Genomic DNA, 377060 nt, shown 5'->3' on the forward strand with positions numbered 1-377060 from the left:
GATATTGCTCTAATTTCTCTTTTTTGCGGCGTAGCATTAGGGCTTCTTTTTTTGTTAGAAGGTTGATTGAGCCGTCTTCTTCCATAGCTTCGATGACTTCTAGTTTGCGGATTGATTGTTTGATAGTGCTGAAATTTGTTAGCATACCGCCTAACCAGCGATGATTTACAAATGGCATTCCGCATTTTTCAGCATATTCACGCAAAGTCGCACCTGCTTGTTTTTTAGTGCCGACAAATAGCACTGTTTTGCCCTCGGCCGCTGCATCGCGAACGACATTGTAAGTGTAGCGGAAGTAGCGGATAGTTTTTTGCAAATCTATGATATAGATACCTTTTCTCTCGCCGAAAATGAATTTCTTCATTTTTGGGTTCCAGCGGCGTGTTTGGTGACCAAAATGAACGCCACATTCTAATAAATCTCTCATTGTAACCATGAGTTTTCTCCTTGTGGGACTAGCCCGAAATTTAGTTTCTTCCTCCGCATTCCTTAACAAATTTGCTTTTTGTTTGACAAATTCGCAACTAAATAAGGAATAAATGCGTGTGAAATGAAGCTGTGATTTTACTAAATTTGGACTTAATTTAAGATAAATTTTAGTATTTTTGTTTGTTTGTCATTGTGAGACCGTAGGGTGGGCATTTGCCCACCAAATTGTGCATTTATTAAATTTTAGGCTTAACAGATAAAAATACGAGTTAAATTTTATCATTTAATCTTTTACTTAACATTATGGTGGGCAAGGATGCCTACCCTACGATACTTTAATATCTACCAAATGGCTTAAATTCAGATATATTTTTACTTTTTAATATATTTTCAAATTTATTTATTTCATACTCGTCAAACAAATAATAACTAATTTGAAAACTTTTTACCAAAAATAAGAATTTATATTTTTTCGAATTTATTATGAAAGATTTTATCAAAGGTGGTCTATCAAAATAAAGATACTGTTTTATATCGCTATAATAGAGTATTGATTGCCAAAACAAACACTTAATTATCAAGTAGTCGTCATAGCAAATAATTTCTAGAATTGAAAAAAAATATAGGTAAAAAAATAGCGCAAGTAAAATTAGAAATATTGCACCAAGTCTTAATTCATTTGCAAAAATACCATATAGCGAAAGAAAAGACATTAAAACAAACCACGAATACCAATAGATTATATGAATCTTAGATTTTGTATTTTTTAATCTTCTTAAAACTAAAATAGGTTTTCTTTCGCTATTCATTAATTATTCTCCAAAAAAACAAATCCGCAGAAACGACCGGTTTCACGCTCTCGGCGATATGAGTAAAGCGAATTTTCGCAGTGAGTGCAAAATTTGCTAAATGCGAATTTTTTTATGCCAAGTTCGTTCAATTCGGCTTTTAAAGCTAAATTCATATCAAATTTATCGCCACGCTTAAAGGCGTTAAATTCGCCCAAATCCAAATTTCCCACTTCGTAGCACTCGCCCCTTATATTTGCCCCCACGATTACGCTTAAATCGCAAATTTTCGAGCCGTAAATTTCGCTCATTTTAAGGGCTGTTTTGGTTACGATTTTTTGCGTAATCCCGGCTCTGCCAGCGTGAACGACGCCCACGGCGCCGTTTTTCTCATCAAAAAGTAGCACAGGCGAACAATCCGCCACCATTACGCAAAGCCCCACGCCACGCAAATTCGTAACCAAAGCATCGCACTCGGGGAAAATTTTCATAAATTCACTTTGCAAATTTTCACTTTTAAATTCGCCAAATTCAAAAAATTTATCAAATTTCGCCCCAAATTCAGCCATAAATTTTTCATCTACAACGCAAATTTTATCACTATGGATTTGGTTCATAAAGATTAAATTTCGCAAAGGCAAACCCAGCAAATTTGCCAGTTTAAAACGATTTTTTAGCACATTTTCAAATTTATCGCCAACATGAAAAGCAAGGTTAAATTCGCCAAATTTTCCCAAATTTTCGCCGTTCAAATTTTTCGGCGCAGTATCCTTAAAAATTGCGTTAGCTAAACCAAATTTATCGGTAAAGCCGAATTTAAAGGCATTTAGTAAAGGCTTGAAATCAAATTCACCTGATCCCACGACAAACTCTCTTTTTTCTCGCCCACAAAGCCCAAAATTCGCGCTGCGTATCTTGCGAGCAAATCGGTTTCGACATTTACTTTTCGCCCCGTTTTAAACTCACCAAATAGCGTATCTTTCATAGTTTGCGGGATTATCGTTAGGCGAATTCCACGCTCTAAAACTTCATTTATGGTTAAACTCACACCATCAATCGCCACGGAGCCTTTATTTGCGACAAACGGCATTAAATTTTTTGGCAAATTTATAAAAAAATCATATCCGCTTTTTAGCTTTGTGATTTTTGTGATTTCGCCCACGCCGTCGATATGCCCTTGCACCAAATGCCCGTCGATTCGCTCTCCTAAACGCATAGCAGGTTCGATATGCACTCTGCCTCTGAAATTTTGCGTTGCGATGAGTGCGGCGGTTTCGCTCGAAATCTCCACGACAAAGCCGTCAGCTAAAATTTGCGTTACGCTCAAACACGCGCCGTTTATAGCGATACTATCGCCGATACGCTCAGGGCGAAATTTAGCGCGAATTCGAAGCGAATTTCCGCTGAAACTAGCAACTTCGGCGATTTCCCTAATTAGTCCGTTAAACATTTTTTCTCCAAAATTTTTGCGAAATTTTACAAAAAACAGCTTAAATTCGCAAATTTATATCCTAAACCCAAGCGAAGAAACAAGCGCCATATCGCCTTTTATGCTATCCCCTGTGGTGGTGAGAAAATCCCCCGTAATCGCCGAATTTACGCCGGAATTTAGCGCTTTTTCGATACTTTTACCTAGCTTTACTCGTCCGCCAGCAAAACGCAGATAAACGCGTGGTAAAATAAAGCGATACACGGCGATTGAGCGTAAAATTTCTTCTTCGCTAAGCGGAGCGCAGTTTTGAAGCGGAGTGCCTAAAATCGGCATTAAAATGTTTATCGGCACGGAGCTTACGCCAAGTGAGCGCAACTCAAACGCCATATCTATGCGGTCTTCCACGCTCTCGCCAAGCCCAAAAATCCCGCCGCTACACACATCAAGCCCGACAGCGTGGCAGTTTTTGATAGTTTGCACTCTATCATCATAGCTGTGCGTGGTGCAAATTCGCGGATAAAACCTGCGTGAAGTCTCTAAATTATGATGATAGGTTTTCACGCCACTATCTTTTAGCTTTTGCAAAGCTTCTTTTGAAGCAAGCCCAAACGAAGCGCAAAGGTGCAAATTCGTCTGCTCTCTTAGCGCACGATAAATTTGCTCGATTTTTGGCATATCTTTGTCATTTTCGCTTATCCCGCGACCACTGGCAACGAGCGAAAAGCGATGAACTTTTGCCTTTTCGTTTTGCCCTGCCATTTGCAAAACGGGCGCAGGGTTCAAAAGCGAGTAAGTTTCGCAACCTGTTTTAAAATGCGCAGACTGGGCGCAGTATTTGCAATCCTCCGAGCATTTGCCAGAACGCGCATTTATAATCGAGCAAAAATTAAACTCATCGCCACAGCAAATTTGCCTAATCTCATTTGCCGTGCTCAAAAGTGCGTCCAAATCGCTAGTTTTGGCTAAATTTAACGCTTCATTTTTGCTTAAACTCTCAGTGGCGATAGCCTTGTTTTTCATCTCGTTTATAAAATTTAAATCGCTCATAAAAGCTCCAAATTTCGAAATTTCAATGATTATAAATTTGATTAAATTAAAAAAGCCTGACGCGAGGGGGACGCGCCAGGCTAGAATTGATTAAAAAGGGGGATTATTTTTTGCTTTCGATGAAATCAGCCAATGCTGCGATTGACTCGTCATCTAGTGTTGCGACTTGGCCTTTCATTACGCCAGCCATGCCGTATTTGCCCTTACCGCCGTCGCCGACAGTGCCTTCTTTGTAGCCTTTGACGCTAGCGATAATATCGTCTTTTGCAAGTGTGTTTAGCGCTGGAACTTTACCGCCTAGGTAAGGTTTGTCAGCGTTTGCGCCGTGGCATGCTGCGCATTTTTTGAATAGCGCCTCTCCGTCAGCAGCAAAAGCACTTGAACTAATTGCCGCCAATGCAGCACATGCGATGAAAACTTTTTTCATTTTCGATCCTTTCAGTTAAATTGCGTGTGAAGTATAATCTAAATTTTGTAAATTAAAATTAAATTTTTATCAAAGAAAAATTAATCCGACAAAATTTAAACCAAAATTTCAGCGAATTTGCGAAATTTCGCCCCCGCTCATTTTATAAATTTTATCTGCCACGCCGAAATATTTATCATCGTGGCTTATCGCAAATATCGTGTATCCGCGCTCTTTGAGCCTTGGGATTATGCACTCGTAAAAGTGCGCGCGAAAGTGCGGGTCTTGATCTGCTGCCCACTCATCGAGCATAATAAATTTGCGCCCCTCGCTAAGCGCAGCCGCGAGTGCTAGGCGTTTGCGCTGACCTGCGGAGAGATTTGTGGTGCTAAATTTGCCCCCTTCGATACTGACCTTTTGCGAAATTTCCATGATTTCGAGCCACTCGCGCGCAGTGTTTTCATCGCCCACGATATAATCAAACAGATAAAAATCGCTAAAAACCGCGCTTATGTTATTACTATATGCGCGAAGCTCATCGGCGCATATAGCGCACTCATCGGCGCGTATTTCGCCACTTTGCGCGCCATAAAGTCCTGATAAAATCATAAACAGCGTCGATTTGCCGCTGCCGTTTTCGCCGACTAGAAACACGACCTCGCCCGAATTTATGGCTAAATTTAGATTTTTCACGCCAAATTTGCCATTTTTATAGGTAAAACTTACATTTTTTAATTCGAGTTTTTGCCACGCAGGCAAATTTTTTATTTCAAATCCCGCCACATGCGGATCTAGCCCTAATTCCTCGATTTTTTGGTAAGCGATTTTGGCGCGCAAAATGCTTGGGAAAGAGAAAACGAGCATCATTAGTGGCGCGCGCAAAAATAGTATCGTAAGCGCGATTGTTACGGCATTTGCGAGGGCCTGAGCGCCACCATTTAGCCCCCAAAACAGCACCACGCCCACAGCTCCTAGCATCATCACGCTCATAAAATTCCCCGCAAATGCCTGATAAACCTGCGCTTTTAGCGAGGTTTGGCGCAGATTGTTTGCGTTTGGGATAAACTCGTTTTCGTAAAGATAGCGCGCTTTTTTTATGTTTAGCGAAAGCTCCTTGTGCCCCTCAATCGCCTTAGAATAGTTCTTGTAAAGCTCGTCCTCGTTTTTGCGGTAAGCGTCGAAATTTTGCATTACTTTGCGCATGATTAGCTGGTTTAAAATCATCAGCGCGCCGATCCACACGAACAAAAACAAAAACATTTTCGGCGAAATGTAAATCGTATAAATTCCAGCGAACACGACCGTCATACCGCCCTGGATTAGCTCGCTAATGCGCATAAATCCGTCAGTCAGGCGCGAAATATCAGAGCTTAGCGACGCCAGCAAATTCGCCTTTGACGCGGCCTCAATGCGCTCAAATTTCGTATCGATTATCTGTTTGATGACCTTTGAGCGCAGGTTGAAGACGAAGTTGTTTTCAATCACGCAAAGCACGGCGCGCGAAGCGACCGAGAGAGCCAAAAACAGCACCAAAAGCCCAAAAAACATAAAAATTAGCGAGGTCGTTTTCTCGCCCTCGCCTAGCAAATATTTGTTGATAAACGCCAAAATCGCGATTCCAGCGCCACTATAAACGGCATTAAAGATAATCATTAGCAAAATTTGCTTGCCAAAACCTTTGTAGTGTTTCAAAATTTTGTCCTTAAATTTGTTTAATCGCAGAATTTAAGCACAAAAAATTTTATAAATTTTAAATTTGGAAAATTTGAAATTTTAAAATTTGGCATTTCGCTAGCGCAACCCCCAAACACTGCCCCGAAATTGCAAAGAAATGCGAAGCATTTCAGTAAAAATAAAACCAGCTAAATTTAAAGCGAAGCTTTAAATTTAGCTGGTTTTAAGGTTTTACAGGGGTGGGGGTTGGTAAGGGGGAGGGTAGCGTCTCCTAAAAAGCGCGCCCTCCCCCTTACAAAGAATTTCAAAATTTCGCTTAAAATTTAAAAAATCGTTCAATGCTAAATTTAAGTAGAATTTTGCTCTAAATTTTTCTGGATTGCTTCGAATTTGCTACGCAAATTCTCGCAATGACAGATTAGGCAAAATTTACGCTTTATTTGTCGCCTTTTTAATAACAAATTTAGCGTAAATTTCGCTATTTTTTCCCGCGCATTTTGATATAAATGTGCAAAATATCAATCGCGGCAGGTGTTACACCTGAAATCTCGCTTGCAGCAAATAGCGTCGGCGGGGCAAATTTTTCTAGCTTTTCGACCACTTCATTGCTAAGTCCGCTAACCGCGCGAAAATCGAAGTCCTCAGGGATTTTCACACTTAGCATATCCTTCATTTTATCAATGCTGGCGCGCTGTTCGGCAATGTAGTGTTTGTATTTGCACTCGACTAAAATTTGCTCCAAACTCTCATCGCAAAATCCCGCAAAAATCGGGTCAAGCGACTTTAATTTCTCTTTTGTAAAGCTCTTTCTAGCTACGATTTTTTGCAAGCTTACATTTTGGCTTATCGGCTCTTCGCCAAGCTCAGATAAAAACGCCAAATTTGCCTTGTTTGGCGTGAGTTCTTTGGCCTCTAAAAGCTCCACGCCAGCCCTCGTCTCGCCCTCAATCTTGCAAATTTTGCTATAAATTTCATCATCAATCAGCCCTATTTCATGCCCGTATTTGCCAAGGCGCAAAATCGCGTTATCCTCGCGCAAAAGTAGCCTAAACTCGGCGCGCGAAGTAAACATTCTGTATGGCTCTTTCGTACCTTTGGTGACCAAATCATCAATCAGCACGCCGATATAGGCCTCATCACGGCGCAAGATTAGCGGCTCTTTGGCGCGTACGGCAAGACCAGCATTAATGCCTGCCATAAGCCCCTGCGCCCCAGCCTCCTCGTAGCCTGTGGTGCCATTAATCTGTCCGCCAAGATACAGCCCCGAGACCTTTTTGCACTCCAAAGAGTGTTTGAGCTCAGTTGGATCGACATAGTCGTATTCGATAGCGTATCCTGGGCGCACGATTTTGGCGTTTTCAAAGCCCTTAATCGAGCGGATAAAGCTAACTTGCACATCGTAAGGCAGCGAAGTCGAAAGTCCATTGACATAATACTCGCTAGCCTGCGCAGTCTGGGGCTCGACGAAGACATGGTGGCGCTCGCGATCTGGAAATTCGTAAATTTTGGTTTCTATGCTAGGGCAATACCTTGGTCCCGTGCTTGAAATTTGCCCAGTAAACATCGGCGCGCGGGCGAAATTTGAGCTGATTATCTCGTGGGTTTTTTCGTTTGTGTAGGCGATGTAGCATGGAAGCTGATTTGGCGCGAAATTTTCGGTGCGGAAGCTAAATGGCTTTGGATTTTCGTCGCCGTCTTGACGCTCCAAGACGCTAAAATCAATTGTTTTTGCGTCAATTCTAGGGCAGGTGCCGGTTTTGAGCCTGCCCATTTTTAGCCCGAAAGATTTGAGCGAATTTGAGAGATTTTTCGATGGTAATTCGCCCACGCGCCCCGCTTCTATGGTGCTTTCGCCCACATGCACAAGGCCGTTTAAAAATGTGCCAGTGGTGATGACGACCTTTTTGGCGGTGTATTCGTTGCCAAGGTGGGTTTTCACGCCTCGCACGATGATTTCATCACCACGATTTTCGCTTAAAATTTCGGTTGCAATCTCTTGCGTGAGCTCCAAATTTGGTGTGTTTAAAAGCAAATTTCGCATATAAATGCGGTATTTATCCATATCGATTTGCGCGCGCGAACCACGCACAGCTGGGCCTTTGCTCTCGTTTAGTATGCGAAATTGAATACCGCACTCATCGGTGGTGCGCCCCATTTGACCGCCAAGAGCGTCGAGTTCTTTGACTAAATGCCCTTTGGCAAGACCGCCGATTGCGGGATTACAGCTTGCAGCGCCTAATTGCTCAACTAAAATCGTAATCAAAAGTGTGCGCACGCCCATTTTCGCGCTTGCTAGCGCAGCCTCGATTCCAGCGTGTCCGCCGCCTATAACTATCACATCATAATTCATATTTTTCCTTTAAAATTTTGCGTGCGATAGTATCAAAAACTCTATGAAATTTTGGTAAAATTGAGCTTTTAAAATTTAAAAAGGATTGAAAATGAGCGAGAAAATTTTTAATAAAATCGTTGAAATTTTAGAGGCTAACGGGGCAAAATTTCGCGTCGTAACTCACGATAGCGTAGGCACTAGCGCAGAGGTTGCCAAAGTAAGAGGCACCGAGCTTGGACAGGGCGCAAAGGCTCTAATTTGCACCCTAAAAGGTGGCGGAGAAAAAATCTATGCCCTAGCCGTGCTTCCAGCCGATATGCAAGCGGATTTGAGCGCGCTTTCACGGGCATTTGAGCGAAACCGCGCTTCGCTAGTATCCCCAGCAGAGGGGTTGGAGCTAAGTGATTGCGTTTTTGGCTCTGTGCCGCCGTTTAGCTTCCACGAAAAGCTAGTTTTAGTCTGCGACCCTGCGCTTTTTACGCGTTACGATGAGATTGCCTTTAACGCAGGCTTGCTCGATCACTCGGTGATTTTAAACGCAAAAGATTATCAAAAAATCGCAAATCCAAAACTGGTAAAATTCGCTAAATTTGGCGAAAATTTAGGCTAAATTTTCCAATAAAATAGAAGAATTTTAAAAATAATAAGATTTGAAAAATTTAAAAAAGGGGCAAAATTTGCCCCTTGTGATTATTCTTCGCTAACTTTTTTGAGTTTGAAAAATAGTAGCAAGATAACGATAGTGCCGATGATACCAGCCGCTGTCGCGATAGTCATAGGCATATTAAAGCCGATTTTCGCATTTACAAGGTAAGCGATTACGACATTTGACATAAAGATTGCTGGGATCAAAGTAACCCAGAAGAATTTACCTCTGCGGTATAGGTAGGCTGACGCTGCCCATAGCATGATAGTCGCAGTTGTTTGGTTTGCCCAACCAAAATATCTCCAAATGATACCAAAGTCGATTTGAGATAGACCGATACCGATAGCAAATAGCGGAACGGCAATGAAAAGTCGTTTTACGATATCTCTTTGTGGCATTTTGAAAAAATCGGCGATAATCAAACGAGCCGCACGGAACGCAGTATCGCCAGATGTGATAGGCAAAATAACGACACCAAGAACCGCAATGATACCACCAACAGGTCCAAGAAGTGTTTTTGAGATCTCATGGACTACTTGTGCTGGGTTACCAGCTGCTGCAAGAGCCTCTCTGGTCTCATAGAAGCTTAGACCAAGTGTGCACCAAATAAGGCCAATAATACCCTCACCAATCATTGCGCCGTAGAAAACCATTCTACCTGATTTTTCGTTTTGGATACATCTAGCCATAAGTGGTGATTGTGTAGCGTGGAAGCCTGAAAGCGCACCACAACTAATAGTAACGAAAAGCAATGGCCATAGTGGAAGGTCTTTTGGATCCATATTTACGAAGAAATTTAGACCCTCTGGATAGAAGCTTCTGCCGCTGACGATAAATCCGACAGTAAGACCAACTGACATGAAAATCAGCAAGGCACCGAATATCGGATAAAATCTACCGATGATTTTATCGATTGAAAATAGTGTCGCGATAAAGTAGTAAGCAAAAATGATGATTACCCAAATACCAGCTTCCATACCTGTAATGCCTTTAAGAAGACCAGCAGGACCAGTTGTAAAAACAACACCAACGAGCACGAGCAATACAAGAGCGAAAATGTTCATGAAGTGTTTCGCCCAGTTTCCTAACTGCACACCTACGACGGTAGGGATAGAAGCACCGTTTGCGCGCACGCTTAACATACCAGAAAAGTAGTCATGCACAGCACCTGCTACAATCGTTCCGATGACGATCCATAGCATAGCCACAGGACCATAAAGCGCACCCATAATCGGACCAAATACAGGTCCAAGACCGGCGATGTTTAGGATTTGGATCAGATAGATTTTCCAATCTGACATTTTGACATAATCCACGCCATCGGCCATGTCATGCACAGGAGTTTTGCGCTCAGCACTGGCACCAAAAACACTTTCTACGAATTTTCCGTATGTAAAAAACGCTCCAATCAGAAGCGCTACACAAAAGAAAAACCAAAGCATTTTTCCTCCTCGAAAAAGAATTCAAAACAAAAAAAATTGTTTGTAAAATTGTATATAATGTTACATAAATTTAATTTGAATTTATGTAATATTTACAAATAATATTGCTTAAAATTTGGAAAAAATGTGATTTTTATGTGATTTTTATATGATTTTGTTAATGAGTAAATTTGAAATAGTAAATTTGAATAAAATTTATGGTGCGACCAGCGAGATTTGAACTCGCACACGCGAAGCGCACTACCCCCTCAAGATAGCGTGTCTACCAATTCCACCATGGTCGCATGAAAGAGCCCGCGAAAGTGCGGGCGAGTGATTACGCAGCTGCTTTTGTAAGAGCGTCTGTAACAAAAGGATTAGCGAAAAGCAAGATAAATGCGATAACAAGCGCATAAATAACTTGTGCTTCGATCATCGCTAGCGAAATATACATTGTAGTTGATAGTTTGCTAGCTACGCTTGGGTTGCGAGCGATACCAAGGATTGTTGCATTAGCTGCATTACCCATACCAACAGCGCCACCAAGAGCGGCAAAACCAAGAACGATACCAACAGCGATTGCTGAGTATGATACGATTTGAGTATAAGCGCTAAGCTCCTCACCTGCGAATGCTGCGCCACAAAGCGCGAAAAGTAAAACCAAAACTTTTTTCATAAAAGTCTCCAAAATAAAATTTCAAAACGCCTTTCGGATCTGTCCCCTACTAAGAACATTTTGAGTGCGGTATTCTAGTGAAATTTTGCTTTTAATTAGTTTAAAAAAGTGGCAAAATTCGCCCAAATTTCGCCACTTTATGAATTTTATTTTTTCGAAGCTAAATATGTATTTAATGCGCCGACATAAGCCTTGGCTGAGGCTAGCATTGTATCGACATCAAGCCCATGCCCCATAATCGCGCCAGTGCCCTCAAATTCGACCTTAACGGTTACTTTGGCAAGAGCATCTTTGCCTTTGGATACAGCCTTGACTTGATAATCTTTGAGCTCGCCACTAACCTTGCTTATGCGATCAATCGCTTTAAAAATCGCATCGACCCCACCATTTCCAAGCGCGCTATCGCTTAGCAAAATTTCATCGTGATTTAGCGTGACAGCCGCGCTTGCGTGGCCTTTGTTGCAGCCATTTGAGCTAAGAAGCGCGATCTCGTAAGCTTTGGTTTTCGCGCCCATAAATTCGTCATTTACAAGCTCTCTTAAATCCTCATCATAGACATCTTTTTTGCTATCGGCTAAAATTTTAAATTTCTCAAACGCCACTTGCAACTGCGCCTCGTCTAACTCATAGCCAAGGGATATTAATTTGTCCTTGAAAGCGTGGCGTCCGCTGTGTTTGCCAAGCACGAGAGAGTTTTTATCCAGCCCGATATCATCAGCCTTCATAATCTCGTAAGTTTCGCGGTGTTTTAAAACGCCGTCTTGGTGGATTCCGCTTTCGTGCGCGAAGGCGTTTTTGCCCACGATTGCCTTATTTGGTTGCGGTTCGATGCCTGTGATACTTGCGACTAGACGGCTTGATGGATAAATTTCTTTGAAAATTATATCCGTATAAAGTGGCGAGAAATGGTCATTTCTAGTTTTTACGACCATTGCAATCTCTTCGAGCGCAGTATTTCCAGCCCTCTCGCCAAGGCCATTTATGGTGCATTCGACTTGGCGCGCGCCAGCTTCAATGCACGCTAGTGTGTTTGCTGTGGCAAGTCCTAAATCGTTGTGATTGTGAGCTGATACTATCGCTCTACCATCTATAAATTCGACCATTTCTTTAAAAATCGCGTAAATTTCATTTGGCAAGCGATATCCCACGGTATCTGGTAAATTTATCGTAGTTGCGCCCACGCCGATAACCGCCTCGCAAATTTCCTTCATAAAGCCCACATCGCTTCTGCACGCATCCTCGCAACTAAACTCCACATCATCTGTGAAAGTCTTCGCGTATTGCACAGCCGCAACTGCGCGTTTGATGACCTCATCAGGCTTCATTTTTAGCTTAAATTCCATGTGAATCGGGCTAGTGGCGATGAAGGTGTGTATGCGCTGAAATTTCGCTGGCGCGATAGCCTGCGCTGCGGCCTTGATATCGTTTTCGAGCGCGCGAGATAGCGAACAAACCCTAATCTTACTAGTAGCCTTTGCGATTTGATTAATCGCGTCGAAATCCCCCGGACTAGCCGCTGCAAACCCAGCCTCGATAACATCGACGCCGAGTTTTTCTAATTGGAGTGCAAGGCGGATTTTTTCTTCTGTATTCATCGAAGCGCCCGGGCTTTGCTCGCCGTCGCGCAATGTCGTATCAAAAATAATAATTTTATTTTTATCCATAACCTACCCTTTCATTTGATAAAATTTGGCGATTATAGCAATTTTAGGCTTAAATTTAGTTGGAATTGATAAATTTTATTATTTAGTTCTCTTTGCTTTGTTTGTTAAATTTAACCCCGATAAGCGTTAGCCCCGCGCGCACTAGCCCGTATCCTATGTATAGCAAAATGATAAATGCAGGGAATTCGAGTTTGAAAAGATACAGACACGAAAAAAACACAACAATGAGCAAAACCAAAATTTTAATCGCATTTGGCCGTTTTAAATTTATCTTTTTAAAGCTTGGGAAGCGGATATTACTAACCATTAAAAACGACAAAATTGCCATGCCGATGATAAATACGCCACCCCACACAGACGAAACCTCGTATTTGAGGTAAATCCCAATCCACACAGCAATCGTAATAGCCGCAGTTGGGATCGGCAGACCGATGAAAACATTTGGCTCGTAGGTGCCCACAGTGACATTAAATCTCGCTAGCCTCACAGCGCCAAAAATCACATACAGCGCGCTAATTAGCGTGCCAACCTGCCCATAATCCTTACCGATGACGAAATAAAACAGCACCGCTGGCGCCACGCCAAACGCCACTATATCAGCAAGGCTGTCAAATTCTACGCCAAATTTGCTCGTCGTGTGCGTAAGCCTTGCCACGCGCCCGTCAAGTCCGTCAAAAATCAAAGAAAAAATTATATACGCAATCGCGCTAGCATAATGGCCGTTTATCGAAGCAAAAATGCTAAGCATAGCCAAAAATATACTAGCCGCGGTGAAAAGATTTGGCAAAATATATACTAATTTTCCTCTTTCTTCTTCCATTTTACGCCTCTTCTTCTGAATTTTCTTTGGCTAAATTTCGCACCAAACGCGTCGGCAAATTGTTTTCTTTTTCAAATTTATCGATAATCTCCACGATAACCTCGCCAGCGACGGTCTCTTTTTCATACAGAGTTTTTACCATTTCCTCGATTGCAGGCGCATAAACTCGCAAGGTCTCTTTCACAGCTTTGTAGCGTTCATCGAGCTTTGTGCGGACATAGTTGTCGATTTTTACCGCTGTTTCCTCGCTGTAATCCTTAATGCTCTGACCGCCGTTTAAAAACGAATATTGCTGTTTTTCAAGCACGATTAAGCCTAGCTCGTCTGTCATACCGACCTTAGCCGCCATAAATTTTAGCCAATCAGTCGCGCGCTGTAAATCGTTACTAGCCCCGTCTGTAATCTCGCCCAAAAAGACCTCCTCGGCCGCCCTACCAGAGAGTAAAACATCGATTTCAGCGAAAATTTCATATCTTTGGTGCAAAAATCTATTTTCAAACGGCGAATTTAGCGTATATCCAGCCGCACCAAGCCCGCGCGGCACAATCGTAACCTTGCTAACTGGCATTGCGCCTTTGGTAAGCTCGGCGATGAGCGCATGACCGCTCTCGTGGTAAGCGACGATTTTTTTCTCCACAGGATTGACACGGCGCGATTTTTTTTCTAGTCCTATCGCCACGCGCTCAATTGCTTCGAGCAGGTCTTTTTGCTCGACCTCTTTTTTCGCCTCACGACCTGCTAAAAGCGCGGCTTCGTTTATGATATTTGCCAAATCCGCTCCCGCAAAACCCACAGTTAGCCTAGCAATCTCTTCAATGTCGATATCACGGGCAAATTTGACATCTCTCATATGCACCTTTAAAATCGCGATTCTGCCGTCATAATCAGGTCTATCGACCAAAACCTGCCTATCAAATCTACCAGGACGCAAAAGCGCAGCGTCAAGCGTCTCTGGGCGGTTTGTCGCTGCTAGGACGATGACTGGGCTAGACTCTGTGCCAAAGCCGTCCATTTCTGCCAAAAGTTGATTTAGGGTCTGCTCTCTCTCGTCGTTTCCACCGCCGATCCCGCCTGAATTTCTACTTTTTCCAATCGCGTCAATCTCATCAATAAAAACAATCGCAGGTGCTTGTTTTTTGGCTGTTTCAAACAAATCTCTAACCCTACTTGCGCCCACGCCCACAAACATCTCTATAAAGCTAGAAGCCGAAATCGAAAAAAACGGCACATCAGCCTCACCCGCAACTGCCTTTGCAAGCAGTGTCTTACCCGTGCCGGGAGGGCCTACGAGCAAGACGCCTTTTGGGATTTTCGCTCCCAAGCTTATGTATCGCTCAGGGTTTTTGAGGAAATCGACTATCTCTTTGACCTCTTCTTTGGCCTCTTCGACACCGGCGACATCGCTAAATTTGACATTTGGCTTCTCTGCGCTCATTAAATTTTTCGAACTGCCGATTCCTAGCATACCGCTACCCATATTTTTTTGCATACGATTGGCCAAAAACATCCAAATTCCAAAGAAAATCACAAGCGGTAAAACCCAGCTAAAAAGCAAATCCGTGAGTAAATTTGTTTCGTTATATGCGCCATAAGGGATATTTCTGCTCTCCAAAATACTCACAAGCTCGTTATCATCGACCCTTTGAGCCACATACATTGTATCGCCACTTTGGGCTTTTATCGTGGTTTTGCCGATAGAAACCATCGAAATTTGAGCTGTTTTAAGCTGTGATTTTAGCTCTGAGTAGCTGACATTTCTAGTCTGTCCCACGCCTAAATTTCCAAGGGTCGCACCCTCGCCAAAACCGCCACCATTTGGGCTAATTGCCCTAAAAATCACAATTAAAATCAGCGCAAAAACCACAAACATACCAATAGGATTTTTGTTGAAAAAATTTCCTCCGCCGTTTTGTTGATTTTTGTTATTTTGATTATTCATTTTCACCTTTCTCATAAACAAAGCTACACCACTCGTTTTTTTGCTCCATTTTCACGAAGCGCAAATCCGAAAATGCAGATTTTATTCTATCTTTGTAATTTTCTAAAATTCCAGAAAGCACGAGGTGTGCGCCAGGATTTAGTGCGTTTTTCAAATCGCTGGCTAGTATCAAAATCACATCAGCGATTATGTTTGCTACGACTAAATCGTATTTTTCGCCCGCTCCTGCGATACTTCCTGTCCAAATTTTATCCAAGCTCACGCCGTTTTTTTGCGCATTTTGCACGCTAGCATCAGTGGCTTGCTCGTCAGTATCGCACGCGCTGACATTTGCGCCAAGCTTTTTCATCGCGATACTTAAAATTCCGCTTCCACAGCCCACATCAAGGGCTTTTGCGCCCTCTTTCGTAATCTCGCTTAAAATTTGCAAGCACATATTTGTGCTCTCGTGGTGCCCTGAGCCAAAGGCAAGTGCCGGGTCGATTAAAATATCTATTAGCCCTGCCCTGCTCTCACACCAGCTAGGGCGGACATAAAATTTACCCACCTCAATCGGCTCGACGCCCTTTTTATACTCGTTTATCCAATCTTGATTTTTCTTTTGCGAAATTTCGATTTCTAGCGAAATTTGCGCCCCTGTGGATTTTTGCAAAGCTTCTTTAAATTCGATTAGCGCGAATTTCACCATTTCTAGGCTATCTTCGTCGCGCACGATAAACTCGCCCTCGCGCTCTTCAATGCACGAAATCCCAAGCTCAAAGACAAAATCTTTGAAAAATTCCAAGCCGTTTTGGCTCTTTACACTCATTTCATTATAAAATTCTTTCATCTCAAACCTTAAAAGTCATTACGATATCACAAAATTTTAAACGCTTTTTCCAAATCGATACTGCCCTCGTAATATGCCTTGCCGACAATCACGCCTGCGATTTTGCCGCTGTTTTTGCACGCCAAAATATCGCTAATGTCCTTCACGCCGCCACTTGCGATTGTATCAATCCCGCTAGCTTCGGCGATTGCTTCGGTAAATCCCACATTTACGCCACATAGCATGCCATCTTTGCCGATATCCGTGCAGATTATCGCGCCAACTCCCGCTCCTGCGTAAAGCTTAGCCAAATCAGTCGCTTTAATGCTACTCACATCTGCCCAGCCCTCGGTTGCGACCATGCCGTTTAAAGCGTCGATTCCTACGACGATATTGTATTTTGGCGACATTTCTTTGACAAAATTTGGATTTTTTAGCGCAACTGAGCCTAAAATAAATCTATAAACGCCCAAATTTTGGTAGTCTTTTATGCGCTTTTCATCGCGAATTCCACCGCCCACTTCGACCTTTAAATTTGTCGAATTTACGATTTTCTCAATTGTTTTGAAATTTATCGGCTCTCCCGCAAACGCTCCGTCTAAATCTACCAAATGCAGGTATTTCGCCCCAAAATCTTCGAATTTTTTGGCTAATTCCCAAGGGGTTTTTGAATAAATTTTAGCACTTTGCATTTCGCCCTTGCTAAGGCGCACAGCAAGGCCCTCTTTTAAATCAATCGCAGGTAAAATTTCCATTATAACTCCGTGAAATTTTTAATTATTTTTATGCCATTTTCGTGGCTTTTTTCGGGGTGTGGCTGGAAGCCAAAAACATTTTCTTTGCAAACTGCGCTAGGAAATTCATACCCATACGCCGTCTTTGCTAGGATAAATTCTTCATCGCAAAGCGCGTGATAAGAATGCACGAAATACGCATAAACAGAGCTTTCAAGTCCCGAATTTATCGGTGTTTGCCTTGTGAATTCCAGCGTGTTCCAGCCCATGTGCGGGACTTTTAAACTCTCGCTAAATTTGCTCTCATCAAATTTCACCACTTCGCCACTAATTATCCCAAGCCCCTCGCTTGAACCAAATTCCGCGCTTTTGTCAAAGAGAAGTTGCATACCAAGGCAAATTCCCAAAAAATACCGCCCACTTGCGACAAATTCTCTTATTGCTTCATCTAAATTTGCGCTTTTTAGTTTAGCCATTGCTTCGCCAAACGCCCCAACGCCAGGAAGGAGAATTTTATCGCATTTTAAAAGTTTTTCAGGCTCACTCACTAGCTCAAATTTCGCCCCACAAAAGCTAAGGGCGTTTTTCACGCTTCGTATATTTCCAGCACCATAATCAACAATCCCTATCAAAATCAATCCTTATTTAATTTATGGTCAAATTCTGGCACAATCTCTTTGAGTTTTGCGGCAACTTCGCAGTTTTGGGCATTTACAAGCTCTGAAATTTGCGAATTTAGCTTTTCTAAATCGTATTTTGTAAAGCTTGAAACAAAGATTGATTGATACTTCGTGCTTTTATCGTTTTCGTTGATCAAAAGCTCCTCGTAAAGCTTTTCGCCAGGACGAAGTCCTACAAATTTAATCCCAAGCTCCTCTTTTCCGGCTAACTGCAACATGCGTTTGGCAAGGTCTGCGATTTTGACAGGTTCGCCCATATCAAGCACGAAAAGCTCCCCGCCTTTGGCGATTGAGGCTGCTTGAAGCACTAGCTGACAAGCTTCACTCACTAGCATAAAATACCGCACGATATCAGGGTGCGTAACCGTAAGTGGCTCGTTTGCTTCGATTTGGCGTTTAAATTTCGGGATTACGCTTCCGCTACTTCCTAGCACATTTCCAAATCTCACAGCCACGATTTGAGTGGCTTCATCGCTCGAATTTAAGCTATAAAGCTCGCAAATTCGCTTTGTTGTGCCCATGATATTTGTAGGGCGCACGGCCTTGTCAGTGGAGATTAAAACGACCTTTTTAACGCCATGTTTTTTGGATAAATCCACGACATTTTTCGTGCCAAGGACATTGTTTTTCACCGCTAAATGCGGGTTAAATTCGCAAAGTGGCACATGTTTATACGCTGCTGCATGCACCACGACATCAGGCTTAAATTCGGCAAAAATTTCATCGAATTCATCGCGATAAACGATATTTATCATTTTTAATTCGTTGCGAGAATCTGCGTTCGTGGCTTCGTTGATTTGATAAAGGTTAAATTCGCTATGCTCGACCATAATCAGCCGTTTTGCACCGAAATTCAAGCATTGTTTGCAAATCTCGCTTCCTATCGTGCCACCTGCGCCAGTTACTAAAACGACCTTACCGTCGATGAAATTTTTAATCGCCTCTTTATCCAAATCCTTTGGTTTGCGCGCGAGCAGGTCTTCGATCGAAATATCTCGGATTTTTTTCTGATCGTTTTCCAAAAGCGAGAAAAGCTTAATGTCTTTTAGCCCATACGCAATAAGCTCATCATAGAGCTCTTTGAGATCTTCTGGGTGCAGCGAAAGTGCCACGATAGCGGTTTTGGCGCCACTTTCTTTTATCATTTCTGGGATTGTGCTTTTTGCGCGCACGACGAAATTTTCGCAGTATGTGCCCACTAGCTCTTTTCTACCATCGACGACGCCCACAGGATAGTAGTTTATGTGGTGTTGGCGCATACCTTTTAGCACATGCACGGTTTTGCTAGTCGCACCCACGACGACGCAGGGTTCATTGGCGCTAGAATTTGACTTTTCGTGCAATAAAAACATGCGTTTTGAGATTCTTACTCCACTGATTAAAATAAAGCAAATCGCCGCATCTATGGCAATCACAGAGCGCGGGAAGGGGTTGAAAATATTCTCCATTAAAAAGAAAATCGCCAAAAATGTCAAAGCCGTGAAAATGTGCGTGTAGAAAATTTTGCGCGCTTCGTAAAGCCCGAAAAATCGCCACGGCACCAGATAAATTTTCATAAACCACAAATACGCAATGCGAATAGCGGTAATTAGGGTCGCGCTTAGTAGCAAGCCTTTGTAAAATTCGTTTGGAATATCGCCACTAAAACGCAAAACAAAGGCGATTGCGACGCTAAAAATCGAGATTAAAATATCTAAAATCAGAAAAAATGCGAAGCGTTTGAGCTTGGTCGGTCTAAAAATCATAAGCTTTTCTTTACAATTTCGGCGACTTTTGCGACCTGCTCATCGCTCATATCGCTTCCGCTTGGCAGACAAATTCCGCGACTAAATAGATCCTCGCTCGTGCCATCAAGCACGCTTAATGCGCCTTTGAAAACTGGCTGCATGTGCATTGGCTTCCATAGCGGACGGCTTTCGATATCGGCTTTATTTAGTGCGTCGATTACGCGTAAGTGAGCATTTTTTTCTTTGAAAACCAATGTTGTAAGCCATCTATTTCCGCGTGAATTTTCGATTTCTGGCATAAACTCGGCGCAGTCTTTCAAAAGCTCACTATAAAGTGCGAAAATTTCTCTTTTTCGCTCTACTCTTTTTTCCAAAACTTCCATTTGTCCCACGCCAATCGCGCCTAAAACATTGCTTAATCGGTAGTTATAGCCATAATCCAAATGCTCATAATGCAAAAGTGGCTCTCTGGCTTGCGTGCTATAATACCTTGCTTTGGCGATTAAGGCTTCGTCGTTCGAAATTAGCATTCCGCCGCCACTTGTGGTGATGATTTTGTTGCCATTAAAGCTTAGCGCACCACACGCGCCAATCGTGCCAAGGGCTTTGCCTTTGTAAAATCCGCCAAGTGCCTCAGCTGCGTCCTCGATAACGGCGATATTTTCATTTTCGCAAATCTCCATTATCTCGTCCATTTTCGCAGCCTGTCCGTAAAGGTGGGTTGGGATTAGGGCTTTTGGTTTTTTGGGCGCTAGTTTGATTGCCTTTTTTAGAAGCTCGGGGCTTAGATTCCAGCTTTCGTCGCTGTCGATTAGCACAGGGACGCAACGCTCATAAAAGATCGGATTAAGGCTCGCCATAAAGGTAAAAGTCGATCCAAGCACCACATCGCCGTCTTTTATGCCTAGCGTTCGTAGGGCTAAATGAAGTGCGGCTGAGCCGGCATTTAGCGCGAGAGCTGATTTCGCGCTAGTGTAATCGCAAACTGATTTTTCAAATCTATTAACATACTCGCCAAGTGGCGCGATGTAGTTGCTCTCAAAAACTTTTTTTATGTATTCTAGTTCGTTTCCGCCCATATTTGGGGGGCTTAAAAATATTCTTGCCATTTATAATCTCCTATAAATAAAAGCCTGTATTTTACTATCATAAAGTTAAATTTTTTAAAATTTTACCTAGAATTTGACAAGTTTTTTATCACTCTTGCTGGGGCTCCGTAAGCTAGGCTAAATGGGGCGATATCTGAGATGATGACGCTTCCAGCCCCAATGTATGAGCTCTCGCCAATATTTATGCCTTGAATAGCGCACGAGCCGATCCCAAGCCACACGCCACGCCCGATTTTGGTGTTTCCAGCCACGCCCACGCGCGGGCAAATGTGGCTAAACTCGCCCACCACGCAATCATGCTCGATTACACAGGCTGAATTTAAAATCACCCCGTCGCCGATAATCACATCTGCATTTACCACGACATTTGGCATGATAACAACGCCACGCCCGATTTTAGCCGATGGCGAAATCACGGCAGTTTCATGGATAAGTGTGGCTATTTCAAAACCTGCCTCGCTGACTTTTTTTTGTAAATTTGCTCTGATTTTGCAATCGCCGATTGCGATTATAACGGGAAATTTCGGCAAATCAGGGCTAAATTTTAACTCGCCATTGTCGTCTAAAAAAACGATTTCTTTATAACCAACGCTTTTTGCGACATCTGCTACGACCTTGCCATGACCGCTTGCGCCGTAAATATAAATTTTAGTTTTTTCCATTGAATTTCTCCGTTGTCGCCATGCCTTCTTTATTAACGCCGTCTTTTTTGATAACTTTTTTTATGGTTAAAAGCGCGATTTTTAAATCTAGCGCGAAACTTAAATTTTTAGCGTAATGCGTGTCGAATTCAAATTTTTTCGCCCAGCTAATGGCATTTCGACCATTTACTTGCGCTAACCCCGTTATGCCCGGTCGCACGCTGTGGCGAAGCTTTTGTTCTTCATTATAAAGCGGCAGGTATTCTGGCAACAAAGGTCTGGGTCCTATAAAGCTCATATCGCCTTTTAGGACATTGAAAAGTTGCGGAAGCTCATCGAGGCTTAGAGCGCGGATTTTTTTGCCGTATTCATTTAGACGCAGTTCGTCGCTTAAAAGTTCGCCGTTTGCGTCCCTCTCATCACTCATTGTTTTAAATTTGTAAATTTTAAAAATTTTTTCGTCAAGCCCTGGCCTGGATTGCGTGAAAATCGCACTTTTACTTATGTTTTTGCGGATTAGACAATATGTTACAATCATAAGTGGCGAAGTCAAAATTATCAAAAAAAGTGCCCCAAAAAAATCCAAAAATCGTTTGAAAAATGCCCTATACATCGATAAATTTCCTGTAAATTTCAATATATTTTTTCGCTATGATTTTCTCATCGTAGTTTTCGACCACCATTTTGCGCCCAGCTTGCCCCATTTTGCGCGCCAAACTCTCATCATCAAGTAGCATTTCAATCTTTTTAGCCAAATCGCTCGCGTTTCTAACCTTGCAGATTAGCCCATTTACACCATCGCTCACAGCCTCGATACAGCCACTCACATCGCTTACCACGCAAGGCCTGCTCATACTCATAGCCTCCAAAACGGTGCGCGGAAAGCCCTCTTTGTAGCTTGGAAGCACGAAAATATCGCACGCCTTATAAAGCGCCGCCACATCATCTCTCCACCCTAGCCAAACAACATTTCCCGAGCGCAAAAACGCCTCATCAGCCGAGCTTTTATTTCCCGCAAAAACATCGCCTGCGAAGACAAAACAAGCGTCTTTGCGCTCTTTTAAAATTTCAGCAGCTTTGTAAAATTCGGCAATTCCTTTATGCCACAGCGCACGACCGCTCATTAGCACGATTTTTTTGCCCTTTGTAATTTCAGGCAGGCTCGCGCGCTCGTGAGCGTTTTCGTCGAAAATTTCGCTATTTACGCCGACACTTTTAATACGAAAAATTTTATTCTCGCTAATAAGTCCGCGAGAGAGCATATAATCAGGGTCGCTATCATTGACAAAAATGCAACCCTGACTTTGCGCAAACGCCCTTTTATAGAGCATTTCAATGCTAAATTTTACCATGCGAGATTTAAGATCTGTGTCGATATAAAAGCTTCCTAGACCCTCGACTAAATTTAACACACGCGAAATTCCAGCCTTTTTGGCCGCAAATGTGCCAAAAACATTTGATTTGTGCGCCGAAGTTTGCAAAAAATCCAAATTTAGCTTTTTTAAAATTCCAGCCAAATTTGCCGTATTTTGCGATACTTTGAGCGGATTTAGACTGGCTTTGTCTAAATCGTAAGTTACGCTAATAAATTCTTTTTCCAAATCCGCCGTATAATTTCCGCGTGGCGCTATCGCAAAAACCTCGTGACCAAGACGCTGTAACTCCCGCATAATGGGCGCTCTGAAAAAATAAATGCTCATATCAGAGTGTGAAAGGAAACCAAATTTCGCCATTTTATTTCTTTAATCTATAAACTTTCACAGCTGGGCTTAAAACCACAGGCTCGAAAAGATCGCTTTTGTAGCGTTCGAGCACAAAAAGCTGAATATAGGTCGAATTTAGCATTTCAGGGTCTAGCAGCAAAAATCTGCCATAATCCTTCATATAAATTATCGAAAATTGCGCCGAACTATCGACTTTAATCTCTTTGACTTCGAGTTTGCCACTAGCGTTGTGGCTGGTTTCGAAAAATGTATTTATCGGAAATTTATTGCCCTCAGCCTCTATGCTAAGCAAGTTATTTGCGATTTTGATACCATTATCCATAGTTATACCGCTCTCATCTTGCCAAAACCTCTCACTAGCAATGAAAATTTTATCTTTTTTCATTTTGCCTGTGGTTATGTCGATGTTCGAAAACTGCGACACGGTCGAGAGTATGCTCATCATGCGATCCGGCAAGACATAATAAATATCGCGAGTTTTGGCTGGTGTTTTGAAATCCGGCAGACTTAAATTTAGCAAAAACGCATTGAAATCATCGAGCTTGTAATCGGCTAAAATTTGCTTTATTTTATTTGGAAATTTCTCGGTGAAATTTCGCTCTGTGTATTCGACATCTACGCGCGCCATGTGCGCTGAGCTGTATTGATCAGCCAAAAGCGCGAAACTTACCGGGTAGTTGTCGTTGCCTAGGTGCTTGCCACCGTCGATTAGGGTTTTGACATCGGAATAATACCTTATGACATAGCCATAATCCCACCACGCAAGCGCGTAATCCTCGCGATCGGCGATAGTTTTGAGCTTGTCTAAAACCTCAACCTCGCTTTTGAAAAAGACAGTTTCGACGGTGTAGGCCTTGATGTGTTGCCACGCTGGATAAAGTGCCAAAATAGTCAAGGCTAGCAAGATAATACGACCGGCAAATTTTGGCAGATTTAGCCGTTTTACCGAAAAATACAAAATATACCCAAAGCTTAGCCCCATTACGCCCACAGCATAAATGGTAAATCTAAGCCCAGCTTTGTTTGCCGCAAAGCCCAAAAGCAAAAGTGGCAGTGAGAGCAAAAACTCTTTGTGCCTAAAACACAGCACCACATACCCTACGCACGCCACCAAAAACACAATCACGCTCGAACTAATACGGCGCATGAAGACCTCTTTTGGCACCAGACCGCTTTCTTGGATAGTTTGATTGACATTAAAAAAGTGAAAAACCGTGTCAGGATTGTCCGCGAGCGAGCGAAAAATGTAAAATTTAGCATAGAAAATAATCGGATTTAATCCACCGCAATAAATAAAAATCGCAAAAACTAAAATTCCCACGCCAAGCAAAATTCTAAAATTTACAAGCTCTTTTTTGTAAGCAAAAAAATAAAAAATCGCCAAAAAAAGCAAAATTTTAATATACAAATAATAAAAACAAATCGCTAGTAAAAATATAATTATCGCTTCGTAATTCACCAAATTTTTGCGCGCAAAAATCAGTGTGTAAAGCACTAGCATACCCAACATCATCGCATTTAGAGAAAAGCTAGATGGATACCACCACAGATAAAAAATCCCAAATGCGCCTGTGAAAAACAGCGCCCTAGCATCGCCCTTGGTGCAAACCCTGATAAACGCCCACAAGATAAACATCGGCAAGACGATATTTAGCATATCAGTATCATAATACCCAGCCATTGTGCGATTATAGTAGCTGTTTGCCACGCAAGCAACTAGCGCGCCGATAAATCCAGCCCTAAGGGCGCGGAATTCAGCCGAAATGAGCAAAATCGGCACGACGATAAGCGATGAAAAAACAACCGGCATATACAAAAATAGGGTTTCTAGCGAAAATGGCGTAATCTGCGCTAATAACGCGGTTAGCTTGGCTAGGGGAAAATCAATGTAGCTTAAATCATTTGGCTGATGAAATCCAGCCAAATAATCCCTCGTCCCCTCAGCAAAGGCATATCCGTCGTTTGTGTTGATCATGATTTGATTATTCCACGAAAGTATGTGAGAGTATTCACTCGCCCAATACACCCAATACAGCCTAAAAATCACGCTCACGCCATAAGCTAAAATAATCAAAATTAACAAATGTTTGGAGAGTTCAAAATTTTTAATAAATTTAAAAACGCCGCCTTTTTGTTGTGGCAAATTTGCCCCATTTTGCGTGTTTTGCGCGCTATTATTCACCCCTATATCCTTTGTCGATTTCTTCAATTTTTAAAATTAAATCTTTGCTTATCTTTTTTTTGTCAAAAAAAGCGGCTCTTATTTTAGCCTTTTTTTCATAAATTTTTACAAATTCAGGCTCATCAATCGCTTTTTGCATAGCTTTTATGGTGCCCTCTTCATCATTTACGCGGGCTAATACGCCCCATTCATCATCTCCTAAAAGCTCTCTTGCGCCACTTTGATGATCGCTAGAAATGACGAGTTTTCCACACGCCAAAGCTTCGATTAGCGCGTTTGAAAAGCCCTCAAAAAGGCTAACGAAAACAAAAGCATAGCATTTTGACATATATTTATAAGGATTGTTATCAAAACCGAGTAATTTTACTCTATTTTCTAGCCCAAGCTCGTTTATTAAATTTTGCAAACTCTCACGCAACACGCCATCGCCTAAAATCAGCAAATCTTTATCACAATTTTTAAGCTTTGCATAAGCACGAATCAAAAGCTCGTGATTTTTCCCGGCATCAAGCCTACCAACGCTTAGGAAAAACGGCTTTTCTTGGCTAATTGCTTCTTGTGATTTTTGCGCGATTTCGTCTAAATTTAGCGCATTGTATAAAACACCCATTTTAGCGGGATTTATGCCAAAATTATCACGCAAATCGGCCAAATTGCCAAGCGAATTTGGATAGATAAAATCTGCTTTCGGATAGAGCCATTTAAGCAAAAATTTGCTGATTTTCGATTTGAAATTCGGCTCCTTATAAAGCACGCTTGGCGTCGAACACTCGTTGATTATCAAAGGTTTTTTATCTCCAAAAATTCGCGCAAAACCAGCCACATAACAAGGTCGATTCATCCATACAAAGTGAATATCAATGCCTAATCTTTTGCATAAATTTTTATATTTTATCCCTAAAAATGGCAGTTTGATTAGCTTTTTTAAACCGTTTTCAAAAGGGGCTGATTTTTCTATGAAATGCACCTGCACCGAATTTGGAATTTCATAAAAAATCCTATCGTTCATCAAAATCAAATGTACTTCGTAAGCCTTGCAAAGTTCGGGTAAAAGGTTGCTCACGACCCGCTCAGCCCCACCACCAGCCATAGAATAAATAAATACACTTAGTTTTTTCATTTTTTTACCACTTTTTAATTAGATTTTTTATCGGCATTATAAATTTTGAATAAAAATATAAATTCATTTGCAAAACTAATTCTCATATATTTAAATTCATATTTTTTTATATTTAAATTCTACCATTTATTTTTAATTTTCATTTTTTCTAAATAATCATCAAGAGTATTAACGACCTTAGCTGGACTACCAAATGCTAGCGAGTTTGAAGGGATATCTTTTGTTACAAGAGAACCAGCACCGATAACAACATTATCGCCAATGCTAACGCCTGGCATTATTAGACTTCTAGCGCCAATAAAAACTCTATTTCCAATCTTAACAGGTGCAGTTTTGGTTCGCCCTAAAAACATCTGTGTGCTAGCATCGTGAGCTAAAATATAAACCTGTGGAGCCAAAGTCACATTATCGCCAATCTCAATCAAATGGCAATGGTGCGGATCTAAGATGACATTTGTCTGCCTAGCAAAATTTCGCCCGACTTTCATACCGTGCGCGACGAGCCACTCGGTGCTTACCTCGCCACGCAAGCGGTTAATAAAATTCTTAAATTTTCTTTTTAGCAAAATTTTAAATCTTTCTTTCCCAATTTAACGCACTTTGGATTATCTCGTCTAAATCCTCGTGGCATGGAACCCATGTTGTTTGGAAACGAATTTTTGAAGCATTTGAGATTAGACAAGCTGGATCGCCCTCGCGGCGTGGCGCGATTTCGACCGCAAAATCCACTCCACTTACCTTTTTAGCCTCGCTGATGACCTCTTTGACGCTAAATCCAGTGCCATAACCCACATTAAAGACATTGCTGTCGTTGGTTTGCAAGTATTCTAGCACCGCTAAATGCGCGCTCGCGAGATCCTCGACATGGATATAGTCCCTGATACAAGTGCCGTCTTTGGTGTCGTAATCATCGCCGAAAATATACATTTTGTCGCGTTTGCCAGTGATTGTTTGGGTTGCAATTTTGATTAGGTGAGTGGCGTTTGGATAGTTTTGACCGATTAGTCCGTCGCTTGACGCGCCCGCGACATTGAAATAGCGCAAAATTCCAAATTTAAAATCCTTATTCGCAGCGGCTGTATCTTTTAGTATCCACTCGACCATAAGCTTGCTTTTGCCATACGGATTTATCGGAGCTTGCGGGCTTTCCTCGGTTACTTTGCCGTTTTCTGGCTCGCCATAAGTTGCCGCTGTGGAGCTGAAAATGAAGTTTTTCACGCCGTATTTTTGGCAAAGCGCGATTAAATTTATCGCGTTTGCGGTGTTGTTTAGATAGTATTTTATCGGGTTTTTCACACTCTCGGCAACCTCGATAAACGCCGCGAAATGGATAATCGCGTCAAATTTTCCTTTTTTAAAAATTTCCTCGATTACTGGCAAATTTTCCAAATTTTCTTTGATAAATTCAAACTCGCCCACGCTTTTAAGCGCGTCGATTGCCTTCATTGAGCCTTTGCAAAGATTATCGACAACCACGATTTCATGGCGATTTGATTCTAAAAGTTGCTTTAAAACATGCGAGCCGATGTATCCAGCGCCACCTGTAACTAAAATTTTCATATCATTTTCCTTTTAAAAAAATTTTTTGATTATACCCTAATTTGTTAAATTGCAGGTTTAAGGCGCAAAAATGTAGGAAATCTAGGCTTTTTTTCACTTGTTAAATTTTGGTATTGATAAGTGATAATAGTGCCGATTTTAGGGGGTTTTGCGCGCCACTCATCGCTCCAACCAGACCCTATTTTAAACTTCACTCCACTTTTTATATCCACGCAAGTTACAGAACCCATTTTGCCCTTGTTTTTGCCATATCCTGGGTTTATGTGCGTAATTTTGCACTCGCTATCGCGCATTTTTTTGTATTTTAGGATATTTGCACTGCGCCCGCTCTCATACAGCGCGTATGGATTTCGGATCACCAGCCCCTCACCGCCACTATCAACGACCAAATTTAGCATTTCTTCGATTTGTTCGTGCGAACTAACCGGAGTTTGCGGGATTACGACTAAATTTTGCACGCCGTTTTTTTCGATGAAATTTGATAAAATTTTCATCTTTTCAAACAAATTTTTTCTCTCATTTGGCATATCAAAAATATAAAATTTAATCTCGCTCCAACGCTCATCTGGCGTGGCTTTGCTCACAATCGAAGCGATTTTTTCAAACTCGCCTCGCCTGCTCCAAAGCTCACCTTCAATCATAAAATCTGGAAATCCTTTTGTCCAAGATTCGGGAGCATTTATGATTTTGCCCTTGCGTGAGCGAAGGGTCTTGCCGTCCCATATAGCGCGGATTCCGTCGAGTTTTTCGCTTACGACCCAGCCTGAGATATCCATACCTTTTTTGTATTCTTTCAGTAGCATTGGGCGAAATTCATCGCCAAAAGCCAAATTTGTGAAAAATAAAAAAATACAAAAAAGCGTTTTTGCAAATTTATTCATTTTTAAATTTCTCAATCTCGCGCGCGATAAATTCGCAAAAAATCTCGCTATACCCCATATCGGCGCAGTGTTTTTGCAGATACTCGCTCATCAAATTTAGATTATCCAAATAATCATTTAGCAAAATTTTGCCACGCAAAAGCTCGTATTTTAAGAAAAGCCAATAGGTATTTAATGTGTCGCTCTGGCAATATTCGTCGATTTTATCGCCCTTTTCGTCATAAAACAGCTCCAAAACCTGATCACCATGCACATCGTATTTGCCAGGCAGCCCCAAAGACGCGCACAAAAAGTCGAGTTTGAGCCCCCTAACAGAGCCAAAATCGCAAATATGATCGAGCAAATCAAGATGAAAAACCCCGTCATATCGCGAGCGATAATTCGTCCATTTATCCTTGTTCGCAAGCTTATCATCGGTGCAAAAATACTCGCTGGCACTGATATTATGCACCATTGCGCGCACCATAATCATCGGCAAATCAAAGCCACGCCCGTTGAAGCTTACAAGGCGTGGATTGTGAGAGTTGATAAAATCGATAAATTTTTTGATTTTGCCCTTTTCATCGTCTGCTTGCAGGGTGCTTACACGCACAAATTTGCCAAATTCATCAGCCAAAACCGCGCTGATACTTACGACTTTGTGGAAATTTATGGGCAAAAACTCGCTTCCTGTTTTTTCCTTGAAATGCGCCATTGCCGCGATTGAGAGTTTTTTGTGGTTTAAAATTTTGCTTTTATCATCGTTAAAAATCGGCTCATCGCCGTAAATTTTAGGTAGAGTGTTTGAAATGCTATCATTTTTGCTCTGAATTTTCGCATCAATTCCAGCAAGCAAAATTTTGGCATATTTTTTTTTGTCAAATTCATCATAGCACTCATCAATGATTTCTTTGTCTAAAATTCGAAGCAAAGCCGCAGTATCAGGCACAGTTTCGCAGTCAAAAACGCAAATGTAAGATTGTTTTTTATTCATAAATTTTCCATAAAATCAAGCTAGTTTATCCGCCAAAACGGCGGATAAAAGGATTAGTTTTTATCAATCGCTAGGATTGTGTTGCCCTCGTCATCGGTGGCGATGTCGCCCATGCCCATTATGTTATAACCGCAATCGACATAGTGAATCTCGCCAGTAACTGCGCTGGCAAAGTCGCTAAGCAAATACGCGCCAGATTTGCCGACTTCGAAAATATCCACATTTCGTTTGAGCGGGGCATTTTTTTCGTTGTATTTTAGGATTAGGCGAAAATCGCCGATACCACTAGCTGCGAGAGTTTTAATCGGACCCGCTGAAATCGCATTTACGCGAATTCCGCGCTCGCCCAAATCGTGCGCTAGGTAGCGAACTGAGCTCTCTAACGCTGCTTTTGCTACGCCCATGACATTGTAATGTGGCACAAATTTCACGCCACCAAGATAACTTAATGTCAAAATCGCTCCGCCGTCATTTAATAGCGGTTCGACTGCATTTGTAAGCGCAATCAGCGAATAAACCGAAGTTTGCATAGCGATATTAAAAGCATCTTTTGTAGTGTCGATAAATTTGCCATCAAGCGCCTCGCGTGGGGCAAATGCCACAGCGTGAAGCACGAAGTCAAATTTGCCAAAATCTTTTTCTAAACTCGCGCGCAAATTCGCCAAATGCTCGTCGTTGTTGATATCTAACTCATAAATTTTATCGCTTCCAAGCTCCGCAGCAATCGGCTCGACGCGTTTTTTCAAAGCGTCATTTAAAAATGTAAAAGCTAGCTCTGCCCCTTGCTCGTGGCAAATTTTCGCAATGCCATAAGCGATAGATTTGTTGTTTGCAACGCCGACGATTAGCCCTTTTTTACCTTTTAGTATCATTTTGCTTCCTTGATTAGATTTATGAAATTTTCTGCGTTCCAACTAGCCGTTCCCACTAAAACGCCGTTGCAACTTGGAATTTGCGAAATTTCGGCGATATTTTTGAGATTTACGCTTCCTCCATAAAGCAAAGGCGCCTTTGTTTTGGTGTGCAAAAAGCTTAAAATTTCATCAATTATCGCGCTCGTGGCTGTATTTCCCGTGCCAATCGCCCAAATCGGCTCGTAAGCAATAACCAAATTTTGGTAATCTAAATCGATTTTTTCTAGTTGCGAATTTAGAAATTCCTTGGTTTTGCCCTCTTTATACACAGCCTCGTTTTCGCCGATACAAAATACGATTTTCCAGCCTTGCAATTTTGCAAATTCGAATTTTTTTGCGATTAATTCGTCTGTTTCGCCTAAAATTTCGCGTCTTTCGCTATGTCCGATTAAAACGCAGTTTATGCCAAACTCGCCCAGCATTTCCTTGCCGATTTCGCCTGTGAAACTGCCGTTTTGGCATGGGTAGAAATTTTGTGCGCCTTGGATAAATTTATGATTTCCCAAATTTAAAGCCACACTTGGCGGAAATACCAAAATTTCGTGTTTTGATAAAATTTCATCGCCCAAATTTGCATTTAAAATTTCGCAATAACGCTCGAAACTAGCCCTAGTGTGATTGCATTTTAAATTTGCGGCTAGTATCATTGCTCACTATCCTCGATAGTTAGGACTTTCACGCCAGGAAGCTCTTTACCCTCGATTAGCTCCAAGCTAGCCCCACCACCTGTGGAGATAAATGTCATATCATCGGCGTTTCCGGCTCTTTCGACCACATCGGCTGTATCGCCACCGCCCACGACGGTCGTAGCGTCGCTATCGGCGATGAAGTGCGATATACGCATACTTCCGCGCGCAAATTTATCGATCTCAAACACGCCCATAGGGCCGTTCCACCAGATAGTTTGCGCATCATCAAGTGCCTCTTTGAAAAGCGCCACGGTCGCAGGTCCGATATCTAGCCCCATCCAGCCAGCTGGGATTTCTTGAACCGTTACGCGCTTCATAACAGAATCTTGCGAGCAAGCAGGGGCTGCGATAGTATCGACTGGGATATAAATTTTAACGCCTAATTCCTTGCCCTTGCGCAAGATATTTTTGGCCTCTTCGATCAAATCCTCTTCTAAAAGCGAATTTCCTATGTCATAGCCCACGGCTTTTAAAAATGTAAATGCCATACCGCCGCCGATGATGAGTTTATCGACTTTTGGTAGCAAATTTTTTAAAGCTTGAAGCTTTCCGCTTACCTTGCTACCGCCCGTTACAGCTACGAAAGGACGCGCTGGGCGTTTGATCAAATCAGCGGCGAATTTAATCTCTTTTTGTAGCAAAAATCCAGCTGCTTTGTGCTCGTTGTCGAAAAACTTCGTCACAGCCTCGACGCTTGCGTGCGCTCTGTGGCATACGCCAAATGCGTCATTTACATAAAATTCGGCAAAACTAGCTAATTTTTTGGCTAATTCAGTGTCGTTTTTGGTTTCGCCCTTTTCAAAACGCAAATTATCTAATAATAAAAGCTCGCCCTTTTTTAGCTCGCTAACTGCCTTGCTAGCGCGCTCCCCTACGATATCATCGACAAATTTAACCTCGCGATCAAGCAATCTGCCAAGTCTTTTCGCCACAGGGCGAAGGCTAAATTTCTCCTCATAGCCGTTTTTTGGGCGGCCAAGGTGACTTGCCAAAATCACGCAACCGCCATTATCCAAACAATAGCGAATTGTAGGGATTGATGAGCGGATTCTGCGATCGTCTGTGATATTGCCAAACTCGTCCATAGGCACATTAAAATCGCATCTAATAAAAACTTTTGCGCCGTCTGTGAAATTCAAATCCTTAATATCTAAAATTTGGCTCATTTTAACCCCTTTTTGACGCTGCGAAAACCGCTAAATCAACCAATCTGTTGCTATAACCCCACTCGTTATCATACCAGCTTAGCACTTTGATTAAATTTCCGCCAATCACCTGCGTGCAATCGCTCGCCACTGCTGTCGAAAATGTCGAAGTGCAAAAATCGCTTGATACGCGTTTGTCATCATCGACGACTAAAATTCCCTTCATTGCGCCATTAGCGTATTTTCTAAAAATTTCATTTAGCTCGTCAGCTGTGGTCTCTTTTTTTGTCGATACGGTCAAATCTACCATTGAAACATTTGCTACTGGCACGCGCACAGCTTGTCCGTGCATTTTGCCTTTAAGCTGTGGCAAAATCAGGCTAATTGCCTTGGCTGCGCCTGTCGTAGTCGGTATGATATTGCACGCTGCCGCACGACTTCTGCGGAAATCACGGCTTTTGACATCGACTAGGCTTTGGCCGTTTGTATAGGCGTGGATTGTAGTCATTAAGCCCTTTTCGATACCTAACTCATCGTCTAAAATTTTAGCCACAGGGCCAAGTCCGTTTGTGGTGCAGCTAGCGTTTGAAATCACGCTCTCGCCTGCGTAGCTTTCGTGATTTACGCCGATTACATAAGTCGGAGTATCGTCCTTAGCAGGGGCGCTCATAACGACAAGTTTAATGCCGTTATCCAAAAATGGTTTGCATTTTTCTGTGGTTAAAAATGCTCCCGTGCATTCTAGCACGACCTGGGCACCAAGCCCCGCGAAATCGAGCTCACTAGCGTCTCTGGTGCTATAAACTCTGATTTTTTTGCCATCTACTGCGATGTAATCATCGTTTATGATTTCAACTTTTTTATTAAATTCCCCATGAACTGTGTCGTATTGAAGCAAGTATCTAGTAAGGTCGCGTTTAGCGGTATCGTTGATAGCCACTAGCTCTACATCATCGCGATTTAGCGCGATTCTGGCTGCACATCTGCCGATGCGTCCAAAGCCGTTAATTGCAATTTTTGTTGCCATAATTTTTCCTTAAAATGAAATTTTAAAAATCTTATAATATTACAAAAATTTGGGTTAATTAACGGTAAAATGGATTAAAATTTAGCTGTTTTTGACGCTAAATTTCACGCCACTATCAATAAAAACGCTTAGTAAAATTTCATAAAATTCGCCAAATTTATCTTTTAAAATTTGGCCATTTTCTATGATAAATTCAGCATCGTTTCTCTCGGTTAGCGCATCGTAAAGTGCGTCTAGGTTTGTAATGTAATCAGGCTCGAATTTTAGGCGTTTGGCGATGAATTTATAAAGTCCGGCTTTGCTTTTTACTTTGGCTGCGTCGATTGTGATTTGCTTCATTATTGCACCCTCTCAAAGCTCTTGTAATGGTCTTTTGTGTAAAAAATCAAGCCGTCGTTTGAAAACACTAGCCGTTTTTTGCCCCTAGCACCACCCCTGTAATCAATATCAGCCTCTGTGTAAATTCTGCCCTTTTTAGCTGGAAGCGCGCGCTCGTAATTTCCAAACCTATCCCCACCGATCGATTTATCCTTCGCGTATGCGTGCAGATCGCCACCGCTCCAACCAAGAGCGTTTGCCTGCTTTTTAGTGATGAAATTTGAAGGCAGTTTTCCGTGCGCTTTGATATGCTCGCTCACACACTCTTTGCTAATGCAAAGCTCGCTTACTGGCGCTTGTGCGCCATTATCTTGCGTGCTTTGCGAAATAGAATTTTTGCCATAAAATAAAAATAAAGCTAATGCTAAAACCCCGAAAATCAGGGCAAAATTTAGAAATTTTTTACTCACTTTTGATTCTTTTTTTGGTTGCAAATTTAAAATAGCAAATTATCGCTGCTACAACCAAAGCTAGGATTAGTGGCGCGATATAAGGTTTTTCTTTGATATGAGAGTAGATTTCTTGGACGAAATCCCCAGCATAAAAGCTCAAAAGTCCGATGATAAGCGCCCACACAAGCGAACTAACCGCGTTTAAAATGCTAAATTTCAAAAACGAGTATTTTGTGATACCAATGGCGATTGGAACCAAGGTTTTTAGCCCATAGATGAATTTTTGGATTAAAATTATCCTATCGCCGTATCGTTTGAATAAAATTTGCGACAAAGCCAAATTTCGGCGCTGTTTTTTTAGGTATGGCATGATATCTTTTTTGTTGTAGCGACTGACCCAAAACAGCCCCGTATCGCCCAAGAAATTCGACACGCAGGCCACGGCTATGCAAACCCAAATATTAAGTTCGCCTGTAAAGCTTAAAATTCCAGCAGCCACCAAGGCGATAAATCCACCGCCCAAAGTGTATAAAAAAAGTAGTAAATATCCCCAAGTATGGAGGTTTTCAAACATAGAATCCATGAAATTTACCCGCTTAATCTAGCCTAAAAATTTCGCCCTAAAACCTGCATTAAAAGCCTGTATTCTTGTGTGGAAGTATCGAAAGCCACGCTATTTTTTGTCTCTATGACAGAGCCACCTAGGCTTACTCCGGCGAAAAATCCACCCTTGCTTGTGAAAACATACATATCTTTATTTATCATATCAAGTCTGCCAGAATCCGCGCTGTAATTGCCAACCACGGCTGTCGCGTCGCCTGAGAGGGTGATTTGGGATTTGCGCATTTTATTTATCATAGCCTCACTCATCACGAAAATTACCAAATAATTATCCTCATAGCCTATTTGTAGCCCGATACTAGCGTTTGAAATATCCACAGCGCTTACCTGACCGCCCTTATAGACGATGACGCCCTCGCCATACATTCCGCCTATGATAAAGCCTAACTTTTTCACACTTGGGAAAATCAGCACAGCCTCGGCCTCATTAGCTAGGTATTTATACGCAGAGTTGCTTTTCATCACAGACGAATACGCGCCCGCGCTATTTATCAAAAGCTCGTCCTCTCCAAAAAGTGCGCCCACAAAAAGCAAAAGTGAAAGTATGATTTTTTTCATTTTTTATCCTTAGTTAAATTTATTTAGCGATTTCGACTGCGCGCAGTTCGCGTATGACATTTACCTTGATTTCGCCTGGGAATTGCACCTTGTCTTGGATTTCCTCGGCGATCTCTTTTGCGATTAGCACAGCCTCATCATCGTTGATTAATTTTGCATTAGCAATGACGCGAATTTCACGCCCAGCGTTGATTGCATAAGCTTGTTTTACGCCGTTTTTGCCAAGCGCGATTGTCTCTATATCATTAACCCTTTTTAGAAAGCTCTCCAATACTTCGCGCCTTGCCCCAGGTCTAGCCGCACTTAGTGCGTCAGCTGCGCACACAGCGGCACTTTCTACACTTGTAGCTTCCTCGTGTCCGTGGTGAGCGAAAATCGCATTAATCACGACTGGGTGCTCTTTATATCTGCGACAAACCTCTGCGCCCAAATCCACATGCGAGCCCTCGTATTCGTGTGTAAGAGCCTTGCCTATATCATGCAAAAGTCCGGCTCTTTTGGCTAGTTTTGGATCGCCACCTGTCTCAGCTGCGATAATTCCTGCTAAATGCGCTACTTCTAGCGAGTGCGCAAGGGCGTTTTGACCATAGCTTGCACGGAATTTTAACTTTCCAATAAGTTTTAAAATTTCTGGGTGCAGTTTGCCAATGCCTAGATCCATAACGATATTTTCGCCCTCTTCTAAAATGCTTGATTCAAACTCATCGCAAACTCTTTTATAAATATCCTCGATTCTAGCTGGCTGAATTCTGCCATCTTCAATCAAAAGCTCGATTACGCGCACAGCGATAGCCCTGCGGTAAAGATTGTGCGAGCTAACGATAATCGCATTTGGCGTATCATCGATGATGACATCTACGCCCAGCGTCATTTCTAAGCTTTTGATATTGCGACCCTCTTTACCGATAATTCGGCCTTTTAACTCATCGTTTTTGATATTTACGACATTTATTAGGCGTTCAGCCGCAAACTCACCAGCAAAACGCGAAGTCGCCTGAGCGATGATATAATTTGCCTTTTTTCTAGCCTCTTTTTTCGCCTCTTCCTCGTGTTTGCGCACTATATGAGCGATATCTATGCGTGATTGTTCCTCGACCTTGCGCAAAATTTCATCTCTTGCCTCACTTTGCGTAAATCCAGCCACTCGTTCTAAAACTTTCAGTGATTCGGCTAGTTTTTCCTCGTAATTTTTCTTTAAATTTACGCCCTCATCGTAGAGAAATTTAGCTTCATTTCTCGCATTTTCTACATCTGCTTTGCTGTTTTTAAGCACCTCTTGTTCGGTTAAAAGAGCTTGTTCTTTTTTGTTCAGTTCGTTGAATTTTTGGTTGTAATCTTTTTGGAGATGATTTGACTTTTCCTCGTATTTCTTTTTAGCCTCTAATTCAGCCTCTTGGACTGAAATTTTAGAATCCCTAAGCACGCCCTCGGCTTCGAATTCTATGGCTTTTGCCTTTGCTTTTGCTTGTTCAATCAATACATCGTAGTTTGCGTTATTGATTTTTCTAGCTACCCCATACCCTATGCCAGCGCCCACCGCAAGAGCGCACAAGGCGATTAAGATCTCTATCATATTTTCCTCTTTTAAAGTAATTTTTGCTCGGAGTAATGTAAAAATCACCTACCACATCGTGGCTCAAAGATAAAATTTCATTTGTGAAACAATCCTCTAAGCTCACAAAAACCACGGTAGGTTTGTGTTTTAGACCTGAAAAAAACATATCATAATATCCTTTACCATGTCCTATTCTAGCGAGCCTTCCATCTACTCCAACCACTGGAATAACCGCTAGATCCACCTTGCCAAAATAGCCGTTTTGGGGCAGTGTTTCACGCAACCCAAAATGCGATTTGACAAAAGGAAGTCGCAATTTTACCATTTTTAAATTAATATCCGTTATAAGTGGAAGATAAAATTCGCATTTTTTACCCATTAAATTTTTCAAAAACAAAATTTCGGGCTCGTATTTTAGTGGCAAAAAAATTAAAATTTTGCGCGCACCAAGAGCGCGGATTAAATTCGCAATGCGCCTAGAAATGATATACGAAATGCATTTGGCTGAAATTTTGGCACGAAATTTAAGCCTAGATTTGCAAATTTTCCTAAATTCATTTTTTTCCACGATTTTAACTTTGTATTAAATTTTAACGGCTATTTTAGCAAGTTTAAGTATAATTCCACATCAAAATTTACAAGGCAACAAATGAAATTTAAAATTTTACTAGCTCTGCTTATGGGTTTTTTCGTCCTTACTGGGTGCGAGAAAAAGGACGAGCAAAGCGCAAATAGCGAGCCAGAAACTACCCAAAGCGCCGAAAATATCCCCACAGAAAGCACTATTGGCACCAATTACACTGCGCCGTTTTCGCTCACATTTACAAATAATCAAATTTTAAATATGCAAAAAAACAAAAATGGTTTTAGCATAGAAAATGGCGGCAAAACCACGCTTTTTGCCTTTTTTGCTTCGTGGTGTGATGCTTGCACAATCCAAGCAAGCGCGCTTAATGCGCTCGTGGAAAAATACGGCGATAAGCTCGATGTAGTGGCTGTTTTGATAGCTGATGAGATTTCATTAGACGAGCTAAAAGAGTATGAAAAAAAGGTAAAAGCCAAATTTAAAATAGCCTATGGCGAGGCAAATGACTTTTTCACAGGCACGCTTGGAGGCATTTCAGAAATCCCGTATTTGGTGGTTTATGACAAAAAAGGCGAGTTTAGCGCTCAATATTTCGGCTTAATTCCCGAAGAAATTTTAACACTCGAAATGGAGAAAATTTTATAATGTTTAATTTTTTTAAAAAAGGTCTTAGCAAGACGATCGAGGCTATGAAGGAGGCCCGCGGCAAAAGCAAAATTTCAAAAGAAGTGCTTGAAGAAATGCTTTTAGAAGCCGATGTGGATTATGAAATCATCGAGGAAATTATATTTTATCTCCCGCCTAATGAAATGGTCGAAAAGGCCGATTTGAAGCGTGTAATGAAGACATATTTTATGTATGAACACGAAAATTTCACCCCTGCTAAGCCTTATGTCGAGCTAATCCTTGGCGTAAATGGCGCAGGCAAGACAACCTCTGTCGCAAAGCTGGCAAATTTATACAAAAAAGCTGGAAATAGCGTGATTTTGGGCGCGTGCGATACATTTAGAGCGGGTGCAGTCGAGCAGATTAAACGCTGGTCGCAAATCATAAATGTCCCTATCATCGCTACCGCGCAAGGCCACGACCCTGCGGCTGTGGCTTACGATACCATTAGCTCAGCCGTCGCTAAGGGGCTAGATCGCGTGCTAATCGATACAGCCGGCAGACTTCAAAACCAAAAAAACCTAGCAAACGAGCTAGAAAAAATCGTGCGTATCTCAGCCAGAGCCTGCGAGGGCGCGCCACATCGCAAAATCATCGTGCTTGACGCGACACAAGGAAACAACAGCGTAATCCAAGCCAAAGCTTTCAATGAAATCACCAAGCTTGATGGCATTATCATCACCAAACTCGACGGCACGCCAAAAGGTGGCGCGCTTTTTGGGATTGCGCGTGAGCTAGAAATCCCGATTTTGTATGTCGGCGTGGGCGAGAGTATGGACGATTTGATCAAATTTAACCCAGATGAGTTTGTCGATACCCTAGTCGATGGACTTTTTGAATAAGAAATTTCACTTCAAATTTGCAAATTTATAAAGCAAAAAATGCGAAATAAAATTTATGGACGAGTTTTCTCGTCCATAAAAATTTAATATAATTTTCCAAATTCCAAGTACTACGCGTAAAATTTATGTATTAAGCTTAAATTCAGCAAATTTTAACGGGGGCTATAATCACTCTTTATTTTTTCTAAGGAGTTTTTATGGCAAATGAAAAAATCATAGTTATCAATCAAGGTAGTGGCAATACGGCTGGAATTTTGGCTATCGTATTTGCTATTTTAGGAATTTTATTTGTTCCACTTGCTCTTGTTTGTGCGATTATCGCTACGATTAAGGCAATTAAAGGAGTTGCTTCAAAATTAGTTGCGATTATTTCTTGGATATTAATCATTATCGCCTTTGCTACTTCACCAATGCTACTAGGTATGCTTAGCATTGGGATGACTAGACAAGAAGTAAAAACAACACCAATTGGACTTGCTTACTCGCAAGAGTTTGAAACTGCACTAAAACAGATAAGAGATGATTTTTCTTTGCGTGGAGAATTTAGGGATTTACAATCTATGACCACGGTTAGACATTTTAAAGATGAAGCATTAAAACAAAAACTTGAAGTAGGCAAACCAATAGAATATAGTGTAGGCTTGAAATCAAAGGGGCAAATAGAATTTTGCGCTCAGATGGTTTTGAAAGAAAGTGGCAGTAAATACATTATAGAAACAAAAAATATAAATGAAAATAAAGACATTTGCAGAGAACTACATAATGCCGAACTCTATAAAAAACTAAAAACTTTTGAAATAAATTAAAATTGTAGAAGATAAAATAAAAATTTTGCTTTTGCATAGAAGCAAAAGCAAAATTTCTACTGCTCGTTCATAATAGATAAAAGTTCTGCGTTGTTTTTGGTTTTTAGGATTTTTGGGTATAAAAATTTCAGTGCCTCGACATCGTCCATAGTAGAGACCACAGAGCGAATAGCCCAAATTTTCTGCAAATTTTGCGCACCTTGAAGCAACTCTTCTTTTCTCGTGCCTGATTTTGTGATATTAATCGCTGGGTAAATTCGGCGATCGCTGATATTTCTATCTAGGATAATCTCGCTATTTCCAGTGCCTTTAAATTCCTCGAAAATCACATCGTCCATACGAGATCCCGTCTCGATTAGCGCAGTCGCCACGATAGTAAGCGATCCGCCGTTTTCGATATTTCGCGCCGCTCCAAAAAAGCGTTTTGGTTTGTGAAGTGCGTTGGCATCGACACCACCGCTTAGCACCTTACCGCTAGCTGGGGTTACGGTGTTGTAAGCGCGCGCAAGGCGAGTAATGCTATCGAGCAAAATCACCACATCTTTGCCAATTTCGACGGCGCGTTTTGCCTTTTCGATCACGAGTTCAGCCACGCGCACATGGTTAAACGCAGGCTGATCGAAAGTCGAGCTAAACACCTCACCACGCACACTGCGCTCCATATCGGTAACCTCTTCTGGTCTTTCATCTACCAAAAGCACCAAAAGCTCGACCTCTGGGTGATTTCTCGTAATTCCGTTTGCCAGCTCCTTCATAAGCTCGGTTTTACCTGTGCGAGGCGGAGCCGTGATAAGCGCTCTTTGACCCTTGCCAATCGGCGTAAAAAGGTCTAGCACGCGACCAGTTAGCTTCATCGGATCGTATTCGAGCTGTAATTTTTCAGTCGGAAAAAGCGGAGTAAGGTTGTCAAAAAGCGGTCTTTCTCTGGCTTCTTGGATTGATTTGTAATTAATCGCTTCGATTTTTAAAAGCGCGTAATATTTCTCTTGATCTTTTGGTTCTCTGACCTGTCCTGTGACGATATCGCCCACACGAAGGGCAAATTTGCGAATTTGGCTTAGACTGACATAGGCGTCATTTGCACTGTCGCTAAGGTTTGAGTCGATTCCTCGCAAAAAGCCGTACCCCTCAGGTGTAACCTCTAAAATTCCGGTAAATAAAATAAATCCGCCCTGTTTTGTCTGCATGCGAAGTATCTCAAACACGAGCTCTTGGCGGCGAAATTCGCGAGAATTTTCCACACCTAGCTCATCGGCGATTGCGACAAGATTTTCTAAATCCATAGCGCGAAGCTCTTCGATTTGATATCCCTCTACTGGGACATGAGTTTTAGCATGAACTTTTTTCGTGTGATTTGGTGCTTGTGGGGCGGTTTGGGTTTGTTGGGTTGAATTTTCCTTAGTGTTTTCCATTGTTCCTCTTTGAAATTTGAAGATTTAAAATTTGGCGGTAAAAGGTAGCTGTAATTATAAAATTTTATTCCTTAAACGCACCAAATTTTAGAATTTTTTGTTGTCTGCGAGTGATAATCTCATCGATTGAGAGATTTGCTAGCTTGTCAAGCTCGGCTAAAACATAGTTTCCTAGCAGTTTTGCTGTGGCGTCTCTATCCCTGTGAGCGCCCATTTTAGGCTCTTCGATGACATCGTCGATTAAATCAAGCTCTTTTAACTCCTCAGCGGTAATCTTTAACGCTTTTGTCGCTGCTTCGCTTTTTTCTGGATCGTTCCACAAAATCGCCGCACAGCCCTCTGGCGAAATAACTGAAAAGATTGAGTTTTGTAGCATTGCTAATTTATCAGCTACACCGATAGCTAGTGCGCCACCGCTTCCGCCCTCGCCGATAACTACGGCGATTGTTGGAGTGCGTAGATTGCTAAGTTCGTATAAATTTCGTGCGATTGCCTCGCTTTGTCCGCGCTCTTCGGCGCCGATTCCAGGATATGCACCCGGAGTGTCGATTAAAAATAAAATAGGCAGATTAAATTTTTCGGCTAATTTCGCCACTCTTAGAGCCTTGCGATAACCTTCTGGGTGAGGCATACCGAAATTTCGCTTTAATTTGTTTTTTGTGCCACGACCCTTTTGCTCTGCGATTACGACGATTTTGCGTGTGCCAATGATACCTAGGTAGCACACAATCGACGCGTCATCGCGATACGCACGATCGCCGTGGATTTCGTGAGCGTCTTTTAAAAGTGCTCTGATATAATCAATCGCATAAGGACGATCTGGGTGGCGGGCTAGTTGCAAGCGTTGGTATTCGCTAAGATTTTTGTAAATTTTAGCGACCTCTTTTTCTAAATTTTTGTTTAAAATCTCAACCGCGTCCTCATCGCCACGAATTTTTGCGTTGGCGATATCATCATCTATTTGTTTAATAGATTTTTCAAAATCAAGATAACTTGCCATTATTTCACTCTTTTGAAGATTACAGATCCGTTTGTGCCACCAAAGCCGAAATTGTTGCTCATAACGCAATCAATCTGTGCTTTGCGCGCAGTATTTGGGACATAGTCCAAATCACACTCTGGATCTTTTGAAATTTGATTGATTGTAGGAGGGATAATTCCACTTTCCATAGCTAGTAGGGCAACCGCTGCCTCGATCGCACCAGCTGCGCCAAGACAATGCCCGATTTGACCCTTTGTAGAGCTTACAGCTGGGACATTTGCGCCAAATAGCTCTTTTAGAGCCGCTGTTTCGTTTCTGTCATTTACCGCAGTAGATGTGCCGTGAGCGTTGATATAATCAACCTTTGGTTCGCCAGCCATTTTATAGGCCTTTTTCATAGCGCGAAGCGGACCATCAAGCGTAGGCGAAGTGATATGATACGCATCACCGCTAGAACCATATCCGATAAGCTCGCCATAAATTTTAGCCCCTCTTGCAACTGCGTCCTCGTATGTCTCCAAAACAAGCGCAGCCGCGCCCTCTCCCATAACAAAGCCATTTCTCTCCCCGTCAAACGGTCTGCTTGCATGCTCAGGATCGTCATTTCTAGTAGAAAGTGCCTTCATAGCGGCAAATCCACCGATACCGACAGGGCAAATCGCAGCCTCAGCGCCAACGACTAACATTTTTTTCGCTTCACCGACTTGGATAGTTTTCGCTGCCTCGATGATAGCGTGAGTAGATGCCGCACAAGCTGTAACACTGGCTAAATTTGGACCTTTGAGATTGTGATAAATAGAAATAAATCCGCCTAGCATATTTACTAGTGCAGACGGAATAAAAAATGGAGAAATTCTCCTAGGACCACGCTGCAAACAGACATTTGAGTTAATCTCAATATTCGGCAATCCACCGATTCCAGCGGCTGAACTGATACCAAACTCATCAGCGTCAAATTCGCTAAATTTAGCATCACTCATAGCCTCTGCGGCAGCTTTTAGTCCTAGTTGAATAAATCTATCCATTTTCTTGATCTCTTTGCCGTCTTCGACAACCACGCTAGGATCGAAATCCTTAACTTCGGCTGCTATGCTAACTGGAAATTCGCTCGCATCAAAAAGTGTAATCTTGCCTACTCCGGTTTTTCCGCTGCAAATGTTTTCGAAACTACTTTTTTTATCAAGGCCAAGGGCTGTAATCATGCCAATTCCGGTTACTACGACTCTTTTCAAGATCAATTCCTTAAAATTTAAAATTTAAATTATTTATTTAAGCTTTCTACATAGCTTACGACATCGCCGATTGTTACTAATTTTTCTGATTCGCTATCTGGAATTTCGATGCCAAATTTCTCTTCCAAAGCCATTACTAGCTCAACTACATCTAATGAATCAGCGCCCAAATCTTCGATAATTTTTGCTTCTGGTTTTACTTGATCAGGTGCAACGCTAAGTTGCTCCACAACTACATCTCTTACATCTTCAAATGCTGCCATTTGGAACTCCTTTAAAAAAATAACTCGTTATATTATAATAAGTTTGCTTAAAGTATCGAAATTTAAACATTTTTACTATAATACGCGCCCTGACATTATAAAATTTGGAGTTAAATTTTGAGTAAAGATAGCTCGGTCAAACGCGTGATCGAAATCATATATGATTTGCAAAAAGGCAGTGTGCTAAATCTGGCGAATTTAGCGGATAAATACAGCGTCAGCGAGCGCACGCTAAGGCGAGATTTGGAGGTCATCAAAGAAATTTTTGGCGATATTTTCGTGCATTTAGGGGGCGGAAATTACCAAAGCTCGCAAAAAGCGATTTTTGAAAATATGCTAAATTCGAGCGAATTTTTTATGCTTAAAGAAATCATAAAACTCTCTCACAAATCCAGCCTAGAAATTTCGAAAAATTTAAGCAAATCCATGCAAGATAAAATTTTAAAAAACCTAGATGAGAGCCCATATATCTTTAAACACAAGCCTTACGAGGAAATTTTTGCTAGGCGGGAAGTGTTTAAAATTTTAGAGCGCGCGATAACTTATAAAAAAGAAATTTCGTTTAAATACACAAACGCGGGCAAAATTTCGCACTTTACAATCCAGCCGTATAAAATAATGTTTATGGAGCAAAATTTCTACCTCGCAGGACTGCAAAAACGCCCGCACAAGCACGCGCATGTGATTTTTCGAATCGCGATGATGAGCGAGGTCAAATTTAGCGGAAAAGAGTTTAAGAGAGATCAAAATTACCTAGATTTTTTGCATTTCATAAACTCGCCGTGGGCAAGCTATTCGCCGAATTTCAGGGCAAATTTAATCAAAGTAATTTTGCAAATCCCGCAAGAGCACGCCAAGTATTTTAGGCTCAAAAAATTCTACCCCACCCAAGAAATCATTTGCGAAAACGACGACGGGAGCATAAATGTCGAATTTAGCGTGACAAATTTCGCCGAAATTTTAAACATCATCAAGCAGTGGCTTCCGCGCATAAAAGTCCTAGCCCCGCGCAAACTAAAAGGTATCGTAAAGGGCATAGCTAGGGAATTTTACGCAAACACGCACGGAAAACTCCCGCCACAAAAGGCGAAATTTTAGCCGAATTTCAGGGCAAATTCAGGCTAAATTCCCTCGCAAATAGGCGAAATTCTGTTTCATTTCTGCCCTCAAACTACCGCCCTAGCGAGCATATCAGCCTAGTCCAAACAAGCAAGATCAAGGAAAAAAACTTATAAAACCTTACCTAGGATTTTAAATAACTTTAAGGCGCGCAAAATTAGCACGCGTCATAAAATTTTAACTTTGCGAAAACTAAATTTGAAATTTAATCTTTGCATTTTAAACTATAAATTTTGCACTTTAATGAGCTCAGGCAACAAGCCTGATTCTGGTTATGAGCCAGATGAGATACTCAGTCTCTAAAAGATTTAGCAGATCTTTATAGTTTGTTAGTGCGCCGTTTTTTGCCAAGTGGCGCTTGCTTGGTCTCCTTTTTCGCTCGTTTTCGATATGCTCGCTAGGGCGGTATCAAATCTCAAATTTCGCCCTATTTCGCAAACCTGCGCGAGGTTAGATTTCAATCATCGTTTTGGCGTTGATTTCCGAAAGGCTCAAATCAATCTCGCTTAAAAGCGTGACTAGCTCGTCTTTTTGCGCAATCGCTTTTTCCAAAGTAAGTGGCGAGATAATCTCGATTTTATAGGCATCGCGGAAGCTTTTTAGAGTTTGTTCGATTGTATCTTTTGGCAAGGTGTTTTTGGCTGTGCCATAGATAGATTCTAGCGTTTTTTGTGCCTTTTCCTCGGTTTTGGCTTCCTCTTTTTCCTTGATTTTCGCCGCCTCATCAAGATAAGCAATCATCATAGATAATTCATCGATCCAGGCGCTCACAATGCCCTTGTATTCGATAGCCTCGATGATAGATAGCTCTTCTTTGCCGATTTTAATGGTGTTTTGCACATTTGCCTTGGCAACTGCGCCTTTTAGCGCGCGTTTTTTCTTGCGCAAATCCGCCCTGCTATCTAGCACGCCATTGGCGTATTTTAAGAAATCTTGCGGAGTTTGGTTGCTAGCATTTACCAAAACGCCATTTATTGCGACTTTGGCTAATTTGTAATCCCTGCCTTGCAACTTTTTGTCAATCAACTTAATCTGGGCCAACGCTCTTGTGATTGAAATTTCCATTTTTTGCTCCTTGTTTTTGATTTGAAGCAATTTTACATGGATTTTTTGTCATATTGTGTCAAAAAATAAAAATTTAGAATTTTAAGAAGAAAATTTAAAATTTTGCCGAAAATTCGGCAAAATTTGGTTACATATAAAGTCCGCCGTTGATTTTAAGCACATCGCCGGTGATATAGCTAGCATAATCGCTAAGCAAAAACGCCACGCCGTGCGCCACATCGCTAGCATTTCCGAAGCGTTTGAGCGGGATATTTGCCTCATAGCTCGCTCTGACCTCATCGCTTAGAGCGTCTGTCATATCAGTAGCGATAAAGCCCGGTGTCACGCAGTTAAAGCGCACTCCGCGACTCGCACCCTCTTTGGCGAAACTCTTGCTCATCGCTATCATACCGCCCTTGCTCGCGCTATAATTCACCTGCCCTGCGTTGCCCATTTCGCCGACGATTGAGGCGATATTTACGACTGCGCCGAAGCGTTTTTTGCTCATTACTTTTAGCGCCTCGCGTGAGCCGATGAAAGCCGAAGTGAGATTTGCGTCGATTACGCGAGTGAAGTCTTCGAGCTTCATACGAAGGGCTAGTTTGTCGTTTGTGATACCTGCGTTATTGACGAGGTAGCTTAGCTCGCCGTCACACTCGATTATCGCATTTATCGCTTCGATAAATTCAGCCTCGTTTGTCGCGTCAAATTTCACCACAGCGCCCTCGCCGCCACCAACTCGAATTTCTTCTAAAAGCGCGTCAGCTAGCTCAGGCTTTGAGCGGTAGTTGATCCACACTTTAAGCCCCATGCTGGCTAGCACTCTGGCGATATCTGCGCCGATTCCTCTACTTGCGCCTGTGATTAAGACATTTTTTCCACTAAATTTCATTTTTTATCCTTTTTTGAAAAATTTGCGCATTATAGCGGGTTATCGTAAATAAAACATTTTCGCTCTTTATTTGAAAAATTTCAGCGCCAGATTATGTATAAAAATGCAAAAATCACAATTACGGCAAATATATTGCTCATATCATAGCCTAAAAAATTCCCCCAGTTTTCATAAGGGATATTAATATCCCAAAATTTCGCCTCCAAGCCAGATATGAAGTTGTCAATCAAATTTTGCATTTTTACCCTTTTACAATCTTAAAACAAAGCCTCGTCCATTTGCGCTGGAATTTCAAGCCCCATTAGCTTTAAGATAGTTGGTGCGACATTGCTAAGCCCAAAATCCCTCTTTAACTCGCTCACGCCCTGCGCGCTTACGAAGCAAAACACATCAAAAGTCGTGTGGTTTGTGAGAAGCTCGCCCTGTGCCCCTCGCATTTGCTCACAGTTGCCGTGATCTGAAATTTGCACATAAGCGTAATCAAATTCCTTTGCCTTAGCGTAAATTTTACCCAGACACTCATCTACCGCCTCGACTGCCTTAACCGCAGCGTCGAAGTTGCCCGTATGGCCGACCATATCGCCGTTAGCGAAATTTACCACGATAAAATCCTCGCCCCCTTCAATGCCCTTTATCACAGCTTCGCACACAGCGTGCGCGCTCATAGCGGGGCATAAATCATAGGTCGCGACCTTTGGGCTATCGATTAAAATGCGGGTTTCGTTCTGCACGCACTCTTCGCTGCCGCCGTTGAAAAAAAATGTAACATGGGCGTATTTTTCGGTCTCGGCGGTGTGGAGCTGTCTAAGTCCCGCATCCGCGATGACCTCGGCAAGAGTATTTTGCAAAATGTCCTTTTTGACAATGATCGGAAATGGAAATTTCGCGTCGTATTCTGTCATGGTGATTAAATTTCGCACGCAAAATTTACGCTCAAAGCCCGTGAAATCCTCCATACTCAAAGCTTGGCAAATCTCACGCGCCCTATCATTGCGGAAATTTACAAAAATAATTCCGTCATTTTCTTTAATCCCGTCAAATTCTCCAAAAATCGCTGGCTCGATAAATTCGTCTGTAATGCCCTTCTCATAGCTTTTGCGAGCATACTCGCTTGGGGAGATTTTTTGCTTCTCGCCCTCGCCCATTAGCGCAAGATATGCCTTTTGCACCCTTTCCCAGCGATTGTCCCTATCCATAGCATAAAATCGCCCACAAACGCTTCCTACGCTAAATTTCGCCTCCAAAGCTTCCAAAAACCCTGCCCCGCTTGTAGGACTTACATCGCGTCCGTCAGTGATAGCATGGGCAAAAACCTGCGCGCCAGCGTCTTTTGCTATCTGGCAAACTGCGCCAAAATGGCGCATGTGTGAATGCACACCGCCGTCGCTGTAAAGCCCTATGACATGGACCCTAGGACAAATTTTTAGCAAATTTACGATTTCAGGCGCAGTTTTGAGGGTGTCATTTTCGATCATTTTATCAATTTTGACTAGATTTTGATACAGCACGCGACCGCTTCCAATCGTCATGTGCCCAACCTCAGAATTTCCCATTTGCCCCTCAGGCAAGCCCACCGCAAGCCCAGATGTGCGAAGTAGTGTATTTGGCACGGATTTAAATAACATATCGTAAGTCGGCTTTTTGGCTGCGGCAAAGGCGTTAAATTCGGCGCTTTGGTTGCAACCAATGCCGTCAGTTATGACAAGGATTGTTTTTTGTTTCATATTTTTCTCCTAAATTCAATGCGGACATTGAAATTTCGCATTATACTTTTTTTTAGCAAATATCACAAAATTTAAAATTTAAAAGCTAAATTTTACAAAGAAAGTATTAAAATAATCGGTTTTAAAATAAAATTTAAAAGGCAAATTTTGTTATATTATATCTACCAAATCACAAATATAAATTTCTTTCAATACACCACAGCGCGCGCTGGAATCGCGTTTTTCATAGCTTTTATTTTAAGCGTGTATCTAATGCCACGATTCATATCTTGGGCAAGAGCCAAAAACGCCTCCCAGCCTATCTACGACCTAGCCCCACAAACACACCAAAAAAAGTCCAAAACCCCCACAATGGGCGGACTTGTCTTTGTTTTCTCAGCGATTGTGGCGAGTGTTTTGTGCGTGAAATTTAGCATTTTCACAATCTGCGGTTTAATCACGCTAGCTGGGTTTTGCGCGATAGGATTTAAGGACGATTTGTCTAAAATTTTGGGTGCCTCTAACCACGCAGGGCTTAGCCCGCAAACCAAACTTTTACTCCAAAACGCCCTAGCTTTGGGGATTTCATTTACGCTGTATATTTTCAGTCCGCTTGGTGGCGAGCTGTATTTGCCTTTCGTAAAAAATCACATAATAAATTTAGAATTTTTCGCCATTGTATTTTGGATGATAGTTTTCAGCGCGAGCTCAAACGCTGTAAATTTAACCGACGGCCTTGACGGGCTAGCCACAATTCCCTCGGTGTTTTCGCTAGCTAGCCTTGGTATTTTTGCCTATTTGTGCGGACACGCGATTTATGCGCAATACCTATTTTTGCCAAAAATCGCAGGTGTGGGCGAGCTAAGTATCATCATCGCAGCCCTTATCGGCGCACTTTTTGGGTTTTTGTGGTTTAATTGCTACCCAGCCGAAGTTTTCATGGGCGATAGTGGAAGCCTGAGCGTAGGGGCGTTTTTGGGATATTGCGCGATTGTGACAAAAAATGAATTTTTGCTGATTATTATCGGATTTGTCTTTGTTATGGAGACACTAAGCGTGATTTTGCAGGTGGGAAGCTTTAAAATGTTTAAAAGGCGAATTTTCCTTATGGCGCCTATTCATCACCATTTCGAGCTAAAAGGTTGGAGCGAAAACAAAATCATAATTCGGTTTTGGATAATCGCGCTAATGGCAAATTTAATCGCGCTAACTTCGATAAAATTAAGATAAGGAAAAAAAATGAAAAAATCACTATTTGGGCATGGCACTACCACAAAAGCGTTAGCAAAAAGCGGCGGTTGGGACATTTACGATGATAATTTCAAAGAGGGCGTTGCGAAATTTGACGAATTTGGCAATGCGCTTTTAAACCCTTGCCTTTTTGACCCCGCAAAAAGCGAGCTAGAAATCCCAAGCCCAGGATTTCCCAAAGAGCATAATCTAATAAAATCCGCTAGGAATTTAATCAGTGAGTATGATTACTTCGCAAATACTGCGCCTTTTAAAATTTGGATTAGCGGGACAAATGGCAAAACCACAACCACGCAGATGACACAGCATCTCCTAGCCAGCCACGGCTCGCTTATGGGCGGAAATGTAGGCACACCACTCGCGCTTTTGGACAAGAGTGCGAAAATTTGGATATTAGAGACTAGCTCTTTTACTATCCATTACACCAAACACGCTCGCCCTGGCATTTACGCGCTTTTGCCAATCACGCCAGATCATCTTAGCTGGCATGGCAGTTTCGCTGAATACGAGCGTGTCAAACTCTCGCCACTTCTAGCTATGAGCGAGGGTTCAGTCGCATTAATACCGGCTGCGTATGCCAGTAGCGAGGCTGTGAAAAACTCGCGCGCAAGGGTGATTTGCTACGAAGATGAAAATGATTTGGCAGCCAAATTTGAAATCGAAATTGAAAAAATTTCATTTAAAACGCCGTTTTTGCTAGACGCTATCTTAGCCCTTTGTATCGAAAAAATCCTCACAGATCGCGCTAGCGTGGAGGTTTTGAACGAATTTGTAATCGAGGCAAACAAACTAGAAGAATTTTTTGATGTAAAAAAACGCATGTGGGTAAATGACACAAAAGCCACAAATATCGATGCTTGCGCGCAAGCCCTCAAACGCTACAAGGACAAAAAAATCCACCTAATCTTGGGTGGCGATGATAAGGGCGTGGATTTGGAGCCACTTTTTGCGAGCTTTGCGCCGTATGATTTGCAAATTTATGCGATTGGCTCGAACACCGATAAACTCGTAAATTTATGCGAAAAATTTAAAATTCCGTGCATTAGGTGCGAATTTTTGAAAAACGCAGTCGCCAAAATAGATGAAAATTTCTCTGGTGCGGGCGAAGTCGCACTCCTAAGCCCAGCCTGCGCTAGCCTAGATCAGTTTAAAAGCTACGCCCAACGGGGAAATTTATTTAAAGAGTGCGTGGCAAATTTAGCCATTTAAACACTGCGCCGAAATTTTTGCAAATTTAGAAATTTTAAATTTCTTACTCGTAGATTGCTTCGTCGCTTCGCTCCTCGCAATGACAAATTATTAGGCAAAATTTACGCCGAGTTTGTCATTGCGAGAATTTTGCGTTAGCAAAATTCGTGGCAATCTACGACTTTAAAATTTAAATTTTGCAAATTTGCTGTCATTACAAGCGAGTGCAACGAGCGTGGCAATCCAGTAAAATTTAGAGAAAATTTAAAATTCAACAAAATTCATTTGTGGATTAAAATTTATCGGAATTTCTCTGGATTGCTTCGAGTTTTTCAAACTCTCGCAATGACAACGAAATTTACAAAATCATAAATTTAAAAACAGAATTTCGTATCATAGCAAAACGATACGAGCGAATTTGAATTTGTAAAGAAATTTTATTTAAAGGATTAAAATTGGAAAAGTTAAAAGAAAATTTGGAAAATAATCAAAATTTAGATGAAACCATAAATTCGGAAAACAATAAAGAACCATTTATCATAAGTAACAGAAATCCATTGTATGTTTTTATTTTTTCATTACTTACTGGTTTTATGACCTTTGGCACACTGTTCCCCATATTTTTGATTTCGTCGATTACGCTAGAACGATTTATTTTTTTGATTATATTTATTTTTTCATCGTATGCCTTTTGTTCTACTATATTTTTTGAATATGCAAAATCATACAACGATAGAATTGTGATAAAGAAATATTTTTTCAAAGAATTTGTAATTTATCGTAAAGATATTATAGATACAAGAGTTTCTAGTAATCCTTTTGTAGGTAATATTTTTAGTATGTTTGTTAAAAGAAAGATAGGTATTAGATTTTTTGCCATATTTTGCTTGGCAGACAATCAATGTTATGGAATTTAAATTAACTCTTTTTCTGCATTTTATAAATTTAGACAGCTTTATTTTTTGTTACAGCTTCTATTTTTTATAAAATTCTTGCAATGCCAAATTTAGACATTGCAAGAAAATCTATTTAAGCGAAATCAAATCCAGTGGGTTTATGTGGTAGTTTTGTTGCGTTACTTCAAAGGTTAGATCCGAGCTAATTCTGCCGATTGTGTAGCCCTTTTTGACCGAAGAGCCCACGCGCACAGTATTTGGAATCTGATTTAAATGCGCATAAATCGTGTGGATTCCGCCCGCATGCTCGATGATGACGACCTTATCTAGCACGGCTGTTTCTTTGGCGAATACGACCTTGCCAGCTAGCACCGCTTTTACCTGCGTGTCGCCACTTTTCGAGCCTAGCACGATATTTTCGTTAAAAAGCTTGATATTATACACAGGATCGCTATAATTGCCAAATTTACGCTTCACATACGCCCCGTCAAGCGGTGCAGAGGTTTTCGCGCCGGTGTATTTTTTCACGCGAGAGGATTGGTAGCTAGATCCGTATTGTTTGACCTTGGTGTTGATTTTGCTAACTCTCTCATCGGCTGGCTCGCTAGGCTCAGATTCTGGTTCAGGCTCAAATTTAGGCGCAGGCGGGGCTTCTTTGCCAGCTTTTTTGGCGGCGGCTTTTTGCTTTTCATACTCTTTTTTCTTGGCTTCAAGCTCTTTTTGTTTGGCTTCTTTTTCTTTTTTCTTTTGCGCTTCTAGTTTGGCTATGCGCTCCCTCTCCTCGCGCTCAGCCTTTTCGCGCTCCTCTTTGTCATCAATGATTTTAAGCTCAGCCAAGGTCTTGGCAATCGCGTCTTGCTCGGCGTTTAGCTTTTCGAGCTGGGCGATATAGCTATCTTTGTTTTTTTGCAGGCTAGCTACTTTTTCTTTTTGCGCGTTTTGCTTTTCGCTCAAATTTATCTTTTTTTGGCTATAACTTTCCATATTTTCGTTGATTTGAGCGATTTTTTTGTTTTGTTCGTCGATGAAATTTTTGTTATTTTCATAATCCTTCATTAGCTTATTTAACTCGCTATTCATCACACTCTCTAATCCGCCTAAAACCTCGCTAGCCACGATAGAATCAGGCGTAACGCTGGAATTTGTATCGCTGATGAGATCAAATGAGAGCTCTTGGGAGATGATTTGGACGATTTTATTTTCTAGCTCGCTTTGCACGCTAAGCAAGGTTGCGTTTTGTTTTTTGAGATTTTCTAGCTCTTGCTCTTCGTTTGCGTATTTTTCTTTTAGCTCCTCGATATTTTGGCTAAGCTCTTTTATCTCGTTTTCACGCTTTTTAAAATCGTTTTGTTCTTGCACGATTAAATCGGCAATTTCATCGATTTTTTTAGACAGCCTCATCTCCTCTTGTTTGGAGGTTTTCAGCTCTTTGTTACTTTGGGCGATTTTTTCCTTCGTAGTCGGTGCGCCGTATGCAAAAAACGCAAGCGCGCACAGTATCATCAAACGCTTCATTGTGATTTTTTACCACTTACTTCTAGCATTACAAATGTAACTGCGATAAATGTCAGCCCCACAGCGATACCAAACAAAATGAGCGGTTCATACGGCAAAACAATCGTCTCACTTAAATTTGTGATTTGACTCACGGTTTGCATGAAAATCGGCCAGTTTGGAAGCGCTAGATAAAACGCCACCACAATTAGCGTAGCTAGCACGCTATCGGCTAGTGCCATGCGGTATAGCCTGCCACTTTTTATCATAAAACTAGCGCCGAATAGCTCCATAATCTCGATTCGCTCTTTGTGCTCATAGACCCAAATTCGCATTTGGCGGTGAATTAGCATGAGACCCAAAACCACGATTAAAAGCGCAAATCCATAAACCAAACTTTTAATCAAAAGCAAAATTTTAAAAATATCATCGTGGGTTTTTTTGAAAATTTCAACCCTGCTAAGCGAACCCATGCTTTTTAGCGCGCTCTCTATGTCCTCTAAACGCGCGCTGTCTGGGAAATTTTCGAGCTTAATACTGTAAAATTTAGGTAAGTTTTTGCTAAGTTCTTCATAGGCAACATCTGAAATTTTACCCTTTAATCTATCTGTGATATTATCAGCTGGAATTTCGATGATTTGGCTGATATCGCTGACCTTATCTTGCACTTCCTCTAAGCTTAGCGCCTTTTTTGAGACAAGGACGATGTTGTATTCGTTTTGGATAGATTTTTCGTAACTTTTGGCTAAATTATTTACAAAAATTCCAAACTGCACCGAAAACAAAAGCGCCACAAGCGAAAAAATAACCCCAAAATGCGTTTTAATCGATCTCAGTGACATGGGAGTCCTTTATCTCGAAATGTCTATGCGCAAAACGCAAAGTGCTAGGCATTTTGTGCGTTACGATAACCACGCAAGCGTTCCACGCCTCGCAGGCTGAGCGCAATAAATTCCAAATAATATCGCTTGAATAATCGTCCAAGTTTCCAGTAGGCTCGTCGCAAAGTAGCAAGCGTGGATTGTGCGCCATAGCGCGCGCTAGGGCGACGCGTTGCTGTTCGCCACCGCTTAGTTCTAGTGGGTATTTGCCCATTTTGTGTCCAAGCTCGATATGGCGGAGCAGTTTTTTAGCCTGATCTTGGCAAACTTGCTCATTATAGCCCATAATCATCAGCGGCAGCATGATATTTCGCTCGATCGTCCATTCATTAATCAGCCTGTAATCTTGAAAAATTATGCCGATTCTTTGGCGCAGTGTGCGCAAATCACTGCGACTAATGCCGTTTAAATCGCACAGACAAACATTAAGTTCGCCACTTTTGATATCCATATCGCCGTAAAATGACTTCAAAAGCGTGCTTTTGCCACTTCCGCTTTTGCCAGTGATTACGACAAAATCCCTTGCGCCTATGCCAAAGCTAGCATTTTTTATGACCTCACCGCTATCATATCCCAGTGTAAGCCCCTCGGCGGTGATTATGTTATTATCAGCTCCTATGCCTGCCATAACTCAAAAATCTCCATTATTTTTTTGTGTGCTTTGTAATTTTCGCTTGTAGCTAGTGGAGTTTTTAAAAAATACTCCGTCTTTGCCCCGATGCGAATAAAACATTGTTGCGGGAAGTCAAACGCCCCAAACGAGGTCAAAATCAAAACCTCATCGCTATCATCAAATTTATAAATTCTCTCAAAATGCACGAAATATCCCTCGCCTTTGATAGTCAAATTTTTGAAATTTGCCTCTATTTTTTGCGGGTTAAAATTTGAGAAATTCATATCGAATTTCGCCGGTTCTTCGCCGTTTTCATCGCTATTAGTAAAAATCAAATCAAAGATATTTTTATCCATTTTGCGCCAACGATCCTCGTATTTCGAGCTCACGCTTAAATCTCTGTTTTTAAAATGCTCTATCGCGCCACGCCCTGCACTTTGCGCTACGCCAAATTTATCCAGCGCATATTCAAAATACATATCGCTATCTGTGCGAAGCTCAAATTTCGCCCCTTTTTTGAGAGTTCGCACGCATTGATGGACAAACTCATCGCTAATGACTCTACGATGTGGCGCATCGTCCCAAGGAACAGGAAAGTGCAAAAATATGCGAGAGAGCAAATTTGCTGGCATTAATGAGAGCAAAATTCGCGCGTCAGTGTTTATCAAAGCGACATTTTCCAAACCCTCTTTAATCGCTAGTTTTGCGACCTGCTCGATACTAGGCTTGTAAATTTCGATTCCAATCACCAGCGTTTGCGGATTTGTGCGAGCCTGATATAGCAGATGTCTGCCCGAACCAAAGCCGATTTCGACGAAAATTTGGCTAAATTTCGTAGTTTTGAGCAAATTTAGCATTTCATCTTCATCTAGCACGAGCGGGGTTTTTTGGGTTAGGGATTTGCTTTTAAAGGCAAATGCGCTAAAAATCACACCGCTTGCAAATTCTCTCTCGTAAATTTCAAGTGCGCGTTGCAAAATACCGATTTTGGCTGGTTTAGTGGTTTTTTCGCCTTTGACTACGACTTTGTCTTTGGCGTATTTGAGAGTGACGAAAAATTCGTTATCAAAGCACCTTGTGCGCACGAGAGTGCAACTCTCATCGCTAGCAGACTCCAAAAGCTCCACGCCGTCCTTGCTAAATGGAAGGCGCGGTAGTTCTACGCTTTTTGCAATAAAATTTGGCAATTTATTCCGCCATTTGACTTACTTGGATTGGCGCGCTTGGGATCGAGAGCATGCCGGTTTGCGATTTTGCGATTATGCGGTATTCGTATCCTGCGGTGTAATTTACATAATCAATATACTCTGCGCTAAGTCTGCCTGCGATATCTTTGACGCCACTCCACGAATCAGCGCCTTTTACCCTACGCTCGATAGTGTAGCTTGCCACGCGCAAATCAGGGTGCGGACGCCAGATGATTTTCACGCGATCTGGAAGCGCATAAGCCTGCGCAAACGGCACAGAATCAATTGTCTTTGTCGTGCTTACAATCGCAGCAGGCGAGCTTTCGCCCACGCCATTTATGCCATAAGCGCGCACAGTGTATTTATACGATGTGTTTGGCTCTAAGCGAGTATCGGCAAAGTGCGTAGTGTATGGATCGGCTAGGGTTGCGATTTTTTTCGCTTCGCCACCGCCCATATCAGCGCGATAAACCACAAATCCTAAAAGGTTAGGATATGAGCCGTAATTTGGCCACTCTAAGCCGATTTCGTTCGTGCCAGAGATACTTTTAATCCCCTCGACGCGCGGCAAGCTTGCGTCATTTCCGCCTGGCACACTATGAGAGGAGCAACCAGCCGCTAGTATCGCTAAACTCGCGCAAAATGCTACTTGGTAAAATTTTTTCATAAATTTCATCCTTTTTATCGTGATTTTGTATCAAATTCTCAAACTCCACCGGCAAAGGCGCTGTAACCTGCATACGCTCGCCACTTCGTGGGTGCGTGAAATACAGCACATAAGCGTGAAGTAAAATTCTTGCTATTTTATCTTTTTCGCTCTTAAATCCGTATAAATAATCGCCGATAATATGGCGATTAATCGAGCTTAAATGCACGCGGATTTGGTGCGTGCGCCCAGTAAAAAGCTTGGCTGCAATTAGGTTGATTTTGCCAAATTTATCGCTGCTATTCTGGCTAAATTTCGCCTGCCCCCAATCATCGCTAAAAATCGTATAAAACGCGCTTTTTGCCTCGCGTCCGCCCGGAATTATCGCCTTTTTTAGGCGGTTGTTTGGGTTGCGATCAATCGGGCGATCTATCACGCAGGGCTCTTTTAGGGGCAAATCTGTTAAAGCTAAATAAATTCGCCCCATGCTTTTGTCGCTTAATTGCGCGCTTAGGGCTTGGTGAGTGGCGTTATTTTTAGCCACGACCAAAGCTCCGCTAGTGCCCTTATCTAGGCGATGAACGATACCTGCACGGATTTGACCATTTATCGTGGAGAGCATAAAGCCCTTTTGGCGTAGCCATTCTACAATCGTGGCTTCTTTGACACTTGGGGCTGGATGAACGACCACGCCAGCTGGCTTATTTAGCACTAGCAAATCATCATCTTCGTATAAAATTTCAATCTCGCCCTCAAAGCTAAATTTCGCCTCATCGCTATGAGTAGGCGCAGGGTAAGCGACACTCACCTCATCGCCTAAATTTAGCTTTTGCGATGATTTGGTTATGATTTTTTGGTTTATAAAAACACTGCCTGATTTGATTAAATTCGAAATTTGATTGCGCGAAATGCCCAAATTTTCGCTTAAAAAAACATCGATTCTCGCCACGCAATCTGCTGTAAAATTATCCAAATTTATACCTTTTTTTGTTATTATCGCCCAAAATTTATTAGGACTTACTTTGAAATTTGACAAAAAGATTTTATCATATTTTGATTATATTCAACCTTTGCTGATTTTGCCGATTATTATTTTTTCATACCTTTTAATCAGCGAGGCAAACACCACACTTGGCAACAAACAGCTTGTTTATTTTGGGGTTGGTTTTGTTGTTTTCATGGTCTTTTTTTTGTTTCCGATTCGCAAATTTTTATATTTGATTCCGCTGTTTTACTGGGTAAATATCGCCCTGCTTTTAAGCGTGGAATTTTTCGGCATTAGCAAGCTTGGCGCGAAGCGTTGGTTGGAGTTGCCGTTTGTGCATTTTACCCTGCAACCAAGCGAGATTATGAAGCCAGCGTGCATGCTAATGCTAATGTATCTAATCCACAAAAATCCGCCACCGCCCGAGGGTTATGGCGTGAAGGATTTCGCTAAATTTAGCTTTTATATACTTTTGCCATTTGCGCTAATCGCCAAAGAACCAGACCTCGGAACCGCGCTAATTCTTTTTTTAATGGGGTTTGCGACGCTTTTTATCATCGGCGTGAATAAAAAAATTTGGATTGCACTGGTGCTAGCTTTTAGCGTAAGCTCGCCCGTGCTTTATAATAACCTGCACGATTACCAAAAAAAGCGCATTACGGATTTTTTGAGCGAAGAGCACAACTATCAGGTCAAACAAGCCGTCATCGCTATCGGAAATGGCGGAATTTACGGCAAAAATTTAGAAGAAGCCACCCAAACTCACTTTAAATTTTTGCCAATTGCCACGAGCGATTTTATCTTTGCCTATATGGTCGAGCGCTTCGGATTTGTCGGCGCACTCGCGCTCATCGGCTTTTACGCGCTTTTAATCATGCACCTGCTTAGCCTAAATTACGACTTTGGCAGCGATTATCTCATACGGGTTTTTACCTCGGCTCTGGCGACGCTGATTTTTATCTACGCTGGGGTTAATATCTCCATGGTCATCGGATTTGCCCCTGTCGTGGGCGTGCCGCTGCCGTTTTTTAGCTATGGGGGGAGTAGTTTTATCACATTTATGATTTTGTTTGGAATTTTGCAAAATTTGCTGACTTTTAGAAACAAAGACAATTACAAAACGATAAGTATTAGGCTGTAAATTTTGAAATTTGGGCTAAAATTAGCGTGTAAATTTAGCCCAGATAGATTTAACTCTCTTTTAGAAGTTTCGTCGCTAAAATCGCGCCGTCATCGTGTTTGCGTGCAGATTTGTAAATTTTGTTAAAGAAAATTTCCAAATACTCGTGGTTATTAATGCGCTCTGCTTCGTTTGCCACACTAATTGCGCTATATTCGCCGTCGCTTCCAAGCTCGTAAGCAAGCTGGGTATCGCTAAGCTGTAATTTTAAAATTTCTTTTAATTTATTTTGCAAAGCCTCGCTATAAATCGGCGTCATAAGCTCCAATCTGCGCTCTAAATTTCGTGGCATCCAATCAGCACTTGCGATATATAGGCATGGTTCAGCGTGTTTGAAATAAAAAATTCTAGCGTGTTCTAGGTATTTGCCGATGATTGAGCGGACTTTGATATTTTCACTTAGTCCCGCCACACCTGGGCGCAAACAGCAAATTCCTCGGATTATGAGATCGATCTTAACCCCGGCTTGGCTCGCTTTATAAAGCGCCTTTATCATATCGCTATCGACGAGGGCGTTCATTTTAGCGATGATTCTACCATCGCTTCCTTTGCTCTCTTCGACCTTAATCATCTTTAAAATTCTCTCTTTTATCTGCATTGGCGACATTGAGAGATTGCCTAGTTTGCGGTTTTTGTTATAACCTGAGAGTATGTGGAAAAAATTTGTCGTATCCTTATCGAAAGTATCCCCGCAAGTAAAAAAACTCACATCGGTGTAGATTTTCGCACTGCTTCCGTTGTAATTGCCCGTGCCTAAGTGGATATAAAATTTAAGCTTGCCGTCTTCTTTTTTGATGATTTGAGTGACTTTGGCATGGACCTTAAAACCTGCGATTCCATAAATCACATGCGCGCCAGCGTCTTCTAGCGCCTTTGCCCAGTGCAGGTTGTTTTCCTCATCAAACCTAGCTTTTAGCTCGACCATTACGGTTACTTGTTTGCCATCGCTTGCAGCCTCGATTAGGCTTTGGACGATTGGCGAGTTTTTCTCCACGCGGTATAGCGTCATACGGATTGAGATGACTTTGGGGTCTTTGCTGGCTTCTTTTATGAGTTTTTGGACTGGATCGAAGCTCTCATAAGGGTGAAAAATCAAAATATCATCTTTTTCCATTGCACTCATCACTGAGGTGTTTTCGTTAAAGGGAGGCAGTGTTTTTGGCAGATACTGCGGGTGAGCTAGATAGGAAAAATCCTTGTTGCCAGCTATCTCCCAAAGCCCGTCAAGTGTGAGCGGGATCGAGCACTCGAAAATGTCTTTGTAGAAAATTTTAAGATGTTCGTTTAAGAAATTTAGCAAATCAGGGTCTGCGTTTTTGGCGATTTGAAGTCGCACGAAAGCCCCTTTGCGGCGCAGTTTAAGACCGGCTTCGAGTATCATCATAAAATCATCTGCTTCCTCTTCTTCGATTACGATATCAGCGTTTCTTGTAACCCTAAACGCAGCCGAGCTGATTAGCTTATAGCCCGGGAAAATCTCCTCGGCGTGGCGATTTACGATTGAATCAATCGTTACATAGGTGTTTTTTGCAACCTGCACAAATCTAGGAAGCACGCGTGGTATCCTAATCATACCAAAATGAATAGCCTCTGGCGCATTTGCGTCGCAGAGTTTGACTGCAATCGAAAAGCTAAGGTTGTTTAGGTGCGGAAACGGGTGCGTCGCATCTACGGCAATCGGGATAATTACTGGCATGATTTGGTTGAAGAAAAACTCATCGGCACTTAGCTTTAAATCAGGGGTTAGCTCGTCGTAGTTTTTGATAAAAAGGCCGTTTTTGCTAAGCTCCTCTTTGATAGCGATATAGTGCGCTTCTAGCTCGTTTTGCTCGTGTTTGAGATATGAGCGGATCTCGCGCAACTGCTCCAATGGCGTCATCTCATCATCGCCGCTAGCTGTTACACCGGCTGTGAAAAGCTGTTTAAGCCCAGCCACACGAATCATATAAAACTCATCTAAATTTGTGCTATAAATCGCTACAAATTTCAATTTTTCAATCGGTGGAATTTGCTTTTGACACTGAGTTAAAACGCGCGAATTAAAGCGAAGCCAACTCAACTCTCTATTTAAAAATTTGCTTTGTTGCTCCATTTTATTTCCTTTTTTTTGGATTAAAAATTTTAAGATTATAACTCAAAAAAGATTAAAATGTGTTTTTTATGAAATTTAATTGCGCTTTAAATTTTTAAAGCAATTATCCAAATAAACGCAAAATTTCACGCCATTTAGATAAAAAATCCAGCTTATGTAAATCCACAAAAAGAAAAATAACGCCACCGAAAACGAGCCGTAAATGCTAAGATAGGTTTTGTTATAAAACACATACTGCGCGAAAATAATCTTAGAAATCCACCATAATGTGGAGGCTACGAGAGAGGATATAAGCACGGCTTTGGGACGAATTTCGCGGTTTATCGCCGTAGCGTAAGTGATAGCAAAAATAGCCCAAATGATAACAAATGGCAAAACCGAGAGCAAATTTATCCACCTAGAAAATTCGGTTTTATCGAGTAAATTTTGAAGTTCTGAGCTGATGAAAAACGACGCGCCAAGCCCCACGGGAGCCAGTGTCATAAGCGTCCAATATGTGCTAAGGCCTTTGAAAAATCCGCGCTTTGGCGAGTGCGAAATCTGCGCGATAATCTCCTCAAAATCGTCAAAAAACAAAATCGAAGTTACAAGCACCGCCAAAAATCCCAGTGCGCCAAGGCTTAGACCGTTTGCCATAAACTCTTCCAGATACGGAATCAGGCTTTCTTGGTTGGCTGGAAGCAGGTTTGAGAAGATAAATGCCTTGATTTTGGCGTAATAATCGTGGAAACTAGGCAGCTGCATAAATACGCTCAAAGATACCATGAGCACAGGAAGCAATGCCAAAATCGTGTGAAAACTTAGCGACGAGGCGTAGTGCATGAGGTGCGGGTCGTAAATCTTGCGCCAGGATTTGATAAAAATTTTAAATTCGTCCAAAAATATCTTTAAATTTTTCATTTCGCAATTTTAGCTAAAATTTTAAAAATTTGGGTAAAATTGGCGAATTTTTAGGCAAAGGTTTTAATGATTTCTTTAATTTTTTTTCTTATATTTCTGATATCGTTATTTTTTATAAAATCAAATAAACTTAAAACTTTTTACATATTTTTAACATTTTGTTTTTTAGTTATCACTCTTTTTAACTATACGATTTATTTTTATAGTGGAAATTTTCTAAATTTAGGACTCATAAATATTCTAGCAATCAGCCTAAAAGGCGCTCCATTGCTTAGTTTTTGGCGTGAAGCTTTGCTTGTTTTTTTAGCCCTTATCTGCACTATTTTGTTTTGTATCGCACTATGGAAAAGAATAAAAACTAGACAAAATTTCTTTAAATTTTCTGGCTTTATAGCCATTTTTTCTTTTATTTTAGCTCTTGTTTTCAACCCACTCACAACATCTGCTGTGCAAATTTTTCAAATCTTAAATCCCAAATATCACAAAGTCGCCCGTGCTAATCTGCAAAAATATATCGTAAAACCAAAAATAAATCAAAATTTCAAAACCAAAAATATAGTTTATATATATTTGGAGAGTTTTAGCAGGGATTTTACTACCAAATTCGACACCCTTACCCCACACATAAATTCTCTCACAAATCGACTAGAATTTACTAATATAAACCAAATTCCACAAGGCGCAACCGTTACAATCGAAGGTCTTTTTGCCTCGCAATGCGCTTTGCCGTTTGGGTTTTTTACTCCGGTTAAAAATGGCGATAAAATCATCTCAAAAGACAAAAATACAAAATTTCCTAAAAAAATTTTATGCGCTACCCAAATTTTACAAAATTATGGCTATCACACATTTTTTATGAAATCCGCTGAAATAAGCTATCAACGCACCGATGAATTTTTGCAAAGCAGAAATTACGATGAAAGCAAAGGCGCAAGCGATTTCAAAAGCCAAGGCGCAAAAAGTGCGAACGAGTGGGGCATAGATGATGATGAGATGTTTGAGTTCGCGTGGCGTGATTTTGAGCATTTATCACAAAACAAAGACAAATTTATACAAGTTATCCTAAATATCGGCATGCACGCACCAAGTGGATTTATCTCTAAGACATGCGAAAATTTGCCTTTCCCATATAACGAAAAAATGCTAAAAGCCGCGCATTGCACGGATTATTTAGTAGGCAAATTTATAGATAAAATTCGCTCTTCAAAATACAGCAAAAACACAATCATAGTCCTTCAAAGCGATCATTTAATGCCATATCTTTTAGTAAGTGATTTAAGTAGCGGTATTTTAAAAGACTCCAAGCTATTTTTTACTATTTTAGATGATGATATTTTAGGCACACAAATAGTAGAAAATCACGGCTCATCGCTTGATACTTTTACCACAGTTTTAGGCTACATGGGTATTTTAGATGAGATGAATTTGGGTAGAAATATCCTCAAAACAAATTCTCTAAACTCCACCCCAAATATCGCCAATATCTACAATACAGCGATTTTGTCGATTGATGATTTAGATTATAAAGAGCGATAAAACTCACTTTTTTTAATTTTCAATACTCAATATATTCAAAAACCCTACTTGCTTTTTTATAAAATTCATCGTCAAATTCACCCGACAAACTCTCTTTTTTAAGTAGATTTCGCCCCAAATTCATTTCGTCTAATATCCCCATATACCCAAGCACACTAGTAAAAATATCAAACGAATTTCCCTTTTTTTCTACCACTATCTCTCCGCCCAACTCATCATCAAATATCACAAAAAAGCTTTTTGAGTTGCGGATTTTCTCAGCAAATCCTAACCCCTTATCATAGGGCAAATTATGGTCATTTTGTAATACTATTATAGTATTTTTAGCGTATTTAGAAGAACGAATTTTATCTATAAACTCACTCGCCAAAAAATCCGTGCAAGCCACCGCTTTTAGCATGCTATCATCATATTTATAATCCAAATTCTCGCATTTTTTCGATAAAAATCCATTTGGCGAGTGTGTGCCAATGCTAAGAAGTGTCATCAAAAAAGGCTTTTCTGCCTCGCTAAGTCTTGCAAAATCCTCCCACGCAAAGTCTAAAAGCTCATCATCATCTACACCCCAGCTATTTTGCCTCACGCTTCGTAGTGCAGAAATTTCACTTTTTCCATACATTTCATCATATTTCATCTGCTCTAAGAAATTTTTCATATTTTGAAACCCAAGCTCACTACCATTTGCGAAATATGTGTGATAGCCTAAATTTTTCAAAATTTCACTAGCACAAAGTATGTTTTGGGTAAATTTTATATCCTTGATATCGCCTTTCGGAAATGTATAATTCAGCGCACAATGTGAGCCAAAAATCCCTTTGTATGTAAAATCCAAATCCACACCCTGCGAAATATTGCTAAAATCTATGCGATTTTTTAAAGAGTTTAAATTTGGGGTTAAATTTGGAAATTTCCGCTCATCTGTATAATCACGGTTAAAGCTTTCTAAATAAATATAAACTATATTTTTAGCCAAATTTGGCTTTTTAGGCATAGGTTTGGCGATATATGGGAAAATTTCCGCCTTATATTTTTCGATCGGCGGATTTGTCAGCATGCGAAATTCATACATGCTTTTAAAAAACGGGTGAGTAAAAAATGCCAAAACAAGCGCCATAATCGATAAAATTCCAAATTTTAGATTTTTGCTGCCCGTAGATATTTTGCCATACAATATCACACAAAACAGCAAAATAGCTAGCAAAATTCCAGCACAAATCAAAATTTCTTTGATAAACGGCAAAAGTGGAGCCCCAATAATCGAAGTAGTGATAAAAATATAAACTTTAAGCCCAAAATGCTCCCCCAAAGCCCACAAAAACGCCAAATCAAGAGCAAAAGCCACAACGAAAACAAACGCTAAAATGCAAAATAAAATTTTACTAAATCTATTTGGTAAAAATTTAGCCAAAACACAAGCAATCACAAACACAAAAACACAAATCAAACTCATTTTTGAATTTTCTCTATCTCATCATAATCGATATATGGTGCCAATCTAGCGGCTTTTACATAATTTGCACTGTTCATGCTATTATAAAGCGAATCATATTTTAATGCACTTCGTCCTAGTTGCATTTCGTCCAAAACACCAATATAATCAAGCACTGTTGTGAATATATCAATAGTAGAGCTTTGGCGTGAAATTCGGATATTTTGCGTGATTTTTGGATCGTTTATCGCAAAATACAATCCACCGCTACTTTGAGCTAATTTAAAAATTTTATCGCTTTGTTCGATTATAGGTGCTGGGTGATCACTTTGAAGCACGATTATTGTATTTTCGCCAAATTCGCTTTTACGGATTTTATTTATAAATTCTCCGAGTAATTTATCTGTGCAACCAATTGCTCTAAGCATTGTGATTTCTCTATCTTCTCCACTTTTATCATAAAAACTCTCATTAAAATTCCCCTGCAAATTCTCACAGCTCTTGGCTACAAATCCATTTGGAGAGTGTGTAGATATGGTCAAAATCGTCTGCAAAAACGGAGTTTTGTCATGCGAAAGTCGCAAAAAATCTTCCCATGCAAACTCCAACATCTCATCATCATCTACGCCCCACTCATTAAAATTTTTAGCCTTTCTTTGTGCTAACTCTGCCCTACCAAATCTCTCATCAAACTCCATAGCGTCCAAAAATCTATCCGTATTTTGAAACTCTAAATTTGCACCTTTGATAAAATATGTATGATAGCCTAGATCTTTTAGAATATGGCTAGCGCATTTGATATTTTTGCCAAAATCATTATTGCTTGGATTTTTAAAACTAAATAAATATGGCACACCGCAAAATGAACTAAACATACCCTCTATGGTGATTTGCGCACCTGGACTTCTAGCAACTTTTTCAAAAAGCATGGTATTTTTTAGTGAGCTCAAATTTGGCGCAAGTGTAGGAAAAATACTATCTTTGATATATGCGTCATTAAAACTTTCTAAAAAAATATAAACGATATTTGGCGCATTTTGTATAGTATTTGGTTTTGGCACCTTTATAAATGGATAAATATCATTTTTCAGCGACCATACAGGCGGATTCATCTGAAAATATAACTTCGTAAGCGCTACACTCAGCGGGTTTATACATAGCGCAGCAAAAATACTTCCAAAGCAAAAAATAGCGAAAATTTTAGAAACCCTTAAATTTCGCCAAGTTTTTTTATAAAAAATTACCAAAAACAAAATAAATGATAAAATCAACAAAACAATTATTATAATGTAGTTTATAAATGTCATCAGAGGTGCCCCAACTATACTTATAAAAAACATATTCATAGAAAATGGAGTTAGAGTATTTCCTGTGAAGTATTTCAAAGCATAATCAAAAGCGAAAAAAAACAAATTTACAAAAACAAGCAAACAATACAAGATTAAAGATTTTTTTCCAAATAGAAATTTAGCTAAACATAACGATATTATAAATAATAAAATGGATATAAAAGTCATAAATTCCTCAAATTTATATGATCACGGATTATATTTTAGCATAAAAGTCAAAAATCAGCCATAAAAAAAGGCTCGGACCAAAGCCCGAGCCCATAAAGTATCAACTAAGCAAAGCTTAGATTAGAATACAACGCCTACACCGCTGATAGCAACTTCGCCAGCATCTGATGGAGTAGTCGTATACACAGCTGCTTTTGTGCTAGTAGCTGCAGTTGTGATTTTTTGATAATCAAATTTGCCTTTTAAGATCTTTTGAACTGAACCAGTGTCAAGCACTTTTTTGCAAACAGAAGCATCTTTTTGTGTGCCTTCTGTTACTTTTAGGACAGCTGGTTTGTTTGTAGCTGCATCGAAATCTGTTAGTTCGACTTTCATACACTCTTTACCAGCAGCGGCAATCACACCTTCGATTGAACCAGCCATTTTACCTGTGCTGCCGATTGTAGTCTCAGTTGGGTTTTTCAATTGAACATTTGTCATACCACCAAATGTGCTAGCAAATTGTGCTTGTGATGTATAGTATGCACCCAAGTCACTAATTAATGTTGTTAAATTTGTAGCTGCTTTGCTAACCTCAGCATCATCACGAGTAGCTGCCAATCTTGGGATAGCGATAGCTGCCAAAATACCTAAAATAACGATAACGAAGATCAACTCGATCATAGTGAAACCTTTTCTCATGGTTTCCTCCTTGTAAATAAATTTCATTTTACATACATATATGTAAAATCATCTTGTAAATTTGATTTTAAGTGTCGAATTTTTGGGGAATTTAGATTTTAAAATTTGTAGAAATTTTGCTGAAATTTAGCTTGATAAAGCTGATTTTAAGCGTTTTGATTTGTCATTGCGAGTGTTAGCAAAGCAACCTGGTAAAATTCAAAAGGAAAATTTTCAAATTTTACAAATTTTGAATTATAAAATTTGTCAGCGAATTAAAATTTATCGAAATTTCTAGATTGCCACGGCGACTGCATCGCTTTGCAATGACAAATCAAATTCTGCCCAAATTTTCGGCACAGTATTTCTCAAACTCATATAAAATTCTCAAAGCGATTTTGAGCAAATTAGCACAAATCGCACATTTCACACAAAGGAGCCAAATGCAACTCATCAATCAAAACGGCAAAATCCACCTGCGCTTTTACAGCACACACAAGCTCATCACACGCTCGCTAGGCCTAGTATATAACGAGCCAAATCTCGCCTACGCCACGCAAACCCTACTGCCGATTTTTCGCAAAATTGCACTCACAAACACCGCCCAAATGCCACAAAAGCAACCAACTAGCCTAAATTTTGCCACCACAAACACCAAACCAAAAATCCAAATGACCAAAATCCCACGAAATCCGTATTTGCTAAGCCATTTTTGTGCGATTTACCTTGGCTCTCTTCGCACCTACGCCAAGCTTACCACGCTCAAAACAGCCACTTGCGCTATCAACCGACTTTTTGATTTTTTGCCAGATTTGCCTATCCGAACATACGCTCCTAGCGATATTTACAATGCCATAAGCGTGATGAAAAACACAAATCTCAGCGCACAAACAATCAATCTTTTGCTCTCTTACGCCAAAATCGCTTTCAAACTCGCCAAAAATCACGGTGCAATCTCCAAAAGTCCATTTGAATTTATCAAAAAGCTCCCAACCACACCAAAATCCAAATTCTGCTTCACAAAAACTCAAATTAACGCACTTTTATCCCACTCTCACGGCGAGCTTCGCACATTTTTATACATAGCCTTTTTCACAGGCGCTAGAAGTGGCGAAATACTCGCACTACATACGAGCGATTTTGATTTTAAGCACGATAAAATCAGCATTTGCAAAAACCAAACTCGCTTTGAGCTAACTACGCCAAAAAATGGCAAATCACGCACGATAAATTTGTTAAAACCGCTCAAAGAGCATATTTTAGGGCTAAATTTGCCCAATGGGGCGATATTTAGTAGCGATTATTTTGCTATACACTATAAATTTAAAAAATTGTTAAAATCACTAGATCTCCCACTCTGCGGGCTTCACAGCACCAGACACAGCTTTTGTTCGCACCTTTTGGGCGCGAAAGTCCCAGCCCCGCTCATCGCCAGCACGCTAGGACACGCGAATCTAGATATGATAAACCGCATTTACGGCCATTTTTTAGAAAACAAATCCGACCTACGCAACCTAAACCGCGCAATGAGGCTATGAAATAAAAAATTTTTCCTTGTGCAAAATAGCGCAAAAATGGGCTTTTTTTATAAAATTTTAAATTTTTTTCAAATTTTTTACAAAAATAATTGAATTTTTTAATTTTTTTTGCTATAATCCGCGCAAGTTTTACATATATGTATGTAAAATGAAATCTATTTACAAGGAGGAAACCATGAGAAAAGGTTTCACTATGATCGAGTTGATCTTCGTTATCGTTATTTTAGGTATTTTGGCAGCTATCGCTATCCCAAGATTGGCAGCTACTCGTGATGATGCTGAGATTAGCAAAGCAGCTACAAACTTATCAACACTAATCAGCGATGTTGGTGCATACTATACATCACAAGGCACTTTTGCAAGTGATATTAAAGTAATGACAAATGTTGTAGTAGATAGCACAAGCGAAATGACTATCGCTACTAATGGTAATGCTAGTGGTAAAGCTGTCGGTGAGATAAAAGCAGCTGGTAAAAAATGTTTAAAATATACAATTACACCAGAGGTAGCAACTAGCGCTAAGAAAACTCCTGCTTATATCAAAGTAGAGGGCGGAACAGATGCGGCTGCTTCAATTTGCAAAAAGATTCTTGATGTTCCAAGCGTAGCAAAAATAGCCACCATTAAAGGAGCAGACAATAAAGAATCTGGTGCTTCATTCTATGGTCAAGTCTATGATAAAACAACTGAGACTTGGAAAACAGATACTGAGAACCCAATATATGGTTACCAACTAACTGGTCTTAATGTAGTATTCTAATCTAAACTTTGTTTAGAGTGATACTTGTAGGCTCGGGCGAAAGTCCGAGCCTTTTTTATTTTAACTTTTCTGTAATCTTTAAAATCTTATCGCTTAGTTTTTGATTTTTATCTTTTACAGCCTTTATAAATAGTCCGTCTAAAAGCCCATTTGATGTTTCTTTGCTTAAAACCATAGGCGATAATTTATCTCTTTGTATGGGGTAATTCTCCCAACACACTCCTATGCAAAATTCGCCTTTGGTTTTTTGATTTTTGTGGTTGTATTCGCCGAATATGACATAAAAATCTTCTTCTGTATCTTTAAATAAAATGCAGTCTTTTTTGTCTAATTTCCAATACGAAACTATATTATTAATGTCTAATATAATTATCCTTACAAACAAAAAAGGCTCGAAGCCGAAGCTCCGAGCCAACAAATCTTACTTTATTTTCAGATTAGAATTTTACGCCAACACCGCTAATAGCAACTTCGCCTTCTCCACTAGTTGTATCCGTATATGTTTGTGTAGTCGCATCATACGCAGGATAAACAAATGTGCCAGTTAAAATTTTATCAATAGCAGCTATGTCATAAACTTTCGTACAAATTTTCTCTGCACTATCATCACCTTTGGTAACTGCCAAAGTTGCAGGTTTTTTAGTCGTTTCATCATAGTCAGTACCTGCGACATGAATGCAAGCTTTACCAGCTGTCATTAAATCACCTTCCAAACCTTCAACATTTGCTAGTTGAACATTTGTCATAACTTTAATATCTGAGTTCAACTCGCCTTGTGATGTATAGTATGCACCTAAGTCACTGATTAAAGTTGTCATATTTGTTCCAACTTTTGCTACCTCAGCATCATCACGAGTAGCTGCCAATCTTGGGATAGCGATAGCTGCCAAAATACCTAAAATAACGATAACGAAGATCAACTCGATCATAGTGAAACCTTTTCTCATGGTTTCCTCCTTGTAAATAGATTTCATTTTACATACATAAAAGTAAAATACTTTGATTTACGGAGGATTTTTTGCGCTTGAAATAGCCTAAATTTTGGAATTTTAGTGGTAAATTTGGGTTTTAAAATTTGCACTGAAATTTGGCTGAATTTTAAATTTTAAGCTCTTTTTAAGTGCAAATTTTACGCCTGATTTGTCATTGCGAGCGTGGCGAAGCAATCCAGTAAAATGTAAAGCAAAATTCTATTTAAATTTTGAAATTCTGAAAAACACTGCGCCGAAATTTTATACTCGTAGATTGCTTCGTCGCTTCGCTCCTCGCAATGACAATAGCGAACGCTTTAAAAATTCTCACAATGACAATAAAGAGCGTATCGGCGCAGTATCCCCGGCTTGCGAAGCGCAATGACAACGTTAACCTATCGGCGCAGTGTTTCGCAACGATAAATAAAAATCAAAAATTCAATGAAAATATGAAAAAATCTGAGTTAGAAGTGGTGCGCCCGAAGGAATTCGAATCCCTGACCTTTTGAACCGCAATCAAATGCTCTATCCAGCTGAGCTACGAGCGCACAATCAAAAAGAACTTTTATTATACATTTTTATAGCTTAAATTTAGCAAAAACAGCCCAAATTTATCGTGCAAATTAAAATTCCACTACAAATTTCACTAAATTTCGCGATTTTTCTTGACTTTTGATTTGTTTTTCTGTATAATACAAGTTCTTTTGCATTGGGGTATCGCCAAGCGGTAAGGCAATTGGTTTTGGTCCAATCATGCGGAGGTTCGAATCCTCCTACCCCATCCACTCTTCTTTAAATCATTTTTGTATCGCAGGGTAGAGCAGTGGTAGCTCGTCGGGCTCATAACCCGAAGGTCGGGGGTTCAAATCCCTCCTCTGCAACCAATCTTATCAATACTTACTAAATTTATTTATAAAAATTCTAGCGATAATGAAATAAAAAAGCCAAATTCACCAAAAATGGTAAATTTGGCTTATAGGCAAAATTTAAATTTTGAAATTTTAATCCACTGCCTTTAAATTATCAGCGATTACAAAGGCAAGTTCGAGCGCTTGATCAGCGTTTAGACGCGGATCGCACTGGGTTTCGTAGCGCTCTTTTAGCGTCTCTTCTGTCACATTAAATGCCCCGCCTGTGCATTCTGTAACATCTTGGCCTGTCATTTCTAGGTGGATTCCGCCAGCTTTCGTGCCCTCGGCCTTGTGGATTTCAAAGAAGCTTTGAACCTCTTTTAAAATCATATCGAACTCGCGCGTTTTGTAATTGCCCGCTTTGACGGTGTTTCCGTGCATAGGATCGATACTGTATAAAATTTCCCTGCCCTCGCTTTTTAGCTCGCGCAGTATTTTTGGCAGTCTATCGCCGATTTTATCCGCGCCCATGCGAATGATGATATTTAGTCTGCCAGCCTCGTTTTCTGGATTTAGCGCGTCTGCTAAGCACAAAATATCCTGCGCGCTAGCGTTTGGTCCGATTTTTACGCCGATAGGGTTTTTGATCCCGCTCATAAAATGCACATGCGCATCACCAACTCCCCTAGTGCGCTCGCCTATCCAAACCATGTGCGCCGAGCAGTCATACCAGTCCCCGCTCGTGCTGTCTATGCGCGTAAGGCACTCTTCGTAATTTAGCAAAAGCGCCTCGTGCGAAGTGTAAAATTTCGTCTCATTTAGCGTTGGTGCGCTTTGCGTATTTATGCCACATGCGTCCATAAATTTCAGCGCATTTGAGATAGAATCGCTTAGAGCGTTGAATTTCGCCTGCAACTCAGCCCTTTTCAAAAAGCCCAAATTCCACTTATGCACCTCGTGCAGATTGGCTAGACCACCGCGTGAAAACGCACGCAAAAGGTTCATCGTAGCCGCACTTTGGTGATACGCCTCGATCATACGCTCCGGATTTGGCACGCGCGCAGCTTCGTTAAACTCGAAGCCATTTATGATATCGCCACGATAGCTAGGAAGCTTCACACCGCCGACCTCTTCGTAATCGCTACTGCGAGGTTTGGCAAACTGACCTGCTAGGCGTCCGACCTTTACGATAGGCTTGCCAGCGGCGAAGGTCATTACAATCGCCATTTGAAGCATTACCTTAAACATATCGCGGATATTGTTTGCGCTAAAATTTGCAAAACTCTCAGCGCAATCCCCACCTTGAAGCAAAAACGCCTCGCCCTTTGTGGCTCTGGCAAGATCGCTTTTTAAAGATCTGACCTCGCCAGCAAAAACTAGTGGCGGGAAGTTATAAAGCCTTTCTTTGACGGCCTCGACTGCGCCCATATCAGGGTATGTGGGCTGCTGTAAGATATTGAAATTTTTCCAAGACGATCTATCCCAACTCATAAATTCTCCTTTTTTGGTTTTAAAAATTTTGCCATTATACCTAAATATGACTAAATTTCATTTCAAAAATATAAATTTACTCCTAAATTTCACGCCAAAAATAAGCAGTTATTAATCAATTAAATTTTAAAATGCAAGCCTTTTAAATCAATCACAAATTTAAGGAATTTTATGAAAGATGACCGCACAAAAGGGCTAATAATCGCGTTTTTGACCTTTTTTATGTGGGGTGTTTTTCCGATTTATTTCAAATTTATCCAAGATGTAGATGCTACGCAAATTTTAGCGCACAGAATTTTTTGGTCCTTTGTTTTGCTTTTTTTATTTTTGTTTTTTACAAAAAAGCTAAAAAATATCTCGCTTTTGTTATCAGATCGCAAAAAGGCATTAGCACTTCTTTGCACAGGCTGTTTGATTAGCATAAATTGGGGCATTTTTATCTGGGCGGTAAATTTAGGCGATATTTTATCCACGAGCCTAGGATATTTCATAAACCCCCTATTATCGGTGCTTTTGGGCGCAATTTTTCTAAAAGAACGACTAAGCCTAGCAGGGAGGGTTTCGCTATTTTTGGCGTTTTTGGCGATCTGCGTGCAAATTTACGCACTTGGCAGACTGCCATTTGTATCGCTGATTTTGCCGACAAGTTTCGCATTTTATGGATTAATTCGCAAAAAAATCGCCGTGCCTAGCTTCGAGGGGCTGTTTTGCGAGACCACGCTCATGCTCCCGCTTGCGTGCGCGTATTTGGGGTTTTGTGCGTATTCGGGCACTAGCGCATTTGGGGCACACAGCACCGGCGCATTGCTCGCATTTAGCGGAGTTATCACGGTTTTGCCACTAATTACATTTGCGATTTCGACTGCGTATCTGCCGCTTTCGACAATCGGATTTATGCAGTATCTTAGCCCCTCGATGAGCATGCTAATCGCTGTGTTTTTATACGGCGAGGAGCTTAGTTTTTACAAAATTTTCAGCTTTTCGCTCATTTGGCTAGGGCTTGCGATAGTGGGATTTGATAGCTTAAAAAGGAGGAAAAATGGTTAATATAACGCTAATTTTGGCGGTTTTTTTGATAGTAGGTTTTATCGTTTATTCGCAGGTAATGCGCGCAGCCTCGCGCGCTGATATGATAGAGGAAGTGCCAAATAACGCCAAATATCTGAGCTTTTGTGACATACTTGACGGAGAAATTTTGGCTTTGCAAAATTTAGAGCTAAAAGACGAGAGCCAAAGGGACGAAGCACTCGATGAAATCGCAAATCTTAGCAAGGAATTAGTCTTTATACAAACCATGCACAAAAATAATCAAAGCCCCGAAATTTGGGAGGAAAAGCTCTTTAAATTTTTGCAAAAATGCGAGGGCGTGATTTTAAAATACGCCAAAGAGGGCGAAAAAATCGCCGATAATTGGCGCGAAAAACTAGGAAGTGAGTTTGCGAAATTAGTCTAAATTTAGAAATTTAGACTAATTTTGGCTTTGCAAATTTTCAAGTGCGCTAAAAATCGCAAGCGCGTTTTCTTGCGTGGCTTTAAAATCCGCGATTTTGGCTAAATTTTCCTCGAAAATTTGCGCAATCTGCGCGCTAAAATCTGAGTAAATTTTATCCACAAACGAGCTAGACCCTACGAAGTCATTTTCAAACTCATAGTAATGAAGTCCCCCTAAAACCGCCTTTTCAAAGTCCTCATAAGAGGGATAAAAAAGCTGATAAAGTCCCGGTTCTTCCTCATAATCGCTGATTGATTTTGCGATTTTGTTCGCGATGAAATTCGCACTTAGGGTTACGGCGTTTGTGTAGTTTGAGGCGATTTTTATCATAATTTGCTCGAAAAACAGCGCGATTTTTTGGCAGATTTGAAAAACAGCCCTCTCGCCGTCTTTTAAAAACAGCCCATAGACTTCGCTTGCGATTTTAGCGATGTTTGAAGCCTCTATGATAGAGGCTAAATCGCTTTGGCGCTCGTAGTTTTCAAACCTACCTTTAAATAGCAAAATTTCCCTCTCAAACCCCGCATAAATGCGCTCTATCGCCTCGCTCATGGCGTTTTGCGTTTTGACTAGCTCGCCTTTGAAACGGCGGAAAATCACATTTAGCCTATCGTCGTTGTAAATCAGCTTCGAAAGCGCGGCGTCAGTGTTGAAATACGGCGCCTCGTAGGCTACCTTTTCGTATCCCTTCGAAGTTTGCGTGCCAAAAAAGCTCTTTTTCGTCTGCGTCGCGCTCACGAAATACTCGTTTTGCTTCGAGCTTAGAGCTTCTTGCATGGTTTTAGCGATAAATTTCGAGGTCTCTTTAATCGAGGCGTAAATTTTGCCAAATTCCTCTTTGTAAATTTCGCGCTCACTAGCGCAAAATTCGGCGATTTTATCTTTGTTTGAAGCGATAATTTTTTCTAAAATTTTATGTATTTCCAAATACCCTGCCCGCTCGTTTTTAAGCTCAGCAAGTATGAAATTTAGCCTAGATTTGGCAAAGCTAATGCGGTTTTTATCAAGCCCGTCTAAAAACTCCCTAACCTCGCTAAACCCGCTGTTTTGGCTATCGCCAGCTTTTTCTAGCTTTGATGAGATTGGCACGATAGAGGCAAAATTCGCGCCAAAAATCGTTTTAGCGTAATTATGCACGCGCTCGATTTCTTCGGCGCCAAGCCTATCTTTTTGACTTAAAATCGCAATGGAGTTTTTGCTTAAAAATTTTGGCAAAAGCGAAATTTGAGCTGTTTCGCTCTTTCTGGCGGCATTGTCGATGAGAGAAATCCAAAGCACGCCAAAAACCTCGTCGAAAATCTCCAATGTCTCCCTAGTATCGGCGTTCGAGCGCGAATTTAGCCCTGGGGTGTCGATGAAATTTATCTTTTTCAAAAGCTCGTGTGGCAAAAACATATTTATATTTTTGATATCTTTTAGCTCCCGCCTTTGATCGACGAAATCCGAAATTTGCGAGCTTTCTAAGGTTTGGGTGTAGCCGTTTTTATACGCTACGCTCATCATTTCATAAGGGGCGTATTTGATATGAGTGGCCTTGGCAGTAACTGGCACGACGCCAGTTGGCAAAACTTCGCTAGAAAGCAAGGTGTTTAAAAATGTCGATTTACCGCTGCTAAACTGCCCCACAACCGCGATTTTAAGAGGCTCAGACTCGACAAGCAAAATTTCATCTAAAACTTTGCTTAAATGCGCGCTAGGGTGCAGACTCGGGTCTTTTAACTCGCTCACAGCCCTGCTCATATCGCCCCAAAATCCCTGCTTCGTGCTGGGTAAAAATTTCGCCCTATACTCGCTGATAAATTCCCTTAGCATTGCTCAATCCTTTTAATTAATCCATTTACCAAATTTATTTTTTCTCGCACCAATCGCGCGTTTTTGGCGATTTGCTCGGCGTTTTCATCGCCTGCTTTAAGCGCGCTTTCAAGCTCGCTTTGGCGCAAATCTAGGCTAGATTTTTTACTAGCAAAAAGGGCTAGGACATTTTCTTTAAACTCCGCAGTGCAGGTTTTGGCGATGTTTTCGAAGCTAGATTTTAAATTTAGCTTAGCGAAAAACTCACTAAATAGCGCGTCAAAACTCGCCGATAATGCGCCAAAATCGCTGTTTTTGCGCACGATTTCACGCAGGCTTTCGTTAAATTTAGCGAAATTTGGCTGGGCAAAATTTTCGTCCATGTATTTTTTCGTGTCAAATTTAAGCGAATTTACCTCGCTAAAATCGCTTCCTAAAAGCTCTTTGATATCAGAAATATCGCGCGAAATCTTTTGCGAAAACGAGCGGAAAATGTCCGTGATGACATCTTTGACGCCAGAGTTTGCGATGACTTCTAGCCTAGAAAAATCAATCTGCTTTTTATTTTTTTTCGAGTAATTTATGTCGGTTAAAACCCTGTCTTTAATCGTCAAAATCGCTGATTTTAGCGGCGCAAAAAGTGTGCTATCATCGTAGCTAAGCTTGCTAATTGCGCCGGTTAAATCGTTTTTTAGCTTAGCTAAATTTGCATTTAGCGCGCTAATTTCGGCGTTTATATTCTCGCATTTTTGGGCTAGTTCGCTTTTATTCGCGCTAAAATCGGCGTTTTGCTCCTGCAAATCAGCCAAATACGCCTCGCAAATCAGTGATAACTCTTTTTTGTATGAGGATAAAATTTCATCTGCTTTGGCTGAATTTTCGCCGAAAAATCGCTCGAAAAGATGAGATTTCAGCTCGCCAATGCCCCGTCCGCTGTGGCTGTCTATGCAAAAATAGCTCACATTTTCTATCAGCCCCTCATCGAACCCAAACGCCCCAAGCTCCTCGCAAATACTAGCCCTAGCGTATCTTAGCGCGTCGATTAGCTCGGTCTGGCTAAGCAAATCAGCATGTGTTAAAACCACAATGAGAGAGTTGTTTTTCGAGCTTTTTAGGGTGCTTGCGATAAAGCTCATATCCTTTTTGGTCGAGCTTTGAGAGGCGTTCATTAGGTGGATTATCGCGTCGCTTGAAAACATAAAGTTTTTCGTCAGTTCCTCGCGCAAAACCACGCTATCGTCTAGACCTGGGGTATCGACGACGGTGATTTTATCGCTTAGAAAATCACTTTTTATGCCAAGTTCGATAAATTTGATAAATTTTGAAATTTCATACTTGGCAGAGGTGAATTCTTGCAGTTTTTCTGGCTCGATTATGGCTTCGCTTTGGTTTTGAAATTTCGAGCGAAATTCCTGCGCAAAACCCAAAATTTCAAGCTCCTCATCATCGTAGAATTTGACCTTAGCATAAGGCTTATCGCTACCTTTAAGAAGCGTTAAATTCGCCGTTTCAGGGATATTTGAAGTCCCTAAAATATCAAATCCCAAAAGGCGATTTAGCATGCTGGATTTCCCAGCGTTGATTACGCCAGTAACCGAGAGTGTGAAATTTGCATCTTTGGCGTTTAATTTGGCGGCGTTTGTGCGCTCAAAGAGTGAATTTTCAAATTCGCTCGCGCAAACAAGAAAACCTGCGCCTGGATTTGTATCTGAATTTTCGCTCGCATTTTCGCTCGCGCTAGTATCCAAATACTCGCCCAAATTTGCGCCCAAATTTGCGTCCGCGCCAGTGTCTGTGCCAGTGTCCGCGCCTGAAACCAAATTTGCCAGCTCATCTTCGCTTTTGGCGCTCAAAAGTGCTTTTAGCTCATCACTAATAATATCCAAACTCTCTAATTTGCCGTAAAATGCGAAATTTGTGGGCGAATTTAGGGCTTCGTTTTCGCTCAAATCGCTTTGAAGTTGAAGCAAAAATTTTGAAATTTCATCATACTCGCTTTTGCTAATAATTCCTTCTTTGCTTAAATTTTCAACCATCATCAAAACGCTTAATTTGGAAATTTTAAGCTTGCAAATCGCGTTGATTGCGCCGATTTGCAGGGACTGAATCGCATAGATTCCAATCTCTTCGCCAAGCTCTTTTAAAATTTCTCTAAAACTTTGCAACGATTTAAATTTTTCAAAATTTTGCGAATTTGTGCATAACATAAGCGCAGCGATATCGCTAGGCATAGTGCGAATTAGGCTCTCATCGATAAAAAGCCTCTTTGAACCCCAAATTTTACTCATAAAATTATTCATAAACTACCTTTTTTGGGTTGAAATGGTTAGAAATTTGATAAGTTTTGCAATAAAATTTCAAAATTTTATAAAAGCGGAAAGACGCCTGCAAAAATTTTGCAAGCGTCATAGGATTATTTGCCTTTTGCAGCAAGTTTTCTACGCATATAAGCAATGCGAGATTGTAATGGAAGGTGTTTAGGGCAGTTGTCTTCGCAACCTAGCAAACTCATACAACCAAACACACCGTCATCATCGCCGATCAGCTCGTAGAAATCATCGTCTGTTCTGTTATCAAGAGCATCGATTTTAAATCTAGCTACGCGATTGATACCAACAGCACCGATAAAATCCTCTCTCATAATCGCAGTTCCGCATGCTGCCACGCAGATACCGCACTCGATACAACGATCTAGCTCGAAAACCTCTTGTGCTACTTCTGGTTCGACTTTTTCCTCTAATTTAGAGATGTCAGTTACATGGTCAGTGTGGATCCAGCTCTCGACTCTCTTACTCATCGCGTTCATCCAGTTACCTGTATCTACGCTCAAATCTTTTAGTAGTTTAAATACAGGAAGTGGCATAAGCTCGATAACGCCCTCTGGATAGTCTTTTGTTAGTGTGCGGCAAGCAAGTGCTGGCTTACCATTGACTAACATACCGCAGCTACCGCAGATACCAGCACGACATACGAAGTCGAAGCTTAGCTCTGGGTCAAATTTTTCGCGGATGACATTAAGTGCGATAAATAGTGTCATACCATCTGTTTCTTCAAGCTCATAAGTCGCAAAGTGAGGTTTAGAAACCTTGCTTAGCGGATTAAATTTAAACGCTTTAATTGTGATTTTTCTACTCATATCCTATACCTGCTCTTTCATTTGGTGCTTTATATTTTGGTTGCAACTCATAATGCATTAGTGCTTCTTGGATTTCATAGCGTCCTCTGCCCTCTGATTCCATTTTTGCTCTAATGTCATCAACTTCTTTTTGGCGTTTAGCACTATCTGGGTGCTCGATAATGTTACCCTTAGCGCCATAACCACGGAACGCTGGTGGGATTTCCATTTTCATAATGTCTAGTGGCTCGTAAGTTAGAGTTGGCAATGTATCGCCGTCTTTCCAAGTCGCTAGTGTGCGTTTTAGCCAGTTTGCGTCATCGCGTTTTGTGAAGTCTTCGCGGTAGTGAGCGCCACGGCTCTCTGTGCGATCTAGTGCGCCTTTTGCAACGCAAAGTGCAAGTTTAAGCATCATAGGAACACGATAAGCCTCTTCTAGCTCTGGGTTTCCAAATAGCTCTTTGTTTGAAATTTTAACATTTGTTGATTCTTTGTAAAGCTCTTCTAGCTCTTTTACAGCTTTTGCCAAGCCCTCGCCTGTGCGGAAAATCGCAACATGTTCCCACATGATATCTTTCATTTTGTTTTTGATCTCAAATACATTGTATTTGCCGTCTTTATCAAGTAGGCTTTGTAGGTAAGCTTGTGATTTATTTACAAATTTTTCAATTGAAGTTGTTTTGATATCGATTTCGTGGCTTGCGCAGAAATCTGCAAAGTAATCACCTACAATCATACCAGCGACAACTGTCTCAGAAACTGAGTTTCCACCCAAGCGGTTGAATCCGTGCATATCCCAGCATGCAGCCTCACCAGCTGAGAATAGACCTGCTAGTGTTGGGCTTTCGCCTGTTGCTTTTGTTTTGATTCCACCCATTGAGTAGTGTTGCATTGGAAGGATTGGAGCCCAACCTTTGCCTCTTTTGCGACCATTTTCATCTGTGTAAGTCTCTGTATCAGCAGGATCAATACCGTTGAAAATTTGGCAAATTTCTTGAACATCGCGAAGGTTTTTCTCGATATGCTCACGACCCAAGATAGAAATATCAAGCCAAACATGGTATCCATAAGGGCTAGGAACGCCTTTACCATTTCTGATGTGTTCCATAATACGGCGTGAAACAACATCGCGGCTAGCTAGTTCTTTTTTCTCTGGTTCATAATCAGGCATAAAGCGATATCCATCGACATCACGCAAGATACCACCATCACCACGGCAACCCTCAGTTAGCAAGATACCACTTGGAACGATTGGAGTTGGGTGGAATTGAACTGCTTCCATATTTCCTAATTGAGCTACGCCTGTTTCTAGTGCGATAGCAGCACCGGTTCCCTCACAAACAACAGCGTTTGTTGTGTGGCGATATACACGACCATAACCACCAGTTGCGATTAATGTGCCTTTTGCAACATAAGCTGTAAGCTCGCCAGTTACTAAATCGCGAACAATCGCGCCATAACAGCGGTTGTTTTCGTGGATTAGAGCGATTGCTTCTTTTCTATCGTGGATATCGACATTGTGTTTTAATGCCTCGTTTGCAACAGCAAAAAGCATAGTGTGGCCAGTAGCGTCAGCTGTGTAGCAAGTTCTCCATTTTTTTGTTCCACCGAAGTCACGGCTGTGAATTAGACCATGAACTTCTTCTTTTTCTTCGATTGTTGTTTTTTGAGCGTTGATAATCGCGCTTCTTTTACCTTTTGTGATACGAGTCCATGGAACGCCCCACGCAGCTAGCTCACGAATAGCTTTTGGAGCTGTTTGAGCAAACATTCTAGCTACATCTTGATCGCAACCCCAGTCGCTACCTTTTACGGTATCAGCGAAATGCACATCTTCATTATCGCCTTCACTCATTTTAGAATTACCAAGACTTGCTTGCATACCACCTTGTGCTGCTGCTGAGTGCGAGCGTTTAACAGGAATAAGGCTTAAAACTACTGTGCTAAGCCCTTTTTCGCCAGCAGCTACCGCAGCGCGTAGGCCTGCAAGCCCACCACCGATAACTAATGCATCATAATATTTAACATTCATATTTCAATTCCCTATTTTATAAATTTACGCCGATTTTAATAAATGCAGCCAAAGATAAAAGACCTAAAATTAAGAAGAAAGCTGAAACAATCCATTTTAATTTTTTAAGTTTTTTACGACTTTCTTTTGCATCAGGACCTTCGAAAATACCCCATTTAACGCATAGTCTGTATAAACCAATGCTACCGTGAAGTTCAACAGCGAAAAGCAATACTAGGTAGAACAACCACATAAAATGGCTTACTACACGAGCACCTGACATATCACCTGAAATTTTATCAGAGTTTGTGATGATGAAAATAAGGTGTGCAGCACCCAAGAAGAACATAATAAAGCCAGTGATTGCTTGAACCCACCAAAGTGAAGTATCTTCGTGTTTGAAGCGTTTCATGTGAGCACGATATGATTGCCATTGGCGGAAATTGATTGGCATTTTTCTCATACCTAGCGCAGCGTGAATAAAGAAAATGATAAATACAGCAAGAGCTAAGAAAGATGTAATATAGCTCATAGAAGGGCTGTCGCTCAAAAATCTTAATTCTAAGAATTCAACAACTTTGGTAAAAAAGTCTCCACCGAACAATACAGTAGAAACAAACATCATATGCACCCACATAAATAGACCCAAAATTCCACCACTGATACTTTGGATTAAGTCTAGGCGCGCTGGCATACGGCTTTTTGTGCGATCCGTGCGGATACCTAAGAAGCCTTCGATTTGCTCGCTCATGAGCTCTCCTTATAGAAAATTAGTTAGTTAAATTACTAACAATTTGTAAATTTAACTTTAACAGGACATTATAGTATTTTTTAACTTTAAGTAAAGTTAATTACGCCCTATTAGTTGAAATTTCAAAGAAATTTTTAATATAACGCCCGCCAAAAACATAACGAGCGATAAAATTTGCCCCATTGAAAACCCAGCGATTACAAACCCAATCCCAGCGTCTGGTTCTCTGAAAAATTCACTCACAAAGCGCATAAATGTGTATAAAATAGCGTAGTTGCAAATCAGTTCGCCGTCGAATTTCTTAAATTTCCTGCTAAAAAATAAAATCACAAAAATCAAAATTCCTTCGAGCAAACCTTCGTAAATTTGGCTAGGGTGGCGAAGCACACCATCTACGAAAATCCCCCAGCTCACATCGGTTGCGCGCCCGATTAGCTCTTGGTTTAAAAAATTCCCAATCCGCCCGAAAAAATACCCAAGCGGCACGCTGAGCGCGACAAGATCGAGTAGTGCCCACTGGTTTTGGGCGTGGCGGCGACAAAACACTATTGTGGCGATGATAAATCCAACCACCGCCCCATGGTAACTCATACCGCGAATTCCGATAAATTCGCCATTATAAAAGGGGTTGAAAATTTGCCACGGGTGAGTGAAATACCACAGCGCCTCGCCTGAATAAATCGCGATATATCCGAGTCTAGCGCCCAAAATCACGCCGATTTCGACCCAGATGAAATAATTATCTAGCACCGCACTGCTAAATTTCAGCCCGTCGCGCTTAGCAATCCATTTGGCCATAAAGAGTGCGATTAGCAGCGCCAAAACATACATTATGCCATACCAATGCACGCTAAAACCGGCGACGCTAAACGCAACTGGGTCAAATTTTTCGTAAATGTGGTTCCAAAACTCCAACTCTCGCCCCTAATTAAATTTGTAAATTTGGCTAAATTTTAAGCCCCAAGCTATTTTTCACAACCACGCAAAAATCCGCCAAAAAATACCCAAACGCCTTGTAATAATCGCTTTTAGCATTGATTTGCAAATGTCCAGCTAGCCCACGCAGGCTTGGCATGATAAAATTCGTCAAATACTCGCCCAAAATATTGTGTGATTTCTCGTTTGTATCTTGCTTGAAAATCATCGCCAACAGCCCTAGCATGTTTGCAGCGTGTGTATCTGGCAAATCCGCAAATGGCTTTTTGAAGCGACATCTTTCGTAAAAAATACTCACTTCACTCGCACTTATTAGCTTAAAATAGCTCATATCAAAGGCCTCTTTGAGATTTTCAAAATCAGCGCAAATAGCCTCATAATCGCTATTTTTAACCCTAGCCCAAAGCTCTTGACCTTTTTTGTTTTCCTCATTTTCGTTGATTATAATCCATTTGCTAGCAAGTTTTTCGAAATTTTCCTTGCTTATCGCGCCCTTAAAATTCGTCGCGAAAATTATACACATAACCGAATAAAGTTCCCCTACTTTCATCTTTTCTCCTTAAATTTCACTAGCTTTTTTAATTTTTTCCACACCAAATTTTGACCAAATTTGATTCATTGATTTATCCAAACTTTGGCGTTTTTTATCGATTTCATCGAAAAGCAGAGTCGCACACTCTGCGCTATTTGCGCCAAAATTTGACAAATTTAGCGACACATGAATTATCGCATCGCCCCTATGCACATCAATAGCCTCGAAAAGCAAAAGCGCCGTCTCATCGAGCAAATCTAGGCTAAAAGGCCTGTGCTGACTAAGCCTTTTAGAGCTCTCATCGCGCGATTTGTAGCGGATTTTGACCTCGTAAGTAAGTGGATTTAGCCCACCCTCTAAAACCTCGCTAGCTAGGTGGCGAGAGAGGATTTTAATGCGCCTTTTGATCTCGTCCCTATCGAAGCACGGCTCGAAACTGCGCCCAAGACCGATACTTTTGCGCTCCCTGCTAACCTGCACCCGCTCGCTCGTATCGCCACTGATTTGAGCGAAAATTTGCTCGCCGTTTTTGCCCATTTTTTCGAAAATTTCCCTATGTCCCCACGCGTCGCCGATACTTTTAATGCCGTATTTTGCGAGCGTTTTTTGCATAGATTTTCCCACGCCTGGAAATTTTGAAATTTCGACATCTCTAAGCTCGGTTTTAAGGCACGAAATGGGTATTTCGCGCACCCCAAAAGGCTTGGCTAAATCGGTGGCAAGCTTGGCGATAAATTTCGCCTCGCTTAACCCCACACTGCTAGGAAGCCCGAATTTCGCCTTGATTTCGCTTTGCAAAAAGAGCGCAAACTCGCGCGCGTTTTCGTTGTATTTCGTGCCACGCAAATCCAAAAAAAACTCATCAACGCTAAATTTTTCGATTTCTGGCGTGAAATTTAGCAAAAATTTGTGAATTTGGTTTGAAATCTTGCCATACACGCCGTGCTTTGCCGCGTCCAGCACTAAATCCGGACAGGCTAGAAGCGCCATTTTTAGGGGTTGCGCTGAATGCACGCCAAATTTTCTAGCCTCGTAACTAGCGCTTAAAACTACCCCTTTTTGCAAAGATTTTAGCTTTTTTTGCTCATCGGCAAAATTTTGCAAATTTTGCTCTTTTTGGGCTTGAATTTTAAAATTTTGCGCGCTCTCATCGAAGTGAAATTTCGCCCCAAAGCCATCATATTTATTAGCGAAAATTTCATCATTATTTCCGCCGATAACTGCGACAGGAACTCCGCTAAGAGCGGGATTTATCAGCCTTGCGACAGATACGAAAAAGCAGTCTAAATCGATATGCGCTATCAAACTATATCTATCCCAAATCCACTAAGTCCAGCGTATTCTTTCGGGCTGGAATTTGAAAGAATTTTGATTTTTTTAATCCCTAAATGCGCTAAAATCTGCGCCCCGATACCATAGCTTTTGAAATCGCCCTTGTGCGAAGCCGAATTTAGCGCCACAATCACGCCACCACTCGTGCTTAAAATTTCTAAATTTTGCATAAAATCATCGTAATTTTCATCTTGCATAAACTCTAAATCACTTGAAATTTTATGAAATTTTACATTGCAATTTTCGCCAATTTCGCCGAAAATAAAGACTTTGTGAGCGTTGTCATCGTGGTCTGTGATTTCGCAAACTCTGCAAGGCTTACCGCAAATTTTGCCCTCGCTAAATTCGCCAAATTTAACCAAAGTTTCATGCTTTAATCTGTATTCGACGATTTGGGCGATTGAAATCATATTTATGCCAAATTTTTCGCAGAATTTCTCCAAATCATCGCGCCTTGCCATTGTGCCGTCTTCTTTTACGATCTCGCAAATCACCGCACTTGGCGCGATTCCAGCGAGCTTGCACAAATCCACAGAGCCCTCAGTGTGGCCTGTGCGCACGAGCACTCCGCCTTTTTTGGCGATGAGCGGATTTATGTGGCCAGGACGCACGAAGTCGCTTGGGGTGGAGTTTGGGCGCGCCATAAGCTCGATTGTCATATTTCGCTCATACGCGCTAACGCCCGTGGTTGCGTCTTTTGCGTCGATTGTGATAGTAAATGCCGTCTCGTGCGAGGATGTGTTTTTATCGACCATTAGGGGCAAATCTAGCCTTTTGGCGATTTCCGCGTCCAGTGCCACGCAAACCACGCCACGAGCGTGTGTGATAGCGAAATTTACCTTCTCCGCGCTCGTAAAAGTCGCAGGAAAAATCAAATCGCCCTCATTTTCGCGATCAACATCATCAACCATGACAATCATCTTGCCATTTTTCATATCCTGTATAGCTTGTTCTACACTTACCATTTTTAATCCTTTTTTGTCTTTTCATTAAATTTATCTAACAATATTCCCTTTTTTGTCGATTATTAAAAACTCTCCATCTAGTTTAATTTTTATATAATCATCGCTTAAAAATTTAATAAATTCAAACTCTTCGTAAAAAATTGGTGGTAAAATTTCATCGCCATTTTCATCAATCAAACCCCATTTGCCATTTTGTTTCAACCTAATAATACCTTCTTTCTCACAAATCATCTCTTCAAAAATATCTGTCCATCCAAAACTTGAAACTGCATCATAAATGCAAGGTATGACTTCATTTCCATTTTTATCAATAAATCCCCATTTACGAGCTTTTTTAACTCTTGCTAAACCTTCACTAAAATCATTGACATCATCATAAATGCAAGGTATAACTTCATTTCCATTTTTATCAATAAATCCATCTTTACCAGCTTTTAGAACTCTTGCTAAACCTTCACTAAAAGACCCGGCAAAATCATAAATGCAAGGTATAACTTCGTTTCCATTTTTATCAACAAATCCCCATTTATCATCTTTTTTAACACTAGCTAAACCTTCACTAAAAGACCAGAGTTCATCATCATCATAAATGCAAGGTATAACTTCATTTCCATTTTTATCAATAAATCCCCATTTACGAGCTTTTTTAACTCTTGCTAAACCTTCACTAAAAGAGTAGAGTTCATCATCATCATAAATGCAAGGTATAACTTCATTTCCATTTTTATCAATAAATCCCCATTTACCAGCTTTTTTAACTTCTGCTAAACCTTCACTAAAAGACCGGGCATCATCATAAATGCAAGGTATAACTATAACTTCATTTCCATTTTTATCAATATAGCCCAATTTGCCATCTTTTACAACTATTGCTAAACCTTCACTAAAATGCCCGACACCATCATAAATGCAAGGTATAACTTCATTTCCATTTTTATCGATAAATCCATATTTACCAGCTTTTTTAACTTCTGTTAAACCTTCGCTAAAACCATAAACATAATCATAAATGCAAGGCATAACTTCATTTCCATTTTTATCAATAAATCCCCATTTACCAGCTTTTTTAACTTCTGCTAAACCTTTACTAAAATCATTGGCACTATCATAAATGCAAGGTATAACTTCATTTCCATTTTTATCAATAAAGCCCACTTTGTCATCTTTTACAACTTTTGCTAAACCTTCTCTAAAAGACACGGCATAATCATAAATGCAAGGTATAACTTCATTTCCATTTTTATTGATAAATCCATATTTATCATCTTTTTTAACTTTTGCTAAACCTTCACTAAAATCATCGGCAGAATCATAAATGCAAGGTGTAACTTCATTTCCGTTTTTATTGATAAATCCATATTTATCATCTTTTTTAACTTTTGCTAAACCTTCACTAAAATCATTGACATCATCATAAATGCAAGGTGTAACTTCATTTCCGTTTTTGTCAATAAATCCATATTTATTATCTTTTTTAACTTTTGCTAAACCTTCACTAAAAGACCAGACACGATAATAAATGCAAGGTATAACTTCATTTCCGTTTTTATCAACAAAACCACATTTATAGTCTTTCATTACATTAGCAAGTAATTTCATTTTCTATCCTTTATTTTTTATCAAATTTTCAAATTCTTTTTTTATCTTTTCATAAAGTGGGGCGAAACTGACGCCATTTACACGCACATTTGCGATTGTGGTGATGAAATTCGTATCCCTCTCCCAGCGCGGAACTAGATGATAATGCACATGCTCGGCTATCCCAGCCCCTGCTGCACTTCCTAGATTCATACCGATATTTACCCCCTTTGCGCCAATAGCCTCTTTTAGCACTTTTACGCCTTTTTGGACATATTCGCTCATCTCTAACCACGCTTCTAGCGGTAAATTCTCGATATTATCGGTGTGCTCGTAAGGAATCACCATAAAAGCCCCAGGATTGTATGGATATAAATTCATAAGCCCGAAGCAAAATTTAGCGCGAAATACCACGCCTACGCACTTTTCTCCCTTTTTTGCCTTTGTGGCTGCGCAAAACGGGCAACCGCTGCGTTTTTCGGTAAAATAATCACTTCGCCACGGCGCGCAAATATAATCCATATTCTCCCCCTATTTTTCGCCAAATTTCACTGCTCTAAGCGCCGCGCCGACATCATCTTGGCGCATAAAACTCTCGCCGATTAAAAACGCATCGACCCCGCGTGCGTTTAGCTCGACAAGCTGTTCGTGCGAGCCTAGCCCACTTTCAGCTACGATAATTTTGCCGTTTGGGATAAGTGGGATTAAATTTGCCGATAAGCTCAAATCAACCTCGAAAGTCTGCAAATTTCGGTGATTTATGCCGATTATATCAGCCCCTGCGAAAATCGCCTTTTTCAAATCATCTTTATCGTGAATTTCAAAAAGCGCTTCAAGCCCCAAATGCCTAGCAAATTCCAAAAGTCTTTTAAGCTCTTTTTGCTCCAAAGCCTTTGCGATTAAAAGCACAAAATCCGCCCCATACACGAGCGCTTCTAGGATTTGATACTCATCGATTATAAAATCTTTGCGCAAAATCGGCGTGTTTGTATAGCGCCTGATTTGCGAAATGTAGCTAATATCGCCCTTAAAATAGTGCGGCTCAGTCAAAATAGAAAATGCACTCGCACCTGATTTTTCATACTCCATAGCGATTTTAAGCGGATCGAAATCCTCTCTGATGACGCCCTTGCTAGGGCTTGCTTTTTTTACCTCTGCGATTATACGGAGTGGATTATCCGGGGTGCTTTTTAGCGCGTTTTTCGCGTCGCGCGGCATCATGGGATTGGCACTTAGCGTGCGACCAAGCATATCAAAGCTAAATTTTTCTTTGCGCCTAGCCAAATCCTCGCGCGTTTTTTCTAAAATTTCATCTAAAATCATTTTTGCGCCTTTATTCCGCCTGCGATTTCGCCTATTTTTTGGATATTTTTGTCTATCACGCATCTCTCTATCGCGCTTACATGCCCCTTGCCCTCGTCGCTAGTGTAAAACTCATCGTCTTTTATCTTATCCATCCACTCTTTGGCTTTTTCGCACTCGCCAAGCTTGTAAAACCCCCACGCTAGCGAGTCTATGTAATAAACCGAATTTGGCTCGTCTTTTAGGGCGCGCTCGACATAATCAATGCCCTTTTTGATATCCAAATCATGATCGATTAAAATATATCCGTAGTAATTCAAATGCACCGGATCTTTTAGTTTGCTAGCTATGTTTTCAAATTTCGCCACAACTTCGTTAATCTGAGCGGCTGTTTTTTTATCGCCAAAAGATTCATACAAATAAATCGCCTCGTTTGCCAAATAATCGTAATTTTCGGTTTTTGAAAACTCCTCGCGCGCTAATCTCATAGCTGTGGCGAAGTCCTTTTTCTGGGCGTAAGCGTCCATTATGAGATCTTTTTTATAATCGTATTTTTGCAAAATTTCGATGATTTTATCAAATTCCTTCATATAATAATAAATCCCAATCATATCGTCTAGGAATTTTGTATTTTTTTTGCTCTCATACAGCACCTCGTCGAGTTTGGCGACCTCGAAATATTTTTTTTGCATACGATACACATCAGCCAAAACCTCGCACACCATACCGCTAGCGCACCCGTAAATTCGCCTATGCGTCTCCATGATACGCACCGCAGCGTCGCTACTATCAAGCCTATTTAAAAGCACATCGCTAAGGCGGATTAAATTTTCCTCTGATTTTTCCAGCTCATAGGCCTTTTCGAAATACTGCTTGGCTAGGGCGAAATTATCCATAGCATAATATGTCGCGCCCAAAATCGAGTAATTTCTCGAATTTACCTCTAAATTTGCTAAATGAAGCGCGGTAGTGTTGGCTTTGAGTATCTCTCCCTGCCCCATATAATACCCCACTTTTACGCGCAAATACTCGCTATCATCAGCCAAAATTTTATCGCCCAAAGCTAGGTAGCGCGCGGTTGCTTTGCTATCTTTTAAGAAAAACGCAAGCTTTAAGGCTTCTAGCAAATACACCTGCGAATTTGTCTTTAAAAAGGCCTTTTCGTAAAGCTTCATCGCACTTTGCGGGTCTTTGTTGGCTAGTTCTAGCGCAGTTAGCAGATCGAAATTTAGCTCAGCCTCATCGTAAGCCTTCATCGCCTCTTTTAACTTTTGCGGTGTGGTGGCCTTTTGCGCTACATTTTCGCTAGCGTTTCTCTCAGGTACCGGCGCAGTATTTGTAATAACCGAGCTTTTATTCATATCTTTTATCGCGTCGCTTTTGGTTTCACTAGCGCCCAAATTTAGGGCACCAAGAGCCAAAAAAGTGGTTAAAATTTTACCCCAATACATTCTTTCTCCAATTCATCTTTATGCTCTTTGAAATAATCCCAAAATGGAAAGGTTCTACATTGATTTGGTCTGTATTCATAAATCCCGCAGTTTCGGTGCTTTTCGTCGAAAAACAGACACGCCATACCGTCAAGGTATGGTTTTTCTTTTATGCTAAATTTATTCCCAACCCGCTGCAAAAATACGCGGATAAAATTTGCCTTATCTATCCCCATAAATTCGCTGAGTTTCTCGATTTCTGCGTCATTTATCCAAATATATCCGCTCTCGCCCGTGCAACACTTGCCGCCGCAGCTTTCGCAGGCGCTACTATCGAAGGTATAGTCAAACTCACTCAATATCGACACTTTCTAAACCAGCTTTTTCATAAATTTTAGCCGTTATTTTACTTTTTTCACCATTAAGAAATGTATAAATCGGCGCACAAATTTCACAAAGTGAGCGCGAACTTTTTTGCGCCAAAAAAAGTGCGAGTTTGGCGGGCTTGTTTTCATTGGGATAGATGAAAGCAAGCTTTGTCAAATTTAGCTTATAACTTTGCAAAATTTCGCAAATTTGCGCGATTTTGCCCGCCTCGTAGCAAAAAATCAGCGCGCCTTTTGGCTTTAAATGAGTGTTGCTAACACGCACGAAATCGCTAAGGCTTAGGCTTGTGGCGCTTTTGCTTAGCGCGATGTGCGAATTTTGGCTAGTTAGGATTTTTTCCCTATAAAATGGCGGATTTGAAACGATTAAATCAAATCTTTGCTCGCTTTTAAAATTTGCGAAATTTTCGTGTAAAATTTGCGCCTGCAATGAATTTTGCTCGCAATTTTTACGCAAAATTTCTAAATTTTGCTCTTGGATTTCAAGCAAGCTTAAATCTAAATTTGGAAAATCCCGCTTCAACATCAGCCCCAAAATCCCGCACCCTGCCCCAACATCTAAAATTTTAAGAGAATTTGTGGCGCGAGAGTTAAGCCAGTTTTCGCAGATAAAATTCCATAAAAAAATGGTATCGCTGGTGTAGCGATACCCACTTTTTAGCTGGAAAAGTCTCATAAATGCAGATTTTCTACGATTGTGTGAGCGTGGTTGAAGGCTACGACGATCGAACCGCCGTTTCTGGTGATCAAATCTCCACCCACAAAAAGCCCTTTTGTGGCTGTTTCGCACCTCTCATCGACGCTTGGCACGCCGTTTTCGTCGAATTCTACGCCACATTTTTTAAGGAAATCCACAGGGCTCGTGCCACCGATTGCATAAATTATGCGATCATAAACTAACTCCATGCCGTTTGTAAATTTCACTAGTACCTTGCCACTTTCGTTTTCCAAAGCCTCAATATCAAGGCCAAGGCGCAGGATAATGTCGCCATTTCTAGCCTCTTTTTTGATATCTTCTTCGTTGATTTCATTTAGCCTTGTAAAGCTCTCTTTGCGGTAGCATAGGGTAACGGTGTTTGTTTTGCATAGCGAGAGTGCGTATTCGGCGGCTGAGTTGCCACCGCCCACGACTAGGACTTTTTCATTGACGCTACATTTATCGAGGTTGAAATTTACCCTTTGTGTGATTGATGGCGGGATTTTGTAGCTTGGTTTGTTTGGTTTGCCCATACGACCGATTGAAATGATGACATTGCGCGCTACAAAGCCAGCTGAGGCTGTGGTTATGCAAAATAGCCCACCTTCTTTTTTCTCGACCTTTTCGACCTCGCTGTTGAAGTAAATATCGATATCGCCGTGATCTAGCAAGCTATCAAAATAATCTAGCACGCTCTCTTTCGTGCCAGTCTCGAAGCTAATCGTGCCCTTTGTTTCGCTATCCATGCCCTTGTATTCTTTATCTACGCGTTTTTTGTCTTTGTAAAATTGTCTGATTGTTTGAGAGTGATTATCGCCTTTTTCTAGCAAAAGCACCTTGGCTACGCCTTTTCTTTTGGCCTCGACCACGGCCGCGATTCCGCAAGGACCGCCACCGATGACAACTACATCATAAACATTTATCATTTTTTTCCTTTGTGTTGAAATTTTACAACCTTTGATTATAATCAAAATTTATTTATAAATGGTAAAAATTATTAAAATTTTAAAGATTTAATTAGTCTGTTTTATTTTTACCCAAAACTTAGCCCAAAAATGCTAAATTTAGAAAAAATTTAAAGGAAAATAATGATTTTAGCCATTGAAAGTAGCTGTGATGACAGCTCAATTGCTGTGCTAAACAGCTCGAATTTCGCATTAGAATTTTACGAAAAAATCTCCCAAGAACTCGAACACTCCAAATACGGCGGTGTCGTGCCAGAACTAGCTGCGCGTCTTCACACAGAAGCACTGCCTCGCATTTTAGAGCGCGCAAAGCCCTTTTTTGGCTCTCTTAAAGCTGTCGCCGTAACGCACGCACCAGGCCTTAGCGTGAGTTTGATAGGGGGCGTGAATATGGCAAAAACGCTCAGCCTTGCTCTAAATTTGCCACTAATTGGCGTAAATCACCTAATCGGGCATATTTATTCGCTATTTTTGGACAAAGAAGCAGAATTTCCGCTTGGGGTTTTGCTAGTAAGTGGTGGGCACACGATGATTCTTGATATTGACGCAAATGGCGCAATCAGCGTGCTTGCAAGCACCAGCGATGATAGCTTTGGCGAGACATTTGACAAATGCGCTAAAATGCTAGGACTTGGCTATCCAGGCGGCGCGATAATTGAAAATTTAGCCAAAAATGGTAAGCCAAAATTTAGCTTTCCAGTGCCTTTAAAGGGCGATAAACGCCTACAATACAGCTTCTCAGGCCTTAAAAATGCCGTTCGAGTGCAAATCGAAAAACTATCCCAAAATGGCGAACTAGCGGGGCAAGATAAGTGCGATATCGCCTACGCCTTTCAAAAAAGTGCGTGCGCGCATATCATGGATAAACTCTCGCGGGTCTTTGATGAGCGCAAATTTAGGCGTTTTGGCGTCGTGGGTGGGGCTAGTGCGAATACGCATTTGAGGCAAAATTTGGCAAATTTATGCGACGCGCACGAGTGCGAACTTTTATTTGCACCACTGAAATTTTGCTCGGATAATGCCGCGATGATAGCGCGCGCAGGCTTGGAGAAATACCGCAAACAAAGCTTTGTCGCACCGCAAAATTTGCAAATTATCCCAAGTTTAAATTTAAACTCCGCATTTGAGTGAAATTTAAAATTTAAAAATCGTTCAATGCTAAATTTGGATTGAATTTTGAATTTAAATTTTTCTAGATTGCTTTACTTTGCTCGCAATGACGGCAAATTTAGAGCAAAAAATTTTAAATTTCGATTTCATACTCGATTGGATCTTTTACGCCGGCTTTTGCAAAGCCATTTAGGCGCAATTGACAGCTATCGCACACGCCACAAGCCTTATGCGAGTTTATGTAACAGCTCCAAGTAAGCCCCAAATTTACGCCGTTTTCAAGCGCACGCGCCACAATCTCGCCCTTGTTCAAATGCACCAAAGGCGTTTTAATATCCACACTAAAATTCGGCGAAGTGCCCGCATTTATCGCGCTTTGCATTTTTGCGATAAATTCCGCCGTGCAATCAGGATATCCGCTGCTATCCTCCTGCACCACGCCGATGAAAATCGCATCACACCCCTCACGCTCGGCAAGCGCGCCCGCGATACTCAAAAACACGCCGTTTCGAAACGGCACATAGGTGTTTGGGATCTCGGATTTGTCGATGTTTGCGCCCTTTCGCACGCTAAGGCTCGTATCTGTAAGCGAGTTTGCGCCGATTTGCGCGATAAATCTAGCATCCAGCGTGTATCGCCTCGTAACGCCCAAATCATCGCAAATTCTCTCGAAACACTCGCGCTCTTTATCCTGCGTGCGCTGAGCATAATCAAAATGCACTCCAACGACCTCATAGCCTGAATTTTTGGCGATATACGCGCAAGTCGCGCTATCCATACCGCCACTGATGATACATAAAGCTTTTTTCAAATTTAATCCTTTTTTGGTAGAATTATAGGCAAATTTTGATTTAAAGGGCTTGAAATTGATACTTTGTGAAGAAAATTACCCAAAAATTTTGGACGAAATTTTAGCCACGCTTAGCGCGGGTGCGGTCGAGCTACTCTTCGTGCGAAGCGAAGAAATGCGCGAAATCAACAAAAGCGCGCGCGGGGTCGATAAAACCACCGATGTGCTTAGTTTTCCGCTCGAAATTGTGCCAGGTGGTGCGAATACTGCCCCGATAGGCTCTGTTGTGATAAATTTGGATTTAGTAGAGCAAAAAGCGTTAGAATTTTCGCACTGCAATAACGATGAAATCGCGCTTTTATTCACACATGGACTTTTGCATATTTTGGGTTTTGATCACGAAATCGATAATGGGGAAATGCGCGAAAAAGAGTGCGAAATCATCGCTAAATTTGGGCTTCCAAAAAGCCTGATTGTGCGAACGCTAGAAAGTGATGAAATATGACAAGAAAAAGAAAAATTTTTAATATATTTTTGGTGATTTTTTTGGTTTTGCTAGTTCTTATATTGGGAAGTATGTGGGGTACAACTGGAACAAATAGGTTGATTTTTTGGGCTAATCAATCCAAAAACCCATATCCGTTTCCAGGGCATGAATTTTATATCAAAATTCCCGATGAAAAAATTGTTGATATTACATCAAACAAAAATAAAGAAAATTTACTCATCATAACGGACGCTGATGAATACGGCGGATTTTTAAAAAATCTAAAATGTGGTTTTACGCCAGAAAGTTCCAAAGAGCCGTTACCGTGCAAACACTACTATTACAAGGAAAACGGAACAATAAAAGCCATAAGCGATGATGATTTCAAAATACTATCCGAGCAAAATATTACAAAAGTCATCATTAGACACAAATATTTATTTTGAAATTTTAAGAAAAATTAATCGGATCCATATCGATCTCAACGGGCAAATGTGCTAGAAGTGCGCCAGCCTTTAAAAGTGGCGTGTGCGTGGTAGCACGAAGCAGTATTTCGTAGCGAAATTTGCCCGCAATCAGCGCAATTCCAGCCTTGCCGTACCCTATGATTTGCAAACCATTTAGTTTTTTGGCTTTTAGCGCGCCGTGCAAAACTTCAAGCCCGCTAGCGCAAATTTTAGCTGCCTCTGCCTCGTTTTTATGCGAGATTAAAACACGCAAAAGCCTAGTGTATGGCGGATACAGCGAATCTCGATCCTCGCTTTCTTCTTCTAAAAACGCGTCATAATCCTGTAAAAAATCCTCGAAAAATGCCCTTTGCAGAGTCTGTATTACGACCCTGCCTTCGCCCTTCCTGCCGGCTCTACCTGCTACTTGCATGCCAAGGGCTAGGGTCTTTTCGCGCGCCCTAAAATCAGGGTAATTCAAATGCTCATCAATCCCCATAATCACCGCCAAATCCACGCCATGGTAATCATGCCCCTTGCTAAGCATTTGCGTGCCTACCAAAATGTCGATTTTATGGGCGTTAAAGTCGTTTAGTAAGGCTTCTAGCTTTCTTTGGGTCGTAATCTCATCGCGGTCAAATTTAGCGATTTTTGCCTCAGGGAAATTTGCTTTTAGCTCTTTTAAAAGCTCGCTAGTGCCCATTTTTTTGGCCTCGCTTACGCTTTTGCCACATTTAGCGCAAGGCTGTTTGTAAAACGCGCTGTATCCGCAATAATGGCATTTTAGCGCCTTTTCCTTTTCGTGATAGCTCATACCCACCGAGCAAAACGGGCATTTGATAATCTCGCCACAACTCTTGCAAACCATATATTTGAAATTTGCGCGTGTGGGCAAAAACACCACCACTTGGCGATTTGCGTCTAGACTTGCGCTGATTTCTTTTTTTATTTTTGGCGTGAGGGAAGTTTCGCTCTCGTCGTAAATGTAGCGTTTGTGCGTGGCGTGATAGGTGCCTTTGAGCCTGAAATTTGGCTGTTTCGCAAAGCTCGTAAGCGAGGGTGTGGCTGAGCCAAGCACGGTTTTAACGCTACATTTGTGCGCGGCAAAAATCGCGAGATCTCGGGCATTTATGCGTGGAGCGGAGGCTGATTTGTAGCTATCATCGTGCTCCTCATCGACGATAATCGCGCCAAGGTTATGAAACGGCAAAAACAGCGCCGAGCGCGCGCCTGCGATAAGGCGAATTTTGCCTGCGAAAAAATCGGCTAAAATTTGGCGTTTTTTAGCGGGGGTGATTTTGGAGTGCCACACGCCAAGAGCCTCGCCGAAATACCCTTGCAAGCGCTTCGTCATTTGCGGTGTGAGCGAGATTTCTGGCATTAAAAATAGTGCTTGTTTGCCAGAGTTTAAAATTTCTGCTATGAGCGAGATATAAACCTCGCTTTTGCCACTTCCCGTATCGCCAAAAATCAGTGAAACAGCGTTTTGCTTGGCAAAATTTAGAGCTTTTGTCTGCTCTGGGGTTAAATTTGGCGTTTTTGTGAAATTTGGCTTTTCGCAAGGCGCGCAATTTATGCTCGAATTTGGCTCAAAAACCCCAAACGCCACGCCGATTTCGCAGATATAAAAATGCGAAATAAACTGCGCCAACTCCACCTGAAACGGCGTGAAATTTAGGGGCAAAATTTCGCTGATTTCTTTCATGCAAAACTCAGGTTTTGGCACTTCGCGCAAAACTACACCGCGTTTTTGGGCGTTTTTTACGGAAATTTGGACTATTTGATATGGTGAAATTTGTGAATTTGAAAAATAGGTAAGCGGTTTTAGTCTTGCCCCTAAAACCGCGATTTCATAGTAATACAAGCTTATTCTGCTAATGCTTTACAAGTTGCTTCTTTATGATCACAATCAAATGTGCCAGCCTTGTGAGTAGCGTCTGCTGTTTGATAATATGTAAAATCAACGCAGTTGCCAGCTACACACGCTTCATAAGTTTTATTTCGTGTTTTAACTTTCCAGCCGTTTTTGCCAGTGCTTGCAGTTAGGTCATTTTGCAAAACATTACCAAACATATCAGTGCCACTGCTGTTTAAATCAGGCCATGCGCTCTTGCCTTTTAATTGCTCTTCGCCTCTTTTTAGCGAAATTCCACTTCTAATCGAAGCCAAATCGCCTCTCATTTTTGCGACCGTAGCATCATCTCTGGTCATAGCTAGTCTAGGCACAGCAACACCTGCTAAAATGCCAAGAACGACGATAACAAAAATCAACTCAATCATAGTAAATGCGTTTTTCATATTAAATCCTTTGATTTAAAATAGATTTAAGTATAGCTAAAATTAAATTAAGCTAGCTTTAAATTATTTTAAGCTAGCGATTTTTTGCGCAAATTTTACCTTCTGCCCCTGCGAAATTTCAAACCCCAAAAATTCCTCCTCGGCAATCATCACTATCGTAGAGCCAAGCTCGAAATTCCCGATATGTTCGCCCTTTTTAAAGCTCACGCCCTCGCCATAATCGAATTTATTATAATCAAAATTCAAAATTTCCCTAGCCTTATCGTTAGCCTTAGCATTAGTTTGAATCCTCTCATCGAAGTCAAATTTCATCTTGCCTACATTTAGTGCCCCTACAAAAACCAGCCACAAAAGCCCGCCATTGCTCATTTTGCACAGCAAAACCACGCGCTCGTTTTTAGCATAGAGATTTGGCACTTTTAGCAGATATTTTTTTGCCACGCTGTGAAGCTCGCCCGGGATATATAGCGCACCAATGACGCTAAGATCGCATGGAGCGTGATAATGATGATAGTCTTTTGGGCTTAGATAGATGTTTGCGTATGTCAAATCCGCCGACATTTTAAAATCTCTGGAAGTTTTCATATCATCTAAATTTAGCAAACTAATAAAAATTTCGGAATTTTGCTTTTGCAAATCCCCAGCCCAAGATTTAAGCCCCAAAAGCTCCCAAATATCGTATTTATGCCCCTTTATGCTAAACGCGCTAAAATCACTAGTAGCCCCGCACTCAAAAATCACTCCATCGCTCGGGCTCAAAAACGCGCTAGGCTCGGCGCAAATTTCACGCTCCCTCACCAAACGCCTCGTAAATAGCGCATTTAGGCTATCGTAATCACCTGCGCCTAAAAATTCGCTCATATCAATCTCAAAAGCGTTAATGTATTTTTGATTTATAAACTTCTGCACAGGGCGTGGAAATTTTACCCCGGCCACAGCCCCAAAACAGCGCGAAATTAGCTTTTTCATCACTCTCTCCTTAGTCTTAGTAGCGCGATTTCTGCGTCAGCAAAAATCCTCATCGGAGGCCCCCAAAATCCAGCCCCACTGCTCACATAAATTTGCTTCGCTCCGTCATTATATAGCCCATGGACATATTTTTGATCGAGTGCTACAAGCAGGCTAAATGGGAAAATTTGCCCGCCGTGCGTGTGTCCGCAAATACACAAATCCACCTCATCTTTTACATGTAAATTTATAAATTTTGGCTGATGAGCGAGTAAAATTTTGGGTTTATTTGGATCTGTCATTTTTAGGGCTGCCCTGAAATTTGGCTCTAATTCGTTAAATCTCACACCGCTTAAATCGTGTGTGCCAAGCAGATTTATCCCCATAAACTCCACGCTCTCGTTTTGCAAAACTCTCACGCCCTCGCGCTCCAAGGCCTCGATTAACCCCTTCGCGCCTCTGTAATATTCGTGATTTCCTGTCACGAAAAACACAGGCTTTTTTAGTTCGCGCAAAGGCTCCAAAATATCGCCTAGCTCGTGAGAACGCAAATCAAACATATCGCCCACGATACACACAGCATCATGGCTGGTAGCGTTTATCTGTGCTACGATAGTTTGCAAAAAATCTTTTTTCAAAAACTCGCCCAAGTGTATGTCGCTCACCACAGCCAAATTCAGATCCTGGCTTAGATTTTTGATTTTTATATCCACTTCATTTATTTTTGGAGTTTTTAAAGCATTATAAAAGCCCTTAAAAAGGTAGCTAAACGCCATTATTACAAAGGTTACATCTACGCAAATTTTAATAAATTTGCGCCTGCTCTCGCTAAATTTAGCAAATTTTGCGCTCACATTTAAAATATCATAGGCTAGGCACAAAAAGAAAAGCGAAAAGCTACTAGCCACGCAAACGACGCAAATTTTGTATAAAATTTCATCTTTTAGCGCGCCGGCAAAAACACTTCTAGTAAAAAACATACCCTCGAAAATCACCAAAAATAGGCAAAAAACTATTAAAAACGGCTTTATTTTTTTGAATTTATCATAAATTTCAAACCTAGCTGAGATTGATTTGTAAATGTATAAATTCAAAAAAACAAAGAGCGTCGTGGCTACAATCGGAAAAATATATGGGATTTTCACTCTTACTCCAAATCAGATAAATTTTTCTAATTTTTCTCTATCAAAGCCCGAAATTTCGCCGTCTTTATCGACCAAAAGCGCGCCAGATTTTTTAAATTTCGTAATCGTGCGAGAAAATGTCTCAGGGGTGATATTTAAAATTTTGGCGATTTTAATGTGTTTTGAGCTGGTAAAAATATCAAAATTTTCGATGATAAACTTTGATATTTTTGCCTCGCTAGGTAGCACGACGCTGTTTTCAAGCGCAAATTCTAGCGCCCTTAACTTCGCCGAAATTGATTTTATAATGCTAATGCAAATCTCAGGCTCGCTCAAAAACTCTTCGACAAATTTTTCATAATCTATTTTTAAAACCTCGCCACCGCTAGCAAAGCGCGCGCTGGCTGGATAGGGGATATTTTCGAAATTTACAACCTCAGCCACGAAAGACATCGGGCGGATTTCGTGGATATAGATCTCCTTGCCACTAGGGGCTGTTTTGTAAATCTCGATTGTGCCTTTAAGCAAGATGATTAAATGAGAGCTTGTATCGCCCTCATAAAATAAAATTTCTCCCTTTTTAAAAGCCTTTTTGCTACTAATCTGCGCTAATCGCTCGATTTTGGCCTCATCAAGCCCCTTAAAAAAAGGGATAAATTTCAAAATTTCCATATTATTTTTTTAGTAAATCCCTGATTTCGCTTAGAAGTTTGATATCTTCGCTAGGCTCAGCTGGCGCCTCAGGCTCGGCTGGTTTTTCTTTTTTAAGCTTGTTGATCGCCTTAATCGCGCAAAAAATACAAAATGCGATAATGATAAAATCAACCGCTGTTTGGATAAATGAGCCGTAATTTATCGTCACGGCTGGTGTTTCGCCCACAGCCTCTTTTAAAACGATTTTTAAATCGGTAAAATTCATACCACCTGTGATAACTCCGACGATTGGCATAATGACATCACCTACTAGTGAAGTTACGATCTTGCCAAAGGCTCCACCGATGACCACACCCACTGCCATATCGATGACATTGCCTTTCATTGCGAATTCTTTGAATTCTTGAATAAAGCTCATTAAAAGCCTCCTTTGGGAAATAAAAGGATAGATAATAACCTAATTTTGCTTACTTTTTGCTTTTTATTAGGTAGAAAAAAGTATAATGGCGAATTTTGAAATTTAATAAAGAAAAGGAAAATTTATGTATAGATTTGCGCCATCACCCACAGGCGATATGCACATTGGAAACTTACGCGCCGCGATTTTTAACTATATCCGCTCGCTTCAAGATAAAAGTGGATTTATTTTGCGTATCGAGGATACCGATACTGCCCGCAATATCGAGGGCAAAGACAAAGATATAATGGAAATTTTAACCCTTTTTGGTATCAAATGGCAAACGCTGTATTATCAAAGCAAAAATTTAAAATTTCACCAAGAATTCGCCGCTAAACTGCTCCAAGAAGGCAAGGCGTTTTGCTGCTTTTGTAGCGAAGAAGAACTAGCAGAGAAAAAAGAAAAAGCCAAAGAAAAGGGCGTAGCGTATCGCTACGACGGGACTTGCGAGCATTTAAGTGACGCTGAGGTCATAGACAATCCAAAGCCATTTACAATTAGACTTAAAAAACCAACCAGAGTTTTGAAATTCACAGACGCTATCAAAGGCGAGATTAGCTTCGAGCCCGAAAATATCGATAGTTTCGTCATCATGCGCGCAGATAAGACCCCGACATACAACTTCGCTTGCGCCACTGATGATATGCTAGAAGGCGTTACCTTCGTAATCAGGGGCGAGGATCATGTCAGCAACACCCCGAAACAAAACTGGATTAGGGAGTGTTTGGGATATACAGACGAGATTTCGTATGCGCATTTGCCGATTATTTTGGGGCCTGATGGCAAGAAAATGTCCAAACGCGACGACGCAAGTAGCGTAAAATGGATGCTAGATACTGGATTTTTGCCTGAGGCGATTGCGAATTATTTGGTTTTGCTTGGAAATAAAACCCCGTGCGAGGTATTTAGTATCGAAGAAGCGGTGGAGTTTTTCGATATCGCTAAAATTTCAAAGGCTCCGGCGAAATTTGACATAGACAAGCTCGCATTTATCAACCGCGAACATATCAAAAGAGCGAGTGCTAAGCGCATTTGCGAGCTTTTTGGCGTAGATGAGAGCAAGGTAGAGTTAGTGAAATTTTACACCCAAGAATCCAGCCTAATTCCAGAAATCAAAGCGAAAATAAACGCAATTTTTAGCCAAAAAGAAATTCCAAGCGAATTTAGCCAAAACGCTGAAATTTTGCGAAATGAAATTTTAAATTTAGCCCAAATTCCAGCCGAATTTAACGAGTTAAAAACAATCCTTATGGAAAAAACCGCTCTCAAAGGCAAGGCATTTTTTATGCCACTTAGATTGCTTCTTACAGGCGCGCCTCACGGACCAGAGCTAAATGAACTTTACCCGCTCATAAAATCATCAATCAAGGAAATCCTAAATGCTAGCAAATAGCCTAATTTACGGCGTTTTAATCACTCTGCACTACGCCATACAAGCCTACATTTTGCTTGTGTTTGTCGCCTGCGTGCTTAGCTTCATACGCCCAAATCCGTTTAACAAATTTGTCCAAATCATCTACAAGCTCACAACTCCGACTTTTGCGCTCGTGCGACGCTATATCCCAACCACTCTTGGCGGGTTTGATTTCGCCCCGCTTGTGATTTTAATCGGTCTTAGCGTGATTGATAATGCGATAATTTATGCCTTACAAAGGAGTGTTTTTTGAAAATTTTATTTAAATTTAGCCTAGCGGTGGCACTTTGCGCAAATTTTGCCATAGCAGAGGTCAAAAGTTATAACGAAATAAAAAACGAACCAAAATCTCTGGCAAAAGATTATTATATTTATCGCCTAGCCACAGAAACCAAATACGATAAAAACGAGCTAAAAGCCCTTAGAAAGGCTGGAATTTACCGCTATCGTGGCAAGATAAAAAAGGAACTTGATAAAATTTTAGGCGCGTTTAAGGCTTTGCCAAAGCCAGATAAATGCGCAGGTGTAACGAGCGCGAATATACTAGATGCGAATTTAACCTGCCAAAAAGCAAGAAGCTATCCAGCGTTTGTGGCAAAGCTAAGCCCCAAAACTCGCTCGGCATTAATTAGCAAATTTGAAAATAGTGGAAATTTGGGCGCGATGAGTGCGATAAATTTGCTAAAAGGCTTCAATTCAGGCTCGCCGGCGCAGTATTTTAAAGATAGCGGTCATGCGCAAAATTATTTTTCATATTATCAATTCAAGGGCGATGAGAGCTTGCTAAACATAAACGCAAGCCCCGCTTTTATCACAGATATGGCGCAACTCTCTGGCTTTAAAAGCGTGCTTGAAGATGCTGTAATCAAGCGCAAATATCCAAATTTGCGCCAATCTATGCTAGGAATTGATCCGCAAAAAGTGGATAAAGAAATCGCGTTTTTGCTCGGCGTAAATGCTCTAACTTATGGCGATGAGGCGCAGGCTTTGGCGTATTTTGGGCGCGCAGCAGCTACGATAGAGAGCGTGCATAACTCGCACAATGCGAAATTTTGGGTCTATTTGCTAAGCAAAGACGAAAATATCTTACACGAGCTTGCCAAAAGCAACTATTATAGCCTCTATTCGCTCTATGCAAAGGAAATTTTGGGTGATAAAAGCCTAAATATCATAAATCCAACCCCAGCGCGCGATAAAATTTCAAACTATGATATCAAAAACCCATTTAACTGGGTTCGCACCAAGGCCAAAGCCGATAAAATGGGCAAAGCAGAGCTTTTGGAGTTTGCGAAGAAATTTGACACCAAAGAGAGCCTTGGCGAGTGGGCGTATATAATGAATAAAGCTAATGGCGGACGCGATAACTACTATCTAACGCCATTTATGGAGCATATCGGCACTACTGATTTGCACCGCCAAGCACTGATTTTAGCTCTTGGCCGCCAAGAATCACGCTTTATCCCAAGCGCCGTTTCGACATCGTATGCGCTTGGTATGATGCAGTTTATGCCATTTGTAGCGAACGATATCGCCAAAAAACAAATCAGTATCGAGGGCTGGGATCAAGATATGATGTTTGATCCAAAAATCGCCTATAAATTCGCCAATATCCATATCGATACACTCGAAACCAAGCTACTTAGCCCAGTTTTTATCGCATACGCATACAATGGCGGACTAGGATTTACGAGCAAACTTCTAAAACGAGCGGATTTGTTTAAGAGGGGCAAATACGAGCCATTTTTGTCAATGGAGCTAGTAACATTTGCTGAGAGCAGGGATTATGGCAAAAAGGTTTTAGCAAATTATGTGATTTACTCGCATATTTTAAACCCAAATTCAAAGGTGAGCGTGCGTGAGGAGCTAGATAAGCTCTTAATCCCAAGCAAGAGTGATAAAATTCGCTAAATTTAACCAAATTTAGCAAATTTATTAAAATTCAAAATTTGGCGAAATTTTAAATTTCGCCAAATTTTATTAACTTTCCAATCCGCTTTTGCACGCTTCTAGCGAACCGCTTTTAAAGCCTTTGTAAAACCACTCTTTTCTTTGTGCACCACTTCCGTGCGTGAAAGAATCCGGCACCACATACCCACGCGCCTTTTTTTGCAAGGTATCATCGCCTATCATCGTAGCGGCATTTAGCGCCTCTTCCAAGTCGCCATCTTCTAAAATTTTGTATTGATGATGTCCCCAAATACCCGCCAAACAATCGGCTTGAAGCTCCACTCTAACCTGAATCGCGTTTGCCCCAGCTTCGTTTGTTCTAGCCTTTAATTTATCGGCGTTAGATAAAATTCCTAGCAAGTTTTGCACATGGTGTCCCACTTCGTGCGCGATGACATAGCCTTGCGCGAAATCGCCCGCTGCGTGGTGTTTTTTCGCCAAATCAGAGAAAAAATCCGTATCCAAATAAATCCTAGTATCAGCCGGGCAGTAAAACGGCCCAACTTGCGAGCTAGCATACCCACACCCGCTTCTTGTCGCGCCGTGGAATAAAAGCAGTCTTGGTTCAGAGTATTTCGCGCCGTATTTCGCAAAAATCGCGCCCCAAACATCTTCGGTTTGGCGCAAAACGGTAGAGACGAAATCCTTGGCTTCCTGCGCTGCTTCGTTGTTTTCGAATTTACTAGCCGCTGCTCCACCGCCAACAGAGGTGAAATTTAGCAAATTTAGCGGATTATAACCCATAAACGCCGCTACCACGCCAAGGGCTAGGACGATTCTGCCAAATTTCGTTTTTACCAAAAATTTCACCACAGGAATCAAAAGTGCGAGATTTACTCCGCCTCCGCCACCACCGCTACTAGCTCTCATATCGTCGATATTTGAGCTTTTATTTCCGCCACGCCATTTCATTTTTTATCCTTCAAATTTGAATTTCTGAAATTTTATCACAAATTTTATTTCTAGCAAAATTTGCGCCCACTCTAATCATCGAGTTTGAGCTTAGGGTGCCAATACATCGACTTTGAGACCTTGCGAAATTTCACGCTCGCATTTAGGTCGTTTGAGGTCGTAAAGCTAAGCACGAGATTATCTTTTTGCGTTTTTGGCGCGCTGATTTTGTAGCGATTAGACCACGCGATTTTAAAAACCTCTTTGCTAGCTAGTTCACTCTCATCGGCGATTAGCTCCACGCTGACATTTTCGTCGCTTCCATTTACGCGCACATTTTTAATCTCGATCTCTTTTGGATACGAGGTTAGCAAGAAAAACTCATCTTCTCTTTCGTTGCGAATCTCAGGCATTGTGGGGTTTAGATATGTCGCCACGCCCAGGTATCTATCGCCCTCTTTGACGCTTTCGAATTTTTGCGTATATGCCATAAACTCGTTTTTGACCGGGTCGTGAGGGACTTTTTCTTTGTTAGCGCACGAGCAAATTCCTAGCGCAAATGCGCCTAAAATCAGAGTGCGCGCAAATTTTGAAATAGTTAAATTTTGCATTTTTCTTCCTTTAAATTTTGGCGTATATTATCAAATTTTGCTTTTTAAAAGGCTAAATTTGATACAATCAAGGTTTTTTAAGGGAGAGAGATGAAAAGACTAGCCATTGCGTTTTCAGGTCCGTCAAACACCGGCAAAACAACGCTAATTTGCAAGGTAGCGCAAATTTTTATCGAGCAAAATTTAAAGGTCGCTATCGTCAAACACGACCCCAAAGACAAGGCCAAATTTGACACCGAGGGCAAGGACAGCGCGAAATTTAGCGCAGTTGGTGCAGATGTGGCGGTCGTAAGCCCTACGCACACGACATATTTTTTGAAACAAATGCGAAATTTAGACGAGATTATCGCTGGATTTGGTGATTTTGATATTTTGATTGTGGAGGGTCTAAAAACACTGCCCCTGCCACGAATCAGCCTATTTAGGGACAAAATCGACGAGGCGTATTTGCCATTTTCGCAAGCCATTGCGACAAATTTGCCAAAGGCGCAAATGGATAAAGCTTGCCCCGTAAATTTCGACATAAACGACGCACAAAGTATCGCAAAATGGATACTTGATAATGCTAAAAAAGTTTAAAAAGGAGAGAGTATGCAAGAAATCGTAAAAACAATAGAAAAAATCGCCGTTTTAATCAGCGAAGAGCTAAAATACGCTGATTTCGGCTACGCTAGCACGCAAAATTCCACCGGCGACACACAGCTTAAACTCGATGTGCTAAGCGATATGATAATCGAGCGCGAATTTCGCGGCGTAGAGTGCGTAAAGGCGCTAATTAGCGAAGAAAAAGAGGAAATGCTAAGCATTAATGAAAATGGCAAATTTATAGTAGCTTACGATCCACTCGACGGATCTAGCCTAGTAGATGTAAATTTCGCCGTGGGCTCGATTTTTGCGATTTATGAGGGCGAAATTTCACCAAGCTCATTGCGCGGAGCAGTATATAGCGTGTATGGCCCTAGAATCGAGCTTTGCGTATGTTTAGGCGACACTCCGAAGCTATACAGGCTTGGCAGGGACGGCAAATTTGCCTTCGCAAAAGAGTTAGTTTTAAACGAAAAAGGCAAACTAAACGCCACGGGAGCGACGCAAAAAGGTTGGAGCGATACGCACAGAGTGCTCGTAAGAGCGCTATTTGACGAGGGTTATCGCCTCAGATACTCAGGTGCCATGGTCAGCGACCTGCACCAAATTTTGCTAAAAGGTGGCGGGCTATTTAGCTACCCAGCCACGAGCGATCACCCAGCAGGCAAGCTTCGCATGGCGTTTGAAGTGTTGCCGTTTGCCTATATCTACGAGCGTGCTGGCGGTGCTACTAGCGACGGAAAAAACAATTCGCTTTTAGAGCTTGAAATTTCAAAAATTCACCAAACCACTCCGTGTTTTTTCGGCTCAAAATATGAAATTGCTAAAATGCACGAAATTTATCAAAGCGAAAAATAATGTCAGAAAATAACCAAGAACGCGATATTTTCGAGCAAATTTTAGACAAAAATTTAGCCATTTTGCAAGATTGCCAAGCGCAAAATGGCTTGCAAAGTTGTAGCCAGTGTGAAAAAATCCTAGACTGTCAAACGCGCGATAAGTATGTCAAAGCCGTGTTTGAGAGCATGTCCAAAGGTAGCACTGGCGATTTTGAATTTTAAATTTTAATTTCACACTAAAAATTTAAAGGAAATTGATGAACGCCTTTATAAACGGCATTTTAATGGGCTTTGGCGTGAGTGTGCCAATCGGTCCGATTAATGTTTTGATTATGTCTTACGCGCTGCAAAGCTACACAAAAGCCCTTTGTTTGGGGCTTGGCGCAATGAGTGCGGATATGGCTTATCTAGCACTTAGCGCATTTGGGATTTCGCAACTTGCTAAAATTCCGCTTGTATTTGCGATTATTTCGGTGTTTGGGGCGTGTTTTTTGCTATACATTGCGTATGGAATTTACAAAAGCGCGCGCAACACACCTGAAATCAAAAGCGTCGAGCTTGGCACGCACGCCAAAATTTACTCAAAAGGCTTTTTTCTAAATTTGCTAAATCCTTATGTGATTATGTTTTGGCTCAGTGTCTCCGCTAGCGTAAGTAGCGAAAATTTCGCTCTCTCGCTACTGGGGCTTTTTGTAGCGATTTTATCGTGGATTACACTTTTTCCGCTTGTGATCTATAAAAACAGAGCGCGCCTGCCAGATAGCGTGGCTAGGGCGTTTGCTTACATTTCTACGGCGATTTTGGTGTTTTATGCTGCAAAACTTCTTTGGGGAGTGGTGAAAAATTTAATCGCTTAAATTTAAGCGATTAAATTTTGAAGCGATTATCTATCTGTCTTTAAAATATCGACCAAAACGCCGTCAAATTCGTCTTGTTTATACATTTTTATCTCTTTGACGACGCTAGCGTTATCGTCTGTAATGACGCGGTTATTTACCAAAGTATCCTCGATGAGTTTGAAAACAAAGGCGTGGTTGCTGATATCTGCCATTTGGCTTTTAAAGCCCATAGATAGACACACAGGGCCCTCTATGCGCACGCCACGCAAATCTTTGGCGACATACAAATTCGCGATTGTGCGAACCATTTTTTTCGCCATTTGCGCGTGTTCAGATGAGTTTATGACATCATTTAATCCGAAATTTTCCATTAAAAGCGGAATTTTTACCCTAGCTAGGATTCCTAATTTTTCGTCACTGCAACTTTTGCGCAAAAACGAAATTCTCACCTTGCACGGGATTTTTGTGTTTTTCTTGCGCACGGCCACTGGCGTGAAATACTGTGCGCTTTTGCTCTGCGACTTAGCGGCAGCTGTTTTCGAGCCCTCGTAAATTTCTTGCAAGGTTTTATTTTTAGACGCTAGGTTAAATTTCGGCTTGCTTTTGACCGATTTTTTTGTAGCACTTTGCAAATCCTGCTCCATGCTAGCCTCGCCAGTGATCCCAGCACTCGCGGCTGGTTTGGCTCCCTCGCGCAAAATAGATAAGAAATTTGCCTTGATTTTTTCGATTTGTTCTGGGCTTAGGCTCATTTTGTCATTGAGGCTCTCTACGCCAAATTGTCTTGGGAGGAAATTTATGATTTTTTTATCTCGCCCTACTATGCGCACGCGCCCTTTTACCGAGTCTTTGAGCGTATATTCGCTACCTTCGATTAACTCTTTTATCAACTCTTTTGGGGTTAATTTTTTGTTTTCACTCATTTTCAAACACCACTTTATTAAATTTATTTATAAAATCCAAAGGATTCACACTCACACCATTTATAGCGATCCCAAAGTGCAAATGTGGCCCACTCACGCGCCCGCTAGCACCGCTTAGCCCTAGCTTATCGCCACCGCCTATTTTATCACCTACTTTTACCAAAATTTTACTTAAATGATAATACTGCGAATACATGCCAGCACCATGGTCTATCACCACAGAACCACCAGCATAATATCTGTCCTTTGCTATCACGACCACGCCCTCGCCCACGCTATGCACATCTGTGCCCATAGCAGCGCGATAATCCGTGCCCGAGTGGTAGCTTTTCAGCTCGCCATTAAAGGTGCGCGCATTGCCAAATGCGGATGTAATTTTAGCATTTGAAGGTAATAAAAAAGGTTTTTGTAATAAAATTTTTGGCGTAGTTTTAGCGTAAATTTTGTTTGCTTCGGCTAGTTCGCGCTCTATGCGAGCTTTGGCCTCTTTTGGCGGTTTTACCTTAGACGGAGCGACAGAAAATGCCTCGCTTTTGTAATCGCCTTTGATTAAATTTATAATCTCGGTTGTGGTTTTGCCATCTTGGGTGATTTTGAGTTTGATATCGTTTTTGGCTCTGTAATTTGCAGCGATGATTGCAATTTTTTCATCACTACTCAGTGAATTTACAAGGGGAATTTTTTTACCATTTGCTAAAATTTCACTCGTGTTTTTGTTAAATTTCAAAACAATTGCTTCACCATTTACTATCGATAAAGCAAAAATTTTAACCGCGCATAATGCTAAAATCGCCAAAATTTTCATTATTTTCCCAAAAATTTGTTATTTTTCATCAATTTTTTGTTAAAAATTAGCTAAAAAAAATGAAATTGCTGTTATAATAACTAAATTTCTATTTTAAAAGGATTAAACATATGAAAAAATTTTTATTAATTGCTTCATTTGTAGTTTCTAGTTTTTTGCACGCTGATGTCGTAGCAAATCAAGAAGTCATCGCAGCGACTAATGTTATGAGATCATTTGGCGCATCTAGCGGTTTCCATGTAGATCAAAAATATCTACAAGGCGCAAAAGCAGTAGCAATCCTAACAGATGTCAAACGCCTAGCAGCTGGCGCTTCTATCCAATACGGCGATGGAATTTTTAGCGTAAAAAATGCTGATGGCACATGGAGTGCTCCGATTTTCATCAAATACAAAGGCTTTGGCGTAGGTATCCAAGCAGGATACGAGACAAGCGATGTTGTGCTACTTTTCCACACAACTAAATCTTACCAAGATGTATTCACAGGCGCTGATACACTAGAAGTAAGCGCTGGTGCAGCATTTGGCGGACACGGTGCGAAAGCTGGTCGCGCTACTGATTTACCTGATATTTCAGCATGGATTGCAACCCCAGGCGAGCAAACAGGTTTGTATGCTGGCGTAACAATCGATAGTGGTCGTATCACAATCGATGATCAACTAACAAACGATTATTATGAGAGAATTTACGCTTACGAGGATATTTTAAACGATTCTCCACGCAATACAGAACACACTAAAAACCTAAAAAATGTTCTTTATAAATACCTAACAATGGGCAATGTCCGCTCAGCTAAAAATGTAGGCGCAAATTATGAGTTTGCAAAAATTGAGAAAAAATACGCTGATGGCAAACCAATCGTTTCTGACCGCCCTTACAAAAAAGGCGCAAAAGCAAGCAAAACTCAAACAAAAAAATAATTTCTCAAATTTAGGCTCTCGCTAAGGGAGCCTAAAATTCATTAAATTTATCTATGAAATTTCACGCTAAACAACAAATCGTTTAAATTTAATCAAATTTTCGAAAATTCTGCCAAATTTAACCTATTTTTTATATATATATGAATAAAATACGAGTTCGTGTCTCGTTAGCTCAGTTGGTAGAGCATCTGACTCTTAATCAGAGGGCCGCAGGTTCGAAGCCTGCACGGGACACCACCAAATTTTCCTTTGAGCTTTATTTCGTTTCCGATAAAATACAAAAATTTCAATTTTATAGTTGTAATCGTTTTTTGGGTCAGTATTTTGGTAAATACAAAATTTAAAACATAATGAAAATTCCATAAATTTTGGATTTTGCACATAAAATAAATATCGCAAAAGCAAAAATCAAACAAAAATTTAAAAAGGCAGGCAATGAATAGAATTTTTATCACAGGCGATACACACGGCGGCTGGCGCGGGTTTAGCGGCGAAATGGCGCGATTTAAGAAATTCGAAAAATTCGAAAGTGCGCTTTGCAAAGATGATTTTTTAATCATCGCTGGGGATTTTGGCTTTGTTTGGAATATGTTTCAAAGCGACGCACGCGAAGAACAGTGGCTAAAATACTTCAATGAGCGTAAATTTACCACGCTTTTCATCGACGGCAACCATGAAAATTTCGACCGATTAAACGCCTATGAAATCAGCGAATTTGCTGGCGGCAAAGTGCATAAAATTTCGCAAAGCGTGTATCATTTAATGAGGGGGCAAGTCTATGAGATCGCAGGGCGCAAAATTTTCACCATGGGTGGCGCGCTTAGTATCGATAGAGATATGCGAGAGCTTGGGGTCTCGTGGTGGGAGGGCGAAATGATAAGCCAGGCCGATATCTGCGAAGCGAACGCAAACCTCGCAAAACACGGCTTTAATGTCGATATCATCATCACGCACACCTGCCCCAGATTTGTCATACCGCGCGTGATAAAACTATCAATGGCGGCGAAAATTGATGATGTAAATTCGAAAATTTTGCAGGATTTTTACGACAAAACCCAGTTCAAAAAGTGGTATTTTGGGCATTTTCACGAGGATTTTAAAATTGATGATAAATTTCGGGTGATTTATCAAGAAATCGAAGAAATTCGGCTTTAAATTTAAAAAAAACTTAAATTAATAAAATTTTGTAATTTTTTTATGTTCTAGCACCTTTTTGCGATAAATTATATCTTTTTTTTTTTTAAGAATTTTTATTATTTCGCTTAAATTTTTAAGTAACTTTTTATTTAATAAATTTTAAAATCCATTTACATTTTTTTAAAGGAGAGGAAAATGAAAGTTAAGTTTTTATTACTTAGTTCAGTAGTTGTTGCTAGCTCAGTATTCGCAGCTGACGATTTGGCAAAACTTGCAAAAGATAGTGGCCTACAAGCACTACCTAAAACTGCTGCTGAAATCGCAAAACTAGCAGAGAGTGCAGCACCAGATGCAAAAGATTTCCCAACAACTGACAAAAGAGTTGAACTTGGTAAAAAATTATATTTTGACCCAAGAATTTCAAGAAGTGGAATAATCAGCTGTAATACCTGCCACAACCTAGCAATCGGCGGAACTGACGGCGTTCCAGCTTCAACAGGTCACAAATGGACTCCAAACCCACACCATATCAATGCGCCTACAACACTAAACTCAGTGTTCAACTCAGCGCAATTCTGGGATGGTCGTGCAGCTCACCTAGCTGAGCAAGCAGCAGGTCCAGCAACAGCTGCTCCTGAAATGGCTGCAACTCCTGAGAGCGTAGAAAAACTACTTAACTCAATCCCTGGCTATGTTAAAGAATTCCAAGATGCTTATGGCAAAGATACAAAAATCACTTTCGATCTATTCGCTACAACAGTGGGAATTTTCGAAAGAACACTTGTAACTCCATCAAGATATGATGAGTTCTTAAACGGCGACTCAAAAGCCCTAACTGACGCCGAAAAAGAGGGTCTAAAAACATTTATCGATAAAGGTTGTGTATCTTGCCACAATGGAATCAACCTAGGCGGCACAATGCAACCGTTCGAAGTAGCAGGCAAATACGAATTCGCTAATGTTGGCGATTTCAAAGGCGATGCTAACGGTATGGTTAAAGCACCAGTTCTAAGAAATATCGTAGATACTGCACCATATTTCCACAATGGCGCAATCTGGTCACTAAAAGACGCTGTTAAAGCAATGGGTAGCGTTCAATTAGGTATCGAAATCAGCGATGATGAAGCAAACAAGATCGTTACTTTCTTCAACGCTCTAAGCGGAAAACTACCTGATGCAGCTCTAAAATACCCAGTATTGCCAGCTAGAACAGATGCTACTCCAAAACCAGAGTTAGATTACTAAGGTTTTATAAATTCTCGTCGGACACACAAAGCTTGCCAAATTTGGCAAGCTTTTTTTATACCCGAATTTTCCCACTAAATTTTATGATTAAATTTTACTTGCTAAATTTTATGGCGAAATTTCACTCGCTCTCGTAAATCATCTGGGTGCCATTAAACTCGGCAAATGCGCGCGGAAATAGATACTCGCCACGAAAAAACGGCGCGTCAATATAGGTGTAAGCGGGGGCAAAATTTGGATAAATTTTAAAAATTTCATGCTCGATTAGCGTGGTGCAATATAAATTTGGCTCAGTCGATTTTGCCAAAACAAACTCCTCGCCCACGCGCAAATTTAGCGAATTTATCAAATCTCGCTTCTCTTGTGCGCTTAAAAAATTTATCCTTGCTACGCCAAATTTACGCGCACGAGATACAAACTCATCTAGCGAGCTTATCACGACGCTGTTTTGAGCGTATCGCTTGTCGCTGATCGCGTGCAGGATTCGCGTCGGCGCAGTATCTATCACTACCCCCACATGCGAATACTTCCACTCGCTCATTTGCGCGATTAGCGCGCTATCAAACTCATCGCCTAGGCGAAAAACCAGATCGCCGGGCGCTAAATTTGGCAAATTTATTAAATTTTGCAAATTTAGGGTTTGAAATTTTAAGCTTTTGTCTTGGAAAAATTGCGGTAAATTTTGGCGGATTTGCGGGATTTGCACCGCCAAAAAAAGCGCAAATCCCAAAAAAATAAAAAGCGAAATTTTAAATTTCATAAACTATCGCCATACTACCTTCCAATCGCCTTGATGATTTTTGCGCACCCTGGCGTCAAGTTCTTCGGTAGTGCCGTCGCCAAAGGTGATTTTGACCTTCATTCTGCCAGCGTCTTTGCCGATATTTTTATCGGTGATCTCGATTGTTTTGCACCCTCCGCGCCTCATAGCGTCTCTTGTGGTGGTGCCTGACATCGAGTCTAGCTTGCTCTCTACCTTGCGCTTTGTAGCCTCGTCTTTCATTTGGCTTTCGCTTAGATACACTAGGCTCGCGCCTTTTTCAATATCTCCTTTGCACCCTATCAAATCGACATAGCTTTTTACCACTTCCTCAGGACCTTCGCCACAACCCACAAAAACTAACATTATAATCGCTGAAAATAACCTTTTCATCACTACTCCTTAAAATTTAGAAAATATTCACCTTCCACTCGCCTTTGTGATTTTTGCGCACTTTCATCATATCATCTATCGTTTTGCCATCTTTAAAAACTATCCGCACTTTCACCGTGCCGACATCCTCGCCGAGATTTTTATCTATGATTTCAATCGATTTTAGACCGTTATGTTTTTTGGCTACTTGCATAGCCTCATCTACCAACATACCCACTTTGCCCTCTAATGCAGGCTTGACACTTTCATCTTGCATATCTTCTTTGCTAAGATAAATAAGGCTTGCGGCTGTTTTTGTATCGCCAGCATACCCTGCTTCCAAAAAGCCCTTTACCGTATCATCGACACTACCGCCACCACAACCAATTAGAAAAAACATAGCAAAAAACGCTAAAATTAACCTTTTCATTTTTACCCCTTTATTAAAATTTAAAAACTAATCTCTTTGATATCAGCCACACGCAAAAACGCATTGTAAATTTGACCGATATTTGCGATACGATTTGCTTTGATTTTCGCATCATCTGCATTTATCATAACATTGTCGAAAAACTGGTCAATTTCGCCTTTTAAGGCAAAAAGCGAATTTAAATACGCCTTATAATCGCCCTCGAATTTCACCTTGCCAAACGCTTCATTTAGCGCCTTTTCAGCTTCATTTTCAAATAGCCCCTCATCGACTGCGCCGATTTTTTCATCTTTTATGATATTTGCTAGGCGTTTAAAAGTGGCAAAATTCTCCTTAAATTCGGCACTTGCGCTAATCTCATCAAGCGCATTAATTGCTCTACCTAATTTTACGATATCGTTGCTACCGCTATTTATGCAAGCTTTGATAATCGACGGATTTACCTCATAAATCGCATAAAGGCGGTCTTTGATAAAGTCAGTTAATTTATCTTGGTCAAATTTTGCATAATTTGGTGCGATTGCCTCCGCTAACGCCTTAATATCGAGGTTTAAGCCTATATTTTGAGCGATTTTTATCACACCAGCGGCCGCGCGGCGCAGTGCGTAAGGGTCTTTATTTCCGCTTGGAATTTTATTTATGCTAAATAGACCTGCTAAGCTTTCAAATTTCGTAGCAACCCCCACGAGTGACGAAAACACGCCCACAGGAAGCTCGCTGTCCTCGGAATTTGGCAGGTATTGCTCATAAATCGCGCGCGAGATTAGCTTGTCTTTGCCCGCATGCGCGGCGTAGTAGCTTCCCATAATGCCTTGCAACTCGCTAAATTCGCCCACCATAGTGCTAACCAAATCCGCCTTGCTAAGCATTATCGCCTCTTCTAGCGCGTCAGTGTAATCCCCACCAAACTCAGCTCTTAGCTCTTTATCCCAAAATTTAGCAATCTCTTTTGCGACAGAGATTTCACGGACTTGCTTATCATAAATCGAGCCAAGCCCGCTTAGATACGAAACGCTTTTTAGTTTTTCTGGATTTAGCCCTGATTTTAGATCGCTTTGCCAAAAAAACATCGCATCGCTTAATCTTGCGCGCAAAACTTTCTCATTTCCACGCACGATTAGGCTGTTATCATCGGTGATTGCGTTGCTTGCGACGACGAAATGATTGCTTAACTTGCCATTTTTGAAAACTGGGAAATAGCGTTGATTTTCCTTCATCGAAGTGATGATTACCTCTTTTGGCACCGCCAAAAACTCAGCCTCGAAACTGCCAAGTAGCGCGGTTGGGTGCTCGGTAATGGCGACAACCTCGCTTAGCAAATCCTCATCGATTTCGATTGTAACGCCATTTGCGCTCTCGATTTCTTTAAATTCGGCTAGGATTTTTTCTTTGCGTTTTTGTGCGCTTAAAATCACGCCGTGTTTTTCCAAAAGCGAGAAATATTCCTCTGCGCTAGTAAATTTCACCTTTTCATAGCCAAAGCTTCTGTGCGGGAAAAACGCTAGCTCGCTTTTTACGCCGTAAATTTCAAACTCCACGCTATCATTTCCTAGCAAGCAAGCCACACTTCGAAGTGGGCGGATAAACTCGAATTTGCCCTCGCCCCAGCGCATAGCTCTACCGAAATTTAAACTACCCAAAAACTCCTCAATCATCGCACCTAGCACGCTTTTGCTAGGCTCGCCTTTTTGCACACTTTCGAAATATAAAACCTCTTTGCCGTCAATTTCTTTGAATTTCAATTCACTCTCGCTAATTCCACATTTGCTAGCAAAGCTTAGCGCAGCCTTGCTCCATGCGCCGTCTTTTAGGGCAACTGATTTTGGTGCGCCAGTTTGGACAATGAGGCTGTCGCTTTGTGTGCTAGCGAAATTTTCGTGGCAGATGACAAATCTGCGAGGGGTAAATTCGAAGCTAAATTCGCTTTGCAATCGGTATTTTTCCAAAACCGCACTCCATTTTGGCGCAATGTTTTTGTATTCCTTCAAAAACGGGATTGCTGGGAGTTCTTCAACTCCAATTTCAATAAGTAATTTCATTTTTTTCTTCCTTTTCTTGATTTCGTTTATTATTTTTTTCTATCATTTGTTTGTTAAACCCGATGACCAAAAACGCCATAAACAGCACAAATGCGGTCATCATAAGCGTGTGTATCATTGAACTATAAACTCCTTTTGCTCATCATAAATCGTAAAATACGCATTGTTAAATTTTGCATTTTTTTGATTTTTGATTTTGCCTTTTTTGGAATAAATTTTATATTTTCGCCCATTTACCACGATTTGCCCGTCCGTCACATCGCCCCAGATTTGCGCTACGACATCGCCCGGAGAGATGGTGTGGTAGTTAATCTCTTTTAGCGTGTATTTTTCGATACTGCCGATATTTCCGTGGTTTTTGAGGATTTTTGCCTCGCTAAGTTCGAATTTCTTCCTATAAATTTTGGCTTTTTGCACGGCAAGATCTAGCCTATCGCCCACGCTAACGCCACTTAGCCCATACACAAACACGCCCTTGCTACCTTGTGAAATCGCACTTCCGTGCTTGTCAGTGTAGGTTACGACTGCGTTTTTTAGGATAAATGGGGCAGAATTTACATCGCCGTAAATTTCAGAAATTTGCGCCTCTTTTAACTCTAAATTTGGGTTTTGCACGGCTAAGCTTTTAGGTTTGTTTGGCGAAATTTTTTCACTGCTTAAAACAAAGCTAAGCGCGATATGATCAGAGCTTTGTGCCACGCTTTCGGCCTTAAACGAGCCTTTTTTATAGCCAAATTTTGCCTTGCCAAAAAAATCATCGCTAAGTAAAATATGATCTAGCAAAGCCCCGCTATCATGGGATTTGCACACGATTAGTTTATTTGCGAAGCAGACATTATCGCTCCACAAATCGACAAATTTGCCCTCGCTTAAAATTTCGTTTAAAAGCGAATTTTTGCCAATGCCGGTGTTAAAATCGCCCAAAATCACGCTATTTTTTTTGTTTTTTATGACACTTGCTAAAAAATCAAAACTCTTTTTTCTATCCCCGATAGGATTGCGTGCAGAAAGCATGTGCAGGGCATAGACGCTAAATCTCGCCCCCTCAAACTCGAAATCCGCTCTTAAAATATCACGAGTTTTGACGCTACTCATACGATAATACTCGCTCGAAATTATCGGGATTTTTGATAGCACCGCCACGCCAGCTGGGGCTGATTTGGGGTTTGAAAATTTATAAAATTTATACTGCGTTTTGTTAGCAAGAGCCTTTAAAACGCCTTCGTTTTCAATCTCTTGAAGTGCGATTATATCGGCGTTTATCTCTAAAATTTCGCTCGCAATTTTATTTAATTTTTCTTTATATTTTGTCTTGTTCCATTTGCCTGATTCTAGGCGGAAATCCTCGTATTCGTTGCCGTTGTTTTCGCCGTCAAAGAGATTTTCGACATTGTAAGTGGCGATTTTCAGCTCTGCGCCAAAGAGTGCGAGTGCGACGAAAAGAAGGGCTAAAATTCGCAAATCTCGCTCCTAAAATCAAATTCACCCAAATTTTGGCGAATCGCCTCGTATGTGATAATGCCCACGCTCGTGGCCAAATTTAGACTTCGCCCAAGCGCAGTCATGGGAATTGTTATACAATTTTCACGATTTATTCTCATTATATCAAGTGGCAAACCATGACCTTCTGCGCCAAAAAATATAAAATCGCCCTCCCTAAATTTTGCCTCGTAATACAGCTTGTTTGTCTTGGTCGTAGCGAAGAAAAATCGCTCTTTGTGCGCCTCGTTTGCCGCGTAAAATTCGTCCCAGCTCTCCCAAACTCTCAAATCCAAATTCGCCCAGTAATCAAGGCCCGCTCTACGCAAATGCTTGTCATCGATAACAAAGCCAAGCGGTTTGATTAGGTGCAAACAACAGCCACAATTCACACACATGCGCCCAATCGAGCCTGTGTTTGTGTGGATTTCGGGATTTACTAAAACGATATTAAACATATACTCTCTTAAAATCAAAATTTAAACTGACAATTTTACTAAAATAAGGCTAAATTTACGCTTTTTTAAAGAATAATGACTATCTGTAAGGTTGCAGAGTATTTTTTTGAACTATATTTTTATCTGGGTAAAATATAATCTCGTGCTCATCACGACCATCTCGCCAAACCTGCCCCATATTATCGTTCAATGCCGAAATATGTAGATTTTCCGTCGAGCCCCAAACCAAAAATTCCTTGTTATTTAAATAAGTAAAATTTGGTGCAGCAAATTTTGTAGAAGCACCCGTCAAATTCGCTATTGAGTGGCATTTTGTTTCAGAAACTTTTTCATATCCTTTTTTTGAAATAAAATCTTCTGTAAAAGAATAATTATTTTCTAATTTTAGAAAATTTACATAGCAAACTTTACCATACGATGTTTTACTGCGATACAGCAACAATGATTTTGGGTTTTCTGTGCTAAATAATTTAGAAATTTCTGCACTGTTGTGCTTTTTTACTGACATAAAATCCCCATACGACAAACTTATTTTAGCATATACATAAAAAAATAAAAATAACAGCAAAATCAATCCTAAAAGAACAGCCCAACCAATAAACACAGCTTCAAAAAATTTCATCGTATGCTTAAAAAGCGTTTTTATCATCTAAAAATTTCCTTATCTCGTCTCTTTGTCGGCGGGCTATTTCAACTGCAATTTCTTTGCCCTTAAATCCGTCATTTATGACGGCTTCGCTTTTTACTTTTGAAATAAATTTTTGCTCATACACTCCAAGTGCTTTGGCGCGATTTATGCGAGTTTGGTTATACGCACCCAGCCACGAATTTATCGGCATTTGCAGTGAAATTTGCATTAGTTTTTCATTATCAATTTTTTTATAAAACGGCTCGTTTATAATGCGCTTAAAATGCGAATTTAGCTTTAAATTTTCTAAAATTTGCTTTTTGTCTAAGTTTAGCAAATTTAAAACAGCGTATAAAAAAAACGCCTCGTCGCTTACAAATTTCCGCCCATTATCGATAAAATTTGCGATTTTTGCGCACCGCTCCCGCGAAATTTGCACGCCAAAAATTTTCTCAAACAGCCCCAAATCGTGTAAAATTTTTAGCCCCAAACCCTGAAATTTAGCCCTAAAAAGCTTGATTAGCTCAGCGCAAATCCGCTCCACACTCAAATCAGAAGTATCGATTTGGCGCATTAATTCCAAACTTTTTGGCTCGATATCGAAGCCAAACCGCGCCGCAAACTGCACCCCACGATACACTCTTAGGCTATCTTCGACGAAGCTTTTTTCATCGACAACGCGCAAAATTCGAGCCTTTAAATCATTTAACCCGCCGTAAAAATCCAGCACCTCGCCACTAAAAATATTTATCATCATCGAATTTATCGTAAAATCCCTGCGCCTAGCACCGATTTTTTCGTCATTTGCAAGGGCGACTTCAAAGGCTTTGTGCCCCACTCCGACCTTGTTTTCGGTGCGAGGCAAAGCAATGTCAAAATTGTGAAATTTATAGACGAAAAACTGCTTTCCAGTCCCAAGTGCGCCAAGCTCGCCCATAATTTCGCTAAATTTTTGAGGATTTATATCATAAACTTCGATGTCGATGTCGCCACTTTCGCGCCCCAAGAAAAAATCGCGCACGAAACCGCCGACGAAATACACTCTTTTTGTATATTTTTTAAGAAGATCAAAAATAGCGATAAAATCGCTATTTTGATAGATTTTCAAGTCTGTTTTCGATACTCGCAAGTAAAAATTCCATAAATTTCAAATTCAGCTCGACCCTAGCCTCGATATCTGCGCTATCGAAGGAATTTAGCCCCTCAAAAAGCACCAATATCCGCTCCCTAACCGCGCTTAAAAACGCCACCTCATCGCTATTTGCGCTAGCTTTGCTTTTAGGAGCATTAAAATTCATCTCGCTAAAATTCAAGCTATCATCATCGCCCAAATTTTGCGCAATCTCGTCGCTGTTTAAATCAGCGCTCAATTCATCGTTTGAGTGCTCGATAAACTCAGCAAAACTCACCGTGCCGGCAGAATTTTGCAAATTTTGCGAATTTTGCACCTGTTTTTGCGCTTTGATTTCGCTTTTTACAGCGTTAATGATATCGTTAAATTCGTTCTCATAATCCATTTATTAGCCACCTTTTAAGCTCACGATTTTTATGCCCGCCAGGACTTAGGAAAATCTCGCTCATTTGCATATTTACACCACTTTTTATCCTGTGATTTAATCTCACTCTGGCAAATGCCACCCTAGCGTCGCTGTCGTTTGGATCTACGCGCAAGAGCGTGCGAGCAAGTGCCAAAGCACCGTAAAAATCGCCCTCACGCTCCATTTTTAGGATTTCTTCTATCGCTTCGCCCATTTTGCGCCCAGATTAAAATTTATGCGTATAATCGCTGATAATAGAGCCAATTTCGCTAGTAGAGCAAATCTCTTTGGCGTCAAATTTCGCTATATCTTTGGTGCGGTATCCGTCGCGCAAGACCGATTTCACGGCGTTTTCGATACACTGCGCCGCTTCGACCTCATTAAATGCGTATCGTAGCATCATCGCAGCACTCATTATGGTTGCGATCGGATTTGCGATTCCTTGACCTGCGATATCAGGCGCAGAGCCGTGAATCGGCTCGTAGATTCCTACCTTGCCACCGATACTTGCACTTGGCAAAAGTCCAATCGAGCCACAAATCATACTCGCCTCATCGCTTAAAATATCGCCGAATAAATTCTCGGTTAGTAGCACATCGAACTGCTTAGGATCGCGCACGAGTTGCATTGCAGCGTTATCGACATACATTTGCTCGACCGAAACTTCTGGGTATGATTTTGCCACCTCCGCGACTACTTCACGCCAAAGCTGGCTTGTTTCTAGCACATTTGCCTTATCGACTAGGGTGATTTTTTTGCCCCGTTTCATCGCTGCTTCAAAGGCGATTTTCGATACTCGCTCGATCTCTTCGTAGCTATAAACCATAGTGTTAAATGCGCTTTTTTCGTGTTTTTCGCGTGGTTGTCCGAAGTAAATTCCGCCCGTTAGCTCGCGCACGACCAAGATATCCACGCCTTTGACGGTCTCTGGTTTAAGAGTGGAAGCGTTGATTAATTCATCAAAAATGATTGCCGGGCGCAGGTTTGCAAACGCACCAAGCTCTTTTCTAAGTTTTAAAAGTCCGCTTTCAGGGCGCAAATGTCGCGCTAAATTGTCCCATTTAGCCCCGCCAATCGCTCCAAAAAGCACAGCGTCGCTTGCTTTGGCGGCATTTAGTGTCTCATCAGGGAGCGGAACGCCGAAAATATCGACAGCGCAACCGCCCATTAAATGGTAGTCGAAATTTAACTCAAAGCCAAATTTATGGCTCACACTATCTAAAACCTTAACCGCTTCTTCCACGATTTCAGGGCCGATTCCATCGCCTTTTATGACGCAAACATTATAAGTTTTCATAAATTTCCTTAATTATTTCATTTGAGATTTCGCATAATTTATCGCGCCACCTGCATTTAGCAGTTTTTGCATAAATGGTGGAATTGCGCCGAATTTATACTGCGTATTTTGGGTCAAATTTTGGATTATTCCCTTATCCAAATCGATTTTTAGCTCATCGCCTTCGTCAATTTCATCAGTTTGGTCGCACTCTAAAATCAAAAGCCCCATATTGAAGCTGTTGCGATAAAAAATCCTAGCGAAATTTTTCGCGATTACGCACGAAATACCTGCCGCTTTTAGCGCCATTGGAGCGTGCTCTCTACTGCTGCCACAACCAAAATTTTTACCAGCTACGATGATGTCGCCTTGCGAAATTTTGTTATAAAAATCCTTGTCAGCGTCCTCCATAATGTGCTTTGCAAGCACATCTGCATCAGATGTATTCAAATATCTAGCCGCGATGATGATGTCCGTGTCGATATTGTCTGCAAACTTCCATACTTTTGCCATAATTTTCACCTTTTCAGTTTTAAAATAAACTTTTAATTTTAGCAAAACTTAGATTAAATTTAAATCAATTTAGCCAAAAAACAGCGTATGAATTTTGCAAAATTTTAAAAATTCAGCCAAATTTTAAATTTTCAAATTTTGCCCTAAATTTGGGAATTTTTTATAAATTTAAGTTTTGCTTTATAAAATTTGGGTATAATTAAAGGTTATTTTTGCAGACAAGGAGATTTGATGGCAGTATCAGCAAAAGAACTTAACTCTACACTTGAACAATTTTTTGAGGAAAACCAAAAAAGCTACATAACCTTTGAAAGATTGATTAAATTTTTCGATATAGCTCCAAAGACAGCTGTCGTAAAAAAAATCGAAACTCTTATCAAAAAATACGATGTGGAGCTTATTTCGGCTGCTGAAATTTCAAAAATCCGAAATATCGAGGATGCAAAATTAAAAGAAGCTACCCAAAAAAGGCTACTTGACGAGGGCTGGGACGATGATTTTGATATCTCAAATGATGTCGAGCTTTTGGAGTGGTCGCGTTCTGATAGCCCAGTGCGTATGTATCTGCGCGAAATGGGACAAATCCCGCTTCTGACCAAAGACGGCGAAATAGAAATCAGCAAAAAAATCGAGCTTGGCGAGGATATCATCATCGATGCGTTTTGCTCTGTGCCATACCTAATCGACTTTATTTTGGATTACAAAGAGCCTTTAATCAACCGCGAACGCCGCGTAAAAGAGCTTTTCAAAAGCTTTGATGATAGCGACGAAGAGGGAGCTGAGGACGAGGAAATCGACGATGATTTTAGTGATGATGAGAGCGAGGGCGAAGACGAGGAAAAAGAGGTCAAAAAAGCCCCTAAGAAAAACGACAAACGCACTCTAAAAGTCATCGAAAGCTTCAAAGCCCTAGACAAAGCCAAAAAAGAGTGGATGAGATTTGCCGAAAAAAACGCCGAACAAATCAAAGATAGCAACGACACACTATCTAAGCTAAATTTGGCATTTAAAAAGAAAATTTTAAAAGAAAAACTTATGGATTTGGGTCCAACTAGCAAGCTAATTACCGAAATCGTAAAATCAATGGAAACAGCCCTTAAAAGCGACGCAGGGTTTGACAAAGAGCTAAAACGCCTAGAATACAAGCTTCCAATGTTTAGCCAAGAACTTCGTGAAAACCACGAAAAAATCCTAAAAGACATAACAAAACTAAGCAAAGAAGATATCATCGCCCGTGTGCCAGAAGCCACTATGGTATCGACTTATGTGGATATCAAAAAGCTATTTTTGACAAAAGAGGCAAGCAAAAAAAGCTTCAACTTAGAACCTGAGAGACTAAAAGAAATTTTAGAGCAAATCAAGCGTGGCAAACGCATAAGCGATAACGCAAAAGCGCGCATGGCAAAGTCAAATTTGCGCCTAGTTGTGAGTATCGCCAAACGCTACACAAACCGCGGATTGCCGTTTTTGGATCTAATCCAAGAGGGAAATATCGGACTTATGAAGGCTGTGGATAAATTCGAGTATCGCAGAGGATACAAATTTTCTACATACGCCACATGGTGGATACGCCAAGCCATATCGCGCGCAATCGCCGATCAAGCCCGCACAATCCGTATCCCAATCCACATGATTGAAACTATCAATCGCATAAACAAAATCACACGCAAATATATCCAAGAAGGCGGCAAAGAACCAGACATCAATGTCATAGCCGAGGAAGTGGGACTTAGCGTGGATAAGGTCAAGCAAGTCATCAAAATCACAAAAGAGCCAATCAGCCTAGAAGCGCCAATCGGCAACGAAGACGACGGTAAATTCGGCGATTTTGTCGAGGATAAAAACTCAATCTCGCCAATCGAGCAAATTCTAAAATCAGATTTAAAAGAGCAAATCGACGATATTTTAGAGCAGTTAAACGATCGCGAGCGCACGGTGATTCGCATGAGATTTGGGTTATTAGACGATGAGAGCGACCGCACCTTAGAGGAAATCGGCAAAGAGCTAAATATCACCAGAGAGCGCGTGCGCCAAATCGAAAGTTCTGCGATCAAAAAGCTAAAACACCCAAAAATCGGTCGCAAACTCAAAACCTACATTGAATCTTAAAATTTAAATTTCGCCCTTTCTGGGCGAAATTTTACTCCGTCTTATGAGCAAATTCGAAATTTTCAAATCCACAATACCGGTTATGTTAGGCTATATTCCGCTTGGAATCGCGTTTGGAATTTACGGCATTTCGCAGGGATTGGAGTTTTGGGTAATGATGATAACTAGCGTGCTAGTCTATGCAGGGAGCGTGGAGTTCGTGCTGGTGGCGTTTATCGTAACTGGTGCCTCGCTGATAGATACCTTTATCATCTCGTTTTTGCTAAATTTTCGCCATTTTTTCTACACAATGTCGCTCATCGACGAACTGCGCGCAATCCCACGCAAAATTTATCCCATTTATGCGCTTACTGATGAAACATTTGCCCTGCTTAAAACTCGCGTTTTTCTAAGCGATGATGAGCGCAAAAATGGCATTAGCGAACAAAGAGCGCGCGAGTTAGGGCTGATTTATAATCTCACAGCTGTTTTTAACCACTCGTATTGGATTAGCGGTGTGGCGATTGGATCAATCCTTGGAGCTAGTTTAAATGTCGATTTTAGCGGGGTTGAATTTAGCCTTGTGGCGCTTTTTGCGATGCTAAGTTACGAAATGTTTAAATCAAACCCACAGCATAAAATTTTGATTTTTAGCCTTATTTGCGCGTTTGCGGGGCTGTTTGTATTCCCTGTGAAATACTATCTTTTTGGCACACTGCTTTGCGCGATTTTTGCGCTTTTAGCATTTCGCAAATTTTTTGAGCGAGGCTAGTAATGGAGATTTTCGCATATATCGCAATGGCTAGCATAGCTACCGTGCTAACTAGATTTTTGCCGTTTTGGCTCTTTAAAAAAAAGAGCAAAAACCCCACGCTCGTGTATCTGCAAAAAAACTCTGGGCTTGTGATTATGATAATGCTTATGATTTATGCGCTAAAAACTATGATTCCAAAATTTAACGAAAATGGCGAAAATACCGCATTTTTCGCCACTATTTGCGGGCTCGTGTTTTGTCTGGCGCTCTCGTTTTTGGCGCACGCTAAATTTAGAAATTCACTGATTACAATCGCAGTTCCGACGCTTTTATACACGATTTTTCTGCGATTTATATGAATTTTAAGATAAATTTCGCTAAATTTAAAAGTTAATTTTTTATTTTAAAGAAGGTTTAAGCTTTATGCAAATAATCACGAATTTAATCCAAAATTTTGCCAAAAAATATGCTAGTAAAACAATGCAAAATTCACTTTATAATTCCCTTAGAATCGACATTTCTGACCAAAATATAGAGAAAATCCCAGATCTAGCGAAAAACTACATGCTCTACATGCATGTGCCGTTTTGCCACACATTTTGTCCGTATTGCTCGTTTCACAAATACGCCTATGACAAAGACGCCTGCAAAGCCTATTTTAGCGCACTTAGAACAGAAATGCGTCGCACGAAAGAGGCAGGGTATGATTTCAAAACACTTTATGTCGGAGGTGGCACAACCTTAATCGACGAAGACGAGCTTTTACGCACATTGGAGCTTGCAAAATCGCTTTTTAATATCGAGGAAATTTCATGCGAAAGCGACCCTAACCACATCGACCCTGCCTCGCTAGCAAGGTTTCGTGGGCTAATCGATAGATTAAGCGTGGGCGTGCAAAGCTTCGATGATGAAATTTTGCGCAAGGCTGCGAGATATGAGAAATTCGGCAGTGGCGAGGTTTTGCGCGAAAAACTAAGCAAGGCGGTTGGGGTGTTGCCGATTTTAAGCCTTGATTTGATTTTTAATTTCCCTTTTCAAACAAAAGAGAATTTACTCCACGACATCGCTATGGCAAAATCCGTAAATCCAGAGCAAATCACCATGTATCCGCTAATGAAATCACCTCTAATGCGCGATCAAATCGCGCGAAATTTAGGTATAAGCAGTGTGGATAACGAAGAGGAATTTTACAAAATAATCTGCGATGAATTTAGCTCGTGGCACAAAAACAACTCATGGGCATTTGCGAGAGAAAGCTCAAATATCGCCGATGAGTATGTGGGCGCAAACCACGAATATTTGGGCATTGGAAGCGGTGCGTTTAGCTTTTTGGACGGCAGACTTTTGATAAACGCTTTCAACCTAAGCGATTATTCAGCTCGTATCAAAGAGGGCAAAAGCACAGTGATTGCCACATGCGATTTTAGCGAGAGCGAGAGGGCAAAATATATATTTTTGACCGAGCTTTTTAACGGCGAGATTGACATGGCAAAATTCCAAAGCGCAAACGGCATAAATTTACGCAAAGAGCTAGGGCGCGAAATCTCGCTACTTAGGCTTTCAAACGCAATCAGAGTGGAAGGTGGTAAAATCATTACGACGCAGTTTGGAAAATATCTTTGCGTGATTTTGATGAAGGAGTTTTACACTGGCATGGATAAGGTCAGAGCGACCTTCAAAGATGACGCTAAAATCAAGCACGCAAAGCATATTGCGATTATGGAAGAAGAAGTGCAAAATGCGCAACAAATTGCTTAAATTCGCTCAAATTTTAAACCAAATTTAACGATTAAAAAGGTAAAATGTGCGCAAAATTTTAATCCCAAAAGGTAATTTATGTTAAAAGACATATTCTTGTTCGCTGGTAGTTTATTTACTTACGACCACACTTTTATTTATCTATTTTATTTCTTTTTAGTAGTTGCTATCATTATAGCTATTGCGATTTTTTCTACTCGCTCACTTCAACTCGTCCCACACGGTATGCAAAATATCGCTGAGGCTTATGTCGGCGGTGTTTTATCTATCGGAAAGGACACAATGGGTAGCGAAGAAAGAGCCAAAAAATATCTCCCACTTGTAGCAACTCTTGGTTTGGTTGTATTTTTAAGCAATATTATCGGTCTAATTCCTGGTTTTGAATCCCCTACTTCTAGCCTAAATTTGACACTTTCTTTGACACTTTGTGTGTGGTTTTATTACCATTTCGAGGGTATTAGAGAGCACGGTGTCGTGGGATATTTCAAACACTTCATGGGTCCAGTAAAGGCTCTTGCGCCATTTATGTTTATCGTCGAGCTTATCTCACACTTCGCGCGCGTTGTGTCGCTGTCTTTCCGTCTTTTCGGAAATATCAAGGGCGATGATATGTTCCTTTTGGTTATGCTTACGCTATTTCCTGCACTCGTGCCTATGGTGCCTTATGCGCTACTAACCTTTATGGCGATTTTGCAAACTTTTATTTTTATGGTTCTTAGCTATGTTTATCTAGCTGGCGCCGTAGTAGTTGATGAGCATTAATTTTAAACGCAATTTTTTATACTTTTTGGTAGGCGCATCGTTCGGACTTATATTCGTCGGTGCGTTTATCTTTTTTTCATATCCTGCATTTTATTTTTTGGGTCTTAAATTTCTGCTAATCTGCACAGCTCCTGGGGTCGTGTGCGTCATCATCACCTGCCTTTTAGTCGATTTGCTCGATTTAAAAGAGCAATTAGAAAACAAAAAGTAAAATTTAACCTCAAATTTCGCCAAATTTTGGGCTGAAATTTTCAAAATTTAACCGATTTCAAATTTAATTAGTAGTAAAATCACAGAATTTTGTTTTAAAGGTAAAATTTATGTTTGAAACCATAATCGGACTTGAAGTTCATTGTCAATTAAATACAAAAACCAAGATTTTTTGCTCATGCGCCACTAGCTTCGGAGATAAGGCAAATACCCATGTTTGCCCTACTTGCCTAGCCCTGCCGGGCGCACTTCCTGTGCTAAATAAAGCAGCTGTTATCAAAGCCATAAGCTTTGGCACCGCGGTCAATGCGACCATAAATCGCAAGTCGATTTTCGATAGAAAAAACTATTTCTACCCTGATTTGCCAAAAGCGTATCAAATTTCACAATTTACAATCCCTATCGTCGAAAATGGCGAACTTTTTATAAATATTGACGGAAATGAAAAACGCATAGGTATCACACGCGCGCACCTAGAAGAGGACGCGGGTAAAAACAGCCACGAAAACGGCAGAAGCCTAGTCGATCTAAACCGCACCGGCACGCCGCTACTTGAAATCGTAAGTGAGCCGGATATGCGTTCTAGCGATGAGGCTGTGGCTTACCTGAAAAAACTACACTCGATTTTGCGCTTTTTAAATATCAGCGACGCAAATATGCAAGAAGGCTCTTTCCGCTGTGATGTAAATGTCTCAATTCGTCCAAAGGGCGATGATAAACTCTACACTCGCGTTGAAATTAAAAATTTAAATTCATTTAAATTTATCCAAAAAGCCATAGAATATGAAGTAAATCGCCAAATTTCAGCTTGGGAAGATGGCAAATACGACGAGCTAGTTTATCAAGAAACTAGACTTTTTGATACGAATAAATTTGTAACCAAATCAATGAGAAGCAAGGAAGATAGCGCAGAATATCGCTATTTCCCTGATCCTGATTTGCTAACTGTGATAGTCGATGATGAGATGATGAAAGAGGGGCAAAATATCCCTGAACTGCCTGATGAGAAAAAAGTTCGCTATGTCGAAAAGCTTGGTATCAAACCAAAGGACGCGGAAGTCATCATCTCAACCTATGAAAATGCGAAGTATTTCGAGGATTTGATTAACGCAGGGCGCGAGCCAAAACTATGCGTAACATGGCTAAATGTCGAGCTAAACGGCCGCCTTAAAAACGGCGTAACTATCGAAAACAGCCCTGTTGATAGCGCGAAAATGAACGAGCTTTTAACCCGCATTGAAGACGGCACAATCAGCCAAAAAGCGGCAAAAGATGTGCTTGATTTCTTAATGGAAAATGATGAAAGTGTCGATAGCGTAATCGAAAAACTTGGCTTAAAACAAGTTAGCGATGACGGCGCGATAATCGCTATAATCGACGCAGTTTTAAACGCAAACGCGGACAAAGTCGCAGAATACAAAAGCGGAAAAGATAAGCTTTTTGGCTTTTTTGTCGGACAGGTTATGAAGGAAGGCAAGGGAGCGTTTAATCCAGCAAAAGTAAATGAGCTTTTGAAGGCGAAACTCTAAATTCCCAGACTTAAACGGATTAAATTAAAAATTTCACGCTTTTTCGCTCACGCACGATAAATGCACCACTCTTAAAAGCGTGAAATTTTTTAAACTGAAACCAAAGTGAGAAAATTTGGATATTAACGAACTAGAAAATTTAAGAATAAAAATTTTAAAAGAAATTCATAAATTAAAAATAAAATATTTTTTATATACATTGTTAATCCCTATTATACTTATTTCTTATAATCAGCTTGCGCTTGGATTTTTTAACTTAGCTTATAAGCAAAATCAAAAATTTGACATTACCGTTGCTATAAATCCTACAATAGATGTTATTTCTGTCATAGTTTTTGCAATATTTCTTGCTTATATATATCTAAGAGATGAAAGAAAATTTATAATAATGAAGGAAATGTTTTTTTTATTTTTACCTTATATATTATTTTTTGGGTTAGCACAATATACCAAAGTAGATTTTCCATATATTACTGCGATATATCTTACTTTATTTGCTATGTTTGTGTCGTATTTGGCGTTTTTTAACCTAGCAAAAAACGATAAGATAGCAGAATACAAAAAAGCATTTAAATTAAAATATTTAAAGCCTATGTTTTTAAAAGAAGGGTATGAGTATGAAACCAAAGGAAATATCAATTTAAAATTTATAAGAAATAGTCTAATTTTTGGCACAAAAGAAATTTCGGGTGGCGATGATAAAATCAGCGGGAAAGTCGATAATATAGAATTTGAACTATCCGATATAATGGTGCATAATAGTATAAATTTTTCTACTTTTGGCATATTTTTTTATGCTGAATTTAACAAAAAAGTTAAATTCACGACTTTTATAACAACAAAAAAATATAAATTGCAAGATTATGGTTTTGTAAGCGATAAAATCACTATGGACGATACAGAATTTAATAAATTCTTTGATGTATATTCAAATGATGTGCAAAATGCAATGTATATTCTAAGTCCCGCTTTTATGCAACGACTTACACAATTAAGGCAAATTTTTAATTCTCCTATAATAGTAAGTTTTTTCAAAAGCAAAATTTATATTTTTATTGACACCAAAAAAGATAGTTTTGAGCCAAATATCGATATAAGCGCCACTCAAACAGCAACAACTATAATAAAAGAATTTGCAAATTTTTTATCGATAGTAAAAATACTAAATTTAAACACCAAAATTTGGAAAATTTAGCTTTAATTATCACACAAATATAAATATTAATCTAAATCTTTATTTTTCACAAAAAATCCAAATTTTGATTATTTTTTTATCAAATTTTGGGTAAATTCGTATGTTTATTTTAAATTTGGAAGTGAATTTATGAAAATAGCAATCATCGGTGCAGGTAAATGGGGGAGTGCGTTATGTGACGCTTTGAGCGAAAAAAACGAGTGCGTCATCACCTCGCGCACACCGCGAAATTTGCCAAATTTCGTCAGTATCGAAGAAGCCTTGGATTGCGAAATGCTAGTATTTGTCATCGCCGCTCAGCACACGGCGGAGTTTTTAGCCCATAATTTCACAAACAAAAACCAAAAAATCCTAGTCGCCTCAAAGGGCATCGAGGCCAGCAGCGGCAGGTTTTTAAACGAGATTTTCGAGCGCCACACGAGCGCGCAAAACCTCGCCTACCTCTCAGGCCCCTCATTTGCGAGCGAAGTTACGCGCAAACTGCCTTGCGCCCTCGTGGTAAGCTCGACAAACCTCGCCCTCGCCGAAGCGATCGCAGAGCTTTTCCCGCCATACATGAAAACCTACGCCAGCACCGATGTCATCGGCGCAGAAATCTGTGGCGCGTATAAAAATGTCATCGCCATAGCCAGCGGGATTTGCGACGGGCTGGGGCTAGGAAATAACGCCAGAGCCAGCCTCATCGCGCGCGGAATCGTCGAAATCGCACGATTTGGCAAGTTTTTTGGCGCGCAGGACGACACATTTTTAGGACTTAGCGGGGTTGGCGATCTGTTTTTGACCGCTTCTAGCGAGCTTTCGCGCAACTACCGCGTAGGGCTAGGCCTAGCTAAAAACAAAAGCTTGGAGCAAATTTTAAGCGAACTTGGCGAGGTCGCAGAGGGGGTATATACTGCGCGCGCAGTCGAAAAAATCGCCAAAGAGCATGGGATTTACACGCCGATTTCGAGCGAAGTAGGCAAAATTTTAGACGGAAAAAATGTCAAAGAGAGCCTGCAAGATTTGCTGAAAAAACACTAAAATTTAGTGAAATTTTAAATTTCGCTTCGCAAATTTTAGGATACTGCACCGAAATTTCGCTTTTAAGTGTCATTGCGAGCGAGTGAAACGAGCGTGGCAATCTACAAATTTTAAATTCACAACCACCAAAATGGCAAAATTTTACGAAATTCCACACTAAATTTAGCCAAATTTCACACTTTCCAAATTTTTGTGTTTAAATTTAGCGTTTTTACTATTGATAAAAAGTGCGAAAGTTCTCTTTTTATGGTAAAAGCTGGATTTGCGTGTAAAACGCTTTTATCAATGTCTGGCTCAAAATTATCCTTGCCAGTATCTAAAAAAATGTAAATTTTATCTCCCACAAAACTAACGCTGATTGGGAAATTTAGCCGTCTTTTTAAATCCAAAAGTCGCTTCATAAACGCAGGACTTAAAATATACATTGCATTTTGCATATCGTTAGAATATACGCTAAATTTAGCATTAAATTCACTATTATCCATTGTGATTTTTTTAAATTGTTTGGCGTTGTCATTTGTAGCGTCGTTTGAAATTACAAATAAATTTGAATTTGCCTTTTTGTTAAAACTAGCATGAAAAAATACGCCGTAAATATCATATCCTTTTATAGTATCAATAAGTGCTATATCTACAAAAGCAAATTTTATTCCATCGACTTTTCCACAAATTTTATCATTACCACTTTCTATATAATGAACACTTTCTCTAAAAATTTTACTATGTCTTAAATACATATTTTCTATTAAATCATTTTCATTATAATCATAACCAAACTCTGCCAAATAAGGCTTCAAAGATTGAATTTTAAATTCTTTTTGATACTTTTTCTGTTTTGATTTTTTTATGCTTTTCATACACATTTTATAAATTAAATTCATTGAAAAAATAGTAAAAATTATAACTACAATATAGAAAAATTTTGGATATTTTTCTGCCAAATTTGTTGCTATTGTAAAAAATATCATAGGTGTAATTCTGGCAAACAACATATATTTTATTTGTGGCGTTTTATCAAGCTCAAAAATATCCGCAATATAAAAAATCATAGGCAAACATAAAATAAAAGCAATGGGAATACTTGCACTTTTTACATCATAACCAGAATAATGAAAAATTATCAAAACCAAACTCGGGATTACAAAAGTCCCCAAAATAACAAAAGGCTTTAAATCATCAATTTCCTTTAAAGTATTTTTTCTTAAATTTTCTAGTTCGTAAATATCCAAATTCTTGCCTTAAATTTAAAATTTCACTAGCTCTTTATCTCTCCCGCGATACAGGGCCACTCTATCCCAGCCAAACGCCCTAGCCTTGCGCGTCAGCTCATCGTATCCAAAGCCCACTTGTGCCACAGCGTGCGCATCGCACCCAAAGCTAATATCCACACCCGCGCTCGCAAACTCAGCCAAAAGCGCGTCGCTTGGGTAAATCTCGCCTACCATTTTGCGAAGTCCAGCGGCGTTTAATTCTAGCGTGATACCGCTTTTTTTCACAGCCCTCACAGCTTCGCGCGCTAGTATTCTGATATCCTTTTTAGGGGTAAATTTAAAAATTTTAATCAAATCAAAATGCCCCAAAATGTCAAATTTACCGCTATCACACAGCGCACAAATCAGCGCGAAATACTCAGCGTAAATATCATCTATATCGCGCTCGCTCCACTGCGCGATAAATTCCTCATTATCAAAGCCCCAATTATCCAAAAAATGCACCGAACCGATTAAGTAATCGCATTTTCGTCTCAAAACACGCTCATCAATAAGCGCGCGATTTCGCATAAAATCCACTTCATAACCAGTTAAAATTTCGATTTTATCCCCAAATTTCGATCTTGCTTCATTTATCATACGCTCATATTCGCTCATCTGCGAAAAGCTCATACGATACTTTTCATCGAAATTCATCGGCGCATGATCAGCAAATCCATAGATATCAAACCCCAGCTCGCACGCTCTTTGCACATACTCGCAAACGCTTCCGCTAGCGTGGTTGCAAAGGGTTGTGTGGTTGTGTAAATCGACCTTCATTTTGCTTCCTTAAAATATTTTTTTGCTAAATTGTAGTAAAATCACGCTTTAAAAAATTTTATAGGATTATTTTTGAAAAAACCAGAACTTCTAAGTCCAGCAGGAAATTTAACTAAACTAAAAATCGCCCTATCCTACGGCGCAGACGCTGTATATGCGAGCACCGGGGCGTTTTCGCTTCGCCAAAGAAGCGCAAAGGAATTTGATAAAACTAGCTTTGAAGAGGGCGTAGAATTTACCCATAAAATGGGCAAAAAAATCTACGCCACGGTAAATGGATTTCCCACAAATGTCCAAATCGACACTCTCTCGCGCCACCTTGAATACTTGCAAGATTTGCGCGTAGATGGGATTTTGGTCGCGACCCTTGGCGTAGCGCGTTTGGCAAAAAAATTCGCCCCAGATATTCCGCTACATATCTCGACCCAAGCGAATGTCCTAAACTGGCTTGACGCGCAGGTTTGGAGCGAGTTAGGGGCTACGCGCATAGTAGCAGCGCGCGAAATGACGCTAAAAGACGCCGTGCTAATCAAAGAGCATTTGCCAAATTTAGAAATCGAAATTTTCGTGCATGGCTCGATGTGCTTTGCTTACAGCGGGCGTTGCCTAATCAGCGCGGTTCAAAGCGGGCGATTTAGCAACAGAGGCAGTTGCGCGAACGATTGCCGTTTCAAATACGAAATTTACGCTAAAAATAGCGAAGGTAACGCCCTATTTCGCCTACAAGAGTGCGAAAACGAGGGCACTTACATAATGAACGCCAAAGATCTCAAACTAGCTAGCCACGCCGAAAAAATCCTCCAAACAGGCGCGATTGATAGCTTCAAAATCGAGGGTCGCACCAAAAGCGAATATTATGTCGCATGCGCCACGAACGCTTACAGACGCGCGATTGATGACGCAGCCAACGGTAAATTTGAGCCTGAAATTTATGAAAGCGAGCTAGCGACGCTGAAAAATCGCGGTTTTAGCGACGGATACCTTATCAAACGCCCTTACGAGCGCGACGATACGCAAAATTTAAACACAAGTATCGAGGAAGGCACGCACCAAGTCTGCGCCATTTCAAATGACGGCGAGTTTATCAGCGTCAAAGATAAAATCGCGCTAGGCGAAATTTATGAAATTTTCGCGCCACACGGAGCGCAAATTTCAGCGTGTCAAAACGAATTTGGCGAAATTTTTGAAACTGGGGGCAAAAAATTTATCAAATTTAGCCGTTTGATTGCCAGAAATAATAAAGAATTTAGCGAAATTCACAGCGGGAATTTAAACGAAATAAAACTTCCTGCAAATTTGCCAGAATTTAGCTTTTTAAGAAAGGAAATAAAGTGAAATTTGTATCGATAATAATGGGTTCAAAAAGCGATTACGAAATCGTAAATGAATGCGCGAAAATCCTAAAAGAATTTGGCGTGGCTTATGAAATGATAATTAGCTCCGCTCACCGCTCACCAAAACGCACCGCCGAGTATGTCGCAAACGCCGAGAAAAAGGGCGCGCAGGTCTTTATCTGTGCTGCTGGTATGGCAGCTCATTTAGCAGGAGCTGTGGCAGCAAACACGACAAAACCTGTGCTTGGAATTCCTCTTGGTGGAAGCGCGCTAGGGGGCATGGACGCTCTGTATGCCACAGTGCAAATGCCAGGGGGAATCCCAGTAGCAACCCTAGCTATCGGCAAGGCAGGAGCCAAAAACGCAGCGTTTTTAGCCGTGCAAATCCTAGCCCTAAGCGATGAAAGCTTGGCTGCAAAACTGCTTGCAAACAGAGCGCAACAAGCAGAAGCATTGCAAAAAGATTCACAAAATATCGAAATAATTTTATAAAGGAAAGCTATGACATTTTCACAAATCATTTTAACACTTCAAAACTACTGGCACGAGCAAGGCTGCTTACTTGTCCAGCCTTATGACATGCCAAGTGGAGCTGGCACATACCACCAAGCTACATTTTTGCGCGCTATCGGAAATAAGCCGTGGAATGTAGCCTATGTAGCACCAAGCCGCCGCCCAACTGACGGCAGATATGGCGAAAACCCAAACCGCCTTGGCGCATATTATCAGTTTCAAGTGATTTTAAAACCAAGCCCAGATAATATCCAAGAGCTGTATCTAAAAAGCTTGGAGCGTTTGGGACTAAATCTCAAAGAACACGATATTCGCTTCATCGAGGATAACTGGGAGAGCCCGACACTTGGTGCTTGGGGGCTAGGCTGGGAGGTTTGGCTAGATGGCATGGAAGTTACGCAATTCACATATTTCCAACAAGTAGGCGGAATCCCTTGTGAGCTAATCAGTGGCGAGATCACTTACGGGCTCGAAAGACTTGCCATGTATCTACAAAACAAGGACAATGTCTATGACATAGCATGGGACGAAAATGTAACTTATGGCGATGTGCATAAAAGAGGCGAATTTGAGTTTTCAAAATACAATTTCGAAGTCGCAGACGCAGGACGGCTTTTTGCGCAGTTTGAAAACGCCTCAGCCGAGTGCAAATCTATCCTAGCGCAGGGACTGGCTCTACCAGCGTATGATTACTGCATGCTAGCAGCGCATACCTTCAATGTCCTTGACGCCAGAGGCGCAATCAGCGTAACCCAAAGACAAGACTATATCCTAAAAATCCGTGATATGGCGAAAAACTGCGCTCTATGCTACGCAGATCCAGAAAAATACTTGCAAAATTTGGCTAAGGAAAATTCGTGAAACTAGGCGAAATTTATGAAATTCTAAATACTCTCGCGCCTTTCGAGGATAGCGAGAGCTGGGATAATAGCGGAATTTTACTAGGCGAGATAGGAAGCGAGATAGGCGAAGTTTATCTAAGCCTTGATGTTACTAGCGAACTAGTAGAAAAAGCCAGCACTAATTCACTACTCATCGTTCATCACCCGCTGATTTTTAAAGGATTAAAATCGCTAAATCCGCTAATTTATCCCTCAAATTTGATTTATCAACTAATCCAAAAAAACATCAGCGTCATTGCCATGCACACGAATTTCGACAAACATCTGCTAAATAAATATGTCGCGCGCGAAATTTTGGGCTATGAAATTTATGAAAGCAGAGAATTTTTGGAATTCATGCGCGTGGATATGAGCTTTTACGAGCTTGTAAGCGACATAAAAGCCAAATTTAACATGCCTATAATCAGAGCTGTAAATGCCAAAGCGCATATCAAAACGATCGCGCTTTGCACAGGAAGTGGAAGCGAACTAAATGAAAATTTGGGCGTGGATTGTTTCATCACAGGTGATATCAAATATCATAGTGCGATACAAAATTTAGAAAACAAGGTCTGTTTGATAGATATCAATCACTTTGAAAGTGAGCGCTACTTTGGGGCTTGTCTGGCTTTACACTTGCCAAAAGATAAAATAAAAGTTATAATAAACGAACAAAAAAATCCATTTAAATATTACTAAAAGGAAAATCATGAACAAATATCTAAATCAGTTAGTCGAGCTGTGCGAACACGACAAAGAACTAGACAGCTTCAAGCCAAAAATCGAAGCAGCCCAAGCAAGACTAAATTCGAAAGTTAATCAAATCGACAAAGCCAAAAACGAAATCGATGTGCTAAACACTGAAATCGAGGAGCTAAGTGAGCAAATTTCACTCACAAACGCTCAAATTGCAGAGCTAAACGCTAAATCAAAAAGTAGCGCGAAAAAATCAGCCTCGCTAAAAACAGAAAAAGAGATCAAAGCCCTTAGCGTCGAGGTCGATATCACAAAAGAGCAGTTAAGTGCTGCAAACGAGCAAATTGATAGATTAGAAAAACATGTCGAAACCAAAAAAGCCCTAATCGCTGATTTAGAGACGCAAAAAAGCGCATTTGAGACAGAGCTTGAAGAGATCAAAGCAGAGGTTAGCACCCAAATGGGCGAGGTCGAGGAAAGCAGATCAAAAATTTATTCAGTTCGCGAAAAACTAATCAAATCAATGGATCCAAAAACCGTATCTTTCTATGAAAAAATCCGCAAATGGGCTAGTAACACAGCTGTCGTTCCAGTGCGCAAACAAGCCTGCTATGGCTGTTTCATGAGATTAAACGACAGAGTTTATAGCGCAGTTATCAAAAGCGACGATATCGTAACCTGCCCGTATTGTGGCAGAATTTTATACAAAGAAGCAGAGTGATTTATACACTTTTTTCTTTTCTTATCTGGCTACTTGCACTGCCGTTTTTGGCGGTGCTAGCCCTCAAAAAAAAATATCACAAAAGCCTTCCTGCTAGGTTTTTGCTATTTAAAAATCCGAAATTCAACCCCTGCGATGTGCATTTTCACGCTTGCAGTCTTGGCGAGGTAAATGCGCTTAAAAATCTAATCTCAAATTTCGATAGCCTAGCCCTTACCACGACCACAGACACGGGCTTTGCAGCAGCGAAGCAAATCACGCAAAACTCGCGCTTTTTGCCATTTGAAAACCTGCTTCCATTTTGGTTAGAAAAGGCCAAGATTACCGTGATTTTCGAGGCGGAGCTGTGGCTAAATTTGGTGCGAAGCGCGAAAAAAAACGGCTCTTTTGTCGTACTTTTAAACGCCAGAATTTCAGATAAAAGCTACAAAAACTATCTGCGATTTAAATTTTACTACAATAAAATTTTTGAAAATATTGATTTGGTCTTAGCCCAAAGCGAGCGCGACAAAGCCCGTCTAATGGGGCTTGGCGCAAAAAACATAATCGTAGCTGGAAATATCAAAAGCGCAAATTCTAGCTCTCCAAGCAAAATTTTGCCAAAATTTCAAAACCGCACCACTATCACGATTGCTAGCACGCACGAGGGCGAGGAAGAGCTGATTTTAGCCGGGTTAAAAAATTTCGCGCAAAATAACAAAAATTTCAAATTTATCCTTGCCCCACGCCACCCTGCTCGTTTTGAACACTGCGCCAAAATCGCGAAAATTTGGGCAGATGAGCTAAATTTGAGTTTTGAGAAATTTAGCGAAAACAAAAATTTCAAAAGCGATTTTATACTGCTTGATACAATCGGCGAGCTGATAAATTTCTACGCCATTAGCGATATTGTAATCCTTGGTGGCAGTTTCGTGCCAAATATCGGCGGACACAACCCAATCGAGCCAGCACACTTTGGCGCTAAAATCATCAGCGGCAGGTATTTTCACAACCAAAACGCGCTGTATAATCTAGTAAAAAATATCAAAATTTGCGAAGCTAGCGAGCTTGGTGACGCGCTAAAAAACCCGCCCCAAAAAAGCGAAATTTTGCAAATTTGCGATTTAGAACGCATTATAAAAATCATAAAGGACGAAATCAATGCAAGAAAAAGCCTATAAACTTCTAGCAATCCAAGAAAAAATTTCAAACAACGAAGCCAAGGCGCTAATCGATGCTGGGCTTGTGAGCGCGCACGGCAAAAAACTTAGCGTCGCGCGCGAAATGATGAGCGAAAAAACCATTTTTAGCGTCGCAAAAATGGAAAAACCAAAGCTGATTTACGAGGACGAAAACATCATCGCCGTGGATAAACCTGCGTTTTTGGAGTGCGAAAATTTAGAAAAAATTTATCACGCAACTCTCTTAAATCGCCTTGATAAGGGGACAAGTGGCGTAATAATGCTAGCTAAGAACGAAGAATTTCGCCAAAAAGCGATAAACGAATTTAAAGCCATGCGCGTGAAAAAAACATATCTCGCGCTCGTAAATGGCATAGTCAGCGAAGAGATCAAAATAACCGACCCAATCCTCACAATCAAGGGCAAATCCGGCGCGATTTCGAAAATTTCGCCAAACGGCAAAGAGGCGATTACAAATGTTTTTCCGCTCATGGTAAGCGGTAAAAAATCCTTTGTCAAAATCACAATCGAAACTGGTCGCACGCACCAAATCAGGGTGCATTTAGCCAGCCTCGCTCACGGCATAATCGGCGATGAAAAATACGCCAAAAGCAAATCAAAGCGTATGTTTTTGCACTCATACCAAACCGAAATTTTAGGGCTTAAATTTATTGCCCCATTAAAGGGCGAATTTAACGAATTTGGCTTTGATATACCAAAAAATATGCAATATTAACAGCTATTTAAGTTAAATTTTGGTAATATCGTAGGTTTAATAATTTTATAAGGGAACGATAGTGTTTGAGATAATCAGTGAATCATTTAAAAATGCGGTTAATAAGCTAAAAACAATCGATGATGAAAAAGCGCTCAAAAATGCGCTTGACACCCTAAAAAAGGCACTTTTGAAGGCAGATGTTCATCACAAAGTAACCAAAGATTTCATAGCATTAGTAGAAGCCGATGTCAAAATCAACGGAATCGGTCAAAAGCAATTTTTAGATTCAATCAAAAACAACCTAACCATGATTTTAACAGCGCCAAAAGGCAGCAATCAGGGCTTTGTTTTTGCTGATACGAACCCTACAATCGTGCTTATGGCAGGTCTTCAAGGTAGCGGTAAATCAACCACCACTGTAAAACTTGCAAATTTCTTAAAACTTAGAAAAAAGAAAGTCCTAATCGCAGCTTGCGACTTGCAACGCCTAGCAGCCGTCGAGCAACTAAAACAACTTTGCGAAGCAAACGAGATTGATTTATTTGCCATAGATAACGAAACAAACCCTATCAAAGTCGCAAAAGAGGCCCTTACAAAGGCAAAAGCTGGATTATATGATGTGCTTTTAGTCGATACTGCTGGACGCCTCGCAATCGACGAAGCGCTAATGGAGCAAATTTCAAATATCAAAAAAGAGATTAACCCGCATGAAATTTTCTATGTCGCTGATGCGATGAGCGGTCAAGACGGCGTGAAAACAGCGGCTAAATTTAACGAAGTGCTTGAAATCAGCGGTGTGATTTTGAGCAAATTTGACGCCGATACAAAAGGCGGAATCGCCCTTGGAATCGCACATCAGTTAGGAATTCCACTTAGATTTATCGGAACGGGTGAAAAGGTCGCTGATTTAGAGGGTTTCATACCAGATCGTATCACTAGCCGTATCATGGGAGAGGGCGATTTAGCGACATTGGTTGAGAAAACAGCGGCTGTTTTCGACGAAAAAGAGGCAAAAAAATTAAACAAAAAAATCAAAAAAGGCGAATTTAATTTCAACGACTTTATTTCGCAGCTCGAAAGCGTCAAAAAGCTAGGAAATATGAAAAATTTAATCGGCATGATTCCTGGACTTTCTGGCATGGCAAACAAAATCCAAGATATCGACTTGGAAAATTCAAAAGAGATTAGACATATCAAGGCAATGATTGATTCTATGACGCCAAAAGAGCGCGAAAATCCAGATTTATTGAACAACTCTCGCAAACGCAGACTTGCCCAAGGTGCAGGTTTGTCGCAAGTCGAGGTCAATAGATTTTTGAAACAATTCACAAACGCGGCAAAACTTGCTAAAAAATTCTCGTCAAAAGGCGGTATGCAAGGGCTAGCCTCGATTGTGCAAAAACCGAGATAATTCTCGGTTTTAGAGCTTATAAATGCCCAAATTTTGGGTATTTACAAGTTCTAAAACTTTAAAAATTTCAAGGAGAAAAAATGGCAACAGTTGTTAGACTAACAAGATTAGGTAGAAAGAAAAAACCTTTTTATCGTATAGTTGTAACAGATAGCAGAAAAAGACGCGACGGCGGTTTTATCGAGACTATCGGTTATTATAACCCTCTAAAAGACGAAAACAATGTCAAAGTAGATAGCGAAAGACTAGCTTACTGGAAAAGCGTAGGCGCTAAACTAAGCGATAGAGTTGCTCAAATCACAAGCAAATAATCATGGTTGAAAACTTTATAAAAGAATACGCAAAGCTAATCGTAGATCACCCAGACTCGATTTCTACCGAGCTAAAATCTGGCGATAATTTCACAGAGATTATCATCTACGCTGATAAGGCCGATACTGGCAAACTTATCGGCAAAGACGGCAAAATGATTAACGCCATAAAAACGGTCATCATGGGCTATAAGGCCAAGGATCCGAGTAACTACAAAATCACGGTTAAAGCCAAAGATGCCTGAAAACCTGCTCGAAGTCGCTAAGCTCGGCAAAACAGTCGGCCTAAAAGGCGCATTGCGACTTCACGATAAAAGCGATTTCCCAAAACAATTTAAAAAAGGTGCCAAATTTTACTTACAAGATGGCACCGTTTTGGAAATTTCTGCATTTTTACAATCAAATTCCACTGTGAAATTCGTAGGTTTTGAGAGCATTGAACTAGCCCAAAATTTAGTAAATAAAACCCTTTATCAAACTATCGAAAACACCAGAAAAAATTGTCCGCTAAAAAAAGGCGAATTTTTCTATTTTGATATTTTGGGGCTTAGCGTTTGCGAAGATGGCGAAATTTTGGGCGAAGTAAGCGATATAATGGAGAGTGGCAGCGCGTATCTTTTCGAGGTAAAAACAGCGAGCGAGCTTGTAAATTTAGGGCTTGCTAGCACATTTTTTGTGCCATACCTAGATAATTTTGTAGTTCAAATTTCGCTTGATGAGCGCAAAATTTTAACCAAAAACGCTAAGGCGATTTTAGAAAATTCATGAAATTTACCTTCGTAAGCCTTTTTCCAAATTTAATCCAACCATATTTTGGCGACTCGATTTTAAAACGAGCCGTTGATAAGGGCATTATCGAGCTAAATTTTTTAAATCCCAGAGAATTTACCACCAACAAATACAAAAAGGTCGATGATTATATGATAGGCGGAGGCGCAGGTCTTTTAATCGGCACCGAGCCCCTAGCTAGGACGCTTGATGAGTTTAAAAAAACTTCCCCAAACGCAAAAATCATCTACCTAACCCCAGTCGGTAAAAAATTTACCCAAAACGACGCAAAACGCCTAGCCAGACAGAGTGAAATTTGCTTTATTTGTGGCAGATACGAAGGAATCGACGAGCGCATAATCGAAGAATATGTCAGCGAAGTTTTTTGCATAGGGGACTTTGTCTTAACTGGTGGCGAGCTTGGCGCGCTGTGTATGAGCGACGCTATAAGCCGAAATTTAGCCGGTGTTTTGGGAAATACTGCCTCGCTTGATGAAGAAAGCTTTGAAGATGGGCTTTTAGAGGCGCCCTCTTTCACAAAACCTGATATTTTTAAAAATTTATCTATAATTTCAGAGTTTTTAAAGGGTAATCACGCTAAAATGCACAGTTTAAAAAATCAAATGGCGCTAATGAAAACTAGGTACTTTCGGGTGGATATGTACCGAAAAATCGCCAAAAAATAAAGGACATTTTATGAAAAACAAGTATATTCAAGCATTTGAAGATGCTCAAATTGCAAACAAAGTTGTGCCTGATTTTCGTGCTGGCGATACACTAAAAGTCGCTATCAGAATCAAAGAAGGCGACAAAAGCCGTGTTCAAAATTTCGAGGGCGTATGTATCGCTAGACGCGGCGAAGGCGTAAGCGAGACATTTATCATCCGCAAAATCGGTGCTAACAGCGTTGGCGTAGAGAGAATTTTCCCAATTTATAGCGAAAGTATCGAAAATATCGAAGTATTACGCCGTGGTCGTGTCCGCAGATCAAAACTATTTTATCTACGCAACAGACAAGGCAAAGCTGCTAAAATTAAAGAGCTTAGAAAATAATTTTAGCCCAAAATTCAGCGCGAATTTGCGCAAAATAGGATTTTATCTCGCTAATGAGATAAAATCTATCATTATTTTATTTTCGTTTAAAAACAATGTATAAAATCACGAAATTTAAATTTTACATAGCTTATTTTTTTTAATAAATTTTGTAAAATTTCAATAAAATTTTCAAGAGTGATGAATTATGATATATCTAGGCATTGATGTTGGTTCCACGACCGTAAAAACAGTAATTTTGAATGAAAATAATGAAATTTTAGAAAAAACCTACCAAAGACACTTAGCCAAACCAAAAGAGCTAGTTTTACAGCAAATTTTAGAAATCCAAAAAAGATATCCAAACGAAAATTTCAGCCTCTCCATTGCAGGTTCAGCCGGTATGGGTATCGCCAAAAACTGCGAAATTCCCTTTGTCCAAGAGGTTTATGCCACTTCGCTAGGAGTTAGGCAGATGTTTCCTAAAACCGATATCGTCATCGAACTAGGTGGCGAGGACGCGAAAATTATTTTTCTCACAGGCGGGGTCGAGGAGCGTATGAACGGCTCGTGCGCAGGCGGAACTGGCGCGTTTATCGATCAAATGACAAATTTGCTAAATTTAGATATCGCAGAACTAGACAGATTAAGCTTCAACGCGAGCAAAATTTACCCTATCGCCTCTCGGTGTGGGGTTTTTGCCAAAAGCGATATTCAGCCTCTTTTAAATCAAGGCGTGCGCAAAGAAGACATAAGCGCGAGCATTTACGCAGCCGTAGTCGAGCAGACAATCGCCGGACTTGCCCAAGGGCGCGAGGTTAAGGGCAATATTTTGTTTTTAGGCGGACCGCTATTTTTCTTAAAAGGTTTGCAAAAACGCTTCAAAGAGGCGCTAAATTTAAACGATGAAAACGCCACCTTCCCTGATATTGGGCCGTTTTTCGTGGCATATGGCTCAGCGATTTATGCCAAAAAAACAGGCACTGCGCTAAATTTAGACAAAATCATAGAACTTTTGCAAAAAAGCCCAAACAAAGAGCTTTTAGAATCAGAAGAGCCTCTGTTTGGCTCGCATGCTGAATTTGACGAATTTATCGCTCGCCACGAAAAAGCGAGCGTCCCCAAAGCCGACATCGCCTCATACTCTGGGAATGCGTATTTGGGCGTGGATTGCGGCAGCACGACGATTAAGGTCGTTTTAATCGGCGAAAATTACGAGCTTTTATACAAATTTTACTCATCAAACAAGGGTGATCCGATAAATATCTTGCAAGAAAAACTAAGCGAAATTTACGCTCTTTGCGGATCTGCCATAAAAATCAAAAGCTCAGGCGTTACAGGATATGGCGAGGAGCTAATCAAAACCGCATTTGGCTTTGATTACGGCATAGTTGAGACCATCGCGCATTACAGCGCGGCGCGCCACTTCAACCCCAAGGTCGATTTCATCATCGATATCGGCGGACAAGATATCAAATGCTTTTCGATAAAAGACGGCAATATCGATTCTATCGTGCTAAATGAGGCGTGTAGTTCAGGGTGTGGGTCGTTTTTGCAAACATTTTCGAATTCGCTAGGCCATGAAATCAAAAATTTCGCCAAAATGGGGCTTTTCGCCTCGCACCCAGCCAAGCTTGGCAGTCGTTGCACGGTCTTTATGAACTCATCTGTCAAACAGGCCCAAAAAGACGGCGCGAGTGTGGAAGATATCAGCGCAGGACTTGCAATTAGCGTGATTAAAAACGCGATTTACAAGGTAATTCGCGTGCGAAATTCCGACGATTTAGGGCAAAATATCGTGGTTCAGGGCGGGACATTTTTAAACAATGCCGTGCTAAGAGCCTTTGAAAAAGAGCTTGGCAAAAATGTCATCAGGCTCGATATTAGCGAACTTATGGGTGCGTATGGGGCTGCGCTTTTTGCGCGCGATAATGCGTCAGAGAGCTCAAATTTAATCACGAGCGAAAAACTTGCACTTTTTACGCACAAAAGCGAATTTGATACCTGCAAGCTTTGCACAAACAAATGCCCGCTTACAATCACACATTTTGAAAATTCGAAATTTATCACTGGAAACAAATGCGAAAGAGGCGCAGGTAAGGCTATCAGAAACAATATTACGAATTTGTTCGAGTTTAAAAACGAGCTTTTGAAAAAATACAAAAAACTCCCAAAAGACGGCGCGCCAAAGGTCGGAATTCCGCTTGTTTTGAATATGTATGAGATGATCCCGTTTTGGAGTGCGTTTTTTGAAAATTTAGGTATGAGCGTCGCTCTATCTCGCAAACCGCGCAAAGAGACGCTGTTTTTGGCCAATCAAAGCATACCAAGCGACACAGTCTGCTACCCAGCCAAAAGCGTGCATGGCCATATTTACGACCTGCTAGCGCAAAATGTCGATTTTATATTTTATCCGTGCATGAGTTACAACCTAGACGAAAATATCAGCGAAAACTGCTACAACTGCCCTGTGGTGGCATACTACCCAGAGCTAATCAAAGCAAATGTCAGCGCGCTGGATGAGCGGGCGTTTTTATACCCGCACCTAGATCTAAATGCGCCTGAATTTTTTGCCAAAACTATGCGAAAAGAGCTAGCAAATTTAGGGTTTAAATTTAAGCTTGATGTCATCAAAAACGCCGTATTTCAGGGCAAAAAAGAGCTAGAAAACTACAAAAACACGGTTTTAATCAAAGGCGAAGAAACGCTAAATTTAATCCGCGAGCAAAATTTGAGCGCAATCGTGCTTGCTGGCAGACCATATCATATCGACAAAAGCGTAAATCACGGGATTGATCGCTACTTAAATTCTCTCGGATTTATCGTGCTAAGCGAGGATAGCCTGCCGCTAATGCAAGTTCAAACCAAATCGCTAAATCAATGGACATACCACGCCAGGCTGTATAGCGCGGCTAGATTTATCTGCAAATATCCTAAAATGCAACTCGTGCAACTCGTAAGCTTTGGGTGCGGGATAGACGCGATTACAGGCGATGAAGTGCGCGATCTGCTACGCGCAAATGGCAAAATTTACACTCAGCTTAAAATCGACGAAGTTACAAATCTAGGGGCTGTTAAAATCCGCCTACGCTCGCTAAAAGCGACAATGTTAGAGCGCGAAAAAGCTCAATTTATACAAAAAGGCTAATGATGTTTGCGAAATTTATAAAAAATATGAAAAGCACTCACACGATTTTAATCCCTACGATGATCGATCCGCATTTTCGCTTTATGAAAAGCGTTTTGGCTGATGAGGGGTATAAAAGCGTGCTTTTACGGGACAACCGCGCAAACATCGTCGAGGAGGGCTTGCGAAATGTCCATAACGATATGTGCTACCCTGCCCTGCTCGTAATCGGGCAGTTTATCGACGCGCTAAAAAGTGGCGAATTTGACACGCACAAGGTCGCACTTCTCATAAGCCAAACAGGTGGCGGGTGCAGGGCGAGCAACTATATAAATTTGCTTCGCAAAGCCCTAAACGAGAGCGGTTTTGGCTATGTGCCAGTGATCTCGCTAAATTTTGGCTCGCTAGATGAAAATGGATTTGCGTTAAGCAAAATGGCGCTAATCAAGCTGTTTGTGGCGATTTTTTACGGCGATTTGATGATGAATTTATACAATCAGTGCAAACCATACGAAAAAATTCCTAATCAAACAAACGAAATTTACGAAAAAATGGTCGAATTTATCGCAAATTTGACAAATCAAAAGTCATTTTTCAAACTAAATAAAAATTTTGGCCATATCTTGCAAAATTTCGCCAAAATAAAGCGTTCTAGCGAGCCAAAAATCAAAGTTGGTATCGTGGGCGAAATCTATCTGAAATACTCTCCTATCGGCAACAACGGCCTAAACGCCTATCTAATCAAAGAAAACGCCGAACCCGTAAATACCGGGCTAATGGATTTCGTGCTGACTTGCATTTATGATGCTGTGTATGACAAAAAGCTCTATGGCAAAGGTGGTGCGGCGTATTGGGGTAGCCTTGGGGTTGCAAAAATTTTAGAATTTTGCCAAAAAAAATTAATTCGCGCTATGAAAAAACATGGATTTCGTCCGCCAACGCCATTTAAAGAGGTGCGCGCAGCCGCTGAGGGATACATCAGCCACGGCGTGAAAATGGGCGAAGGGTGGCTACTCACAGCTGAAATGGTCGAGTTTATGAAGCAAGGCGTGCAAAATGTCGTCTGCGCCCAGCCATTTGGCTGTCTGCCAAATCACATCATCGCGCGCGGTATGATACGCAAAATCAAGCAAAACTACCCAGACGCCAACATCGCCGCGATCGACTACGACCCGGGCGCAAGTGCGGTAAATCAAGAAAACCGCATAAAATTAATGCTTTCAAATGCAAATAGGGAATTTTAAAATTTAAAATTTCGTAAGAATTTGGCTAAATTTAACAGCCAAATTTGGCTAAATTTCAATGAATTTAGCCAAATTTCATCTATCTTGTTCTGCGTTTTATATCTCTGTGCGCGCTTCTGCGGCGTTCGCCGTTGTCATTATCAAACCCCCTAGCCTCGCGTTCGCGCCTTTTGATTTCTTTGTAACGAGAGCTTGCTTTGATAACTTCTGCTTCCCTTCTAGCCCGACGCAAGGTCATTTCGCGTTCGCCGTTGTTAGCATGAATTTTGCGAATTTCGCGCTCGTGGCGGATTGATTTATCGCCCAGGCGGTGATTGTGTGGGTGCGAAGAGATGGCTGGGCGAGTGTGCGGGCGAGTATTTATATGGCCGTGGCGATTGTCCCGAACCACGACTGGGCGTCTATCTACCACGACAGGACGCCTATCCACGATAACTGGGCGTCTATCATAAATCACAGGACGACGGCGATATCCTCTGTCATAGTAATAATCGCTCTCGTAATACCCCCTATAATACGGACTTCCGCTATCATACACCACGCTACCTGAGGCTCTCGTGTGCGCACAGCCTGTGAAAAACAGACCGACAATCGCGCCAAGAATTGCGAATTTTAAAATTTTCATTTTGTATCTCCTTTATGAAATCGGAGCGAATTTTACATTTGCGTGATTAAATTTTTTGTTTATGAAATTTAAATTTGAAAGCTAGGGCGAAATTTGATAAATTTTAAAATTTCGCCCCAAATTTGGCTAAATTTAGCCGTTATAACCCAAGCGCCTCATATTTGCACAAGCGTTTTTGTATCCATAATAACAAGTTACACGGTAAAGATCAATCGCATTAAAAATATTTTTTTCGACGCCTTGACCGCGCTCAAACATATCAGCTAATTTCATGCAAGCTGGGAAATTCTGCGTGCCAGTGCATGCCATGTTGTAGGCATTTGCAGCTGAGGCGAAATCGCCTTTGGCATACATTGATTCAGCAAAACTAAAACACAACGGACCATTTCCTTGCTTACAAGCATCGCTTTGAACAGCATTACCTTGCAAATTCATAGGGCGGATTCCGTCTTGGATCTCGTTATAGCTGTATTTTCCAGCCTTTGGCGCGCTTACAGCACTTTTTGGTGCATTGCTGACACAACCTGCTAAAAATAATCCTGCAATCATCACAGCGATTAAATTTTTCATAAGCTATCCTTATCTGCCTAAGATATAGTAAGTGTCTTTGTTCGGCACTTTTTCTAAGGCTATATTAAATTTATCCGACCAAGCCTTGATCATATCTACAACAGCCTCTTTGCGCTCTTTTGTAGCGGCCTCATTTTTGATTTTAAAATACGGATTTGTATTTGACATAGCGATGTAAGCATCATAAATTTTAAGCTTATCGTTTAGTGTAACGATGTGCTCCAACTCTGTGTCTGTGAAATCACATTTTGACAAAATACCGCGAAGTTGCGCTATCACCGCCTCGCTTGAAGTATAACCTAATGCTAGAAGAATTCCCTCTTCACTCATATTAATCCTTTCTAATGAAATTTATTGTTTGTTTGCTTGCGAAATTAAAACGCCCTCGATTAGCTTTTTTATATCGCCATCAAGTATCGCATCAGTCTGGCTAAACGCCTCGCCTGAGCGGTTATCCTTGACCTGCTGATACGGGAAAAGCACATAAGAGCGAATCTGATGTCCCCAGCCAATATCGCTTTTTTCGATACTATCGCTTGCTTCTCGTTTTTTCATAAGTTCAAGCTCGTAAAGTCGCGATTTTAGCACCTTCATTGCCGTTTCTTTATTTTTGTGTTGGCTTCTATCATTTTGACAATTCACCACAATCCCAGTGGCTAAGTGAGTTATGCGAACAGCGCTTTCTGTTTTGTTGATGTGCTGACCACCTGCCCCGCTAGCGCGAAAAACATCTATTTTGATATCCTTATCCTCGATATTTATCTCAATATCATCGTTTAGCTCAGGGCTTACCATGACGCTTGAAAAGCTCGTGTGCCTACGCCCTGCACTATCAAATGGGCTTGTTCGCACTAGGCGGTGGATTCCGTTTTCGGCCTTTAAATACCCATAGGCGTTTTCGCCACGCACGATAAAGCTTACATCTTTAATCCCCGCTTCATCGCCCTCTTGGAAATCCAAAACCTCTACCTTAAAGCCCTCTCTCTCGCAAAACCTACTATACATACGATACAGCATGCCCGCCCAGTCGCAACTCTCTGTCCCACCAGCTCCTGGGTGGATAGTGATAATCGCGTTTTTGTCATCGTCATCGCCACCGAGCATCATCGCTAACTCTAAATTTGAAATTTCCTCTTCTAACTCGCTTGCGCCCTCGAAAAGGTCGTTTATCGTATCATCATCATTTTCGCTAAGGGCTAATTCGTAAATTTCACGCGCATCATCAAGCGCAGAATTTGCCTTTTTAAATTTTGCCAAAACCGAGCTTATTTTGGTCTTTTCGCGTCCGATTTGAGTTGCTAGCTTCACATCGCTCCAAAATTTCTCGTCCGCTTCGATTTTTGAAATTTCCTCCAAGCGCGCGCTAATTTCATCTGGTTTGATAATCGAGCTAATATTATTGATTTTTATGTCAAGGTTTTTCAAAAGTTCGCTATATTCGTAATTATCCAAGTTTTGCCTTTAAATTTTTTGCGAGATTATAACAGCTTAAAGCTTTTAACCCTTTTAACCCAGAGTTAAATTTTAATTTTTTTGAGTTATAATCGCCCTTTAAATTTCAAAATTTGGAAGTAAATATGCAAATTATTCGAACAGTAGAAGAGTTACGAGCATTTCGCGCCAATGCCTGTGGTAATGTGGGATTTGTCCCTACAATGGGGGCTTTGCACGCTGGACACATAAGCCTAATCAAACAAGCCAGAAACGAAAACGACATCGTAATCGTATCGACCTTCGTAAATCCTACGCAGTTTTTACCGGGCGAGGATTACGAAAAATATCCAAAAAACGAAGAAGCAGATATTAAAATTTGCGAAAATTTAGACATAAACGCTATGTTTATCCCAGAAGTTAGCGAAATCTACACTGATAGCGAGCCAACAATCATAGCGGTGCGCCCGACATCTGAAATCTTAGAGGGCAAAACCCGCCCAGGGCACTTCGACGGCGTGTGTATGGTGCTGAATAAATTTTTCAATATCGTTCGTCCAAACAATGTCTATATGGGCAAAAAGGACGCTCAACAGCTCTTTATCGTGCAAAATATGGTAAAAAGCTTTTTAATGGACATCAATATCGTGCCATGCGAAATCGTCAGAGAGAGCGATGGACTGGCTCTAAGCTCGCGCAATGCGTATTTGGACGAAGAGGAAAAAATGCTAGCGCTTAAAATTTCGCGCTCCCTCTTAAACGCTAGCAATCTAATCGCCAAAGGCGAGATTAGCACGAGCATTTTAAAGGATAAAATGCTTTCGATTTTAGAGCCATTAGAGGTCGATTATATCGCATTTGTAAATAGAAATTTCGAAATTTTAGACCAAATCGAGCCTAAAAACACCATTATTCTTGTCGCCGCAAAGGTCGGCAAAACCCGCCTAATCGATAATATTTGGTTGTAAAAATGCCAAAACTTTATTTAGTAAGCCTTGGTTGTAATAAAAATCTCGTCGATAGCGAGATTATGCTAGGTAGGTTACAAAACTACGAAATTACGGACAATCCAGCCGATGCCGATGTCATGATAGTAAATACCTGTGGATTTATCGCTTCGGCAAAGCAAGAAAGTATCCGCACAATCCTAGAACTCGCCGAATTTAAGAAAAAAAACGGCGTTTTGGTTGTAACTGGCTGCTTGATGGAGCGCTACAAAGACGAGCTTATGCGTGAGCTTCCCGAAGTCGATATTTTCAGTGGTGTCGGCGACTACGATAAAATCGATGAGATGATTTTAAAAAAACAAAATCTATTTTCGCCTAGCACTTACTTGCAAACCACGCAAAAAAGGGTAATTACTGGCTCAAATTTCCACGCTTACATTAAAATCGCAGAAGGGTGCAACCAAAAATGCAGTTTTTGTGCGATTCCTAGCTTTAAAGGGCGTTTGAAAAGTCGCAGTTTAGATGACATCGAAGCCGAAGTCAGGGATTTGGTCGCGCAGGGATTTTATGATTTTAGCTTTATCGCGCAAGATACGAGCAGCTATGGGCGAGATAGGGGCGAAAAAGACGGGCTAATCGCGCTTATAAATCGCATTGAAAAGATTGAGGGCGTAAAATTTGCGCGAATTCTTTATCTTTATCCGACTACGACGAGCGAAAATTTGATTAAAACTATCATAAAATCAAGCGTTTTTGTGAATTATTTCGATATGCCAATCCAGCACATAAATGACGAAATGCTAAAAATTATGAAGCGCGGAAACGGCAAAAATGAAATTTTAAATTTGCTAAATTTAATGCGCTCTGCTCCAAATTCGTTTTTGCGAACCGGCGTGATAATCGGACACCCGGGCGAGAGTGAGAGCGAATTTAACGAGCTTTGCGAGTTTTTAAGCGAGTTTAAATTTGATAGAATTTCAGCCTTTGCCTACTCCAAAGAAGAAGACACAGCAAGTTTTAATATGGAGCAAATTCCAACTCGCGTTATCACAAAACGGCTAAATAAAATCGAAAAAATCGTGGATAAAGCGATTTTGGCAAGTTTCGCCGGGCTTGTAGGCACCACGCAAAGCGTGGAAATCACAGGCATTAGCAGTGAAGGCGAGTTTTTTTACGGCGCAAAACTAGCTCTTTGGGACAAAGACATCGACGGCGAGATTTTAATCAACGAAAGCGAGATAGAAAATTTGCAAATCGGACGGCTATATGAGTGCGAGATTAGCGAATTCGTGGGCGGAAAACTCATCGGTAGGATTATAGAGAAAATTTAAATCAAATTTAGGACAAAAATGAATTTATTTAAAAGCAAAAACTATCTTTTTGAGATTTCAAATAGCTATAAAACATTTCCAATTTCTACCGTTATTGCCGCATTTTGTGCCATATTTTTGGCTTTTTTGATATTTATTGATTTTTATAAATCAAAAGAAATCGCAGATATTATTTATTTTTGTCTCATTTTGATTAGCACTTCGGCTGTATTTGAAAACCTAAAAATACCACAAAATCGGCTTTTTCGCATAGTTTTGATTTTTGGTGTGGCGATTTGTTTATTTATCATCACAAATACTATTTCAAATACCGCAAGTGGCTATTTTGCTGAATTTGGCGAATACAAATTTATACTAAATTTAAGCGTAATTCTTATTTTAGTAGCACTTTTTGCGTTGCCGATTAAACTAAATATCACGATTAGCGCATTTGTTGAAAGCCTCATTGTAGGCGTGATTTTAACCATCGTTTGTTTGGCATTTTGGATAACGCTAAACTCGCTGTTTAGAATAAGAGATGAGATTTTTCCGGCTTCTTTTGTTTTGGCATTTGCGTTTTGTTTTGTTTTGCTTCTTGGCAAAATCGCGTTAAATTCCGTATTTGAAGAAAATAAAATTTTTAAAGCAATCTATTTTTTGGCTTTTATTTATTGTGTTATTTTATGGATTTATTTACTATTTCGTGCCTTAAATTTGGTATATCCAAAAATAAGCATTGTTCATCTAATCATCTGGTTTAGTGCGTTTTGGCTGATTTTGTTTTGGCTCAAAGAACAAAAAACCAAATTTGATAAATTTTTTGCATTTTGCATACTTGGGCTTTTGTGCGTGAGTTTTTATGCCATTTTAGTGCGGATAAACCAATACGGAATTACGCCAAATCGCTATTTTGTCGTGGCTTTTGGCGGTTGGATTTTTTTGGCTTTGTGTTTTAGCTTGGCAAATTTAAAGCATAAATTTATGCTTATTTTATTTGCTTGTATTCTTGCTTTTAGTGTATTTTCGCCGTTAAATTTTTTAAAAACCAGTATAAACTCACAGCTTAAAATTTATGAAAATATCACGCCAGAAAGTAAAAATTTGGAAAAATTAAAAAATATTGAAGGATTTTTTCGCCAATACGGCGTAAAAATTGAGCCAAAATCCGCACTTTTGCAAGGTAAAGATTTTAGTATAGACATCAAAGAAAACGAAGACAAAATCAACGAAATAAGCGGTTTTACACACCATATAACTTCTAGAAATTTTAAATCAAAAATTTTCTCACAAAATGGGCTTGATTTTAATCTCACGCACAAAAGTGTGAGAGTTTCGGACAAAAATAAAAGCGTGTTTGAGCTTGATTTTGGCGAATATATTGCCAAAAATCACAACATAAACAAAAATTGCAAAAAAGAATTTTGTCGCTTTGAGATAGATTTGGGTGAAATTTCATTCGAAAACGACAAATTAAAATGCAAAATCGTCCCGTATAAAGGCGATATTAGCAATCATTTTTCAACTATGGGTGCAAAAAGTAGCTTTGTAGATATTAAATACGATTTTTATTTTTCGGTGAAAAAATGAAAAATTTGGTCATAAACACCGAGATTTTGGACTTTTTGCGTGATAGGAAAAATTTACTTGCCTTTTCGCACGGAAGCGACAGCACGGCGCTTTTTTACACGCTTTTAAATTTGGGCGTTAAATTTGATTGTGCTTTTGTGAATTACAAAACCCGCGAAAATAGCGATTTAGAAGAGATTTCCGCAAAAGAGCTTTGCGATAAATTTGGCATTAAAATTTATATCAAAACTGCTCCGCTAAATTTAGAAAATTCAGGCGATTTTGAAAACACTGCGCGCAAAATTCGCTACGATTTTTTTGATGAAATTTGCGCTAAATTTGGCTATGAAAATCTCATCACAGCGCACCAATTAAACGATAAATTTGAGTGGTTTTTAATGCAACTTGGACGAGGCGCAGGTCTAGCAAATCTGCTAGGCTTTGAAAAAATCGAAAATCGCGCAAATTACGCTATCGTGCGACCTTTTTACAATGTCGGCAAAACGCAAATTTTAGAGTTTTTAAGCGAAAATAAAATCAAATTTTTTAACGACATTTCAAACGAAAATACCAAATTTGCAAGAAACGCCGTAAGGGCCGAATTTAGCGATAAATTCGTAGAAAAATACGCTTTAAATTTAGCCAAAAGTTTTGAGTTTTTATCGCTCGATAAAGCAAATTTAACGGGCGAATTTATCTATCAAAAAGATAAATTTTTTGTGCTTGAAAATTCGCAAAAAAGCCTAAATTTAATCGATAAAGCGTGTAAAATTTTAGGCGTAGTTTTAAGCCAAAATCAACGAAAAGAAATCCAAAAAACAGACTGCGTCCTTTCGGGTAAAATTTGCGTTTGCAAAAACGAAAAATTCTACTTCGTCGCACCATTTGAGAAAACAAAAATGGATAAAAAATTCAAAGAAAAATGCCGAATTTTGCGAATTCCGCCACTAATTCGCCCCTATATTTTCGCTAGAAGCGAAATTTTAGCAGAGTGTGAAGGGCTAATTTCTGGCCTCGACCATAGCGATTTTGTTGATAAAATCGGCGAAATTTAGGTTGATAAGATTTGTTTTGATATGGATTCGTGTAAAAATCACATAACCGATCTCATTGCTGAGCGTGCCGTCTGAGTAAATGAAAACATTTGTCAAAAACTCGCTGTTTTTTGACTGGTAAAAATTGTCGATTTGGAAATTTAAAATCTCATAAAATAGCTCGTCGCTATCGCTCATCATGCCCTTCATTTCATCGTCGATAAGAACCATATCGGCATAAAGAGCGCGTTTTTTGTTTGCCACCAAAAACGCCACGCGGTCGTTAAATTTGAGCGCAAACATCGCGACACTATCGATTTCATGCTGATTTTTGTATAAAAAATAAAGCACCTTAAAAAGGCTTTCATAAGAGTTGAAGCTCGCGCCGAATTTCTCGTCGCTTCCGGTAGTCGCACTGCGCGGGAATTCCACGGTAAAATCGCTATCGACGCTTTGATAAAAGCACTCGTCCGCCATCTCTGGCTCGCTAGAAAAAATCACCCTTTGAGCAGGGTCGTCGATTAGTATATTTGCGTGCAAACTCTTGGCAATCCCTTGCCTAAATTCCGCCATTTGCGCCGCAAAATCAGTTGCACTATCGACGCCAAATTTGAGCGTCTTTTCATCTACGATTTTTTTACTAAATCCAAGTTTTCTAAAAACAAATTCGCACTCGCTATCATTTTGCGCTACGCTTAGAAAAGATTTAGCCTTGAAAAGTCCCATTTTTTCTCCTAAAAAATGCTAATTATACCAAAAATCGTTTATGCAAAACTAAAAATCGAAATTTTTATCTTTTTCGGCCTGAGTAAAAAGCAAATTCGCTATTTTTTCCTTTGCCTCTTCAAGACCTAGCCCAGCGATATCTAGTGGCTCGCTTAGGCTGTAATTTATGCGCGAAAAGGGCTTTGGCAAGACCATTTTATCCCAGCTTCTAAACTCCCAAAAACGGCTCGCTTCGTAGTTTAGCGCGTAAATTTTGAGATTTTTTTTCTGCGCGATTGTGACGGCTCCGTCTGCGACGCTGTGTCTTGGACCTCTGGGGCCATCTGGGGTAATGATGACATCTACGCCGTTTTTAATTTCGCTAAATGCGTTCATCAGCGCCCTAACTGCGCCTTTGGAGCTCGATCCTCTAATCGCGCCGATACCAAAATGCGAAATCACTCTCGTGATAATCTCGCCGTCTTTGTGATCTGAGATGATGACCTTGCCACTTTTTGCCTCGCCGTGATCTCTCTTCCAGTAGCGAAGATATGCAAAGGCCATCATCGCAAGTCTGCCGTGCCAAAACACCACCACGCAAGGCTGGCTAGGTAGCTTTTGGGGGCTAAATTTGACCTTGCAAGTAAGATAAATCAGGCGGATTAAAAAAAGCGCAATGTATTCGACTACGAAAAAAAATAGCCGTTTTTTAAAGGGTAACTTTTCCATAAAGTGCCATTCTAGCGGCTTTTTCGATTTCTACATTTAGCGTGCGCCCAAGCAGTTCCTCGCTACCATTTACGCAAACCAAAAAATTCGAAAAACTTCTGCCAGCTACTTGATTGTTTTCGCGCAATTCCTCGAAATACACCTCGTGCCCTCTACCTACCTGCGCGCTCATAATCTCATCTAAAATTTCATTATGCAGACCCTGCAAATAGCTAAGGCGCGCACTTGCGACTTTATCGTCGATTAGTGCTAAATTTTGCGCCGGCGTGTGCGGACGCGGGCTAAATTTAAAGCTAAAAACCTGCTCGAATTTCACCTGTTTTAGCACATCGATTGTATCGGCGAAATCCGCCTCGCTCTCCGTCGGATAAGCCACGATGATATCGGTGCTAATGCTCACATCTGGGCATAAATCTCGCAGTTTTAGCGCGCGGTCTAAAAACCACTCTTTGCTATATCCCCTTCTCATATCGCGCAAAACCTTAGTCGAACCGCTTTGTAGCGGCATGTGCATGGATTTGCAAATTTTAGAATTTGAGCTAAAAACTTCTAAAAATTTATCGTCCATGTGAAGCGGGTGCGGGCTCGTAAAGCGAATCCTCTCAATCCCCTCAATCTCGCTTAGCCTTACTAAAAGGTCGCTAAAATCAATTTTTTCGTGCGCATTAGAAAATCTTTTGCCATAGTTATTGACATTTTGACCGAGCAAAAATATCTCTTTTGCCCCGCGCGCAGCACTTCTTTTAGCCTCATCAAGTATGATTTTAGCTGGTATTGAGAGCTCGTCGCCTCTGGTTTGTGGCACGATACAATACGAGCATTTTTTGTCGCAACCAATCATAATATTTATGTATGATTTGTAAGGACTGCCCCGAAATTCGCCAAAGGCAAACTCGCTCTCATCGTAGTTTATATCGGTGCTAATAAATTTTGGCGTTTGCACAGCTTGCGAGATTTTAGATACATTTCGCGCCCCTAGGACAAAATCCACGAACGGAGCGCGCCTGAAAATTTCAGCACCCAAGTGGCTAGCGGTGCAGCCGCAAACTCCGATTTTTGAGCCAGCCTTGCGGACTTTGTCAAATGCGCCAATCTCGCTAAAAAGCTTATGCACGGGCTTTTCACGCACAGAGCAGGTGTTTATAAGGATCAAATCAGCAATGTTAATATCGTTTGTGAGTTCGTAATTTTGGTTTTTTAGTTCGGCGATGATGTGCTCGCTATCACGCACATTCATCGCACAACCGAGGGTTTGTATATAGAGAAATTTTTTCAAACTATATGCACCTCATACATATATTCGTTTTCATTTAGGCCATAATACACGCTTCTTTGATAGACCGAAAATCCCTTTTTTTCGAAAAATTCTATCAACGCAATGATATCTTTATGCGAATTTTCTCTATCTAAATAGAAAATTTTTTGACCACTTTTTGCGATTTGAGCTTCCAAATCTTCGACTTTTGCACTCTTTGGCTTCGCTTCTAGGCTAGTTCTAGCGAGTTTTACTTGCATTGCTTCATCCTTTCGTATTTCAAATTTTAAACTGATGAGTTTAGCAAAATTAATATAATAATTCGTTTAAATAAAAATAAAGTCTAAATTTAATATAATACCGAAACTCGAAAATTTTAAAAATCCCAAAATTTAGCAGTGTAAGAAAAGGAAAATTATGGAAAAAATCACAGACATAATCGAGTCTATCGCAAACGAAAAGGGACTTGATCCCTCAGATGTGGGCGCGCGGGTCAAAACAGCCTTTATCCAAACCGCAAAAAGGCTGTTTGGCGAGCAGTTTATCTACGACAGCGAGGTAGATCCCGTTACAAAAAAGGTAAAACTCTACCAAAAAGTCCAGGTCGTAGCCGATAATGACGAGCGTGCAGGACAGGATAATTTCATCGCAATTAGCGAAGCCAAAAAGCATGGGGACGCTGAGATTGGCGATGAGCTAAGCTATGATATAAATATCGAAAATCTCGGCCGCACAGCTTCGCAGGTTTTGGCAAAAGAGCTGAATTACCATATCCAACGCCTACTCGAAGAGAAAATTTTCGAAAGCTATAAAAACAAAATCGGCACCCTAGCCCACGGCACCGTCACCAAAATCGACGCTAGCGAAACGACATTTGTCGAAATCGACGATATCAAGGCTTACATGCCACAGAAAAACCGCATTAAAGGCGAGAGTTTCAAAGTGGGCGATGTCGTCCAAGCTGTAATCAAAAACGCCTATATAGACAAAAATCAAGGTATCAAACTAGAACTTTCACGCACAAGCCCGAAGTTTTTGGAGGCGATTTTGCGCACAGAAGTGCCTGAAATCAAAGACGGAAGCGTCATAATCCAAGCATGTGCTAGGATTCCTGGCAAACGCACGAAAATAGCCCTTAGCTCAGTTTCGCCAAATATCGATCCAGTGGGCGCAACCGTGGGCAAAGGCGGCACTAGAATCGACGCCGTGAGTAAGTTTTTGAGCAAAAATTTAAGCGAAGAGGACAAAAAAGCTGGCGGAGAGAGCATAGATGCGTTTGAATACTCTGCCTCGCCTGAAATTTTAATCTCTCGCGCAATGGCGCCTGCGATTGTAAATTCGGTCAAAATCACAGATGAAAACAAAGCAATTGTTTATATCAACCCTGACCAAAAATCCAAAGCTATCGGCAAAAACGGCCTAAATATCCGCCTAGCCTCAATGCTAAGTGGCTATGAAATCGAGCTAATCGAAACAGGCGCATCAAGCGAAAAAGTATCAAACGAAGAGGGATTAAAAAATCTCGAAGCACTCTTTGGTGGTCTGTGAAAATTCTTTTAAATTTGCGAATTTTAAAAATTCGCAAATTTTAAAATAATCAAAATTTAAAATTTATATGAAATTTGGCGCGTCGTTAGAAAACAGCACCAAATCCCCTGCTTTGGTATATTTAGCCAAAATTTCAACCATTTTCGACTTATCTTTTAGCACATAAACCTTGCCGGGATTTATATTGTCTTTGAGCGTTTTTAAATTTAGCTCGCCCGTTATTATCACGAGATCAAAAACCTCATCGATTTTTTTGGCTAAAATTTCATTATCTTCTTTGGTCGATTCGACGATTCCAGGGGTTACGATGACCTTATTTCCTTTGTAAGTTTTGCATAGTTCGTAGCTAGCTAGCATACCGGCTAGATTGCCATTAAATGCGTCATCAATGATGATTTTGCCGCCGTTTTCGATCTTTTGGAGGCGATGTTCGACGCTATGCACCTTTTCGACTGCGTTGTGGATATATACATCATTTACGCCCAAAAACCTCGCTACCATGACACACGCGCTGAGATTTTGCGCGTTAAACTCGCCAAGTACTGGCGCAGAGAGTCTGAAATTTTCGTCATTGATTTTAAGGCTAAATTTAATCCCGTCTAGTGTCGAGCTAATCACCTTTGTGCCGATATCATAGGTGCTAATCGTGGCGCTGTTGTGGCAAAGCGTGCTAGAATGCACAAATGCGTGTTTTAGACGCGGTGAATTTAGCGCTTCAAGCTTGGTAGCGCGGATATTTTCTACGCTTTTGAAATACTCCAAATGTTGCGCACCGATCTCGCCTACAACTACGATTTGCGGGCGCAAAAACTCGGTGATTTCGGCAATATCGCCAGGCAGCCTCGCACCTGCTTCTGCGATATAGACCTGAGTGTTTTTTGGCAAATCATCGTTTATGTCCTTTACAATCCCAGCTAGCGTATTTACCGAGCGCGGGGTCTTGTAGCAGACAAAGTGCGGACTAAGGATATCATAAAGGAAGTTTTTGATACTCGTCTTGCCGTAACTTGCCGTGATTTGGACGATGATTAGGTTATTCATCGTGCCTAGTTTGGCTAGCGCGCTAGCTTTGAAGCGGTTAAAAAGCGTCTTTTCGTATCTGAAATGAAAAAACAATCCCACAAATAGCGCGATAACGGCTGGAATTTTAATATCGGTTGAAAATTTAATATCAATCAAAATCTCCGCAATCCCCACAATCACCGCAAACGAGGCTATGTATGCAAACGCCCTTTTTATGCGATCGGTAAAAACTAGCTTTTTATCCAGCCCCCTGTGCCAAAGCGCCAAAACAGCGATATAGCTAGCCGTCACCACGCCCAAGGCTGCGTAATAAAACGGACAAAACATGGCCGCGATTTGAGCCAAAACTGGGATTATGAAAAAATACAAATGCCACATAGGCTTGGTGAAATGGTGCATTACACGCCCCGGTCGATACGAAAACCACTGCAAACAAGTAAGCGCGTAAAATCCCAAAGCAAGGGTGAAAATAAAATTTGAAATAACTGCCGACATTTTTTCCCTCAAATTTATTTAGACTTAGATTACAAAACCTGTAATTTTATTCTAAAAAAACTTGATTGTTGCTTATTTTTGCGATAAATTTTATTATTTAGAACTTGATTTGCGTCAATACGAAATTTACTCTAATCTGTCATTGCGAGGAAAGGCGCAGGCTTGACGAAGCAATCCAGCAACGCCATAAGGCGTTTCATAAAAATAAAACCAGCTAAATTTTAAAAAGCAACGCTTTTTAAAATTTAGCCACCTTGTAAAGCGTCGTCGGGGGTTGGGGGATTGTAAGGGGGAAGGGGCGCGACCTCGCAATTCAAGCCACCTTCCCCCTTACGAGAAAAACAAAATTTTGCCTAAAATTTAAAAAATCGTTCAATGCTAAATTTGGGTTGAATTTTGAATTTAAATTTCCCTGGATTGCTTCGCTCGTTACACTCGCTCGCAATGACAACAAATTTGTAAAATTTAAATTTTAAAGTCATAGATTACTTCGATTACTTCATCGCTGTTAAAACAGCTCCTCGCAATGACAAATTAGATGAAATTGGTTAAATTTCATTATCAATTTTTTTGTATTTTTTACTTCCGTTCATAAAATAAATCAAAAACAACAAAAACACACAAATAATAAAAGGTGTTTTAGAAAGCATGAGGTCGTTGATAGATTTAAAACCGCTATAATCATAATCGCCAGTTATATTGTTACCTTTTTCATCAGTTAATTTTGCAACTCCCGGTTTATTGATATTTTTTGGAAATTTATTAGAATAAATGGTAACTTTTTGACCTTTTAAATTTTTAAATTTATCAATATCGCCTTTGTAGTATGAAAAAAGTATTTTTTCTGTATTGTCCGTTTGAATTTCAATGTGCGGATTGCTTCTATTTGTAGGCGTAGTGCTTACAAAAGTTACTACACCTTCTGTTTTGTATAATTCGTTTTCGGGTTTTGGTTTTACATTAATAGCTGTCAATAACACAATAAACAATATTACTCCAATTAAATAATACAACATAGCACTTAAACCACTCAAAGTAGTTTTTGCATGAAATGGACGATAAAACATCCTTTGATAAAATTCTGTGCTTTTAAATTTATCGAATACAGTTTTTAATTTAGCACCGTAGGGTAGGCATTCTTGCTCATCGAATTTTATTTTATTAAATTTAATTATTTTTAATCCTTTATTTAACCGCTTGAAAATTTGATAAAAATTCTTTTTCGTTTTCGCATGTCATGGCAGAGCTCATTATGGCGATATTATCGGCTCCTGCTTCTAGCAGAGAGCGAAAATTTTGCGAATTTATCCCGCCAAGGGCATAAATTTCGCCACTCCAAAATTCACGCACATTGCGAATCAAATCTAGCCCCTTTGGCTCTAAATCCTTTTTGCAATCTGTCGGAAAAATATGGCTTAAACAAAGTGCGTTTGCGCCCAAATTTAGGGCTAATTTAGCTTCATCTGTGCTGTGAGCCGAAACTACGATTTTTTCAAATTTGGCTAAATTTCGCGTGGAATTTTGCCAGAAATTGTGCAACACGCCCAAAGGAAGCCAAACAAATTTATGCTCCAAATCAAAGGCTAAATCCAAAAAATTATGCAAAAAAAGGCGAACGCCAAAATGGTTGCAAATTTGCAAAACTTCGCAAAAAAGCGCGCAGTATTCGCTCACGCTCAAATTTTTCTCACGCAAGATTATTTCGCTAATCCCGGCTTCGCAAAGGCGTGAAATTTTCTCTTTCAACGCCTCTTTTCCGCCACAAAGCTCTAAATTTGAAATCGCCATGATTTTCACTTTTTCGCTCCAAATTTCGCAAATTTACAGATAAATATACTCGCTCATCAGTGGCGCTAACCCCGCACCCCTAATCGCAGCACAAACCTCAGCCACGCTTCGTCCGTCATCTATCTCAAACTGCTCATCGCCCTTTTTTTGGCTGTGTCCGCCGATACCCACACTTACTCCTGCTGAAATTTTATTCGTGGCGATTTTAATCGCTTCATCTCTAAAACCAGCCCTTTCGCGCGTCGAAATCGTAATATTCGCACTAGGAATTAGCAATCTATATGCTGTAATCACCTGCAAAAGCTCCTTTTCATGGACATCTCGCGGGTTGATTTTGTTATTATTTATTATCGGTCGCAGTCTTGGGACTGAAAAGGCGATTTCGGCGTGCGGGTATTTTTGTTGCAACAAATACGCGTGCGCGCCCGTAGCAAAGGCATCCTTGCGAAAATCGTCAAGCCCTAAAAGTGCCGCAAAGCCCACTCCACGCATACCGCCCATTATCGCCCTTTCTTGGGCATTGAAGCGATACGGGAAAATTCGCTTATTGCCTTCTAAATGCAGTTTTGCGTATTTTTCTGTGTTGTATGTCTCTTGGAAAACGGTTACAAAATCCACGCCAGAATTATGCAGAATGGCGTATTCATCGGAATTTAACGGATAAATTTCCACGCCTACGACCTTGAAATATTTTTTGGCGATTTCACACGCATGGGCGATATAGCTCACATCGCTATCAACCCTACTCTCGCCTGTTAGCACCAAAAGCTCTTCAAGTCCGCTCTTTTTTATCGCTTCGTATTCGGCTATTAGCTCATCATCGCTAAGCTTGGCTCTTTTAATTTGATTTTTTTTGCTAAATCCGCAATACACGCAGTTATTATCGCAATAATTTGAAATGTAAATCGGCGTAAAAAGCGAGATATTATTGCCAAATTTCGCCCTAGTTTCACTCATACTCGCCCTTGCTAACTCTTCTAAAAATTTCGCCCCGACCACGCTTAAAAGTGCGCCAAAATCGTCTAAATTTCTATTTTTTTTCTCTATCGCCCTTAAAACATCGGCTTCATTATAAGCGTTTGGGTCGTAATTTTGCCTTAAATTTAGCACTTTTTGCATTAAGCCATCATCGATTGCTTGCATGTGTGCTAGGTATTTCATGTGGTCGATTTTTTCCATTTTAGTCCCTTAAAAAGCCTGTTAGTGGCGAACTTGCCGCGGCAGTATTTCGCACGGCGCCAAATTTGGCATTATAGGCGTCTCGCCCTGCATTTATCGCATTTGCAAAGGCTTTTGCCATTTGGACTAAATCGCTAGAAGTGGCGATTGCGGTATTTACCATGACAGCCGCACAGCCCATTTCCATAGCTTCACACGCTTGGCTTGGGCGACCAATACCGGCATCGACGATGATCGGCAAATCCACTTCGCCGACTAAAATTTCAATCATATCTCTCATCATAAGCCCACGATTTGAGCCGATTGGCGCACCAAGCGGCATTACAGCAGCCGCTCCTGCGTTTTTGAGACTTCTAGCCGCATTTAAATCAGCATGCATATACGGAAGCACGATAAATCCGTCATTTGCTAGAATTTCGGTCGCTTTAATGGTTTCGTAATTATCGGGGAATAAAAATTTGCTATCTGTGATAATCTCGATTTTGACGAAGTCCCCACAGCCTAGCTCCCTTGCTAGTCTTGCGATTCGCACGGCTTCTTCTGCGTTTCTGGCGCCACTTGTATTTGGCAAAAGCGTAACGCTTTTTGGTATGAAATTTAAAATATTTCTATCTTTGCTCTCGCTTACCCTGCGAAGTGCGAGTGTTACGATCTCACACCCAGCATTATGGACACAGGCTTCTATCATCTCATGGTCGAATTTACCAGAACCCATTATGAAGCGAGACGAAAATTCCTTGCCACCTAAAACTAATTTATCCATTTGAAATTTCCTTTAAATTTTGTGATTTGTGAGATTATACAAAGAAAATCTGAATTAATTGTAATATTTGACAAAATTTGTGTCATTGCGAGCGTAGCGAAGCAATCCAGGGAAATTCCCTTACCTCTAATTTGTCATTGCGAGGCGACGCAGTCGCCGTGGCAATCTACGAGCCTAAACTACCATGCGCTCTAAACCCTGTCATTGCGAGCGTAGCTTGCTCGCAATGACTATAAAAAAGTTTTCTTCAATTAAATTACTAAACCAATTTAAGCTGTTTAGTTCGATACCAAGCGAAAAATTCCACAATAGGGCAAATTGCGAGCATTGCACTGGCGCCAAGAGTAAATACATTATCAAACAATTCGGCGCAACTAAATATTTCGCTTAAAGTAAATAAAAAAGCGCATATATAAAATAATTTTTCGCCGCTTAGCTTTTGGAGTTGAAGATAAACCAAAATGTATTTATAACAAGCCAAAAATGTAAATATCGTCCAAATAAAATTGACTATTTTCACTTCAATATTTATCAAATTTAAAAACACAAATATTGCAAGATTGAACAAATTTATAACCCAAAATTCTACAAAATTTGTGCAAACTTTGGAATTTGTATTTTTTTGAATTGTTCTAAAAATAAAAAATCCAATAATCATGACTACGATAAAAATTATCCCGACAACACCCTCAAAAGCGCAAATTCATCTGCTTTATCTACTTTTAAAATATCTATGATTAATGTCGATATTCCAGCGACGGCGTATAGTATGCCAAAATTCAGCATAGCTCGCATTCTAACCGAGCGAAAAATTTTCTCTTCCATAATTTACCTTAAACTTTAAATTTCCCCAAAATTGCCATTATTACGGCGTTTGCTTGGTGGGCAGCGCAGGTTATGACATGGGGTGCGATAAGCCCCGCGCTCATATCGCTCACGCCGTCGCCACAAATATATAAATTTGCCCCAAATTTGCGAGTTTGGATCAAATTTATATTTTCCGTTCCTGCCATACCGGAAGCGCAAATAAAAATTTTATCGCTCCACTCACCGGCTAAATTTGCTATCATCGCCTTATTTTCGGCTCCGTCGAAGCACTCGCAGATGATTTTTTCGTCCCGCAAAATCTCACGCACATTTTCACTAGTGATTTTTTCGCCACAAATTTGCACTTTCGCATAAGGGTTAATACCTAAAATTTGCTCTTTTAGGGCATAAATTTTCGCCACTCCCAAATGCTTTAAGGCGTAGTGTTGGCGATTTAGGTTTGACGGCTCAACAATGTCAAAATCGATGATAAAAAACTCGCCTACCCCAGCCCTAGCAAGCATTATAGCGACATTTGAGCCAAGCCCACCTGCTCCTAGTATGCAAACTCGTGCGCGTGATAAAATTTCACTCACGCCACGCGGATTTCGCGCGAAAATTTCAGCTCTAAATTCGCTCTCGTTTTTTAAATTCAGCATTTCACCCACCACCGACAAATTCGACGATTTCATAAATTTTAAAATCTGAAATTTGCGAACTTTTCCAAAGCGTTTTTGATAAAATCTCTCCGTCAGCTTCCACGGCGATAAAACGCAAATCAAACCCTTGCGAGCGCAAAAATTCTTCCACGCTCATATCGGCGTCAAACTCGCACTCACGCCCATTTACACGCACTTTTATCATCACTCTTCCCCTAAACTCGCTCTGTATTCTTCGTAAGTCCCGCGAAAATCCACAATCTCGCCGTTTCCTTTAAGGTGCAAAATTCGGTTCGCAAAAGCGTCGATTAGTTCGCGGTCGTGGCTCACGCAAATCACGCACCCAGCGAAGTTATAAAGCGCTTCGCCAAGAGCGATAATGGCTTCAAGGTCAAGGTGGTTGTTTGGCTCGTCAAGCACCAAAAAATTTGGCTTAGTTAGCATTAGTTTGCTTAGCATTACTCGGTGCTTTTCGCCGCCGCTTAACGCACCCACGCTTTTTTCTTGCTCAGCGCCACTAAAAAGCATTCGCCCAAGGCACTTACGAATTTCGTCTAAATCCTTGTTTTTCTCATCTCTGAGATAATCATACAGCTTCGCTTCGCCACTCACCGCCGAGCTCGTATCCTGCGCGAAGTATCCTTGCTCGATAGTCGCACCCACATGCACCTTGCCCTTATCTGGCGCCATTTCACCCACGATGATCTTGCACAGCGTCGATTTACCCACGCCGTTTCGCCCGATAACGGCGATTTTATCGCCCTTTAAGAGCTTTAAATTGAAATTTTGCAAAATTTTAATCTCGCCGAAACTCTTATCAATCTCGCTAAGTTCTAAAATCTCATTTCCAATCTCGCGCCCTAGTTTAAAAAGTATGCTTGGCTCCCTGCGAGAAGATGTCGCAATCTCGCTAATGTCGATTTTATCGAGCAATTTTTGCCTTGAAGTGGCTTGTTTGGCTTTACTTGCATTTGCGCTAAAACGGGCGATAAATTTTTCGAGTTCTGCCTTTTCTTTGACCTTTTTATCTCGCTCGAATTCAGCCTGTTTTTTTATCAAATTTGCCGCGATAAACCAATCATCGTAATTCCCGCTAAACTCACGCACTTTTTTGAAATCCACATCCAAAATGTCCGTGCAGACGCGGTTTAGGAAGTGGCGATCGTGGCTGATGACCACCATAGTGCCCTCGTGGCGGTTTAGCTCGAACTCCAACCACGCAATCGCGTCGATATCAAGGTTGTTTGTCGGCTCGTCTAAAAACAAAATATCGGGCTTAGGAAACAGCACCTGGGCTAGGAGGATTTTGACCTTGTCGCTGGCCTCGATTTCGCTCATTTTTTTGCCAAATTCATCTTCGCTAAATCCCAGCGAACTTAAAATTTTCTCGATTCTTGTTTCGTATTCGTAGTTTGGATCTTCTTCGGCGCAGATGATTTCAAGCTCGGCTAAGCGATCGTTGATTTCATCGGTAAATTCGGGGCTTTCGTAGAGTTTTTCTTTTTCTTTGACGGCGTCGTAAAGGCGTTTGTTGCCATACAAAACCGCGTCTTTTACCAAAAATTCCTCAAACGCAAATTGGTTTTGCCCCAAAACGCCTATTTTGCGGCCGTTTTCGACGAGTATTTCGCCGCTACTATGCTCGACCTCGCCACTTAAAATTTTAAGTAGCGTCGATTTTCCTGCGCCGTTTGCGCCGATTAGGCCGTATCTATGGCCCTTTAAAAGTGTCAAATTTACATTTTCAAACAGCAGCTGTTTGCCAAAACGCATTACTAAATCTTTGATTTCTATCATTTTTTATCCTTGGAATTTAAAATTTTGCGATTATACAAAAAAAGGCTAAATTTAGCCAAAATTTAGGCACTATAATCGCTATCAAGGGCGATTAAAATTTCATAATCGCTAAATTTTGCGCTGACTTCTTTGATGATATTTTGGTGGATTTGCTCGCGGTTAATCGCGTCAAAATCAATAATCACATCAAAACTGATGATTTTTTCTATCAAATTTGCGTGAAATCCGTGCATTTGCAAAATTTTTTCATCGCTAAAAACTATTTTTTGAATTTCACTATAAATTTTAGCGGTTTTCTCATCTTTTAAATTTAACGCATAAATGCCCACAGTATCGATAACCACGCTAAATTTGGCAAAAATTTCACTCTGAATTTTTCGCGTGAGTGTATCTATGCTAGCTGCGCTCATATCCTCGCTAACTTCGATATGCACGCTTCCTAGCATTTTATCCGGTCCGTAGTCGTGAAACATCAAATCATACGCGCCAAGCACTCCGTCAATTTTTTTGATTTCGGTATAAATTTGCTTTGCAATATCGATATTTAGGGGGCTTCCTAAAATTTTATTGATAGTGTCTTTTAAAATTTCAGCCGCTGTTTTGATAAGCAATAGCGAAATAATCACACCCAAATACGCCTCCAAAGCCACGCCGAAAAATATAAAAATAAACGCCGCCACTAGCGTTGAAAACGACACTAGCGCGTCAAATTTCGCGTCAATTCCACTTGCGATTAGCGAGTCAGAATTCGCCCTAACACCCATTTTATGGGTGTATGAGCCAAGCACGATTTTTACTACGACCGCAACTGCGATCAAAAATAGCGAAACGCCGTCGTAATCTGGCGTGAGTGGAGCAAAAATCTTGCGCACACAGCTAATAAGCGCCGCAAACCCCGCATATAGGATAATCACGCCGATACTTAGAGCCGTGAGATACTCGATCCTGCCATGCCCATAAGGGTGCTCTTTGTCTGGTTTTTTGCCAGCAAGTTTAAGCCCTACAATCGTAATCACCGAGCTTAGCACATCGCTTAGATTGTTTATGGCGTCAATTACAATAGCAATGGAGTTTGTGAAAAACCCAATCGCCCCCTTAAACAGCGCCAAAATCACATTTGTAAGAATTCCAATTAGCCCTGTGCGAACAATGATTTTATCGCGCGGAACGACCTTTTCTGGGATTTGCATAAATTTCCTTTTTGTAATTTAAAAGGCGCGATTTTATCAAAATAAAGCTTAATTTGATAATAAAGGAGAAAAAATGCCCTGCTAAATTTAAAACAAAATTTAGCAGGGCAGTGTTTGAGGGAAATATTATTTCTGATACTCTTCTTCTGTTAGCTTATAAGCTTCTTGCAGTTTTTTTTATTTCTTCTTGCGATAATTTTTCTTGTGCCATTTAACAAACCTTATATTTTTATGCTATGTCTGTATTTGAAATAATCTTCCCCTAAAATTTCTCGTTCTTTTTTTTCAAGTTCAATCATTTCGCCATTACTTACTTTAAACACCACACCCCTTCTATTTAGCTCATCAATCGCTTCTTGCAGTTTAGCATATAACGGGTGTTTGCTTGTATCTAGTTTTGTGTTATTAGTTATTTCTATATAGTGTAATTCTTCTGTCGCCAATTTTATGCGAATTTTAGATATTGTTTCATAAGGCCAACGAATTTCATTAATCAAATTTTCTGCAATTTCTTCATCTAATTCATCAAGCGGTGTATTCATAATTTTAATACCCAAAGCTTCCGATAAAGCTTGATTATGCACTAATGCGGGACTCTTTTCATCTCCTAAATTAGCAACTGCATAAAAAAGCCCAAAAACATTTTTTGCTCTTTCAGCAAGCCCTTCTCTTGCTCCAAAACTACAAGGTTTGGCTACTTTTTCGCCAGTTCCAAGCAGGCTATTACGGTCAGAAAAATCAATATCTTTCAATGTGATTTTTTTAGGTTTTTGTGGCAAATTAACAATCTCTTCGCTACCAACTTCTTCTTTTAAATCTTCTTGCGTGAAAGTTCCAAGTTTGATTTCTTCCATGTTTTATGCTCCTATTTTTGGGATAAAGTTATAATTTTTGCTTTGCTCTGATAGTCGTTATCGTCTCGCCGCCGATTGCGTAGTTATCGGTGCTAAGCTCATCTATGATGACGACGCAGGTTTTCTCGCCACGGCCGACGACTTTCACAAAAGCGTCTGTTAGCTCGCGAACTAAATCCCCCTTTTGCTCCACGCTCAAACCGCCGTCTTCGATAGTCATTTTGACATTGATAAGTGGCATTTTTGCTCCTTTTTTAAAAATTTTATCACACCTAGACTAAGTGCGCTAATTCCCACAAAAATCGCGGTTAAAACTAGCGCCCTATCGTAGCTTTGATAGATATTAAAGATTTTAGCACAATATAGCGGCGCGATTATCGTTCCTATGGCATACGCAGCCGTTAGCGCACTCATAATCGGTGCCGATGATTTGGGCGCTAGGCTCGCCCCATAGCTCATAAATAACGCGGTTAGCCCCATCATCGTGTTTCCATATATAGCACCGCTTAATAAATTTAAGATTAAATTTTGGCTAAACACTGGGATTAAAATCCCTAAAATTTGTAGCACAAGCGAGACTATCATCATCTCTACCCCGCCAAATCTCCGCCCCAAATTCACCCAGACAAAGGGCCCAAACATCGCGAAAACGCCCACCAAATACCACGCATAAGTGCCCATATTTTCTAGCCCTTTTACGCGGTTTATGATATCAGGCAAAAAGCTAGCCTGCACCACAAATCCCATGCCCTCCAAAAAATATGCAAAGATTAAAATTTTCAAAATTAGCAAATTTGGCAATTTTTCGCTTTTTGCGACCAAAAATTTGGCGTTTTTACCACGCTTTGGCGTGAGTGTATTTAGCGCGAAAATGCTTAAAGGAAGCGAAAAAACTATCAAAAAAACCCACGCGATTTTCCAGCTAAAAAACACAAGAGCTAAATTTCCCACAAGCGAGGTTAGCACGATAGAAATACCAGCCGCGCCAAAATAAAACGCCATAGCCTGTTTGTTGTGAGATAGCAGGTCAAAGACAAATGACGAACCCACGCCCATAACCAGCGCCGAACCCACTCCTGCGGCCACTCTCGCGCCAAACCAAAGGTAGTAATTTTCGCTAAATGCTAAAATAATTGTCGTAAAAATGCTTAGAAAAAGCGCTAGTTTAAAAAGCAAAATTTTAAACTCTCCCCCGCGCACAAAGACCGTAGCAAAGGAGCCTACGAAGTATCCAGTGTAGTTTGCAAAGGCTAGAATTCCAGCGCGTTCTACGCTTAAAAAATCACCTAGCATTGGTGGTAAAAGTGCTGTAAAAGCAAATCGCGCCGTGCCGATAGCCACGATAAATGCGCAAATTCCAGCTAGTAAAATTTTAATATCGTTAAATTTCATATATTTTCTTAAATTTGGATTTTTGCGAGATTGTATCAATAAAAACGATTTAAAGTCAAATATAAAATAACGATTTGTGATATATAAAATTTATATACCAAACGGCAAAAATTCGCCGTTTGGTAGGTGAAATTTGAAATTTAAGCCTGTGGTTGAATCGCTGAATTATCAGCCAAATTCTCCCTATCGACCTCTTCGATTTTTTCCCACAGCGCGCGCGCAGCCTGCTCGTAGCGTTTCGCACTCACGGATTCGGGCGCATAAAAGCTAATTGGCTTGCCATTATCGCCACCCTCGCGGATTGCGATTTCGATTGGGATTTCGCCGATGACTTTGGTATTGTAAGCACTAGCTAGCTTTTGCGCACCGCCACGGCCGAAAATATCGTATTCTTTGCCGTTATCAGGGCAGATAAATCCGCTCATATTCTCAATAATTCCAGCCACTGGGATATGAAGCTTCTCAAACATATCAAGCCCCCTAGCGCCGTCATCTAGGGCTACGGTCTGAGGCGTGGTTACGCACACGCCGGCTGTTACTGGCACGCTTTGGGCAAGTGTGATTTGCGCATCGCCAGTTCCAGGTGGCATATCTATGAAAAGCACATCCAAATCACTCCACGCGACATCTTTTAGAAGCTGTTCTATCGCTTTCATTATCATTGCCCCACGCCACATTAGCCCCTGACCTGCTTCGATTAGCACGCCCATACTCATCATCTCGATTCCGTGGCTTTCGATCGGCTTTAATCTCTGTCCGATTACGCTAGCTTGGGTGTTTTCCTCGCCTAGCATGCGTGGCATATTTGGACCATAAATATCAGCGTCTAGCACGCCTACTTTTTTACCAAGTTTGGCTAGTGAAATCGCTAAATTTAGGGTTGTTGTGGATTTTCCAACGCCACCTTTGCCTGAGCTAATCATCACAAAATGTTTGATTTGTGGGGCGATATTTTTGCCAGAGCGCGAATTGCTCTGCTCGGGGGCTAGTTTTGGTGTTTTGATCGAAATTTGCGCAGTTGGGATTAAATTTAAAATTTCAGCCTTAATCTGCATTGAAATTTCGCTTTTTTGGCTTGGGATTTCGATATCTATCACAGGATTTTCGCCCTCACTCACGCTTTTTACAAAGCCAAAATCAACGATAGATTTCGAAAACCCCGGATAAATCACGCCTCGAAGCGCGTTTAAAATTTCGTCTTTACTCATTTTTCCTCTTTCTTTGAAATTTGATAAAAGGCGCATTATATTTAAAAAGTTTGAAATTTTTTTTAAATTTAGCCGTTTAAAAAGCCTGTAACTTTGGCGCAAAATTTAAGCGGGAAAATGCGGGTCAAAAGGTTTGCTAGAAGCATAAACCTGCCGTCATACACTAGCATTTTGCCACTCATCATCGCCTCAAACCCTCGCCTTGCCACGGCGCCAGCGTCATCACTTCGCGCAAAAATTTTAGCGTTTTTTACGCCGGCTCGCTCGCCAAAATTTGTAGCCACAGGTCCTGGGCAAAACGCCGTAACGCTGATATTTTGCGCGCAAAGCTCTTCGCCTATGGCTACGCTGAAATTTCGCACAAATGCCTTGCTTGCGTAATACACGCTCATTTTTGGACCAGCTGTGAGCGAGGCAGCAGAGGCGATATTTAGGATTTTTCCGCCATTTTGCCCTATCATTAAATTTGCAAAATAATGCGTTAAATTTAGCAAACTAGCGATATTTACCTGCACCATTTCAAGCTGTTTTTTTAGATCACTTTTAGCAAATTCGCCGTAATCTCCAAAACCTGCATTATTTATCAAAATGTCGATTTTTAGGGAATTTTCGCGGACAAATTCGCAAATTTTATCCGCGCTAGTATTTTGCGATAAATCCGCCCCAAAGATAAAAACTCTCACGCCAAATTTAGCTTCAAGCTCGCTTTTTAGGGCGTTTAGCGCGTCAGTATTTCGCGCCGTGATAACCAAATCATATCCGTTTTCGGCACAAATCCACGCAAATTCCAAGCCCAAACCGCTACTAGCTCCCGTGATTAAGGCAGTTTTATTCATCGCTCATCTTTTGGGAAGTGTTCGCAATTTTGCTCTGCGATTTGGCGCGAAATTTTATACGCACAAAATTTTGGTCCGCACATCGAGCAAAACTCCGCATTTTTAAAGCCCTCATCAGGCAAGCTCTCGTCGTGATATTCGCGCGCACGCTCAGGATCAAGGGAGAGCTCAAACTGCTTGTTCCAGTCAAATTTATACCTAGCGTCGCTCATAGCATGATCTCGCTCGATCGCCCCGGCTTTGCCAAGTGCGATATCTGCTGCATGGGCTGCGATTTTATGAGCGATTATGCCGTCCCTAACATCTTTTGCGTTTGGCAAACCCAAATGCTCTTTTGGCGTAACATAGCAAAGCATGCTAGCCCCGTGAAACGCCGCCATCGTCCCGCCAATCGCACTTGTGATATGATCATACCCTGCGCCGATGTCTGTCGGAAGCGGTCCTAGTATATAAAACGGAGCGTCGCTACAAAGCCTTTGCTCTTCTTTCATATTAAATTCAATCTGATTAAACGGCACATGACCGGGGCCTTCAATCATAACTTGAACATTTTTTTCGTTTGCTCTAATTGCAAGTTTGCCAAGCTCGGCAAGTTCGCTCATTTGGGCTTCATCGGTTGCGTCGTATAGACAACCGGGTCGCAGACTATCGCCCAGTGAGAGCGAAACATCATATTTGGCGCAAATATCGCAAATAGCGTCAAAATTTTCGTAAAACGGATTTTCTTTGTGGTGTTTCATCATCCAACTAGCCATTAGCGAGCCACCACGACTAACTATTCCCATTTTTCGTTTAGCTACCAAAGGCATAAATTTGAGCAAAAATCCGGCATGAATAGTGAAATAATCAACGCCTTGCTTAGCCTGTTTTTCGATACAATCAAGCATAATTTGCGGCGTTAGGTTATCTAAATCCTTAATATCATGGATAATTTGATAAATCGGCACCGTGCCAATTGGAACGGTTGAGTTTGCGATAATCGCACGGCGAATTTCGTCTAAATCCCCGCCAGTGCTTAGATCCATGACGGTGTCAGCGCCGTATTTTATCGAAAGGCGCAATTTTTCGATCTCTTCATCTATGCCGCTGCTGAGGCTAGAAGAGCCGATATTTGCGTTGATTTTGCATTTCAGCGCCCTGCCAATGCCCATAGGAACTAGGTTTTTGTGATTTATGTTAGCTGGGATTATGAGTTTTCCCTGTGCGATTTGCGAGCGGATAAATTCGGCTTCCAAACACTCCGTTTTTGCGACAGCCTCCATTTGTGGGGTGATAACGCCATTTTTAGCGTAAAAAAGTTGAGTTGGGGTTGCGCAGTCTTTTAAATTTGGGGTTTGCATTTTTGACCTTTCGTGCGAAAATTTGTGAAATTTGATAGAATTTTACTACAAAAAAGCAAAATTTAAATCTTTTTTGCGTGTTTAAATTCGTAACACTGCTTGGCAAAATTTGAAAAATTTAGCCAAAATTTCACTATTTTTTAAATTTAATATGTATAATTTCGTAACATTTTTAAAATTTTAGGAAATCAAATGTCTGAAATATCACTCGTTTTACTCGCCGCTGGGGATTCTACGCGCTTTGCTAGCCCCGTAAAAAAGCAGTGGCTTCGCATAGGTGATGATCCGCTGTGGCTACATGTCGCCAAAGATCTCGCAAAAAAGGCAAATTTCGCAAAAATTATAATCGTAGCTAATCCGCAAGATTTAAAATACATGCGCTCATTTTGCGATAAATTCGAGTTTGCAATTGGAGGCGATATGCGCCAAAAATCGCTTAAAAATGCCCTTGAAATGGTGCAAAGCGAGTTTGTTTTAGTAAGCGATGTGGCGCGGGCTAGTATTTCTCAAAATCTCATAAACTCGCTACTTGAAAATTTAGGCAAATTTGATTGCGTAAGCCCGTATCTAAACGTAAATGATACGGCGTATTTGGGCGAGCGCGAGATAGCACGCGACGAAATCAAACTAATCCAAACACCACAGCTTTCACGCACAAATTTGCTAAAAAAAGCCTTACAAAGCGAGCAAATTTTCACAGACGATAGCCTTGCCGTAAAAAGCGTAGGCGGGACTTTGGGCTTTGTAAAGGGCGAAATTTCAGCTAGAAAAATCACGCGAATTTGCGATTTAGAAAATTTTGATTTTCCTAGCGTTTGTTCGGACATTTTTTGCGGAAACGGCTTTGATGTGCATGCGCTGGAAGCTGGCTCGTTTATCACGCTTTGTGGCGTAAAAATACCTTGCGAGTATTCGCTCATCGCTCACAGCGACGGAGATGTGGCGATTCACGCGCTAATTGATGCAATGTGCGGCGCAGCTGGGATTGGCGATATTGGCGAGCTTTTCCCTGATACAGACGAGGCTTACAAAGGGATTGATTCGAAAATTTTGTTACGAAAAGTAACAGATAAAATTCGCCGCTATGGCTTTGAAATCGTAAATGCAGACATTACCATAATGGCGCAAAAGCCCAAACTAAGCCCATACAAAGAGCAAATGCGAAAAGCTTTGTGCGAAATTTTAGCCACGCGCAAGGTAAATGTCAAAGCCACCACCACCGAAAAACTAGGCTTTGTAGGGCGAAGCGAGGGCATTGCGGTGATTGCGAGTGTGAATTTAAAATATTTTGACTGGAAAAAACTGCTTATCAAGGATTAGTTTTGAAAATCTTAATCGCCGAAAAGGAAAGCTACCTGGCAAACTCACTTAGCCTAAAACTAAGCGCGCTAAACCACCAATGCACCGTGGTTTCCACCCTGCCACTAGCCCTGAACGCCGGGGAGTTCGACGCTGTTTTGCTCTCATCATCGTGGGGAAGTGGTGATTTGCTAAGCGTGATTGCGCGCCACAAAAACGCAATCGTGATAATGCTAGTCTCATACATCAGCAACGACACGGTTACAGCGCCCATAAATGCGGGGGCGACGGATTATATTTTAAAGCCGTTTATGATAGAAGATCTCATCAAAAAGCTCGATCACTACGCGTATTTTAAACAAATTTTACGTGAAAAAGAGCGAAACGACGAACTCTTGCGCGCACTAAAAGAAATTTACGACACACCAAAAATAAGCGCGCAAAAGCTCAAATTCCCGCTTTTTTTAAAGGGTTATGATGAAATTTCACGCCTTTTATGCGCTCATCAAATCGCCCAAAATTTTGGCGTAAAAATCATAATCGCTAATGGCGAAGATTGCGAAAACTTAAAGATAAAAGATGAAATTTTATTCGTGCAAAAATTTGATAAAACATCGCCTGCCAAAAGAGCGCAAATTTTATCAAATTTTGCCGAAAAACGGCTAGTTTTGGAGGTTTGCTCTATGGAATTTAGCGAAAACTCAAATGAAATTTTACTCTCTCCATACTGCGCGAAAAACAAAATTTTAAGCCTGGAAGAGTATTTGAAATTTGCGATTTTAGCGCATCAGGGCGAGTATTTCGACTCTGAACTCGCCTCAATTTTAGGAATTTCGCGAAAATCGCTTTGGGAAAAGAGAAAAAAATATGGTATCACGCGAAAAAAATAGCATTGAGATTTCAAAAAGCGAGCTTTGCGCCCTGCACCTTTTGAAATTTGGGGCATTTTGGGGCGAAGATAGGCTAAAAAACGGCAAAAATTTCGCCTTTGTGGCAGGAAAATTTAGAGCTGGCGCGGAAGTGAATTTAATCTGCGAAGGCGAAATTTGCGGAAAATTAAAAATTATTTCATCGCAAAAAATCACGGACGAAGAAAAACAAAACTCCGTTTTTGAAAACAAACGCCCAGGAAACGAGGCAATAAAGGGCGAATTTAGCCTAAATTCTCACAAAATTGATGATGAATTTGCGGAATTTTTCGCGCGAAAATCAAGCTTCAAAAACCCCAAAATTTCAGCCTTTTTCACCATGGCAGATCCCCTACACAGGGTGCATGAAAGGTTACTTCGCCTGATGATAGACAAGGCTGATTTTGTGGTGATTTTTTTGGTAGGTTCGAGCAGAAGCGACGCATTTAGCGCAAATTTGCGCAAAAAAACCTTGGAGTTTTTGTGCGAAAATTTCCTTGTAGCTAAGCGGGTTTTGCTCATAGATTTAAACGATTTTAGCGCGCTAAACAACCACTCCGACCCTACGCTTGAATGCGCCATAGCGCACAATTTAGGCATAAATAAGGTCGTCTTTGGGCAAAAACACAAGCATGTGGCGGGGTATTTCGACCACGGCGATATGCACTCTGTGCTGGATTTTTGCGATTACGAAAATTTCGAAATTTGGCTCATGCCAGAGTATGTGTATTGCAACAAATGCAAGGTCCTTTCCAGCGTGAAAAACTGCCCGCACGGCTCACACCACCATGTGCATTATCACACGCGTAACCTCAAAGCCATGCTCTATGCTGGGATTTTGCCGCCTGCGCTTTTCATGCGAAAGGAGATTTCGGCGATGATTTTGGCCGAGCTTTTTCCTAATCGCTTCGCCGATTTGCAAGCCCTTTACGATGATTTGTTCCCTAACGACGGACTTATCGAGCCTAGAAGCGAGAGTGAATTTTACGAAGAGTTAATGAGGCTGTATCAAACCAGCGCGCTAAAAACTTGAAATTTGAAATTTAAAAGGAGAAAATTTGAATAAGCTATTTGTTACATTTTTTGGAAGTGGGCTTTTGCGACCTGCGCCTGGGACTTGGGGAAGCGTGGCAGGCTGGATTGTAGGACTTGTGATTTTGGCATTTGCGGGGGGAACGACGCTGTTTTTGTGCGCTGCTCTGGTTTTTGTAATCTCGCTAAAAATCATTGACGAATACGAAAAGCAGGTCGGCTCGCACGATAATAGCGAAATCGTAATCGACGAGGTCGTGGGCGTGTGGATCGCTATGAGCATCGGTGCTAGCGTGGGCGAGGTGTATGAGCTAAATTTCGCGCAAATTATTTCTGGATTTGAAACTAGCGGGCTTTCATGGCTTGCGATGATTTTATCTCTTGTGCTATTTAGGGTTTTTGATATATGGAAGCCTTCTATCATAGGGCGCGCCGATCGCGATATCAATGGCGGTCTGGGCGTGATGAGCGATGATATTTTGGCTGGATTTTTCGCTGGGCTTGGGGTTTTGATTATTTTTTCGTTGATGATTAAATTTGGATTTGGAGGGCTGATTTTTTAATCAGCCTTTTATTTTCCAATAGGATAGTTCATATTTTGTAATTTTTTAAATGTCTGCAATGCATGGAATTTTTTACAACGCTCATTTTTCCTATTTGTAGGAGTTAGGGTCAAATAATACCCACTAACACCACCGTCATGAACCGTAATATCAGCGCAAAATACCATACTTTTTTTTGATTTTACACCAACTCCAAATGGTATTGGTTTGTTTAATTCAACTGTCGAATTCAACATATCGTCACTAAATTGACGCACGCTAGTCATATTGCTAAGCAATCTCAATCTACCTTGTGCTTGATAATCAGATCGCATATCCTTAAATGTACGATCTAAATCACTAACCGCTGCCGCAGCTATCGGTCCATCTGTTAGTCCAGTGATTTTTGGCCACACAACCTTAACGCCAAAAAAAATCACTATTATGATTAGAATTAGGCTTCCTATGCCACCTCCACTTGCATTACCTCTTCTCATTTTTCACTCCTTCATCGATGTTTTTTGAAATAGCCTCTATTTTGCTAGAAAACATATAATTTTCATAACTCTTTTGAATATATGCCTTCAAAAGCTCGCCCACATCTACATGCAAACCATCTCTTGCGATCTCGCGCCAGTCCCGCTCGAAGCTGAGTGCAAACTCATCTTCTAAGCTGATAGAATACTCTTTACTCAAAGATTTGCTTGTAAATTTAACAGAAATTTCTCTCATTTTTAGTTGTCAAATTCATCTTTTGCAAAAATTTCATCTAGTTTTTTGCTAAGCTCCTCGTCGCTTAGTTTGCGATACTCGGCGTCCTCTTCTAGCGTGCCAAGCTGCATACTAATCGCCTCATTTTGAGCCTTGATACTAACTAGCTCTGCGCGCAATCTCGCGTTTTCTTCCCTAGCCTCGCTGTATCTTCTGATAAGCTCCTCGACCTTTTGACCCAAACTCTCGACTTTTTTTTCTTCGTCAAAGATTGATTCCATATTTGTCCTTTTTTAGATATAATTTAAAGTTTTTATTCTAACCAAATTTAGCTTTAAAATAAAGGAAAAATTTGCAAAATTTTAAAATATCATCAAAATTTACCCCAAGCCCTGATCAAAAAAACGCGATAAAAAAAATCGTGCAGGGTATCAAAAACGGCGAAAAATATCAAACGCTACTCGGAGTTACAGGAAGTGGAAAAACCTTTACCATGGCAAATATCATAGCAAATTTGCAAATTCCAACTCTCATAATGACACACAACAAATCCCTTGCAGCGCAACTTTATAGCGAATTTAAGGGCTTTTTTCCGCAAAATCATGTCGAGTATTTTATCAGCTATTATGATTATTATCAGCCAGAAGCCTACATTCCGCGCCAAGACCTTTTTATCGAAAAAGATAGCTCCATAAATGACGAGTTAGAGCGCCTTCGCCTCTCAGCCACGGCTAGTTTGCTTAGTTTTGGCGATGTCATTACGATAGCTTCGGTTTCGGCAAACTATGGTTTGGGCGACCCGTCAGAATACAAAGGCATGGTGCTTCATTTGGAACTAGGGCAAAGTTTTTCTAGCAAATTTTTACTTCGCAAACTCGTCGATATGGGTTACAAACGCAACGACAATTTTTTTGATCGTGGCGATTTCCGCGCTAACGGCGATACGATCGACATTTATCCGGCGTATTTTAACGATGAAGCCATAAGGCTAGAATTTTTTGGCGACGAGCTTGAAGCGATGTATCATTTCGATGTTTTGGAAAATAAAAAAACAAAAAGCGTGGCTAAATTTATTCTTTATCCTACAAGTCAGTTTATCGTTGGCGAAAACCGCCTAAAAACGGCGATTAAAGGCATTGAAGAAGAGCTTGGCGAGAGATTAAAATTTTTTGAAAATGAAAATAAACTCGTCGAAGCCCAGCGCCTAAAACAGCGCGTCGAATTTGACCTTGAAATGATGAGTGCAACAGGCATTTGCAAAGGGATCGAAAACTACGCGCGCTACTTGACGGGGCAAAACGCCGGAGAAACGCCGTATTCGTTGTTTGATTACTACGAGAGCAAGGGGCAAGACTACCTAGTCATCGTCGATGAAAGCCATGTTTCTTTGCCGCAGTTTCGCGGTATGTTCGCAGGCGATCGAAGTCGCAAAGAAACACTCGTAGAATACGGTTTTCGCTTGCCTTCTGCGCTTGATAACCGACCTTTGATGTTTGATGAATTTATCAATAAAAAAGGCAAATTTTTATTCGTTTCAGCCACGCCAAACGAATACGAAGTGAATTTAAGCGGCGGAAAGGTTGTGGAGCAAATTTTGCGTCCGACAGGGCTTTTAGATCCCGAAATTCTCATAAAAGATAGCGACAATCAAGTCGAAATTCTGCACGACATGGCAAAAAAAGTCATAGCTAGAAATGAGCGAATTTTGGTAACCGTGCTAACAAAAAAAATGGCAGAAGAGCTTAGCAAATACTACCTTGAACTCGGTATCAAGGTCAAATATATGCACTCAGACATCGACGCGATAGAGCGAAATGAGCTAATTCGTGGGCTAAGATCAGGCGAATTTGATATGCTAATCGGTATAAATTTGCTCCGTGAGGGGCTAGATTTGCCGGAAGTTAGTTTGATTGCGATTTTTGACGCCGACAAAGAGGGTTTTTTGCGCTCTGAAACTAGCCTTATTCAGACTATGGGACGGGCTGCTAGGAATTTAAACGGGCAGGTTGTGATGTTTTGCAAAAAAATCACCCGCTCAATGCAAAGCGCTATCGACATAACCACGGCTAGACGCAAATTCCAAGATGAATACAACCGCGCTCACGGTATAACGCCACACTCGGCAAGTCGCAACATAGAAGAAAGCCTAAAAATCGAAGATAACGCAGAAATTTTAACCAAAGCGAAAAAATTAGAAAAAATGCCGGCAAATGAACGAGCCAAAATCATAAAAGAGCTAAGAAAGCAAATGCTTGAAGCCGCTGCTGCGCTGGAATTCGAAAAAGCCGCTGCATTGCGTGATGAAATCGCAAAGATGAAAAAACTCTAAATTTGGCTAAATTTGAGACCATAAAATAAACTCTGACAAATCCAAAATTAAAGCCACTAATTCTTAAACAAAAGTGATTTGTCAGAGTTAGATTGATAGTCTCCATTTTTGGTGAGCAAGGATGCCCACCCTACGATACTAGCGGTAAAAACGGCTTTGAAGCATTAAGTGAATTTGATACAAACAATGACTGAATAATAGATAGCAATGATGAAAAATTTGCAAATTTAAATTTACTAGTTGCTTGAATTTATAAATTTAAATTCAAATAATCAAATTTGAGTTTAAATTTGTAAATTCGAATAAATTCAGTATTTTTAAATACTGACCGAATTTGAATTTGCTAAAAAATATAAAGGAATTATATGGATATTTTAATTGTTAATTTAATTGTGGCATTTGCTTGTGCGTTGTGTATAAGGTATATCAAAAATTCGCAAATAAACAAATCTGCAAAAACATTTTTTATAGTCCTATTTTTGGCTTTTATATTTTTTGGATTTTTTGTGTTTGTCTTTTTTCTGACTTTTATTTTCTTATTTATTATAAGTAGATATGAATTTGGAATTCAAAGAAAAGCCATAAAAGCAGGAAATCAAGCAGAAGCGACAAAGAAAATTTGCCTACTCAAAAAGACACAATTTATAACCATTTTAACTATATTATTTTTAACTTATGGATTTGTATTTGACGGGTTTAAGATACTTAAATTTGAATACGAGTGCAACATTAAAAAGGATTTTAAGATTGAAATCGTAAGTGATGATTATGAGATAAAGGAAAGTGATTATATGATAATAAAAAAAGATTTTCCATACACTTACACTTCATACCCAGATAGCAATATAAGTTTTTTGTCCAACGATGATTTAAAAAGTTGTTATTACTCGGATTTGTCAGATTTAGCGAAAAAATGTGGCAAAAGTGGTTATAGACATACTGCTGATATTTTTTACCAAAATAATTTGGTAGCAAAAAAGTATGAATATTTTATGCCGTATAACTATTTTATGGCAAAAATGCAATCTATCGAAACAAGTATTCATTATGAAAAATGTGGATATGGATATAACGAAATAATCGATATTTTAAAACAAAACTTAATAAACAAAAATTCTAATGAAAAGGGTAAAAGATGAGTATCGTAGAGTGGGCATCATTGCCCACCAAAAAAATACTCAATTTAAATAAAGCTTCTTTGCTTTGCAAAGCTTTACTCATAATGACACAAAACCAATCGTAAATTTAATCTCTTAGATTGCCACGACAGCATTGCTGCCTCGCACTGACAACAGCAAGCATCGAGGCAGTGTTTTTAGCTTGCGAAATGCAATAATAAATGCAAGAGTAAGGAATTTCCCTAGAACGCTTCGGCGTTGCACGCCTCGCAATGGCAAATTTTGCACCACTGCGAGAATTTGCAAATTTAAGCCAAAACTAAAATTTAAAATTTTAATTCCTAAAACTATGAATCGGCGCAGGTATTTGCCCACCTCTGGCGATAAATTCAGCCGACGAAGCGGAATTTATACTCATCACTGGCGCAGAGCCTAGCAACCCGCCAAACTCGATCATATCGCCCTTTTGGCCTAGCGGGATAATGCGCACGGCGGTAGTTTTTTGGTTTATCACGCCGATTGCGGCCTCATCAGCTATCATCGCTGAAATCGTAGCTGCGGGCGTATCGGACGGAATCGCGATCATATCGAGCCCCACAGAGCAAATCGCCGTCATCGCCTCTAATTTTTCCAAATTTAGAGCGCCAGCCTTGACCGCCTCTATCATGCCCTCGTCCTCAGAAACCGGTATAAACGCCCCAGACAGGCCTCCTACTTGGTTGCACGCCATGACGCCGCCTTTTTTGACCGCGTCGTTTAAAAGCGCAAGCGCAGCCGTCGTGCCGTGCGCACCCACGCGCTCCAAGCCCATTTCTTCGAGCACTCTCGCCACAGAATCCCCCACAGCAGGCGTCGGAGCTAGCGATAAATCCACAATGCCAAATTTCACCCCCAGCCTCTCGCTAGCCATTGAGCCGACCAACTGACCTATGCGGGTGATTTTAAAGGCGGTTTTTTTGACGGTTTCAGCGAGTATATCAAAGCTCTGTCCGCGCACCTTTTCTAAGGCGCGTTTGACCACGCCAGGGCCTGATACACCGACATTTATGACGACATCAGACTCGCCTACTCCGTGAAATGCGCCCGCCATAAAAGGATTATCCTCGACGGCGTTTGCGAAAACTACGAGCTTAGCGCAGCCAAATTTGCTTAAATTCGCGGTTTGTTTGATAATCTCGCCCATATCGCGCACAGCAGACATGTTTATGCCGGTTTTGGTCGAGCCTACATTTACGCTAGCGCAGACGCGCTCAGTTTTAGCTAGGGCGCGCGGGATTGAGCGGATTAGGATTTCATCGCCCTTTTGGTAGCCTTTTTGCACTAATGCACTAAAACCACCGATGAAATTCACACCCACAGCGTGCGCGGCCTCGTCTAGCGTGCGTGCAAAAATCGTGTAATCATCTAAATCCGTGGCTGCACCGATGAGCGAAATCGGCGTTACGCAGATGCGTTTATTGACGATTGGGATACCAAGCTCGGCTGAAATTTCATCGCCAACAGCTACCAAATTTTCGGCTTTTTTTGTGATTTTGGCGTAAATTTTCTCGCAGGCTTTTTCGGGGTTTGCGTCGATACAATCAAGAAGCGAAATGCCCATTGTAATGGTGCGGATATCGAAATTTTGCTCCTCGATCATTGAGATTGTTTCGGTTACTTGCTTGATATTCATTTGCGCGCCTTAGATATTGTGCATGGCGTCAAAAATCGCCGAGCTTTGGATATTGATTTTGACATTTAGACTAGCTCCGAACTCTTCAAGCTCACTGCGAAGGGCCGTGAAGTCCTTTTTATCATCGCTACTGACCACCGCCATCATTGTAAAAAACTCATCTAATACGGTCTGCGTGATATCGTCGATATTAAGCCCAAGCGCGGCTAGCTTGGTAGCTACGCCAGCTACGATGCCGACTTTGTCCTTGCCGACTACTGTTACGATTGCTTTCATGTGTGTCCTTGTAAAATGTGAAATTTAAAGGGGGATTATAGCAAAATTGGAGGGAAATTTGGAATTTTGAAATTCCAAATTTTAGCTTGCGCCCTCTCTTTTTAAAACTATTTGTATGGTTTTTAGAATAATTACAAAATCCATATAAAGCGTCCAGTTTTTGACATACCAGATATTCATTTTCACCCTATCGCCAAACTCCGATTTTTCGCGGTCGTTAATCTGTGCTAGTCCTGTTACGCCAGGGCGAACTTGCAACACAATATCCCTTTCGTATCTCGTCGCATCGCCCATTTCAAACTCTTTTTCTAACACCGGTCTAGGCCCTACGATACTCATATCGCCTTTTAGGACATTTATGAGTTGCGGAAGCTCATCAATAGAGGTTTTGCGTAAAAAATTTCCAAGCTTTGTTATGCGAATATCATTTTCGTATTTGTGATATTTTTGATAATACTCGATTTCTTGCGGATTTTCCTCTAAATATTTTTTAAACATTTCATCGCAGTTTTCTCTCATCGAGCGAAATTTCAAACAGCCAAAAGTCTTACCATATCTGCCCATTCTAGGGTGAGAGAAAAAAATGCTACCATGCGGCTCGTTTATTTTCATAGCTATTATTACGACAGCGAAAATCGGCACAAGCAAAGGCATAGCACACATTATCATCGCGATATCAACAAAGCGTTTAAAAAACCTATTCATCGGTTTTAACAGCGAATTTTCCAGCATAAATAAATTCGTGCGAGAGTTAAAAAGGCTGAAAATTTCCCCACCAGCAAAATCATATCCTTGCAAAGCGGGAGTAAAAATCACCTCGCGGTTTTTGATGACATTTTCTTCGACCAACCTGTTTAGCTCGTCAATACTCTTTAAATTTTTATTTGCAATAAAAACGGTCTCGTAGTCGTCGCCACGGGTAAATTTATAGCCCAAATAGTGGTTTTTAAAGATTTCACGGCGGAATTCCTTATCGCCGTTGATAACCCTAGCGTTTTTTTGCCAAATTCCCACACGGTAAAGGTATTTTTTAAGAAAAAATTTGCACATCGGTATCAAAACCGCGCACAAACCAAACGCCAAAAATATCACAAATCGCGAGTGCGAGACATTTTTGTTAATCGCAAGCAAGAAAAAAATCATCACCAGCGCAAACATACACGATGAAAACACAATGTAACTTTCATGCCAAAAATCATAGCGTTTGGTGTAAATTTTGCGATACGCTAATGTGCCGATAATCAAAACATATATAAAAAACGAACCAAGATAGGCGGTATAATGCTGATGAGTGTTACCAGCAAAATCAAATTCTATGAAATTTCTCACGCTCACAGCGATGAAAAATGATATCAAAATGCACAAAACATCAGCTACTAAAAGTATAGCCATAGCATAAAATTTTTTCATAATTAAATTTTCCAAAAATAAATTTGCGACATTGTAGCCAAATTTTAGTTTAATTTCGATAAAATTAGAACTTTTTAAGATTTTTGAAATAATTGAATTTTCGAAAAACGAAATTCAAAGCTCATTTTTAGGGCAAATTTTGGTTTAAGGATAAAAATTGAAAAGTATAAAACGCGTTATAACTTATGGCACATTTGATATGCTTCATTATGGACATATAAATTTGCTTCGCCGTGCAAAAGAGCTCGGCGATTACCTTATCGTAGCACTTTCGACTGATGAGTTTAACTGGAATTCAAAGCAAAAAAAATGCTATTTTTCATACGAAAAGCGCAAACATTTGCTTGAAGCGATTCGCTATGTAGATCTTGTGATCCCCGAAAATTCATGGGAGCAAAAAAAAGAAGATGTGCATTTATACCATGTCGATACTTTTGTCATCGGCGATGACTGGGAAGGCAAATTTGACTTTTTAAAAGACGAGGGTTGCGAAGTGGTTTATCTAAAACGAACGCCGGAGATTTCAACAACACAGATAAAAAAAGACTTAAAAGACAAGGAAAACAAATGAGCGAAAATTTAATGAATTCAGCCAATTCTCAAAACGACGAGATTGATATTTTTGAATTATTAGGCAAAATTTACAAAGGTAAATTTATAGTTTTAGGCGTTACACTCGCCTGTTTTTTGCTTGGTGTTTTGTATTGTTTGATTGCCACGCCGTGGTATAGCGCAAAGGCTAGAATTTCAGTGCCTTACTACAAAAATTTAGAAGAAAATAAAAAAGAGCTTTTAGTCGAAGCCGATATGATAATAAATAAAATTCAAAGCAAATATATCGACGCTCTTAAAGGTCAGCCAAAAGAGAGTGCATTTGTAAAAAAAGTAACCCCAGCAGGACAAAGTGGTACAAAAAATAACTTAAATGATTTTTTTGATATTGAAGTTTTTGGTAAAAGTAACGATGAAGCCATTGCATTGATAAATAAAATTGTAAAAGAAGAGCAAAACATTTACAAAAACGAAATCGGGTTACAACGAAAAAATTTGCAAAACGAGATATCCATAGCCAAAGACAATATCGCGAATTTGACAAATCAGGTCAAACAATACGATACAATTTTAATCCCAGATAAAGATAAAGAGATTGAAAACTTAAAAAATGTAGTGATTGCAAAACTGCAAGAGGATTATAAAAATTTAGTTGAAGTTGTAATTCCGAATTTGGAAAACGATATAAAAAATATAGAAGATGAAATAAAATCCGGTGCGACAGGCGGAAATTTGCTCATTAACCTTAAAGAACAACTTGTGGATTTAAGAGAACAATATACTACTACTACTACTACTACCAAGCGTCAAATCGAGAGCGATTTGCATGATATTGAATTTGTAAAAATAGCTGAGGCACAAAGACAAAAAGAAGAGTTAGTGTCTGAATCAAGCGATTTAAATTCAATAATCACAGAGACTAGAAATAAAATGGAAATTTTAAATGGAGCTTTAAGCCCTTTGCACCTTAGCAATGTAGAAATCAAAGACGATTTTATAGTAATAAACGAAAATCCAGCAAAACCAAAAAAACTTTTAATCGTAGCAATCGCGACATTTTTAGGTGGTGTTCTGGGTATATTTTGGGTTTTGCTAAAAGGCGAAATCTCAGCGAGAAAAAATCTAAAAGCCTAATAAATTTTAAAAAGCGATAAAATGGCGATAAATCCTAAAATAGTAAAAAATATAGCTTGGCTTTTATGCGAACACGGAGTTAGGATAGTAATGGGCTTAGCCGTTACTATGATTTTAGCTCGTGTGTTAAGCGTAGAAGAGTATGGGAATTTTCAGTATATTTTAGGACTTGTTGTTATTTTTTCAGCTCTTTCATATATAAATCCCGCTGAAATCGTTGTTCCGCGCCTAACAAATGCTGACGCAAATGAACGCAAAATTATAATGGGAAACGGCTTTGTTATAAGGTTTGTTTCGTCGGTGATTGCGTATTTAGCGTTGCTTTTGTTTGTATTTTTTACAGATGACATAAAGATTTTTTATTTAAGCGTTGTTATGGCTTCGTCTATTTTAGTAAATGAAAGCTCTGCGATTATCACGGCATATTTACAGTCGCAAACTATGATAAAATATCGCTCTGTTTTGGTTATGGCAACACATATAATCAAACTTTTAATGTTTTTAGCTTTTTATTATTTGGGTGTTACAAATATCTATGCCTACGGCTTTGCAACAGCTTTTGAGCTATTTATGATAGCTTTTGGGCTTTTGGCAATTTATAGAATTTTAACAAAAGAGTGGTTTTTTACCTATGAAAAAGCTCAAATTTACAAATTTTTAAAATTAGGTTTGCCTTTTTTTGCAGGAATTATTTTGATGATAGTTTGTAGACGAGTTGATTTTATGTTTTTGAAACATTTAGGCGATGAATTCTCTCTTGGGCTTTATACTTCAGCCATATCGCTTTTAACTATTGCAACGGCAATTTCACCTATCATAGCAATTTCATTTGCACCACTTTTTGTATATAAATTTGATGATATAAAAATCATAAAATCAAATGTCTTAAAACTTGCATTTGGCATGTTTGTAATGGCGATTTTAACGGCAGTTATTTTGTATTTTTTAGCTCCATTAGTTATAAATTTGATTTTTGGAGCTAAATTTAATGGAACAATTCCTGTATTTAAATTTTTGCTTTTAGTTTTACCACTTATATTTTTAGATGAAGCATTAAATATTTACATCATTAAAATGCAACTTGGAAAAATTTTGATTTATAAATGGGTTTTGGTTTTGCTATTTTCTAGCTTAGGCTATATTGTTTTTATACCGAAATTTCTAGCTTACGGCACCGTTATGGGGTATAGCTTAGGATACTTGGTAGCGTGTTTGTTTGGGTTTTGGGTGATGTTTGGATACAATACAACAAATTTAAAGGCAAAAAATGAAATCTTACATAGTTAGTATAATAATCCCTGTTTATAATGTCGAAAAATATATCGTTAAATGCGCTACAACACTATTTGAGCAAGATTTCGATAGTATTGAGTATATTTTTGTAAATGATTGTTCGCCTGATAATAGTATGCAAGTTTTGCAAAGCGTTATAGAAAAATATCCAAATAGAAAAAATGATATAAAAATCATAAACAAACCACAAAACGAAGGTTTGGGTCAGGCTAGGAAAACAGGCTTTGAAAGTGCGACTGGCGAATATATTTTGCATATCGATAGCGACGATTGGGTTGAGTTTGATATGGTAAGTTCTATGTATAAAAAAGCGAAAGAAGATGATGCTGATATTGTAGTGTGCGATTTTTACGAAAATTATTCAAATAAACAAATTTATATAAAGCAGGATTTAGTTTTTGATGACTATGAAACTTATCTAAAAGATTGTTTTACTTTAAAAAATAAATATGTCAGTATATGGTCTAAATTTTGCAAAAAAAAAGTATATGAAAAAATAAAATTTCCAACTTTTTCTAATGCAGAAGATTTTTTTCTTCACATACAAATGTTTTATTACTACTATGGTAAAATAGTGCATTTTAATAGAGCGTTTGTGCATTATAATAGAATAAATGAAAGCTCTATAACATATCACAATGTGTCAGAAAAAAAGATAAAAGAGTTAAAAGCCTTTAATTTAGAAATATTAGAATTTTTTAAGAAAAACGATATTTATGAGAAATTTATAGAATATCACTATATGGGATTGCTATATAGAATCGTTGTTGTGAGTGGTGGAAAATATAAAAAATATATTAAAGACATTTGCCTAGAAGCAAATAAGCTAAAATATATTTGGAATAATTATGGGTTAGATTTATTAAAAAAGATTGTTGTTACTTTTAACTTTTTTAATATCAATATGTATGCAATATTAAAAAATATACAAGGCAGGGCATAGTGAAAATTTTATAATTTTATAAAATCAAAAAATTTATTATTAAGGAGATAGATATGATTATATGTAATGCACAAATTTTAAATAACAAAGTGGGCGTAGTGTATGAATAGTAAATTACTTGGTTTATCTTTAATGATAAACCCTATTCTATCTATTTTTACCAGTATATTATTAAAAATAGATATAAAAAAACACTACATTTTTATTGCCATATTTTTTGGTTATATAGCTATGCTTTTGGAACCATCGCAAAGCGTGGCTTTTATAAAATCAGATGATATAATGAGACATTATGAAAGATATGAAGGATATAACTCATATGACTTGGGCTTAGATTTTTTTTCCTATTTAAAAGAAACATCTAATTACAATAAAGATTTATTTATACCATTTGTATATTATATTGGCAATTTATTAAATTTAAAAAAAGAAATATTACCTTTTATATCTGTTTTTATATCATTTTTTTGTATTCTTAAAATTTTTTATATACTATTTAATAATAAAAAAGTAATAAATTTAAATTTTTTATTTTTAATAATAATATTATTTATAGATTTTCGCGCTGCAGCTCTTGGTATTAGATATTATCCTGCCATTTGTTTGATAACATATGGACTATTTTCATATTTTTATGAGTCAAGGTATAAAAAAGCTTTTTTCTTAATTTTGTTTGCAAATATTATGCATATTGCTACTTTTACTTTTACTATGATATTTATATGTTTTATATTCATAAAAAAAATTATAAAACAAAAATATTTTTACCTATTGTTTTATCTTACAATTATCATATTATTTATTCCAAATTTATCTACTTCTGTTTTTTATATTATTTCACCCTTATTACATTTAGATTTATCAGCTTATACAGATGGATATTGGGCAAAAGAATTTATCAGTGATTTAAGCATAAGTGGTCTTATGTACTTTTTTATGTTTAAATACACAAATCTATTATTTATCTTTTTTACAATCATATATTTAAAAAATAGGGTGAAACAAGTAAATTTATATAATTTTCTTATTTTAACCTGTTTTCTAACTTCTTTCTTCCATGAATTTGGTTCAATGTTTAGTAAATTTTTGCAATTTTGGTTTTTATGCTCTATAATATTATGGTTGATATATTTTAGCGAAAATAAAATCAAAAAAAATATTTTATATATTATTTTTTCAATAACTTTTATTTTATTTATTTCTAATGTTTATACTATGCGTTACTTTATTAATGAAACCCTAATAAAATTGATTTTTCCGACAATTTATAATATATTGTTTGATAGCATTCCTTATGAAAATTTCTTATACAATGATGCTACTGGAGGTATAGTATGAAAATTCTTCAAATCGCTCGGATGAATAAAGGAAGTGGCGTTGCTTCTTTTTTAATGAATTATTACAGAAATATTGATAAAAATAAATTTGAATTTATTTTTGCTACCGATTTAAATAGAGAAAATGAAAATTATAAGGATGAAATAGAAAAATTAGGTGGCAAATTTTATATTATAAAAAAATATAAAAATATTTTTTCTTATATGAAGTCTATTTATAATATTATAAAAACAGAAAAACCAGACATTATCCATTCGCACGAATTCGTAGTAAGTATATTGCCACTGTTTATTGCAAAATTGTGTGGCATAAAAGTTAGAATAGCCCATAGCCATAGTAGTTATGTAAGTTCTAAGGTTAAAATTTATATAACCAAATGGTTAAGAATATTTTTTAGTCTTGTAGCGACAGATTTATGGGCATGTTCTAAGGAAGCTGGAGAGTTTTTGTTTGGAAAAAACAAAGATGTTAAAATCATTAATAACGCCATAGAATATGAAAAATTTAAATTTAACGAAAATAAAAGAAATCTTTTTAGAAAAAAATTAAATATAGATAATAAAATAGCTATTGGGACAGTAGCTCGTTTTCAAGCCATAAAAAATTACCCCTTTTGTATAGAAGTATTTGAAGAATTTCACAGAAAAAATGAAAATTCAGTTTTAGTTATCTGTGGCGATGGAGAATTAAGAAGTGAAATTGAGATAACAATACAAAATAAAAAATTAGAAAATGCTGTTATTTTGCTTGGAAATACACCAAATGTCAATGAAATTTTAAATTCTTTTGATATATTGTTATTAACTTCTCACCGTGAAGGATTGCCCATGGTTTTAGTAGAAGCACAAGCAAATGGTTTAAAATGTTTCGCACCAAGCCAAGCTGTTCCAAAAATTTGCAATATTAATGATAAATTGATATTTTTGGATAATTACGATAAAAATACTTGGGTGGATGAAATCTATAAAAATTTAGAATATAAAAGAGATAATATGAGTATAGAAATTTTTGAAAAATATAGATATGAAATACATAGCGAAACAAAAAAACTAGAAAATAGCTACATAGAATTATTAAATTTAAGGAAATAAAATGGTTAATCATTATGATTTAGTCTTTATCGGTGCAGGTTTGTTTAACGCAACAATTGTTAGCAAAGCACTTAAAAAAGGCAAAAAATGCCTTGTCATAGATAAGCGAAATCATATCGCAGGAAATATCTACACAGAAGAAACTCACGGCATAAATGTCCATAAATATGGCGCTCACATTTTTCACACGGGCGAAAAAGAAATTTGGAATTTCGTGCAGGAATTTGCAGAATTTAACAACTACATAAATTCGCCGATTGCGAATTTTAATGGCAAACTTTATAATCTGCCATTTAATATGAATACTTTTCATCAAATTTGGAGCGATGTTATCACGCCAGATGACGCCAAAAACCGCATAGAAGCCCAAGCAAAAGCAATGAAGATGGCTTTAAATGGAAATGAGCCAAAAAATTTAGAAGAACAAGCCATTTCGCTCATCGGCAAGGACATTTACGAAATTTTGATAAAAGGCTACACACAAAAGCAATGGGGACGCAAATGCACTGAGCTACCGGCTTCTATCATCAAACGCCTTCCTGTGCGATTTACTTTTGATAACAACTACTTTAATGACCGCTATCAGGGCATTCCGATAGGCGGTTATACAAAAATGGTCGAAAAAATGTTTGAAGGGGCTGAAATTAGATTGAATACCGACTTTTTTGACGAAAAAGATAGCCTATTAAATTTGGCTGATAAAGTTGTATTTACAGGCATGATAGACGAATTTTTTGATTATAAATTCGGTGAATTAGAATATAGAAGCCTGAAATTTGAAAGTGAAGTTTTGGAGTGCGAAAACTATCAAGGCAACGCGGTTGTTAATTATACTGACGATAAAACGCCATTTACACGCATAATCGAGCATAAGCATTTTGAATTCGGCACCCAACCAAAAACAATCATCACGCGCGAATATCCAAAAACATGGAGCAGGGGCGATGAGCCATATTATGCTGTAAATGACACTAAAAATAGCGAGTTGTATCAAAAATACAAAGCCCTAGCCGATACCCAAAACAAAGTGATTTTCGGTGGCAGACTTGGTATGTATAGATACTTCGATATGGACGATACGATAATGGCTGCTCTAAAAGTAGCTGATGAGATTTTGTAAAGGTAAAAAATGCAAGAAAATTTAGTTTCTATAATTACTCCATGCTATAACGGAAGCAAATATATAGGCGAAACGATAAAATCGGTCTTGGCTCAAACATACAAAGAGTGGGAGATGATAATAGTCGATGATGGTTCAAAGGATAATTCGGTCGAGATTATCGAAGAATTTGCACAAAAAGATAATAGGATTAAGCTAATCAAACAGCCAAATGGTGGTTCAGCAAACGCTAGAAATAATGGCATACGAAATGCCAAAGGCAGATATATAGCACTTTTAGATGCTGATGATTTATGGGATAATAATTTTTTAGAAGAACAACTTAAATTTATGAAGGAAAAAAATGTAGTTTTGGTCTATGGCTCATACAGACGCATAGATGAAAATTCAAATGAAATCCTAAGACCATTAATCGCAAGAGAAAAATCAACACTAAAAGATATGCAAAGAATGTGTTATATAGGTTGTTTAACCGGGCTTTACGATAGTAAAAAATTCGGGAAAGTCTATCTAAAAGAAGAGTTAAAAAGTATAAGGGATGACTACGCATATTGGCTTGATATTATGAATTTCCAAAAGGTTGCTTATGGAAATCAAAAAGTCTTGGCAAGTTATAGGGTTTTGGTAAATTCCGTAACTGGCAAAAAAGCAAAACTTATAAAAGCACAATACAATTTTTACAGAAACTACCTAAAACTAGGATTTTTTAGAAGCGTTTATAATACCATTTATTGGGGTTGCAGTGGGTTATTTAAATTTTTTGGTGTTTTAGGGAGGGTTGTAAAATGACAAGTAAAAGAATTTTGTATCTTGATGTTTTAAATATAATCGCAATTATATCGGTTATAGCGCTTCACTGTAATGGAATAGTCCATAAATATCACACAGAAAATTCTTGGGCTCAAAGCTTAGTCGTTGAAACTGTATTTTTCTTTGCTGTTCCATTATTTTTAATGATTAGCGGTGCAAATTTGTTAGGCTATATTTCAAAATATGACACACAGACATTTTTCAAAAAGCGTTTTGCAAAAGTATTATATCCTGCTATATTTTGGATATGCATAGCATTTATTTGGAGAATTTTTATACTCAAAGCTATTTCATTAGAAAATGTCGGTATTGTCGAATTTATCAATATGGTCTTTATAAATAAAGAAATGCCGATATATTATTTTATTTGGTGGATATTGGGTCTTTATTTGACTATACCTATTTTAACACACTTGACTACCGATGCCAAATATCAATCTGTTTTATGGTATGCGGTTGGAATATTTTTTATTTTTAACGCTTTGATTCCAAATTTATTAAAATTGGTTGGTATCAATTGGAACAATTCATTTTCATTACAAATGGGGGGGGTAGTCATATACGCGATACTCGGCTATCTTCTTGCTGTATCAAATATAAGTAAAAAACTAAGATATATTATTTATGCTTTGGCTATATTTGCAATTATTTATAGATATTCTTTTACATATTTTCAATCAAAGGAAGCAGGGAAAGTAATAACAATAACTTGGGGATATTTTCAGTTTCATGTGTTTTTCTTGACTTCTGCAATTTTTCTCTTTGTTAAAAATATGAATTTAGAAAAGTTGCAAAATAACGCAAGAATAACTAAAATACTAGCAAATATCGCAAATTGCAGTTTTGGTGTATATTTATGTCATATGATAATTGTGCATTATGAATTATCTATTTTTGGTATTGATGAATATTCATTACAGTGGCGAACAATAGGAATAATAACAACTTATATTATTTCATTAGCGTTAGTGTATTTGCTAAAACAAATACCTTTCATAAGAAGAGTAGTGGCTTAAATTTTGGTATTTTAGGTAAGATGATTAAATAGATACTTAAACAAATCATCGAGTGTATTAATAAAATTTCTATAAATTTTTAATTAAAATTACAAATATTTATAAAAAACTTTGCAAAATTTAGGAATTGATTTGTGAATTTAAAATTTCAAATAGCCAAAATCCAAACTATGCAGTATTAATATCTTACTTTTAACTGCTATAATAAACGGCTTGAATAAAAATTTTAGGAGCCACATGAAAGGTATAATTTTAGCCGGTGGTAGCGGGACAAGGCTATATCCGATAACTAGAAGCATTAGCAAACAGCTTTTGCCGATTTATGATAAACCGATGATTTATTATCCGCTTTCTGTTTTGATGCTTGCTCATATTCGCGATATTTTGGTGATTTCAACTCCGCAAGACATAGGCAAATTTAAAGAACTTTTAGGCGACGGAAGCGATTGGGGGCTAAATTTGAGCTACGCAGTCCAACCAAGCCCTGACGGTCTTGCACAAGCTTTTATAATCGGCGAAGAATTTATCGGCAAAGATAGAGTTTGCCTAGTTTTAGGCGATAATATTTTTTACGGGCAAGGTTTTAGCGATTTGCTAAAAAATGCCGTAAATAGAGAAGGTGCTACGATTTTTGGTTATCATGTAAAAGACCCAGAACGCTTTGGGGTAATTGAATTTGACGAAAACAAGCAAGTTTTAAGCGTAGAAGAAAAACCACAAAATCCAAAGTCAAATTTCGCTGCAACCGGGCTTTATTTTTATGATAATGATGTCGTAGAAATCGCTAAAAATGTTAAGCCTAGTGATCGTGGTGAGCTAGAAATCACTAGCATTAATCAAGAATATTTAAAACGCGGAAAACTCAGCGTCGAATTGCTTGGTCGTGGTTTTGCATGGCTAGATACAGGCACTCATGAGACACTTTTACAAGCAAGCGCGTTTGTGCAAACCATACAAAATAACCAAGCCACGCAAGTAGCTTGTCTTGAAGAAATCGCCTATGCAAACGGCTGGATAGATAAGGAAAAAATTTTAAATATCGCAAAATCGCTTTCTAAAAATGAGTATGGCAGATATTTAAAAAATTTGGTGGGCGAAAAATGAAAAATATCTTAGTAACGGGTTGTGCCGGATTTATCGGCTCAAATTTTGTGCCGTATTTTTTGGAAAAATATGAAAATTATAAAATCGTAAATTTGGATTTGCTAACTTATGCCGGAAATTTAGAAAATCTTCGCGAATGTGAAAACAATCCAAGATATAAATTTATAAAAGGTGATATTTGCGATAGAAATCTCATTGACGAGCTTTTTAGCGAGTTTAAATTTAGTGGCGTTATTCATTTTGCAGCCGAAAGCCATGTGGATAATTCTATAAAAAATCCAAGCGTTTTTGTTAAAACAAATGTGCTTGGCACACATACGCTAATTGACGCGGCTAAAAAGTGTTGGCTAGACGAGCCGTTTAAATATAAAGACGAATTTAGGGGTGCTAGATTTCACCATATTTCAACCGATGAAGTTTATGGAAGCTTGGGTGAGAGCGGGTATTTTAGCGAGACTACGCCATACGCTCCAAATTCGCCGTATTCTGCTTCAAAAGCGGGTTCTGATATGATAGTTAGAAGCTATCATCATACTTTTGGGCTCGATACGATTATTACAAATTGTTCGAATAATTATGGTTTTAAGCAACACGACGAAAAGCTAATCCCAACTATAATCCGCAATGCTTTAAATGGCAATAAAATTCCGATTTATGGAGACGGCAAAAATATAAGAGATTGGCTTTTTGTGCTTGATCACTGCAAGGGAATTGATTTAGCTTTTCATAAAGGCAAAGGCGGAGAAACTTATAATATCGGTGGCAGAAACGAGCGAACAAATTTGCAAATCGCACATAAAATTTGCGAAATTTTAGATGAAATTTGCCCAAAAAGCATTAGCTATAAAGAGCAAATCGCTTTTGTAAAAGATAGAGCAGGGCACGATAGACGCTATGCGATTGACGCTAGTAAAATCGAAGGAGAGCTTGGTTGGAAGGCTGATGAAACCTTTGATAGCGGTATAATCAAAACCGTAGAATGGTATGTGAAAAAATATGCTAAGTAGTTGTAAAATTTTAGAATTTAAAGAATTTGGCGATGAGCGGGGCTTTTTGGTAGCACTTGAAGCAAATAAAAATGTGCCGTTTGATATAAAAAGAGTTTATTATATTTATGGTAATAAAAACGGCGTAGATCGCGGATTTCACGCTCATAAAAATTTAAAACAAATCGCCGTTTGTGTAAGTGGCGCTTGCACATTTATTTTAGATGACGGAACAGAAAAAAAAGAATTTAGGCTAGATAAGCCAAATTTAGGACTTTTTATTGATAATTTTATTTGGCGAGAGATGAAAGATTTTAGCGAAAATTGCATAATTATGGTTTTGGCTAGTCGCTATTATGAAGAAGAAGATTATATTAGAGATTATGATGAGTTTTTAAAGGTCGTGCGATGATACACCAAAGTAGCGAAGTCCAAAGCAAAAATATCGGCGAAAATACAAATATTTGGCAATTTTGCGTAGTTTTAAAAGGCGCAAAAATCGGCAAAAATTGCAACATAAATTTCAATGTTTTTGTGGAAAACGATGTGCAAATCGGCGATAATGTGACGATTAAAAGCGGTGTTCAAATTTGGGACGGCGTGAGAATCGAAAATGACGCTTTTATAGGTCCAAATGTTACTTTCACAAACGATTTTTTGCCACGAAGCAAACAATATAAAGAATTTGCAAAAACAACTATACAAAAAGGCGCAAGTATTGGTGCAAATTCGACTATAATTTGTGGTGTAAATATCGGAGAATACGCTATGGTTGGGGCTGGAAGCGTGGTAACTAAAAATATAGGCAAACAAGAGCTTTGGTATGGAAATCCGGCTTGTTTTAAAGGATATGTCTGCAAATGTGGGCAAAAATGCGATGAAAGTTTAGTTTGTAAAGATTGTAAAAAGGAAGAAAAATGATACCGTTTTTGGATTTAAAAGCATTAAATTTACAATACAAAGACGAACTCAAAAGAGCTTGTGAGCGAGTTATTGATAGCGGTTGGTATATTCACGGAAGTGAGTGCGAAGCATTTGAAGATGAATTTGCCAAATTTTGCGGAAGCAAATTTTGCATTGGCGTAGCAAACGGACTGGACGCGCTAAATTTGATTTTTAGAGCCTATAAAGAGCTGGGTGTGATGAGTGAAAATGATGAGGTCATAGTCCCTGCAAATACCTATATAGCGTCAATTTTAGCGATTTCTATGAATAATTTAAAACCGGTTTTAGTCGAGCCAAATTTAAACTCATATTTGCTCGACGCCAATAAAATCGAAGAAAAAATCACGCTAAAAACAAAGGCGATTTTGCCCGTTCATTTATACGGACAAACTTGCGAAATGGATAAAATTTTAGGCATTGCAAAAAAATATAATCTAAAAGTCGTCGAAGACTCGGCTCAGTCGCACGGAGCATATTTTGGCGAGAAACGAAGCGGAAATTTAGGCGATGCGAGCGGTTTTAGCTTTTATCCGGGTAAAAATTTAGGCGCACTTGGAGATGGCGGAGCAGTTACGACAAATGACGAAAGTCTAGCAAATACCATAAGAGCCCTTGCAAATTATGGAAGCCACAAAAAGTATGAAAATTTATATCAAGGCATAAATTCTCGCCTTGATGAAATCCAAGCAGCTATGCTTAGAGTGAAGCTTAGGTATTTGGACGCTGAAATTTCGGCTCGTAGGGAAGTGGCGGATTTTTATTTAAACAATATAAAAAATGAAAATTTAATCTTGCCGTTTGAGTTTGGCACAAATGCAAAAGAGATAAAAAGCCATGTTTGGCATATTTTCGCCGTTCGCTCTAAAAATCGCGATGAGCTCCAAAAATATTTGGCAGAACACGAAATTCAGACTTTAATCCACTATCCAATCCCGCCACATAAGCAAATGGCTTACAAAGAGTGGAATAATCAGAGTTATCCGATAAGTGAGCAAATTCACGCTGAAATTTTAAGTTTGCCGATGAGCGGTGTGCTTGAAAAAGAGCAAATTCAAAAGGTCGTGGAAGTTTTGAATTCGGTGGATTTATAATGAAATTTAATAAAATCATAAAAAAAGTTTTATTAATTGATTTTTTTCGAAAACAAAAACAACTCAAAATTGCAAATAAAACACAAAAACACCATGAAAATATTATTTTAAAATTACAAAATTCGAAAAAAATCAGATTTGCTTCGTATGTCGTTTTTGACAGCACTTTTGGCGCAAAAAAACTTTATGAGCTGATGAAAAACGATGATAAATTTGACGCTAAAATTGTCATCGTGCCAGATACTGCAAGGGGCGAAGAAAATCTAAAAAAATGCTACAACGCCACAAAAGAGTTTTTTATAAAAAACTATGGCAAAGAAATGGTTTTAGATGGCTGGGACGAAAAAACGGGCAAATTTTTAGATCATAGCGATAAATTCGACATAATTTATTTTGCAAATCCTTATGACGCTATGGTGCATGAATTTCATAAAATTCGCTACATCTGCACAAAAAATATTTTACCAATTTATATAAATTACGCATTTTCGCATTTTAAATATGGTGAGCAATATATTTTTTCTCTGCCAGAAATGAGCCTTTGTTGGCGCATATTTTTGGATAACGAATTTGAATTCAAAGATTTTAAAAAAGTTGCACTTTTAAAAAGCAAAAACACAAAAGTAACAGGATATGCCAAAATGGATAGTTTTATCCCTAAAAAAATAGAAAATCATAAAAAAACTATTCTCATTGCGCCACACCACACGATTAAAAACAACGCTCTAAAACTTTCGAATTTTTTAGAATATTATGATTTTATCCTAACATTGCCACAGAAATTTCCAAATGTTCGTTTTATCTTTCGTCCGCACCCGCTTTTATTTACAAATTTACTAAATCAAGGCTTTTGGAGCAAAAAGCAAATTGATGAGTATTTAGAAAAAATAAAAAGCGTTATGGAATGTTCTAGCGGTGGGGATTATTTGGATATTTTTAACGAAGCTGATGGCATAATACACGATTGTGGTTCGTTTATTTCAGAGTGGCTTTATAGTGGCAAAAAAGGCTGCTTTGTCTCATTTGATAATCTCGTTTTTAACCAACTTAACGAATACGGTAAAATCGCACTTGATTATTATTTTATTGCTAAAAATACAAACGATATTATTTTGTATATAAATGATATTCTTAGCAACAATAATGAAATTTTAAATTTTCAAAATTTAAAAAGTGAAGTTATGATAAATTACCCATTTGCTTCGCAAAAGATTATTGATGAAATTAAAACAACTCTAAATTTGGAATAAAATTTGCAAGAAAACATAATTCAAAAAACAAAAATCGGATTTTTTTGGAACGCCTTAGAAAAATTTGGGGTTCAAATTGTAAATTTTGTTTTAACTATTATTTTAGTTAGGCTTTTAAGTCCAAGCGATTTTGGCACAATGGCCTTTTTGTCTGTTTTTATCAGTATTTCAAATATTTTTACAGAAGGTGGTTTTCTTAGAGCTCTAATCCAAAAAAAAGATTGCAACGAACATGATTTTTCAACAGTTTTTATATTTAACATTATTGTTGGAGCTGGATTTTATATAATTTTATTTTTTCTTGCTCCCTTTATTAGCCAATTTTATGAAATAGATAGCCTCACACAAATACAAAGAGTTATATTTTTAATCATTATTTTTCAAGCTCTTTGCGTCGTACAGATTGCGAAATTTCAGTTAAATATAAACTTCAAAACCCTAGCTTTTCTAAATTTAACCTCCATAATTTTTTCTGGTCTTTTAGGTGTTTTTTTAGCGTATAAAGGTTTTGGAATTTGGGCTTTGGTATGGCGAGAAATCATAAGAAGCATTTTAATGGTAGTTTTGTATTGGTATTTTAGCGGTTGGATTCCAAAAACCGGTTTTAGCAAAGCTAGTTTTAAACGCCTTTTTTCCTATGGTTCTAAACTAATTGGTGTTGGACTTATAGCGATTGTTGTAAATGGAATCTATAATATGTATATCGGCAAAATGTATAGCACAAAAGAGCTTGGATATTTTTCACAAGGCGAGCACTATCCAGGACTTGTATCTTTAATCTTTGTAAATATTCTAACGACCGTAACCTTTCCGTTGATGTCGTATTTACAAGACGATAAAAGCAAATTAATGGAAATTTTTAAGCGTTTAATTAAAATAAACGCCATTATAATATTGCCTGTTATGTTTTATTTCGCTTTTTTATCCGAAGAATTCGTGCTTACTTTTTTGGGTGAAAAGTGGATTATGGTAGCTGATCTACTTTTTTGGTTTGCTCTTTCGTATATTTTTACACCTTTTTCAGCACTAAATTTAAATATCTTAAATGCAATTGGCAGAAGCGATTTATTTTTAAAAATCGAATTTATTAAATTACCAATTATTTTTACAACAATGTTAATAACTTTTCCAATTAGTCTAAAAGCCATTGTGATAGGTAGGTTTATTTCAACATTTTTATCTTTTTTCATAAATACCTACATTTGCCATAAAAACTATGATTTTGGTGCATTAAGTCAAATTTGGCATATCAAAAATATTATTTTTGCAGTTTTGGTTATGGTTATATCGATAAGTATTTGCAAATTTTTCATAACAAATGCTATTTTATGCCTTATTTTATCAGCAATCATAGGCTCTATTACTTATTTTTTTATGTTAAAAATAGTAAAAGAAGAAGAGCTAGAATTTGTTATGATAAAACTCAAAAATAAATTTAAAAGGAAATAAATGCAAGATATGCCACTTGTCAGCGTTGTAATACCAAGCTATAATCACGAAAAATATATCAGCGAAACCATAACGGCGATACTTAATCAAACTTATAAAAATATAGAATTGATTATCATCGATGATGGTTCAAAAGATAATTCACCAAATATCATAGAAAATTTTAGAAAAAAACATAATTTCACATTTATACATCGCCAAAATCGAGGCCTTTGCGCTACTTTAAATCAAGCTATCGACTTAGCGCATGGAAAATATTTTGCAATTTGTGCAAGCGATGATGTTTTATTGCCAGATAGCATTGAAAAAAGAGTTAATTTTATGGAAAAAAACTCAGAATTTGGTATGTGTTATGGCAAAGTATGCGATTTTAGTGATGAAAAAAATATTATAAATGTAGGCGAACCAGCGAGTGGTTGGATTTTTGAGGAATTATTAAGCAGATATTTTATACCAGCAGCTAGTATTATGATAAAAAAAGATATTTATAATGAAGTAGGCAAATATGATGAAAATTTGATCATAGAAGACTATGATATGTCGTTAAGGATTGCTGAAAAATTCCAAATCGGTTTCATTGATGAGATTTTAGCCCGTTATAGACTCCATGGCGAAAATACAACCAAACAACTTTATCGTATGTATGAGGGACAAAAACAGATAATTTATAAATGGCAAAATAAAGAAAATTTTAAAATTTTAACAACAAATTGGCGTTTAAAATGGTTCGATATGTTTTCGCGCAACAATAAAAAAGAAGCATTGAAATACCTTAATACCGCACTTTGCAATCCTTTTAATAAATACAGCTTAAAAGGCTTAATAAAATTTATATTTTTTTGGACAAAAAAATGAAAATTTTATTTGTAATCTCGACCCTTAGAAACGGTGGAGCTGAAAAGGTCATGGCGGTACTATCGTCGTATTTTGCGAATTTTCACGATGTAAGTTTAGCTAAATTCGAAAGCTTGGAGCCATTTTACGAGATAAGCGAAAAGGTAAAAATTATAAATTTAGATTACGGCGTCGATAATAAAGGTTTTTTTGCAAATTTAAAAAAACGATTTGGCAAAATTTTTGCCCTACGAAATTTGATAAAAAATGGCAAATTTGACTGCGTGATTTCCTTTATGGATAGCACAAATTTGCTTAGCATCATCGCTAAATTCGGGCTTAAAACGCCATTAATAATTTCTGAGCACTCAAACCACACCCTGCTTAGTAAAAAATGGCAAATTTTAAAAAGGCTTTTTTATCCCTTTGCAGATGGCTTAACTGTGCTAACAAATGATGATTTAAAGCATTATTCGTATGTCAAAAATAGAGCCAAGATTTATAATCCCGTGTTTGCAGATGCACAAAATTTTAGCCAAACACAAAAGGAAAATTTAATTATTTTCGTTGGTAGGCTTATCAAAATCAAAGGTTGTGATATATTTCTAAATGCTTTAAATTTGGTTGATTTAAACGGCTGGAAAATAGAAATTTTAGGCGATGGCGAAGAAATGCGAAATTTACAAAATTTAGCCAAAAATTTAAATTTAAACGCCGAATTTAAAGGGAGCGTGAAAAATGTCGATGAATATTATTCGCGTGCAAAAATCATCGTATCAAGCTCGCTAAATGAGTGTTTGCCAAATGTGTTGGTTGAAAGTATCAGATTTGACTGCGTTCGTGTCGCAACGCCTACGGTTGGGGCAAAAGAGCTTATAAAAGACGGCTTTGATGGATTTATTAGCGATGATTTTAGAGTCAAAAATTTAGCAAAAAAAATAAAATTCGCCATGCAAAGTGCTGAAAAAATCACGCAAAATGCAAATTTGCGAAAAGATGAGTTTAAAATAGAAAAAATTTATGGAAAATGGCTAGAATTTATAAATTCAACTTTGGAGAAAAAATAAAATATGTTTTATGTAAAATTATTTATAAATTTAATTTTGTATCTAATTGCAAAGATTACACCAAAAAATGAAAAAATTTGGCTTTACGGTGCTGTAAATGGGGCAAATTTTAGCGATAATAGTAGATATTTTTTTGAATACATGCGCCAAAACCACCCACAAATCAGAAGCATTTGGATTACAAAAAGCGACGCAGTATTGCAAAAACTACAAAATCTAGGCATTGAGTGCTACAAAGCATACTCACCAAAGGCGATATATTTTGGGCTAAGAGCTGGATTTTTTATTACTTCACATGTTGTAGATATGGCATTTATGGGAAATACAGCCACAAAAATCATAAATCTCTGCCACGGCGTTCCGCTTAAAAAAATAGGCGGCGATGATATCTACGATCCAAGCACACATAAAAGCATAAAAAACTGGCTAATTACAAATTTTTTCCCATTTACCGTGGTAAAAAACTCCCTAATTTGTGCCAGTGGCGAAGAGGATAAAAAACATTTTTTCTCAGCTTTTAATTTTAATTATTTTAATGTCAAACTAGATGATATTGCAATCACAGGATATGCTAGAAACGATATTTTGCAAAGCATAAAACCTAAAAATTCGCAAATCAATGTTTTATATATGCCAACTTTCCGCAAAGCAGGAAGCGATGAAATAGATCTTTTTAGCGATTTTAAAGCAGTAGAATTTAATAAAATTTTTAAAGAAAAAAATATCAAATTTATCATAAAAATTCACCCTTTTAATCGTCCAAATAAACAAATTTTAAACACTCTTAAAAATTGCGAAAATATCGAATTTGCCCCCATGATCGATGCTGCCCAGCTTTTATGTAAGGCCGATATTTTAATCACTGATTATTCGAGTTGTTATATTGATTTTTTACTCACAAATAGAGCCTTAATTTTTGCTCCATTTGATTATGAGAGATACATAGCCACTTCCAGAGAGCTTCATTACGATTACGAGGCTGTTACACCTGGGGCTAAATGCAAAAACTGGCAAGAAGTCGTTGCCGAGATACTAAATTTAGCTAGTGGAGTTGATAAATTTAAAGACGAGCGCGAAAAAGTGCGTGATTTTTTTCACAGATACAATGATACAAAGGCTTGCGAGCGTGTATATCAAACTATAAAGGATAAATTTTGCAACCATTAATCTCAGTAATTGTTCCTGTTTATAATGTAGAAAAATATCTTGAAGAGTGTATAAATTCTATCATAAACCAAACTTATAAAAATTTAGAAATTATCTTAATCAATGACGGAAGCACAGATAAAAGTGGCGAAATTTGCGATGAATTTGCTACACAAGATAATCGAATAGTAGTAATCCACAAAGAAAATGGTGGCCTAAGTAGCGCTAGAAATGCTGGACTTGATATTATGCAAGGAGAATATCTAAGCTTCATAGATAGCGATGATATGGTTGATGAAAATTTAATACAAACACTATTTTTATTAATTGAAAAATATAAGACAAAAATTGCAATTTGTGGATATGATAAATTTTCACAAAATAGCGATATTGACAAAATTAAAGAAAAAAATTTAACTATTAATGATGATTTTTCTTATACGCCAGAAGAAGTTTTTAACGAAAGTTTAAAAGTTAAAACTTTTTTTACTAAATGCGCTTGGAGAAATTTGATGCATAAAAGTATATATCAAAATTTGCGCTTCCCTGTGGGCGAAAATTACGAAGATGTAGCTGTTTTTTTTGATGTCTTTAATCAAAGCAACACGGCTTTTACATACAAAAATTTATATTTTTATAGATTCAACCTCAGCTCTATCTCTAATACTTTTAAAGATTCGAGCCTTGTAATGATAAAAAATGTCCGTAAATTTGCAACCAGCATAGAAAATGCTTATCCGAATTTAAAAAACAAAGCAATTGCTTACAAATGCAACTCGGCTCTTAATATGGCATTTTTAATTGTAGCACACAAGAGCAAAAAACATTTTGATACACTCTATGATTTACATAAATTTGTTAGGCAAAATTTAAATTCAGATTTTTTCAAAATGCAGGGAAATGCGATTTATAGGGATATTCTTATGATTTTATTCTACATTAGCCCAAAGTTACTATATACTTTTGTAAATACTATCAAAAGCGTAAAAAATATCTTTAAAAGATAAATTTACCACCCGCCACTGGCACCGCCACCGCCAAATCCGCCTCCGCCACCGCGAAAGCCACCTCCTCGCGAACTGCGCCCAAATCCACCAGAGCCACCGCCGAAACCACCGCCAAATCCGCCATTTCTGCCAAATCCGCCAGAGCCACCAAAACCACCAGAGCCACCGAAACCCCCACGCAAAATTTCATCAAGCCCGTCGCCTAAAATGATAGTGTTGCCATAATCCCCATGTGAGCGCGATTTGTTTCTCATCATCATAAAAAATACAAAGAAAAAGAAAAGCATAAAGATTACGAAGTCTATGTCGATTTCCTCGCCCTGAGCGCGCTCGATTTTGGCGAATTTTATATCGCCACTCTCGATAAAATCGAGAATTGTAAGCACACCAGAAACTATTCCGCTCTCATAATCCCCAGCCCTAAAATGGGGCAAAATTTTATACTCGATTATGCGTTTTGACACGCCGTCAGTCAGCACGCCCTCCAAGCCATATCCGACCTCGATACGCACCCTGCGCTCGTTTGGCGCGACGAGCAAAAGCACGCCGTTATCATAGCCCTTCTGCCCTATGCCAAGCGCCCTAGCCTGCTCGTTCGCGACCTCTTCGATAGAGTAATCCCCGAGCGTTTTTAGGGTTACGACCATGATTTGATTGGTGGAATTTTCGTCAAATTTAAGCAAAATTTCGTTTAACGCACCAGCCGTAGAGGCGCGCAAAATACCCGCCTCGTCGATAATAGCCGTGTCGTTTGGCAAGGCTAGATAGTCTGAAATTTTAGCCTGCGAAAAAGATAAAGCCAAAAATAAAAAAAGTAAAATTCTTCTCATTTTATTTCCACAATCTTTTCTTTGATTTCATCTTTATCGCCCATTTCATGGGGGATTTTCGCCATTATTAGCGCGCAAAGTCTATCTATACCCGCACTCACAGCCTCGCCGAAATTCGCAGTTTTTGCCTGAACGCAAAATTCCTGCACAATCTGCAAAAATTCAGAATCATCAATCTTCGCGCTGATATTTTCGCCACAAACTATATGCGCGATTTTTTCATTTTTGCAAACACAAAAAATCACAGCGTTTGGGATTTTATCATATCCAAACAGCTCAAATTTACTCACGGCAAAGTCGTAAGTAAGCCTAAATTTAAAGAATTTAGGGATAAAAAATTCTAAAAATTTAGGAAATTTAGAAAATAGAAATTTAAAGAGCAAAAATACAATCGCAATCAACTCAAACGCGCCTACTTTGCCTACTTGCTGGAAAAACATCAGCGCGGTGCCCACTACAAAGGCAATCGTGCAAGCCACGCCCCAGCTAAGGGGCTCTAAGTCCAAAGCTTCGCCACTTAACACGCAGATAATCTCAGCGTCGCTCGCATCTTCGGCCTTTGAAATTTTATCCGTTATGGCGTCTTTGTAAATTTGCTCAATCATCTAAAACGAAACTTTTGGCGCGTTTTGATTGGCTTCGCCTGCGTTAAATACAGGCTTAGCTCCGCCCTTGCCTACGAGTTTGGCGATGATATTTGTAGGGAAAACCCTAATCATCTTGTTATACTCTTGCACCACAGCGATATAGTCCTTGCGAGCCACAGCTATGCGATTTTCGGTGCCCTCTAACTGATTTTGCAAATCCGTGAAATTTGAGTTTGCTTTTAGCTCAGGGTATCGTTCTACAACCAGCATTAAGCGCGATAGAGCCGAGCTTAGCTCGCCTTGTGCATTGTTAAACCGAGTAAAGGCTTCTGGGTTATTTGCGATATCGTTTGCGTCGATTTTCACGCTCGTTGCCTTCGCGCGAGCCTCGATTACGCCCTCTAAGGTGCCTCTTTCATGGCTTGCGTATCCTTTGACGGTTTCGACGAAATTCGGGATCAAATCAGCGCGCCTTTGATATTGGTTTTGCACCTGCGCCCAGGCCGCATTGACATCTTCGTCTTTCAGGGTCAGTTTGTTATACACAGGCACGGCGAAAATCGCAAACACAGCCAAAATTATGCCAGCGATAATCAGCCATTTTAGCCAGCCTTTTGATGTTTTTTTCTCGACATTAGCAGAACCATTGTAAGTTTGGCTTTGCTCTGCACCTTTTGCGCTTTTTTCGCCGTCATAGCCGATTTGTTCGGCGCCATTTTGGTTTTCTAACTCGTTCATACCACTCTCCTTGATATTTTTTCATGAAGTTTAACTAACACATCATACTCAATCGTGCCAAAAAATCTCGCCCACTCTCTGGCGTCATTTATCACGCAGACCCGCTCGCCACCAAACTCAGCACAAAAGCTATCCATAGACATTTTGCCAAGTAGCCTTTCACCACTAGCTAATCGTAAATCGCCCACGCCAGCGTATCGCAAAAGCCCGTCTGCATAGCCTAAATCATAGGTGCCGATTTTCATATCGCACGGCGCGCAAAACACCCCGCCATAGCCTACCCTTTCGCCTTTTTTAAGCACTCTTTGGCTGATTAAATCAGCCCATAAGCTAAGCACAGGGCGCAAATTTAGGCTCTCATCAAACTGAGCGTATCCATACTGCGCCATACCCACGCGCACAAACTCATCATCAAAACCCGCTCTACGCTCGATCGCGGCTGAATTTGATGAGTGGAAAATGAGATTATTAAATCCAGCCTCATTTGCCTTAAATTTGGCGATTTTTTTAAATTCGGCGAAATTTTGCCTTTGCGCGTAAAAATCGGAGCTTAGCTCATCGCTGGCGCGGTAATGCGTCAAAAATCCTCGTAAATTTAGCGAGTGTTTTTTGCAAAGCGCGAGTGCTTCGTCCAAATCATAGGCGCAAATTCCATTTCTATGCATATTTGTATCTGCGACAATATGAATATTCGTGCCTGTTTTTAGGCGCGAAAAATAGCTCATATCGTTTATAGCGTAGGTGAAATTTAGCTCTTCGCTGCCGTTTGGGATATGCGATAAAATCAAAATTTCCTCGAAAAATTCCGAAATTTCGCTTGCTTCAATTTGCGTCCTAGTAACGGCTCTTTTGATACCAAACTCGCGCGCCAAACCCGCGATTTCACGCATGCCATGCCCGTAAGCATTATCTTTAAGCACGAGCATAATGCGCTCTTTGGCTACTTTTTGCGAAATTTGCGAAAGATTGTGAAAATATGCTGATTTATCAATCAAAATTTCAGACATTAAAGCTCACTCCATACGCCTTGTATAAATACGGCAAAAGCTTGCGAATAGCGTAATCATAGCCGTAAAATTTGGTGTAAATTTCCTTTAAATTTGCCTCTTTTGCGTTTGCGAAATCAAACACATCTGTGCCCTCTATTTTTGGCACTTTTTCATCTAGTAGCGCGAAAAATTCAGCCCTAGCGCCAAGAAGCTCTTTTATATTTTGCTCGACTAGCTCTTTTTCCATTATTTTGCAATCTCCTCTAATGCGCCCATTATCACCCTTTGCATTTCATCGCGAAATTCAGGGCTTTTAGCCTCAAATCTCGTTACGATTATCGGTGTGGTGTTGCTGGCTCTCACCAAAGCCCAGCCATCATCAAACCTCAATCTAACCCCGTCGATTTCTATCATATCGCGCACGGCTGGAAGCCCAGAAATACCATTTTTGGCTAAATTTTTAAATTTTTCAATTATCTCAAATTTTGCGGTGTCTGTGGTTTTAAATTTGATCTCATCGGTGCTGTGCATTACAGGAAGCGCGTCAAGCTCAGCGTCTAAATCAATACCCTTTGCGACGAGTTCTAGCACTCTCATCATCGCATACACGCCGTCATCGAAGCCAAAATATCGCTCCTTAAAATAAATATGTCCGCTCACCTCAGCAGCCAAATCAATGCCAAGCTCCTTCATAGCCTTTTTGATATTGCTATGACCTGTTTTGCCCATAAAGCTCTTGCCACGGCGGTTTATCTCATCATACATTACCTGCGAGCATTTCACCTCGCCCAAAATTTTCGGTTCTTTCATATTTAGTGATAAAAGGCAGGCTAGCTCGTCGCCTTTGATATTTCGCTTCGCTGTTAGCACGGCGATTCTATCAGCGTCTCCGTCGAAACCAAAGCCCAAATTTAGCCCGTTTTCGCTAATTGCATTTTTTAAATCGGCTAAATTTTTCTCTTCGCTTGGGTCTGGGTGGTGATTTGGGAAATTTCCGTCAGGTTCTGGAAATAAAATTTTAGCATTTAAGCCCAATCTTTCTACGATTTTGCACGCCGTAACACCTGCTGCGCCGTTTGCGCAATCAATCACAAATGGTGTTTTGAAATTTTTCAAATTTGCAAATTCTTTTTCGAAATAATCCAAATACTCGCCCAAAATATTATATTTTTCGCAAAATGTATTTGTTGGGATTTCCATACCACTAGCCATAAATTCAGCCACTTGGCGGCCGAGTGTTTTAAGCTGTGCGCCAAAAAAACTATCCGTGCCGATTGTGATTTTAAAGCCGTTATAATTTTTCGGATTGTGCGAGCCTGTAATCATAATGTTTGCGTCAAATTTATGCGTAAATACGCCAAAATACCCCACAGGCGTAGGCAAAAGACCAATGTCAAAAATCCTAAGCCCAGCGTAATTAAGCCCACTTACTAGATATTCAAACATATCTGGCGCGCTTAGCCTCGCATCATAGCCCACGCTGATGCGCTCACGGCCTAAATGGCGCAAATGCATACCAAAGGCAAAACCGATTGCTTTTACGCTCTCTTCGTTTAAATCCTCGCCCACGATTCCACGGATATCGTATTCTCTAAAAATATCTTCAATCATTAAAATTCCTTGACAAAAAAATTACAATATTTTAAATTATAAATGTTAAAATTTGTCAAATTTAAGGAGTCAAAATGAAAAAAATTTTTCTTGTTTGTGCGGTTTTGGGCGCAGTTTTTGCTAAGGATTATGAGGTGATTGATAGTGTAAATACTTCGTTTAGAATTTTTGGCAAAAACGATAGAATCGAGGTTATCAGCGTCAGCGACCCTAAAATCGATGGGGTTACATGCTTCATCTCATACGCAAAAAAAGGTGGCGCCAAAGAGATTGTTGGCGTCGAAGAAGACCGCTCAGAAGCCTCTGTTTCATGCTCTCAAACAGCCCCAAAAATCATAATCAAAGAAGAGCTTAAAAAAGAGGATATATTTGCGAAAAAATCCTCGCTAATCTTTAAAAAAACCCATGTCGTGCGTATGTTTGACGAAGCAAGCCAGAGCATAATTTATCTAGTGTATTCAGATAAAATCATCGACGGCTCGCCAGATAATTCTATCTCGGCAATTCCGTGCAATCAAGCCGTAGGCAAGGTGTGTGAATTTAATTACAAAAAATGAGAATATTTAAGAATTTTTTGATAAAATCCCAGCTCTTAATAAAATTTATCATTTAGCAAGGAAAAATATGAAATCTATTTTTAGCATGGAATCTGCCAGCATTATGCTTGCCCTGCTGGCTATCGCGTGCGCGGTGGCGACATTTGTAGAGACTGCATTTGGCACGCCAGTAGCGTGGGCGAGTGTGTATAATGCGTGGTGGTTCGGGCTGATAATGCTACTTTTGGGGCTAAATTTAGCCTACAATATCTACCGCTACCGCCTCGGCGATATCAAAAAGCTTCCGACTTTTATATTTCATTTAAGCTTTCTTTTTATTTTGCTTGGGGCTGGGCTTACGAGATATTTTGGATTTGAGGGGAATTTGCACATTAGAGAGGGAGAGGAAAGCTCGCTAATTAGCACCAAGGACGAATTTGTGCAATTAATCGGCATAGGCGAGGATAAAAATTTCATCTCAGCCGATGAAAAAAACTACCTAAGTGGCGTAGGAAAGATGAAATTTGATCTAAATTTAGATGTAAATGGCAAAAACGCAAATTTGAAATTTAAAGAATTTATCCCACACGGCGAGCCAAAATGGGTCAAAGACGAGAGCCAAAGCGCACCCGCTAGAATCGAGTTTTTGTTTTCAAACGATACCCAAAAACAGCCCCTTTCGCTACTTTCTGGGCAGAGTATCGAGCTAGGCGAGGTTAGCATTAGTTTTAATACCATGCCAAAAACCAAATATTTCATCTATGTCAAAAACGACGCCGATAAATTCTATATAAACTCGAATTTCGACATAAACGCCACTAAAATGGGCACTAGCGAAAAAATCGCACTAAATAAAAATGAAGATAATCTAATCGATGATTTATCGCTTTATAGCTTTGAGGGGACGAATTTCGCCCCAGTTAGCCTGCTAAGCTCAGCTGTGGAAAAATTTGTTAGGGTCGAGGAAAATTTAGCCGGTATGGGGGGCATAATCGCAGATCTTAGCTATAACAACGAAAGCAAAGAAGTGCTAGTAATCCAAGGCGAAAAAGGCCTTCAATACGAAGTCGGCGGCGCAAATTTTATCACGCTTTTGGGGCCAAAAATGGTAAATTTGCCGTTTAAATTAGCTTTGCGCGATTTCGTCATGGATCGCTACCCAGGCACGAACTCGCCCTCAGGATACAAGAGCGAAGTCACGGTCAAAGACGGCGCAAACAGCTATGATTACGATATTTATATGAACCATGTCCTAGATCACGGCGGATACAGATTTTTCCAAAGCTCGTATGACAGGGACGAGGGTGGCACCGTGCTATCTGTAAATCGCGACCCGGGCAAATTCCCGACATATCTGGGATATTTTTTGCTCTGCCTTGGCATGTTTTTAAACTTTTTAAACCCAAATTCACGCTTTTTCAAACTTTCTAAACTCATCAGCGAAAACACTCACCTAGCAAAAAGCGTGGCGATTTTGGCTGTAATTTTCGCCTGTGTTGCGCCAAATTTAGCCCATGCAGAGGGAAATGAGAGTGTGAATTTAAATGAAATCAAGCTAAATTTGCCAAATTTTGATAAAGAATTTAGCAAAGAACTTGGCAAATTAGTCGTGCAAGGTTTCAATGGCCGTATGGAGCCGTTTGATACAGTTTCGCGCGAAATTTTGCACAAAATTTACCGCGGCGAAACCTACAAGGGCGAGGACGGGATTACGCTCAATCACAACGAAGCCTTACTTTCGTTTATGCTAAATCAAGATTATTGGCGCACCGCTAAAATCATACGCGTGGGCGATAAGGAACTGCGCAAAATTTTGGGTTTAGATGAAAATCAAAAATACGCTTCGATGATGGATTTTTTCGAAATGAAGGATAATGAGAGCTTTTATAAGCTTGATAAATTAAGCGAGGAAATCAACCGCAAACCCCTTGGTAACCGCTCTACGCTCGATAAAGAAATCATCAAAGTAAATGAGAGAGTAAATGTGTTTTACGGCGCGATTATGGGCGAATACTTCCGCATAATCCCTACCGGAAAGTCAAACGATAGCACCTGGATTTCGCCGTTTGCAACCCTTGAAATGCTTGGCGAGAGCGAGCGAGATAAGGTGCGCGATATGAGCGCGATGTTTGCCACAGCTGTGATTTATGCCCAAAACAAAAACGACTGGCAAAGCGCAAACAAAATGCTAAGCATTATCAAGGATTATCAAATCAAAAATGGTGGCGAGTTAGCACCTAGCGACACTGCGATAAAATATGAAATTTTATATAACAACGCGCATATTTTCAAGCGACTTTTTTCGATTTATACAATCGCTGGATTTTTGCTTTTAATCTTTATTTTTATCCGTATGATGAAGCCAAATTTAGGCTTAAAATGGGCGTTTAATCTAGTTTGGTTTGTAAATGTAGTGGCGTTTTTGATACATACTTTCGGGCTTGGGCTTCGCGCGTATGTATCAGGACACGCGCCGTGGTCGAATTCGTATGAGTCGATGATTTATATCGCGTGGGCGTTAGCGCTTAGCGGAATTTTCTTTTCGCGCAAATCTGCGATTTCTTTGGCGCTAACGGCGATTATGGCGGGAATTACGCTAATGGTCGCGCATTTAAGCGATATGGATCCGCAAATCACAAACCTACAACCAGTGCTAAAATCGCACTGGCTGACAATCCATGTCTCTGTAATCACCGCAAGCTACGGATTTTTGGGGCTTTGTATGTTGCTTGGAATTTTCACGCTTTTGATGTTTTGCTTCGACAAAAACAACCCAGAAATCGCGCGCAATATCACAGAAGCCACTAGAATCAACGAAATGTCGATGATTCTTGGGCTTTGTTTGCTAACAGCTGGAAACTTCCTAGGTGGCGTGTGGGCGAACGAGAGCTGGGGCAGATATTGGGGCTGGGATCCGAAGGAAACTTGGGCTTTGATTACGATTTTTGTCTATGCGATTGTGGTGCATTTTAGATTTATGCCAAAGCTAAATTCACAATTTGCCTTCGCCGTAGCGTCGATGTTTGCGTATTTTAGCGTCATAATGACATATTTTGGAGTAAATTTTTATCTCACAGGCATGCACTCTTACGCAGCAGGAGAAAAAATCCCAGTGCCAAGCTGGGCATACATAATGACAGCTTCTATGTTTATTTTGGCAATCGTGGCATATTTTCGCTCGGGAAAATCGGCTAGATTGTAAAATTTATTATATGAAATTTAGAGTTTGTAAAAATAAAATTTCAAACTCTAAATTTTAAAATTTCATTAAATAATTCCCTTAAATAGGCATTTTAAGCCAAAATTCTTAACTCAAATCAATTAAATTTAATATTTATTTGGCTAGAATTACCCTTTTATTTCACAAAAAGAAAGGGTAAAGATGTCTGTTAAATCTGATTTTAGTGAAAATAGACGAGGCTTTATCGGACTTGCGTTTGGTGCGGTCGCTGCTGTGGGTGGCGTATTTGCATTAGGCGGTATGAAAAAAAGCTGGGATCCACTTCCTAGCGTTAAAGCAGCCGGTGTAACGACTGTGGATTTAAGTCCGATTAAAGACGGAGAGCTATACAGAACAGAGTGGCGCAAAAAGCCAATATTTATTCTCAAAAAGACAGCCGATATGGGCAAAAACGATGAACGAGATGTCGTCGTAGGCGGCGATAGATACACGCTTTGTATCGGTCTATGCACGCATTTGGGCTGTATCCCTAGCTACAAACCAGCTTCTAAACAATTCGTTTGCGCTTGCCATGGTGGCGTTTTCAACACTGACGGCGTAGCTGTGTTTGGTCCGCCACCACGCGGCATGGATATACCTCCGTTTAAAATCGACGGAACTAAACTTGTCCTTGGCGAAGAGGGGCCTGAATATCAAGCTCTAATGGGCAAAGCGTAGGAGGATTGATATGCATGTAAGAAAATCAACAGGCATCTTGGATTGGTTAGATCAAAGACTTGCTGTTAATAAATTTATGAAAGTTATGATGACGGAGTATTGGATTCCGAAAAACATCAGCTTTCTATGGGCTATGGGCGTTATTTTGATGACGCTATTTATCGTGCTTTTCGTAAGCGGTTTAATGCTTGTAATGTATTACAAACCTGACGCAGCACTCGCATTTGATAGCGTAAATAAAACTATCATGCAAGAGGTAGAATATGGCTGGCTATGGCGACATATCCACGCAGTGGCTGCTTCGGTCGTATTTTTGGTGATTTATATCCACACTTTTGTAGGACTTTATTATCGCTCATATAAGCAAGGTAGAGAGATGATTTGGGTCAGCGGTATGCTACTTTTCATACTTTTTTCAGCCGAAGCTTTTAGCGGATATATGCTTCCTTGGGGACAAATGAGCTACTGGGCGGCTATGGTTATTACAAATTTATTCGGCGGAATTCCAGTCATCGGACCAGCTGTGGTCGAGTGGATCAGAGGCGATTATGCTGTAAGCGATCCGACTTTGACAAGATTTTTTATGCTTCATGTCTGCTTGCTTCCGATAGTCGTAATTTCAGTGATTGCATTTCACTTCTACGCACTTCGTGTCCCTCATGTCAATAACCTAGACGGCGAGGAAATCGATTTTGAGGTAGAGAGTGAAAAATTCCTAAATGGCGATACAAAAGGTGCAAAAGTAATTCCATTTTGGCCAGGATTTTTATCAAAAGACTTCTTATATCTCTCAATCTTTATGATATTTTTCTTCTATTTGGTTGGCTTTCAATTCAATTTCGCAATGGATCCGATAAATTTCGACCCTGCAAACAGCCTCAAAACACCAAACCATATCTACCCAGAGTGGTATTTCTTGTGGCAATATGAAATTTTACGCGGATTTTTCTTCGATGTTGGACCATTAAAGGCAGCAGATATCGGACTTATGGCGTTTGCGTTCGCTGGCGTTTCACTAATGATAGTTCCATGGATGGATAGAAGCTCTGTCGTAGCCCCAGCTCACAGAAACAAAGCATATTTTATCTGGTTTTGGGTATTACTAATCGATATGATACTTTTAAGCCTATTTGGCAAACTCCCAGCAGACGGCGCAGAGCTTGGCATGCCAAATACATATTGGGGCTTTATTTTATCGATACTTTATATCGCATTGATAGTAGTTGTCTTGCCTTTGATAACAATCGCAGAAAGAAAGAAAAGAGGTTAAGATGAAAGAGATAAAAACATTAGCAATACTCGTTGTTTTAGTAGCGGTTTTATACTGGATGATTGAGCCTTTTGCTCATACTAGACTTAGCCCGCATGTCGATCCTGCTAATTATGACTTTGCAGCCGAGGATATCACGCTTGCTACTACAAATGTCGAAAAAGCGCAAAAAGCCTTAGAAACAGCCCAAAACTCAGGCGATGAGGGTATGATCGCAAGTGCGACTAGAACGCTTCAAGACGCGAAAAATCAGCAAGACAAAGTTACGCTATTTTGGGACGAGATCAACAAAATCGACATTATCAAAGGTGACGCCACAAGAGGCGCTGATACCTTTATGAACGCAGGTTGTGTGGCATGCCACGGCGTAAGCAAGCTTGGCATGGACGCTCCAATGGACGCGACAAGTGCTAGCGAAGCTTATGGCGTAAATCCACCAGATCTTAGCAGTGCAGGATATCTATACTCACCAAAATTCCTAGCCGCTCTTATCAAAGATCCTGTAATGGCGATGAAGCTAGATCATAAATTTGGCGATGAAAATCCACACCCAATGCCAGCATTTTACGGACTTGGCGATGATATAAACCAAGAAATCGCAGATATCGTAGCGTATCTACGCTCAATCGCACCAAGCGCAATGGAAAACGCGCAGGTTTTCGAGGACTCATGCCAAAGATGCCACGATGTCAAGTATGCTGGTCGCAAAGTCACAAGCGATATGGAGAAAGTCGCAGCCTACATGGGCTCTACTCCGCCAGATTTATCAATGATGATTCGCTCGAAACTGCCTGATTATTTGCACGAGTTTATCAACGATACACAAAAGAAACTCCCGGGCACATCTATGCCTCGCGTTGGCTTGACACAAGAAGCTGAAAATCAAGTCGTCGCCTACCTCGAAGAAGTCGGCGATAGCAAAAAAGATGAGCGCGAAAAAACAGCACTTTACATAATGCTATATTTCGCGATTTTATCAGTTTTCGCTGGACTTTGGAAAAGCAAAGTTTGGTCGAAACTTCACTAAAACTAAGTAGTCGGTTCGCCGACTACTTTTAAATTTATCCCCTAAATTTCAATAAATTTTCTCAAATTTAATCTTTAAATTTTGCTAAATTTCGATTTTGAATTCATATAAATTTTACCATAAATTTGGCTAAATTTCGGCTATCATTTAGACTTATTTTTGATAAGAGTTTTTATTATAGTTTAAGTATTTTGCTGTATAATCCCAAACTGATTTTGAAACCAATTAGCAAAAAGGTAGGTTATGAAATTTATCCTAAAATCATCTTTTTTACTGATTTTTCTGTTTTTATCATCGCTTTTTGGCGCAGATTACCAAGTCCATGCCCAGGCGATAAAGGCTAAATTTGAGCAGGCTTTGAGCGCGTATGATAGCGGCGATAGCGCAACAGCGCGCAAACTAACCCAAGAGGCGTATTTTAGCCATTTTGAAAATTTAGAAGCTGGAATTCGCATAAATTTAGGACAGAAAAAATCCTACGCTATGGAAAAACAGTTTGGAAATATCCGCAAAGCCTTTAAAGCAGGCACTCCAAGGGGCGAAATCGAGGCTATGATAGCAAAGCTAAATAGCGAAATCACTGAAATTTTGCCAGTCATCGAAAGCGGTCATAAACTAGTCGCACAATACCAAAACGAGGGCGAAGAACAGCCTCAAACTAGCGCAAATCAAAGCGAAAATTCTGCTCCAAACGCTACGCAAAATTCTAGTGCAAATTCGGGTGCGAATTCAGGTGCAAATTCGGAAAATCAAGCCCCAAATTCCAACCCAAATTCTCCATGGCTTAGCGTTTATAATGATTTCATCACCGAGCTAAATAATGCAAAAACTGCCTTTGATAACAAAGACGAAACCGCGCTAAAATCGGCTCTAAACAAAGCTAAATTTGACATTTATCGCAACACTCGCCTCGAAGAGGTCGTGCGAAAATATGTTTCTAGCAAAAACGACCAAATGATTCAACGAATTATCTCAAATTTATTGCGCGATAGCCTAAATACGGGCGAAGCGAAATTTAACCAATCTCTAAAAGATTTAGATGATTTGCTTCTTAGCGCCACGCAAAATTTGCCTAGCCAAACTTACGCCCTAGCCCCACAAAGCGCGCAAGAGACTAGCGAAAGCGAAGTGGCGCAAAATGCAGATTTTAGCCAAACCGTAGCAAATATAAAATCCAAAATGGCGCAGGTTTTGGCTCTGTATGAGGCTGGCAAAACCGATGAGGCAATCGATGAGAGCGGAAATATCTACTTCGACGAATACGAAGAAAGTGGCATGGAAGCCCTCGTGGGGGCGAAAAACTCCCAACTCAAACTTGACACCGAGGCTAGCTTTAATAAAATTTCAGCCCTAATTAGCTCCGGCGCGCCAAAAGAGCAGATTATCGCAGCGCAAAACGAGCTTTTTGCGCAACTTGAAGAGAGCCTAAATTTGACGCAAAATTCTAGCGCATGGGATCTGTTTTTATACTCGCTCATAATTATTTTGCGCGAGGGTATGGAGGCCCTAATCATCGTAGCTGCCGTCATCGCCCTACTTATCAAATCAGGTAACGAGGGAAAACTAAAAATCGTTTATAGTGCGCTTGCGGTCGCAATTGTGCTTAGTTTTGCCACAGCGTGGGGCATAAGTGCGATTTTTGGCGCCGCAAAAGCAGGTCAAAGTCGCGAAATCCTAGAAGGCGCAGTCATGCTAGTAGCCGTGGGATTGCTATTTTATGTCGGGTTTTGGCTACTTTCAAATGCAAATTCGAAAAAATGGAGCGCGTATATCAGTGGCGCGATTTCGCAGAGCCTGAGCGAAAAAGACGGCAAAATGCTATGGTGGATGGTCTTTTTAGCGGTATATCGCGAGGGAGCCGAGACGGTGCTGTTTTATCTAGCGCTCATAATTGACGCTAAAACTCCGAGCGCGCTAGGTATGGTGGGTGCGGGATTTGTCGTGGGTGTAATCGCACTGCTCGTGGTTTATATCCTAATCAAAAAATTCTCGCTTCGCATCGCAATCAAGCCGTTTTTTATGATAACTTCGGCGATTATTTTTTATATGTCGATTGTCTTTGTCGGCAAGGGAATAATGGAGCTAGTCGAGGGCAAGGTATTTACGCCAAGCATAATCGAGGGCTTGCCTACGATTACATGGCTAGGATTTTACCCTTACAAAGAGAGCCTTATCCCGCAAGCTGCGCTAATCGTAGCTTTAATAGTTGGAATTTTGATAATCAAGCAAAAAAACAAATCTATTTCAAAGGAGAATTTATGAAAAAATTATTTTCATCAGTTTTGGCTTTAAGCCTTGCTTCAAGTATCGCCTTCGCTGGCGAGCAACCTATCGGCGAACCAGTCGAAATGAACGGCATGGAGATCGCCGCTGTGTATCTACAACCAATCGATATGGAGCCAAAGGGCATTGATCTAGCCCCTAGCTTAGCTGATATTCACTTAGAGGCTGATATCCACGCGATCGAGGGCAATGCAAACGGCTTTGGCGAGGGCGAGTGGATCCCATACCTAAAAATCGGCTACGAGCTAAAAAACCTAGATAACGGCAAAATCCAAAAGGGAAATTTCATGCCAATGGTCGCAAGCGACGGCCCACACTATGGCGCAAATGTCAAAATGGAAAATGGCGTGGGAAATTATGAGCTGATTTTCCATATCGAAAACCCAGGCGCAAACGGCTTTGGTCGCCACGCTGACAAGGCCACAGGCGTGGGTAAATGGTGGGGCGCATTTGATGTGAAATACACATTTGCATATACTGGAACTCCAAAAGAATAACGAAAATTTCACCCTTTTTGGGTGAAATTTTAGAAGTGTTTGAAAAAAGGAAATTTGCAAATTTGGCGTTGTGAGAAATGCGAAGCATTTCCGTAAAAATAAAACCAGCTAAATTTTAAAAAGCAACGCTTTTTAAAATTTAGCCACTTATAAGGTTTTACAGGGGAAATTCGCACGGAGCAAAAGGCGCGAACAGCGCTTTTGCGTGTGAATTAAATGCAGGGGAGGGTAGCGTCTCGCAAAAAGCGCGCCCTCCCCCTTACAGAGAATTTCACGGCGCAGGTTAAATTCAAAAAATCGTTCAATGCAAAATTTAGGTTGAATTTTGAATTTAAATTTTTCTGGATTGCCACGCTCGTTACACTCGCTCGCAATGACAGCAAATTTAGCGCAAGGAATTTTAAATTCGTAGATTGCCACGAATTTCGCTAACGCAAAATTCTCGCAATGACAAATTAGACAAAATTTAAATTTTAAATTTGCATTTATTTCAAACAGCTCTAAAATTTCACATTTAGGTTGCAGTTTTGTCGATATTTTTTTACCATTTTGTTTTGGCATTTTTGCCACTATTTATCATCGCCGCGCACTTTGGCAAAAAAGATTTTGCATTTGCCTTTTTTGGAGCAGTGTTTGGGGGCGCCTGTTTTAGCGCGCTAAATCATAGTCTAATCGCGCAAGAAGGCAAAATTTTCTTTGATATTTTGGCCTTGATTGCGCTATTTTTACTGCCATTTTGCGCTAAATTTTGCCTTGCGAAAATAGCCAAATTTTGCATTTTTGCCCTTGGCGTTTGCGCCTGTTTTGAGTATTTTTTAATCAGCGCAAATTTCAAAATTTTTAGCACCGAACTCCTTGATAGCAGGGCTATTCTCAACCTTTTTATGGTGATTTTGGCTCTTTCGTGCCTAGTTTTATTTTACCTGCTTTATAGCGAAATTTTAAAAAATCGAGCGCGCGCAAATTTTGCCGCCCTTACCCTAACCTGCGCCCTCTTATTCATCGCTAAGCTCGGATTTGTGGGGCTAGGGATTAGGCAGGGCGGATACTTCGCAAATTTCGCCTCGCTAAAATTTATAAATTCGAGCGAATTTCTAAGCATAATCGCCAAAATCATCTACCACAACAACCAGCATTTAATATTGATTTTGTGCGCAATCGCCCTATTTATGGGGATTTTCTACCTAAATTTAGCCCCTAAAAAACTAGCGCGAGATGAAAATATCATCGCTTGGCGTATAAACAAAAGCGCAAGGTTTAAAATTTGGCGCAATTTCCTCTGCACACTCACACTTTGCGCCCTATTTTGCGCTATTAGCCTCTATTATCTGCTAGTAGCTTCTCGCCCGCCTACGATTAATACACCCACGCTCGTAGAGCCCGTAAATGGCGAGTTTGTCTTTGACGCGCAGGCTTTGCAAGACGGGCGTCTTCACAGATACGCCTATATCAGCGATGATGGGCATAAAATCCGCTTTTTTTTGCTAAATAAATTTAGCACTCATCTCTCGCCGGTTGCGGTGTTTGACGCCTGCTCGATTTGTGGAGATATGGGCTATGTCAAAAAAAAGGGCGAGCTAATCTGCATAGCGTGCAATGTGCGAATTTTCTTGCCAAGTGTGGGTAAAATGGGTGGCTGCAACCCAATCCCTATGAAATTTGACTTTGACGGCGAGCGCGTAAAAATCGCACTTAGCGAAATTTTAAGCGGGGCAAGCTATTTTAGCGAAATCGTCGAAAAACAGGTCATCGACCCTGTATCGCGCGCGCAAATTTCAAATTCATCGAAATTTAGCTATTTGTATTATGGCAGGATTTACTTTTTTGAAAACGAAAAAAACGAGGAAATTTTCACCCTTAACCCGCAAAATTTCGTCGATGAAAACGGCACTTTAAAGGAGCTTAAATAATGTTTTTTAGAATTTTAAAAGCTTCGATTTTTGGGGCTAAGGAGTCGAAATTTTTAGCGTTTTTGACGATTTTTTTATCTGTTGGCTTAATCGCTTGCATGCTAAATATCACGCTTAAAATCGGCGACAAATTAGCAAGTGAGCTTGGAAGATATGGCGCAAATATCGTGGTTTTGCCCAGATCTGCTAACCTAAATATCGAAATTGCAGGGCGCGATTTTTCGCCACTTGCGAACGATGATTTTTTAGCCGAAAGCGATTTAGTCAAAATCAAAGAGATTTTTTGGCGCAACAATATCACAAGCTACGCGCCGTTTTTATCCGAGCAAATCGATGAATTCGAGGTCGTTGGGACATACTTCGACAGACCCGCAGGAGTGAGTGATGAGCCTGATTTTAGAGTCGGGGTAAGACACCTTTATCCATTTTGGCGCGTTAGTGGCGAGTGGGCAAAGGACGGCGCAAATGATGAAGTCATCGCAGGCGAAAAGCTGGGTTTAAAAATCGGCGATGAGATTGATCTAGGCATTTACACTGTGCGTGTGGTGGGGATTTTGCACGATGCGGAGGAATACAGTGGTAAAATCATCGCGAATTTGGGCTTCGTGCAAAAGCTCACTCACCGCGAGGGTCAAATCGCCAAAGCAGAAGTATCTGCAATGACAATCCCAGAAGATGATTTATCGGTAAAAGCTAGGCGCAATTTAGACAGCCTAGACGCCGTCGAGCACGATACTTGGTATTGCTCAGCCTATGTTAGCTCCATAGCATACCAAATCGCCGAGGATTTCCCAAACGCAAGCGCCAAAGCAGTTCTTAGCGTGAGCGAAGCCCAGAGCGGAATCACCAAAAAAATCCAAGGCCTAATGGGCGTGGTGAGTATCCTCTCGCTCATCATTTCTAGCATTTGCATAGCAAGCTTGCTTAGCAACGAAACCTTCAAGCGCAAAAAGGAAATCGGGCTTTTAAAGGCGCTTGGGGCTAGCGGTTTGGCCATATATTTGCAATTCATCGCCGAAACCCTCGTCGTTTGCCTTTTTGCTTCGATTTTAGGGGCGAGCGCGGGATACTTAGCAAGTCAGATTATCGCTAAGCAAATCTTTGGCTCATTTTTGGGCTTTGCTCTGCTAGTTTTGCCACTAAGCATTGCATTTGGGTTTGTAATCTGTCTAATCGGCTCGATTTTACCACTTCGTAGCGCGCTAAAACTGCCACCAGCGGAGGTTTTATATGGTAGAAAATAATAAATTTTATCGCACGATAGTCTTAAAAAGCATTTTTGCCAACTCTTTGCGCTCGTTTGTGATTTTTATCGCAATCGCCCTTGGCGCGGCAGTTTGCGCGGCGTTTGTGAATATCTGGGCAGATATCGACAAAAAAGTCGCAGGAGAATTAAACTCTTATGGGGCAAATTTGATAATCTCGCCAAATTCCTCGCAGAATTTTATCATTAGCGAAGATGAGCTAAAGGCAAAATTTGAAAAAATTCCAAATCTCAAAGCGCACAATAGCTATCTATTTAAAAGTGCGAATTTAGGGGTAAATTCGGCTGTGGTAATGGGCGTGGAGTTTTCAAATTTGGCAAAAACAATGCCATTTTTGCAACTCAAAGAGGGCGAGCTAATCAGAGTGGATTTCGACGATAAAAACGCCCTAATCGGCGAGGATTTAGCCAAAATTTTAGGCGTGAAGCTTGGCGATGAAATCGGCATTTCTCCGCACAACGCAAGTGCAAATTTCACTCACAAAGTCCGCATAAAGGGCATTGTTTTTGACGGAGGCAAGGAAGATAGCTTGCTTTTAATCTCGCTAAATTTGGCGCAAAATATCTTTAATGCCAAAGGCGAAATCAACTACGCCGAAGCGATTGTAGATAGCGATTTTAAGGGTCTTAGCGAAATTTCTCGCAATTTGAGCGATGAGAAAATGAGCTTTAATGTCGTGGGCAAAGTATCCAAAACACAAGGCATAATCCTAGATAAAATCAAGCTTTTAATGCTACTAAGTGGCTTTACGATTTTAGCCATAACCTCGATTTGCATAAACACTAGCCTTAGCCAGGTCCTACTCTCTCGCATTAAAGAATTCGCCCTGCTTCGCGCTATCGGCGCAAACAGAGCCAATATCTTTCACATAATTTTGGGCGAAATTTTGCTTTTGTGCGTTAGCGGGGCAGTATTTGGCGCGATAATCGGGTATTTTTTAGCCATAATTTTGGGTCAAATTTTATTTTATAGCGGAGTGGATTTTAGATTTATAGGGCTTGTAATGGCGGTGATTTTATCGCTGATTTTCGCGCTTAGTGCAAGTTATTATCCCATAAAACGGGCGCTAAATCCAAATTTGGCAAATTTATTAAAGGAATAATATGGAAATTTTAAAATTTAATGGTATTTGTAAATATTTTGGCGATGTAAAGGCGCTAGATGACATTAGCTTTGGCGTGAAAAAGGGCGAGTGGGTGAGCATAATGGGGCCAAGCGGGAGTGGAAAAAGCACGCTTGTAAATATCCTTTCTTTGATGGATAGCCCCACAAAGGGCGAGTATTTGCTAGGCGGAGATGATGCTAGCTCGCTAAATGAAGCGCAAATTTTAGAATTTCGTCGCAAAAAAATCGGTCTAGTTTTTCAGCAATTCCACCTCATACCATACCTAAACGCCATTGAAAATGTCATGCTAAATCAATACTACCACTCCTGCGTCGATGAAAAAAGCGCAAAAATGGCGCTCGAAAGGGTCGGTTTAGCCCATAGGATAACGCACAGACCAAGCGAACTCAGTGGTGGCGAACAGCAGCGATTATGTATCGCGCGCGCCCTAATCAACGAGCCTGATATCATCATCGCCGATGAGCCTACGGGCAATCTAGACGAGGCGAACGAGGCTGTGATTTTGGAGCTTTTTAAGGGACTGCGCGCCGAAGGAAAGAGCCTCATACTCGTTACGCACAACGAAGAATTAGGCAAATACGCCGATAAAATCGTGCGTTTAAGGCACGGCAAATTAGATAAAATCGAGGTTTTAAATGAAATTTAAAATTTTAAAATTTGCGCTAGGGCTAGCGTGCGCTTTAATGCTTGGCGCATGCGATGGCGAAAAACGCCATTTAGCCCTAAATGGCGAGAGTATCGCGACGAAATTTGACCCTAAAACTCGCTCTTTTAGCGTGGGTGGAAACGACAAACCTGTGATTTTGTTTTTTTTCACGGCTTCGTGCGGAGCGTGCGGGGCGCAAACCCCTATCCTAAATGAAATCCACGCCTCGCAAAAAGCCCTTGTAATCGGCGTTTTAGGCGGTAGTGGCGAGCTAGAAACGGATCTGAAAACCGCGCGCGAAAAAGGGGTAAAATTCCCTACGCTTAGCGCACCAGCCTCTGTGAAATACCTATCAAATGTCGCTGGCGGGATATTTGGCACGCCAACCTCGCTGATATATGATAAAAACGGAAAAATGGTAAAAAAACTAATCGGTCTGTATCCGAAAAGTGCGTTTGAAAATGAAATTTAAAAATTTAGCCTAAATTCAGTAATTATTTAAATTTTTCCACTAGAATTAGTAACTTTTTTATTTAAGGATAAGAAAATGACAAACCGCATATTAATCGCGATTTTCGCCCTATTTAGCGCACTTTGCGCCGAGCCGTATAGCGCGTATTCAAACGACGCTATAATGAAAAAAAATCCTAATGGAGGTGCGAACCTCGACATCGCCAAACTCTACGAATACTCCGACGCGCTGTGCAAACACGCCTGCGAGTATCCGCTGAAATTTGACAGCGAGGACGAAGCCGAGCAAGGATACAACGACTCCGTGCTAATGGCGAGCGTTTTTGAATACATAAACAAAGAGATCATCACCGATAAAATCGACGCCAAAGACCGCACGCAATTCGATATGAAATTCGCCCAAATTTATGTATCCCAACACAATTTCGATGTGCTGGGTGCGAAGGAAAAAGCCGACGCGATTTATGAGAGAATACTAGCGCGCGATAGCCAAAACGCCGAGGTTTTAACGACTTATGGCGAGTTTTTGCTAAATTCCACTCGCACAGACAAGGCAAAAGAGATTTTATCTCGCGCCACCGAACTTGGCGCAAAACGCCCGTATTTGGCACTTGCGGCAATCGAGCTAATGAATCAAAACAACGCCAAAGGGATTGAGTATTTGGAGATTTACTGCGCCGAGTTTAAAGACGACGAAAAGGCCAAAACCACGCTCGAAGGCCTAAAATCAGGCGATATCATAATCGAAAAAATTGAGCGATAATTTTGGGCTAAATTTGCGAAATTTGGCGAATTTTAAAATTTGTCAAATTTGCAAATTTTAGCCAAATTTAGCCAAATTTCACGCGCTAAATTTTAGAATTTATCGCGCGTGCCACGCAAAGAGCGCTAGCAAAGGCAAAATGCAGATTATATCCTCCAAGCATTCCAGATGCGTCTATGCACTCGCCCGCAAAATACAGCCCGGGGATTTTTTTGCTTTCACAATCCGCGCCTAGCTCGTCCGTGCAAACGCCACCCGCGCTAATTTCGGCCTTTTCAAAGCCAAAAGTGCCAGCAGGGGCAAACTCGTAAGAGAAAATTCGCGCGATTTTTTCTAACTCACTTTCGCTATATTTTGAAAAAATTTTATCCTGCAAATTTTGCGAGCGCAAAAACTCCAAAACAAAGCGTTTTGGCAAAAACGGCAAACTCGAAAGCTGTTTTTTCCCGCCATTTAGGGCTTTTTCTAGGCTTTTCATATTGTGATTTGGGGCGAAATTTAGAGTAATTTTGCCACTTCTCCAAAACAGCGACGCATTTAAAATCGCAGGCCCGCTAATGCCTCTGTGTGTAAATAGCGCCTCCCCTGCGATCTCGCGCCCTGCGAGCTTTGCGCGCACGCCAAGGCTCACGCCACTTAGATTTTTGAACCAAAACTCGCTCTTTTGCACGCAAAGCCCCACGAGGGCTGGGCGAAATTTCTCGCACTTTATGCCAAAACTCACCGCAAAGCTTAGCGCGCTATCACTTGCGCCAAGAGCCCTAAAACTAGGCCCGCCAGTGGCGATTATGAGATTTTTGGCGCAAAATTTCTCGCCTTTGACGCTAAATAAATTAAAAATTTCGCCACTCTTTGAAATTTCGCAAATTTCGCAATTTGTGCGAATTTCGCAGGTTTTTTGTGCCATAGATAGTAGTTTTTGTAACACTGCGCGCGAGTGGTTTTTGCAAAAATACTGAGCGTTTTTTTCTAAGCCAAATTCCAAAGGCGCAAACACGCTCAAAAGCTCATCTACGCTTAGTCGGCGCAGTATTTGCGAGATAAAATTTTCATCTCCTAAATAATTTTTCGCACTCAAATTTGCATTTGTGATATTGCACCGCCCACCACCGCTGGCTAAGATTTTGCGCCCTGCTAAGGCGTTTTTCTCCACAATCAAAACGCTTTTTGCACGCAAATTTATCGCGCTAAAAAGCCCAGCCGCACCCGCGCCCACAATAATCACATCGTAAATCAAAATTTCTCCTATTTTTGGGCGCATTTTACTAAAATTTGCAAAATTGGGCAATAAATTTGGAGAATTTGTCTAAGCAAAATTTCAAAATTTCGCTAATATAAACCAAAAATTTCAAAGGGAAAAAATGATTTTAAAATCGATTTTTTGGTTTTTTGCTACGGTTTTGTTTTTAGGCGCGCTCGTGCTTTGCTTCGTGAAATTTCACCCTGTTTTTGGCGGAGTGCCAGATGAGATTTCTATGGCGAAAATCCGCGCCAGCAAGGCTTATAATGGCAAAACTTTCGAAAACGCCCAGCCTACGGTGCTAGCGACCAGCGATGAAATGCCAAGCATGCTAAGCTGGCTTTATGATATGATTTTTACCCCCGAGGGCAAAAACCCCTCCCGCGCGCTTCCTAGCGTGAAATTCGAGCCTAGCGCCCTCAAAAACGGCGATTTTGTCTGGTTTGGGCATTCGAGTGTGCTATTTCGCATAAATGATTTAAATGTCATCACCGACCCTGTATTTTACCGCGCCTCGCCCATTTTCGTGGGTGGTGCGCCATTTGCGTATGAGATAACGCCTAGGATTTCTGACCTGCCAGAGGGGCTATGCGTGATAATCAGCCACGATCACTACGATCACCTCGACATGCGCGCTATCAGGGAGATTGACGCCAAAGCAGAGCGCTATATCGTGCCTCTTGGCGTGCGCGCCCACCTGCTTCGCTGGGGCGTAAATGACGCGAAAATTACGGAACTGGATTTAGAAGAGAGCGCAAGCGTAAATGGTGTGAGCTTCACGCTCGAACGCGCTAGACATTTTAGCGGTAGATTTCACAGAAATACCACGCTGTGGGGCTCGTATGCGATTATCGCCGATGAGGCTAGGATTTTTTACGGAGGCGATAGCGGAGATGGCGAGCATTTCGCGCAAATCGCGCAAAAATACGGACACTTTGATATCGCCATGCTAGAAAACGGCGCCTACAACCGCGCCTGGGCGCAGATCCACTCCATGCCAGAGCAAAGCGCGAAAAACGCCAGCGTGCTTGGTGCGCGCGTGCTTTTGCCGATACACTGGGCGAAATTTGATTTGGCGTATCATAAATGGAGCGAGCCTATGGAGCGTTTGGTGCGCGCTAGTAAGGAAGCTGGGGCGAAATACACTATCACAACGCCACTTGTGGGGGAGGTTTTCAACCTGTCAAATTTACCACAAAACAGATGGTGGGAAGGCGTGAAGTAGCTGGGTTTTGGGGTTAGTGCTGATTTTGTTAGCGTTTTTTGCGTATTTTAAAAAGGATAATTCACAGAAATTGTAAATTTGAGTAAAAACCGTAGGGTGGGCATCCTTGCCCACCCTACGATACTTATTTTTTTAGATATTTACTAATATCTCTCCACTCATTTTTTCGTTTTTCTTTGTTTCTATTATTAGCACCACTTGAACTATTTATTGGAATAACTTTTTTATTATCTACATTAATTTGTTTTTCTTTGATAGCCTTTTTAAATTCATCATTTGTTCTTTTTTTACCATTTAGGACAATTATATCAGCCTTTTTGACTAAATCATACAATTTTTTATTATATACTATGCTTTCGGGAATTATTCCACCGTCGCTTGAATTTGTCGTATTCTCGCAACTTTCTATAATATCAGAAATACCAATACCAAATTCTTTTAACTTATCAATAATATCCTTTTTTATGCCATTTCTATTTTGAGAATTTTTTATATATTCGTCTCTTTTGGAAGCAAAAAAGTTATCTGTAAGGCATATTTCATCGATTAAGTCCCAAAATTTATTTCTTTTATCCATATAGTAAAAATCATAGTCCATTGAAGTTTTTCCAACGCAAGTTCCTAAAAACAACACTTTTCCAAAAATAGGTTCAAAGCCCTTTAATATAATTGTCATATTTTTATCTCCAATAAATTAAAATTTATGTCATTGTAACGAAAAAAAACGCAAGGTAAAAGTGCCAAAATTCACAAAACTTTATAAAATCCGTCTTTTAGAGTGATTTTTCCTAAATTTAGCAAATTTGCTAAATTTGCCTTTGAGAGTTCGCTAAATTTAGCTTCTATATCGCTTAGGCTTTGGGGACGGCGAACTAGCATAGAGAGAATTTCATCTTCGCTAAAATCGAGCTTTTCGCTATCGTATTTTGGTTTTGCGACTATATTTACGCTTTGATTTTTCAAAAATTTGCTTAAAAATTCTAGCCTCTCAAAGCTTACCGGCTTAGCATTTTTAAACGCAGGCGGACGATCAATCGTGCCTAAATCAATGCGAGCGGGATTTATTTTTTCAAGCACCGAATTTAGAGCTTCAAATTCGCTGACAGTATCATTTAGCCCAGATACAACAAGAATTTCTATGACTAATTTGCCCTTGAATTCGGCACTAAATTTAATCAAATTTGAGATAATTTCGTCCAAATTTACACTATCATGCGGATTATCGATTTTTTTAAAAGTTTCACTAACCACGCTATCAAGGGAAAATTTGCAAATATCGCATTTCAAAAATGCTTCGTAATTTTGCGAAATTCTGCTTGAATTTGATAAAACTAGCAGCTTTTGGGGCAGTTTTAAAGCCTTAATTTCGCTTACAAGTTCGCCAAATTTAGGGTGAAGGCTAGGTTCGCCATTAGCCGTAAGCGTGATGACTTGGGTATTTTTAAATTTATCTAGCGCAGTTTTAAGCTCATCAAGCACGGGCGAAATATCGCAAATCTCGCTCATCTGCGAAATAGGCTTTTTGGCTTTTAATTCGCAATATGCGCAGTTGAAGTTGCATTGCTTCGAATTTGGACTTAAATCAATCCCAAGGCTCTGCCCAAAACGGCGAGAACTCACAGGACCGAAAATATATTTCATTATCTTGCGCTCATTTCATGCACTAAATTTATGAAATATTTCGCATTTTCCACAGGAATATCAGGCAAAATTCCATGCCCCAAATTAAAAATGTGCGGGCGATTTTTCATAACTTCCAAAATCTGCGAAACGCCCTGTTTTATGGCATTTTTATCATAAAGGCGGGTTGGCTCCATATTTCCTTGAAGCGTGTATTTCTCGCCAAGCTTCTGCGCAGCTAACTCTATCGGAGTGCTCCAATCCACGCCAAAAACATCGAAATTTCCGCTAATCTTATCCAAATATCCGCTAATGCCCTTTGGAAAGACAATAATCGGCACTTGCGGGAATTTCGCCTTTAAATAGTCGCAAATTTCTAAAATATACTTCCAGCTAAACTCGAAAAACGCGCTTTCTTCTAATGCACTCGCCCAGCTATCAAAAATCTGCACGGCATTTACGCCATTTTTGATTTGATTTTCAAGGTAAAGTTTGGTCGTCTCCGTAACGGCGCGTAAAATCTCGTGCAAAAGTTCAGGGTTAGAATACGCCATTTTTTTGCAAATCGCATAAGTCTTTGTCGTGCCGCCTTCGATCATATATGTCGCCACCGTCCAAGGCGAACCGCAAAAGCCAATCAGCGCCTTATCATCGCTCAAATTCTGCCTAGTTAGCGCAACCGTATCATAGACATATTGCAGATTTTTCACGGCTTTTTCGGGATTTAAAGCCTTTAAATCTTCCAAATTTTTCAATGGATTTTTAAATTTTGGTCCCTCACCTGCGACAAATTCCAAATCAAGCCCCATTTCAAGCGGAACAACCAAAATATCGCTAAATAAAATCGCCGCATCGACGCCTAAAATCTCCACAGGCTGGATTGTAACCTCACTAGCCTTGCGAAAATCTTTGCAAAGCTCCAAAAACCCGCCCACGCTTTTTCGCACTGCCATGTATTCTGGCAGATAACGCCCTGCTTGTCGCATCATCCACACAGGCGTATAAGGTGTCGGTTTTTTCAAACATGCGTCGATAAAAATCATCATTGCTCCTTAAATAGGCTAAATTTAGTGAAATTTGCAAAATTTAAAATGGGCGCAACGAATTTGCGCCCATAAATTTATTTGTTTTCTTGAAGTTCAATCCAATCAAGCGCGATTCTAACGGCATTTGTAGCCGCTCCGACGCGGATTTGATCGGCACTGCACCAAAGGTGCAAGATTTTATCATCATAGATATCACGGCGGATTCTACCTACGAAAGTTTCGTTCGTATCGGTAGCGACGATTGGCATAGGGTATTTTTTCTCGCTTGGATCATCGCAAAGCACGACACTTTTTGCGTTTGCTAAAATTTCGCGCACCTTTTCAAGCGTGAAATCTTGTTTGAATTTAATCGTAATCGCCTCGCTGTGGCTTCTCATGACAGGCACACGCACGCAAGTGGCGGCTACTGGAAAGTTTTTGTGCAAGATTTTTTGTGTTTCATTTACCATTTTTAGCTCTTCTTTGGTAAAGCCGTTTTCGTTAAAAACATCGATATGAGGGATTACATTCATTGCGATTTGGTGAGCGAAAACCTTTGGCTCGCACTCATCAAGCTTAAAGGCAAAAAATGCTTGGAGCTGTTCGACTAGCTCGCTCATACCCTCTTTACCTGCGCCACTTGTGGCTTGGTATGTGCTCACATCTACGCGCTCGATATCAAAAGCGTCGTTTAGTGGTTTTAGGATTTGCACCATTTGGATAGTTGAGCAGTTTGGATTGGCAATAATGCCAGTTTGTTCCCATAGCTCGATATCGCCAGGATTGCACTCAGGCACCACGAGAGGGACATCATCTTGCATTCTAAAATGGCTTGTATTATCGATTACCACTGCGCCACTAGCCGCTGCAAGCGGTGCGAAATGCGCCGAAATACTTCCACCTGCGCTAAAAAACGCGATATCAATCTCGTTTTCTTCAAATGTAGTCTCAGTAAGCTCTTTTACCACATACTCTTTGCCCTCAAATTCTACGACCTCGCCAGCCGAGCGTGCGCTAGCTAGCGGCAAAATATCTGCTACTGGGAAATTTAACTCAGACAAAACTCTAAGTATCTCTTCGCCAACAGCGCCTGTTGCGCCAACGATTGCGATGTTATATCTATTCATCACCCTCTCCTTGTATGATTTGATTTTCGCTATTTTCTAAATTTAGGCTCTCGCCACCATTTTCTTCGCCCACTTCGCCCTCATCATCGCTTTCTGCTTTCGGGCAAGTAGCAATGCTAACCACATCATCGCCCTCGACATTTACGACGATTACGCCACTTGTGTTGCGTCCGGCCTTGCGTATGCTTTGGATATCTGTGCGAATCATCTTGCCACTTGTGGTTAGCGCCATGAGATCCATTTCCTCATCGACCATTACTACGCCTACCAAATCGCCGGTGCGGTTTGTGAGCTTCATGCAGATTACGCCCTTGCCGCCGCGGTTTGTGAGGCGATATTCGCTAGCTGTGGTGCGTTTGCCAATACCTTTTTGGCTCACGCTTAAAATTTCTAAATTATCATTTAAAATAAATGTCGCCCCGATTACCTCATCGCTAGCTTCTTTAAATTTAAGCCCTCTCACGCCTCTGGCTACGCGTCCCATTTGGCGAACCTTGCCGAGTTTAAATTTAACGCACATACCCTTTTTGGTAGCGATGAAAATCATATTTTCGTTGATTTCGCTACTGTTTTCATCTAAAATTTCGCTCTCAACTTCTTCGATTTCTTGCGAAATTTCTAAATTTTGTCCATTTTCATCATCGCTCTCAATCGGTGCGCTCTCGCCTGCCTCATTTGGCACGATTAGCGCGGTTACTAGCGCGTCATCATCGTCTAGGCTGATAGCCCTTACGCCAAGTGAGCGAATATTCGAAAACGCGCTTAAATTTGTGCGTTTTACAATACCATTTTTGGTGAAAAATACGAGCGATTTAGTATCAGAAAAATCAGTAGTCGGGATTATCGCCATAATCTTTTCATCGCCAACAAGCTTGATTAAATTTACAATCGCCTTGCCTTTGGCTGTGCGTGAGCCCTCTGGGATTTTATAGACTTTGAGCCAGTAAAGCTGTCCGCGATCAGTCACAAACATAAGCGTATCGTGGGTGTTGCTAGTGAAGAAATTTTCTATGAAATCATCGTCGTATGTCGTCACTGCTACCCTGCCCTTGCCACCTCTTTTTTGCTTCTCGTAAGTCTTGCTTGGCACGCGTTTTATATATCCGCGGTGCGTGATAGTTACGACCATATTTTCGTTTGGTATAAGGTCCTCGATATCGATATCATCGTAGTCATCGACGATTTCTGTAATGCGCGGGCATTTAAATTTGTCTTTGATTTCTAAGAGCTCATCTTTGATAATTTGCTCGATTAAATTTTCGGATTTTAGGATATTTTCAAGGCGTGAAATTTCAACCAAAAGCTCTTTTAGCTCATTTTCGATTTTTTCGCGCTCCAAGCCAGTTAGCTTGCTTAGCCTCATATCCAAAATCGCGTTTGATTGAAGCTCGCTTAGGCCAAATTTAGCCATTAAATTTTCCCTAGCTATCGCAGTATCGGCTGAATTTCTAATGATTTCGATCACTTCGTCGATATTATCAAGCGCGATTTTAAGGCCCTCTAAAATATGCGCCCTAGCGCGTGCCTTTTGAAGCTCGAAAATCGTGCGTCTAATGACGACGGTTTTTCTGTGATTTAAGAAAAGTTTAAGTAGCTCGATTAGTGAGAATACCTTTGGCTCTTTGCCATCAATTGCGAGCATAATTACGCCAAAAGTGCCCTCCATAGTGGTTTGTTTGAAAAGATTATTTAGCACGATATCGCTCATAGCGTCGCGTTTAAGCTCGATTACAACTCTAATTCCCTCGAAATCGCTCTCATCGCGCACTTCGCTAATACCATCGATTTGTTTATCTTTGACCAAATCCGCGATTTGCTCGATAAGGCGGGCTTTGTTTGTCTGATATGGAAGCTCGTCGATGACGATGACATCTTTGTTGGCCTTTTTTTCGATATGCGTTTTGGCCCTGAGTTTGACCCTGCCACGCCCAGTGCGATAAGCATCAATTATGCCTTTTTTACCAAAAATAAGTCCGCCAGTTGGGAAATCTGGACCTTTGATGTATTGCATGACCTCTTCAAGGCTAGCGTTTTTATTGTCGATTAAAAGCAAAAGCCCATCTACAAGCTCATCAAGGCTGTGTGGCGGGATATTTGTCGCCATACCCACAGCAATTCCGCTCGATCCGTTCAAAAGCAAATTTGGCACGCGCGCAGGAAGCACATCAGGCTCACTTAGGCTCTCATCGTAGTTTGGTATGAAATCAACCGTCTCTTTGTCTAAATCTTTCAAAAGCTCTTCGGCTAGTGGCGTCATTCTAGCCTCTGTATAACGCATAGCAGCCGCGCCATCTCCGTCAATCGAGCCGAAGTTTCCCTGACCATCGACGGTTGGAATTCGCATAGAAAAGCTTTGTGCCATACGCACTAGCGCATCATACACCGCTATATCGCCGTGCGGGTGGTATTTACCGATGACATCGCCCACAATACGCGCTGATTTTTTATATGGTTGGCGAGAGCTAACTCCAAGGTCGTTCATAGCGTATAAAATTCGCCTATGCACAGGCTTCAAGCCGTCTCTAGCATCAGGTAAAGCTCGCCCTATGATAACGCTCATCGAATAGTCTAAATAGCTTGTTTTTATTGATTCTTCAACATCTATGTCTATGATTTCTTGTGTGTCAAAAATACTTTCTTGCATATCTTTCCTTATTGCAAATTTAAACTTTTGATTTTAGCAAAAAAACCTTTTGAGTAACCTAAAATTCGCGTAAATTTGCTTAAATTTGTGCATTTGCCAAAACTATGCCAAAAACCACTCTAAATCCAGCCTTTTTTAAAACCTCCCTAGCCTCCAACATACTAAGCCCGGTTGTAATGATATCATCGACTAAAATCACGGGAAATTTTGGCTCTTTTGTAATTTTATAATCGCGCCTGTGTTTTAGGCGAAATTCCAAAGACTGACCTGCATATTTGACCTTGTTTTGGGCTTTAATCACGCCATAAGTTGGCGTTATTTCGCGCGATTTTAGCGCACGAGCAAGCACGGCAGTATGCGAAAAACCTGAGCTGATATCATCATCTAGCGGGATGGCTTGAAATTTGAAATTTGGGATTTCTTGCGTCAAATTTGGCAAATTCTCATCTAAAAAAGCCTTAAATTCATTTGGAAATTTCGCTAGACTAAATTTAGCCAAGCGCGATAAAACCGCACTTCCGTGCAAATGGTGCTTGGAGAGGATTAAATTTTTGACCTCCGAGTATCCGTAATAATAAAATACCACGAAATCCTCCACCACACGCGCGTTTAGACGGTTTTGCGAGAGGGTGCGCGCACAAGAGGCGCAAAAAAGGCGCAGGGAAAATGCGCCACAATTAATGCAACGCATTTAAATTTCAAAGCGAAGAGACGATTTGATCGGCTGATTTTTTGATGATATCTCTTAGTATACTTTCGACGAAAGGCTCCATTGTGCGGGCATTGCGAAGGGCTGCAAACTCGCTTTGATCTTGGGCTACGCGTTTTGTGATTGTCCTAGTGCCATTTACGATAGTGATGAAAACTTCGGCTTTTGCGCTCATATTTTGTTTAGAATACCCCTCGATTGCAGCATTTAGGGTTTTGATATCCACGCTTATGTTAGCCCCACCTGCGCCTATGGCTACGCCACGCGCGCCAAGCTCGGTTTTAAGGGCGTTTTCGAACCACGAACTCAAATCTGTTTTAAGCAAAACCTCGTCGATTAAATTTCCGCTATTATCGTTGATTGTGCCGATGATTAGGCTGTTTTGACGAGAGTCTTTGATATTTAGCTCGCCAGCGCTTTTAGTTTTTGCAACTGGCGCAACACCAGAAATATATGGACTAAGCCCCAAAACAGGCGTATTGCTCGAACACCCTGCGATTAAAAGTGCAAAGATTGCGACAAAAATTGATTTCATTTTGATCCTTTTTTGAAAAATTTGGCGTAATATAGCGATAAATTTTAAATTTATAGTTTTTTTTGTATCATTAAAGGTTTTAAATCAAGGAGAAATTTTGCAAGCACTCGCACTAAAATACAGACCCAAAAACTTCGACGCCCTAATCGGACAAAACGCAATCGCAAGCTCCCTAGCGCACGCACTCGACGGCGCAAGACTAGGACATGCGTATCTTTTTAGCGGACTTAGAGGCTCTGGCAAGACCTCGACCGCGCGTATTTTCGCCAAAGCCCTGCTTTGCGATCACGGACCCACTTCGAAGCCTTGCGAGAGTTGCGATAACTGCATAATGGCAAACGAGGGTCGCCATATAGATATCATCGAAATGGACGCCGCAAGCCACCGCAAAATCGACGATATCAGGGAGCTAATCGAGCAGACCAAATACTCCCCAGCTAGTGCGAGATTTAAAATTTTTATCATAGACGAGGTTCATATGCTTACCAAAGAGGCTTCAAACGCCCTTTTAAAGACGCTTGAAGAACCGCCTGCGTATGTGAAATTTATCCTAGCTACCACAGACCCGCTCAAACTACCAGCGACCGTGCTTTCGCGCACGCAACACTTCCGCTTCAAACCAATCGCCCAACTAGCGATTATTTCGCACCTTGAAGCAATTTTGCAAAACGAGGGTATTTCTTACGAAAACGGCGCGCTCAAAATCCTAGCTAGAAGCGGTTCTGGCTCGCTCAGAGATACTCTCACGCTTTTAGATCAAGCTATAATTTATAGCGAAGAAAATGTCACGCAAACCGCAGTAGCCGATATGCTAGGGCTCCTAGATCCCGCCAAAATCAATGAAATTTTAGAAATCGTTTTGCGCCAAGACCGCGTGGGCGCTATCGAAATCGTCAAAGAGATCGAAAACTACAACGCCGAGACCATAATCGACGAGATGATTGCAAATTTAAAAGAGAAATTTTTGCGAAATGATACCAAATTTAGCATGCTAATTTATGAGCGATTTTTCCGAATTTTAGCCGGCGCAAAAAGCATGCTAGGCGTGAGTTCGGATAATACTTACTCGCTTTTGATGATGATATTTTTGATGATGGAAGCTGTAAATTTGCAAGAAATCGACGAGTTAATCGAAATTTCAAAATCCATTGGTGATAGCGGTGCAAGCGGGGCAAATTTGGGCTCTGCGCCAAATTTTGCTACGCCAAAAAGCGCGCAGGCAAATGCAAATTTCAGCGCACCACGAAATGCGCCAAATTTAACGCAAAATTCAGCGCAAAATCTAGCCCCTGCGCAAAACAGCACTAGCCAAAAACTAAATGATTTAGAGCAAAAAGTAGCGCAAAAAACAGGCGCAGATACGCTAAATGCGAATTCGGCGTATGATAAATTTCTCTCAAATTTATACGATAGAAGCTACGAGCTGGGCGAGAAATTTGATAATTGCATTGAATTTGTCAAATTTGAAAACTCCACTTTGTATCTGATTTCGCGCGCCAAAAACGAGGACAAAGAGTATTTGCGCGCCGCGTCAAGGGCGATAAATAGCGTTTTGAAAATGACTTTTGGCGAAAATGCTAAAATTTCAATCACCCAAAATGCCCCACTTCGCGAGGCGGAGCCAAAGCCAAATTTAACAACCCCGCCAAAGGATTTACCCAAGCTAAATTTGCTAAATCAGACAAATTTGAGCAATTACGAAATCAGCACCGAAGTAGCCAAGCCTGATATGCAAAAAACCAGAAACGAGCTTGCCAAGCTTGCAAGCGAAGCTGTAAGCAAGGAAGAAATTTTAAAAACCGAGCTTGCAAATCTTTTTGGCGAACCGAGTAAAATCGTAGAAAATTAGCTTAAATTTATCAGCTTTGGTGTAAAATTAGGGTTCATCTTATCACAAAGGCAAAATATGCGTGGCTATAAAATCGTATCAGGAAGTGCCAATCCTGACTTCGCAAAAAAAATCTCAAAATACCTATCCCTGCCACTTAGCGAGTGTTCTATCAAGACATTTAGCGACGGCGAGATTAGCGTGCAAATCGGCGAAAGTGTGCGCGGTAAGGATGTTTTCGTCATACAACCGACCTGCGCTCCGGCTAACTCAAATTTAATGGAGCTTTTAATCCTAAGCGACGCGCTAAAAAGATCAAGTGCTAGATCAATCACAGCCGTGGTGCCGTATTTCGGATACGCTAGACAAGACCGCAAGGCAGCCCCAAGAGTGCCAATCAGCGCCAAACTCGTCGCAAATATGATGCAAACAGCGGGCATTGACCGCGTAGTTACGATGGATTTACACGCTGGACAAATTCAGGGATTTTTCGATATTCCAGTAGATAATCTATATGGATCTTTGGCGTTTTTGGACTATTTCAAAAACAAAAATTTAAAAAACCCTATCATCGCTAGCCCAGATGTCGGCGGTGTGGCGCGCGCAAGATCCTTTGCTAAAAAGTTAAATTTGGATATGGTTATTGTAGATAAAAGACGCGAAGAAGCCAACAAAAGCGAAGTTATGAATATCATCGGCGATGTAAATGGCAAAGATGTGATTTTGATCGACGATATGATTGATACAGCCGGCACTATCGTCAAAGCCGCCGCTGCGTTTAAAGAAAGGGGCGCGACTAGCGTTATGGCGTTTTGCACGCATGCAGTGCTAAGCGGTCCTGCTTATGAGAGACTAAATGAAGGTGCGCTAGATGAGTTAATCGTCACAGATACGATTCCGTTGCGCCAAGAGTGCGATAAAATCAAAGTCATCTCGGTAACATCGCTATTTGGCGAGGTTATCCGTCGCGTATATCACGACGAGAGCGTAAATAGCCTTTTTGGTTAAAAATTTATACTAAAATTCTTCAAATTTACCCACATTTGCCGTGAAATTTAAATTTTATTTTAAAATTTCACGGTAAAATTACTCCTAATATATTTTTAAAAAAAACTAAAATTTCATTTATAGGAGTATATAATGAAAAAGTTTTTACTTTTATCACTTGGCTGTGCATGTGCATTTGGTGCCTCTTTGCAAGAAATTCAATCAAGCAAAAAGGTTAAAATAGGCGTCAGAGAAAATCTGCCTCCATTTAGCTCGCAAGCAAACGGCGAGAGTGAGGGGTTTGAGGTATCTTTGGCCAAAGAAATCGGCACAAAGCTAGTAGGAAGCGACGGCTCAATCGACTTAGTAGTCATCGAGGCAAAAGACAGACTTCCTATGCTTAAAAACGGCGATTTAGACCTAGTGGTCGGCAACTTTTCTGCCACACCAGCGCGCGCTAAGGAAGTGGATTTTTCAGTGCCATACCTAGCGGATGTGCAAGTCGTAGTCACCAGAAAAGCTGACGGAGTTACAAAACTATCTGATTTAAAGGGCAAAAAAATTATAGTCCAAAAGGGCACCACAAGCGATGATTGGCTCAAAACAAATGCACAAAAATATAGTTTTGATGTTTCTTACTGCGAACATGGCGTAGAGTGCGCGGAAAAAATGCTATCAAACGAAGTCGATGGCTACATGCACACAAATATCACAGCCGCCGCAGTTGTGATGAATAATCCTAGCTTAGAAACTGGCGTCAAAAGCGTAGGCGAGATAGATTATATCTGTGTGGGCGCGCAAAAAGGCAACGCAGAGCTTATAAATTTCGTAAATAACGCGATTATTGAGCTAACAAAGGCGGAGTTTTTCCAACACGCATACACCGATACTTTCGAGAAATTTTACAAAGGCAGTATTGATAAAAAATACCTTCTCATAGACGATTTCCTTAGCAATTTTTAAGCTAAATTCTACTTTATAAGCCCAAATTTGGGCTTATAAATTTCTCTGATTTGTCATTGCAAGGCGCGGTAACGCCGAAGCAACTACGAGTAAAGATAACCAAAACGCAAATTTCGTTACTAAATTTTAAATAAAATTTTGAAATTCTTGCAATCATAGGCTACGCAAAATAAGTTGATAGAAACTTTTAGCTAAAATTTCTACAAATTTATCAAATTTATATACATTATTATGAAATTTAAATTACATTTTAAAAAATCACAGTAAAATCACTTTTGATATTATTAAAAATTTTTATTAGGATTACACAATGAAAAAATTGCTACTTTTATCGCTTAGTTATGCCTGTGCATTTTGTGCTTCATTGCAAGAAATTCAATCAAGCAAAAAGGTTAAAATCGGTGTGCGAGAAAACCTACCTCCATTTAGCTCGCAGGTAAATGGGCAGAGCGAGGGATTTGAGGTATCTTTAGCCAAAGAAATCGGCACAAAACTAGTCGGAAGCGACGGCACTATTGATTTAATCCTCATCAAAAGTGCAAAAGACAGACTTCCTATGCTTAAAAACGGCGATTTAGACCTTGTTATTAGCACATTTACCGCTACGCCCTCTCGCGCCAAAGAGGTGAATTTTTCGGTGCCTTACCTAGCAGAGGTGCAAGTCGTAGTCACTAGAAAGGCTGAGGGAGTTACCAAGCTATCTGAATTAAAAGGCAAAAATATCGTAATCCAAAAAGACACCACAAGCGACGACTGGCTCAAAACAAATGGAAGCAAATATGATTTTAATATCTCATACTGCGAGAGTTTATCTGACTGCGCCGATAAGCTTGTCTCTGGCCAAGCAGACGGCTATATGCAGACAAACCTTACAGTTGCCCCGATTGTGATGAGCAACCCTAACCTAGAAATCGGCGTCAAAAGCATAGGCCAGATTGATTATATCTGCATAGGCGCACAAAAGGAAAACGACGAGCTTATCGCATTTGTAAATAATGCAATCATCGAGCTAACTCAGGCAGAGTTTTTCCAGAACGCATATACTGATACTTTGGAGAAATTTTACAAAGGCAGTATCGATAAAAATACCTTCTCATAGATGATTTACTCAGCCATTTTTAGGCTAAATTCTACTTTATAAGCCCAAATTTGGGCTTATAAATTTTACTTATGTCATTTATAAAACAGCTTCTCGCAGTGACAGATTAGGCAAATTTCGCAAAATTTCTGCGACAAAAATCACACACGAAATCCGGGGCAGTATTCCCCAAAGAGCCAAATTTTAATCAATCTTCAAAACGCTTAAAAACGCCTCACTAGGCAAATTCACCTTGCCGATAGCCTTCATGCGCTTTTTGCCCTCTTTTTGCTTTTCGAGCAACTTGCGCTTGCGCGTGATATCGCCACCGTAGCACTTGGCGGTTACATTTTTGCCCATGGCGCGGACATTTTCGCGGGCGATGATTTTATTTCCGATACTCGCTTGGATTGCGACTTCAAAAAGCTGACGCGGGACGATTTCCTTCATCGCCTTTACCAGATCCCTGCCCTTAGACTGCGCCTTTTCTACCGGCACGATGATAGAGAGCGCATCGACAGCCTCGCCAGCGACGCGAATATCGAGTTTGACCAAATTTCCACGCCTATAATCGCTTGGCTCGTAATCGAAACTCGCATAGCCTTTGGTGCATGATTTGAGCTTGTCATAAAAATCCATAATAATCTCATTTGTCGGCACATCGTATTCGAGCAAAACACGCTCTGGCGTGATATAGTCCATTTTGGTCTGCACGCCACGGCGAGAATTTAAAAGCGTGATTAAATTCCCCAAAAATTCACTCGGCGTAATGATTGTAGCGCGCACATAAGGCTCTTCGATATGATCTATATAGTTTGGCTCAGGCAGTTCGCTAGGGCTGTGGATTCGCTTGATAGAGCCGTCTGTGAGATAGACCTCATAAGTAACGGTCGGCGCAGTAGCGATTAGATCGAGGTTAAACTCGCGCTCCAAACGCTCTTTGACAACCTCCATGTGAAGCAAGCCCAAAAACCCCACACGAAAGCCAAATCCAAGCGCAAGCGAGGTCTCTGGCTCGTAGCTAAGCGAGCTATCATTTAGGCTGAGCTTATCTAGCGCGTCGCGCAGCTCTTCGAATTTATCGGTTTCTACGGGGTAAATTCCAGCAAACACAAAAGGCTTTGCCTTTTCAAAGCCACCGATTGGCTGGGAGGCTTGGTTGCGATAGAGCGTAATCGTATCGCCGACTTGCACATCGCTGACATTTTTTAGCCCCATTACTACGATACCGACCTCGCCGCTTCGCACGGTGTTTGTTTTAATCGGCGCAAGAGGGTTTGGATACATGAGCCCTAACACCTCGTGGCGACCGCCAGTGCCCATGACATAGACCTCATCGCCATTTTTGACCACTCCGTCATAAATGCGCACAAGGGCGAGTGCGCCAAGATAGTTATCAAACCAGCTATCATAAATAAGCGCTTTCAATGGCTTGTTTTCATCGGTTTTAGGGGCTGGGATTTTCGTGATAATCGCCTCTAATAGCTCTTTTATGCCCTGCCCTGTTTTTGCGCTTACTTCGATTGCCTCTGAACAATCAAGTCCGATTATATGCTCGATCTCGTCCTTGACGCGCGCAGGATCTGCTGATGGAAGGTCGATTTTGTTTAGCACAGGGATAATTTCTAGGTTGTGTTCGAGTGCGATATAGACATTTGCGATAGTTTGAGCCTGCACGCCCTGGCTGGCATCGACGACGAGTATCGCGCCCTCACAGCTAGCCAGACTTCTGCTCACTTCGTAGCTAAAATCCACATGGCCTGGGGTGTCGATGAGATTTAGGACATATTTTTCGCCACCAAGCTCGTATTCTAGGCGCACGGATTGGGCCTTGATAGTGATACCACGCTCTTTTTCGATATCCATAGTATCCATGATTTGCGAGCTCATTTGACGATCTTCGACCGCCTTACACTCGCTGATTAGTCTGTCTGCAAGGGTGCTTTTGCCGTGGTCTATGTGGGCAATAATGCTGAAATTTCGTATATTTTTCAAATGTCTTCCTAATTTAAATTTTACTATTTTTTTAAATTTGATTAAATTTAAAAAAGCCTAGCACCAAGGCTAGGCTTTAAATTTTACTGGTGTGAAAGTTACCAACTGATACGCCTATTGCGGTAGGTTCTTCCCGCACTTTCATTTGTGCCACCAGTTGAAGCACTTGCATCGCTTTCTCCTACAAAGTTACCGACATCATCTGCCTTACCTTTGATAGTACCTTCACCCATCCAAGAACCAGCAGGATTAAATCTCACCTCAATAGGATTATAATATTGAGGCACACCAGAAGCTGCATAAGAAGAAGCGTAATCATTTCTTCCTACTGCATCTTCCTCATACACCCTAGTTCTATCATGTGCAGGGGTATGGATAAGCCAAGGATTTGTAAGTATCCTGATAGTAGAAGCTGCGCGATTTCCAGAATTTATAGTGATAGTTTGAACTCCATTTGCAAAACCAACACCATCATTTGGATCAGCCGCCGTAGCCACGGGTACACCAGCATTAGTAGATTTATATCTAGAAACAAATCTATTGGCAATATTTGCACCTGTTGCGCGAGTATTTATAACCCAACCATTACTTTTATTAGTATTAATGAGCACATTAGGATTAAGGATTCCAAAAACATTTGCCGCAGGGACAAGATATTCTAAACCAGTTCTTGGTGCAGGCATAGCAAAACAATCATTTAAATTAGTTTTACCACAATATAAATACTCATTGATATCAATTGAGATTGGTGCGCCAGTTACACCTTCATATACATTTTCACCATCGCTTACATCGTAAGATTTACCATAGACAAAATATGCATATGTTCCGATATTGTCAGCGAAATTTGTATATGGTGTTCCATCGCTATACGCTGCATCATTAAGACTATTTATATTATTTATAACAGTTGCTTTATCTGCACCTTTTGCAATCCTTGTTATGTATTGATCAAAGTTCTCATTGAATAATTCAACCCCTGAACCCATTTCCACTTTTGAGTTTGAAATTTCAGACGCTGTATAAGGAATAATTTTCAAATCTTTATCAAATTTCGCCGGTTGAATTTTTCCGTTTCCTCCATCAAGAGCCACACGAGAAAAACCAAAATCACTAGCATAGATTAAAACTGGCAAACTAGGATTTTTCTGCATTCTGTCAAAGTTAAAATAAATAGTTGCATTTGGAGTTTTACCCTCTTTAAATCCACGAGCCATCAAGGCAAAATTTGCTATTTTAGGATTCATTTGGCTATCTGTATCTAGTCTGTGGATAAATCCACTATTCAAACTCGCATCGGTATAATAACTAATAGCTTGGTTTAAAGGTATAGGAAGCTGCCATTGATCAACACCACTAGTCATCTCTTCCCTAACACCGCCGGCAGTCATTTCTTTAACATTATACTTATAACATCTACTATCATAATTTGCACTAGCAACGCACTCGCCGGTAGTAAGGAAGGAGGTTCCGCGAGGGATTTGAAATGACATTGTTTTTAAATCAGGGTATGGTTGATAATCTCGTTGGGTTGTAATATTACTAGCAACAACACCAGTTGCACAACGACCGTCGTTAGCACCAGTGGCACTAGCACAATCGTAACCAAATGTCACATCCACATCCATATCACTTGCAAATCCACAAACTTGTTGTGAAGTACCATTAGAATTTGTCGCCATTCTTCCATCATACAATGTAGCTACTATATCCTTATAAACGCTATCATCTAAATAAGCAACAGCATTAAATTTCAACATAGCTAATTGATCTAGCTGATTTGTTACCGCTTTATTATTGGCTGGATTAACATAATTTGTGCCATCTCCAAGCACATCAATAAACAAATTATTCTCTATATCCACGGAGTTAAAATATGTAAAAGCAGCAACTGAGGCGCCTGTTACTGTTACATTGTTGTCAAAACTAGTAACAAGTGTAGCATTTGCATCATATCCGGCAACAGTTCCAGTGCCTGTAACCCAAGATAGACCGTATGTTCCATTATCCAAGCTAGTCATAGAAATTCCAATTTTTTTTGGTTGATATCTAAGCACTAGTCCCAATGCTTTTTCTGCGTCTTTATCGCTAGCTTGTTTTATACCGACGTCGCAACCAATTCTACCCCTATCATCATGGACATTGCTGGTAGAGTTGATTACACATTTTGTTCCCCAATACTTATCTTGCATATCCTGGCTCTTAGGTGCAGGTTGTTCCCTAGAATCAAAGGTTTGATCTGCATAATCATCTGTCCATGAGTTGTCATAGATATTCACCATTACATCGCCGACATTATAGTAGTTAAAAATTTCGCCCTTTGGATTATCTTTATTTTTATCGGCATACAATGTCGAAGTATATAAAGCAGCTGGGCGTTTATCTTTTTTATTTGCCTCCAAAAGACCTTGTGCTCTAAGTTCATTTGCATTATATCTTTTGAGTTTGGCTGCACCATCTGTAACATTGATATTTTTCACACTAAAATCAGCTATCATACTTATGGCGTCTTTATCCCAAACCCTATCATATTTTGCATCAAAATCCTTGCCATTTATTAAACAGTTTTCGATTTTAGTAACTTTACCAAATTCTGCATCTTTATTGCCTTTTGAGAGTTTAGATATAGCATTGCTATCCAACTCATATTTACCTTCGCCATATTTATATACTAATCCAGCATAAGGCACAGGCACATTTGCACAAGTTCCAACTGTCGATTTAAGTCCGTCTTGATCTGCCAATTCCTTTTCTATATAATAAGATTGTCCAGATATATTTTCACGGCAAGCACCAGAAATAAATGGTTTTAGATAAGTCGCAGTTTCTCTATATGCCAAATACGCAGTATCTTTATCTACATCCAAAGAAGCATTTGTATAACTATCTCTTTGGCTAAATCTAAGTTTGCTTAAATCTCCACCTAAAATACCATAATAGTTTGGCACAGAATTGCCTTTATAGCTCTTTGCATAAAATACTTTGCTTAGCACATCAATATTTGACTTATAGTCGCCACCTACACGCAAATCATTGCTATTTCTTTCATCTAATTTCTCGGTAATATCACCGTTAGCAGCAGGATTTACCAATTTTGCATATTTATCAGTAGCACCCATATCTGCTTCAAAATACGCAGGTCTGACTACGAAGTTATCACTATCACAAATATGGAAAGAGCCGTCAGCTGACATCTCTGTTCCAAAATACGACTGAGCGGTTTCGATCTCAGATAAAATCTTAGCCAAATCCGCATTAAAGGCTTCTCTTTCATCTTTAAATTCATCATTGCCCGATGTATCATTTAACCATGCAACCTCTAATTCGTGTTTTTTAGACACTTCTAGCTCGATTTTATATCTACTTACCCCATATCGTTCAAGTAGATTAGTTACAGATTGTGGCAAATCCATTTTTTTGTTTATATATTTTTCATATAAACGCTCTGTTTGCAATCTGATATAATACTGTGTTACATTTTCGATAGCGACAAACTCGCCACTAGTAGCATTATAATCATACAAAACAGTACCATTAATGTCAAGAGCTAAATTTTCCAAATTTATCGGTCTAGTCGCAACGAAATTTTCTAGTCCTCTTGGATAGTAACTAAACATAAATGTTACGCCCTTAAAGGCGTCTTCTATCTCCACCTCATCGATAGGAACGATTAGTTTCTCATCTGTTTGTTTCTCTTGGAATTTCGTATTGTGATCGACTCCTCGCACACCGTTGAATTTAAACGGAAGCTTTGTTTTGTTATCGATATAGTAGCAACTACCCTTATCGCTAGCTCTAATTGCAGATAAGAAAATCGGACCTTCTAGGTCAAATTTTTTCAAGCTACCATCAGCATTAGGATAGTCGATTCCCATTCTACCATTTGGCAACTCTTTTGTATTTATAGGTACGCAATGTTCGCCTACACGATGAAAAATATTACTAAACGCATCGCACAAATCTACGCGAGAATTCTTTTTATTCCAATCAGAGCAATCGCCTGTTTTATCATCCAAATTCTCAGTAGGGCATGGGAACAAATCATTAATATCAGGTCTAAATACCATATTTACCTTAAACGGCAACTCTGCTACTTGGGTATATAATCTGTCATCTTGTTTATTTGTCTTATCTGTATCTTTTAAATCTTCAAAATTTTGATTTACGATTTTAAGACCATTTAAAAACGCAATTTCTACATCTTGGGGTTTTTCACCCTCACACATCGAAAGCTCAGCCTCTGGCAGAGTAATAAGCTCTGTCGAATTAGCAAGTCTCATTTTATAAGTAGCTCTATAACTCATAGGATTATACAGATAGGTGTTGCCGACAGTAGCGTTAAACTCGATATATGCAGACTCCCCGATATTTAGCCTACCGCCTCCATTAGGGTTATCACTTCCACTAGATCCAGCATTGCTTCCTAGATAAAATCTCGGAGTATTATTTACAAGCTTCATCAAAGTCTTGCCATTATAGCTAGCTATCGGGTTTGTATTATTGGCTCTATCTTTTTGAGTAGAGTATGCACCAGGTAGATTATCGGCGATATATACATACTCTACTTCATTTATTTTCTCAGATTCTCGTATATTTTTATCCACACCAGATGAATTTGGTTGGTAGGTATTATAAGCACCTTTGTTTAGCTGGACTTCTAGATCATACGCATCTTCGCCGTTGGCGTCATAGTTGCGGATCTCTGTTCGATAATACAGCGTCTCACCAGCTACTACGCGTTGCACGGTAGGGATATTGCTATCTGGGGTAGTTTTTTTCTCACCAGTCGCCAAATCATAAAATCCCATCCAACCGCTCGTATCATAAAATCTCTGAACATAGCATAGTTTAGGGACATACATATCGATTGAAACACCCATAAACGAAACCATAGAACGGTTTGTAGTTCCGCCAGGGTTTGGAGCGGCTACTATTCTTACCGCCATTTTATTTTGTTCCTTTCGAAGCCTATCTGAAATATCAAATTCATCTAAGTCAAAACCTTGATGATAACCACTTGCGCCATTAAGCACATATTTTCCATCGCTATTTACTGTCAGCCAAGTCTTTGAACCATTAAAGAAATTTGGGCTATTATAGGTGTTGGTATCTAGCCTAGTGACATTTTCCATATTTTCTGCGATAAAAATACCCTCACCTTGGTTTGGACTTAAACCACCATTTGCGCCCAAGGCTCCCATTATCAGTTTGCCTTTGATATCACCACTTTTTGGAGTAAAAAATCCAGTCAAAGCATAACTAGCTGTAATATTTTTATTTCCAGAAGTATCTGGTTCTAGCGATGTTAGACCATCATATAAAGTAATATTTTTTGGTTTAAAATATGTATCCAAGTATTTTTTTGCATCATCTCTATTGCTAGCACCTACCTTACTGGGATCAGCAAGAAGTTTTTGTTGCGATCTCATACTCTTATCATATACTACCACTAGTTGCCAGCCACCAAATGGAAGAAGCTTAGCAGGCACATTCAACCAGCCGCCATCTAAATTCCCTGCCATAGCAGCATTGGCTGGTCTATATACTTGGTTACTTGTGCTTGAATTTTGTATTCTTGGGTTTGCAGAACTTGCATTAATGTTACCGACTGCTACATTTATAGTCTCATCATAATCTGTAAAATTTGCCTTAATTTTATCAGTGATATCAGCAGAGCAGTTATACATCATGGCATATCTTTGATTATTACCATCTAAACCACCCCTAGATGAATTATAGGCAAAGTATCCATTACAAATTTCTCTACTAACATCATAAGTAGAACCAGCAATCTTCACCTTTACATCTTGATAGCCTTTAATCTCATCTATTTTAAGAACCTTTGGAAGTCTTTTACAATTGACTCCCCTTTTTTTAGCCTCCGCCACATCGTCAGCATCACAGTTCTCAGGACCATAAGAGTCATTTAACTTTTCGTTATTGTTATACAAATGACCATACCAATAAAGTCTCGCAAATACAATATCGTCTTTCGTCACACCTTTTGGAAGCTTAACCGTATCAGCAGCACTATTCTTGGTCCCGCTTATGCCACCATCGGTGATATAACCAGCCTTCCAATTACCGTCAGTCTCACCAAGAGTACCAGTTCCATTAAGTGGCATAGGGTTAATGATAGGCTTACCAGCTGTTACCATATCACCATATACATAGGTGCCACTTCCACCAAATCTCTCTTTAAGCGCACTACTTTGATCATAAATATTTATAAAATCCACATCGCTAAAATTTACTAATTGTTTCTTTCCGTTTTCATCATACCACTTATTTTGCGAACCATTTGGATTTGTCGGGGCAAGACCTCCCCATAGATTAGTCCCCGTCGCCGTTCCACCGTATGTAATATCTCCTAAATGAGCCCCACGAGAATCAGAGGGAATCTCGCCGCTATTTGGAATCTCATTTGCTCTTTCGAAAGCTGGTACTATCTTGATATGATGAGTATCGTCATAATCCGCATACGCATCATCATCTGCGAACGCGCCAACGCTAACTCCAAACAAAATCAACATAGCAGATAACGCCCTACTAAATACCTTTTCTTTTTTCATAATATGACCTCCATCATTTTATGTGTAAAAATTTTCTCTATTTTATTACTAAATCGCTTAAAATAAATATAAATTTAACCTTTAAAAATGTGAATAATCAAGGGGTTTAGCGGATTTTTTATTTTTGTTATTTGGGTGGTTAAATTTGTTTGATTTATTTTTCTGAAAATTTGTCTGATTTGTCATTGCGAGAATTTACGAGCGTGAAATTTGTTTAATCTGTCATTGCGAGATTTTCGTAAGAAAATCGAAGCAATCTACGAGTAAGAATTACCAAAACGCAAATTCCGTGTCATTGCGAACGAGCTTTGCTCGCGTGGCAATCCAGTAAAATTTAGGGAGAATTTCAAAAATTTTATGAATTTAAAATTACGATAAATTTTTCTGTAAATTAAAATTTTTTTTGAATTTCCCTGGATTGCTTCGCTCGTTATACTCGCTCGCAATGACAAAATAAAGTAAATTTTGCTTCGCTTACAATGACGATAAGATTTCGGCGCAGTATTTCAGGGTGACTGTGCCATTGCGAAAAAGCCAAAACCTACATATATTTTTCTAAAACTTTTGGAATTTCGATAGTGCCATCAGCTCGTTGGTAGTTTTCCATCACAGCTATTAGTGTTCTACCCACTGCCAAAGATGAGCCATTTAGCGTATGCACTAACGCATTTTTCTTATTTTCATCTTTATAGCGAATTTTCGCGCGTCTAGCTTGAAAATCACGACAATTTGAAATCGAGCTTATTTCTCTATATTTATTTTGTCCCGGAAGCCAGACTTCAAGATCGATAGTTTTAGCTGCGCTAAATCCTAAATCCCCGCTACAAAGCACCATGTGGCGGTGCGGTAAGCCCAAAGAAGCTAGTAAATCACTAGCGCAAGATACCATTTCATCTAGCATTTTTGCGCTATCTTCTGGCTTTGTAATCGCCACAAGCTCGACCTTTTCGAACTGGTGTTGGCGTATCATACCGCGTGTATCCCGTCCTGCTGAGCCCGCTTCTTTGCGAAAACAGTGGCTGTAACTCGTAAGCTTTATCGGTAAATTCGCGCTTTCGATAATCTCATCGTTGAATAAATTCGTCGCTGTAACTTCGCTAGTAGGTATGAGATAGAGATTTAGTTCGTCGCTATCTACTTTGTAAAGATCGTCTTTGAATTTGGGTAGCTGTCCCGTGCCGTAAAGTATCTCATCGCGCACCAAAAATGGCATATTTACAAGCTCAAAACCACGGCTATTGTTAAAATCTATCATATAATTTATCAGCGCCATATTTAGTTTCGCACCAAGCCCACGAAGTGCGGTAAAACGGCTACCGCTAAGCTTCACGCCACGAGCGAAATCTAGCCAACCAAGGCTCTCGCCAAGTTCAAAATGCTCTTTTGGCGTAAAGTCAAATTGCCTTGGTTCTAGCACGGTTTTTACGCAGACATTTTCGTTTTCATCTGCACCAAATGGGACATCATCATCGATGATATTTGGCACGACGGCTGCCACACTATTTAGCTTTTCTTCGCACTCGACAACCACTGCGCCGAGTTCTGCGATTTTTGCTTTGTTTGCGTCAAGCTCGGCTTTTAGGGCTTTGGCGTCGCCACCATTTCGCGCGATTACGCCCATTTCTTTACTTTTGGCGTTTTGCACGGCTTGCAAATTTTCCAAATTTGTCTTTTTTTCTTTTAACTCATTATAAGCGTCAAGTAGGCTTTTTAGAGTGTCTGAGGGGACTTTTTTGGCGATTAGTTTTTTATTAAATTCGTCAAAATTTGTTTCGATTAGTCGTAAATTTATCATATCTTTCTCCGTGAAATAAAAATTTTTGGATTTTAGCGAAATTTTACTTTAAAAATATAAAGAGCTCAAATTTAAGCGGAATTTTATAATATCTAAAAATTTTTAGTGTTATTTTAAGCTAAATTCTGTAATATTACGAAACCGAAATTTTTCACAAGGAGCGAATATGAAATTTAAAATTTTATCCCTTCTAACCTGCGCCGCAACAGCGTCATTTGCGCACTTTGGCGTGATTTTGGCAGATAGTGATACTATCGAAGACGAAGCCAAAAACAAGCTAAATTTAGTTTATGAATTCACTCACCCTTTCGAGCAAAATCGCATGAATTTAGAAATTCCAAATGTGGCTGAAATTTGGATAAATGGCGAGAAAAAGCCGTTTTTACAAAATTTAAAAGCGCAAAAAGATGGCGAAAACGCTTATTTCACAGCCGAATTTGAGGTCAAAGAACCAGGAATTTATCAGTTTTACTTCGATCCTAAGCCATATTTCGAACCAGCCGAAGAAAAATTTATCCGCCACCAGACAAAAACCATAATCGACGCTTACGGATACGGCGAGGGCTGGGACGAGCCAGTGGGGCTAAAAGCCGAAATCGTGCCACTTACGCGCCCATTTGGACTATATGCGGGCAACTCATTTTGCGGGACAGTATTATACAAAAATGCCCCAGCTAAGGGCGTAGAAGTCGAGGTCGAGCACTACAACAAATCCGCCCTGAAAGCCCCAAGCGAGGACCATATCACGCAGGTTGTAAAGACTAATGCAAACGGAGAATTTTGCTTTACGATGCCCCTATCTGGGCATTGGGGCTTTGCGGCGTTAATAGATGATGACGAAAAAATCACGCACGAGGGCAAGGAATACGGCGTCGAGCTTGGCGCGGTGCTTTGGGTGCAGACCAAAGATTACGAAAAATAGGGCTTTGCGCGTGAAATTTGACAGGAAAATCGGAGCGAAATTTAGTATGAATTTAAGCGAGAAATTTGGCGCAAATTTTACCTATAAATTTAGCTCAAATTTGAGCGAAATTTCATTTAAAATTACGAAATTTAGGACATTAAATGCACATTAGCGAAGGCGTTTTATCAAGCGAAATTTTAATCTCAGGCTGGGCGATAAGTGCGCCCGTGGTGGCGTATCTCGCATACCGCTTAAAAGTGGAGAAAATCCCGCAAGTAGCGTGTATGAGCGCGATTTTTTTCATCGCTTCATTTATCCATTTGCCAGTGGGCGCAAGCTCCGTGCATTTGATTTTGGGCGGATTAATCGGCGCAGTATTGGGTGCTGACGCGATTTTAGCGATATTTGTGGGGCTCATGCTTCAAGGGGTTTTCTTTGGCTTTGGTGGGATTACGATTTTGGGCGTAAATACCGCAATCATCGGCTTTCCAGCCGTTTTGGGCGCAGTGTTTGTGCGTGCGTGGAAAGGCGCTAAAATGCCCGCCACGCCAGCATTTTTCCTAGCAGGAGCGGTGCCGATACTCATCTCGACGCTACTTTTGGATTTAATCCTTTTCGCTAGTGGCAAGGAATTTTACACAATCATCACGCTAATCTCGCTAGAATCGGCAGTTTTGGCGGTTTTGGAGGGGATTATCGCGCTGTTTGCGCTGAAATTTATCGTGCGGGTAAAAAAGGAAATTTTGCTATGAAAAGGCTCATTTTTGCGCTGTTTGCGTTAGCTTTGGCAAATACTGCCCCGGCTCACTCGCTCAAAGCTTTTGCCAGCCAAGACGGGGAAAATGTGCGCATAAAAAGCTTTTTTTACGGCAATTCGCCATGCCAAAACTGCGATGTGAAAATCAGCCAAAACGGCGCAGTATTACTGGAAGCAAAAACCGATAAAACTGGCGTTTTAAGCCTAAATTTGGGCGCTGGGGAATACGAAATCGAAATTTACGGCGGCGCAGGTCATGCGAAAAAAATAAATTTTAAAGTGGAAAATTTAGGTGGAAATTCGCAAAATTTGCAAAGCCAAAATTTAAGCCAAAATTCGAGCGAAATTTCGCAAAATTCGCTTGAACCAAAAAATTCATCAAACCAAAATTTATTAAATTTTGCGCTTAGTTTGGCTATAATTTTCGCGATTTTTGGCGCACTCTACGCCATAAAAAAACGCAAATAAGGATCAAAAATCAAAACTTTTAACCCCTGCCAAAACGCCGCAATTAGCCTACTTTGCTTTGTGATTTATAGCTTTTTTGTGGCACTTGGGGGCAAAATTTATCTTAGCTATTTTTTGCCGGTTTTGGCTCTTTTGGCGTTAAATTTCGCCGATTTTAAAGAGATTTTTAAAAAACTTGCGATTTTAAATATTTTTGTATTTTTTATGATACTAAGCGCGCTAATAGCGCAAAATTCGCACTTTGCACTGCTTGTGTTTTTTCGAGCAAATTTGATTATGCTTTTTGCGATTTTGATTTTTTGGAAGCGGGACGAGTATTTTTTGGCACGCGGGGTGCGAAATTTAGGGCTTGGGGATAAAATTTCATCTATTTTTTATTTTTGCGTGAAATTTATCGCATTTTTGCGCGCGGAGTTAGAACGCCAAAAAACCGTGCTTTTGGTGCGTGGATTTAGGGCGAAAAGTTCGATTTTTAGCTACAAAACCTACGCAAACTGCGTCGCGCTACTGATTTTAGGGGCGTTAGGGCGGGCAGAAAATCTGCAAAATGCCCTGATTACGCGCGGATTTAGCGGAAAATTTTTCTTCGCCAAAGAGAAATTTGGCGCACTTGAAATCGGATTTTTATTTTTTGTATTAATTTGCCTTTTTGCAAGGCTTGGAGAGATGATTTGAGCTGTTCGGTAAAACTTAGAAATTTAAGCGCGAAAATGGGTGATAGAGCCCTTTTTGCGGGGCTAAATTTAGATGTCGCGCACAAGGAAAAAATCGTAATCTTGGGCGAAAATGGTCGTGGTAAAACCACGCTTTTGGAGATTTTGTGCGGGTTAAGGGCGCCTAGTGGCGGGGAAATAGAAATTTTTCACGAAAAAATTTCTAGCGTCAAAGAGTTTGCGAAATTTCGCCAAAATATCGGGTTTTTGTTTCAAAACTCCGACGAGCAATTCATCTGCGCCAATGTCTTTGACGATGTCGCATTTGGGCTTAGGGCGCGAAACGAAGCGATAAAAAAGGGGCAAAATAAGGGCGCAAAAAAGGCTAAAATTTTAAAATTTTTCCGTAAAAATTCGGGCAGAAATTTAGAGCAAAATTCCAGCGAAATTTTCACCACGCCACACAATCACCACATAAAACCGCGAAAAATTTTAAGCGAAGACGAGATAAAAATCCAAGTTAATGAGATTTTGCAGCGCTTTGGAATCTCACATTTAAGGGACGCCGTGCCGTATCATCTAAGCGGTGGCGAGAAAAAACTCGTAGCACTTGCTGGGGTGATCGTGTGCGAGCCTGAGATAGTTTTGCTCGATGAGCCCACGACTGGGCTTGATTTTGCTATGCAATCGCGCGTCGCAAAAATCCTAAAAAACCTCGATATTAGCGAGATTATCGTGAGCCATGATGAGAAATTTATAGGTGCCGTGGCGGATAAAATTTACACATTGGGCGAAGAGGGATTATTTAGCGCAAATGGCGAGCCTTGCGGGATTTGAACCACGCGTTTCTACACTGAGAATGTAGCGTCCTGGGCCGCTAGACGAAAAGCTCAAAAAACATGAATTATACTATTTTTTTGCTAAATTTTGCTTTTACTCTAAATAAAATTAAAAATTTCGGCAAATTTAAAGGCGAAATTTGCCGAAATTTAGCTATTTGCTGTGTAGTTGCGTCTCTACGATCTCTTTTTTGCAAGTTTGCAAATCTACCCTATAAAGAAACGCCGTGTAAATCGGCGCATAGGTATATCCATTGAAAACAGTGCCATTTTCTTTTAAACCATATTTGAAACATAAAGTCTCTCCAACTTTTGCCACGATTGTTTCGCCCCACTCAGGGATACCAACATAAATTTTTGTTTGTATATTTGCAGGAATTTCGACTTTTGCATACGCCCCGTTGCTTATCGTGCCGATTTCTTTCGCGCCATCTCCATTATCATAATAAGCCGTAGTGCGCACCAACGCCCCCATGGCACTCGTTTGTCTATAAACATAAACTATGGCATTATTATTTTGAGGTTCGACAAAATGCTCAAATTTCGCGCCTTTTGCGCCACAACCACTCAAAAAAATCGCAAAAATTATAGAAAATAAACAAATTTTCTTAGACATTTAAATCCTTATCACAAAAAATATTCGCAAAATATTAAAAACTCAAAACCTTACCACTAAAATTGCTAAATTTCAAAATTCAAAGCCCTTTTAATCGCCAAAATTTCATTTATATTTTTTTCTAATTCGTCCAAATTTAGCATATTTGGCCCATCGCACAAGGCTTCGCACGGATTTAGGTGCGTTTCGTAGAAAAACCCATCGACCCCCACGCTAGCAGCTGCGCGCGCTAGATATGGCACAAATCTCGCGTCTCCGCCACTTGTCGCACCATTTGCGCTTGGCATTTGCACGCTGTGTGTCGCGTCGAAAATCACAGGCGCGAATTCACGCATTATCGGGAAACTTCGCATATCCACGACCAAATTTCCGTATCCAAATGTGCTTCCCCTCTCGCACAGCCACACGCCGTTTTCTTTGGCAGCATCGTAACCTGCGCTTTTTACGCCACGCGTTTCAAGGACTTTTTTCACGCTGTGATTCATCGCCTGCGGTGCGAGAAACTGCCCCTTTTTGATATTTACTACCGCTTTTGTTTTAGCAGCGGCTACGAGCAAATCAGTCTGGCGGCACAAAAACGCCGGGATTTGCAACGCATCAGCCACTTCTGCCACAGGCGCAGCTTGGGTGCTTTCGTGGATATCGGTTAGGATTTTAAATCCAAATTTTTCCTTCACTTCGGCTAGTATTTCGCAACCCTTTTTAAGCCCTGGACCGCGGAAGCTTGCAATACTCGTGCGATTTGCCTTATCAAAACTGCTTTTAAAATAAAAATCGATCCCGTCCATTTCGTGAAATTTGCGAAGCTTCTCAGCCACTGCGAAAATTAGCTCTTTGCTTTCGATGACGCAAGGTCCTGCGATTAAAATCATTTTCTATCCTTTGTTTAAATTTCGGCTATTTTAACCAAATTTAATTAATAATTAATCTTAATACGGCTTGCCAAACATCTTCTCGTAATGCTCGTAAAATCGCTTGTAGTAGGGGTTGGAGTAGCGTTTGCGCATGCCGTAATTATAGCACTCGATTGTGTCTTTTATATTTTTGTTTTTGGCGTTCCAGCATTTGCGCAGGATTTTGGCGCATTTTGTGAGATTATAAACGGGGTTGAAGATATAATCAATCTCGCTTTTGTCGAAATTTACGGCGTTTAGCTGCCCAAGTCCCACATCGATAGGAAAGCCGTCCTCGTAGAGTTCTTTTGCGATTTGGATTGCGTAGGCTTCGTTTATGGGGTGGATCGCCACGACCCATTTGGAGCGATTTAGACTGTAATTACTCGTGCGAATTCGCGCATTTGGACTGCTTAGGGTGGCGAAATAATCGGCGTTTGCTTTATTTGTGAGAAATGAAATCGCAAAGGGGTTAAAATCGCTTTCGATTTTTACGATTGTGTATAAAATTTCGGGTTTGACACCCTCGTTTGTGGCGACATACGCGACAGAATTTGTAATATCTGCGTGCGAATACCCAAACAATCGCAATGAAAAAAATAAAATCAGTATAAAATTTCTCATAACTCTTTCTTATTAAATTTAGCTTTGCGTGAGTATAGCAAAAAATTCGATTTTTTTCTCCAATTTAAGCGAAATTTAATATCAATCGATATATAATCACACTTCATTTTTAATAAATGGTCGCTTAGCTCAGTTGGTAGAGCGCCACCCTTACAAGGTGGATGTCATAAGTTCGAGTCTTATAGCGACCACCACTTGTGCGATGGTAGTTCAGCTGGTTAGAATGCCGCCCTGTCACGGCGGAGGTCGTGGGTTCGAGCCCCATCCATCGCGCCACTTACTTTACAATCCGTGTCTTGCTAGCTCAGTCGGTAGAGCATCTCACTTTTAATGAGGGGGCCGTTGGTTCGAATCCAACGCAGGACACCACTTTTTCTAAATCGTTTTAATTTTTCTAAATACAAAGCTTATAAAGATTTCTGTAATTTTCTTTGTTGTTTATGGCTTTTCAAGGGCGTTTAAATCGTGCATAAAGTCTTTGCCTGTGCTATTTCTAGCGTCTAGGGTGTTTTTTATGTTTTGTGTGCGCTCTATTTTGGCTATATCATTAATGGTATTATTGACTAATTTTCCTTGTTGTGGTAAAACCGCGCCTGGTTTGAAGTTGAGAGGGTCTCGATAGGCGTTCGCCCAATAAGACCTATATCTGAGGTAGCTTCTAACTTATGATTTATGTTAGTCTCTCCCCACAACTTATTATAATAAACTACATTTCCATCTGGCATATCGCTTATGATTTCCCTTGATTTTTTTTCATCTATATCAAAAAGTTTTTTGCCTTTGCTATGTTTGGTAAATTTTGTGCTAGATTATCTGTTTGGTTTTTAAAAAAGGCTTTTGTCCCAGCTTGGATAAACCTATTTCCAGCTAGTCCAGTTCCTGCGCCTATGAGTGCGCCACGAAGTCTATTTTCGCTATCTTGCGAAGCACCTATTAGCGCACCTGTTCCACTTGTGGCTATGTGCGAAGCTACATTTGGAGTTATTAAGCCGTTTCTTAGGAATTGTTTTGCGTTTTGGTCGAGGATTGCATTTTCGCCCTTTTCAACTCCCCTAGATAACGCTTGTGATAACCCCCTAGCATAGGCTTCCCGCATTGCATTTTCATTTTGCTTAGTTGATAGTTCGCCACTAATTCTCTCACCAAAAACGCCAAAGCTACGGTTACCGCCCCTGTTATAAATGCCATTATTTAACTCCTCTATTTATCTATTATAGCCATTTTGATTTAATAAATTCCTAACTTCCCGCTATTTAGAGGGTTTCCGCTAAAATCAATTATCCTTACGCCTTGCCCGTTAGGGTCTGGGATTAATCCATAGCCTTTATCGCCAAGTGCCTTATTAAGACTGCTTATCCCCTCATAAAAGCCGTCTTTTACGCCTGTGTCTTAAAACATACAAAAATACGCTAGATTAATAAATTTAAAGCAAATTTTTGATAAAATATATCGTTATTGAAATTTAAAAAATCCCGTAAAAAGGATATTTATGCAAAATAAAATCGCAAATACGCTATTTATTCCATTAATCGCAAGAATTCATGCAAGTAAAAATTTCAAGCAGTATTTTTACGATGAGACGGCGATGAAATTTGAAGATAAAATCCCGCAAAAATTCTTAAAAATTTCATCTGAATATGAGTCTTTGGCTTCTGCGGCAAGATATTATGAAACCGACATTATGATAAAGGATTTCATTGCCACACACGACGTTTGCAATGTCGTAAATTTGGGCTGTGGCTTGGAGACTTTGGCGTTTCGTTTTAGCAAAAATGAGGCGAAATTTTACAGCGTTGATTTGGCAGAAGTTATCGAATTTAGGCAAAATTTGCTACCACAAAATGATAATGAAACTCTGATTTCATGCGATTTGTTTGATATGAAATGGAGCGAAAATTTAGATAAAAGCTTGCCTACGATTTTTGTCGCAAATGGCGTTTTTATGTATTTTACCGAGAAAAAAATATTAAATTTAATCGCAAATTTAAAGGCAAATTTTAAAAATTCCGAACTGATTTTTGACGCTACGACAAAATTTGGCATAAGATGCGCGAATTTTTATGTTGGGCGCTTTGGCAAAGATATGGCTAAAATGGAGTTTTTCGTGCAAAACAGGGGCGAATTTGCTAGTAAGTGCGAGTGTGAAATTTTAAGCAAAACGCCGTTTTTCACCACTGCACGAAAAATGCTAAAAAATAAAACAAAACTCTCCACTCGCCTTACAATGGCGTTTGTGGATAAATTCGACCTAGCGTTTATTTTGAGATTAAATTTACGAAAAAAATAAAAAGACGGGCAAAACGCCCGTCAAATTAAAAATTATTCCCACTCGATAGTTGCAGGCGGTTTGGACGAAATATCATAAACTACTCTATTTATGCCTTCTACTTCGTTTATAATGCGGCGTGAGCAGTTTTCTAGCAGGTCGTAAGGAAGACGCGAAAAACTAGCCGTCATGCCGTCACTTGCATCTACTACGCGGATACAAACTGCATTTTCATAAGTGCGGTTATCGCCCATGACGCCGACACTTCGGACATTTAATAACACACAAAATGCCTGCCAAGTTTTATCATACCAACCACTCGATTTTAGCTCTTCTCTTAAAATCACATCTGCTTTGCGGAGTAGCTCTAAATTTGGCGTATTTACTTCGCCCATAATGCGAATAGCAAGGCCAGGCCCCGGGAAAGGGTGACGGAAAACGACATCTCTTGAAAGTCCTAGTTCAAGTCCTAGCTGCCTAACTTCGTCTTTGAAAATTTCACGCAATGGCTCGATTAGCTCAAATTTCATCCAATCCGGAAGTCCTCCTACATTGTGATGGCTTTTTATCGTCTTGCTTGCTCCGCTTGGAGAGCTTTCGATCACATCGGTATAAAGTGTGCCTTGTGCTAGATATTTTACATTTTCAAATTTTTTGGCTTCTCTATCAAAAACTTCGATAAAAGTCTCGCCGATGATTTTGCGTTTTTTCTCAGGCTCAGTTACGCCTTTTAAGCGACTTAGGAAAAGCTCGCTCGCATCGACGCTGATTAAATTTACGCCAAGTTTGAGCTTAAACATCTCTTCGACTTGCCTTGCTTCGTTTGTGCGAAGTAGTCCGTTATCTACAAAAACTACGATTAGATTCTCTGGCACTGCGTGAGCAAGGAGAGCTGCCACCACGGAGCTATCTACGCCGCCGCTTACCGCACAAAGGACTTTGTCATTGCCTACTTTTGCTTTTATTTTTGCGATTTGCTCTTTTGCGAAGCTTCCCATATTCCAAGTGCTACTTAACCCGCAAATCTCTTTTGCAAAATTCTTTAAAATTTGATCTCCAAACTCGCTGTGTTGCACCTCTGGGTGGAATTGCAATGCATAAATTTTCTTCGCGTCATTGCCAAACACGCACCACTCGCTCTCGTCCGAACACGCCAAAACCTCGAAATCCTCTGGCAGGCTAGCGACCTTGTCCGAGTGGCTCATCCACACGGTCGAGTTATCGCTCACGCCGTTAAAAAGCTTGTTTGAACGAAGTAGTTTTAGGCTTGCTTTGCCGAATTCTTTTTTCGCTGCTGGCACGACAGAGGCGCCGAAATGCTGCGCGATTAGCTGCATACCGTAGCAAATCCCAAGTATCGGCAAACCTAAATCAAAAATTTTCTCATCGCAAAAATAAGCGTCCTTCGCATACACGCTCGCTGGCCCACCGCTTAAAATCAAGCCTTTGGGGTTTTTCGCCAAAATTTGCTCGATTGAGGCGTCAAATGGTATGAGTTCTGTATAAACACCTTGTTCGCGAAGCCTACGCGCGATAAGTTGCGTGTATTGCGAACCAAAATCCAAAACTAAAATGTCAGCTGTTTGCATATTTTCCCTTCATTAAAATTTCACTGATTATAACTAAATTTAGCCATTATTTGGTTACCTTGCTCGAATTTGAGTCTGCGCTATAAAACGGATCGGCTTTGTATCCGCACCCACTAAGCAAACCTAAAATAAAAAATGCTAAAATCAACTTATGGAAACTAAAAGTATTAAACAAATCATTGCACATGTGAAAAATAGTCCTTTATACGCCAAATTTCGTGCCAGAGAGAGTTTTATTAAAATTTTGCCCAAAAACTGGCAAAAAATCATAGCCTTTATCTACACCAAAAATGACATTTTGATGATAGCTGTGAAGCACCCAGCAGGACTTCAAGAGCTAAAACGAGATAGTAGTATAAAACTGATAAAAGATATATTAAAAATATTTGCCAGCGTGCATAAATTTGGCGAATTTCACCCTGATATGGATGTGAAAATTTTCGTCGCTACCAAAACAATGAGCAAAAAGCGCAAGCAAGAACTCGCCCAAAAAAAGGCAAGTAGTAGCGATGTGCGCGTGGCAGAAAAATCACAAGGCAAATTCACAAACAATATCAAAGATGAAAAAATTCATAAAATTTTTGAAGAAATAAGAGAGATTATCATTGCTAATCGACGAAATCAAATCCCTGCCCGCTAATCCCGGCATTTATCAGTATTTCGGCGCAGACGGGAAATTGCTCTATGTGGGCAAGGCAAAGGTGCTAAAAAACCGCGTCAAAAGCTATTTTAGCTTCACTCCCACACTCGCTCCAAGCCCGCGCCTTGGCGCTCGAATCGCAAAAATGATAAGCGAAGCTGTGCATTTAGAATACATCATCACCCCAAGCGAGAGCGACGCGCTGATTTTGGAAAATTCCTTTATCAAACAGCTTAAACCTAAGTATAATATCCTTTTGCGCGACGATAAAACATACCCTTATATCTATATAAATTTAAACGACGAATTTCCGCGCTTTGAAATCACGCGCAAGGTGATAAAGGGGGCAAATATTCGCTATTTTGGTCCGTATTTTCACGGCGCAAAGGAAATTTTAGAGACGCTTTATATGAAATTTCCGCTCGTGCAGAAAAAAAACTGTATCAAAGACAAAAAAGCCTGCCTGTTTGCTCAGATTGGCCGCTGCAAAGCCCCGTGCGAGGGCAAAATTTCAAGTAGCGAATATAAAAAAATAGTCGAAGAGGCGTTAAATTCGCTCAAAAATCCGCAAAAAATGGTGCCGTATCTAAGCTTGCTAATGCTTAAATTTGCCGAAAATGAAAATTTCGAAGAAGCTGCCGACATGCGCGATAAAATTGAAATTTTAAAGCAAATGAATATCAAAGTCGAGGTGGATTTAGCAAGGCTAGATGATTTTGAAGTATTTGCGATTGCTGGGGAGGCAAATTTGATTTGTGCCGTGCATTTTAGCGTGAGAGAGGGCAAAATTTCAGCCTCGAACTATCACATTTCTCACCTAAAAAACGCAAACGATGACGACGCAAAAAACGGCTACAAACAGCTCATTTTAAGCGCATTTCCAGGGGGTTCGCCCGTGGCGTGCTCTAAAATTTATTGCTACGCTGAATTTGACGATAAGGCGCTTGTGAGCGAAATTTTAGCCAGCAGGCATGGCAGAAATTTTAGCATTATCGTCCCAAAAATCGGCGAAAAACGCAAAATTTGCGAAATCGCCTACCAAAACTGCCAAATAAACATAAAAAAATATCTCAAAACGCATGATTACGGATTTTTAGCGGAATTGAAAGATTATTTTGGCTTGCAAAATTTGCCTGTAAATATCGAAATTTTTGATAACTCACACATGTTTGGAAGTGCGCCAGTAGGGGCAATGGTCTGCTATAAAGAGGGCGAGTTTTTCAAAGAAAATTATCGCCACAAACACCTAAGCTCAAACAACGACTACGACCAAATGAAGGAATATCTCACCTCGCGTGCGCTTAAATTTGACGAGTTTGGCGCGCCTGATTTGTGGGTGATTGATGGTGGCGAAGTTTTGTTAAATTTAGCTTGCGACATTATTTCAAGCGTGGGAGCAAATGTCGATGTAATCGCGATTTCAAAGGAAAAATTAGGCGCCAAAGCTCACCGCGCCAAGGGATCGGCAAAGGATAAAATTTGCACAAATAGTGGAATTTTTGCACTCCAACCAAACGATAAAAAATTACAATTTTTCCAAAAATTAAGGGACGAGGCACACAGATTTGCGATCTCATTTCATCAAAAAACAAAACGCAAAAATGACTTAAATAGCTCAAAACTCCTAAATTTAGGGCTTACGCAAGGCAAAATCAAAAAACTTTTGGATTTTTACGGAAGTTTTGAAAATATATATTTGGCAAATTTTGATGAAATAAAAAGCTTAATCGGACAAAATTTTGCTGAAAAATTGTTCAAATTCCGCCCATAAAATAGGCAAACAAAGCTACCTTTAAAGATTTTTAGAGTAAAATCCGAGATTAAATCTTTGAAATACAGTTTTCATTTTTCTTTGTAAAGCTTATTTTGAGGTTGAAATTTCACTTTTTTGCATTTTGCAAAATACGAAGGATGTTTTATGAGACTAAATACTTCTAGCGCTCTTAAAATGGTTGCGTGGGTTCCACTTTTAATCATTTTTGTCGTTGCGTCTTGGTATTTGTATGATGCTGCGAGGTTGTATAAAATCAACGAAAACCTCAAGCATAAAGTCGATATCTCAGCTGCTTTGTATGACTTCTACGAGGAGTTTGCCAAAGAGCGTGGTATCACAGCGGCGTATCTAGGTAGCGGTAACAATGTCGGTCTTGGCTCTGTTCTTAAAACACAACGCGCCAAAACTGATAAAGCATGGCAAGATTTCCTTGACTATCACGCTCAAACACACGAACAAGACAATGCTCTTCACCAACTTTTCATCGAGCACTCAGAGGCACAATCTGCTGCGATTAATCAAATTACAAATTTGATCGGCAGACTTCCTGAGATTAGAAAGAGCATTGATAATCGTGACAAAGTGTTCGTTGAGTTATTCGAGGAATATTATGATAAGTTTGACGAGCAATTGGCTGCCTTCCGTGATACTATCAACGAAAACTTGTATTCAGCCGATGTTGGTACTCTATCGCTTACCCTTGCAAACATGTATGACACGATCTCTGGAACAGCTGCGGTTCGCGATGTTAGTATCGAATACATCATCTCAGGTAGCCCACTTCCTAGGGAAGAGATTGATCGCTGGAAAGATCACGCATGGACATCAGAAATGCCTGACCTAGTCATCGCTACTCACTATGCTGCTACTGGCGAAGATATCGCTATCAAGGGCGAGCTAGAAGAGTATTTCGCTAAACCTGAAAATGAGCAAATCGCTGAAAATGCACAAAATGCAATGAGAACGATTGAAACTCAATTAGCAACTGGCGAGTATGATATTCCATTTAACGAGTGGTTTAGTATCCAATCTAAAAAATATGCAATGCTAGATGAAGCTGTTAAAATGGCTTCTAACGCACTACAAGAGCGTGTTGATATTCACTCAGCGCAACAACTTCAAACATTGATTTTCGCTGCTGCTGCGTTCTTGCTATCACTTATCCTAGTTGGTTTCTCAATCGCCGTCGTTAGACGCATTAACAGAAACATCAACGACCTTGGAAGGGTTCTTGGTAGAGTTGGTGAGCTTTCTAACAACAACGAGCAATTCGATATCAACACAGCTGACGGTATCGACAAAGCCTACTCGCTTATCGAGGACGCGATTGACTTCATTGCCTTGCAAAAAGCAGAAGCCGAGGATGCCAACAAAGCGAAATCTATCTTCCTTGCAAATATGTCACACGAGATTAGAACTCCGCTTAATGGTATTATCGGATTTACAGAGTTGCTCAAAAACACAGATTTGGACGAAGAAAAACGCGATTATGTCGATACAATCGAAAAATCATCTGAAAACCTTCTAACCATTATTAATAACATTCTTGATGTTTCTAAAATCGAAAGCAATAAAGTTGAGATTGAGGATATTTTATTCAACCCAATTCAAGATTTCGAAAGTGCTGTTGAGATCTACGCTGCAAAAGCTGCTGAGAAAAACATCGATATCTTGCTTTACATTGACCCTACATTGGTTCATCACCTATACGGCGATATTACTAAGATTAAAGAAGTTCTTATCAACCTTATGTCAAATGCCGTTAAATTTACACCAGAGCAAGGTAGCATTGCTGTTAATATCGTCAGAGAAGAAGAGAAAAACCCTGGCGAAGCTATCGTAACATTTAGCGTCGAAGATACAGGTATCGGTATCTCTGAGGATAAACTAGCAAATGTATTTAACGCCTTCTCACAAGCTGATTCTACAATCACTAGAAAATACGGCGGAACCGGTCTTGGTCTAACCATTTCATCTAAATATGTTGCGATGATGGGTGGTAAGTTACAAGTTAAATCAACAGTTGGTAAAGGAACGAAATTCTTCTTTACATTGCCACTTAAAGAGACTCAAAAATCAGACGCAGAAGAGATGTTTGCTCACATCAGTGGCTTAAATTTCGCACTTCTAGCAGATCCTAACGATGTAATGTATAGCGATGTCGTTAAGAGATATGTAAATAATCTAGGTGCAAAAATTTCAGTCTTTAATTCAAGCGCACAACTTCGCTCTGCACAAAACAACAACTCTTTTGACGCGTTGATTACTAGATTTAAAAACTATGGCGATGTAAGCAATACTACGATTTTACCTACAATCCTAACTCTAAAACCAAAAGAGTTACAAAGTATTAGCATTACAAACCCTAGAATTTTCACTCTATCTGAGCCAGTGAACTTATCAAAACTAGGCAAAACAATAGATAAAATTCTAAAATCTGGTTCATTAAAAGCTAGACCAGCGGCAGCAGCAGCGGCAGCGCCAGTAGTAGAAGAGCCTAGCCTATCTGCTATCGCTGATGAATCACCAATTATCCCAGATATCACTCTTGATGAATCGCCAATCGTCGAGGAAAGCCCTGTCGTAGAAACTCCGATAGTTGCAGAAGAGATGATTATGGAAGAAGCTCCACTAGCCGTAGAAGAACCAAAAATAGAAGAACCAAAAATAGAAGAGCCAAAACCATCTAGCTCATCAGCAGATGAATTGCGTGCAATTTTACAAAACAGACACAGAGGCACAGCTAGCGAAGCAAGCTTCGTATCTACACCAGAGCCTGCAATCTCAGAGCCGGTTGTAGAACCTAGCGTAAGCATCGAGCCTGAAATTCCAGAGATTAGAACTGATATTTCTGATATCACTCTTGATATCCCTGAAACACCAAATGTCGAGGTAGAAATCCCTGAGATTACAATTGAAGAGCCAGTTGTGGCACCAGTTGTAGAACCAGAAAGCCAAGAGATTGAAATTTCAGATATCGAAGCTCAAATCAGCGAGCCAGAAGTAGCAATTCAAACTCCTGAGATCAAAGTAGAAGCTCCAAGCGTAGAAGTTAGCGCTCCTGTGGTAGAACCGGTCGTAGAGCCTGAGCCAGTAGTCGAGCCAGTTGCTGCGGTTGTAGAACCAGTAGTAGAACAAGCAGTTGAGCCAGTCGCAGAAAAAGTAGTCGAGCCAGCGGTAGAGACAGTCGCTCCTGCCGCAGTAGCTACTACACAAAGAGTAATCGAAGAAATCATCGAAGTTCCTGTTACAATCTACGAGGAAGTTCAACAAGAAGAGACAATTATGGTTGAAGAGGAAGTTGAAGTCGAAGAGGAAGTTGAAGTTCCTGCTGAGCACAATCCAAACGATGACAATGTTCCTATGGTTAATCGCAAATACGCTGCTAAAATTCTAATCGCAGAGGATAATGAAATTAACCAAAAACTTATGAAGCACACATTAAACAGCTTCGAAATGGATTTAACGATCGTAGAAAATGGCTTGCTAGCACTAGAAGCTAGAAAATCAGGCGAAGAGTATGATTTGATTTTTATGGATATTTCAATGCCTGTAATGGACGGTATCGAAGCAACAAAACAAATCAAACAATACGAAGCAGATAACAACCTACGCCATATCCCAATCGTAGCCGTTACAGCTAACGCGCTAAAAGGCGATAGAGAGAAATTTATGGCAGCTGGTTTAGATGAGTATTGTACAAAACCGATCAAAAAAGACATTTTGGCCAATATGCTTAATGACTTTATCGGTGACAAACGCTCTGACGCGGCTCCTGCTGGTGGCACAGTCAAACAAATAGTCAAAAAACTTGTAAAACGCCAAGTTCCAAAAACTATTTTAAAAACCGTGAAAGTGCCTAAAACGATAATGAAACAAGTTCCTAAGAAAACTATCGTTAATGAGCCAGTAGCACAAGCTGTCAAAGCAAAAGATGTCTTGATTTGTAAAGCAAATGTCATGGAAAGCAAAATTTTCGCAAGCATTTTGAAACACCAATACAAAGATGTTGATATGGCTGCGAATTTTGAGCAACTAATTTCTATGGCGACTAACGATAGCTACAAATTGGTATTGATAGATAAAAAACTAGCTGGTATTGATTTCGCTGCCCTAGAAAATCTACACCAAAAAGCGCCAAATACAAATCTAGTATTGTTCTCTAACGACAACGACGAGAACCCTGCATTTAGCGAAGTTGTTACTTACAATATCACTAAATCTGGCCTAGAAAAACTTGCGCAAAAATATATATAAGGGATAGTTGATGAAAGAATTAAAAGTTTTGATGATTGATGATGACCTTATAAATTTGAAACTATTAGAAGTTATGATAAAAAAATATGGTAAATTTACCACAATCCTCCAAGCCAAAAACGGCTTGGACGGATTGGCTGTATTAGAGGCAGAGCCAGTGGATTTAGTCCTACTTGACATCGTTATGCCTGTAATGAACGGCTTGGAATTTTTAGATAACTTGCATTCTAGGGAGCATATCGCACATATTCCTGTAATAGTTTTGACCACAGATGAAACTGCAAAAAGAGAGGCTTTAAATAAAGGCGCGTATGACTTTATGACTAAGCCAATCGATTATTCAGATTTACAACGCAAGCTAGATGATGTTATGAACATAATCGGTGATTAATTTCACCGATTTTGTCCTTGTAGCTCAGCTGGATAGAGCGCAAAATTCCTAATTTTGAGGCCGTGAGTTCGAATCTCGCCAGGGACACCACCTATTGAATTTCAAATAAAATTTATTAAAATTTAACCCCTTTATAAAGCACAAAACGCTATAATCGCGCCAAAATTTTAAGGCAAAATTTTAAGGATAATAGTGAAAATCGCACTTTTTGGCGGGAGTTTCGATCCGCCTCATGCCGGACACGACGCGATAGTAAAAGAGGCTCTAAGCGCAAATTTAGCCGATTTGCTAGTGATTATGCCGACTTTTATAAATCCGTTTAAGTCCGAATTCGCAGCCCCTCCGAGCCTACGCCTAAAATGGTGTCAAAGCCTTTGGGGAGAGCGCGAAAATATCCTTATTAGCGATTATGAAATCTCGCAAAACCGCAAGGTTGCGACTATTGAAAGCGTGAAATTTTTAAAGCAAAAATTTAACCCCAGCCAAATTTACCTCATCATCGGCGCAGACAATCTCGCCGAACTTGAAAAATGGCAAAATTTCGAGCAGTTGCGAGATTTGGTTTGCTTCGTGATCGCCACCAGAGAGGGCGCTAGTATCCCCACAAAATGGGCAAATTTGCCAAAAATTAATATTAATGTTAAAATCTCGTCTTCATCTTTTCGCGAAAATTTAACTGGCGAAATTCCAGCGCAAATCAAAGATGAAGTAATAAATTTTTACAAAGGAAAAAAATGCAAGAAGTAAGACAAAGAGCCGAAAAAATCGCTCATATCCTAAGCGAAAAAAAGGCCGAAAATCCCCAAATCATCGACATGAGCGAGAAAGAATACATAGCTAAATTTGTAGTCATCGCCACGACCTTTACCGGTCGCCACGCATACTCGCTGATTGAAGAGATGAAAACCACTCTCAAACCAGCTGGCGAGGAATTTTTGGCGATTGAAGAAGGCGATGATTGGAGCGTGGTTGATTTGGGCGATATAATCGTGCATCTTATGAGCGATACATACCGCGCCAAATACGATATCGAGGACTTTTTAGCAAAACTTAAAAAAGAAGAGTTCTAATGGAGCGTCAAACTTGGAGTAACAAACTCACCTATATCCTAACCGTCGCAGGCGCAACAATCGGCTTTGGTTGCACCTGGCGTTTCCCGTATTTAGTCGGCGAAAACGGCGGTGGGGCGTATGTTTTTGTGTTTTGTGTAGCGATGATTGCGCTTGGAATTCCAATGATTTTGGTCGAAAATGTCATCGGACGCAGGGCGCTAAGAAATTCAGTCGATGCCTTTGGTGTGCCAAAACTTAATGGCGAGAAAATCTCGCAAAAATGGAAAATCGTAGGCATTATGGGGCTAATTGGCGCGTTTGGAATTTTGGCTTATTATATGGTGCTTGGTGGCTGGGTTCTGACATACATTATCAACATAATCAATGGAAATTTCAATCTCTCCGCCCCGATAACAGACCCAAAATTTACGGAAAATTTCTACAACGCAAATATCGAAAACAACCCACTTTGGATCGGAATTTACACATTTATTTTCGTCAGCATTAACTGGTATATCCTAAAAAAGGGCATAATAGATGGAATCGAAAAATTTGTCAAATTTCTCATGCCGGCACTTTTTTTGTGCTTTATCGCGGTTATTGTTACGAATTTGACCCTGCCTAGCGCGACAGCGGGCGTGGGATTTTACCTTAGCATTGATTTTGCCAAAATCACGCCAAAACTTCTAATCGATGTGCTAGGGCAAGTATTTTTCGCCCTATCTTTGGGATTTGGCGTTATGATTACCCTTTCTAGCTTTTTAGACAAGGAAGAAAATTTAATCCAAACCGCCACACTCACAGCCGTGATAAACACGATAATTGCGGTGCTTGCGGGATTTATGATTTTCCCTGCGCTCTTTTCTGTGGGTTTAGAGCCTACAAAGGGCACAAGGCTAGTGTTCGAATCCCTACCTATCGCGTTTTCGTATATGCCATTTGGCAATCTAATCGGCGTCGTGTTTTTGTCGATACTGCTCATCGCAGCGCTTACCACATCGCTTACGATTTATCAGGTTTTGATAAATTATGTCGAAGAAAAATTTAACCTCACCACCATAAAATCCACAAATATCGTGCTTTTAGCTATTTTTGTGCTAGGAAATATCCCTTGCATACTTTCAAGCAATATCTTGGGCGATGTGCAAATTCTATCTCGCTCGATATTTGACGCTTTTGACTTCGTGAGCGCAAATATTTTCTTTGTCTTAACAGCCTTGATGTGTAGCCTTTATGTGGGCTGGGTGCTAGGCGATGACGCCGTGTATGAGCTCACAAACGGCGGCAAACAAGGCGCAGGTTTAGCCAAAATTTGGCTAGTGTATGTGCGCTTCGTGCTACCACTAATCATAGCGGTCGTCTTTGTGTATGGAATTTTTGGATAGAAATTTATGATTTTATTTTTTCTTACAATGTTTCCGATTTCGCTAATGCCGGGCATTAATATGATTTATGCGCTAAATTTAGGCATGTCGCATGGATACGCGCGCTCGCTTCCTGCACTGATTGCGCAAACTATCGGCATTGCGCTCGTTTCGCTTGCTTGCATTTTAGGCATTGCTGGGCTTTTGATAACGCACCCAAGCGCACTTTTTGTAATCAAGGTTTTGGGCGGAATTTACATTTTATACCTTGGAATTTCACTTTTTAGAAGCAACGGAAAATTCGAAGAAAAAGAGCAAAAAATAGAAAAAAATTTATTCGCGCAAGGCTTTGTGATTTCTACGACAAATCCCAAAGCATGGATATTTTTCGCCGCGATTTATCCTAAATTTATCAATGCTAACCAAATTTTGGGTTATTATAATTTCGGCTTAATCGGCGTAATGTGTCTAAGCGAGATTATCGCGCTTAGCGTGTATTCGCTTGGCGGAACGATTTTGAAAAATTTGCTTAAAACACATTTGCGATATTTAGAGATTTTTTGCGCGATTTTAATGTGCGTAATCGGAATTTTGATGATTTTTAGATGATTTAAGGAGGGAAAATGGCAGAGAGGTATGAAGGCTACAATTTTAGGCTAAAAGATTCACTTTTAGGCGTGCAGTTTCTGTTCGTAGCATTTGGCGCGCTAGTTCTTGTGCCGATTTTGACAGGACTTGATACTAATGTCGCGCTATTTACAGCTGGTATCGGAACGCTTGTCTTTCAGCTTTGCACGAGAAAGCAGGTCGTGCCGATATTTTTGGCTAGTTCGTTTGCGTTTATCACACCGATAACTTTCAGTGTATCACAATGGGGCGTGAGTGCGACAATGGGCGGATTAATGGCGGCAGGTTTGCTCTATGTCGCACTTAGCTTTGTGGTTAGATACAAAGGTGATGGCTTCATACACAAGCTCTTGCCCCCAGTCGTCGTGGGCCCCGTCATCATCGCAATCGGCCTAATCCTAAGCCCGACGGCTGTGAATATGGCTATGGCAAAGGACATCGACGCAATCCCGCAAACCACCGCGCTTATCATCGCTTTTATCTCGCTAATCGCCACGATAATCGCCATAATGTTTGGCAAGGGTATCATCAGGCTGATACCGATTTTATCTGGTATTTTTGTAGGATACATCGCCTCGCTGTGCTTTGGGATCGTGGATTTCTCGCCCATTAGCAATGCAAAGTGGTTTTCCGTGCCAAATTTCAGCGCACCAAGCTTTAATCTAAACGCGATTTTATACATGCTTCCAATCGCCATAGCCCCTACAATCGAGCATATCGGCGATATTTTGACGATTAGTAATGTAACAAAGGAAAATTTCTTAAAAAACCCAGGACTTAAAAACACGCTTTTAGGCGATGGTTTGGCGACCACGGCAGCTGCGTGTTTTGGTGGTCCGCCAAATACGACTTATAGCGAAGTTACGGGCGCTGTGCGCTTAACCAAAGCCTTCAACCCAGCCATTATGACATGGACAGCCATAACTGCGATTTTGCTTGCATTTGTGGGCAAACTAGGGGCATTTATCGCCACAATCCCGGTGCCTGTCATCGGCGGAATTATGATTTTGCTCTTTGGAATCATCGCTTCTGTGGGCATGGAATCTCTCATCAAAGCCAAAGTCGATCTGTCAAATCCGCGAAACATGGTCATAATCTCGCTAATCTTGGTCGTTTCAATCGGCGGGTTGGTGCTGGATTTTGGTTTTGCTAAATTTAGCGGAATTGGCCTTGGAGCAATCGTGGGCGTGGTTTTAAATTTAGTCCTACCAAAGGTCGATAAAATCGAAGAAATGGACTTCGAGCAGTTAGAAAGCGACGAAGAATAAACTCAAAATTTAAAGATAAATTTGCAAAAATTTATCTTTAAATTCCTACTAAAATTCCAAATAAAACAAAATTTGTAATAAATTATAATTATGTAACATTTTAAGCAAATTTATTGATTTAAATCAATAAATTTTTACTAAATCGTGCTAAAATACCAACTTAACAAATTTTAAATGAAAGGAGTGCTTTGATTACTAACAAATCATCACAGAAAAAGCCTTTTTCTGTAGCCGGCCTCATTCTTTCAGCCTTGATAGGCTTAGTGTTTGGCTTCGGTGTTTTTACATTTGTCTATGCAGACGGCCTAGTGCATCTTAGCAAAGATCCAATCGCCTGTAAAAAATGCCATGTCATGAACCAAGTCTATGAGAGCTGGGAAAAAGGTGGTCACCAGCATGTCGCTACTTGTGGTGATTGCCACTTGCCACACGACTTTGTCGGCAAATGGCTAATGAAAGCAGAAAGCGGTCTTCACCATGGCTATGCTTTTACTTTCAAGGACAACCCGGTAGCTTTTTCAGCTAGCCCTAAGAGCAAAGCAATCGTGCAACAAAACTGCATCGAGTGCCATAAAGAGTATGCTGAACCAGCGATTCACGCTAAACAAGCAGGTGGCTCAGATGTCCAAAACGAAGCCCTTAGTTGCGTATCTTGTCATAGACAAGCCGGACACGCCCATAATTATTAAAATTTAAATAGGAGTACCATAATGAAAAAACTTTTTGCTACCGTTTTTGTCATCGCGGCACTTGCAGGTGCTGGCGTCCTTGCGCTTTTCGCTGACATTAACAGTAAAAAAAATGAGGATAGAGAATATCCACTAATGCTTACTAAAAACGACGATACTGTTCCAAATATCCAAGAGTGGGGTAAAAATTTCCCAAGTCATCTTGATATGACTTTGAAAATGAAAGACATAAATTTCGAGACTGATTGGGCTGGTTCATTACCATACTCAAAACTTCGCCGCTTCCCAGCTGCTAGCGTATTTTGGAAGGGCTATGCGTTTGCGGTAGATTACAATCGCCCAAGACTTCACTACTATTCACAAATAGATCAAATGGAGACTAAACGCAACAACAAAGAGTATCTAAATTCTCACGGATTGCCTAAATTTAACGGCCAACCAGGATATTGTATGAACTGCCACAGCGGTCATATCATGGCTATAATGAGCGATCCTGATTATAAAGAATTACACGATCCAGCTACTCGCCCAGAGTCATTTAACCAACCAATGGGTTATTTCGACAATGACAAAGAAAATGGCGTATTCAAAAAAGAAGCATGGACAAAAATGAACTCTATCCCATACTTCGATGTTGTTAAAATGATCACTAAAAAACACGGCGAAGATCCTCACGGCGGCGCTCAACTAGGTTCAGCCTGTGCAGATTGCCACCACCCAGATGATATGAGCCTACGCGTAACTCGCCCAGGATTTGTAAATGCAATGGTTGAGCGCGGTTATGAAGCAGATCCCAAATCAGGTATCAAAGGCACAAGAGTAGAGATGAGAAACTATGTTTGTATGCAATGCCATGTCGAATACTATCCAGGCATGAACTCTACACTAGTTTTCCCATGGGCTAAATGGAAAAAAGATGAGCCTTTCAAAATCGAGAATTTCGATGAATACTACGATGAGAAAGCTGCAAATGGTCAATTCAAATTCGACTACAAACACAAACTAACTGACGCTCCAATCGTAAAAATGCAACACCCAGAAGCAGAGCTATACTCTACAAGTATCCACGCTAGAAGCGGTGTAACATGCGTCGATTGCCACATGCCATACAAACGCGAAGGTGCTAAGAAAATCACAAATCACACTATCCAAACACCTTATGCTGACATCACTGGTGCTTGCAAAACTTGCCACATGCAAAGCGAGCAAGAGCTTAAAGATAGAATTTCATTTATCCAAAATCGCTATGCGTTCGAGCTTAGAAAATGCGAAAACAACCTAATGGCATTTATCCAAGATGTCGTTACAGCACGCGAAGAGCTAGCTAAACACGAGCAATTCTCAGGTCTAGATGCTGACGCTCAAAAAGCAGCTATCAGCGAGGCGCTAAAAGATGTTCTAGCTTACCACAGAAAAGCTCACATCCGCTGGGACTTCGGATTTAGCGAGAACAGCTACGGATTCCACGCTCCACAAGAAGCAAGCAGAATCGTAGGCCAATGCCAAACTATCGCAAGAGAGGGTCAAGCAGCACTTGTTAATGCCCTAGCTCCATACGGTATCACAATCGCTCTACGCCAAAACGCAGACGAGATTCCTGAGCCAGAGGTTATCACATCTCACAACTACCCAACAGCGATTGATCCTTCTGATAGACTCAAAAAACTTGACGAGGATATCAAAAATATGAATTTCAAATAATCTTTGATTGATTGAAATTCAGCTGCCCCGAGCAATCGGGGCATTTTTTTTGCCCTAAAATTTTAAAATTTAACCTTCACAAAAGCACTATTTAACGCTAAATTTTGTATAATCGCCAAATTTTATTTTTGAAGGACGCTTATGAACGCAAAGGCATATTTTGGCGCATTTGGAGGGCAGTTTGTCCCAGAAACTGCGATGTTTGCGCTAGAAGAGTTAGAGGAAGCTTACAATAAAATTTCAAAAACCAAAGAATTTCAAGACGAGCTAGCAGATTTGCTGAAAAACTACGCCGGTCGCCCTAGCCCGCTTTACCACGCTACGCGCCTTAGCGAGCATTACGGGCATGAGATTTATCTCAAACGCGAGGATCTAAACCACACTGGCGCGCACAAAATCAACAACGCCCTAGCCCAAGCCTTGCTCGCCAAAAAAATGGGCAAAAAAAAGGTCATAGCAGAAACTGGCGCAGGTCAGCACGGCGTGGCGACTGCGACAGCTGCGGCACTTTTGGGTTTGGAGTGCGATGTTTATATGGGCGAGACTGACGCGGCTAGACAGCAGTTAAACGCATTTCGCATGAAACTGCTTGGCGCAAATTTAGTCACTATTTCTGACGGATTAAAAACGCTCAAAGAGGCCACCACAGCGGCAATTCAAGCATGGGTAAATGAGATTGAAAGCGTGTTTTATGTCATCGGCTCAGCTGTGGGACCGCACCCATACCCTGCTATGGTGCGCGATTTTCAGCGCATTATCGGCGACGAAGCCAAAGCGCAGGCCACAGAACTTGGCATAAAGCCTGATTTCGTCATCGCCTGCGTGGGTGGCGGAAGCAACGCGATTGGAATTTTCACTGCGTTTTTAGATGATGAGAGCGTAAATTTAATCGGTGTCGAAGCCGCAGGTCTTGGCGTGGATACCCCTTATCACGCAGCTACTATCACAAAGGGCAAACCCGGCATAATCCATGGCATGAAAACTATCGTTTTACAAAACAAATACGGCATGATCGACCCGGTCCATAGCATTTCAGCAGGTCTTGATTATCCGGGTGTGGGCCCACAGCACGCGCATTTGCACGATATCGCTCGCGCCAAATACGCAGCCGTCACAGACGATGAGTGTATAAACGCGCTTAAACTTTGCTCGCGTTTAGAGGGCATTATCCCTGCGATTGAGAGCTCGCACGCCCTAGCCTATCTCGAAAAACTCTGCCCAAATTTGAAAGAGAAAAAAACCATAATCGTAAATGTCAGCGGACGCGGTGATAAGGATATGAACACCGTAATGAATTATCAAAAAGGAACAATCTATGGATAAGATAGCAAGCGCATTTAAGGGCAAAAAGCCAAATATCGGCTACATCGTCGCAGGATACCCAAGCGTGGCGCACACGAAGGAATTTTTATCAAATTTAGACGCTGGCGCGCTTGATTTGCTAGAAATCGGCATACCATACTCAGACCCAATCGCCGATGGCAAAGATATTTTTAACGCTAGTTTTAGCGCCGTGCAAAATGGCGTTACCACAGACACGGTGTTTGAAATTTTAGGCGAAGTAAAGACGCAAAAACCGCTAGTTTTTTTGGTGTATTACAACCTGATTTTCGCTTATGGTGTGGAAAAATTCATCGAAAAATCCGCGCAGTGCGGGATTAGCGGATTTATAATCCCTGATTTGCCATTTGAGGAAAACGAGGAAGTATTTGCTCTGTGCCAAAAATTTAACCTTGCCCTAATCCCACTAATTAGCGTTACTAGCGAGCATAGAGCCACGAGGCTTTTAAGCAGGGCGAGTGGATTTATCTACGGCGTGGGCGCGATCGGCGTAACCGGCACGAAACAAACCCCGCTAGATAGGCTAAAAAACATGGTCGCAGACCTGCATAAAATGAGCGATTTGCCAGTGGCTATTGGCTTTGGAATCCGCACCAAAGAAAATGTTTCAGAAATCAAATCCTTTGCTGACGGCGCGATAATCGGCACTGCGATTGTGAATTTGTGCGCGAAATTTAGTGGCGCCGAGCTACAAAAACAAATCGCAAATTTATTTGAATAAAGAAAGAAAAAAATGAGAAAACTACTTTTAATCTTACTTGCAAATTTCGCCCTCGGGGCAAATTTATTACAATACGAAATCTTCAACAACGACGACAGCGTCGATATTGTGCTCTCTTTCGACTCGTCGTATGAGCCAGATATCACGCGCACGATCGACGGGCAGTCGATGAGCCTAGTGCTAAAAAACCTAGGCAGCGAAGAGAAATACAACGAAATGCGCACTAACCAAAAGGTTTTGCGCGGATTTACTATCGCGCCTAAGGGCAACAATGTCGAAATCAACTTCCCCACAGGGGCGAATTTAATCGCAAATGCGATTTCGCAAGACGCGAAATTAAAGCTCTCAATCAATATCAAAAACCCAAATTTCGACCAAAGCCAAATGAGCGTTTCGCCTAGCCAAAGCGAAACCGAGCAAGAAAAACCTAGCTCAAATTCTGGCCTTGGCTGGATACTGCCCGGCATTGTCATTTTGCTACTAATCGGCGCAGTAATGGTGCTCGTGCGCAAATTTAAGGGATTTAAAGGGCGCAAAAGCATAGATGATACCTGGGAGCAGTTTAACTCATCTGTGCTAGAACGCCAAAACAGCGACGAGAGCGAGGATACAGGCGCGCAAGGTAGCGAGCGCAACTATGAGGCGCGGGCAAATTTCGACGATGAAATCAGCGACGAAGTAGCCCAAAACATATCCTTCACCCAAGAGAGCGAAAAATCGTGGCAAGAACTAGCCCAAAGCGACGAAATAGAGGAAGTCATAGCAGAGGAATACGAGCCACGCGACGATGAAATGAAAGAGAAATTCGAAGATGAATTCGAGGAAGTCCCGCAAAACACTGCGCCGAAAAACAGTGCGCCGAAAAACAGTGCGCCGCAAAGCTCATTTAGCTCAGAGCTTAAAGAGCGTTTGGAGGCTAAAAGCGATAAAATTTCAGCCTTTGAAAGCGTTTTGCGAAATGAAATCAAAGAGAGCGTGAGCGCAAGCCCTAGCGATATCAGCGTCGAGTTTGTCAAAGAAATCGACGAAAGTAGCACCGCTGTGGTGTTGAAATTTGCTGGCAAAAAACACCTTGTCGTGCTCAAAAACTCAAATATCATCGAATAATTCTAAATTCAGGGCGAAATTTGGCTAAATTTCGCCTTTTTTATCTTTTTATCAACTCATATTGTAGCTTTTATGCTTTTTCAAATTCTACATAATTTTAGAGTTTGTCACAAATTTGGACAACTCATATCTTTTGTATCGTAAAAATTATATATTTTTTGCATTTTTTACAACACACAAATTTTTTCAATAATTTTATTTATTTAAATTTGCCATTTTTTTATATATCAAAAATTCAAAAAATAAATTAGCGTAAATCAAAATAATCACATAGATATGTATGACAAAAATAAAAAGCCAAAATAAAAAAGTAATTGATTCTAGGCTCTTCATTATAAATTCTATATCTGAAACAATGGCTAAAAAAACAAAATAAAAATTTGGGACAAATATAAGCAAAATCGCAAAAACGCTGACCAAAAAATCATCATTATTACTCAATTTGTAAAAAACATAATAGGTTTTGTATATAAAAATACCGCCAAATAGGTAACCTAAAAAAATAATAATATTAATCAGCAAACTATCATCAGATCCAAAATTGCGAAAATGCAAATAGCTCGCCAACATAATAATCAAAACTCCAATCAAATATAAAATCCAAGAATTTTTGTTTTTTGCAGTTTTTGACATTATGTAAAATTGCTTTGTTTTGATTAAAAGCACAGAAAATAAAGCAAAATAAACCAAACCTAAATTTGTAAAGATTGTATCCGGGAGAAAAATTATACACAAAACACAAACGCTGACTATAAGTAATTGAATATGTATATATCTCTTATATTTTTTTAAATCAGTTTTTATTAAGTGCATTGTTCAAATTCTTTATATTTTTCTATATTATTCTAAATCCTGCTTCTTTTTCACGGCCTCGTAAATTTCATCTACGCTAGTTAAATTCTGCTCGATAAATTTTTGCGCACTTTGGCGGGTTTTGCGCCCGAAAATCCCGTCTTGCTTGGCTCCGACAGCCTTTTGGATAAAGAGGATTTTCTCTTTTTGACTGATATTTGCGCTATCGTTTGCGTCGCGGATTATCACGACGCTGTAATTCCCCTCGTCCTTTATCGCCACGGGCGCGCTCGCAGTATTTTCAGAGCCAAATTTCGCGCACAGCTCGCTAGCTAAATTTTCAAATTTGCCCGCAAGCGCGATTTTTGGGACGCTGTTTTTAGCCGCTAGTGCCCCATACACGCCACCAGCTAGCACAAAAACAGCCAAAATTTTCGCAAATTTCACAAACGCAGGGCGATTTCGCAGACTTCTGCGGTATTCGCTTGGGATTTCGCGCTGTTTTATCAGCGTCCAAACGCTACTTAGCCCCCACAGCACCGCACCACACACGCCCGCAGCCAGAGCGAAAACACACAACGCGCCCAAAATCCCCACTAGCACGCTTTTGCCTAGCGCCCCCGCCATAAATCCACACGCCCCAAGCGCACCTAGCACCCATACTATCGCGCCTAGCACGCTCCACACAAAGCGCGAGTGCGTAGGCGAGACCCTATCTAGACAGCCCCTTATCATCGCGCTCATATTTTGCGCCATTTCATCGCCGATGAAGCCATCGCATGAGCGTTTTACGATATTTACAGCCTCGTCCTCGCTAGGATTTGACGCGCTAGCGATTTTTTTCATCGCGCTATCAAGCGCGGGTTGGGCAGAGTATTTCTCGAAAAATCCATAAGCCTGACGCGCGCTCATACCGCCTTGGGATTGAATTTTGACCAAATTTATGGCGTCATCGGCGAACAAATCATCGAAAATTTTAGGCTTTATAAAGATACTAAGCGGATCGCCAAAGCCCACCAAAACATAATTTTTATCAAAAATTTCAAACCTTAGCTCGACCACCTTGCATTTGCCGATATATTCGGCCTCGCACGCACTTTCGCTAAGCTCTTCCCCACTTTGGGTAAAGGCAATTTTGCTAGCAATAAATTCTAAATTTTGCGCGCACAAATACGCCAAAAATTCATCATTATAAGCGATTTGGCGCAGTCCGATTCTAGCGCTTGCATTTGCATTTGCACAAACGCTTCTAGTGCGGATAAAAAAGCCATTTCCCGCGCATACTTCGCAATCGCTCCAACCAGCCCCGTCGCAGGCTTTGCACTTCAATTTCCCTGTGGCAGCGCATTTTTGGCACTCTTCATAGCCCGCGCCACCGCATTTTTGGCAAGTTTGCACGCCCTCGACCATTTTGGTAGAGCCGTCGCTTTGCTCCCTAATATATGTGGCTGGGATCTGACCTGCGCCTGCGCAGACAAAGCAGGGTTGTTTGCCCGCTCCCTCGCATGCTGGGCAATCTTGCGTGCCCGAACCTGCGCATTTTTTGCAGGCGATTTTGCCCTCTTGGGCGCATTTTTCGCAACCCTCATAGACGCTAAATGGGCTAAATGAATAATACCTTTGCTGTGCTTGCGCGCTTGCGATTGCCGAATTTGCGCCCTCCCTTAGCGAGCTAAGCAAAATTTCATGCAGTTTTTGGCTGTTTTTGGCCTCGCTCATGCACTCGCTTGCATGCGCTTCAAACCCCGCTCTATCCTTGCCAAAATGAATTGAGGCGTTTTCTCCGCCAGCTACGACCTCATCGCTAAATTCGCCGTCAAATCCCCATTTAATGGAAATTTTGACCTCGCTAGGGAAAAAGTCCCCCCTAGCATTTCGCAAATCGCTAGCCTTGGCAGAGTTTTTGTCGATTAAATTTTGTAATTTTTGTATCAGTGCTTCGTATATTTCGTCCATTTCATCGCCTCAAATTTAATCCCTAATTATAATCAAATTTAGCTTTATTAATTTTCAAATTTCGCCCACCAAGGCGCAACTAGGATAAAAATTTTGTTTTATAAGCAAATTTAAATTATAATCGCTTTATAAAAAAGGAAAACGGACAAAATGAAAAAACCAATCCCCATAAACGAAGAAATTCGCCTAGAACCCGATCGCTACATCGTATCCAAAACCGATACCAAGGGCTTTATCACCTTTGCCAACACCTATTTTTGCTATATTTGCGGATACAGCGCCGATGAGCTTCTAGGCTCGCCACACTCGATTATACGCCACCCAGACATGCCACGCCTCGCCTTTAAAATGATGTGGGACGAGATAAATCAAGGGCACGATTTTATCGCGCTGGTTAAAAATTTAGCCAAAGACGGGCGGTATTATTGGGTAATGACAGAGTTTCGCCCATATCGCGATCCCCTAAGTGGCGAGATTTACGAGCATACCGCATACCGCAAGGCTCCGCCTCGCTCTGCGATTGAGACAATCGCGCCGATTTATGCCAAGCTTTTGGAGGCTGAAAAAACAGGCGGGATTAAGGCTAGCAAGAAAATTTTGGACGAGCTTTTAGCTAGCAAGGGCAAAACTTACAAAGAGTGGATTTTGGAACTTACCCTGCGCAAAGATACATTTACCGATAATTTTTTCCGCACGATGAGAAATATCTTTAACCGCGGCGAAATTTGAAATTTTGCATTATTCATTATAATTGTGAGAAATGCGAAGCATTTCCGTAAAAATAAAACCAGCTAAATTTTAAAAAGCGTTGCTTTTTAAGAAGTGTGAGTGAGGGAGAGATGATGAAAAATACAAATTTAGATTTACTAATTGCGTGAATTTTAAATTCAGAGGCAAGTTTAAATTTGTGAATTTAAAAACAAAATTTCGTATCGCAGATAAACGATACGACCTGAATTTGAATTTGCAAAAAAATTTATTTTAAAGGATTAAATTTGGAAAAGTTAGAAAAGAATTCGGAAATCGATATAAAAAATTTAAAATTTGAAAATGATGAAAATTTAGAAAATAAAAACGAACCAAAATTGCTTTACAGATTAGATAAAAGAAAGCCTTTATGTGTGGCGATTGATTTATTTTTCTGCTTATTAGTATTTTGGTTACCGTTACTTTTTATAATTGCCTATAAAATTCATTTTATAAGTTTAATTGCTTTATGGTTTGAGATTTTTATTTTGCAAATTTTATATTCTGTTTTGTTTTTTGATTATGTTGAAATTTATGAAAATAAAATAGTTTATGCTGATATATTTGGTTTGAAATATATTTTAGACAATAATGAACTATATAGATATGGGTCTCATAGCAGATTAAGCCCTGAAATTATTTTCATTATGAAAAAGAGAAAAATAAAAGTATTTATGATATTTCCATTTATAATAATTTCTAGTTTAACATTTAAACAACGCAACGAATTAATGGGTAATATAATGAAATTCGAATTAAAAAAATTTTAATAAAGGAGACCTTATGTCAAAAACTATACAAATCAATGCTAAATTTAGGTTGAATTTTGAATTTAAATTTCCCTAGATTGCTTCGGCGATAAATCGCCTCGCAATGACAGCAAATTCGCGCACTTTAAATTTTAAAGTCGTAGATTGCTTCGTCGCTATCGCTCCTCGCAATGACATAGCGAGCAAAATTTGCATAATCTGTCATTGCGAGAATTTGCGTAGCAAATTCGAAGCAATCTACGAATTAAAAATTTAAAGTCAGTTTTTTTGCAAAATTTGCCTAAATTACTTCGCGCGTTGCGCTTGCAATAAGAATAATTTCGGCTCAGTATTTTGAAGTTTGCGCTAGCGGAATTTGGAGAAAATGGCTAAATTTAGCCTTTGCCAAATTTAGCCCAAATTTTAAAATTTAGCCGTTTTTACGGGCGAATTCGTTCATAAACTCCACGAGAGTTTTGACATTTTGCACTGTGATTGCATTGTATAGCGACGCACGGATTCCACCTAGCACGCGGTGTCCTTTGAGCCCAATCATACCAGCCTTGCTAGCCTCATCGATAAATTTCGCCTCGATCTTGGCCCCGCTTGCGATATTAAAGCTAATATTCATCAGGCTTCTGCTATCCGCTCTCGCATGCCCAGCGTAAAATCCGCCGCTCGCGTCGATTGCCTCGTATAAAATCGCAGCCTTTTGCTCGTTGCGCTCAGCCATTTTAGCTAGACCGCCAATCTCGTTTTCGATCCACTCTAACATCAAATCAAGCATATAAATTCCAAAGGTATTTGGGGTATTATACATAGAATCGGCGTTTGCTTGGGTTTTGTAGCGCAAAATCATAGGGGTACTGGTATCATCAGCCCTATCAAGCAAATCCTCGCGGATCGCCACCATTGTTACGCCTGCTGGGCCACCGTTTTTTTGGATACCACCATAAAACAGCCCCACGCTTGAAATATCCACAGGCCTAGAAAACAAATCGCTCGAACTATCCACGACTAGCGGGCATTTGCACTTTGGTAGAGCCTTATACTGCGTGCCATAAATCGTATTATTCGAGCAAATGTAGCCATAATCGGCGTCGTCGCTGAATTTCACCTCTGGGATATGGTCGAATTTGCTCTCTTTGCTACTTGCGATTACGCGGTGATTTATGCCTAAAATTTCCGCCTCTTTTATGGCTTTGTTCGTCCAATTGCCGGTGTTTGCGTATTCGGCGTAGCCTGTTTTTGTCATGAGATTCATAGGCACTTGCGCGAACTGCAAACTGCCACCGCCTTGCAAAAACAAAATTTTGAAATTCTCGCCAAAGCCATAGAGCCGTTTTACGCGCGCCATTGCGCTATGTAGGACTTCCTCAAAAATTTTGGTGCGGTGAGAAATCTCGATAATCGAATATCCATGACCCTTGTAGTCGGTAAATTCGGCCTTAGCGTGCTCTAAAACGCTTAATGGAATCGTGCTAGGACCAGCGCTGAAATTAATAACTCTGCTCATTTTCTCTCCTTTTAAAATTTATTCTAAAATTTGTGCGTTCTTTTGCGAATTTTGCGATATGATTACGATTTTATCGCCACTTTGTAGCTCTTCTAGGCTGATTTTTTTGCCATCTTTTTGAATTTGCACTAAATCTTTTGTGAGTTCAAAATAGCTTGCTTTTTGTTTTAAAATTTCGTTTTTTAGCTCGATTTGGTGAGTTAAATTTGCAAATTTGGCGTTGATTGTGTTTTTAAATTTAATCTCTAAATTTTGCAAATTTAATAAATTTTGCGTGATTTTGGTATCCACGGACTTGCTTTTTAGCTCGAAATATCGCATTTTAAGCTCACTATGCAAATTTGCGATTTTTTCATTTATAAATTTTTTCAAATAATTTTCCGCGCCGTCTAAATTCTGATAAAGCGTGGAAATTTCGGGCAATAAATCCACCATAGCCGCTGTTGGCGTGAGCGAGCGATGATCTGCGACAAAATCGCTTATGCTAAAATCTATTTCGTGTCCCACAGCCGAAATTATCGGCGTTTGCGTTGCGTAAATTTCGCGGGCGAGCATTTCGTCGTTGAAGCACCACAAATCCTCTTTGCTACCACCTCCCCTTGCGATGATAATCGCGTCATACCCAGCGCTATCAGCCCTGCGCAGTGCCGATATGATCGAGCTTGGCGCGCTAGTTCCTTGCACCAAAGAGTTGTAAATATCAATTTTAAGCATAGGAAATCTATCGTTTGCTACTCTAAGCATATCCGCGCACGCAGCCGATCCTGCGCTTGTAATAAGCGCGATATGGCGCGGAAATTTCGGAAGCGGTTTTTTGCGCGACGCGTCGAAAAGCCCCTCGGAAAAGAGCTTTTCTTTAAGCGCATTAAAGCGCATTTCTAGTTCGCCAGCCCCAGCTTCTCGCATTTGCGTTACTTGGATTTGATACGCACCTGAGGCCGGATAAATCGTGAGTTTGCCCGTTAGCACGACACGCATGCCGATTTTTGGCGCGAAATTTACCCTTTGATTGGCGAAGCGAAACATAGCGCAATTAAGGGCTGAGTTTTCGTCTTTTATCGTAAAATACCAGTGTTTGCTTATACTTTGCTCGCTAAATTTCGAAATCTCGCCCTCGACCTCGATACCAGCAAAGGTAGTTTCTAGTAGCGCTTTGGCCTTTTCATTGACTTCGCTGACGCTAAGCATCGCGCACCTTTTTGGCGATAAAAAGCGTGCTCACATCGAAGCTAAATCCCTTTATCACAAGTGGCTCAAAGCCCGAATTTATGAGCTTTTCTTTGAAGCTTGCGGTGTCTAAGAAATTGCCGATTGAGCTTGGCAAATACTCGTAAGCTTCCTTGTTTTTCGAAATCGCGCCACCGATTAATGGCAAAATTTTGCTGACATAAAAATCGCGCATTTTAAATACTAACCCGCCGTTTTGGGCTTTGGTAAATTCTAGCACCACGACTAAGCCACCTGGCTTTATCACGCGGTTAAACTCGCGCAAAGCTTCATCTAGGGCCACCACATTTCGTATGCCATAGCTGATACTTACGATATCCACGCTAGCGTTTTCTAGCGTCGTTTGCGTCGCAGTCGCGGTGATAAAGGTGTGGTCTTTGAATTTCTCTTTGGCTACGCCTAGCATACCAACGCTTGGGTCAATTCCTATGATTTGCTCGATTTTAACGCCGTGTTTTGGGGCTAATTCCTCCCAAATTTTAATCATATCGCCAGTTCCGCACGCTACATCGGCGATTTTTACGCTTTTGTTTTTGCAGTATTCAAGCGCCGCTCCCACGCCTGCTTTGCGCCACGAAGTATCCACGCCAAGGCTGATTGCGCGGTTTGCCTTGTCATAAGTAGGCGCGATTTCATCGAACATTTTTATGATTTTTTCTTGTTTTTCCACGATTTTTCCTATCTGTATATTTTGATTTTTGCAATTGCTTTTTTTATGGATTTTAAAAACTCATCTTTGTGAGCTAAAATCTCGCTTTTTAGGGACTTTGTCTTGGCAATTAGCTCGTTATTTAAAGCCAAAAGATATTTAAAACTCTCGTCGTTTTTATCGCTTGCTTTTTGATACATGGCGATGAAATTTTGCCAAATACTCACATCTTGGAGCGCGCCAAAGCTCTCTTGCGCGATTTTTACCTGCTTGTAAGCCTCGCTAATCCTAGCACTCTCATAAATCCTAGCGCAAAATTCAAGCTCATAGCGAACCTTTTTTAGATAAATTCGCGCGTCGTGAAATTTGGCGATTTCGCTTTTTTCGTTTAATTCGCTAATCACGCCTCTAAGGGCTTTTAACGCCTTGTTTAGGCGGTTTGAGATAAATTTTTTGGCGATTTTTTCATACTCTGGGCTAAGATAAATTCCGCCTAAATTTTTCAAAAAATCCTCGAATTTAGCCCTAAATTTATCAAATTCAGCGTCGCTTAAAGCTCTTTTTGTGCGCTCATTAATACTGCGCCCAAGTGTATTCATCTGCGCTCCAAAGTGCGCTGGGGCGGAGTTTTGCAGCAAAAATTTGCTAAATACTTCGATATCTCGCATTTGGTTTGTTTTGCCGACGATGTTTTTGAGATGAGTTAAAATTTCATCAGTGATTTTTGGCGCGAAAAGCGGAGCGAAAAATTTCACCATAACCCGCATTTTACGCATTGCAATGCGAAATTTATGAAGCGCTTCCTCATCTTTGGCGCCCATATATTCATCGTGCGATTTTAAAATTTGCGAATAAATTTTAGCAAAAATCACGCCGGCACTTTGCGCGCTATCGGCGTATGGCGGGATTTGAAATTTCATATCATCAAATTTTTCAAAAACGCTTTTGGCAAAGCCATAATTTAGCTTTTCACAAGGCTTACCAAAACGCGCTAAATAGCGTGTTTTGTAGCGAAAATCATCGCTGATATCTAAAAATTCGTGCTCGCCAAAAGTTTTGATAAAATCAAACTTCTTGCTAGCTTCTTCGCTTTTGAAATTCGCAACTAGCGTGATCAAAGTGGAGAGTTTGCCAGAGTAAATTTCTAGGTGAAAATCAGCCTGAGAATTCGCAAAGCCATAGCGACATTTTTGCACCATTTCGCCCTGCATATCGGCCTTAGCTTCGTTAAAATCGTCTTTGGAAATTTTAAATTTCAAAGCCTCGCGGATGAGATCTTCTTTTTTATGATGAAGCGTGAAGGTATTATTTTCGCAGACATAGTAAATTTCGGGCGAAAATGATGTATAAAACCAGCTAACATCGCTTTTGCGAAGTTTAACGCCAGCATCTTGCAATGCAAATAAAATCGCCCTATCATAAAGTAGAAATTTGCGCTTTGTCTTCATACCCACTCCAAAAATAAAATGGGTAATGATAGCAAATTTAAGCTTATATTACCTACAAAACTCGCAGTCTTCAACTGTGGCTGTGATATTTAGTTTGCGGACAAAATTTTTAAGCTGTTTTTCGACGCTGGTGCGCATATCGTCCATAAAAATATCGCCCATAAACATATCGCTGACATTTCCGCATTTTTCGCAAACGACATGCATGTGCGGGGTGTTGTAAATATCGTATCTTGGCTTTTGGTTTGGAGTATTTACCTCGACAACCACGCCCTCATCAAGCAATCTATTTAAATTTTTATAAACCGTAGCAAGCGAAATTGATGGGTAATCCTCTTTAATCCCGTCATAGAGTGAGTCGATATTTGGGTGCTCGTGGCGATCTAGCACTTTTAGGATACAAAGGCGTTGTGGCGTGGCTTTGAGCCCGCAGTTTTTGAGCAAATCTACATGTGTCATAATGTCGTCCTTAGATAAAATTTACTCATTATATGTAAAAAATATTAAACTAAAATTATACTAATTGATAATTTTTTGTATTTGATATTACTTTTGCTAAATTTTGCGCGTCTAAACCTAGCGATTTCTCCACATCTGCGGTGCTTCCGTGTGGCAAAAATTTATCGTCAAATTCATAAGAAATAATTTTTACATTTTGAATATTTTCCTCTTGTAAAAACGCGCCTAGTATTTCGCCCACACCGCCTTTTTTCATACTTTGGCTAAATACGAACCAAATTTTGGTTTTTTTCGCTAAATTTAGTAAAAATTCTCTATCCAGTGGCTTCACAAAGACCAAATCAACGATATTTACGCTGATTTTATCATTTAGGATTTTTGCTACCTCGCACGCCTTGCCAGTGCTATCTCCATAACCGATAAATGCGATTTGGCTAGCCTCACACTCTTTGATAAATCTCGATTTTAATGGCGAAATTTCAGGAATTTGCCCTAAATTTGGCTCCAAGCTTTGCATCGTAAAACTTCCGCGCGGATAGCGAATCGCCAAAATCCCCTTATGCTCGTGCGAATACCTCATCAAAGCCCTAAAACTCGCCTCATCGCACGGCGCACACATGCTTAAATTTGGAACCCCATTAAATAGGCTGATATCAAACACACCCTCGTGCGTCTCGCCGTCCTCGCCCACGATTCCAGCCCTATCCATCGCAATCACAGCGTTTAAATTCATAAGTGCCAAATCGTGGATTACTTGATCGACTGCGCGTTGCATGAAGGTCGAATATATCGTAATGTATGGCCTAAAACCCTCTTTTGCCATTGCTGCCATTGAAGTTACCGCATGCTCCTCGGCAATCGCCACATCCCAAAATCTATCAGGGAAACGCTCAATTAGCGCGTCTAGCCCAGTCCCGCTTGGCATAGCAGCTGTTACGCCAACTACATCAGAGTGAGCCTGCGCTAGCTCTAAAAGCGCTTCTTGGTAAATTTTTGTAGCTGATTTCGCGCCCGATTTTTTCTTAAATTCGCCACTTTTTATGTCGAAAGCTCCCACGCCATGCCAGTTGCCGTCGTCGTTTTCGCTGTTTTTATAACCCTTGCCTTTGATTGTTTGGATATGCACGATTACGGGCTTTTTAGCACTCTTTGCGACCTTAAATGCGCTAATTAAATCGCCTAGGTTGTGTCCATCAACGGGGCCGATGTATTCAAGGCCAAGCTCCTCGAAAAACATGCCAGGAATTATGAGTTTTAGTGAATTTTCAAAGCGCCTTGCCATGTATGTAGCGCTCTCTGGTGCGTGAGATAAAAGCTCTCTAATGCGCGATTTAAATTTTTGATATGTCTCGCCCGCCATCATCTGGCTAAGATACTTGCTAAATGCGCCGATTGGCTTAGAAATGCTCATTTTGTTATCATTTAGTATGATTACGCAGGGCAAATGCAAATCCCCTAGCTCGTTCATCGCCTCATAAGTCATGCCCCCACTCATCGAGCCGTCCCCTACTAGCACCACAGGCACCCTATCCTCGCCTTTGAGTTTGATCGCCTTTGCTGCGCCCACAGCTAGGCTAATCGAGGTGCTAGCATGTCCAGCTACGAAATAATCATGCTTACTCTCGCTAGGCTTAGTATATCCGCTAAGTCCGCCAAATTTACGCAAAGAGCTAAATTCGTCCCAGCGCCCAGTTAGAAGCTTGTGCGCGTAGCTTTGGTGGCTGACATCGAAGATAAATGGATCTTGTGCGCTATCAAAAACCACATGCATAGCCACTATCGCCTCGACTGCGCCCATATTTGAGCTAAGATGACCGCCGTTTTGGCTCACGACTTCGACGATTCTGGTGCGAATTTGCTCACAAAGCTCGCTAAGTTCGGTTAGGCTTTTGTTTTTGATATCCACTATAACAACTCTTTTAAGGCTTTAAAAACGCGCGAATTTTGCTTCGGAAGCCCGATTGTAATGCGAATCGCGTTTAATCCATAGCTCTTTAAATTTCGCAAAATTATACCTTGTCGCAAAAGTGCGTCGCAAATTTGGGTTGAGCTTTGATTTTCGCCTAGCATAAATGTTATGAAATTTGCATAACTTGGTAGAAATTTAATGCCGTTTTTGGTGGCAAATTTTTCAAATTTTTTCATCTGTTGAAAATTATTTTGCAAGGTCTTTTGCACGAATTTATCATCGCCAAGTGCCGCAATCGCCGCTGCTAAGGTCGGCGTGGTGATATTAAATGGCGGGCGCAGTTTATAAAGCGCGCTAATAATTCCACTCTCGCCAATTCCATACCCCACTCTCATGCCCCCAAGCCCATACGCCTTAGAAAATGTCCCAAGATAGAGGGCGTTTGTGAAATGCGTGGCTATAAATTTAGGGTCAAGGTGCTTGTTTTTGTCCTTAAATGTGGCAAATTCGTTATAAGCTGCGTCGATGATGACGAGGGTATCCTTATCCACGCTAGCGATAAATTCGTAAATTTTCTCAGCGTCCAAACACTCGCCAAGAGGGTTGTTTGGCATACACAAAAATATCGCTTTTATCTCGTTTTTGTGTGCCTCGTAAAGCGATTTTAGCGCCTCTAAATCGTGCGAAATTTCTTTGGTTTTATAAATTTTGCCCTCGCAGTGCCTTGCGTAAATGCCATACATCGCAAAGCTTACCCCTGCTTGAAGTATCGCAAAACCCTTGCTAAGCACGCTGTGAAGGGCAAATTCGATGATTTGATCGCTACCTGCGCCGATTATGATATTTTCGCTTTTTACGCCAAATTTCGTCGCTAGTGCGTCTTTTAGCTCAAACATACTATCATCAGGGTAGAGATGAGCACAGGTGGCGCATTTTTTAATGGCTTTTTGCGCTTTTTTGCTAGATCCAAATGGATTTTCGTTGCTAGCTAGTTTTAGCACATCTTTTTTCTTCACGCCAAATTCGCGCACCACTAGTTCGATTGGCTTTCCAGCCTCGTAATTACTCAAATCGTCCAAAAATTTGTTAAATTTCATTATTCATCTCCATTTAAATAGCTTCCAAGCCAAGTTATTTCATGATCGTGGCGAGTGGCGTTTTCTAGCACTCTAATCACACCCTCATCGTCGATATGCCCCTCAAAATCGATATAAAATACGCTTTTGAAATCATGCGATTTAATCGGACGGCTCTCTAATTTAGTCAAATTTATCCCCTCATTGCGAAACATTTGAAGCAGCTCCACTAAACCGCCCGGTTTATCATCAGTTTTGGCCAAAATGCTAGTTTTGTTGCGGTCGCTTCTTTGGTTTTTGAAGTCGCTTAGCACGAAAAATCTCGTGCGATTGTTTGCATTATCTTCGATTTTTTCATACATTACAGGCACGCCATACAGCTCTGCGGCGATTTTAGAGCAAATCGCTGCTGAATTTGGGGTTTCAAGCGTAGCTTGGGCGGCTTTGGCAGTGGATTTGGTGGCTGTAAATTTAACCCCGCTAAGCCCGTGATCGTCTAAGAATTTCAAGCATTGATTATAGGCTTGTGGGTGAGAAAAAATCTGCGTAATCTCGGCTGTTTGCGTGCAGTTTGTAACCAAAGAGTGGTGGATATCCATATAAATTTCGGCTACGATTTTGACCTCTTGATATTTGCGCAAACAATCCAGCGTAACGCCGACTGCGCCTTCGGTGTTGTTTTCTATGGGCACGACGCCATATTTGGCCTCTTTGGTGATTAGGGATTTAAACACTGCCTCGATGTTTGAGAGTGGCTCATAGGTGCTAATCGCGCCAAATCTGGCCTTGGCTGCTTGGTGGGTGTATGTGCCAAAAGGCCCCAAAAACGCTACGACTTGCGGTTTTTCTAAATTTCTAGAAACTGAGAAAATTTCAAAAAATATCGCCTCAATCGCCTCTTTGTTTAAATTTTTAAGCTTTACCCCATCGAGCCTAGAAATTATCGCACGCTCCCTTTCTGGGCGATACACGGCGCTTCCTGTGGTCTGCTTCAATTCGCCGATTTTTTTGACATAATCCATACGCAAATCAATCAAACGAATAATCTCATCGTCGATTTTATCAATCCCTACGCGTAAATCTTCTATGCTTTTCATCACTCTTCCATATATTTTTTTTCGTTTGCAACGAGATCCTCGAAACTCTCTCTGGCTCTGATTAAGCGATCCTTACCCTCGCTAATAGCCACCTCAGCTGGGCGCGGGCGCGTGTTGTAGTTGCTAGACATGCTAAACCCATACGCTCCTGCGCTTTTTATCACCAAAATATCGCCGTGGTCTAAATTTGGCAAATTTACATTTTTGGCTAAAAAATCGCCACTCTCGCAAATCGGCCCTACGATATCACAAAGCGAGCTTTCACCCTCTTTTTGCACTGCTACAACCTCGTGATAGGCTTGATACAGGCTCGGGCGGATTAAATCGTTCATAGCTCCGTCTGTGATGACAAAGCGTTTGGAGCCGTTGTATTTCTCGTATAAAACGCTAGTGATAAACTCGCCCGCATTTCCTACGATAAACCTACCCGGCTCGCATGTAATCGTAACATCTAAGCCACTTAAAACAGCCAAAATTCCTTGCGCATAATCATACAAACTAACCTGTTTTTCGTCTTTATAGCGGATTCCAATCCCTCCGCCGATATCGAAAAATTTAATCTCAATCTGCGCTGCAAGCAGTTCGCGCAAAAGATCGCTGACGATTTTCGCTGCGTCGTGAATCGGCGAAATGTCAGTTAGCTGCGAGCCTATGTGAAAGTGGATTCCAACTGGATTTAAAAATTCAGACTTTTTAGCGTAAAGATACATAGCGCGCGCATTATCAATGCTAACGCCAAATTTGTTTTCGTTAAGCCCAGTAGAAATGTATGGGTGGGTTTTGGCATCGACATTTGGATTTACGCGGATACTAATCCTAGCGGTTTTGCCCAAATTTTGCGCGATTTTTTCTAGGCGATACATTTCGGCTTCGCTCTCTAAATTTATATATAAAATTTCGCTTTTTAACGCCTCTTCTAGCTCGTAATCTTGCTTGCCCACGCCTGAATATATGATTTTATACGGATTTGCCCCAGCTAATAGCGCGCGTCTTACCTCGCCGATACTAACGCAATCAAACCCGCTTCCTAGCCTTACTAAGTGTTGCAAAATGCTTAAATTCGAGTTTGCCTTAATAGCGAAGCAGACTAGCGATTTGCGCGCCGCAAATGCACCTTTGAGCAATTCATAATTTTTCGTAATCTCGTCGAAATCATAAACATAAAGTGGAGAGCCGTATTTTGAGACTAAATTTTTGTAATTCATATATTTTCTTTCGGTAAAAAATTTTGCGCATTTTAGCAAATTCGGACTTAACGATGCTTAAAAACCAGCCAAATCGCAAATACTAAAAGTAGCAAAATCGGCACGATAATGCCTAATTCTGGGAGTATCACGCCATTAAGCGAGAAGCGAATCAGCACGAAAAACAGCCCCCACGCACACAGCGTAATGATAAAAAACCCAAAACTCATAAGAGCTAGGTTAAAAAACCTGCCAGTAATCGGAAAATAATAATAAAGGATTAAAATCATAATCGGCGCAAAAAGCGGGAAAAATATCATATTGTATAAATTTGCCTTGATTGAATTTACATTGACGCCTTGGTTTGCGAAGGTTTTGATAGAGCGAATCGCGTCTTTGATCGAATAGACATTGCTCGTATCATACACACTTTCGATCGAGCTTGGATTAAAGCCCCTTAGCATGGCTTCGTTTTGGATACTTTCCCTTTTCAACCCAGCCTCGCCAAGGCTTAAATTTGTAGGAATTTGGGTTTTTTCGCCCTCCCTAAATTTCCACTCTTTCGCGCTATATTCGCCGTTTTTAGCCCAAATTCTACTTTGCAACTCGCTAGCGTTGATATCAAATGCTATCATCTCATCAGCGTGGTTTTGGTGAAGGCCGTTGATATAGACATATTTGCCCTCGTATTTGAGAAACATTTCAGGTCCTACTGGGGTAAAATCCGTCAAATTCTTTTGAAATTTCAAAGCATAGGCAAAAGGGGTGGTATTTAGATAAATATATCCTAGCGTGATAAAAAGCGATATCAAAAACGGCGGGATTATCAGGGCGTTTTTGCTCACGCCAAGGGCGTAAAAGCTGATAAGCTCGCTACTTCGAATCATGTTAAAAATCATTATAATCAGCGCAAAAATTAGGCTTAATGGCAAAATATAAGTAATCGCCACGCCAGCTGTTAGCGCCACATATAAAAGCCCTGTGTTGGCACTTTGCGGGAAGTCTTTGAGATTGGTTAAGACATCGATTCCCACATAAAAAAAGTCCAAAGCTACAAATAAAATAAAAAAATATTTAAGATAAACAAGGCTTACATATTTGGCATACAGCTTCATTGCGCCACCTTTTTTATCGTGAATTTTTGCGAAATTTCATCTATATCGCTGCGAATTAGCTCATTTACGGCCTTTTTAGCATACTCTAAAATTTGGCTTAGTTTTTCTGTATCATCGTCCCCAAATTTAGCCAAGACAAAATTTGCAGCGTCCCAACCTTCTGGCTTTTTGCCCACGCCGATACGCACTCTTTCATATTCAGTCCCGATTAGATTGTCAATTGATTTAAGCCCGTTATGTCCGCCAGCACTTCCGCCAAGCTTAAATTTAATCGCACCAAGTGCTAAATCAATATCGTCGTGGATTACGATAACTCTATCAGGTTTGTAAAAATCGCAAACCGCTTTGACAGCATTTCCGCTTAAATTCATGAAAGTTTGAGGTTTAAGAAGTAGAAGTGAGCCTTTTTTATAAAGCTCACCCTGAAATTTCGCTCCGCTAACATCGCTAAAACCGCCATTGCTTAGCAGAGCGTCGATTAGCATAAATCCTACATTATGCCTAGTGTGAGAATACTTCTCCCCTGGATTACCAAGTCCGACGAGCAGTATCATAGCTCACCTATTTAGCCGAAGTTACTCCGACAACTGCAACAGAGCCATCCATGATAATGCTTACACCATCTTTTACAGGGATATCGCGAACTAGGATAAAATCGCCCAAATCTAGCTCTGTAACATCTAGCGTAAAGCTATCTGGTAGATCTTTACCAGCACATTTTACAGCCAAACGGCGTTTTGATTGAACTAGAACGCCTTTGTTTTTTAGGCCTTTTGCGACACCTGTTGTATAAACCGGAACAAGATATTTGCTAACTACATTGTCATCTACAACGCGTAAATCAACATGAGTTAGGGCGTTTGTTACAGGGTGTTTTTGGTATTCTTGCACTACTACTTTGTATGTGCTATCGCCCACTTTTACCTCGAAAGGCAAAGTATTTTTGCTGCGAACTGCTTTGATAAAATCGTTTGTTTTAAACGCAGCATTTATATTTTGTAATCCTTTCGCATAAATATTAGCGATTAGATAACCATCTCGTTTTAAAGACTTAGAAGCCTTTTTACCGATACTATCTCTAACGATACCTTCTAACATGAGTTTTCCTTTAAAAAAAATAGGGGCTGATTTTACTAAAATTTAACTTTAATATAGCTTTATAAAAGGGTGCTAGCAAGAAATTCTTGCTAGCGTAAATTTAACGACGAATATCTTGGAGTTGAACGACCTCTTCTGCGAGTTGATCTGGGATATCCTCGCCGTTTGCGAGCATAATACCGCGTTTTTTCGCTAGGTCTGCGTTTTTCATTTTTAGCTCTAAGTCGTTGCGTTTAGAGGCCTTATCAAGGGCTTCATCTCTCGTAATCACCTCTTGGACATACAGATCAAGTAGATGTTGATCGAAGGTTTGCATACCATAAGTATTGCGTCCATCAGCGATTGCGTCTGGGATTTCAGAGTCGCGTCCTTCTAAAATCATATCTCTAATACGGGTATTTTTACGCAAAATTTCAACTACCGCCACGCGTTTTCCATCAATTGTGCGTGCAAGGCGTTGTGAAATAACTGCCTCGATAACGCTAGCTAGTGTCATACGAATACGCTCTTGCTCAGCTTGTTCAAACATCGCAACGATACGGTTGATTGTCTCTTTGGCGTCGATTGTATGCACGGTAGAAAAGACAAGGTGACCAGTCTCGGCAGCATGCAATGCAGTCTCAATCGTCACGAGGTCACGCATCTCGCCCACGAAGATAACATCAGGGTCCTCGCGCAGTGCTGCACGAAGCGAATCAGCGAAAGTGTTGCAGTCCTCGCCAATAGCGCGTTGGTTGATGATACATTTATCATCTTTGAAAACGAACTCAACTGGATCTTCAATCGTAACGATATGGCTCGTTCTAGCGTGATTTATGCGATTTAGCATAGAAGCGATTGTGGTTGTTTTACCGCTACCTGTTGGGCCAGTTAGAAGCACGACGCCACGCATAGCAGTATCGCAGATCTCTTTGATACTTTTTGGAAGTCCAAGCTCATCAATAGTTGGAATTTTTACAGGAATTGTTCTAAATACCGCACTTACGCCGTCAATTTGGAAAAAGATATTTACACGAAAGCGGTATTCGTCGTTTAATTTGTATGTAAAATCCACGCTTTTGTTTTTAATCATCTCTGGAAAACGAGTTTTTAAAAGCTCTTTTGCCAAAGTCATCATATCCTCTTTAAGATAAGGATCTTTTGTAAATTTTACAAGCTCACCATTAATCCTACCGCGCACCACAGAACCTGCTTTTAGGTGCAAGTCGCTACCGCCGTTTTGAACCAAAAAATTCAAAAATTTATCAAGTCTATCGCGTTGCTTAAAATCCAGCGTGCTTACATCGACTTGATATTGTGAATAATCAATTGCGTCAGCCATTATTTCTCCTTTTCAAGTGTTGTCATAATCTCATCAAATGCTTGTTCGAAAGCCACTAAGCCATCTTTTAAAAGCTTTTTGTAAATTTTATCCATATCAATGCCAGCCTTTTGCGCGACATCGGCGAAAAATTTATCAATTTCCTCATCGCTAAATGGAGTTTTTGGCTCACATTTTGCCCCTATGAAAGCCTTGATTGTATCAAGCGGGGCAGTATTTACGCTGGAAGGATACAAAAGCTCTTTTATATAATAATCCGCAGGGATTTCGCCACCTTTTACCCCCGTGCTAGCAAAAAGCACCCTAACAAACGGCAAATTTTCCTTTGCGATTATATTATAACATTTCGTAGCGTTCATAATGCCGATTTTTGCAGGCTCTAAGCCAGATTTTTTTATATCCTCATCAAGGGCTCTATCAAAACGGCTAACAAAAATGCTAATCACAGATTGCGGAAGTTTTGCGCCTTCAAATTTAGCCGCGAACTCGCTTGTGCCCTCTTTAATCGCTTCTAGGCATTTTGTGGTTTGCTCTGGCGAGAAAATCAAGGTCGCATTTACATTTATACCCCGTCTCGTCAAAGCTCTCATCGTCTCGTATCCAGCCTGGGTCGCTGGGACTTTTATCATCACATTTGGCATTGCGATTTGCGCGAACAGCCTTTTGCCCTCTTTTATCATAGCCTCTGCATCATCTGAGATACTAGGATCTACTTCAATACTAATAAAGCCGTCATCGCCCCTAGCGTAGTTTGCCAAAAGCGCGTTTGCGGCGTTTTTGATATCAGTTATAGCTAAAATTTCATAAAGTTTTTTTGTGTTTTTGTGCGCAAATTTCGCCTTTTGCGCGCCGTAAGCTTGGGAGGTGGTAATGGCGTTTTTGAAAATAGAGGGATTTGAGGTCGCGCCGTTGAATGTGCCTTTTGCGAGAAATTCGCCAAATTCCTTTGCGATAAAATCGCGCTCGATAAAATCGCACCACAAGCTAAATTTGATATCGTCGTTATACATACTGCATTATCTCCCTTAAATCTTTTTTATCCACGCAATGAGTTGCCTCTTTTTTCAAAATTTCATTGGCGCAAAACGCGATTCTTAGCCCCGCTTCTCTAAACATCGCCACATCGTTTGCCCCATCTCCCACGCACATAACCTCATCTGCGCTTAAATGTAAAATCGCTTTGAGCTGTTGCAAGACCACGCCTTTGGAGTAGCCAAACATCATCTCTCCGCCTACATGGCCGGTTAAAACGCCGTCTTTTCGGTGCAAGATATTGGCAAAACTCGCATCAAATCCCAACACCTCTTTTGCCCAGTCTGTCGCCACATGAAATCCACCACTAAACACCACGACAGTAATTCCCTTGGATTTAAGGTAGCTTATAAGCTCTTTTGCGCCTGGCACAAAGGGTAAATTTTGCGCGATTTTTTGCATATCCGAAAATTTCATACCCTTTAAAAACATAGCCCGCTCTTGCAAACTCTCGAAAAAATCGATCTCGCCCGCCATTGCGCGCTTTGTAATCTCTTCAACCTCTTTTTCTTTTCCTACGCTTTTTGCAAAATTCGTTATCGTCTCCCCGTCCATAAGCGTAGAATCGAAATCAAACACACAAAGTTTTATCATTAAATTTCCTTTATAAAAAAAAGCAATTATATCTAAGTTTTAATTTAAGTTTTTTGAAAAGAGCTCAAAATTTTGGCTATTTTGCACCTCATAAATTTTCTCACTCACGGCAAATGAGTTTAAATTTATATATTTTACGCCCTCAAATTCTAAAATTTCATCTTGGTGATAATGCCCCTCGATTACGATAGGCGCGGTGTAGTTGTGGATTTTTGGCTCGATATAGGATTTGAAATTCCCAGCCTTTTTATACAAAATTTTATTCTCTTGGCTTTTTAAAATCATTTTTGAAATTTTAAAATTTAGCGCGCAATCGATTTTATCCATAAATTTCAAAAACGCCCTATTTCGCAGTGATAAAAGCGCAAATTTTGTCAAAGCTGGCAAAAAAATATCGCCGTGAGAGATTTGAATTTGCCTGCCTTTAAAGCTGAAATTTGCTGGCTGAGCGCAGTTTGCAAAGACCCTTGCGTGCGGGAAAATAGCCTCTAAATTAAAATCGTGATTTCCCTCGAAATAATAAATTTCACATTTTTGCGAAATTTCATTAATCGCTTCAATATATTCGGCGTAAAATTCGCGCACAAATGTCGTATTTGCGAGGAAATCAAACATATCGCCAAGCATGAAAATTTGCGGCGGCAGTGTTTTCGCGCTCCTTAAATTTCGCAAAAATTTCAGGAAATTTCGCTTGTTTGCGTTATCGTGCGCGTCGCTGATAAAAACAGCTCCGGGCTTTATTTGCAAATTTTCCACGATTTAAATGCTATTTCCTAGGCGTGGCAAACCCTCGCCCACATCGTAGCCAAACATCAAATTCGCATTTGCCACAGCCTGACTTGACGCGCCTTTTAGCAGGTTGTCGATTGCCGAGTTTATCCAAATTTTATCCCCCTGCGTTTTGACGAAAATATCGCAAAAATGCGTTCCTGCGACATTTTTCACAGACACTGGCTCACTACGCACACGCACAAAAGGCGAATTTGCATAAAATTCGCGCAAAATTTTCTCTGCGTCAATACTCTCTTTTAGCACGCCAAAGACGCTTGCAAGCATTCCGCGCGTAAATGGGGTCAAATTTGGCACAAAAGATACGCTAAATTCCGCGCCGTTTATTAGGCTAAGTTGCTCCATAATCTCGTCTGCGTGGCGGTGAGTGAGTGGTGAGTATGCGTTTATGTTTTCATTGACGCTCACGAAATGGCTAGTGGCTTTTAACCCCTTGCCTGCGCCACTGACGCCACTTTTAGCGTCGATAAAAACGCCAATTTTGCTATCCATGTATTTCACAAACGGCGCAGCAGCTAGAACCGAGCATGTCGGATAGCAGCCGGGATTTGCCACGAGCCTTGCAGAGGCGATTTTTTCGGCGTTTAACTCAGCCAAACCATACACAGCATGGGCTAAATTTAGCGGGTCTAAATGTTTGGTGTAGTTTTTCTCGTAAAGTTCAAGCGATAGGCGATAATCCGCGCTTAAATCCACGACTTTGACGCTAGGAAATTTCAAAATTTCACTCGCAAACTCCATTGCCTTTTCGTGTGGAAGCGCCAAAAACACCACATCGCAACTTTGCGCGGCAGTTTTTGGATCTGCTATTTGCACCCTCATATCCAAAATCCCAGTAAGCTGCGGGAAAATCTCAGAAATTTCGCCCTCACTCGTAGCGGCAAGATACGAAATTTCAAAGCCTTTGTGCGCTAGTAAAATTTTAACTAGTTCAAGCCCAGTATATCCCCCTACGCCGATGATTCCAGCTCTTTTCATGTTTTCGCCTTAAAATTTAATCGGTTTGTAGCTAACGCTGATAATCTCGACATCTCTGGTGCCACTTGGCAGGTTTAGCACCACTTCATCGCCCTCGGCCTTGCCCAAAAGCTGGCGCGCTAGCGGAGTGTTGATATTAAGCAGTCTTTTTGAAATATCAGCCTCCATAAGCCCCACGATGACATAGGTTTCCTCGATTTCGGTTTCCACATCCATGAAAGTCACGGTAGAGCCGAATTTGACCTTATCGTGCTCGTAGCTTGCAGGATCTATTATGCGAGAGCGCGAGAGTATGTCGTTTAGCTCGGCAATGCGAGAGAGCAAAAACGCCTGTTCCTCGCGCGCCGCGTGATACTCGGCATTTTCCTTCAAATCGCCGTGATCTCGCGCGATATCGATTTGTTTGATGATGTGAGGGAGTTTGACATTTTGGAGCTCTTTAAGCTCGGCAGTGATTTTTTCGTATCCATAAGAGGTCATGGGTTCTGTGATACTCATAGCAATCCTTTTTCAAATTTTTCTAATTATACTTTAAATTTCGCGTTTGTCGTTAAAATTCGCGCCACATTTTTCGCACTTGGCATAGCCAAATACTCTCTAAGCTCCACGCAAGCGCGCGCAAATCGCTCATCATCGCGCAGGGCGTAGGCGTCGTAGAGATTAGCCACACTTACTTCTTCTTGGATTAATTCTTTGTGAAGCTCGTCTTTTTCGCAAAAATCAAAGATTATGTTTGCAAGGCCGACATGTTTTAGCTTCACAAACCTGCGCGCGATCGCGACATCTAGGGCTTTGGCTTTGTAGCAAAGCACAAAAGGTGTGCCAATAAGGGCAGCTTGCAGGGTCGCAGTCCCAGAGCAGATAAAGGCAAATTCGCTTTTTGCTAGGGTTTTTATAGCGTCTGTTTCTATGCTAAAACCGCGCGTATCGCCGTAAATTTGCTCCACCTTATCCGCCAAAAATGGTGGCACGACAAGGCTAAATTTTAAATTTGCATTTTCGCTTTTTAGCTTTTTAGCTAACTCCCTATAAACTGGCATAAGCCGCGAAATCTCAGCCCTGCGAGAGCCCGGCATAAAGGCGATTAGGCCGTTTTTTTCATACGAGCTTTTGCGCTCTTTGATTTCATCTAAAAGCGGGTGTCCCACGAAGCAAAAACCGCTTTTATCGCTTAAATTTGGCAAATTTTCAAAATTTAGATCCAAAATTTTAGAATAAAACTGCCTCTCAAACTGCCAAATTCCACACAAAAAATCGCAATTTTCTTGCAGAGCTTTGACCCTACCGCGCTTCCACGCCCAAATTTGGGGCAGGATATAATACACTATCCTCGCACTCACGCCCGATTTTTTCAGAGCCTTTGCAAGGGGCAGGTTAAAGGCTGGGCTATCGATTAATAGCACCACATCGCAGTTTTTTGCTAGCTCGCACATTTGCTTTAACGCCCTTTTTGCCTTGAAAATCAGCGGAATAATCTCCACAAATCCCATTGCCGAAAATTCGCTAGATTTATACAACGGCTCGCCATGCGCGCTAAATTCCTCGCCAAAAATGCCATAAATTTTAGCGTTTTTATCGAGGGCTAAAATTTCACGCAAAACCTCGCTAAAATGCAGATTTGCAGACGGCTCCAAACACGAAATCAAATAATTCAAACTCTTGCCTTTTTTAATTTTTGGCAATTATATCAAAATGTGCTAAAATTAAACATTTTTAAATTTTAATCACAAGGAAAAATTATGCAAAAATCCCTAATTTGCGCCATTTGTGCGCTGTTTGTGGCAGGGTGCGCTTCCACTCCGAGCTACCAAAAAATGCAAATCGACGAACCAGATAGTGCCATAAAAGTGGCAAAGACAATGACCGCAAACAACGCCCCAGAGGGTATCGCAAGGCAAATCAGCGATAGTTTTCGCGCTCACCCTGGCGCGCAGGCTGATTTTAACGGCGCAAGGCTAGTAGATGTTACGAGCGAGGGAGCAAGTGCTGTTTACCACTTCGAACTATCCTCAAAATGGGGCGAAATGAGCCCCAAAAATAAGGAAAATTATCTCAAATCCTTCCAAATCGTCCTAGCAAATCAAGCTTGCAACTCGCCTAGCAAGCGCATTTTGCTCCGACATGGCGTGAAATTTAGCCATAGATTTTTCTACGATGACCCAGCTTCGCCACTCTCAACTAGTGATGTCGATGAGAGCTTTTGCCTAAGCAAGAGGCTTTAATGCACGAAATTTTAATCACAAACGACGATGGCTTCGAAGCTAGGGGGCTTTTGGAACTTGCAAGTGCGCTAAGGGATATCGCGCATATCACTATCGTAGCCCCAAGCTCGCAAAAGTCCGCCTGCTCGCACTCTCTCACGCTCACTCGACCGCTTCGCTTCATCGCAATCGGCGATGATTTTTACAAACTCGACGACGCTACGCCTAGCGATTGCGTGTATCTCGCGCTTCAAGCCCTGTATTCGCGCAAACCTGACCTTGTGATTTCTGGCATAAATCACGGCGCAAATATAGCCGAGGATATCACATACTCAGGCACTTGCGGAGGGGCTATGGAGGGGGTTTTGCAAGGAATTCCATCAATCGCAATCAGCCAGTATTACAGCGCAGATTCGCTGGATAAATACGGATTTAGCCTAGCTTGCAAGTTAGCGCGAAATTTGGTTAAAAAAATCTTTTCGCAAGGTTTTCCGCTTCCGCCAAAGCAGTTTTTAAATTTAAATGTCCCGGCTGTGAGTGCGCCCCAGTTTTTGGGGCTAAAATGTGCTAGGCTTGGCGAGAAATTTTACGGACACGACGCCACGCTAAATCGCAATCCGCGTGGCGAAGAGTATTACTGGCTAGGAAATGCGGTTTTTGAGTTTGACAGCGAAAAAAACGCAGGTAGCGACATAGACCTTTTGATGAAGGGCTACGCTACGCTCTCGCCGGTGCAGTTAAATTTGACCGCAAATGAGCAATTAAAGGGGCTTGAAGAGTGGATTATGAAATAAATGACCGCTTCACCAGAGCGCGCTGGATTTTTGGCGAGAAATTTGAAATTTTGCAAAATGCGCGCGTGCTTGTGTGTGGCTGTGGTGGCGTAGGCGGCGCACTCATCGAGGCGCTGTATCGCAGTGGCGTGGTAAATTTGAGCGTGATTGACTGCGATGAATTTGACATCACCAATCAAAACAGACAATTTGCAAGCGAAAATTTAGGCGAGAAAAAGGCAGAAGTTTTCGCACGCAAATTTGAAGGCGTGCGCGCAATCTGCGCCAAAATAGATAGCGAATTTTTAGCTGGTTTTGACATAGGCGAATTTGACTTCATAATCGACGCAATCGACGATGTGGGCGCCAAAATCGCGCTTGCCACGCTTGCTCACGAAAAAAATGTGAGATTTATAAGCTCTCTTGGCGCCGCCAAACGCCTAGATCCCGCCAAAATCGAAATCGCCTCCGTGTGGAAAACCCACACCGACCCATTTGCGCGCAAATTTCGCTACGAACTCAAAAAAGCAGGCTTTTCTGGCGATTTTCCTTGCGTTTTTAGCTCCGAGCTTCCGCGCTGCGAAAAGCTTGGCAGTTTCATGGGCGTAACGGCTAGTTTTGGGCTTTTTATCGCCAGCTATGTCGTGCGAAATCTAATAGGCGAAAAATGAAATTTTTCATCGCCGAGTTTTGGGCTTTTGGGCTAAAACAAATCCGAGCCTGTATTTTTGCTGGCTCATTTTTTGTGCTACTTTTCGCCTCAAAACACCTAAATTTGGGCTTCATCGCGCGCTATGATTTTTTGCTAATTTCGGCTTTGATTTTGCAAATTTTGCTCGTCGCCTTTAAATTCGAAAGTCTTCGCGAACTTTGCGCGATTTGCCTTTTTCACGCCATTGGGCTAGCCTTAGAGATTTTCAAAACCCACCCAGCTATCGGCTCGTGGAGCTACCCAGAGGCGGGAATTTTTAAAATTTATGGCGTGCCACTTTATAGCGGATTTATGTATGCGGCTGTGGGAAGCTATATGATTCAGGCATGGCGAATTTTGCATTTACGCCTCGCTCACATGCCCCGCTCATACGCTAGTTTCGCCCTTTGCGCGCTAATTTATGCGAATTTTTTCACGCACCATTTCATAGGTTATGATTTTCGCTATGTCCTATTAATCGCTGTTTGCGCGCTGTATTTTCGCGCGAAAGTCTATTTTCGCCCACGCCAAAGAGAGTATGAAATGCCGCTTTTGCTTGCATTTTGCCTAATCGGATTTTTTATCTGGGTTGCCGAAAATATCGCTACATTTTTTGGCGCGTGGGTTTATCCAAACCAAGCTCAGGTTTGGCATATTGTGAGCTTTGGCAAGATTTCTAGCTGGATTTTGCTTTGTATTATTAGCTTTATTATCGTGGCGATTTTGAAGCGAATAGAGGGCAAAATTTTGGGTAATGGCTAAATTTCGCTAACGCAACCCCAAAATACTAAGCGCGAAATTTAAAAATTTAAATTTCGGCTTTGATTTTGCAAATTTTGCTCGTGGCGTTTAAATTCGAAAGTCTTCGCGAGCTTTGCGCGATTTGAATTTGCAGTTAGGTGTCATTGCGAGAAATGCGAAGCATTTCGAAGCAATCCAGTGAATTGAAACAATGTTTGATTTTAAAACAACTTTCGCTGTTGCTGGATTGCCACGACGGCTTCGCCGTCTCGCAATGACAAGATTAAAACAAAATTGTAAATTTAAAAACTTTCGTATCGTGTATAAACGATACGACCTGAATTTGAATTTGCAAGGGAAATTTATAAAAAGGATTGGAAGTGAAAAATATATTTTATAATTTTTTCTATGCGTGTTTTAAGTTGTCGTATAAATTTAACTTACAAACAAAACTTATATTTAGAAAGTTATTTGATACCAAATTTAAGAAATTTGCTTGGATTATTTTTACAGTAGTAATAATTTTATGTGCTAGTTTGATTAGAACCGTGCCGAATTATGGCAATAAATTTGGCTTTGAAGTAGTGAATTTGTGGGATTATAACAAATACAATCAGGGTTATTGTTTAGCAGAAAATAGGATTTTAGATAAAAAGGAACTTTATGAGAGAGCCGTTGGGGAATATTTAGAGAAAGAGTTGGAGATAAATAAAAAAATAGACGAGTGGAGAGCCGACAATTATGGTTCTAGGTGGAAAAGCGAAATGGAAATTGGATATTATGAATTAGATAGTGAAATAAATTTAAATAATTGGTTAGATAAAATTAAAAATAGCTATATGGATTTATACATACCAGTAAAAAATGGAAATTATGGTGCAAATTTGAGAATTGATAGTGCAAATAAATTATTGTTTGAAAAACTAAAAATCAAAAAAATTAATCCAATGAATTACATAAAAATAAATTTCAATAATTTTGGAAACATAACAGCAGGATTTGACAAGCCTATTTTATTTATTACATACGGGCTTTGGAGTGGCTATATTATGTTGGATAATGCCATAATTTTCGAGCAGAATAATCTCATTGGTGGATATAAATTTTCATTTGATTATGGTTTTAACAAATATAACGATTATATACGAGATATATTTTACAATAAAGAAAAGGAAAGGTATGAACTGGAAAAATCAAAATTAGTCAAAAGCAATAAAAGCTATCCCAATGTAAAAATAGATAAATGTGGAAATATAAATTACGATATAGAAAATGAATTTATCATGGCAAGAGAAGCAAAAGGTGGCTGAAAAGTCTAATAAATTTAAAAAACAAAATTTAATAAAAAACATTTCAATAAAAGGATAAAAAATGGGAACATCAACAAACCCTGAGCTAAATTTAGCAAACGACAACTTTGCAGTATCGTAGGGTGGGTATCCTTGCTCACCATAAGGTTGTCAAAATTTTGCTAGACAAAATATCCACTCTATAACTAAAATTTCGGCGCAGTGTTGCGAGGTTGCGACAGCGAAATTTCAAAATTTGCAAATTTACTCGCTAAAATGGTGCCTTGCGCCCTTGAATTCACAAGTATTGTCTAAATTTCGATCCTCTGCCTTGCCGATGACGCTAATTGGGGTTTTGGTTTTGGAGGCGATTTCGTAAATTTTGCTAAGAAATTTTGGCTCGAACGCGAATAAAATCTCATACTCTTCGCCCGAGTTTAGCACATATTCTTTGGGACTAACAAGCCAGCTCATACCCACGCCACTAGCGCGCAAAAGGCGCTCCAAATCCTGCCCAAGCCCGTCGCTGATATCCATAGACGCGCTTATGTATTTGGCGGCTTTGTAGAAAAATTTCGCCCTGAGTTCTGGGCGGAGCATGCGAGAATGTGGCGAAATTTCGCTTCTTTTGCCCCCACCTAGCAAAATTTGCAAATCAATGCCCACATAGCCGAGCTTGCCCGTGTGCGCAATCAAATGCCCGCACTTCGCGCCATTTCTGAAAATCGGCTTTTTGCACTTGCCTATCATCGTGATACTAATGGAAATTTTATCGTCGCTAATCGTATCCCCTCCGATAATCTCGATGTCCCATTTCTGCGCGGTTTCGTTTAGCCCAGCGCACAGCTCGTCAATCTGGGCAGTGGTAATGTCCCCGGGCAGCGAAAGCCCGATTAGAGCATATTTTGGCTTAGCGTTTTTGGCAATCATGTCCGAGATATTTACCAGCATGGCTTTCGCGCCGATTTCGTGCATACTAAGCCACTCGCGCCTAAAATGCACGCCCTCGACAAAAAGGTCCTTGCAATACGCCAAATCACCCACGATAGCGCAATCATCGCCGTTTAGTTTGCTTTTGAATTTCGTGTAAATGTAGGCCTCTTTGTCCATTTGCTAACCTTTTTCGCAAGAATTAAATTTTGCTATTATATGAAATTTAGCTTAAATTTATAAGTTATCCTATCTGAAAAAATATTTTATACATTATCTTAAAATTTCGGTGTGAAAAATGTGTCGTCGTGGATGTTGTTAAACGCGCTTTCTAAGCTGATAAAAAATTTCGGGTGAGCCTTTTCATACTGGGCTAAAAGCTCCTTTGTCGCGGCTCTGGCGATTGGTTCCTTGCCTCCGTATTGTTTGGCTGGGCAACTATCTTCTTCGTTCATCACTGGAAGCTCATTTTGCGCTGCGCACGCGCTTAGCTGACGCTCTCTGGCTAGGATTAGTGGGCGGATTATTACTAGGCCGTTTTGGGCGGTGTATTTTGGAGCTAGGGTGCGAAGTGCGCCATTGTAGGTGAAATTCATAAAAAAACTCTCCGCAGCGTCGTCTAAATGGTGAGCTATGGCGATTTTGTTAAAGCCGTTTTCGAGCGCGTATGTGTAGAGATAGCCTCTGCGCATGCGCGAGCAAAAACTGCAAAATGTGGTATTTGCGCGGATTTTTTCCTTGCCAAATTCGAAAATTTTGGTTTCAATGATATGATATGGGATTTCGTGTTTGTTAAAATGCGCTGAAATTTCGCCTAAATTCTCGCCTATGCCGTATCTTATCGTGACGGCCTCGAACTCCCATTTTAGCGGGCTTACACTTTGGAAATGCTTCAAAATGTGTGCCAAAGACATGCTATCTTTGCCACCACTAAGTCCGAGCAAAATTTTATCGCCCTCTTCGAACATTTTGTATTTTGCGTTGGTTTGACCGACCACGCGCAAAAGTTTTTTGGAGATATTTATCAAAGAAGTTCGACCATTTTTAGGGCTAAATTTGCGCTAATTTTCGCGCTTTTTACGACGAATTCGTCGAAATCAAACTCGGCTTTATTTCCAGCCTCGTCGCTAATGGCTCTTAACACGCAAAAGCTCACACCTAGCGCATGGCAAACCTGCGCCACACTTGCGCCCTCCATTTCGACCGCGCTCGCGTCAAATTCGGCTTTAATCCAAGCTTTGCGCGCCTCGTCGCATACGAATTGATCGCCACTTGCGATAATGCCTGATTTTAAATTTAGCCCCAATTCCCTTGCCGCGCGCTGTGCGATTTCGTTAAGATTCGCATCAGTATCCACAAAAATCGGGCTTCCTGGCACAAATCCGTGCGGATGACCAAAGGCCGTGATATCCAAATCATGCTGGACTAGGCGGGTGGCGTATAAAATTTCGCCGATTTTCAAACCCTCTTTAAGCGCGCCCGCAACGCCCGTGAAAATAAGCTTCCCCGCGCCGAATTTTTCTATCATCAGCGTGGCAGTAAGGGTAGAATTTACCTTGCCGATTTTTGAGTAAGCGATGATAAGCTCGTGCGCGCCGAATTTCGCAAGGTAGAATTCGTTGTTTGCATAATCAATCTTTTTGGCGTCTAAAATCGCCAAAAGTGGCTCTATTTCCTCTGGCATTGCGCCTAAAATTGCGACTTTCAAGCGTTTTCCTTTGCGAATTTTACAAATTCTTCTAGCGAGCTTAAATTTGAAATACTAAAAGTTGGTTTGTCGGTGATTTTTTTGTTTATCCCTTTTAGCACGCTTGCGCCAAATTCGACGAAGCAATCCACGCTATTTTCGTAATTTTTCACGCTGTGTTTATATAGCACTGGGCTGATTAGTTGCGCTTTTAAAAGCCCCAGGGCTTCACTTTTTGTGCTATAAATTTTAGCTGTTGCATTGGCTACGACTGGGGCGAAACTCTCATTTAACGCAGGTTCTAAATGGCTCACAAGCTCGTCGCTTGCGCTTTGAAGCATTGGGCAGTGGCTAGCTACACTCATATTAAGTAACATTGCGCGCTTTGCACCAGCTTCTTTAAATTTAGCTTCCAAACTCGCCAAATCATCGCGGTTGCCAGCCACGACGATTTGTCCGTCGCAGTTGAAATTCGCAGCCCAAACCTGCTTGCCCTGCGCCCTAGCTTCGTCGCAAATAGCGCAAACTACCTCGTCGCTAAGGGCCAAAACCACCATCATACCGGCATTTTTGCCCTCGCAAGCATTTTGCATTAATTTCCCGCGGATATTTACAAGTCTTAAAATTTCCTTTGCCTCAATCGCACCAGCAGCACCGAGTGCGCTAAACTCGCCAAGCGAGTGTCCTAGCAAAAACTCAGGCGAAATTTTAATCTGCTCATTTAGTGCCAAAACGCACATCATCGAATTTAGCGCGATTGCTGGCTGAGTAAATTCAGAAATATCAAGCTTGTCATTTGCCTCAAAAAGCAAATTTGCAAAATCAATTTTGGTATGCGCGCTAGCAGTGTCCAAAAGCTCTTTTGCGCTGGCAAAATTTTCGTAAATTTCTCTGCCCATACCCACGCTTTGTGAGCCTTGACCCGGGAAAATAAATGCGTATTTCATATCTTAGTCCTCGTGGTGATGACCGTGTCCGCCGCAACACTCATGATCGCCATGGTGGTGGTGTCCATGCCCGCCACAACACTCGTGATCTCCGTGGTGGTGGTGTCCGTGTCCGCCGCAACCGCAAGTATGCTCGCCCTCTGGCACGCCTGTCATTAACTCGTCTTCGCTCGGCTCGCGGTTTTCGACGACTTTGACATTAAATTCTAACTCTTTGCCCGCAAATGGATGGTTAAAGTCGATTGTAACATCTTCTTCGCCGATTGCTTTGACGATTACGCGGGTTGTCGCGCCGTCTTCTGCCTGACCGAAAAGCTCCATACCTACGACCAAATCAATACCTGCAAATTCCTCTTTTGGCAAAATTTGGATAGCGTTTTCGTTGTATTCGCCAACGCCGTCGCTTGGGGAAATTCTAACGATTTTGCTCTCGCCCTCGCCTAGGCTTAGAACCTCATCTTCTAGTTTTTGAATAATTTGCTCTTTGCCAGTGATGAAGGCAATCGGATTTGCGTTGAAATTTGACTCTAAAATTTCGCCTGAATTTGCGTCTTTTAGCTCATAATACATTTTTATAACTCTGTTTTGCGCCATAAAATTCTCCTTAAATTAAAATTTATCAAATTTTGATTTTAGCGTGTTGGTGCAGCTTTGGCCTCTTTTGAATCAGGGTAAGATGATTTTAGAGCGTTGTAAAATTTCGTTCCGCTTGCGCTATCCCCGATTTTATCGAAGCTAATTGCTGTGTGATATAAAAGTCTTGGTGTGTAGTCTTGTTTTTGATTGTGCGAAATGCTCTTTTTGTAGTAATTAATCGCGTCCCCGTAAGAGCCCGAAAAATACGCCACTTCGCCTAACATATAATTTGATCTTGCTGGTTGATAATTTTTGCTAGCAAGGTAAGCGTAGCGCTCTTTGGCGCCTGCATAGTCTTTTTTCTTAAATAATTCCTCTGCCTCTTTTGCGATTGAAGCATTGTCTTTGGCGCTAAAATTTGATTTATTTGTGGTAGTTGCACTAGCGCCCTTGGCACTTTGAGCGCCAGTTTTTTTACTTATTTCAGCGTTTTTTTTTACGCTTGAATTTCCAAGTTTTGCATTAATTTCAGAAATTTGAGATTTTAGCCATGCGATATCTTTTTTCATCTGATCTAGCTCGCTGCTGCCGTTACTGCGACCAGTCGTGCGAATCTCTAAATCAGCCACTCTGCTTTCTAAATTTGAAACTTTTTCATTAGCTCCTTCTACGACAGTGCGCAAACCCTCCATGTTTTCATTAACACTATTTAGGTTGTTTTGCATATCATTTACTTTTTTACGATTGTCGCGTAGGAATTGCTCGTTTTCTGTCAGACCATAAGAGCTATCTGAACCGATATTGCCAGCGTCAAATGCCGAAACTTCTGCATGTAAAAAAGCTGTAACGCCAAGAAGCGCCACAGCTAAATTTGATTTGAAACTCAAATTAGAAACCTACTTTGAATTCGTCGCGTCTGTTTTGAGCGTCGCACTCTTTTGTGCCATTTTTGCATACTGTGTTGCTCTCGCCGTAGCTAACAACTGATAGTCTGTCGCCATTTACGCCTTGTGCAACCAATGCATCTTTTGCAGCTTTTGCTCTTTTTAGACCAAGAGCGTAGTTGTATTCATCTGTGCCCCACTCATCGCAGTTACCTTCAACTTTAACAGTTAAAGCCTCTGCGCCAGCTTGGTTGAATAAAGCTGCGTTGTTGTTGATTGTACCTTGTTGATCAGCGCGGATATTAAATCTATCGAAATCAAAATATACATTGCCAACTTCGCTTTGAATTTGAGCAGCTAATGCAGCCAATCTGTCAGCATCGCTTAAATTTGAATCTACCTCTGGATTCTTTTTAGAACAACCGCTCAAAAGTAGAGCAGCAACTGCAACTGAAGTTAAAACTAAGTGTTTCATACTTATCCTTTCAAAAAAAATTACAAGATTATAGCATAAAAATATTTAAAATTACCAATCAACCGATTGAATTTGACCGATTTTTAATGGAAATTGAAAACTTTTATTCTCATTTACACGGATAATTCCTACTGAACTTCCACCGCCTGCTTGTTTGATATACATAACACTGCCACCGTCGCTAGAAAATCTAGGGAACATATTTTTGCCACCAGATGTTAGCTGGCGAATCATATCTGTTTGAGTTGAGATCATATAGATATTAAAGCTACCAGATCCGTCGCGACTAGAATAAACTATGTAGTTTCCATTTGTGCTAATTGAGTTGTTATTTTTGCCGTGATATACCATTTGTGTTACATTTCCACCATTTATGCTAGTGGCAAAAATATTTGGATATCCAAGTCTATCGCTTACGAAAGCCACCCTTGAATCGCCGTCGATGAAATTCCCATTTACATCGATTCCTGGATAATCTGTAATCTGTCTAGCTGAACCTGAGCCTATGTCATATAGATAAATATCTGGTTGGTCTTTTGGTGCGTTTGTGATTAGAAGTTTGCGACCATCAGAGCTTACATCGCCTACGATTGTCATACCTTTGCCTGTGAAAATTTTACTTTTTGAGCCGTTTGAAAGGTTGTATTTATAAATCGCAGGGGTATTTTGATTCACATAGTAAGTATAGTAAAATTCATTTTGTGCCGCACTCGCCCATTTAGGGAAGATGTTTAATCCACCACGCAAAACTACCTTTTGGTATGTCAGCGTATAATCAGCCACCATAATCTCACTCTCTTTTGTCGAAGTATATCGAGAGAGCAAAATCATCTCTTTCATCCAATCCACATCAGAATATCCTAGCTCTTTTACGATTTCAGAAACTGCCATGTGAGCCAAAAATGGGTATTTCTCGGCGTTTGAGAGAGAAAAGCTTTTCTCATACATTACTCTGCCAGTCCCAGCCTCGATGACTTTGGCCTTTAAATTCATAGGCGATGTTTTGTCGCTAACTGCGTATCTTACGATAAGCGCAGCCCCTAGCTCGCCTAAATTTGAATTAGCGTCCCCGTTATAATCGCTCACCAAATACTCGTCGCTAACATCGAAAGTAGCGCCAACCTTTAAATCCCCTACCATGAGTTTAAAAAATTTGTTGTTAAACTCAGCGTTTGAAAGATTTGATGCATTTTGAACGACAATTCTTGGCAGGCTTACGCCCTCGTTTGTAATCGTAGTCGTCGCATCTGCCGCAAAAACAGCCATACAAAATGCAAAAATCAACATTAAATTTTTCATTATCTCTCCTTGCAAAATTTTAAAAAAATGCAATTGTAGTAAAAATTTGTAAATTAAAATTTATTTCTAACTACATCGTTTAAATTTATCTCATAAATAAAAGGCTTTCCGTCAGGCGATCTTGGGAAATTTTGCATTTCCAAATTTCCTAGGAAATCTCTTAGTTTTTGGTTAAATTCGGTATTTGCTCCAAGTCTTTTGATCTGATAATCGCTAATCCTGCCGTCTCCGCCAAATGTTACAACGACGGTGGAATCGTCATTGACGGTGGTTGCGTATTTGCTCCAAAGGCGTTGGAGGATTTTATTTATCTTGCCACGATATGCGTCATATTCGCCAGTAAGCTGGGTTTTGCCGGTAACGACATTTGATTTTACTAGCGCGTTGCGCGAAGTCGCCTGATTTTTCGCCTTGGTTTGGGTTTGTTTGTCTGATTTTTTGCTACTTTGCACGGCGTCGTTTTTAGAAACACTCTCGCTTAGCTTTTTGTTATCTTTCGTAGTATCAGAAAACAGATCGTTCAAATTTGGCTCAGGCTCTTTTTTAGCCTCCTCTTTTGGCTTTGGCTCTTCTGGCTTTTTCTCTGGGATTGGCTCGGGTTCTGGCTCTGGTTTTGGCTCCTCTTTTTTTACCTCTTCCTTTACTGGCTCTGGTTTTGGCGCAGGTGGTGGAGGTGGGGTAGTAACCTCTGTCGTAGTTTTTAGAGTTTCTTCTTCGACTGGCTTTTCTTCTTGCTCGTGTTGGTCGCCCTCTTTGTCCTCTTCGGCGATATTTGGGGCTGTTGGTATCGGCGAATCGTCAAAATCTATTGGGATTGCGATATCCATAATCGCGCCCAAATCATCGGTGTATTTTTTCGCTTTGTTTTTGTATTCTGAAATTTGATAAAGAAAAATAGCAAGCAAGCTAAAATATAGAGCCAAAGCGATTAGAAATGATCTGAAATTATCATATCTAACCCCGGTGAAATTTGAATATCTAGCCATTTGTTTGAAGCACAACCTTATTAAAACCAGCTTGTTTTAGCGTCTTTAAAACAAACATTACATTATCATAAATGATTTTTTTATCGGCTTGGATATAAACTGGCTTATCCACAGCGTATTTGCCACTGCTTTTGATGAGTTGCAAATTATCCGGAAATTCAGCCAAACTCATAGTGCTAGTGTCGATATAAATTTTACTATCTGCATCCACACGCACGAGCATAAATTCGGCTGTATTTTGCGATGAAGCCGATTTCGAACCGCTTGGAAGCTCGATTCTCTCATCATAAATAATCGCGGTTTGCGCCACCATTAAAATAGCGAGCAAAACCAGCATAATATCGACAAGCGGAGTTATATTTAATTCAGGATTTTCATCGAAATTATACATACAACTCTACTTTGCGCCTGCTTTATGAAGCAAGATATCAGATGTGCGGTTTATAATGCTTGTAACCTCATAAGCTTTACGCTTAATAAGTAAAGCAAAAGTATATGCAGGAATAGCGACGAAAATTCCACAACCTGTCGCAACCAAAGCCTCGCTAATAGCTGGTGCGATAGTATCTATTCCCGAATTTCCGCCCCCTAGCTTTGAAAATGTATCCAAAATACTAACAACCGTTCCAAAAAGCCCTATAAAAGGCGATGTCGAAGCGATGATAGAAAGCCAAGTCAGCCCACTAGTAGCGTCGCGCTCAGCCTTGCTTTTATAGACATTTAGGGCCTCTTTGGTCGTTCGCTCGGGAGTAATTTTTTGAAAAATCGACCCAGAAAGTGCAATCTTACCACCCATTAAAAGCGATTCTAGCGCCTTTGTTTCTTTGACTTGCCATGCACTAAGCCCTGCGTAGCGCGAAATCAAAATGGTAAATGTAACTATAAAATATATCGAAAGCCAAGAAAGCACAAATATCGTAATAAATGTGCTTCTTGTAAAATAACTTAAAATAAGATCCAACATACTTATTTTTGCCTTGCAAATTCATCAACTCTGGCCATGATAGCAGAGGTAGCCATAGTATCTGTGCTGATAGAATTTAGCAATTCTTTGGCTTTTTGCAACGATTTTGCGACAGCATTTTCGCTATCGCCACCTATCGCCACAGCCTGAGTTGCCAAAATAGTGGTTTTTTCCTCATCGACTTTTAAAAATCCACCATTTACTATGACTAATTGCTTTTTGCCCTCTTTATCTACAATCTCAACGATACCACCCTCGTTGCCGTTTTTCAGACCAGTCAGCAAGGTAGAGTGTCCAGGCAAAACGCCAAGTTCGCCAGTTTGACCCGGAAGTTGGACAGACGCAACTTCGCCAGAGAATACCAAACCCTCTGGCGTAACGATTTCTAATAGTAAAAATTTATTCATAGCAGATTCCTATGCCTTCATTTTTTCGGCTTTTGCCACTACCTCGTCAATATTTCCTACCATATAGAAAGCATTTTCAGGTAAATCATCATATTTACCCTCTAAAATTCCCTTAAATCCAGCGATAGTCTCTTCAAGGCTGATATATTTACCAGGGCTTCCTGTGAAAACTTCGGCGACAAAGAAAGGTTGTGAAAGATAACGCTCGACCTTTCTAGCTCTATCAACCACAAGTTTATCCTCTTCGCTAAGCTCGTCCATACCCAAAATTGCGATAATATCTTGCAAATCTTTGTATTTTTGAAGCACAGCTTGAACGCCACGAGCTACCTTGTAATGCTCTTCGCCGATGATTTGAGGATCAAGCATTCTCGAAGTTGAATCAAGTGGATCAACCGCAGGGTAAATTCCTTTTTCTGCAATCGCTCTGTTTAGAACGGTTGTAGCATCAAGGTGAGCAAAAACCGTTGCAGGAGCAGGGTCTGTAAGGTCATCAGCAGGAACATAAACAGCTTGAACTGATGTAATTGAACCTTTTTTAGTTGATGTAATACGCTCTTGAAGTTTTCCCATTTCGCTAGCCAAAGTCGGTTGGTAACCAACGGCACTTGGAATTCGTCCTAGAAGCGCTGACATTTCTGAACCTGATTGAGAAAATCTAAAAATGTTATCGATAAACATCAAAACATCTAATCCTAGCTCATCACGGAAATACTCAGCCATTGTAAGACCTGTCAAAGCGATACGGTTTCTTGCTCCCGGTGGTTCGTTCATTTGACCATAGGTTAAGGCAACTTTATCCAAAACGCCCGATTCCTTCATTTCGTTATAAAGGTCGTTTCCCTCTCTTGTTCGTTCGCCAACGCCCGCAAATACAGAGTAACCGCTGTGTTTGAAGGCAACATTGTGGATTAGCTCCATAATAATAACGGTTTTACCAACACCGGCACCGCCAAATAGTCCAACTTTTCCACCTTTTGCATAAGGGGCTAGCAAATCTACGACTTTGATACCGGTTTCAAAAATTTCGCTTTTTGTGCTTTGATTTTCAAAGCTTGGCGGATCTCTGTGGATTGACCAGCGAGTTTCAAAATTTTCCTCTTCACCCTCATCAATCAAATCGCCTGTAACATTGAAAATTCTACCCAAAACCTTTTCGCCAACAGGAACGCTAATAGGCGCACCAAGTGCTACGGCCTCCAAACCACGGCGCAAACCATCACTCATATCCATAGCGATTGTTCTTACGCGGTTATCACCTAAGTGAGCTGCAACTTCTAAAATTAATCTTTTTGATTCGCCTTCGACATCGTATTTGACTTCGATAGCTTCGTTAATTTTAGGTAGGTAGTCATTGAAATCGACATCAACGACAGGACCCATTACCTGAGAAATTATTCCCTTCATTAATTCTCCTTTCATTTATTATTTCATTGATTCTACGCCACTGATAATCTCTATCAGCTCAGTAGTAATAGAACTTTGTCTAGCTTTATTATATGCCAAATTTAGCTGAGCGACACGCTCTTTTGCGTTGTTTGTCGCGTTTTCCATAGCGTTCATTCTAGAACAATGTTCTGCTGCAAGTGAATCTATCAGAGCATAATACATACTATAACTCAAATAGCTTTGCACCAAATTCATCATCAAAATTTCTTCATCTTCTGGATACTGAACTTCTACTTCCATTACAGAACCAGTTTTAAAAGCACTCTCATCGATTTGGGGCTGTCCGATAGGCACGAGGGTAGAAACTCTCATTTCTTGCGAAATCATATTCAAATATCCATTGTGGATAAGAACGATTTTATCAGTTTTGCCCTCTCTAAAATCAGCAACCGCAGCATTTACGATATCATTAGCCTTCTCAGGATTTGGCGATGAGCTTACGCCAACATATCTTTCTAAAAGCTCGACACCTTGGAAGTTAAAATACTCAATGCCTTTTTTACCCACAGCTCTTAGGCGAACTTTTACATTTTTCGCTTTATACTCTTCGATTAGGGCTTTTACTTGTTTAATGGTATTGATATTAAAACCACCGCAAAGTCCCTTATCTGCTGTGATAAAAAGCAAATCAACAACTTTGACTTCTCTGCTTGTGTTAAAAATTTTTAGCTTATCATCATCACCTACGCTAGCGGCTACATAGTCTTTGATTCGTGCTGAAATTTCGCCAAGAACATCGTTGATCTTCACAGCATAAGCACGAGAGCGCATAGCAGCTTCTTTGGTATTTTTAAGCTTTACATTAGAAACAAGCTTCATAGCTTTTGTTGTTTTTTCTGTATTTTTTACGCTTTTTATCTTTAACTTAATATCTTTTAAATTTGCCATTTTTTAGCCTTATTATGCCGAAAATGTCGCTTTAAAGTCATTTAATGCTTTTGCCAAATTTTCTTCTAAATCTTTTTCCAAAGTCTTTTTGGTTCTGATTTGTTCGAAAATTTCAGGATATTTAGCTTCGATAAACGGATAAAGTTCAGCTTCAAATTTACCGATTGCGCTTGGTGCAACATCGTCCAAATAACCTTTGCTACCTGCAAAAATGATAACAATTTGATTTTCAACAGGAAGTGGGCTATAAGGTGGTTGTTTTAGAACTTCAACCATTCTTTGACCACGATCAAGTTGCTTTCTACTGCTTTCGTCCAAATCACTTGCAAATTGAGCAAATGCTTGAAGTTCGCGGTATTGGGCAAGGTCAAGGCGAAGTGTGCCTGAAACTTTTTTAATCGCTTTGATTTGTGCTGAACCACCAACACGGCTAACTGACAAACCGACATTGATCGCAGGGCGAATACCTGAGTTAAATAGACCTGATTCAAGGAAAATTTGTCCGTCGGTAATAGAAATAACATTTGTAGGGATATATGCTGAAACATCGCCTGCTTGTGTTTCGATGATAGGAAGTGCTGTTAAGCTACCAGCACCTAGCGCATCACTTAGCTTACTAGCTCTTTCAAGTAAGCGAGAGTGTAGATAGAAAACATCGCCCGGATAAGCTTCACGACCCGGTGGTCTTCTTAAAATCAATGACATTTCGCGGTATGCAACAGCGTGTTTGCTTAAATCGTCATAAATAATCAAAGCATGGCGTGAGTTATCTCTGAAATACTCACCCATTGTGCAGCCTGAATATGGGGCTAGGTATTGAAGCGCAGCAGCCTCGCTAGCACCAGCTGAAACCACGATAGTGTATTCCATAGCGCCGTATTCTTCTAGTTTTTTAACGACTTGCGCTACGGTTGATTGTTTTTGACCGATAGCGACATAGATACAAACGACATCTTGACCTTTTTGGTTGATGATAGTATCAACTGCAACGGTTGTTTTACCTGTTTGTCTATCGCCGATGATTAGCTCTCTTTGACCTCTACCGATTGGAACAAGGGCGTCAATCGCTTTAAGACCTGTTTGAAGTGGCTCATGAACTGATTTTCTAGCCATAATGCCTTTTGCTTTTTCTTCAACGAATCTTGTTGTATTTGTATCGATTGGGCCTTTGCCGTCAATCGGCTCGCCAAGGGCATTTACAACGCGTCCGATTAGCGCGTCGCCTACTGGAACACGCAAAAGTTTGCCAAGTCTTTTTGCGCTACTTCCTTCATTAATACCGCTTGTATCGCCCAAAATAACGACACCGACACTGCTTTCTTCCAAATTCAGCGCAATACCGCGAGAGCCGTTTTCGAACTCAACCATTTCATTAGCCATAACATTTTTTAGGCCATAAACATTAGCAACGCCATCCGCGACAGATACGACTTTACCTGTCTCTTCGACATCAACGCTAAGATCAAAGCTTTCAATTCGCTCTTTAATTATGCTACTAATTTCGTCTGCTTTAATTTTCGCACCCACACTTTACTCCTTATTAAATTGCTTTTAAAATATATTCACTCATTTTTTGTTTCAATCTATCGATTGAAAAACTAATCTCAAATCCCAAATCTTCAACCTCGATTTTGATACCCTCGTAGTCGCATTTGACTAGTTCAAGTAAAATTTCAGCGTTAAATTTCTTTGAAATTTTGCCTTGCAAATCCTTGATTTTATCCTCGCTGATATCTTGATTTGAGTAAATTTTGCCGTGGAATTTGTTATCCATAGCAGAGATATTTTTACGCAAATCATCTGTGATTTGAGGAATCAAACCAATTCTTCTGTTTTTGGCAAGAAATTTGATGAAATTTACGATTTTATCGCTTGGATCTTTGATAAAAGAAAGTATTAAATTCACTTTATCAGCGTCTTTGATTGTTGGAGATTTTATAATATCGCCAAATTTTGAAACCTTAAACGCAGATGAGATAGTCTCCAATGTGCCTAAAACAGCGCCTAATTCGTCTTTTTTATAAGTTTTAATCAGTGCGCTTACATATTTTTTCGCCGTATTATCTATCATCACACAGCCTTTTTCTCAATAATATCAAGAAGCTTGTCTTGCTTGAATTCCATAGTATCTTTTGCAAAAACCTCATCTAAGATTTCATTTACGACCTCTTTTTCGATACGGCGTGTTTCGAAATCTTTTTGCTCAGCGAAAGATTTGTTTAAATTTTTAATCTCTTGCTCGCTCATCGCTTTTACTTTATCAGCCGCAAAAACAGCCTCTTTTTTAGCAGTTTCGATTAACGAAGCGCCTTGGGCTTTTGCCTCTTCTAAATCTTTTTTTGCTTGTTCTTTTTTCTCATTTGATTCTTTTAAAATTCTTTGATTTGTTTCAAGGCGTTTAGCGATACTATCGATTCTGGCTTTGAAAGCGTCTTTTGCAGGGCCTTTTAGAAGGTAATATAAAATGCCGAAAAACAATACGAAATTTATCGTTCTCCATACTATATCGTAGTCTTTGGGGCCGTCATGTCCGCTAGCTAGCGAGATAATTGGCAAAATAAGGAAAATTAGATATTTTTTCACGCCGACTCCTTAAATTTTCGAAAGTGCAGATTTGATTTCGTCTTTGAAATCAGGGATTTTCGCACTCAAATCACTTTTTAAGCTTGCTTTTTGCTCGTTTAAGCTTTCGCTAAATTTCGCAAAATCGGCCTCTAATTTAGCTTTTTGCTCAGCAATTTCTTTGCTAGCAACCTCTTTTGCGCTATCTACCGCTTCTTGCTTAATTTTACTTGCCTCGACCCTCGCAGCGTCAAGAACCTTTGCTATCTCTACTTTGTTAGAATCGACATCTTGTGCGTTTTTTCTAGCATTTTCCTCATCTTCTCTAATCGCTTTTTCGCGCGCTTCCATGTGCGCAAGAAGCGGTTTGTAAAGCTTGGTATTTAAAAATGCTATTAGAGCCAAAAACACAATGATTGTCGTCAGCATTGCAGATACACTAATTTCTAGCATTACACCTCCTTGGCTAAATTTTATATAAACTTTGGATACTACAATAATTAAGATTAAAATTTAATATAATTTTAACCTATCTGTTTCATAAAGTCTGAAATTTGTGAAATTTCGCTAAATTCTATGAGAATTTTCTTATCTTTCACACTGATTTTTCCAAATTTGTTTAATTTTTCTTTCAGCTTCATAAGTTCTGGCTTAAAGGTTTGGAATTCTTTATGGTTGTTTGCAGTTTTGACATTTTCTTTGCTTTTTAGCTTTTTGATCAAATCCTCGGTCTCTCTGACGCTGAGTTTTTGCCCAGTGATTGTATTTAAAACCAAAATTTGCTCATCTTCGCTAAGACCTACGATGACCTTGGCATGGCCTTGACTGATTTTTTCCGTGCGCAAAGCATCTTGGAGCGGGGCTGATAAATTTAGCAAACGCATGGTGTTTGTGATTTGCGTGCGGGATTTTTTGATGATATCGGCTAACTCTTCTTGTGTGATTTTATACTCTTCGATTAGTTCGCGGTATGATTTGGCTAGCTCGATTGGGTTTAAATTCTCCCTTTGGATATTTTCGATTAGGGCTAGTTCGCGCATGTTTTGCGAACCAAGGTCCGCTACGACGGCTTTGATTTTAGCTAGACCTGCTAGCTTGGTTGCTCTTAGTCTTCTCTCGCCGGCGATTAGGACATAGGCGCCATTTTTTTCGATGACTACGATTGGCTGGATAAGGCCGTGTCTAAGGATACTCTCGCTTAGTTCGCGAAGTGCTTCTTCGTTGAAATTTAGCCTTGGTTGATATGGATTTGGCGAAATTTTATCCACATCGATTTCGATGACTAAATTTTCAGATTGTCCATCTTCTAGCTCTTTTGTATATGCCTTTTCGACATCTTCTAAAATACTGCCTAAACCCCGTCCTAGCACACTTTTTTTGACCTTGCTCATCTTTTCTCCATTACTGCTTTTGCTAAATCCTGATACGCTAGCGAACCAGCCGATTTTTTATCATATAAAATTACCGGTTTGCCAAAGCTTGGGCTTTCGGCGAGTTTTACATTGCGTGGGATTACGACAAGATTTTTGTCCTTGCCGATGTAAAATAGCTTTTCGCCAAAATACTCTTGCAAATTCGCCACGGTTTCCTTGGCAAGGTTGTTTTGCGCAGAATACATTGTCGGCAAAAAGCCCCTGATTTGCAAATTTTTATTTATGGTTTGTTTGACGATTTTTATGGTATTTAGCACGAGTGCGACACCCTCTAATGCGTAAAATTCGCACTGAATCGGGATTATCACGCTATTGCTAGCTGCTAGGGCATTTACCGTGATACTGCCAAGCGTAGGCGGTGAATCAATAATGATATAATCATATATATCTTTTATCTCTTCGATTTTGTTTTTTAGGATTAGTTTGAAATCAGCCTCGTCAGCACTTTCGCGCTCGATACCTACCAAACCGATATTTGAAGGGGCTAGATCCATATACTCCATTTGTGTTTTTTGTATGACTTCGGAGAGTTTTTTGCGACCAGTTAGGACATGGTAGATATTAAACTCAAAATCGCTTCTGTTAAAGCCAAGCCCAGTCGTGGCGTTTGCCTGAGGATCGACATCGATTAGAAGCACTCGCTTTTTTTTCATCGCAAGCGACGCGCTTAAATTTATCGCTGTGGTTGTCTTACCTACACCGCCTTTTTGGTTTGCAATCGTTATTATCTCGCTCATCTTAAACTATAAATCCTCTTTTTATTTATTATTATCGCCCCGTCGTCGCAGAGCCTCGCTTGCGAGAGTGGGACCTTTTCGCCCTCGATATGAGCGCAAAAATTTTGAGACAGGCGAAATTGTAACGAAAATTTACTAAAAATTTGCTTCCACGAGATTTTATTTTTGTATAAATTTAAAAACCCCTCCACAGCGTCTTTTGGAGTGATTTTTATATCTAAAATATCCGCAAATTCGGGCGCGCTTACTAGATTTATACCTATGCCACAAACTAGGGTATTTTTTATTTTATTTGTCAAAATTCCACCGATTTTGCGATCATTTATGTAAAAATCATTTGGCCATTTAAGCCAAATTTCAGAACCGCGCGAAGCGAGAAATTCTCTCATTATCATCGCAAAATAAATGCTGCTCGATTGAAGTGGCACATCCCCTGGCAAATCGCTAATCTCCACACAAAACGAAAACGCCAAATTTCCGCTTGCACTCTCCCAGCCATTTCCGCGTGAGCCCAGACCACTGCTTTGCGCCTGCGCCACTAGACAAAACGGCGCGCGAACGCTTCCGTTTTTCAATCTTTCGATTAATTCGCTTTGCGTCGAGGGCAAAATCCCAGCAAATTCTATCTGCATAAAAACTCGCCTACGCCCAGGCGTTTGCCATTTATAAAATCACTCGCACTTATGGGCTTTTTGCTTGGTTCTTGCAAGGCTGTGATTTTAATCGCACCCCTTTTGCAAGAAAGGCAAAATCCGTCTTTTTGGATACTTAAAATTTGGCCAAATTTATCAAATTCTTTGTCTTTGAAATCCTGTGCTAACTCTAAATTTAAAATTTTAAGCCCCGAGGCAGTGTAAATTCCAGGCCACGGAGTTAGAGCGCGAAATTTATTATAAATCTCGCTTGCACTCTCATTAAAATCCACAAGGCCGTCAGATTTAAGGATTTTTTTACAATGCGAAGCAAGGGCGGAATTTTGTTTAATCGGCGAAATTTGGGCAAAATTTTGCAAAACTTTGACAATCAGCCCTGCCGCTAACTCTCCAAGCTCGCTAAAAAGCTCGCTAGCCATTTTGCCCTCGCACGAAGTGCGGGCAAACCCCAGCATATCGCCAGTATCTAACCCCTCGTCCATGAGCATTGCCGTTACACCAGTTTGCGCTTCACCCGCTAAAATCGCGCTTTGGATAGGGCTAGCGCCACGGAATTTTGGCAAAATAGAAGCATGCAAATTTATACACGGCGCAATCTCTAAAATCCCTTTTGGCAAAATTTGACCATACGCTGCCACGACGATAAATTCTGGCGCAAGCTCCCTAATAATGCGCTCATTATCACCCTCGCGCAATCTATTTGGCTGAAAAATCGGCACGCTTTTTAAATTTTCCTGCGCCCAGATTTTCACGCTTGGCGGGGTTAGGATTTGCTTCCTACCCACAGGGCGATCTGGCTGACAAAATATCCCCACAATCTCAAATTTAGCCGCCAATGCCCTTAAAATCGTCGTCGCATACTCTGGCGTGCCCATAAAAACTATTTTCATTTTTCCTCTTTTTTCACAAGTTTAAATAGCTCAAATTTTAGTTCGTTTATACCTGCGCCCGCAACGCTCGAAATCCCCATAACAAAGGCTGGTTTGCTCTCATCGAGCTTGCCAAACATTTCGTAATCTTGCCTTTTTTCATATCCAAATTCGCGCAAAAATTCATCGTATTTTTCCTCAAAATTTTCGCATGCGTCAAATTTCGTAAGCGCAATCGCAAAGGCGCGCTTTGCGAGATCTGGCGAGAATTTTTCAAGCTCGGCGCGAAGTGCGCGGTATTGCTCGCCTAGGCTTCGATAATTTGCAAGATCAAGCATAAAAAGCAAAATTTTAGTGCGCTCGATATGGCGCAAAAATTTTAGCCCAAGCCCCTTGCCGTCGCTCGCCCCCTCGATGATACCAGGGATATCAGCGATGACGAAATTGCTAAACTCATCTACGCTAACCATGCCAAGCTTTGGCGTGATTGTGGTGAATTCGTAGTTTGCGATTTCTGGTTTGGCGTTTGAAACGACAGAGATTAGCGTGGATTTGCCCACATTTGGGAAGCCTACAAGTCCGACATCTGCGATGAGTTTTAGCTCTAATCGCACATTTTTAGCCTCGCCGGGAAGCCCTGGTTGAGCGTATTCTGGGCGCTGATTTACGGAGTTTTTGAAATGCACATTTCCAAGGCCCCCTTTGCCACCCTTTAAAAACAGCTCCGTTTGCCCGTCAATCGTCAAATCAAGCAAAAGCTCGCCACTATCATCGTCATACACCGCCGTTCCAGGTGGCACTATGAGATATAGATCCTCACCACTTTTGCCAGTTTTCTTGCGACCCTCGCCTTGCGCGCCATTTTGGGCTTTGAAAGCGCGTTTGCCTTTATAAAATGAAAGAGTGTGAGAGTTTTTATCTACTTTAAAAAATACATCGCCGCCTGCTCCACCGTCTCCGCCGTCAGGTCCGCCTAAAATGACAAATTTTTCGCGTCTGAAACTTACGCACCCTGCTCCGCCCTTGCCGGAAGTTACACTAAATTTTGCACTATCTATAAACATAACAATCCTTAAATTTAAAAACGGCAATTATAGCCAAATCGGTTAAAAATACTTTTTAAAGTGGAAATTTTAAGAAGAAAAGGGGCGAAAAGCCCCTAAAATTACGCAACAGGATAAACTGATACTTGTTTGCGATTTTTGTCTTTGCGCTCGAATTTTACTACGCCGTCGATTAGAGCGAAGATTGTGTGATCGTTGCCAAGACCTACATTGCTACCTGGGTGAGTTGCAGTGCCTCTTTGGCGGATGATGATATTGCCAGCTCTAACAAACTCGCCACCGAATTTTTTCACACCTAAGCGGCGTCCGATACTATCACGGTTATTTTGGGTTGAACCTTGACCTTTTTTGTGTGCCATTAGCTATCCTTTATGCGTTGATTGCGACAACTTTGACGCGAGTGTATTGGCGTCTGAAACCGCGTTTTAATTTTGAGTCTTTTCTTCTGCGTTTTTTGTAGATTACGACTTTTTTGTCTTTACCCTCTGTAACGACCTCTAAAACCACCTTTGCACCCTTAACAAATGGCGCACCTACCTTTAACTCGCCGTCATTTAGCGCTAAAACTTCGCTAAGTTCGACTTTACTTTTTGGCTCTGCTGCAAAATGATCTAGATTTAGGTAGTTTCCCTCCTCTACTCTATATTGCTTGCCGCCGTGTTTGATGATTGCATACATCAAAGCTCCTTAAAAATTTGGTAGCCAAAAGGGCATTTGCATTGCAAAATTTAATAGCCCGATTTGGTAATAAACTTGGGATTTTATCTTAAATTTCATAAATTCCTACTGAAACGCATAATAAAATTTAAGATATTTGCAGTTTTAATTTTAAACTAAACATAAATGTGATACTATCAGCGTGAATTTATTTTAGGAGAATTTAGATGAAAAAATTAGCTGCGATAATCCTTTTATCCGCTATTTTCACAGGCTGTTCTAACTGGAATATAGCCAACCAACCAACTGGCGCACGCACTCAAAGCGCTTCTCAAACCACTGCCCCGGCAAATGAGCCAAGCATAAGTGGCGTGACAGACAAAGTCCAAGAGGTCTCAAACGACACCGTAGAAATGGTCGAAGAAAACCTACCAGATGCAAGCACAACCGATGCCGTAGTCAATAAAAGCGATGCTTTTCATATCAACCAAGTAATTTCAGCGTGGAATAAACAGCCAGATTCTATCCGCACTACCGCAAACAACGGCAATATCTACACTTGGAAAAACTACAAACCAGGTTGCGATGTCTCTTTGACTAGCGATTCTGAGGGTTATGTCCCTAAATCTGCGATCTCATCAGCAATCTCAAAATGCTTATAATCCACCTTCCTTGCCAAATTTGGCAAGGAATTTTTAAAATTTAATCTTTTGTCATATAATCGCCACAATTTTTGTAATCAAAGGATTTATAATGAATAAAATTTTACTCTCCACAGCGCTTTTTGGCGTATTTTGCGCGAATTTGCACGCTAGTAATTTCATCGAAATTTATCAGGGCCTAACCTGCGAGTGCTGCCATAAATGGTCGGCTTATCTGCGCGAAAATGGCTTTGAGACCAAACATATCTACCTAGACGATGAAGCTTTTATCCAAAAAAAATACGACGAAAAAGTCCCATTGGAGCTTGCTAGCTGCCACACTGCGCTGATTGATGGCTATGTCGTCGAAGGCCATGTCCCAGCAGGCGAAATCCGCATAATCCTAAATCAAAAACCAAGCGATATTGTAGGAATCGCGGTTCCTGCCATGCCACTAGAAAGCCCTGGTATGGAAGTTGGCGCCGAGCCTGAGATTTACGATGTCATCGCAATCAAAAAAGACGGCACCACAAAGGTCGTCGCCACATACAAAGGCAAGGAAAAAATCAAATAAAATTTAGTGAAATTTGGCGAACGCAAATTCGCCAAATTTCAAAGTTACAAGAAGTTTTGATTGAATTTGTATATGATGAATTAAATCGTAGAAATTAATTTTTCCAAGTGTTTGCAAATTTGTAAATTTAATCCGCTAATTTCGGTAAAACTTTAAAATATTTTACTCTATACCACGCCAAAATAAGTATCACAAAACCTACGACAGGTAGTATCGCACCGATGGTATCAAACATGCTTAAAAATTTAATCAATCCACCTAAAAATGAAAAGCCGCCAAACAAAATCACATAAGCCAAAAAATTTGTCAAAAAATATAAAATAAACGAAACAGCTAACAAAACAACATATATTAAAAATAGTTTTTCGTCGCTTAAATTTTTAAGTTCGACAAAAAGTCTAATCCATTTATAGATTGCTATTATTATAAAAATGCAAAAAACAACCATAAAAATAATGATTGTATTGTCGCTAAATTTTGACGCAGAAGCAGACACTACTATGCCAATTATTATTGCTATTAGGCTGAAAAACCAAGATTTAAAAATGCTATAAATTTTTGAATTTGTGTGTTGCGATATTTTTTCAAATAAAACAAAGCAATCATATATAAAAACAAACATACAAAAAAGTGCTGGTGCCATCATTAATGGTGCCAAATCTCTACTTACAGCCTTACCGACAACTGCACCGAAAATAACCAACGCAACCGGCAAAACACCACCAGTAACCCCAAACGCCAAAAGCCCATTTTTGCGGACTTCTTTAAAAACTGCTTCGTCCATATAATTTTGATTTGAAACTTCCATTTTTGTCCTTTAAAAAATTTTCAAAAGCGGTATTTTACAAAAAACAAAAAAACAAATCAATAAATTTGCGATGTTTGGGGAAATTTCTTTTAAATTTCCCCAAAGATATACAAATTCTTCAAGTTTCGTTAGATTGGCAATTTCATCGGGTAAAATGTCGATATTTTTGCTTGCAATATCTAAATATTTTAAATTTTTTAGTTTCAAAATTTCGTTTAAAATTCAAAAAATCGTTCAATGCTAAATTTTAGGTTGAATTTTGAATTTAAATTTTTCTGGATTGCTTCGAAAACTTCGTTTTCTCGCAATGACAGCAAATTTAGCATAAGGAATTTTAAAGTCGTAGATTGCCACGCCGTGCAAAAAGCGTCTTGACGCTTTTTTTGGCTCGCAATGACAAATTGAACAAATTCGAGGCAGTATTTGCGAAAATATAAAATTTATCAAAATTTGGCGAACGCAAATTCGCCAAATTTCAGGGTTACAAGAAGTTTTAGTTAAATTTGTAGTTGTATCCAGCATATCCGCCAAATGTAGATTTGTCGAAATCTGGCCAATCGCTAGTGCCGTTGTGCCATGATTTATCAGCCTTGATACCTGCTTCGAACTGACCAATCTCGCTATCAATGATAAGTCCCACATGGCCGCCGATAATGAAGCCTTTTTGAGTTTGGCTATCGCTAAACTCGCCATCGCTTAGGCTGACTTTTAGTAGCGAAAGACCCATATATGGGCCAACGGCTAGTTTTAGGTTTGAGCTAAGCGCTGGCGTGTAGTCCGCGCCTACTAATAACTCATGTCCGCTAAGCTCGCCTTTGGCTAGGAGGGTGTTATCCATATAGACTTCCTCTGAATATTTTGTGTTGTAGTTGTATTGCGAGTAAGCTCTAAAATCGCCGAAATCATAACCACCCTTGACGCTGATTACGCCTTGTTTGACGCTATCTAGTGAGCCTACGCCAGAGATATCTACATCGCCAGTGAAGTTGTATCCGCCACCAATACCGATAAATGCGCCCTCGTCTGCGAAGCTGCAAGCGCAAGCCAAAGAAGTTGCTAAGAAAATTTTAGCCAAATTTGATTTCATAAAAATCCTTTCAAAAAAATTTTATCCAAATTTCAAACTCAGATAAATTTCATCATTATACCCCCCCCCCTTAAAAAAATCTTAAAGTATGCTAAAATAGGGGCTTTGAAAGGAATTTCATAAAAATTTTGGAAAATTTAGTGGAAATAAAATTTGGATGGGCTAATAGGGGTCGAACCTATATTCACGAATCCAGAGTTCGTTGTCCTGCCATTAGACGATAGCCCAAGGGGAATTATAAATTTTGTTTGATTAAACTCACCGCCGCATAAGCGTTTTCGCAGACAAACTCGCAGTGCTTTCTAAGCTGCGCCTCATCGCCATACCCACACATTACACCCACGCTACGCGCTCCGGCGTTGCTCGCAGCTAGTGCGTCGAGCTTCGTATCGCCCACCATAAAAACGCTTTTATCCACAGGCAAACCTAATCCCTTCATCGCGTTTATGATAGGCTCGGCGTGCGGTTTGACATGCTCTACATCTTCTCTACCGATTATCACGCTAAAAAACTCGCCAACGCCAAGTTTATCTAGCAAGAGTTTCGAGAATTTCGATGTTTTCGTGGTAACCACGCCTAAATTTGCAAATTTAGCACCAAATTCCACAGCTTCGTAAGCACTCTGCAAAAGCGTGGTTTGATCTAGATAAATTTTGACATATTTTTCTTTATAGAGCCTTACATATTCGCTCGTATCGCCCACTACACCAAGTCCAGCGAAAATTTCATCTAGCGGATAGCCGATTAGTTTTTTGATCGCTTCATCATCTGGGCAAGCCTCGCCCATTTTAGAAAAAGCATAAGCAAAACCCTCCAAAATCGCAGAGGTCGAATCTATCAAAGTCCCGTCTAAATCAAATAAAATTGTAGTGTTAAATTTCTGCATTTTTGTAAATAAAAAAAAGCGGAGCCTAAGCCCCGCTTAAAATTTTTTAGAAAGATTATTTTCTAAATTTAGCATCAACGCGTCTGTTTTGAGCGCGGCCTTCTTTTGTAGCGTTTGTAGCGATTGGTTGAGACTCGCCATAGCCTACGCTAGAAATTCTAGCAGCATCAACGCCGAAGTTTTGCAATGCGCCAGCAACAGCAGCTGCTCTTCTCTCAGATAGTTTTTGGTTGTAAGCGTCTGAACCAGTGCTATCTGTGTGGCCTTCTAGGATTACGCTGTAATCTGAGTGCTCATTTAGGTAGTCGCTTACATTTTTGATTTCGCTCATATATTCGTCTGAAATTTTTGAGCTATCAGTAGCGAAATTTACGCCTAGGTTTAGTCTGATTACTTTTTCGCAGCCGTATTCATCTACAACTACACCAGCAGCTGTGCCTGGGCATCTATCCATATCATCGCATACGCCGTCATTGTCTGAATCTACGCAGCCAGTTGCAGCGTCAGCGAATCTTTTACCGAAATCAACAGCGAAGCCAAGTGTGTAGAATAGAACATGGTTGCCGTCTTCGAATCTAATAGCGTCTCTTGCTTCAAGTTTTGTAGCGAAGTTTCTTGTGATGTAGTATTTCATACCTAGACCATATTGCCAGAAACCGCTGTCTTGGTCGCCGTCATTATATACATCTTTGCTATAATCCATATAACCAACACCAGTTAAGCCATATAGTTTAAAGTTATCTGTGAAATTTACCAAATCTTTAACTACATTGATGTGGTAGTATTTAGCGTTTGGCTCTTTGCCACCATTTCTGTGAGCAAGGTCCTCTAAACCGATATCGCGAGAATAGTCAAAACCTAACTCGATTTGATCGATAAATGAATCTTGAAGGTTTTTAGCTAGGCGAAGACCTGCCATGAAATTTGAATCCAAATCCATGTTACCTTCGTGAGTCATGCCACCGATTGTAGGAGTGATCTCCCAGTGATAATCCGCATCTGTTGCAAGTAATGCACTTGATGCACACAAGCTTAGTGCAAGTAAAACTTTTTTCATTAAACATCCTTTCGAAATGAATTTAAAACTTTTAATTATAATAAATATTTTTTTAAAATTTTTTTAAAATTTTCCAAAGAATTTTAAAAAACTTTGGAAAATAACAGCCAAAACCCTATTATCTTTTTGAGAATTGTGGGCTTCTGCGCGCTTTTCTGCGACCAAATTTCTTTCTTTCTACTGAGCGAGAATCGCGAGTTAAAAGACCTTTTGGTTTTAGAGCTGCTCTGAAATCCTTATCCATAGCTGCTAGTGCGCGTGAAATACCGTGGCGCAACGCCTCTGCCTGAGCTGAATAGCCACCGCCTAGTGTTTGAGCAGTGATATCCATAGATGTCTCTTGTTTTGTAACTAAAAGCGGTTGAATAACCTTTAATTTAATAGCCTCGTGACCGCCAAGCCAAGTATTTAGGTCCATACCATTTACAACCATTTTACCGCTACCTGGTTTTAACCATACCTTAGCTACGGCTGTTTTTCTTTTGCCTGTTGCGTAAATTGTTGCCATAATTATTTTCCTTTACTTGTTGTTTGCGCTGTATGTGGGTGCTCGCTACCCTCATAAACGAAAAGCTTTTTAATCATTGCTTTGCCTAGTTTTGTTTTAGGAAGCATACCGCGAACTGCAAGTTTGTATAATTTAGCAGGATTGTTTTTCAACATATCCTCAAATTTAACGCTTTTTAGACTTCCAAAATACCCTGAATAGCTATGATATAGCTTATCTTCGCCTTTGTTTGCACCTGTAAAAACTGCTTTTGAAGCATTTACGATAATGACATAATCGCCACAATCAACATTTGGTGTGTAGCATGGTTTGTGTTTGCCGCGCAATAAAACTGCGACTTCGGTTAGCATTCTACCGAATCTTTTGTCAGTTGCATCAATAACAACCCAGTCGCGTTTGACTTCGCTAGGCTTTGTAATTTCTGTCATGATTTCCGCCTTCTTAAAAATTTTGAAAAATGGGATTTTACATAAATAACCTTATAAAAAACTGAATTTAAGTAAAATTTAAAGAATTCTAAGTTTTTTGTGGCAAAATTTTGCGAAATTTGATACCTTAAATATATTTTCTTTAAAATTTTTTTAAAAAATAATTAAAGTATTCTTTTTTATTTATTATTTATTTATTTTTGTATAGACTTTCGATTTAAGAATTATCAAAAGATAATCTAAATTTATCTTGCAAAGGAGATCTAACGATGCATACCTTGCTAGCCTTTTTACCTATTGTCGTCATTTTGGTTATGATGATAGGGTTTAAACTTAGTTCTAAGCTCTCGCTTAGTGTTGCCATGTTTTTAGCGATTGGCATAGCATTATCTGCGTTTAGCGTAAATGCCGATGACACCAGTGTTTTAGCATACGTGCTTTTGGGCTTTTTGAAGGCGTTTGATATCTTGGTTATCATTTTTGGTGCCATTTTGATATTAAACACCATGAAATACTCAGGCGCTATGCAATCAATCAACAATGGCTTTACCAAAATTTCAACTGACCGCCGTGTTCAAGTATTGATTATTGGTTGGGCATTTGGTGCATTTATTGAGGGTGCGGCTGGTTTTGGAACACCTGCTGCTTTGGCAGCTCCACTTCTTGTCGGTCTTGGTTTCCCAGCTCTTAGTGCGGCTCTTGCATGTCTTGTGCTAAACAGCTCGCCTGTTAGCTACGGTGCGGTTGGAACTCCAACATTTGGTGTTAAAACTACCGTTCAAAGTCTTGTAGAAGGAAGTGGTGGAAACATAGATTCATATATCACTACCGTTAGCACAAATACTGCTATCATCCACTCAGTAGGCGCTATTTTTATTCCTTTTATCGTTGTTATGATAATGGTAAAACTATTCGGTAAAAACAGAAGCTTCAAAGACGCTCTTCCTGCATTGCCATTTGCTATGCTTGCCTCAGTTAGCTTCATCGTTCCTTATTTGATAGGCGCAAAATTCTTGGGTATTGAGTTACCATCACTTCTTGCTGGTCTTATATCTCTTGGTATCCTTATCGCATCTGCAAAAGCTGGATTTATGACTCCAAAAGAGAACTGGGATTTCGTTCCTCGCGCACAATGGCAAGAATTTTGGATAGGTTCAACTCAGGCTTCTGAAAATGCACCTAAACAAGAAGAGAGTAGCAAAAAAGAGATGCCATTGTTTATGGCTTGGTTACCATACATCCTTATTTCATTTATACTAGTTGTTACTCGTATTCCTGCAATCGGATTAAAACCAATTCTACAAAGCTGGAAAATAAATCTATTTACTGCTCCTGATAACTTGATGTTTGGTGTCCCTGGCACTGCATATAGCTTCAACTACGGCTATTTACCAGGTATTATTCCATTTATCTTGGTTGCTATCCTTACTATATTCTTGCACAGAATGAGTGGCAATGATGTAAAAGAGGCTTGGAGCAAAACTTTCAAACAAGTTGCAGCAGCGGCAATTCCACTAGCAGCTGGTTTGGCTTTGGTTCAAATCATGTTAAATGTCGGCACAACAGTCGATGGAACTAACTACTCTATGATTAAGCTTATGGCGAAATTCTTTGCTGATATTTCAGGTCAAGCTTATGTTGCTGTTGCGCCACTAGTTGGTATTCTTGGAGCATTTTTCTCTGGTTCAAACACAGTATCAAATATGCTCTTCTCAGGACTTCAATACGAAACAGCTACGCTTGTTGGCTTAAAAACCGAAGTTATTGTTGCACTTCAAAATGTTGGTGGCGCTATCGGTAACATGGTTTGTATCAACAATATCGTTGCTGTGTGTGCGACTGTTGGCTTGCTAGGTAAGGGTGAGGCTAGATGTCTTACTTATAACATAGCTCCTGCTGTATTCTATGCAATAATAGCCGTTATAATCGGTGTGATATTGCTATAAATTTTATGAGTGAAATTCTATCTTTGCGGATAGAATTTCACTATTTTTTTATGCTTAAATTTTAAAATTTTCAATTTTTTCTTTTTTTAAACTTAAAAAATGTTGTAATAAAAAAATTACATTTCATTTTAATTATAATTTAATGTTATTTTAATCCAAATTTAATACAAAATATTCCAAAAGCGTGATAAAATAACTAAATTTAAATTTAAATTTATTCGAGAAAGGAGAATAAAGGTGAATAAGGTTTATTTTTTTGCAACCTGTCTTGGCAACGCGGTTTTTACCGATACCGCTTTAAATGCAGTTAAGCTTTTAAGAAGAGAGGGTGTAGAAGTTATTTTCAAAAAAGATCAAACTTGCTGTGGCCAACCAAGCTACAATACAGGTTATTTCGAAGACACTAAAAAAATAGCCCTACACAATATCAATCTTTTTAGCGAAAATTATCCTGTTATTGTTCCGTCTGGTTCGTGTGCTGGTATGATGAAGCACGATTATGTCGAGCTTTTCAAAGGCACAGAATACGAAGGAAAAGTCAAAGAATTTAGTTCTAGAGTTTATGATTTGTGCGAGTATTTGGACAAGGTTTTGCATGTCAAATACGAAGACAAAGGCGAAAAAGTAAAAATCACTTGGCACTCGAACTGCCACGCTTTGCGCGTCCAAAAATCAATCCAAAACGCTAAAAATTTACTAGCTCAATTCAAAAATGTAGAATTGATCGAGCTTCAAAGAGAAGAGGAGTGTTGCGGATTTGGCGGAACTTTCGCTGTAAAAGAGCCTGAAATTTCTAACGCTATGGTTCAACAAAAGATTAAATTCATAGAAGAAAGCGGAGCTGATTATATCGTTTCAGGTGATGGCGGCTGTTTGATGAATATCGCAGGAACTATGGAAAAAAATGGTTCAAGAGTAAAAGGTATTCATCTATATGATTTCATAATCAAAAGAATTGAAGGAGCAGCGCTATGATGAATCATGAAAATTTAGTAAATCAAAAGCTTGCTGACAAACAACTAAGAGCAAACCTTGACTCTGCAATGCACACTCTTCAAGGTAACAGAAACAGACTTAGCACTACAAAATTTAAAAATTTTGATGAGTTAAGAAGCAGAGCAAGAACCGTTAAAAATAACTCTCTTGCGACACTTGATGAAAGACTACTCGAATTTGAAGCAAATGCTACAAAAAACGGCATGAAAGTGCATTGGGCAGTAAATGGCGAGGAAGCAAACGAGATAATTTATCGAATTATAAAATCTCACAACGGAGATAAAGTTCTAAAACAAAAAACAATGGCTAGTGAAGAAATTCACCTAAACCACTATTTAGAAGAAAGAGGCATCAAAGCCCAAGAAACCGACCTTGGTGAGTTGATTATCCAATTAATCCAAGATCCGCCTGTTCATATCGTCGTCCCTGCGATTCACAAAAACCGCAATGAAGTCGGTAAAATTTTCCAAGAGCGCTTAGGTGCGCCATTAGAGAGCGAACCTGAAAAACTAAATGCAATCGCTAGAAACCACCTAAGAAACGAATTTAGAACGATGAAAATCGGAATTTCAGGCGCAAATTTTGGTATTAGCAAGGCAGGAGCTATTTGGTTGCTAGAAAACGAAGGTAACGGTAGAATGTGTACCACAGCCCCTGATGTGCATATCGTAATCTGTGGTATAGAAAAAGTTTTAGAGACATTTGAAGATGTAGTAAGCGCTCACTCGCCTGTTACTCCATCAGCCGTAGGTGCGCCTATCACTTGCTATAACAACATCATCACAGGCCCTAGAAAAGAGGGCGAGTTAGACGGTCCAAAAGAAGTCCATGTTGTCTTACTAGATAACGGTAGAACCGATATGCTAACAAATGAAGAATACTTCGAAGCTCTAAGATGCGTTAGATGCGGTGCTTGTATGAACTACTGCCCTGTTTATGAGAAAATCGGCGGTCACACATACCACGCTGTATATCCAGGACCAATCGGCGAAGTAATCAGCCCACAAATTTTTGGTATGGAAAAAAATGCAGATATTCTTAATTTCTGCTCACTTTGTGGTAGATGTAGCGAAGTTTGCCCTGTTAAAATTCCGTTAGCAGAGACAATCAGAAAGCTAAGAAGCAATAAAGTCGGTGAAGGTAAGAAAAAAGCAAAAGGCTCTGATTTGCTAGAACACAGCAAAATCGAAGCAATGGGATTTGCTGGATTTAGAACAGTTGCTACAAATGGATTTATGTGGAGAACTGGAATCTCCATAGCTTCTAAATTCTCAAATTTCGTAGTTAAAAAGGCAGATTCAATCCCTGTCGTTAAACTATGGACAAGACATCGCTCAGCACCTGTCTTAAAAGGAAATCTACACGCAGATATCCAAAAAATCGAAGGAGTAATCTATGAGTAGCAAAGAGACAATTTTAGCTAAAATTAGGTCAAACAGAGTAGCTAAAAGAACAGAAATCGAACCACTAGATATAACTAAATTTGTCGAAAACGAAGGCGATAAATATGAAAACTTTAAGACAAATTTGACAAATAATAAGGCCGTCGTTCATGAGACAGACGAAAAAGGACTTCAAGCGCTAGTAGAAGAGATCGTCAAAACAGTCGGCGCAAAAACAGTTATGTTTGGTTCAGATTTGCCAATCAAAACAGACAAATTGCAAGCAGAAAAATTGCCGTTTGACAAACCAGTAAATGAGATAAGAGAAGCGCTTTTTGATGCGGATACTTCGATTATAGAGGCGAAACTTGGCGTTTCAAACTTTGGCGTATGCTGCGTAGTTAGCTCAAAAACACAACCAAGACTTCTTAGCTTGCTTCCGACAAACTGCATTATTTTGCTTAGAAAAAATGCCCTTGTAGAAAGCTTAGATAAAGCCTTAGCAGAAGTTACAAAAGATGAGTTGCCTACAAATATCAACTTTATCATGGGACCATCTCGCACCGCAGATATCGAGCTTATCACAGTTCTTGGCGTGCATGGACCACGAAATGTCCATGTAGTGCTATACTAAAATTTAACTCCCATTTTGGGAGTTAAATTTATTAAATTTCAAAATTTCTATTGATTTTAGTTAAATTTCGCAAAATTCACTTTCATCTTCATTTAAAAACACAATAAATGCCCTTAAATTTGGATAAATTTTGCTTAACGAATTTTTGTAGAATTCGACCTGAGCGCGGTTTTTCGCCAAATATTCGCCGTTTTTGCTACTTTTATAATCGATGAGTATCGCTTCGTTTTCTTTAACCAAAAGCAAATCTATACGCCTAAATTCGCCATTTTCGGTTTTAAATGGAATTTCTTTGTAAATTTTAGCACCATTTACTAACGCCTTAAATTCACTAGAATTTATTAGGCTTAAAACCCGCTTTTCGATACTAGCGAAGCTCTCATCGCTCAAAAACTGACCAAATTTATTTTTACTCGCCATAAGCGCAGTTCCTAGCGAATTTTCATCAAATTTATCACACATTTCAAGCGTGTAGTGAAGCACGCTACCAAAAATTTGGTTTTTATAATCCACCAAAGCATTGCCATTTTCGTCTATATCGCTCTCATCGCTACCGACTAGCTGTTTTGGGATAGCCTCGTCGAATCTCATCTCCTTCGGCTCGCTCTCTTCGCTGATTTTCGCCATACTAGGGTTGATAAAACCATACTCGAAATCGCCCAAATTCAAATAATCATCGCACAAAACCTTTTTATCTTTGCTACCTGTATAATATGGCGCAAAATAGCTAGGATTGCTTCCGTTTGCCTCTTCTCGCCTGATGATGATTAGAGATTTTTTCGCGCGGGTAAAGGCGACATAGATATCGTTGATTTTCTCTTCTTTTTCGATCTGTTTTAATTTTTCTTTGAAATTTTTATAATCTATATCTACATTTTCGCGCCCGCTAACCTTGTATTTGACCTGCCATTTTTTTGCGTTTGTATCGTAATTGATCAAAAAATTATCCGTGTCGTTGTTTTTGCCACCCACTAAATCACAAACGATTAGATGATCGAATTCCAGCCCTTTTGATTTGTGAATACTCATCAAATTTACGCCACTATTACTTTGCGAAAATGCGTTAGTATCGTCATTAGCATAGATATATTCGATTAAATTTTCGTATTTGTTTAGCACTTCGAAAAAGAGCAAAACATTTTCATTATTTAAATTTATCTTTAAAATTCGGGCTATTTTTTTGGCTAAAATTTGCGGATTTTGCTTGAAATTCAAATTCTCGCGCTCAGGCGCAAAACCCAAAAGCGCATTTAAATTTTGCTCGTAAATTTCCGCCCCACTTAGGCAAAATTTAGCGTATTCAATGATAGAAGCGACCTCTTTTATAGAGCGCAGTTTTTTGGTGCTATTTATCGTAACGCCAATCCCCCTATCCTCTAACATCTCTTTTAATTGTTCGCAATTATCATTTTTCCAGCAAAGCACGGTTATATCGTCATAGCTCACGCCATTTTGGTGCAAAAAGTCGATTTGATTTAGCACTTCATCTAAAATTTCTGCGCTACTAAGCGATTTTATGTAGCCATAATCGTCCTCTTCTATCTCAAAAAGCGGGAAGTTTGGGTTATTTTTTATATACTCTTGTGAGCTTTTTATATCGATTGGTAGGTCGTTGTTGCATTTTTGCTCTACAAATTTGCCGCCAAATTTATCTTTAAAGGTGTGATTTACAAATTTAACCAAAAGCTTCAAACTGCGGTAATTGATATCCAAATTTGTCGTTTTGATTTGGCGAAATTCATCTCTTAGCGCATCAAAAAGCTCTTTTTTCGCCCCACGAAAACCATAAATGCTCTGTTTTTTATCGCCCACATAAAAAAAGCTTCCCACGCCGTTTTGCCCAGCTCCTGCAACTATTTCGCTAATTAGCGGGTGTATAATTTTATACTGCGTAACATTGGTGTCTTGAAACTCGTCAATTAGCAGGTGGGTGATTTTGCTATCTAGCCTGAAATAGAGCAAATTTGTATCGATTTTACCGGCGCAGAGCAACTCATACACGATAGATGAAACATCGGCGTATGTGAGTTTGGCGGTTGTTTTATTGAATTTTGTTTTTGCATTTTTGTAAGTTTGGATAAATTTAGCCAGCTCACCAAGATTGTAAATTTCAAGCTCGTCTAAATATTGTTTAATCGCTCCCTTAAAATCCAAAAATTTTGCATCAATCGCAGGCGTGCAAGCTTTTTTGTGATTTTTACTTTCACTTAGGCTAGTATATTTTAGGGTCGAAATACCCACCAGTTTTGCCATATTTCCATCAACAGCAGCATTAAATGTCTTAATTCCAGCTTCCGAGCAATTGTTGTCTCGTAGCATTTGTATAAGCTCTTTTAGCACGGTATTTGCCATGGTTAAATTTGGAAATTTAGGATTTATAAAATTTGGAATTTCGACATTGTTTTCTTGCAAATAATTCAAATTTCCTAGAATTTTATCCTTTTTCTCATCTAAATTTGCAACCAAATTTATTAAATTTTCAAAATCTTTCGGGTTTTTTATAATCTCATCAACAAAGCCTGTTTGCTGGCGCCCCAAAACAGTATCATCAATACCAAAGCGCGGATCTATGCCGGCATTTAGGGCAAAAAGTTTTACGATTTTGTTAAAAAACGAATCAAAAGTCGAAATGTTTAAATTCGCGTTTAAAAACTCACCCTTTCGTTTATCGCGCAACGCAATAACCTCTTTTTCACTTAAATTTAAATCTTTTGCGATAAGCCCCAACTCTGATTTTTGATTTTCTAGCTCCAAAAAATTGCGAATTATACGCTCTTTCATCTCATTTGCCGCTTTTTTGGTAAAGGTTAGCGCCATAATCTGGCTAATTCGCGCACCGCTTAAAATCAGCTCGATAAATCTCACAGCTAGATTAAATGTCTTTCCAGTCCCTGCGCTCGCTTCTAGCGCCCAAAATAGCTTATCTTGTGGCAACATTGATTTTTCCTTTGCAGATGATTTTATATGGGCAATATGTGCAATTAGGTTTTTTATCCTCGCCATCTTTATCGTATTTAAGCGGGTCGAAACTCACTTCGTTTTCAAACAAATCTTTTAGTTGGGAAATTAGCGCTGTAAGCTCACTTGCGCCATAATCCCTATGCGCGTCGATAATCTCAGCATTGCCGAAAAAGACAAACCTACTTTCGCAATCCTCATCGCCAAGTAGCAACTTATAAAAAGCGAGCTGGAAGGATTTGTGTTTGTCCTGACCTTTGGCTCCGCTTTTATAATCTATTACAAATTTCTGTCCGCTTTCGCTCTCATCAATCCTATCTATTTTGCCTTTGATTTTTATCCCGTCAAATTCGCGCTCATCTATATCAAGCTCGCATGCTTTACATGAAAAATTTTGCTCATGCGCGCCCAAAAAGCCTTCCTCGATTTTTTTAACATTTATCAAATTTAACTCTATATCAAATTTATTAAGACCTTTATCTGTGGCGCGCTTTTTATAAATTTGCGAGAATTTTTCAAAATCAAATTTAGCATTTTTCTCGTAAAATTCCCTCAAACTATCGTGCAAAATATTTCCCGCCCCAGCCTTGTCACTCTCATTAAAAACAATGTTTTCTTTGATTTTGGCGATGTATTTGTAATAGTATTTGCGCCTGCACTCCAAAAATGTATTCAGCCTCGAAAATGACAGCGCCTCGCCAAAAAAATCGTGCTTTTGTGCTGGAATTTGGGCTAAGCTAGGCACGCTTATCTCACCTGCGCCGAAACTTTGCAAATAATCGTTTTGGCTAAATTCATCATCTTTTTTGGTTGCGAAATTTTTCAAAAAGCGCGAAGAGAGCTTTTCTTCCGAGCTAAAATAGCTTATTGCCACGCATTTTGCGGAATTTATCAAACTATCATAATAAAATCTTTGTAAATTTTCCCTATCGGCGTGGCTGATTAGCCCTGCACTTTCGCGCACTGCCGAGCTTAAAAACATCTCGCCACTGCTTCTATTTGGCACCAAATCATCGTTGAAATCGACGATAATAACGCCGTCAAATTTCATACCTCTGCTTTCTAGCGCACCCAGCACACTCACTGCTCCACCGCCTACATGCGGAAGTTTCGCCTCGCTAAGCAAGGTTAAAAAAATCTGGACGCACTCTCTTAGGTTAAGCGGTTTTTTTTGCAAAAATTTCTCAACCATAAAAAGCGGTTTTGCGATGAAAGGTTGCAGTTTTTCAGCGCTTAAATCTAAAATTTGATTTATAAAATTTTCAAATTCGCTAAATTCGCAATTTTTATCAAAATTTTCTTTTATTTTGTTGTATAAATTTTCGTCCAATTCGCACTGAGCGAAAAAGAGCGAATACTCGTTTGAAATTTCATTTTCTAGCGCGCCAAATTTGACAATTTCGCCACCATTTATACTCTCGCAAACTTTCGATAAAAGGCGGTAAAATATGGTCTTAGATAGCTTTTTTCCCATTGCGAAATTTAGCATATTGCACCTATCATGCAACCTCAAAATCTCGCCAAATTCCTCATCCGGGAGTATCACGGCGATATTTTCTGGCCTTATGCCCTTTTGCACAAAAGCTGAAATTTTCTCAAATACATAGGCTGCTTGCAGACTTCGAAGCGAAAAATCTTTCACCGCGATTTGAGTACATTTTGGCAAAATTTCGCTTTTTGTTATGGTTTTTTGGCTTAAATTTAGGATATATTCCTTGCCAAATTCGAAATTTTCTAATGGAATTTCGCTTAAATTTGCTATGTTTTCAACGAGTTTTTTATTTAATTTCGTGCTTTTAAAAATCAAATTTAAATTTGTCAAATTTGCGCATTTTGCGATAATTTCAAGCTCGAATTTATTTAAAAATCCGTCGATATAAATTTCGATATTTTCAAATTCTTTGACGAAATTTTCATTTATTTTATACAGATCACAAACGCTAATATCGTCATAAACGCCGTTTTGCTCCAAAATTTCGAGATAGCATTTCAAAAGCTCGTCTAAAATCTGCAAATGCTCGCTATAACTATCGTAAGTATCTGCCAAAACTAGCTCTTTTACGCTTTTTTTGGCACTTTTTAGCTCTTTAAAAAACTTAAAAAGATACTCGCTATTTTTCATAAATTCGAAAAATTCGTTCGCAAAGCCCAACTTTTCGCTCATAGCTTTGACATTTTCGCAAGCTTGATGCATAAAGAAAATTTTCGAAATTTCATCGCATTTGCTTAAATTTTCTACGATAATGACTTTTTGGAGAAACTCGCCAAAACTTAGCGTTTTTGGCAGGATAAATTCATCAGAATTCGCCCTGAATTCACGGATTTTTCGGTTTGTCGAAAATACAATTAGATTATTTTTTAACGCCAATAAACTCAAATTTATAAAACCCCACATTCTGCCCATCTTCAAGTCTAGCTACGACTTGCCAACGACCTTCCTTTGGGATTTCAAACTGATCGACTATTAAAAAGTTATCTTGGAATCTAACGCTTAAATCTCTATCGAATTCGTTTGTTTCAGGTCTGCTTAGGCGGATTTGAGCGTGGATTTTATCAAAACTAGGCTTAAAAGCTATTTTAAAGCTAAATTTATTGCCTCGTGAAATCTCGTAATTTGGGGCGAGAGGTAGCAAATTTTGCGCGTTAAAACCATTTTCTCTAAAAGTATTTAAAAATTTTTTATCGAAATTTAATTCATTGATTAAAGTGTCATTTTTAGGGGCTAAAACTACAAAATTTTCATCTCCACTGCTACTAAAATCAGAAATAAAAATTTTATACTTTTCGTCAAATTTAGCCTGAGAAATTTGGATCTCATTGTAATTCTCATCGACTTTTTGGTATTTATCGAAGTAAAAATTATCGCTATGCACCGGATAATCTAGCGAGAAAATTATCGTCGCTACGCACGCTGCGATGATTGCTACTATGCTAAATGCGATACCATAGGGCCAGAGAGTTTTTTTATTTTGCGCCATTTTTTCTGCCCTTTTTGTATAGATATGAGCCCAGCGCGAAAATCAGCGTCGCGTAAAAAATATAGCGCAAGAAATTTATGAAATTGTTGTTTGTATTGCCGATAGAATTCTCCAACCCAACCCCCTTTGAAGCGGCGATTTGGTCGCAAATCTCGGCATATCCGTTTAAAAGCGCAGCGTTATAAACGCCGATTTTTTGGGTTTGGTTTAGATCTGTTTTTTGCGAAGCGATGATTGGGATTATGCGCCCGCCACTTCCCACGCTTAAAATTTGCTCTCTATCAAAAAGCGCTAACGCCTCAGGCGAGCCGTAAATTTCGACCTTATGCTCAGCTTCGGCAAAGACTAAAAGCGCATAAGGCGAGCTTAAATTCGAAGCGAAATTTAGGGCATAATTTTCTAAGCTTGCGCCCCCAAGGCTTTGTGCGGCTAGGACATAGACGCCTACGCCAGTTTTATCCTGCGTCTCAGCGCCTAGAATTTCGATTTTTTCTGCAAGCATAGGCGTGATAATCTCGCCCTCGTTTAAAACAAATTTTGCCTGCGCTAAAATGCACAGGCAAAAAATCGCAAAAATTGCTCTCATTAACCGATAAATAGGATATTTCTAGTCAAAACAGAGGCAGCAGTTGCCACAGCCAAAGCGATACAACCAAGTAAAATCAATTTTTCAATCAATGCATCACTCATCACTTATCCTTTATCACAAATACTTTTTTTTGCGTATCGACTGAGCTTTTTTCGCTTACAGAGCTAATATCTTTTAGCTCATAAGGCTTATCCATGACGGCTTGCTGTGTCTTAATGCCAAGGCAGGTAAGGCATGCAAGAATTGATAGTAAAAGCGCAGTTGCGATTAGCATTCCAGTTACGCCATTTAGCGCAAAAACCGATCTTTTTACATTTTCCATAATCGCCCCTTTATTTGATAGAGTTGATATACTCGCCAACGGCGCGTTTTTGCACATCGTTTAAACGCCCGTCATCAAAGGCTGGCATTGTGCCGATGAAGCCTTTTTTGCCACGATTTAGCACATCGACGCTAAATTCAGCCGAGCCGTATTTGCTAAGATCTGGCGCTGAACCGTCCATACCTTTGCCGTCATCACCATGGCAAGCAGCGCAAGTAGGCCATAGCTCTCTACCTTTTTCAACCAAATTTTCATTTTTTGTAGCTTTTAAGCTAGAAATTTCTTTCGCCATAAAAGCAGCTACTGCTTTTGCGTCCTCAGGGCTAACCATACCTGCTGGCATTTCGCCAAGTGGGTAATTTAGACCTTTTGAGCCTTTGTTGATAGCGTCAATTATACCAGCTTCTTTGCCCCATTTAGTAAGGTCAGCAGACTCGCCGTCGATTCCATCTCCGTCAAGTCCGTGGCATTGTGAGCATTGCACCAAATACACCGACTCGCCCATAGCTTTTAGCGTAGTGCTATCGGCGTTTGCATAGGTTTTTTCAAATTTAGCGTTGTGTGCCTTTACCTCATCGTTATACTCGCCGATTTGTGAGTATGAATTTAGCGGATAAGCGATGAAAAAATACACTAACGCATAGACAAACATCAAAACAAAACATATAGCCCAGCCTTTTGGCAAGCCATTTTTTAGCTCGGCAATTCCGTCAAAATCTTCGCCAGTTGTCTCGGTAGTTTCGTTTAAGCTTTTACTTTGACCAGCATATTTTTTAACGATAAAAGCCGTAACTGCGACAAGTATAAACGACGCTATCAGCGCCGCAACATTAACATTATCGCTTAAATTTAGCCATTTCATATCATTTTCCTTTTTCTTCTTTCGTAGGTGTGCGAGACTCTATGATTTCACTGCCAAGCTCATCATCAAGCGCCAAATTTGCATACTTTTCGTAGTTTCTGCGCCCTGTTTTTTCAGAGTGCTTCAAATGAAACCAGTATCCATAAACTCCAAGGCAGGCCAATATGACAAAAGCTATAAAGCCATAAGCTTGTAGCTGCCTTATGAAATCAATGCTCATCGCAAACCCCCTATTTTAAGCTATTTAAATATGCTATTAACGCAACGATTTCGCGTATTTCGCCGTTTTTAAATGCCGCTTTGACATCTTCGTCGCGCATATCATTTACGATTGCCTCAGCCTCTGCCATCATTTCAGCTTTATAGCTTTCGAAATTTGACATAGCGTCCTTGCTAGGATCAGCTTCGAGCTTTGGTGCGCCAGCTGTATCATAAGGGACATTGAAGGCTTTTTTAATCGTCAAAGCCTCAGCGTAGGCTGTTTGCATATCTGCGTTTTTCTTAAACATAGATTTGTATGCAGGCATGATTGATTTGCCGACTAGGACTTTTGGATCTTTCATGTGAGTTTCGTGCCAGCCTGTGGTTCTGTTGCGTCCGACCCTAGCAAGATCTGGACCAGTTCTTTTCGAACCCCACAAAAATGGTCTATCATAAGCAAATTCACCACTTTTTGAATAATCACCATATCTGTCAGTTTCTGATTTAAACGGACGGATAAGCTGTGAGTGGCAGGCATTACAGCTCTCTTGGATATAGACATGGCGACCAGCGAGTTGCAAAACAGTATATGGTTGTTTGCCCTCGATTGGACGAGCGCTATTAGCAAAATCTGGCAAAATCGTAACGATGCCAGCATAAGCGATGACTACAAAAACACCAACCGCAAAAAAGAACGGATTTTTTTCTAACCAACTAAACATCTTTCTCTCCTTACGCAGCCATAGGTGAAGCGCTTCTAGGCTCTTGATCTAAGCTTCTGCCTGCGCGAATAGACATCAAGATATTATATACAAACATACACAAACCTATGAAGTATAATAAACCACCAATCGCTCTAATCCAATAATAAGGAACTAGCGCGCTAACTGTATCTATAAATGAGTATAGCAAGTTGCCATAATCATCAGTTGCTCTCCACATCATACCTTGTGTGATACCAGCAATCCACATTGAGCTGAAAAATAGCACAACACCTGTTGTTTGGATCCAAAATTGAGCCGTCATTAAAGATTTTGAATAAAGCTCTCTTTTAAACATTCTAGGCACCATGTGATACATAGCAGCGATTGTCATAAATCCAACCCAGCCAAGTGTGCCGTCATGGACATGTCCTGGGATCCAGTCTGTAAAGTGCGCTAGGGCATTTACCGATTTGACAGAAAGGATTGGACCTTCCAAAGTAGAGAATAGATAGAAAGTAGAAGCCAAAATCATAAATTTGATTAGCGGGCTCTCTCTTAGCTGATTCCACTCGCCTCTCATTGTAAGGAGCATATTAATACCTGTTCCCCAAGATGGCAAAATCAAAACGACAGAGAAAACCGAACCCATTGTCTGAACCCAATCAGGAACCGGTCCATGGATAAGGTGGTGACCGCCAGCCCATAGGTAGATAAACATCAATCCCCAAAATGAGAACAAAGATAGTTTATATGAGAAAATCGGCTGACCGCTCTCTTTTGGCAAGAAATAATAAATTTCAGCGATAATCGCTACGGTAAATACGAACGCAACGGCGTTGTGACCGAACCACCATTGAACCATAGCGTCGTTTGTGCCAGCATACATTGATACAGAGTGTATCCAGCTACCCATGCCAGTAAGCAATCTAGTTGGGATCTCCATGTTGTTAAACAAATATAGCATAGCAACGCCAAGGAAGGTAGCGATATAATACCAAACAGAGATATAAAGCGTTTTTTCGCGTCTGATACCGATTAGACCAAAAATGCTAATTCCCCACAAAACCCACACGACAACAACCAAAATATCGATAGGCCACTCTAACTCAGAATACTCTTTTGATGTCGTAACACCAGCTAAAAGCGAAACCACAGCGAGTAAGATGATTATGATATAAATCACAAAGTGCAATATACCCACGCACATCAAAAATTTTGATTCGCTCATCGATGCTTTTAAAACTCTCTGTCCTACATAATACCATGTAGCCCAAATTCCAGATAGCATAAAACCATAAATGACACCATTTGTGTGTAATGGTCTAAGTCTGCCAAATGTACCATACTCTCCAAGCAAGTAGTTAAGATCTGGATATGCTAGCTGAAATGCTATAAGCGTGCCTATAAGCATACCGATTATACCAAATGCCAGAGTAGAATACAAAAACAATTTCGCCACTGTATAATCGTAGCTTAGCATCTTGCCACTGCGTAATGCCTGTTCAGGATTCATAAAACCCTCCTTTAAAATTTGGTTAAAAGTCGAGAAACTTTATGGAGGATTATAAGAGTTAATAAGTTTTAAAAAGCTTAAATTTGACTTTTTATTAACTTTTTGTTTGCAAAAGTTTTAAACTTGTGACATTTTTATCAACAAAAATTTTACTCTTTTTTAGATTCGATTTTATAGCCCAAACTTGGGATATTTTTGATAACATCTGCGCCGATTTTATCTCGAATTCGTTTGATAAAAGTTCTGATTGCCACATCTGAGACTGAGTTGTCGTTCGCCCAGACATATCGTTTAATCTCTTCGTGCAAAACCAAAGTATCAATTCGCGAGACCAAAAGCGAAATGAAGGCTAACTCTTTTTTCGTAAGCGAAATTTCCTCTTCGCCGTGAGTTAAGACCCTTTTTAGCGGATCAAAACTATATCCGCCTGAAATTTCTACCACGCTACTGACGCTAAGTTTCGCGCTCATTAGGCTTTTTATCGCTTCTTTAAATTCTTCCATATCAACCGGTTTTATGAAGTATTTGGCTACACCTGCCTCGATTGCCCCTAGAAGCTGAGCCTTCTCGCTAAATCCGCTAAGCACGACAACTGGGGTATCTGGGGAGATTTGTTTGATTTGGCGTGTCATTTCAAGCCCGTCTTCGATAGGCATCAAAATATCTGTAACGACCAAATTTGGATTGTATTTTTTAAATTTTTTAAGTCCCTCTACGCCGTCTTTGGCCTCATAGACATTTTTAAAAATTCCTTCAAATGCATTTCTTAGAGAGTTTCTCATCTTACTCTCATCTTCGACCAACAATATGCTTAAATTTTTTAAAATATCTCTCATAAAACGCCCCTTAAAATGTAATTTGTCATTTTTTCAAAATTTAACTTATATAAGACTTAAAAAATTTATCTTGTGAGAATAAATCCACAATAAGCCCAATAAATTCCAAAAATAATTATGATAAATGAAGAGATATAAAGCATAGCGCGCGAAAATTTTGCGCTGATAAAATTCGCCACGCCACCAAAAGCTAATAGCGCAGGCAAGGTAGATAATCCAAAAACCGCCATTACAAGCGCGCCTTGCAGGGCATCGTGGCTCATTATCGCCATGGCTAGGTAGGTATATACTAGCCCACATGGCAAAAGTCCGTTTAAAAACCCAAGCAGACAAAACCCCAAAATATCCTCCCTGCCAAGGGCGAATTTCATAGGTTTGGCTAAAAAAAGATTATAAATTTTTTGATTTTCGATAAATTTTAAAAGCGCGCCCCGTTTTAATAGCGCAACGCCAAAAATAATCAGTAAAATTCCCGCGCAAAACTGCATAAAACCAGCTGTTTTATCGCCAAAAACTATAACCGAGCCAAACGCCCCACCAAGCGCGCCAAGCATGATATAAGCGAAAATTCTACAAATTTGATAAACAAGCGAGAAAAAAAACGCCCTAGCCCTGCTAAGGCTAGCTAGTTTGGCATTATAAGCTATCACAAAGCCCCCGCACATGCCAATGCAGTGCGTCAAGCTCAGCATTAGCGTGGCGGGTATGATAGCAAAAAAACTAATCATAAAATTTCTAAAAATTCTTTGAAAATGTATTTGCTTTCGTTTGGTCCGGCACTCGCTTCTGGGTGGTGTTGGACTGAAAAAACAGGGTAGTTTTTGTATCTCACGCCCTCGATTGTGCCGTCAAATAGATTTCTGTGCGTGATATCGCAAATCTCAGCTATGGATTCTGGCACATTGTAGTTGTGGTTTTGCGCTGTGATTTCGATAGATTTGTTAAACAAATTTTGCACAGGGTGATTTGCGCCGTGCTGGCCAAATTTGAGTTTGTATGTCTCATAGCCCATAGCGTTTGAAAGCAGCTGATGACCAAGGCAAATGCCAAAAATCGGAATCCTAGCCTCGATTATCTCTTTGATTTGCGCGATTTCGTCTTTTAGCATTTTTGGCTCGCCTGGACCATTTGATAAAAATACGCCGTGAATTTCGCCAGAGTTAAATTTATCAATCAGCGTTTTTGCCTTAGTATTATACGGGAAAACCTCCACGCTAAGGCCCAAATCACAAAGCTCATTTAGGATATTTCGCTTCACACCATAATCCATTACAGCGATTTTTTTGCCATTTTTTTTCGGCGTGCTATAAGCGCCCTTGACTGCGTCCCAATGGCCTTTTTCGTGGATATATGGGGTTTTGGTGCTTACAATGCTGACATAATTAACCTCTTCAATCCTAGCTGAGTCTTGAAGAGCTTTTTTTAATGTTTCTTTATCGCTGATTTCAGTCGAGACAAAAACCCGCAAATTTCCCTCATCGCGAAGCATTTTTGTAAGATATCTCGTATCTATATCATACACGCCAAATTTGCCGTTTTTGATGAAATACTCTTCTAAATTTTGCTCGGATCTGAAATTTGAGGGAATATTGTTAAACTCGCGGATAAAAATTCCGCTAGCGTGGATTTTGCCACTCTCCTCATCGTCGCTGTTCGTGCCTACAATGCCGATTTCTGGCATAGTAAAGACAATAAACTGCCCAGCATAGCTAGGATCTGAGATGATTTCTTCATATCCTGTAATAGAGGTATTAAATACAAGCTCACCAAAGGCACTTCCACCCTTGCCAAACGCCTTTGCCTCCAAAAACACGCCGTTTTCTAAATAAACATACGCTTTCACAGCATACCTCTTTTTTTAAGCTCTTTTTCGTAAGTTTGCGCAAACACAAGCTCGTATTCCTCGGTGCCTGGGATTAGCTTTTTGCCATGACCTTGCATTAGCTCATAGACATCTTCTTCGATTTTTTTGTAAATTTTCAAATACCCCTCGATTGAGTTGTAAATGATAGTTTTGATGCGATTTTCGCTCACTTGATAATCTACTAAATTTTTCTTCCAAATCGTCTCTAAAATTTCATGCGAGATATTTGAGTATCTATCCTCGAAAATCAGCTCGAAATTCTCTTGTGCGGCGAGTTTGCGCTTGATAAGCCAAAACATATCTTTTTTATTTACATTCATTTCGTCAAATTCATCGATTCTCTCGTCCATTAGCTCATTTGCGCGCTCGTCTATGGCTTTTTCTTTTTGCAAATCAGTTTTGATGATTTCTGAGGCTACCTTGGCTATGGGCTCGACGCCAGAGCTAAGTGTAACCATGCCAGAATTTAATATATCTATCGCAATTTTTTGCGCTATGTATGGAACATGTGCTAGTTGTATTCGCATTATCCGCCTTTCTTATAATATAATTGTATCTGTTCGCTCAGGGCTAGTAGAGATAAACCCTACCTTTGTGCCTGTTAGTTCCTCGATTTTTCTAATATAATTTTGCGCATTTTGTGGCAAATCTTCGAATTTTTTGATTCCTTTTACGCTATCCCAGCCCGGCATTTCCTCATATACAGGCTCTACCACGCCAAGCTCGATTGGGAAATAATCAATCACTTCGCCATTTATCTTATATGCTTTGCAAATTTTAATACTCTCAAATCCGTCTAAAACATCTAGTTTCATAAGGGCAAATTTATCAATTCCGTTGATTCTAGATGTGTATTTCGCTGCTACGCCGTCAAACCACCCACATCTGCGTCTTCTACCTGTCGTAGTGCCAAACTCATGCCCGATTTCGCAAAGCCTATCACCATACTCATCTTTGGCCTCTGTTGGGAAAGCGCCATTTCCTACGCGCGTAGTATATGCTTTAACGATTCCGATGACCTCGCCAACATCTTTTGGCGCTAATCCAAGACCCGTGCAAGCCCCAGCTGCGATAGTCGAAGAGCTAGTTACATACGGATATGTGCCGTGATCGATATCTAGCAAGCTTCCTTGCGCCCCCTCTACAAGGACTTTTTTGTCATAATCAAGCGCCTTCCAAATCATATTAGTTGTGTTTGCGATATATGGTTCTAGCACAGATTTATAGCGTTTGATTTCCTCGTAAATTTCCATTTTATCAGGAATTTTGATATTTAAGCTCTCAAAAAGTTGCGCTCTGCTCGCAAAATCCCTAACTAGGGCTTCTGTTAATTTCTCTGGTTCTAAAAGCTCGATTATGCGGTGTCCTGTGCGTGAAATTTTATCCGCATACGCAGGTCCGATACCCTTGCCTGTGGTGCCAATAGCCTTATCGCCTTTTAATTTTTCCTTAGCTTGGTCGATTAGCGAGTGATACTCTAAATTTAAAAACGCCTTTTCGCTGATAAAAAATCTACCCTTCAAATCCCCAAATTGCGCCATTTCAGTGATTAAAACATCAGGGTTAATAACCACGCCATTTCCGATGATATTTATGATATTTTTGTGCAAAACACCGCTTGGGACTAGGTGAAGCGCGTATTTTTCGCCATTTACGATGATTGTATGACCGGCGTTGTGTCCGCCGCAGCTTCTACATACGAAATCGTAATTAGCACTAATCATATCTACGATTTTACCTTTTCCCTCATCGCCCCATTGAGCGCCTACGATTACATCAACCTTACTCATGTTTAATCCTTTATCATTAATTTTTCTATCAATGCATCAACCAAAAGTGCAAAACCACTCGACTTCAATCCGTCAATCTCATAATTTCCGCCATTGCAAAGCACGCTATTTTCGTCTAAAAATCTAAAAAATAGCGCCTTGTAATAGCGCATTTTTGAATAATACAAAAGCGAAACTCTGATATTTTTATACTCTACGCCTAAATTTAAAATTTCATCTAAACAAGGCTTAATCTCCTCTGGGACGATTTTTCGTAAATTTTCCACATCGCCCAAATTTGTCGCGCGCGCTGTTTTGCCTAGCCAGTCGCAGTTTTGAGCCAAAATCGTCTCGATCTCGCCCTTTTCAAAAACGCTAATTGGCAAATTTAGTATTTCGCAAATTCGCTTTGGAATTTCGATATTGCTTAGTTGTAAAACGGGTTCTAAGCTAAATTCTCTAAAAATTTGTATTGCGATTTTTATCGCCAAGGCTAGGTTGCTCTCATCTATTAACTCTGCGCCGATTTGGTAAAATTCCTCACTAGGGTATTTAAATGTAGGCTGGATATAAAAAAGTCTTTTTAGGCTTTCATCTTTTAGTCTTCGGCGCACGATTCGCACGACATCAACCGTGCTATCGGCACGAAGCGCGATTTCGTGGTTGCTAGGATCGGAAAATTTCAAAAGCTTCGCCCCAGCCACGCTTAAATGCTGATGATACGAAAAATACGGCGTGAGAATTTCGCTAAATCCGTGATTTTCTAAAATTTTGCTAGCTTTGTTTTCGAGTTCTCTTTTTAATTTTGCGCTTGTGCCAAAATATAGGCGCGAACCATTTGGTATTTCGTGATCAAAGTCCGCACTGACGCTATTTATCATGATTCCTCCAAATTTAGTATAAACTTATCTACTCGCGCTTTGTATTTTGTAATGAAGTTTTGTAAATCTTCAAATTCAAGCGCAAGAATATCCAAAATTTGCTTATTAATTTCTGTATTTAGCATAAATTTATGGCTTGTGGATTTTTCGATTCTGGTTTTGATCTCTTTGATTTCTTCTTGGAAAACTTCGAAGCGAAGATCGGTGATATCGCCGTGTTCTGCGTTTTCTAAAAATTCAAGCGCGATATTTTTGTAATCAAGGGCAATCAAAAAGTTTTCAAACTCATCTTTTGTGATTGGTTTAGCGCCCTTGGCCTCTTTTAGCTTGGCGATGATAGCAGTGATTTCTCTTCTATCGACGGCTTTTCCGAGGAAATTTCCTTGCATAAAATTAAATTTGAAATTTTTAAGCAAACGGCGTGAGAGCGCGTTTTCGATACCCTGCGCGCCTAGTTTTTCAAATTTCAATTCACCGCGCAAGTATTTCACCAAATCTAGCAGATTTTTTATACCTTCGCGCTTTTTGGCGACATCTAAGCAGAGCCTCATATCGATTTTAATGATATCAAAAGGCATACCTTTTAGGTATTTTGAATTTTGATGATTTGCATTATTTAGAGCAAATTTAATGCCAAAATCAGCGTATCTTTGCCTAATGAGTTTAAAATCAGCTGCGGTTCTGTCGTTAAAATCGGTGATTTCAAACATAAATAGCTCAGTCTTTGGCGCGTATTTTTCTATCGCGCGCGAAGCGAAATGGTAAAATTCATCGCTTTTTAGCACTTCTAGACTGATATTTATCGAGCAGAGAGAATTTGTCTCTTTGTTAAATTTCAACATTTGCGTAAATGAAAATTTAGAGATTAAAATTTCAAGTTTCGGCTCTCTGATATCAAATAAAAAGTCGCTAGGCAACAAAACACCCAAATTTTCGCGTCGCCATCTTAGCAAAAGTTCGTAGCCGTAAATTTTGTCTTTATCATCGATGATAGGCTGATAAAGCATGAAAAATTCGTTGTTTTCGATAGATTTTTTCAGCCTTTCCTCGCTGATTTGCAAATCGTCGAAATTCTCTTTATCAAAGATACAATATCTATTTTTTCCGCTCGTTTTAGCGCGGTACATTGCCCGATCTGCCCTGCTTAAAAGCTCGTTGAAATCGATTTCTTCGCTTCCGTCGTAAAACGCCGCGCCCACGCTCACGCTCGCGCTTACCTCGTTGCCATCAAGATTAAATTTTTTATTCGCAATTCCTAAAAGTCGCTCTAATAGCGCGTGCGCTGCTTTTTCGTCTTTCAAATCCCCTATAATCGCGCCAAACTCATCTCCGCCAAGTCTGGCTAAAATATCGCCCTTGCGAAGTAGGTTATTCATAGTCTTGCTGACCTCTTGCAAAAACAAATCCCCCACATCGTGGCCGAAATTATCATTAATCGCCTTAAATCCGTCAAAATCTATAAATAGCACAGCCGCAAGCTTGTTTTGTTCCTTTGCCGCGCTTAGATACTCGCCCGCTGCGTTCATAATATAGATTCTATTTGGCAAGCCTGTGAGCGCGTCGTGGTGAGCGATTTTGACAAGCTCGCTCTCTTTTTTCTTAATCTCAGAAATTTCGTTAAACATTAAAATATAGTTGCTTACCACGCCAAATTCATCTTTTATCGCGATAGCCGAAAACAGCGCAGGGAAATCATCGCCGTTTTTCTTGACGCAGTAAATTTCATCTGTATAGCTTAGGCTCTCTTTGTCAAGCTTTTCCTTGATTTCGCCCATTATACCGCCGTCGTGATCGACTCTGAAATACTCTGGCACCTCGCCCACGACATCGGTTTCGCTAAATTGCATAATCGTATAAAATGCCCTATTTGCGCGGATAATCCTACCGATATCATCTGTAATGACAATCGCTTCTAACGACCTTAAAAATACATTTGAATTTAGATTTAGCTCAGCTTCAATGTCTTTTTTAGCGGTGATATCCTCGATAGTAGCGACGATTTCTTCGGCACCGCCACTTCTTTTTTCTTTTTTGCTAGCATATCCTTGCAGGCTAATCCACGCGTATTTTAGCTCGTCGTTATCGCTTAGCTCGTCATTTAGCTTGATTCTGATTTCGCATGAAATCTCATCGCTTATGCCTAGCTTGCATTTGTTAAGTTCGTCGTTAAATTTCTTCAAATCCACATAGTAAATTTTCGCTACGAAATCGCCTATACTCATCTCTGTATCGACGCTAGCTTCCTTACTACCTAAAATCTCCATATACTCTTTGCTAAGCATAATTTTTTTGGCTAGCAAATCAATCGTGCATGGGCTATACGATCTGGTTTTTAAAAGCTCTTCGTTGCTTTTCATATCTGATTTGAGTTTGTTGATTTCCATAAGCTTATCGTGTATGTTGGTAAAATACATAACGACTTTGCGCTCTTTTTTATACACGCAAATCGTAATCTCATAAAACGCCCTAATCGAATTTCTATGCAAAATCGGATAAACCCGCTTGGTAACTTCATTATTTTGCCTAGTATCGCTCATAAGGTTTCTTAGCTCGTTTTGCAAAGAATCGGCGTCGCTTTTTTGAAATAGGCTCCAAAAATATGTCTTACCCTCTAAAATTTGAGTATTTTCATATCCCCAAATTTCACGCGAACTAGCGCTGACATCGATTATTTCGCCACCTTTGATGACTACGGTTACGATTGGAGCGTCATTTAGATATTTATACTTTTCTTTGGTATCGGTGTAAAATTTGCGGTATTTTGAGGCGTCCAGTAGGACATAAAGCACCAAAATATCCTCACCATTGCGCACAAAGGTCTTTTTGATATACATATCCTTTTTGCCGTTTGGGGTATCGTGCGTGTGGATAACATAATTTTCTTTGGTGTAAAGTGAAATTTGGCTTTGGCGGGCGTTTTCATACAGCGAAGTCGCTTCTAGCGTAAAGATATTTTTGCCCACGATATCATCGCCGTAAAGCTCCTTGGCTCTAAGGCTAGCGTTGTTTATCATGCCATTTGTGTTTTCGACGCTAAAAATCATTAGCGAGCTTTTTTTCAGCGCGTCGATAAATGTAAAATCCACCTTGCTAGCCCTGCCAGAATACTGCACGCTTTCATCGAGTTTTTGCGCGATTTCTAAAATTTGATCTAGCGCGCCCATGGTTTCGATTTTACTCGCTGTGGATTTATACACGCCACCTGAAACCGAGCTGTGAAGCAGGTGCAAAGGCTCGAAAATTCGGCGTTTTAAAAATTTGTAATTTGTCAAAGTGATTAGCAAATACAAAAACAAAAAGCCAAGCGCTAGCAAAACCAAAAGGTTTTTTAGGCTTAGATATTCTTTTAAATTTTTGCTTATCATTATGAAATTGTTCGAATCGTCAAATTTCTCAAAATAGACAAATTTGCGCTCGCCAAGGCTTTTTAAAATTTTGAGTTTTTTCTCGCCTTCAAAATCAAATCTATTTGTATAAAGCACGAAAATATCGTTTGTGATATTAAAAATTTCGCCATCTTTGTTAAAAAGCAAAATTTCGCCAAGGCCGGTAAATTTGTCATTTAGCGAGGTTGTGTTTGCAAAGGCTATCAAAAATGTATTTGCCTCGACCCTTTGGATCAAAAAATATCTATTTGCGCCATTAATCTGCATGAAGCGCGAGATATAGCGGTTGTCTTTGATTTTTGAGATAAAATTATCAAGCCTAAGTTCGCCCAAATTTGCCATAGCCGAATCGTTGAAATACGAGGCTATAACCTCGTCTTGATTGCCCACAGCCCTGACATAAAAAATCGCGTCGAAATTTTGCTTTTGCGAGGCTGTATGCTCGATGAGACGGAAATACAAGGTTCTTCTTGCATACTCGTTTTCGGTTTTTAAACCTTGATAGGTTTTGAGGTTTTCAGATAAAATTTCAAGTTCGCTAAAAAGCTCAGCGTTGCGGTCTTTTACAGCATTTTTTGCTACGCTTAATTTGGTAGAAAGCTCGGCTTGGATATTTGAGCCCACAAAGCCAAAAATGCAAAAAACAAGCGCAAAAATAGCCAAAATTCCAAGAATCAAAGCTATAAAAAATCGTTTGGTTATTACTCTTTTATCTTCCATTTTTATGCCAAAAATTTAAATTTTTCGCGCCATTTTAGCAAAAAAGTGATTAAAGTCTTATTTTATTTGACCTTTCACCCAAAAAATGCATAGCCAAAAGCACCAAAAAACTAAAAATCAGCATAATCGCCGAGTATAAATGCGCGCTGGTAAAATCTAAAATTTCAGTCGCCTCATAAATCGCGATCGAAGCTACCTTAGTCTGCTCGCTCACAGAGCCTCCTATCATCAGCACCACGCCAAACTCTCCCATAGTGTGCGCGAAACATATCACCACAGCACTTATCACCGAGGGTTTCATCGCTGGTAGTAGCACCCTAAAAAGCGTAGCAAAAAATCCCTTACCTAGCGACCACGAAGCGTGGCGAAGCGAGATTGGAAGCGAACGAAACCCGCTAAGCATGGGCGAAAACATAAATGGTAGAGAGTAAATACAGCTTGCAATCACTAAACCGCTGAAATTAAAGACAAATCGCACGCCAAAATTTTCATCGAAAAACCTGCCAAGCGTCGAATACGGCGATAAAAACACAAGCAGATAAAATCCCAGCACGCTTGGTGGAAGCACGAGTGGAAGCGAAATGACACTTTCAATCACGCTTTTAGCGCGAAAGTTTTTATATGCCATAAAATATGCCAAAAACAGGCAAATCCAAAACAGAGTAAATGTCGTCACCACCGAGAGTTTAAGCGAAATCAAAAACGGCGTGAGGTCTAAATTTTGTAAAGCTTCAATCACTGTTTTCCTCGATTTTTTTCAAATTTATATTAAAGGCTTTTGCGCCCACGCTCACGCTATCGCCCACGCGCAAATCCCTAGCCTCACTCACGCTTAAAACCACTTCGCAAAGTTGCGCCCCAACAGCGATTATAGCGATATTTACGCCACCTGCCTCGCGCAAAGCAACCACCTTGCCACGAAAGCTAAATTTTTGCGAACCGCTAGTTTGCAAGAAAATTTCACTTGGCGAACCCTCGCGCACAAGGCTTCCGTTTTTTAGCTCATACACACGCTCACACAGCCTGTAAATCTCGCTAATATCATGGCTGACAAGGATAATTGTAGGGCGAAATTTCTCATGGATTTTTTTGAGATAGTCTTGGATTTTTTCACGGATTTTGTAATCCAGCGCCGATAATGGCTCATCAAGTAGCAAAATTTCTGGGCTTTGCATGAGCGCACGAGCCAGTGCCACGCGCTGTTTTTGTCCGCCAGAGAGCTGCGAAATGGCGAAATTTGCGTATTTTTCAAGCTCTAAAAATTTTAGCATTTCGCCTGCTTTTTGCAAATCTTTTTTGGCAAAAAGCAGATTTTCTATCACGCTCATATTCTCAAAAAGCGCGTAGTCTTGGAACAAAAAGCCGATTTTTCGCTGCTTAGCGTGCATAAATTTTCGCCCATTATCTAGCGTGATTTCGCCGTTTGTAATCACCCCGCTATCTATTTTCATAAAGCCAGCAAGTAGCCTTAAAATCGTGGTTTTACCAGATCCACTAGCCCCATACAGACAGACAAAGGAACCCTTTTTTATCTCTAAATTCACACTGATTTTAAAATTTTCGTTTAGCCGTTTTTCGCAATCAATCTTAATCATAAATTTTCTCTATATAAATCGCGCTTGCATTTGCGTAAATATAAATTTCATCGCCCACGCAAAGCCCTAAATTTCGCACACTCTGCGTGGTTGCGATAATGTCAAATTCTAAATTTTGCTCATTTTTACAAAAACTTAAATTTGATAAAATTTCGCCAAATTTAATATCCGAAATTTTGGCGCAAATTTCATTTTCTGCCGAAATTTCACACTTTTTGCGCGCTAATACTGCCTGCGTCGCTTTAAAGCCAATTTCTACGCCTAATCCCACGCTAAGGGGCTTTGGGAGTTCTAAAAAAACTCCGCAAAGCCCGTGAGAGAAAAGAATTTTATAAATTCCCTCGCTCGCTAAAATTTGCTCTACCCTAACTCTCAAAACTCATATCCGTATTTGGCGAAAATTTCCCTGCCCTTATCGCTTAAAATAAAGTCATAAAATGCCTTTGCTTCGGCGTTGTTTTGGGCTTTTTTGAGTATTACCATGCCTTGCGCGATCGGCTCGTAAAGCGAGCTAGGCACAAGCACGAAATGTTTGCCCTCCTCGCACGGCGCGCCTGCGCAGCCACCCTCTTTCATTTTTGGTGCATACATCGCACTTGCTGCCACAAAGCCCACATCAGCCGCACTTAGCGTCTGTGTTAGGGCTTCGCCGATTGATTTAGCCTCGATTATTTTTGCTTTTACGCTATCAAAAATTTCAGCTTTTTGCATAGCTTCCACGCTAGCAGTGCCGTAAGGGGCTGTTTTTGGGTTTGCGATAGAAATCGTTTTTACCTTTTCGTCTTTTAGCGCGTCAAGGCCTTCCCCTAGATCCACGCCACGCACGCTTAGCATTGCAACCTTGCCTTTGGCGTAAGTTTGCGCTTTTGCCGTAGCAAAACCAGCCTCAAACAAATCATCGGCAAATTTCATATCAGCCGCCATAAAAATGTCAAATGGTGCGCCGTTTTTGATCTGCGTATTTAGCGCACCACTTGCGCCAAGGCTCACATTTAGCGTGGTTTGCGGATATGCTTTGGCGAATTCAGCCTTAATCTCGTCAAAAGCGTAAGTCGTATTCGCAGCCGCTGCGATAGATACCTCGCCCGCATTTAACGCACCACATAGCGCAAGAGCGCAAAGTAAAAATTTGTGTTTCATAAATTCTCCTTAAAAAAATGGATTTTAAATTTTAAAATTTTATCGCTCAAAATCACACGCCGATAATGATATCATCGGGCTCTATGCACGCCATCACCTCATCGCCCACGCCCAAATTTAGCTCATTTGCGCTTTTGCGCGCGATTATGGCGATTATGTTTTGATGACCCGCAGTATCAAGGCAAATTTGAGCGTTTTTAATGCCGATTTTGACATCACTGATTTTGCATTTCACGCCGTTACACTCGCCCAAATTTTCGCCTTTTAAAATTTTCACACTTGGGGCTTTGAAAATTAGCAAAACCTCTTTGCCAGGCCTTAATTCTAGGTTTTTTTCACTTTCGATTGTGATTTGTGCGTCTAGCTTCTGGCCACCTGAGAGCGTGAGCGTGATCATACTATCGACTGCGCCTCTGCTAATCTCGCTAATTACGGCGTTTAATTGATTTCTGGCTGAGAGTTTTATGCCAATTCTTTCAAGTCCGATTAAATTTTCATCGCTGATATCATCGGCCTTTAAAATTTGCTCCAAAAAACTATCCCCAACCCTGCTAATGATATCATAGGAGCGAATTAGGCTTTTAGCGTAGTCAGTGAGCTCCGAGCCACTATTTTTTTTCGAGCCTTGCGCGCGAGAAATCAGAGGCTTTTTGCTGGCATTGTTTATCAAATTTAGGCTATCCCAGCAGTTTTTGTAGCTAATGCCGATTTTTTGGGCGGCTTTGGTGATTGATTTGGTCTCATCGACAGCTTTTAGCAAGGCGATATGGCGTGAAATCAGCGTCGTATCCTTGCTAAGATAAAGTTCTAGCGCAAATTTAGCGTTCATAAATTTTCCTTTTTATTTCATTTACTTTTTGTGATTTTATCTATATAAAATAATATATTTAAAAAGCTTAAAAATACCTTTTTATGGGATTTTATTTCATTATTTTAATTTTAATTTCACACATAGACAAAAATTTACTTAAATTTTGTAAAATCGCCCTTTCGATTAAATTTAAAAGGATAAGGGTTGAAATTTCATAGAGCTTTTTTATGCGCCGTTGCGTGTAGCTGTGCGCTGTATGCCACCGATACTAGCGCTGAGATTGATGAGTTTGACGCCGAGTATAGTCAAAAGGAAGTTTTCGATCCGCTAAGTGGCTATAACCGCGTAATGACGGGCTTTAACGATGTGTTTTACCGCTATTTGGTGACACCTGTGGCCACAGGCTATGATTATGTCATGCCAGATCCCATACAAGGGGCGTTTGCGAACTTTTTCCACAATCTAATGTATCCAATGCGCCTGACAAACAACCTTTTACAGGGCAAATTCGAAAACTCATGGGACGAGACGAAAAGATTTTTGATAAACACTACAATTGGTTTTGGCGGGCTTAGCGACGCAGCGACTTTGCATTTTCAAATTCCACGCCACGACGAAGATTTCGGTCAGACACTAGGATATTGGGGCGTGCCAGCAGGACCACATATCGTGTGGCCGATACTAGGGTCTAGCAACCTACGCGATACTTTCGGGCTTGTGGGCGATTTTTTCACCAATCCGATAAACTATATCGACGATAACACCGTAAGTATGTCGGTAAATGCGTTTAGGATTTTTAACGATTACTCTCGCGATCCTGAATTTTACGAGAAAATGACAAGCGGGGCTGTGGATTTATACCCATTTTTACGCGATGCTTATGAGCAAAGCAGAGAACAAAAAATAAAGGAATAAAAATGAAATTTTTTAAAATTTTAACTTTGGCGTTTTTACTTTTTAGCTTTTCACACGCTATTAGCGACGCTGATATCGAGCCAGTAATGAGCCAAAAGGTCGCCACAGCAGTTTCGATTATGAGGGACAGCGCGCTCGCAAAGGACGCAAAACCAGCCAAAATTTTCGCTCTATTTGATGAGTATTTCGACTATAAACAAATGGCAAAACTATCCCTTGCCAAGCATTATGCGAACCTTTCAGACGCCCAAATCGCCGAGTTTAACAAAGCTTACGAGGCGCATTTGAAACGCTCATTTATCGATAAACTCTCGCTTTATACCGACCAAGATATGAAAATTTTAAGCAAAGAAGCTCCAAGCGAAAAAAGACGGGTGCTAAAAACGCAAATCATCGGCGAGGATAAAAACTACGCAATAGATTTTAAATTTTTCCCAACCGGGAGTGATTGGCGCATTTACGATGTCGATATCGTGGGCGTTAGCCTAATCCAAACCTACCGCTCACAATTTGGCGATGTCGCGCAAAATTTGGGCTTTGACGAGCTATTAAAACGCCTTAATGCGACCGTAATCGAAAGTGGCAAATAACGCTTGAAACGCATTTTTCGCTTAATTGTCAAATTTCCAAAGAGCGTTTTAGCTATATTTAGCGCTCTTGCGCTCTTTTTTGGTTATTTTTGCACGCACCTGCAAATCGACGCTTCTAGCCAAACCCTGCTTTTAGAAAACGACAAGGATTTAGAGATTTGGCGCGAAGTTAGCGCTAGATATGCTACGCCAAATTTTTTCGTCGTGGCATACACTCCCTCGCAAGATTTACTAAGCAAACAAACACTTGAAAATATCGCAGAACTTAACGCCAAATTTAGCGCGCTAGATTTCGTTGATAGCGTGGTGGATTTGGGAAATGTGCCGCTTTTGTTAAACAAAAAGGGCGATTTAAGCGAGCTTTTAAAACATATCCCCACGCTAAAAGACGCAGATATCGACCTAGCCGCTGCTAAAAAAGAGCTACTAACCAGCCCATTTTACGCTTCAAATTTAGTCAGCGCAGATTTTGGCACGACTGGAATTTTGATAAATTTAAAGCCAGAGAAAAAATACGAAGAGCTACTTCGTGCGCGAGATAGTGCGAAAAACGCCCTAAATTTGGCAAAAAAATCAAATTTGGCGAATTCCGAAATTTCAAATTTAAAGCAAAATTTAAAACTTGCCGAGCAAAATTTCAAAGCTTACAGAGATGAATTACGCATTAAAGACCACGAAAATTTACAAAGTCTTCGAGCCATAATCGCCGAATTTTCTAACGCGCACCCTAGCGAGCGGCTGTTTTTGGGCGGTATAAATATGATAGCTGATGATATGATAAGCTATGTCAGAAACGACCTTAGCACTTATGGTGTGGGCGCGCTAGTGCTCTTGCTAGCGTGCTTTTGGCTCTTTTTTAGGCAGGCGAAATTCATCGTGCTTCCGCTTATTATTTGCGCTTACTCAGTAATGATTAGTAGCGGACTTTTCGGACTTTTGGGCTTTGAAATCACCGTAATTAGCTCGAATTTCATCGCCCTTGTGCTAATCATCACGGTTTCAGTATGTATCCACCTAATCGTAGCTTACCGCGAATACAGCGCCAGATTTCCTAGCTTTTCGCAACGCCAGCTAGTATATGCGGTCTTGCGCGAGCGGGCTAAGCCATGCTTTTTTGCGATTTTTACCACGATTGTGGGATTTATGTCGCTAATTTTCTGCGATATTAAGCCTGTGATTTCGTTAGGAATTATGATGAGCGTGGGAATTGCATGCTCGCTAGTCGTGGTGTTTTGCCTCTTTGGCGCGGTGATGAGCATATCTAGGCGCACGCACAATAATCGCAGTTTTGAGAAACAGTTTCGCTTCACCCATTTTTGTGCGAATTTAGCCCTAAACCACAGAGGCAAAATTTACGCAGTTTGCGCGCTGGCTGTTTTGGCTGGGATTTTTGGGATTGGCAAATTGCGTGTGGAAAATAGCTTCATTGGCTATTTTAAAGAAAATACTCCGATTTATGCCGGTATGGAGGTCATCGACACCAAGCTTGGCGGGACAATTCCACTCGATATCGTGATAAAATTCCCAAAATCGCAGAGCACGCCAAGCGAGGAAATGGACGAATTCGAGGCCGAATACGCCGCGAACGAAAACGACCCAAAATACTGGTTTAGCTCCCAGAAAATGCGCATTATAGGCAAAACTCACGCATTTTTAAAAGACCAAAACATTAGCGATCACAAATTTATCGGGCAAGTAAGCTCTCTAAGCTCGCTTTTGCAAGTCGGGCGCGAGATAAACTCTGGCGAAGAGCTAGATGATTTAATGCTAGCCCTGATTTACTCCGAACTGCCTGAGAACTACCGAGAAATGGTGCTTTCGCCCTATGTTAGCATAGAAGAAAATGAGGCGCATTTTAGCGTTCGCACGATTGATAGCGATCCAAATTTACGCAGAAATGAATTTTTGCAAAATTTGCAAAATGATTTAGATAAATTGCTCGCAAATGACGGCGTAAGCGCACAGGTAAGCGGTATAATGGTGCTTTATAACAACATGCTCCAAACCCTAATGAGCTCGCAAATCGGCACACTTGGCATTACGGTTGGGGTTTTGTTTGTGCTGTTTTGCTTGATTTTCCGCTCGCTAAGCTACGCATTTATCGCGATTGTGGTAAATCTAATCCCGCTTTGCGTATGCTTTGGGATAATGGGGATTTTGGGTATTCCGCTAGATATTATGAGTATTACGATTGCCGCGATTAGTATCGGTATCGGCGTAGATGATGTCATACACTATCTATTTCGCTTCCGACGCGAGTTCGCGCGCACGCAAGATAGCGCAGAGGCAATCCGCGCAAGCCACGCTAGTATCGGGTATGCGATGTATTATACTTCGTTTGCGATAATTCTGGGATTTAGCGTTATGATGATAAGCAATTTTTGGCCGACGATTTATTTTGGGCTTTTAATCTGCCTTGTAATGGCGCTTTTGTTGCTTGGCGCGCTCATAATCCTGCCTTCACTCTTAATGAGCAAATCTAGGTTAAAAATTTAATCTAAAATCAAATTTATCCTGCTATAATGGCGAGTTTTGGAGAGGATGATGACCTGGTGGCGTCTGCGGACTTCAAATCCGATAAGAGGGCGGTTGACCGCTTTCTGGGGGGTTCGATTCCCTCACTCTCTCGCCAAAGTCTAAATTTCAAAATTTCAAATTCTTAGCGCAAAATTTTCTAAAATTCACAATTCTGCAAATTTTATACGAATTTAAAATTTAAACTTAGTATTTTTGAAAAATTTTAAATTTACATAAACCCCAAACCACAAGGCGTGGCTGGGGTTTGGAATTTAAGAATTTGACTAATTTGAGTGTTCTAGATATGAAATCACGCCAAGGGCGGCTGTCGCGCCGTCTGCGGCTGCGCAAACGACCTGTTTTGGCGCATCTATGCGCAAATCACCCGCCGCAAAAAGACCTGGCAGGCTTGTTTGCATTTTTAGATTTACCACGACCTTGCCTTCGTCGTTCATATTGCAGATAAAATCGCCGTTTTCGTCCCTTAGCACGCTGTTTCGCACATCAAGCCCCACGAAGGTAAAAATCCCAGGCAGGCTCAATTCTCTTTTTGCACCTGTGTTTTTATCGCTAACGACAATGCCCGTTACTCCGCTATTATCGCCTTTGATCTCATCGACAATGGCATTTGTGATAAGCTCGATTTTCTCGTTATTTTTGACCTTTTCGATAGTGTTTGGCGTAGCGCGGAAACCGTCTCTTCTATGGATTAGATAGACTTTCGAGCAGATATTTGCTAGATACAGCGCCTCTTCGAGCGCAGTATTTCCACCGCCAAGCACCGCTACTTCTTTGTTTTTATAGAAAAATCCGTCGCAAGTAGCACATGTGCTAACGCCACGCCCAAAAAACTCGTCCTCGCCCTTGACCCCTGCTCTACGAGGTTTCGAGCCAGTGGCTACAATTACAGCCTTGGCGCGAGCGGTTTTGCCACCCTCTAAAAATATGCTAAATGCGCCGTCTTCGTCCTTTTTGATACGCTCGACGCTTATCATTTCGTGTTTGAGCCCGAAGCGAAAGCACTGCTCCTGCCATGGCGCCATAAAGCTCATGCCGTCCATCACGGTCGCTACGCCAGGGTAATTTTCCATTTCGGAGCTACTTGTGATTTGGCCTCCTGGCATACCCATTTCATACATTACGACATTTTTAAGTCCACCCCTTGTGGCGTAAAGTCCCGCACTTAGCCCAGCTGGACCGCCACCGATGATTGCTAAATCTAACATTTTTTCTCCTTTGTTTTATTTTTTAATCAAATTTAGGACTAAATTTCAGTGAAAAATAAAAAGGGCTTTCGCCCTTAAATTTTAAAGTAATGAGTTTATTTTATCAGTGATTACTTGTTTTGATTGCGCGCCGATTAGTTGAGCTGCAACTTCGCCGTTTTTGAAAAATAGCATAGTTGGGATCGAGCGAACGCCAAATTCTACTGCCAAATCTTGCGCCTCATCGGTATTTACTTTGCAAATTTTAGCTTTGCCCTCAAACTCGTTTGCTAGCTCGTCGATGACAGGGGCAATCATACGGCATGGTCCGCACCATGGAGCCCAGAAATCAACTAACGCAACGCCCTCGCCTACTACATCTTTGAAATTTGCAGATGTAAGTTCGATATATTTTCCCATAAATTCTCCTTTAAATAAATTTGGTTGAAAATCGGACTATTATAGTTTTACAATATTAATGAAAGGTAAAAATTTGGGTTATAATGAAATATTATTGATAAAATTTATCCGTTGCGGATAAATTTCAATTAAATCAATCTGCCAATCATCGCAAATTTCGTTTGTCAAAATGTAATAATCAATCGCCTTTAAAATTTTGCTCATCTTCGCAGGCGTTACACGGCTAGCAGCGCAGTAATCGCCACTAGTCGCCTTAACCTCGATAAAGTGCAAAATTTCATCTTTTTGCGCGATAATATCAATCTCGCCAAATCGTGAGTGAAAATTTCGCGCGATTATCTTAAATTTATTCTGCTCTAACCACTGCGCAGCCCTATCCTCGGCAGAAAATCCAAAGAGATAATTTTTTAGCCCCATTACTCTTCGATTCTAATCATAAATGGTCGCTGTATGATAAACTCCTGCGCGTCTAGCTCGCCCATAGCGCGCTTGACATCGGCCTCTAAGCTCGTGTGAGTGGTAAAAAACAGTGTAACGCACTCCTCTGTTTTTTGCTTTGGTTTTTGCAAAAAGCTATCAATTGAGAGATTGTTTTCGCTTAATATATTTGTGATTTTAGCCAAAACGCCCTTTTCGTCTTTGACACGAATTCGCAAATAATACTTCGTGCGAATTTCACCCATAGGCGAAATCGCAAAATCATTTTCAAGCTCTTTTTTATAGCCTAAAATCGGGCTTTTGTTACCGCGAGCGATATCGATTAGATCGCTTATAACTGCACTTGCCGTAGCCCTGCCGCCAGCTCCTGGCCCATAAAACATACTCTCGCTCATACAATCCCCAAAAACGCTCACGCCGTTCATCGCCCCGCCGACCTTAGAAAGCATTGCGTTTTGCGGGATTAGGGCTGGATGGACACGAAGCTCGACACGGCTTTCGTCAATGCGTTTTGCAATCGCCAAAAGCTTGATTACATACTCAAATTCATGCGCAAAATATATATCTTCTTTGCTAATCCTATCAATACCTTTAATCAAAATATCCTCGGGCCTACCTTGCGCCCCATAAGCAATGCTAGCTAGGATTAGCAGTTTGTGCGCTGCGTCAAATCCGCCTATATCGAAGGTCGGATCAGCCTCGGCGTAACCTAGCTCTTGCGCCTTTTTTAGCGCGTCTTCGAAATTTTCGTTTTTTTGCATCATATTTGTGAGGATATAATTGCTAGTGCCGTTTAATATACCGATGATTTTTTCGATTTTATTCGCACTTAAACCCTCGCGCAAAGCCTTGATTATCGGAATTCCGCCCGCTACGCTAGCTTCGTAACCAAAAGGCGTGGAGCCTGCTAAATTTTCAAGCTCATATCTGTGATAAGCCAAAAGTGCCTTATTTGCAGTAACGACAGCCTTTTTGCGTTTTAAAATTTCACTAACTATCTCATAAGGCTTTTCGACTCCACCCATGAGTTCGACAAAAACATCGATATCATCGCGGTTTATGACTGAATTTAAATCATCGCTTAGCGGGATTTTGGCACTGCGCTTTTTGCTTAGATCTCGCACCACGCCGATAACCGGCTCGATTTTAACCCCAGCGCGCGCAGTGATTAGCTTTTCGTTTTCGATGAGTATGTTTGCTACCTCGTTACCGACGGTTCCGACGCCTAAAATCGCTACTCTCATTTGACCTCTTTAAGATATTTTTTGATATTTCGCGCTGCTTGGCGGATTCTATTTTCGTTTTCGATAAAGGCGATTCGCACATAATCATCTCCCGCACTTCCAAAGCCAATTCCTGGGCTAACAGCCACGCAAGCCTGCGTTAGAAGCTGTTTTGAAAACTCCATGCTCTTTAATCCAGCACATTGCGGAGGCAGTTTTGCCCATGCAAACATGCTAGCTTGCGGGGTAGCGATCTCCCAGCCTGCGTTGCCAAAGGCTTCTAGCAAGACATCTCTTCGTTTTTGGTAAGTCGCCCTTATCTCATCAATGCACTCTTGTGGGCCATCAAGCGCGATTGTAGCGGCAACTTGGACTGGGGTAAACATACCATAATCAAACCACGATTTTATCTTTTTAAGCGCGGCAACTAGGCGTTTATTTCCGCATACAAAACCCACGCGCCAGCCAGCCATATTGTAAGTTTTCGATAGTGTGTATGCCTCGACTGCGACATCTTTGGCACCATCGACTTCAAAGATACTTGGAGTTTTGTATCCATCGAAGCTAATCTCAGCGTAAGCGATATCGCTGATGATATAAAATCTCTCTTTTTTTGCCATTGCTACAAGACGCTCATAAAAGCTCTTTTCGACGGTTACGGTTGTTGGATTGTGTGGGAAATTTACCACGACATATTTTGGTCTAGGAATACTCTCGTCAAATGTTTTTTGAAGTTCGATGAAAAATTTATTCTCATCAAATTCCAAAGTTTGCGTATCATAAGGCAAAGGGATTTTCACCACATTTCCGCCTGCGATAATGAAGGCTTGGGTGTGGATCGGATAGGCAGGATCTGGGACTACGGCTACATCGCCAGGGTTGATTATCGCGCTTGTTAAATGCACAAAACCCTCTTTCGAGCCCATTGTCGCGACGATTTCGCTATCAGGATCAAGCATGACGCCGTATTTGCGCTTATACCAGTTAGCACATGCCAAGCGAAGTTTGTAAATACCTTGACTTACGCTATATCCGTGAGTTTTGTCCTTTTGCGCGCTTTCGCAAAGCTTGTCGATGATATGCTGTGGCGTGCGGCCGTCTGGGTTACCCATAGAAAAGTCGATTATATCATCGCCCTTGTGGCGTGCTGCCATTTTAATCGCATTGACCTCAGCAAAAACATAATTAGGCAATCGCTCTATTTTGCCAAATCTAATCTCGTCAAACATCTCATCCTCCTATAAGTTTGATTTCTAAGCCTTGTTTGATATTTTCCCCAGCAAATGCGTCGCAAAGGTGCATATAATGCGCATTTGGCGGGAATTTAATCTCTAACTCTTTTACTTTTGCCTCACTGATTTTGTTTGAAATTTCGTCTAAATTTTTGTCATAAAAAGCTATGTTTGGATACCAAACCTGCGCGCCTTTGGTTTTAACAACTGCTTTTTTGGTGTTTGCGATATTTATAAAATAGCTACTTTTTAGCTCGTTTTGTTCTTTGTTTGTGAGTAAATTCATACTCTCAAAATTTAGGCGAAACAGCATTACATCGCCTAAAATCATAAAATCCTCGACATAAATTTTATGCTTTTTAAGCTCAGTATAAATCGCGCCTGGATCGATCATACGGTTTGTGCGCAAAAGTATGCTTCTTAGCTTTTCGCCCTCGTCTAAATTTAGAAAAGCTAAATTTTTGTAATTCTCTAAATTTAGCCTGTCAAAGACCAAATTTAGCGGTTTTAAAAGAAATTTTGAATGTTGCTTTGTTAGAAATTTTATCTCAATCCCGCGCGCCCTATCGCTTGGAGTGAAATTTAAAATTTGGTTTTTTTCTAAAATTTTGCTTATCTTTGTAAGGTCAGCAAAGCCGTTTTTATCGCTTAAATCATCGGTTGCGTTGATATCGTAACGCGCCAAAATTTCGCTAGGGCTCGCACAAAAAGCCAACCCCAAACAAAACGCGAGCGCGAAAACGATTTTTACCACTTTTTACCCTTATTTAGCCGAATAAACTCTTCGTTTGAAATTTTGTTTATTTCGCCATTTTTGATGTGGAGTTTGATTGTGTTTTTCTCGCTAAATTTCACCGGATCGCCAGGCTTTCCTATGTCAAACATACCGTGCCCAGTAGCGATCAAAAGCTCGTCGCTAGCACTTAGCGTATAGCTTTCGCTTGTAACAAATTCTCGTTTTTTGCCAGTAGTTAAATTTATTATTCCTAGCCAAATTTTAACATGCGGTGTGAGTTTAAGCTCGTCGCTTGGGCTAAATTTCGCGCTTGTGTTATTATCGCTAGCATTGCTATCGCTTGCGTTTGCGTCGCTTGCATTAGCCTCTGCTTTGATGATTTGTATGCTTCGATCTAGCGCATTTGGCGCACTTGCGTTGTAATCGCTGACGCTATAAGCACTAGCGTTAAATTCCAATGCGCGCGGCGATTCATAAGGCTTAATGCCTACATTTTCTAGCTGTTTTTGCGTATCGCTAACCACGCTATTATCGGAGTATGTGGCGTTAGTTTCTTCATTTAGCATGGAGCCTAAAAATTCGTTAAATTTCTTATGAAGCTCGAAATAAAAAATCGCAGCGATTATCAAAAATATCGCCACTAGCCATATTATCCAGCCTCCACCCTCTCTTTTGCTACCACTTGCACGCGCATAGACCTTTTCGACATGAGCTCTTTTATTCGGTTCGAAACTAGCTTTTGCCGCCCTAAACTCGCTCAACCACTCGCTCAAATCCAGCCCAAATTCGCGCTCTAAAATTTTAATATATCCAGCGACATTAAAATTCGCAAGTTTTTGAAAATCTTTATCTAAAATCGCTTTTAAATTTTCCACTTCGATATGCGTTGCATTGGCGACCTCGCCTAGATCCATGCCTCGCAAACGCTCTAAATCTAGATCTTTTTTTTCCTTCTCATCCATTTAAAATCCTATCACAAAGTATCGCAAAAGCGGCGCTTACATTTAGCGAATCCCAACCTTCGCGCATTTTGATCGATACTTTTTTATCGCATTTTTTAAGCACTTTTGCAGGGATTCCAAACCCCTCATTTCCCATGACAAGCACTCTTTTTTTGGCAAATTTAAGCTCTTTGAAATTCTCTCCGTCCGCACTAGCGGCGCAGATTTCAAACCCAGCTTGTTTTAGCTCGTTTAATGCGCCTAGCCCGTCAGTGAGCCTAACTACATTTAGCTCATAAGCTGCGCCCGAACTAGCCCTTAAAATGCCTTCGATGTTTAGATTATTTGCGACAATTATCACGCTATTTGCGCCCAAAGCGTAAGCCGTGCGCATAATCGCGCCGATGTTTCCCACATCGGTCAGCCCGTATAAAACGACCAAAAAATCATCGTTTTTCACACTCGCAAACTCAGCGAATTCAAACTCGCTAACCTCAGCTAAAAAACCTTGATGATTGCCACCATGCGCCAAAGCTTGGGCTTTTTTGCTATCTACGCGCTCGACTTTGACGCCAGTGCGCGCAATACGGCGAAAAATATCGCTCTCGCACTCCTTGGCAAGCATAATGCGAACAAATTTTTCGCTATGGTGTTCTAAAATATGTAAAAATAATTGTTTTCCGTAAATAATCATTTTGCGATTTTAGCAAAAAATGGTTAAGAGATGCCTTATTTTATCAAATCGTTGTAGATTTCTTTGACAGATTTTCCGGTGATTTTGGCAAGCAATTTTGCCTTGATTTTAGGTGAAATTTCAAGGCTTTTAATGTCGTTTTCGCTGATTTTTTCGAAATTTGCCTCTTTTGCACCAGCTACCACCACAGCCCACTCGCCGTTTAAATTCGCGGTTTTTAGGGTGAGGGTTAGCTCTTTTGCGCTGCCAAAAAATTTGGTTTCAAACTTTTTACTCGCCTCTTTTATGGCAAAAATTTGACGATTTTCGTCTAAATTTTCGATACCACAAACAAGGCTTAAAATCCGCTTTGGCGATTCGTAAATCACGCATGGATAGGGGTTTTTGAGCATGTTTTCTATGGCGATTTTGCGCTCTTTGCCAGTATTTGGCAAAAAGCCTAAAAAGCAAAATTCCTTCTGCACTATCCCACTAGCCGCGACTGCTAGCAAAAGCGCGTTTGCCCCGCTTAAAATTTCGTATTCGATGCCGTTATTTTGGGCAAATTTCACAAGCGCAATCCCTGGATCGCTAATGCAAGGCATGCCAGCGTCGCTTAAAAATGCGCAATTTTTTTGGGTGAAATTTGAGGTGTCAAATTTGGCGAAAAATTCGCTTTCATTGTGCGTGTGAAGCGAATAAAACTCTTTTGGAGTGAAATTTATCTGATATTTTTCGCTAAGTAAGTTTAGAAGTTTTTTACTAAATCTTGTGTCCTCGCAGATAAAAATCTCGCATTTGGTGAGTATTTCAAGGGCATGGGTTGAAATGTCAGCGAGATTTCCTATCGGCGTAGGAACGAAATAAAGCAATTATTTCATTCCGTATTTTTGTTTAAATTTCTCAACACGACCCGCGCTATCTACGATTTTTTCGCTACCTGTGAAAAATGGGTGGCAGTTTGAGCAGATATCTACACGGATTTCTTCTTTGTTTGAGCGTGTTTTAAAAGTGTTGCCACAAGCGCAAGTTACGGTTGTTTCAACATAATTTGAGTGAATATCTTTTTTCATTTTAACTCCTTGCAAATTTTAAAAGGTTGCGATTATACAATAAAATTTTTAAAAAATCAAATTTGACTTTTTTAGAAAATCAACCTTGCGCAAGCAGTCATTATCGCGGTATTTGAGCGTAAAATATATGGTAAATTTAGCTCGTAAGATTTGCTAAATTTTTTGCGTTCATTTTCGGAAAATCCACCCTCAGGTCCTATAAAAGGAATCTCGTTTTTATCAAAAATCTCCAAACTTTTGCCCTCAAAATCGATCAAAACCGAATTTGGATATTTAGCCAAAAGCTCGTCCGAGCTAGATAAAATTTCAAGCTTTATGATAGAATTTCGCCCGCACTGACACGACGAATTTATCAAAATTCGCCCCATGCGCTCTAAATCTAGCCTAACATTTTTTTGCGAAAAATCACTATAAACGAAAATGATTTTTGCCACGCCCATTTCATTTAAGCTAGGAAGCGTTTTTTCGATTACGCTTGGCTCGACTACCGCCCAAGCAAGGCAAAATTCGTGCTTTGGAGAGATAACGGAGTTTTTAAAAACCAAATTCGCTACCGCGGTTTTGCGCGAAATTTCAGTGATTTCATAGATATAATTACTTTCATCGCGCAAATTTCTAAAATCCACTCTATCCCCAACGCTAAGGCGTCTAGCGCGTAAATGCGAAAAATTTTCGCCCGAAATTTCCAAAATTTCGCTTCCTGCGTTTTTGTCATAAAAAAATACCATTATATAAAACTCACTATCAAAATTATCGCAAAAATTGCGCCCAAAATTTTAGCTATTTGCGCGCGGTAAATTTCAAATTTTTGCCCCAAAAATGCGCGTTTAAGGCGTTTGTATCCCACCGCGCACAGCCCCATTATGCACACTGCGCCCACGCACATTAGCCCCACACTCACGCTCACGCTAGCCATTACTGGCAACATCACAGCCCCAGTTGTTACAATCGCCGCCAAAACAGCGTAATACACGGGCAAAAATTTGCGAATTCTAGCCAAATATTTTCGCCCATTAAAAAGCTTTTTGCGCGCTTTTATCCCCCTTAAATTTCGCAAAGCAGGAAATTTCACGATGCCGTTTTTCTCGGCTGAATTTAAAGTGTAAAATTTAATGTTTTTATCGATTTTAAGGCGTGTCAGAGCAAAATACACAATCGTAAGCGCGCCAAAGACAAAGGCGAAAAATTTATGAAAGCCTAGCGCGCTAGCAAACATATACTCCATTACTCTACCACTGGTTCTGGCGGGAGTTGCGGGTTGATTTGCGGGAGCGGGTCAGGGTTTGCGATACTGACATCACTAGGCACTTCGCTAGATACAGGCGGCTTTTCTAGCACCTTTTCTTCCTCCTCTTTGCACCCCGTAAAAAGTGCTAAAACCGCAAAAATACCCAAAATTTTCGCTCTCATTAGCAATCCTTTTCGTAGCTAAATTTCACGCCATTTACGAGCTTTTCAAACATTTTTTTATCCCTCCACTCAGCCATTACGCCTGGGGAAAATTTAATCTCTTCTAGCTCGATTTTGCCCATATTTTCGTTATCGGCGTCTTCTTCGAAGCACTGCGCATAGCCCGTGGAGGTCTCATGCACGATGACGCTATGAAGCCTTACTTCGCGCTCGCCGTTTTTCATTTCGCTTAGTTCTAAAAGTCTGCGAATTAAGATAAAAAATATTCTCGCAAACTGCTCCGCGCTCGCATTTTGCGGGATCTCTATCCAGCGCGCGCTGTATTTTTTCAAATCGTTTTTGTATTCGTCGCTCTCGCCAGAAAATATCGTCGTAGCATGGTCGAAACTATCGATTAAATCCCTAATTCCAAGCTTCATATAGCCAAAATCATAGACCATGCCAGCATTGTCAAGGTAGTTTGAGCTTAATAAAACCTCGCATTTATACGAGTGCCCATGGATACTCTGCCTGCACCTTTGCGACCCGCAAAAGCGCACTATATGGGCGTTTTCGAACTCATACATTTTTCTGATTATCATACACTTTCCTTATCGTTCCAAATTCTAATATGCGCTCTATCGGAGTAATTATAACCATTTTTTATGCAAAATTTAGCGACAAATTCTGCGTTTTGCTCCAACTCCGCCTTGTTTGCGCCAAGAGGCATACAAAAAACCTCGTTTTCGCACTCTCTTAAAATTTCACAAATTTCAGCCTCGGCGTCAAATTCAGGCGAAATTACAAATTTATAAAAACTATCTTTTGCATTTTTCTTAATCGCTTTTAAAGCCTCGAAATTTAGCCGTTTTTCGCGCGGTTCAAGCGAGTTTGAAAGCTTTGGCGAGATAGCAAAAACGCAATCTTTGTAAAACGCAAACTTTTCAAAATCGATTAAAATCGTGCCGTTTGTTTCGAAATGCACCTGGTAATTTAACCTTTGTAAATTTTGGATAAATTCGATAAAAATTTCATTTTTGTGGTGCAAAAGTGGCTCTCCGCCGGTGATGACGATGATAGTATTTTTATATTTTTTCTCTGGCAATTGCTCATAAAATTTTAAAAAAAGCTGGTTTGCGCTAGTGATTTCTTCACTCTCAAAATGCCCCGTCTGCACCGCGCGAATCGTATCGCACCCAACCAGAATTTCGCCAGTTTTAGGGGAGCGAGCGCTCACGCCAAATCCAGCGCATTTTAGATTACACCCCGCAAAACGCATAAACAGCGCAAGTCTGCCTGAGTATTTGCCCTCGCCTTGGATACTTAAAAAGCTCTCTACTAGGCGCAATCTCAACCACCGGTTTGGTAAAATGCACGGCTTGAAATTTCGTTTTGAGCGCCGATTTCCCAGCGATTTTTTTCTGGTTTGTTTTCTAAGACCTGCGCTAAAATTTCGCTAGCTTTTGCGATGTCGCCGACGCGCACAGCCTCTTTTATGCTTAGGGCGTCCTCGAAATACAAACACGGTATCAAATGCCCCTCTGCGCTAAGTCTTAGCCTATTGCAACTAGCGCAAAAATCGTGTTTGTGCGGATCAATTATGCCAAAAGTGTAGCCGTCATCTAACGCATAAAGCGAAGCTGGGGAGGTGGCTTGCTTTTGAAGCGGTGAAATTTGGTATTTTTCGCCGATGATTTTTAAAATTTCATTTGATTTCACACCTTTTAAATTTTGCGCGTGAGTGTTTTCCATAAACTCTATAAAGCGAATTTGCACCCCTTTTTCTCTGGCAAATTCGATTAAATGGCAAATTTCATCATCATTAATCCCGCGCAAAACGACGGTGTTTAGTTTGACTTTCAGCCCCACTTCCAGCGCTGCTTCAAGCCCTTCTAAGACATTGTATAAAACGCCCTTTTGAGCGATATATTTGGCGCGCTCTGGGCGAAGTGAATCAAGCGACATATTTATGCGTTTTAGCCCAGCCTCAGCTAAATCTTTGGCGTAATTTTTGAGATAATATCCGTTTGTGGTAAGGGCTAAATCGATACTTGGCGCATAATCGCTTATCATTTTGACAAATTTTGCGATATCACGCCTGATTAGTGGCTCGCCGCCTGTGATACGAATCTTTTCTATGCCTTTGTCGATTGCGACCTTGACGAAGCTAAACATCTCCTCAAAGCTTAGAAGATTTTCCCTAGGCACCCACTCAAATGGGGTGTTTGGCATGCAGTAACGGCACCTGAAATTACACTTTTGGGTAACTGAAATTCGCAAATAATTAATATTTCTACCAAATTTGTCGATTAGCATTATAAACCTTAAATTTCTAAATTTCAGCGATTATATATAAATAAAATTCTTTTTGCAAAATTTTATTTTTATATTGATTGGTTTATTTTTTCACGCTTACAAGTAGCTCTTTTAACTGCTCTAAAAGCGGGCGGATTTGCGCCTCGACCCTAGTATCGACCAAAGCTGAAACCCCGCTTAGTCTTTGCTCTATCACCTCATCGATGACATCAGCGACTGCGTTGATATCTAGGCTGGCTACGCCATTGCCTCCATTTTCAACCATAGCGTGAAGCTCTTCGAGCTTTTTCTTTAACATGTAGTTTTCTTGCATGCTATCGGTGATGACCTGATCGAAGCGTTCGAATTTTTTATCTGTCTGTTTGTCTTTGATAAACATAACGATTAAAATCAAAACTATAACTACACAAAGTCCCAAAATAATAAGCATATTTAAATCCACTTTATCTCCTTAAAACAAACTTATCCAAACAAATATAAAGAATATAATACCCAAATATCCGTTTAAAGTAAAAAACGCTCTATCGATTTTGCTAAAATCTTTTTCGACGATTTTATGCTCTTTGTATAAAATCAGCGCACACACAGCCACGCCGATATAAGCAAATGTGCCTAAATTTGCCAGCGCGCAGTATAAAAACCAAAAAATCACACAAATTGCGTGAAAAAGCTTCGAAATAAACATCGAAGCCTCTTTGCCATAACGCGAAGGTATGCTAAATAGCCCATTTTGCCTGTCATACTCCATGTCTTGGAGCGAGTAGAGCACATCAAATCCCCCTACCCAAAATACCACACCAAGGCACAGCACCACAGACCAAATCGAAATCGCGCCTGTTACTGCGACATTTCCTGCAATCGGCGCAAGGCCTAGGCAAAGACCTAGCATTAAATGCGCAGTTTCGCTAAATCGCTTGAAATACGAATACGAGCCAAGCGCGAGCAAAATCGGCACACTAAGCCCAAAGGCAAGGCTATTGATAAAATAGGCTACAACCACGAAAATCACGGCATTTAGCGCGATGAAAGCTAGCATATTTTTGCGACCTATGCGCCCATCGACACTTGGGCGAGAAGCGCAACGAGGGTTGCCTCTATCGATTTCTTCGTCCAAATAGCGATTTACGGCCATTGCGAAGCTTCTAGCACTCACAGCACACAAAATACCCAAAACAAAAAGTCCAAAGCCAAACCACATTGAGCCGTTTTGCGCCTTTGAGGCTGTTATCATCGCCACGAAAATAAACGGCAGGGCAAAAACCGAGTGTTTAAAAACTATTAATTCGTTGATATCTTTTAAAATTTGTTTAAATTTTTCCATAAATTCCCTTATTTCGGGCGGTATTTTAGCAAAAATTTGGCAAAAAATCTATTTATAATTAAATTTTTCTATCTTAAATTTGCTAAAATTAGCCCAAAAATTTAATTAAAGGCAAAATTTGAGCGAAATTTTACAACTTGCACTCATCGGCACGACAGCCAGCGGAAAGACGGATTTAGCGCACAAAATCGCCCTAAAAACAGGCGCTGTGATTTTGAGTTTGGACGCACTTTGTGTCTATAAGCTAATCGACATCGCTAGCGCAAAACCTAGCAAAGACGAGCTAGCGCAGGTGCCGTATTTTGGGATAAATTTGATAGAACCAAACGAATATTTTAGCGTGGGCGAGTTTATCAAAGAATACGAAAAAGCGCGCGAATTCGCCACGCAATCGCAAATTCCACTCATCATCACAGGCGGAAGCGGATTTTACCTAAAATCCATGCTCTCAGGCCTTGCGCCCAAAATCCCAGACGCTCAAATTTTCCCGCAAAATAGCGAAATTTACGCTCTTGCTAGCAAAATTGATAGTGAGTTTTGCGCCAAATTTAGCGCATTTGATACATTTAGACTGCGCAAATGGTATAGCATTTATGTCGCTACTGGCGAAATTCCAAGCGAATTTTTGCGAGCAAATACTGCCCAGCCCGTGATAAAAAATCTCAAAATTTTTGAAATTTTGCGCGAAAAGGACGAAATCAACGAGCGAATTACGCTTCGAACCAAAAAAATGTTTGAAGCGGGAATTTTAGATGAGGCGAAATTTTTGTTTGAGCGATATGGATATGAGTGCAAATCCCTATCCTGCGTGGGTTTGAAGGAGTGCAGCCAGTATTTGCGAGGCGAGATTTCAAGGACTAGTTGCGAGGAGCTCATCACAATCCACACGCGCCAGCTAGCCAAACGCCAGCGCACATTTAACAAATCGCAGTTTGAGGGCAAAATACACGCCCCAAGCGAAATTTTAGAGAGAGAAATTTTAGAATTTTTGAGTAAAAACGGCTAAATTTAGCACCAAATCTGTTATTATAAAAAATGTGGCGCAAGCTATGAGCAAAAAATTTTGTATCATTGCGAGGCGTGATAACGCCGAAGCAATCCAGTAAATTACCATTGAATTTTAAAAATTTTACTCCAATAATACTGCGCCGAAATTTTAAATTTGAAAAATTTTAAATTTTAAACTCGATAAAATTTTACTGGATTGCTTCGTCGCTTCGCTTCTCGCAATGACAAATTTTGCAAAATTTACGCGCAATTTGTCATTGCGAGAAATGCGAAGCATTTCAGTTAAAATAAAACCAGCTAAATTTAAAGCGAAGCTTTAAATTTAGCCACTTCTAAGGTTTTACAGGGGTGGGGGTTGGTAAGGGGGAGGGTAGCGTCTCCTAAAAAGCGCGCCCTCCCCCTTACAGAGAATTTCAAATTT

379 protein-coding genes, 12 tRNA genes and 3 pseudogenes (1 of these 394 cut by a window edge) are annotated in these 377060 nt (G+C 40.3%); 146 read left to right on the forward strand and 248 right to left on the reverse strand.

Features of this window, described 5'->3' with window-relative positions; genetic code table 11:
• From rpsB to mnmG, 7 genes are all read right to left on the reverse strand, one after another.
• Window positions 1-436 carry the 5' portion of a 30S ribosomal protein S2 gene (gene rpsB / locus OFN73_RS01425; protein ID WP_270861913.1) on the reverse strand. The gene continues 359 nt to the left of window position 1, outside the view, so the window shows 436 of its 795 coding nt (coding positions 1-436); its start codon is at window positions 434-436; its stop codon lies off the left edge, out of view.
• Between the two features lie 801 nt (window positions 437-1237).
• Entirely contained in the window at window positions 1238-2080 is an 843-nt protein-coding gene (locus OFN73_RS01430; protein WP_270861914.1) for a polyphenol oxidase family protein, read from the reverse strand.
• Window positions 2044-2667 carry a riboflavin synthase gene (locus tag OFN73_RS01435; RefSeq protein WP_270861915.1) on the reverse strand — a complete coding sequence of 208 codons (624 nt, stop codon included), beginning with the start codon at window positions 2665-2667 and terminating at the stop codon, window positions 2044-2046. Before OFN73_RS01435 ends, OFN73_RS01430 begins: the two co-directional genes overlap by 37 nt.
• A 54-nt stretch (window positions 2668-2721) precedes the next feature.
• Complete coding sequence (gene bioB / locus OFN73_RS01440; protein ID WP_270861916.1) at window positions 2722-3696, reverse strand: biotin synthase BioB; 975 nt, start codon at window positions 3694-3696, stop codon at window positions 2722-2724.
• 103 nt (window positions 3697-3799) lie between these two features.
• Window positions 3800-4123 (reverse strand): c-type cytochrome, encoded by a 324-nt coding sequence (locus OFN73_RS01445; RefSeq protein WP_270859129.1) that lies wholly within the window; start codon window positions 4121-4123, stop codon window positions 3800-3802.
• Between the two features lie 108 nt (window positions 4124-4231).
• Entirely contained in the window at window positions 4232-5794 is a 1563-nt protein-coding gene (locus OFN73_RS01450) for a cyclic peptide export ABC transporter (protein ID WP_270861917.1), read from the reverse strand.
• A gap of 460 nt (window positions 5795-6254) precedes the next feature.
• Window positions 6255-8126, reverse strand: coding sequence for a tRNA uridine-5-carboxymethylaminomethyl(34) synthesis enzyme MnmG (gene mnmG, locus OFN73_RS01455; protein WP_270861918.1), 1872 nt, complete (start codon window positions 8124-8126; stop codon window positions 6255-6257).
• Window positions 8127-8217: 91 nt separating this feature from the next.
• On the opposite strand from mnmG, the gene OFN73_RS01460 reads away from it, so the two are divergent.
• Window positions 8218-8718 (forward strand): YbaK/EbsC family protein, encoded by a 501-nt coding sequence (locus OFN73_RS01460; protein ID WP_270861919.1) that lies wholly within the window; start codon window positions 8218-8220, stop codon window positions 8716-8718.
• An 80-nt stretch (window positions 8719-8798) separates the two neighbouring features.
• Here the strand turns inward: OFN73_RS01460 and OFN73_RS01465 are convergent, their stop codons facing one another.
• The 30 genes from OFN73_RS01465 to OFN73_RS01610 form a co-directional block, all read right to left on the reverse strand.
• Entirely contained in the window at window positions 8799-10196 is a 1398-nt protein-coding gene (locus tag OFN73_RS01465; protein WP_270861920.1) for a carbon starvation CstA family protein, read from the reverse strand.
• A gap of 198 nt (window positions 10197-10394) precedes the next feature.
• Window positions 10395-10480: transfer RNA gene (locus OFN73_RS01470), tRNA-Leu, on the reverse strand.
• 32 nt (window positions 10481-10512) lie between these two features.
• The gene (atpE, locus tag OFN73_RS01475; protein ID WP_270859398.1) at window positions 10513-10851 is read right to left on the reverse strand and encodes an ATP synthase F0 subunit C; all 339 of its coding nucleotides are present in this window, start codon (window positions 10849-10851) and stop codon (window positions 10513-10515) included.
• A 146-nt stretch (window positions 10852-10997) separates the two neighbouring features.
• Window positions 10998-12515 (reverse strand): 2-isopropylmalate synthase, encoded by a 1518-nt coding sequence (locus OFN73_RS01480; RefSeq protein WP_270861921.1) that lies wholly within the window; start codon window positions 12513-12515, stop codon window positions 10998-11000.
• 82 nt (window positions 12516-12597) lie between these two features.
• Complete coding sequence (pssA, locus tag OFN73_RS01485) at window positions 12598-13335, reverse strand: CDP-diacylglycerol--serine O-phosphatidyltransferase (protein WP_270859396.1); 738 nt, start codon at window positions 13333-13335, stop codon at window positions 12598-12600.
• Window position 13336: 1 nt separating this feature from the next.
• Window positions 13337-15274: an ATP-dependent zinc metalloprotease FtsH gene (ftsH, locus tag OFN73_RS01490; protein ID WP_270861922.1), complete on the reverse strand. Its 1938-nt coding sequence runs from the start codon at window positions 15272-15274 to the stop codon at window positions 13337-13339.
• Window positions 15267-16103: a 50S ribosomal protein L11 methyltransferase gene (locus OFN73_RS01495; protein WP_270859394.1), complete on the reverse strand. Its 837-nt coding sequence runs from the start codon at window positions 16101-16103 to the stop codon at window positions 15267-15269. The genes ftsH and OFN73_RS01495 overlap by 8 nt, the downstream gene beginning before the upstream one ends.
• A 26-nt stretch (window positions 16104-16129) precedes the next feature.
• Window positions 16130-16837, reverse strand: coding sequence for a 1-(5-phosphoribosyl)-5-[(5-phosphoribosylamino)methylideneamino]imidazole-4-carboxamide isomerase (gene hisA / locus OFN73_RS01500; RefSeq protein WP_270861923.1), 708 nt, complete (start codon window positions 16835-16837; stop codon window positions 16130-16132).
• On the reverse strand, window positions 16837-17448 hold the full coding sequence (gene hisH, locus OFN73_RS01505) for an imidazole glycerol phosphate synthase subunit HisH (protein ID WP_270861924.1): 612 nt from the start codon (window positions 17446-17448) through the stop codon (window positions 16837-16839). The genes hisA and hisH overlap by 1 nt, the downstream gene beginning before the upstream one ends.
• A gap of 2 nt (window positions 17449-17450) precedes the next feature.
• Window positions 17451-19241 carry a polysaccharide biosynthesis protein gene (locus OFN73_RS01510; RefSeq protein ID WP_270861925.1) on the reverse strand — a complete coding sequence of 597 codons (1791 nt, stop codon included), beginning with the start codon at window positions 19239-19241 and terminating at the stop codon, window positions 17451-17453.
• Entirely contained in the window at window positions 19238-20332 is a 1095-nt protein-coding gene (gene pglE / locus OFN73_RS01515) for a UDP-N-acetylbacillosamine transaminase (protein WP_270861926.1), read from the reverse strand. The genes OFN73_RS01510 and pglE overlap by 4 nt, the downstream gene beginning before the upstream one ends.
• A gap of 62 nt (window positions 20333-20394) precedes the next feature.
• Window positions 20395-20994 (reverse strand): acetyltransferase, encoded by a 600-nt coding sequence (locus tag OFN73_RS01520; RefSeq protein ID WP_270861927.1) that lies wholly within the window; start codon window positions 20992-20994, stop codon window positions 20395-20397.
• On the reverse strand, window positions 20981-21586 hold the full coding sequence (pglC, locus tag OFN73_RS01525) for an undecaprenyl phosphate N,N'-diacetylbacillosamine 1-phosphate transferase (RefSeq protein ID WP_270861928.1): 606 nt from the start codon (window positions 21584-21586) through the stop codon (window positions 20981-20983). Before pglC ends, OFN73_RS01520 begins: the two co-directional genes overlap by 14 nt.
• Window positions 21579-22706, reverse strand: a complete 1128-nt coding sequence (locus tag OFN73_RS01530) for a glycosyltransferase family 4 protein (RefSeq protein WP_270861929.1) — start codon at window positions 22704-22706, stop codon at window positions 21579-21581. The genes pglC and OFN73_RS01530 overlap by 8 nt, the downstream gene beginning before the upstream one ends.
• 1 nt (window position 22707) lies before the next feature.
• Complete coding sequence (locus OFN73_RS01535; RefSeq protein WP_270861930.1) at window positions 22708-24879, reverse strand: STT3 domain-containing protein; 2172 nt, start codon at window positions 24877-24879, stop codon at window positions 22708-22710.
• On the reverse strand, window positions 24872-25999 hold the full coding sequence (gene pglJ / locus OFN73_RS01540) for an N-acetylgalactosamine-N,N'-diacetylbacillosaminyl-diphospho-undecaprenol 4-alpha-N-acetylgalactosaminyltransferase (RefSeq protein WP_270861931.1): 1128 nt from the start codon (window positions 25997-25999) through the stop codon (window positions 24872-24874). Before pglJ ends, OFN73_RS01535 begins: the two co-directional genes overlap by 8 nt.
• Window positions 26000-26118: 119 nt before the next feature.
• Window positions 26119-26565, reverse strand: coding sequence for an acyltransferase (locus tag OFN73_RS01545; protein WP_270861932.1), 447 nt, complete (start codon window positions 26563-26565; stop codon window positions 26119-26121).
• A gap of 4 nt (window positions 26566-26569) precedes the next feature.
• Entirely contained in the window at window positions 26570-27559 is a 990-nt protein-coding gene (gene galE / locus OFN73_RS01550; protein ID WP_270859375.1) for a UDP-glucose 4-epimerase GalE, read from the reverse strand.
• Between the two features lie 44 nt (window positions 27560-27603).
• Window positions 27604-28440, reverse strand: coding sequence for a DNA ligase (locus tag OFN73_RS01555; RefSeq protein WP_270861933.1), 837 nt, complete (start codon window positions 28438-28440; stop codon window positions 27604-27606).
• A complete protein-coding gene (locus OFN73_RS01560) occupies window positions 28433-29413 on the reverse strand; it encodes a 3'-5' exonuclease (protein WP_270861934.1) in 981 nt (326 codons plus the stop codon). The genes OFN73_RS01555 and OFN73_RS01560 overlap by 8 nt, the downstream gene beginning before the upstream one ends.
• A gap of 53 nt (window positions 29414-29466) precedes the next feature.
• Window positions 29467-30285, reverse strand: coding sequence for an enoyl-ACP reductase FabI (gene fabI, locus OFN73_RS01565; RefSeq protein WP_270861935.1), 819 nt, complete (start codon window positions 30283-30285; stop codon window positions 29467-29469).
• A complete protein-coding gene (locus OFN73_RS01570; protein WP_270861936.1) occupies window positions 30282-30974 on the reverse strand; it encodes a triose-phosphate isomerase in 693 nt (230 codons plus the stop codon). Before OFN73_RS01570 ends, fabI begins: the two co-directional genes overlap by 4 nt.
• Complete coding sequence (locus tag OFN73_RS01575; protein WP_270861937.1) at window positions 30971-32182, reverse strand: phosphoglycerate kinase; 1212 nt, start codon at window positions 32180-32182, stop codon at window positions 30971-30973. The genes OFN73_RS01570 and OFN73_RS01575 overlap by 4 nt, the downstream gene beginning before the upstream one ends.
• Before the next feature lies 1 nt (window position 32183).
• Complete coding sequence (gap, locus tag OFN73_RS01580; RefSeq protein ID WP_270861938.1) at window positions 32184-33188, reverse strand: type I glyceraldehyde-3-phosphate dehydrogenase; 1005 nt, start codon at window positions 33186-33188, stop codon at window positions 32184-32186.
• 81 nt (window positions 33189-33269) lie between these two features.
• Window positions 33270-33527 (reverse strand): barstar family protein, encoded by a 258-nt coding sequence (locus tag OFN73_RS01585; protein WP_270861939.1) that lies wholly within the window; start codon window positions 33525-33527, stop codon window positions 33270-33272.
• Window positions 33527-33976: a ribonuclease domain-containing protein gene (locus tag OFN73_RS01590; protein ID WP_270861940.1), complete on the reverse strand. Its 450-nt coding sequence runs from the start codon at window positions 33974-33976 to the stop codon at window positions 33527-33529. The genes OFN73_RS01585 and OFN73_RS01590 overlap by 1 nt, the downstream gene beginning before the upstream one ends.
• Entirely contained in the window at window positions 33969-34532 is a 564-nt protein-coding gene (locus OFN73_RS01595; RefSeq protein ID WP_333720325.1) for a DedA family protein, read from the reverse strand. The genes OFN73_RS01590 and OFN73_RS01595 overlap by 8 nt, the downstream gene beginning before the upstream one ends.
• Window positions 34533-34564: 32 nt before the next feature.
• Complete coding sequence (locus OFN73_RS01600; protein WP_270861941.1) at window positions 34565-35137, reverse strand: lipid-binding SYLF domain-containing protein; 573 nt, start codon at window positions 35135-35137, stop codon at window positions 34565-34567.
• Window positions 35138-35156: 19 nt separating this feature from the next.
• Window positions 35157-36710, reverse strand: coding sequence for a ribonuclease Y (gene rny, locus OFN73_RS01605; protein ID WP_270859364.1), 1554 nt, complete (start codon window positions 36708-36710; stop codon window positions 35157-35159).
• Window positions 36643-37260 carry a 5-formyltetrahydrofolate cyclo-ligase gene (locus tag OFN73_RS01610; protein WP_270861942.1) on the reverse strand — a complete coding sequence of 206 codons (618 nt, stop codon included), beginning with the start codon at window positions 37258-37260 and terminating at the stop codon, window positions 36643-36645. Before OFN73_RS01610 ends, rny begins: the two co-directional genes overlap by 68 nt.
• An 81-nt stretch (window positions 37261-37341) precedes the next feature.
• On the opposite strand from OFN73_RS01610, the gene OFN73_RS01615 reads away from it, so the two are divergent.
• The 3 genes from OFN73_RS01615 to OFN73_RS01625 all read left to right on the forward strand — a co-directional run bounded on the left by OFN73_RS01615 (window position 37342) and on the right by OFN73_RS01625 (window position 39592).
• Window positions 37342-37923 (forward strand): TlpA family protein disulfide reductase, encoded by a 582-nt coding sequence (locus OFN73_RS01615; RefSeq protein WP_270861943.1) that lies wholly within the window; start codon window positions 37342-37344, stop codon window positions 37921-37923.
• The gene (gene ftsY / locus OFN73_RS01620; RefSeq protein WP_270861944.1) at window positions 37923-38786 is read left to right on the forward strand and encodes a signal recognition particle-docking protein FtsY; all 864 of its coding nucleotides are present in this window, start codon (window positions 37923-37925) and stop codon (window positions 38784-38786) included. Before OFN73_RS01615 ends, ftsY begins: the two co-directional genes overlap by 1 nt.
• A 197-nt stretch (window positions 38787-38983) precedes the next feature.
• On the forward strand, window positions 38984-39592 hold the full coding sequence (locus OFN73_RS01625) for a hypothetical protein (protein WP_270861945.1): 609 nt from the start codon (window positions 38984-38986) through the stop codon (window positions 39590-39592).
• A 56-nt stretch (window positions 39593-39648) separates the two neighbouring features.
• Here the strand turns inward: OFN73_RS01625 and rho are convergent, their stop codons facing one another.
• The 4 genes from rho to acpP all read right to left on the reverse strand — a co-directional run bounded on the left by rho (window position 39649) and on the right by acpP (window position 43481).
• Entirely contained in the window at window positions 39649-41004 is a 1356-nt protein-coding gene (gene rho, locus OFN73_RS01630) for a transcription termination factor Rho (RefSeq protein WP_270859359.1), read from the reverse strand.
• A 64-nt stretch (window positions 41005-41068) separates the two neighbouring features.
• Window positions 41069-42004, reverse strand: a complete 936-nt coding sequence (gene accA, locus OFN73_RS01635; RefSeq protein WP_270861946.1) for an acetyl-CoA carboxylase carboxyl transferase subunit alpha — start codon at window positions 42002-42004, stop codon at window positions 41069-41071.
• Window positions 42004-43218: a beta-ketoacyl-ACP synthase II gene (locus OFN73_RS01640; protein ID WP_270861947.1), complete on the reverse strand. Its 1215-nt coding sequence runs from the start codon at window positions 43216-43218 to the stop codon at window positions 42004-42006. Before OFN73_RS01640 ends, accA begins: the two co-directional genes overlap by 1 nt.
• Window positions 43219-43247: 29 nt before the next feature.
• On the reverse strand, window positions 43248-43481 hold the full coding sequence (gene acpP / locus OFN73_RS01645) for an acyl carrier protein (RefSeq protein WP_270859356.1): 234 nt from the start codon (window positions 43479-43481) through the stop codon (window positions 43248-43250).
• Window positions 43482-43598: 117 nt separating this feature from the next.
• Between acpP and OFN73_RS01650 the strand changes: the two genes are divergently transcribed.
• Window positions 43599-44579 carry a helix-turn-helix transcriptional regulator gene (locus OFN73_RS01650; protein WP_270861948.1) on the forward strand — a complete coding sequence of 327 codons (981 nt, stop codon included), beginning with the start codon at window positions 43599-43601 and terminating at the stop codon, window positions 44577-44579.
• Between the two features lie 471 nt (window positions 44580-45050).
• Here OFN73_RS01650 and OFN73_RS01655 read toward each other — a convergent pair whose 3' ends face one another.
• From OFN73_RS01655 to gpmI, 4 genes are all read right to left on the reverse strand, one after another.
• Complete coding sequence (locus tag OFN73_RS01655) at window positions 45051-45665, reverse strand: hypothetical protein (protein WP_270861949.1); 615 nt, start codon at window positions 45663-45665, stop codon at window positions 45051-45053.
• Window positions 45666-45792: 127 nt separating this feature from the next.
• Window positions 45793-46536, reverse strand: a complete 744-nt coding sequence (gene fabG / locus OFN73_RS01660; protein ID WP_270861950.1) for a 3-oxoacyl-ACP reductase FabG — start codon at window positions 46534-46536, stop codon at window positions 45793-45795.
• Window positions 46537-46616: 80 nt separating this feature from the next.
• Entirely contained in the window at window positions 46617-46775 is a 159-nt protein-coding gene (locus OFN73_RS01665; RefSeq protein ID WP_270861951.1) for a hypothetical protein, read from the reverse strand.
• Between the two features lie 18 nt (window positions 46776-46793).
• Window positions 46794-48260 (reverse strand): 2,3-bisphosphoglycerate-independent phosphoglycerate mutase, encoded by a 1467-nt coding sequence (gene gpmI / locus OFN73_RS01670; RefSeq protein WP_270861952.1) that lies wholly within the window; start codon window positions 48258-48260, stop codon window positions 46794-46796.
• Between the two features lie 147 nt (window positions 48261-48407).
• On the opposite strand from gpmI, the gene mraY reads away from it, so the two are divergent.
• The 3 genes from mraY (at window position 48408) to OFN73_RS01685 (ending at window position 51595) form a co-directional block, all read left to right on the forward strand.
• Entirely contained in the window at window positions 48408-49469 is a 1062-nt protein-coding gene (gene mraY, locus OFN73_RS01675; RefSeq protein ID WP_270861953.1) for a phospho-N-acetylmuramoyl-pentapeptide-transferase, read from the forward strand.
• Window positions 49470-49478: 9 nt separating this feature from the next.
• The gene (murD, locus tag OFN73_RS01680; RefSeq protein ID WP_270861954.1) at window positions 49479-50699 is read left to right on the forward strand and encodes a UDP-N-acetylmuramoyl-L-alanine--D-glutamate ligase; all 1221 of its coding nucleotides are present in this window, start codon (window positions 49479-49481) and stop codon (window positions 50697-50699) included.
• Window positions 50700-51133: 434 nt separating this feature from the next.
• Window positions 51134-51595 (forward strand): hypothetical protein, encoded by a 462-nt coding sequence (locus OFN73_RS01685; protein ID WP_270861955.1) that lies wholly within the window; start codon window positions 51134-51136, stop codon window positions 51593-51595.
• A gap of 108 nt (window positions 51596-51703) precedes the next feature.
• On the opposite strand, the gene OFN73_RS01690 is transcribed toward OFN73_RS01685, so the two are convergent.
• Genes OFN73_RS01690 through OFN73_RS01715 form a run of 6 tightly spaced genes read right to left on the reverse strand, consistent with a single transcriptional unit; the run spans window position 51704 to window position 57368 of the window.
• Entirely contained in the window at window positions 51704-53089 is a 1386-nt protein-coding gene (locus OFN73_RS01690; RefSeq protein WP_270861956.1) for a murein hydrolase activator EnvC family protein, read from the reverse strand.
• On the reverse strand, window positions 53086-53910 hold the full coding sequence (locus tag OFN73_RS01695; RefSeq protein ID WP_270861957.1) for a hypothetical protein: 825 nt from the start codon (window positions 53908-53910) through the stop codon (window positions 53086-53088). Before OFN73_RS01695 ends, OFN73_RS01690 begins: the two co-directional genes overlap by 4 nt.
• Window positions 53891-54577, reverse strand: a complete 687-nt coding sequence (locus OFN73_RS01700) for a cell division ATP-binding protein FtsE (protein WP_270859346.1) — start codon at window positions 54575-54577, stop codon at window positions 53891-53893. The genes OFN73_RS01695 and OFN73_RS01700 overlap by 20 nt, the downstream gene beginning before the upstream one ends.
• Complete coding sequence (trmB, locus tag OFN73_RS01705) at window positions 54565-55749, reverse strand: tRNA (guanosine(46)-N7)-methyltransferase TrmB (protein WP_270861958.1); 1185 nt, start codon at window positions 55747-55749, stop codon at window positions 54565-54567. The genes OFN73_RS01700 and trmB overlap by 13 nt, the downstream gene beginning before the upstream one ends.
• A gap of 1 nt (window position 55750) precedes the next feature.
• Window positions 55751-56416: a hypothetical protein gene (locus OFN73_RS01710; RefSeq protein ID WP_270861959.1), complete on the reverse strand. Its 666-nt coding sequence runs from the start codon at window positions 56414-56416 to the stop codon at window positions 55751-55753.
• A complete protein-coding gene (locus OFN73_RS01715) occupies window positions 56346-57368 on the reverse strand; it encodes an RluA family pseudouridine synthase (protein ID WP_270861960.1) in 1023 nt (340 codons plus the stop codon). The genes OFN73_RS01710 and OFN73_RS01715 overlap by 71 nt, the downstream gene beginning before the upstream one ends.
• Window positions 57369-57417: 49 nt before the next feature.
• Between OFN73_RS01715 and OFN73_RS01720 the strand changes: the two genes are divergently transcribed.
• Entirely contained in the window at window positions 57418-58521 is a 1104-nt protein-coding gene (locus OFN73_RS01720; protein ID WP_270861961.1) for an FtsW/RodA/SpoVE family cell cycle protein, read from the forward strand.
• 49 nt (window positions 58522-58570) lie between these two features.
• Here OFN73_RS01720 and OFN73_RS01725 read toward each other — a convergent pair whose 3' ends face one another.
• Window positions 58571-60652, reverse strand: a complete 2082-nt coding sequence (locus OFN73_RS01725; RefSeq protein ID WP_270861962.1) for an RNA degradosome polyphosphate kinase — start codon at window positions 60650-60652, stop codon at window positions 58571-58573.
• Between the two features lie 75 nt (window positions 60653-60727).
• A complete protein-coding gene (locus tag OFN73_RS01730) occupies window positions 60728-61552 on the reverse strand; it encodes a YihY family inner membrane protein (RefSeq protein ID WP_270861963.1) in 825 nt (274 codons plus the stop codon).
• Window positions 61553-61819: 267 nt separating this feature from the next.
• On the opposite strand from OFN73_RS01730, the gene OFN73_RS01735 reads away from it, so the two are divergent.
• Window positions 61820-63088, forward strand: a complete 1269-nt coding sequence (locus tag OFN73_RS01735) for a sulfatase-like hydrolase/transferase (protein WP_270861964.1) — start codon at window positions 61820-61822, stop codon at window positions 63086-63088.
• Between the two features lie 19 nt (window positions 63089-63107).
• Here OFN73_RS01735 and OFN73_RS01740 read toward each other — a convergent pair whose 3' ends face one another.
• From OFN73_RS01740 to OFN73_RS01750, 3 genes are all read right to left on the reverse strand, one after another.
• On the reverse strand, window positions 63108-64538 hold the full coding sequence (locus OFN73_RS01740) for a sulfatase-like hydrolase/transferase (RefSeq protein WP_270861965.1): 1431 nt from the start codon (window positions 64536-64538) through the stop codon (window positions 63108-63110).
• On the reverse strand, window positions 64535-65902 hold the full coding sequence (locus OFN73_RS01745; RefSeq protein ID WP_270861966.1) for a sulfatase-like hydrolase/transferase: 1368 nt from the start codon (window positions 65900-65902) through the stop codon (window positions 64535-64537). Before OFN73_RS01745 ends, OFN73_RS01740 begins: the two co-directional genes overlap by 4 nt.
• Window positions 65903-66154: 252 nt before the next feature.
• A complete protein-coding gene (locus OFN73_RS01750) occupies window positions 66155-66715 on the reverse strand; it encodes a type II secretion system protein (RefSeq protein WP_270861967.1) in 561 nt (186 codons plus the stop codon).
• Between the two features lie 422 nt (window positions 66716-67137).
• Here OFN73_RS01750 and OFN73_RS01755 point away from each other — a divergent pair, with 422 nt between their 5' ends.
• Both OFN73_RS01755 and OFN73_RS01760 read left to right on the forward strand, forming a co-directional pair.
• On the forward strand, window positions 67138-68232 hold the full coding sequence (locus OFN73_RS01755; RefSeq protein ID WP_270861968.1) for a tyrosine-type recombinase/integrase: 1095 nt from the start codon (window positions 67138-67140) through the stop codon (window positions 68230-68232).
• Window positions 68233-68407: 175 nt separating this feature from the next.
• Entirely contained in the window at window positions 68408-68992 is a 585-nt protein-coding gene (locus OFN73_RS01760; protein WP_270861969.1) for a type II secretion system protein, read from the forward strand.
• A 55-nt stretch (window positions 68993-69047) separates the two neighbouring features.
• On the opposite strand, the gene OFN73_RS01765 is transcribed toward OFN73_RS01760, so the two are convergent.
• The 3 genes from OFN73_RS01765 to OFN73_RS01775 form a co-directional block, all read right to left on the reverse strand.
• The gene (locus OFN73_RS01765; RefSeq protein WP_270861970.1) at window positions 69048-69407 is read right to left on the reverse strand and encodes a hypothetical protein; all 360 of its coding nucleotides are present in this window, start codon (window positions 69405-69407) and stop codon (window positions 69048-69050) included.
• Between the two features lie 22 nt (window positions 69408-69429).
• Window positions 69430-69939 (reverse strand): type II secretion system protein, encoded by a 510-nt coding sequence (locus tag OFN73_RS01770; RefSeq protein WP_270861971.1) that lies wholly within the window; start codon window positions 69937-69939, stop codon window positions 69430-69432.
• A 495-nt stretch (window positions 69940-70434) separates the two neighbouring features.
• Window positions 70435-70511: transfer RNA gene (locus OFN73_RS01775), tRNA-Arg, on the reverse strand.
• Between the two features lie 162 nt (window positions 70512-70673).
• On the opposite strand from OFN73_RS01775, the gene OFN73_RS01780 reads away from it, so the two are divergent.
• Both OFN73_RS01780 and OFN73_RS01785 read left to right on the forward strand, forming a co-directional pair.
• Window positions 70674-70748: transfer RNA gene (locus tag OFN73_RS01780), tRNA-Gln, on the forward strand.
• Window positions 70749-70772: 24 nt separating this feature from the next.
• Window positions 70773-70847: transfer RNA gene (locus OFN73_RS01785), tRNA-Met, on the forward strand.
• Between the two features lie 117 nt (window positions 70848-70964).
• Here OFN73_RS01785 and OFN73_RS01790 read toward each other — a convergent pair.
• The gene (locus OFN73_RS01790; protein WP_270861972.1) at window positions 70965-72305 is read right to left on the reverse strand and encodes a class II 3-deoxy-7-phosphoheptulonate synthase; all 1341 of its coding nucleotides are present in this window, start codon (window positions 72303-72305) and stop codon (window positions 70965-70967) included.
• A 171-nt stretch (window positions 72306-72476) separates the two neighbouring features.
• Between OFN73_RS01790 and rarD the strand changes: the two genes are divergently transcribed.
• A complete protein-coding gene (rarD, locus tag OFN73_RS01795; protein WP_270861973.1) occupies window positions 72477-73352 on the forward strand; it encodes an EamA family transporter RarD in 876 nt (291 codons plus the stop codon).
• Window positions 73345-73758 carry a hypothetical protein gene (locus tag OFN73_RS01800; protein WP_270861974.1) on the forward strand — a complete coding sequence of 138 codons (414 nt, stop codon included), beginning with the start codon at window positions 73345-73347 and terminating at the stop codon, window positions 73756-73758. Before rarD ends, OFN73_RS01800 begins: the two co-directional genes overlap by 8 nt.
• Window positions 73759-73773: 15 nt before the next feature.
• On the opposite strand, the gene OFN73_RS01805 is transcribed toward OFN73_RS01800, so the two are convergent.
• From OFN73_RS01805 to OFN73_RS01880, 16 genes and pseudogenes are all read right to left on the reverse strand, one after another.
• A complete protein-coding gene (locus tag OFN73_RS01805; protein WP_270861975.1) occupies window positions 73774-75609 on the reverse strand; it encodes a dynamin family protein in 1836 nt (611 codons plus the stop codon).
• Window positions 75603-77888 carry a dynamin family protein gene (locus OFN73_RS01810; RefSeq protein ID WP_270861976.1) on the reverse strand — a complete coding sequence of 762 codons (2286 nt, stop codon included), beginning with the start codon at window positions 77886-77888 and terminating at the stop codon, window positions 75603-75605. The genes OFN73_RS01805 and OFN73_RS01810 overlap by 7 nt, the downstream gene beginning before the upstream one ends.
• Before the next feature lie 113 nt (window positions 77889-78001).
• A complete protein-coding gene (locus OFN73_RS01815) occupies window positions 78002-78724 on the reverse strand; it encodes a fumarate reductase iron-sulfur subunit (RefSeq protein WP_270858184.1) in 723 nt (240 codons plus the stop codon).
• Entirely contained in the window at window positions 78717-80735 is a 2019-nt protein-coding gene (locus tag OFN73_RS01820) for a fumarate reductase flavoprotein subunit (protein ID WP_270858185.1), read from the reverse strand. Before OFN73_RS01820 ends, OFN73_RS01815 begins: the two co-directional genes overlap by 8 nt.
• 28 nt (window positions 80736-80763) lie before the next feature.
• Window positions 80764-81465 (reverse strand): annotated as a pseudogene (locus tag OFN73_RS01825) (fumarate reductase cytochrome b subunit); the annotation flags it as partial.
• A gap of 96 nt (window positions 81466-81561) precedes the next feature.
• Window positions 81562-82380, reverse strand: coding sequence for a prolipoprotein diacylglyceryl transferase (lgt, locus tag OFN73_RS01830; RefSeq protein WP_270861977.1), 819 nt, complete (start codon window positions 82378-82380; stop codon window positions 81562-81564).
• A 31-nt stretch (window positions 82381-82411) separates the two neighbouring features.
• Window positions 82412-82951: a hypothetical protein gene (locus tag OFN73_RS01835; RefSeq protein WP_270861978.1), complete on the reverse strand. Its 540-nt coding sequence runs from the start codon at window positions 82949-82951 to the stop codon at window positions 82412-82414.
• Window positions 82952-82960: 9 nt separating this feature from the next.
• A complete protein-coding gene (locus tag OFN73_RS01840; RefSeq protein WP_270861979.1) occupies window positions 82961-84238 on the reverse strand; it encodes a DNA polymerase Y family protein in 1278 nt (425 codons plus the stop codon).
• Entirely contained in the window at window positions 84235-85230 is a 996-nt protein-coding gene (locus OFN73_RS01845) for a bifunctional 3,4-dihydroxy-2-butanone 4-phosphate synthase/GTP cyclohydrolase II (protein ID WP_270861980.1), read from the reverse strand. Before OFN73_RS01845 ends, OFN73_RS01840 begins: the two co-directional genes overlap by 4 nt.
• Before the next feature lie 30 nt (window positions 85231-85260).
• Entirely contained in the window at window positions 85261-86829 is a 1569-nt protein-coding gene (locus OFN73_RS01850; RefSeq protein WP_270861981.1) for a WG repeat-containing protein, read from the reverse strand.
• Between the two features lie 3 nt (window positions 86830-86832).
• Complete coding sequence (locus OFN73_RS01855) at window positions 86833-87330, reverse strand: HIT family protein (protein ID WP_270861982.1); 498 nt, start codon at window positions 87328-87330, stop codon at window positions 86833-86835.
• 9 nt (window positions 87331-87339) lie between these two features.
• On the reverse strand, window positions 87340-88131 hold the full coding sequence (trpC, locus tag OFN73_RS01860) for an indole-3-glycerol phosphate synthase TrpC (protein WP_270861983.1): 792 nt from the start codon (window positions 88129-88131) through the stop codon (window positions 87340-87342).
• Complete coding sequence (locus OFN73_RS01865) at window positions 88128-89561, reverse strand: tetratricopeptide repeat protein (RefSeq protein ID WP_270861984.1); 1434 nt, start codon at window positions 89559-89561, stop codon at window positions 88128-88130. The genes trpC and OFN73_RS01865 overlap by 4 nt, the downstream gene beginning before the upstream one ends.
• Window positions 89540-89902: a YkgJ family cysteine cluster protein gene (locus tag OFN73_RS01870; protein ID WP_442868095.1), complete on the reverse strand. Its 363-nt coding sequence runs from the start codon at window positions 89900-89902 to the stop codon at window positions 89540-89542. Before OFN73_RS01870 ends, OFN73_RS01865 begins: the two co-directional genes overlap by 22 nt.
• A complete protein-coding gene (locus tag OFN73_RS01875) occupies window positions 89892-90602 on the reverse strand; it encodes a tRNA1(Val) (adenine(37)-N6)-methyltransferase (protein WP_270861986.1) in 711 nt (236 codons plus the stop codon). Before OFN73_RS01875 ends, OFN73_RS01870 begins: the two co-directional genes overlap by 11 nt.
• Complete coding sequence (locus OFN73_RS01880; RefSeq protein WP_270861987.1) at window positions 90599-91549, reverse strand: NAD(P)-binding domain-containing protein; 951 nt, start codon at window positions 91547-91549, stop codon at window positions 90599-90601. Before OFN73_RS01880 ends, OFN73_RS01875 begins: the two co-directional genes overlap by 4 nt.
• Before the next feature lie 162 nt (window positions 91550-91711).
• Between OFN73_RS01880 and tsaD the strand changes: the two genes are divergently transcribed.
• On the forward strand, window positions 91712-92719 hold the full coding sequence (gene tsaD / locus OFN73_RS01885; protein WP_270861988.1) for a tRNA (adenosine(37)-N6)-threonylcarbamoyltransferase complex transferase subunit TsaD: 1008 nt from the start codon (window positions 91712-91714) through the stop codon (window positions 92717-92719).
• Between the two features lie 112 nt (window positions 92720-92831).
• Here tsaD and queC read toward each other — a convergent pair whose 3' ends face one another.
• A complete protein-coding gene (queC, locus tag OFN73_RS01890) occupies window positions 92832-93509 on the reverse strand; it encodes a 7-cyano-7-deazaguanine synthase QueC (RefSeq protein ID WP_270861989.1) in 678 nt (225 codons plus the stop codon).
• Between the two features lie 55 nt (window positions 93510-93564).
• Here queC and ybeY point away from each other — a divergent pair, with 55 nt between their 5' ends.
• Both ybeY and OFN73_RS01900 read left to right on the forward strand, forming a co-directional pair.
• On the forward strand, window positions 93565-93993 hold the full coding sequence (gene ybeY / locus OFN73_RS01895) for an rRNA maturation RNase YbeY (RefSeq protein ID WP_270861990.1): 429 nt from the start codon (window positions 93565-93567) through the stop codon (window positions 93991-93993).
• Window positions 93994-94064: 71 nt separating this feature from the next.
• Window positions 94065-94421, forward strand: a complete 357-nt coding sequence (locus OFN73_RS01900) for a hypothetical protein (RefSeq protein ID WP_270861991.1) — start codon at window positions 94065-94067, stop codon at window positions 94419-94421.
• 4 nt (window positions 94422-94425) lie between these two features.
• Here the strand turns inward: OFN73_RS01900 and OFN73_RS01905 are convergent, their stop codons facing one another.
• The 6 genes from OFN73_RS01905 to mscL form a co-directional block, all read right to left on the reverse strand.
• Window positions 94426-96300, reverse strand: coding sequence for a primosomal protein N' (locus tag OFN73_RS01905; protein WP_442868096.1), 1875 nt, complete (start codon window positions 96298-96300; stop codon window positions 94426-94428).
• On the reverse strand, window positions 96288-96719 hold the full coding sequence (locus OFN73_RS01910; protein ID WP_270861993.1) for a type II secretion system protein: 432 nt from the start codon (window positions 96717-96719) through the stop codon (window positions 96288-96290). The genes OFN73_RS01905 and OFN73_RS01910 overlap by 13 nt, the downstream gene beginning before the upstream one ends.
• Window positions 96720-96782: 63 nt before the next feature.
• Window positions 96783-97688, reverse strand: coding sequence for an archaetidylserine decarboxylase (gene asd / locus OFN73_RS01915; protein WP_270861994.1), 906 nt, complete (start codon window positions 97686-97688; stop codon window positions 96783-96785).
• Complete coding sequence (locus OFN73_RS01920) at window positions 97688-98812, reverse strand: metallophosphoesterase (RefSeq protein WP_270858202.1); 1125 nt, start codon at window positions 98810-98812, stop codon at window positions 97688-97690. The genes asd and OFN73_RS01920 overlap by 1 nt, the downstream gene beginning before the upstream one ends.
• 12 nt (window positions 98813-98824) lie before the next feature.
• Complete coding sequence (locus tag OFN73_RS01925) at window positions 98825-99463, reverse strand: Crp/Fnr family transcriptional regulator (protein ID WP_270858203.1); 639 nt, start codon at window positions 99461-99463, stop codon at window positions 98825-98827.
• Window position 99464: 1 nt separating this feature from the next.
• The gene (mscL, locus tag OFN73_RS01930) at window positions 99465-99863 is read right to left on the reverse strand and encodes a large-conductance mechanosensitive channel protein MscL (RefSeq protein WP_270858204.1); all 399 of its coding nucleotides are present in this window, start codon (window positions 99861-99863) and stop codon (window positions 99465-99467) included.
• Window positions 99864-99987: 124 nt separating this feature from the next.
• Between mscL and gltX the strand changes: the two genes are divergently transcribed.
• From gltX to OFN73_RS01945, 3 genes are read left to right on the forward strand one after another with little or no spacing between them, the layout of a single operon-like run.
• Complete coding sequence (gene gltX, locus OFN73_RS01935; RefSeq protein ID WP_270861995.1) at window positions 99988-101295, forward strand: glutamate--tRNA ligase; 1308 nt, start codon at window positions 99988-99990, stop codon at window positions 101293-101295.
• Window positions 101282-101569, forward strand: coding sequence for a YggT family protein (locus tag OFN73_RS01940; protein WP_270861996.1), 288 nt, complete (start codon window positions 101282-101284; stop codon window positions 101567-101569). Before gltX ends, OFN73_RS01940 begins: the two co-directional genes overlap by 14 nt.
• Window positions 101566-103224, forward strand: coding sequence for a transglycosylase SLT domain-containing protein (locus OFN73_RS01945; RefSeq protein ID WP_270861997.1), 1659 nt, complete (start codon window positions 101566-101568; stop codon window positions 103222-103224). Before OFN73_RS01940 ends, OFN73_RS01945 begins: the two co-directional genes overlap by 4 nt.
• A gap of 69 nt (window positions 103225-103293) precedes the next feature.
• Here the strand turns inward: OFN73_RS01945 and ypfJ are convergent, their stop codons facing one another.
• Both ypfJ and OFN73_RS01955 read right to left on the reverse strand, forming a co-directional pair.
• Complete coding sequence (gene ypfJ, locus OFN73_RS01950) at window positions 103294-104175, reverse strand: KPN_02809 family neutral zinc metallopeptidase (protein ID WP_270861998.1); 882 nt, start codon at window positions 104173-104175, stop codon at window positions 103294-103296.
• 71 nt (window positions 104176-104246) lie between these two features.
• Window positions 104247-104765 (reverse strand): hypothetical protein, encoded by a 519-nt coding sequence (locus OFN73_RS01955; RefSeq protein WP_270861999.1) that lies wholly within the window; start codon window positions 104763-104765, stop codon window positions 104247-104249.
• A 90-nt stretch (window positions 104766-104855) separates the two neighbouring features.
• On the opposite strand from OFN73_RS01955, the gene mobB reads away from it, so the two are divergent.
• The 4 genes from mobB to OFN73_RS01975 are packed head-to-tail and all read left to right on the forward strand — an operon-like array spanning window position 104856 to window position 107046.
• A complete protein-coding gene (gene mobB / locus OFN73_RS01960) occupies window positions 104856-105344 on the forward strand; it encodes a molybdopterin-guanine dinucleotide biosynthesis protein B (protein ID WP_270862000.1) in 489 nt (162 codons plus the stop codon).
• 12 nt (window positions 105345-105356) lie between these two features.
• Window positions 105357-106208, forward strand: a complete 852-nt coding sequence (locus OFN73_RS01965) for a class 1 fructose-bisphosphatase (protein ID WP_270862001.1) — start codon at window positions 105357-105359, stop codon at window positions 106206-106208.
• Window positions 106208-106411, forward strand: coding sequence for a hypothetical protein (locus tag OFN73_RS01970; RefSeq protein WP_270858212.1), 204 nt, complete (start codon window positions 106208-106210; stop codon window positions 106409-106411). The genes OFN73_RS01965 and OFN73_RS01970 overlap by 1 nt, the downstream gene beginning before the upstream one ends.
• Before the next feature lie 35 nt (window positions 106412-106446).
• Window positions 106447-107046 carry a LysE family translocator gene (locus OFN73_RS01975; RefSeq protein WP_270862002.1) on the forward strand — a complete coding sequence of 200 codons (600 nt, stop codon included), beginning with the start codon at window positions 106447-106449 and terminating at the stop codon, window positions 107044-107046.
• A 26-nt stretch (window positions 107047-107072) separates the two neighbouring features.
• Here OFN73_RS01975 and OFN73_RS01980 read toward each other — a convergent pair whose 3' ends face one another.
• Both OFN73_RS01980 and OFN73_RS01985 read right to left on the reverse strand, forming a co-directional pair.
• Entirely contained in the window at window positions 107073-107951 is an 879-nt protein-coding gene (locus tag OFN73_RS01980; protein ID WP_270862003.1) for a hypothetical protein, read from the reverse strand.
• Window positions 107944-108756 carry a M23 family metallopeptidase gene (locus tag OFN73_RS01985; RefSeq protein ID WP_270862004.1) on the reverse strand — a complete coding sequence of 271 codons (813 nt, stop codon included), beginning with the start codon at window positions 108754-108756 and terminating at the stop codon, window positions 107944-107946. Before OFN73_RS01985 ends, OFN73_RS01980 begins: the two co-directional genes overlap by 8 nt.
• A gap of 110 nt (window positions 108757-108866) precedes the next feature.
• Between OFN73_RS01985 and OFN73_RS01990 the strand changes: the two genes are divergently transcribed.
• From OFN73_RS01990 to OFN73_RS02005, 4 genes are all read left to right on the forward strand, one after another.
• Window positions 108867-109676 (forward strand): lipid-binding SYLF domain-containing protein, encoded by an 810-nt coding sequence (locus OFN73_RS01990; RefSeq protein ID WP_270862005.1) that lies wholly within the window; start codon window positions 108867-108869, stop codon window positions 109674-109676.
• Between the two features lie 161 nt (window positions 109677-109837).
• Window positions 109838-109913: transfer RNA gene (locus OFN73_RS01995), tRNA-Lys, on the forward strand.
• Between the two features lie 198 nt (window positions 109914-110111).
• On the forward strand, window positions 110112-110831 hold the full coding sequence (locus tag OFN73_RS02000; protein WP_270862006.1) for a metallophosphoesterase family protein: 720 nt from the start codon (window positions 110112-110114) through the stop codon (window positions 110829-110831).
• Window positions 110832-111008: 177 nt separating this feature from the next.
• Window positions 111009-112058 (forward strand): cytochrome-c peroxidase, encoded by a 1050-nt coding sequence (locus OFN73_RS02005; protein ID WP_270858218.1) that lies wholly within the window; start codon window positions 111009-111011, stop codon window positions 112056-112058.
• Between the two features lie 121 nt (window positions 112059-112179).
• On the opposite strand, the gene OFN73_RS02010 is transcribed toward OFN73_RS02005, so the two are convergent.
• From OFN73_RS02010 to OFN73_RS02070, 13 genes are all read right to left on the reverse strand, one after another.
• Window positions 112180-112818 (reverse strand): YiiX/YebB-like N1pC/P60 family cysteine hydrolase, encoded by a 639-nt coding sequence (locus OFN73_RS02010; protein ID WP_270862007.1) that lies wholly within the window; start codon window positions 112816-112818, stop codon window positions 112180-112182.
• A gap of 3 nt (window positions 112819-112821) precedes the next feature.
• Window positions 112822-113211: a DUF4878 domain-containing protein gene (locus tag OFN73_RS02015; RefSeq protein ID WP_270862008.1), complete on the reverse strand. Its 390-nt coding sequence runs from the start codon at window positions 113209-113211 to the stop codon at window positions 112822-112824.
• Between the two features lie 16 nt (window positions 113212-113227).
• A complete protein-coding gene (locus OFN73_RS02020; protein WP_270862009.1) occupies window positions 113228-113620 on the reverse strand; it encodes a DUF4878 domain-containing protein in 393 nt (130 codons plus the stop codon).
• A 20-nt stretch (window positions 113621-113640) separates the two neighbouring features.
• Window positions 113641-115659, reverse strand: a complete 2019-nt coding sequence (gene glyS, locus OFN73_RS02025; RefSeq protein WP_270862010.1) for a glycine--tRNA ligase subunit beta — start codon at window positions 115657-115659, stop codon at window positions 113641-113643.
• Entirely contained in the window at window positions 115643-115777 is a 135-nt protein-coding gene (locus OFN73_RS02030; RefSeq protein WP_270862011.1) for a hypothetical protein, read from the reverse strand. The genes glyS and OFN73_RS02030 overlap by 17 nt, the downstream gene beginning before the upstream one ends.
• The gene (locus tag OFN73_RS02035; protein WP_270862012.1) at window positions 115774-117120 is read right to left on the reverse strand and encodes an endonuclease/exonuclease/phosphatase family protein; all 1347 of its coding nucleotides are present in this window, start codon (window positions 117118-117120) and stop codon (window positions 115774-115776) included. Before OFN73_RS02035 ends, OFN73_RS02030 begins: the two co-directional genes overlap by 4 nt.
• Window positions 117108-117596 (reverse strand): tRNA (cytidine(34)-2'-O)-methyltransferase, encoded by a 489-nt coding sequence (locus OFN73_RS02040; RefSeq protein ID WP_270862013.1) that lies wholly within the window; start codon window positions 117594-117596, stop codon window positions 117108-117110. Before OFN73_RS02040 ends, OFN73_RS02035 begins: the two co-directional genes overlap by 13 nt.
• Before the next feature lie 79 nt (window positions 117597-117675).
• Window positions 117676-118245, reverse strand: a complete 570-nt coding sequence (locus tag OFN73_RS02045; RefSeq protein ID WP_270862014.1) for a hypothetical protein — start codon at window positions 118243-118245, stop codon at window positions 117676-117678.
• A complete protein-coding gene (locus tag OFN73_RS02050) occupies window positions 118226-119332 on the reverse strand; it encodes a CCA tRNA nucleotidyltransferase (RefSeq protein WP_270862015.1) in 1107 nt (368 codons plus the stop codon). The genes OFN73_RS02045 and OFN73_RS02050 overlap by 20 nt, the downstream gene beginning before the upstream one ends.
• Complete coding sequence (locus tag OFN73_RS02055; RefSeq protein WP_270862016.1) at window positions 119313-119741, reverse strand: CiaD-like domain-containing protein; 429 nt, start codon at window positions 119739-119741, stop codon at window positions 119313-119315. Before OFN73_RS02055 ends, OFN73_RS02050 begins: the two co-directional genes overlap by 20 nt.
• On the reverse strand, window positions 119731-119976 hold the full coding sequence (locus OFN73_RS02060) for a hypothetical protein (RefSeq protein ID WP_270858229.1): 246 nt from the start codon (window positions 119974-119976) through the stop codon (window positions 119731-119733). The genes OFN73_RS02055 and OFN73_RS02060 overlap by 11 nt, the downstream gene beginning before the upstream one ends.
• A gap of 12 nt (window positions 119977-119988) precedes the next feature.
• Complete coding sequence (leuB, locus tag OFN73_RS02065) at window positions 119989-121059, reverse strand: 3-isopropylmalate dehydrogenase (RefSeq protein ID WP_270862017.1); 1071 nt, start codon at window positions 121057-121059, stop codon at window positions 119989-119991.
• A 12-nt stretch (window positions 121060-121071) separates the two neighbouring features.
• On the reverse strand, window positions 121072-121551 hold the full coding sequence (locus OFN73_RS02070) for a 3-isopropylmalate dehydratase small subunit (RefSeq protein WP_270862018.1): 480 nt from the start codon (window positions 121549-121551) through the stop codon (window positions 121072-121074).
• Window positions 121552-121782: 231 nt separating this feature from the next.
• Here OFN73_RS02070 and rpoD point away from each other — a divergent pair, with 231 nt between their 5' ends.
• The 9 genes from rpoD to OFN73_RS02115 all read left to right on the forward strand — a co-directional run bounded on the left by rpoD (window position 121783) and on the right by OFN73_RS02115 (window position 130867).
• On the forward strand, window positions 121783-123660 hold the full coding sequence (rpoD, locus tag OFN73_RS02075; protein ID WP_270858232.1) for an RNA polymerase sigma factor RpoD: 1878 nt from the start codon (window positions 121783-121785) through the stop codon (window positions 123658-123660).
• A 43-nt stretch (window positions 123661-123703) separates the two neighbouring features.
• The gene (locus OFN73_RS02080) at window positions 123704-124411 is read left to right on the forward strand and encodes an AzlC family ABC transporter permease (RefSeq protein WP_270862019.1); all 708 of its coding nucleotides are present in this window, start codon (window positions 123704-123706) and stop codon (window positions 124409-124411) included.
• Between the two features lie 2 nt (window positions 124412-124413).
• Complete coding sequence (locus OFN73_RS02085) at window positions 124414-124752, forward strand: AzlD domain-containing protein (RefSeq protein ID WP_270862020.1); 339 nt, start codon at window positions 124414-124416, stop codon at window positions 124750-124752.
• 64 nt (window positions 124753-124816) lie between these two features.
• Window positions 124817-126151: a coproporphyrinogen III oxidase family protein gene (locus tag OFN73_RS02090; RefSeq protein ID WP_270862021.1), complete on the forward strand. Its 1335-nt coding sequence runs from the start codon at window positions 124817-124819 to the stop codon at window positions 126149-126151.
• A gap of 78 nt (window positions 126152-126229) precedes the next feature.
• Window positions 126230-126913 (forward strand): F0F1 ATP synthase subunit A, encoded by a 684-nt coding sequence (locus OFN73_RS02095; RefSeq protein WP_270858236.1) that lies wholly within the window; start codon window positions 126230-126232, stop codon window positions 126911-126913.
• 25 nt (window positions 126914-126938) lie between these two features.
• Window positions 126939-127124, forward strand: coding sequence for a hypothetical protein (locus OFN73_RS02100; RefSeq protein ID WP_270858237.1), 186 nt, complete (start codon window positions 126939-126941; stop codon window positions 127122-127124).
• A 109-nt stretch (window positions 127125-127233) separates the two neighbouring features.
• Window positions 127234-128652 carry an Asp-tRNA(Asn)/Glu-tRNA(Gln) amidotransferase subunit GatB gene (gene gatB, locus OFN73_RS02105; protein ID WP_270862022.1) on the forward strand — a complete coding sequence of 473 codons (1419 nt, stop codon included), beginning with the start codon at window positions 127234-127236 and terminating at the stop codon, window positions 128650-128652.
• A gap of 115 nt (window positions 128653-128767) precedes the next feature.
• A complete protein-coding gene (locus OFN73_RS02110; RefSeq protein ID WP_270862023.1) occupies window positions 128768-129847 on the forward strand; it encodes a DUF3137 domain-containing protein in 1080 nt (359 codons plus the stop codon).
• Between the two features lie 129 nt (window positions 129848-129976).
• A complete protein-coding gene (locus tag OFN73_RS02115; protein WP_270862024.1) occupies window positions 129977-130867 on the forward strand; it encodes an NAD(P)H-dependent glycerol-3-phosphate dehydrogenase in 891 nt (296 codons plus the stop codon).
• Window positions 130868-131040: 173 nt separating this feature from the next.
• Here OFN73_RS02115 and OFN73_RS02120 read toward each other — a convergent pair whose 3' ends face one another.
• Both OFN73_RS02120 and OFN73_RS02125 read right to left on the reverse strand, forming a co-directional pair.
• The gene (locus tag OFN73_RS02120) at window positions 131041-132096 is read right to left on the reverse strand and encodes a DUF3137 domain-containing protein (RefSeq protein ID WP_270862025.1); all 1056 of its coding nucleotides are present in this window, start codon (window positions 132094-132096) and stop codon (window positions 131041-131043) included.
• A gap of 15 nt (window positions 132097-132111) precedes the next feature.
• The gene (locus tag OFN73_RS02125) at window positions 132112-132897 is read right to left on the reverse strand and encodes a histidinol-phosphatase (protein WP_270862026.1); all 786 of its coding nucleotides are present in this window, start codon (window positions 132895-132897) and stop codon (window positions 132112-132114) included.
• Between the two features lie 72 nt (window positions 132898-132969).
• Between OFN73_RS02125 and OFN73_RS02130 the strand changes: the two genes are divergently transcribed.
• The 15 genes from OFN73_RS02130 to OFN73_RS02200 all read left to right on the forward strand — a co-directional run bounded on the left by OFN73_RS02130 (window position 132970) and on the right by OFN73_RS02200 (window position 146813).
• Entirely contained in the window at window positions 132970-134232 is a 1263-nt protein-coding gene (locus OFN73_RS02130) for a peptidase U32 family protein (RefSeq protein ID WP_270862027.1), read from the forward strand.
• Window positions 134229-134723, forward strand: coding sequence for a 5-(carboxyamino)imidazole ribonucleotide mutase (gene purE / locus OFN73_RS02135; RefSeq protein ID WP_270862028.1), 495 nt, complete (start codon window positions 134229-134231; stop codon window positions 134721-134723). The genes OFN73_RS02130 and purE overlap by 4 nt, the downstream gene beginning before the upstream one ends.
• Before the next feature lie 9 nt (window positions 134724-134732).
• Window positions 134733-135605 (forward strand): glycine--tRNA ligase subunit alpha, encoded by an 873-nt coding sequence (gene glyQ, locus OFN73_RS02140; protein WP_270862029.1) that lies wholly within the window; start codon window positions 134733-134735, stop codon window positions 135603-135605.
• Window positions 135602-136324 carry a Nif3-like dinuclear metal center hexameric protein gene (locus OFN73_RS02145; RefSeq protein ID WP_270862030.1) on the forward strand — a complete coding sequence of 241 codons (723 nt, stop codon included), beginning with the start codon at window positions 135602-135604 and terminating at the stop codon, window positions 136322-136324. The genes glyQ and OFN73_RS02145 overlap by 4 nt, the downstream gene beginning before the upstream one ends.
• A 10-nt stretch (window positions 136325-136334) precedes the next feature.
• Window positions 136335-137042, forward strand: coding sequence for a zinc ribbon domain-containing protein (locus OFN73_RS02150; RefSeq protein ID WP_270862031.1), 708 nt, complete (start codon window positions 136335-136337; stop codon window positions 137040-137042).
• Window positions 137042-138202: a lipid IV(A) 3-deoxy-D-manno-octulosonic acid transferase gene (gene waaA / locus OFN73_RS02155; RefSeq protein ID WP_442868097.1), complete on the forward strand. Its 1161-nt coding sequence runs from the start codon at window positions 137042-137044 to the stop codon at window positions 138200-138202. The genes OFN73_RS02150 and waaA overlap by 1 nt, the downstream gene beginning before the upstream one ends.
• Window positions 138183-138938 (forward strand): RluA family pseudouridine synthase, encoded by a 756-nt coding sequence (locus OFN73_RS02160; protein ID WP_270862033.1) that lies wholly within the window; start codon window positions 138183-138185, stop codon window positions 138936-138938. The genes waaA and OFN73_RS02160 overlap by 20 nt, the downstream gene beginning before the upstream one ends.
• A 61-nt stretch (window positions 138939-138999) precedes the next feature.
• Entirely contained in the window at window positions 139000-140331 is a 1332-nt protein-coding gene (ffh, locus tag OFN73_RS02165; RefSeq protein ID WP_270862034.1) for a signal recognition particle protein, read from the forward strand.
• An 80-nt stretch (window positions 140332-140411) separates the two neighbouring features.
• On the forward strand, window positions 140412-140642 hold the full coding sequence (gene rpsP, locus OFN73_RS02170) for a 30S ribosomal protein S16 (RefSeq protein ID WP_270858252.1): 231 nt from the start codon (window positions 140412-140414) through the stop codon (window positions 140640-140642).
• Between the two features lie 2 nt (window positions 140643-140644).
• Window positions 140645-140887 carry a KH domain-containing protein gene (locus OFN73_RS02175; protein WP_270858253.1) on the forward strand — a complete coding sequence of 81 codons (243 nt, stop codon included), beginning with the start codon at window positions 140645-140647 and terminating at the stop codon, window positions 140885-140887.
• Window positions 140880-141410: a ribosome maturation factor RimM gene (gene rimM, locus OFN73_RS02180; RefSeq protein ID WP_270858254.1), complete on the forward strand. Its 531-nt coding sequence runs from the start codon at window positions 140880-140882 to the stop codon at window positions 141408-141410. Before OFN73_RS02175 ends, rimM begins: the two co-directional genes overlap by 8 nt.
• A complete protein-coding gene (gene trmD, locus OFN73_RS02185; protein ID WP_270862035.1) occupies window positions 141407-142096 on the forward strand; it encodes a tRNA (guanosine(37)-N1)-methyltransferase TrmD in 690 nt (229 codons plus the stop codon). The genes rimM and trmD overlap by 4 nt, the downstream gene beginning before the upstream one ends.
• 10 nt (window positions 142097-142106) lie before the next feature.
• Window positions 142107-142463 (forward strand): 50S ribosomal protein L19, encoded by a 357-nt coding sequence (gene rplS, locus OFN73_RS02190; protein WP_270858256.1) that lies wholly within the window; start codon window positions 142107-142109, stop codon window positions 142461-142463.
• Window positions 142464-142650: 187 nt separating this feature from the next.
• Complete coding sequence (locus OFN73_RS02195) at window positions 142651-145590, forward strand: acyl-CoA dehydratase activase (RefSeq protein ID WP_270862036.1); 2940 nt, start codon at window positions 142651-142653, stop codon at window positions 145588-145590.
• 2 nt (window positions 145591-145592) lie between these two features.
• The gene (locus OFN73_RS02200; protein ID WP_270862037.1) at window positions 145593-146813 is read left to right on the forward strand and encodes a 2-hydroxyacyl-CoA dehydratase; all 1221 of its coding nucleotides are present in this window, start codon (window positions 145593-145595) and stop codon (window positions 146811-146813) included.
• Between the two features lie 79 nt (window positions 146814-146892).
• Here the strand turns inward: OFN73_RS02200 and OFN73_RS02205 are convergent, their stop codons facing one another.
• From OFN73_RS02205 to prfB, 4 genes are all read right to left on the reverse strand, one after another.
• On the reverse strand, window positions 146893-147438 hold the full coding sequence (locus OFN73_RS02205) for a hypothetical protein (protein ID WP_270862038.1): 546 nt from the start codon (window positions 147436-147438) through the stop codon (window positions 146893-146895).
• A 132-nt stretch (window positions 147439-147570) separates the two neighbouring features.
• The gene (locus OFN73_RS02210) at window positions 147571-148008 is read right to left on the reverse strand and encodes a hypothetical protein (RefSeq protein ID WP_270862039.1); all 438 of its coding nucleotides are present in this window, start codon (window positions 148006-148008) and stop codon (window positions 147571-147573) included.
• A 9-nt stretch (window positions 148009-148017) separates the two neighbouring features.
• Window positions 148018-148338: a type II secretion system protein gene (locus OFN73_RS02215; protein ID WP_270858261.1), complete on the reverse strand. Its 321-nt coding sequence runs from the start codon at window positions 148336-148338 to the stop codon at window positions 148018-148020.
• 21 nt (window positions 148339-148359) lie between these two features.
• Window positions 148360-149460, reverse strand: coding sequence for a peptide chain release factor 2 (gene prfB, locus OFN73_RS02220; RefSeq protein ID WP_270858262.1), 1101 nt, complete (start codon window positions 149458-149460; stop codon window positions 148360-148362).
• Between the two features lie 125 nt (window positions 149461-149585).
• Here prfB and panC point away from each other — a divergent pair, with 125 nt between their 5' ends.
• From panC to tilS, 4 genes are read left to right on the forward strand one after another with little or no spacing between them, the layout of a single operon-like run.
• Entirely contained in the window at window positions 149586-150407 is an 822-nt protein-coding gene (panC, locus tag OFN73_RS02225) for a pantoate--beta-alanine ligase (RefSeq protein WP_270862040.1), read from the forward strand.
• 2 nt (window positions 150408-150409) lie between these two features.
• Window positions 150410-151717, forward strand: a complete 1308-nt coding sequence (gene rimO, locus OFN73_RS02230; RefSeq protein ID WP_270862041.1) for a 30S ribosomal protein S12 methylthiotransferase RimO — start codon at window positions 150410-150412, stop codon at window positions 151715-151717.
• An 18-nt stretch (window positions 151718-151735) separates the two neighbouring features.
• Window positions 151736-153283 (forward strand): DUF4153 domain-containing protein, encoded by a 1548-nt coding sequence (locus OFN73_RS02235; RefSeq protein ID WP_270862042.1) that lies wholly within the window; start codon window positions 151736-151738, stop codon window positions 153281-153283.
• On the forward strand, window positions 153280-154317 hold the full coding sequence (gene tilS, locus OFN73_RS02240; protein ID WP_270862043.1) for a tRNA lysidine(34) synthetase TilS: 1038 nt from the start codon (window positions 153280-153282) through the stop codon (window positions 154315-154317). The genes OFN73_RS02235 and tilS overlap by 4 nt, the downstream gene beginning before the upstream one ends.
• Here tilS and OFN73_RS02245 read toward each other — a convergent pair.
• Genes OFN73_RS02245 through OFN73_RS02260 form a run of 4 tightly spaced genes read right to left on the reverse strand, consistent with a single transcriptional unit; the run spans window position 154264 to window position 157245 of the window.
• Entirely contained in the window at window positions 154264-155022 is a 759-nt protein-coding gene (locus tag OFN73_RS02245; protein ID WP_270862044.1) for a hypothetical protein, read from the reverse strand. The two genes, tilS and OFN73_RS02245, sit on opposite strands and share 54 nt — an antisense overlap.
• 48 nt (window positions 155023-155070) lie before the next feature.
• Entirely contained in the window at window positions 155071-155730 is a 660-nt protein-coding gene (locus tag OFN73_RS02250; RefSeq protein WP_270862045.1) for a lysophospholipid acyltransferase family protein, read from the reverse strand.
• Window positions 155711-157006, reverse strand: coding sequence for a tRNA (N6-isopentenyl adenosine(37)-C2)-methylthiotransferase MiaB (gene miaB / locus OFN73_RS02255; protein WP_270862046.1), 1296 nt, complete (start codon window positions 157004-157006; stop codon window positions 155711-155713). Before miaB ends, OFN73_RS02250 begins: the two co-directional genes overlap by 20 nt.
• Window positions 157003-157245 (reverse strand): HP0268 family nuclease, encoded by a 243-nt coding sequence (locus OFN73_RS02260; RefSeq protein ID WP_270858271.1) that lies wholly within the window; start codon window positions 157243-157245, stop codon window positions 157003-157005. Before OFN73_RS02260 ends, miaB begins: the two co-directional genes overlap by 4 nt.
• 157 nt (window positions 157246-157402) lie before the next feature.
• Between OFN73_RS02260 and nusA the strand changes: the two genes are divergently transcribed.
• Window positions 157403-158533: a transcription termination factor NusA gene (nusA, locus tag OFN73_RS02265; RefSeq protein WP_270862047.1), complete on the forward strand. Its 1131-nt coding sequence runs from the start codon at window positions 157403-157405 to the stop codon at window positions 158531-158533.
• A 63-nt stretch (window positions 158534-158596) separates the two neighbouring features.
• Here nusA and OFN73_RS02270 read toward each other — a convergent pair whose 3' ends face one another.
• From OFN73_RS02270 to thiC, 16 genes are all read right to left on the reverse strand, one after another.
• On the reverse strand, window positions 158597-160051 hold the full coding sequence (locus tag OFN73_RS02270; RefSeq protein ID WP_270862048.1) for a Mur ligase family protein: 1455 nt from the start codon (window positions 160049-160051) through the stop codon (window positions 158597-158599).
• 548 nt (window positions 160052-160599) lie between these two features.
• Window positions 160600-161040, reverse strand: coding sequence for a hypothetical protein (locus tag OFN73_RS02275; RefSeq protein ID WP_270862049.1), 441 nt, complete (start codon window positions 161038-161040; stop codon window positions 160600-160602).
• A 196-nt stretch (window positions 161041-161236) separates the two neighbouring features.
• Complete coding sequence (locus OFN73_RS02280) at window positions 161237-161839, reverse strand: thiamine phosphate synthase (protein WP_270862231.1); 603 nt, start codon at window positions 161837-161839, stop codon at window positions 161237-161239.
• A 33-nt stretch (window positions 161840-161872) separates the two neighbouring features.
• The gene (gene thiH / locus OFN73_RS02285; protein ID WP_270862050.1) at window positions 161873-163018 is read right to left on the reverse strand and encodes a 2-iminoacetate synthase ThiH; all 1146 of its coding nucleotides are present in this window, start codon (window positions 163016-163018) and stop codon (window positions 161873-161875) included.
• A gap of 1 nt (window position 163019) precedes the next feature.
• Window positions 163020-163781, reverse strand: coding sequence for a thiazole synthase (locus OFN73_RS02290; RefSeq protein ID WP_270862051.1), 762 nt, complete (start codon window positions 163779-163781; stop codon window positions 163020-163022).
• Window positions 163782-164453: 672 nt separating this feature from the next.
• Window positions 164454-164606, reverse strand: coding sequence for a hypothetical protein (locus OFN73_RS02295; RefSeq protein ID WP_270862052.1), 153 nt, complete (start codon window positions 164604-164606; stop codon window positions 164454-164456).
• A gap of 8 nt (window positions 164607-164614) precedes the next feature.
• The gene (gene thiF / locus OFN73_RS02300; protein ID WP_270862053.1) at window positions 164615-165247 is read right to left on the reverse strand and encodes a sulfur carrier protein ThiS adenylyltransferase ThiF; all 633 of its coding nucleotides are present in this window, start codon (window positions 165245-165247) and stop codon (window positions 164615-164617) included.
• Between the two features lies 1 nt (window position 165248).
• Window positions 165249-165452 carry a sulfur carrier protein ThiS gene (thiS, locus tag OFN73_RS02305; protein ID WP_270862054.1) on the reverse strand — a complete coding sequence of 68 codons (204 nt, stop codon included), beginning with the start codon at window positions 165450-165452 and terminating at the stop codon, window positions 165249-165251.
• Window positions 165452-167044: an ABC-F family ATP-binding cassette domain-containing protein gene (locus OFN73_RS02310; protein ID WP_270862055.1), complete on the reverse strand. Its 1593-nt coding sequence runs from the start codon at window positions 167042-167044 to the stop codon at window positions 165452-165454. Before OFN73_RS02310 ends, thiS begins: the two co-directional genes overlap by 1 nt.
• Before the next feature lie 62 nt (window positions 167045-167106).
• Window positions 167107-168234, reverse strand: a complete 1128-nt coding sequence (locus OFN73_RS02315; protein WP_270862056.1) for a cation diffusion facilitator family transporter — start codon at window positions 168232-168234, stop codon at window positions 167107-167109.
• Between the two features lie 221 nt (window positions 168235-168455).
• Window positions 168456-169088 carry a hypothetical protein gene (locus OFN73_RS02320; protein WP_270862057.1) on the reverse strand — a complete coding sequence of 211 codons (633 nt, stop codon included), beginning with the start codon at window positions 169086-169088 and terminating at the stop codon, window positions 168456-168458.
• A 28-nt stretch (window positions 169089-169116) separates the two neighbouring features.
• Window positions 169117-169329, reverse strand: a complete 213-nt coding sequence (locus OFN73_RS02325; RefSeq protein ID WP_270862058.1) for a tautomerase family protein — start codon at window positions 169327-169329, stop codon at window positions 169117-169119.
• Entirely contained in the window at window positions 169305-170480 is a 1176-nt protein-coding gene (locus OFN73_RS02330; protein ID WP_270862059.1) for a YbfB/YjiJ family MFS transporter, read from the reverse strand. The genes OFN73_RS02325 and OFN73_RS02330 overlap by 25 nt, the downstream gene beginning before the upstream one ends.
• Before the next feature lie 140 nt (window positions 170481-170620).
• Window positions 170621-171688 carry an Mrp/NBP35 family ATP-binding protein gene (locus tag OFN73_RS02335; protein ID WP_270862060.1) on the reverse strand — a complete coding sequence of 356 codons (1068 nt, stop codon included), beginning with the start codon at window positions 171686-171688 and terminating at the stop codon, window positions 170621-170623.
• Between the two features lie 68 nt (window positions 171689-171756).
• Window positions 171757-172524, reverse strand: coding sequence for an SDR family NAD(P)-dependent oxidoreductase (locus tag OFN73_RS02340; protein WP_270862061.1), 768 nt, complete (start codon window positions 172522-172524; stop codon window positions 171757-171759).
• Entirely contained in the window at window positions 172521-173864 is a 1344-nt protein-coding gene (gene thiC / locus OFN73_RS02345) for a phosphomethylpyrimidine synthase ThiC (RefSeq protein ID WP_270862062.1), read from the reverse strand. The genes OFN73_RS02340 and thiC overlap by 4 nt, the downstream gene beginning before the upstream one ends.
• A gap of 192 nt (window positions 173865-174056) precedes the next feature.
• On the opposite strand from thiC, the gene OFN73_RS02350 reads away from it, so the two are divergent.
• From OFN73_RS02350 to OFN73_RS02365, 4 genes are read left to right on the forward strand one after another with little or no spacing between them, the layout of a single operon-like run.
• Window positions 174057-175184 (forward strand): bifunctional 2-C-methyl-D-erythritol 4-phosphate cytidylyltransferase/2-C-methyl-D-erythritol 2,4-cyclodiphosphate synthase, encoded by a 1128-nt coding sequence (locus OFN73_RS02350; RefSeq protein WP_270862063.1) that lies wholly within the window; start codon window positions 174057-174059, stop codon window positions 175182-175184.
• 2 nt (window positions 175185-175186) lie between these two features.
• On the forward strand, window positions 175187-176053 hold the full coding sequence (locus OFN73_RS02355) for a hypothetical protein (RefSeq protein ID WP_270862064.1): 867 nt from the start codon (window positions 175187-175189) through the stop codon (window positions 176051-176053).
• Window positions 176031-177104: a sulfate adenylyltransferase gene (locus OFN73_RS02360; protein WP_270862065.1), complete on the forward strand. Its 1074-nt coding sequence runs from the start codon at window positions 176031-176033 to the stop codon at window positions 177102-177104. Before OFN73_RS02355 ends, OFN73_RS02360 begins: the two co-directional genes overlap by 23 nt.
• 25 nt (window positions 177105-177129) lie before the next feature.
• A complete protein-coding gene (locus tag OFN73_RS02365; protein ID WP_270862066.1) occupies window positions 177130-177666 on the forward strand; it encodes a phosphatidylglycerophosphatase A family protein in 537 nt (178 codons plus the stop codon).
• Window positions 177667-177674: 8 nt separating this feature from the next.
• Here the strand turns inward: OFN73_RS02365 and OFN73_RS02370 are convergent, their stop codons facing one another.
• The 3 genes from OFN73_RS02370 to OFN73_RS02380 are packed head-to-tail and all read right to left on the reverse strand — an operon-like array spanning window position 177675 to window position 178637.
• Complete coding sequence (locus OFN73_RS02370; protein WP_270862067.1) at window positions 177675-178142, reverse strand: hypothetical protein; 468 nt, start codon at window positions 178140-178142, stop codon at window positions 177675-177677.
• Window positions 178129-178341, reverse strand: coding sequence for a hypothetical protein (locus tag OFN73_RS02375; RefSeq protein ID WP_270862068.1), 213 nt, complete (start codon window positions 178339-178341; stop codon window positions 178129-178131). The genes OFN73_RS02370 and OFN73_RS02375 overlap by 14 nt, the downstream gene beginning before the upstream one ends.
• A gap of 38 nt (window positions 178342-178379) precedes the next feature.
• Entirely contained in the window at window positions 178380-178637 is a 258-nt protein-coding gene (locus tag OFN73_RS02380; protein ID WP_270858296.1) for a hypothetical protein, read from the reverse strand.
• Between the two features lie 71 nt (window positions 178638-178708).
• Between OFN73_RS02380 and uvrB the strand changes: the two genes are divergently transcribed.
• Together uvrB and OFN73_RS02390 are read left to right on the forward strand one after the other, a co-directional pair.
• Window positions 178709-180685, forward strand: coding sequence for an excinuclease ABC subunit UvrB (uvrB, locus tag OFN73_RS02385; protein WP_270862069.1), 1977 nt, complete (start codon window positions 178709-178711; stop codon window positions 180683-180685).
• 365 nt (window positions 180686-181050) lie between these two features.
• Window positions 181051-181824, forward strand: a complete 774-nt coding sequence (locus tag OFN73_RS02390) for a hypothetical protein (protein WP_270862070.1) — start codon at window positions 181051-181053, stop codon at window positions 181822-181824.
• A 313-nt stretch (window positions 181825-182137) separates the two neighbouring features.
• Here the strand turns inward: OFN73_RS02390 and OFN73_RS02395 are convergent, their stop codons facing one another.
• From OFN73_RS02395 to OFN73_RS02405, 3 genes are all read right to left on the reverse strand, one after another.
• Window positions 182138-183475, reverse strand: coding sequence for a PFL family protein (locus OFN73_RS02395; protein ID WP_270862071.1), 1338 nt, complete (start codon window positions 183473-183475; stop codon window positions 182138-182140).
• Between the two features lie 9 nt (window positions 183476-183484).
• Window positions 183485-183751 (reverse strand): ACT domain-containing protein, encoded by a 267-nt coding sequence (locus tag OFN73_RS02400; protein ID WP_270858301.1) that lies wholly within the window; start codon window positions 183749-183751, stop codon window positions 183485-183487.
• Between the two features lie 81 nt (window positions 183752-183832).
• On the reverse strand, window positions 183833-185161 hold the full coding sequence (locus OFN73_RS02405) for a sugar transferase (RefSeq protein ID WP_270862072.1): 1329 nt from the start codon (window positions 185159-185161) through the stop codon (window positions 183833-183835).
• Between the two features lie 157 nt (window positions 185162-185318).
• On the opposite strand from OFN73_RS02405, the gene tagD reads away from it, so the two are divergent.
• The 20 genes from tagD to OFN73_RS02505 all read left to right on the forward strand — a co-directional run bounded on the left by tagD (window position 185319) and on the right by OFN73_RS02505 (window position 205337).
• Entirely contained in the window at window positions 185319-185732 is a 414-nt protein-coding gene (tagD, locus tag OFN73_RS02410) for a glycerol-3-phosphate cytidylyltransferase (RefSeq protein WP_333720433.1), read from the forward strand.
• Window positions 185729-186847 carry a Wzz/FepE/Etk N-terminal domain-containing protein gene (locus OFN73_RS02415; RefSeq protein ID WP_270862073.1) on the forward strand — a complete coding sequence of 373 codons (1119 nt, stop codon included), beginning with the start codon at window positions 185729-185731 and terminating at the stop codon, window positions 186845-186847. The genes tagD and OFN73_RS02415 overlap by 4 nt, the downstream gene beginning before the upstream one ends.
• 21 nt (window positions 186848-186868) lie before the next feature.
• Window positions 186869-188134, forward strand: a complete 1266-nt coding sequence (locus tag OFN73_RS02420; RefSeq protein ID WP_270862074.1) for an oligosaccharide flippase family protein — start codon at window positions 186869-186871, stop codon at window positions 188132-188134.
• Window positions 188115-189083: a glycosyltransferase family 2 protein gene (locus OFN73_RS02425; protein WP_270862075.1), complete on the forward strand. Its 969-nt coding sequence runs from the start codon at window positions 188115-188117 to the stop codon at window positions 189081-189083. Before OFN73_RS02420 ends, OFN73_RS02425 begins: the two co-directional genes overlap by 20 nt.
• Window positions 189084-189185: 102 nt before the next feature.
• The gene (locus OFN73_RS02430; RefSeq protein ID WP_270862076.1) at window positions 189186-190421 is read left to right on the forward strand and encodes a hypothetical protein; all 1236 of its coding nucleotides are present in this window, start codon (window positions 189186-189188) and stop codon (window positions 190419-190421) included.
• Window positions 190418-191512 carry a glycosyltransferase gene (locus OFN73_RS02435; protein ID WP_270862077.1) on the forward strand — a complete coding sequence of 365 codons (1095 nt, stop codon included), beginning with the start codon at window positions 190418-190420 and terminating at the stop codon, window positions 191510-191512. Before OFN73_RS02430 ends, OFN73_RS02435 begins: the two co-directional genes overlap by 4 nt.
• Before the next feature lies 1 nt (window position 191513).
• Window positions 191514-192632 (forward strand): UDP-galactopyranose mutase, encoded by a 1119-nt coding sequence (gene glf / locus OFN73_RS02440; protein WP_270862078.1) that lies wholly within the window; start codon window positions 191514-191516, stop codon window positions 192630-192632.
• A 9-nt stretch (window positions 192633-192641) separates the two neighbouring features.
• Window positions 192642-193421, forward strand: coding sequence for a glycosyltransferase family 2 protein (locus tag OFN73_RS02445; RefSeq protein WP_270862079.1), 780 nt, complete (start codon window positions 192642-192644; stop codon window positions 193419-193421).
• Entirely contained in the window at window positions 193418-194458 is a 1041-nt protein-coding gene (locus tag OFN73_RS02450) for an acyltransferase (RefSeq protein WP_270862080.1), read from the forward strand. Before OFN73_RS02445 ends, OFN73_RS02450 begins: the two co-directional genes overlap by 4 nt.
• A gap of 237 nt (window positions 194459-194695) precedes the next feature.
• Window positions 194696-195562, forward strand: a complete 867-nt coding sequence (gene rfbA, locus OFN73_RS02455) for a glucose-1-phosphate thymidylyltransferase RfbA (RefSeq protein WP_270862081.1) — start codon at window positions 194696-194698, stop codon at window positions 195560-195562.
• Window positions 195559-196569 carry a dTDP-glucose 4,6-dehydratase gene (gene rfbB, locus OFN73_RS02460; RefSeq protein ID WP_270862082.1) on the forward strand — a complete coding sequence of 337 codons (1011 nt, stop codon included), beginning with the start codon at window positions 195559-195561 and terminating at the stop codon, window positions 196567-196569. The genes rfbA and rfbB overlap by 4 nt, the downstream gene beginning before the upstream one ends.
• The gene (locus tag OFN73_RS02465) at window positions 196559-196960 is read left to right on the forward strand and encodes a sugar 3,4-ketoisomerase (protein WP_270862083.1); all 402 of its coding nucleotides are present in this window, start codon (window positions 196559-196561) and stop codon (window positions 196958-196960) included. Before rfbB ends, OFN73_RS02465 begins: the two co-directional genes overlap by 11 nt.
• Complete coding sequence (locus OFN73_RS02470) at window positions 196957-197469, forward strand: acyltransferase (RefSeq protein WP_270862084.1); 513 nt, start codon at window positions 196957-196959, stop codon at window positions 197467-197469. The genes OFN73_RS02465 and OFN73_RS02470 overlap by 4 nt, the downstream gene beginning before the upstream one ends.
• Window positions 197466-198584, forward strand: coding sequence for a DegT/DnrJ/EryC1/StrS family aminotransferase (locus OFN73_RS02475; RefSeq protein WP_270862085.1), 1119 nt, complete (start codon window positions 197466-197468; stop codon window positions 198582-198584). The genes OFN73_RS02470 and OFN73_RS02475 overlap by 4 nt, the downstream gene beginning before the upstream one ends.
• Complete coding sequence (locus OFN73_RS02480) at window positions 198584-199834, forward strand: hypothetical protein (RefSeq protein WP_270862086.1); 1251 nt, start codon at window positions 198584-198586, stop codon at window positions 199832-199834. The genes OFN73_RS02475 and OFN73_RS02480 overlap by 1 nt, the downstream gene beginning before the upstream one ends.
• 3 nt (window positions 199835-199837) lie before the next feature.
• A complete protein-coding gene (locus OFN73_RS02485; protein ID WP_270862087.1) occupies window positions 199838-201283 on the forward strand; it encodes a lipopolysaccharide biosynthesis protein in 1446 nt (481 codons plus the stop codon).
• On the forward strand, window positions 201284-202138 hold the full coding sequence (locus OFN73_RS02490) for a glycosyltransferase family 2 protein (protein WP_270862088.1): 855 nt from the start codon (window positions 201284-201286) through the stop codon (window positions 202136-202138).
• A complete protein-coding gene (locus tag OFN73_RS02495; protein WP_270862089.1) occupies window positions 202135-203184 on the forward strand; it encodes a glycosyltransferase in 1050 nt (349 codons plus the stop codon). Before OFN73_RS02490 ends, OFN73_RS02495 begins: the two co-directional genes overlap by 4 nt.
• 3 nt (window positions 203185-203187) lie before the next feature.
• Entirely contained in the window at window positions 203188-204351 is a 1164-nt protein-coding gene (locus tag OFN73_RS02500; protein WP_270862090.1) for a CDP-glycerol glycerophosphotransferase family protein, read from the forward strand.
• Window positions 204339-205337, forward strand: coding sequence for a glycosyltransferase family 2 protein (locus OFN73_RS02505; RefSeq protein ID WP_270862091.1), 999 nt, complete (start codon window positions 204339-204341; stop codon window positions 205335-205337). Before OFN73_RS02500 ends, OFN73_RS02505 begins: the two co-directional genes overlap by 13 nt.
• 2 nt (window positions 205338-205339) lie before the next feature.
• On the opposite strand, the gene OFN73_RS02510 is transcribed toward OFN73_RS02505, so the two are convergent.
• From OFN73_RS02510 to OFN73_RS02535, 6 genes are read right to left on the reverse strand one after another with little or no spacing between them, the layout of a single operon-like run.
• Complete coding sequence (locus OFN73_RS02510; protein ID WP_270862092.1) at window positions 205340-206167, reverse strand: TPM domain-containing protein; 828 nt, start codon at window positions 206165-206167, stop codon at window positions 205340-205342.
• A complete protein-coding gene (locus tag OFN73_RS02515; RefSeq protein ID WP_270862093.1) occupies window positions 206164-206772 on the reverse strand; it encodes a TPM domain-containing protein in 609 nt (202 codons plus the stop codon). The genes OFN73_RS02510 and OFN73_RS02515 overlap by 4 nt, the downstream gene beginning before the upstream one ends.
• Entirely contained in the window at window positions 206773-207492 is a 720-nt protein-coding gene (locus OFN73_RS02520) for a LemA family protein (RefSeq protein WP_270862094.1), read from the reverse strand.
• Complete coding sequence (locus OFN73_RS02525; RefSeq protein ID WP_270862095.1) at window positions 207489-208499, reverse strand: alanine racemase; 1011 nt, start codon at window positions 208497-208499, stop codon at window positions 207489-207491. The genes OFN73_RS02520 and OFN73_RS02525 overlap by 4 nt, the downstream gene beginning before the upstream one ends.
• A complete protein-coding gene (gene cmeU, locus OFN73_RS02530) occupies window positions 208492-208728 on the reverse strand; it encodes a CmeU family protein (RefSeq protein ID WP_270862096.1) in 237 nt (78 codons plus the stop codon). The genes OFN73_RS02525 and cmeU overlap by 8 nt, the downstream gene beginning before the upstream one ends.
• Entirely contained in the window at window positions 208728-210092 is a 1365-nt protein-coding gene (locus OFN73_RS02535) for a phosphomannomutase/phosphoglucomutase (RefSeq protein WP_270862097.1), read from the reverse strand. Before OFN73_RS02535 ends, cmeU begins: the two co-directional genes overlap by 1 nt.
• A gap of 74 nt (window positions 210093-210166) precedes the next feature.
• Here OFN73_RS02535 and OFN73_RS02540 point away from each other — a divergent pair, with 74 nt between their 5' ends.
• The 13 genes from OFN73_RS02540 (at window position 210167) to OFN73_RS02600 (ending at window position 225784) form a co-directional block, all read left to right on the forward strand.
• On the forward strand, window positions 210167-210649 hold the full coding sequence (locus OFN73_RS02540; RefSeq protein ID WP_270862098.1) for a CreA family protein: 483 nt from the start codon (window positions 210167-210169) through the stop codon (window positions 210647-210649).
• Between the two features lie 67 nt (window positions 210650-210716).
• Window positions 210717-213830, forward strand: a complete 3114-nt coding sequence (gene ccsA, locus OFN73_RS02545; RefSeq protein WP_270862099.1) for a cytochrome c biogenesis protein — start codon at window positions 210717-210719, stop codon at window positions 213828-213830.
• Between the two features lie 180 nt (window positions 213831-214010).
• Window positions 214011-214526 carry a ubiquinol-cytochrome c reductase iron-sulfur subunit gene (petA, locus tag OFN73_RS02550; RefSeq protein ID WP_270862100.1) on the forward strand — a complete coding sequence of 172 codons (516 nt, stop codon included), beginning with the start codon at window positions 214011-214013 and terminating at the stop codon, window positions 214524-214526.
• A 10-nt stretch (window positions 214527-214536) separates the two neighbouring features.
• Complete coding sequence (locus tag OFN73_RS02555) at window positions 214537-215796, forward strand: cytochrome b (RefSeq protein ID WP_270862101.1); 1260 nt, start codon at window positions 214537-214539, stop codon at window positions 215794-215796.
• A 1-nt stretch (window position 215797) separates the two neighbouring features.
• On the forward strand, window positions 215798-216823 hold the full coding sequence (locus OFN73_RS02560) for a c-type cytochrome (RefSeq protein WP_270862102.1): 1026 nt from the start codon (window positions 215798-215800) through the stop codon (window positions 216821-216823).
• A gap of 243 nt (window positions 216824-217066) precedes the next feature.
• Window positions 217067-219085 carry an FTR1 family iron permease gene (locus OFN73_RS02565; RefSeq protein WP_270862103.1) on the forward strand — a complete coding sequence of 673 codons (2019 nt, stop codon included), beginning with the start codon at window positions 217067-217069 and terminating at the stop codon, window positions 219083-219085.
• Complete coding sequence (locus tag OFN73_RS02570) at window positions 219082-219603, forward strand: iron transporter (protein WP_270859954.1); 522 nt, start codon at window positions 219082-219084, stop codon at window positions 219601-219603. Before OFN73_RS02565 ends, OFN73_RS02570 begins: the two co-directional genes overlap by 4 nt.
• A gap of 527 nt (window positions 219604-220130) precedes the next feature.
• Entirely contained in the window at window positions 220131-221513 is a 1383-nt protein-coding gene (locus tag OFN73_RS02575) for a Fe-S-containing protein (RefSeq protein WP_270862104.1), read from the forward strand.
• Window positions 221513-222757, forward strand: coding sequence for an ABC transporter permease (locus OFN73_RS02580; RefSeq protein ID WP_270862105.1), 1245 nt, complete (start codon window positions 221513-221515; stop codon window positions 222755-222757). Before OFN73_RS02575 ends, OFN73_RS02580 begins: the two co-directional genes overlap by 1 nt.
• Window positions 222744-223880 carry an ABC transporter permease gene (locus OFN73_RS02585; protein ID WP_270862106.1) on the forward strand — a complete coding sequence of 379 codons (1137 nt, stop codon included), beginning with the start codon at window positions 222744-222746 and terminating at the stop codon, window positions 223878-223880. Before OFN73_RS02580 ends, OFN73_RS02585 begins: the two co-directional genes overlap by 14 nt.
• 1 nt (window position 223881) lies before the next feature.
• A complete protein-coding gene (locus OFN73_RS02590) occupies window positions 223882-224550 on the forward strand; it encodes an ABC transporter ATP-binding protein (RefSeq protein ID WP_270862107.1) in 669 nt (222 codons plus the stop codon).
• Entirely contained in the window at window positions 224540-225022 is a 483-nt protein-coding gene (locus OFN73_RS02595) for a TlpA family protein disulfide reductase (protein WP_270862108.1), read from the forward strand. The genes OFN73_RS02590 and OFN73_RS02595 overlap by 11 nt, the downstream gene beginning before the upstream one ends.
• Before the next feature lie 75 nt (window positions 225023-225097).
• Window positions 225098-225784, forward strand: coding sequence for a tetratricopeptide repeat protein (locus OFN73_RS02600; RefSeq protein WP_270862109.1), 687 nt, complete (start codon window positions 225098-225100; stop codon window positions 225782-225784).
• Window positions 225785-225869: 85 nt separating this feature from the next.
• Here OFN73_RS02600 and OFN73_RS02605 read toward each other — a convergent pair whose 3' ends face one another.
• Window positions 225870-227021 carry an NAD(P)/FAD-dependent oxidoreductase gene (locus OFN73_RS02605; RefSeq protein ID WP_270862110.1) on the reverse strand — a complete coding sequence of 384 codons (1152 nt, stop codon included), beginning with the start codon at window positions 227019-227021 and terminating at the stop codon, window positions 225870-225872.
• A 124-nt stretch (window positions 227022-227145) separates the two neighbouring features.
• On the opposite strand from OFN73_RS02605, the gene OFN73_RS02610 reads away from it, so the two are divergent.
• Window positions 227146-228249 (forward strand): MBL fold metallo-hydrolase, encoded by a 1104-nt coding sequence (locus OFN73_RS02610; protein ID WP_270862111.1) that lies wholly within the window; start codon window positions 227146-227148, stop codon window positions 228247-228249.
• Window positions 228250-228373: 124 nt separating this feature from the next.
• Here OFN73_RS02610 and OFN73_RS02615 read toward each other — a convergent pair whose 3' ends face one another.
• From OFN73_RS02615 to OFN73_RS02645, 7 genes are all read right to left on the reverse strand, one after another.
• Window positions 228374-228925 (reverse strand): hypothetical protein, encoded by a 552-nt coding sequence (locus tag OFN73_RS02615; protein ID WP_270862112.1) that lies wholly within the window; start codon window positions 228923-228925, stop codon window positions 228374-228376.
• Between the two features lie 71 nt (window positions 228926-228996).
• Window positions 228997-229890, reverse strand: a complete 894-nt coding sequence (locus OFN73_RS02620; RefSeq protein WP_270862113.1) for a radical SAM protein — start codon at window positions 229888-229890, stop codon at window positions 228997-228999.
• Window positions 229890-230912, reverse strand: coding sequence for a uroporphyrinogen decarboxylase (hemE, locus tag OFN73_RS02625; protein ID WP_270862233.1), 1023 nt, complete (start codon window positions 230910-230912; stop codon window positions 229890-229892). The genes OFN73_RS02620 and hemE overlap by 1 nt, the downstream gene beginning before the upstream one ends.
• A gap of 77 nt (window positions 230913-230989) precedes the next feature.
• Window positions 230990-232021 carry an aspartate-semialdehyde dehydrogenase gene (locus tag OFN73_RS02630; protein ID WP_270862114.1) on the reverse strand — a complete coding sequence of 344 codons (1032 nt, stop codon included), beginning with the start codon at window positions 232019-232021 and terminating at the stop codon, window positions 230990-230992.
• Window positions 232014-234665 carry a DNA gyrase subunit A gene (gyrA, locus tag OFN73_RS02635; protein WP_270862115.1) on the reverse strand — a complete coding sequence of 884 codons (2652 nt, stop codon included), beginning with the start codon at window positions 234663-234665 and terminating at the stop codon, window positions 232014-232016. The genes OFN73_RS02630 and gyrA overlap by 8 nt, the downstream gene beginning before the upstream one ends.
• A 79-nt stretch (window positions 234666-234744) precedes the next feature.
• The gene (locus OFN73_RS02640; RefSeq protein WP_270862116.1) at window positions 234745-235356 is read right to left on the reverse strand and encodes a ComF family protein; all 612 of its coding nucleotides are present in this window, start codon (window positions 235354-235356) and stop codon (window positions 234745-234747) included.
• A 7-nt stretch (window positions 235357-235363) separates the two neighbouring features.
• Window positions 235364-235909, reverse strand: a complete 546-nt coding sequence (locus OFN73_RS02645; protein WP_270862117.1) for a YajG family lipoprotein — start codon at window positions 235907-235909, stop codon at window positions 235364-235366.
• A gap of 94 nt (window positions 235910-236003) precedes the next feature.
• Here OFN73_RS02645 and OFN73_RS02650 point away from each other — a divergent pair, with 94 nt between their 5' ends.
• The 4 genes from OFN73_RS02650 (at window position 236004) to OFN73_RS02665 (ending at window position 240786) form a co-directional block, all read left to right on the forward strand.
• Window positions 236004-237758, forward strand: a complete 1755-nt coding sequence (locus tag OFN73_RS02650; protein ID WP_270862234.1) for a DNA polymerase III subunit gamma/tau — start codon at window positions 236004-236006, stop codon at window positions 237756-237758.
• Between the two features lie 57 nt (window positions 237759-237815).
• Entirely contained in the window at window positions 237816-238745 is a 930-nt protein-coding gene (locus OFN73_RS02655; protein WP_270859651.1) for a ribose-phosphate pyrophosphokinase, read from the forward strand.
• A 132-nt stretch (window positions 238746-238877) separates the two neighbouring features.
• Window positions 238878-239687: a transporter substrate-binding domain-containing protein gene (locus OFN73_RS02660; protein ID WP_270862118.1), complete on the forward strand. Its 810-nt coding sequence runs from the start codon at window positions 238878-238880 to the stop codon at window positions 239685-239687.
• Between the two features lie 310 nt (window positions 239688-239997).
• Entirely contained in the window at window positions 239998-240786 is a 789-nt protein-coding gene (locus OFN73_RS02665; protein ID WP_270862119.1) for a transporter substrate-binding domain-containing protein, read from the forward strand.
• 183 nt (window positions 240787-240969) lie between these two features.
• On the opposite strand, the gene lepA is transcribed toward OFN73_RS02665, so the two are convergent.
• The 3 genes from lepA to serS all read right to left on the reverse strand — a co-directional run bounded on the left by lepA (window position 240970) and on the right by serS (window position 251127).
• Complete coding sequence (gene lepA, locus OFN73_RS02670; RefSeq protein WP_270862120.1) at window positions 240970-242760, reverse strand: translation elongation factor 4; 1791 nt, start codon at window positions 242758-242760, stop codon at window positions 240970-240972.
• 98 nt (window positions 242761-242858) lie between these two features.
• Window positions 242859-249332: a hypothetical protein gene (locus OFN73_RS02675; protein ID WP_270862121.1), complete on the reverse strand. Its 6474-nt coding sequence runs from the start codon at window positions 249330-249332 to the stop codon at window positions 242859-242861.
• A gap of 541 nt (window positions 249333-249873) precedes the next feature.
• Window positions 249874-251127, reverse strand: a complete 1254-nt coding sequence (serS, locus tag OFN73_RS02680) for a serine--tRNA ligase (RefSeq protein ID WP_270862122.1) — start codon at window positions 251125-251127, stop codon at window positions 249874-249876.
• A 166-nt stretch (window positions 251128-251293) separates the two neighbouring features.
• Between serS and OFN73_RS02685 the strand changes: the two genes are divergently transcribed.
• The 6 genes from OFN73_RS02685 to OFN73_RS02710 are packed head-to-tail and all read left to right on the forward strand — an operon-like array spanning window position 251294 to window position 254746.
• Window positions 251294-252049, forward strand: coding sequence for a DUF4198 domain-containing protein (locus OFN73_RS02685; RefSeq protein WP_270862123.1), 756 nt, complete (start codon window positions 251294-251296; stop codon window positions 252047-252049).
• Window positions 252050-252059: 10 nt separating this feature from the next.
• Window positions 252060-252203: a hypothetical protein gene (locus OFN73_RS02690; RefSeq protein ID WP_270862124.1), complete on the forward strand. Its 144-nt coding sequence runs from the start codon at window positions 252060-252062 to the stop codon at window positions 252201-252203.
• Entirely contained in the window at window positions 252193-252783 is a 591-nt protein-coding gene (cbiM, locus tag OFN73_RS02695) for a cobalt transporter CbiM (RefSeq protein WP_270862125.1), read from the forward strand. The genes OFN73_RS02690 and cbiM overlap by 11 nt, the downstream gene beginning before the upstream one ends.
• Window positions 252780-253256 carry a hypothetical protein gene (locus OFN73_RS02700; RefSeq protein WP_270862126.1) on the forward strand — a complete coding sequence of 159 codons (477 nt, stop codon included), beginning with the start codon at window positions 252780-252782 and terminating at the stop codon, window positions 253254-253256. Before cbiM ends, OFN73_RS02700 begins: the two co-directional genes overlap by 4 nt.
• Before the next feature lie 42 nt (window positions 253257-253298).
• Window positions 253299-253931, forward strand: a complete 633-nt coding sequence (locus OFN73_RS02705; protein WP_270862235.1) for an energy-coupling factor transporter transmembrane component T — start codon at window positions 253299-253301, stop codon at window positions 253929-253931.
• 35 nt (window positions 253932-253966) lie between these two features.
• Window positions 253967-254746, forward strand: coding sequence for an energy-coupling factor ABC transporter ATP-binding protein (locus tag OFN73_RS02710; protein WP_270862127.1), 780 nt, complete (start codon window positions 253967-253969; stop codon window positions 254744-254746).
• On the opposite strand, the gene OFN73_RS02715 is transcribed toward OFN73_RS02710, so the two are convergent.
• The 4 genes from OFN73_RS02715 to OFN73_RS02730 form a co-directional block, all read right to left on the reverse strand.
• A tRNA-Glu gene (locus tag OFN73_RS02715) sits at window positions 254725-254801 on the reverse strand. The two genes, OFN73_RS02710 and OFN73_RS02715, sit on opposite strands and share 22 nt — an antisense overlap.
• 101 nt (window positions 254802-254902) lie before the next feature.
• A complete protein-coding gene (locus tag OFN73_RS02720) occupies window positions 254903-255364 on the reverse strand; it encodes a hypothetical protein (protein ID WP_270862128.1) in 462 nt (153 codons plus the stop codon).
• A 65-nt stretch (window positions 255365-255429) separates the two neighbouring features.
• Window positions 255430-256236 carry a 3-deoxy-8-phosphooctulonate synthase gene (kdsA, locus tag OFN73_RS02725; RefSeq protein ID WP_270862129.1) on the reverse strand — a complete coding sequence of 269 codons (807 nt, stop codon included), beginning with the start codon at window positions 256234-256236 and terminating at the stop codon, window positions 255430-255432.
• 57 nt (window positions 256237-256293) lie between these two features.
• Window positions 256294-256881, reverse strand: a complete 588-nt coding sequence (locus OFN73_RS02730) for a transglycosylase SLT domain-containing protein (RefSeq protein WP_270862130.1) — start codon at window positions 256879-256881, stop codon at window positions 256294-256296.
• A gap of 118 nt (window positions 256882-256999) precedes the next feature.
• Between OFN73_RS02730 and OFN73_RS02735 the strand changes: the two genes are divergently transcribed.
• The 3 genes from OFN73_RS02735 to OFN73_RS02745 all read left to right on the forward strand — a co-directional run bounded on the left by OFN73_RS02735 (window position 257000) and on the right by OFN73_RS02745 (window position 257250).
• Window positions 257000-257075: transfer RNA gene (locus OFN73_RS02735), tRNA-Val, on the forward strand.
• A gap of 5 nt (window positions 257076-257080) precedes the next feature.
• Window positions 257081-257157, forward strand: a tRNA-Asp gene (locus OFN73_RS02740).
• Between the two features lie 17 nt (window positions 257158-257174).
• A tRNA-Lys gene (locus tag OFN73_RS02745) sits at window positions 257175-257250 on the forward strand.
• Window positions 257251-257638: 388 nt separating this feature from the next.
• Here OFN73_RS02745 and OFN73_RS02750 read toward each other — a convergent pair.
• Entirely contained in the window at window positions 257639-257977 is a 339-nt protein-coding gene (locus tag OFN73_RS02750; protein ID WP_270862131.1) for a hypothetical protein, read from the reverse strand.
• A 393-nt stretch (window positions 257978-258370) separates the two neighbouring features.
• Between OFN73_RS02750 and OFN73_RS02755 the strand changes: the two genes are divergently transcribed.
• Window positions 258371-259168 carry a class I SAM-dependent methyltransferase gene (locus OFN73_RS02755; protein ID WP_270862132.1) on the forward strand — a complete coding sequence of 266 codons (798 nt, stop codon included), beginning with the start codon at window positions 258371-258373 and terminating at the stop codon, window positions 259166-259168.
• A 32-nt stretch (window positions 259169-259200) separates the two neighbouring features.
• Here the strand turns inward: OFN73_RS02755 and guaA are convergent, their stop codons facing one another.
• Entirely contained in the window at window positions 259201-260736 is a 1536-nt protein-coding gene (gene guaA, locus OFN73_RS02760) for a glutamine-hydrolyzing GMP synthase (RefSeq protein ID WP_270862133.1), read from the reverse strand.
• Window positions 260737-260887: 151 nt separating this feature from the next.
• On the opposite strand from guaA, the gene OFN73_RS02765 reads away from it, so the two are divergent.
• The 15 genes from OFN73_RS02765 to OFN73_RS02835 all read left to right on the forward strand — a co-directional run bounded on the left by OFN73_RS02765 (window position 260888) and on the right by OFN73_RS02835 (window position 277668).
• Window positions 260888-261376 (forward strand): hypothetical protein, encoded by a 489-nt coding sequence (locus tag OFN73_RS02765; protein ID WP_270862134.1) that lies wholly within the window; start codon window positions 260888-260890, stop codon window positions 261374-261376.
• On the forward strand, window positions 261342-263147 hold the full coding sequence (uvrC, locus tag OFN73_RS02770) for an excinuclease ABC subunit UvrC (RefSeq protein ID WP_270862135.1): 1806 nt from the start codon (window positions 261342-261344) through the stop codon (window positions 263145-263147). The genes OFN73_RS02765 and uvrC overlap by 35 nt, the downstream gene beginning before the upstream one ends.
• A 147-nt stretch (window positions 263148-263294) precedes the next feature.
• Window positions 263295-267407 (forward strand): ATP-binding protein, encoded by a 4113-nt coding sequence (locus OFN73_RS02775; protein WP_270862136.1) that lies wholly within the window; start codon window positions 263295-263297, stop codon window positions 267405-267407.
• A 10-nt stretch (window positions 267408-267417) separates the two neighbouring features.
• The gene (locus OFN73_RS02780; protein ID WP_270859672.1) at window positions 267418-267798 is read left to right on the forward strand and encodes a response regulator; all 381 of its coding nucleotides are present in this window, start codon (window positions 267418-267420) and stop codon (window positions 267796-267798) included.
• Between the two features lie 13 nt (window positions 267799-267811).
• Window positions 267812-267888 (forward strand) — tRNA-Arg (locus OFN73_RS02785).
• 102 nt (window positions 267889-267990) lie between these two features.
• Window positions 267991-268545 (forward strand): nicotinate (nicotinamide) nucleotide adenylyltransferase, encoded by a 555-nt coding sequence (nadD, locus tag OFN73_RS02790; RefSeq protein WP_270862137.1) that lies wholly within the window; start codon window positions 267991-267993, stop codon window positions 268543-268545.
• Window positions 268533-268868: a ribosome silencing factor gene (gene rsfS, locus OFN73_RS02795; RefSeq protein WP_270859674.1), complete on the forward strand. Its 336-nt coding sequence runs from the start codon at window positions 268533-268535 to the stop codon at window positions 268866-268868. Before nadD ends, rsfS begins: the two co-directional genes overlap by 13 nt.
• Window positions 268868-270235 (forward strand): sodium-dependent transporter, encoded by a 1368-nt coding sequence (locus tag OFN73_RS02800; protein ID WP_270862138.1) that lies wholly within the window; start codon window positions 268868-268870, stop codon window positions 270233-270235. The genes rsfS and OFN73_RS02800 overlap by 1 nt, the downstream gene beginning before the upstream one ends.
• A gap of 6 nt (window positions 270236-270241) precedes the next feature.
• Complete coding sequence (locus OFN73_RS02805; RefSeq protein WP_270862139.1) at window positions 270242-270823, forward strand: LysE family translocator; 582 nt, start codon at window positions 270242-270244, stop codon at window positions 270821-270823.
• A 14-nt stretch (window positions 270824-270837) separates the two neighbouring features.
• Window positions 270838-272109 carry a uracil-xanthine permease family protein gene (locus OFN73_RS02810; protein WP_270862140.1) on the forward strand — a complete coding sequence of 424 codons (1272 nt, stop codon included), beginning with the start codon at window positions 270838-270840 and terminating at the stop codon, window positions 272107-272109.
• A 188-nt stretch (window positions 272110-272297) separates the two neighbouring features.
• Complete coding sequence (gene nrfH, locus OFN73_RS02815; RefSeq protein WP_270859678.1) at window positions 272298-272798, forward strand: cytochrome c nitrite reductase small subunit; 501 nt, start codon at window positions 272298-272300, stop codon at window positions 272796-272798.
• 21 nt (window positions 272799-272819) lie between these two features.
• Window positions 272820-274499 carry an ammonia-forming cytochrome c nitrite reductase subunit c552 gene (locus tag OFN73_RS02820; RefSeq protein ID WP_270862141.1) on the forward strand — a complete coding sequence of 560 codons (1680 nt, stop codon included), beginning with the start codon at window positions 272820-272822 and terminating at the stop codon, window positions 274497-274499.
• Between the two features lie 141 nt (window positions 274500-274640).
• Window positions 274641-275822 (forward strand): tryptophan synthase subunit beta, encoded by a 1182-nt coding sequence (gene trpB / locus OFN73_RS02825; RefSeq protein WP_270859680.1) that lies wholly within the window; start codon window positions 274641-274643, stop codon window positions 275820-275822.
• The gene (gene trpA, locus OFN73_RS02830) at window positions 275815-276561 is read left to right on the forward strand and encodes a tryptophan synthase subunit alpha (RefSeq protein WP_270859681.1); all 747 of its coding nucleotides are present in this window, start codon (window positions 275815-275817) and stop codon (window positions 276559-276561) included. Before trpB ends, trpA begins: the two co-directional genes overlap by 8 nt.
• Before the next feature lie 12 nt (window positions 276562-276573).
• Window positions 276574-277668, forward strand: a complete 1095-nt coding sequence (locus OFN73_RS02835) for a hypothetical protein (RefSeq protein WP_270862142.1) — start codon at window positions 276574-276576, stop codon at window positions 277666-277668.
• Between the two features lie 195 nt (window positions 277669-277863).
• On the opposite strand, the gene OFN73_RS02840 is transcribed toward OFN73_RS02835, so the two are convergent.
• Window positions 277864-278301, reverse strand: a complete 438-nt coding sequence (locus OFN73_RS02840) for a hypothetical protein (RefSeq protein WP_270862143.1) — start codon at window positions 278299-278301, stop codon at window positions 277864-277866.
• A gap of 207 nt (window positions 278302-278508) precedes the next feature.
• Window positions 278509-280416: a zinc finger-like domain-containing protein gene (locus OFN73_RS02845; RefSeq protein ID WP_270862144.1), complete on the reverse strand. Its 1908-nt coding sequence runs from the start codon at window positions 280414-280416 to the stop codon at window positions 278509-278511.
• Between the two features lie 150 nt (window positions 280417-280566).
• Here OFN73_RS02845 and OFN73_RS02850 point away from each other — a divergent pair, with 150 nt between their 5' ends.
• Together OFN73_RS02850 and OFN73_RS02855 are read left to right on the forward strand one after the other, a co-directional pair.
• Window positions 280567-281145 (forward strand): PAS domain-containing protein, encoded by a 579-nt coding sequence (locus OFN73_RS02850; protein WP_270862145.1) that lies wholly within the window; start codon window positions 280567-280569, stop codon window positions 281143-281145.
• A gap of 266 nt (window positions 281146-281411) precedes the next feature.
• Window positions 281412-281933, forward strand: coding sequence for a hypothetical protein (locus OFN73_RS02855; RefSeq protein WP_270862146.1), 522 nt, complete (start codon window positions 281412-281414; stop codon window positions 281931-281933).
• 409 nt (window positions 281934-282342) lie between these two features.
• On the opposite strand, the gene serC is transcribed toward OFN73_RS02855, so the two are convergent.
• From serC to lpxB, 19 genes are all read right to left on the reverse strand, one after another.
• A complete protein-coding gene (gene serC, locus OFN73_RS02860; protein WP_270862147.1) occupies window positions 282343-283428 on the reverse strand; it encodes a phosphoserine transaminase in 1086 nt (361 codons plus the stop codon).
• A gap of 18 nt (window positions 283429-283446) precedes the next feature.
• On the reverse strand, window positions 283447-284616 hold the full coding sequence (gene xseA / locus OFN73_RS02865; protein WP_270862148.1) for an exodeoxyribonuclease VII large subunit: 1170 nt from the start codon (window positions 284614-284616) through the stop codon (window positions 283447-283449).
• Window positions 284609-285325, reverse strand: coding sequence for a bifunctional demethylmenaquinone methyltransferase/2-methoxy-6-polyprenyl-1,4-benzoquinol methylase UbiE (gene ubiE, locus OFN73_RS02870; RefSeq protein WP_270862149.1), 717 nt, complete (start codon window positions 285323-285325; stop codon window positions 284609-284611). The genes xseA and ubiE overlap by 8 nt, the downstream gene beginning before the upstream one ends.
• Before the next feature lie 8 nt (window positions 285326-285333).
• Entirely contained in the window at window positions 285334-286752 is a 1419-nt protein-coding gene (locus OFN73_RS02875; RefSeq protein ID WP_270862150.1) for a CYTH and CHAD domain-containing protein, read from the reverse strand.
• 48 nt (window positions 286753-286800) lie between these two features.
• Window positions 286801-287211, reverse strand: coding sequence for a Fur family transcriptional regulator (locus tag OFN73_RS02880; RefSeq protein WP_270859690.1), 411 nt, complete (start codon window positions 287209-287211; stop codon window positions 286801-286803).
• A 55-nt stretch (window positions 287212-287266) separates the two neighbouring features.
• Entirely contained in the window at window positions 287267-289117 is a 1851-nt protein-coding gene (dxs, locus tag OFN73_RS02885; RefSeq protein WP_270862151.1) for a 1-deoxy-D-xylulose-5-phosphate synthase, read from the reverse strand.
• Entirely contained in the window at window positions 289117-290217 is a 1101-nt protein-coding gene (gene hisC, locus OFN73_RS02890) for a histidinol-phosphate transaminase (RefSeq protein ID WP_270862152.1), read from the reverse strand. Before hisC ends, dxs begins: the two co-directional genes overlap by 1 nt.
• Entirely contained in the window at window positions 290217-291293 is a 1077-nt protein-coding gene (gene pheA / locus OFN73_RS02895; RefSeq protein WP_270862153.1) for a prephenate dehydratase, read from the reverse strand. Before pheA ends, hisC begins: the two co-directional genes overlap by 1 nt.
• Window positions 291293-292498: a diaminopimelate decarboxylase gene (gene lysA, locus OFN73_RS02900; RefSeq protein WP_270862154.1), complete on the reverse strand. Its 1206-nt coding sequence runs from the start codon at window positions 292496-292498 to the stop codon at window positions 291293-291295. The genes pheA and lysA overlap by 1 nt, the downstream gene beginning before the upstream one ends.
• 47 nt (window positions 292499-292545) lie before the next feature.
• A complete protein-coding gene (locus OFN73_RS02905; RefSeq protein ID WP_270859695.1) occupies window positions 292546-293592 on the reverse strand; it encodes an LptF/LptG family permease in 1047 nt (348 codons plus the stop codon).
• Complete coding sequence (pth, locus tag OFN73_RS02910) at window positions 293589-294146, reverse strand: aminoacyl-tRNA hydrolase (RefSeq protein WP_270862155.1); 558 nt, start codon at window positions 294144-294146, stop codon at window positions 293589-293591. Before pth ends, OFN73_RS02905 begins: the two co-directional genes overlap by 4 nt.
• A 7-nt stretch (window positions 294147-294153) precedes the next feature.
• Window positions 294154-294690, reverse strand: coding sequence for a 50S ribosomal protein L25/general stress protein Ctc (locus OFN73_RS02915; protein ID WP_270862156.1), 537 nt, complete (start codon window positions 294688-294690; stop codon window positions 294154-294156).
• 100 nt (window positions 294691-294790) lie between these two features.
• The gene (locus OFN73_RS02920; protein WP_270859698.1) at window positions 294791-296011 is read right to left on the reverse strand and encodes a type IV pilus twitching motility protein PilT; all 1221 of its coding nucleotides are present in this window, start codon (window positions 296009-296011) and stop codon (window positions 294791-294793) included.
• Window positions 296011-297021 carry a transaldolase gene (locus OFN73_RS02925; protein WP_270862157.1) on the reverse strand — a complete coding sequence of 337 codons (1011 nt, stop codon included), beginning with the start codon at window positions 297019-297021 and terminating at the stop codon, window positions 296011-296013. The genes OFN73_RS02920 and OFN73_RS02925 overlap by 1 nt, the downstream gene beginning before the upstream one ends.
• Complete coding sequence (gene serB / locus OFN73_RS02930; protein WP_270862158.1) at window positions 297014-297637, reverse strand: phosphoserine phosphatase SerB; 624 nt, start codon at window positions 297635-297637, stop codon at window positions 297014-297016. Before serB ends, OFN73_RS02925 begins: the two co-directional genes overlap by 8 nt.
• Window positions 297638-297676: 39 nt before the next feature.
• Window positions 297677-298393 (reverse strand): UDP-2,3-diacylglucosamine diphosphatase, encoded by a 717-nt coding sequence (locus tag OFN73_RS02935; RefSeq protein WP_270859701.1) that lies wholly within the window; start codon window positions 298391-298393, stop codon window positions 297677-297679.
• 3 nt (window positions 298394-298396) lie between these two features.
• The gene (gene argC / locus OFN73_RS02940; RefSeq protein ID WP_270862159.1) at window positions 298397-299404 is read right to left on the reverse strand and encodes an N-acetyl-gamma-glutamyl-phosphate reductase; all 1008 of its coding nucleotides are present in this window, start codon (window positions 299402-299404) and stop codon (window positions 298397-298399) included.
• 9 nt (window positions 299405-299413) lie between these two features.
• Window positions 299414-299896, reverse strand: coding sequence for a transcription elongation factor GreA (gene greA, locus OFN73_RS02945; RefSeq protein WP_270859711.1), 483 nt, complete (start codon window positions 299894-299896; stop codon window positions 299414-299416).
• Window positions 299897-299928: 32 nt separating this feature from the next.
• On the reverse strand, window positions 299929-301059 hold the full coding sequence (lpxB, locus tag OFN73_RS02950; protein WP_270862160.1) for a lipid-A-disaccharide synthase: 1131 nt from the start codon (window positions 301057-301059) through the stop codon (window positions 299929-299931).
• 84 nt (window positions 301060-301143) lie between these two features.
• Between lpxB and OFN73_RS02955 the strand changes: the two genes are divergently transcribed.
• The 5 genes from OFN73_RS02955 to OFN73_RS02975 all read left to right on the forward strand — a co-directional run bounded on the left by OFN73_RS02955 (window position 301144) and on the right by OFN73_RS02975 (window position 305120).
• Window positions 301144-301626, forward strand: a complete 483-nt coding sequence (locus tag OFN73_RS02955) for a hypothetical protein (RefSeq protein WP_270862161.1) — start codon at window positions 301144-301146, stop codon at window positions 301624-301626.
• Window positions 301626-302399, forward strand: a complete 774-nt coding sequence (gene surE, locus OFN73_RS02960; protein WP_270862162.1) for a 5'/3'-nucleotidase SurE — start codon at window positions 301626-301628, stop codon at window positions 302397-302399. The genes OFN73_RS02955 and surE overlap by 1 nt, the downstream gene beginning before the upstream one ends.
• Complete coding sequence (locus tag OFN73_RS02965; RefSeq protein WP_270862236.1) at window positions 302396-303049, forward strand: tRNA threonylcarbamoyladenosine dehydratase; 654 nt, start codon at window positions 302396-302398, stop codon at window positions 303047-303049. The genes surE and OFN73_RS02965 overlap by 4 nt, the downstream gene beginning before the upstream one ends.
• Window positions 303046-303831: a DUF817 domain-containing protein gene (locus OFN73_RS02970; RefSeq protein WP_270862163.1), complete on the forward strand. Its 786-nt coding sequence runs from the start codon at window positions 303046-303048 to the stop codon at window positions 303829-303831. Before OFN73_RS02965 ends, OFN73_RS02970 begins: the two co-directional genes overlap by 4 nt.
• Before the next feature lie 359 nt (window positions 303832-304190).
• Window positions 304191-305120: a hypothetical protein gene (locus OFN73_RS02975; protein WP_270862164.1), complete on the forward strand. Its 930-nt coding sequence runs from the start codon at window positions 304191-304193 to the stop codon at window positions 305118-305120.
• Window positions 305121-305363: 243 nt separating this feature from the next.
• Here OFN73_RS02975 and OFN73_RS02980 read toward each other — a convergent pair whose 3' ends face one another.
• From OFN73_RS02980 to rplU, 25 genes are all read right to left on the reverse strand, one after another.
• Window positions 305364-306209 carry a thiamine-phosphate kinase gene (locus OFN73_RS02980; protein WP_270862165.1) on the reverse strand — a complete coding sequence of 282 codons (846 nt, stop codon included), beginning with the start codon at window positions 306207-306209 and terminating at the stop codon, window positions 305364-305366.
• Window positions 306210-306307: 98 nt separating this feature from the next.
• The gene (locus OFN73_RS02985; protein ID WP_270862166.1) at window positions 306308-307057 is read right to left on the reverse strand and encodes an ATP-binding protein; all 750 of its coding nucleotides are present in this window, start codon (window positions 307055-307057) and stop codon (window positions 306308-306310) included.
• Entirely contained in the window at window positions 307054-307737 is a 684-nt protein-coding gene (locus tag OFN73_RS02990; RefSeq protein ID WP_270862167.1) for a 5'-methylthioadenosine/adenosylhomocysteine nucleosidase, read from the reverse strand. The genes OFN73_RS02985 and OFN73_RS02990 overlap by 4 nt, the downstream gene beginning before the upstream one ends.
• On the reverse strand, window positions 307734-308663 hold the full coding sequence (gene fabD / locus OFN73_RS02995) for an ACP S-malonyltransferase (RefSeq protein ID WP_270862168.1): 930 nt from the start codon (window positions 308661-308663) through the stop codon (window positions 307734-307736). The genes OFN73_RS02990 and fabD overlap by 4 nt, the downstream gene beginning before the upstream one ends.
• Window positions 308664-308666: 3 nt before the next feature.
• Entirely contained in the window at window positions 308667-309257 is a 591-nt protein-coding gene (locus OFN73_RS03000) for an FKBP-type peptidyl-prolyl cis-trans isomerase (protein WP_270862169.1), read from the reverse strand.
• A 38-nt stretch (window positions 309258-309295) separates the two neighbouring features.
• Window positions 309296-310126, reverse strand: coding sequence for a hypothetical protein (locus OFN73_RS03005; protein ID WP_270862170.1), 831 nt, complete (start codon window positions 310124-310126; stop codon window positions 309296-309298).
• A gap of 1 nt (window position 310127) precedes the next feature.
• Window positions 310128-310598: an OmpA family protein gene (locus tag OFN73_RS03010; RefSeq protein WP_270858365.1), complete on the reverse strand. Its 471-nt coding sequence runs from the start codon at window positions 310596-310598 to the stop codon at window positions 310128-310130.
• Between the two features lie 51 nt (window positions 310599-310649).
• Entirely contained in the window at window positions 310650-311897 is a 1248-nt protein-coding gene (gene tolB / locus OFN73_RS03015; protein ID WP_270862171.1) for a Tol-Pal system protein TolB, read from the reverse strand.
• Window positions 311898-311950: 53 nt separating this feature from the next.
• Complete coding sequence (locus tag OFN73_RS03020) at window positions 311951-312883, reverse strand: TonB C-terminal domain-containing protein (protein WP_270862172.1); 933 nt, start codon at window positions 312881-312883, stop codon at window positions 311951-311953.
• Window positions 312876-313274: an ExbD/TolR family protein gene (locus tag OFN73_RS03025; RefSeq protein WP_270858368.1), complete on the reverse strand. Its 399-nt coding sequence runs from the start codon at window positions 313272-313274 to the stop codon at window positions 312876-312878. Before OFN73_RS03025 ends, OFN73_RS03020 begins: the two co-directional genes overlap by 8 nt.
• A 6-nt stretch (window positions 313275-313280) precedes the next feature.
• The gene (locus tag OFN73_RS03030) at window positions 313281-313847 is read right to left on the reverse strand and encodes a MotA/TolQ/ExbB proton channel family protein (protein WP_270862173.1); all 567 of its coding nucleotides are present in this window, start codon (window positions 313845-313847) and stop codon (window positions 313281-313283) included.
• 2 nt (window positions 313848-313849) lie between these two features.
• Window positions 313850-314254 carry an ATP synthase F1 subunit epsilon gene (gene atpC / locus OFN73_RS03035; RefSeq protein WP_270858370.1) on the reverse strand — a complete coding sequence of 135 codons (405 nt, stop codon included), beginning with the start codon at window positions 314252-314254 and terminating at the stop codon, window positions 313850-313852.
• Window positions 314255-314263: 9 nt separating this feature from the next.
• Entirely contained in the window at window positions 314264-315661 is a 1398-nt protein-coding gene (gene atpD / locus OFN73_RS03040; protein WP_270858371.1) for a F0F1 ATP synthase subunit beta, read from the reverse strand.
• 18 nt (window positions 315662-315679) lie between these two features.
• Entirely contained in the window at window positions 315680-316591 is a 912-nt protein-coding gene (gene atpG, locus OFN73_RS03045) for an ATP synthase F1 subunit gamma (protein ID WP_270862174.1), read from the reverse strand.
• 12 nt (window positions 316592-316603) lie between these two features.
• Window positions 316604-318118 carry a F0F1 ATP synthase subunit alpha gene (gene atpA / locus OFN73_RS03050; RefSeq protein WP_270862175.1) on the reverse strand — a complete coding sequence of 505 codons (1515 nt, stop codon included), beginning with the start codon at window positions 318116-318118 and terminating at the stop codon, window positions 316604-316606.
• 13 nt (window positions 318119-318131) lie between these two features.
• A complete protein-coding gene (locus OFN73_RS03055) occupies window positions 318132-318662 on the reverse strand; it encodes a F0F1 ATP synthase subunit delta (protein ID WP_270858374.1) in 531 nt (176 codons plus the stop codon).
• Window positions 318662-319174, reverse strand: a complete 513-nt coding sequence (locus OFN73_RS03060) for a F0F1 ATP synthase subunit B (RefSeq protein ID WP_270862176.1) — start codon at window positions 319172-319174, stop codon at window positions 318662-318664. Before OFN73_RS03060 ends, OFN73_RS03055 begins: the two co-directional genes overlap by 1 nt.
• A gap of 9 nt (window positions 319175-319183) precedes the next feature.
• Window positions 319184-319606, reverse strand: a complete 423-nt coding sequence (locus OFN73_RS03065) for a F0F1 ATP synthase subunit B family protein (protein WP_270862177.1) — start codon at window positions 319604-319606, stop codon at window positions 319184-319186.
• A 71-nt stretch (window positions 319607-319677) separates the two neighbouring features.
• Window positions 319678-320544, reverse strand: coding sequence for a ParB/RepB/Spo0J family partition protein (locus OFN73_RS03070; protein WP_270858377.1), 867 nt, complete (start codon window positions 320542-320544; stop codon window positions 319678-319680).
• Complete coding sequence (locus tag OFN73_RS03075) at window positions 320541-321323, reverse strand: ParA family protein (RefSeq protein WP_270858378.1); 783 nt, start codon at window positions 321321-321323, stop codon at window positions 320541-320543. Before OFN73_RS03075 ends, OFN73_RS03070 begins: the two co-directional genes overlap by 4 nt.
• Complete coding sequence (locus OFN73_RS03080; protein ID WP_270862178.1) at window positions 321320-321955, reverse strand: biotin--[acetyl-CoA-carboxylase] ligase; 636 nt, start codon at window positions 321953-321955, stop codon at window positions 321320-321322. Before OFN73_RS03080 ends, OFN73_RS03075 begins: the two co-directional genes overlap by 4 nt.
• Window positions 321946-322866 (reverse strand): methionyl-tRNA formyltransferase, encoded by a 921-nt coding sequence (gene fmt, locus OFN73_RS03085; protein WP_270862179.1) that lies wholly within the window; start codon window positions 322864-322866, stop codon window positions 321946-321948. The genes OFN73_RS03080 and fmt overlap by 10 nt, the downstream gene beginning before the upstream one ends.
• Window positions 322863-323909, reverse strand: coding sequence for a GTPase ObgE (gene obgE / locus OFN73_RS03090; protein WP_270862180.1), 1047 nt, complete (start codon window positions 323907-323909; stop codon window positions 322863-322865). Before obgE ends, fmt begins: the two co-directional genes overlap by 4 nt.
• Window positions 323910-324010: 101 nt before the next feature.
• A complete protein-coding gene (rpmA, locus tag OFN73_RS03095) occupies window positions 324011-324268 on the reverse strand; it encodes a 50S ribosomal protein L27 (RefSeq protein WP_270858382.1) in 258 nt (85 codons plus the stop codon).
• 10 nt (window positions 324269-324278) lie between these two features.
• On the reverse strand, window positions 324279-324587 hold the full coding sequence (gene rplU / locus OFN73_RS03100; protein ID WP_270858383.1) for a 50S ribosomal protein L21: 309 nt from the start codon (window positions 324585-324587) through the stop codon (window positions 324279-324281).
• A gap of 206 nt (window positions 324588-324793) precedes the next feature.
• Between rplU and OFN73_RS03105 the strand changes: the two genes are divergently transcribed.
• The gene (locus OFN73_RS03105) at window positions 324794-325228 is read left to right on the forward strand and encodes a hypothetical protein (protein WP_270858384.1); all 435 of its coding nucleotides are present in this window, start codon (window positions 324794-324796) and stop codon (window positions 325226-325228) included.
• Between the two features lie 91 nt (window positions 325229-325319).
• Window positions 325320-325781 carry a DUF411 domain-containing protein gene (locus OFN73_RS03110; protein ID WP_270862181.1) on the forward strand — a complete coding sequence of 154 codons (462 nt, stop codon included), beginning with the start codon at window positions 325320-325322 and terminating at the stop codon, window positions 325779-325781.
• A 127-nt stretch (window positions 325782-325908) separates the two neighbouring features.
• Here OFN73_RS03110 and OFN73_RS03115 read toward each other — a convergent pair whose 3' ends face one another.
• The 7 genes from OFN73_RS03115 to rplM all read right to left on the reverse strand — a co-directional run bounded on the left by OFN73_RS03115 (window position 325909) and on the right by rplM (window position 330555).
• Complete coding sequence (locus OFN73_RS03115; protein ID WP_270862182.1) at window positions 325909-326589, reverse strand: hypothetical protein; 681 nt, start codon at window positions 326587-326589, stop codon at window positions 325909-325911.
• 493 nt (window positions 326590-327082) lie between these two features.
• Window positions 327083-327676 carry a hypothetical protein gene (locus OFN73_RS03120; protein ID WP_270862183.1) on the reverse strand — a complete coding sequence of 198 codons (594 nt, stop codon included), beginning with the start codon at window positions 327674-327676 and terminating at the stop codon, window positions 327083-327085.
• 154 nt (window positions 327677-327830) lie between these two features.
• Window positions 327831-327904, reverse strand: a tRNA-Gln gene (locus OFN73_RS03125).
• 7 nt (window positions 327905-327911) lie between these two features.
• The gene (locus tag OFN73_RS03130) at window positions 327912-328562 is read right to left on the reverse strand and encodes an HAD family hydrolase (RefSeq protein ID WP_270858387.1); all 651 of its coding nucleotides are present in this window, start codon (window positions 328560-328562) and stop codon (window positions 327912-327914) included.
• Between the two features lie 55 nt (window positions 328563-328617).
• Window positions 328618-329619, reverse strand: coding sequence for an OmpA family protein (locus OFN73_RS03135; RefSeq protein WP_270862184.1), 1002 nt, complete (start codon window positions 329617-329619; stop codon window positions 328618-328620).
• A 118-nt stretch (window positions 329620-329737) separates the two neighbouring features.
• Window positions 329738-330127, reverse strand: a complete 390-nt coding sequence (rpsI, locus tag OFN73_RS03140; protein WP_270858389.1) for a 30S ribosomal protein S9 — start codon at window positions 330125-330127, stop codon at window positions 329738-329740.
• A gap of 2 nt (window positions 330128-330129) precedes the next feature.
• Window positions 330130-330555, reverse strand: a complete 426-nt coding sequence (gene rplM, locus OFN73_RS03145) for a 50S ribosomal protein L13 (RefSeq protein ID WP_270858390.1) — start codon at window positions 330553-330555, stop codon at window positions 330130-330132.
• Window positions 330556-330824: 269 nt separating this feature from the next.
• Between rplM and OFN73_RS03150 the strand changes: the two genes are divergently transcribed.
• The 4 genes from OFN73_RS03150 (at window position 330825) to OFN73_RS03165 (ending at window position 335513) form a co-directional block, all read left to right on the forward strand.
• Window positions 330825-332501: an L-lactate permease gene (locus tag OFN73_RS03150; protein WP_270862185.1), complete on the forward strand. Its 1677-nt coding sequence runs from the start codon at window positions 330825-330827 to the stop codon at window positions 332499-332501.
• 237 nt (window positions 332502-332738) lie between these two features.
• Window positions 332739-333476 (forward strand): (Fe-S)-binding protein, encoded by a 738-nt coding sequence (locus tag OFN73_RS03155; RefSeq protein ID WP_270862186.1) that lies wholly within the window; start codon window positions 332739-332741, stop codon window positions 333474-333476.
• A complete protein-coding gene (locus tag OFN73_RS03160) occupies window positions 333473-334900 on the forward strand; it encodes a LutB/LldF family L-lactate oxidation iron-sulfur protein (protein WP_270858393.1) in 1428 nt (475 codons plus the stop codon). The genes OFN73_RS03155 and OFN73_RS03160 overlap by 4 nt, the downstream gene beginning before the upstream one ends.
• Window positions 334893-335513 (forward strand): LutC/YkgG family protein, encoded by a 621-nt coding sequence (locus OFN73_RS03165; RefSeq protein ID WP_270862187.1) that lies wholly within the window; start codon window positions 334893-334895, stop codon window positions 335511-335513. Before OFN73_RS03160 ends, OFN73_RS03165 begins: the two co-directional genes overlap by 8 nt.
• Before the next feature lie 60 nt (window positions 335514-335573).
• Here the strand turns inward: OFN73_RS03165 and OFN73_RS03170 are convergent, their stop codons facing one another.
• The 22 genes and pseudogenes from OFN73_RS03170 to OFN73_RS03270 all read right to left on the reverse strand — a co-directional run bounded on the left by OFN73_RS03170 (window position 335574) and on the right by OFN73_RS03270 (window position 358660).
• The gene (locus OFN73_RS03170) at window positions 335574-338450 is read right to left on the reverse strand and encodes a RecB-like helicase (RefSeq protein WP_270862188.1); all 2877 of its coding nucleotides are present in this window, start codon (window positions 338448-338450) and stop codon (window positions 335574-335576) included.
• Window positions 338434-340875, reverse strand: a complete 2442-nt coding sequence (locus tag OFN73_RS03175) for a PD-(D/E)XK nuclease family protein (RefSeq protein ID WP_270862189.1) — start codon at window positions 340873-340875, stop codon at window positions 338434-338436. The genes OFN73_RS03170 and OFN73_RS03175 overlap by 17 nt, the downstream gene beginning before the upstream one ends.
• The gene (locus OFN73_RS03180) at window positions 340823-341449 is read right to left on the reverse strand and encodes a hypothetical protein (RefSeq protein ID WP_270862190.1); all 627 of its coding nucleotides are present in this window, start codon (window positions 341447-341449) and stop codon (window positions 340823-340825) included. Before OFN73_RS03180 ends, OFN73_RS03175 begins: the two co-directional genes overlap by 53 nt.
• Complete coding sequence (locus OFN73_RS03185; protein WP_270862191.1) at window positions 341436-342035, reverse strand: TPM domain-containing protein; 600 nt, start codon at window positions 342033-342035, stop codon at window positions 341436-341438. Before OFN73_RS03185 ends, OFN73_RS03180 begins: the two co-directional genes overlap by 14 nt.
• Window positions 342036-342138: 103 nt before the next feature.
• Window positions 342139-342360, reverse strand: coding sequence for a DUF4006 family protein (locus OFN73_RS03190; RefSeq protein ID WP_270862192.1), 222 nt, complete (start codon window positions 342358-342360; stop codon window positions 342139-342141).
• Between the two features lie 10 nt (window positions 342361-342370).
• Entirely contained in the window at window positions 342371-343222 is an 852-nt protein-coding gene (locus tag OFN73_RS03195; RefSeq protein WP_270858400.1) for a c-type cytochrome, read from the reverse strand.
• 1 nt (window position 343223) lies between these two features.
• Window positions 343224-343442, reverse strand: a complete 219-nt coding sequence (locus tag OFN73_RS03200; RefSeq protein ID WP_270862193.1) for a cytochrome c oxidase, cbb3-type, CcoQ subunit — start codon at window positions 343440-343442, stop codon at window positions 343224-343226.
• Between the two features lie 10 nt (window positions 343443-343452).
• On the reverse strand, window positions 343453-344145 hold the full coding sequence (ccoO, locus tag OFN73_RS03205) for a cytochrome-c oxidase, cbb3-type subunit II (RefSeq protein ID WP_270858402.1): 693 nt from the start codon (window positions 344143-344145) through the stop codon (window positions 343453-343455).
• 10 nt (window positions 344146-344155) lie between these two features.
• A complete protein-coding gene (gene ccoN / locus OFN73_RS03210; RefSeq protein ID WP_442868098.1) occupies window positions 344156-345607 on the reverse strand; it encodes a cytochrome-c oxidase, cbb3-type subunit I in 1452 nt (483 codons plus the stop codon).
• Window positions 345608-345789: 182 nt separating this feature from the next.
• Window positions 345790-346038 (reverse strand): annotated as a pseudogene (locus OFN73_RS08140) (helix-turn-helix domain-containing protein); the annotation flags it as partial.
• A 90-nt stretch (window positions 346039-346128) separates the two neighbouring features.
• A pseudogene (locus OFN73_RS08145) lies at window positions 346129-346476 on the reverse strand (response regulator transcription factor); the annotation flags it as partial.
• Between the two features lie 65 nt (window positions 346477-346541).
• The gene (locus OFN73_RS03220; RefSeq protein ID WP_270862196.1) at window positions 346542-347204 is read right to left on the reverse strand and encodes a sulfite exporter TauE/SafE family protein; all 663 of its coding nucleotides are present in this window, start codon (window positions 347202-347204) and stop codon (window positions 346542-346544) included.
• Window positions 347201-348319, reverse strand: coding sequence for a glutamine-hydrolyzing carbamoyl-phosphate synthase small subunit (carA, locus tag OFN73_RS03225; protein WP_270862197.1), 1119 nt, complete (start codon window positions 348317-348319; stop codon window positions 347201-347203). The genes OFN73_RS03220 and carA overlap by 4 nt, the downstream gene beginning before the upstream one ends.
• A complete protein-coding gene (locus OFN73_RS03230) occupies window positions 348316-348867 on the reverse strand; it encodes a DUF507 family protein (protein ID WP_270858407.1) in 552 nt (183 codons plus the stop codon). The genes carA and OFN73_RS03230 overlap by 4 nt, the downstream gene beginning before the upstream one ends.
• A 12-nt stretch (window positions 348868-348879) precedes the next feature.
• Entirely contained in the window at window positions 348880-350130 is a 1251-nt protein-coding gene (locus tag OFN73_RS03235) for an adenylosuccinate synthase (protein ID WP_270862198.1), read from the reverse strand.
• A 2-nt stretch (window positions 350131-350132) separates the two neighbouring features.
• Window positions 350133-350990 carry an ATP phosphoribosyltransferase regulatory subunit gene (locus OFN73_RS03240; protein WP_270862199.1) on the reverse strand — a complete coding sequence of 286 codons (858 nt, stop codon included), beginning with the start codon at window positions 350988-350990 and terminating at the stop codon, window positions 350133-350135.
• On the reverse strand, window positions 350987-355096 hold the full coding sequence (locus OFN73_RS03245) for a sensor domain-containing diguanylate cyclase (protein WP_270862200.1): 4110 nt from the start codon (window positions 355094-355096) through the stop codon (window positions 350987-350989). The genes OFN73_RS03240 and OFN73_RS03245 overlap by 4 nt, the downstream gene beginning before the upstream one ends.
• Window positions 355097-355145: 49 nt before the next feature.
• Complete coding sequence (modB, locus tag OFN73_RS03250) at window positions 355146-355832, reverse strand: molybdate ABC transporter permease subunit (protein ID WP_442868099.1); 687 nt, start codon at window positions 355830-355832, stop codon at window positions 355146-355148.
• Entirely contained in the window at window positions 355828-356691 is an 864-nt protein-coding gene (locus OFN73_RS03255; protein WP_270862202.1) for an ABC transporter ATP-binding protein, read from the reverse strand. Before OFN73_RS03255 ends, modB begins: the two co-directional genes overlap by 5 nt.
• A complete protein-coding gene (locus OFN73_RS03260) occupies window positions 356684-357067 on the reverse strand; it encodes a hypothetical protein (protein WP_270862203.1) in 384 nt (127 codons plus the stop codon). Before OFN73_RS03260 ends, OFN73_RS03255 begins: the two co-directional genes overlap by 8 nt.
• The gene (gene modA / locus OFN73_RS03265) at window positions 357064-357831 is read right to left on the reverse strand and encodes a molybdate ABC transporter substrate-binding protein (RefSeq protein WP_270862204.1); all 768 of its coding nucleotides are present in this window, start codon (window positions 357829-357831) and stop codon (window positions 357064-357066) included. The genes OFN73_RS03260 and modA overlap by 4 nt, the downstream gene beginning before the upstream one ends.
• A gap of 52 nt (window positions 357832-357883) precedes the next feature.
• The gene (locus OFN73_RS03270; protein ID WP_270862205.1) at window positions 357884-358660 is read right to left on the reverse strand and encodes a TOBE domain-containing protein; all 777 of its coding nucleotides are present in this window, start codon (window positions 358658-358660) and stop codon (window positions 357884-357886) included.
• Window positions 358661-358846: 186 nt separating this feature from the next.
• On the opposite strand from OFN73_RS03270, the gene OFN73_RS03275 reads away from it, so the two are divergent.
• From OFN73_RS03275 to OFN73_RS03290, 4 genes are all read left to right on the forward strand, one after another.
• Window positions 358847-359557, forward strand: a complete 711-nt coding sequence (locus OFN73_RS03275) for an MlaA family lipoprotein (RefSeq protein WP_270862206.1) — start codon at window positions 358847-358849, stop codon at window positions 359555-359557.
• A gap of 2 nt (window positions 359558-359559) precedes the next feature.
• Window positions 359560-360147, forward strand: coding sequence for a Tgt2/MlaC family protein (locus tag OFN73_RS03280; protein WP_270862207.1), 588 nt, complete (start codon window positions 359560-359562; stop codon window positions 360145-360147).
• A gap of 3 nt (window positions 360148-360150) precedes the next feature.
• Complete coding sequence (locus OFN73_RS03285; protein ID WP_270862208.1) at window positions 360151-362643, forward strand: efflux RND transporter permease subunit; 2493 nt, start codon at window positions 360151-360153, stop codon at window positions 362641-362643.
• Window positions 362644-362681: 38 nt separating this feature from the next.
• A tRNA-Sec gene (locus tag OFN73_RS03290) sits at window positions 362682-362779 on the forward strand.
• Window positions 362780-362948: 169 nt separating this feature from the next.
• Here OFN73_RS03290 and trxB read toward each other — a convergent pair.
• The 18 genes from trxB to mqnP form a co-directional block, all read right to left on the reverse strand.
• Window positions 362949-363890, reverse strand: a complete 942-nt coding sequence (gene trxB / locus OFN73_RS03295; RefSeq protein WP_270862209.1) for a thioredoxin-disulfide reductase — start codon at window positions 363888-363890, stop codon at window positions 362949-362951.
• Between the two features lie 81 nt (window positions 363891-363971).
• Window positions 363972-364289, reverse strand: coding sequence for a thioredoxin (trxA, locus tag OFN73_RS03300; protein ID WP_270862210.1), 318 nt, complete (start codon window positions 364287-364289; stop codon window positions 363972-363974).
• A 78-nt stretch (window positions 364290-364367) separates the two neighbouring features.
• Entirely contained in the window at window positions 364368-364706 is a 339-nt protein-coding gene (locus tag OFN73_RS03305) for a YraN family protein (RefSeq protein WP_270862211.1), read from the reverse strand.
• A complete protein-coding gene (locus OFN73_RS03310; protein ID WP_270862212.1) occupies window positions 364706-365971 on the reverse strand; it encodes a homoserine dehydrogenase in 1266 nt (421 codons plus the stop codon). The genes OFN73_RS03305 and OFN73_RS03310 overlap by 1 nt, the downstream gene beginning before the upstream one ends.
• The gene (locus OFN73_RS03315; RefSeq protein ID WP_270862213.1) at window positions 365968-367179 is read right to left on the reverse strand and encodes an LL-diaminopimelate aminotransferase; all 1212 of its coding nucleotides are present in this window, start codon (window positions 367177-367179) and stop codon (window positions 365968-365970) included. The genes OFN73_RS03310 and OFN73_RS03315 overlap by 4 nt, the downstream gene beginning before the upstream one ends.
• Before the next feature lies 1 nt (window position 367180).
• Window positions 367181-367936: a hypothetical protein gene (locus tag OFN73_RS03320; protein WP_270862214.1), complete on the reverse strand. Its 756-nt coding sequence runs from the start codon at window positions 367934-367936 to the stop codon at window positions 367181-367183.
• The gene (locus tag OFN73_RS03325) at window positions 367930-368880 is read right to left on the reverse strand and encodes a helix-turn-helix domain-containing protein (RefSeq protein ID WP_270862215.1); all 951 of its coding nucleotides are present in this window, start codon (window positions 368878-368880) and stop codon (window positions 367930-367932) included. Before OFN73_RS03325 ends, OFN73_RS03320 begins: the two co-directional genes overlap by 7 nt.
• Window positions 368873-369553: a 23S rRNA (guanosine(2251)-2'-O)-methyltransferase RlmB gene (gene rlmB, locus OFN73_RS03330; protein WP_270862216.1), complete on the reverse strand. Its 681-nt coding sequence runs from the start codon at window positions 369551-369553 to the stop codon at window positions 368873-368875. Before rlmB ends, OFN73_RS03325 begins: the two co-directional genes overlap by 8 nt.
• Before the next feature lie 35 nt (window positions 369554-369588).
• Window positions 369589-370404, reverse strand: coding sequence for a 16S rRNA (cytidine(1402)-2'-O)-methyltransferase (rsmI, locus tag OFN73_RS03335; protein ID WP_270862217.1), 816 nt, complete (start codon window positions 370402-370404; stop codon window positions 369589-369591).
• The gene (gene rpmE, locus OFN73_RS03340) at window positions 370405-370605 is read right to left on the reverse strand and encodes a 50S ribosomal protein L31 (RefSeq protein WP_270862218.1); all 201 of its coding nucleotides are present in this window, start codon (window positions 370603-370605) and stop codon (window positions 370405-370407) included.
• 71 nt (window positions 370606-370676) lie between these two features.
• Window positions 370677-371333 carry a 16S rRNA (uracil(1498)-N(3))-methyltransferase gene (locus OFN73_RS03345; protein WP_270862219.1) on the reverse strand — a complete coding sequence of 219 codons (657 nt, stop codon included), beginning with the start codon at window positions 371331-371333 and terminating at the stop codon, window positions 370677-370679.
• On the reverse strand, window positions 371333-371830 hold the full coding sequence (locus OFN73_RS03350; RefSeq protein ID WP_270862220.1) for a hypothetical protein: 498 nt from the start codon (window positions 371828-371830) through the stop codon (window positions 371333-371335). Before OFN73_RS03350 ends, OFN73_RS03345 begins: the two co-directional genes overlap by 1 nt.
• Window positions 371830-372015 carry a hypothetical protein gene (locus OFN73_RS03355; protein WP_270858431.1) on the reverse strand — a complete coding sequence of 62 codons (186 nt, stop codon included), beginning with the start codon at window positions 372013-372015 and terminating at the stop codon, window positions 371830-371832. Before OFN73_RS03355 ends, OFN73_RS03350 begins: the two co-directional genes overlap by 1 nt.
• Entirely contained in the window at window positions 372015-372596 is a 582-nt protein-coding gene (locus OFN73_RS03360; protein ID WP_270862221.1) for a 6-pyruvoyl trahydropterin synthase family protein, read from the reverse strand. The genes OFN73_RS03355 and OFN73_RS03360 overlap by 1 nt, the downstream gene beginning before the upstream one ends.
• Window positions 372593-373342, reverse strand: coding sequence for a 7-carboxy-7-deazaguanine synthase QueE (locus OFN73_RS03365; RefSeq protein WP_270862237.1), 750 nt, complete (start codon window positions 373340-373342; stop codon window positions 372593-372595). Before OFN73_RS03365 ends, OFN73_RS03360 begins: the two co-directional genes overlap by 4 nt.
• A gap of 2 nt (window positions 373343-373344) precedes the next feature.
• A complete protein-coding gene (moaA, locus tag OFN73_RS03370; RefSeq protein ID WP_270862222.1) occupies window positions 373345-374310 on the reverse strand; it encodes a GTP 3',8-cyclase MoaA in 966 nt (321 codons plus the stop codon).
• Between the two features lie 82 nt (window positions 374311-374392).
• Window positions 374393-374752 (reverse strand): hypothetical protein, encoded by a 360-nt coding sequence (locus tag OFN73_RS03375; protein ID WP_270862223.1) that lies wholly within the window; start codon window positions 374750-374752, stop codon window positions 374393-374395.
• A 9-nt stretch (window positions 374753-374761) separates the two neighbouring features.
• Window positions 374762-375631 (reverse strand): menaquinone biosynthesis prenyltransferase MqnP, encoded by an 870-nt coding sequence (gene mqnP / locus OFN73_RS03380; protein ID WP_270862224.1) that lies wholly within the window; start codon window positions 375629-375631, stop codon window positions 374762-374764.
• 127 nt (window positions 375632-375758) lie between these two features.
• Here mqnP and miaA point away from each other — a divergent pair, with 127 nt between their 5' ends.
• Window positions 375759-376637: a tRNA (adenosine(37)-N6)-dimethylallyltransferase MiaA gene (miaA, locus tag OFN73_RS03385; protein WP_270862238.1), complete on the forward strand. Its 879-nt coding sequence runs from the start codon at window positions 375759-375761 to the stop codon at window positions 376635-376637.
• Window positions 376638-377060 lie beyond the last annotated feature (423 nt).

The sequence above is a fragment of the Campylobacter sp. JMF_14 EL1 genome, assembly GCF_027737585.1.
GTDB lineage: Bacteria > Campylobacterota > Campylobacteria > Campylobacterales > Campylobacteraceae > Campylobacter_B.

Coding starts and splice junctions, on each gene's coding strand:
- trpC (WP_270861983.1), bottom strand. CDS start 88,131: ATGATTTTAGATGAAATTTTAGAAAAAACGCGCGAGGATTTGGCTAGG.
- OFN73_RS01530 (WP_270861929.1), bottom strand. CDS start 22,706: ATGGCGAAATTTGGTTTCCTTTCACACTCTGATATGAGCATTTATTTT.
- OFN73_RS02880 (WP_270859690.1), bottom strand. CDS start 287,211: ATGACACATGTAGATTTGCTCAAAAACTGCGGGCTCAAAGCCACGCCA.
- OFN73_RS02020 (WP_270862009.1), bottom strand. CDS start 113,620: ATGAAAAGGTTAATTTTAGCGTTTTTTGCTATGTTTTTTCTAATTGGT.
- OFN73_RS01880 (WP_270861987.1), bottom strand. CDS start 91,549: ATGATAAATGTTTATGATGTAGTTGTCATCGGTGGCGGTCCTTGCGGA.
- ccoN (WP_442868098.1), bottom strand. CDS start 345,607: ATGCTAAGCTACGATTATACAGTGGCGAAATTGTTTTTGTATTCTACT.
- OFN73_RS01595 (WP_333720325.1), bottom strand. CDS start 34,532: ATGTTTGAAAACCTCCATACTTGGGGATATTTACTACTTTTTTTATAC.
- OFN73_RS02660 (WP_270862118.1), top strand. CDS start 238,878: ATGAAAAAGTTTTTACTTTTATCACTTGGCTGTGCATGTGCATTTGGT.
- galE (WP_270859375.1), bottom strand. CDS start 27,559: ATGAAAATTTTAGTTACAGGTGGCGCTGGATACATCGGCTCGCATGTT.
- OFN73_RS02685 (WP_270862123.1), top strand. CDS start 251,294: ATGAAATTTAAAATTTTATCCCTTCTAACCTGCGCCGCAACAGCGTCA.
- rpoD (WP_270858232.1), top strand. CDS start 121,783: ATGGCAGTATCAGCAAAAGAACTTAACTCTACACTTGAACAATTTTTT.
- OFN73_RS02250 (WP_270862045.1), bottom strand. CDS start 155,730: ATGGAAAAGTTACCCTTTAAAAAACGGCTATTTTTTTTCGTAGTCGAA.
- OFN73_RS02340 (WP_270862061.1), bottom strand. CDS start 172,524: ATGAATAAAACTGCCTTAATCACGGGAGCTAGTAGCGGTTTGGGCTTG.
- OFN73_RS01925 (WP_270858203.1), bottom strand. CDS start 99,463: ATGGAAATTTTGAAATTTATCCCTTTTTTTAAGGGGCTTGATGAGGCC.
- fmt (WP_270862179.1), bottom strand. CDS start 322,866: ATGAAAATAGTTTTTATGGGCACGCCAGAGTATGCGACGACGATTTTA.
- OFN73_RS03310 (WP_270862212.1), bottom strand. CDS start 365,971: ATGAGAGTAGCGATTTTAGGCGTCGGAACCGTCGGTAACGAGGTAGCA.
- OFN73_RS02320 (WP_270862057.1), bottom strand. CDS start 169,088: ATGGAAGAAATCAAACTTGGAACTTTCACGCAAGAAGATTTAAAAGAA.
- murD (WP_270861954.1), top strand. CDS start 49,479: ATGAAAAAATCACTATTTGGGCATGGCACTACCACAAAAGCGTTAGCA.
- rsfS (WP_270859674.1), top strand. CDS start 268,533: ATGCAAGAAGTAAGACAAAGAGCCGAAAAAATCGCTCATATCCTAAGC.
- atpG (WP_270862174.1), bottom strand. CDS start 316,591: ATGGCAAATTTAAAAGATATTAAGTTAAAGATAAAAAGCGTAAAAAAT.
- OFN73_RS03240 (WP_270862199.1), bottom strand. CDS start 350,990: ATGATAAATAGCGTCAGTGCGGACTTTGATCACGAAATACCAAATGGT.
- trxB (WP_270862209.1), bottom strand. CDS start 363,890: ATGTTAGATTTAGCAATCATCGGTGGCGGTCCAGCTGGGCTAAGTGCG.
- OFN73_RS01710 (WP_270861959.1), bottom strand. CDS start 56,416: ATGAAAAAATTTTACCAAGTAGCATTTTGCGCGAGTTTAGCGATACTA.
- glyQ (WP_270862029.1), top strand. CDS start 134,733: ATGACATTTTCACAAATCATTTTAACACTTCAAAACTACTGGCACGAG.
- rpmE (WP_270862218.1), bottom strand. CDS start 370,605: ATGAAAAAAGATATTCACTCAAATTATGTTGAAACAACCGTAACTTGC.
- OFN73_RS02875 (WP_270862150.1), bottom strand. CDS start 286,752: ATGAAGACAAAGCGCAAATTTCTACTTTATGATAGGGCGATTTTATTT.
- OFN73_RS02175 (WP_270858253.1), top strand. CDS start 140,645: ATGGTTGAAAACTTTATAAAAGAATACGCAAAGCTAATCGTAGATCAC.
- OFN73_RS01900 (WP_270861991.1), top strand. CDS start 94,065: ATGTGGGGTACAACTGGAACAAATAGGTTGATTTTTTGGGCTAATCAA.
- pglE (WP_270861926.1), bottom strand. CDS start 20,332: ATGGCAAGAATATTTTTAAGCCCCCCAAATATGGGCGGAAACGAACTA.
- thiC (WP_270862062.1), bottom strand. CDS start 173,864: ATGCAAACCCCAAATTTAAAAGACTGCGCAACCCCAACTCAACTTTTT.
- OFN73_RS02415 (WP_270862073.1), top strand. CDS start 185,729: ATGAGCGAAAATTTAATGAATTCAGCCAATTCTCAAAACGACGAGATT.
- serB (WP_270862158.1), bottom strand. CDS start 297,637: ATGATAAAACTTTGTGTGTTTGATTTCGATTCTACGCTTATGGACGGG.
- OFN73_RS02750 (WP_270862131.1), bottom strand. CDS start 257,977: ATGCGGGAAGCCTATGCTAGGGGGTTATCACAAGCGTTATCTAGGGGA.
- gpmI (WP_270861952.1), bottom strand. CDS start 48,260: ATGAAACAAAAAACAATCCTTGTCATAACTGACGGCATTGGTTGCAAC.
- gatB (WP_270862022.1), top strand. CDS start 127,234: ATGTTTGAAACCATAATCGGACTTGAAGTTCATTGTCAATTAAATACA.
- acpP (WP_270859356.1), bottom strand. CDS start 43,481: ATGGCAGCATTTGAAGATGTAAGAGATGTAGTTGTGGAGCAACTTAGC.
- rfbB (WP_270862082.1), top strand. CDS start 195,559: ATGAAAAATATCTTAGTAACGGGTTGTGCCGGATTTATCGGCTCAAAT.
- rarD (WP_270861973.1), top strand. CDS start 72,477: ATGAAAGATGACCGCACAAAAGGGCTAATAATCGCGTTTTTGACCTTT.
- OFN73_RS02970 (WP_270862163.1), top strand. CDS start 303,046: ATGAAATTTTTCATCGCCGAGTTTTGGGCTTTTGGGCTAAAACAAATC.
- OFN73_RS02520 (WP_270862094.1), bottom strand. CDS start 207,492: ATGAACGAGTTAGAAAACCAAAATGGCGCCGAACAAATCGGCTATGAC.
- rimO (WP_270862041.1), top strand. CDS start 150,410: ATGCCAAAACTTTATTTAGTAAGCCTTGGTTGTAATAAAAATCTCGTC.
- OFN73_RS02655 (WP_270859651.1), top strand. CDS start 237,816: ATGCGTGGCTATAAAATCGTATCAGGAAGTGCCAATCCTGACTTCGCA.
- surE (WP_270862162.1), top strand. CDS start 301,626: ATGCACGAAATTTTAATCACAAACGACGATGGCTTCGAAGCTAGGGGG.
- OFN73_RS02260 (WP_270858271.1), bottom strand. CDS start 157,245: ATGCAAGTAAAACTCGCTAGAACTAGCCTAGAAGCGAAGCCAAAGAGT.
- OFN73_RS02820 (WP_270862141.1), top strand. CDS start 272,820: ATGAAAAAACTTTTTGCTACCGTTTTTGTCATCGCGGCACTTGCAGGT.
- trpA (WP_270859681.1), top strand. CDS start 275,815: ATGGATAAGATAGCAAGCGCATTTAAGGGCAAAAAGCCAAATATCGGC.
- OFN73_RS02805 (WP_270862139.1), top strand. CDS start 270,242: ATGATTTTATTTTTTCTTACAATGTTTCCGATTTCGCTAATGCCGGGC.
- OFN73_RS02765 (WP_270862134.1), top strand. CDS start 260,888: ATGGAAACTAAAAGTATTAAACAAATCATTGCACATGTGAAAAATAGT.
- OFN73_RS02115 (WP_270862024.1), top strand. CDS start 129,977: ATGAAAATAGCAATCATCGGTGCAGGTAAATGGGGGAGTGCGTTATGT.
- OFN73_RS02390 (WP_270862070.1), top strand. CDS start 181,051: ATGGATATTTTAATTGTTAATTTAATTGTGGCATTTGCTTGTGCGTTG.
- OFN73_RS02060 (WP_270858229.1), bottom strand. CDS start 119,976: ATGGGCGAAGCGATAGAAGAAATCCTAAAAATGGAGCGTGAGGGCGAT.
- OFN73_RS03180 (WP_270862190.1), bottom strand. CDS start 341,449: ATGGCGCAAAATAAAAAAACTCTCTGGCCCTATGGTATCGCATTTAGC.
- OFN73_RS03280 (WP_270862207.1), top strand. CDS start 359,560: ATGAAATTTTTTAAAATTTTAACTTTGGCGTTTTTACTTTTTAGCTTT.
- OFN73_RS03105 (WP_270858384.1), top strand. CDS start 324,794: ATGAAAAAATTAGCTGCGATAATCCTTTTATCCGCTATTTTCACAGGC.
- OFN73_RS03190 (WP_270862192.1), bottom strand. CDS start 342,360: ATGGAAAATGTAAAAAGATCGGTTTTTGCGCTAAATGGCGTAACTGGA.
- rpsP (WP_270858252.1), top strand. CDS start 140,412: ATGGCAACAGTTGTTAGACTAACAAGATTAGGTAGAAAGAAAAAACCT.
- OFN73_RS02330 (WP_270862059.1), bottom strand. CDS start 170,480: ATGAAATTTAACGATATTAAAATTTTACTAGCTGGAATTTGCGCATTT.
- leuB (WP_270862017.1), bottom strand. CDS start 121,059: ATGAAAACTTATAATGTTTGCGTCATAAAAGGCGATGGAATCGGCCCT.
- OFN73_RS01875 (WP_270861986.1), bottom strand. CDS start 90,602: ATGAGACTTTTCCAGCTAAAAAGTGGGTATCGCTACACCAGCGATACC.
- rimM (WP_270858254.1), top strand. CDS start 140,880: ATGCCTGAAAACCTGCTCGAAGTCGCTAAGCTCGGCAAAACAGTCGGC.
- OFN73_RS01800 (WP_270861974.1), top strand. CDS start 73,345: ATGGTTAATATAACGCTAATTTTGGCGGTTTTTTTGATAGTAGGTTTT.
- OFN73_RS01725 (WP_270861962.1), bottom strand. CDS start 60,652: ATGGAGCAACAAAGCAAATTTTTAAATAGAGAGTTGAGTTGGCTTCGC.
- OFN73_RS01510 (WP_270861925.1), bottom strand. CDS start 19,241: ATGATTTTTAGACCGACCAAGCTCAAACGCTTCGCATTTTTTCTGATT.
- mqnP (WP_270862224.1), bottom strand. CDS start 375,631: ATGGAAAAATTTAAACAAATTTTAAAAGATATCAACGAATTAATAGTT.
- rplU (WP_270858383.1), bottom strand. CDS start 324,587: ATGTATGCAATCATCAAACACGGCGGCAAGCAATATAGAGTAGAGGAG.
- OFN73_RS02150 (WP_270862031.1), top strand. CDS start 136,335: ATGAACAAATATCTAAATCAGTTAGTCGAGCTGTGCGAACACGACAAA.
- rho (WP_270859359.1), bottom strand. CDS start 41,004: ATGGAAAACACTAAGGAAAATTCAACCCAACAAACCCAAACCGCCCCA.
- glf (WP_270862078.1), top strand. CDS start 191,514: ATGGTTAATCATTATGATTTAGTCTTTATCGGTGCAGGTTTGTTTAAC.
- OFN73_RS03030 (WP_270862173.1), bottom strand. CDS start 313,847: ATGTTGGATCTTATTTTAAGTTATTTTACAAGAAGCACATTTATTACG.
- OFN73_RS02800 (WP_270862138.1), top strand. CDS start 268,868: ATGGAGCGTCAAACTTGGAGTAACAAACTCACCTATATCCTAACCGTC.
- OFN73_RS02095 (WP_270858236.1), top strand. CDS start 126,230: ATGTTAAAAGACATATTCTTGTTCGCTGGTAGTTTATTTACTTACGAC.
- OFN73_RS01570 (WP_270861936.1), bottom strand. CDS start 30,974: ATGATACTAGCCGCAAATTTAAAATGCAATCACACTAGGGCTAGTTTC.
- OFN73_RS01740 (WP_270861965.1), bottom strand. CDS start 64,538: ATGAGTTTGATTTGTGTTTTTGTGTTTGTGATTGCTTGTGTTTTGGCT.
- OFN73_RS03245 (WP_270862200.1), bottom strand. CDS start 355,096: ATGGAAGATAAAAGAGTAATAACCAAACGATTTTTTATAGCTTTGATT.
- OFN73_RS03325 (WP_270862215.1), bottom strand. CDS start 368,880: ATGGATGAGAAGGAAAAAAAAGATCTAGATTTAGAGCGTTTGCGAGGC.
- panC (WP_270862040.1), top strand. CDS start 149,586: ATGCAAATTATTCGAACAGTAGAAGAGTTACGAGCATTTCGCGCCAAT.
- moaA (WP_270862222.1), bottom strand. CDS start 374,310: ATGCTAATCGACAAATTTGGTAGAAATATTAATTATTTGCGAATTTCA.
- OFN73_RS01910 (WP_270861993.1), bottom strand. CDS start 96,719: ATGAAAAACGCATTTACTATGATTGAGTTGATTTTTGTTATCGTCGTT.
- OFN73_RS03220 (WP_270862196.1), bottom strand. CDS start 347,204: ATGATTAGTTTTTTTGCTATCATACCCGCCACGCTAATGCTGAGCTTG.
- OFN73_RS03025 (WP_270858368.1), bottom strand. CDS start 313,274: ATGTATAATTTCGATGAAAATCCTGAATTAAATATAACTCCGCTTGTC.
- OFN73_RS02395 (WP_270862071.1), bottom strand. CDS start 183,475: ATGAATATCAAGCAAGTAACCGAAACAATCTCAATGATCGAGGAGCAA.
- OFN73_RS02005 (WP_270858218.1), top strand. CDS start 111,009: ATGAAAGTTAAGTTTTTATTACTTAGTTCAGTAGTTGTTGCTAGCTCA.
- OFN73_RS02850 (WP_270862145.1), top strand. CDS start 280,567: ATGAAAAAACCAATCCCCATAAACGAAGAAATTCGCCTAGAACCCGAT.
- ccsA (WP_270862099.1), top strand. CDS start 210,717: ATGAAATCTATTTTTAGCATGGAATCTGCCAGCATTATGCTTGCCCTG.
- OFN73_RS02925 (WP_270862157.1), bottom strand. CDS start 297,021: ATGTATAACGACGATATCAAATTTAGCTTGTGGTGCGATTTTATCGAG.
- OFN73_RS01750 (WP_270861967.1), bottom strand. CDS start 66,715: ATGAGAAAAGGTTTCACTATGATCGAGTTGATCTTCGTTATCGTTATT.
- OFN73_RS02510 (WP_270862092.1), bottom strand. CDS start 206,167: ATGAGAAGAATTTTACTTTTTTTATTTTTGGCTTTATCTTTTTCGCAG.
- atpE (WP_270859398.1), bottom strand. CDS start 10,851: ATGAAAAAAGTTTTGGTTTTACTTTTCGCGCTTTGTGGCGCAGCATTC.
- OFN73_RS02955 (WP_270862161.1), top strand. CDS start 301,144: ATGCAAAAATCCCTAATTTGCGCCATTTGTGCGCTGTTTGTGGCAGGG.
- thiH (WP_270862050.1), bottom strand. CDS start 163,018: ATGGAAAAAATCGACCACATGAAATACCTAGCACACATGCAAGCAATC.
- OFN73_RS01940 (WP_270861996.1), top strand. CDS start 101,282: ATGCTAGCAAATAGCCTAATTTACGGCGTTTTAATCACTCTGCACTAC.
- OFN73_RS03065 (WP_270862177.1), bottom strand. CDS start 319,606: ATGCTAGAAATTAGTGTATCTGCAATGCTGACGACAATCATTGTGTTT.
- OFN73_RS02215 (WP_270858261.1), bottom strand. CDS start 148,338: ATGAGTGAAGAGGGAATTCTTCTAGCATTAGGTTATACTTCAAGCGAG.
- OFN73_RS02080 (WP_270862019.1), top strand. CDS start 123,704: ATGAGCAAATTCGAAATTTTCAAATCCACAATACCGGTTATGTTAGGC.
- OFN73_RS03235 (WP_270862198.1), bottom strand. CDS start 350,130: ATGAGTAAGGTTGATGTAATCGTAGGCGCTCAATGGGGCGATGAGGGA.
- argC (WP_270862159.1), bottom strand. CDS start 299,404: ATGAAAAGAGCTGGAATCATCGGCGTAGGGGGATATACTGGGCTTGAA.
- OFN73_RS02030 (WP_270862011.1), bottom strand. CDS start 115,777: ATGATACACACGCTTATGATGACCGCATTTGTGCTGTTTATGGCGTTT.
- OFN73_RS02675 (WP_270862121.1), bottom strand. CDS start 249,332: ATGAAAAAAGAAAAGGTATTTAGTAGGGCGTTATCTGCTATGTTGATT.
- OFN73_RS03070 (WP_270858377.1), bottom strand. CDS start 320,544: ATGAGCAAGGTCAAAAAAAGTGTGCTAGGACGGGGTTTAGGCAGTATT.
- OFN73_RS02620 (WP_270862113.1), bottom strand. CDS start 229,890: ATGAAATATATTTTCGGTCCTGTGAGTTCTCGCCGTTTTGGGCAGAGC.
- OFN73_RS02615 (WP_270862112.1), bottom strand. CDS start 228,925: ATGACAATTATATTAAAGGGCTTTGAACCTATTTTTGGAAAAGTGTTG.
- OFN73_RS02280 (WP_270862231.1), bottom strand. CDS start 161,839: ATGGCGATTTCAAATTTAGAGCTTTGTGGCGGAAAAGAGGCGTTGAAA.
- pglC (WP_270861928.1), bottom strand. CDS start 21,586: ATGTATAGGGCATTTTTCAAACGATTTTTGGATTTTTTTGGGGCACTT.
- OFN73_RS02010 (WP_270862007.1), bottom strand. CDS start 112,818: ATGAAATTTAAAATTTCGCTTTTTATTTTTTTGGGATTTGCGCTTTTT.
- OFN73_RS01820 (WP_270858185.1), bottom strand. CDS start 80,735: ATGAATGTTAAATATTATGATGCATTAGTTATCGGTGGTGGGCTTGCA.
- OFN73_RS02200 (WP_270862037.1), top strand. CDS start 145,593: ATGTTTGCGAAATTTATAAAAAATATGAAAAGCACTCACACGATTTTA.
- serC (WP_270862147.1), bottom strand. CDS start 283,428: ATGAGCAGAGTTATTAATTTCAGCGCTGGTCCTAGCACGATTCCATTA.
- OFN73_RS02600 (WP_270862109.1), top strand. CDS start 225,098: ATGACAAACCGCATATTAATCGCGATTTTCGCCCTATTTAGCGCACTT.
- OFN73_RS01520 (WP_270861927.1), bottom strand. CDS start 20,994: ATGGAAAAAACTAAAATTTATATTTACGGCGCAAGCGGTCATGGCAAG.
- gap (WP_270861938.1), bottom strand. CDS start 33,188: ATGGCAACAAAAATTGCAATTAACGGCTTTGGACGCATCGGCAGATGT.
- OFN73_RS02450 (WP_270862080.1), top strand. CDS start 193,418: ATGACAAGTAAAAGAATTTTGTATCTTGATGTTTTAAATATAATCGCA.
- atpC (WP_270858370.1), bottom strand. CDS start 314,254: ATGAATAAATTTTTACTATTAGAAATCGTTACGCCAGAGGGTTTGGTA.
- OFN73_RS02845 (WP_270862144.1), bottom strand. CDS start 280,416: ATGGACGAAATATACGAAGCACTGATACAAAAATTACAAAATTTAATC.
- OFN73_RS03175 (WP_270862189.1), bottom strand. CDS start 340,875: ATGGGCAGAATGTGGGGTTTTATAAATTTGAGTTTATTGGCGTTAAAA.
- OFN73_RS01665 (WP_270861951.1), bottom strand. CDS start 46,775: ATGCAAAATTTGATTGACAACTTCATATCTGGCTTGGAGGCGAAATTT.
- OFN73_RS01865 (WP_270861984.1), bottom strand. CDS start 89,561: ATGTATTGGGGTAAAATTTTAACCACTTTTTTGGCTCTTGGTGCCCTA.
- OFN73_RS02780 (WP_270859672.1), top strand. CDS start 267,418: ATGAAAGAATTAAAAGTTTTGATGATTGATGATGACCTTATAAATTTG.
- nusA (WP_270862047.1), top strand. CDS start 157,403: ATGGAAAAAATCACAGACATAATCGAGTCTATCGCAAACGAAAAGGGA.
- OFN73_RS02290 (WP_270862051.1), bottom strand. CDS start 163,781: ATGGATAAATTAGTTTTAGGTGGCAAGGAATTTTCGTCTCGCTTCATA.
- OFN73_RS02380 (WP_270858296.1), bottom strand. CDS start 178,637: ATGGAATCAATCTTTGACGAAGAAAAAAAAGTCGAGAGTTTGGGTCAA.
- pglJ (WP_270861931.1), bottom strand. CDS start 25,999: ATGAAAAAACTAAGTGTATTTATTTATTCTATGGCTGGTGGTGGGGCT.
- OFN73_RS03255 (WP_270862202.1), bottom strand. CDS start 356,691: ATGATTAAGATTGATTGCGAAAAACGGCTAAACGAAAATTTTAAAATC.
- OFN73_RS02085 (WP_270862020.1), top strand. CDS start 124,414: ATGGAGATTTTCGCATATATCGCAATGGCTAGCATAGCTACCGTGCTA.
- OFN73_RS03020 (WP_270862172.1), bottom strand. CDS start 312,883: ATGGCTAGATATTCAAATTTCACCGGGGTTAGATATGATAATTTCAGA.
- OFN73_RS02645 (WP_270862117.1), bottom strand. CDS start 235,909: ATGAAATCAATTTTTGTCGCAATCTTTGCACTTTTAATCGCAGGGTGT.
- OFN73_RS01700 (WP_270859346.1), bottom strand. CDS start 54,577: ATGGCAGGCATAGGAGCTGATAATAACATAATCACCGCCGAGGGGCTT.
- hisC (WP_270862152.1), bottom strand. CDS start 290,217: ATGAAATTTAACAAATTTTTGGACGATTTGAGTAATTACGAGGCTGGA.
- OFN73_RS02400 (WP_270858301.1), bottom strand. CDS start 183,751: ATGAAAGCAATCGTAACAGTAGTCGGCAAGGACAAAGTCGGCATCGTA.
- OFN73_RS01615 (WP_270861943.1), top strand. CDS start 37,342: ATGAAATTTAAAATTTTACTAGCTCTGCTTATGGGTTTTTTCGTCCTT.
- OFN73_RS03110 (WP_270862181.1), top strand. CDS start 325,320: ATGAATAAAATTTTACTCTCCACAGCGCTTTTTGGCGTATTTTGCGCG.
- OFN73_RS02595 (WP_270862108.1), top strand. CDS start 224,540: ATGAAATTTAAAATTTTAAAATTTGCGCTAGGGCTAGCGTGCGCTTTA.
- OFN73_RS03160 (WP_270858393.1), top strand. CDS start 333,473: ATGATGAATCATGAAAATTTAGTAAATCAAAAGCTTGCTGACAAACAA.
- tilS (WP_270862043.1), top strand. CDS start 153,280: ATGAAAAATTTGGTCATAAACACCGAGATTTTGGACTTTTTGCGTGAT.
- OFN73_RS02720 (WP_270862128.1), bottom strand. CDS start 255,364: ATGTCTAAGAAAATTTGTTTATTTTCTATAATTTTTGCGATTTTTTTG.
- OFN73_RS01845 (WP_270861980.1), bottom strand. CDS start 85,230: ATGGTAAGTGTAGAACAAGCTATACAGGATATGAAAAATGGCAAGATG.
- OFN73_RS01810 (WP_270861976.1), bottom strand. CDS start 77,888: ATGAATAATTTTATGAGTAAAATTTGGGGTTCAAAGAGGCTTTTTATC.
- fabG (WP_270861950.1), bottom strand. CDS start 46,536: ATGAAATTTAGTGGAAAAAATGTCTTAATCACAGGCGCAAGTAGAGGA.
- trmD (WP_270862035.1), top strand. CDS start 141,407: ATGAAATTTACCTTCGTAAGCCTTTTTCCAAATTTAATCCAACCATAT.
- OFN73_RS01760 (WP_270861969.1), top strand. CDS start 68,408: ATGAGAAAAGGTTTCACTATGATCGAGTTGATCTTCGTTATCGTTATT.
- OFN73_RS01975 (WP_270862002.1), top strand. CDS start 106,447: ATGAACGCCTTTATAAACGGCATTTTAATGGGCTTTGGCGTGAGTGTG.
- OFN73_RS02500 (WP_270862090.1), top strand. CDS start 203,188: ATGTTTTATGTAAAATTATTTATAAATTTAATTTTGTATCTAATTGCA.
- OFN73_RS03195 (WP_270858400.1), bottom strand. CDS start 343,222: ATGAAATGGCTAAATTTAAGCGATAATGTTAATGTTGCGGCGCTGATA.
- gltX (WP_270861995.1), top strand. CDS start 99,988: ATGTATAGATTTGCGCCATCACCCACAGGCGATATGCACATTGGAAAC.
- thiF (WP_270862053.1), bottom strand. CDS start 165,247: ATGCTGAATTTAAAAAACGAGAGCGAATTTAGAGCTGAAATTTTCGCG.
- rpsI (WP_270858389.1), bottom strand. CDS start 330,127: ATGGCAACAATTTACGCAACAGGCAAAAGAAAAACAGCCGTAGCTAAG.
- ypfJ (WP_270861998.1), bottom strand. CDS start 104,175: ATGAAATGGCGTGGCGGAAATAAAAGCTCAAATATCGACGATATGAGA.
- rny (WP_270859364.1), bottom strand. CDS start 36,710: ATGATAGAGATCTTAATCGCCTTGTGCGCTCTTGCGGTGGGCGCTGGC.
- OFN73_RS03315 (WP_270862213.1), bottom strand. CDS start 367,179: ATGTTTGACGAGATTAGATTTGGCAAAATAGAGCGATTGCCTAATTAT.
- OFN73_RS01600 (WP_270861941.1), bottom strand. CDS start 35,137: ATGAAAAAAATCATACTTTCACTTTTGCTTTTTGTGGGCGCACTTTTT.
- glyS (WP_270862010.1), bottom strand. CDS start 115,659: ATGAAATTACTTATTGAAATTGGAGTTGAAGAACTCCCAGCAATCCCG.
- ccoO (WP_270858402.1), bottom strand. CDS start 344,145: ATGTTTAGTTGGTTAGAAAAAAATCCGTTCTTTTTTGCGGTTGGTGTT.
- OFN73_RS03115 (WP_270862182.1), bottom strand. CDS start 326,589: ATGGAAGTTTCAAATCAAAATTATATGGACGAAGCAGTTTTTAAAGAA.
- OFN73_RS02295 (WP_270862052.1), bottom strand. CDS start 164,606: ATGGAAGAGAAAATTTTTCGCTCGGTTAGAATGCGAGCTATGCTGAAT.
- OFN73_RS03350 (WP_270862220.1), bottom strand. CDS start 371,830: ATGGAGTATATGTTTGCTAGCGCGCTAGGCTTTCATAAATTTTTCGCC.
- OFN73_RS02585 (WP_270862106.1), top strand. CDS start 222,744: ATGGTAGAAAATAATAAATTTTATCGCACGATAGTCTTAAAAAGCATT.
- OFN73_RS01955 (WP_270861999.1), bottom strand. CDS start 104,765: ATGCAAAATTTAACTATTTCAAAATTTGCGCGCACTCTGATTTTAGGC.
- OFN73_RS02810 (WP_270862140.1), top strand. CDS start 270,838: ATGGCAGAGAGGTATGAAGGCTACAATTTTAGGCTAAAAGATTCACTT.
- rlmB (WP_270862216.1), bottom strand. CDS start 369,553: ATGATTATTTACGGAAAACAATTATTTTTACATATTTTAGAACACCAT.
- petA (WP_270862100.1), top strand. CDS start 214,011: ATGTCTGTTAAATCTGATTTTAGTGAAAATAGACGAGGCTTTATCGGA.
- tolB (WP_270862171.1), bottom strand. CDS start 311,897: ATGAAAAATTTAATGTTGATTTTTGCATTTTGTATGGCTGTTTTTGCG.
- cbiM (WP_270862125.1), top strand. CDS start 252,193: ATGCACATTAGCGAAGGCGTTTTATCAAGCGAAATTTTAATCTCAGGC.
- lysA (WP_270862154.1), bottom strand. CDS start 292,498: ATGAATTACAAAAATTTAGTCTCAAAATACGGCTCTCCACTTTATGTT.
- OFN73_RS01805 (WP_270861975.1), bottom strand. CDS start 75,609: ATGCTAAGGGAATTTATCAGCGAGTATAGGGCGAAATTTTTACCCAGC.
- OFN73_RS03200 (WP_270862193.1), bottom strand. CDS start 343,442: ATGAGCATTGATTTCATAAGGCAGCTACAAGCTTATGGCTTTATAGCT.
- OFN73_RS02315 (WP_270862056.1), bottom strand. CDS start 168,234: ATGCAAATCCCAGAAAAGGTCGTTCCGCGCGATAAAATCATTGTTCGC.
- pssA (WP_270859396.1), bottom strand. CDS start 13,335: ATGGAAGAAGAAAGAGGAAAATTAGTATATATTTTGCCAAATCTTTTC.
- OFN73_RS02840 (WP_270862143.1), bottom strand. CDS start 278,301: ATGTCAAAAACTGCAAAAAACAAAAATTCTTGGATTTTATATTTGATT.
- obgE (WP_270862180.1), bottom strand. CDS start 323,909: ATGTTTATAGATAGTGCAAAATTTAGTGTAACTTCCGGCAAGGGCGGA.
- OFN73_RS02610 (WP_270862111.1), top strand. CDS start 227,146: ATGATTTTAAAATCGATTTTTTGGTTTTTTGCTACGGTTTTGTTTTTA.
- OFN73_RS02700 (WP_270862126.1), top strand. CDS start 252,780: ATGAAAAGGCTCATTTTTGCGCTGTTTGCGTTAGCTTTGGCAAATACT.
- OFN73_RS02640 (WP_270862116.1), bottom strand. CDS start 235,356: ATGCGTTGCATTAATTGTGGCGCATTTTCCCTGCGCCTTTTTTGCGCC.
- OFN73_RS02435 (WP_270862077.1), top strand. CDS start 190,418: ATGAAAATTCTTCAAATCGCTCGGATGAATAAAGGAAGTGGCGTTGCT.
- OFN73_RS03355 (WP_270858431.1), bottom strand. CDS start 372,015: ATGAGAGCGAAAATTTTGGGTATTTTTGCGGTTTTAGCACTTTTTACG.
- OFN73_RS02525 (WP_270862095.1), bottom strand. CDS start 208,499: ATGTCTGAAATTTTGATTGATAAATCAGCATATTTTCACAATCTTTCG.
- OFN73_RS02125 (WP_270862026.1), bottom strand. CDS start 132,897: ATGAAGGTCGATTTACACAACCACACAACCCTTTGCAACCACGCTAGC.
- OFN73_RS02270 (WP_270862048.1), bottom strand. CDS start 160,051: ATGTCGGCAGTTATTTCAAATTTTATTTTCACCCTTGCTTTGGGATTT.
- OFN73_RS02515 (WP_270862093.1), bottom strand. CDS start 206,772: ATGATTGAGCAAATTTACAAAGACGCCATAACGGATAAAATTTCAAAG.
- trxA (WP_270862210.1), bottom strand. CDS start 364,289: ATGGGAAAATATATCGAACTTACATCTGCAAATTTCAAAGATGTAGTA.
- OFN73_RS01850 (WP_270861981.1), bottom strand. CDS start 86,829: ATGAAATTACTTGCTAATGTAATGAAAGACTATAAATGTGGTTTTGTT.
- OFN73_RS01815 (WP_270858184.1), bottom strand. CDS start 78,724: ATGAGTAGAAAAATCACAATTAAAGCGTTTAAATTTAATCCGCTAAGC.
- OFN73_RS03360 (WP_270862221.1), bottom strand. CDS start 372,596: ATGATAATCAGAAAAATGTATGAGTTCGAAAACGCCCATATAGTGCGC.
- OFN73_RS02570 (WP_270859954.1), top strand. CDS start 219,082: ATGAAAAAATTATTTTCATCAGTTTTGGCTTTAAGCCTTGCTTCAAGT.
- OFN73_RS03055 (WP_270858374.1), bottom strand. CDS start 318,662: ATGATAGATAATACGGCGAAAAAATATGTAAGCGCACTGATTAAAACT.
- pth (WP_270862155.1), bottom strand. CDS start 294,146: ATGATACTGCTCGTCGGACTTGGTAATCCAGGGGAGAAGTATTCTCAC.
- OFN73_RS01480 (WP_270861921.1), bottom strand. CDS start 12,515: ATGGATAAAAATAAAATTATTATTTTTGATACGACATTGCGCGACGGC.
- accA (WP_270861946.1), bottom strand. CDS start 42,004: ATGGCAAGTTATCTTGATTTTGAAAAATCTATTAAACAAATAGATGAT.
- OFN73_RS03120 (WP_270862183.1), bottom strand. CDS start 327,676: ATGAAATCAAATTTGGCTAAAATTTTCTTAGCAACTTCTTTGGCTTGC.
- OFN73_RS02490 (WP_270862088.1), top strand. CDS start 201,284: ATGCAAGATATGCCACTTGTCAGCGTTGTAATACCAAGCTATAATCAC.
- OFN73_RS02000 (WP_270862006.1), top strand. CDS start 110,112: ATGAATAGAATTTTTATCACAGGCGATACACACGGCGGCTGGCGCGGG.
- OFN73_RS01790 (WP_270861972.1), bottom strand. CDS start 72,305: ATGAGTTGGGATAGATCGTCTTGGAAAAATTTCAATATCTTACAGCAG.
- OFN73_RS02775 (WP_270862136.1), top strand. CDS start 263,295: ATGAGACTAAATACTTCTAGCGCTCTTAAAATGGTTGCGTGGGTTCCA.
- OFN73_RS02465 (WP_270862083.1), top strand. CDS start 196,559: ATGCTAAGTAGTTGTAAAATTTTAGAATTTAAAGAATTTGGCGATGAG.
- OFN73_RS02710 (WP_270862127.1), top strand. CDS start 253,967: ATGGGTGATAGAGCCCTTTTTGCGGGGCTAAATTTAGATGTCGCGCAC.
- hemE (WP_270862233.1), bottom strand. CDS start 230,912: ATGATTTTTATCGACGCATGTTTGAAAAAACCGACACCTTATACGCCT.
- OFN73_RS01575 (WP_270861937.1), bottom strand. CDS start 32,182: ATGAGCCAAATTTTAGATATTAAGGATTTGAATTTCACAGACGGCGCA.
- OFN73_RS02555 (WP_270862101.1), top strand. CDS start 214,537: ATGCATGTAAGAAAATCAACAGGCATCTTGGATTGGTTAGATCAAAGA.
- OFN73_RS01730 (WP_270861963.1), bottom strand. CDS start 61,552: ATGAAAAATTTAAAGATATTTTTGGACGAATTTAAAATTTTTATCAAA.
- OFN73_RS03305 (WP_270862211.1), bottom strand. CDS start 364,706: ATGGGGCTAAAAAATTATCTCTTTGGATTTTCTGCCGAGGATAGGGCT.
- OFN73_RS03010 (WP_270858365.1), bottom strand. CDS start 310,598: ATGAAACACTTAGTTTTAACTTCAGTTGCAGTTGCTGCTCTACTTTTG.
- OFN73_RS02350 (WP_270862063.1), top strand. CDS start 174,057: ATGTCTGAAATATCACTCGTTTTACTCGCCGCTGGGGATTCTACGCGC.
- fabI (WP_270861935.1), bottom strand. CDS start 30,285: ATGATACTAAAAGGTAAAAAAGGGCTAATCGTCGGCGTTGCAAACAAC.
- asd (WP_270861994.1), bottom strand. CDS start 97,688: ATGAAAAAGCTAATTTCGCGCTGTTTTGGGGCTGTGGCCGGGGTAAAA.
- OFN73_RS01465 (WP_270861920.1), bottom strand. CDS start 10,196: ATGCTTTGGTTTTTCTTTTGTGTAGCGCTTCTGATTGGAGCGTTTTTT.
- hisA (WP_270861923.1), bottom strand. CDS start 16,837: ATGGAAATTTTACCTGCGATTGATTTAAAAGAGGGCCTTGCTGTGCGC.
- OFN73_RS01585 (WP_270861939.1), bottom strand. CDS start 33,527: ATGAAGCAAATCACAATCGACGCAGCCAAAGTAAAAAGCAAAGCCGGA.
- OFN73_RS02665 (WP_270862119.1), top strand. CDS start 239,998: ATGAAAAAATTGCTACTTTTATCGCTTAGTTATGCCTGTGCATTTTGT.
- OFN73_RS02425 (WP_270862075.1), top strand. CDS start 188,115: ATGAAATCTTACATAGTTAGTATAATAATCCCTGTTTATAATGTCGAA.
- cmeU (WP_270862096.1), bottom strand. CDS start 208,728: ATGGAAAAAGAGCTAGTCGAGCAAAATATAAAAGAGCTTCTTGGCGCT.
- OFN73_RS02535 (WP_270862097.1), bottom strand. CDS start 210,092: ATGATTGAAGATATTTTTAGAGAATACGATATCCGTGGAATCGTGGGC.
- OFN73_RS02360 (WP_270862065.1), top strand. CDS start 176,031: ATGGTATCACGCGAAAAAAATAGCATTGAGATTTCAAAAAGCGAGCTT.
- OFN73_RS01445 (WP_270859129.1), bottom strand. CDS start 4,123: ATGAAAAAAGTTTTCATCGCATGTGCTGCATTGGCGGCAATTAGTTCA.
- atpD (WP_270858371.1), bottom strand. CDS start 315,661: ATGAAGGGAATAATTTCTCAGGTAATGGGTCCTGTCGTTGATGTCGAT.
- OFN73_RS02540 (WP_270862098.1), top strand. CDS start 210,167: ATGAAAAAAATTTTTCTTGTTTGTGCGGTTTTGGGCGCAGTTTTTGCT.
- OFN73_RS01985 (WP_270862004.1), bottom strand. CDS start 108,756: ATGAAAATTTTGGCGATTTTAGCATTATGCGCGGTTAAAATTTTTGCT.
- OFN73_RS02090 (WP_270862021.1), top strand. CDS start 124,817: ATGCAAATAATCACGAATTTAATCCAAAATTTTGCCAAAAAATATGCT.
- OFN73_RS02475 (WP_270862085.1), top strand. CDS start 197,466: ATGATACCGTTTTTGGATTTAAAAGCATTAAATTTACAATACAAAGAC.
- OFN73_RS02630 (WP_270862114.1), bottom strand. CDS start 232,021: ATGAATAGATATAACATCGCAATCGTTGGCGCAACAGGCGCTGTTGGC.
- mscL (WP_270858204.1), bottom strand. CDS start 99,863: ATGAGCTTTATTCAAGAATTCAAAGAATTCGCAATGAAAGGCAATGTC.
- OFN73_RS03230 (WP_270858407.1), bottom strand. CDS start 348,867: ATGCGAATACAACTAGCACATGTTCCATACATAGCGCAAAAAATTGCG.
- OFN73_RS02470 (WP_270862084.1), top strand. CDS start 196,957: ATGATACACCAAAGTAGCGAAGTCCAAAGCAAAAATATCGGCGAAAAT.
- modA (WP_270862204.1), bottom strand. CDS start 357,831: ATGAAACACAAATTTTTACTTTGCGCTCTTGCGCTATGTGGTGCGTTA.
- OFN73_RS03170 (WP_270862188.1), bottom strand. CDS start 338,450: ATGTTGCCACAAGATAAGCTATTTTGGGCGCTAGAAGCGAGCGCAGGG.
- OFN73_RS02325 (WP_270862058.1), bottom strand. CDS start 169,329: ATGCCACTTATCAATGTCAAAATGACTATCGAAGACGGCGGTTTGAGC.
- OFN73_RS01835 (WP_270861978.1), bottom strand. CDS start 82,951: ATGAAAGTAGGGGAACTTTATTCGGTTATGTGTATAATTTTCGCGACG.
- OFN73_RS02495 (WP_270862089.1), top strand. CDS start 202,135: ATGAAAATTTTATTTGTAATCTCGACCCTTAGAAACGGTGGAGCTGAA.
- OFN73_RS01655 (WP_270861949.1), bottom strand. CDS start 45,665: ATGGAAATTTCAATCACAAGAGCGTTGGCCCAGATTAAGTTGATTGAC.
- OFN73_RS02405 (WP_270862072.1), bottom strand. CDS start 185,161: ATGAAAAAATTTTATGCTATGGCTATACTTTTAGTAGCTGATGTTTTG.
- ftsH (WP_270861922.1), bottom strand. CDS start 15,274: ATGAATAATCAAAATAACAAAAATCAACAAAACGGCGGAGGAAATTTT.
- OFN73_RS02920 (WP_270859698.1), bottom strand. CDS start 296,011: ATGGCTGACGCAATTGATTATTCACAATATCAAGTCGATGTAAGCACG.
- pheA (WP_270862153.1), bottom strand. CDS start 291,293: ATGAAAAGCATAGAAGATTTACGCGTAGGGATTGATAAAATCGACGAT.
- OFN73_RS02980 (WP_270862165.1), bottom strand. CDS start 306,209: ATGGACAAAGAGGCCTACATTTACACGAAATTCAAAAGCAAACTAAAC.
- OFN73_RS02070 (WP_270862018.1), bottom strand. CDS start 121,551: ATGGCAAAAGTATGGAAGTTTGCAGACAATATCGACACGGACATCATC.
- OFN73_RS02055 (WP_270862016.1), bottom strand. CDS start 119,741: ATGGATTATGAGAACGAATTTAACGATATCATTAACGCTGTAAAAAGC.
- OFN73_RS01970 (WP_270858212.1), top strand. CDS start 106,208: ATGTCAGAAAATAACCAAGAACGCGATATTTTCGAGCAAATTTTAGAC.
- OFN73_RS02040 (WP_270862013.1), bottom strand. CDS start 117,596: ATGTTTAATATCGTTTTAGTAAATCCCGAAATCCACACAAACACAGGC.
- OFN73_RS01435 (WP_270861915.1), bottom strand. CDS start 2,667: ATGTTTAACGGACTAATTAGGGAAATCGCCGAAGTTGCTAGTTTCAGC.
- OFN73_RS01555 (WP_270861933.1), bottom strand. CDS start 28,440: ATGAATAAATTTGCAAAAACGCTTTTTTGTATTTTTTTATTTTTCACA.
- OFN73_RS02835 (WP_270862142.1), top strand. CDS start 276,574: ATGAGAAAACTACTTTTAATCTTACTTGCAAATTTCGCCCTCGGGGCA.
- OFN73_RS03135 (WP_270862184.1), bottom strand. CDS start 329,619: ATGAAAAAAGTTTTACTTGCACTAAGCTTGTGTGCATCAAGTGCATTA.
- OFN73_RS01755 (WP_270861968.1), top strand. CDS start 67,138: ATGCAACTCATCAATCAAAACGGCAAAATCCACCTGCGCTTTTACAGC.
- OFN73_RS02580 (WP_270862105.1), top strand. CDS start 221,513: ATGTTTTTTAGAATTTTAAAAGCTTCGATTTTTGGGGCTAAGGAGTCG.
- OFN73_RS03185 (WP_270862191.1), bottom strand. CDS start 342,035: ATGAGAGCAATTTTTGCGATTTTTTGCCTGTGCATTTTAGCGCAGGCA.
- rplM (WP_270858390.1), bottom strand. CDS start 330,555: ATGACAGAAATTACAAAGCCTAGCGAAGTCAAACGCGACTGGGTTGTT.
- OFN73_RS03270 (WP_270862205.1), bottom strand. CDS start 358,660: ATGAACGCTAAATTTGCGCTAGAACTTTATCTTAGCAAGGATACGACG.
- thiS (WP_270862054.1), bottom strand. CDS start 165,452: ATGATAAAAGTGCGTGTAAATGGGCGTGAGTGCGAGTTTGACGCCGAT.
- OFN73_RS02210 (WP_270862039.1), bottom strand. CDS start 148,008: ATGAAAAATTTAATCGCTGTGATGATTGCAGGATTATTTTTAGCAGGT.
- OFN73_RS02480 (WP_270862086.1), top strand. CDS start 198,584: ATGAAATTTAATAAAATCATAAAAAAAGTTTTATTAATTGATTTTTTT.
- fabD (WP_270862168.1), bottom strand. CDS start 308,663: ATGAAATACGCATTTATTTTCCCGGGTCAAGGCTCACAAAGCGTGGGT.
- OFN73_RS01965 (WP_270862001.1), top strand. CDS start 105,357: ATGCAAGAAATCGTAAAAACAATAGAAAAAATCGCCGTTTTAATCAGC.
- OFN73_RS02445 (WP_270862079.1), top strand. CDS start 192,642: ATGCAAGAAAATTTAGTTTCTATAATTACTCCATGCTATAACGGAAGC.
- OFN73_RS03150 (WP_270862185.1), top strand. CDS start 330,825: ATGCATACCTTGCTAGCCTTTTTACCTATTGTCGTCATTTTGGTTATG.
- serS (WP_270862122.1), bottom strand. CDS start 251,127: ATGATAAATTTACGACTAATCGAAACAAATTTTGACGAATTTAATAAA.
- OFN73_RS03345 (WP_270862219.1), bottom strand. CDS start 371,333: ATGGTATTTTTTTATGACAAAAACGCAGGAAGCGAAATTTTGGAAATT.
- mnmG (WP_270861918.1), bottom strand. CDS start 8,126: ATGAATTATGATGTGATAGTTATAGGCGGCGGACACGCTGGAATCGAG.
- guaA (WP_270862133.1), bottom strand. CDS start 260,736: ATGCAAACAGCTGACATTTTAGTTTTGGATTTTGGTTCGCAATACACG.
- kdsA (WP_270862129.1), bottom strand. CDS start 256,236: ATGATTTTAATCGCAGGACCTTGCGTCATCGAAAGCAAAGAGCTAATT.
- OFN73_RS02335 (WP_270862060.1), bottom strand. CDS start 171,688: ATGAGTAAAGACGAAATTTTAAACGCGCTTCGAGGCGTGATTTATCCG.
- OFN73_RS02045 (WP_270862014.1), bottom strand. CDS start 118,245: ATGATAAAAACGCTTTTTAAGCATACGATGAAATTTTTTGAAGCTGTG.
- OFN73_RS01770 (WP_270861971.1), bottom strand. CDS start 69,939: ATGAGAAAAGGTTTCACTATGATCGAGTTGATCTTCGTTATCGTTATT.
- rpmA (WP_270858382.1), bottom strand. CDS start 324,268: ATGGCACACAAAAAAGGTCAAGGTTCAACCCAAAATAACCGTGATAGT.
- OFN73_RS01990 (WP_270862005.1), top strand. CDS start 108,867: ATGAAAAAATTTTTATTAATTGCTTCATTTGTAGTTTCTAGTTTTTTG.
- OFN73_RS01560 (WP_270861934.1), bottom strand. CDS start 29,413: ATGAATAAAAAACAATCTTACATTTGCGTTTTTGACTGCGAAACTGTG.
- OFN73_RS01460 (WP_270861919.1), top strand. CDS start 8,218: ATGAGCGAGAAAATTTTTAATAAAATCGTTGAAATTTTAGAGGCTAAC.
- OFN73_RS03000 (WP_270862169.1), bottom strand. CDS start 309,257: ATGGCGCAAAACAGAGTTATAAAAATGTATTATGAGCTAAAAGACGCA.
- OFN73_RS03165 (WP_270862187.1), top strand. CDS start 334,893: ATGAGTAGCAAAGAGACAATTTTAGCTAAAATTAGGTCAAACAGAGTA.
- OFN73_RS02915 (WP_270862156.1), bottom strand. CDS start 294,690: ATGTTAGAAGGTATCGTTAGAGATAGTATCGGTAAAAAGGCTTCTAAG.
- OFN73_RS02235 (WP_270862042.1), top strand. CDS start 151,736: ATGAATTTATTTAAAAGCAAAAACTATCTTTTTGAGATTTCAAATAGC.
- OFN73_RS02755 (WP_270862132.1), top strand. CDS start 258,371: ATGCAAAATAAAATCGCAAATACGCTATTTATTCCATTAATCGCAAGA.
- OFN73_RS02195 (WP_270862036.1), top strand. CDS start 142,651: ATGATATATCTAGGCATTGATGTTGGTTCCACGACCGTAAAAACAGTA.
- OFN73_RS03080 (WP_270862178.1), bottom strand. CDS start 321,955: ATGCAGATAGAATTTGCTGGGATTTTGCCCTCGACGCAAAGCGAATTA.
- OFN73_RS01495 (WP_270859394.1), bottom strand. CDS start 16,103: ATGAAAGAATTTTATAATGAAATGAGTGTAAAGAGCCAAAACGGCTTG.
- OFN73_RS02370 (WP_270862067.1), bottom strand. CDS start 178,142: ATGAGAAGAGGTAATGCAAGTGGAGGTGGCATAGGAAGCCTAATTCTA.
- OFN73_RS01695 (WP_270861957.1), bottom strand. CDS start 53,910: ATGTCACTGAGATCGATTAAAACGCATTTTGGGGTTATTTTTTCGCTT.
- bioB (WP_270861916.1), bottom strand. CDS start 3,696: ATGAGCGATTTAAATTTTATAAACGAGATGAAAAACAAGGCTATCGCC.
- OFN73_RS02015 (WP_270862008.1), bottom strand. CDS start 113,211: ATGAAAAGGTTATTTTCAGCGATTATAATGTTAGTTTTTGTGGGTTGT.
- OFN73_RS03130 (WP_270858387.1), bottom strand. CDS start 328,562: ATGCAGAAATTTAACACTACAATTTTATTTGATTTAGACGGGACTTTG.
- rfbA (WP_270862081.1), top strand. CDS start 194,696: ATGAAAGGTATAATTTTAGCCGGTGGTAGCGGGACAAGGCTATATCCG.
- OFN73_RS02160 (WP_270862033.1), top strand. CDS start 138,183: ATGCAAGAAAAAGCCTATAAACTTCTAGCAATCCAAGAAAAAATTTCA.
- xseA (WP_270862148.1), bottom strand. CDS start 284,616: ATGCTTAGCGTCAGCGAAGTCAATGAAAAGGCCAAAGCGCTACTAGAA.
- OFN73_RS02205 (WP_270862038.1), bottom strand. CDS start 147,438: ATGAAAATTTTAAAATTCGCAATTCTTGGCGCGATTGTCGGTCTGTTT.
- OFN73_RS02730 (WP_270862130.1), bottom strand. CDS start 256,881: ATGAGAAATTTTATACTGATTTTATTTTTTTCATTGCGATTGTTTGGG.
- OFN73_RS02590 (WP_270862107.1), top strand. CDS start 223,882: ATGGAAATTTTAAAATTTAATGGTATTTGTAAATATTTTGGCGATGTA.
- trpB (WP_270859680.1), top strand. CDS start 274,641: ATGAACGCAAAGGCATATTTTGGCGCATTTGGAGGGCAGTTTGTCCCA.
- OFN73_RS02905 (WP_270859695.1), bottom strand. CDS start 293,592: ATGAAGCTGTATGCCAAATATGTAAGCCTTGTTTATCTTAAATATTTT.
- OFN73_RS02420 (WP_270862074.1), top strand. CDS start 186,869: ATGGCGATAAATCCTAAAATAGTAAAAAATATAGCTTGGCTTTTATGC.
- OFN73_RS02430 (WP_270862076.1), top strand. CDS start 189,186: ATGAATAGTAAATTACTTGGTTTATCTTTAATGATAAACCCTATTCTA.
- rplS (WP_270858256.1), top strand. CDS start 142,107: ATGAAAAACAAGTATATTCAAGCATTTGAAGATGCTCAAATTGCAAAC.
- OFN73_RS02310 (WP_270862055.1), bottom strand. CDS start 167,044: ATGATAGAAATCAAAGATTTAGTAATGCGTTTTGGCAAACAGCTGCTG.
- OFN73_RS01625 (WP_270861945.1), top strand. CDS start 38,984: ATGGCAAATGAAAAAATCATAGTTATCAATCAAGGTAGTGGCAATACG.
- OFN73_RS01855 (WP_270861982.1), bottom strand. CDS start 87,330: ATGGATTATATTTGCGCGCCGTGGCGAAGTGATTATTTTACCGAAAAA.
- tsaD (WP_270861988.1), top strand. CDS start 91,712: ATGATTTTAGCCATTGAAAGTAGCTGTGATGACAGCTCAATTGCTGTG.
- OFN73_RS01980 (WP_270862003.1), bottom strand. CDS start 107,951: ATGAGTGAAAACAAAAAATTAACCCCAAAAGAGTTGATAAAAGAGTTA.
- ftsY (WP_270861944.1), top strand. CDS start 37,923: ATGTTTAATTTTTTTAAAAAAGGTCTTAGCAAGACGATCGAGGCTATG.
- mobB (WP_270862000.1), top strand. CDS start 104,856: ATGAAAAGACTAGCCATTGCGTTTTCAGGTCCGTCAAACACCGGCAAA.
- OFN73_RS01690 (WP_270861956.1), bottom strand. CDS start 53,089: ATGAAGCGTTTGATGATACTGTGCGCGCTTGCGTTTTTTGCATACGGC.
- gyrA (WP_270862115.1), bottom strand. CDS start 234,665: ATGCAAGAAAGTATTTTTGACACACAAGAAATCATAGACATAGATGTT.
- OFN73_RS02565 (WP_270862103.1), top strand. CDS start 217,067: ATGAAATTTATCCTAAAATCATCTTTTTTACTGATTTTTCTGTTTTTA.
- OFN73_RS03075 (WP_270858378.1), bottom strand. CDS start 321,323: ATGAGCGAGATAATAACGATTGCAAACCAAAAAGGCGGTGTAGGTAAG.
- OFN73_RS02560 (WP_270862102.1), top strand. CDS start 215,798: ATGAAAGAGATAAAAACATTAGCAATACTCGTTGTTTTAGTAGCGGTT.
- OFN73_RS02245 (WP_270862044.1), bottom strand. CDS start 155,022: ATGGGACTTTTCAAGGCTAAATCTTTTCTAAGCGTAGCGCAAAATGAT.